This window comes from Pseudomonas sp. s4 (assembly GCF_046764235.1).
Taxonomy (GTDB): Bacteria; Pseudomonadota; Gammaproteobacteria; order Pseudomonadales; family Pseudomonadaceae; genus Aquipseudomonas; species Aquipseudomonas asiatica.
Genome location: NZ_CP177209.1, coordinates 3,721,869 through 4,174,349 on the forward strand (window position 1 = coordinate 3,721,869; position 452,481 = coordinate 4,174,349).

418 protein-coding genes, 4 tRNA genes and 14 pseudogenes (2 of these 436 running past the window's edge) are annotated in these 452,481 nt (G+C 61.3%); 270 read left to right on the top strand and 166 right to left on the bottom strand.

Annotated elements, in window-relative coordinates; translation table 11 throughout:
* From ACK56M_RS17275 to ACK56M_RS17285, 3 genes are all read right to left on the bottom strand, one after another.
* Positions 1 to 662 carry the 5' portion of a substrate-binding periplasmic protein gene (locus tag ACK56M_RS17275; protein ID WP_137163662.1) on the bottom strand. 115 nt of this gene lie to the left of the window's left edge, so 662 of the gene's 777 nt are visible here — the first part of the coding sequence; its start codon is at positions 660 to 662; its stop codon lies beyond the left edge, outside the window.
* Positions 659 to 1,375, bottom strand: coding sequence for a response regulator (locus ACK56M_RS17280; protein WP_012271826.1), 717 nt, complete (start codon positions 1,373 to 1,375; stop codon positions 659 to 661). Before ACK56M_RS17280 ends, ACK56M_RS17275 begins: the two co-directional genes overlap by 4 nt.
* Before the next feature lie 75 nt (positions 1,376 to 1,450).
* Positions 1,451 to 2,095, bottom strand: coding sequence for a TetR family transcriptional regulator C-terminal domain-containing protein (locus tag ACK56M_RS17285; RefSeq protein WP_015270774.1), 645 nt, complete (start codon positions 2,093 to 2,095; stop codon positions 1,451 to 1,453).
* Positions 2,096 to 2,197: 102 nt separating this feature from the next.
* Here ACK56M_RS17285 and ACK56M_RS17290 point away from each other — a divergent pair, with 102 nt between their 5' ends.
* The gene (locus tag ACK56M_RS17290; protein ID WP_015270775.1) at positions 2,198 to 2,944 is read left to right on the top strand and encodes an enoyl-CoA hydratase; all 747 of its coding nucleotides are present in this window, start codon (positions 2,198 to 2,200) and stop codon (positions 2,942 to 2,944) included.
* Positions 2,945 to 3,144: 200 nt separating this feature from the next.
* Here ACK56M_RS17290 and ACK56M_RS17295 read toward each other — a convergent pair whose 3' ends face one another.
* From ACK56M_RS17295 to ACK56M_RS17305, 3 genes are read right to left on the bottom strand one after another with little or no spacing between them, the layout of a single operon-like run.
* The gene (locus ACK56M_RS17295) at positions 3,145 to 4,200 is read right to left on the bottom strand and encodes a lipocalin-like domain-containing protein (RefSeq protein WP_411958813.1); all 1,056 of its coding nucleotides are present in this window, start codon (positions 4,198 to 4,200) and stop codon (positions 3,145 to 3,147) included.
* Positions 4,190 to 6,652, bottom strand: a complete 2,463-nt coding sequence (locus tag ACK56M_RS17300; protein ID WP_411958814.1) for an FtsX-like permease family protein — start codon at positions 6,650 to 6,652, stop codon at positions 4,190 to 4,192. Before ACK56M_RS17300 ends, ACK56M_RS17295 begins: the two co-directional genes overlap by 11 nt.
* Positions 6,652 to 7,317, bottom strand: coding sequence for an ABC transporter ATP-binding protein (locus ACK56M_RS17305; RefSeq protein ID WP_087501292.1), 666 nt, complete (start codon positions 7,315 to 7,317; stop codon positions 6,652 to 6,654). The genes ACK56M_RS17300 and ACK56M_RS17305 overlap by 1 nt, the downstream gene beginning before the upstream one ends.
* Positions 7,318 to 7,713: 396 nt before the next feature.
* Here ACK56M_RS17305 and mrdA point away from each other — a divergent pair, with 396 nt between their 5' ends.
* The gene (gene mrdA, locus ACK56M_RS17310; RefSeq protein WP_264209505.1) at positions 7,714 to 9,609 is read left to right on the top strand and encodes a penicillin-binding protein 2; all 1,896 of its coding nucleotides are present in this window, start codon (positions 7,714 to 7,716) and stop codon (positions 9,607 to 9,609) included.
* A 210-nt stretch (positions 9,610 to 9,819) separates the two neighbouring features.
* Here the strand turns inward: mrdA and ACK56M_RS17315 are convergent, their stop codons facing one another.
* Positions 9,820 to 10,134, bottom strand: coding sequence for a hypothetical protein (locus ACK56M_RS17315; protein ID WP_411958815.1), 315 nt, complete (start codon positions 10,132 to 10,134; stop codon positions 9,820 to 9,822).
* Positions 10,135 to 10,154: 20 nt separating this feature from the next.
* On the opposite strand from ACK56M_RS17315, the gene ACK56M_RS17320 reads away from it, so the two are divergent.
* On the top strand, positions 10,155 to 10,397 hold the full coding sequence (locus ACK56M_RS17320; protein WP_052261066.1) for a hypothetical protein: 243 nt from the start codon (positions 10,155 to 10,157) through the stop codon (positions 10,395 to 10,397).
* Between the two features lie 94 nt (positions 10,398 to 10,491).
* On the opposite strand, the gene ACK56M_RS17325 is transcribed toward ACK56M_RS17320, so the two are convergent.
* Positions 10,492 to 11,118: a glutathione S-transferase family protein gene (locus tag ACK56M_RS17325; RefSeq protein ID WP_015270789.1), complete on the bottom strand. Its 627-nt coding sequence runs from the start codon at positions 11,116 to 11,118 to the stop codon at positions 10,492 to 10,494.
* A 172-nt stretch (positions 11,119 to 11,290) separates the two neighbouring features.
* Between ACK56M_RS17325 and ACK56M_RS17330 the strand changes: the two genes are divergently transcribed.
* A complete protein-coding gene (locus tag ACK56M_RS17330) occupies positions 11,291 to 11,608 on the top strand; it encodes a DUF2388 domain-containing protein (protein ID WP_003260922.1) in 318 nt (105 codons plus the stop codon).
* A 132-nt stretch (positions 11,609 to 11,740) separates the two neighbouring features.
* Here ACK56M_RS17330 and glcC read toward each other — a convergent pair whose 3' ends face one another.
* Positions 11,741 to 12,505, bottom strand: coding sequence for a transcriptional regulator GlcC (gene glcC, locus ACK56M_RS17335; protein WP_015270791.1), 765 nt, complete (start codon positions 12,503 to 12,505; stop codon positions 11,741 to 11,743).
* 195 nt (positions 12,506 to 12,700) lie between these two features.
* Here glcC and glcD point away from each other — a divergent pair, with 195 nt between their 5' ends.
* The 7 genes from glcD (at position 12,701) to ACK56M_RS17370 (ending at position 21,546) form a co-directional block, all read left to right on the top strand.
* Entirely contained in the window at positions 12,701 to 14,200 is a 1,500-nt protein-coding gene (glcD, locus tag ACK56M_RS17340; RefSeq protein WP_411958816.1) for a glycolate oxidase subunit GlcD, read from the top strand.
* Positions 14,200 to 15,252 (top strand): glycolate oxidase subunit GlcE, encoded by a 1,053-nt coding sequence (glcE, locus tag ACK56M_RS17345; protein WP_015270793.1) that lies wholly within the window; start codon positions 14,200 to 14,202, stop codon positions 15,250 to 15,252. The genes glcD and glcE overlap by 1 nt, the downstream gene beginning before the upstream one ends.
* A 9-nt stretch (positions 15,253 to 15,261) precedes the next feature.
* Positions 15,262 to 16,497 (top strand): glycolate oxidase subunit GlcF, encoded by a 1,236-nt coding sequence (gene glcF / locus ACK56M_RS17350; protein WP_015270794.1) that lies wholly within the window; start codon positions 15,262 to 15,264, stop codon positions 16,495 to 16,497.
* Positions 16,490 to 16,888, top strand: coding sequence for a heme-binding protein (locus ACK56M_RS17355; RefSeq protein WP_003260918.1), 399 nt, complete (start codon positions 16,490 to 16,492; stop codon positions 16,886 to 16,888). Before glcF ends, ACK56M_RS17355 begins: the two co-directional genes overlap by 8 nt.
* A gap of 152 nt (positions 16,889 to 17,040) precedes the next feature.
* Positions 17,041 to 19,212 (top strand): malate synthase G, encoded by a 2,172-nt coding sequence (locus ACK56M_RS17360; RefSeq protein WP_411958817.1) that lies wholly within the window; start codon positions 17,041 to 17,043, stop codon positions 19,210 to 19,212.
* 168 nt (positions 19,213 to 19,380) lie between these two features.
* Positions 19,381 to 19,719, top strand: coding sequence for a hypothetical protein (locus tag ACK56M_RS17365; protein WP_015270796.1), 339 nt, complete (start codon positions 19,381 to 19,383; stop codon positions 19,717 to 19,719).
* A gap of 393 nt (positions 19,720 to 20,112) precedes the next feature.
* Positions 20,113 to 21,546: a PLP-dependent aminotransferase family protein gene (locus tag ACK56M_RS17370; RefSeq protein WP_100414185.1), complete on the top strand. Its 1,434-nt coding sequence runs from the start codon at positions 20,113 to 20,115 to the stop codon at positions 21,544 to 21,546.
* Here the strand turns inward: ACK56M_RS17370 and ACK56M_RS17375 are convergent.
* Together ACK56M_RS17375 and ACK56M_RS17380 are read right to left on the bottom strand one after the other, a co-directional pair.
* Entirely contained in the window at positions 21,539 to 22,735 is a 1,197-nt protein-coding gene (locus tag ACK56M_RS17375) for a CynX/NimT family MFS transporter (protein WP_043935700.1), read from the bottom strand. The genes ACK56M_RS17370 and ACK56M_RS17375 overlap by 8 nt on opposite strands.
* Positions 22,732 to 23,190, bottom strand: a complete 459-nt coding sequence (locus ACK56M_RS17380) for a nucleoside deaminase (RefSeq protein WP_085720598.1) — start codon at positions 23,188 to 23,190, stop codon at positions 22,732 to 22,734. Before ACK56M_RS17380 ends, ACK56M_RS17375 begins: the two co-directional genes overlap by 4 nt.
* A gap of 197 nt (positions 23,191 to 23,387) precedes the next feature.
* Here ACK56M_RS17380 and ACK56M_RS17385 point away from each other — a divergent pair, with 197 nt between their 5' ends.
* Positions 23,388 to 23,825: a carboxymuconolactone decarboxylase family protein gene (locus ACK56M_RS17385; RefSeq protein WP_015270800.1), complete on the top strand. Its 438-nt coding sequence runs from the start codon at positions 23,388 to 23,390 to the stop codon at positions 23,823 to 23,825.
* 130 nt (positions 23,826 to 23,955) lie between these two features.
* Here the strand turns inward: ACK56M_RS17385 and ACK56M_RS17390 are convergent, their stop codons facing one another.
* Positions 23,956 to 24,966: an AraC family transcriptional regulator gene (locus tag ACK56M_RS17390; protein WP_253139586.1), complete on the bottom strand. Its 1,011-nt coding sequence runs from the start codon at positions 24,964 to 24,966 to the stop codon at positions 23,956 to 23,958.
* A 168-nt stretch (positions 24,967 to 25,134) separates the two neighbouring features.
* Between ACK56M_RS17390 and ACK56M_RS17395 the strand changes: the two genes are divergently transcribed.
* Genes ACK56M_RS17395 through ACK56M_RS17405 form a run of 3 tightly spaced genes read left to right on the top strand, consistent with a single transcriptional unit; the run spans position 25,135 to position 27,775 of the window.
* Positions 25,135 to 26,319, top strand: a complete 1,185-nt coding sequence (locus tag ACK56M_RS17395) for an acetyl-CoA C-acyltransferase family protein (RefSeq protein WP_309668712.1) — start codon at positions 25,135 to 25,137, stop codon at positions 26,317 to 26,319.
* 13 nt (positions 26,320 to 26,332) lie between these two features.
* A complete protein-coding gene (locus ACK56M_RS17400; RefSeq protein ID WP_085720596.1) occupies positions 26,333 to 27,181 on the top strand; it encodes a 3-hydroxybutyryl-CoA dehydrogenase in 849 nt (282 codons plus the stop codon).
* Positions 27,182 to 27,193: 12 nt separating this feature from the next.
* On the top strand, positions 27,194 to 27,775 hold the full coding sequence (locus ACK56M_RS17405; protein ID WP_100414183.1) for a TetR/AcrR family transcriptional regulator: 582 nt from the start codon (positions 27,194 to 27,196) through the stop codon (positions 27,773 to 27,775).
* A gap of 311 nt (positions 27,776 to 28,086) precedes the next feature.
* Here the strand turns inward: ACK56M_RS17405 and ACK56M_RS17410 are convergent, their stop codons facing one another.
* The 5 genes from ACK56M_RS17410 to ACK56M_RS17430 are packed head-to-tail and all read right to left on the bottom strand — an operon-like array spanning position 28,087 to position 34,586.
* The gene (locus ACK56M_RS17410; RefSeq protein WP_085591025.1) at positions 28,087 to 28,464 is read right to left on the bottom strand and encodes a response regulator; all 378 of its coding nucleotides are present in this window, start codon (positions 28,462 to 28,464) and stop codon (positions 28,087 to 28,089) included.
* A 44-nt stretch (positions 28,465 to 28,508) separates the two neighbouring features.
* A complete protein-coding gene (locus ACK56M_RS17415; RefSeq protein WP_015270804.1) occupies positions 28,509 to 29,735 on the bottom strand; it encodes a hybrid sensor histidine kinase/response regulator in 1,227 nt (408 codons plus the stop codon).
* Positions 29,729 to 30,304: a chemotaxis protein CheB gene (locus ACK56M_RS17420; RefSeq protein WP_013973112.1), complete on the bottom strand. Its 576-nt coding sequence runs from the start codon at positions 30,302 to 30,304 to the stop codon at positions 29,729 to 29,731. The genes ACK56M_RS17415 and ACK56M_RS17420 overlap by 7 nt, the downstream gene beginning before the upstream one ends.
* Positions 30,301 to 31,122, bottom strand: coding sequence for a CheR family methyltransferase (locus ACK56M_RS17425; RefSeq protein ID WP_003259474.1), 822 nt, complete (start codon positions 31,120 to 31,122; stop codon positions 30,301 to 30,303). Before ACK56M_RS17425 ends, ACK56M_RS17420 begins: the two co-directional genes overlap by 4 nt.
* Positions 31,119 to 34,586, bottom strand: a complete 3,468-nt coding sequence (locus ACK56M_RS17430; RefSeq protein ID WP_217190157.1) for a response regulator — start codon at positions 34,584 to 34,586, stop codon at positions 31,119 to 31,121. Before ACK56M_RS17430 ends, ACK56M_RS17425 begins: the two co-directional genes overlap by 4 nt.
* A 246-nt stretch (positions 34,587 to 34,832) precedes the next feature.
* On the opposite strand from ACK56M_RS17430, the gene ACK56M_RS17435 reads away from it, so the two are divergent.
* On the top strand, positions 34,833 to 35,183 hold the full coding sequence (locus tag ACK56M_RS17435) for a response regulator (RefSeq protein WP_015270807.1): 351 nt from the start codon (positions 34,833 to 34,835) through the stop codon (positions 35,181 to 35,183).
* Positions 35,184 to 35,304: 121 nt separating this feature from the next.
* Here ACK56M_RS17435 and cobF read toward each other — a convergent pair whose 3' ends face one another.
* Positions 35,305 to 36,054: a precorrin-6A synthase (deacetylating) gene (cobF, locus tag ACK56M_RS17440; RefSeq protein ID WP_191472507.1), complete on the bottom strand. Its 750-nt coding sequence runs from the start codon at positions 36,052 to 36,054 to the stop codon at positions 35,305 to 35,307.
* 67 nt (positions 36,055 to 36,121) lie between these two features.
* Entirely contained in the window at positions 36,122 to 37,411 is a 1,290-nt protein-coding gene (locus ACK56M_RS17445) for an OprD family porin (RefSeq protein ID WP_015270809.1), read from the bottom strand.
* Between the two features lie 361 nt (positions 37,412 to 37,772).
* Here ACK56M_RS17445 and ACK56M_RS17450 point away from each other — a divergent pair, with 361 nt between their 5' ends.
* The 3 genes from ACK56M_RS17450 (at position 37,773) to ACK56M_RS17460 (ending at position 39,225) form a co-directional block, all read left to right on the top strand.
* Positions 37,773 to 38,132: a histone-like nucleoid-structuring protein, MvaT/MvaU family gene (locus ACK56M_RS17450; protein WP_015270810.1), complete on the top strand. Its 360-nt coding sequence runs from the start codon at positions 37,773 to 37,775 to the stop codon at positions 38,130 to 38,132.
* A 225-nt stretch (positions 38,133 to 38,357) separates the two neighbouring features.
* Complete coding sequence (gene gloA, locus ACK56M_RS17455; protein WP_015270811.1) at positions 38,358 to 38,885, top strand: lactoylglutathione lyase; 528 nt, start codon at positions 38,358 to 38,360, stop codon at positions 38,883 to 38,885.
* Positions 38,886 to 38,982: 97 nt separating this feature from the next.
* On the top strand, positions 38,983 to 39,225 hold the full coding sequence (locus tag ACK56M_RS17460; protein ID WP_013973119.1) for a hypothetical protein: 243 nt from the start codon (positions 38,983 to 38,985) through the stop codon (positions 39,223 to 39,225).
* Positions 39,226 to 39,351: 126 nt separating this feature from the next.
* Here the strand turns inward: ACK56M_RS17460 and ACK56M_RS17465 are convergent, their stop codons facing one another.
* On the bottom strand, positions 39,352 to 40,173 hold the full coding sequence (locus tag ACK56M_RS17465) for a shikimate 5-dehydrogenase (RefSeq protein WP_015270812.1): 822 nt from the start codon (positions 40,171 to 40,173) through the stop codon (positions 39,352 to 39,354).
* A 162-nt stretch (positions 40,174 to 40,335) separates the two neighbouring features.
* On the opposite strand from ACK56M_RS17465, the gene ACK56M_RS17470 reads away from it, so the two are divergent.
* Positions 40,336 to 40,680: a hypothetical protein gene (locus ACK56M_RS17470; RefSeq protein ID WP_015270813.1), complete on the top strand. Its 345-nt coding sequence runs from the start codon at positions 40,336 to 40,338 to the stop codon at positions 40,678 to 40,680.
* Positions 40,681 to 40,773: 93 nt separating this feature from the next.
* Positions 40,774 to 40,956, top strand: coding sequence for a hypothetical protein (locus tag ACK56M_RS17475; protein ID WP_014590513.1), 183 nt, complete (start codon positions 40,774 to 40,776; stop codon positions 40,954 to 40,956).
* 73 nt (positions 40,957 to 41,029) lie between these two features.
* Here the strand turns inward: ACK56M_RS17475 and ACK56M_RS17480 are convergent, their stop codons facing one another.
* Together ACK56M_RS17480 and ACK56M_RS17485 are read right to left on the bottom strand one after the other, a co-directional pair.
* Entirely contained in the window at positions 41,030 to 41,515 is a 486-nt protein-coding gene (locus ACK56M_RS17480; RefSeq protein WP_015270814.1) for a glycoside hydrolase family protein, read from the bottom strand.
* A 64-nt stretch (positions 41,516 to 41,579) separates the two neighbouring features.
* Positions 41,580 to 41,945: a hypothetical protein gene (locus ACK56M_RS17485; protein ID WP_015270815.1), complete on the bottom strand. Its 366-nt coding sequence runs from the start codon at positions 41,943 to 41,945 to the stop codon at positions 41,580 to 41,582.
* A 162-nt stretch (positions 41,946 to 42,107) separates the two neighbouring features.
* Between ACK56M_RS17485 and ACK56M_RS17490 the strand changes: the two genes are divergently transcribed.
* Positions 42,108 to 42,932, top strand: a complete 825-nt coding sequence (locus ACK56M_RS17490; RefSeq protein WP_015270816.1) for a helix-turn-helix transcriptional regulator — start codon at positions 42,108 to 42,110, stop codon at positions 42,930 to 42,932.
* Positions 42,933 to 43,069: 137 nt separating this feature from the next.
* Here the strand turns inward: ACK56M_RS17490 and ACK56M_RS17495 are convergent, their stop codons facing one another.
* Positions 43,070 to 43,393, bottom strand: coding sequence for a DUF1654 domain-containing protein (locus ACK56M_RS17495; RefSeq protein WP_085720592.1), 324 nt, complete (start codon positions 43,391 to 43,393; stop codon positions 43,070 to 43,072).
* Positions 43,394 to 43,630: 237 nt separating this feature from the next.
* Here ACK56M_RS17495 and ACK56M_RS17500 point away from each other — a divergent pair, with 237 nt between their 5' ends.
* Together ACK56M_RS17500 and ACK56M_RS17505 are read left to right on the top strand one after the other, a co-directional pair.
* Positions 43,631 to 44,305 carry a polysaccharide lyase family 7 protein gene (locus ACK56M_RS17500; RefSeq protein ID WP_100412862.1) on the top strand — a complete coding sequence of 225 codons (675 nt, stop codon included), beginning with the start codon at positions 43,631 to 43,633 and terminating at the stop codon, positions 44,303 to 44,305.
* Between the two features lie 211 nt (positions 44,306 to 44,516).
* Complete coding sequence (locus ACK56M_RS17505) at positions 44,517 to 44,774, top strand: hypothetical protein (RefSeq protein WP_015270818.1); 258 nt, start codon at positions 44,517 to 44,519, stop codon at positions 44,772 to 44,774.
* Between the two features lie 97 nt (positions 44,775 to 44,871).
* Here ACK56M_RS17505 and ACK56M_RS17510 read toward each other — a convergent pair whose 3' ends face one another.
* Positions 44,872 to 45,171, bottom strand: coding sequence for a hypothetical protein (locus tag ACK56M_RS17510; protein ID WP_015270819.1), 300 nt, complete (start codon positions 45,169 to 45,171; stop codon positions 44,872 to 44,874).
* Positions 45,172 to 45,500: 329 nt separating this feature from the next.
* On the opposite strand from ACK56M_RS17510, the gene pbpG reads away from it, so the two are divergent.
* Positions 45,501 to 46,427 (top strand): D-alanyl-D-alanine endopeptidase, encoded by a 927-nt coding sequence (gene pbpG / locus ACK56M_RS17515; protein WP_023662495.1) that lies wholly within the window; start codon positions 45,501 to 45,503, stop codon positions 46,425 to 46,427.
* Between the two features lie 151 nt (positions 46,428 to 46,578).
* Here pbpG and ACK56M_RS17520 read toward each other — a convergent pair whose 3' ends face one another.
* Positions 46,579 to 47,013 (bottom strand): hypothetical protein, encoded by a 435-nt coding sequence (locus ACK56M_RS17520; RefSeq protein WP_015270820.1) that lies wholly within the window; start codon positions 47,011 to 47,013, stop codon positions 46,579 to 46,581.
* 202 nt (positions 47,014 to 47,215) lie between these two features.
* On the opposite strand from ACK56M_RS17520, the gene ACK56M_RS17525 reads away from it, so the two are divergent.
* The 9 genes from ACK56M_RS17525 (at position 47,216) to ACK56M_RS17565 (ending at position 54,845) form a co-directional block, all read left to right on the top strand.
* Entirely contained in the window at positions 47,216 to 48,550 is a 1,335-nt protein-coding gene (locus ACK56M_RS17525; RefSeq protein ID WP_054572073.1) for a lysine N(6)-hydroxylase/L-ornithine N(5)-oxygenase family protein, read from the top strand.
* A 261-nt stretch (positions 48,551 to 48,811) separates the two neighbouring features.
* Positions 48,812 to 50,005, top strand: coding sequence for a PepSY-associated TM helix domain-containing protein (locus tag ACK56M_RS17530; RefSeq protein ID WP_015270822.1), 1,194 nt, complete (start codon positions 48,812 to 48,814; stop codon positions 50,003 to 50,005).
* Positions 50,002 to 50,541: a thiamine pyrophosphate-binding protein gene (locus tag ACK56M_RS17535; protein ID WP_100412864.1), complete on the top strand. Its 540-nt coding sequence runs from the start codon at positions 50,002 to 50,004 to the stop codon at positions 50,539 to 50,541. The genes ACK56M_RS17530 and ACK56M_RS17535 overlap by 4 nt, the downstream gene beginning before the upstream one ends.
* Entirely contained in the window at positions 50,538 to 50,858 is a 321-nt protein-coding gene (locus ACK56M_RS17540; protein ID WP_013973133.1) for a hypothetical protein, read from the top strand. Before ACK56M_RS17535 ends, ACK56M_RS17540 begins: the two co-directional genes overlap by 4 nt.
* Positions 50,855 to 51,424, top strand: coding sequence for a DUF6162 family protein (locus ACK56M_RS17545; RefSeq protein ID WP_015270824.1), 570 nt, complete (start codon positions 50,855 to 50,857; stop codon positions 51,422 to 51,424). The genes ACK56M_RS17540 and ACK56M_RS17545 overlap by 4 nt, the downstream gene beginning before the upstream one ends.
* Before the next feature lie 16 nt (positions 51,425 to 51,440).
* Positions 51,441 to 52,343 (top strand): metal ABC transporter substrate-binding protein, encoded by a 903-nt coding sequence (locus ACK56M_RS17550; RefSeq protein ID WP_015270825.1) that lies wholly within the window; start codon positions 51,441 to 51,443, stop codon positions 52,341 to 52,343.
* Positions 52,340 to 53,086, top strand: coding sequence for a metal ABC transporter ATP-binding protein (locus ACK56M_RS17555; protein ID WP_411958818.1), 747 nt, complete (start codon positions 52,340 to 52,342; stop codon positions 53,084 to 53,086). Before ACK56M_RS17550 ends, ACK56M_RS17555 begins: the two co-directional genes overlap by 4 nt.
* Entirely contained in the window at positions 53,086 to 53,985 is a 900-nt protein-coding gene (locus tag ACK56M_RS17560) for a metal ABC transporter permease (RefSeq protein WP_015270827.1), read from the top strand. The genes ACK56M_RS17555 and ACK56M_RS17560 overlap by 1 nt, the downstream gene beginning before the upstream one ends.
* Positions 53,982 to 54,845: a metal ABC transporter solute-binding protein, Zn/Mn family gene (locus ACK56M_RS17565; protein ID WP_102083645.1), complete on the top strand. Its 864-nt coding sequence runs from the start codon at positions 53,982 to 53,984 to the stop codon at positions 54,843 to 54,845. The genes ACK56M_RS17560 and ACK56M_RS17565 overlap by 4 nt, the downstream gene beginning before the upstream one ends.
* Before the next feature lie 178 nt (positions 54,846 to 55,023).
* On the opposite strand, the gene ACK56M_RS17570 is transcribed toward ACK56M_RS17565, so the two are convergent.
* The 5 genes from ACK56M_RS17570 to ACK56M_RS17590 form a co-directional block, all read right to left on the bottom strand.
* Positions 55,024 to 56,076, bottom strand: a complete 1,053-nt coding sequence (locus ACK56M_RS17570; protein ID WP_015270829.1) for a DUF1615 domain-containing protein — start codon at positions 56,074 to 56,076, stop codon at positions 55,024 to 55,026.
* A gap of 26 nt (positions 56,077 to 56,102) precedes the next feature.
* Entirely contained in the window at positions 56,103 to 56,654 is a 552-nt protein-coding gene (locus ACK56M_RS17575; protein ID WP_015270830.1) for a hydrolase, read from the bottom strand.
* 57 nt (positions 56,655 to 56,711) lie between these two features.
* Positions 56,712 to 57,431, bottom strand: a complete 720-nt coding sequence (locus ACK56M_RS17580; RefSeq protein ID WP_015270831.1) for a thioesterase II family protein — start codon at positions 57,429 to 57,431, stop codon at positions 56,712 to 56,714.
* Positions 57,428 to 57,649 (bottom strand): MbtH family protein, encoded by a 222-nt coding sequence (locus tag ACK56M_RS17585; RefSeq protein ID WP_003256222.1) that lies wholly within the window; start codon positions 57,647 to 57,649, stop codon positions 57,428 to 57,430. The genes ACK56M_RS17580 and ACK56M_RS17585 overlap by 4 nt, the downstream gene beginning before the upstream one ends.
* Positions 57,650 to 57,752: 103 nt before the next feature.
* Positions 57,753 to 58,154 (bottom strand): hypothetical protein, encoded by a 402-nt coding sequence (locus ACK56M_RS17590; RefSeq protein ID WP_015270832.1) that lies wholly within the window; start codon positions 58,152 to 58,154, stop codon positions 57,753 to 57,755.
* A 239-nt stretch (positions 58,155 to 58,393) separates the two neighbouring features.
* On the opposite strand from ACK56M_RS17590, the gene purU reads away from it, so the two are divergent.
* Genes purU through ACK56M_RS17620 form a run of 6 tightly spaced genes read left to right on the top strand, consistent with a single transcriptional unit; the run spans position 58,394 to position 65,218 of the window.
* A complete protein-coding gene (gene purU / locus ACK56M_RS17595) occupies positions 58,394 to 59,260 on the top strand; it encodes a formyltetrahydrofolate deformylase (RefSeq protein ID WP_054572076.1) in 867 nt (288 codons plus the stop codon).
* On the top strand, positions 59,257 to 60,168 hold the full coding sequence (gene folD, locus ACK56M_RS17600) for a bifunctional methylenetetrahydrofolate dehydrogenase/methenyltetrahydrofolate cyclohydrolase FolD (protein ID WP_015270834.1): 912 nt from the start codon (positions 59,257 to 59,259) through the stop codon (positions 60,166 to 60,168). Before purU ends, folD begins: the two co-directional genes overlap by 4 nt.
* Positions 60,150 to 61,391, top strand: a complete 1,242-nt coding sequence (locus ACK56M_RS17605) for an FAD-dependent oxidoreductase (protein ID WP_309668732.1) — start codon at positions 60,150 to 60,152, stop codon at positions 61,389 to 61,391. Before folD ends, ACK56M_RS17605 begins: the two co-directional genes overlap by 19 nt.
* Before the next feature lie 12 nt (positions 61,392 to 61,403).
* Positions 61,404 to 61,709, top strand: coding sequence for a sarcosine oxidase subunit delta (locus tag ACK56M_RS17610; RefSeq protein ID WP_054572077.1), 306 nt, complete (start codon positions 61,404 to 61,406; stop codon positions 61,707 to 61,709).
* Entirely contained in the window at positions 61,706 to 64,609 is a 2,904-nt protein-coding gene (locus ACK56M_RS17615) for a 2Fe-2S iron-sulfur cluster-binding protein (protein ID WP_411958819.1), read from the top strand. Before ACK56M_RS17610 ends, ACK56M_RS17615 begins: the two co-directional genes overlap by 4 nt.
* Positions 64,610 to 64,612: 3 nt before the next feature.
* Positions 64,613 to 65,218, top strand: a complete 606-nt coding sequence (locus ACK56M_RS17620) for a sarcosine oxidase (protein ID WP_054572079.1) — start codon at positions 64,613 to 64,615, stop codon at positions 65,216 to 65,218.
* A 241-nt stretch (positions 65,219 to 65,459) separates the two neighbouring features.
* Here ACK56M_RS17620 and ACK56M_RS17625 read toward each other — a convergent pair whose 3' ends face one another.
* A complete protein-coding gene (locus ACK56M_RS17625) occupies positions 65,460 to 66,344 on the bottom strand; it encodes a LysR family transcriptional regulator (RefSeq protein WP_015270839.1) in 885 nt (294 codons plus the stop codon).
* Between the two features lie 145 nt (positions 66,345 to 66,489).
* Between ACK56M_RS17625 and ACK56M_RS17630 the strand changes: the two genes are divergently transcribed.
* Both ACK56M_RS17630 and ACK56M_RS17635 read left to right on the top strand, forming a co-directional pair.
* Complete coding sequence (locus ACK56M_RS17630; protein ID WP_054572081.1) at positions 66,490 to 67,509, top strand: alpha/beta hydrolase; 1,020 nt, start codon at positions 66,490 to 66,492, stop codon at positions 67,507 to 67,509.
* A gap of 54 nt (positions 67,510 to 67,563) precedes the next feature.
* Positions 67,564 to 68,286, top strand: coding sequence for a pirin family protein (locus tag ACK56M_RS17635; RefSeq protein ID WP_100412868.1), 723 nt, complete (start codon positions 67,564 to 67,566; stop codon positions 68,284 to 68,286).
* A 324-nt stretch (positions 68,287 to 68,610) separates the two neighbouring features.
* On the opposite strand, the gene ACK56M_RS17640 is transcribed toward ACK56M_RS17635, so the two are convergent.
* A complete protein-coding gene (locus ACK56M_RS17640) occupies positions 68,611 to 68,907 on the bottom strand; it encodes a DUF1330 domain-containing protein (RefSeq protein ID WP_085720578.1) in 297 nt (98 codons plus the stop codon).
* A gap of 78 nt (positions 68,908 to 68,985) precedes the next feature.
* Between ACK56M_RS17640 and ribBA the strand changes: the two genes are divergently transcribed.
* The 7 genes from ribBA (at position 68,986) to ACK56M_RS17675 (ending at position 77,289) form a co-directional block, all read left to right on the top strand.
* A complete protein-coding gene (gene ribBA / locus ACK56M_RS17645) occupies positions 68,986 to 70,107 on the top strand; it encodes a bifunctional 3,4-dihydroxy-2-butanone-4-phosphate synthase/GTP cyclohydrolase II (protein ID WP_015270843.1) in 1,122 nt (373 codons plus the stop codon).
* A 354-nt stretch (positions 70,108 to 70,461) separates the two neighbouring features.
* Positions 70,462 to 71,487: an ABC transporter substrate-binding protein gene (locus ACK56M_RS17650; protein ID WP_013973153.1), complete on the top strand. Its 1,026-nt coding sequence runs from the start codon at positions 70,462 to 70,464 to the stop codon at positions 71,485 to 71,487.
* Positions 71,484 to 72,401, top strand: coding sequence for an ABC transporter permease (locus ACK56M_RS17655; RefSeq protein ID WP_015270844.1), 918 nt, complete (start codon positions 71,484 to 71,486; stop codon positions 72,399 to 72,401). The genes ACK56M_RS17650 and ACK56M_RS17655 overlap by 4 nt, the downstream gene beginning before the upstream one ends.
* 6 nt (positions 72,402 to 72,407) lie before the next feature.
* On the top strand, positions 72,408 to 73,217 hold the full coding sequence (locus ACK56M_RS17660; RefSeq protein WP_015270845.1) for an ABC transporter permease: 810 nt from the start codon (positions 72,408 to 72,410) through the stop codon (positions 73,215 to 73,217).
* Between the two features lie 19 nt (positions 73,218 to 73,236).
* Positions 73,237 to 74,385, top strand: a complete 1,149-nt coding sequence (locus ACK56M_RS17665; protein WP_013973156.1) for an ABC transporter ATP-binding protein — start codon at positions 73,237 to 73,239, stop codon at positions 74,383 to 74,385.
* 239 nt (positions 74,386 to 74,624) lie between these two features.
* The gene (locus ACK56M_RS17670; protein WP_015270846.1) at positions 74,625 to 75,932 is read left to right on the top strand and encodes a substrate-binding domain-containing protein; all 1,308 of its coding nucleotides are present in this window, start codon (positions 74,625 to 74,627) and stop codon (positions 75,930 to 75,932) included.
* A 292-nt stretch (positions 75,933 to 76,224) separates the two neighbouring features.
* The gene (locus tag ACK56M_RS17675) at positions 76,225 to 77,289 is read left to right on the top strand and encodes a TerC family protein (RefSeq protein ID WP_015270847.1); all 1,065 of its coding nucleotides are present in this window, start codon (positions 76,225 to 76,227) and stop codon (positions 77,287 to 77,289) included.
* Positions 77,290 to 77,366: 77 nt separating this feature from the next.
* On the opposite strand, the gene ACK56M_RS17680 is transcribed toward ACK56M_RS17675, so the two are convergent.
* A complete protein-coding gene (locus ACK56M_RS17680; protein WP_015270848.1) occupies positions 77,367 to 78,596 on the bottom strand; it encodes an acyl-CoA dehydrogenase in 1,230 nt (409 codons plus the stop codon).
* 140 nt (positions 78,597 to 78,736) lie between these two features.
* Here ACK56M_RS17680 and ACK56M_RS17685 point away from each other — a divergent pair, with 140 nt between their 5' ends.
* The gene (locus ACK56M_RS17685) at positions 78,737 to 79,663 is read left to right on the top strand and encodes a LysR family transcriptional regulator (RefSeq protein ID WP_015270849.1); all 927 of its coding nucleotides are present in this window, start codon (positions 78,737 to 78,739) and stop codon (positions 79,661 to 79,663) included.
* 171 nt (positions 79,664 to 79,834) lie between these two features.
* Positions 79,835 to 80,989 (top strand): cysteine desulfurase family protein, encoded by a 1,155-nt coding sequence (locus tag ACK56M_RS17690; RefSeq protein ID WP_054572084.1) that lies wholly within the window; start codon positions 79,835 to 79,837, stop codon positions 80,987 to 80,989.
* A gap of 7 nt (positions 80,990 to 80,996) precedes the next feature.
* Here the strand turns inward: ACK56M_RS17690 and ACK56M_RS17695 are convergent, their stop codons facing one another.
* The 3 genes from ACK56M_RS17695 to ACK56M_RS17705 all read right to left on the bottom strand — a co-directional run bounded on the left by ACK56M_RS17695 (position 80,997) and on the right by ACK56M_RS17705 (position 82,632).
* Positions 80,997 to 81,434, bottom strand: a complete 438-nt coding sequence (locus ACK56M_RS17695; protein WP_411958820.1) for an RES family NAD+ phosphorylase — start codon at positions 81,432 to 81,434, stop codon at positions 80,997 to 80,999.
* A complete protein-coding gene (locus ACK56M_RS17700; protein ID WP_013973163.1) occupies positions 81,431 to 81,880 on the bottom strand; it encodes an antitoxin Xre/MbcA/ParS toxin-binding domain-containing protein in 450 nt (149 codons plus the stop codon). The genes ACK56M_RS17695 and ACK56M_RS17700 overlap by 4 nt, the downstream gene beginning before the upstream one ends.
* 98 nt (positions 81,881 to 81,978) lie before the next feature.
* Complete coding sequence (locus ACK56M_RS17705; RefSeq protein ID WP_054572086.1) at positions 81,979 to 82,632, bottom strand: oxygen-insensitive NAD(P)H-dependent nitroreductase NfsB; 654 nt, start codon at positions 82,630 to 82,632, stop codon at positions 81,979 to 81,981.
* Between the two features lie 104 nt (positions 82,633 to 82,736).
* On the opposite strand from ACK56M_RS17705, the gene ACK56M_RS17710 reads away from it, so the two are divergent.
* Genes ACK56M_RS17710 through ACK56M_RS17720 form a run of 3 tightly spaced genes read left to right on the top strand, consistent with a single transcriptional unit; the run spans position 82,737 to position 85,173 of the window.
* Positions 82,737 to 83,660 (top strand): LysR family transcriptional regulator, encoded by a 924-nt coding sequence (locus tag ACK56M_RS17710; RefSeq protein WP_054572087.1) that lies wholly within the window; start codon positions 82,737 to 82,739, stop codon positions 83,658 to 83,660.
* Between the two features lie 47 nt (positions 83,661 to 83,707).
* Positions 83,708 to 84,538 (top strand): AraC family transcriptional regulator, encoded by an 831-nt coding sequence (locus ACK56M_RS17715; protein ID WP_264209570.1) that lies wholly within the window; start codon positions 83,708 to 83,710, stop codon positions 84,536 to 84,538.
* Positions 84,539 to 84,588: 50 nt separating this feature from the next.
* Positions 84,589 to 85,173, top strand: a complete 585-nt coding sequence (locus tag ACK56M_RS17720; RefSeq protein ID WP_054572088.1) for a LysE family translocator — start codon at positions 84,589 to 84,591, stop codon at positions 85,171 to 85,173.
* 139 nt (positions 85,174 to 85,312) lie between these two features.
* Here ACK56M_RS17720 and ACK56M_RS17725 read toward each other — a convergent pair whose 3' ends face one another.
* Complete coding sequence (locus tag ACK56M_RS17725) at positions 85,313 to 86,512, bottom strand: sugar transporter (protein WP_411958821.1); 1,200 nt, start codon at positions 86,510 to 86,512, stop codon at positions 85,313 to 85,315.
* A gap of 204 nt (positions 86,513 to 86,716) precedes the next feature.
* On the opposite strand from ACK56M_RS17725, the gene ACK56M_RS17730 reads away from it, so the two are divergent.
* A complete protein-coding gene (locus ACK56M_RS17730) occupies positions 86,717 to 88,036 on the top strand; it encodes a hypothetical protein (protein ID WP_217191284.1) in 1,320 nt (439 codons plus the stop codon).
* Between the two features lie 121 nt (positions 88,037 to 88,157).
* Here the strand turns inward: ACK56M_RS17730 and calA are convergent, their stop codons facing one another.
* From calA to ACK56M_RS17745, 3 genes are all read right to left on the bottom strand, one after another.
* Positions 88,158 to 89,210, bottom strand: coding sequence for a vanillin reductase (gene calA / locus ACK56M_RS17735; RefSeq protein WP_061304070.1), 1,053 nt, complete (start codon positions 89,208 to 89,210; stop codon positions 88,158 to 88,160).
* A gap of 626 nt (positions 89,211 to 89,836) precedes the next feature.
* Positions 89,837 to 90,742: an AraC family transcriptional regulator gene (locus tag ACK56M_RS17740; protein ID WP_232861046.1), complete on the bottom strand. Its 906-nt coding sequence runs from the start codon at positions 90,740 to 90,742 to the stop codon at positions 89,837 to 89,839.
* A 575-nt stretch (positions 90,743 to 91,317) separates the two neighbouring features.
* Positions 91,318 to 91,593 (bottom strand): helix-turn-helix domain-containing protein, encoded by a 276-nt coding sequence (locus ACK56M_RS17745; protein ID WP_411958822.1) that lies wholly within the window; start codon positions 91,591 to 91,593, stop codon positions 91,318 to 91,320.
* A gap of 142 nt (positions 91,594 to 91,735) precedes the next feature.
* Between ACK56M_RS17745 and ACK56M_RS17750 the strand changes: the two genes are divergently transcribed.
* A complete protein-coding gene (locus ACK56M_RS17750; RefSeq protein ID WP_411958823.1) occupies positions 91,736 to 92,197 on the top strand; it encodes a hypothetical protein in 462 nt (153 codons plus the stop codon).
* Between the two features lie 190 nt (positions 92,198 to 92,387).
* Positions 92,388 to 93,149, top strand: a pseudogene (locus ACK56M_RS17755) (SIR2 family NAD-dependent protein deacylase).
* 237 nt (positions 93,150 to 93,386) lie between these two features.
* Here the strand turns inward: ACK56M_RS17755 and ACK56M_RS17760 are convergent.
* Complete coding sequence (locus tag ACK56M_RS17760; protein ID WP_411958824.1) at positions 93,387 to 93,755, bottom strand: histone-like nucleoid-structuring protein, MvaT/MvaU family; 369 nt, start codon at positions 93,753 to 93,755, stop codon at positions 93,387 to 93,389.
* Between the two features lie 579 nt (positions 93,756 to 94,334).
* Here ACK56M_RS17760 and ACK56M_RS17765 point away from each other — a divergent pair.
* Positions 94,335 to 94,673, top strand: a pseudogene (locus ACK56M_RS17765) (IS3 family transposase); the annotation flags it as partial.
* 156 nt (positions 94,674 to 94,829) lie between these two features.
* Complete coding sequence (locus tag ACK56M_RS17770) at positions 94,830 to 95,624, top strand: hypothetical protein (protein WP_411958825.1); 795 nt, start codon at positions 94,830 to 94,832, stop codon at positions 95,622 to 95,624.
* A 122-nt stretch (positions 95,625 to 95,746) separates the two neighbouring features.
* Here the strand turns inward: ACK56M_RS17770 and ACK56M_RS17775 are convergent, their stop codons facing one another.
* From ACK56M_RS17775 to ACK56M_RS17790, 4 genes are all read right to left on the bottom strand, one after another.
* Positions 95,747 to 96,733: a hypothetical protein gene (locus tag ACK56M_RS17775; RefSeq protein WP_411958826.1), complete on the bottom strand. Its 987-nt coding sequence runs from the start codon at positions 96,731 to 96,733 to the stop codon at positions 95,747 to 95,749.
* A gap of 464 nt (positions 96,734 to 97,197) precedes the next feature.
* A complete protein-coding gene (locus ACK56M_RS17780) occupies positions 97,198 to 98,184 on the bottom strand; it encodes a hypothetical protein (protein ID WP_411958827.1) in 987 nt (328 codons plus the stop codon).
* Between the two features lie 728 nt (positions 98,185 to 98,912).
* Positions 98,913 to 99,059 carry a hypothetical protein gene (locus ACK56M_RS17785; RefSeq protein ID WP_411958828.1) on the bottom strand — a complete coding sequence of 49 codons (147 nt, stop codon included), beginning with the start codon at positions 99,057 to 99,059 and terminating at the stop codon, positions 98,913 to 98,915.
* Positions 99,060 to 99,156: 97 nt separating this feature from the next.
* The gene (locus tag ACK56M_RS17790) at positions 99,157 to 100,935 is read right to left on the bottom strand and encodes an NACHT domain-containing protein (protein WP_411958829.1); all 1,779 of its coding nucleotides are present in this window, start codon (positions 100,933 to 100,935) and stop codon (positions 99,157 to 99,159) included.
* A 613-nt stretch (positions 100,936 to 101,548) separates the two neighbouring features.
* Here ACK56M_RS17790 and ACK56M_RS17795 point away from each other — a divergent pair.
* Entirely contained in the window at positions 101,549 to 102,745 is a 1,197-nt protein-coding gene (locus ACK56M_RS17795; RefSeq protein ID WP_411958830.1) for a hypothetical protein, read from the top strand.
* Positions 102,746 to 103,923: 1,178 nt separating this feature from the next.
* Here the strand turns inward: ACK56M_RS17795 and ACK56M_RS17800 are convergent.
* The 4 genes and pseudogenes from ACK56M_RS17800 to ACK56M_RS17815 all read right to left on the bottom strand — a co-directional run.
* A complete protein-coding gene (locus tag ACK56M_RS17800; RefSeq protein WP_004423958.1) occupies positions 103,924 to 105,195 on the bottom strand; it encodes an IS4-like element ISPa1635 family transposase in 1,272 nt (423 codons plus the stop codon).
* A gap of 81 nt (positions 105,196 to 105,276) precedes the next feature.
* Complete coding sequence (locus ACK56M_RS17805; protein ID WP_411958831.1) at positions 105,277 to 106,224, bottom strand: hypothetical protein; 948 nt, start codon at positions 106,222 to 106,224, stop codon at positions 105,277 to 105,279.
* Between the two features lie 295 nt (positions 106,225 to 106,519).
* Positions 106,520 to 107,458, bottom strand: a complete 939-nt coding sequence (locus ACK56M_RS17810; RefSeq protein WP_411958832.1) for a Dyp-type peroxidase — start codon at positions 107,456 to 107,458, stop codon at positions 106,520 to 106,522.
* A 283-nt stretch (positions 107,459 to 107,741) separates the two neighbouring features.
* Positions 107,742 to 108,225 (bottom strand): annotated as a pseudogene (locus tag ACK56M_RS17815) (cytochrome d ubiquinol oxidase subunit II); the annotation flags it as partial.
* Between the two features lie 18 nt (positions 108,226 to 108,243).
* Here ACK56M_RS17815 and ACK56M_RS17820 point away from each other — a divergent pair.
* Together ACK56M_RS17820 and ACK56M_RS17825 are read left to right on the top strand one after the other, a co-directional pair.
* Positions 108,244 to 108,599 (top strand): annotated as a pseudogene (locus ACK56M_RS17820) (LysR substrate-binding domain-containing protein); the annotation flags it as partial.
* Between the two features lie 136 nt (positions 108,600 to 108,735).
* A pseudogene (locus ACK56M_RS17825) lies at positions 108,736 to 108,979 on the top strand (MoaD/ThiS family protein); the annotation flags it as partial.
* Positions 108,980 to 109,162: 183 nt separating this feature from the next.
* Here ACK56M_RS17825 and ACK56M_RS17830 read toward each other — a convergent pair.
* The gene (locus ACK56M_RS17830) at positions 109,163 to 109,600 is read right to left on the bottom strand and encodes a GFA family protein (protein ID WP_411959625.1); all 438 of its coding nucleotides are present in this window, start codon (positions 109,598 to 109,600) and stop codon (positions 109,163 to 109,165) included.
* A 121-nt stretch (positions 109,601 to 109,721) separates the two neighbouring features.
* On the opposite strand from ACK56M_RS17830, the gene ACK56M_RS17835 reads away from it, so the two are divergent.
* On the top strand, positions 109,722 to 110,618 hold the full coding sequence (locus ACK56M_RS17835) for a LysR family transcriptional regulator (RefSeq protein WP_101196636.1): 897 nt from the start codon (positions 109,722 to 109,724) through the stop codon (positions 110,616 to 110,618).
* Between the two features lie 369 nt (positions 110,619 to 110,987).
* On the opposite strand, the gene ACK56M_RS17840 is transcribed toward ACK56M_RS17835, so the two are convergent.
* From ACK56M_RS17840 to ACK56M_RS17855, 4 genes are read right to left on the bottom strand one after another with little or no spacing between them, the layout of a single operon-like run.
* The gene (locus ACK56M_RS17840; RefSeq protein ID WP_101196608.1) at positions 110,988 to 111,569 is read right to left on the bottom strand and encodes a condensin complex protein MksE; all 582 of its coding nucleotides are present in this window, start codon (positions 111,567 to 111,569) and stop codon (positions 110,988 to 110,990) included.
* Positions 111,562 to 112,986, bottom strand: coding sequence for a hypothetical protein (locus tag ACK56M_RS17845; protein ID WP_101196607.1), 1,425 nt, complete (start codon positions 112,984 to 112,986; stop codon positions 111,562 to 111,564). The genes ACK56M_RS17840 and ACK56M_RS17845 overlap by 8 nt, the downstream gene beginning before the upstream one ends.
* Positions 112,983 to 115,889 carry a hypothetical protein gene (locus ACK56M_RS17850; RefSeq protein WP_411958833.1) on the bottom strand — a complete coding sequence of 969 codons (2,907 nt, stop codon included), beginning with the start codon at positions 115,887 to 115,889 and terminating at the stop codon, positions 112,983 to 112,985. The genes ACK56M_RS17845 and ACK56M_RS17850 overlap by 4 nt, the downstream gene beginning before the upstream one ends.
* Before the next feature lies 1 nt (position 115,890).
* Positions 115,891 to 116,715 carry a Wadjet anti-phage system protein JetD domain-containing protein gene (locus tag ACK56M_RS17855; RefSeq protein WP_101196605.1) on the bottom strand — a complete coding sequence of 275 codons (825 nt, stop codon included), beginning with the start codon at positions 116,713 to 116,715 and terminating at the stop codon, positions 115,891 to 115,893.
* A 658-nt stretch (positions 116,716 to 117,373) separates the two neighbouring features.
* Here ACK56M_RS17855 and ACK56M_RS17860 point away from each other — a divergent pair.
* The 4 genes from ACK56M_RS17860 (at position 117,374) to ACK56M_RS17875 (ending at position 120,640) form a co-directional block, all read left to right on the top strand.
* Positions 117,374 to 117,967, top strand: coding sequence for a hypothetical protein (locus ACK56M_RS17860; RefSeq protein ID WP_411958834.1), 594 nt, complete (start codon positions 117,374 to 117,376; stop codon positions 117,965 to 117,967).
* A gap of 278 nt (positions 117,968 to 118,245) precedes the next feature.
* Positions 118,246 to 119,496 (top strand): nucleoside triphosphate pyrophosphohydrolase family protein, encoded by a 1,251-nt coding sequence (locus ACK56M_RS17865; protein WP_411958835.1) that lies wholly within the window; start codon positions 118,246 to 118,248, stop codon positions 119,494 to 119,496.
* Between the two features lie 92 nt (positions 119,497 to 119,588).
* The gene (locus ACK56M_RS17870; RefSeq protein ID WP_101196601.1) at positions 119,589 to 120,038 is read left to right on the top strand and encodes a hypothetical protein; all 450 of its coding nucleotides are present in this window, start codon (positions 119,589 to 119,591) and stop codon (positions 120,036 to 120,038) included.
* Positions 120,035 to 120,640, top strand: coding sequence for a hypothetical protein (locus ACK56M_RS17875; RefSeq protein ID WP_274395428.1), 606 nt, complete (start codon positions 120,035 to 120,037; stop codon positions 120,638 to 120,640). The genes ACK56M_RS17870 and ACK56M_RS17875 overlap by 4 nt, the downstream gene beginning before the upstream one ends.
* Positions 120,641 to 121,299: 659 nt before the next feature.
* On the opposite strand, the gene ACK56M_RS17880 is transcribed toward ACK56M_RS17875, so the two are convergent.
* The 3 genes from ACK56M_RS17880 to ACK56M_RS17890 form a co-directional block, all read right to left on the bottom strand.
* A complete protein-coding gene (locus ACK56M_RS17880) occupies positions 121,300 to 122,073 on the bottom strand; it encodes a hypothetical protein (protein WP_101196598.1) in 774 nt (257 codons plus the stop codon).
* Positions 122,070 to 122,813, bottom strand: coding sequence for a hypothetical protein (locus tag ACK56M_RS17885; RefSeq protein WP_157829294.1), 744 nt, complete (start codon positions 122,811 to 122,813; stop codon positions 122,070 to 122,072). The genes ACK56M_RS17880 and ACK56M_RS17885 overlap by 4 nt, the downstream gene beginning before the upstream one ends.
* A 472-nt stretch (positions 122,814 to 123,285) precedes the next feature.
* A complete protein-coding gene (locus ACK56M_RS17890) occupies positions 123,286 to 123,735 on the bottom strand; it encodes a helix-turn-helix domain-containing protein (RefSeq protein ID WP_411958836.1) in 450 nt (149 codons plus the stop codon).
* Between ACK56M_RS17890 and ACK56M_RS17895 the strand changes: the two genes are divergently transcribed.
* The 4 genes and pseudogenes from ACK56M_RS17895 to ACK56M_RS17910 all read left to right on the top strand — a co-directional run.
* Entirely contained in the window at positions 123,679 to 123,969 is a 291-nt protein-coding gene (locus ACK56M_RS17895; protein ID WP_101196635.1) for a DUF4031 domain-containing protein, read from the top strand. The genes ACK56M_RS17890 and ACK56M_RS17895 overlap by 57 nt on opposite strands.
* A 19-nt stretch (positions 123,970 to 123,988) precedes the next feature.
* Positions 123,989 to 125,203: a nucleoside triphosphate pyrophosphohydrolase family protein gene (locus tag ACK56M_RS17900; protein ID WP_411958837.1), complete on the top strand. Its 1,215-nt coding sequence runs from the start codon at positions 123,989 to 123,991 to the stop codon at positions 125,201 to 125,203.
* On the top strand, positions 125,200 to 125,871 hold the full coding sequence (locus ACK56M_RS17905) for a uracil-DNA glycosylase (protein ID WP_101196594.1): 672 nt from the start codon (positions 125,200 to 125,202) through the stop codon (positions 125,869 to 125,871). Before ACK56M_RS17900 ends, ACK56M_RS17905 begins: the two co-directional genes overlap by 4 nt.
* Before the next feature lie 319 nt (positions 125,872 to 126,190).
* Positions 126,191 to 126,538 (top strand): annotated as a pseudogene (locus tag ACK56M_RS17910) (transposase); the annotation flags it as partial.
* 321 nt (positions 126,539 to 126,859) lie between these two features.
* Here the strand turns inward: ACK56M_RS17910 and ACK56M_RS17915 are convergent.
* Positions 126,860 to 127,489: a TetR family transcriptional regulator gene (locus ACK56M_RS17915; RefSeq protein ID WP_411958838.1), complete on the bottom strand. Its 630-nt coding sequence runs from the start codon at positions 127,487 to 127,489 to the stop codon at positions 126,860 to 126,862.
* Between the two features lie 226 nt (positions 127,490 to 127,715).
* Here ACK56M_RS17915 and ACK56M_RS17920 point away from each other — a divergent pair, with 226 nt between their 5' ends.
* Both ACK56M_RS17920 and ACK56M_RS17925 read left to right on the top strand, forming a co-directional pair.
* Positions 127,716 to 128,531: an IclR family transcriptional regulator gene (locus ACK56M_RS17920; RefSeq protein WP_411958839.1), complete on the top strand. Its 816-nt coding sequence runs from the start codon at positions 127,716 to 127,718 to the stop codon at positions 128,529 to 128,531.
* A 17-nt stretch (positions 128,532 to 128,548) separates the two neighbouring features.
* Entirely contained in the window at positions 128,549 to 128,740 is a 192-nt protein-coding gene (locus ACK56M_RS17925) for a hypothetical protein (protein WP_411958840.1), read from the top strand.
* 289 nt (positions 128,741 to 129,029) lie between these two features.
* Here ACK56M_RS17925 and ACK56M_RS17930 read toward each other — a convergent pair whose 3' ends face one another.
* The 4 genes from ACK56M_RS17930 to ACK56M_RS17945 form a co-directional block, all read right to left on the bottom strand.
* Complete coding sequence (locus ACK56M_RS17930) at positions 129,030 to 129,533, bottom strand: transcriptional regulator (RefSeq protein ID WP_411958841.1); 504 nt, start codon at positions 129,531 to 129,533, stop codon at positions 129,030 to 129,032.
* A 63-nt stretch (positions 129,534 to 129,596) separates the two neighbouring features.
* Entirely contained in the window at positions 129,597 to 131,024 is a 1,428-nt protein-coding gene (locus ACK56M_RS17935) for an efflux transporter outer membrane subunit (protein ID WP_411958842.1), read from the bottom strand.
* Positions 131,021 to 134,161, bottom strand: a complete 3,141-nt coding sequence (locus ACK56M_RS17940) for an efflux RND transporter permease subunit (protein ID WP_411958843.1) — start codon at positions 134,159 to 134,161, stop codon at positions 131,021 to 131,023. Before ACK56M_RS17940 ends, ACK56M_RS17935 begins: the two co-directional genes overlap by 4 nt.
* 14 nt (positions 134,162 to 134,175) lie before the next feature.
* Complete coding sequence (locus ACK56M_RS17945; RefSeq protein WP_411958844.1) at positions 134,176 to 135,318, bottom strand: efflux RND transporter periplasmic adaptor subunit; 1,143 nt, start codon at positions 135,316 to 135,318, stop codon at positions 134,176 to 134,178.
* A 248-nt stretch (positions 135,319 to 135,566) separates the two neighbouring features.
* Between ACK56M_RS17945 and ACK56M_RS17950 the strand changes: the two genes are divergently transcribed.
* The 4 genes from ACK56M_RS17950 (at position 135,567) to ACK56M_RS17965 (ending at position 140,112) form a co-directional block, all read left to right on the top strand.
* Positions 135,567 to 136,292, top strand: a complete 726-nt coding sequence (locus ACK56M_RS17950) for an IclR family transcriptional regulator (protein ID WP_411958845.1) — start codon at positions 135,567 to 135,569, stop codon at positions 136,290 to 136,292.
* Positions 136,293 to 136,549: 257 nt separating this feature from the next.
* On the top strand, positions 136,550 to 137,209 hold the full coding sequence (locus ACK56M_RS17955) for a paraquat-inducible protein A (protein WP_411958846.1): 660 nt from the start codon (positions 136,550 to 136,552) through the stop codon (positions 137,207 to 137,209).
* A complete protein-coding gene (locus ACK56M_RS17960) occupies positions 137,196 to 137,819 on the top strand; it encodes a paraquat-inducible protein A (RefSeq protein WP_411958847.1) in 624 nt (207 codons plus the stop codon). Before ACK56M_RS17955 ends, ACK56M_RS17960 begins: the two co-directional genes overlap by 14 nt.
* Positions 137,812 to 140,112 carry an MlaD family protein gene (locus tag ACK56M_RS17965; RefSeq protein WP_411959626.1) on the top strand — a complete coding sequence of 767 codons (2,301 nt, stop codon included), beginning with the start codon at positions 137,812 to 137,814 and terminating at the stop codon, positions 140,110 to 140,112. Before ACK56M_RS17960 ends, ACK56M_RS17965 begins: the two co-directional genes overlap by 8 nt.
* A 75-nt stretch (positions 140,113 to 140,187) precedes the next feature.
* Here ACK56M_RS17965 and ACK56M_RS17970 read toward each other — a convergent pair whose 3' ends face one another.
* The 5 genes and pseudogenes from ACK56M_RS17970 to ACK56M_RS17990 form a co-directional block, all read right to left on the bottom strand.
* On the bottom strand, positions 140,188 to 141,207 hold the full coding sequence (locus tag ACK56M_RS17970; RefSeq protein ID WP_411958848.1) for an NADP-dependent oxidoreductase: 1,020 nt from the start codon (positions 141,205 to 141,207) through the stop codon (positions 140,188 to 140,190).
* Positions 141,208 to 141,295: 88 nt separating this feature from the next.
* Positions 141,296 to 142,159, bottom strand: a complete 864-nt coding sequence (locus tag ACK56M_RS17975; RefSeq protein ID WP_411959627.1) for a methyl-accepting chemotaxis protein — start codon at positions 142,157 to 142,159, stop codon at positions 141,296 to 141,298.
* A 42-nt stretch (positions 142,160 to 142,201) separates the two neighbouring features.
* Positions 142,202 to 142,924, bottom strand: a pseudogene (locus ACK56M_RS17980) (MCP four helix bundle domain-containing protein); the annotation flags it as partial.
* A 230-nt stretch (positions 142,925 to 143,154) separates the two neighbouring features.
* Positions 143,155 to 144,507 (bottom strand): outer membrane beta-barrel protein, encoded by a 1,353-nt coding sequence (locus ACK56M_RS17985; protein WP_411958849.1) that lies wholly within the window; start codon positions 144,505 to 144,507, stop codon positions 143,155 to 143,157.
* An 88-nt stretch (positions 144,508 to 144,595) separates the two neighbouring features.
* Positions 144,596 to 146,173, bottom strand: a complete 1,578-nt coding sequence (locus tag ACK56M_RS17990; RefSeq protein WP_411958850.1) for a bifunctional 3-(3-hydroxy-phenyl)propionate/3-hydroxycinnamic acid hydroxylase — start codon at positions 146,171 to 146,173, stop codon at positions 144,596 to 144,598.
* A gap of 399 nt (positions 146,174 to 146,572) precedes the next feature.
* Between ACK56M_RS17990 and ACK56M_RS17995 the strand changes: the two genes are divergently transcribed.
* From ACK56M_RS17995 to ACK56M_RS18020, 6 genes are all read left to right on the top strand, one after another.
* Positions 146,573 to 147,388: a TetR/AcrR family transcriptional regulator gene (locus tag ACK56M_RS17995; RefSeq protein ID WP_411958851.1), complete on the top strand. Its 816-nt coding sequence runs from the start codon at positions 146,573 to 146,575 to the stop codon at positions 147,386 to 147,388.
* Between the two features lie 606 nt (positions 147,389 to 147,994).
* Positions 147,995 to 148,936: a VOC family protein gene (locus ACK56M_RS18000; protein ID WP_411958852.1), complete on the top strand. Its 942-nt coding sequence runs from the start codon at positions 147,995 to 147,997 to the stop codon at positions 148,934 to 148,936.
* 52 nt (positions 148,937 to 148,988) lie between these two features.
* Complete coding sequence (locus ACK56M_RS18005) at positions 148,989 to 149,858, top strand: fumarylacetoacetate hydrolase family protein (protein WP_411958853.1); 870 nt, start codon at positions 148,989 to 148,991, stop codon at positions 149,856 to 149,858.
* Positions 149,859 to 149,928: 70 nt separating this feature from the next.
* The gene (locus ACK56M_RS18010; protein ID WP_411959628.1) at positions 149,929 to 150,804 is read left to right on the top strand and encodes a 3-keto-5-aminohexanoate cleavage protein; all 876 of its coding nucleotides are present in this window, start codon (positions 149,929 to 149,931) and stop codon (positions 150,802 to 150,804) included.
* A gap of 11 nt (positions 150,805 to 150,815) precedes the next feature.
* Positions 150,816 to 151,232, top strand: coding sequence for a nuclear transport factor 2 family protein (locus ACK56M_RS18015; protein WP_411958854.1), 417 nt, complete (start codon positions 150,816 to 150,818; stop codon positions 151,230 to 151,232).
* Positions 151,233 to 151,372: 140 nt separating this feature from the next.
* Positions 151,373 to 153,163 (top strand): acyl-CoA dehydrogenase, encoded by a 1,791-nt coding sequence (locus ACK56M_RS18020; RefSeq protein ID WP_411958855.1) that lies wholly within the window; start codon positions 151,373 to 151,375, stop codon positions 153,161 to 153,163.
* Positions 153,164 to 153,225: 62 nt separating this feature from the next.
* Here the strand turns inward: ACK56M_RS18020 and ACK56M_RS18025 are convergent, their stop codons facing one another.
* The gene (locus ACK56M_RS18025) at positions 153,226 to 154,122 is read right to left on the bottom strand and encodes a LysR substrate-binding domain-containing protein (protein ID WP_411958856.1); all 897 of its coding nucleotides are present in this window, start codon (positions 154,120 to 154,122) and stop codon (positions 153,226 to 153,228) included.
* Positions 154,123 to 154,230: 108 nt separating this feature from the next.
* Here ACK56M_RS18025 and ACK56M_RS18030 point away from each other — a divergent pair, with 108 nt between their 5' ends.
* A complete protein-coding gene (locus ACK56M_RS18030; protein ID WP_411958857.1) occupies positions 154,231 to 155,175 on the top strand; it encodes an amidohydrolase family protein in 945 nt (314 codons plus the stop codon).
* A gap of 108 nt (positions 155,176 to 155,283) precedes the next feature.
* On the opposite strand, the gene mhpE is transcribed toward ACK56M_RS18030, so the two are convergent.
* The 8 genes from mhpE to ACK56M_RS18070 form a co-directional block, all read right to left on the bottom strand.
* Positions 155,284 to 156,309 (bottom strand): 4-hydroxy-2-oxovalerate aldolase, encoded by a 1,026-nt coding sequence (mhpE, locus tag ACK56M_RS18035; RefSeq protein WP_411958858.1) that lies wholly within the window; start codon positions 156,307 to 156,309, stop codon positions 155,284 to 155,286.
* Positions 156,306 to 157,241, bottom strand: coding sequence for an acetaldehyde dehydrogenase (acetylating) (locus tag ACK56M_RS18040; RefSeq protein ID WP_411958859.1), 936 nt, complete (start codon positions 157,239 to 157,241; stop codon positions 156,306 to 156,308). Before ACK56M_RS18040 ends, mhpE begins: the two co-directional genes overlap by 4 nt.
* Positions 157,238 to 158,050 (bottom strand): 2-keto-4-pentenoate hydratase, encoded by an 813-nt coding sequence (gene mhpD / locus ACK56M_RS18045; protein ID WP_411958860.1) that lies wholly within the window; start codon positions 158,048 to 158,050, stop codon positions 157,238 to 157,240. Before mhpD ends, ACK56M_RS18040 begins: the two co-directional genes overlap by 4 nt.
* 87 nt (positions 158,051 to 158,137) lie before the next feature.
* On the bottom strand, positions 158,138 to 159,337 hold the full coding sequence (locus ACK56M_RS18050) for an acyl-CoA dehydrogenase family protein (RefSeq protein ID WP_411958861.1): 1,200 nt from the start codon (positions 159,335 to 159,337) through the stop codon (positions 158,138 to 158,140).
* A 23-nt stretch (positions 159,338 to 159,360) separates the two neighbouring features.
* Entirely contained in the window at positions 159,361 to 159,909 is a 549-nt protein-coding gene (locus tag ACK56M_RS18055) for a flavin reductase family protein (protein ID WP_411958862.1), read from the bottom strand.
* Position 159,910: 1 nt separating this feature from the next.
* A complete protein-coding gene (locus ACK56M_RS18060) occupies positions 159,911 to 160,792 on the bottom strand; it encodes an alpha/beta fold hydrolase (RefSeq protein ID WP_411958863.1) in 882 nt (293 codons plus the stop codon).
* Between the two features lie 39 nt (positions 160,793 to 160,831).
* Positions 160,832 to 161,734 carry a VOC family protein gene (locus ACK56M_RS18065; RefSeq protein WP_411958864.1) on the bottom strand — a complete coding sequence of 301 codons (903 nt, stop codon included), beginning with the start codon at positions 161,732 to 161,734 and terminating at the stop codon, positions 160,832 to 160,834.
* Positions 161,735 to 161,883: 149 nt separating this feature from the next.
* The gene (locus ACK56M_RS18070; RefSeq protein WP_411958865.1) at positions 161,884 to 162,126 is read right to left on the bottom strand and encodes a hypothetical protein; all 243 of its coding nucleotides are present in this window, start codon (positions 162,124 to 162,126) and stop codon (positions 161,884 to 161,886) included.
* Between the two features lie 93 nt (positions 162,127 to 162,219).
* Between ACK56M_RS18070 and ACK56M_RS18075 the strand changes: the two genes are divergently transcribed.
* Positions 162,220 to 163,908, top strand: coding sequence for a sigma 54-interacting transcriptional regulator (locus ACK56M_RS18075; protein ID WP_411958866.1), 1,689 nt, complete (start codon positions 162,220 to 162,222; stop codon positions 163,906 to 163,908).
* 92 nt (positions 163,909 to 164,000) lie between these two features.
* Here ACK56M_RS18075 and ACK56M_RS18080 read toward each other — a convergent pair whose 3' ends face one another.
* Positions 164,001 to 164,882 (bottom strand): transporter, encoded by an 882-nt coding sequence (locus ACK56M_RS18080; protein WP_411958867.1) that lies wholly within the window; start codon positions 164,880 to 164,882, stop codon positions 164,001 to 164,003.
* A 685-nt stretch (positions 164,883 to 165,567) separates the two neighbouring features.
* Complete coding sequence (locus ACK56M_RS18085) at positions 165,568 to 166,992, bottom strand: amidase (protein ID WP_411958868.1); 1,425 nt, start codon at positions 166,990 to 166,992, stop codon at positions 165,568 to 165,570.
* Between the two features lie 517 nt (positions 166,993 to 167,509).
* Here ACK56M_RS18085 and ACK56M_RS18090 point away from each other — a divergent pair.
* From ACK56M_RS18090 to ACK56M_RS18125, 8 genes are all read left to right on the top strand, one after another.
* Entirely contained in the window at positions 167,510 to 168,460 is a 951-nt protein-coding gene (locus tag ACK56M_RS18090; protein WP_101196591.1) for a fatty acid desaturase, read from the top strand.
* A 68-nt stretch (positions 168,461 to 168,528) separates the two neighbouring features.
* On the top strand, positions 168,529 to 173,769 hold the full coding sequence (locus ACK56M_RS18095) for an amino acid adenylation domain-containing protein (RefSeq protein WP_411958869.1): 5,241 nt from the start codon (positions 168,529 to 168,531) through the stop codon (positions 173,767 to 173,769).
* A gap of 107 nt (positions 173,770 to 173,876) precedes the next feature.
* Positions 173,877 to 184,118, top strand: a complete 10,242-nt coding sequence (locus ACK56M_RS18100) for an amino acid adenylation domain-containing protein (protein ID WP_411958870.1) — start codon at positions 173,877 to 173,879, stop codon at positions 184,116 to 184,118.
* A gap of 35 nt (positions 184,119 to 184,153) precedes the next feature.
* Entirely contained in the window at positions 184,154 to 186,661 is a 2,508-nt protein-coding gene (locus ACK56M_RS18105) for a methyltransferase domain-containing protein (RefSeq protein WP_411958871.1), read from the top strand.
* 55 nt (positions 186,662 to 186,716) lie between these two features.
* Positions 186,717 to 186,923, top strand: a complete 207-nt coding sequence (locus tag ACK56M_RS18110) for an MbtH family protein (RefSeq protein ID WP_101196588.1) — start codon at positions 186,717 to 186,719, stop codon at positions 186,921 to 186,923.
* Between the two features lie 102 nt (positions 186,924 to 187,025).
* A complete protein-coding gene (locus tag ACK56M_RS18115; protein WP_411958872.1) occupies positions 187,026 to 188,309 on the top strand; it encodes an MFS transporter in 1,284 nt (427 codons plus the stop codon).
* 226 nt (positions 188,310 to 188,535) lie between these two features.
* Positions 188,536 to 189,021: an Lrp/AsnC family transcriptional regulator gene (locus ACK56M_RS18120; RefSeq protein WP_101196586.1), complete on the top strand. Its 486-nt coding sequence runs from the start codon at positions 188,536 to 188,538 to the stop codon at positions 189,019 to 189,021.
* A gap of 122 nt (positions 189,022 to 189,143) precedes the next feature.
* The gene (locus ACK56M_RS18125) at positions 189,144 to 189,953 is read left to right on the top strand and encodes an isocitrate lyase/PEP mutase family protein (protein WP_101196585.1); all 810 of its coding nucleotides are present in this window, start codon (positions 189,144 to 189,146) and stop codon (positions 189,951 to 189,953) included.
* A gap of 932 nt (positions 189,954 to 190,885) precedes the next feature.
* Here ACK56M_RS18125 and ACK56M_RS18130 read toward each other — a convergent pair.
* Positions 190,886 to 191,794, bottom strand: a complete 909-nt coding sequence (locus ACK56M_RS18130) for a site-specific integrase (protein WP_411958873.1) — start codon at positions 191,792 to 191,794, stop codon at positions 190,886 to 190,888.
* A gap of 172 nt (positions 191,795 to 191,966) precedes the next feature.
* Here ACK56M_RS18130 and ACK56M_RS18135 point away from each other — a divergent pair, with 172 nt between their 5' ends.
* Together ACK56M_RS18135 and ACK56M_RS18140 are read left to right on the top strand one after the other, a co-directional pair.
* Positions 191,967 to 192,941, top strand: coding sequence for a DNA-binding protein (locus ACK56M_RS18135; RefSeq protein ID WP_411958874.1), 975 nt, complete (start codon positions 191,967 to 191,969; stop codon positions 192,939 to 192,941).
* A gap of 417 nt (positions 192,942 to 193,358) precedes the next feature.
* Positions 193,359 to 193,706, top strand: a complete 348-nt coding sequence (locus tag ACK56M_RS18140; RefSeq protein WP_411958875.1) for a hypothetical protein — start codon at positions 193,359 to 193,361, stop codon at positions 193,704 to 193,706.
* A gap of 131 nt (positions 193,707 to 193,837) precedes the next feature.
* Here the strand turns inward: ACK56M_RS18140 and ACK56M_RS18145 are convergent, their stop codons facing one another.
* From ACK56M_RS18145 to ACK56M_RS18155, 3 genes are all read right to left on the bottom strand, one after another.
* A complete protein-coding gene (locus ACK56M_RS18145) occupies positions 193,838 to 193,996 on the bottom strand; it encodes a hypothetical protein (protein ID WP_177432066.1) in 159 nt (52 codons plus the stop codon).
* A gap of 135 nt (positions 193,997 to 194,131) precedes the next feature.
* Positions 194,132 to 194,395, bottom strand: coding sequence for an antitoxin Xre/MbcA/ParS toxin-binding domain-containing protein (locus ACK56M_RS18150; protein ID WP_411958876.1), 264 nt, complete (start codon positions 194,393 to 194,395; stop codon positions 194,132 to 194,134).
* Between the two features lie 608 nt (positions 194,396 to 195,003).
* Positions 195,004 to 198,795: a hypothetical protein gene (locus ACK56M_RS18155; protein ID WP_411958877.1), complete on the bottom strand. Its 3,792-nt coding sequence runs from the start codon at positions 198,793 to 198,795 to the stop codon at positions 195,004 to 195,006.
* Positions 198,796 to 199,444: 649 nt separating this feature from the next.
* Between ACK56M_RS18155 and ACK56M_RS18160 the strand changes: the two genes are divergently transcribed.
* From ACK56M_RS18160 to ACK56M_RS18170, 3 genes are all read left to right on the top strand, one after another.
* A complete protein-coding gene (locus ACK56M_RS18160) occupies positions 199,445 to 200,458 on the top strand; it encodes a DNA-binding protein (protein WP_411958878.1) in 1,014 nt (337 codons plus the stop codon).
* Between the two features lie 136 nt (positions 200,459 to 200,594).
* Positions 200,595 to 201,236, top strand: a complete 642-nt coding sequence (locus ACK56M_RS18165) for a hypothetical protein (protein WP_411958879.1) — start codon at positions 200,595 to 200,597, stop codon at positions 201,234 to 201,236.
* Positions 201,233 to 202,432, top strand: a complete 1,200-nt coding sequence (locus ACK56M_RS18170; RefSeq protein ID WP_411958880.1) for an XRE family transcriptional regulator — start codon at positions 201,233 to 201,235, stop codon at positions 202,430 to 202,432. Before ACK56M_RS18165 ends, ACK56M_RS18170 begins: the two co-directional genes overlap by 4 nt.
* Positions 202,433 to 202,638: 206 nt before the next feature.
* Here the strand turns inward: ACK56M_RS18170 and ACK56M_RS18175 are convergent, their stop codons facing one another.
* Positions 202,639 to 203,544 (bottom strand): hypothetical protein, encoded by a 906-nt coding sequence (locus ACK56M_RS18175; RefSeq protein ID WP_411958881.1) that lies wholly within the window; start codon positions 203,542 to 203,544, stop codon positions 202,639 to 202,641.
* A 966-nt stretch (positions 203,545 to 204,510) separates the two neighbouring features.
* Between ACK56M_RS18175 and ACK56M_RS18180 the strand changes: the two genes are divergently transcribed.
* From ACK56M_RS18180 to ACK56M_RS18210, 7 genes and pseudogenes are all read left to right on the top strand, one after another.
* Entirely contained in the window at positions 204,511 to 205,146 is a 636-nt protein-coding gene (locus ACK56M_RS18180; RefSeq protein WP_411958882.1) for a hypothetical protein, read from the top strand.
* Positions 205,143 to 207,023 carry a transposase gene (locus ACK56M_RS18185; protein WP_411958883.1) on the top strand — a complete coding sequence of 627 codons (1,881 nt, stop codon included), beginning with the start codon at positions 205,143 to 205,145 and terminating at the stop codon, positions 207,021 to 207,023. The genes ACK56M_RS18180 and ACK56M_RS18185 overlap by 4 nt, the downstream gene beginning before the upstream one ends.
* Positions 207,024 to 207,234: 211 nt before the next feature.
* A complete protein-coding gene (locus ACK56M_RS18190) occupies positions 207,235 to 208,185 on the top strand; it encodes a TniB family NTP-binding protein (protein ID WP_411958884.1) in 951 nt (316 codons plus the stop codon).
* The gene (locus ACK56M_RS18195; protein ID WP_411958885.1) at positions 208,185 to 208,913 is read left to right on the top strand and encodes a TniQ family protein; all 729 of its coding nucleotides are present in this window, start codon (positions 208,185 to 208,187) and stop codon (positions 208,911 to 208,913) included. The genes ACK56M_RS18190 and ACK56M_RS18195 overlap by 1 nt, the downstream gene beginning before the upstream one ends.
* 24 nt (positions 208,914 to 208,937) lie before the next feature.
* On the top strand, positions 208,938 to 209,966 hold the full coding sequence (locus ACK56M_RS18200; protein ID WP_188258425.1) for an IS30 family transposase: 1,029 nt from the start codon (positions 208,938 to 208,940) through the stop codon (positions 209,964 to 209,966).
* 147 nt (positions 209,967 to 210,113) lie between these two features.
* Entirely contained in the window at positions 210,114 to 211,808 is a 1,695-nt protein-coding gene (locus ACK56M_RS18205; RefSeq protein ID WP_411958886.1) for a helix-turn-helix domain-containing protein, read from the top strand.
* Positions 211,809 to 212,026: 218 nt separating this feature from the next.
* Positions 212,027 to 212,863, top strand: a pseudogene (locus ACK56M_RS18210) (AraC family transcriptional regulator N-terminal domain-containing protein); the annotation flags it as partial.
* 329 nt (positions 212,864 to 213,192) lie between these two features.
* On the opposite strand, the gene ACK56M_RS18215 reads toward ACK56M_RS18210, so the two are convergent.
* The gene (locus ACK56M_RS18215) at positions 213,193 to 213,789 is read right to left on the bottom strand and encodes a TetR/AcrR family transcriptional regulator (protein ID WP_100412870.1); all 597 of its coding nucleotides are present in this window, start codon (positions 213,787 to 213,789) and stop codon (positions 213,193 to 213,195) included.
* Positions 213,790 to 213,882: 93 nt separating this feature from the next.
* Here ACK56M_RS18215 and ACK56M_RS18220 point away from each other — a divergent pair, with 93 nt between their 5' ends.
* Positions 213,883 to 214,479, top strand: coding sequence for an NAD(P)H-dependent oxidoreductase (locus ACK56M_RS18220; RefSeq protein ID WP_100412871.1), 597 nt, complete (start codon positions 213,883 to 213,885; stop codon positions 214,477 to 214,479).
* Between the two features lies 1 nt (position 214,480).
* Here the strand turns inward: ACK56M_RS18220 and thpR are convergent, their stop codons facing one another.
* Positions 214,481 to 215,026, bottom strand: a complete 546-nt coding sequence (thpR, locus tag ACK56M_RS18225) for an RNA 2',3'-cyclic phosphodiesterase (protein ID WP_015270862.1) — start codon at positions 215,024 to 215,026, stop codon at positions 214,481 to 214,483.
* 124 nt (positions 215,027 to 215,150) lie between these two features.
* Between thpR and ACK56M_RS18230 the strand changes: the two genes are divergently transcribed.
* The 6 genes from ACK56M_RS18230 to ACK56M_RS18255 all read left to right on the top strand — a co-directional run bounded on the left by ACK56M_RS18230 (position 215,151) and on the right by ACK56M_RS18255 (position 220,228).
* Complete coding sequence (locus ACK56M_RS18230; RefSeq protein WP_411958887.1) at positions 215,151 to 215,951, top strand: hypothetical protein; 801 nt, start codon at positions 215,151 to 215,153, stop codon at positions 215,949 to 215,951.
* Positions 215,952 to 216,099: 148 nt separating this feature from the next.
* Complete coding sequence (gene lpxO / locus ACK56M_RS18235) at positions 216,100 to 216,999, top strand: lipid A hydroxylase LpxO (RefSeq protein WP_015270864.1); 900 nt, start codon at positions 216,100 to 216,102, stop codon at positions 216,997 to 216,999.
* 119 nt (positions 217,000 to 217,118) lie between these two features.
* Positions 217,119 to 217,463: a carboxymuconolactone decarboxylase family protein gene (locus ACK56M_RS18240; RefSeq protein WP_039614473.1), complete on the top strand. Its 345-nt coding sequence runs from the start codon at positions 217,119 to 217,121 to the stop codon at positions 217,461 to 217,463.
* 78 nt (positions 217,464 to 217,541) lie between these two features.
* A complete protein-coding gene (locus ACK56M_RS18245; RefSeq protein ID WP_015270865.1) occupies positions 217,542 to 218,111 on the top strand; it encodes a GNAT family N-acetyltransferase in 570 nt (189 codons plus the stop codon).
* A gap of 78 nt (positions 218,112 to 218,189) precedes the next feature.
* Complete coding sequence (gene sstT / locus ACK56M_RS18250; protein ID WP_015270866.1) at positions 218,190 to 219,401, top strand: serine/threonine transporter SstT; 1,212 nt, start codon at positions 218,190 to 218,192, stop codon at positions 219,399 to 219,401.
* Between the two features lie 179 nt (positions 219,402 to 219,580).
* Positions 219,581 to 220,228 (top strand): YceH family protein, encoded by a 648-nt coding sequence (locus tag ACK56M_RS18255; protein WP_025339663.1) that lies wholly within the window; start codon positions 219,581 to 219,583, stop codon positions 220,226 to 220,228.
* A gap of 4 nt (positions 220,229 to 220,232) precedes the next feature.
* On the opposite strand, the gene ACK56M_RS18260 is transcribed toward ACK56M_RS18255, so the two are convergent.
* The 8 genes from ACK56M_RS18260 to ACK56M_RS18295 all read right to left on the bottom strand — a co-directional run bounded on the left by ACK56M_RS18260 (position 220,233) and on the right by ACK56M_RS18295 (position 227,788).
* The gene (locus tag ACK56M_RS18260) at positions 220,233 to 220,421 is read right to left on the bottom strand and encodes a hypothetical protein (RefSeq protein WP_013973178.1); all 189 of its coding nucleotides are present in this window, start codon (positions 220,419 to 220,421) and stop codon (positions 220,233 to 220,235) included.
* A gap of 169 nt (positions 220,422 to 220,590) precedes the next feature.
* The gene (ahpF, locus tag ACK56M_RS18265) at positions 220,591 to 222,153 is read right to left on the bottom strand and encodes an alkyl hydroperoxide reductase subunit F (protein ID WP_100412874.1); all 1,563 of its coding nucleotides are present in this window, start codon (positions 222,151 to 222,153) and stop codon (positions 220,591 to 220,593) included.
* Positions 222,154 to 222,277: 124 nt separating this feature from the next.
* The gene (gene ahpC / locus ACK56M_RS18270; RefSeq protein ID WP_004375926.1) at positions 222,278 to 222,841 is read right to left on the bottom strand and encodes an alkyl hydroperoxide reductase subunit C; all 564 of its coding nucleotides are present in this window, start codon (positions 222,839 to 222,841) and stop codon (positions 222,278 to 222,280) included.
* Between the two features lie 325 nt (positions 222,842 to 223,166).
* Positions 223,167 to 224,522: a glutathione-disulfide reductase gene (gorA, locus tag ACK56M_RS18275; protein WP_015270869.1), complete on the bottom strand. Its 1,356-nt coding sequence runs from the start codon at positions 224,520 to 224,522 to the stop codon at positions 223,167 to 223,169.
* Positions 224,523 to 224,710: 188 nt separating this feature from the next.
* Positions 224,711 to 225,550 carry a UTP--glucose-1-phosphate uridylyltransferase GalU gene (galU, locus tag ACK56M_RS18280; protein ID WP_013973181.1) on the bottom strand — a complete coding sequence of 280 codons (840 nt, stop codon included), beginning with the start codon at positions 225,548 to 225,550 and terminating at the stop codon, positions 224,711 to 224,713.
* A 239-nt stretch (positions 225,551 to 225,789) separates the two neighbouring features.
* A complete protein-coding gene (locus tag ACK56M_RS18285; protein WP_411958888.1) occupies positions 225,790 to 226,704 on the bottom strand; it encodes a c-type cytochrome in 915 nt (304 codons plus the stop codon).
* Positions 226,701 to 227,351 carry a c-type cytochrome gene (locus ACK56M_RS18290; RefSeq protein ID WP_015270871.1) on the bottom strand — a complete coding sequence of 217 codons (651 nt, stop codon included), beginning with the start codon at positions 227,349 to 227,351 and terminating at the stop codon, positions 226,701 to 226,703. The genes ACK56M_RS18285 and ACK56M_RS18290 overlap by 4 nt, the downstream gene beginning before the upstream one ends.
* A 77-nt stretch (positions 227,352 to 227,428) precedes the next feature.
* On the bottom strand, positions 227,429 to 227,788 hold the full coding sequence (locus tag ACK56M_RS18295) for a hypothetical protein (RefSeq protein WP_015270872.1): 360 nt from the start codon (positions 227,786 to 227,788) through the stop codon (positions 227,429 to 227,431).
* Positions 227,789 to 227,948: 160 nt separating this feature from the next.
* On the opposite strand from ACK56M_RS18295, the gene ACK56M_RS18300 reads away from it, so the two are divergent.
* The 8 genes from ACK56M_RS18300 to csrA all read left to right on the top strand — a co-directional run bounded on the left by ACK56M_RS18300 (position 227,949) and on the right by csrA (position 233,704).
* Complete coding sequence (locus ACK56M_RS18300; RefSeq protein WP_004375922.1) at positions 227,949 to 228,251, top strand: DUF1883 domain-containing protein; 303 nt, start codon at positions 227,949 to 227,951, stop codon at positions 228,249 to 228,251.
* Positions 228,252 to 228,258: 7 nt separating this feature from the next.
* Complete coding sequence (locus ACK56M_RS18305; protein ID WP_013973186.1) at positions 228,259 to 228,429, top strand: hypothetical protein; 171 nt, start codon at positions 228,259 to 228,261, stop codon at positions 228,427 to 228,429.
* A 43-nt stretch (positions 228,430 to 228,472) separates the two neighbouring features.
* Complete coding sequence (locus tag ACK56M_RS18310; RefSeq protein ID WP_015270873.1) at positions 228,473 to 229,561, top strand: NAD(P)H-dependent flavin oxidoreductase; 1,089 nt, start codon at positions 228,473 to 228,475, stop codon at positions 229,559 to 229,561.
* Between the two features lie 80 nt (positions 229,562 to 229,641).
* Positions 229,642 to 230,400 carry a molybdate ABC transporter substrate-binding protein gene (modA, locus tag ACK56M_RS18315; protein WP_054572097.1) on the top strand — a complete coding sequence of 253 codons (759 nt, stop codon included), beginning with the start codon at positions 229,642 to 229,644 and terminating at the stop codon, positions 230,398 to 230,400.
* Positions 230,400 to 231,080 (top strand): molybdate ABC transporter permease subunit, encoded by a 681-nt coding sequence (modB, locus tag ACK56M_RS18320; RefSeq protein WP_015270875.1) that lies wholly within the window; start codon positions 230,400 to 230,402, stop codon positions 231,078 to 231,080. Before modA ends, modB begins: the two co-directional genes overlap by 1 nt.
* Before the next feature lies 1 nt (position 231,081).
* Positions 231,082 to 232,173, top strand: coding sequence for a molybdenum ABC transporter ATP-binding protein (modC, locus tag ACK56M_RS18325; RefSeq protein ID WP_015270876.1), 1,092 nt, complete (start codon positions 231,082 to 231,084; stop codon positions 232,171 to 232,173).
* A 57-nt stretch (positions 232,174 to 232,230) separates the two neighbouring features.
* Positions 232,231 to 233,253: a DNA topoisomerase IB gene (locus ACK56M_RS18330; RefSeq protein ID WP_015270877.1), complete on the top strand. Its 1,023-nt coding sequence runs from the start codon at positions 232,231 to 232,233 to the stop codon at positions 233,251 to 233,253.
* A gap of 253 nt (positions 233,254 to 233,506) precedes the next feature.
* Positions 233,507 to 233,704, top strand: coding sequence for a carbon storage regulator CsrA (gene csrA / locus ACK56M_RS18335; RefSeq protein WP_004375914.1), 198 nt, complete (start codon positions 233,507 to 233,509; stop codon positions 233,702 to 233,704).
* A 45-nt stretch (positions 233,705 to 233,749) separates the two neighbouring features.
* On the opposite strand, the gene ACK56M_RS18340 is transcribed toward csrA, so the two are convergent.
* Genes ACK56M_RS18340 through ACK56M_RS18355 form a run of 4 tightly spaced genes read right to left on the bottom strand, consistent with a single transcriptional unit; the run spans position 233,750 to position 237,042 of the window.
* Complete coding sequence (locus ACK56M_RS18340; protein ID WP_015270878.1) at positions 233,750 to 234,103, bottom strand: response regulator; 354 nt, start codon at positions 234,101 to 234,103, stop codon at positions 233,750 to 233,752.
* Between the two features lie 11 nt (positions 234,104 to 234,114).
* The gene (locus ACK56M_RS18345; protein ID WP_015270879.1) at positions 234,115 to 235,560 is read right to left on the bottom strand and encodes an ATPase domain-containing protein; all 1,446 of its coding nucleotides are present in this window, start codon (positions 235,558 to 235,560) and stop codon (positions 234,115 to 234,117) included.
* 6 nt (positions 235,561 to 235,566) lie between these two features.
* Positions 235,567 to 236,724: a two-component system sensor histidine kinase NtrB gene (locus ACK56M_RS18350; protein ID WP_043935714.1), complete on the bottom strand. Its 1,158-nt coding sequence runs from the start codon at positions 236,722 to 236,724 to the stop codon at positions 235,567 to 235,569.
* A gap of 42 nt (positions 236,725 to 236,766) precedes the next feature.
* Positions 236,767 to 237,042: a hypothetical protein gene (locus ACK56M_RS18355; RefSeq protein ID WP_043935716.1), complete on the bottom strand. Its 276-nt coding sequence runs from the start codon at positions 237,040 to 237,042 to the stop codon at positions 236,767 to 236,769.
* A 201-nt stretch (positions 237,043 to 237,243) separates the two neighbouring features.
* On the opposite strand from ACK56M_RS18355, the gene ACK56M_RS18360 reads away from it, so the two are divergent.
* Both ACK56M_RS18360 and ACK56M_RS18365 read left to right on the top strand, forming a co-directional pair.
* Positions 237,244 to 237,328 (top strand) — tRNA-Leu (locus tag ACK56M_RS18360).
* 105 nt (positions 237,329 to 237,433) lie between these two features.
* Complete coding sequence (locus tag ACK56M_RS18365) at positions 237,434 to 237,847, top strand: DoxX family protein (protein WP_015270882.1); 414 nt, start codon at positions 237,434 to 237,436, stop codon at positions 237,845 to 237,847.
* A 1-nt stretch (position 237,848) separates the two neighbouring features.
* On the opposite strand, the gene ACK56M_RS18370 is transcribed toward ACK56M_RS18365, so the two are convergent.
* The gene (locus ACK56M_RS18370) at positions 237,849 to 238,046 is read right to left on the bottom strand and encodes a hypothetical protein (protein ID WP_015270883.1); all 198 of its coding nucleotides are present in this window, start codon (positions 238,044 to 238,046) and stop codon (positions 237,849 to 237,851) included.
* A 459-nt stretch (positions 238,047 to 238,505) separates the two neighbouring features.
* Here ACK56M_RS18370 and adhP point away from each other — a divergent pair, with 459 nt between their 5' ends.
* Positions 238,506 to 239,516, top strand: a complete 1,011-nt coding sequence (gene adhP, locus ACK56M_RS18375) for an alcohol dehydrogenase AdhP (RefSeq protein ID WP_013973198.1) — start codon at positions 238,506 to 238,508, stop codon at positions 239,514 to 239,516.
* Between the two features lie 165 nt (positions 239,517 to 239,681).
* Positions 239,682 to 239,918: a hypothetical protein gene (locus ACK56M_RS18380; RefSeq protein ID WP_013973199.1), complete on the top strand. Its 237-nt coding sequence runs from the start codon at positions 239,682 to 239,684 to the stop codon at positions 239,916 to 239,918.
* Positions 239,919 to 240,235: 317 nt separating this feature from the next.
* Here the strand turns inward: ACK56M_RS18380 and ACK56M_RS18385 are convergent, their stop codons facing one another.
* Positions 240,236 to 241,450, bottom strand: a complete 1,215-nt coding sequence (locus ACK56M_RS18385) for an aldose 1-epimerase family protein (protein ID WP_264209573.1) — start codon at positions 241,448 to 241,450, stop codon at positions 240,236 to 240,238.
* Positions 241,451 to 241,667: 217 nt separating this feature from the next.
* Here ACK56M_RS18385 and ACK56M_RS18390 point away from each other — a divergent pair, with 217 nt between their 5' ends.
* From ACK56M_RS18390 to tnpC, 6 genes are all read left to right on the top strand, one after another.
* Positions 241,668 to 242,561, top strand: a complete 894-nt coding sequence (locus ACK56M_RS18390) for a LysR substrate-binding domain-containing protein (protein ID WP_054572100.1) — start codon at positions 241,668 to 241,670, stop codon at positions 242,559 to 242,561.
* A gap of 98 nt (positions 242,562 to 242,659) precedes the next feature.
* Positions 242,660 to 243,364, top strand: coding sequence for an SDR family oxidoreductase (locus ACK56M_RS18395; RefSeq protein WP_015270889.1), 705 nt, complete (start codon positions 242,660 to 242,662; stop codon positions 243,362 to 243,364).
* Between the two features lie 55 nt (positions 243,365 to 243,419).
* Positions 243,420 to 243,914, top strand: coding sequence for a pyridoxamine 5'-phosphate oxidase family protein (locus ACK56M_RS18400; protein WP_411958889.1), 495 nt, complete (start codon positions 243,420 to 243,422; stop codon positions 243,912 to 243,914).
* 37 nt (positions 243,915 to 243,951) lie between these two features.
* A complete protein-coding gene (gene tnpA, locus ACK56M_RS18405; protein WP_009684096.1) occupies positions 243,952 to 244,284 on the top strand; it encodes an IS66-like element accessory protein TnpA in 333 nt (110 codons plus the stop codon).
* A complete protein-coding gene (tnpB, locus tag ACK56M_RS18410; RefSeq protein ID WP_009684097.1) occupies positions 244,281 to 244,616 on the top strand; it encodes an IS66 family insertion sequence element accessory protein TnpB in 336 nt (111 codons plus the stop codon). Before tnpA ends, tnpB begins: the two co-directional genes overlap by 4 nt.
* A gap of 61 nt (positions 244,617 to 244,677) precedes the next feature.
* Entirely contained in the window at positions 244,678 to 246,213 is a 1,536-nt protein-coding gene (gene tnpC, locus ACK56M_RS18415; protein ID WP_009684098.1) for an IS66 family transposase, read from the top strand.
* Positions 246,214 to 246,246: 33 nt separating this feature from the next.
* Here the strand turns inward: tnpC and ACK56M_RS18420 are convergent, their stop codons facing one another.
* The 3 genes from ACK56M_RS18420 to ACK56M_RS18430 all read right to left on the bottom strand — a co-directional run bounded on the left by ACK56M_RS18420 (position 246,247) and on the right by ACK56M_RS18430 (position 249,223).
* On the bottom strand, positions 246,247 to 246,780 hold the full coding sequence (locus tag ACK56M_RS18420) for an NUDIX hydrolase (protein ID WP_009684099.1): 534 nt from the start codon (positions 246,778 to 246,780) through the stop codon (positions 246,247 to 246,249).
* Between the two features lie 92 nt (positions 246,781 to 246,872).
* On the bottom strand, positions 246,873 to 247,724 hold the full coding sequence (locus ACK56M_RS18425) for a universal stress protein (RefSeq protein ID WP_012316922.1): 852 nt from the start codon (positions 247,722 to 247,724) through the stop codon (positions 246,873 to 246,875).
* Positions 247,725 to 247,735: 11 nt separating this feature from the next.
* On the bottom strand, positions 247,736 to 249,223 hold the full coding sequence (locus ACK56M_RS18430) for a SulP family inorganic anion transporter (protein WP_009684101.1): 1,488 nt from the start codon (positions 249,221 to 249,223) through the stop codon (positions 247,736 to 247,738).
* 596 nt (positions 249,224 to 249,819) lie between these two features.
* Between ACK56M_RS18430 and ACK56M_RS18435 the strand changes: the two genes are divergently transcribed.
* The 3 genes and pseudogenes from ACK56M_RS18435 (at position 249,820) to ACK56M_RS18445 (ending at position 251,550) form a co-directional block, all read left to right on the top strand.
* Positions 249,820 to 250,110, top strand: a complete 291-nt coding sequence (locus ACK56M_RS18435) for a DUF1330 domain-containing protein (protein ID WP_015270891.1) — start codon at positions 249,820 to 249,822, stop codon at positions 250,108 to 250,110.
* 721 nt (positions 250,111 to 250,831) lie between these two features.
* Positions 250,832 to 251,126 (top strand): annotated as a pseudogene (locus ACK56M_RS18440) (hypothetical protein).
* 202 nt (positions 251,127 to 251,328) lie between these two features.
* The gene (locus ACK56M_RS18445) at positions 251,329 to 251,550 is read left to right on the top strand and encodes a hypothetical protein (RefSeq protein WP_015270895.1); all 222 of its coding nucleotides are present in this window, start codon (positions 251,329 to 251,331) and stop codon (positions 251,548 to 251,550) included.
* A gap of 458 nt (positions 251,551 to 252,008) precedes the next feature.
* Here ACK56M_RS18445 and ACK56M_RS18450 read toward each other — a convergent pair whose 3' ends face one another.
* Together ACK56M_RS18450 and ACK56M_RS18455 are read right to left on the bottom strand one after the other, a co-directional pair.
* Positions 252,009 to 252,233 carry a hypothetical protein gene (locus ACK56M_RS18450; RefSeq protein WP_080604889.1) on the bottom strand — a complete coding sequence of 75 codons (225 nt, stop codon included), beginning with the start codon at positions 252,231 to 252,233 and terminating at the stop codon, positions 252,009 to 252,011.
* Between the two features lie 52 nt (positions 252,234 to 252,285).
* Positions 252,286 to 252,471: a hypothetical protein gene (locus tag ACK56M_RS18455; RefSeq protein ID WP_015270896.1), complete on the bottom strand. Its 186-nt coding sequence runs from the start codon at positions 252,469 to 252,471 to the stop codon at positions 252,286 to 252,288.
* A gap of 348 nt (positions 252,472 to 252,819) precedes the next feature.
* On the opposite strand from ACK56M_RS18455, the pseudogene ACK56M_RS18460 reads away from it, so the two are divergent.
* Positions 252,820 to 253,260, top strand: a pseudogene (locus ACK56M_RS18460) (Rad52/Rad22 family DNA repair protein); the annotation flags it as partial.
* Between the two features lie 283 nt (positions 253,261 to 253,543).
* Here the strand turns inward: ACK56M_RS18460 and ACK56M_RS18465 are convergent.
* From ACK56M_RS18465 to ACK56M_RS18475, 3 genes are all read right to left on the bottom strand, one after another.
* Positions 253,544 to 254,227: an SLATT domain-containing protein gene (locus ACK56M_RS18465; protein ID WP_015270898.1), complete on the bottom strand. Its 684-nt coding sequence runs from the start codon at positions 254,225 to 254,227 to the stop codon at positions 253,544 to 253,546.
* A gap of 235 nt (positions 254,228 to 254,462) precedes the next feature.
* Complete coding sequence (locus ACK56M_RS18470) at positions 254,463 to 254,759, bottom strand: hypothetical protein (RefSeq protein WP_043935719.1); 297 nt, start codon at positions 254,757 to 254,759, stop codon at positions 254,463 to 254,465.
* Positions 254,760 to 254,873: 114 nt separating this feature from the next.
* A complete protein-coding gene (locus ACK56M_RS18475; protein WP_043935721.1) occupies positions 254,874 to 255,086 on the bottom strand; it encodes a hypothetical protein in 213 nt (70 codons plus the stop codon).
* Between the two features lie 399 nt (positions 255,087 to 255,485).
* Here ACK56M_RS18475 and ACK56M_RS18480 point away from each other — a divergent pair, with 399 nt between their 5' ends.
* Positions 255,486 to 255,752 (top strand): hypothetical protein, encoded by a 267-nt coding sequence (locus tag ACK56M_RS18480; protein WP_015270900.1) that lies wholly within the window; start codon positions 255,486 to 255,488, stop codon positions 255,750 to 255,752.
* Between the two features lie 92 nt (positions 255,753 to 255,844).
* Here the strand turns inward: ACK56M_RS18480 and ACK56M_RS18485 are convergent.
* Positions 255,845 to 255,918: transfer RNA gene (locus tag ACK56M_RS18485), tRNA-Cys, on the bottom strand.
* A 154-nt stretch (positions 255,919 to 256,072) separates the two neighbouring features.
* Positions 256,073 to 257,092: a protease SohB gene (gene sohB / locus ACK56M_RS18490; RefSeq protein ID WP_015270902.1), complete on the bottom strand. Its 1,020-nt coding sequence runs from the start codon at positions 257,090 to 257,092 to the stop codon at positions 256,073 to 256,075.
* 197 nt (positions 257,093 to 257,289) lie between these two features.
* Here sohB and ACK56M_RS18495 point away from each other — a divergent pair, with 197 nt between their 5' ends.
* From ACK56M_RS18495 to ACK56M_RS18510, 4 genes are all read left to right on the top strand, one after another.
* Positions 257,290 to 258,000: a histidine phosphatase family protein gene (locus tag ACK56M_RS18495; RefSeq protein WP_264209574.1), complete on the top strand. Its 711-nt coding sequence runs from the start codon at positions 257,290 to 257,292 to the stop codon at positions 257,998 to 258,000.
* A gap of 56 nt (positions 258,001 to 258,056) precedes the next feature.
* Complete coding sequence (locus ACK56M_RS18500) at positions 258,057 to 258,374, top strand: SCP2 sterol-binding domain-containing protein (protein WP_003257405.1); 318 nt, start codon at positions 258,057 to 258,059, stop codon at positions 258,372 to 258,374.
* Between the two features lie 246 nt (positions 258,375 to 258,620).
* The gene (locus ACK56M_RS18505; RefSeq protein ID WP_406833687.1) at positions 258,621 to 259,688 is read left to right on the top strand and encodes a phosphotransferase family protein; all 1,068 of its coding nucleotides are present in this window, start codon (positions 258,621 to 258,623) and stop codon (positions 259,686 to 259,688) included.
* A 36-nt stretch (positions 259,689 to 259,724) separates the two neighbouring features.
* On the top strand, positions 259,725 to 260,492 hold the full coding sequence (locus ACK56M_RS18510) for an SDR family oxidoreductase (RefSeq protein ID WP_253139255.1): 768 nt from the start codon (positions 259,725 to 259,727) through the stop codon (positions 260,490 to 260,492).
* On the opposite strand, the gene ACK56M_RS18515 is transcribed toward ACK56M_RS18510, so the two are convergent.
* Positions 260,493 to 261,314: a class I SAM-dependent methyltransferase gene (locus tag ACK56M_RS18515; RefSeq protein WP_264209576.1), complete on the bottom strand. Its 822-nt coding sequence runs from the start codon at positions 261,312 to 261,314 to the stop codon at positions 260,493 to 260,495.
* A 176-nt stretch (positions 261,315 to 261,490) separates the two neighbouring features.
* On the bottom strand, positions 261,491 to 261,841 hold the full coding sequence (locus tag ACK56M_RS18520; protein ID WP_100412882.1) for a hypothetical protein: 351 nt from the start codon (positions 261,839 to 261,841) through the stop codon (positions 261,491 to 261,493).
* A gap of 114 nt (positions 261,842 to 261,955) precedes the next feature.
* Between ACK56M_RS18520 and ACK56M_RS18525 the strand changes: the two genes are divergently transcribed.
* From ACK56M_RS18525 to ACK56M_RS18545, 5 genes are all read left to right on the top strand, one after another.
* On the top strand, positions 261,956 to 262,246 hold the full coding sequence (locus tag ACK56M_RS18525; protein WP_100412883.1) for an RcnB family protein: 291 nt from the start codon (positions 261,956 to 261,958) through the stop codon (positions 262,244 to 262,246).
* 129 nt (positions 262,247 to 262,375) lie between these two features.
* A complete protein-coding gene (locus tag ACK56M_RS18530) occupies positions 262,376 to 262,567 on the top strand; it encodes a hypothetical protein (protein ID WP_003257401.1) in 192 nt (63 codons plus the stop codon).
* A gap of 74 nt (positions 262,568 to 262,641) precedes the next feature.
* On the top strand, positions 262,642 to 263,025 hold the full coding sequence (locus ACK56M_RS18535; RefSeq protein WP_013973215.1) for a glycine zipper domain-containing protein: 384 nt from the start codon (positions 262,642 to 262,644) through the stop codon (positions 263,023 to 263,025).
* Positions 263,026 to 263,163: 138 nt separating this feature from the next.
* Positions 263,164 to 264,993, top strand: coding sequence for an SLC13 family permease (locus ACK56M_RS18540; RefSeq protein WP_264209577.1), 1,830 nt, complete (start codon positions 263,164 to 263,166; stop codon positions 264,991 to 264,993).
* Positions 264,994 to 265,130: 137 nt separating this feature from the next.
* Positions 265,131 to 266,555, top strand: a complete 1,425-nt coding sequence (locus ACK56M_RS18545; RefSeq protein WP_015270912.1) for a GGDEF domain-containing protein — start codon at positions 265,131 to 265,133, stop codon at positions 266,553 to 266,555.
* A gap of 1 nt (position 266,556) precedes the next feature.
* Here ACK56M_RS18545 and ACK56M_RS18550 read toward each other — a convergent pair whose 3' ends face one another.
* The gene (locus tag ACK56M_RS18550; RefSeq protein ID WP_015270913.1) at positions 266,557 to 267,318 is read right to left on the bottom strand and encodes a sulfite exporter TauE/SafE family protein; all 762 of its coding nucleotides are present in this window, start codon (positions 267,316 to 267,318) and stop codon (positions 266,557 to 266,559) included.
* Between the two features lie 98 nt (positions 267,319 to 267,416).
* Between ACK56M_RS18550 and ACK56M_RS18555 the strand changes: the two genes are divergently transcribed.
* Positions 267,417 to 268,322 (top strand): LysR family transcriptional regulator, encoded by a 906-nt coding sequence (locus ACK56M_RS18555; protein ID WP_054572110.1) that lies wholly within the window; start codon positions 267,417 to 267,419, stop codon positions 268,320 to 268,322.
* Between the two features lie 227 nt (positions 268,323 to 268,549).
* Here ACK56M_RS18555 and ACK56M_RS18560 read toward each other — a convergent pair whose 3' ends face one another.
* Entirely contained in the window at positions 268,550 to 268,885 is a 336-nt protein-coding gene (locus ACK56M_RS18560) for a hypothetical protein (RefSeq protein ID WP_137109024.1), read from the bottom strand.
* Between the two features lie 275 nt (positions 268,886 to 269,160).
* Between ACK56M_RS18560 and ACK56M_RS18565 the strand changes: the two genes are divergently transcribed.
* From ACK56M_RS18565 to ACK56M_RS18575, 3 genes are all read left to right on the top strand, one after another.
* Positions 269,161 to 269,739 carry a cysteine hydrolase family protein gene (locus ACK56M_RS18565; RefSeq protein WP_013973220.1) on the top strand — a complete coding sequence of 193 codons (579 nt, stop codon included), beginning with the start codon at positions 269,161 to 269,163 and terminating at the stop codon, positions 269,737 to 269,739.
* Between the two features lie 120 nt (positions 269,740 to 269,859).
* A complete protein-coding gene (locus tag ACK56M_RS18570; RefSeq protein WP_013973221.1) occupies positions 269,860 to 270,060 on the top strand; it encodes a hypothetical protein in 201 nt (66 codons plus the stop codon).
* Between the two features lie 320 nt (positions 270,061 to 270,380).
* Positions 270,381 to 270,566 (top strand): hypothetical protein, encoded by a 186-nt coding sequence (locus ACK56M_RS18575; protein ID WP_015270917.1) that lies wholly within the window; start codon positions 270,381 to 270,383, stop codon positions 270,564 to 270,566.
* Between the two features lie 135 nt (positions 270,567 to 270,701).
* Here the strand turns inward: ACK56M_RS18575 and ACK56M_RS18580 are convergent, their stop codons facing one another.
* A complete protein-coding gene (locus ACK56M_RS18580; RefSeq protein WP_411958890.1) occupies positions 270,702 to 271,265 on the bottom strand; it encodes a hypothetical protein in 564 nt (187 codons plus the stop codon).
* A 413-nt stretch (positions 271,266 to 271,678) separates the two neighbouring features.
* On the opposite strand from ACK56M_RS18580, the gene ACK56M_RS18585 reads away from it, so the two are divergent.
* Positions 271,679 to 271,996 (top strand): hypothetical protein, encoded by a 318-nt coding sequence (locus tag ACK56M_RS18585; protein WP_411958891.1) that lies wholly within the window; start codon positions 271,679 to 271,681, stop codon positions 271,994 to 271,996.
* 159 nt (positions 271,997 to 272,155) lie between these two features.
* On the opposite strand, the gene ACK56M_RS18590 is transcribed toward ACK56M_RS18585, so the two are convergent.
* Positions 272,156 to 273,199, bottom strand: a complete 1,044-nt coding sequence (locus tag ACK56M_RS18590; RefSeq protein WP_411958892.1) for a phage portal protein — start codon at positions 273,197 to 273,199, stop codon at positions 272,156 to 272,158.
* A complete protein-coding gene (locus tag ACK56M_RS18595) occupies positions 273,199 to 274,950 on the bottom strand; it encodes a terminase ATPase subunit family protein (RefSeq protein ID WP_411958893.1) in 1,752 nt (583 codons plus the stop codon). Before ACK56M_RS18595 ends, ACK56M_RS18590 begins: the two co-directional genes overlap by 1 nt.
* Positions 274,951 to 275,102: 152 nt before the next feature.
* On the opposite strand from ACK56M_RS18595, the gene ACK56M_RS18600 reads away from it, so the two are divergent.
* From ACK56M_RS18600 to ACK56M_RS18720, 25 genes and pseudogenes are all read left to right on the top strand, one after another.
* Positions 275,103 to 275,957 carry a GPO family capsid scaffolding protein gene (locus tag ACK56M_RS18600; RefSeq protein ID WP_411958894.1) on the top strand — a complete coding sequence of 285 codons (855 nt, stop codon included), beginning with the start codon at positions 275,103 to 275,105 and terminating at the stop codon, positions 275,955 to 275,957.
* 39 nt (positions 275,958 to 275,996) lie between these two features.
* Positions 275,997 to 277,010 (top strand): phage major capsid protein, P2 family, encoded by a 1,014-nt coding sequence (locus ACK56M_RS18605; RefSeq protein WP_411958895.1) that lies wholly within the window; start codon positions 275,997 to 275,999, stop codon positions 277,008 to 277,010.
* A 2-nt stretch (positions 277,011 to 277,012) separates the two neighbouring features.
* Complete coding sequence (gene gpM / locus ACK56M_RS18610; protein WP_411958896.1) at positions 277,013 to 277,714, top strand: phage terminase small subunit; 702 nt, start codon at positions 277,013 to 277,015, stop codon at positions 277,712 to 277,714.
* Between the two features lie 105 nt (positions 277,715 to 277,819).
* Positions 277,820 to 278,296, top strand: a complete 477-nt coding sequence (locus ACK56M_RS18615; protein ID WP_411958897.1) for a head completion/stabilization protein — start codon at positions 277,820 to 277,822, stop codon at positions 278,294 to 278,296.
* A 217-nt stretch (positions 278,297 to 278,513) separates the two neighbouring features.
* Positions 278,514 to 278,726: a tail protein X gene (locus ACK56M_RS18620; RefSeq protein ID WP_411958898.1), complete on the top strand. Its 213-nt coding sequence runs from the start codon at positions 278,514 to 278,516 to the stop codon at positions 278,724 to 278,726.
* Positions 278,727 to 278,768: 42 nt separating this feature from the next.
* Positions 278,769 to 279,083 carry a phage holin, lambda family gene (locus ACK56M_RS18625; RefSeq protein ID WP_411958899.1) on the top strand — a complete coding sequence of 105 codons (315 nt, stop codon included), beginning with the start codon at positions 278,769 to 278,771 and terminating at the stop codon, positions 279,081 to 279,083.
* Positions 279,080 to 279,937, top strand: a complete 858-nt coding sequence (locus ACK56M_RS18630; protein WP_411958900.1) for an N-acetylmuramidase domain-containing protein — start codon at positions 279,080 to 279,082, stop codon at positions 279,935 to 279,937. Before ACK56M_RS18625 ends, ACK56M_RS18630 begins: the two co-directional genes overlap by 4 nt.
* On the top strand, positions 279,934 to 280,212 hold the full coding sequence (locus ACK56M_RS18635) for a hypothetical protein (protein ID WP_411958901.1): 279 nt from the start codon (positions 279,934 to 279,936) through the stop codon (positions 280,210 to 280,212). The genes ACK56M_RS18630 and ACK56M_RS18635 overlap by 4 nt, the downstream gene beginning before the upstream one ends.
* Positions 280,209 to 280,580: pseudogene (locus tag ACK56M_RS18640) on the top strand (LysB family phage lysis regulatory protein); the annotation flags it as partial. The gene ACK56M_RS18635 and the pseudogene ACK56M_RS18640, both read left to right, overlap by 4 nt.
* The gene (lysC, locus tag ACK56M_RS18645; protein ID WP_411958902.1) at positions 280,546 to 280,767 is read left to right on the top strand and encodes an Rz1-like lysis system protein LysC; all 222 of its coding nucleotides are present in this window, start codon (positions 280,546 to 280,548) and stop codon (positions 280,765 to 280,767) included. The pseudogene ACK56M_RS18640 and the gene lysC, both read left to right, overlap by 35 nt.
* A complete protein-coding gene (locus tag ACK56M_RS18650; protein ID WP_411958903.1) occupies positions 280,751 to 281,284 on the top strand; it encodes a phage tail protein in 534 nt (177 codons plus the stop codon). Before lysC ends, ACK56M_RS18650 begins: the two co-directional genes overlap by 17 nt.
* Complete coding sequence (locus ACK56M_RS18655; protein WP_411958904.1) at positions 281,277 to 281,732, top strand: phage virion morphogenesis protein; 456 nt, start codon at positions 281,277 to 281,279, stop codon at positions 281,730 to 281,732. Before ACK56M_RS18650 ends, ACK56M_RS18655 begins: the two co-directional genes overlap by 8 nt.
* 61 nt (positions 281,733 to 281,793) lie before the next feature.
* Positions 281,794 to 282,351, top strand: coding sequence for a phage baseplate assembly protein V (locus ACK56M_RS18660; RefSeq protein WP_411959629.1), 558 nt, complete (start codon positions 281,794 to 281,796; stop codon positions 282,349 to 282,351).
* Positions 282,348 to 282,692 carry a GPW/gp25 family protein gene (locus ACK56M_RS18665; RefSeq protein ID WP_411958905.1) on the top strand — a complete coding sequence of 115 codons (345 nt, stop codon included), beginning with the start codon at positions 282,348 to 282,350 and terminating at the stop codon, positions 282,690 to 282,692. Before ACK56M_RS18660 ends, ACK56M_RS18665 begins: the two co-directional genes overlap by 4 nt.
* Positions 282,689 to 283,603: a baseplate assembly protein gene (locus ACK56M_RS18670; protein WP_411958906.1), complete on the top strand. Its 915-nt coding sequence runs from the start codon at positions 282,689 to 282,691 to the stop codon at positions 283,601 to 283,603. Before ACK56M_RS18665 ends, ACK56M_RS18670 begins: the two co-directional genes overlap by 4 nt.
* The gene (locus ACK56M_RS18675; protein WP_411958907.1) at positions 283,600 to 284,211 is read left to right on the top strand and encodes a phage tail protein I; all 612 of its coding nucleotides are present in this window, start codon (positions 283,600 to 283,602) and stop codon (positions 284,209 to 284,211) included. The genes ACK56M_RS18670 and ACK56M_RS18675 overlap by 4 nt, the downstream gene beginning before the upstream one ends.
* Entirely contained in the window at positions 284,204 to 286,174 is a 1,971-nt protein-coding gene (locus ACK56M_RS18680) for a phage tail protein (protein ID WP_411958908.1), read from the top strand. The genes ACK56M_RS18675 and ACK56M_RS18680 overlap by 8 nt, the downstream gene beginning before the upstream one ends.
* The gene (locus tag ACK56M_RS18685; protein ID WP_411958909.1) at positions 286,171 to 286,602 is read left to right on the top strand and encodes a phage tail assembly chaperone; all 432 of its coding nucleotides are present in this window, start codon (positions 286,171 to 286,173) and stop codon (positions 286,600 to 286,602) included. The genes ACK56M_RS18680 and ACK56M_RS18685 overlap by 4 nt, the downstream gene beginning before the upstream one ends.
* 87 nt (positions 286,603 to 286,689) lie before the next feature.
* Positions 286,690 to 287,862: a phage tail sheath protein gene (locus ACK56M_RS18690; protein WP_151883751.1), complete on the top strand. Its 1,173-nt coding sequence runs from the start codon at positions 286,690 to 286,692 to the stop codon at positions 287,860 to 287,862.
* A gap of 14 nt (positions 287,863 to 287,876) precedes the next feature.
* Complete coding sequence (locus ACK56M_RS18695) at positions 287,877 to 288,392, top strand: phage major tail tube protein (RefSeq protein ID WP_137109045.1); 516 nt, start codon at positions 287,877 to 287,879, stop codon at positions 288,390 to 288,392.
* 31 nt (positions 288,393 to 288,423) lie between these two features.
* The gene (locus tag ACK56M_RS18700; protein WP_411958910.1) at positions 288,424 to 288,762 is read left to right on the top strand and encodes a phage tail assembly protein; all 339 of its coding nucleotides are present in this window, start codon (positions 288,424 to 288,426) and stop codon (positions 288,760 to 288,762) included.
* An 8-nt stretch (positions 288,763 to 288,770) separates the two neighbouring features.
* The gene (locus tag ACK56M_RS18705) at positions 288,771 to 288,890 is read left to right on the top strand and encodes a GpE family phage tail protein (protein WP_137109047.1); all 120 of its coding nucleotides are present in this window, start codon (positions 288,771 to 288,773) and stop codon (positions 288,888 to 288,890) included.
* On the top strand, positions 288,880 to 292,458 hold the full coding sequence (locus ACK56M_RS18710) for a phage tail tape measure protein (RefSeq protein WP_411958911.1): 3,579 nt from the start codon (positions 288,880 to 288,882) through the stop codon (positions 292,456 to 292,458). Before ACK56M_RS18705 ends, ACK56M_RS18710 begins: the two co-directional genes overlap by 11 nt.
* Positions 292,459 to 292,464: 6 nt before the next feature.
* On the top strand, positions 292,465 to 292,905 hold the full coding sequence (locus tag ACK56M_RS18715) for a phage tail protein (RefSeq protein ID WP_411958912.1): 441 nt from the start codon (positions 292,465 to 292,467) through the stop codon (positions 292,903 to 292,905).
* Positions 292,902 to 294,179, top strand: a complete 1,278-nt coding sequence (locus ACK56M_RS18720) for a phage late control D family protein (RefSeq protein WP_411958913.1) — start codon at positions 292,902 to 292,904, stop codon at positions 294,177 to 294,179. The genes ACK56M_RS18715 and ACK56M_RS18720 overlap by 4 nt, the downstream gene beginning before the upstream one ends.
* 311 nt (positions 294,180 to 294,490) lie before the next feature.
* Here the strand turns inward: ACK56M_RS18720 and ACK56M_RS18725 are convergent, their stop codons facing one another.
* Positions 294,491 to 295,012 (bottom strand): hypothetical protein, encoded by a 522-nt coding sequence (locus ACK56M_RS18725; RefSeq protein ID WP_411958914.1) that lies wholly within the window; start codon positions 295,010 to 295,012, stop codon positions 294,491 to 294,493.
* A 92-nt stretch (positions 295,013 to 295,104) separates the two neighbouring features.
* Complete coding sequence (locus ACK56M_RS18730) at positions 295,105 to 295,431, bottom strand: helix-turn-helix domain-containing protein (RefSeq protein ID WP_411959630.1); 327 nt, start codon at positions 295,429 to 295,431, stop codon at positions 295,105 to 295,107.
* A gap of 85 nt (positions 295,432 to 295,516) precedes the next feature.
* Here ACK56M_RS18730 and ACK56M_RS18735 point away from each other — a divergent pair, with 85 nt between their 5' ends.
* The 15 genes from ACK56M_RS18735 to ACK56M_RS18805 all read left to right on the top strand — a co-directional run bounded on the left by ACK56M_RS18735 (position 295,517) and on the right by ACK56M_RS18805 (position 305,326).
* On the top strand, positions 295,517 to 295,726 hold the full coding sequence (locus ACK56M_RS18735; protein ID WP_411959631.1) for a DNA-binding protein: 210 nt from the start codon (positions 295,517 to 295,519) through the stop codon (positions 295,724 to 295,726).
* A 29-nt stretch (positions 295,727 to 295,755) separates the two neighbouring features.
* A complete protein-coding gene (locus ACK56M_RS18740) occupies positions 295,756 to 296,229 on the top strand; it encodes a YmfL family putative regulatory protein (protein ID WP_411958915.1) in 474 nt (157 codons plus the stop codon).
* Positions 296,226 to 296,525, top strand: a complete 300-nt coding sequence (locus ACK56M_RS18745) for an ogr/Delta-like zinc finger family protein (RefSeq protein ID WP_015270950.1) — start codon at positions 296,226 to 296,228, stop codon at positions 296,523 to 296,525. The genes ACK56M_RS18740 and ACK56M_RS18745 overlap by 4 nt, the downstream gene beginning before the upstream one ends.
* A complete protein-coding gene (locus tag ACK56M_RS18750) occupies positions 296,522 to 296,896 on the top strand; it encodes a hypothetical protein (protein WP_015270951.1) in 375 nt (124 codons plus the stop codon). Before ACK56M_RS18745 ends, ACK56M_RS18750 begins: the two co-directional genes overlap by 4 nt.
* A 69-nt stretch (positions 296,897 to 296,965) precedes the next feature.
* Positions 296,966 to 297,211, top strand: coding sequence for a hypothetical protein (locus tag ACK56M_RS18755; protein WP_015270952.1), 246 nt, complete (start codon positions 296,966 to 296,968; stop codon positions 297,209 to 297,211).
* 11 nt (positions 297,212 to 297,222) lie between these two features.
* Positions 297,223 to 299,946, top strand: a complete 2,724-nt coding sequence (locus ACK56M_RS18760; protein ID WP_411959632.1) for a toprim domain-containing protein — start codon at positions 297,223 to 297,225, stop codon at positions 299,944 to 299,946.
* Between the two features lie 46 nt (positions 299,947 to 299,992).
* On the top strand, positions 299,993 to 300,265 hold the full coding sequence (locus ACK56M_RS18765) for a hypothetical protein (RefSeq protein ID WP_411958916.1): 273 nt from the start codon (positions 299,993 to 299,995) through the stop codon (positions 300,263 to 300,265).
* 20 nt (positions 300,266 to 300,285) lie between these two features.
* On the top strand, positions 300,286 to 300,633 hold the full coding sequence (locus ACK56M_RS18770; protein ID WP_411958917.1) for a hypothetical protein: 348 nt from the start codon (positions 300,286 to 300,288) through the stop codon (positions 300,631 to 300,633).
* Positions 300,630 to 300,845, top strand: a complete 216-nt coding sequence (locus tag ACK56M_RS18775) for a hypothetical protein (RefSeq protein WP_406819240.1) — start codon at positions 300,630 to 300,632, stop codon at positions 300,843 to 300,845. The genes ACK56M_RS18770 and ACK56M_RS18775 overlap by 4 nt, the downstream gene beginning before the upstream one ends.
* Positions 300,846 to 300,898: 53 nt before the next feature.
* Complete coding sequence (locus tag ACK56M_RS18780; RefSeq protein ID WP_411958918.1) at positions 300,899 to 301,486, top strand: hypothetical protein; 588 nt, start codon at positions 300,899 to 300,901, stop codon at positions 301,484 to 301,486.
* Positions 301,483 to 301,842 carry a hypothetical protein gene (locus ACK56M_RS18785; protein WP_411958919.1) on the top strand — a complete coding sequence of 120 codons (360 nt, stop codon included), beginning with the start codon at positions 301,483 to 301,485 and terminating at the stop codon, positions 301,840 to 301,842. The genes ACK56M_RS18780 and ACK56M_RS18785 overlap by 4 nt, the downstream gene beginning before the upstream one ends.
* Positions 301,843 to 301,901: 59 nt before the next feature.
* A complete protein-coding gene (locus ACK56M_RS18790; RefSeq protein WP_025339759.1) occupies positions 301,902 to 302,171 on the top strand; it encodes a hypothetical protein in 270 nt (89 codons plus the stop codon).
* Positions 302,168 to 302,371 carry a hypothetical protein gene (locus ACK56M_RS18795; RefSeq protein ID WP_411958920.1) on the top strand — a complete coding sequence of 68 codons (204 nt, stop codon included), beginning with the start codon at positions 302,168 to 302,170 and terminating at the stop codon, positions 302,369 to 302,371. The genes ACK56M_RS18790 and ACK56M_RS18795 overlap by 4 nt, the downstream gene beginning before the upstream one ends.
* Positions 302,361 to 304,040, top strand: coding sequence for a DNA cytosine methyltransferase (locus ACK56M_RS18800; RefSeq protein WP_411958921.1), 1,680 nt, complete (start codon positions 302,361 to 302,363; stop codon positions 304,038 to 304,040). The genes ACK56M_RS18795 and ACK56M_RS18800 overlap by 11 nt, the downstream gene beginning before the upstream one ends.
* A 116-nt stretch (positions 304,041 to 304,156) precedes the next feature.
* Positions 304,157 to 305,326 carry a site-specific integrase gene (locus ACK56M_RS18805; RefSeq protein WP_025339762.1) on the top strand — a complete coding sequence of 390 codons (1,170 nt, stop codon included), beginning with the start codon at positions 304,157 to 304,159 and terminating at the stop codon, positions 305,324 to 305,326.
* 121 nt (positions 305,327 to 305,447) lie between these two features.
* On the opposite strand, the gene ACK56M_RS18810 is transcribed toward ACK56M_RS18805, so the two are convergent.
* Positions 305,448 to 305,535 (bottom strand) — tRNA-Ser (locus ACK56M_RS18810).
* 134 nt (positions 305,536 to 305,669) lie between these two features.
* On the opposite strand from ACK56M_RS18810, the gene ACK56M_RS18815 reads away from it, so the two are divergent.
* The 8 genes from ACK56M_RS18815 to ACK56M_RS18850 all read left to right on the top strand — a co-directional run bounded on the left by ACK56M_RS18815 (position 305,670) and on the right by ACK56M_RS18850 (position 311,752).
* The gene (locus ACK56M_RS18815; protein ID WP_003251184.1) at positions 305,670 to 306,341 is read left to right on the top strand and encodes a Bax inhibitor-1/YccA family protein; all 672 of its coding nucleotides are present in this window, start codon (positions 305,670 to 305,672) and stop codon (positions 306,339 to 306,341) included.
* A 317-nt stretch (positions 306,342 to 306,658) separates the two neighbouring features.
* Positions 306,659 to 308,038, top strand: a complete 1,380-nt coding sequence (locus tag ACK56M_RS18820; protein ID WP_013973275.1) for a nucleobase:cation symporter-2 family protein — start codon at positions 306,659 to 306,661, stop codon at positions 308,036 to 308,038.
* 279 nt (positions 308,039 to 308,317) lie between these two features.
* Positions 308,318 to 308,710: a sulfurtransferase complex subunit TusD gene (gene tusD / locus ACK56M_RS18825; RefSeq protein ID WP_411958922.1), complete on the top strand. Its 393-nt coding sequence runs from the start codon at positions 308,318 to 308,320 to the stop codon at positions 308,708 to 308,710.
* A 1-nt stretch (position 308,711) separates the two neighbouring features.
* Complete coding sequence (gene tusC, locus ACK56M_RS18830) at positions 308,712 to 309,071, top strand: sulfurtransferase complex subunit TusC (protein ID WP_015270961.1); 360 nt, start codon at positions 308,712 to 308,714, stop codon at positions 309,069 to 309,071.
* Positions 309,071 to 309,367 carry a sulfurtransferase complex subunit TusB gene (gene tusB, locus ACK56M_RS18835; protein ID WP_015270962.1) on the top strand — a complete coding sequence of 99 codons (297 nt, stop codon included), beginning with the start codon at positions 309,071 to 309,073 and terminating at the stop codon, positions 309,365 to 309,367. The genes tusC and tusB overlap by 1 nt, the downstream gene beginning before the upstream one ends.
* Positions 309,364 to 309,699: a TusE/DsrC/DsvC family sulfur relay protein gene (locus ACK56M_RS18840; protein ID WP_015270963.1), complete on the top strand. Its 336-nt coding sequence runs from the start codon at positions 309,364 to 309,366 to the stop codon at positions 309,697 to 309,699. The genes tusB and ACK56M_RS18840 overlap by 4 nt, the downstream gene beginning before the upstream one ends.
* Positions 309,696 to 310,700, top strand: coding sequence for a glycosyl transferase family protein (locus ACK56M_RS18845; RefSeq protein ID WP_100412889.1), 1,005 nt, complete (start codon positions 309,696 to 309,698; stop codon positions 310,698 to 310,700). The genes ACK56M_RS18840 and ACK56M_RS18845 overlap by 4 nt, the downstream gene beginning before the upstream one ends.
* A 92-nt stretch (positions 310,701 to 310,792) precedes the next feature.
* A complete protein-coding gene (locus ACK56M_RS18850) occupies positions 310,793 to 311,752 on the top strand; it encodes a glutathione S-transferase family protein (RefSeq protein ID WP_015270965.1) in 960 nt (319 codons plus the stop codon).
* A gap of 117 nt (positions 311,753 to 311,869) precedes the next feature.
* Here the strand turns inward: ACK56M_RS18850 and cysG are convergent, their stop codons facing one another.
* From cysG to ACK56M_RS18880, 6 genes are all read right to left on the bottom strand, one after another.
* Entirely contained in the window at positions 311,870 to 313,261 is a 1,392-nt protein-coding gene (cysG, locus tag ACK56M_RS18855; protein WP_013973282.1) for a siroheme synthase CysG, read from the bottom strand.
* Positions 313,262 to 314,542 (bottom strand): serine--tRNA ligase, encoded by a 1,281-nt coding sequence (serS, locus tag ACK56M_RS18860; protein WP_003258877.1) that lies wholly within the window; start codon positions 314,540 to 314,542, stop codon positions 313,262 to 313,264.
* A 30-nt stretch (positions 314,543 to 314,572) separates the two neighbouring features.
* Positions 314,573 to 314,947: a fluoride efflux transporter CrcB gene (gene crcB / locus ACK56M_RS18865; RefSeq protein ID WP_015270966.1), complete on the bottom strand. Its 375-nt coding sequence runs from the start codon at positions 314,945 to 314,947 to the stop codon at positions 314,573 to 314,575.
* A complete protein-coding gene (locus ACK56M_RS18870; RefSeq protein WP_013973284.1) occupies positions 314,944 to 316,269 on the bottom strand; it encodes a replication-associated recombination protein A in 1,326 nt (441 codons plus the stop codon). The genes crcB and ACK56M_RS18870 overlap by 4 nt, the downstream gene beginning before the upstream one ends.
* A 12-nt stretch (positions 316,270 to 316,281) precedes the next feature.
* Positions 316,282 to 316,917 (bottom strand): outer membrane lipoprotein chaperone LolA, encoded by a 636-nt coding sequence (gene lolA / locus ACK56M_RS18875; protein ID WP_015270967.1) that lies wholly within the window; start codon positions 316,915 to 316,917, stop codon positions 316,282 to 316,284.
* A gap of 62 nt (positions 316,918 to 316,979) precedes the next feature.
* Complete coding sequence (locus tag ACK56M_RS18880; RefSeq protein ID WP_411829477.1) at positions 316,980 to 319,529, bottom strand: DNA translocase FtsK 4TM domain-containing protein; 2,550 nt, start codon at positions 319,527 to 319,529, stop codon at positions 316,980 to 316,982.
* 385 nt (positions 319,530 to 319,914) lie between these two features.
* Between ACK56M_RS18880 and aat the strand changes: the two genes are divergently transcribed.
* From aat to infA, 3 genes are all read left to right on the top strand, one after another.
* Positions 319,915 to 320,595: a leucyl/phenylalanyl-tRNA--protein transferase gene (aat, locus tag ACK56M_RS18885; RefSeq protein ID WP_015270969.1), complete on the top strand. Its 681-nt coding sequence runs from the start codon at positions 319,915 to 319,917 to the stop codon at positions 320,593 to 320,595.
* A gap of 55 nt (positions 320,596 to 320,650) precedes the next feature.
* A complete protein-coding gene (locus ACK56M_RS18890) occupies positions 320,651 to 321,358 on the top strand; it encodes an arginyltransferase (RefSeq protein ID WP_013973288.1) in 708 nt (235 codons plus the stop codon).
* A gap of 102 nt (positions 321,359 to 321,460) precedes the next feature.
* Positions 321,461 to 321,679, top strand: coding sequence for a translation initiation factor IF-1 (gene infA / locus ACK56M_RS18895; RefSeq protein ID WP_002553999.1), 219 nt, complete (start codon positions 321,461 to 321,463; stop codon positions 321,677 to 321,679).
* Positions 321,680 to 321,850: 171 nt separating this feature from the next.
* Here infA and clpA read toward each other — a convergent pair whose 3' ends face one another.
* Together clpA and clpS are read right to left on the bottom strand one after the other, a co-directional pair.
* Complete coding sequence (gene clpA, locus ACK56M_RS18900; protein ID WP_013973289.1) at positions 321,851 to 324,121, bottom strand: ATP-dependent Clp protease ATP-binding subunit ClpA; 2,271 nt, start codon at positions 324,119 to 324,121, stop codon at positions 321,851 to 321,853.
* A 30-nt stretch (positions 324,122 to 324,151) separates the two neighbouring features.
* Complete coding sequence (clpS, locus tag ACK56M_RS18905) at positions 324,152 to 324,514, bottom strand: ATP-dependent Clp protease adapter ClpS (RefSeq protein WP_013973290.1); 363 nt, start codon at positions 324,512 to 324,514, stop codon at positions 324,152 to 324,154.
* Between the two features lie 229 nt (positions 324,515 to 324,743).
* On the opposite strand from clpS, the gene cspD reads away from it, so the two are divergent.
* On the top strand, positions 324,744 to 325,004 hold the full coding sequence (cspD, locus tag ACK56M_RS18910; RefSeq protein WP_013973291.1) for a cold shock domain-containing protein CspD: 261 nt from the start codon (positions 324,744 to 324,746) through the stop codon (positions 325,002 to 325,004).
* 74 nt (positions 325,005 to 325,078) lie between these two features.
* Here the strand turns inward: cspD and icd are convergent, their stop codons facing one another.
* Positions 325,079 to 326,335, bottom strand: a complete 1,257-nt coding sequence (icd, locus tag ACK56M_RS18915; protein WP_013973292.1) for an NADP-dependent isocitrate dehydrogenase — start codon at positions 326,333 to 326,335, stop codon at positions 325,079 to 325,081.
* Between the two features lie 427 nt (positions 326,336 to 326,762).
* Here icd and ACK56M_RS18920 point away from each other — a divergent pair, with 427 nt between their 5' ends.
* From ACK56M_RS18920 to ACK56M_RS18970, 11 genes are all read left to right on the top strand, one after another.
* A complete protein-coding gene (locus ACK56M_RS18920; protein WP_013973293.1) occupies positions 326,763 to 328,988 on the top strand; it encodes an NADP-dependent isocitrate dehydrogenase in 2,226 nt (741 codons plus the stop codon).
* Between the two features lie 202 nt (positions 328,989 to 329,190).
* The gene (locus tag ACK56M_RS18925; protein WP_411958923.1) at positions 329,191 to 329,583 is read left to right on the top strand and encodes an NUDIX hydrolase; all 393 of its coding nucleotides are present in this window, start codon (positions 329,191 to 329,193) and stop codon (positions 329,581 to 329,583) included.
* Positions 329,584 to 329,643: 60 nt separating this feature from the next.
* Positions 329,644 to 330,768 (top strand): tRNA 2-thiouridine(34) synthase MnmA, encoded by a 1,125-nt coding sequence (gene mnmA / locus ACK56M_RS18930; RefSeq protein WP_015270972.1) that lies wholly within the window; start codon positions 329,644 to 329,646, stop codon positions 330,766 to 330,768.
* Positions 330,765 to 331,391 carry a high frequency lysogenization protein HflD gene (gene hflD / locus ACK56M_RS18935; RefSeq protein WP_015270973.1) on the top strand — a complete coding sequence of 209 codons (627 nt, stop codon included), beginning with the start codon at positions 330,765 to 330,767 and terminating at the stop codon, positions 331,389 to 331,391. The genes mnmA and hflD overlap by 4 nt, the downstream gene beginning before the upstream one ends.
* Positions 331,392 to 331,628: 237 nt before the next feature.
* On the top strand, positions 331,629 to 332,999 hold the full coding sequence (gene purB, locus ACK56M_RS18940) for an adenylosuccinate lyase (RefSeq protein ID WP_015270974.1): 1,371 nt from the start codon (positions 331,629 to 331,631) through the stop codon (positions 332,997 to 332,999).
* Positions 333,000 to 333,080: 81 nt separating this feature from the next.
* Entirely contained in the window at positions 333,081 to 334,247 is a 1,167-nt protein-coding gene (locus ACK56M_RS18945; protein ID WP_013973298.1) for a cupin domain-containing protein, read from the top strand.
* A complete protein-coding gene (locus ACK56M_RS18950) occupies positions 334,240 to 334,668 on the top strand; it encodes a GNAT family N-acetyltransferase (RefSeq protein WP_003258855.1) in 429 nt (142 codons plus the stop codon). The genes ACK56M_RS18945 and ACK56M_RS18950 overlap by 8 nt, the downstream gene beginning before the upstream one ends.
* Positions 334,669 to 334,829: 161 nt before the next feature.
* The gene (locus tag ACK56M_RS18955) at positions 334,830 to 336,785 is read left to right on the top strand and encodes a DNA topoisomerase III (RefSeq protein WP_015270975.1); all 1,956 of its coding nucleotides are present in this window, start codon (positions 334,830 to 334,832) and stop codon (positions 336,783 to 336,785) included.
* 233 nt (positions 336,786 to 337,018) lie between these two features.
* Complete coding sequence (locus tag ACK56M_RS18960; protein ID WP_015270976.1) at positions 337,019 to 338,308, top strand: NAD(P)/FAD-dependent oxidoreductase; 1,290 nt, start codon at positions 337,019 to 337,021, stop codon at positions 338,306 to 338,308.
* 80 nt (positions 338,309 to 338,388) lie between these two features.
* Positions 338,389 to 339,219, top strand: coding sequence for an alpha/beta fold hydrolase (locus tag ACK56M_RS18965; protein ID WP_054573022.1), 831 nt, complete (start codon positions 338,389 to 338,391; stop codon positions 339,217 to 339,219).
* A gap of 226 nt (positions 339,220 to 339,445) precedes the next feature.
* Positions 339,446 to 340,216: an RHS repeat-associated core domain-containing protein gene (locus ACK56M_RS18970; protein ID WP_411958924.1), complete on the top strand. Its 771-nt coding sequence runs from the start codon at positions 339,446 to 339,448 to the stop codon at positions 340,214 to 340,216.
* Positions 340,217 to 340,351: 135 nt separating this feature from the next.
* Here ACK56M_RS18970 and ACK56M_RS18975 read toward each other — a convergent pair whose 3' ends face one another.
* A complete protein-coding gene (locus ACK56M_RS18975; RefSeq protein WP_058178368.1) occupies positions 340,352 to 341,332 on the bottom strand; it encodes an IS5-like element ISPpu18 family transposase in 981 nt (326 codons plus the stop codon).
* Between the two features lie 343 nt (positions 341,333 to 341,675).
* Here ACK56M_RS18975 and ACK56M_RS18980 point away from each other — a divergent pair, with 343 nt between their 5' ends.
* On the top strand, positions 341,676 to 342,455 hold the full coding sequence (locus tag ACK56M_RS18980; RefSeq protein ID WP_139657814.1) for a TSUP family transporter: 780 nt from the start codon (positions 341,676 to 341,678) through the stop codon (positions 342,453 to 342,455).
* On the opposite strand, the gene nudC is transcribed toward ACK56M_RS18980, so the two are convergent.
* A complete protein-coding gene (nudC, locus tag ACK56M_RS18985; RefSeq protein ID WP_015270980.1) occupies positions 342,423 to 343,253 on the bottom strand; it encodes an NAD(+) diphosphatase in 831 nt (276 codons plus the stop codon). The two genes, ACK56M_RS18980 and nudC, sit on opposite strands and share 33 nt — an antisense overlap.
* Before the next feature lie 36 nt (positions 343,254 to 343,289).
* Positions 343,290 to 344,102: a crotonase/enoyl-CoA hydratase family protein gene (locus ACK56M_RS18990; RefSeq protein ID WP_015270981.1), complete on the bottom strand. Its 813-nt coding sequence runs from the start codon at positions 344,100 to 344,102 to the stop codon at positions 343,290 to 343,292.
* Between the two features lie 150 nt (positions 344,103 to 344,252).
* Here ACK56M_RS18990 and nhaB point away from each other — a divergent pair, with 150 nt between their 5' ends.
* The 6 genes from nhaB (at position 344,253) to ACK56M_RS19020 (ending at position 349,283) form a co-directional block, all read left to right on the top strand.
* Positions 344,253 to 345,755, top strand: coding sequence for a sodium/proton antiporter NhaB (gene nhaB / locus ACK56M_RS18995; RefSeq protein WP_054573019.1), 1,503 nt, complete (start codon positions 344,253 to 344,255; stop codon positions 345,753 to 345,755).
* 195 nt (positions 345,756 to 345,950) lie between these two features.
* Positions 345,951 to 346,565, top strand: a complete 615-nt coding sequence (locus ACK56M_RS19000) for a dihydrofolate reductase family protein (protein ID WP_411958925.1) — start codon at positions 345,951 to 345,953, stop codon at positions 346,563 to 346,565.
* Positions 346,566 to 346,645: 80 nt separating this feature from the next.
* Positions 346,646 to 347,191 (top strand): lipocalin family protein, encoded by a 546-nt coding sequence (locus ACK56M_RS19005; protein ID WP_015270984.1) that lies wholly within the window; start codon positions 346,646 to 346,648, stop codon positions 347,189 to 347,191.
* Between the two features lie 80 nt (positions 347,192 to 347,271).
* Positions 347,272 to 347,733 (top strand): NUDIX hydrolase, encoded by a 462-nt coding sequence (locus ACK56M_RS19010; RefSeq protein WP_100412894.1) that lies wholly within the window; start codon positions 347,272 to 347,274, stop codon positions 347,731 to 347,733.
* A gap of 16 nt (positions 347,734 to 347,749) precedes the next feature.
* On the top strand, positions 347,750 to 348,709 hold the full coding sequence (locus tag ACK56M_RS19015; protein WP_411958926.1) for a ribonuclease Z: 960 nt from the start codon (positions 347,750 to 347,752) through the stop codon (positions 348,707 to 348,709).
* Between the two features lie 34 nt (positions 348,710 to 348,743).
* Positions 348,744 to 349,283, top strand: a complete 540-nt coding sequence (locus ACK56M_RS19020; protein ID WP_015270987.1) for a hypothetical protein — start codon at positions 348,744 to 348,746, stop codon at positions 349,281 to 349,283.
* Positions 349,284 to 349,424: 141 nt separating this feature from the next.
* Here the strand turns inward: ACK56M_RS19020 and ACK56M_RS19025 are convergent, their stop codons facing one another.
* Positions 349,425 to 350,708 carry a Zn-dependent hydrolase gene (locus ACK56M_RS19025; RefSeq protein WP_015270988.1) on the bottom strand — a complete coding sequence of 428 codons (1,284 nt, stop codon included), beginning with the start codon at positions 350,706 to 350,708 and terminating at the stop codon, positions 349,425 to 349,427.
* Positions 350,709 to 350,844: 136 nt separating this feature from the next.
* Positions 350,845 to 352,335: an NCS1 family nucleobase:cation symporter-1 gene (locus ACK56M_RS19030; protein WP_015270989.1), complete on the bottom strand. Its 1,491-nt coding sequence runs from the start codon at positions 352,333 to 352,335 to the stop codon at positions 350,845 to 350,847.
* Between the two features lie 342 nt (positions 352,336 to 352,677).
* Between ACK56M_RS19030 and hydA the strand changes: the two genes are divergently transcribed.
* The 3 genes from hydA to preA all read left to right on the top strand — a co-directional run bounded on the left by hydA (position 352,678) and on the right by preA (position 356,925).
* Positions 352,678 to 354,117 (top strand): dihydropyrimidinase, encoded by a 1,440-nt coding sequence (gene hydA, locus ACK56M_RS19035; RefSeq protein ID WP_217190168.1) that lies wholly within the window; start codon positions 352,678 to 352,680, stop codon positions 354,115 to 354,117.
* A gap of 165 nt (positions 354,118 to 354,282) precedes the next feature.
* Positions 354,283 to 355,650, top strand: coding sequence for an NAD(P)-dependent oxidoreductase (locus tag ACK56M_RS19040; RefSeq protein ID WP_054573016.1), 1,368 nt, complete (start codon positions 354,283 to 354,285; stop codon positions 355,648 to 355,650).
* Positions 355,651 to 356,925 carry an NAD-dependent dihydropyrimidine dehydrogenase subunit PreA gene (preA, locus tag ACK56M_RS19045; RefSeq protein WP_015270991.1) on the top strand — a complete coding sequence of 425 codons (1,275 nt, stop codon included), beginning with the start codon at positions 355,651 to 355,653 and terminating at the stop codon, positions 356,923 to 356,925.
* Between the two features lie 147 nt (positions 356,926 to 357,072).
* Here preA and ACK56M_RS19050 read toward each other — a convergent pair whose 3' ends face one another.
* The 4 genes from ACK56M_RS19050 to gnd form a co-directional block, all read right to left on the bottom strand.
* On the bottom strand, positions 357,073 to 357,693 hold the full coding sequence (locus ACK56M_RS19050; protein ID WP_015270992.1) for a TetR/AcrR family transcriptional regulator: 621 nt from the start codon (positions 357,691 to 357,693) through the stop codon (positions 357,073 to 357,075).
* A 259-nt stretch (positions 357,694 to 357,952) separates the two neighbouring features.
* A complete protein-coding gene (locus ACK56M_RS19055; RefSeq protein ID WP_411958927.1) occupies positions 357,953 to 359,749 on the bottom strand; it encodes a glycoside hydrolase family 15 protein in 1,797 nt (598 codons plus the stop codon).
* A 144-nt stretch (positions 359,750 to 359,893) separates the two neighbouring features.
* Positions 359,894 to 361,399, bottom strand: a complete 1,506-nt coding sequence (gene zwf / locus ACK56M_RS19060) for a glucose-6-phosphate dehydrogenase (RefSeq protein WP_039613154.1) — start codon at positions 361,397 to 361,399, stop codon at positions 359,894 to 359,896.
* Positions 361,396 to 362,379: a phosphogluconate dehydrogenase (NAD(+)-dependent, decarboxylating) gene (gnd, locus tag ACK56M_RS19065; protein WP_015270995.1), complete on the bottom strand. Its 984-nt coding sequence runs from the start codon at positions 362,377 to 362,379 to the stop codon at positions 361,396 to 361,398. The genes zwf and gnd overlap by 4 nt, the downstream gene beginning before the upstream one ends.
* A 203-nt stretch (positions 362,380 to 362,582) precedes the next feature.
* Here gnd and ACK56M_RS19070 point away from each other — a divergent pair, with 203 nt between their 5' ends.
* The 10 genes from ACK56M_RS19070 (at position 362,583) to ACK56M_RS19115 (ending at position 377,658) form a co-directional block, all read left to right on the top strand.
* Positions 362,583 to 362,750: a DUF6026 family protein gene (locus ACK56M_RS19070; RefSeq protein ID WP_015270996.1), complete on the top strand. Its 168-nt coding sequence runs from the start codon at positions 362,583 to 362,585 to the stop codon at positions 362,748 to 362,750.
* Between the two features lie 594 nt (positions 362,751 to 363,344).
* On the top strand, positions 363,345 to 364,904 hold the full coding sequence (glgA, locus tag ACK56M_RS19075) for a glycogen synthase GlgA (protein WP_013973326.1): 1,560 nt from the start codon (positions 363,345 to 363,347) through the stop codon (positions 364,902 to 364,904).
* 14 nt (positions 364,905 to 364,918) lie between these two features.
* Positions 364,919 to 366,661, top strand: a complete 1,743-nt coding sequence (treZ, locus tag ACK56M_RS19080) for a malto-oligosyltrehalose trehalohydrolase (protein WP_015270997.1) — start codon at positions 364,919 to 364,921, stop codon at positions 366,659 to 366,661.
* On the top strand, positions 366,658 to 368,727 hold the full coding sequence (malQ, locus tag ACK56M_RS19085) for a 4-alpha-glucanotransferase (protein ID WP_085720528.1): 2,070 nt from the start codon (positions 366,658 to 366,660) through the stop codon (positions 368,725 to 368,727). Before treZ ends, malQ begins: the two co-directional genes overlap by 4 nt.
* Positions 368,724 to 371,498, top strand: coding sequence for a malto-oligosyltrehalose synthase (locus tag ACK56M_RS19090; protein ID WP_015270999.1), 2,775 nt, complete (start codon positions 368,724 to 368,726; stop codon positions 371,496 to 371,498). Before malQ ends, ACK56M_RS19090 begins: the two co-directional genes overlap by 4 nt.
* 14 nt (positions 371,499 to 371,512) lie before the next feature.
* A complete protein-coding gene (locus tag ACK56M_RS19095; protein WP_085720526.1) occupies positions 371,513 to 371,761 on the top strand; it encodes a DUF2934 domain-containing protein in 249 nt (82 codons plus the stop codon).
* A 153-nt stretch (positions 371,762 to 371,914) separates the two neighbouring features.
* Positions 371,915 to 374,068: a glycogen debranching protein GlgX gene (gene glgX / locus ACK56M_RS19100; RefSeq protein WP_015271001.1), complete on the top strand. Its 2,154-nt coding sequence runs from the start codon at positions 371,915 to 371,917 to the stop codon at positions 374,066 to 374,068.
* A 376-nt stretch (positions 374,069 to 374,444) separates the two neighbouring features.
* Positions 374,445 to 375,416 carry an IS110 family transposase gene (locus tag ACK56M_RS19105; RefSeq protein ID WP_411958928.1) on the top strand — a complete coding sequence of 324 codons (972 nt, stop codon included), beginning with the start codon at positions 374,445 to 374,447 and terminating at the stop codon, positions 375,414 to 375,416.
* A gap of 55 nt (positions 375,417 to 375,471) precedes the next feature.
* Complete coding sequence (locus tag ACK56M_RS19110) at positions 375,472 to 376,281, top strand: endonuclease/exonuclease/phosphatase family protein (protein WP_015271002.1); 810 nt, start codon at positions 375,472 to 375,474, stop codon at positions 376,279 to 376,281.
* Between the two features lie 300 nt (positions 376,282 to 376,581).
* Complete coding sequence (locus tag ACK56M_RS19115; protein ID WP_100412900.1) at positions 376,582 to 377,658, top strand: autotransporter outer membrane beta-barrel domain-containing protein; 1,077 nt, start codon at positions 376,582 to 376,584, stop codon at positions 377,656 to 377,658.
* 117 nt (positions 377,659 to 377,775) lie between these two features.
* Here ACK56M_RS19115 and glgB read toward each other — a convergent pair whose 3' ends face one another.
* The 3 genes from glgB to ACK56M_RS19130 are packed head-to-tail and all read right to left on the bottom strand — an operon-like array spanning position 377,776 to position 385,379.
* Positions 377,776 to 379,986, bottom strand: a complete 2,211-nt coding sequence (glgB, locus tag ACK56M_RS19120) for a 1,4-alpha-glucan branching protein GlgB (protein ID WP_411958929.1) — start codon at positions 379,984 to 379,986, stop codon at positions 377,776 to 377,778.
* Positions 379,987 to 383,304, bottom strand: a complete 3,318-nt coding sequence (gene treS, locus ACK56M_RS19125; RefSeq protein WP_411958930.1) for a maltose alpha-D-glucosyltransferase — start codon at positions 383,302 to 383,304, stop codon at positions 379,987 to 379,989. It abuts the gene before it with no gap.
* Positions 383,305 to 383,360: 56 nt separating this feature from the next.
* Complete coding sequence (locus ACK56M_RS19130) at positions 383,361 to 385,379, bottom strand: alpha-1,4-glucan--maltose-1-phosphate maltosyltransferase (RefSeq protein ID WP_015271005.1); 2,019 nt, start codon at positions 385,377 to 385,379, stop codon at positions 383,361 to 383,363.
* A gap of 140 nt (positions 385,380 to 385,519) precedes the next feature.
* Here ACK56M_RS19130 and ACK56M_RS19135 point away from each other — a divergent pair, with 140 nt between their 5' ends.
* On the top strand, positions 385,520 to 385,681 hold the full coding sequence (locus tag ACK56M_RS19135; RefSeq protein WP_015271006.1) for a hypothetical protein: 162 nt from the start codon (positions 385,520 to 385,522) through the stop codon (positions 385,679 to 385,681).
* A gap of 340 nt (positions 385,682 to 386,021) precedes the next feature.
* Here the strand turns inward: ACK56M_RS19135 and ACK56M_RS19140 are convergent, their stop codons facing one another.
* Positions 386,022 to 387,704: an AMP-binding protein gene (locus ACK56M_RS19140; RefSeq protein WP_191472310.1), complete on the bottom strand. Its 1,683-nt coding sequence runs from the start codon at positions 387,702 to 387,704 to the stop codon at positions 386,022 to 386,024.
* Between the two features lie 323 nt (positions 387,705 to 388,027).
* Here ACK56M_RS19140 and ACK56M_RS19145 point away from each other — a divergent pair, with 323 nt between their 5' ends.
* The 4 genes from ACK56M_RS19145 to ACK56M_RS19160 are packed head-to-tail and all read left to right on the top strand — an operon-like array spanning position 388,028 to position 393,586.
* Positions 388,028 to 389,191, top strand: a complete 1,164-nt coding sequence (locus ACK56M_RS19145) for an isovaleryl-CoA dehydrogenase (RefSeq protein ID WP_013973339.1) — start codon at positions 388,028 to 388,030, stop codon at positions 389,189 to 389,191.
* 19 nt (positions 389,192 to 389,210) lie between these two features.
* Complete coding sequence (locus ACK56M_RS19150) at positions 389,211 to 390,818, top strand: carboxyl transferase domain-containing protein (protein ID WP_411958931.1); 1,608 nt, start codon at positions 389,211 to 389,213, stop codon at positions 390,816 to 390,818.
* Positions 390,819 to 390,821: 3 nt separating this feature from the next.
* Complete coding sequence (locus tag ACK56M_RS19155) at positions 390,822 to 391,637, top strand: gamma-carboxygeranoyl-CoA hydratase (RefSeq protein WP_100412904.1); 816 nt, start codon at positions 390,822 to 390,824, stop codon at positions 391,635 to 391,637.
* On the top strand, positions 391,634 to 393,586 hold the full coding sequence (locus ACK56M_RS19160; RefSeq protein WP_015271010.1) for an acetyl/propionyl/methylcrotonyl-CoA carboxylase subunit alpha: 1,953 nt from the start codon (positions 391,634 to 391,636) through the stop codon (positions 393,584 to 393,586). Before ACK56M_RS19155 ends, ACK56M_RS19160 begins: the two co-directional genes overlap by 4 nt.
* 396 nt (positions 393,587 to 393,982) lie before the next feature.
* Here the strand turns inward: ACK56M_RS19160 and ACK56M_RS19165 are convergent, their stop codons facing one another.
* Both ACK56M_RS19165 and ACK56M_RS19170 read right to left on the bottom strand, forming a co-directional pair.
* On the bottom strand, positions 393,983 to 394,597 hold the full coding sequence (locus ACK56M_RS19165; protein ID WP_100412916.1) for a LexA family protein: 615 nt from the start codon (positions 394,595 to 394,597) through the stop codon (positions 393,983 to 393,985).
* Between the two features lie 86 nt (positions 394,598 to 394,683).
* The gene (locus ACK56M_RS19170) at positions 394,684 to 395,349 is read right to left on the bottom strand and encodes a LexA family protein (protein WP_100412905.1); all 666 of its coding nucleotides are present in this window, start codon (positions 395,347 to 395,349) and stop codon (positions 394,684 to 394,686) included.
* A 130-nt stretch (positions 395,350 to 395,479) separates the two neighbouring features.
* Between ACK56M_RS19170 and ACK56M_RS19175 the strand changes: the two genes are divergently transcribed.
* Both ACK56M_RS19175 and ACK56M_RS19180 read left to right on the top strand, forming a co-directional pair.
* Positions 395,480 to 395,791, top strand: coding sequence for a DUF6124 family protein (locus ACK56M_RS19175; protein ID WP_100412906.1), 312 nt, complete (start codon positions 395,480 to 395,482; stop codon positions 395,789 to 395,791).
* 438 nt (positions 395,792 to 396,229) lie between these two features.
* Complete coding sequence (locus ACK56M_RS19180; protein WP_411958932.1) at positions 396,230 to 396,745, top strand: DUF4880 domain-containing protein; 516 nt, start codon at positions 396,230 to 396,232, stop codon at positions 396,743 to 396,745.
* A gap of 53 nt (positions 396,746 to 396,798) precedes the next feature.
* Here the strand turns inward: ACK56M_RS19180 and ACK56M_RS19185 are convergent, their stop codons facing one another.
* The gene (locus ACK56M_RS19185) at positions 396,799 to 397,989 is read right to left on the bottom strand and encodes an MFS transporter (protein WP_411958933.1); all 1,191 of its coding nucleotides are present in this window, start codon (positions 397,987 to 397,989) and stop codon (positions 396,799 to 396,801) included.
* Positions 397,990 to 398,228: 239 nt separating this feature from the next.
* Positions 398,229 to 399,149, bottom strand: coding sequence for a LysR substrate-binding domain-containing protein (locus tag ACK56M_RS19190; RefSeq protein WP_054572477.1), 921 nt, complete (start codon positions 399,147 to 399,149; stop codon positions 398,229 to 398,231).
* Between the two features lie 198 nt (positions 399,150 to 399,347).
* Here ACK56M_RS19190 and ACK56M_RS19195 point away from each other — a divergent pair, with 198 nt between their 5' ends.
* The 4 genes from ACK56M_RS19195 (at position 399,348) to ACK56M_RS19210 (ending at position 403,338) form a co-directional block, all read left to right on the top strand.
* Positions 399,348 to 400,097, top strand: coding sequence for an SDR family NAD(P)-dependent oxidoreductase (locus ACK56M_RS19195; RefSeq protein ID WP_013973349.1), 750 nt, complete (start codon positions 399,348 to 399,350; stop codon positions 400,095 to 400,097).
* Positions 400,098 to 400,172: 75 nt separating this feature from the next.
* Complete coding sequence (locus ACK56M_RS19200) at positions 400,173 to 401,471, top strand: MFS transporter (RefSeq protein WP_191472306.1); 1,299 nt, start codon at positions 400,173 to 400,175, stop codon at positions 401,469 to 401,471.
* Between the two features lie 23 nt (positions 401,472 to 401,494).
* The gene (locus ACK56M_RS19205; protein ID WP_015271018.1) at positions 401,495 to 402,343 is read left to right on the top strand and encodes a transketolase; all 849 of its coding nucleotides are present in this window, start codon (positions 401,495 to 401,497) and stop codon (positions 402,341 to 402,343) included.
* A complete protein-coding gene (locus ACK56M_RS19210; protein WP_015271019.1) occupies positions 402,340 to 403,338 on the top strand; it encodes a transketolase family protein in 999 nt (332 codons plus the stop codon). Before ACK56M_RS19205 ends, ACK56M_RS19210 begins: the two co-directional genes overlap by 4 nt.
* Before the next feature lie 167 nt (positions 403,339 to 403,505).
* Here ACK56M_RS19210 and ACK56M_RS19215 read toward each other — a convergent pair whose 3' ends face one another.
* The 4 genes from ACK56M_RS19215 to ACK56M_RS19230 are packed head-to-tail and all read right to left on the bottom strand — an operon-like array spanning position 403,506 to position 406,348.
* Positions 403,506 to 404,240 (bottom strand): amino acid ABC transporter ATP-binding protein, encoded by a 735-nt coding sequence (locus ACK56M_RS19215; RefSeq protein ID WP_015271020.1) that lies wholly within the window; start codon positions 404,238 to 404,240, stop codon positions 403,506 to 403,508.
* Positions 404,227 to 404,874, bottom strand: coding sequence for an amino acid ABC transporter permease (locus ACK56M_RS19220; protein WP_013973354.1), 648 nt, complete (start codon positions 404,872 to 404,874; stop codon positions 404,227 to 404,229). Before ACK56M_RS19220 ends, ACK56M_RS19215 begins: the two co-directional genes overlap by 14 nt.
* Positions 404,875 to 405,540, bottom strand: coding sequence for an amino acid ABC transporter permease (locus tag ACK56M_RS19225; protein WP_003258372.1), 666 nt, complete (start codon positions 405,538 to 405,540; stop codon positions 404,875 to 404,877).
* A 22-nt stretch (positions 405,541 to 405,562) separates the two neighbouring features.
* On the bottom strand, positions 405,563 to 406,348 hold the full coding sequence (locus tag ACK56M_RS19230; protein WP_013973355.1) for a transporter substrate-binding domain-containing protein: 786 nt from the start codon (positions 406,346 to 406,348) through the stop codon (positions 405,563 to 405,565).
* 262 nt (positions 406,349 to 406,610) lie between these two features.
* Between ACK56M_RS19230 and ACK56M_RS19235 the strand changes: the two genes are divergently transcribed.
* From ACK56M_RS19235 to ACK56M_RS19250, 4 genes are all read left to right on the top strand, one after another.
* Positions 406,611 to 407,297, top strand: a complete 687-nt coding sequence (locus ACK56M_RS19235; RefSeq protein ID WP_013973356.1) for a FadR/GntR family transcriptional regulator — start codon at positions 406,611 to 406,613, stop codon at positions 407,295 to 407,297.
* Positions 407,298 to 407,459: 162 nt separating this feature from the next.
* The gene (locus ACK56M_RS19240) at positions 407,460 to 407,771 is read left to right on the top strand and encodes a hypothetical protein (RefSeq protein WP_015271022.1); all 312 of its coding nucleotides are present in this window, start codon (positions 407,460 to 407,462) and stop codon (positions 407,769 to 407,771) included.
* Between the two features lie 170 nt (positions 407,772 to 407,941).
* Positions 407,942 to 410,188 carry a putative bifunctional diguanylate cyclase/phosphodiesterase gene (locus tag ACK56M_RS19245; protein WP_043935746.1) on the top strand — a complete coding sequence of 749 codons (2,247 nt, stop codon included), beginning with the start codon at positions 407,942 to 407,944 and terminating at the stop codon, positions 410,186 to 410,188.
* A complete protein-coding gene (locus ACK56M_RS19250; protein ID WP_411958934.1) occupies positions 410,185 to 411,774 on the top strand; it encodes a methyl-accepting chemotaxis protein in 1,590 nt (529 codons plus the stop codon). The genes ACK56M_RS19245 and ACK56M_RS19250 overlap by 4 nt, the downstream gene beginning before the upstream one ends.
* A gap of 30 nt (positions 411,775 to 411,804) precedes the next feature.
* Here the strand turns inward: ACK56M_RS19250 and tssM are convergent, their stop codons facing one another.
* The 3 genes from tssM to vasI are packed head-to-tail and all read right to left on the bottom strand — an operon-like array spanning position 411,805 to position 417,438.
* Positions 411,805 to 415,413: a type VI secretion system membrane subunit TssM gene (gene tssM, locus ACK56M_RS19255; protein ID WP_280168101.1), complete on the bottom strand. Its 3,609-nt coding sequence runs from the start codon at positions 415,411 to 415,413 to the stop codon at positions 411,805 to 411,807.
* Complete coding sequence (tssA, locus tag ACK56M_RS19260) at positions 415,388 to 416,878, bottom strand: type VI secretion system protein TssA (RefSeq protein ID WP_015271026.1); 1,491 nt, start codon at positions 416,876 to 416,878, stop codon at positions 415,388 to 415,390. Before tssA ends, tssM begins: the two co-directional genes overlap by 26 nt.
* Entirely contained in the window at positions 416,866 to 417,438 is a 573-nt protein-coding gene (gene vasI / locus ACK56M_RS19265) for a type VI secretion system-associated protein VasI (protein ID WP_411958935.1), read from the bottom strand. The genes tssA and vasI overlap by 13 nt, the downstream gene beginning before the upstream one ends.
* 360 nt (positions 417,439 to 417,798) lie before the next feature.
* Between vasI and tssB the strand changes: the two genes are divergently transcribed.
* From tssB to ACK56M_RS19345, 16 genes and pseudogenes are all read left to right on the top strand, one after another.
* On the top strand, positions 417,799 to 418,302 hold the full coding sequence (tssB, locus tag ACK56M_RS19270; protein WP_003258364.1) for a type VI secretion system contractile sheath small subunit: 504 nt from the start codon (positions 417,799 to 417,801) through the stop codon (positions 418,300 to 418,302).
* A gap of 17 nt (positions 418,303 to 418,319) precedes the next feature.
* Entirely contained in the window at positions 418,320 to 419,810 is a 1,491-nt protein-coding gene (tssC, locus tag ACK56M_RS19275) for a type VI secretion system contractile sheath large subunit (protein WP_015271028.1), read from the top strand.
* The gene (tssE, locus tag ACK56M_RS19280) at positions 419,807 to 420,217 is read left to right on the top strand and encodes a type VI secretion system baseplate subunit TssE (protein ID WP_025339895.1); all 411 of its coding nucleotides are present in this window, start codon (positions 419,807 to 419,809) and stop codon (positions 420,215 to 420,217) included. The genes tssC and tssE overlap by 4 nt, the downstream gene beginning before the upstream one ends.
* 3 nt (positions 420,218 to 420,220) lie before the next feature.
* The gene (gene tssF, locus ACK56M_RS19285; RefSeq protein ID WP_411958936.1) at positions 420,221 to 421,987 is read left to right on the top strand and encodes a type VI secretion system baseplate subunit TssF; all 1,767 of its coding nucleotides are present in this window, start codon (positions 420,221 to 420,223) and stop codon (positions 421,985 to 421,987) included.
* Positions 421,951 to 422,967: a type VI secretion system baseplate subunit TssG gene (gene tssG, locus ACK56M_RS19290; protein WP_054572468.1), complete on the top strand. Its 1,017-nt coding sequence runs from the start codon at positions 421,951 to 421,953 to the stop codon at positions 422,965 to 422,967. Before tssF ends, tssG begins: the two co-directional genes overlap by 37 nt.
* A complete protein-coding gene (locus tag ACK56M_RS19295; protein WP_054572467.1) occupies positions 422,964 to 423,521 on the top strand; it encodes an FHA domain-containing protein in 558 nt (185 codons plus the stop codon). The genes tssG and ACK56M_RS19295 overlap by 4 nt, the downstream gene beginning before the upstream one ends.
* Positions 423,518 to 424,312, top strand: a complete 795-nt coding sequence (gene tssJ / locus ACK56M_RS19300) for a type VI secretion system lipoprotein TssJ (RefSeq protein WP_054572466.1) — start codon at positions 423,518 to 423,520, stop codon at positions 424,310 to 424,312. The genes ACK56M_RS19295 and tssJ overlap by 4 nt, the downstream gene beginning before the upstream one ends.
* A gap of 52 nt (positions 424,313 to 424,364) precedes the next feature.
* On the top strand, positions 424,365 to 425,702 hold the full coding sequence (gene tssK, locus ACK56M_RS19305; protein WP_054572465.1) for a type VI secretion system baseplate subunit TssK: 1,338 nt from the start codon (positions 424,365 to 424,367) through the stop codon (positions 425,700 to 425,702).
* Between the two features lies 1 nt (position 425,703).
* Positions 425,704 to 426,573, top strand: a complete 870-nt coding sequence (icmH, locus tag ACK56M_RS19310; protein WP_054572464.1) for a type IVB secretion system protein IcmH/DotU — start codon at positions 425,704 to 425,706, stop codon at positions 426,571 to 426,573.
* Between the two features lie 90 nt (positions 426,574 to 426,663).
* A pseudogene (locus ACK56M_RS19315) lies at positions 426,664 to 428,343 on the top strand (type VI secretion system Vgr family protein); the annotation flags it as partial.
* Positions 428,344 to 428,391: 48 nt separating this feature from the next.
* Positions 428,392 to 428,823 (top strand): DcrB-related protein, encoded by a 432-nt coding sequence (locus tag ACK56M_RS19320; RefSeq protein ID WP_054572461.1) that lies wholly within the window; start codon positions 428,392 to 428,394, stop codon positions 428,821 to 428,823.
* A 52-nt stretch (positions 428,824 to 428,875) separates the two neighbouring features.
* The gene (locus tag ACK56M_RS19325) at positions 428,876 to 429,208 is read left to right on the top strand and encodes a hypothetical protein (RefSeq protein WP_411958937.1); all 333 of its coding nucleotides are present in this window, start codon (positions 428,876 to 428,878) and stop codon (positions 429,206 to 429,208) included.
* Entirely contained in the window at positions 429,133 to 429,618 is a 486-nt protein-coding gene (locus ACK56M_RS19330) for a hypothetical protein (RefSeq protein ID WP_411958938.1), read from the top strand. The genes ACK56M_RS19325 and ACK56M_RS19330 overlap by 76 nt, the downstream gene beginning before the upstream one ends.
* Positions 429,572 to 431,653, top strand: a complete 2,082-nt coding sequence (locus ACK56M_RS19335) for an RHS repeat-associated core domain-containing protein (RefSeq protein ID WP_411958939.1) — start codon at positions 429,572 to 429,574, stop codon at positions 431,651 to 431,653. The genes ACK56M_RS19330 and ACK56M_RS19335 overlap by 47 nt, the downstream gene beginning before the upstream one ends.
* Positions 431,654 to 431,662: 9 nt before the next feature.
* Positions 431,663 to 432,190, top strand: coding sequence for a hypothetical protein (locus ACK56M_RS19340; RefSeq protein WP_015271034.1), 528 nt, complete (start codon positions 431,663 to 431,665; stop codon positions 432,188 to 432,190).
* 165 nt (positions 432,191 to 432,355) lie between these two features.
* Positions 432,356 to 433,216 (top strand): hypothetical protein, encoded by an 861-nt coding sequence (locus ACK56M_RS19345; RefSeq protein ID WP_137188563.1) that lies wholly within the window; start codon positions 432,356 to 432,358, stop codon positions 433,214 to 433,216.
* Positions 433,217 to 433,342: 126 nt separating this feature from the next.
* On the opposite strand, the pseudogene ACK56M_RS19350 reads toward ACK56M_RS19345, so the two are convergent.
* Positions 433,343 to 433,456: pseudogene (locus ACK56M_RS19350) on the bottom strand (IS5/IS1182 family transposase); the annotation flags it as partial.
* A 68-nt stretch (positions 433,457 to 433,524) separates the two neighbouring features.
* Between ACK56M_RS19350 and ACK56M_RS19355 the strand changes: the two are divergent.
* Positions 433,525 to 433,831: pseudogene (locus ACK56M_RS19355) on the top strand (type VI secretion system tip protein VgrG); the annotation flags it as partial.
* A 242-nt stretch (positions 433,832 to 434,073) separates the two neighbouring features.
* Here ACK56M_RS19355 and ACK56M_RS19360 read toward each other — a convergent pair.
* From ACK56M_RS19360 to ACK56M_RS19395, 8 genes are all read right to left on the bottom strand, one after another.
* On the bottom strand, positions 434,074 to 435,054 hold the full coding sequence (locus ACK56M_RS19360; protein WP_058178368.1) for an IS5-like element ISPpu18 family transposase: 981 nt from the start codon (positions 435,052 to 435,054) through the stop codon (positions 434,074 to 434,076).
* 279 nt (positions 435,055 to 435,333) lie between these two features.
* Positions 435,334 to 435,409, bottom strand: a tRNA-Gly gene (locus tag ACK56M_RS19365).
* Between the two features lie 64 nt (positions 435,410 to 435,473).
* Positions 435,474 to 436,034, bottom strand: a complete 561-nt coding sequence (gene pgsA / locus ACK56M_RS19370) for a CDP-diacylglycerol--glycerol-3-phosphate 3-phosphatidyltransferase (RefSeq protein WP_039613116.1) — start codon at positions 436,032 to 436,034, stop codon at positions 435,474 to 435,476.
* 32 nt (positions 436,035 to 436,066) lie between these two features.
* On the bottom strand, positions 436,067 to 437,890 hold the full coding sequence (gene uvrC / locus ACK56M_RS19375; RefSeq protein WP_013973365.1) for an excinuclease ABC subunit UvrC: 1,824 nt from the start codon (positions 437,888 to 437,890) through the stop codon (positions 436,067 to 436,069).
* A 6-nt stretch (positions 437,891 to 437,896) separates the two neighbouring features.
* Positions 437,897 to 438,535, bottom strand: coding sequence for a UvrY/SirA/GacA family response regulator transcription factor (uvrY, locus tag ACK56M_RS19380; protein ID WP_015271036.1), 639 nt, complete (start codon positions 438,533 to 438,535; stop codon positions 437,897 to 437,899).
* Between the two features lie 63 nt (positions 438,536 to 438,598).
* Positions 438,599 to 438,988, bottom strand: a complete 390-nt coding sequence (locus tag ACK56M_RS19385; protein ID WP_054572496.1) for a helix-turn-helix domain-containing protein — start codon at positions 438,986 to 438,988, stop codon at positions 438,599 to 438,601.
* Between the two features lie 117 nt (positions 438,989 to 439,105).
* Complete coding sequence (locus tag ACK56M_RS19390; RefSeq protein ID WP_015271038.1) at positions 439,106 to 439,537, bottom strand: GNAT family N-acetyltransferase; 432 nt, start codon at positions 439,535 to 439,537, stop codon at positions 439,106 to 439,108.
* 142 nt (positions 439,538 to 439,679) lie between these two features.
* A complete protein-coding gene (locus ACK56M_RS19395) occupies positions 439,680 to 440,066 on the bottom strand; it encodes a DUF488 domain-containing protein (RefSeq protein ID WP_015271039.1) in 387 nt (128 codons plus the stop codon).
* 128 nt (positions 440,067 to 440,194) lie between these two features.
* Between ACK56M_RS19395 and ACK56M_RS19400 the strand changes: the two genes are divergently transcribed.
* Positions 440,195 to 441,811, top strand: coding sequence for an inorganic phosphate transporter (locus tag ACK56M_RS19400; RefSeq protein WP_015271040.1), 1,617 nt, complete (start codon positions 440,195 to 440,197; stop codon positions 441,809 to 441,811).
* A 136-nt stretch (positions 441,812 to 441,947) separates the two neighbouring features.
* On the opposite strand, the gene ACK56M_RS19405 is transcribed toward ACK56M_RS19400, so the two are convergent.
* The 3 genes from ACK56M_RS19405 to ACK56M_RS19415 form a co-directional block, all read right to left on the bottom strand.
* The gene (locus ACK56M_RS19405; protein WP_015271041.1) at positions 441,948 to 442,643 is read right to left on the bottom strand and encodes a glutathione S-transferase N-terminal domain-containing protein; all 696 of its coding nucleotides are present in this window, start codon (positions 442,641 to 442,643) and stop codon (positions 441,948 to 441,950) included.
* A gap of 87 nt (positions 442,644 to 442,730) precedes the next feature.
* Positions 442,731 to 443,228, bottom strand: coding sequence for a PaaI family thioesterase (locus ACK56M_RS19410; RefSeq protein WP_015271042.1), 498 nt, complete (start codon positions 443,226 to 443,228; stop codon positions 442,731 to 442,733).
* Positions 443,229 to 443,289: 61 nt separating this feature from the next.
* Positions 443,290 to 444,672 carry an amino acid permease gene (locus tag ACK56M_RS19415; RefSeq protein ID WP_054572495.1) on the bottom strand — a complete coding sequence of 461 codons (1,383 nt, stop codon included), beginning with the start codon at positions 444,670 to 444,672 and terminating at the stop codon, positions 443,290 to 443,292.
* Between the two features lie 255 nt (positions 444,673 to 444,927).
* Here ACK56M_RS19415 and gcvA point away from each other — a divergent pair, with 255 nt between their 5' ends.
* A complete protein-coding gene (gcvA, locus tag ACK56M_RS19420) occupies positions 444,928 to 445,824 on the top strand; it encodes a transcriptional regulator GcvA (protein ID WP_015271044.1) in 897 nt (298 codons plus the stop codon).
* A gap of 236 nt (positions 445,825 to 446,060) precedes the next feature.
* Complete coding sequence (locus tag ACK56M_RS19425) at positions 446,061 to 447,311, top strand: aspartate aminotransferase family protein (RefSeq protein WP_280168104.1); 1,251 nt, start codon at positions 446,061 to 446,063, stop codon at positions 447,309 to 447,311.
* Positions 447,312 to 447,314: 3 nt separating this feature from the next.
* On the opposite strand, the gene ACK56M_RS19430 is transcribed toward ACK56M_RS19425, so the two are convergent.
* The gene (locus ACK56M_RS19430) at positions 447,315 to 447,617 is read right to left on the bottom strand and encodes a hypothetical protein (RefSeq protein WP_280168105.1); all 303 of its coding nucleotides are present in this window, start codon (positions 447,615 to 447,617) and stop codon (positions 447,315 to 447,317) included.
* 245 nt (positions 447,618 to 447,862) lie between these two features.
* On the opposite strand from ACK56M_RS19430, the gene ACK56M_RS19435 reads away from it, so the two are divergent.
* A complete protein-coding gene (locus tag ACK56M_RS19435) occupies positions 447,863 to 448,288 on the top strand; it encodes a hypothetical protein (RefSeq protein WP_015271047.1) in 426 nt (141 codons plus the stop codon).
* A gap of 73 nt (positions 448,289 to 448,361) precedes the next feature.
* The gene (fusA, locus tag ACK56M_RS19440; protein ID WP_100413758.1) at positions 448,362 to 450,473 is read left to right on the top strand and encodes an elongation factor G; all 2,112 of its coding nucleotides are present in this window, start codon (positions 448,362 to 448,364) and stop codon (positions 450,471 to 450,473) included.
* A 314-nt stretch (positions 450,474 to 450,787) separates the two neighbouring features.
* On the opposite strand, the gene ACK56M_RS19445 is transcribed toward fusA, so the two are convergent.
* Positions 450,788 to 452,230, bottom strand: coding sequence for a SulP family inorganic anion transporter (locus ACK56M_RS19445; RefSeq protein ID WP_100414084.1), 1,443 nt, complete (start codon positions 452,228 to 452,230; stop codon positions 450,788 to 450,790).
* Positions 452,231 to 452,394: 164 nt separating this feature from the next.
* Here ACK56M_RS19445 and ACK56M_RS19450 point away from each other — a divergent pair, with 164 nt between their 5' ends.
* Positions 452,395 to 452,481, top strand: partial view of a secretin N-terminal domain-containing protein gene (locus ACK56M_RS19450; protein WP_024087406.1) — the beginning only. It continues 648 nt past the right edge of the window; the window shows 87 of its 735 coding nt (coding positions 1-87); its start codon is at positions 452,395 to 452,397; the stop codon falls past the right edge of the window.

A 452,481-nucleotide genomic window follows, 5' to 3' on the forward strand; every position in this document is an offset into this window, starting at 1 on the left:
TCCATATGCTGGCTCAAGGGCGATTGCCGTGATATCGCAACGCGCAGGTAGTCCACGCTCAGGGCCGTGGGCAATACGCGGATGTCCTGCGCCCCGGGCAGGTTTTCGATGAACAGCTGGCCGGTGCGCCGCTCCTGGATCACGTAGTCGATGCGCCCACGGATCAGCTTGCCGAAGTTCTGCTGGCTGGACGACACCCGTTCGATGTTCTGGTGGCGGGCGACGAAGCGGTCGAAATCGGCGCCGTAGCTTTCGCCGTACAGCAGGCCACCACGGTAGCTGGCCAGGTCCTCCAGGCGCTGGAACTGCACTGGCCGCAGGCGGTTGTAGAACACCGCCACTTCCTCACGCACTACCGGCACCGTGGAAAAGCGCATGCGTTGGTCACGCTGGTCGCTGTTGTAGGCCAGCACCACGTCCACCCGCCCGGCGGCGGCGTCCATCAGGCAGCGCTTCCAGTTGCCCAGCACCACGGTCTGCACTTCGTAGCCCATGCGCGCGAACAGCTCTCGCACCACGGTGGGGGCCAGGCCACGCACCTGGTGGCCGTCACTCCAGGAAATCGGCGGGTACACCGGGTAGTCGCAATAGCGCACCGGCTGCCTTGCACTGGCTTGCACGGCGAACAATGCCAAGGCCAGCACCCAGGCGCTGCGGGTCATGCCGCCACGCTGGCGGTGAACAGGTAGCCGGTGCCGTGGATGGTGATGATCAGCTGGGGCTCGGCCGGGTCGTCGTGCAGCTTGCGCCGCAGGCGGCCGACCAGCACGTCGATGGAGCGGTCGTTGGGCACCCACTCGCGGTTGCGGATCTGGTCCATCAACTGGTCGCGGCTGAGCGTGTGGCCGCTGTTGCGCAGGAACACGCTGAGCAACTGGAACTCGCCATGGGTCAGCAGGGTTTGCCCGCCACGGGCGTCGATCAGGCGCCGGCGGTCGGTGTCCAGTGCCCAGTCGGCGAACTGCTTCAGCGATTGCGCGCAGGCCGGCGCCGGGTGCACCTCGCGGGCATGGCGCACGCGGCGGATCAGGTTCTTGGCGCGGGATACCAGTTCGCGGGGGTTGAGCGGCTTGATCACGTAGTCGTCGGCGCCGCATTCCAGGCCGACGATACGGTCGATGTCGTCGTTGCGGCCGGTGATGAGGATGATGCCGACCTCCGAACGTACCCGCAGCTCGCGGGTCAGGGTGAGGCCGTCCTTGCCGGGCAGGCGGATGTCCAGCAGCACCAGGTCGACATCCTGGCTGCCGAGCAGGGCTTCGGCCTTTTCCGCGGTGTCGGCGCAGTGCACGTCATAGCCTTCCTGGGACAGATAGGCCTGCAGCAAGTCACGAATAAGCGGATCGTCATCGACGATCAATACCCGAGGCGTCATTGCGTGTCGTCTCTTTTTTTTATTGGTTTGTTCTACACACTCGCGACAGCAGCGTACTCGTTACTGAACAGGCGATCAACAGCCCTCCGGCAGGCTGAAGCGGCGCCGGCCACCGGCCTGCAGGCCATCGACCCAGGCCTCGCAGATCAGCACGCCCTGCTCGGGGGTGAAGGTACCGGGGTTGAGCCCCGACTCCAGCCACAGGCCATCGAGCAAGGCGCTCAGGCTGATGGCCGCGAGGTCGGCATCGAAACCCTGCCAGCCCTCCTCCCCGGCCAGCGTGGCCAGCAGCCCGCTCAGTTCATTGCGGTATTCGCCATAGGAATGGTCATGCACCTGGTTGATCGCATCGGCGGTCTTCACCGCCCCCCAGAACGCCAGCCAGGCGTCGAGCAATTGCGGGTCGAGCAGCTCGGCGCAGAACGAGGCGCGGAAGAACGCCGACAACCGCTCGCGGGCATTGGGCGCGGCCTGAGCCATGGCCTCGCGCAGCAGGCCCATCACCCGGCCGGTGACCGCCATGTAGGCTTCGGCCACCAGCTCATCCTTGCCGGCGTAGTGATGGCTGATCAACCCGACCGAGACCCCGGCCTCGGCCGAAATCTTGCGGATCGACGCGCCCTGGAAGCCATGGCGCTTGAGGCATACCAAGGTCGCCTCGACCAGGTTGGCTTTGCGCAATTCCGGCAGCATGCGGTGGTAGCGGGCTTCCTGGTTCATCGGCGGCTCTCGGGCTAGGGGCTGGACTGAACGACTGTACAACAAGCCGGACTGCGTGATAAACCCTTGGCACCCATGCCCACAACAACAAAAGCGGCTGCCATGAACGACCTGATCACACGTGACCTGGACCAGGGCCTGCTGACCCTGGCCTTCAACCGCCCCGACAAGCTCAACGCCTTGAACACCGCCATGTACCAACAGCTGGGCGACCTGCTGCTGGCGGCAGGTGAAGACCCTGATGTAGAAGCCATCATCATCACCGGTGGGCCGCAGTGCTTTACCGCCGGCAATGACTTGCGCGACTTCCTCGACAACCCGCCTGCCGACCTGGACAGCCCGGTGTTCCGCCTGATGCGGGTGGTGATGGGCCTGGACAAACCGCTGATTGCCGCGGTCAGTGGCGCGGCGATCGGCATCGGTGCCACCTTGCTGTTGCATTGCGACCAGGTGCTGGTCAGCCGTACGACCAAGTTGCGCATCCCTTTCGCGCCGTTGGGCGTGTGCCCGGAGTTTGGTTCCAGCCTGCTGCTGCCGCGTTTGCTTGGCCATGCCCGGGCGGCTCGCCTGCTGCTGGCAAACGAGTTGCTCGACGGTGAACGGATGGTGGCCTGGGGGCTGGCCAATGAACTGCATGAAGACGGTGAACAGTGCCTTGCAGCTGCCCGGCGCCTGGCGCGACAGCTGCAAGGTTACCCGCAGGCGGCGCTGCGCATCAGCAAGCGGCTGCTCAAGGACGGCCAGCGGGCCGAGCTCGAGGCGACAGTGGCGCGGGAGGCCCGGTTGTTCATCGAATGCTTGCGCACTGAAGAAGCGCGAGCGGTGTTGCGAGGGTTGATCAAAGATTGAAACCCAGGGGCCGCGTTGCGGCCCATCGCCGGCAAGCCAGCTCCCACCTCGACTGCATCGACCTCAAGCCTTATGCAGTACCTGTGCGAGCAACTGTCTCGCTCAAATTCTAAAAGTTGGCGCGATTCCCTGTAGGAGCGGCCTTGTGTCGCGAAAGGGCTGCAAAGCAGCCCCAGAAAAACTCAGAAACCCCAGGATTGCTAATAGCCGGTCATCTCCAGATACCCACGCCCACCCGCACTCCCGGTCAAGCGCACCGGCCCCTCCCAGTACGGGAACCGTGTCTCCATCCAGGCCTGCGATTCCACAGCCTCGACCCGCACATCCACGCCATGCTCCGGCACCTGCACCCGCCATCGCGTCGGCACCTGCTTGCCGTTCTTCTGCCGGGCCCAGGCCAGCGCCTGCAGCTGGATCTGCGCCCCCTGCAGCACCACCACTTCACCCTGCGGGCCGACCCAGGTCCCGGCGCGATACGCCTCCCCCTGCACCTCGCGCACCTGAAACAGCATCAGCCTGGCGCCACTGTCCAGGTGCAGGGAAAACCAGTCCCAACCCGTCTGCCCGGCAGCCAGCGGCTGGCTGCTCCATTCCCGGTCCAGCCAGGCCTGGCCGGTGACGGCAATGCACTGGCCGTCACGCTGCACTTCCCCACTCACCCGATAGAACGGCTGACTGTAATAGTACGAAGCCTGCCCCTTGCCGGACTTCTCGCTGTAGCCCTGGTCCCCGTGCAGCACCAAGGGCCGATCGCTGTGCAGTTGCAGGTCATAGCGAAAGCCGTCACCACCGGCGACCATTTGCAGATTTTCGATGCCATTGCTGCCCTGCAACGACCAGTCATTGATCCACGCCCGGAACGGCTGGGCCTGCACGCCAGCCTGGCCGATACTCCCGCGCGCCAAGGTTTCGCCAGACCGATGCCCCCCGGGACCGGTCAGCGCCGCATGCCCCATCCACAGGTTCGGGCTGTTCCAGCCGGCAGTCTCGGGGCCTGGGCGCAGGGCCGAGCGAAACAGCGTCCACTGCGCGCCCCAGTCCCGCCCCTGGAAGTCCTGGAGGTTGGCGGTGACATACCACCATTCGATGCGAAAGCCATCGTGGGCCCCATGGTCACGCGGAAATTCCAGGCGATGGCCGCGCCGTACCTGGCTGAATTCACCCGCCTGCTGCCCGAGCCCGGCATAGCTTTGCTCGGCGGGCTGGTCACAGCCGCCCAGCAACCCACACAGCAACAGCCAGGCGCTACGTTTCATCGGCAAACGGCCTCAACAGTTCGCGCGGCTGGCGACGCGCCAGCTGCCACAAGGGCCACGCGCTGGCCAACAGGCTGGTAAGCATGCCCAGCACCGCCAGGTGCAGCAGTTGCGCAGGGAACACGTAGAGCGGCAAACGCCAGCCGAATGCCTGCACGTTCACCACCGCGACCAGGCACCAGGCCAGCAGGATGCCCAGCGGGATCGCCAGCAGCACGGTAAGGCTGCTCAGCAGCAATGTCTGCCCAAGGCTCAGCCACACCAGGTGCGTGCGCCGCACACCCAGTGCCCACAGCGGCGCCAACTGGCCCAGGCGAGTCTGGCCCAGGGTCAGCAAGTTGATGAACAGCGCCACGCCAGCCACGCCAAGGGTAAGGCTGTTGAGCGCGGCGGTGGCGGCGAAGGTGCGGTTGAACACGTCGGTCGACCAGCGTTTGAGACGCGCCTGCTCGACCACACGGCTGTCGTCCAGGGCGAAGCGCTGTTGCAATGCAGCCTCGAGCGCCGACGACTGATCGCCCACCAGATCGACACTCAACCCGGTCAGGGTTGCCTGTGGCCAGTGCCCGCGCAGCCAGCCGGCATTGACCAGTACGTGCCCTTTGGGGTTGCCGTAATCGGCGTAGATCCCCACAACGGTCAGGGCAGGCGAAGTGTCTGCCGCCAGTCTCAGGCGATCGCCCAGTTGCAGTTTCAGTCGCCTGGCCAGCTGTTCACTGAGCATCACCGCCTGGCCACTGGCCAATTGCTGCCAGGCCTGCTTTTGCTGCGCCAACAATGGCCAGCGTGTGCGATAGACAGGATGATCGACGATGCCCTGGACCTGCACTGGCCAGCCCTGCAGCTGCGTTTCCACACGCCAGCCGGGTAATACCATACCAACTGAAGGTTGCTGCCTGAGCCACTCGGCTATCTGCAAGCCCTGGGCGGTGTCCCTTGGGATGACATACAGGTCGGCGGACAGGCGCAGGTCAAGCCAACCGACAAAGGTCTTGCGAAAGCCCTCGGTCATGCTGCCCACGCCGACACTGGCGGCCAGCGCCAGCAACAGTGCCATCAATGCCAGGCTCAGGGCTGGCAGTTGCTGGCGACTGTCGGCGATGAACCATTGCGACAAAGGCCGCCGGCAATGGCGCGCCAGCCAGACCAGCCCCCGGTCGAGCAAGGCCGGCAGCAGTAACGCCGCCGCCAGCAGCAAGCCTGCCAGCAGGCCGAACGCGCTGGGCAGGCTGTCGCCCAGCACGGCACAGCCCAAGGCCAACAACAGCAACAGGCCGGCCACCAGAGCCTGACGCCGCAACCACGGCCCCTGCGCCAACCGCCACGCCTGAGGTTGCGCCAGCGCCAGCAACGGTAACCGCGCCGCACGCAATACGCTGCCCAAACCCGCCAGCAGTGCCCCCAGTACGCTCACCAGTACACCCATCAGCCACCACCCGGCGGGCAGGCTCAGCGTCCCGGCGACCTGGGCGCCATACAGGCCGCGCAAGCTGGCGGCCACATCGGGCAACAACCACGCGGCTAGCCCGTAACCACTGGCCACGCCAGCCAGACCGCCCAACACCGCGAACAGGCCAAGTTCCAGCACCAAGGCACACAACAGGGTATGCAAGCCGATGCCACAGGCGCGCAGGTTGCGAATCAGGCCGCGCCGCTGCTCCAGTGCCAAGCCGATTGCAGCATGGGCGATGAACAGGCCGACGACGAACGCCAGCAGGCCGAGGGCGGTCAGGTTGAGGTGAAAACTGTCGGTCAGCCGCTGCAGACCGCCATCGTCCTGTTCGGGTTGCAGCTCAAGGAAAGACGCGATATCCGCGGGCAACGGCCCCGGCGCGGCAGCTACCAGCAAGCGCGAAAGCTGCCCGGGGGCGTGCAGCAATGTCTGGGCGTGGCCGATATCGACCACGATCACCCCCGGTGCCAGCGCTGGCTGCAAAACCAACGGCGGCAGCTGCTGCCCTTCGCTGTCGCGTGGCGACGCCCCCGGGGCTGCATTCAGCTGACGCAAAGTGTCTGGCCCAACCCAGGCTTGCCCGGGCATGCCAATGAAGGCCCGCAGATCGAACGTTCGAGGCTGTACACCGGCGATGCTGCTGGTCGGCGGCAAGCTCAATGGCTCGATGCCGATCAACCGCACGCTGCGCGCCGGCTCACCGGGCAAGCGCAAGCGCCCTTCCAGTACCGGCGTCACCGCCCAGCCCAACCTGCGCAATTGCACGTAAAGCGTCTGATCGAAGCGCTCGCCATGGCGCGGTACCAGTTGCGCCTGCAGCGGCCCGGCCAGCACCGCGCTGGCCCGGGCATAGTCGCTACGTGCCTGGCTGTTCAGCGCCTGCACACCGGTCCACAGCGCCGTGGCCAGCCACAGGCCGGTGAAGATGCTGAAAAACTGCACGCGATGTCGCCGCCAGTGGCTTAGCAGCGCCAACAAAGCCAGCGCCAGGAGTTTCATCAGCCCTGCTCAGGCCGCACGCGGCCGGCCTGCAGGTAACAACGCTGCTGCAGGCGCGCCGCTAGCCGGGGGCTGTGGGTCACCATCAACACACCACTGCCAGCCTCGGTGACCAGCTGCAGCAGCAGGCTCAACACCTCGTCGCTGCTGGCTTCGTCGAGGCTGCCGGTGGGTTCGTCGGCCAGCAACCAAGCCGGGCGACCGGCCAGGGCGCGGCCAATGGCGACCCGCTGTTGCTGGCCGCCAGACAGTTGCTCCGGGTAACGCGCCAGCAAATCCGCCAAACCCAGGCGCTGCGACAGATAGGCCAGCCAAAGGGGATCATGCCGACCGGCCAACCGGGCCTGGAACGCAAGGTTTGCCCCCACGTCCAGGCTGCTGATCAGGTTGTACTGCTGGAACACCAGGCCAATGCCCTCCCGCCGCCACAGCGCCAGCGACGCCTCGGAACGGCTGTCGAGCGGGGCGTCGTCGATCAGGATGCGGCCACTGTCGGCTCGGTCCAGGCCGGCCACCAGGTGCAGCAACGTGCTCTTGCCGCTGCCCGACTCGCCCATCAGCGCCAGGCTGCTGCCGCGTGCCAGGCGCAGGTCGACGCCCTGCAGCACCGGAAGCGGGCCTTGGGGGGTGGGGAATGATTTGTGGAGGTTTTCGATGACCAGCATCGACGGGCCTTGGTGGGTTCAAGTGTCTTCTTAGGAATAGCAGGTTCATGGCGACATGGGCGTGCTCATGGACTCAACTTGCATCGTTCCATCAACAAGTTCCATCACCACTCCGCCGCCATGAACAAATCTTCATTTTGCTGGCAAGCGCCCTGATCACGGGGCACACAGCCAATACCAGCCTACCGCCAGCCGGCACTTGCCTTGAGGGTGCGGTACGGGTTGCGTAGCATCCGCGGCCCGATCGCGCGCGTACAACCACCGCGCCACCTGTAGGAGCAGCCTTGTGCTGCGAATGGGCCGTCGTGGCCTGCTGAACTACTACGGTGCTACCGTCCTCTTCGCAGCACAAGGCTGCTCCTACAGGCACTGCTACCCGTCAGGACAGAGTCACCGATGCCACAACCCATCCCCCTCAAGGACCACGAAAAGGAAAAGCACCTGGTCAACCGCCGGCTTCTGGCCTGCGCCGCCCTGGTCTTCAGCCTGGTCGCCGTCCTGGTGGGCCGGCTCTATGTGCTGCAGGTGCTGCAACACGACCAGCAGACCGCCGTATCGGAAAACAACCGCGTGCACGTGCTGCCCATCGCCCCCGAGCGCGGGCTGATCTACGACCGCAACGGCGTGGTGCTGGCCGACAACAAGCCCAGCTTCGACCTGACCATGACCCGCGAGCGGGCCGGCGGCGACACCGCCAAGGTGCTCGATACCCTGGCCCAAGTGCTGAGCCTGACCGAGGACGACCGCAAGCAGTTCGACAAGGACCTGCGCCGTGGCCGCAAGCCGTTCGAGCCAGTGACCCTGATGGTCGGCCTAAGCGAGGAGCAGATCGCCCTGGTGGCGGTGAACCAGTTCCGCCTGCCAGGCCTGGAGGTGGAACCACAGTTCATCCGCGAGTACCCGCTGGCCGAGCATTTCGCCCACTCGGTGGGCTATGTGGGGCGCATCAACGAGAAAGAGGCCAAGACCCTCGACAGCACCGAATACCGGGGCACCCAGTCGATCGGCAAGACCGGCATCGAGCACTTCTACGAAAGCCAGCTGCATGGCCACGTGGGCTACGAGGAGGTCGAGACCAACGCCCAGGGCCGGGTGATGCGTGTGCTCAACCACAAGGCCCCGACCCCGGGCCAGGACATCGTCCTGACCCTGGACGCCCACCTGCAACTGGCCGCGGAAAAGGCCCTGGGCGACCGCCGCGGCTCGGTGGTTGTGCTCGACCCGGCCAATGGCGACGTGCTGGCGATGGTCAGCAACCCCAGCTTCGACCCCAACCTGTTCGTCAAGGGCATCAGCTTCAAACAGTACGCCGCCCTGCGCGATTCCATCGACCGCCCGCTGTTCAACCGCGTGCTGCGCGGCTTGTATGCCCCCGGTTCGACGGTGAAGCCGGAAGTGGCCATCGCCGGCCTCGACAGCGGCGTGATCACCCCGGGCAGCCGGGTGTTCGACCCCGGCTACTACGAGCTGCCAAACTACGACCACAAGTACCGCAACTGGAACCGCAGCGGCGATGGCTGGGTGGATATGTACACCGCCATCATGCGGTCCAACGACACCTACTTCTACGACCTGGCGCACAAGCTGGGCATCGACCGCCTGCACGACTACATGGCCGAGTTCGGCCTGGGCCAGAAGGTGTCGCTGGACATGTTCGAGGAAGCGTCCGGGCTGATGCCGTCGGCCGAGTGGAAGCGCGCCACCCGGCGCCAGGCCTGGTTCCCGGGCGAGACGCTGATCCTGGGCATCGGCCAGGGCTACATGCAGGTCACCCCGCTGCAGCTGGCCCAGGCCACCAGCCTGCTGGCGAGCAAGGGCGTGTGGCACCGCCCGCACCTGGCCATGACCGTGGGTGGCGATGCGCCGGTAGACCCCAACCCGATGCCCAATATCGTGCTGCACGACAGGCACGCCTGGGACCAGGTCAGCCAGGGCATGCAGATGGTCATGCACGACCCGCGCGGCATCGCCCGCGCTGCCGCGGCCGGTGCGCAATACCGGATTGCCGGCAAGAGCGGCACCGCGCAGGTGGTGGCGATCAAGCAGGGCGAACGCTACAACCGCAACAAGACCCTGGAGCGGCACCGCGACAACGCCCTGTTCGTAGGCTTTGCCCCGGCTGATCACCCGAGTGTGGTGGTGGCGGTGATGATCGAGAACGGCGAAGCTGGCGGGCGGGTGGCAGGGCCGGTGGTGCGGGAGGTGATGGATGCCTATCTGCTGGATGAGCAGGGGCATCTGAAGCCGGAGTATGCGGGTGGGGTAGCGCCTCGCAGCGTGCCGCATGCGTGAGAATCGCTGGAAGCCGCTCTATGGCCTGTTCGGGCCTCTTCGCGGGCACGCCCGCTCCCACAGGTGCTGCGCCAACCTTGAAAGCGGCGCGATACCTGTGGGAGCGGGCGTGCCCGCGAAGAGGCCGACACAGACACCCAAATTGCTAGCTCCGATCGCCTCCGCGATCATCCCCAACGTCATGGTCAGCCCCATCGTCGGCGCCATGCCCTACACCGTGGGTCTCGCCCACATCGTGATTCGCCTCATGATTGGCCTCGTGGTTGGCCTCGTGGTCGGCACCATCATCAGCACCATTGCGCCCGCGGCCATCATGCCCACCACCATCGCCACTGTGCCCGCTGCCACTGCCGCCGTGGCCACCACCCGAGCCACCACCGCCGCTACCGCCACCTCCACCGCCATGGCCACCGCCGCCGCCACTACCACCGCCGCCACCTCCGCCACCATGGCCACCGCCACCGCCACTACCACCACCTCCGCCACCATGGCCACCGCCACCGCCACCGCCACCATCCTTCGCATACGCGCTGGAGGTACCGTCAATGGAATCTGGCACCAACACGGCCGAAGCCGACAACACTGTACCGATCGCCAAAGCCAACAAGCATTTCCTGAGCATCATGATGCCTCCGCTTGGAGTAGCACCGGGTTGCACGACGCACCCTGTGATTTCCGGCCCCCCATGGGGCGACTTGCTAACCAGCGCGGCCTTCCATCTGCAGCGGTTGAACGAGATCCTTCAGGGCCTGCCGGCCAAATATTTCGGGATGTTTCTTGATTTCTGAGCGTAGCCACGCCGCTGCGCTTGTCACCGACCGGCCATCAGAATGGCTGGCTCGCCAAAGGCCCACTGCACCATGGCCTGGCGAGCCGGATTGCTCAGGATGCCGCGCGGGGCATCAGTTCATACGGGTGCTTCCACCCTGGCAACGCCTGGATTCGCGCTTTCCATGCCTCGATGTGGGTGAACTGCGCCAACGCAATGCCAGTGTCCTCCGGCATGAACACATACCCGGCCAGCGACAGGTCAGCGATCGTCAGCCGGCCACCGACCATGAACGGTGTCTTCGCCAGGTGCGCGTCGACGATACGGTAGGCCGCCATGGCACGTTCACGCAGGAACCGGGTCACATCCGTTTCACCGGTTTTCTTCAGGCAGAAAAGAAAACGCAGCGCCGCGTAGTAGCTGGTGAACTTATGGTTATCGAACAGCATCCAGCGCCAGATCTCGCGCTTTTCGTCTTCGTCGCGGGGGCCGAACTGCCCGGTTTTCTCCGCGAGGTAGTCGAGGATCAGCGCAGACTGGGTAAAGGATTTGCCGGCGTGTTCCAGCACCGGCACCTCGCCCTGTTCGTTCACGTCGTCGCGCCAGGCTTGTTCGCGAGTCTGGCCATTGAAGAAATCGACGAACACCGGCTGCCAGTCCTGGCCTGTGAGTTCAAGCATCAGGGCGGCCTTGTAGGCGTTACCGGATTCGGCGAAGCAATGCAGCTTGTAGTCGGGCATGGGGAGAACCTTCATCCATTGAAATGATTGGGCCAGCAGCCCGAGCAGATCACGCCTGGCTGGACAGGGTCAATGCCTGTTTCCGATACGAAGGGAACTACCACCCCACCTGCGCTTTCTTAATCACTGAGTGGTTCAATTACTTGGGCTTCACGCTACTGGAGAACACACCATGCGCCACCTACTCCTCGCCCCTGCGCTGCTGCTCCTGCTGCCTGCCGGTGCTGCCCTGGCTGACGTCGACGCAGGCGACGTCGCAACCTCGGCCGGTGTTTCCGCTTCGCTTTACTCGACCTTCAAGGACGACAAACGGATCATCCCGGCGCGTGACGAGCTTTCGGCCTACGTCGCCAGCGGTGGTGCAATCCGTGGCGCCTATGTGGAGTCGGCGCTGGAACAGGCCCGCAAGGACAACCCAGGCCTGCAGGCCAATGATGAAGAGCTGGCCCGGGCCCTCCTCTCGCAGGATGACCGCATAGCCGATCATTGATTGATTGAGCTAATCCTGCACAGGCCTCTTCGCGGGTAAACCCGCTCCCACAGGCACCGCACCGACTTCAAACCCAGCGCAGCCTCCTGTAGGAGCGGGTTTACCCGCGAAAGGGCCGGCACAGGTAACACCTCAACCCCAGCCATCCATGCGCATGGTAGCCCTTACCAGCCGCTGCTCTTCCTGCTCGATCTCCCGCAAACTGTCGCGGATCCCGTTGATATGCTCGCGCGCCGCGCGCTGCGCCTGCTCGGGCAACTGCTCCATCACCGCGTGATACAACCGCGCATGCTGGCGGTCGATCTGGCGCTTCTGCGCCGGCCGGCAATACAAGTTGTTGACCGAGGCGAACACCGTGCTCAAGGTCAGGTCACTGAGCGATTGCAAGGTATGCACCAGCACCGGGTTGTGCGAAGCCTCGCTGATCGCCCTGTGAAAGGCATGGTCGCGGCGGGCATGTTCACGGGCATCCATCGCTTCTGGGGCTTCGTGCGCAGCCAGCATTTCTTCATAACGCCGGCGGATCAACAAACGGTCGACCTCGGTGGCCCGCAGTGCCGCCAGGCGCGCCGACTCGGCTTCCAGCAACGCCCGCACTTCCAGCAGGTCGAACAGCGTGCGCGGCTGCGAGCCGAACAGGTGCATCAACGGCGTGGCACCCGCATGGCCCGTCAGGTCGGCGACGAACGAGCCGCGCCCCTGCTCGGTGTCGATGATGCCGCGCCCGCGCAGGATGCGCAGGCCCTCACGCAGCGCCGAGCGCGAGCAGCCCAGCTTGTCCACCAGGCGCCGCTCCGACGGCAGGGCCTGGCCCACCTTGAGCACGCCTTCGACGATCAGCCGCTCGACCCGTTCGGCCACCTGGTCGGCGACCTTGGCCTTGCCTTCAGTACCCACTGCGTACCCTCCTGCTGGTAGGACCACTTCGACCACCTGCTTCAATCTAGCCGGGCAAAGCCGTCAATAACCAGTACCCGTCGCAAAAACTGGTAGGACCAGTTCACCCCGTGCTCGACCGCGGCGGCTGCCACGCGCAGGCTGCAAGGGTGAGCGCTTTGCCAACAACAACAAAAACCGTTGCCGAGTGAGCCGATGAATATCCTGTATGACGAACGCGTCGATGGCGCGCTGCCCGACGTGGATCGGGCGGCGCTGCTGCAAGCGCTGCGCGCTGCCCTGCCGGACCTCGAGATCCTGCACCGCGAGGAAGACCTCAAGCCCTATGAATGCGACGGCCTCTCAGCCTACCGCACGGTGCCGCTGCTGGTGGTGCTGCCCGAGCGCCTGGAGCAGGTGCAGGCGCTGCTCAGGCTTTGCCACCAGCGTGGCATGCCGGTGGTGGCACGCGGCGCCGGTACCGGCCTGTCGGGCGGCGCCCTGCCACTGGCCAAAGGCATCCTGCTGGTGATGGCGCGGTTCAACCGCATTCTCGAAGTCAACCCGCAGGGCCGCTTCGCCCGTGTGCAGCCCGGCGTGCGCAACCTGGCCATCTCCCAGGCGGCCGCGCCCTACGGCCTGTACTATGCGCCGGACCCGTCCTCGCAGATAGCCTGCTCCATCGGCGGCAATGTCGCGGAGAATGCCGGTGGCGTGCACTGCCTGAAGTACGGCCTGACCGTGCACAACCTGCTCAAGGTGGAAATCCTCACGGTCGAGGGCGAACGCCTGACCCTTGGCAGCGATGCCCTGGACAGCCCCGGTTTCGACCTGCTGGCACTGTTCACCGGCTCCGAAGGCATGCTCGGCATCGTCACCGAAGTCACCGTCAAGCTGCTGCCCAAGCCCCAGGTGGCACGGGTGCTGCTGGCCAGCTTCGACAGCGTCGAGGACGCCGGCCGGGCAGTGGCCGAGATCATCGCTGCCGGGATCATCCCCGGCGGCCTGGAGATGATGGACAACCTGGCGATCCGCGCTGCCGAGGACTTCATCCACGCCGGCTACCCGGTTGACGCTGCGGCCATCCTGCTGTGCGAACTGGATGGCGTCGAAGCCGATGTGCACGATGACTGCGAACGGGTCGCCGCCGTGCTGGCCCAGGCCGGTGCGCGTGATGTGCGGCTGGCCTGCGACGAGGCCGAGCGCGTGCGCTTCTGGGCCGGGCGCAAGAACGCCTTCCCGGCGGTGGGGCGCATCTCCCCGGACTACTACTGCATGGACGGCACCATCCCGCGCCGCGAACTGCCACGGGTGCTCAAGGGCATCAGCGACCTGTCCGCCGAATACGGCCTGCGCGTGGCCAACGTGTTCCATGCCGGCGACGGCAACATGCACCCGCTGATCCTGTTCGATGCCAACCTGCCAGGCGAGCTGGAACGTGCCGAAGCCATCGGCGGCAAGATCCTCGAGCTGTGCGTGGCCGTAGGCGGCAGCATCACCGGCGAACACGGCGTGGGGCGCGAGAAGATCAACCAGATGTGCGCACAGTTCAACAGCGACGAAATCACCCTGTTCCATGCGATCAAGGCCGCCTTCGACCCGCAAGGCCTGCTCAACCCCGGCAAGAACATCCCCACCCTGCACCGCTGCGCCGAATTTGGCGCCATGCACGTGCACCATGGGCAACTGCCCTTTCCCGAACTGGAGCGTTTCTGATGAGCATGGACCGCGACATCAGCCAGGCCCTGCTGGAGCAGGTCAACCAGGCGCTGAACCAGGCCACGCCGCTGCGTATCCAGGGTGGCAACAGCAAGGCCATGCTCGGCTGCCCGGTGGCCGGCGAGGTACTCGACACCCGCAGCCACCGCGGCATCGTCAGCTACGACCCGACCGAGCTGGTGCTGACTGCCCGCGCCGGCACGCCGCTGCGCGAGATCGAGGCAGCGCTGCACGAGGCTGGCCAGATGCTGCCCTGCGAACCACCGCACCTGGGCCCCGACGCCACCCTGGGTGGCATGGTCGCGGCCGGGCTGTCCGGCCCAAGGCGGCCGTGGGCCGGGTCGGTGCGCGACTATGTGCTGGGCACGCGGGTGATCACCGGCCACGGCAAGCTGTTGCGCTTTGGTGGCGAAGTGATGAAGAACGTTGCCGGCTACGACGTGTCGCGGCTGATGGCGGGCAGCTTCGGCTGCCTCGGGCTGCTGACCGAGGTGTCGCTGAAAGTGCTGCCCCGCCCGCGCCAGTGCCTCAGCCTGCGCCTGCCGATGGGCCGCCACCAGGCGCTGGCGGAGCTGGCCGAATGGGGCCAGCAGCCGCTGCCGATCAGTGCGGCCTGCCATGACAGTGACGCGCTGTACCTGCGCCTTGAAGGCGGCGAAGGCTCGGTGCAGTCGGCACGCCAGCGTCTGGGCGGCGAGGCACTGGACAGCAGCTTCTGGAGCGACCTGCGCGAGCAGCGCCTGGCGTTCTTTGCCGGCCCCGCGCCGCTGTGGCGCTTGTCCGTGCCCAACACCACCGGCGAGCTGGATTTGCCCGGCCAGCAGCTGATCGACTGGGGTGGCGCGCAGCGCTGGCTCAAGTCCACGGCACCGGCGCAACACATCCGCGAGCAGGTCGCCAAGGTTGGTGGCCACGCCACCTGCCATGCCCCTGGCGCTGCCAGCAGCCCACCGCTGCCTGCCGCGCTGATGCGCTACCACCGAGCGCTCAAGCAGCAACTCGACCCCCAGGGTGTGTTCAACCCTGGCCGCCTGTACCCGGACCTGTGAGGCCAGACCATGCAAACCAACCTGAGCGAAACCGCCCGGCACCTGGCCCGCGCCGACGAGGCCGAAAGCATCCTGCGCTCCTGCGTGCACTGTGGCTTCTGTACCGCCACGTGCCCCACCTACCAGCTGCTGGGCGATGAACTGGACGGCCCACGCGGGCGCATCTACCTGATCAAGCAGATGCTCGAAGGCGCGCCGATCACCGCCAGCACCCAGTTGCACCTGGATCGCTGCCTGACCTGCCGCAACTGTGAAACCACCTGCCCTTCCGGGGTGAAGTACCACGACCTGCTGGACATTGGCCGCGCCGTGGTCGAACAGCAGGTGCCACGCCCGCTCGGCCAGCGCCTGCTGCGCCAGGGCCTGCGTGCAGTGGTGCCACGCCCGGCGCTGTTCAAGGCCCTGACCCGCAGTGGCCAGGCCCTGCGCCCGCTGCTGCCGGCCACGCTCAAGCGCAAGCTGCCGGCGCGGGTCACCGCCCCCGGCCAACGCCCCGCACCGCGCCATGCGCGGCGGGTGCTGATGCTGGAAGGCTGTGTGCAACCGGCCCTGTCGCCCAACACCAACGCAGCCGCCGCACGCCTGCTGGACCGCCTGGGCATCAGCGTGGTGCCAATCCAGCAGGCGGGCTGCTGTGGCGCGGTGGACTACCACCTCAATGCCCAGGAACAAGGCCTGCAACGGGCGCGGCGCAATATCGATGCCTGGTGGCCTGCCATCGAAGCCGGCGCCGAGGCCATCGTGCAAACCGCCAGCGGCTGCGGCGCGTTCGTGCGCGATTACGGCCACCTGCTGGAAAAGGACCCGCGCTACGCCGCCAAGGCCGCACGGGTCAGCGCTCTGTCCCGCGACCTGGTGGAGGTGCTGCGCGACGAGCCGGTCGAGCAACTGGGCGTGTGCGTCGAACAGCGCCTGGCCTTCCATTGCCCATGCACCCTGCAGCACGCGCTGAAGCTGGGGGGTGCGGTGGAGGCATTGCTGACACGCCTTGGCTTCACCTTGACCCCGGTACCGGACGGCCACCTGTGCTGCGGCTCGGCCGGCACCTATTCGCTGACCCAACCCGAGCTGTCGCTACAACTGCGCGACAACCGCCTCAACGCCCTGGAAAGCGGCAAACCGCAAGTCATCGCCACCGCCAACATCGGCTGCCAGGCCCACCTCGACGGGGCCGGGCGCACACCGGTGCGGCACTGGATCGAAATCGTCGAAGCAGCCTTGAACCCGGAGAACCACCATGCATAGCAAGTCCGTTATCGGCCAGGCCGAAGTCGCCAAAGTGCTGACCGCCGCCCGCCAGGAAGCCCAGGCACAACAATGGAACGTGACCATTGCCGTGGTCGACGACGGCGGCCACCCGCTGGCCCTGGAGCGCCTGGACGGCTGCGCGCCGGCCAGCGCCTACATCGCGATGGAAAAGGCCCGCACTGCCGCACTGGGGCGCAAGGAGACGCGAGATTACGAGGAAATGGTCAATGGTGGCCGTACTGCTTTCGTTACCGCGCCGCTGCTGACCAGCCTGGAAGGTGGCGTACCGCTGCGGGTGGATGGCCAGGTGGTGGGGGCGATTGGCGTGTCCGGGGTCAAGGCCGAGCAGGATGCCCAGGTGGCCAAGGCCGGGGCGGCTGCCCTCTGAATCCTGTGCCGGCCTCTTCGCGGGCTTGCCCGCTCCCACAGGGCTTTCACAAGGCCTGAGACGGGTGCAGCACCTGTAGGAGCGGGTTTACCCGCGAAGAGGCCGGCAAAAGCAACATTTATCCAGAAGCCTGAACTTCGAGCGAACAGACAATGCCAAACCATCCACTCCAGATCGCCCCCACCCTGCAGCGCTTCATCGAAGATGAGGTCCTCCCCGGCACCGGCATCGAAGCCCGCACCTTCTGGCAAGGCTTCAGCACCCTGATCCACGACCTCGCACCACAAAACCGCGCCCTGCTCGCCGAACGCGAGCACCTGCAGACAGAACTCGACAACTGGCACCGCCAGCACCCCGGCCCGATCCGTGACATGGCCGCCTACCAGCATTTCCTGCAAGGCATCGGCTACCTTGTAGAGCCCCCGGCAAGCGTGCAGGTCAGCACCCGCAACGTCGACCGCGAGATCGCCGTGCAGGCCGGCCCGCAACTGGTAGTGCCACTGAGCAACGCCCGCTACGCCCTCAACGCCGCCAACGCCCGCTGGGGCTCGCTGTACGATGCCCTGTACGGCACCGATGCCATCGCCGAAACCGAGGGCACCGAACGTGGCCAGGGCTACAACCCGCAACGCGGCGCCAAGGTGATCGCCTATGGCCGGCAGTTCCTCGACACCGCGGCCCCCCTCGACGGTGCGTCGCACAACGACGCCAAGGCCTACGCGATCAGCCAGGGCACGCTGCAGGTAACCCTGGCCGATGGCCGCCAGGTCGGCCTCAGGCACCCCGCGCAACTGCGTGGTTACCAAGGTGAGCCGAACACGCCAACAGCGATCCTGTTGCAGCATCACCAGCTGCATTTCGAAATCCAGGTCGACCCGGCCAACGCCATCGGCCGGCAGGACCCGGCCGGGGTCAAGGACATCCTGCTGGAGGCCGCGCTCACCACCATCATCGACTGCGAAGACTCGGTAGCCGCCGTGGATGCCGACGACAAGGTCAACGTCTACCGCAACTGGCTCGGCCTGATGAAGGGCGACCTCAGCGAACAGGTCAGCAAGGGCGGCAAGACCTTCGAACGCACCCTGGCCGAAGACCGCCACTACCACGGCGCAGACGACCAGCCACTGACCCTGCCAGGCCGCTCGCTGCTGTTCATCCGCAACGTCGGCCATCTGATGACCAACCCGGCCATCCACGACCGCGATGGCCGGGAAATCCCGGAAGGCATACTCGATGCTGTGGTCACCAGCCTGATCGGCCTGCATGACCTCAAGCGCCGTGGCAATTCCCGCGAGGGCAGCCTGTACATCGTCAAGCCGAAGATGCACGGGCCGGCCGAGGTGGCCTTTGCCGACCAGCTGTTCGGCCGCGTCGAAGCCCTGTTGGGCCTGCCCGCACACACGCTGAAGATGGGCATCATGGACGAGGAGCGGCGTACCAGCGTCAACCTCAAGGCCTGCATCGCCAGCGCCGCGTCACGGGTGGTGTTCATCAACACCGGCTTCCTCGACCGCACCGGTGACGAGATGCACACGGCCATGGAAGCCGGCGCCATGCTGCGCAAGGGCGACATGAAAGGCAGTGCCTGGATCCAGGCCTACGAGCGCAGCAACGTACTGGTGGGGCTGGCCTGTGGCCTGCGCGGCAAGGCGCAAATCGGCAAGGGCATGTGGGCCATGCCCGACCTGATGGCGGCCATGCTGGAACAGAAAGTCGCCCAGCCCAGGGCCGGCGCCAACACGGCCTGGGTGCCCTCGCCCACAGCCGCGACACTGCATGCGCTGCACTACCACCAGGTGGATGTGGCGGCCGTGCAGCAAACGCTGGAACAGGTTGACCTGAATGCCCAGCGCGCCGAGTTGCTGCATGACTTGCTCAGTGTCCCGGTCAGCCCCGAGCGGCTCTGGAGCGCAGCCGAAATCCAGGCCGAGCTGGACAACAACTGCCAGGGTATCCTCGGTTACGTGGTGCGCTGGGTCGAGCAAGGGGTGGGCTGTTCCAAGGTGCCGGATATCCATGATGTGGGCTTGATGGAAGACCGCGCGACCCTGCGGATTTCCGCGCAGCACATTGCCAACTGGCTGCACCACGGGGTGGTCGATGCCGAGCAGGTCGAGGCGACCTTGCAACGCATGGCCGGCGTGGTCGACCAGCAGAATGCCGGGGACCCGGCGTACCGGCCGATGGCCGCCGGTTTCGAGGCATCGCATGCCTTCCGCGCTGCGAGGGAGCTGGTGTTCAAGGGGCGGCAGCAGCCCAGTGGCTATACCGAACCGTTACTGCATGGCTGGCGCTTGCGTTTCAAGCAGGAGGTTGGGCGCTGATGCTGACAGGGGCCGCTATGCGGCCCCACTGCATGAAAACAAGTGGTATTTCGGCACTTTCAGAAGTTTCCTATTCGGCGCTCGGAAGCGTCCTACTTGTTGCCTCTGCCCTCTGAAAACATGATCGGCACTGGATGACGCAAGGTAGCGATCCAGAGGAGGTTCCGCATGCACCTGTACGCCCGCCCCACTGCCGAATTGCGCAGCACCCTGCGCGAACTGCTGGCCCATGACATGAACAACCCCGATGACGACCCGCACCTGTCGGGGGTGATGTTCTTCTGCGCTACCGATGAACGCTCCCGCCAACTGATCGAGCGTATCGAGTTGCTGGCCAGCGAGTTGTTCTTCGACCCGAACGGGCGGGCCATCTCCGAGCATATGAAAGCGGCGGCGGTGGAAGGCGTTCGCATCAAGCGCAACCGCAAGGCGCCGGCGGACGAGACGGTGATACGTATCGCGCTGGCAGACAAGGGCTACATCACGGTGAGTACGGCACGCTTCTGATTACCTACCGCTTGCCTGGGGGCCGCATTGCGGCCCATCGCCGGCAAGCCAGCTCCCACCTCGACTGCACCGACCTCAAGCATTGTGCAGTTCCTGTGGGAGATTGCCCAGCCCTTTGGGCTGCGCTTTCGCGCAGAGAACAAATATCGCTCGTTTGACGCGGCCTGTGTAGGAGCAGCCTTGTGCTGCGAAGAGGCCGGTACAGCCAATAGACAGGCTTTGTCAGCCCCGGCCTCTTCGCAGCACAAGGCTGCTCCTACAGAACCTCGCCGAACCAATGAGTCATGTGTTGTTCTATGAGAGCTGGCTTGCCGGCGATGGGCCGCAAAGCGGCCCCATGCCCTTCCCCGACCAATCCGCTATCCTGAGCACTTCCCCGCTCCGGACCGCTCCATGGAACTGCACATTCGCCTGGAAGGCCGCAAAGGCCTGGCCGACCAGCTTTACCAGCAATTGCGTGCCGGCATCGACAGCGGCCACCTGGCCGCCGGCACCCAACTGCCGCCAAGCCGCCTGCTGGCAGAGCAGCTGGGCGTGTCGCGCAAGACCGTGGCCGAGGCCTATTCCCGGCTGACCTATGACAACCTGCTGAGCGGCGTGGTCGGCCGGGGCACCTTCGTCACCCCGCGCCAGCCGCTGCGCAGCAGCGAATCGCCCGCCACTCCCCTGGCTGGTGCCGCGTCGCTCGAGCGCTGGCAGCAGCGCGCCACCGTGCTGAGCCGACGCCAGCTGGAGGCTCCGTCGCGTTACGACTTCATCGGCGGGGCCTCGAGCAAGGCGCAGTTTCCGTTCGACCAGTGGCGCAGTTGCCTGAACTATGCCCTGCGCCGCAGCCAGCGCCATCCCGAGCGGCAGTTCCCTGCCCAGGGCCTGCCGGAGCTGCGCGAGGCCATTGCCCATCATGTCGCCTATGCCCGCGGCGTGCACTGCAGCGCCGCTGACCTGCTGGTGTGCAACGGCGCCCAGCAGGCACTGGACCTGATCGCACGGGTGCTGGTCGAGCCGGGTTGCCAGGTAGCCATGGAAGACCCGGGCTACCCGCCAGCGCGGCAACTGTTCCTGGCCCTGGGTGCGCGCCTGCAATCGGTACCGGTGGACAATGAAGGCCTGTGCGTGGAGCAGATCGCCGACGGCACCCGGCTGATCTATGTGACGCCCTCGCACCAGTTCCCGCTGGGCATGCCGATGAGCGAGCCACGCCGGCACGCCCTGCTGGCACGGGCCGCCGAGCTGGGTGCGTTGATCATCGAAGACGACTACGACTGCGAGTTCCGCTACCACGGCCCAGCCGCCGACGCTCTGCAGCGCCTCGACCGCCATGGCCTGGTGGCCTATGTGGGGACCTTTTCCAAGACCTTGCTGCCCGAGTTGCGCCTGGGCTACGCCGTGCTGCCGCCCGACGTGCTGAAGGCGGCCTGCGTGGCCAAGCACCTCAGCGACTGGCACAGCCCGACCCTGTTGCAGTGGGCACTGGCGCGCTTTCTCGGCGAAGGCCACCTGAACAAGCACATCCGCCGTTGCCACGAGGTCTACAGCGCCCGTCGCGAACGCATCCTCGCGCGGCTGGGCGGCGACTTGGCACCGTGGTTCAGCGCCATCCCCGCCAGCGCCGGGTTCCACCTCAGCGCCCTGGCCAAACCTGGGGTCGATGTCGAGCTGCTGGCCAACCTCGCACGCAAGGTGGAGGTCGGCCTGTATTCGCTCGCGCCGTTCTTCAGCGAAGCGCCAGTGCGCCCGGGGCTGTTGCTGGGCTTCGGCGCCATCGAGCTGCTGGACATCGACCCGGCGCTGGACCGGGTGCGCGACACCCTGCAGCGCCTCAGTTGACCGGCGCGGCCTTGCCCGCCACTACCGGGCGGGCAATCGCCGCGGCATAACCGCGAGGGTTGAACCACGTGGTAACCAGCAGCATCGCCACCACGGTCACGGTCAGCAGCGTCCACGAGGCCTGGAAATCACCGCTCATGTCGCGCAACCAGCCGGTGACGTAAGGCACGATGCCGGTGATGATGAAGCCGATGCCCTGCACGAACGCCGCCAGGCTGCCAGCCTCGGCAGGCGTCTTCAGGTGCTCCAGGGTCAGCGTCAGGCTCTGGCTGAAGCAGGCGCCCAGGCCGAAACCGATCATCGCCACCCACAGCCCCGAGGCCAGCGTGGGTGCCAGCAGCAGGCCGAGAAAACCCACCAGCTGGATCGCCAAGGCCAGCCACAGGCCCGGGCGTCGGTCTGCCCAGCGCCGCAGCAACAGCGGCAAGCCCAATGCACCGGCCACCTGAAAGATGGTCATCAGGCCAACCAGGTCGGCACCGCCCTGGGCGCTGCCACCATGCTCGATGTGATAGGCCGGCAACCAGGCCACCATGCTGGTGTAGCCACCGTTGATCAAGCCAAAGTACAGCGCCAGCAACCAGGCCCGACGCGTACCGAACCAATGACCGCCGGCGGCACCGGCCAGTTTCGGCGCCTCCTGGCGCGGCCGCAGCACGGCCCAGGCCAGCACCGCCAGCACAGCCGGGATCGCCCACACGCCCAGGCCGACCTGCCAATGGCCGAAGTAGCCACTGATGTGCGGCCCAAGCACGGCGGCCAGGCCGCCGCCGCTCATCAGCGCTGCCGAATACAGGCCCATCGCCCCCGCCAGGCGGCCGGGAAACCAGCGGTTGACCAGCCCCGGCATCATGCCCTGCACTACCGCCACCCCCAGGCCGGCGACCACCGCACTGGCAATCAGCGCCCAGGCGCTGCCCAGTTGCAGGCGCCACAGGCAGGCCAGGGCGATGGCAGACAGGCCAGCGAGCATGCCGCCATGTTCGCTGATCCAGCGCCGCAACCAGGGTTGCAGCAAGGGCACCAGGCCCATGCACAGCACCGGCAACGCCGTCAGCAAGGCCGCCTGCTGGTAACCCAGGCCAGTACTTGCGCGCATGGGTTCGAGCAACGGGCCGATGCTGGTCAGGATCGGCCGCAGGTTCAGTGCCAGCAGGATGACCAGCAGCAGGTTCAATGCCGCTCTCATTGTGCGTTGGCCTGTTTCCACTCAAGGTAAAGACCGGCTTCGCCGCTGGGCTTCAGGGCGCGCAGCGGCAGGCTCTGTTGCTGGGGCGGGCGAGCCATCTGCGCGTATACCGCCGCGGTGGACAAGCCGTAGGGTTCGCCCTCGGCGTTGTCGTAGGCAAACCAGGCCCGCTCGATGCCGCACAGGTGCATGGCCGCCAGGCACATCGGGCATGGGTGGCCGCTGGCGTAGACTTCGGCGCCGTCCAGGCGTGCCTGACCCAGGGCATGGCTGGCCTTGCGGATGGCCTGCATCTCGGCGTGGGCGGTCGGGTCCTGGGTGCTGTGGATCTCGTTGACCGCACGCGCCAGCACCTGCCCCTGGTACACCAGCACGGCGCCGAAGGGCCGGCCACCGGCCTGAATGTTGGCGCGGGCCAGGTCGAGCGCTTCGCGCATGTAGCGTTCTTCGGACATGAATCGGTTCCCCTGTTGCAAGACCTGATCATTATCCGGGCTTCGGCGGCCTGGCAGAAATGAAGAGATTGGATGCCTGTCAGTGGCCTCCCAAATGGCCGATTGGCCTCCCGCTTATGCGCGTGATTGGCTATCGGGGAGGCCAACGTGCGGCGCTACAGTAGCGCCATCCCCCCCCACACCCTTTGGAGACAGCCATGCACAACCGTATCGAATGGGCCAAGCACGCCCCCGAGGCCTACAAAGCCATGGTCGGCCTGGAGCAGGCCCTGGCCAAGAGCGGCCTGGAGAATTCCCTGCTGGAACTGGTGCGCCTGCGGGCTTCGCAGATCAACGGCTGCGCCTACTGCGTCAACCTGCACGCCAACGATGCGCGCAAGGCCGGTGAGACCGAGGCACGCCTGCAGACCTTGTGCGTCTGGCAGGAAACCGCCTACTTCACCCCGCGCGAACGTGCTGCGCTGGCCTGGGTGGAGAGCCTGACCAGGCTGCCCGAGCATGGCGCGCCGCAGGCGGAATATGAAGCCTTGCAGGAACACTTCGAGCCGGCCGAGGTGGCCAACCTGACCCTGGCAATTGCCGCCATCAATGCCTGGAACCGCTTCGGGGTCGGGTTTGCCATGGTGCCGGCCTGATCATTGAGCGGTAGCCTGTACCGGCCTCTTCGCGGGCTTGCCCGCTCCCACAGGGATCGCACAGGGCCTGAAAGCTGTGCTGCACCTGTGGGAGCGGGCAAGCCCGCGAAAGGGCCGGTGCAGGTGAACACTACCGCCCGGCCACCCGCGCCCGGTAGCTCCCGGGGCTCTGCCCGGTCCACTTCTTGAACGCCCGGTGAAACGCACTGGGCTCCTGGAACCCGGTCTGCTCGGCAATCTCGGCAATGCTCAACTCCCCTTCGCGCAACCGCTCGAAGGCCATTGCCCGACGCACCTCATCCTTGATCTGCTGGTACGAACGCCCTTCCCGCTCCAGCTGCCGACGGAAAGTACTGGCACTGACCCCCTGCTGCTGCGCCAGCGCCGCCAGCGTCGGCCACTGCCCATAACGCCGCGCCCGCAGGTGCCGGTACACTTCGGCCACCAGCCCGTTCTGGTTGCGAAAGCGAATCACCAGCCCCTGCGGCGCACTGCGCAGGAAGGTTTTCAGGGCCGCCAGGTCCTGCACCACCGGCAGGCGCAGGTAGGCGCTGTCGAACTCCACCTCGGTGCGCCCGCTGCCCAGGCGCAGGTCCGGCCCCCACAGCAGCAGGTCGTCTTCCTGGGCCGGGCGCGACACCGCCAGCTCGGTGCGGTCGATGGCGATCCGCCGCCCGGCCAGCCAGCACAGCATGCCGATCATCAGCACCAGGTAGGTTTCCTCGGCATATACCCGGGTCAGCGGGTCGGCGATGCTCGACTGCACGCTGATCAGCGCCCGCCCGCCACGCACCGTCAGGCTGCCGCGCAGATCGCGCAGGAACAGGCCAAAACCGCCCATGCACTGGCGCAAGGCCTTCTCCAGGTTCGGCTCCAGGATCAGGCCCCGGCAGATCAGGGCGAAACTGCCCGGCGGCATGCCGTGGCTGTCGAGGCGGAAGAACTCATCGTCCAGGCGCTGGATCAGCGCCAGCCACAGCTGGGCGAAGGCCTTGGCCGGTACGCGCGCCTGGGGCTGCTCGAGCAGTTGTGGGTCGATGCCCACCGCACGCAGCTGCGCATCGCGTTCGGCGGGGCAGTCGCGCAGGGCATGGAGCATGGCATTGAGGAAGTACACGGCGACCGAATCGCTATCGCGCATGGCGGTTTTCGCTGTCTATGCTGAGTGGCAAAAAGTGCCAGGTTGTCTGAACAGTTCCGGCATAGGCTGCAACAGAGCCTTTGCCTAGACTCGGTCCCACTCCGGGATCGTCGGCCATTCTCGCAGAGCCTGGCCCGGTCCCGCCATGCCTTCGCAATCGGAGCCCCTATGAGCAGCGCAGAAATCTACGTCGTCAGTGCCGTCCGTTCAGCCATTGGTGGCTTTGGCGGTTCCCTCAAGGACCTGCCGCTGGCCGACCTGGCCAGCGCCATCACCCGCGCCGCCATCGAGCGCTCGGGCGTGGCCGCCGAGCAAGTCGGCCACCTGGTGATGGGCACGGTGATCCCCACCGAACCGCGTGACGCCTACCTGGCCCGCGTAGCAGCAATGAACGCCGGCATCCCCAAGGAAACCCCGGCATTCAACGTCAACCGCCTGTGCGGCTCGGGCCTGCAGGCCATCGTCTCGGCAGCCCAATGCCTGCTGCTCGGCGACACCGACGTGGCCGTGGCGGCGGGCGCCGAATCCATGAGCCGTGGCCCGTACCTGCTGCCGCAGGCACGCTGGGGCGCTCGCATGGGTGACCTGCAAGGCATCGACTACACCGTCGGCGTGCTGCAGGACCCGTTCGAACACTTCCATATGGGCATCACCGCCGAGAACGTTGCGGCCAAGCACGGCATTACCCGCGAAATGCAGGATGAACTGGCCCTGACCAGCCAGCGCCGCGCCGCTCGCGCCATTGCCGAAGGCCGCTTCGCCAGCCAGATCGTTCCGCTGGAACTGAAAACCCGCAAGGGCAGCGTTCAGTTCAGCACTGACGAGCATGTGCGTGGCGAGGTGACCGCCGAGCAACTGGCAGGGATGAAGGCGGTGTTCAAGAAAGACGGTACCGTTACCGCCGGCAACGCCAGTGGCATCAACGACGGCGCTGGCGGCCTGGTACTGGCCACTGGTGATGCGGTGCGCCGCCTGGGCCTGAAGCCCCTGGCCCGCCTGGTGGGCTATGCCCATGCCGGCGTCGAGCCTGAACTGATGGGCCTTGGCCCGATCCCGGCCACCCGCAAGGTGCTGGAGAAGACCAGCCTGAGTGTGCAGGACCTGGACGTGATCGAGTCCAACGAAGCCTTCGCTGCCCAGGCTTGCGCCGTCGCTCGCGAACTGGGCTTCGACCCGGAAAAGGTCAACCCCAACGGTTCGGGCATTTCCCTGGGTCACCCGGTGGGCGCCACCGGCGCGATCATCGCCACCAAGGCCATCCATGAGCTGCAGCGCATCCAGGGCCGCTATGCCCTGGCCACCATGTGCATCGGTGGTGGCCAAGGCATCGCCTTGGTCTTCGAGCGCGTCTGACGGAGCCTGACACATGAGCATTGAACAGATTGCCGTGATCGGCGCAGGCACCATGGGCAACGGCATTGCCCAGGTGTGCGCGGTGGCCGGCTACCAGGTGCTGCTGGTGGACGTTTCCGACGCTGCGCTGGAGCGCGGCGTGGCCACCTTGAGCAAGAACCTCGAGCGCCAGGTCGCCAAGGGTACCCTCGACGCCGACAAGGCGGCAGCTGCCCGCACCCGCATTCGCACCAGCACCGACTACACCCAGCTCAGCAGCGCGCAAATGGTGATCGAAGCCGCCACCGAGAACCTGCAGCTCAAGCAGCGCATCCTGCAGCAGGTGGCCGCCAACGTCGCCGCCGACTGCCTGATCGCCACCAACACCTCGTCGCTGTCGGTCACCCAGCTGGCGGCCGGCATCGAGCACCCCGAACGCTTCATCGGCGTGCATTTCTTCAACCCGGTGCCGATGATGGCGCTGGTCGAGATCATTCGCGGCCTGCAGACCAGCGACAGCACCTACGCCCAGGCGCTGGTGGTGACCGAAAAGGTCGGCAAGACCCCGATCACCGCCGGCAACCGCCCAGGGTTCGTGGTCAACCGCATCCTGGTGCCGATGATCAACGAAGCGATCTTCGTGCGCCAGGAAGGCCTGGCCAGTGCCGAGGACATCGACACCGGCATGCGCCTGGGCTGCAACCAACCGATCGGCCCGCTGGCCCTGGCCGACCTGATCGGCCTGGACACCCTGCTGGCAATCATGGAGGCCTTCCATGAAGGCTTCAATGACAGCAAGTACCGCCCTGCCCCGTTGCTCAAGGAAATGGTCGCGGCCGGTTGGCTGGGGCGCAAGAGCGGCCGCGGTTTCTTCACCTACTGAGGAGCGAACGCCATGCCCCCGGTCAATGCCGCGATGCGCTGTGCCAACTTTGAAGAGCGACGTGACCGGGCCATGGCGCTGTTTGCCGAAAAGGGCTTCGGCCAGGTCAGCATGCGCGAGCTGGCGGCCCATGTGGGGCTTACCGCAGGCTCGCTATATCACCACTTCCCCAGCAAGCAGGACCTGCTGTACGACCTGATCGAGGAGTTGTACGAGGAATTGCAGGCCACCCTGGACCAGGGGCGCCGGGCAATGGCTCGCGGGGCGTCGGCGCTGAGCTGCCTGATTGCCGCGCACTGGCAGCTGCATGCCGAGCGGCCCATGCAGTTTCGCCTGGCGGAGCGTGATTTCTGTTGCCTGAGCGACGACCAGCAGGCGCGCCTGGCCTTGTTGCGCAAGCGCTATGAGGCGGGGTTGCTGAGGTTGATCGCACCGCAGGCGAAGGTGCAGGGGGAGGCCTTGATGGCCACGGCGCATGTGGTGGCGACACTCCTGAACCAGTTGCCGGGGCTGTTGAAGGCCTTGCCCGAAGAACAGGGGCTGGGGTTGATGGAAAGCATGCTGGTGGGTGGGCTGGAGCGGACCCTGCGCTAGCCTGCTCCGGCCCTATCGCCGGCAAGCCAGCTCTCATAGAACAACACATGACTCATTGGTTCGGCGAGGTTCTGTAGGAGCAGCCTTGTGCTGCGAAGAGGCCGGTACTGACAAAGCCTGTCTGTTGCTTGTACCGGCCTCTTCGCAGCACAAGGCTGCTCCTACAAAGGCCGCGTCAGACGAGCGATATTTGTTCTCTGCGCGACAGCGCAGCCCAAAAGGGCTGGGTAATCTCCCACAGGTACACCACAAGCCTGAAGACCTGTGGTGTACCTGTGGGAGCTGGCTTGCCGGCGATAGGGCCATCAGCTTTAACGCAACAGGAACTGGATCTGCTCGTGCAAGGTATCCAGGTCGAACGGCTTGGCCAGGATCGGTGCCTTGCGGGTGATCGGGCTGCCGGACTCGAGAATCTCCGCCGGGTAGCCGCTGATGAAGATCACCTTCAGGTCCGGCCGCAACTTCACCGCCGGCTCGGCAATGTCCACCCCGGAAATCCCGCCCGGCAAGCGGAAGTCCGTCACCATCAGGTCGAGGTGCGGCTTGCTCGCCAGGATCGCGAACGCCTGCTCGCCATCCTCGGCCACCAGCACGTGGTAGCCCTCGCCTGCCAGGTAATCACGCAGGATCATGCGAATCGCCGGTTCGTCCTCGACCACCAGTACTACATCTTGTGCATCTTCACTCATGTCAACGCCTTGAAATACTTACAACTGGCCATCAGACCCCAGGCTCACGCAGAGGTTGCCCTTGCCTGGTCGTTTTGTTGTTCGCAGGTTGCCAGTGGCAATTGCAAGGTGAAGGTGGCGCCTTTGCCCTCTTCACTCTCCACCAATATGCGCCCGCCATGGGCCTGGACGATCTGCTCCGATATGTACAGCCCCAGGCCCAACCCACCACTGGCCTGCTGGGTGGCGACCCGCTCGAACTGCTGGAATATGCGCTGCTGGTTGGCCACGCAGATGCCTATGCCATGGTCCTGCACCTGCACGCAGGCCTGGCCGTCCTGCTCGAACACCCGCACCTGTACCGGTTTGCGCTCACCATAACGCAAGGCATTGGACAACAGGTTGGCCAGCACCTGCTCGATGCGAAACTCGTCCCACTCGCCCAGCAGCGGCTCGCAGCGTTGCAATTCGATATGGGTGTCCAGTGCGCTGGCCTGGGCAGCAAAGTTCTCCACCAGGCCGCGCACCAGCAGGCCCAGGTCGAACGCCTTGGGCCGCAGCGACAGTTTGCCGGTGCGGATGCGCGATACATCGAGCATGTCTTCGACCAGGCGGATAAGGCTGTTGATCTGCCGCTCGTCGCGCTCGACCATGGCCTGCAGCTTGTCGACGCTGAAGGCGGCAAGGTTGCCGCGTGCCAGGTGCAGCTTGCGCAGCTGGGTTTCCAGGATCAGGCCATTGAGCGGGGTGCGCACCTCGTGGGACACGATCGACATGAAGTCATCGCGCATGCGCACGGCATGCTCCAGTTCACCCCGCGCCGTCTGCAGCTGGGCCAGCAGCAGCTCCTGCTCCTGGCGGCTGCGTTCCAGGGCCTGCAATTGGCGGTCGAGCACCTTGCGCTGGCGGTACAGGTCGACGAACACCGACACCTTGCTCTTCACCGCCAAGGTGTCGAGCGGCTTGTGCAGAAAGTCCACCGCGCCGCTTTCATAGCCTTTGAACGCGTAGTTCATCTCGCGCCCGGCGGCAGTGACGAACACGATGGGGATGTTGCGGGTCTTTTCCGTGCCGCGCATCAGCTCGGCCAGCTCGAAACCGTTCATGCCCGGCATCTGCACGTCGAGAATGGCCAGGGCGAACTCGTGCTCGAGCAACAGTGACAACGCTGCCTCGGCCGACTGGGCCTGGTGCACCTCGCGGTCTTGGCCCTGGAGCAGGGCGTCGAGGGCCAGCAGGTTTTCTGGCAGGTCGTCGACGATCAGCAGTTTGGCGATGGTGTGGCTTAGCATGCGCTGGGTTCCAGGGCGGCGAGCAATCGCTCGATGCCACTCAGAGAAAGAATATGGTCGGGCTGGTGCAGGGCCAGTGCGGCCTCCGGCATCAACGCCACTTGTGCGTCGCAAGGGTCCTGGACCACGGTCCGGCCCCCGTTGCGCTTGATATAGGCAAGGCCTTCTGCGCCATCCTCGTTGGCCCCGGTGAGCAACATGCCCAGCAGGCCGGCACCATAGGCATCGGCCGCCGACATGAACAGGTAGTCGATCGCCGGCCGGGAAAAATGCACCGGCGGCTCCTGGCTCAGCGACAGGGTCAGGTCACGCTCCACCGACAGGTGATAACCTGGCCCGGCCACGTAGATCTGCCCGGGGCGCAGCGGCTGTTTGTCACAGGCCTCGCACACTGGCCGCCGCAGGCGACGTTGCAGCACCTCGGCCAGCTGGCTGTGGCGGTCATCCGGCAGGTGCAGCACGCAAATTACCGGAATGGCGAAGCCGGCCGGCAACGCGCCCAGCACACTGAACAGCGCTGTAACGCCGCCGGCCGAGGCGCCGATCACCATCGCGCGTACGCCTTTCATGACTTGCGGTAGATCCGTTCGGGCTTGACCAGCGGTTCGAAGCGCTCGCTGTAGGCGGAAAAATCCACCGATTCCTTGCTGCCCAGCACCAGGAAGCCGCGGTGGCACAGGGACTCGTGGAACAGGCCCAGGGCGCGGTCCTGCAGTTCCTTGTTGAAGTAGATGAGCACGTTGCGGCACGACACCAGCTGGGTTTCGGAAAACACGCTGTCGGTGGCCAGGCTGTGGTCGGCGAAAGTCACGTTGTCCCGCAGGGTGCTGTCCATGATGGCGTTACCGTAGGCTGCCGTGTAGTACTCGGCAAAGTCCCGTCGGCCACCGGCGATGCGATAGTTTTCGGCGTACTCGCGCATGCTCTGCATCGAGTAGATACCCTGCTTGGCCTTGTCCAGCGAATGCGGGTTGATGTCGGTGGCATAGATGATGGTGCGCTCCAGCAGGCCCTCCTCGCGTAGCAGGATGGCCATTGAATACACCTCCTCGCCCGTGCTGCAGCCGGCAATCCACACCTTGATCGACGGCCAGGTGCGCAGCAGCGGCACCACTTCGTTGCGCAGCGCCAGGTAGTGCCCCGGGTCGCGGAACATCTCGCTGACCGGGATCGTCAGGTACTGCAGCAACTGCATGAACATGCCAGGGTCGTGCAGCACGCGCTCCTGCAGCGCCGACACCGTCAGGCAGTCGAACTGGCGCAGCGCATGCAGGATCCGGCGTTTGATCGACGCGCCGGAATAGTTGCGGAAATCGTAGCTGTACTTGAGGTAGATGGCCTCGATCAGCAAGCGGATTTCGATATCGGTGTTACGTTCGCTAGTCAAATTCGCTCCAGTTGTGGCAGCCACACACGGATCAGCGAGAACAAGCGGTCCAGGTCGATCGGTTTGGCCAGGTAATCGTTGGCGCCAGCCTGCAGGCAACGCTGCTGGTCATCCTTCATCGCCTTGGCGGTCACGGCAATGATCGGCAGCTTGCGCCAGCGTGGTTGCTGGCGGATCAGCCGGGTAGCCTCGAAGCCGTCCATTTCCGGCATCATCACATCCATCAACACCAGGTCGATGTCGTCATGCTGCTCCAGGCGCTCGATGGCCTCGCGGCCGTTGCGGCCGATTTCGACGATCGCGCCCTTGTGCTCCAGCGCGCTGGTCAGGGCAAAGATGTTGCGCACGTCGTCGTCCACCAGCAGCACCTTGCGGCCTTCGAAAACCTTGTCGCGGCTGCGCGCGGTCTTGAGCATGCGCTGGCGTTCGTTGGACAGCTGCGACTCGACCTTGTGCAGGAACAGCGTCACTTCGTCGAGCAGGCGCTCCGGCGAGCGGGCGCCCTTGATGATGATCGAGCGCGAATACTTGAGCAGGTCGGCTTCTTCTTCGCGGGTAAGGTTGCGCCCGGTATACACGATCACCGGCGGGAAGGCACGGATGTCTTCGGCGGTCATGCGCTTGAGCAACTCGTTGCCGAGCATGTCCGGCAGCTTGAGGTCGATGATCATGCAGTCGTAGATATTCTCGCGCAGCAACGCCAGGGCATCCTGGGCCAAGGCCACAGCGGTGATCTCGACATCGTCGTCGCCGATCAGGCGGGCAATGCTCTCGCGCTGCAGGTCGTCGTCTTCCACCAGCAGGATGTGCTTGAGCTTCTGGGTCAGCTTGGCCTCCAGCCGGGCGAAAACTTCCTTGAGTTGTTCACGGCTGGTGGGCTTGACCGCGTAGCCGACGGCACCCATGTGCATGGCGGCCTCGACGCGGTCCTCAACGGAAATGATATGCACCGGGATGTGCCGGGTGCTCGCTTGCTCCTTCAGGCGTTGCAGCACGGTCAGGCCGGAATGGTCGGGCAGGCGCATGTCCAGCAGGATGGCATCGGGGATGTACTGCACGGCCAGTTCGAAGCCCTCGTCGGCGCCCTGCGCCACCAGGCAGCTGTAACCCAGCTCGTGGGCCAGGTCGAAGAGGATGCGGGCGAAGTTCGGTTCGTCTTCGATCACCAGGATGCAGCGGTTGCCGAACGGCGCGCGCTCACGGTCATCGGCAAACACTGGTGTCGGGCGTTTCGGTGCTGCCACCACTGGTGCCTGCTGCGCGGGTGGCAGGCTATCGACCGCAGGGCGCAGGCTGAGCGGCTCGATATCCTGCGCCACGCGCTCATAGCGCTCCGGCAGGATCAGGCTGAATACACTGCCCTGGCCGGGGCTGCTGTCGACGCTGATCTGCCCACCCAGCAGGTGCGCCAGGTCGCGGGAAATCGACAGGCCCAGGCCTGTGCCGCCATAACGGCGGTTGCTGGTGCCATCCACCTGGTGGAATGCGCCGAAGATCGCCTGCTGCTGGTCGGCGGCGATGCCGATGCCGGTATCGCGCACGGCAAAGACGATGCCGGTGCCAGGCTGGTAACCGATGTTCAGGCTGACCTGGCCGCGCTCGGTGAACTTGATGGCGTTGGACAGCAGGTTCTTGAGAATCTGCTCCAGGCGCTGGCGGTCGGTGAACAGCGTGGCCGGCACCTGCGCCTCGGTGGTCACCTCGAAGGCCAGGCCCTTGTGCCCGGCCAACGGCTCGAACATGCCACGCAGGCCTTCGACCAGGCGTTCCAACTGGGTGCTTTCGGGGCGCACTTCGAGCTTGCCTGCTTCCACCTTGGCGATGTCGAGAATGTCGTTGATCAGGTTGAGCAGGTCGTTGCCGGCCGAATAGATGGATTCGGCGAACTTGACCTGCTCGTCGCTGAGGTTGCCCTCGCCGTTTTCCGCCAGCAGCTTGGCCAGGATCAGCGAGCTGTTCAGCGGCGTGCGCAACTCGTGGGACATGTTGGCGAGGAATTCGGACTTGTACTTGCTCGAACGCTGCAGTTCCTCGGCGCGCGCCTGCAGCTCGTCCTGGGCCTGGAGCAGTTCGTCGTTCTTGCGGTCCAGCGCCTCGGTGCGCTCCGACAGCTGCTCGTTGGTCTGCTCAAGCTCCGCCTGCTGGGTTTCCAGGTGGGCCTGGGACTCCTTGAGCACGCGGGATTGCTCTTCGAGCTCTTCGTTGGCGGTTTTAAGTTCTTCCTGCTGCACTTGCAGCTCTTCGTTCAGTTGCTGGGTTTCGGCCAGCACCTCCTGCAGGCGCTGCCGGTAACGGGCGCTTTCGATGGAAATACCGACGTTGCCACGGACCCGCTGCAGCATCTCTTCGTCACGCTCCTGCAACGGCCGCAGGAAGCCCAGCTCCAGCACGCCGTTGATCTGCCCGTCGTCGCTGGAGGGCATCAGCATGGCACTGCGCGGCAGGCCCCTGCCAAGGCCGGAACTGAGGTGGAAATAGTCTTCAGGCAAGTCGTCCAGACGCAGCAGCCTCGCTTCGCGCACGGCCTGGGCCAGCAGCCCCTCGTGGTCACCCAGTACCTGCTCGCGCGCCTGCTCCTCGGCATCCAGGCCATAGCTGGCAACACGCACCAGGCGGCCATGTTCGTCACGCACGTACAACGCACCTACCACGCTGCCCAGGTAGCTGGCGAAGAAACGCAGGATGTTGTCACCGAGCATGGGCAGGGTCAGCTGGCCAAGCACCTGTTCGGACAGTTGCGTCTGCCCGTTGCGCAGCCAGGCCTGATGCTCCAGGCGTTCGGCGGCGCGCTGCTGGGCCTGGAAGTTTTCGTCATAGGTAGCGGACAGCGTCAGCAGGTCGCGCCGCCCGAGGTAGGCCAGCAAGGCGCTGAGGCCGACGATGAACAGCACGAAGGACGACATGACCGTGACGGTCACACTGTTGACCCGCTCGTTGCGCGCCATGCGCAATTGTTGTTCGCTGCCGATGAGGTTGTCGAACTCCTTGCGGATCTCGTCGGTCAGGCGCTTGCCGCGGCCGTTGCCGATCAAGGCGCGGTAATCACCCTGGCTGCGGCGCAAGTTGATCATCTCGCTGCCGAAGGTGTTCCACGCTTGCTGCAGGGCGATCAGCCGGTCGATGCGTTCGACCTGTTGCGGGTTGTCCTCGACCATGCCGCGCAGGCTCTGCAGGCTGCCGAAAATGCGCGGCTTGGCCACCTCGTAGGGGTCGAGGAAACGCTCATCGCCGGTGATCAGGAAGCCACGCATGCCGGTTTCCATGTCGATCGACAGTTTGACCGCTTCGTTGGCATTGCCGATTACGCGGTCGGTGTGCTCGACCCACTGCAAGGCCGAAAGCAGGTAGTTGATCACCGCAACGAAGGCCACGGCCCCCAGCAGGCCAACCCCCAGGGGTAGGCCGACGTTGCGGCTCAACAGCTTGCGGAAGCTTCGCTGGTCCATCGAGGCTGCTTGAATCATGTGAAAACGCCCGAGCTAAAAGTCCATTGAAAGGTGTGGCGGATCTGTCGTTGTCATTATCTGCCACTGCGCCGTCCTGTTAAGCGAGTCTAACCAGCTTTGCCGGGTCTGGCAGGGCATTTAGCCAGTATTTGAAGGCAGCGTGCGCCAAACGTTCCATCTGATTGCAGTGCCCGGTATCCTCGGGAACTTCTGCTGCCATCTGGAGCACAGATTAAAGACATTCATTAGCACAGGATCCGAACCATGCACCTTCTGGTAGTCGAAGACGACGACATCGTACGCATGCTGATGGTCGAAGTGCTCGACGAACTGGGCTACACGGTCATCGAGGCGGACAGTGCCGGCGCGGCGCTGCGCATTATCGAGGACCCGGGCCAGGAGTTGGCGCTGATGCTGACCGACGTGGGGTTGCCAGACATGGGTGGCGAAGAGCTGGCCGGCAAGGCGCGCGAGCTGCGGCCGCTGTTGCCGGTGCTGTTCGCCAGTGGTTATGCCGAGAACGTCAATGTACCGGAGGGCATGCACCTGATCGGCAAGCCGTTCAGCATCGACCAGTTGCGCGACAAGGTACAGGCCATTCTGGGTAACCCTTGAAATCGGTGTCGCCTGGTTCGCGGGCTTGCCCGCTCCCACAGGGTCAGCACAAGTTTGAGTGCAGTGGAATACCTGTGGGAGCGGGCGAGCCCGCGAAGAGGCTGGCACAGGCTGTAGCTGACTACAGCTCCCTGCGCAACAGGTAGCTATCCATGATCCACCCCTTGCGCGCCCGCTCCCGCTCACGCACCTCCAGTATCTGTGCCTTCACCGTTTGCAACGGCCCGGCAATCAGCACCTCATCCGCAGTCCCCAGGTACGCGCCCCAGTAGATCATCAACGCCGGATCATCGAGCCGGGCAAACGCGCACTGCCCGTCGAGCATCACCAGCACATTGTCGATCTGCCCCTGCCCGGCCAGGCGCCGCCCTGGCAATACGGTCAACGGCTCACCGATGCGGTTGAGCGGCACCTGATGGCGCGCTGCCAACGCCTGCACGCTGCTGATGCCCGGAATGACCTGCAGGCGCAGCGCCACACCACGCTCGCGGACCAGGCCAAGGATGCGCAGGGTGCTGTCGTACAGCGTCGGCTCGCCCCACAGCAGAAAGGCGCCGGTTTCACCGTCGCCTATCTCCTGTTCGATCAGTTGGGCATACAGCGCCGCACGCTGCCGGTGCCAGTCCTGCACCGCGCCCAGGTAGTCTTCCGCGTGGCCGTCGCGTTCAGGGTCGGCCACCTGCACCAGGCGATAGCCGCCCTCGGGCCGGTAGCGTTGCAGGATGGCCTTGCGCAGGCGCAGCAGTTCGTCCTTGTCGCCGCCTTTGTCGAGCACGAAGAACACACTGGTCTGGCGCAGTGCATCGACCGCCTCGTAGGTGACCTGGCGCGGGTCACCCGGGCCGATGCCGATCAACAACAGGTCTTTCATTGCCCTGCCCTTTGCGGGAACCAGCAGCCATTGTCAGGTGGCTGCCGGTATTTGGCAAAGCGCCCCGTCAGAAGATGGAGAAGTTGTAGCTGACGATGACTCGTGTCTCGTCCATGTCACGCGCCCATTTTTCATAATTGCTGCGGTAAGTGGAATTACGCAGGCGCACGCTTACGTCCTTGAACGTGCCACTTTGCACCTGGTACTTGAACTCGGTGTCGCGTTCCCATTCTTTGCCTTCGGCCGTACTGCCCGGCACCTTGATATTGTCACCGTTGATGTAACGGGTGAAGAAGGTCAGGCCAGGCACGCCCAGGGCCTTGAAGTCATAGTCATAACGCACCTGCCAGGAACGCTCCTGGGCGGCGGCGAAGTCGTTGACCTGGGCATAGTTGACCAGGTACGGGTTGGTGCCATCCAGGTATGGCATGGCACTGTCGCCATACATGCGCTGCCAACCGGCACTGAGCTTGTGGCCACCCAGGCTGTAGCCGAGCATGCCGCTGAACGCGCGATGGTCGATTTCGCCGGCGCGGGCATTGCCGATGTCATCACTCTTGATCAAGCGCAGGTCTGCCGACAGGCTGCCCACCGCCAATGGCTGGCTGGCCACCAGGCCGAGGAAGTGCTGGCGGTAGATGTTCTCCAGCTTGGCCACCTGGTACTGGGCGCTGAAGCGTTCGTTGAAACGGTAATCGACACCAGCCAGGTCAAAGTGATCAGCCTCGATATCGCAGGCATAGCGCTTGTTCTTGCAATGCACGCGAATGTCCTGGCGGTCGGTGGAATCCCGTGCGGTGTACTTGTCCAGGCGGGCCAGGGTGAACTTCAGGTCGCGCACTTCTTCGGAAGTGAGCATGGCGCCATGGAACATGGTCGGCAGCAGGCGGCCATCGTTGTACTTGAGCAGCGGTACATCCGGCATCATCGAACCGTATTTAAGCACGGTACTGGAAACCTTGACCTTGGCCGCCAGGCCCATCTTCGCGTACTGGTCGGCCGAGTGGCGCGGGTCGTGACCGGAAGACGGCAACAGGCCGCTGTTACTGTCCGCCGGGCTGGAGTCAAGTTTGAAGCCGAACATGCCCAGCGCATCCACGCCAAAACCTACCGGGCCCTGGGTATAACCCGACTGCACATTGAGGATGAAACCTTGTGCCCATTCTTCGCGTTTGGACGCACCCTGGCTGGAACTGCTGTGGCCGTCACGAAAATCCCGGTTGAAATAGACATTGCGTGCTTCGACCTTTGCACTGCTGTCTTCAAGAAAACCGGCGGCCTGGGCATTGACGCCGGCACACAACAGGAACAAGCCGGCAACACGACGCCCGGGGGCGAGGGGGAAAGGGGCAAACATGGGAGAAAACATCCAGAATCAAGGCGAGTAAACAACCTGTGGCACGTGCTGGCCACGGTACTGCGAGGGGGCCGAACAATAGCCGGCCATCATCTGAAATTATCGCGCGAAGGCTCTGGCACGGGCCATTGGACCATGGTCTAAGCGCGCCACAAGACAACCGCGGAAAATCCGGACAATACCGCACGCAAAACTAGGAAAGTTCCTTGCTTACTTACAAAAAGTTTGCAGTTTACCCAGTGCCCATGAATGACTACACTCGATATCAGCGAACAGCGGAACCCACCCGCGTGGCCGGCGTTTTTATTCTTCTTCAATGTTCGTCACGCCCTGCCACGACCGACGTACAGGAGTGATTACAGTGTCCAGACTTGCAGAGTTTCGTGCTGCCGAAAAAGCGCTCCAGGAACAGATGGCGCAACTGGAAGCGTTGAAAAAGGATGCCGGCCTCAAACGCGAAATCGAATTCGAGCAGAAACTAGTCGGCCTGATGAAAAGCTACGACAAGAGCCTGCGCGATATCATCGCCATCCTCGACCCGAAGGCAGTGGCCCGGGTTTCCAGTGCAGCACCCAAGCAACAGCGCCGCGCGCGCGTGGTGAAGGTTTACACCAATCCGCATACCGGCGAGCGAATCGAGACCAAAGGCGGCAACCACCGTGGGCTCAAGGCCTGGAAAGAACAATACGGCGCCGCCACGGTAGAAAGCTGGGTACGCTGATGAAACGTCCACACGCACTTCACACTTTTTTCACAAGGGCTGGCTCAGTATCGAGACAGCTAAAGGACTAGCGACCCCATCACGCGCCCGCACATGCGGGCCTCTAATTCCAGCGCCCTGCCTTGTGCAGGGCGCTTTCATTTGCGCAATCGGCACACTGCCGTATCATGGCCAGCCTGTCTGTTTTGCCGGTGCCCTGCGCCCGGCCCCGTCTCAGGAGTTCCCATGAGCCTGCACGATCTGCAAACCCTGCCTGGCGTCACCGCCCAACCGGATGCCGCCACCGCCCAGTTCGTCTTCAACCACACCATGCTGCGGGTCAAGGACATCGAGAAGTCCCTGGACTTCTACACCCGCGTGCTGGGCTTCCGCCTGGTGGACAAGCGCGACTTCCCCGAAGCTGCCTTCAGCCTGTACTTCCTGGCCCTGGTCGACCCGGCGCAGATCCCGGCCGATGACAACGAACGCCACCAGTGGATGAAGTCTATTCCGGGCGTGCTGGAACTGACCCACAACCACGGCACCGAAAACGATGCCAATTTCGCCTACCACAACGGCAACACCGACCCGCGCGGCTTTGGCCACATCTGCGTCTCGGTACCGGACGTACGCGCCGCCTGCGCACGCTTCGAGGCACTGGGTGTACCGTTCCAGAAACGCCTGCAGGACGGGCGCATGAACCACCTGGCCTTCGTCAAGGACCCGGACGGTTACTGGGTCGAAGTCATCCAGCCGACCGAACTCAAAGGCTGAGCATTCATCGCTGTTCGCTCGTCGGGCCGGGAACTCCCGGCCCTTTGCTGTGGTATATGAAGGTAACTGCTTCACATGCCACAGCGAGGTAAGGACGATGCAATCTCTTCACTGTGAATATCGCAAGCACACCATCACCGCCAGCGTGATGCCCCACCCCGATTCCCCCCTGCCCTATGCCGCCGGGTGCCTGATTACCGACCCCGACGGGCACACCAGCAGGCGCATGTCGATGCCGATGAAGTTCTTCTCCGACCTCGAGAATGCACAGCATGTATCGCTGGCCCATGGCCGGGCACTGGTCGACCAGCAGCTGGATGAGGGGCACAAGGTATTTTGACCTTGTTTATGCCTGTTCCGGCCTCTTCGCGGGCTTGCCCGCTCCCACAGGTACTGCACAGATTTCAGATCCTGTGAGGTCCCTGTGGGAGCGGGCAAGCCCGCGAAAGGGCCGGCACAGGAGTAATCAGATATCCCGGGCGTACGCCACCGCCGCCTCCACCTGCGCCAGGGTGGGTCGCACCCCGGTGTAAAGCACGAACTGCTCCAGCGCCTGCAGCGCAATCACCTCCAGCCCGGTGATCACCGGCTTATCCAACGCCCGCGCCCGTCGGATCAACGGAGTGCTCTCCGGCATCGCCACAACATCGAACACCCGCGCCGCCGCGGCGATGGCGTTCTCGGAAAACGCCAGCTCCTCGGCCTCGGGCCCGCCCGCCATGCCGATCGGCGTCACGTTCACCAGCATGGGTGGGCACAGATCGCCCAGCTCCGCCACCCAGCGATAACCACACACATCCGCCAGCTGCCGCCCCGCCTGCTCGTTGCGCGCAACGATGATGCCTTCGGCGAACCCGGCATCGCGCAAGGCACTGGCTACCGCCTTGGCCATGCCGCCACTGCCGCGCAGGGCAAACGCCGTGGACGGGTCGACCTTGTGCTGCGCCAGCAATTGGCGAACGGCCAGGTAATCGGTGTTGTAGGCCTTCAGGTGGCCATTGGTATTGACCAGGGTATTGACCGACTCGATGGCCGCAGCCGATGGGTCGATCTCGTCGACCAGGGCCATGCAGGCCTCCTTGTACGGCATCGATACCCCGCAACCGCGGATGCCCAAAGCGCGAATGCCCGCCACCGCCGCCGGCAGGTCATCGGTGCGCATGGCCTTGTAGTAGAAGTCCAGGCCCAGCTGCTGGTAAAGGTGGTTGTGGAACCGTACACCGAAGGTGCCGGGGCGGCCGGCCAGGGAGATGCACAGCACGGTGTCTCTGCTTGGAGTTGCCGACATAACCTGCTCCTTTGTCATAACTGAAACGTTTGTTCAGCGTAACAGAGGTAACCGCTGGTCGTCCCTTACACAACCTTTACCGTTCCCCCGTGCTCAGCTGACGAAGAGTGGAGTCATAGTAATAGGACCCCACACTTGGGGTGTCCTTGCGAGGGTTTCTTCATGAACCGTCACATTCCCGGAATCGCCCTGCTGGTCGGTGCCCTGGCCATCAGCGCGCCCGCTGTCGCCCACGGCGGCCATGGCCATGGCGGTTGGTATGGCCCCGGCCCGCTGCTGGGTGCGGCTGTGGTTGGCGCCGTGGTCGGGGCGACGGTTTATGGCGGGCGTGACCGCACCGTGTACGTCGAGCGCCAGCCGGTCTACTACGGGCCTCCGCCGGTGTACATGCAACCACCGCCACCGCCGGTGTACTACCAGCCGTACTACGTGCCAGCACCACCGCCCCCGGGCTACCGCACCTACTACGGCCCGCCACCGGTGTATTACGGCCCGCCGCGCTGGTAAATGTTGATGGAACCAATGACCACTATCGAGGAAGTTAATTTCAAACCGCACCGGCTGCTGCGTAAGGTAGGGCCATGTTTACAGGAGGTCCACATGGCCACTATCCAGATCATGTCCGTTGTTGGCAGTGCCGTCCCCGCTTCGCTGCGTGAGCAGGGCCTGCTCGCATGCTGGTACCTGGTGCGCAACGGCGAAGCCGTAAGCGGCCCGATGCCGACCCGCGCCTCGGCCCAGGCCCTGGTCGAACAGTTGCAACCAGGCACTTTGGTCGCCTGACCCGTATTTGTTGTGCGTTGCTCCCTACGCCCTTCTGGCCCGCCTACCTGGCGGGTCTTTTTTTGCCTGGGCGTTACGCCTGCACCTCCCCACTGCAGGCTATGAACATTGCCAACAACGCGGCCAACTGGTGCTCACGCTGACCGTAGCCCGCGCCAGGCAAGCTGGCCCAGATAGGCGCGGCCTTGGCGATCGCCTGGGCAATGCGGCCAGCCTTGATCAGTGCCAGTGCGCCGCACTCGCTCAGCAACTTGATTGCCGCCAGGTCCTGGGCCTCAGGGGTAAAGCGGCCATTGAAGCCATAGGTGCTCACGATGGCATCCCAGGTACCGGCCAGAATCTGGTACCGCCCAGCCGCAGAACTGTGGATGCCGTAGCTGGGCAACCACACCTTCTGCTTCGGGTGCCCGCTGTAGTCATTGAACAGTTGGCCGCCTACCAGGACGTTGTAGCCATCGTCGCTGGCAGCGATGGTCGAGGTACCTTCGGACCAGGCCAGCATGTCCAGGAACGCGAGCACGTTCGCACCGCCGACAGCGGCAGAATCCAATCGAGCCATGTTGTCTCCATACAGAAGAAGCCCATACGCATGGGCGTGAACAGAATTTGTCTTGCGGGCCGCCTCACTCACCCTGCTTCCCGCGCAGGCGGGCGACGCCCTCGCCCTGGACGGTGACCTGCCGGGGAGGATGGCCGCCCCGAATGGTCAGCGCTTCGATCTTGCCTTCCAGGCGCCCTACAGTGATCACCAGTTCATTGCGTTCCTTTGCAAACTGATCGGCCCTGGCCTGCGCTTCCCTTCGGGCATCACGCTCGATATCGAGCAACTCGTTCAGGCGCCGGACCACGCCAATATCAGCGTTGTCCATGGCACGGTCAGCCGCATCCCTGGACAGCCACTTGCGCAGCCAGAGGAATGCACCCAGCAACACGGTGCCTGTTCCGCCCAGCCAGGTGATGGTGCCTGGGCCGAGGTCAGTCGGATCCATGAAAACCTCATTACCAATGGTGATGTCGTAAGCCTGGAGAACAGCTTCTCGGTGGCTTTCCTTGCTTGCATATTTAATTTAGCCTACGGCTAATATCATGACAAGGGAAATTTAGCCTTTAGCATATTTAGCAGCAAGCTAAACACTGGCATGCTTCGCCCCATGGACATCTACGAAATTCGCAAGCACAACCTGGTCAAGCTGATCGGCAACCAGAGAAAGGGATCCTGCGCGGAGCGCTGGGGGATGGCGCCTGCACACCTGAGCCAGATCCTTTCGGACAAGACAGCGAAGAACCTGGGCGATGACGTGGCCCGCCGAATCGAGGGCATCGAAGGCTTGCCGCGGGGGTGGTTCGACGCGATGGCAGTGGGCGACCAGACGCAGGCGCCGGCCGAGGCGGGTGACAGCAAGCTTTCCGCAGCTGACCTGGTCAAGCAGATGCTTGCCAGAAGCGGCAGAGGCATCCCCGAAGAAACCCGGCAAAGGCTGCTGGCCGCCGCCGAGGAGCCGGCAGATTCGACACTGGTGGCCGCTGAACCTGCTCGGCCAGGCCTGGTGGGCGACGAAGTGTGGATTGCCCACTACGACGTCCGCGCAGCCATGGGTGGCGGGCAGATCCCCCACGACTACCCCGAGATGTTCAAGGATGTTCGCGTCAGCCCAAGCCACCTGCGCGAGCTGGGCGTGGAGTTCAGCGAGCACCACCACCTGAAGATGGTGACCGGTTGGGGCCAGTCGATGGAGCCGACCATCAAGCACCGCGACCCGCTGATCGTGGACGTCAGCATCCGCGAGTTCGTCGGCGATGGAATCTACTTCTTCTCCTGGGGCGACCACATCTACATCAAGCGGCTGCAAATTGCCGACGAAGAGCATTTCGAGATGATTTCCGACAACTCGCGACACAAGGACCGCATGATTCGCCGGGAAGAGACCTACATCCAGGCCAGGGTACTACTGGTGTGGAATGCGCACCTTGTGTAAGCCTCATTGATCTGGCAGGGCACTGTAGGAGCAGCCTGGTGCTGCGAAGAGGCCAGTACTGACAATGCATATCTGTTGCCTGTTCCGGCCTCTTCGCAGCACAAGGCTGCTCCTGCAAAGTGGGCATTTTCCGATGTTCAGAAAGGTGCCGCCTCCTCGGCCTGCTGCTCGCTGTCCTGCTCGACGATAAAGTCGTCGCGCTCCTCCACGCTGCCGCGCTCCCAACGTACCGTCACGCTCTCGTCGTCGTTGAAGGTCAGTTCCAACTCGGGCGTCTCGGCCAGCAGGCCCATCACCTCCTCCCACTCGGCATCACCGTCGGTATCCAGGCGATGCACCGTCACCCAGCGCTGCGTCTGCGCGAGCGGGTGGTTGATCATCGCAGACACGCGCAAGCTCAGCCGCTCCATTCCGGTCATTTCCTGGCGCTGATGGGGCGTCGACTTCATGTGCTTAGACATATTCTTATCCTGACAGCTGTATATTCGTACAGTATTCAAGGGAAGCTTATCTCACCGCCAAATCAAGCGTAAAGCCCCGCTGCGGAAAATTTTCGCCAACAGGTAATTTGTCGCCCGGCGAAATAATTTTAGCCATAAGCTATTGACGATGATTTAGCGTAAGGCTAAATTCCACTCCAGCAGCCGCCACCGTGCTGCTGCGGCACCAACCGACATTTCCATTCAGGAGTTCCCCCCATGAGCGTAGATATCAGCAACCTCACCATCGCCGTTCCGGTGGCCGAATCGTCGATCAGCACCGTAGCGGTCGAACTCACCGGCAGCGAAGCGATTGCCCTGTACCCGAACTACGTGAAAGTGCTCAGCGATGGTTCGGTCCAGTTGTCTGCCCCCACCAAAGGCGCTTCGAGCAAAAGCACCCGCAGGACCCGCTGCGAGTGGTCGGAGCCGGAATACTGGACCCTGGGCGGCGCCTTGGATCACTGGAATCGCCAGGAAATGACACTGACCAAGGTCAACTGGGCGCAGAAGGTGGTCATCGCGCAGATGCACGTCTACGGGGACGACAGCCCGCCCGTGAAGGTGTTCTGGAAAAAGGGCGACATCACCCTGGGTTTTCGGCGGACCTACAACCAGACTGACCCGATCAACTCGACGGTGCTCAAGGGGGTACCGCTGGGGGCAAAGTTCGAGGTGAGCATCCATGCCACGTCGGCAGGCGTGGTTACCGTTACAGCCAAGTGCAACGGGATGACCGGATCGTCCGGCGATCTGCAGTTCGACAGCACCTGGGCTACACAGCTATTCGAGTTCCACGGCGGGGTCTACAACCAGGTGGACTACACCGATACCACGCCCGCCGATGACGGCTCGATCTGCATCATCAGCGACCTATCGTTGATCCATGCCTGAGCCCAGGCAACTGGCAAGACATCCCGATGCCCTGCATCCCAGCGCAGGTTGCATCGGGATGCCGATTGGCGTTGAGCCGCCCCCAAGCGCTACATACAAGCTAAGCTCCACCTTCGGGCGCTTTTTCGATGGCCCCGGCACCATGCATCTACATCGTCGCTCTCGCGATCCATACCACCTGGCCAGATTTGGCCTTGAAGAGGATGCACCCATGGCGACAATCGAGACTCAAGCTCTTGCGCAAGGTCTCTCGCAAGTAGAAAGCAGCTGGCAAAAGTATGTAATTTCCCAAAAAAATACTGAAGGCCTAAGCGGATCCGAACTCAAGGCTGCCCTGAAAGCTAGTGCGCAAGACTATAAAAGGTTTCAGAATCACAGCCAGCAATTTTATGCAGAGGTTCGCAAACGGGTGACTGATGCTGAAAAACTGGAACAAGACAAGCAACTCTACCCTCACTATTACACTTGACGGGTTGATTTGATTTTCTTGTGAACCCAGGTTAGCTCTCAGCATTTCCTGGTAGTGCCCAGCATATAGCCGGGCATTTCCTTATAGGTTTTGCCCCCTATCTCGAGGCGGTGACAGGGTCTGCAGCGGGAGCGACCTCATCGGCGACTCGACGCGCGCGGCCAACTCCCCAAGCAAGCGCTCGGGCCATAGACTCATTTGGCCGGGAGTCGAAGGCCTCTTCGTGGAGTGCCATGCCGGACCGCGCATAGATACCGATGAACACCTGCGTGCTGCCGGTGCGCGAAAGCCTCACCCGCACATCGATAAAAGTGCCGTCAACAAGGGTTTCCTCGTGAGATCGGTGGTGGAGCGTAGGGTCAGCCCAGGCCCAGTACACATCGCCGCGCACGCGCATACAGCCCTCCTGCAACCGTTTGGTGGATGGTCATTAATCCAAAAAATAGCCAAGACGAAGCGGTGATCAAGGCTGTCCAACAGGTTTGAAAGCCAACCCGACAATTGGCTGTTTGCTCCCAGAATTCCCCCCTCAATTCACTGCTGCGACATGGCGAACTGGCGAAACTGGAGACAAACGTAATTGGTACAGGATTAAATTTCGTTCACGTTGCGCCCTTTAGTCATAAGGCATTCGACAGCAAATCAGCCATACTCCAGAATGCAGCGGTTTTTTGGGGGAAAACCCTTGCACAGCCAACGACATACCAACTTTTAGTGAGCCTCAACGTGAAAACATCCCTGTCCATCCTCAGCCTGCTGCTGTTGCTCACAGGTACTGCGACCCTTCCGTCGACCGCTGCTGCACAACCCCCGGCCCAGGTTCAACGTGACCCATCCAAGCTGCACCTCGCCTCGGGCAGCGCCCTGCTGATAGACCTGAACACCAACCAGGAGCTGTATTCGAGCCACGCCGACCGCGTGGTGCCGATTGCCTCGGTGACCAAACTGATGACGGCGATGGTAGTGCTGGATGCCAAGCAGCCCATGGATGAAATGCTCACCATGACCATTGCCAACAACCCGGAAATGAAAGGCGTGTATTCGCGTGTGCGCCTAGGCAGCCAGCTCGACCGCCGCGAAACCTTGCTGATTACCCTGATGTCATCGGAAAACCGTGCGGCCAACACCCTGGCCAACCATTACCCTGGCGGCTACCCGGCGTTCATCAAGGCGATGAACGCCAAGGCCCGCAGCCTGGGCATGGCGCACACCCGCTACGTCGAGCCAACGGGCCTGTCGACGCAGAACGTGTCCACGGCCCGTGACCTGGCCAAGCTGCTGATGGCGTCGCGCAAGTACCCGATGCTGAGCGAGCTGTCGACCACCCGCGAGAAGACCGTGGCCTTCCGCAAGCCCAACTACACCCTGGGCTTCCGCAACACCGACCACCTGGTGAACAAGAGCAACTGGGACATCAAGCTGACCAAGACCGGCTTCACCAATGAAGCCGGGCACTGCCTGGTGCTGCTGACCCGCATGGACAACCGCCCGGTGGCCATGGTGATCCTCGACGCCTTTGGCAAGTACACCCACTTCGCCGATGCCAGCCGCATGCGTCAGTGGCTGGAAACCGGTGCTGCCAAGCCGGCGCCGGCGGTGGCCATGCAGTACAAGGCAGAGCGGCAGAACAAGGGGCGCCTGGCGGCCGAATGACCGAAGCCGGAATGATGGGGCCTGCACCGGCCCTATCGCCGGCAAGCCAGCGCCCACAGTGACAGCACCAGGCCTGCGAGAGCAACTGCCATGCGCAGTCCATGTGGGAGCCGGCTTGCTGGCGATGGGCTGCACAGCAGCCCCAAGTTCGTCAGGCCGTGGTGCTGACCATCCCGCCCGCGCTGCTGCCACCCGTTTTCTGTAATGCTTCGAGCAACTGCGCGGTGGCCTGCAGGATTTCACCATTGATGGTGGCGATGCTCGCTTGCTTGGCGGACACAGCTGCCAGCTTGGTGGTTTCGTCCATCTTCTGCGCCATCAACTGGGCCAGTTGCTTCTGCTCCTCGGCCAATTGCTTCTGCAGCTTCTTGATCATCTCGCGCAATTGCCTGATGTGCGCAGGCTCCGAACTTTCACTGCTGCTCTGGGCACCTTGAGTCTGGCCACCACCGTTCACCTTCGACGTGTCGGCCTGAGTGCCGGCCCCATTCTCTTCAGTCTTTTGCGCATCCTGGCTGTCGGCGGCCTGGGTTGTGCTCAGCGCCTGGCTCGTGGTGCTGATGCTGACTGCTGCAATACCTGTCATGTCTTTCTCCCTGCGTTGCAAATGGGTCCTTGGGTTGTTCTGCCTATCGGCCGACAGGCGCAGGCCTTTAGCCCCCTGCTGCAAGTGGCCGATCGGCCGCCAGTAAATTCCCCATCGTTTGGCTCGTTCCACCCAATGTACAAACGCAGGCGCCGGTCTCTCCCGGCGAGCGTCAACATTCGACCATTATGGAACCGCAGCCATGAGCCAGTCTGCAAAACCGGAAACCATCAAGGACCTGATCGGCGTGGGCTTCGGCCCTTCCAACCTGGCCCTGGCCATCGCCCTGGAAGAACTCGCCGAGTCCCACGGCCATGCCCTCGACGCGCTGTTCATCGACAAGCAGCAGGACTATCGCTGGCATGGCGAAACCCTGGCCACCCAGAGCGAGCTGCAGATCTCGTTCCTCAAGGACCTGGTGTCGCTGCGCAACCCCACCAGCCCCTACAGCTTCGTCAACTACCTGCACCAGAAGCAGCGCCTGGCCGACTTCATCAACCTCGGCACCTTCTACCCCTGCCGCCTCGAGTACAACGACTACCTGCGCTGGGCCGCCGAGCACTTCGCCACCCAGGCGGTATATGGCGAGGAAGTGCTGCGCATCGAGCCGGACGTGCAGGCGGGCCGAGTCGAGCACCTGCGCCTGGTCTCGCGCGACGCCCAAGGCCGCGAATATAGCCGCCGCACCCGTTCGGTAGTGGTCGGCAGCGGCGGTACGCCAAAAATCCCGGAAAAGTTCGGTGCCTTCAAGGACGACCCGCGGGTATTCCACCACTCCCAGTACCTGAGCAGCCTGAACAAGCTGCCATGCACCGCCGACAAGCCGATGCGCATTGCCGTGATCGGCTCGGGCCAGAGCGCCGCCGAGGCGTTCATCGACCTCAACGACAGCTATCCGTCGGTCAAGGTCGACATGATCCTGCGCGGTTCGGCGCTCAAACCCGCCGATGACAGCCCGTTCGTCAACGAGATCTTCTCGCCGGACTACACCGACCTGGTCTACAACGAACCGGCCGACCAGCGCAGCAAGCTGCTGGGCGAATACCACAACACCAACTATTCGGTGGTCGACCTCAACCTGATCGAACGCATCTACGGCATCCTCTACCGGCAGAAGGTCGCCCACCAGTACCGCCACAACGTGCTGTGCCGGCGCCAGGTCGAAGCCGTGGTGGCCACCCGCGAAGGCCTGGAGCTGACACTGCGCGACCTCGCCACCGGCCAGCAGCAGACCCACCGCTACGATGCGGTGATACTCGCCACCGGTTACGAGCGCCGCTCGCACCGTGACCTGCTGGCGCCCCTGGCCGGCTACCTGGACGATTTCAACGTCGACCGCAACTACCGCGTGCTGACCAGCCCCGACCTGCAGGCCTCGGTGTACCTGCAGGGCTTCTGCGAAAACAGCCACGGCCTGAGTGACACCCTGCTCTCGGTGCTGCCGGCGCGCGCTGCGGAAATTGGCCGCGCGCTGTACCAGGACCTGGCGCAGCTGTACGGCAAGCCGCAACCGGCAGTGGCTCTGACCCGCGCCTGATCCTCTAGGCATTTAACAGCATCTGTAGGAGCAGCCTTGTGCTGCGAAGAGGCCGGTACTGACAGTGCATCTCTGTTGTCAGTACCGGCCTCTTCGCAGCACAAGGCTGCTCCTATAGGGTCGCGCCAGCTTTCAGGTTTCTTTGCCCGAAACATTTGCTTGCATTTAAAACGGCAGGTTTTCGATTCTCATTCGTCCTTATCAATACAGCCCCTCTTTGGCTGGGCACACGCTCGACTCCCCATTGCAGAAGACCGTCAGATGGCCAAATCACCGAAAAAATCCAAATCCAGGCTGTGGTTCCTGGTCCACAGCTGGCTCGCCTTGCCGATCTGGTTCTTTGTCCTGATCGTCTGCTTCACCGGCATGCTCGCGGTGGTCAGCCAGGAAATCGTCTGGCTGGCCGACCCCGCCGTGCGCGCCAACAAGCCCGACGCCGACGCCGAGCGCCTGAGCTTCCAGCAGGTACTGGACGCCCTGCACAAGGCCGAGCCGGACATGGTGGTGGAGCGGCTGATCCAGCCCGACGGTTCGCACTTCGCGGTCAAGGCCAATGTCACCCTGCCTGACGGCACCAGCCCGACGCTGTATGTAAACCCCTACACCGGGGCCATCCAGGGCAAGACCCCGGACTTCAACTTCGAAGCCTTCACCCGCGCCTTGCACGGCTGGTGGCTGGTGCCGTTCACCAGCGGTTTCAGCTGGGGCTGGTACCTGGTGTCGTTGCTCGGGCTGCCCATGCTGGCTTCGCTGGTAACCGGCCTGGTGGTGTACAAGAAGTTCTGGAGGGGCTTCTTCAAGCCAGTGCGCACCGGCCATGGTTCGCGAATTTTCTGGGGCGACCTGCACCGCCTGGCCGGGGTCTGGTCGATCTGGTTCATTGCGGTCATTTCCATCACCGGCACCTGGTTCCTGATCCAGGCAATCCTGGCCGACAACCACATCACCATTTCCAGCCGGCCCATCGTGCCGGTGATCGCCCGTGAGGACGTGCCGCAAACCCCGAATGGCAGCCCGGCAGCGCGCATCGACCTGGATGAAGCGGCACGCATCGCCGGCCTGGCGGTCCCGGGGCTGGAGATCAGCTTCATCTCGCTGCCGGCTACCGCCTACAGCCACATCACCCTGGCCGGACCAGGCTGGTACCCGCTGATGTTCCAAAGCGCCTCGGTCAACCCGTACACGCGCAATGTCGACAGTCAGTTCCTGATCAGCGACCGCTCCGCCCTGGAGTTCGTCACCGAATCCATGCGCCCGCTGCACACCGGCGATTTCGGCGGCTTGCCGATCAAGCTGGTGTGGTTCTTCTTCGGCCTGGTCCTCACCCTGATGGTGTTCAGCGGTTTGCTGATCTGGACCAAACGCACCGCCCAGGCCACCGCCGCCGCCCTCAAGCGCAGCGAGCGCGCACCGCGCATGGCGCGCCATGAACCCACAGTGGAGATCCGCCCATGAACCAGGCCCAAGCCGTGACCGTCAGCCCGCTGAAGCAACTGTGGCTGAAGTGGCGTTTTCACTTGAACATCCTGCTGATCCTCATCCCGCTGGGCTTCATGCCCAAGTACTTCGCCGAGGCCAAGCTGTTTCGCGGCGAAGCAGGGCTCGGCGCCAATGTGATCCACGACATCCAGGTCGGCCCCTATACCCTGGACCTGGCCGAGATGCGTGACGAGGCTCCCCGCGCCGATGGCCCGGCCGGCCACTTCAAGGTCTTCAATGCATCGCTGTGCAAGGCCTGCGTCAACGGCGTCAAGGCGGCCTACCTGCGCATCGGCAAACCGCGCAGCCTGCGCGCCGCCGGCACGATTTTCTTCGGCGCGCCGTACAACATGGGCACCTCGTTGCCGATCCCGCCACGCACCAAGCCCGACGCGCAGATCTGGATCACCCTGGAAGGCTGGGACGGCAGCATGCACCAGGCGTCCGTCCCTCTGGCCAAGGCATCGCCAGCCACCGTGGCCTGGCTCGAGAAACAAGGAGGCAAGAAATGAAACACCTGATACGCACCCTCGCCCTGCCCTTGCTGGTGCTGGCCGCCTGCCCGGCCCTGGCGCACAACCCGATGTGCGAGTGTGAAGAGCTGGCCGGCGGCCAGGTCAAGTGCACCGGCGGCTTCTCGGACGGCAGCGGCGCCCCCGGAGTTACCCTGGATGTGATCGGCTACGACGAACAGGTGCTGGTCGGCGGCAAGCTCGGTGATGACTCGACCCTGACCTTCAAGCGCCCGGACGGCGAGTTCTACGTGCTGTTCGATGCCGGCCCCGGGCACGTGGTGGAAGTCGACTACGCCGATATAGCCCAGCCATGAGCCGCGCCCAAGTGATTCGCCCGGCCGGCGCCGGGCACGAAACCCTGTACGTGCTGCTGGTCAGCCTGCTGATCGTGGTACTCGCCATCGGTGTGGTGCTGCTGCGCGGCGAACGCGAGGATGAACAGGCCATCGCCAGCCACCAGATAGACGCCCGTCGCGACCTGACCGCCGCCGAGCAAGGCCTGTACACCGACTTGCGGGTGGCCTTCGACGAAATCCAGCTGCTGCGTGAAGAGAACACCGCTGCGCCCAGCGTACAGGCACTTGCCGAGGAAGGCCTGCCACCGTTCGTGGTCGATGCCGGCAGCCAGAGCCGCGGCAGCCACCAATGGTCGTGGCTGGAGACCGGGGCCTACCTTGGCCGCAGCCAGGCCCCGGAAGTGGCCGGCAGCCTGCTGCTGATCCTGCCGGCCGACAGCACCGGCCAGGCCGATGTCTGGCTGCGCCGCGACAGCGCCGCCGTGACCCCGGACGACCTTGGCCAGGCCGCCCTGATCGCAGCCGGCTGGCAGCAGGTGGTCAGCCATTACGACGCCGGGGTCACCCGCGAACACCGTCATTGAACCCAAGGACTTCCCCATGCTCCGCTCCGCCCTCGCCCTGCTCCTGGCCATTGCCCTGCCGGCACAGGCCCTGGCCGATAACGGCAAGCCCCTGCGTATCGGCATTACCCTGCACCCCTACTACAGCTATGTGAGCAACATCGTCGGCGACAAGGCCGAAGTGGTGCCGCTGATTCCGGCAGGGTTCAACCCCCATGCCTACGAGCCACGGGCCGAGGACATCAAGCGCATCGGTACCCTGGACGTGGTGGTACTGAACGGCGTCGGCCATGACGATTTCGCCGACCGCATGATCGCCGCCAGCGAGAAGCCCGACATAAACACCATCGAGGCCAACCAGAACGTACCCTTGCTGGCGGCCACCGGCATTGCCGCCCGCGGCGCCGGCAAGGTGGTCAACCCGCACACCTTCCTGTCGATCAGCACCACCATCGCCCAGGTCAACAACATCGCCCGCGAACTGGGCAAGCTCGACCCGGACAACGCCAAGCTGTACACGCAAAACGCCCGCGCCTATGCCAAGCGCCTGCGCGCACTGCGCGCCGAAGCACTGGCCAAGGTCACCGAGGCGCCCAGCGCCACCTTCCGGGTCGCCACTATCCATGCCGCCTACGACTACCTGGTACGTGACTTCGGCCTGGAGGTGACTGCGGTGGTCGAGCCAGCCCATGGCATCGAACCCAGCCCGGCCCAGCTGAAGAAGACCATCGACCAGCTCAAGGCGCTGGACGTGCGGGTGATCTTCTCGGAAATGGACTTCCCGTCGGCCTATGTCGAAACCATCCAGCGTGAATCCGGCGTCCGCCTGTACCCGCTGACGCACATTTCCTATGGCGAATACACCAAGGACAAGTACGAAGTGGAGATGAAGCGCAACCTCGACACCGTGGTCCGCGCCATCCAGGAGAACCGCGCATGACCGCCGCCGCCAACCTGGTGACAGCCTGCGGGCCGCGCATCGAGTTTGCCGGCATCGACCTCACCCTGGGCCGCACCCGCATCCTCGAACAGGTCAGCTTCAACGTCGCCGCCGGCAGCGTGCATGCCATCGTCGGCCCCAACGGCGGCGGCAAGAGTTCGCTGATCAAGACCCTGCTCGGGCAGATGCCGCACCAGGGCCAGCTGACCCTGCACTGGCCCGGCGAACGCGAAGTGATCGGCTATGTGCCGCAGGCGCTGGAGTTCGACCGTGGCCTGCCGATGACCGTGGACGATTTCATGGCTGCCATGTGCCAGCGCCGCCCCGCCTTCCTCGGCCTGTCGCGCCGTGTGCAGTCGGCCATCGACGCAGCCTTGGCGCGGGTCGGCATGCTCGACAAGCGCAAACGGCGCATGGGCGCGCTTTCCGGTGGCGAACGCCAACGCGTGCTACTGGCCCAGGGCCTGATTCCCGAGCCGCAACTGCTGGTGCTGGACGAGCCGATGTCGGCCCTGGATGAAGCCGGCATCCAGGTGTTCGAACAACTGCTGCAGGGCTGGCGCCAGGCCGGCACCACCGTGCTGTGGATCGAACACGACCTGGAAGCCGTGCTGCGCCTGGCCGACCGGGTTACCGGCCTGAGCCGCCAGGTACTGTTCGACGCCCCGCCCGCCCAGGCCCTTACCCCAGAGCGCCTGCTCGGCCTGTTCTCCGTTCACCCGCGTAGCGAGAGCCTTGCCTGATGAGTTTTGAAATCTTTCGGCAAACGGTCCAGGACTGGGCCACTGCCGGCTACCTGCCCGAGGCGCTGGCCTACGGCTTCGTGGTCAACGCTTTGCTGGCCGGTTTGATGATCGGCCCGGTGCTGGGCGGCCTGGGCACCCTGGTGGTGGTCAAGCGCTTTGCCTTCTTCTCCGAGGCGGTCGGCCATGCCGCGCTGACCGGCGTGGCCATCGGCATCCTGCTGGGCGAGCCCTACACCGGCCCCTTCGGCAGCCTGTTCGGCTACTGCCTGCTGTTCGGCATCTTGCTCAACTTCCTGCGCAACCGCACCGGGCTGTCGCCGGACACGCTGATCGGCGTGTTCCTGTCGGTGTCGCTGGCGCTGGGTGCCAGCCTGCTGCTGATGCTGGCAGGCAAGATCAACGTGCACATCCTCGAGAACGTGCTGTTCGGCTCGGTGCTGACCGTCAGCAGCCAGGACCTGGTGGTGCTGGGCATCGTCGCGGTGCTGGTGCTGGCATTGGCAGTGCCGCTGTACAACCGCATCATGCTGGCCAGTTTCAACCCACAGCTGGCAGCCGTGCGCGGGGTGGCGGTGAAAACCCTGGACTACCTGTTCGTGGTGCTGGTGACCCTGGTCACCGTGGCCTCGGTGAAGGTGATCGGGGCGATCCTGGTCGGGGCGTTGCTGGTGATCCCCGCTGCCGCCGCACGCCTGGTCAGCCAGTCGCTGAAGGGCTTTTTCTTCCTGTCGGTGCTGATCGCCACGCTGAGCACGCTGCTGGGCATCCTGCTGCCGATCGTTTTCGACCTGCCGGTGCCGTCCGGCGCCGCGATCATCCTGGTCGCCGGCATCTGCTTCGCCCTGGCGGCGCTGGCCCGCGCCCTCGTCCCCCGCCTGCAAGGAAACCCGGCATGAACCTGAAACGCCTGACCTTGGCCCTGGCACTGGCCGGCCTGCCGTCGCTGTCTTTCGCCACCCAAGTGCTGACCACCCTGCCCGTCACCCACAGCCTGGCCAGCGCCTTGCTCGAGGGCACCAAGGTGCAACTCAAGCGTGCAGCACCCGCCAACCTGCCTGCCAGCCGCCAGCCTTCCTATTTCAGCGGTCGCGGTGGCGCCAGCCTGCACAAGGCCGCGCAGCAGGCCGACGCGGTGATCGGCGTGCGCTCGATCTGGCGTGACGACCCGCTGTACCCGATGGCCCGGCGTAGCAATATCCGGATCGTCGAAATCGACGCCGCACGGCCAGTGGATGGCGCGCTGCCGGGCATAGCGGTGAGCGGCGACGAGGCCTATGGCGCCTACCCCTGGCTCAACCCGACCAACTTCGGGCGCATGGCCGACGTGGTAGCCAATGACCTGGAGCGGTTGGCGCCAGGCGACAAGGCGCGGATCCAGGGCAACCTGGCCGGGCTCAAACGCCAGTTGCTGGAGCTTTCGGCCAGCAGCCAGACACGCTTGGCCAAGGTCGACAACCTGACGGTGGTGAGCCTGTCGGAACGGCTGGGTTATCTGGCCAGCGGGTTGAACCTGGACGTGGTCGAGCAGCCGCTGCCAGCCGAGTGGGATGCGACTGCGCTGAAGGCGCTAGGGGACAACCTGAAAGCGCAGGATGTGGTGCTGGTGCTGGACCATCGGCAGCCGGAAGCGGCTGTGGCCGAGGTGATCAAGGCGTCCGGGGCGAAGCTGGTGGTGGTGGAAAGTGACCCTGAGGATGCGTTTGCGGGGCTGAAAGCCAGCGTCGACCGTGTGGTTGGGGCATTGGGCGAAAGCTGATGTTCTCCTCGCAGTCCCACAGGCCTGCACGGTCCCTGTGTAGGAGCGGCCTTGTGTCGCGATGGGCTGCGCAGCAGCCCCAAGGGTTCAGCGGTGCTGCACAATCTTGGGGCTGCTGCGCAGCCCATCGCGACACAAGGCCGCTCCTACAGGACCGCGCTCGCCAGCCAGGCCACCATTAACGCTTCATGCACCGCTGATAACGCTCATCCACCCGCCCGGCAAACCACGCCGTGGTCAGCTTGCGGGTGATCTTCGGGCTTTTCAGCTGGATCCCCGGCAGCACCGCCCGTGGCACCGGCTTGCCGGCCGCAGCATCAGCAAGGGCGAACACCCCGCTGTACAGCTTGCTGTCCTCGAAGGCCAGACTATCGCCCTGCTCCAGCTGGCTGCGAATCTGCGGGTTGCGCAGGCCCAGCTTTCCTCCCAGTTTGCGTGCCGCCTTTTCAGTGGTCCCGGGCATGATCGAGCCCGGCGCCACCAGGTCGCCATCCAGCGCCAGCGTTACCCCCGTCACCTTGCTCAGTGCCGCCTGAAATGCCGCATTGCGGCTTGCGTACCAGCCCGCGTTGAAATCGGCAAAGCGGTACAGCTGGCGATCGTAGTTGGCCGAATAGCCCAGCAAGTGGGCGATACCGAAATACATGCCGCCGCGCCGGGTGAACACTTCCTGGCGAATGCTGCCGTCGTGGCTGTAGGGGTAATCCCGCGCATGCTTTTCGGCAAAGTCGATGCTGACCTGCATCGGCCCTCCGGTATGCACCGGGTTCAGCCCGCCCAGCAAGGTCTTGCCCAGCGGTACGCGAGCGATGACTTCGTCGTACAGTTCGCTCAGCTGCTTCTCGCTGCGCACCGCCTGCAAACGTTGCTGGTAGCTCTTGCCATTACCCGACGGCGCCTTCAGTGCACCGTCGACCAGCAGCTTGGGGATGTGCAGGCGCGCAGCGCGGCGGTCGATTTCCTCTCGGGCGATACGCCCCAGGTTGGGCACTTGCGGGTCGGCATTGAAGGTCGATTCCTGCTCGGTCACCGCCAGCACCGCGCACAGGTTGCTCTTGCTGGGGGCAATTCGCTGGGCCTCGAACGCCACCTGAATGTCCCGGGCCCAGCCATCGCGGTCCTTGGCCTGGGCGGGTAACAGCCGCAGCAGTTGGGCGCGGACCTTGGCCGGGTCCGTCTCGGGCGCTTCCTCACGACGCCCGGCGCAGCCTTGCAGCAGCGCCAGGGCCATCAACCCGGCAGCCAGTAACCGGCCGTTCAGGGCTGTTCACCGACCAGGTAGGTCTTGCTGATGTGCCGGAACAGCGGGTGGCTGGCACTGCCCATGAGCTCGAACAGAACCATTTCGCGGGTCACCACCTGCGCCCCCGCGGCCCGCATGCGCGCCAGCCCTGCGGCCTTGCTCGCCGGCGTACGGCTATCACAGGCATCCTCGACCACGAACACCTGCTTGCCCAGTGCCAGCAGGCCAAGCACGGTCTGCAACACACAGACGTGGGTTTCCATGCCACAGACAATCACTTGCTCGCGCGCCATCAGACTTGCTGGCAGGCACTCGGCGGCCACGCAGGAAAAATGGCTTTTCTCCACCACCTCGGCGGCCGGCGCTGCGGCCAGCAGTTCGGCCAAGGTATGGCCCAGGCCCTTGGGGTACTGCTCGGAAATCACCGTCGGCAGTTCCAGCTCGTTCGTCGCTGCCAGCAGCCATCGGGCCCGCGCGCGGGTGCCTTCAGGGTCGCTCATGGCGCCGATGAGTTTTTCCTGGATGTCGACGACCAGCAGCGTGGCCTTGTGGGGATCGATCAGCATTGTCTGCCTCTTGCCTGGGAAAAGGCCTAGCCTCCCCCAGGCAAGCGGTGACGTCAATCAGGCGGACAGCCGAAGCGGCTGCAGCGACGCGGTGAGTGCAGCGAGCACCCGGTCTTCATGCTCATGGATGAAGAAGTGGCCGCCTGGGAACATCTGCAGCGAGAACGCCCCGAGGGTTTCCTTGCGCCAGGCCTGCAATTGCTCGTCACTGGCGCGGTCCTGCATGCCGCCCAACACGTACAGTGGGCACTGCAAAGCCGGCCGCTGGCGGTAGGCGTAGGTACCACACAGCAGGAAGTCGGCGCGCAGGGTGGGCAAGGTCAGGCTCATCAGCTCGGCGTTGGCCAGCACTTCCTCGGGCGTGCCCTGAAGCTCGCGCAACTCGCCGATCAACTCGGCGTCGCTCTTGGGCTCGCGCCAGTTCTTGCCATCGTAGTCCTCGCGGCGGGTCGGCGCTGCGGTACCGCAGGCAAACAGGGCCAGTGGCGCCGGGCAGCCCAGCGCTTGCAGCTCATGGGCCAGCTCGAAGGCCAGCAAGGCGCCAAGGCTATGGCCGAGCAGCGCGTAGGGGGTGCTGGCCGCCAGGCGCTGTTCGGCAGCCAGTTGCCGGGCCAGGGCCTGCATGTCGGTGTGCAGTGGCTCGGCAATGCGCGCACCACGCCCGGGCAGTTCCACCGGGCGCACCTGCAGCCACGTCGGCAGCTTGCGCCGCCAGCGGCTGTAGACCATGGCGCTGGCCCCGGAATACGGCAGGCACAGCAGGTTCAATGCAGTCACTGGGCGGCGGCTTCGGCCATTTTCTGGCGCAGGCTCAGCGGGCGCATGTCGGTCCAGACTTCATCGATGTAGGCCAGGCAGTCCTTTTTCAGGCCGCTCTTGCCTACGGCACGCCAGCCGTTGGGGATGGCTTTGTAGTCGGGCCAGATCGAGTATTGCTCTTCGTGGTTGACCACTACCTGGAACTGGATATCGTCGCGGTCGAAAACGGAAGTCATTGCCTGTCTCCTTGAGTGATGGGTGCCGCTGCGCGCCTGGCGCAGGGGGGCTTTCAAGTAGACGTGGCGTGCGGCGAAAAAATTAGTGGGGCTGACGCGGTCTTCAGGTATCCCGCAACAGGTCGTGGGTATCGAGCAAGCGGAAGGCCACCTGCGGGTTGCGCTCCAGCCCACGGCGGATCGCCGCCGGGATCGACTGCCGGGTCTTGCGGCATAGGCCGGGCTGGTCGTCCAGTTCGATGACGATGCCGCGCATGGTTCGCACTTCGTTGAAACCGGGGGCAATGTGCACGCGAATGCCGAGGTTTTCATACATCCGCTGCTGCAGGCGTTGCAGGTCTTCCAGGTCCTTGAGGTTTTCCAGGCGGTCGAGCAGGCGTTTCTCTTCCTGGCGGGTCAGCAGGAGGATGCGCTGAGCGGCCTGCGGGTGATCGACCAGGTGTTCGCGGCCGCAGTCGCAGGCGCCAGGGGGGCAAGGTTGGCGCAGAGGCGGTGTAGTGCTCATGGAGCAATCATAGCCTGTACCGGCCTATTCGCGGGTGAACCCGCTCCTACAGGTTCCGGCTAAAACTTTCCTGTCAGGCAAAAAAAATTCACAAAACTCTAGACCGTCACCCGCCTCTTCGCCTATAAATCGCCTAAAGGAAATTTATATTCCTACCAAGAAATATTTCTTCGCCTCCACGCGAAGTCTCTTTGCCCTTGTGCCCGACCTGCCCCACTCCATCACGAGGCCTATCCGACATGCATCCCGCTCCCGATCACTTCATCCTGCGCGTCAGTTGCCCGGCCGTGTCCGGCATCGTCGCCGCGGTGACCACCTACCTGGCCGAGCACGGTTGCTACATCAGCGAGATGGCGCAGTTCGACGACGAGGACAACGGGCGCTTTTTCATGCGCGCGGTGTTCCGCTACAACACCGGTGTCACGGGTGACACACCGCAGCTGGAAGCCGGCTTCGCCGATGTCGCCCAGCGCTTCGACATGCAGTGGAGCCTGCACAGCAGTGCCCGGCCGATGCGCGTGCTGCTGATGGTGAGCAAGTTCGACCACTGCCTGTCCGACCTGCTGTACCGCCATGCCAAGGGCGAGCTGGACATGCAGATCACCGCCGTGGTCTCCAACCACCTGGACCTGCGCCCGATGGCCGAGCGCCAGGGCATCCGTTTCGTCTACCTGCCGGTCAGCAAGGACACCAAGGCCGAACAGGAAGCCGCGCTGCTGCGCATCGTCGAGGACACCGGCACCGAACTGGTGGTGCTGGCGCGCTACATGCAGATCCTCTCCGACGACCTGTGCCGCCAGCTGTCAGGCCGGGCGATCAACATCCACCATTCGTTCCTGCCCGGTTTCAAAGGCGCCAAGCCTTATCACCAGGCCTACCAGCGCGGGGTGAAGCTGATCGGTGCCACCGCCCACTACGTCACCAGCGACCTGGACGAAGGCCCGATCATCGAGCAGGAAGTGCAGCGCGTGGACCATGCCTACACACCGGATGACCTGGTGGCCATCGGCCGCGACACCGAGACCATCGCCCTGTCCCGCGCCGTGAAATACCACCTGGAGCATCGGGTGTTCCTGAACCACGACCGCACGGTGATCTTCAAATGAACGCCATTCCCAGTATCAAGCTGATCGACGGCAAGGCTACCGCGACGCGGGTGCTGGCCGAGGTACGCGAGCAGGTGCAGGAGCTGCGCCAGGGCGGCGTGCAACCGGGCCTGGCGGTGGTGCTGGTCGGTGCCGACGCTGCCAGCCAGGTGTACGTGCGCAACAAGGTGCTGCGTGCCGAAGAGGTGGGCATCCGCTCGCTGGAGCATCGCCTGCCCGCAGACACCAGCCAGGCCGAGCTGCTGACCCTGATCGACCGCCTCAACCGCGACACCGAGGTCAACGGCATTCTCGTGCAACTGCCGTTGCCGGCCCATATCGACGAACACCGCATTCTCCAGGCGATCAGCCCACTGAAGGATGTGGACGGCTTCCACAGCGAGAACGTCGGCGGCCTGGCCCAGGGCCGCGATGTGCTCACCCCGTGCACGCCCAGCGGCTGCATGCGCCTGCTGCGCGATGCCTGTGGCGAACTGCGTGGCAAGCATGCGGTGGTGGTCGGCCGCTCGAACATCGTCGGCAAGCCCATGGCCGCCCTGCTGCTGCAGGCCGACTGCACGGTGACCGTGGTGCACTCGCGCAGCCGCGACCTGCCGGCCTTGTGCCGCCAGGCCGACATCCTGGTGGCCGCAGTGGGCAAGCCGCGGCTGATCGGTGCCGACTGGCTAAAGCCCGGCGCGGTGGTGATCGATGTCGGTATCAACCGCATCGACGAAGGCGGCCACAGCCGCCTGGTCGGCGATGTCGACTTCGCCGCCGCCCTGCCCCAGGTGGCCGGCATCACCCCGGTGCCCGGCGGCGTCGGCCCGATGACCATCGCCTACCTGATGAAAAACACCCTGCTCGCCCTCGACCTGCAACAACAGGCCGCCCACCAGGAGCGCACCGCATGCCTTTCGCCCTGCTGAAATACGGCCTGAGCGCCGATTACCCGGTGGAGGTCGACCTGCCACCACCGTGCGAACTCAAGCCACGCTATGACGTGGTGATCATCGGCGGCGGCGGCCACGGCGTGGCCATCGCCTACTACCTGGCCAAGTACCACGGCATCACCAATGTCGCCGTGCTGGAAAAGGCCTACCTGGGCGGCGGCAATACTGCGCGCAACACAGCGGTGATCCGCTCCAACTACCTCACCAGTGAGGGTGTGCGCTTTTACGCAGAATCGGTGCGCATGTTCCAGAACCTGTCGAACGAGTTCGACTTCAACATCATGTATTCCGAACGCGGTCAGCTCACCCTCGCGCACACCGACGCCACCGTGCGCGCCTTTCGCCAGCGCGCCGAGGTCAACAAGCATTTCGGTGGCCGCACGGAGATGATCGACCGCCAGCAGATCCACGAACTGGTGCCAAGCCTGAACCTGAACCCAGGCCACCTGCCGGTGCTGGCCGGCCTGTGGCACATCGACGGCGCCACCGCGCGCCACGACGCAGTGGCCTGGGGCTACGCCAGGCAGGCGGCCAAGCGCGGCGTCGAGATCCACCAGCTGACCGAAGTGCAGGACTTGCTGATCCGCAACGGGCGCATCGAGGCGGTGAAGACCAACCGTGGCACCGTGCAGTGCGGTTGCGTGGTGCAGGCCGTGGCCGGGGCCAGTTCGCTGCTGATGGCCAAGGCCGGCATTCGTGCGCCGATCCACACCTACCCGCTGCAGGCCATGGTCACCCAGCCGTTCAAGCCGTTTCTCGACCCACTGGTGAGCTCCTCGGCGCTGCACTGCTACGTGCAGCAGACCAGCCGCGGCGAAATCGTCTTTGGCGGCGGCTCCGACCCATACCCGCTGTACAACACCCGCTCCACCCTCGACCTCAAGGAGAGCCTGCTGGCACACGCCATCGAGATGTTCCCGTTCATGGCCAACGCCAAGCTGATGCGCCAGTGGGCCGGGATCACCGACATGACCCCGGACTACAGCCCGATCATGGGCCTGTCGCCGGTGCACAACTATTACCTGGACGCCGGCTGGGGCACCTGGGGTTTCAAGGCCACGCCGATCTGCGGCAAGACCATGGCCGAGCTGGTCGCCAGTGGCGGCAAGGTGCCGGAACTGATCGCACCCTTTGCCCTGGAGCGCTTCAGCCGCTTCCAGCAAGTCAACGAAATGGGCGCCACCGCGGCCAGCCACTAAGGAGCGACGACGATGAAGATCCTGACCTGCCCCTTGAACGGCCCGCGCAATATCAGCGAGTTCACCTACGGCGGCGAATTCAGGCATATGCCCGACCCGGCCAGCTGCAGCGATGCGGAATGGGCCGACTATGTGTTCAACAGCGACAACCTTGCCGGCGTGGTGATCGAATGGTGGCTGCACAACGCCTCCAGCTACTGGTTCCTGGCCGAACGCCACACGGTGAGCGACCAGGTGCTGCGCACCTTCGACCCGAAAGAACTGTTCGACCGCCGCGTCGACTTCACCCCCGCCGCCACCCCGGAGATTGCCGGATGAACAGCCACACTCGCCTCCCCGCGCCCATGGGCCTGCTGATCGACCGCGAGCAGCCCCTGCACTTCCAGTTCGACGGCCAGGCCTGCCAGGGCTTTGCCGGTGACAGCATCGCCAGCGCCCTGCTCGGCAGTGGCCGCTGGCTGCTGTCGCGCTCGTTCAAGTACCACCGCCCGCGCGGCCCGCTGAGCATGGCCGGGCAGGATGCCAACACCCTGGTGCAGCTGCCGGACGAGCCCAATGTGCTGGCCGACCTGGAAGCCGCCCGCGATGGCCAGGTAGTCGAAGGGCAGAACTTCAACGGTAGCCTGACGCATGATCGCGACGCCTACCTGGGCAAGTTTTCGCGCTTCATGCCGGTGGGCTTCTATTACCGCTCCTTTTACAAGCCCAAGGGCATGTGGAAGGTGTGGGAGCCGCTGATCCGCAAGAAGACCGGCCTGGGCGTGCTCGACCTAGGCTTCAGGCCGCAGTACTACGACAAGGCCTATCTGTTCGTCGATCTGGCCGTCATCGGCGCTGGCCCGGCTGGCCTGCGTGCGGCACTGGACGCGGCCAATGCCGGGGCCAAGGTGTTGCTGATCGAGCAACAGCCGGTACTTGGCGGCTCGCTCACCTACGCCCGCTTCGACATTGCAGGCACCCGCGCTACCAGCCTGCGCCAGGAACTGCTGGCTGCCGTCGAGGGCCACCCGAACATCCAGGTGCTGCTGGACGCCACCTGCAACGGCTGGTTCACCGACAACTACCTGCCGGTGATCCAGCACAAGCGCCTGTACAAGGTGCGCGCCAGCCGCTGCCTGGTGGCGGCCGGTTCGTTCGACCAGCCAGTTGTGTTCCGCAACAACGACCTGCCGGGGGTCATGCTGACCAGCGCCGTGCAGCGGCTGATGAAGCTGTACGCGGTAAAACCCGGCCAGCGCGCGGTAATCCTCACCGGCCACGATGACGGCTACCTGGCCGCCCTCGACCTGCAGGACCAAGGCGTGGCCGTGGCCGCGGTGGTCGACATGCGCGCTGCGCCAGCCGATGCCGCACTGGCCGCAGAACTGAAGCGCCGCAATATACCCGTGCACCTGGGCAGCACCGTGTACGAAGCCCTGCACGAAGCGGGCATGCGCCACGTGAGTGGCGTGGATATTCGCCCGATCACCGGCCAGGGCAAGGTCGGCCCGCATGGCCTGCGCCTGGCCTGCGACCTGCTGTGCATGTCGGCAGGCTACATGCCGGTGTACCAGTTGCCGTGCCAGGCTGGCGGCAAGCTGGCCTACGACGTCAACCGCGACGAGTTCGCCATCAGCAACCTGCCGGCCGGGCTGGACATCGCCGGCTCGGTGAACGGCCGTCACGCACTGGGCAATGTGCTGGCCGACGCCACTCGCGGGGCTGCCGATGCGCTGGCAGCGCTGGGCCTGGAAGCGCCGGTGCAGCCCGTGTTCAGTGCCGAAGCCAAGGTCAACTTCCCCTGGCCGATCTTCCCCCACCCCAAGGGCAAGGATTTCGTCGACTTCGACGAAGACCTGCAAGTGCGCGACATCGTCAACGCCACGCGCAGCGGCTACCGCGATGTGCAACTGGTCAAGCGCTTCTCCACGGTCGGCATGGGCCCGTCCCAGGGCCGCCACTCGGCGCTGCCGACCGCCCGCCTGGTGGCCCACGCCACCGGGCGCAGCATCAGCGAAACCGGGGTGACCACCGCCCGTCCACCGTTCCAGGCGGAAAAACTGGCCCACGTCGCCGGCCGCGCCTTCGACCCGTACCGGCAAACGCCAATGCACCGCCGCCACCTGGAAGCCGGGGCGAAGATGATGCCGGCCGGCATCTGGCAGCGCCCTGCCTATTATGGCAAGCCCGAGGACCGCGAACGCTGCATGCAGGAGGAAGCCCGCCATGTGCGCGAGAAGGTCGGCCTGATCGACGTTTCCACCCTCGGTGGCCTGGATGTGCGCGGCCCCGACGCCGCCGAACTGCTGGAGCGCCTTTACACCTTCGGCTTCGCCAAGCTGGCCATCGGCCGCACCCGCTACGCGCTGATGACCAACGAGCATGGCGTGGTGATCGATGACGGCGTGTGCGCCCGGCTGGGCGAGCAGCACTTCTACGTCACCGCCACCACCAGCGGTGTCGACCGCATCTACCAGCAGATGCTGAAGTGGAATGCGCAATGGCGCCTGGATGTGGACGTCACCAACGTCACCGCCGCCCTGGCCGCGGTCAACCTGGCCGGGCCGCTGTCACGCCAGGTGCTGGCCAAGGTGTGTGACGATGTGGACCTGTCGGCCGAGGCCTTCCCTTATCTCGGCGTACGCCAGGGCACAGTGGCCGGCATTGCCGCGCGCATCCTGCGGGTGGGCTTTGTGGGTGAACTGGGCTACGAAGTGCACGTGCCGGCGCGCCACGCCGAGCGCCTGTGGGATACCTTGATGCAGGCCGGCGCGGGGTTGGGCATTCGCCCGTTCGGCGTCGAGACCCAACGCCTGCTGCGCCTGGAAAAGGGCCACGTGATCATCAGCCAGGACACCGACGGCATGACCCACCCGGCGGAGATCGACATGCAGTGGGCCATCGGCCGCAAGAAGCCATTCTTCGTCGGCAAACGCTCGATCGAGATCCTCGAAGCGCAGCCGCTCAAGCGCAAACTGGTCGGCTTCACCCTGCCCAAGGGCAGCCCGCAGCCGCTGGAGGGGCATCTGGTGCTGGACGGGGCGGACATCAGCGGCAACGTCACATCCTGCGAATACTCGCAAACCCTGGGGCAGATCATCGGCCTGGCTTACGCCGGTGCCCATCAGGCCACGCCTGGCATGCACATCCCGATCCGCGTGGAGGGCGGTGTGATGGTCAATGCCAAGGTGGTGCCACTGCCGTTTCACGATCCCGACAACCTGCGCCAGGAGCTCTGAGCCATGACCAGTTTGCAAGCCAAAGCTTTTATTTCACCCGGCCCGCGGGCCGAACTGCTGCATACCTGCGCGTTGACTGACCTGACCGATCTGGCACGGGTCGGGTTTCGTGGGGGCGACAGTGCCGCTTGCCTGCAGGTGCGTGGCTACCGCTTGCCGTCGCTACCCAACCAGGCCGTGCGCCAGGAAGACGGTGGCTGGGTAGCGCGCTTGTCGCAGACCGAGTACCTGCTGCTGGGCAGCCTGGCCGACGGCGGTGCACGGGTGGCTGCCGAAGAGGGTGGGTGGGTGCAGGATGCTCGGCGCAACTACCTGCTGCCGCGCCAGGATAGCCATGCCTGGCTGCAGCTGTCGGGGGTGCATTGCAGCGCGGTGATGGCCAAGTTGTGCGGGGTGGACTTGCGCGCCCGGGCGTTTCCCGTTGGGGCGGTGGCGCAGACCTCGGCGGCGCGGATCAACGTGATCGTGCTGAATGTGGGGAGCGATGAGAGGCCGGCGCTGCAGTTGCTGTTTGATCGGGCATCGCTGGCGTATTTCCGTGAAGCGGTGCTGGATGCCATGGATGAGTTCGATGGTGGGTGGGTCGGGGTAGATGAACTGATGCGTTGACCTGCACCGGCCTCTTCGCGGGTAAACCCGCTCTCATAGAACAACACATGACTCATTGGTTCGGCGAGGTCCTGTAGGAGCAGCCTTGTGCTGCGAAGAGGCCGGGGCTGACAAAGCCTGTCTATTGGCTGTACCGGCCTCTTCGCAGCACAAGGCTGCTCCTACAAAGGACGCGTCAGACGAGCGATATCGGTTCTCTGCGCGACAGCGCAGCCCAACGGGCTGGGCAATCTCCCGAAGGTCAGAGCTGCACCAACCGCTCACGCAGGAAGTTCACAAAACCCTGCACCGGCCGCGCCACCTGTCGGTGCTGCGGGTACACCGCCGACAGCTGCAGCGCCGGAGGCCGCCACTCATCCAGCACCGTCACCAGCCGCCCATCCGCCAGTGCCTGGCCCACGATGAAGGTTGGCAGATAAGTTACACCCATCCCGGCTATCGCGGCATCCCTGAGCAGCTCGCCATTGTTCGCCCGCATCCGCCCGGCCACCTGGATCGCCTGGGTCTTGCCTCCTTGGCCGAACTGCCACTGCACCTGCCGCGAATGCCCATATGGCAGGCAATCATGCCCAGCCAACTGCTCCGGCCTGGCCGGCACGCCCCGCGCTTCCAGGTACGCCGGGCTAGCGCAATACACCCGCTCGACACTGGCAATGCGCCGCGCAATCAGGCTGGAATCCTCCAGCGCACCAATCCGTAGCGCCAGGTCATAGCCCTCGCCGATCAGGTCCACTGCGCGGTCGCTCAAATCCACCTCCACATCCACCTGCGGGTGCAACTGCAGGAACTCGGTCAGCAGGCACCCCAGGTGCGCCATGGCGAACGACAGCGGCGCACTCAGACGCAAGGTGCCACGCAAGGCCTGGGCCTGGCCGCTGATGTCGTGCTCCACCTGCTGCACTTCGCCGAGCAGGCGCAGCGCCGACTGGTAGTAGTGCTGGCCCAGCGGCGTGGCATCCAGGCGCCGCGTGGAGCGGTTGAGCAGGCGCACGCCCAGGCGCTCCTCAAGCTGCATCAGGCGCCGGCTGACCGATTGTTTGGACATTCCCAGGCGGTCGGCAGCCGCAGTGAAACTGCCAGCTTCCATGACCTGGGCAAAGATCCGCATGTCTTCGTAAGGGTTCATTGTCTCGCTCTTGGTGACAGTCAAACGCTTTATAGCGGCTTTTTCCCATCAACGCATCTCCCTAATCTACGCACAAGTCGCAGCGATGGCCCTGAAGGCCAGGCAAGACGCCCACTACCGACATTCAACAGAAAAGGATTCGCTCATGAACATTGTCCACAAAACCCTTACCGCTTCCCTTCTGGCCCTGTCCGTTTCCAGCGCCTTCGCCGCTGGCAGCCCGGGTATCGAACAGCACACCCAGGCCTTCCTCGAAGCCCTGGAACAAGGCGGCGGCAAGCCACTGGAGCAGCTCAGCCCGAAAGACGCCCGCGCGGTGCTGACCGGTGCCCAGGCCTCGGTCAAGGTCGATCTCTCGGGTATCGAGGTGAAGGAACGCGCCATCCAGGCCAACGGCGAGTCGATCAAACTGCAAGTGGTGCGCCCGGCCAACGTGAAGGGTGACCTGCCGGTGTTCATGTTCTTCCACGGTGGCGGCTGGGTGCTCGGCGATTTCCCGACCCACCAGCGGCTGATCCGCGACCTGGTGGTTGGCTCTGGCGCAGTGGCGGTCTACGTCGACTACACCCCGTCGCCGGAAGCGCACTATCCGACGGCGATCAACCAGGCTTACGCCGCCACCCGCTGGGTGGCCGAGCACGGCAAGGAAATTGGCGTGGACGGCAAGCGCCTGGCCGTGGCCGGCAACAGCGTCGGCGGCAACATGGCGGCAGTAGTGGCCTTGAAAGCCAAAGAGGCCGGCACCCCGGCCCTGCGTTTCCAGCTGCTGTTGTGGCCGGTGACCGATGCCAGCTTCGAAACTGCGTCGTACAAGCAGTTTGCCGAGGGGCACTTCCTGACCACCGGGATGATGAAATGGTTCTGGAACAACTACACCACCGACGCCAAGGCCCGGGAACAGATCTACGCCTCGCCGCTGCGGGCCAGCAGTGAACAGCTCAAGGGCCTGCCGCCGGCACTGGTGCAGACGGCCGAGTTCGACGTGCTGCGCGATGAAGGTGAGGCTTATGCTCGCAAGCTGAATGCCGCTGGCGTGACTGTGACCTCGGTGCGGTACAACGGCATGATCCATGACTACGGGCTGCTCAACCCGCTGCATCAGGTGCCGGCCGTGCAAGCGGCCATGCGCCAGGCCGCCGGCGAGCTGAAAGTGCACCTGCAGTAACCTTATCCACGCATGCGGCAGGGCCTGGTGCCCTGCCGGTTCAGGAGGTCCGTCATGCTCACCGTACGCAACGCCAAAGACCGCGGCCTGGCCTTTCATGGCTGGCTGAAATCGTTCCACACCTTCTCCTTCGGCCACTACCGCAACCCGGACGAGCAAGGGTTCTCGGACCTGCTGGTGATCAACGACGACCGCGTCATCCCCGGCAAGGGCTTTGGCCAGCACCCGCACCGCGACATGGAGATTTTCTCCTACGTGCTGGAAGGCGCGCTGGAGCACAAGGACACGCTGGGCACCGGCTCGGTGATCCGCCCGGGCGATGTGCAGCTGATGAGCGCTGGCCACGGCGTGGCCCACAGCGAGTTCAACCACAGCCAGGTGCAGCCGGTGCACTTCCTGCAGATCTGGATCGTACCGAACGTGCAGGGGGCAACGCCGCGTTACCAGCAACAGCATTTCAGTGCCGAGGAAAAGCGCGGCAAGCTGCGCCTGATCATCTCGCCGGATGGCGCCGAGGGGTCATTGCAGGTAAGGCAGAATGCGCGGGTGTATGCCGGCCTGTTCGACGGTGACGAGCGTGCCACCCTGAACTTGCCGGAAAACCGCCATGCCTATGTGCATGTGGCCCGGGGCAGCATCGAGCTCAATGGGCAAGTGCTGAATGAAGGGGATGGGGTGCGGGTGAGGCAGGAACAGGTGCTGGAGCTGGGCAATGGGGTGGATGCCGAGGTGCTGGTGTTCGACCTGCGGCCGCATGAATTGCCGGGCATGCCTTGAGTTTCTGCTTCGACAGTAATGGCCCTATCGCCGGCAAGCCAGCTCCCACAGGTACTGCACAGGTCTTCAAGGCAGTGTTTAACCTGTGGGAGATTACCCAGCCCTTTTGGGCTGCGCTGTCGCGCAGAGAACAAATATCGCTCGTCTGACGCGGCCTTTGTAGGAGCAGCCTTGTGCTGCGAAGAGGCCGGTACAAGCAACAGACAGGCTTTGTCAGTACCGGCCTCTTCGCAGCACAAGGCTGCTCCTACAGAACCTCGCCGAACCATTGAGTCATGTGTTGTTCTATGGGAGCTGGCTTGCCGGCGATAGGGCCAACAGCCATCACTCAGGGCTCAACCCTTCGACGATGATCACCTCAGCCTTCGCCACCCCCTGGCGATGGCTGCAAGCCTCCTGGTACAGCCCGGACCGGTAACACGCCAGCGCCTGCTCGTACGAATCGAACTCGATCACCACGCTACGCTGAGGGGTAGGCCGCCCTTCCATTGCCTCGCTACGCCCGCCACGGGCCAGGAAACGGCCGCCGAATGCCTTGAAGGCAGCCGGGGCGCGCTGGGTGTACTGCTGGTATTGCTCGGGATCGTTCACGTCCACATGGGCGATCCAATAGGCCTTCATGCGCTGCTCTCCTGTTACGGCGATATTTGTGTATGATGGTATACCATAATAATCATCCCACCACAGTGAGCGTGCAACATGGCTTTCAACACCATCGAAGAACTTCTCGAGGACTACCGGCAAGGCAAGATGGTCCTGCTGGTGGATGACGAGGACCGGGAAAACGAAGGCGATCTGCTGATCGCCGCCGAGCGTTGCGACGCCCAGGCCATCAACTTCATGGCCCGTGAAGCGCGCGGGCTGATCTGCCTGACGCTGACCGACGATCACTGCCAACGTCTGGGCCTGGAGCAGATGGTGCCGGCCAACGGCAGCGTTTTCAGCACCGCCTTCACCGTGTCGATCGAGGCTGCCACGGGCGTTACCACCGGTATTTCCGCTGCTGATCGGGCACGTACGGTGGCAGCGGCGATGGCCCCCAACGCCCGCCCGGAAGACCTGGTGCAACCCGGCCACATCTTCCCCCTGCGCGCCCGCGAAGGCGGTGTACTGACGCGCGCCGGCCACACCGAAGCCGGCTGCGACCTGGCGCGCCTGGCCGGGTTCACCCCGGCGTCGGTTATCGTCGAAGTACTCAACGATGACGGCACCATGGCCCGCCGCCCGGACCTGGAGGTGTTCGCTGCCCGGCACGGCATCAAGATCGGCACCATCGCCGACCTCATCCACTACCGCCTGAGCACCGAGCAGACCATCAAGCGCATCGGCGAACGCGAACTGCCGACCGTGCATGGCACCTTCCGCCTGGTCACCTACGAAGACCGCATCGAAGGTGGCGTACACATGGCCATGGTCATGGGCGATATCCGCCGCGAGCAGCCGACCCTGGTGCGAGTGCACGTGATCGACCCGCTGCGCGACCTGGTCGGCGCCGAATATGCCGGCCCCGCCAACTGGACGCTTTGGGCGGCGCTGCAGAAAGTGGCCGAGGAAGGCGCCGGCGTGGTGGTGATCCTGGCCAACCATGAGTCCTCGCAGGCGCTGCTGGAACGCGTGCCGCAGCTGACCCAGCCGGTGCGGCCTTACCAGCGTGGGCAATCGAAGGTGTACTCGGAGGTGGGTACAGGCGCGCAGATTCTGCAGGACCTGGGCGTGGGCAAGCTGCGCCACCTGGGCCCGCCGCTGAAATACGCGGGGCTGGCGGGGTATGAGCTGGAGGTCGTGCAAAGCATCCCCTTCGAGCCCGGACTGGTGAGCTGATACAGGCCCGTGTAGGAGCGGCCTTGTGTCGCGAAAGGGCCGCGAAGCGGCCCCGACAATTCATGTGTCGACGCTGAAATCCGGGGGCCGCTTTGCGGCCCTTTCGCGACACAAGGCCGCTCCTACAAAGGTTCGCGGCAACTTGCAGAGGACGGAGTGATGGCCGGTAGCCTCATACCTCTTGCCAAAAGTTTGGAATACCATAATATGATATCCCGTAGACCTTGAATCTGCAGGCCGGCACCTACAATCAAAAACGGCCAAAAAACACTTTGTTTTAGCTGCTCCCCGAACACTATTGGCGGGCGCACCACAAGCCCCGCCTCGAATAACAAAAGCAACGAGGGCGTAACCATGCTGTTGAGCAAACGTGTAACCGCAGTGCTGTCCGCCAGCCTGCTGACCCTGGCATGTCAGGCTGCCCAGGCCGCCGACAGCCTGAACTTCGTCAGCTGGGGCGGTACCACCCAGGACGCCCAGAAAGAAGCGTGGGCCGTACCTTTCACCAAAGCCACCGACATCAAAGTCGTCCAGGACGGCCCCACCGACTATGGCAAGCTCAAGGCCATGGTCGAAAGCGGCAACGTGCAGTGGGACGTGGTCGACGTCGAAGCCGACTTCGCCCTGCGTGCCGCCAGCGAAGGCCTGCTAGAACCCCTCGATTTCACCCAGATCAAGCGCGACAAGATCGACCCGCGCTTCGTCTCCGACCATGGCGTCGGCTCGTTCTTCTTCTCCTTCGTGCTCGGCTACAACGAAGGCAAGCTCGGTGCCAACAAACCGGTGGACTGGACCGCCCTGTTCGATACCAAGACCTACCCTGGCAAGCGCGCCCTGTACAAATGGCCCAGCCCAGGCGTACTGGAACTGGCCCTGCTGGCCGACGGCGTAGCCCCCGACAAGCTGTACCCGCTGGACCTGGACCGCGCCTTCAAGAAGCTCGACACCATCAAGAAAGACATCGTCTGGTGGGGCGGTGGCGCCCAGTCGCAGCAACTGCTGGCCTCGGGTGAAGCCTCGCTCGGCCAGTTCTGGAACGGCCGCGTCTATGCCCTGCAGCAAGACGGTGCACCGGTGGGCGTGAGCTGGAAGCAGAACCTGGTCATGGCCGACTTCCTGGTCATCCCCAAAGGTGCCAAGAACAAGGACGCGGCCATGAAGTTCCTGGCCAACGCCAGCAGCGCCGAAGGCCAGGCCGAGTTCGCCAACAAGACCGCCTACGCGCCGGTGAACGTCGACAGCGTGGCCAAGCTGGACAAAGACCTTGCGCAGAACCTGCCGACCGCCTACGCCCAGGACCAGGTCACCCTCGACTTCGCCTACTGGGCCAAGAACGGCCAGGCCATCGCAGCCCGCTGGAATGAGTGGTTGGTCAAATGAAAGTCGCCATCAACGCCCTGCATAACGCGCAAGGTGCCCCCACGGGCACCGGCGCCCCGGGAACGGCCCCCCGCCGCGTCAGCCTGAGCCAGCGCTGGAAAGGCAGCCGCAATCTGCTGCCGGCGCTACTGTTCCTTGGCCTGTTCTTCTTCGCCCCGCTCGCCGGCCTGTTGCTGCGCGGTGTGCTGGAGCCGACGCCGGGCCTGGGCAACTACGAGCAGCTGTTCGCCAACTCGGCCTATGCGCGGGTGCTTTTCAACACCTTCTCGGTGGCCGGCGTGGTCACCCTGATCAGCGTGCTGCTGGGCTTCCCGCTGGCCTGGGCAATTACCCTGGTGCCCAAGGGCTGGGGCCGCTGGTTGCTGAACATCGTGCTGCTGTCGATGTGGACCAGCCTGCTGGCGCGCACCTACTCGTGGCTGGTGCTGCTGCAGAGCTCGGGGGTGATCAACAAGGCGTTGATGGCCATGGGTATCATCGATGCCCCACTGGAAATGGTGCACAACCTGACCGGCGTGGTGATCGGCATGAGCTACATCATGATCCCGTTCATCGTGCTGCCGCTGCAGGCGACCATGCACGCCATCGACCCGATGGTGCTGCAGGCCGGCTCGATCTGTGGCGCCAGCCCGTGGACCAATTTCTGGAAAGTGTTCCTGCCGCTGTGCCGCTCGGGGCTGTTCTCCGGGGCACTGATGGTGTTCGTGATGTCGCTCGGTTACTACGTCACCCCGGCCCTGCTGGGCGGTGCACAGAACATGATGCTGCCCGAGTTCATCATCCAGCAGGTGCAGTCGTTCCTCAACTGGGGCCTGGCCAGCGCCGCCGCCGCACTGCTGGTGGTGATCACCCTGGTGCTCTTCTACCTGTACCTGAAGCTGCAGCCGGAATCCCCGGTTGGCAACGCGAGGTAAACCGCCATGCTCCTGTCTCCCAATGCCATGGGCCGCCCGCTGCGTACGGGCCTGTACCTGACCACCGGGGTCATCGCGGCCTTCCTGCTGCTGCCGGTGGTGTTCATCGTGTTGCTGTCGTTCGGCTCGTCGCAGTGGCTGGTGTTCCCGCCGCCGGGCTGGACCTTCAAGTGGTACGGCCAGTTCTTCTCCAACCCGGAGTGGATGGACGCCGCGCTGGCCAGCCTGAAGGTGGCCGTGCTGACCACCATCGCCGCCGTGCTGCTCGGCCTGCCCACCGCGTTTGCCCTGGTGCGTGGCCGCTTCCCGGGCCGCGAGCTGCTGTACGGGCTGTTCACCATGCCGATGATCGTGCCACTGGTGATCATTGCCGTGGCGGTGTACGCGCTGTTCCTCAAGCTCGGCTACACCGGCACGCTGTTCGCCTTCGTGGTCAGCCACGTGATCGTCGCCCTGCCCTTCACCATTATCTCGATCATCAATTCGCTGAAGCTGTTCGACCAATCCATCGAGGATGCCGCGGTGATCTGCGGCGCCTCGCGCCTGCAGGCGATCTTCAAGGTGACCTTCCCGGCGATTCGCCCGGGGATGATCGCCGGCGGCCTGTTCGCCTTCCTGGTGTCGTGGGATGAAGTGGTGCTGAGCGTGATGATGGCCAGCCCCGACCTGCAGACCTTGCCGGTGAAGATGTGGACCACCCTGCGCCAGGACCTCAGCCCGGTCATCGCCGTGGCCTCGACCCTGCTGATCGGCCTGTCGCTGCTTGTCATGTTCATTGCCGCCGCCTTGCGCCGGCGCACCGAAGCCAACGCCTGAGCGCGCGGAGAAAACAACAATGAGTGCAGTGATCAAAGACAACGCGCACGGCAAGACCCTGGTCAGCCTGCGCGGCCTGAACAAGCACTACGGCGACTTCACCGCCGTGGACAACCTCGACCTGGAAATCCAGGACGGCGAGTTCCTGACCTTCCTCGGTTCCAGCGGCTCGGGCAAGTCCACCACCCTGTCGATGCTGGCAGGCTTCGAAACGCCGAGCAGCGGCGAGATCCTGGTCGATGGCCAGTCACTGGTCAACGTGCCGCCGCACAAGCGTGACATCGGCATGGTGTTCCAGCGCTATTCGCTGTTCCCGCACCTGAACGTGCGCGACAACATCGGCTTTCCGCTGGCCATTCGCAAGCTTAGTGCCAGCGAAACCAGCAAGCGCGTCGATGCCATGCTCAAGCTGGTGCAGCTGGAGAAGTTCGCCCACCGCAAGCCGTCGCAGATGTCCGGTGGCCAGCAGCAGCGCGTGGCTATCGCCCGGGCGCTGGTGTACGAACCGCGCATCCTGCTGATGGACGAACCGCTCGGCGCGCTGGACAAGAAGCTGCGCGAAGACCTGCAGGACGAACTGCGCCAGTTGCACCGGCGCCTGGGCATCACCATCGTCTACGTCACCCACGACCAGGAAGAAGCCATGCGCCTGTCCCAGCGCATCGCCATCTTCAGCCATGGCAAGATCGTCGGCCTGGGCACCGGTTACGACCTGTACCAGAACCCGCCGAATGCCTTCGTCGCCTCGTTCCTGGGCAACTCCAACTTCCTGCGGATCAAGGCCAGCAGCAATGGCGCGGGCAGCTTCGAGGGCCAGCCGGTGGCCATCCGCCTGACCCCGGGCCTGGCCGCCTCGCAGGATGCACTGATCATGGTGCGCCCGGAAAAGGCCCTGGCCCTGACCGCCGAACAAGCCGCGCGCGAGCCGCTGCCGGCGGGCTGGAACGAGGTCAGTGCCAAGGTTGGTGAAGTGCTGTTCCTGGGCGAGAGCCAGACCTGCCATGTGGTGACAGCGGGCGGTACCGAGCTGACGGTAAAGGCGTTGTCGGCGGCGGGCATGCCGATGCAGCCGGGGGATACCGTGAAGGTGCGCTGGGCGGTGGCGGATGCGTGCATCTATACCGAGTGGGCAGAAAGTGACCTGAGCAAGTCTGCCGGGGCGCATTGATACCGCTGGGGCCGCTTTGCGGCCCTTTCGCCGGCAAGCCAGCTCCCACAGGTACAGCGCAGATTTCAGGATTGGCACGGCCCCTGTGGGAGCTGGCTTGCCGGCGATGGGCTGCACAGCAGCCCCATTAACGCGAACTTACAAGCATCAGGCAAAGCCCACTGCCCCATGGACTGTCACATTATCATCACGCCACTGTCGTAATCTGCCGGCCATCTCTATGCCATAGGCCTTCCGGCATGCCCCGCCTGCTTGTCTTGCTGCTCACCCTGCTACCGCTGGCGACCCTGGCCGAGCCCGCTCACCTGCGCGTCCAAGGCTCCAACACCATCGGCGCGGCCTTGCTGCCGGCGCTGGTGCAAGGGCAATTGCGCGCGCAGCAAGCTACCGCCATCGAACAATACCCGGGCAAGCTGGCCAACGAGACTGTCATCACCGCTCGCGATACGCGTGGCCAGCCTTTGCGCATCGACATCGCCGCACACGGTTCCAGCACCGGCTTCGTCGCCCTGGGCCATGGCGAGGCCGACCTGGCCGCCGCGTCGCGACCTGTCAACGACAACGAAGCAAGCCAACTGCAGGCTTTGGGCGACCTGCGCGCCGCTGCCGCCGAACAAGTCATCGGCCTGGATGGCGTCGCGGTCATCGTTCACCCCGACAACCCGCTGCCACAGCTCACCACGGGGCAACTGGCACAGATCTTTGCCGGGCAGATCCAGCGCTGGGAGCAATTGGGTGTTGCCGGCGGGGCCATCCACCTGTACGCCCGTGACGACCGCTCCGGCACCTTTGAGACCTTCAAGGCCCTCGTGCTGGAACCCCAGCAAAGCGAACTTTCAGCCCAGGCCCAACGTTTCGAGTCCAGCGACGAGCTGGCCGCGCGAGTGAGCACCGACCGCCAGGCCATCGGTTTCAGCAGCCTGGCGGCGGTGCATGGGGCCAAGGTGCTGGCGGTGGCCGAAGGTGACGCGCCGGCCATGCTACCGGAGCGTGCACTGGTGGCCAGCGAGGACTACCCGCTATCGCGGCGCCTGTATTTCTATCTGCCGGCCAACCCCAAGCCCCAGGCCAAGGCCCTGGCCGATTTCGCTCAGAGCCCGGCGGGCCAGGCGATCGTCGCCCAGCAGGGTTTCGTTTCGCAGCAGATCAAGGCCCAATCTGTAGCACCCCAGGCCGACATGCCGCCGCGCTATCGCACCCTGGCCCAGCAGGCACAGCGGTTGAGCGTTAACTTCCGCTTTCAGGAAGGCAGCGCCAGCCTCGACAACAAGGCCCTGCGCGATGTCCAGCGCGTTGCCGACTACCTGCGCCAAGCGGGCAAGTTGCAGCGCAAGGCGGTGCTGGTGGGCTTTGGCGACCCCAAGGAAACACCCGGTCGCGCCGCCCTACTGTCCCGCCTAAGGGCCCAGGCGGTGCGCCGCGAGCTGGCGCGCGATGGCGTGGAGGTGCTGGAGGTGACCGGGATGGGAGATGAATTGCCAGTGGCAGGGAACGAACTGGAGCAAGGGCGACTGCGCAATCGCCGGGTGGAAGTGTGGGTGCATTGATCTGAAAGCAGCACACATCCCTGTAGGAGCAGCCTTGTGCTGCGAAGAGGCCAGTATGGCCAACACATTTGTGCAAGGTTGACCGGCCTCTTCGCAGCACAAGGCTGCTCCTACAAGAAGCGTGCTTAAGTGTGTGCCGTGCTTGGCAAAGAAATGTAACAGCTCCCCATTCGGCATCACCGGCAAACGGGTCTAGGCTCAAGCCCATGTGATACCGGGCCCCTCTGACGGCTGCCAGGCCGCCATGTCGGATCACTGTTGCCATGCAACGTCGACATTCAAGGAGGGGCTCATGACAGCTCTACACACATTCCTCACCACCCCGTTCCTCGGCACCAGCACCTGGTTGTGGCTGGTGTTCATGGCCATCGTCATCGGTTTGCTGGTACTCGATCTCGGCGTGCTGCACCGCCACGACCGGGAAATCGAAATGCGCGAGAGCCTGCTGCTGTATTCGGGCTATTTCAGCGTCGGCGTGCTGTTCGGCGTCGGTGTCTGGTACCAGTTGGGCGCGCAGTCGGCGCTGGAGTTCTACACCGGGTTCCTGGTCGAGCAGTCGCTGTCGATGGACAACGTGTTCGTCATGGCGATGATCTTCAGCTATTTCGCCATCCCCCGCCGCTACCAGCACCGCGTGCTGTTCTGGGGCATCCTCGGGGTGGTGTTCCTGCGGGCGATCATGATCGGCGTGGGCGCGGCGCTGGTGCAGAACTTCGCCTGGGTACTGTATATCTTCGGTGCCTTCCTGCTGTTTACCGGGGTGAAGATGGCGCTGTCGAAGGAAGATAGCCGCCCCGACCTGGCCAACAACCCGATCCTCAAGTTCGTGCGTCGGCACATGCGGGTCACCGAGCAGATCCACGGCTCGCACTTCTTCGTGCAGCAGACCCCGCCCGGGCAGCACAAGGCGCTACGCCATGCCACCCCGCTGTTCATGGCGCTGGTGCTGATCGAACTGGCCGACCTGGTGTTCGCCGTCGACAGCGTCCCGGCAATCTTCGCCATCACCCAGGACCCGTTCATCGTCTACACCTCCAACATCTTCGCCATCCTCGGCTTGCGCTCGTTGTATTTTGCGCTGGCGGCGCTGATGCACCGGTTCGTTTACCTCAAGTACGCGCTCGCGCTGGTGCTGATCTTCATTGGCTGCAAGATCTTCTACCACGGCATGGTGGGCAAGGTGCCGGCATTGCTGTCGCTGGGGGTGACGTTCGGGTTGTTGCTGGGTGGGGTGGTGGTTTCGTTGGTCAAGACGCGGGGGGAAAAGCCGGAAATCAAGAATGGTCAATCCAAGCAGCCTTCAAATGCCGATCGTACAGTCAGCGAGAAGGAGGAAGACCCGCAGATGCGGGTCTGACCATCCAGAGGAACCAGTGAGCCTTCAAGGGCGTCTTCGCGGGCAAGCCCGCGAAGAGCCCGGAACAAGCCGGTAAATCACCGCCCGCTACGCATCATCTCCGCCGGCACGTACTTGCCGATCTCATACTTGCCAATCGCCGCCCGGTGCACTTCATCTGGCCCGTCGGCCAGGCGCAAGGTGCGCTGCATGGCGTACATGTAAGCCAGCGGGAAATCGCCACTCACCCCTGCCCCCCCATGAATCTGGATCGCCCGGTCGATCACCTTCAATGCCACGTTCGGCGCCACTACCTTGATTTGCGCAATCTCGCTGCGGGCCACCTTGTTGCCGACCGTGTCCATCATGTAGGCCGCTTTCAACGTCAGCAGCCGGGCCATGTCGATCTCCATGCGCGAGTCGGCAATCTTGTCGACGTTGCCGCCCAGACGCGCCAGTGGCCGGCCGAAGGCGGTACGCTCCACCGAGCGCTTGCACATCAGTTCCAGCGCGCGCTCGGCCATGCCGATCGAGCGCATGCAGTGGTGGATACGGCCGGGGCCAAGGCGCCCCTGGGCAATTTCGAAGCCACGGCCTTCACCCAGGATCACGTTCTCATACGGTACCCGCACATTCTCGAAGAGCACCTCGGCGTGGCCATGGGGAGCATCGTCATAGCCGAACACCGGCAGCGGGCGGACGATCTTCACCCCAGGCGCATCGGTGGGCACCAGCACCATCGAGTGCTGCTGGTGGCGTGGCCCTTCAGGGTCGGACAGGCCCATGAAGATCATTACCTTGCAGCGCGGGTCGCAAGCGCCGGAGGTCCACCACTTGCGGCCGTTGATTACCCATTGGTCACCGTCACGCACGGCGGTGGCGGCCATGTTGGTGGCATCCGAGGAGGCCACGTCCGGTTCGGTCATGGCGAACGCCGAACGGATCTCGCCACGCAGCAGCGGCTCCAGCCACTGGCGCTTCTGCGCTTCACTGCCATAGCGCACCAGCACTTCCATGTTGCCGGTGTCCGGCGCCGAGCAGTTGAACGGCTCCGGGCCGAGCAACGAACGACCCATGATTTCCGCCAGCGGGGCGTATTCCAGGTTGCTCAGGCCGGCACCGTATTCCGATTCGGGCAGGAACAGGTTCCACAGCCCTTCAGCGCGGGCCTTGGCCTTGAGTTCTTCCATGATCGCGGTGGGCTGCCAGCGGTCACCCTCGGCGACCTGGCGCTCGAACACCGCCTCGGCGGGGTAGACATAGGCCTCCATGAACGCGCTGACGCGCTCACGCAGTGCCTGGACCTTGGGCGAATAGGCGAAATCCATCGGGGCTACCTTCACGGTTCGGAGTACATGGGCCAGAGCCTAGAGCAGCATGGCCTCATCCACCTAGCCTATTTTCCGCGTGTATAAACATTCATAACCGATATATGATCGGCCAATAATTCCAACAAAGAGCGGCGCCCATGAACCTCAGCAAGGTCGACCTCAACCTGTTCATCGTGTTCGATGCGATCTACACCGAAGCCAACCTGACCCGCGCCGGGCAGATCGTGGGCATCACCCAGCCGGCAGTGTCCAACGCCCTTTCGCGGCTGCGCGAAACCTTCAATGACCCGCTGTTCGTGCGCACCGCGCAAGGCATGGTGCCAACGCCCATGGCGCAGAACATCATCGGCCCGGTGCGCAATGCCTTGGCACTGTTGCGCACCTCGGTGCAGGAAAGCCGCATTTTCAACCCGCAACAGGCCAACAAGACTTTCCGCATCAGCATGACCGACCTGACCGAAGCGGTCATCCTGCCGCCGCTGTTCCAGCGCTTGCGCCGCCTGGCGCCGGCGGTGCTGATCGAAAGCTTTTTGTGCAAGCGCCGCGAGACCACCAAGGAACTTGCCGCCGGCCGCCTGGACTTCGCCATCGACGCACCGTTGAACACCGACCCGCAGGTACGCCACGTCAAACTGATGCAAGACCGCTATGTCTGCGCCCTGCGCCAGGGCCACCCGCTGGCCGACAGCAAGCTGACCCTCGACAACTACCTGGGCATGACCCACATCCATATTTCCAGCCGCCGCAACGGCCTGGGCTATGTCGACCTGGCCCTGGGCAAGATGGGCGTGCAGCGCAAGGTTGCCTTGCGCTCGCAGCATTACCTTATGGCCTCGCAGGTGTTGCAGCAGACCGACATGGCGATGACCGTCCCCGAGCGCTTCGCCCGCCGCCATCAGTTGCGTTACCAGCCACTGCCGGTCGAGGTGCCTGCGCTGGAAACGCACCTGTACTGGCATGAAAGCACCGATCAGGACCCGGCCAACCGCTGGATGCGCGAGCAGATCACCGAGTTGTGCGAACGTGTGGTGGCCGAGGAAGAGAGGGCCTCGGAACCAGCCTGAACAGAATGGCGGGATGCGGAGAAAAAAATTCCAAGAAAAACTTGATAGATAGAAATTTTTCTTGATCATTTCCAGAATAGAGCCGCTGGAAGTGAAAAATATCTCCGAAGTAGCGGGTACGCTTGCTCCAACGATTGCCGATTTCACGGCGACAGACACGGACCCGCCCTCATGCCCAGCGCCCCGCTCTATTTCGATTACGCCGCCACCACTCCGGTCGACGACCGGGTCATCGAAACCATGCTCGCCTGCCTTGGCAGCCAGGGCAACTTCGGCAACCCGGCGTCCAGTGGCCATGCCTTCGGCCAGGCAGCCCGCCACGCCGTGGAGCAGGCCCGTCAGCAAGTGGCCGAACGCGTCGGCGCGCAGGCCGATGCACTGGTCTGGACCTCAGGTGCGACCGAGTCCAACAACCTGGCGCTCAAGGGCATTGCCCAGGGCCTCGGCCAGCCCGGGCACCTGATCACCAGCCAACTGGAACACAAGGCCGTGCTCGATACGGTGGCCGAACTGGAGCGCCAGGGTTGGGCCGTTACCCGCCTGGCACCGGATGCCGCCGGCCTGATTCAGCCTGCGGCGGTGCAGGCAGCGTTGCGCGCCGACACCCGCCTGGTATCGCTGATGGCGGTGAACAATGAACTGGGCACGATCACCGACTTTGCCGCGATTGGCGAACAGGTACGTGCCCACGGTGCCCTGCTGCACGTGGATGCGGCGCAGGCGGTGGGCAAACTGGCCATCGACCTGAACGCCATGGCCGTGGACCTGATGTCGTTCTCGGCGCACAAGGTGTATGGGCCCAAGGGCATCGGTGCGCTCTACGTGGGGCCACGCGCCCGCACGCTGATGCGTGCGCAGATGCACGGCGGCGGCCATGAGCAAGGCCTGCGTTCCGGCACCCTGGCGACCCACCAGATTGCCGGCATGGGCAGTGCCTTTGCCCTGGCCGGCCAGCCCGGCGACAGCGAACACCTGCGCCTCGAACAATTGGCCAGGCGCCTGCGTGAAGGCCTGCTGGCCCTGCCCGGCGTCACCCTCAACGGCTGCGCCAAACAACGCATTCCCCATACGCTGAACCTGTGTATCGACAGCAAGGGCTTCAACAGCGCGGCGCTGGCCAGCGAGCTGGCGTTGTCAACCACCTCGGCCTGCAATTCGGCGAGCAATGCAGCCTCGCATGTGCTGCTCGCGTTGGGGCTGGATGAACGCCAGGCACGTAACAGCGTGCGCCTGAGCATCGGGCGTTTCAGCAACGAGGCCGAAGTGGACAAGGCCCTCGAAGTGTTTGGCCGGGTGCTGACAGCGGCGTCAGCGGCACTTTGGTGAAACTTCCCTAAAACAGCCGGCTGTCCGGGGTGAAGTCCTCGACCTCGAGCCTGGCGCTGTTTGCATGCGGATGGCGCGGGTTGAACAGGTAATTGGTGGTGCTGGGCATGATCGCGCTCGGCACCGGCAGCAGCAACGCCGAACACTCATCCAGAAAACGGTTGCCCAGGCCCCGGGTCAGTTCGGTCTGGCTCGACCAGCCAGGCTGCAAGGCAGGCAACTGCGCTTGCGAAACGGTGTCGGGCAACTCGATACGCAGCAGCCGCATGGTGGTGGGGAAATCCTCAGGGTCGATCTCCAGGTGCACCAGCACCTCCAGCATTGCCCCGGCCGGGCTGGTGGCGGCATATACCACTGGCCGGCCCGCCTGGTGCCAGCGGCCGCTGACACGCAAGCCGCCCGTTCCGCTCAAGTCTGCATAGGCGCTGATACGCCACAGAATCACAGGCCGAAGCCCTCGGCGATCTGCAGCAACATCTCCTCGACCTGGGTGGTGCCCTGCTGGGTGGTGAGCATCTGCATCGGCGTCAGCCCCGAGAAGCGCTCCTTGGGCTTGGACAGCCAGCGTTTTGCCTTGCCCGCTTCACCGAACACGGCTTCGGCCATGGCGGTGATATGGGCCGAGCGGAACAGCCGGTCGCTTTCTTCCACGGTCAGCGGCTGGTCACGTTCGATGCGGGTTTTCAGCGTGCGCAGGGGAATGATCTGGTCACGCTCCACAGGGGTGAACACGCCGAGTTCGGTCAGTTTCACCAGCCAGGTGGCAGCGAAGCCATGGGTGATACGGGTGTGGATTTCGAAGTCACTGGCGAGTTCGGGGATTTCCAGCAGTGCATGCAGGCGCGCCCGGTACTCGTGGTAACCATTGTCGCGAAGCACTTCGGCAAGCATGGCGCTCTCCTTTCCGGCGTTTGCCGACAAGTATGCGGCATATGCCGGATTTTGCAAGCCGACCGGAAAGACGGGGCCGCAGAGCGGCCCCGGCAACCTCACAGGAAGGTGAACACCTGCGAAGCCGGCAACCGCGACTTGTTCAGCCCGGCATTGAAGTCCGCCTCGCTGCGATAGCCCAGGCTGAGAATGACCACACTGGTGAACCCACGCTCACGCAAGCCCAGCTCGGCATCGAGAATCTTGCTGTCGAAGCCTTCGATCGGGGTGGCATCCAGCCCATGTGCCGCAGCCCCCAGCAAGGCAGTACCCAACGCCAGGTAGGTCTGCTTTTCCATCCAGTGCTGCAGGTCCTTCTGATCGAAGCGGTGCAGGTCGACGTAATGCCGGCGGCTCTGGTTCTGCCCGGCACGCGCCTGCTCATCGCGGAAGCGGCCATCGGCGCCTTCCTGGTGGAGCACGGCATCCAGGTGCGCTTCGGTCATCTCGGTTCGGGTGCAGAACACGATCACATGCGAGGCATCGAGGATCTTCGGCGAATTGTAGGCATAGCGCTCTGTGGTGCTCTTGGCCAGGCGAGCCTTGCCTTCGGCGCTGTCGGCAACGATGAAATGCCACGGCTGCGAGTTGACCGAGGAAGGGCTATGGCGCAGTTGTTCGAGCAAGGCATCGACAGTCGCCTGGGGAATGCGGCGCGAGGCATCGTAGGCTTTGGTGGTGTAGCGGCGCTTGGCCAGCGAGACGGTATCCATGCAACAACTCCGGGAATGAACAGGGGATTTGCCGGGCATCTTATCTTTCCTGCAGAAAAGAAAAACCGGCACAATGCAGCAACACTTTCATCCCTGGAGTGAAAATGCTGCGCATCGCCGACCTCGAACTGTTCGTCCGCAGCAGCGTGCTGGGCAGCTTTACCGCCGCCGCCCATGAGGCCGAACTGCTGCCGGGGCAGGTGGCCGCCGCGATCAAGCGCCTGGAGCGCGACCTGGATGTGCGCCTGTTCGCCCGCACTACCCGCAGCCTGCGCCTGACCGCCGAAGGCGAGTTGTACCTGCCGACTGCCCTGAATGTGCTGGAGAGCCTGCGCCAGGGGCGTGAAGACCTGCATGGCAACGCCAACACCCTGCGCGGTACTCTGCAGGTTTCGGCACCGTCCGACCTGGGCCGCAACATGTTGCTGCCGTGGCTGAGCGCCTTCCGCCGCGAGCACCCGGCCCTGCACCTTCGCTTCTTCCTGTCTGACCAGATTGCCGACCTCAACCGCGACCCGGTAGATGTGGCGATCCGCTACGGCCTCAACCAGGACGCCAACTACATTGCCCTGCCGCTGGCAGACTGGAACCGCCGGGTGCTGGTGGCGGCGCCCGACTACCTGGCCCGTCACGGCCGCCCCCTCACGCCCGACGCCCTGCAGCAGCATGCCTGCCTGCTGTATATGCAGCACAACCGGGTCTACGACAAGTGGCGGGTGGGCAACCGCACCGTGCAGGTGCGTGGGCCGCTGATCAGCGACGATGCCGACGTGATCCGCCGCCTGGCCTTGCAGGGCGAAGGCATCGTCTACAAGTCGTGGCTGGACGTAAGCGCCAACATCGCGGCCGGCGAACTGGAAATCATCCTGCCCGAGCACTTTGGTGAACCCGCCCCGGTCACCCTGGTGTGCCCGCACCGAAAGCAGCTCACGCCCGCAGTGGCGCAACTGCATCTGTGGCTGCGCGAACGCTTCGAGGCCTTGCGTAACCGGGCGCTGGCCAACGGTTGCACAATCGTTCCAGACTGAGCCTGGCCGTTGCGCTAAGGTAACGATTTCTGCCACGGCACGCCCCCATGAGCAACTGGATCGACCTCAAGCAAGACGCCGACACCGGCATCGAGTCGGTCCGCGCGCATTTCGTGGGGCATGCCTACGACCCGCACTGGCACGACAGCTTCCTGGTTGGCGTTACCGAGCAGGGCGTGCAGCAATTCGATTGCCGGCGAGTGCGCCATCGCAGCACGCCGGGGAACGTATTCCTGCTGGAGCCCGGTGAAATCCATAACGGCCATGCGCCCACCGAGGACGGCTTCACCTATTCGACCCTGTACCTGGAACCCACCTGGGTGGACAGACAACTGCGGGCACTTTTCGAACACGCGCCGGGCGACAGCCTGCCCAGCTTCGCCGATACCTTGTGCCACGATGAGCGCCTGGCGCGTGCCACTGCCCTCGCCTTCCAGGCCGTGCATACCCAGGACTTGCGCATTGTCCGGCAGACGGCCATGGACGACCTGCTGGCCTGCCTGACCCGCCACCTGCACTGGCGCCGGCGCCTGAACCCGGACCCGCGCCTGCCGCTGACCGCGCAGCGCGCGCGGGATTACCTGCACGCCAACCTGGAGCGCGACATCGGCCTGGAAGACCTGGCCCAAGCCTGTGGCATCGACCGCTTCCGCCTCACCCGCGCATTCAAGGCCGCATTCGGCCTGGCGCCGCATGCCTATCTGATCCAGCTGCGCCTGGCCCGGGCGCGGCGCCTGCTCGCCCAGGGCCAGACTCCCACCGAAGTGGCCATGGCCCTGGGCTTTGCCGACCAGAGCCACCTGGGGCGCTGGTTCCGCCGTGCCTACCAGCTGACCCCGGCCGACTACCGCAGGCGCTGCTCAAACCTTCCAGACTGAAAGGCGGCGGGCAGCGAGCATGGTGCTTCGTTTATCCGGAGCCCTTGATCATGTCGCAGTCGTTGTTGCCCTTCATCCTGTTTGCGTTGGTATCCAGCATCAGCCCCGGGCCGACCAACCTGTTGATTCTTGCCCATGGGGCCCGCTTTGGCCTGTGCGCGAGCCTGGCGCCGGTCGTTGCGGCCTGCGGTGCCGCAGCGGCGATCGTGCTGATGGTGGGCCTGGGGCTGGGTGAACTGCTGCTGCGCCACCCGCTGGCCCAGCAGTTGATGAGCTGGACCGGGGTTTTGTGGTTGAGCTGGCTGGCGTGGAAGATGCTGCGCAGTGCCGCCGCTCCGCTGCAGGCGACCACGGCGCAAGGCTTCAGCGCACTCAGCGCAGCCTCGTTGCAAGTGGTCAACCCCAAGGTGTGGTTGATGGCCGTGGCGGTGGTCGGGGTGTTTGCCTCGCCGTCGTTGCCGGTATGGCAGCTGGCGCTGGTGTTCTGGCTGATTGCCCTGCCATGCATGGCGGCGTGGGCGCTGCTGGGGGTGGGCAGCGCGCGATGGTTGCAGGCACCGCGGCGGTTGCGGGTGTTCAACCAGGTGTTGGCGGGGCTGCTGTTGATTTCTGCATGGGCTGCCGTACTGGCTTGAGCCTGTAGGAGCGGCCTTGTGTCGCGATAGGGCTGCGCAGCAGCCCCCGGCGATATTCGCTGTGACGCTGAAATCCGGGGCCGCTGCGCGCCCCATCGCGACACAAGGCCGCTCCTACAAAGAACGCGCTAGCGCCAGGTCAGTGCGTCAGCGCCTCGCGGAACTGCCGGGTGCTGGCCACAGCCAGCAGCAACCCGGCCACTGCCACGCTACCGCCCACCAGGCCGATATCCGCCACATCCAGCTGGCTGCTGACGATACTGCCCAGCAACGCGCCACCGCCAATACCGATGTTGTAGATACCCGAGAACAGCGCCATGGCCACATCGGTGGCATCGGACGCCAGTTTCAGGGTCTTGGATTGCACCGACAGGCTGAAGCTGAGGATCGCCACACCCCAGAACATGCTCAACGCGGCGAAAACATAGAAGTTGCCCGACAGCGGCAACAGCAGCAACAGGCACGCCGCCAGCAGGCCGATCGAACCTACCAGGAAGCCATGCGGGAAGCGGTCGCTGTAACGGCTGAACAGCACCGAGCCGAACACCCCGGCGCCGCCGAACAGCAGCAGCAATAGCGTGGTGCGCTCTCCGCCTATCTGCGCCACGTGCAGGGCAAACGGTTCAATGTAGCTGTAGGCAGTGAACTGCGCGGTAATCACCAGCGTCACCAGCACATAGGTGATCACCAGCGCCGGGCGCTTGAACAGTATCGGCAGGCTGCGCAGCGAGCCCGAGTTCTGGCTGGGCAGCAGCGGCAACGACTTCATCAGGCACAGCATGGTCGCCAGCGCCACCCCGGCAATGCTCAGGAAGGTGATGCGCCAGCCCAGCGCTTCGCCCACCACGCGGCCCAGCGGGATGCCCAGGACCATGGCCAGGGTGGTGCCAGTGGCCAAAAGGCCCAGCGCCTTGGCCTGCTGCCCTGGCGGCGCCACGCGCACCGCCAGGGAAGCCGTGATGGCCCAGAACACCGCATGCGCCAGGGCAATACCGATACGGCTGACCAGCAATATGGCAAAGCTCTGTGACATCCACGACAGCAAGTGGCTGACGATGAACACCAGGAACACGAACAGCAACAGCCGCCGCCGCTCGATGTTGCGCGTCAGCAGCATCATCGGCAGCGAGGCCAGCGCCACTACCCAGGCGTAGATGGTCAGCATCAGGCCGACTTGCGCGGTGCTCATGTCGAAGCTGCGGCCAATGTCGCTGAGCAGCGCCACCGGGACGAACTCGGTGGTGTTGAAGATGAAGGCCGCCAGGGCCAGGGCAATGACGCTCAGCCAGCTGCCGCTACCCGCCGTGGGTGGCATGTTGGTGGGTATGGGTCCATTCATGGGTACAAACCGCTTCTCCGCAGGCAAGGCAACAGGACGCACGTCAGCCACCCACTTGCCGGGGTGTCGACGCACGCTTTGTTATTGGAAGGAATGCCCGGCATGGTACGCGTCAAGCCGGGGGCTCACAACCGCGAGGCGGGCAGAAGGAGTAACATGCGCGCTTTGTGCGAACGCGTATGCAACAAGGAGCCCGATCCGCTCATGGACCAGCAGCACTCCCAGCAGCAACAGTGGCAGCAGGCGGTCACCGCCTATGCCCAGGCCGTCAACGACTATGTCGCGCAGGGCCGCGCGCAAGGCTGGGATGACCTCGAAGAGCCCCTGCCGCAGGCCACCGAGCATTTGCTCGATGCCTGGCTGCAGGCCCTGCAAGCAGCCAACCGGCCCGGCGTCGAAGCCTTTGAGCAGCAAGCCTTCCGCGAAGCCTGGCCGCCCGCCCACCACCCCTTGCTGCCGCTGATCAAGGAGCACGGGCAAGGTATCGGCAACGTCCTGCTGCTGGAGGATGGCAGCCTGCTGGCACGTATCGGCATGCCGCATGACAAAGGCCAGGTGGTGCGCATCGACCCTCTCGGGGTGACCCCGGTGATCGGCGTCGATCACTTCGGCCGCTGCCCGGCCCGCCGCTATTTCGCCCTGGCCAATGCCGAGGGCATACGCGTGACCGATGGCTGGGGCGGCCCGCAGGTGCTGCGCCTGGCCTGGCCCACGGGGTTGGAGGGGTTGCCGCCGGGTTACCCGTTCGAGCCCTTCGACCTGCCTCCAACGCCGACCACGCTGATCCCCTTCCCGGATGGCCAGCGGGTGCTGCTGGTGAGTGCCGAGGGTATCTTCCTGCTGACCCGCCACGGCGCGACCCGCCTGCTGCCGCACCAGGCGCGGGTGCTCGACGAACTGGACGAAGGCACCGACCCGGACGACATCAGCCTGGGGCTGAGCATGGAGCACGGTGCGGTATCGGCGGATGGTCGGTTGATCGTGGTTGGCGAGCAAGGCAGCCGCCACCTGGTGCTGGATGATCAGCTCCGGCCCGTGGCGGCCATCGGCCCGGCCAGCGAGTATCCGCACTTTGCGCTGTTCAATCGTGCAGGTGACCAGTTGATAGTCAATGCCTGCCATTTCTATAGCGGTGCCACGCTGGCCGTCAGGGTGGCCGACTTGCCGGGGCTGGATACCGACTACTACAGCCAGGACCCGCGTACCCCGCTGGTACAGGATGGCGCACGGGTGTATGCCGGCGTGGCGCGCGAGGGCGAATATATCGTGGGGGATGCCTATGGTTACCTGCGGGCATTTGGCGAAGATGGCACGGAGCATTGGCAGCATTACCTGGGGTCGACCATCAGTGCGCTGGATATCAGTGCCGACGGGCGTACGCTGGTAGCGGCGAGCCATGCCGGGTTCGTTTCGGTGATTGCCCTGGACAACGGGCGCCCGGCCTGGCAGATCGGTACCGGGGCGCATGGCGAGGTACGGCGGTGGTTGTTCTGGAAAGGCTGGGACAGGGCATTGGCCTGGTAACAGGTGCAGCATCTTCATTGCCTGTACCGGCCTTTTCGCGGGCTCGCCCGCTCCCACAGGTACTGCACAGATTTCGAAAGCTGTGATTTACCTGTGGGAGCAGGCCGGGGCAGGCAACCAATCAGTTCTGCAAAGTCGCCATATCGATCACGAACCGGTACTTCACATCCCCGGCAATCATTCGCTCATACGCCTGGTTGATGTTGCGGATATCCAGCAACTCGATATCACAACGAATCGCGTGCTCGGCGCAGAAATCCAGCACTTCCTGTGTCTCGGCAATACCACCGATCAACGACCCCGCCAGCACCCGGCGCTTCATCACCAGATTGGCCGCATGAACCGCCGGGTCGATTGGCTCGATCAGGCCGACCAGGATGTGCACGCCATCGAATTTCAGGGTTTCCAGGTACGGGTTGAGGTCGTGCTGCACCGGGATGGTGTCGAGCAGGAAGTCGAAACGGCCTGCTGCTGCTCGCATCTGCTCGGCATCAGTGGACACGATCACATGGTCGGCACCCTGGCGGCGGGCTTCGTCGGCCTTGGCCTGGGAACGGGTGAACAGGGTCACTTCGGCGCCCAGCGCCTTGGCCAGCTTGATGGCCATGTGGCCCAGGCCGCCCATGCCGAGGATGCCGATCTTGTGACCAGGGCCGACGCCGTGGTGCTTGAGTGGCGAATAGGTTGTGATGCCGGCGCAGAGGATTGGCGCGGCGCTGGGCAGGTCCATGCCGGCCGGGATGCGCACCACGAAGTGCTCGCTGACCACGATGCTGCTGGAGTAACCGCCCATGGTGTTGCTACCGTCGACTCGGTCCGGGGTGGCATAGGTCATGGTCGGGCCTTCCAGGCAATATTGCTCCAGGTCCTTGGCACAGGCTTCGCAGTGTCGGCACGAGTCGACCATGCAGCCAACGCCGACCAGGTCGCCGACCTTGTGCGTGGTCACTTTGTCGCCCACGGCGGTGACGCGGCCGATGATCTCGTGGCCAGGCATCAGCGGGTACACGGCAATGCCCCATTCGTTGCGCGCCTGGTGGATGTCGGAGTGGCATACGCCGCAGTAAAGGATGTCGATGGCGACGTCGTCAGGGCGCGGGCTGCGACGCTCGAAGGTCATGGGAGCCAGAGGGCTGGTGGGGGTCTGGGCGGCGTAACCGATGGCGGTATACATGCAGGGCCTCGCTATGAAGTGAAACGATTCAGGCTGCACATTCTGCGCGCCATGCGTCGCTTCGCCCACGACTGATTCTCCGGTATCGATGCCTGATTCTCCGAAGATGCCATGCAGCATCTGGCGCCGAGCGTTCATTCTGCGATGATCAAACTGTCTGATTCTCTGCCCAGGTCCATCATGCAACTGACCCGCCACGTCGACGCCAATGCGCCGCTTTGCACACTGATCCGCAGCCTTGCCACGCGCCCGGGCCCCTTTTTTCACGATAATTGGTACCGTCGTCACGATGACTGGAAATTGGAAGCGAGGGAATAAGTATCCCAAGCTGGGAAGCGGCAAAACGCGACGGAACGTCAATTATAATTGACGGTCGTTATCTAACCCTGCTAATCGTTAATTCTCTGAGCGTGTGCCCAAGAACGCGAAGATTCCAAGGGACCAAACCTTTGAAATGGTAAACAGCTTCGCGCAGTTTACGCCGCTAGATGCTGGTGCCGATCACACATTCAACATCCGTTGAGCCGGTGGGCGGTAGTGTCTGCCTCGCCCACCGGTCGGGAACTAATCGACGACCTCCTCCTCACTCTGCTTGTCACAGTCTGCTTACCGGCGCCTTTCTCGTTTCACGCTGAAATTTTCAACTGCGCCCTTTCACTCCCCGGGCTTCGGTCGAAATAGCGTTTGTACTCACGACTGAATTGCGACGTGCTCTGATACCCCACCTGATGTGCCACCTGCCCTACCGCCATGCCCTCGCCGATCAGCATTTGCTGGGCCTTCAAAAGGCGCAGGCGTTTCAGATATTGCACCGGCGATAGCAGTGTGGTGCGCTTGAAATGCTCGTGAAAGGTCGAGGCGCTCATGTTGGCGCACCCGGCCAGCTCATCCACGCTCAACGCCTCGGCGTAGTGATTACGCAGGTGCTGTAGCGCCGCAGCGATTCTCGCGAAATGCCCCTGCTGCTCGACCAGCGCCCGCAACACCCCTGCTTGCGGGCCACGCAGTGCGGCATACAGCACCTCGCGCACCAGTGACGGCCCCATGACTTGGCGATCCATTGAGTCGTGCAGGCATCGCAACAGGCGCTCGACGCTCTCACGCATTTGCACATCCAGCTCGGCAGATGTCATGGATTCCGGCGTCTGCGCCTTGACCGACGCATCTGCGGGCAACCCCATGGCTTGCACCAGATCCCCGAGCACGAGCCGGTCGATCGACACCGACACGCCGTACAGCGGCTCTTCGGGCGTGGCAAAGGTTTCACACATGAACGGCACTGAGAGCGCCTGCACCAGATAATGCCCGGCGCCGTATTCGAAGGTACGCGGCCCCAGACGTGCGAGTTTGCTACCCTGCGCGAGGATGATCAGGCTCGGCTCGTATATCTGCGGGCTGCTGGCCACATAATTGCTCCAGGACAGCGTTTGCACGCCGGGCAAACCGGTATCGAGAAAACCGGGGGTGTAGGACAGCGGCTTGATCAGCGATACCAAGGTTTCGTTTACGTCGGAACGGGAAGTCAGAAGCATGGGTGATCGTACAGAGGATTAGACAATAACATGATCGCAGATCTGTGCCTGTTCGTATCACCCGGCCGTCCACCTCCGGAGGATTAGGCATTACTTACGGGGGAACGGACATCCCCGCACCCCTGCCTAACGCGCATAAGGCACCACATATACACAGCTATCGGTCACGCCGGCCCAGTATGCAACACTGGACCGCGTCGACGGCAGCAATACCATGAGCGGTTAGGGGTTGGTGGCTTGGCTGGTAAGTGCGCCTCGCTCGCTATACCTGAGAGACAACACCGTATATTAAGCTAAGCCCTCCTCCACCCATATTCCCGGCAAGCAGCCTTCGCCAGTGTTAGTCAGGAATCTTCCACGATTCTCGATACGGTTGCCTGAAAAAGCAAATTGAAAACGGGGAGCAGCGACGGTGACCATAGGCATTTGGATGTAGAAGGGGCCACCTTAGCCATGGAATGATCTACGCATGACTACGCTGCTCCCCGAAGCTTGTTTTCAGTGAGCAGCGCGATCTTAGTCGATTCAGAAAGTCATGAACACTATAGAGCTCATTTATGGTATTGGATCGATCTTCACGGCTTGAGAGCCTCCTCTCTCACCTGTTTAATCAGCCCGTCTAATCCCACATCGGGGTCTTGGATAAGGTACGCAGACACGATGAGGCTGAGTGGGTGGATACCAATGCGGCCGGCTAGCTCTTCAATTTTTTGAATAGTCGGCGACTTGAGTCCTCGCTCGAGGGAGCTCACGTAGGTTCGGCTACTGACTACTGAGAAATCTTCCTGGGTCAAGTCATGAAGAATGCGCATGCGCCGCAGTGCTTCACCCAGGGATTCACGGATTTCCATCACCACTCCTCAGAAAAGGAATGATGAAGCGCCATCGAACACGATAGGGCTACAATCTATAGTGTTCATTGTGGGATAATGTGAGGTTTCCCGCCCTGGTGACTGGTCGCCTAGGGGTACGCAGCGCTCAGTGGAGCCCGTTTTGATCTATTTGTCGGAATCTCACACCCGTACTGTCCGTACCGGTTCTTATTGTGAAATTGAGGGGATGTGCTTTTGGGTGACCTTGCGGTCGCTTTTCAACGGTGAGAGTGAGCGAGCCGCTGTCGTTGAAGATGCCTACGAGCTCAACGTTTTCCTCTCGCAGGCAACGGGCGTCGAGATCGCGCAGGTCCAAATGCTATGCCCTCCATCTATCTCCGGACGTCCGCACTGGAGCCTGGAAGAACTTCGTAAAATTGTGATTCACCGTGGCCTTGAATCCTCGCAGAGCGCGGTGATCTACGAGACCACAGTGGCCACCTACAAATTAGGGGATCTCGATTTGCGCCTGCGGAAACGGTCCCATGCGTTGTACTCGGCGCGAAACCTAAGAGCGCGGACCATCAGCGCGGTCCGTCCTCCTAAATCTGCTGAAGAACCGCAGCTATACGCGCACTTTTGATGCTGGAGCGCGCACCGACGGTGGCCAGCGAAGCCTATCCAGAATGAGGCTTGGACTGTGTGAGCATTAGCTCTGTTTTTTCAGCACAAGGCGCTCGTGTTGGCTGCTCACTTGATACAGACAATTGCGATGACACACCCGACCGCTCTCCTGCAGCCTTCCCTACCCCGCGTTAGGATGATGAATACCCATGGATCCCCTAACAAAAGCCGCTGAGGCACTGCGGTCTGGGCAACATATCATGGTGTTTACCGGCGCTGGCACTTCTGCCGGAAGCGGCATTCCGACTTTCCGCGACAGACTTACCGGACTGAGGGAGCACCAAGACCCCCAGCGTTTAGAAACTGCTCAGGCATTCCGCGAAAATCCAGCGCTGGTTTGGGGCTGGTATCTATGGCGGCGCCACTAGGTTATGCAAGCTCAGCCCAATGCGGCACATCGTGCGATCCATCGTTTATCTGGCAGTGCTCGGAGTGTCACGGTGGTTACTCAGAACGTTGATGATCTGCACGAGCGTGCGGGGAATTAGGATGTGCTTCATCTCCATGGCAGCCTGATGCACCCCAAGTGTTTTGCCTGTCATCGATATGTCGCGGAACCGCTGGTTTTTCCGATCCCCCCAACGGAGGGCGCATTGATAGAACCGCCACGCTGCCGTCGATGTAATGGTCGCTTGCGCCCAGGTATGGTGTGGTTTGGGGAAGATCTACCGCCAGGCGCATGGAAAACCGCCAGCCGAGCAGCACGACAGTGTGACGCCTTGCTTTCTATCGGGACTTCCGGCGTGGTCAGGCCTGCTGCGGACTTACCAGATGTAGCATTAGCGTCTGGTGCAGTGGTCATACACGTTAATACCACAGATGTATCCATGAGTGGGCCGAACGAGATCATGCTGATAGGCCCCGCTGAGAAAGCAGTGCCACATCTGATTGGTCTAGCGCTGTCGAGATAAGTCATCACAGGAATGCCTAGGTCTTGATAACTAGGATATACAGAACTCGTGCGGCAAATAGTCGTTGCGTCGAGCATCCCCGAAGAGAAAGACGCGGAGGAATTGGTAGATCGTCAAATCTATGCAGCTTGATGACGCTGCTTATACGAAGATTTCATGCCGTTTACGTAGCTTTTCTACAAAAAAGCCGCCCCATCGGACGGCTTCTGGTAATGCATCACTGAGTTGTAGAAGAGCTCATCGAGCGACCCAGCTTTCGACTTCATCGGCCCCGTATTCGGCTTTCCATTCCTTAAGCAGCTTGTGATTGCCGCCTTTTGTTTCGATGATCTCGCCGTTGTGCGGGTTCTTGTACTGCTTAACCTGGCGGGCACGGCGCGGAGCTCTCTCATCACCAGCTGGGGCTGTAGAACGGCGGCTGGTCTGGGGATCCAAGATGTTGATGACATCGCGCAGGCTGTAGCCGTACGTGGCGAGCAGGTCGCGCAGCTTAGTCTCGAATTCGATTTCTTTCTGGAGCTCAGAAGAGCCTTTCAATGCTTCCAGCTCGGCCAGCTGTGCGGCCAATTTCTGTTCAAGCTGACGGAATTCTGCCAGACGGGACATAGATACTTCCTCGATACCAGATGAAATTGATGAGTTACTTTAATACATCTGAGAGCACTCTACCTAAATTTTCAACGTGGGCCGGTCAATTTCATTGGATTCCGGCAAGGCGAGAGACAGCGCTAGATCGAGCTCTGCGTCCGCCTGCTTTATTTGGAAAATCCGCCGCGCCGGCGAGAAAGCGCCCTTTTGCCGCACCTGGACGCTGTCAGAAGCCAAGACCGTTGGTGCAGATGATTTAAGCGTAAAGGAGGTGTGCAAATAAGACGATCAAGGTCAAGCCGCCAAGCCAAAAGCTAGCGTGTCGCTTCCACGGTTGCGGGTGATCCGTTGCGCACAATGGATCAGTGACCAAGGCTCTGGATTGCGAACTCAACGACAGCTTCTAGAGGGCCGACACGCAGGTGGAAGGTCCTTTGTGGGATACGCCTACCGCCTCACCATGCGCTGCACTCTATTAGGTGTGATAAGCGCACGTTATCGAAACTAAACGGTTTTAACTGAATCATACATACCGACGTGCTAGAACGTGGGACTTATCATGCAATTGATTAGCAGAGAGGACAAGAGTGTCAGGCTTGGCGCCGCAAGCCACAGCAGCAAGTGATGATTCATTCAGATCAGGGAAGTCAATTCAGTAGCTCAGATTGGCAAAGCTTCTTGAAGGCAAACAACGTGATTAGCAGCATGAGTCGGCGAGGAAACTGCCATGACAACGCCGTAGCCGAGACCTTTTTCCAGCTTTTGAAGCGGGAGCGAATCCGACGAAAGATCTACGCAACGCGTGACGAAGCCCGAAGTGATATTTTCGATTACATCGAGATGTTCTATAACCCAAAACGTCGACACAGCAGTGCTATGCAGCTGTCGCCAGTAGAGTATGAGAAACGCTATTTTCTGAGCTTGGAGAGTGTCTAGGAAACCAGAGGCGATTCATTTTACGACATTATCGGAGTCGTGCAATCAGGGATTGCAGAGCTGGACGCAGCAAGCATCAAGCAGTAAGTTCCATCTTGTTGGTTCGACAACGATCTGTAGAGGTTAGGGGGTGAGATGATATCTGGTGAAGTGCAGATGCAAGCGATTCGTGATCGCCTGCCGAACAAGCAGTGTTGGATGCTATTCAAGGTAGCTAATCTAGATCGGCTACATGCTCTGCAGCGTGGTCTGCTTTATATGAACAGCGTCGACTATTTCGCGAAACTTGAGGGTGAGGCCGGGGCTGCCCTTCGAAGGGACGAGCTTGAGAATGTGTACCTTAAGCTCAGCTCTGGCATAAAGGATGGGGTTGTTAGCGAGCTCGTAATTCAGGTGGAAGGTCACGATGAAATCGTATTGAACCCAGAGACAATCATGACCTTGCAGCTGCCTCGTCCTGAAACCGTCATGGTGTATTGCCTCGGCTCTGTGTCAGCCGGACATGACGGACAGATTTGGGGGCTCGACAATGGAATGTTGCAATTCAGTGAGCGTTTCCGAGAGTTCGGCACCCATGTCCTTCGTATTACGAACCAAGCAGAGTTTTCTAGAAGGCTTTCACAAGCTATTGTGACCCATCCTCACCTCTACAATTCCCCCTTCTTTGAAGGGGGGTACGGCCAAGTCGATTACGTAGACTTTAGTAACTACAGCGGCCCGATAGGATTGTTTCGCAAACCGATTGAGTATGCTTGGCAAAGAGAGTACAGATTATGCTTTGGCGCAGAGCCTGAGGCGCTAAATGATCGGGGAGCGTTAGAGCTAAATATCGGAGATCTATCGGATATCACTGAGATCACAACCGTGGAGAGTTTTACGTCGAACCCGATGAGACTAATTCAAAGGAGTTATAGGATAATTGACGGAAAACCTGTGCAAGTTCTTCGCTAAACCTTCGTTTCGGGTCGTCTACGTGTAAAAACAAATAGCGTAAATAGATCGCGCAAACGAAAAAAGCGAAGCCAAATCAATGGCTTCGCTTCTAGTGTTTACAGTTCTGAAAAAGCTGGGTTTCAAAACGGTATATCATCGTCGAAAGGGGATGTAACTTTCGGGAGAGGCAAAGCGTTTTTTGGTAACGGCAGATTCGTAACAATAAAAAGATTAAGGATGTCGTGCCTGTCCATAAACATGATTTGAGAGCGCTTCGTGGCATCCAGCTTGTTGCCTAGCCAGTTTCTTGCCTGCTTTGTTATTTCACCGCCCGCGACGATAAATGCGTGGTCAACCAGGACTCGTCGATTCAGTTCCGAGTCGAAAATCTCGTGGCCAAGCATCATGTTCACTTGATTGTGAATCTCGGCGACCTTCGCTGAACCAGGCTTTCCGACGCCTGCTGAATCTAGCTTGCCCTTTTTAGCTTGGATACCAAAGTAGAGGACGTGGAGCGTCGGCAGGGTATATTTCATCCACACGTCCTTGCCGTACTCCAACGCCTTGTCTTTGTGACCCGCTGCCGTTATGCGATGAAACCCAAGCTGACGGAAAAGCGGCAGCAGAACCTCCTCGATCAGCTCATCTTCAGAGCACTTGTCGAGGTATGTGGTGAGTAGCTCTCGGCGCTCCATCTCCGCCGGAGTCAGCGGGCGATGCGGATTCGCCATCTGCGCAATGGTGTTAGTGGCATTGTGGCGCAACTGGCCAAGGCCGTGCTCGTCGTAGAACGCTTCCCAACCTTCGCGCACCAGCACAGCATTAAGCGCGGCAAGTGCTTTGTTCCGGTCCGGATCGCCCTCCTGCGCGTCGCCCTTGTCCAGAACTGCTCGGATGATTCGGATGAAAGCATCAGGCGGAACCGAAGGACTGGGATGCGGAAGAGCCAGCACCTCCTCCAGTCGGCTAGCTACCCATGCCCAGCGCGTTGAACCGTCGTGGGCGTAATCTAAGTCACAATCTTGAAAGAACTCAGTGATGTAACTGCTTGAACGATACCGAAAGTGGTCAGAGTCGCCACAAACAATGTGGGCGAGTTCTCTTAGATTCCTACTCTTCCATTTCATTTGCGTTCCTAGATTAGGCGGAAAGAGGCTGAAGCACAGCCGCTTTATTAGTGATGGATTGATCATAGCTTCCCACCGGCCCTTTGCTTTGCTCGCCCGAAGCCGCTCCCAGGCGTGCCCCTTATTGAAATTTCTAAACAGCCGGCACGCTGTGTAGTGCGCTTGCCAACTATCTCCGTGCGGATTCAGATACGGCCCAGTTGAGGCTTCTGGCCCACGCGAAGATCTGGCAAGGAGGCGATCCGATTCCCGGAATTCGCCAGGTATGCACCGGATCGCCGCCATTTGGCCGTATATTTGTTAGGAGGCTGCGTCAGTGGCTGCAATCGGTCGCTATCAGTCGTCCGCGACTGACCGCTATGGGTCGATACCTTCCGGTCAAGATCCGTGTGCTGGTCACATCCGTTGCAAATGGCTGTTCAAGTCGAATGCAAACAGCTGGTCAAATCAGTGCAATTACCCAGCTACGGGCGCAACCACTCGAAGTCATGCCCATCGGCTTGTGGCTGGGATTTGTATTCGCATCGCATGCGACTAAAATTTGTGGGCACGGAAACTGTACTTTCGAAGAAATCAGCGAAGTCGAAGCTGGAAAGCTTGTAGGGTGCGACCAGAACAGCTTCCTGAGTCGGCCCTAGGAAAACCACAGGCCTGTCAGGCAGTACGTTGTCGCACTCATGGGAGTAACTGAAATCAAGAGCGTGTGCCATCAGGTAAACCTTCTCAGGTACTCGAGAGTCGGCAATCTGGTCGTGGGACCAGCCCCAACCGAAATACAAGATCACGAAAGAAACGAGCACGGCGAGAAACGAATAAACGGGAGGGTCGTGAGGGGACTGGCCTGCCAACTGACCTTTGATCCAACCTGCACTGATGAATGCATGGGCCAAGGAAAGCAGGAAAGCCGCGGATAGCACAAACGGGAGCACTAGCTTGATAATGAGCAGGGCGGTTGTGAACACAAGTGTGATCGGAAATGCCGATGCATCCACATGAAAGACACCATTCACATATTCTGCTGCTCTTCCTCTTGAATACAGCACCACCCCAGAAAGGATGGCAGAGACCAGAAACTTTGTACTCGTAAAGCCCCATAGCGATCGGATGACAGCTGATCGCTCCAAGGAGACGCCGACGAAGATCGTGCAAAACGCCACAGCCCACAAGCGAAACGCGACGGTGTGCTCGCTCACCCACTCGATGTCGCTGCTAGCAGAACGAGTGATCGCGAGCAACACACCGATAGTCCCAATTAATCCAAGCGCCCTGCTGAGCTCTTTGCGGCGCCTATCTTCAGCGATGCCTTGGTAGAAAAGCCACCTACCGAGCTGCCGATGCATATCCCGAACATAGTACTTTAAAGATCTCGGACGGTTAGACGCCAAATCTTCCTCCCCCCCCTGAAGCTCATGCCGAATAGCTTTAACGTCACTTTTGGTTTGTTGGCTCATTAAAGGAACTTCTTGTTGGTCACTAGGAAATCAAGGTTCAACGTGCGAAAGGCGGTCACACGCTCTAGCCCCCACAAGCAGAGCACCCTGCTAGGCAGCTCTGCGCGCTCAACTGTAACCGTTGGAAAAATCAGCAGCTTTTCGTAGGGATGCTGAGCTTCGTTCAAAGCCGCGACGGGCATAGAGGTGGCGCATAACCCACAGGGGAGTTCATCCGGATACGCATACCCGCCCCCTCTAATGGTACGGCCTCTGGAGAGAGTCCTCATCAGTGAGCCGGTCTACTCGGGCGACCTTCCAATCGGTGTTCGCCCTTCAGCAGGATTACAATCGTCCGAGTAATGATCGATCAGTGAACGGTTCCGCCACTATGGGTCGAGAGCTGCCAATCACGAGCGACCGCTCTCGACCCAAGGCGGACACTGATCCAAAGCTCTGTAGTCAGTACCGGCCTCATCGCCGGCAAGCCGGCTCCCACAGGAATATTACCAGCCTTCAGGCATGCGCTGTACCTGTGGGAGCTGCGCTTGCCGGCGATGGGCCGCGAAGCGGCCCCGGTTACAGATGTCCGCTATGGGTCGATAACGGACAGTTGCGACTGAGCGCTATCGACCCATAGCTGAGGCGGGATTCAGGGCGTTGAAACTATCGCTGAAAGGCCTCGTGCTGCAAGGCCTTCAGCGCCTTTGGAAAGAAGCGCAAAACTATCGCAACCACTTAGCACACCTTCACAGGGAAAGGCGAGCCAGCAGCGCATCGTCAGGTGCGGCATTCCCCTGGCGAATGATCGCGGCCTTTTCCAACTGACTACCGGCCCGCCAGCCTTGCTGGGAGGTCCAGGCCATCAGCAACAAAGGCAACAGAACTACCGGCAATGGGTTTCCGGTTTGCAGTTGCAAGCCGCGAAACTGTCGTGTCGCTAGCAGCAAGTCAGTAATTTTCGTGTGGGCCTTCTACCAATCGTCCTAGGTCTCATTCAAGAATGTTAATTTTTCCGAGTTCGGAATCAATGATGGTCTGATGCTTCTCAAGTATCGTTGTCAGCGTGTACTCAAACTTGTGAAATGCCTGCCAGGCAGAATCGTTTTCGAAAAGCTCCGAAACTATATCAATGCGAATTAGTTTAGTGGTTTGTGATAGTTCGACTACATCTTGCGGGGTTCTAGTGATCGCTAGATTGATTAGCTTTTTATCAGATTTTCTTATTTGGTCTGAAAAGTGAGGTATAAAATTATCGTGGAGCATGTGGGCGAATTCGTGTACTCGAGTAGGAGTCAGGAACCCCCATACATTAACATGGCCACCCTCAACTCCAGCGTGTAGTTCTGGGTATAGGCCTAGTAAATACTTTCCCAACTCAACTTTATCTTTGGATGACAAAATTGGCCTCAGGAGACTCAGTTCTTGGGGAATTACTTGCAAGATGTAGTCGCGGGCGTATCGGTAGCTGTCAATATTCGCTAGAAATCCAAAAGTTGACTGCCAAGTTTCTAGTTTTTCATGGGCGCGGCGATAAAATTTTTTAGCGAATTCGTCACCACTGTGTTTTATGAAAGATGCGGCGTGATATTCTGGTATGCTTTTGTGAAGAAAAGTCGTTAAATCGAATCCATCTTCTAGCATCAGACAAGCTACAGAAACGATATCTTTTTTAAATCCGTCAAGCTCACATAAGCAATCTGGTGTGGTAGAAATAGCTTTTTCGAACATTGTGGAGAACTCATTGTCCGTCAATGATCGTCCAAGTGAGTTTTGAATACACAGAAAACAAAACACATCAAATAACTTTTGAAGTCTTTTTTCTGGAAGCCCACTGAAATGCTGCCTATTGAAACCTGCTTTTAGTTTATCGTGACGAGTGAATACTATATTGAAGAGTTTTTCAAAAAACTCTGGCAAAGAAGATGGGATCTCCTTCTCCGAATCATAAACCGATAGAACCAAAGTCAGCATTAATGGTGTATTGATTACGCCCTGTATATTTGAAGGGGCGTCAGAGATTGCCTGTATGATTTCGTTGCGCCTAACTACATTGCGAACTAGCTTTCTCAGGAATGGATCGTAATCATCAGCGCTTAAGTGGCTCAGTCGTAAGATCTCGAAATCTATCAGATTTTGAATTGAATGTTGTGGGCGAGATGAAATGATAATTCTAAGCTTTTCGGTTTTCGCGATTATTTTAGAAATTGCGTGTAAGGTATCGTTAGTATAGTCCTCGTGGAGCTCATCGAACCCGTCCAGAACCAAAGTTATAAGTCCTTCGTTTGCTAGGTGCTCAAATATTTCTTGACTTCCTTTGATGCCGATCGTGTCAAGATAACTTAATATTAAATCATTTAATGTTCGGGTAGAAGATATTGTGCGGAACTCAATGAATATTGGTATTGAATTTGATTCAAGTATCGAGTTGCAGAGATGGCGTAAAAAAATAGATTTCCCTTGCCCTACTATCCCCTCTATAATCAAATGCCCCTCAGGGAGGTCAGCTGCAGAATCAATCTTCTTAACTTCCTCGTCAATGATTACTTTTGATGGGTAGTAAAAGCTTTTTAAATTGATACTCTTTTCCCTGGACCATATGGTTTTCACTGTATTAATGTTGGTCATAGCTTTTGTTAGCTTCTTTTCGCATGCTGCTGCTGACCATTTGTTTATTTTCTCTTTGAGCAAGCCTGAGCAGTGTTTGATGACGCTTGCTATCGCGGGAGTAATAACTTTAACCGCACTGGCTGTAGTAAGTTCCACTGGCATTTAGTCTGTTTATCCTAGGTTCTTGGGTGTTCGGCTATCAAGAGCTTGGTGGCATTGTGCTAGTGTGTGGTGCGATCTGCAACTATGATGATGGAGTTCGTGGATTCTCCCGGTTGTGGGCTTGCAACGAGCAGGAGGAGGCTTGGGATACCGGCATATTCGCCGTGTACCAGCCGGATAAATTCTGCTGAGGGGGGCGCCGACCAGGACGGCGGGGCGATTTTTCGAAGGCAGCGTAGGTGGGAGCTAGGCTTGGATATTGACGTCAGCTATCGATCTGGCGCCTGAAAATAGGGGGCTGCTTCGCGACTCATCACCGACAAGCGTGGTTTCCACCGGTGTGGGATACCGGCGCGGCTGCAATAGAAGTGGAAAGATTACGCCTGATAGCTGAGTCTCTGTTCCAAGCTGCCACTGACTATCAAATGAGAGCCTTTGGCCGCGGGGGCGGAACCACTCACTGATTGGCATTTGCGCGGAAGATGGTACGTCCTGCGAATGTCTGCTTTCGACCCATTGCAGCCAGTCAGCTTGGGCAGCAACCGGCCAGAAGCGGACACTCATGGTTCCTAATCTCCAAGACTTAGGTGTCTACGCAGCCAGAGGCGATTCAATGAATGCGAAATCTTCAAGCGTGATACTCAATCAGGACGAAATTTCATCGTACCTGGCAGCATTTGGCGAGAAGGAGGTTTACCTCCGTGAGGCCGTGCTGTTGATTCCAATGGAGAAGGTGTTTGCATTGCTGGATATCAATCTCCGCTCGCTGTGGGAGGCAATCAAGGAAGTACGCGGAGGGCTCCCAACGAGCAAAACTGCACTGAAGTACCTTTCGAAATCTGCTTCAGATTTTTCCACCAAGCGGCAACACAGGTTCATCCGAGCTATACCTATACCCAGGCAGTCAACAGAGCTCTCCATAGCTCAAATGGAAAAAGGCTTTACCGTTCCCACAGTCACAAGCTGGCTTGGCTTTCTAGAGCTGTCGCGCCTTAACCCTGTAGTACTGGACTACTGGAAGGCCAAGCTCTACGCGCTATCGGATCTCAGCGGACAGGTGATTTGCTTATTGCCTAATAAGCGTGACCGGTTCGCTGCTTACACCTCATCAGAGGTGGTCGTACAGCTCGGATGTCCGGCAAGTCGTCAGTCGATACTTGATCTGCTGCATGACCTGAGCGAAGACGAGCTTGTGCAGAGTAGAGCATTTGCGCAGCTGATGTCTGCCGATAGCCTGGCGACACTGCTCAGGTTGGCCGCATGGTTTATGGCAGATTCGCAGGTAGGTAACTGGGAGATTGAACTAGAGGAAGGAACACAAAATGTTATCCATGCAGCCTGGGTCATACCAACGTGGTGCGCATCAAGCCAGTCATGGTCAAACCCCATGCAGGCCGCGCTCGAAAAACTGGCTTCCCTTGCTGGGCTAACCAAGAAAAGGCCTGGGCCTGTCACTTATCTCGGAAAGCTCTGGGCAGCGCACGATGGCATGGAGCCGGAATCACGAATTCGCTTGTTGCGGAACTGGATGCAACTCAAAGGTGGGCGTCCCTCGTTCCACATGCTACTTGATCTGATCAAGGTCAGTTATGGCCTCCACCTCCAGCAGAGAGGTGATCTGCCACTCGATGCTAAAGCAGATTACTGGCAGGTGGCATGCGTGTTTCGCTTCGCCGAGACGATGTCCTTACTCATTCGAGATCTAAAGCGTTCTGGTTGGCCGACAGAGCTCGTGATCTCGCTAATGGATGTGTATGAAACAGAGTACCGAATGGCACGCCGATTGTTGGGCAAACCCCTCGAAAATTGAAGGCGCCACACAGGCGCCTTCAATTCAGGTGATCAGATTCGATCCTCCCAGTCTTCAGGACGTTCATCGTACCCACGCGATTCCCAGTAGGAGTCGTTGTTCGGGTTCAGCTGGTTGGCGTGGTTGTCTTGATCGCTTTTCTGGCTCATGGCCGTCTCCTTCAAAAGTGCCCGCAGGAATTCGCGTGCGGGGCCAGTATCGGAAACATCCAGACCTCAAAATAGGGAATTGAAATGGAAAATTTTAGGTAGCGCAGTCTATCGGGGCTGAGGTGATTCAGATGTAGATCGGCATAATATGGTTGCTGGTTTCACACCTATGAAGGTGTAGGTGAACAGGTGAAGGTGAGTCGCTCCTGCTTTCTGGGCGTCGAGCTGCTGCTTTTGGGCGTTAGCTGCCTTCCGCCAAAGGCGGCTATGGGTCGATCGCGGTCAGTCGTGACCGGCCGCGACCCAAAAGGCTGCTACGTCAATTTCAGTTCAGCAAAAGGCTTAATGCCTGTGGACTGAGTAACTGGATCACCCCTCCGATTACCATTGAAGCACCAACTGCAGCCGCTACTCTCCACCCGCCAGAGGTGATAGTGGCCGCTACAACCAAGGCAACGCCTTTTACGTACCCCGGAAATCTACCATCACTGGGCCACATGGCGACGCAACACCAGGCGAGAGCGAACAAGCTCCGCGCGGCGTTAATCGATCAGCGAGCACAACCAACACTCACATTCTGACTATCCTCATACTTCCTAGCTATTCGCAAGGACGGTGAACGTAGGTCCGAAGAGAGGAAGTGGATACTTGCAGAGGCTCTGGATCAATGGGCGAGCACAGTTGACTCACTAAGAGCTCGAGAGCGCTCAGCGGCTAACGCCCAAGTCGAAGAGATTGAGAAAGAACGGCTCATCAAGGCCTTCCTCAGTAGTGCGCTAGGTAAGCACCCAATGTCATCAACCTAAGCTGCAGCCCTGCCCAAGGCAAGCCCCCCGAAGCAGCCAGCCGCCATGGCCGTCGGGCGATGACCAGGCCTCTGCCGCTCAATCAGGCGGTCTAGCTGGGCTGGCGGTGATGTGATCATCGTCTGTTCCGGCTGTCTAGGCGAGATTTCTCGTTCTCCGGACGAGCCTATGCCGACCGCTTGTGGCCAGCTTTTTTGCACGGAGGTTGGGCGGTGGTGTTTCTTCAGCGCGTCGGTTTGTAGCCCTCACAACCTCGGCTGGCTGCGCGTTTGCGTTGGCGCGCAAAGCTACGGCCTGAGCGTACGGCACTGAGGCTTTTAGCCATCAAGGCCAGCACATTGCTCAGCCCCTGAGCACAGTGCCGCACCAGCAGCTCGACCAGGGTATTTTTGAGCCGTGACACGCCTTGGGTGAAGTTGACTTTCCATCGCAGCTTGCGACCTTTGTGGCGCTGTTCGATGACCGGCTGTAGCAGGTGCTGCATCAACAGCGCCAGGTTCTTCAACAGTTGAGCGGCATGAAAGTCCTGCTTTACAGCGGTCACGCTGCGGCCGCTGAAGTTGTCCAGCGTCAGGGTTTGTTTGAGGCGACGGAAGTCGGTTTCGATGCCCCAGCGGCGGTGGTAAAGCTCGGCAAACACCTCAGCGGGAAAGGCTTCTCGATCCAGCAGCGAGGTCAGCAATACTTCGCTTTCGCCGTTGGCCAACTCGACCCGGATCAGTCTCAGCTCGATCTGGCTGGCAGGATCAACGCCAGCCTCGGAGCAGAACAGACGTGCTTCAGGATGGTTGGCCACGAAAAGCTGTGTGTCTTCAACTTGGCCAGAGTGTAGAAACGCTTTGACCTGGGCGTTATAGCCACAGGGCAGGCGCATCAGAAAGTGCCGCTGTTGCTGCGCGAACAGCGCGAATAACCAGTGCCCAGGGTAACCACGGTCAAACAGCGTCAGGCTGTCAGCCGGCAGGTGCTCAAGGTGCAGATGGGCACAGTCGCGCTCGCCGACTGTCAGGGGCACGATCAGGCTATGCAAGGTTTGACCGTCAGCGACTTCGTAGAGTGTGGACAAGCGAGCCATGGGAAAGCCAGAGTGACTGCCAAAGAAGGTCGCCATGGTCGACTCCAGGGGTAAATGCACGGTCGAGCCATCCACCGCGAGCACCCTCAGCCCACGCCACTTCTGGCGCAGCCCGAAGCAGTCAATTTGTTGCTGCAGGAGGCGATTGAGACTTTCAAATACCTCGGGGTTGAGTTTTTTGCGCGCTTTGCAGAAGGCCTGCGCAGTGACCATTTGCGTCTCAGTCGACGCCTGATTGAGTACGCGATAGAACTGATCGAGTTCGGTTTGCAGGGCCGTGCGCGGCTGATTGAGCAGGAACAGGACGAGGTTCTTGAAGGTGAGCTGGCGTCGGCGGGTAAAGTCTTGAGGATTCTGGCGGTGGGCGGCGATGAAGGCGGGACAATCGAGCGGGCTGGTTATTTTTTGTACAATTTTCAAGCCAGGGTTTGGCTGGCGGTGTCAAGCGATGCGGTATAGGTAGTCAAAAGGGCTTCTCCCATGCACTGATTTGAGCGCTAATTATATGATATTTATGGATAATTTCCAAAGTTGATGACATTGAGGTCTAGGCAGCTCCTTCTCCACTGTCGTTGATTCCGATCGACCAGTACGCTGATCGATTACAAATTGGCTGTGAAGCTCCGTGGGTCGAATGCGCCCTGAAAAGTCGTACTCATTGATGCACTGTCTGACGTAGCAATCGATACTCGTGGCTAGCGCCGGGTCACCTGCGAGAAAGTTAGCAAGCAGGTCATGGAACTCTTTGCGCTCCTTGTACTGGAGACGGTCAAAAATGACGGGCATCGCCCATTCGCAGTTCACCCGAAAGCACATCATCCAGCGATTGAAAGCTTCTTCAGATGGATGATTACGGCGCAAATCCACCCAAAGCTGCGTACTGATCTCAGCACTGAAGTTATGATTGCCGGGCATCAATCTAAAAATGCCATCATCTAGTTCCAGCTCGGGCAGCAGTTGCTCAGCGGAAAGGCGATCACCAAACTCGGCCTGAAGTAGCTTCTTTAGATCGCCCTCACCGCAGGCGTAATGCGGTCGAATGCAACCGTTTCGACCCCATTGAACATCCTTGAGATGCTCAATGGTTTCAATGAGCGGAACTAAGGAAGGGTCGACGAGGGTTTCATCTCTCACAGGGTTCGCATGGGTAGCACACCAGCCTGCGTAAAATGATACCAACCCCAACTCCTCGAATCGCGAAAGAGGAATGTCGGTGCCAAGGTATGGTTTTCCTTCTGTCCGAGGCCATTCGAGCTGACCGGTCAACACCGCTTCCACCGTTTCTCGATTAAGACTCGGGGTCGCCAGATCGGCGAGGTTGAGGAAAATGGAGAGTGCTTTCGCGTGTCGCTGATCCTCGTAAGAAGGAGCCCGAACGTCAGGCTCGTTCCTCGCATAACCTGCCAACATTGCTTTCAGGTGCCGCCAGCTTTCCGAATACTCATTCATCGTAATGCCTGTCCTTTGCGTGACCGTACGCTTCTCTCTCCCATTATGTTTACTCGCTGACCAGTCCAGCAAGACGAGGAAAACTCTTGATGTCGTCTAAGGAGCATGGGGATAAATCGGAAAAACGTCGTGTGGATACTGCAAAGCTCAGTTGACGCACTGATCTGGGAGGCGTCTAGCACATCTCACCAGAGATGGTAATTGGAATGAGGTGCTTGCAGCGGTGCGTGATGGTTGGCGCGGGCTCAAAGCATAAACTCTAAGTCTCGGTGGTGATACAAGTGGCGAATGATGGTCATTCGCCAAACCCCTCCAGATAGTCCACCGAAGGCACGAAGAACAGCCCTCCGGTCATTGCCCGGCTGTAGTCCAGCAAGCGGTCGTAATTGCCTGGTGGCTTACCGACGAACATGTTTTCCAGCATCTGCTCGATCGGTGCCGGCGAACGGGCATATCCGATGAAGTATGTGCCGAACTCGCCGGCCCCGGGGCGGCCGAAGGGCATGTTGTCGCGCAGGATCTTGATCTCCTGGCCGCCTTCTTCCAGTGTCGTCAGCGAACTGTGCGAACAACTGGGTTTGACCGAGGCGTCCAGTTCGATATCGGAAAGTTTGGTCCGGCCGATAATGTGCTCCTGCTGCACGGTGGATAACGCTTCCCAGCCGCTCATGTCGTGCAGGTACTTCTGTACCAGCACATAGCTGCCGCCACTGAAGTGCGGATCCTCATCGCCGACCAAGGTGAACCTGGCCACTTCCCGCGGCCCGGGGTTTTCCGTGCCATCGACGAAACCGATGATGCTGCGCATGTCGAAGTAGCGGAAGCCCTGCACTTCATCGACCACCGTCACCGCCTGCCCAAGGCGCTTGACCACCAGCGCGGCCAGTTCGAAACACAGGTCCATGTGCTCGGCGCGTATATGCAGGAGGATGTCGCCCGGCGTGGCGACGGCCTTGCGCTCGCCACTGCCGAACTCACGGAAAGCATGCAGGCCGGCCGGTCGCGGGGCACTGAACAGGCCGTCCCAGACCGCCGCGCCGAAACCGATGACACAAGACAGGTTACCGCTCGGCACCCGTTTGCCGACCGAGCGAACCAGGCCGCCAAGGTCGGCGCACAGGGCACGCACACGGTCGCGGCTGTCATCGCCCGGGTTGAATGTCGCCACCAGGAAGATTGCGCTGCGGGTAATCGCACTGTCGACGGCCTGGGGTTCAATTTCGTGATCATCCATAGAAACGCTATCCTTGATGCAGTTTTGAAGGTTCGAAATATTGCCGCGCATTCAATGAGCCGAATAACAGAAGCAACGCAACCAGGCGTGCTGGTGCAGGTGATATGCCCCTGCACCAGCGTGCTTCACCGCTCGACTGCTAGGCTTTGTACGAAAAGTGCCTGCGCGACGATCATGCTGCGTTGAAAACAGGCTCGGAATGCTCATTTACAACCTGTAAACTCCGCTTCCTCGCCTGTTTTCGCCTTGCCTGATCGCCGCTCGGCGACTTTTCATACAAACCCTAGTGATAGGCATCCCCTGCCTGCACCTTGCCGCGGAATACGTGGTAGCTCCAGAAGGTGTAGCCCAGAATGATCGGGATGATGAACAGCGCGCCGATCAGAGCGAACAACTGGCTGGTCAGCGGCGCGGCAGCCTGCCACAGGGTGACGCTGGGCGGCACGATGTTCGGCCAGATGCTGATCGCCAGGCCCAGGTAACCGAGGAATACCAGCCCCACCACGGCAATGAACGGCAGGTGCGAGTGACGCTTGCGCAGGTCCTTCTGGATCACCACCACGGCCACCACCGCCAGCACCGCGATCAGCGCCGAACCAGCGCTGGGCGATGTCGTCATGCAGCCAAGCAGTCCAAGCACAGATCACCACGATCACCACGATCACCAGCGCCAGCAGGTAGGTCAGCGGACGGCTGTAATGACGCATGCGCGACTCAAGCATACCTTCGGTCTTGATCAACAACCAAGTGCTGCCCAGCAGCGCGTAACCTGGGAAGCCATCGCCAATTTGCCTCTAGGGTTGCTGTCCCAGGGCATGCATTACCGCCAATCGATTGACCTGAGCTTCCGCAGCCGTGGTCTGCACCCGAAGTCCTTGACAGCGACTTCACCTATCAGCTGGTGCAAGGCGTCTGCGCTGGCTTGTGCTGCGCAATCATGCCGCTGGACCACGGCCTGGAAGGCCTGAGCCAGCACATCCATATCCTGCCGATCTCCGATGCCAGCATCCACGCCGCGGTCGGCCTGCTGCTGCGCCGCAGTGAACCGGACTCGGCCCTGGCCCAGCAATGCTTCGCCGAAGCCCGGCTGTTGCTCTGCCCGCAACTGCAGCCCACCCCCACGCCTCTAGGGCTCAGGTGAACGACACACCCGAATCCTCCATTCCCTTGACCAGTCTGGCCAACCGCGGCCAGCAACTGACCCTACAGGTCTACTGGCTGCGCCTGCTGCGGAAATCTGACGGTCGCTCTGGCCAGTACCAAGCCGAGGTCGCGCATTGATCCGAGTAAACTACTTCGCCCGCTATCGCGAACTGCTCGGCAGCGAGGGCGAGACGCTGCAATGGGAGCCCTCGCTGGCCAGTCTGCGCGACCTGCGCGGACGGCTAGTCGACCGTGGTGGCCCATGGATGAAAACCCTTGGCCAGGCCAACCTGATGTGCGCGCAACCAGGAGTTGTGCACACTGGACACGCCATTGTGCGATGGCGACGACATCGCTTTCTTTACACCAGTAACGGGGACTAGCCTTAGGCCGCTAGGCCAGCGGTTAACCAACGCTACACCTCGCCCAGAGTCCGCCATGCACTAATGGCCTCATGAAACGTGTCTAATACCATCCTCCCCCGTGCAGGTAGCAGCAATCGGCCAAAACAGGCAATCGGCTGAGGGATGCAAGTCATCACAGTAGCCGGCCATCTCTCTACTAACGCCTGGCTCGAAATTGAGACATCAGTGCTGGATAATCCTGCGGTTCCGGGAGTGTTTCATAACTGACCGATGCCCCGGTCGTCACCCAAGGTAATTTCTCTCTCGTCCAGGTTTCCATGAACGGTAGGTAGTGCTGCGGGTTCTCCAACAGGCTACTGCGCACACCGACGAACTCTTCAACTCCGGCAGTGCGGGTGAATAGCCACGTCAGACAGTGTGCGCAGAAATAATGGCGAGTCGGTCCATGCAGACCACCGATGACAGTTTCGCCGTGGGTAACTGCGAAGCCTGCCGCAGGAAATAGTGCAGTCAGAGAAAATGCGCTGGCGGACATTTTTTGACATCCGACGCAATGGCAAGCGGTAGTCATGACAGGTTGGCATTCGGTCTCAAAAGTGACGTTTTCGCAGCGGCAGCTTCCCGAAATTATCATGAGCTTTATCTCGTGGGGCGCGGATGGGCGCGTGATGGACAAGGTAGGGTCGGGGAAAGCATGCGTGAGTCTAGGTATGATTGAAACTGATCAAACTTACCTAGCAGCTCATAGGAAATGTATGAATACACCGCAGCTTCATTGGGAAACCCAGCGCGTTTTCCTAGCAGTCCTGAGAACCGGCAGCCTTTCCGCCGCTTCAAGAGCACTGGGTGTAGCGCAAGCCACTGCTCGGCGCCGTATAGACGAACTAGAGCATAGCGTCGGGGTGAGCCTGTTTGTACGCTCGCCAAAGGGGTTGATGCCCACCGACACTGCGAGAGAGCTGGCTGGCCATGCCGAGTCTATGGCGTTGGCTGCCGAGGCATTCACCCGTGCCGCGTCTGCTGAATCCAGCATGCCAAGGGGCACCGTGCGCGTAACAAGTAGTCGTTTGATGAGCGTTGAAGTGCTGCCTCTTCTGTTGCGAGATGTTCGCAATGCGCAGCCCGAGTTGAAGCTGGAACTGAGCGTCTGCAATCGCCAGGAGAATCTTGCGATGCAAGAGGCCGATGTCGCGGTGCGTATTCATCGCCCTACCGAGTCTACAGTGGTGACCCGCCATGTCGGGGATCTTCGGCTAGGGCTGTACGCAACTGAAGAGCTGGTAGCGCTGAATGGTACACCTCGCCATGAAAGCGAATTAGACAAGTATCCGCTAATTGGCCCGGATCGCAATCTGTCGGAGATAGCATTCCTAGGGCAACAGGGATATCTCTGCACGGCGGACCGCACGGCCATTCGAACAGATGATCATTTAGCCCAATTTTCGGCACTGAGAGCAGGACTGGGAATTGGTATGTGCTCAAGTCAGTTGGCGAAGCGGCATGGGCTGGTGCGGGTGCTACCGAAACGGGTCGATTTTAAAGTAGGTGTATGGATTGCAATGCACCATGACCTCCGGCGCGTGAAGCGTATCGCATTGGTGTTCGATACTTTGGGTCGATCGCTGTCGCGGTTTCTAGAAGCCTCCGAGTAACCGCAAGGGTTGAAAACTACCCGTCGAAACTATCCGGTAGTACGAGCAAAATCCTCGATCAGCCAAGTCGCTTACCGAAGATCATGAAAGGGTCAGCACCGCCGCCATTCTGGCTACACCTTTTGACTGTCTACCATAGCCAGCTCAAGTACATTACGAAGACCGGATCCTATGCCGGCCGACTGTCGAAGTTCCATGGAGGGTGGGCGCTTGGATATGCGAGGAACTGAGACGTCAAGATTACTCTACGAGCACCTTGCCATGAGGTCCCAGTACCGAACTAGCCTGTATGATGGTGTCGGCCGTTCGACTGATCATAACGCAGCGCCAACTACAGAAATCGAGTGCAGGTCGGCTCAGCCCTCCCCCTTACGGAGCAATGTCTCCCTCAGCCAACAGATCATTGAAAAAAGCCACTCCAGCTTCGGTCAGCACCAGATAGCCTTTGGCATTTCGAAAAGCAATGTTACGCGTTTCCAGCTTTTTAATATGATCGAGCAAGGAGCCGACCTTCATACCGCAAGCGAGGAGTACTTCCTGCTTGTCCTGCATGGTACCAATTTCCTCAATGTGTGCGTTCGACAGCCCTGCACTGTCTTTCAACAAAGCATCCATGGTTAGACCAAGCTCCATCACGCCGCGGAACAGCACTAGCAAGATGCCTTGGATGCTCCTGGCCAACTCATCTTTGCTCTCGCTCATATCAAGGGAACGGACGAATGCAAAGCCGTCGCGCAGGACCAGTTCGTAGCCCATTAACGCATAGTGATCGAGGTACCGGTCAAAGTGGTTCAGCAGTTCCTCAAACAGCGGATTTGATCTCAAGGCCCCTTCAGTCAAAGTCGTCCGATTGACCATCTTGCCGTTCATTAACTGATTATAGATTTCGACGGAGAGCAGGCGGTTTAAACCGTGCTGTGCGCCCGCCTCTGCTGCCTCGGGTTCAAACATTATCGACTGGCTCCAGCTGAAGGTTATAGTAGCGAAGCCGCTGGCTTCCGTTTTCCAGGATGCTCATTTTGAACATCGGTTTGATCATGAGGTCCTCCCGCTTTTTCAACCATTCCAGAGACACCAAGAGATCTGCCAGCTCGTACTCGTCCACGCGCGTGCGCAGATAATTATGCAAAGCCAAGTGCACGTCTTGCGTCGCACTTGCCGGCCAGTTCCCTGCCAGCTCGCCGATTGCCAACAAACGGATGTCACGCTCGCGCTTCTCCTTACCTAAATCGTCATTCTGCGAATTAGACAGCGTGTGAACCTCTGCGGGCCGTCTGATCTTCGGCAGCGCCGCTCGCAAATGCTCCTTGAGCGTTAGACGAGGATTACTTTCAGGCCATTGGACCTTGGCCTCAAAGTAGCGGACCTTCAATCCGGCGAACGTATCAATCCTGGCGAGCACTGCATGTGATGTCGGGATCAGATTGTCTTTTAAGCTGCCATCTTGATTTTCTTTCACAACACTATACAAGCGATGCCATGCACGCTCGATACGATCGTATGCCATCCGATGGGCTTCACTTTGCTGTACATAGCGCATCAGCGAAGCACTGATGACCGAAATATCGTGGCGATAGGAGCGAATTGATTCAACTGCATAGTAAATGGAGGTTACTAACTTCGCGTGACCATGCCCTTCAAGCAGTTCACCAACGCGTATCAATGCCGACAACGCAGAGACCCCTCCTTTGATCTCGGGCTCCTCGTCCAAAAACTGCAGGGCCGGCAGAATATTGCGCATGTAGATCACGTTGATTTCCGCCAACGCTTCTTGGGCTCTGCTTGCCTCACTGATTTCAGCGTAATCGGCGTTCTCCACGATTTCGCTGAGACGCTGCAGGCAGCCTTGTAGCGAAGCAACGCACTCCTTCATCTTGCTGGTGGCCGTGCGAATTTCCCGCCGTAAAGTTACGACATGCTCTTTAAAGGTGATGTCATTGATGCTGAGTGATGGCAAGCGGACAAAAGCGCAGAATAGGTCGTCCAAGGTCTTGCGGATCACCTCATAGTCGGCACTGCTGAGGTGACGGAGCCGAGAACTATCAAAATGACGAAACATTTCAATTACGAATGGAGCAAACACCAACACACCGCGGGCGTTATCAACCTGGCTGATCAACCCTGTCCGCTGCAGATTCTCCACACAGAGCGCCGCTTCCAGTCGGCGACGCTCCGCCGGAATCTCGCGAGCCGACTGTGCCTGCGGAATCGGTGCTACATCATCGAGCAGCCTGCGAAGTTTATGCTGATACATGACAGTACGGATTTCGTCGCCTTCATCGACTTGGTCCATGGCATCGATCAGATCAAAGAAAATTTCCTTGTGCTGAATCATCTGGATGAGCGCGATTTCGGCCTTCACAATCATGCCGAACGATCCACAGTAGCTGTGAGTGACTCATTGATGCCCGTATAAAGGATTGTGCGCTCTCGGTTATAAGAAAGCTCATTGGCCCTAAAGTAATCCAAATTGACGTAATTTCCTATAACCTTGCCGATATTGGGCGTCAGGTCTGGGGTAGCGCCAAAAATAAAGAAACCGTCCGCTTCGGCAATATCCCGCGCAGCGCCTAAATTCTTCGCATCGAGATTAGAAATCTCATCAATCAATAGCGGCAGGCTGACCTGAGTATCTACTTGCAATAACTCCTTTAGTAAAAATGCAAGTAGCCGGCTATTAATCATCACGGACGTTCCTGTAGATTGGCTTTCTGAAGTGAAATAGTCACGCCCGGCCAGCTTTACCTTATACTCGACCCCCATCAACAATCGTGCCATGTTCAGCCGCCCATCGCGACGTTGATCGCCATCGAAGAATTCAGATGAAAAGCTCCCGATGCGCTCATACAACACATCAGCGGGCAAATCGACACCCAACATATTGACTGACTTGACCGTCTTCAGCAGCTCATCAAACTGTGGATGCAATGTATATTCAATACAAACCTCATCAATGTTCGAAACTTTGATATCGGCCAGGTGGCTTTCAATTCTTTTGATGAAGTCGGCGATCAACCGTTTAGCATGCTCAATCGACTGCATCTGCAAACGCGTGTCGGCGTTATGTTCACTGACATGATGGTCGTGGTTATACTCCTCCAAGTCTAAGCGTCCGTAGAGCAGTGCGTAGCGCTCGTACAATGGCCGCAGCGCAGTAAGAGTTGCGCTACTGAAAGGTTCGAATTCCGTTTCAACATCGGGCACGGCATCCAATAGGCTCCCACTGGCTTTTTTCAGTGCGTCGAAGTCCTTGGACAACTCGTACGCGCGACTTTCCAGATTGTTGATTAAGGTGTCGTCGACGTTGATTAGCTGCTGCTCAGCGGACGCCAGGCCCTCCCGTAGAAAGTCTAAGCGGAAAAACAGCAACTCCTTCACCCGCCTCGACCACCCACTCAATTTATCGCTGAGTTGCTTTGACGCCTCCAGTTCCTGGTTCGCGACACCCTGCAGTTCTTTCGCTTCCGCCAACTGCTCGCTGATTTCACGATGACTCGCAGTGAATTGTAAGAGTTCGTCGTTAGCGCGAGCTAACTCAAGCTTAACCCGGGCGAACTCGGTTTCGACGAACTCTTTACGCTTGAGCAACCCGATATTGGCTTTATCCTTGTCAATCTGTGACTCTAACACCCGCACCTTCATCGCCAGTTGATCCAAGCTCTGCCGCGCATCGCCGGCCATTTCCGTGATCCGCTGCTGATTCGTACGCATGCGCCGCGATAGCGTAGCCAGCTCTTCATCGCGCTCGCGTGTAACCATTGCCGCATCGTACGCTTTGATCGGTACCGGGGTGGTTTGATCAAGGAAAACCAAAGCATTTTCATGGGCGCCAAACAAGGCGGTAAAAGCGCGGAGCGCGGCCTGCTGGTGCTCCTCGAGAACATCTCGCTCAATTGAAAATGCCACTGGATTTAGCGAATAGAGTACGGTCGAAGACTCCACCGGCAGCAGATCCAGTACCGTGGATTTGCTGTCTTTCAAGATGGACTTCAGCACTGCGGCTCGTGCTTGATCAGCATTAAGCTCACGCGCCCTCTGCTCAAACTCTTGCCGGAACACCTCTGCGTCTTTGAGCGATACGACCTTCTGTTGGTCTTCTGTTGTGGCTGCCTCGATCGCCTCGATGATTTCCTCAGTGGCCATGTTGGGGTACGTGTGAATGATTGCTGAGAGGGCGGACGAATCCTGTTTGATGCGCCCAAACTGCCGCTCCAACTCCCGTATGCCCCCGATTTTTTCTTTGCACTGCGCCGCGATCCGCTCTGCATCAATAGTCAGGGCCTTGGCTGCCAGACTGGTCGCATGATAATGCTCTATTTTTTTTTGATGCCGCTCGGCATGTGATCCGTCAAGATCCTCTAGCGTAGCCGCCGCGCCCTGCAACTGATTGATTAGAGCGGTGCCATTATCCAGCAGCGCGAAATACCGGGACTCAAATTGATCCCATAACGGCTTGGCTGCGCGGACCCCTTGTAATCTCAGTTTCGTTGATTTGAGTGCCGAGTACCGCTCGAGGATTGCCGGCAAGTTGACGTTCAACTCCGCTTCCTTACGATCCTTTTTGCCTTCAATAATGGTCGCGATGGTATCGGGCAGGGTGCGCTTGTCCTTGGCCGCGATGTCAAACGCTAGGTGAATCAGTTTTTTCCAAGCCTCGATCTCCCGTGACTTTCCTCCCTGACTGAGCGGCAACAAGCAGAAGCGTCCCAAATCAGGACGACTAGGATGATGGCGATAAAAACGAGATTTGATGTTCTCCACATCCCGTACCACCAATCCCCCCACCGTTTTTAACTGTGCGGCCACCGTGGCGCAGGATAACCCCGTGATCGGCGCCCCTGCGCCATTGTTGGCCAGTGATTCATGATCCCAAAACACATGCTCGATGGCAGAGTAAGGAACGGGCACGCACGTTCGTTCGTAACTGAACGAGCGCAAGCCTGGATTGATCACGGTACAAAAAGGACCGTGGGGATTCTCAGCCTCAAGGATTAAGAACGAACTATTATCGGGAAAATAGAAACCAAAACTCTGCTCTTTACTGTAGAATCCATCGGCATTTTTGAAACCAAATTTTCTCACGCAATCATTAAGATTTTCTTCCGGCAGCAGAAAAAACTTCAGCGCGTTGAGCAATGATGTTTTGCCAGAGTTATTGGCACCGAGCAGTGCCGTGTGTTGATCAATGCGGATTTTCGCATAACAGTAAGCGCCACTATTGACCAGCACTATCTGACGGATTTTGAACGCTTCATGAAACATACTGGACATATTAATCCTCAACGTCCCTGTGTGACGGAGCCAAATAAGTCTCCTGTTCGAGTGTCTTGCCAGCGGCTCGCATGTGGGCGATCAGCATGTCCGTTTCTGCGGATAGGTTGCGGTAGTACGCGAACAGTTCCTGGCGTTGTAGCGAGCTGAGCACAAATTTGGAGCGCGCCAGCCGTGACGGTATGTCTTCGGGGGTCAGAAAATGAATGGGTTGGCTGGCGACGAGTGCTTTGAGGGTCTTGAACATGCGCAATCCACCGAGATCGACGTCAAAAAGACAGTACAAAGCTTGAAAGCGAGCCAGCAATGGGCCGTTTAACCTGTTGGTAATTTGATTGCCGGAACCGTAAATGATCTCTACGTCAGTGGCCGCAGCCGGCAGTAGCTCTCGCAAAAAGGCTAAGGTTTCGGAAAATCTTAGAAAGTTCTCCAGGTTTTCAACAATCACGGCGTATTTGGCCAACGGTCGGGGCGCCAACCAGTGCCCTTCTTCGGTGATGGCGACGATCGGGTGAGGGTTTTGCTCGGATCGCAGCAAGAGGAAGGCTTCGGACACCCCTGCCCTATGGCTGTTCCCGTCTAACGCGGCGCCCACACGTCCAGCAATCTTTGACGGTGTGAAGCGCTCTAGCAGCTGCGCGAAGGCCTCCTCATCTTGAATGATCACGGCGTAGCGCGCAGCGCCTCTGGGTAACCGTTGCCCAACCAGTATACGACTGGCTTCGCTACCGGTTATCCCGCAAGCCAGCAGCCGATTGAAGAGCGCCTCAAGATTAATAGGCTCCCCAGCCCGAATTTTTATTAAATAGTCGTAGATGGCGGCCATGAATATCCTTGTTCGAACCCCGAGACGTTCGCTGAATTTGTTTGTCCCTGTGCCCACGGCGATGTGTTAGCGCACCTACGGGTCCACATTCACCTGGTAACGGTACTCATGCGGTGAGAAGCGACCTGCCGGACCGAACAGTAAGTGGACGGCACAACCTTCCAAGAATGCAAAAGCTTCCTTTTGCGCGTACTGCGCATACTGGGCACGCAGTGCAAGTGGTACCGTACCGCGATTCTGCAGGCAAAGCCTGACCATCCGAGCTAACACGTAGCCGCGAATGTCATATCGGGCGTCCACCGCTTTAAGCACAGTGGCATAGCACGAGAGGTAAACGCCCCCCGGCGGACGGGCGTTCGAGGGCGCGTTTCTATCACTCATCGGCAATATCCTATAAGCCTCTTCCACAGCCGGGACACTGACGAAAACCCGGGAGCACCTTAGAAGACGTTGCGTGCGTTGGCCCGCAGCGAAGAAAAATGTAGATATAACACGAGGCAAAGGCGTCGGGAGCATCATAAAAAAATTATTAGTGACATTCATACATCAAGCCTAGGAGATTCCGCCACTCGAATTACCCCCTGTCTAGAACAGCGATGCAAGGACGCCTCAACAGATCAACGCAAACTCGCAGCACCTTCGAAATCAAGGAACATGAATGAGCTACAAGGAAATTTTCAACAGATTAAACGTGGTGGTCGCCGTGGCGATTGGCGGATTCTTCGTCGTGTACGTAGCCGGGAAAGCGGAAGGTAGAAATAGCAACCAAGCTATCACCGACCTCTACAAGGCACAGTTAGAGGTCAGTCAGCACGAGCTAAGTAGCGCGCGCGAGCAAATCACTACGCTCAAGCTGGACCTCCAGCGAAGCGCGGACTCACTCAAGCTCCCCGCTCGGAAGCTTGAAGCAGTCGTTTCTCGTGAAAATTGCCCCCCAGATATGGCTTATTTAGAAAATCGACCGGCGGAGCATCGCGGTTCGACGGGCATGAGCCTTCTAGTACCGACAGGTCAAACCACTGCGGCACTCGATGATCAGTTATTTATCTCGGTGAGAGGCACCAATTACGTCAATTCGCCGTCACGCTACACTGCATTTTTGTCCATTGGAAGTCCAGGTCAAGCCAGCCTAGCACTGGACGGCGTAGAAGTGGGCCACGTGATTAAATACCAAGGCTTTGAGCTTCGTGTGATGGCCATAAGCGCCGTAAATGTCGGACTTCAGATAACTAAATTAAAAGCTCATTCCTGAGACAACAACGCTTAAGCCAAAAGACTTGTTCGGTATACTTTTAAGTCAACATGCATCGCCAGTCATAGCCCCCCTTTAACGTCAGAGCGGGGGGCACTGACTCTAAACGCCGTGGCAAAGACAGAAATCTTCGCCACTGCCCTCGACAGACAACAGCGCGCCGTCCGAATGCCCTTAAAGGGGCTTGAACAGCTCGCCGGGGATCCATCATGATGATATCAATTCGATCTTCATAGCTGACGGTCGAGCCTAAGATCTCAGTTCAGCCTGGGGGCAGCATGGACGCACAGACTTCATCTTCGCCGCAAAACCGTACCAACCTGTCAGGGGCGCCAGAGCAGTTCGTCATCTTGCCACCGGAAATACGTAACGGCAGGCTGAGTATCAGCGAATACCAACGCATTGCGCGCACGACCGACAAGCTGCCCGATGGCGGATTGGAACTCACGATTCTAGGGCTTTTCGGCGAAGTCGGCAGCCTGATGAGTGCCTTCAAGAAATTACAGCGCGATCGGGCAACCTTTAAGCGCTACAGCGCCACCATTCATGAGGAGCTCGGTGACACGCTCTGGTATTTCTCAACGCTGGCCACGCGAGCGCAACTGGACCTGCCCACGATTGCTCAACAGGCGTTTCGAGGACTCGAAGACTGGGAGCGCGTGAAACCCGAGCATTCCAGCGTGGGTTTTGCCGACCTGCAGGCTCGAAACGGCGAACCTGTTTCGGAAGAGTCATTCAGCATTCAAGTGCTCACTTTAGCCGGGTGCGTGGGCGATCTGCTCAACGATTTTAAGAGCGGCACATTTCAGCGCAACCGCGACGAGCTCTCTGCGCACATGGTGGAAACCTTTCGAGCGCTGGTCGCAGCTGCCAACTCCGCCGACGTGGACATGAGCGCCGCCGCGCTTGGAAACCTCAAGAAAACCTTCAGCCGTTGGCCGGCCGAAACCACCTACCCCTCGCGCTTCGATGCCGCAATGCCAAAAAATGAACGCTTCCCCGCTCGACTGGAGTTTTACATCGCCGAGGAAACCGCCGGCGAGAAGCAATACGTCATTCAGAAATGCAACCAAATCATCATTGGCGATCGCCTGACCGTCAACAAGATGGAGCGTGATGACTATCGATTCCACGATGTCTTCCACCTGGCATTCGCCGTTCATCTGGGATGGTCACCCGTATTGCGAGCGCTCTTGCACCTGAAACGTAAATGCGATCCTGAAATCGATGAAAACCAGGACGGTGCACGCGCCATTCTCATCGAGGAAGGAGTGGCCACGTTTATTTTTGGCCGGGGGCTTGAATGTGAGCTTTTCGAAAACGTCGATCACGTCGACTACGACCTGCTCAAGTCGATTCAGGACTTTGTCAGGGGGTATGAGGTGGCTTGGTGCGCATTATGGCAATGGGAGAAGGCAATTATGGACGGATTCAGCATTTTCCGGCAGCTCGTTGATAAACGAAAAGGCTATGTGCTGGCAGACTTCGAGAATCACACGATTAGCTTCCGCGAAGGCAGTGACGAGTAACAGTTAACTGGCTCGTATGCAGCTTGGAGCGAAGGATCAATAGATCCCCTTCAAGAACCACAATCCCCACACGTAATTGAGGAGTTTCATTGATGAGCAGTGATAAAGCGTGCATTGTCTTCACAACAGGGCTTGAACAGAAGGCCCAGGCGGTCGCGTTACAATTGAACGAGCAAGGATTCGAGGTCTGCATGTCTGAAGCCGACCAATCCGAGGTCGAGGCTGCTCAGGCGGAACAGCCGGTCTCCGACGAGATCCAGAGCTGCATAGATAACGCCATAATCAGCATTTTCCTAATCCCTGAGGAGCATTTCGAGTGCTTGGAAGCCGCGGCCGAACATGCTGCAACGTGCGGCACCCGTATCGTGGCCATCACCGAAAACGTCGAGTTACTGCCCACGGTGTTCGATGAACATGCCTACGCCGTACTGACGATTGGCAGCACACGGCTAGATCAAGTCATCAGCGGTGAACCGGTCTGGGAGTGCGCAGACGGAAGTTTACGTGAACAACGTGACATTGTGAGGGTTAAATGCCAATGAGCCCTAAAGTATTCTCGTACAAGCTCGTGAGGGATTACGGGTTTGCGCCAAACCCGTTTCACGGTGTCTGCACCCTAGGGACATGCAAACCACAGATCAGGAAAGGCGCCCGAGTAGGAGACATTATTATCGGCTGTGGAAGCAAAGCCCTGGCGCTGGAAGGTAAAATAATCTTCGCCATGCGAGTCTCCCAGAAAATGACCTTTCAAGAATACTGGGATCATGATGCATTCAAAATCAAGCGCCCCAATTTACGTGCGAGCAAAAGCATGGCCTATGGAGATAACATCTATCGTCGACACGGCGATGACTGGATTCAAGAAGACTCTCATCACAGCTTGCCAGAGGGAAGATTAAACCGAAATAACCTGGCCCGAGATACCGGCTCTGACAACGTGTTGATTGGGGAAGATTTCGTCTACTGGGGTGCAAGCGCCATAGAAATTCCCGAGCACCTTCGGAATTTTAAAGGAGACGACCTCTATCCACATTTCCGAAACTACCGAAACGGGTTCTCGAAAGACTTTAGGGCCGAAATTGATGCATGGTTCCAAGGCCTTAAAGATCGAGGCCGTAGAGGGAGGCCAGCTTCCTGGAATTAATCCGGGGAATCAGGAGCACTTAGAGTATCATGCCAGCGTTGTGCCTTGGAAAATCTAGGCAAGACGCTGGTCATACGCATCAGGAAGGCACTAGATTCATTCTTTTGGCGAGCACGTACTGCACGTGGTTACGTAACGGCTCAACCTTCTTATCCAGGTTATCTGAATCCCCAAAATACTTTGTGCCTACAATGTCGGCATGCGCTGTATCCTTCGGTCTCGCCGTATCGTAGACGCGAAAGGCCAGGCTCTTGCAGCCAGGAAATAGTACATCCCTCACTTGGTTGACCTTGAGCGTTACGGCACCCAATGATCGAAGCTCCGGATGCTTTTTAGGATTTCTGGCCTTCTTAGTAGCGTCGATCCCTGCGCATAAAGCCAGGACGTCCTCCAGTCTCTGAATTCCGAGTCGGGTCACAGACAGCCCTTGAGTAAACGCGCGATCAAACACCTTATGCGTGGGAGATCCATCGCTCGCGGAGTGGTACGGATGGCTCGCACACGCTGCTATAACTTCTTCGTCACGAACAGGATACGGAGAATCTTTGCTTACCGTCCGGTCCGGCAGAGAGCAGCCCTGTGCACAGGTCAGCAGAACGCTAATGCGCTCTGCAAATTTTTCGGCCTGGCCACCCGCCTGCATTGCCGCGAGGCAAGCACTACAAATGGGAGTATGAGTCATCCGTGAAATACTTAATCAGATATTGGGACAGTTCACTGTCTAGCTTATCGGATGGGCTTGCGCCCCCTGTTATGTACTCTTCACCTTCAGTGATGAAGAACGAATACTCTGGGCCACCATCAAAGTCAGCTGAGACGTAGCGAGTATCGGTATTCCATACCACAGCAACTGAACCATCGCCGCCCATCGCCAGGCCGGGCACTCTTAAACCTCGGCATTGCATGAGTTTCAAAAAGGTTTCTACCTGGTGTGCTGCCTTCTCAGACGCCGGCAGGCCACCGTAGCCGTCCCAACCTTTTTGCTCATTGACAAACGTATTGAGCCTGTTGAAAGCATAACTGTAATCAGGTAGCGCGTCCTCAACAGGAACTTCTAATGTCAGCTGTGTATGGCCGCCATGGAAAAAGGCTCGCAGCTGATGCTGTTCTTTCAGAGCTGCCTCAGAGTTTAGCGCAACCACCGACCGGCTAATATTAAGATAAAGCGTGTACTGATCGTAGGCCGTCGTAGAGCGCACCGAACTAGAAAACACCTTCATAAACATATTCAGCAACATATCGCGCGGCCAAGCAGCATCGGCAGCCTTACAGTTAACAGCCCGGTGATTGGACATTAGCGCGTAGCCTGAAGCTGCAACTTCTGCCAGATACCCGCTGTCGTACTGATCCGACTTCAAGGTGTGCGATGACTGATAGGACTGCCGCCAGATCGTCGGCTCAGACTTCATAACGGTAGAAAGAACGGCATTCATATCGTCCTCCTAGCTTCATCCACCAGCCCAATCAATGCTGCAGTCTGCTCATTAAGAACAGTGGCCAAAAGCGCCTTATTAATACCATGAAGGTATTCGAACCGCTCAAACAATTCCGAAAGACCCAGCGATACATTCGACTCGGAATGGAAATTATATTGATGCATGGTACGAACATGCAGCATCTTTCCATCTTCACTTTGAACCTTCGATACGTTCAAATTTACCAGCAAATTCTCGCTTTCAGACTCATGATGATCATCGAAGTATCCTTCATCGACGTGCCAAAGCCCATGCGCCTTGAATATTCGCCGAGGCAATGAATCGCACTCAAGATCCAAAACATCGTCGAGCCGACCCGTGAATTTCTCAAGATTGAATATGTTGGAGACTCGAAACTCAATGGCGCTCAAAGTGACATGCTTGATGATTTCATCAAAAAACACCGCAAACAACTCGTGCGCCTGCGCCTTTGTCTTTTCCCAACCGTCATACCTGGCATGCACCGTAAACATGAAGCCTTCATTATTTATAATGACTTCTGCATGCTTAACATCAAAAGGCGCATTCGCATCTTGGTTATCATCAAACAGAACAGCGAATAACCCACCATCATCAGCTGTTGATGACTGACCTGGAATGACAGGACCGACACTCGCCTTAACTTCTGAAGTACTTACTTCAAATTTTCGGGGCAACCATTTCGCAATACCGTCGCCCAACGAAGCGAGTTTGCTCATGATCTGAGGGTCCAGTGGCGAGACCCAGTCAAAGCCCATGCTCAAACGTTCTACGGCATGAAACAGTCCGTTAGGAAGCGGAGTGACTGAGGCTTGGGGGAATTTACACAACATTGACGATGTTTGATCCATGGTCGAGCGAGTCCGTTCACATAACCCTGCTTCGCGCAGGAGAGCTTCATTCCAGCGTTGTCGCTGGGCCTGACTCTAGGACGCCAAATGCCGCAATCTGTTCGCCTGGTGAGAGACAGTGTAGACGTAACCACGACGCATTTGATGTCCTTGCAATTGCCTCGGCAGCTCTGAATGATGGCAAATAGCCATCCCTAAACTCAAATTGCCGGTAGCTTACGACCTGCTGCTTATCGTTGTCTAGAGAGATGAGCCGCTTTTCTCGAGCACTGACATGATCAGCGATAGCCCAGCGACATCGTCAATGAATCCGACTGGCAACACGGTGAAAGGCTGACAACTAGGATACATGACCCCCTTTAAGCGTCATTTCAACCACTTCCAGGAAATGACGAATCACGCCTTCGCTTTGCGGCCATGAGCGCACCAGCGCCTGCACTCTCTGGGCCAGCTCATCGGAGGGAACAACCTGATTACCAGGGGTGGCTGACATGTGCAAAAAATTGCAAATAATTAGCAAATTTTTACTCAACAGCTTGCAGCCACCTCGCTCCATTTTGGAGATCTGTGTATAGTGCACTCCTGTGCTATCTTGCAGATTTTTAAGGGTTAATCCCCGCTGAATCCGCACAGTTTTGATATTTTTACCAAGCTCTGATGCATTCATTTGATTGATTTTTTTTGCAAATTTTGCAGAAAATACTTGCACATTTTCCTGTGCGAGGCGAGCACCATGGCAGTCTATGTTGACGCGGAAGGAATAAAGTGGCGCGGCCGCGAATGGAGCCATCTGGTTGCAGATTCTCTGGATGAGTTACACACCTTTGCCCACAAGCTCGGCTTAAGGCGCAGCTGGTTTCAGTCCAACACGCTCTATCCGCACTACGATGTAACCACGTCAGTCAGAGCGCGGGCACTTGCAATGGGGGCGCACGGCGCAGATCGGAAAAAAATTGTCAGTTGCGCAAGGCAGATGCGATCCGAGATGATTCAAGCTCATCGAGATGCCCTCTCTGGCATCTGACTATGGAAAGGGATGTTCCATGCCGGTACCGACACCGCAACCACCTTCGCTGTCGATCCCCCAATACCGACTGAAAGCCGGCGGCACCAATCAATTTCAGACGAATGAAGCCGGCTATCAGAAACTGAAGTTCGGCTATTTTGGCGAAGTCGGAGGGCTACTGTCCGCAGTCAAAAAAGTCGGTCGCGACCGCCTAGCGGCATCCGTCAACGACTTGGCTGCCGAGGAGCTCGGGGATGCCTTGTGGTATTTGATCAACATCGCGGCATCGGTTGGTGTCGGCCCGGATGAAGTCGGTGCCAACTGCATCGCCTTTCTCCGTTCACAATTCGGGGAAAGCGAGAAGCCTCCGATACTCCCCGTGACTTTCCGGCACATCGACAGCCTCATGGAAATGCGGAGGAGCCCAGACAACGTCGACCGCTCAGCCCAGCTTGCTAGACTTGCGAATCGGGCAGGCGTATTGGCCGAGATTTCGTATTCCGCCATGCAAGCATTGTCTCCGCAAGCGCGAAGCCAGAATCTGGGGATTCATCTGGCAGAACTGGCCATCGCTTGTGCCAGCTTCGATCTGAGGTTCGAAGACGTGGCGCGTAGCAACATCGGCAAGATCCTCAGCAGGTGGCCAGATGACGAAGCCGTTTATCCCCCACCATTTGATCTCAAGTGCCCTGATCATGAACAATTCCCCGCCGAATTGGCCATGGAGTTCAATGAGCGAGGCACCCGCGAGGACGGTTACGTTGTTCAGAGCCTGAAGGGCGTGTTCATTGGGGATAGGCTCACAGACAACAGCAACGAGCCGGACGACTACCGCTTCCACGACGTTTTTCATCTGGCCTACGTTGCGTTTTTGGGCTGGTCGCCAGTTCTGCGCGCACTGCTCAAACGCAAGCGTAAGTCGGATCCCAAGAAGGATGAAAACGAAGACGGTGCCAGAGCTATGATCATTGAGGAAGGCATCGCAACCTGGATTTTCAACCATGCCAAGAGCCGTAGGTTTTATATCGATGCCAAGCCAGGCGCGCTGGATTACAGCGTGCTTAAACAGATCGAGAGCATGGTCGAAGGCTATGAGGTTGAAGCGTGCAAACTCTGGCCGTGGGAAAAAGCAATCCTTACCGGTTTTGAGGCCTTTCGCGAATTGCAGAGACACCGGCGAGGGACCGTCCATGTCAACGTACTTGAGCACACCATGCACTTTGAACCTTTGGAACATAAAGAGCAGCCATGAACCCTACCGCCTTTGTGAATGCCCTGTCTGAGCTAAAGCTGGACAACGTATTCAATCCCTATGCTGACAAGTGCCCAGTGCATGATCGAAGCGATGCTGTCGCCGCACGCCGCCGCAATCTGCGCGGCTATCTCAAAGCCGCGACGGATATCGGTGTCGACACCATCTGGATGGGACGTGATCTAGGGTATCGCGGCGGTCGGCGGACCGGACTGGCTCTCACCGACGAATACCATCTCCCGGAAATGATGCAACGCTACCCCGGCTCCAGCTTCAAGCAGGCAACGGTCGGCCCTGCATTGGTCGAGCGAACGGCGTCGGAGATTTGGTCGGTGCTAAGGGTACTCACCCTCCCGCCAATGCTATGGAATGTCTTTCCGTTTCATCCCCACGAGCCTGGCAATCCCTTCACCAATCGCAAATTCACCTCGCGTGAGCTCCAGACGGTCGATCTGCTCAATGAGACCTTGATCAAATGGCTAGGCATACGTCGGGTTGTTGCCATTGGTGGCGATGCCTACAGCTACGCTAGCCGCTTTGATGTCGAAGTAATTGCAATCCGCCACCCGAGTTATGGCGGCATCAAGGATTTCCGCAACGGCATGAGCGCGCTGTACAACATCCCAGTCGAGGCATTCAATTCAAAACGCCAGGGTTCACTATTCTGAATCCGGAAATGACGAGAGCAACTGCTTAGCGGCCTTAGCGCCGCCTAGCGATTCCACATCCAGATATGCATGGGTGGCAATGCACGTCAAAACCCCGCGCTCAAATCCAGCCTCATCACTGACAAACTTATGCAGGTTGCAGGGCGGTGCATCATGCCATAACAGATGATTTAATCTCACATATTCGAAGTCCGACGCTTGCAGAGAGCCAAGATGGTTCCGGCCAGATGATCGCTTTGGGTCGATTCTGTTGAAAAAGTAGCTGCCTCCCCATGCCGTTGGCAGAATTGCTTTGTCAGCGAGCGTGGGGGCGAACAGCATGATGGGACAGTTACCAAGAGGACAGCAGCGCCTGTTCTACCCATTCAATCTGGAAGATCACGTCCCGGCCTAACATCTCCTACGCAGCATCGACCAGTGCCCGGATCTCAGTGATCTGCGTGCCTACCTGGCGGATTTCTATAGCCCCATCGGGCGTCCCTCGATTGACCCGGAGTTAATGGTGCGCATGCCGGTCGTCGGCTACTGCTATGGCATTCGTTCCGAGCGGCGATTGTGCGAAGAGGTTCACCTAAACCTGGCCTATCGCTGGTTCTGCCGGCTGGGTCTGGAAGACGAAGTACCCAATCACTCAACCTTCTCGAAGAATCGCCATTCTCGGTCGCGCATTCCGCTGGGGGTATCCAAGGGCATTTCTGGAGGTACATTTGGGATTCTGATAACCAAAAACACCGTCCCAGAGCCCTATCCAAATGTTCTTCGGCAGCCCTGAAAGTCTCTAGACATGTCTTTCAGACACAAGAACAAAGTCACCGCGCCTGCTGTTTTCGCCATCTACTGGACCATTACCCAGAACATATTGCGCCCCTGCCAGACCGTGCCCGCATCATCTGTTAAGTCAATAAAATTCAGCGATATAGCCCCCGCCCCAGTTGAACGCCAAAAGGGATGGATCTCAATGTGGGCGGGTCAGTCAGATCACAGCAGGTCAGAGCGTCTTGCTCGGTAGTCTTACAGGCAGAAGCAACTCCAAGACGAAGCGCTCTACTTCTTGACCAACGAGGCTTTGCTCACCCGGCCTACCTAACATCAAGGCCTCACTTAGGGCGCCAAACATGAAAGTCTGAACCACCTTGGCCTGTGCGCTCGAATCACAACATGACGCAATACGCTCTCGTGCCTGCTCGATGACCAATGACACATACAGGGCGACTCGCTGCTGCATGCTCCGCAAACGCAGCAGCAGACGTTCGCTTACGTTCCGCAACTCCCGCCCCTGCAGCAAAATCAGCGCGCTTCTGCGCAGGTGCGGTTCAAGCAACGTGCGCTGGACTCCCTGCCCCAGCTCATGGGCCATTTCCTGAATGCTGGGTGGCCGATCGAAATCGCTCTTCTCGATTGGCAATTGATCCCAGGGAAACCAAGCACGTGCGACGACAGCATCCAGAAGCTCAGGCTTACCTTTGAAATGCCAGTAAATGGCGCCCCTACTCAGTCCGGCAGTATCGGCAATCTCCTCCAGATTGGCAGCTGCATAACCCTGGTCACTGAAGACCCACTCGGCGGCATCCAATAATCGCAAGCGAGTTCGCTCCATCTCCGCCTTGCTTCTTTTCATCGAGAACTCCTCCGTGGTTGGGTCTGAATGGTGATGATCACTTTTTCTCCTCGGCCTGACGGCGCCCACTGGTTCCTCGTGGTCGCGACGGTCGCTGACCGATGGCATGGCACACATTGTACCGCAATGTGATAGACTGTAGCGCATTATGGTACAACAAGCGACTCAGAATGATCCGACTCGTGCAAACCTGCGAGGTGGCCACACCTTCGCCCATAAGGATTTTATGAACGCCGACAGAGCACAATCGATCCAAGAACCTCGTTGCGGGGGGATTCAGGTCATCGCACGCGCGAGCGCCATCATGCGCTGCCTGGCCGCCCAGCCCAGGGGCTTGAGCCTGACCACCATTGCTCACGTGGTGGGGCTGCCACGCTCGACCGTGCAACGCATCATCGCCGCCCTGGAGGCCGAAGACATGATCGAAGCACTGACCGGCAGCGGCTATCGTCTGGGCCCGGGCTTTCACCAACTGGTTCACCAGGCGCATGGCGATATCATTTCGATCGCCCAAACAGCATTGCAGCAGTTGGGCGACCAGTTAGGGGAAACCGTGGCGCTGTCCTGCATACGAGGTCAGCAAAGCACAGTCATCAGTCGTGTGATCAGCAAGCATGAACTCCAGGTGGTGATTCCGTTGGGTCAGTCAGTGCCCATGCACACCACCGCGGATGGCAAGGTGTTGCTGTCCACGCTGAGCGATGAGCAGATCAAGCAGTGGCTGACGTCGACCCCGGAAAAGTTGACCACCCACACACTGAGCCTGTCTGCGCTGCTCAAGCAGATGCCGGACATTCGCCGCGAAGGCATTGCCGTGGACATTGAAGAGCACACGCTGAATGTGAATGCGATGAGTATCCTCATTCCGACGCTGATGGGCTCGCATGCCGTATCGGTCATAGCGCCAGCCGTGCGATTCAAACGGCGCCGCACGGAATATCGCAGCGCATTGAAAACCTTCAAGAAGCATTTCATGTTACTTCAGTCAGCCAGCACCAATGAGCAGTCACCTCCCCATTGGCAAGTTCGCATTTCACACTAAAACCCGGAGTACTAAAGATGAAAATCACTATCAAGCAGCGTGACACTTCCAACATGTCCCACGAGACCGCGGACCAGGTGGGCGACATCTGGGATGTCTATCAGGGTGACGTTCTCGTTGGGGTGTACCACAGTGAGTCCGACGCCCTTAAATATAAGAAACTACTGGAAAGCAAACTCCTGGAGACGCTTTCCCCTCCGCGCAACTGACTTGCCCTGCAACGCGATACATGGCCTTGCGCTGAACGCTCATCAGCTTCAGCCAAGGCCTTTCAGCATCCCCTTCTGACATAGCGCCTCCCGACCCTGAAGGCGGCACACGCACTTCAGCCCCCTCAAGGCATCAACACTTCCAATCCTCGCAGCCCAAAAGACAGCCTGTCACCACGGGCCTTTATCTCATGCGCAAAAAAGGGAAAGCACTTGAAATGCTTTCCCTCAGGTAAATCCCACATCGTCTTGATGGTAGCGCCTGCCACCTTGACTGATGACGACCGCGTCACTCCACCAAGGGCAGCTCCCGGCCGATATCAAGATTATTGATCGAGTCCAACTGCGTCTCGATTTGCAGGAAACGCATGGCGCGTTTAGGCGATACGTCTTTTGCAATGCGCTGGATATATTTCTGACGAAGGTCGAGCTGACGCTGTTGCAAATCATTGACACGCTGCAGCAACGAACTCGCCAACTCATCGGTCACATTGCCGGTGCTGTACGCCCCCGAGTAATCGATCATTATTTCCAGCGTCTGCCGACTGATCTTTGCAGCTTCCGCGCGGTAGGTGTTGTAAATTGGCCAGAAACGCTCGGCCTCCTCACTCTCCAGCGCCATGTTGAGTTCCACCACACGTTTACGGTTGTAATCAACATCAGCCAATCGGTTTTGAATTTGTGCCTGATGCTGCTTCATGACTTCCTTTCCACTGGGCGGAGACGAACTCTCTGCAGCCATCAATGGAAAACTCAGTAGCACCAGCATTGCAAAAGCTGGACGGACCTTCATGGACTTCCCCTTGTTTCAAAATGGGCACTGCAATCACACCTCGATTGCAGTGCCACGGACTACCTAACCTTGCTGCTTGCCCTGAGCCGGTCCTGTGCTGTGCCAGCCACCCCCGGCAGCCTTGAACAAGTTCACTTCTGCAACCAGTTGCGCCAGCCGATCCTGAATCAGTTGCTGACGCGCACTGAACAGTTCGCGCTGGGCATCAAGCACGCTCATGTAGCTGTCAACGCCTTCGTCATAGCGCTGCCTGGCCAAGTCGTAGTAAGCCTGGTTGTCATCTACCCTGCCCTGCTGGCTCTGCAATTGCTTGCCGTAGGTTCCGCGGGCCGCCAATCCATCCGCGACTTCCTGGAATGCCTTCTGAATCGCGCCTTCGTATTCACTGACGTTGATGTCACGGCGAATCTTCGCGTAATCCAGATTGGCCTGCAGACGCCCTGCATTGAAGATAGGCAGGCTGATCTGCGGCACAAACTGCCACATGCCCGAGCCGCCGTTGAACAAGCCGTCGAGCTCGGCACTCGACGTACCAGCCGCACCAGTCAGGGTGATGCTCGGGAAGAACGCCGCACGCGCCGCGCCAATATCAGCATTGGCGGCCTGCAGGCGATGCTCGGCGGCCTGAATGTCAGGTCGGCGCAACAACACTTCCGAGCTGAGCCCCATGGGAAACTGGGCCAACACTGGTTCGGCCAATGGCAGCCCTGGTGGCAAATCACCCGGTAGACGCGCACCGATCAGGCGCTCCAGCGCATTGAGGTCCTGGGCCACCTGGCGCGTGTACAGTGTCTCCTGCACCTCGGCCTGGGAAACCAAGGTTCGCGCCTGGCGCACATCAAGCTGAGATGCGGTACCACTGTTGAACCGATCTTCAATCAGCCCGAGACTGTCGCGGTGGGTCTTGAGGGTGGAACGGGCCAGTACCAGCTGATCCTGATCACTGCGCCACGTCAGATAAGCGGTGGCCACATCAGCCACCAACGAGACCTGCACGCTGTAGCGCGCGGCATCCGAAGCCAGGTACTGCTCGGCGGCGGACCTGCTCAGGCTGCGCAAACGGCCGAACAGGTCCAGTTCATAGGACACGCCGAGGGCCACCTGGTACTGGCTCTGGATGTTTGCATCACCTGTCGTCGAGAGGTCGCTCGGCACTCGCTGGCGACTGCCACTGGCGCCCAGGTCGACGCTGGGAAACTCCTCTGCCCGCTGGATGCGGTGCAATGCCCGGTAGGCCTCGACATTCAAGGCGGCCTGACGCAGATCGGTATTACTGTCCAACGCCTGGTTCACCAGGCGCTGCAATGCTGGATCGCGAAACACCGACTGCCAGGCCATGAGCGCCTTGTCAGTGGCCCTCTCAGGCGCGGCATACGCCGCGCCTTCGGGCCAGGTAGCAGGGATATCCGCCTGCGGACGCTGGTACTCGGGAATCAGGCTGCAGCCAGCCAGTGCAAGGGCCAACGCCAGGCTCAAGGTCTTGAGCTTCATGCCTGTTCTCCTTGTGCAACGACTTGGCGTTTTTTGCCCCGCTCGAACAATGCCACTACCGCCACATAGAACAGCGGCACGAAGAACAGCGCGAGCAGGGTTGCGGTGATCATCCCGCCAACCACGCCGGTCGCCAGCGAATGCTGGCTGCCGGAGCCTGCGCCCGCGGCGCGAGCCATCGGCAGTACACCAAAGGTAAATGCCAGGGAGGTCATCAAGATCGGTCGCAGACGCAGACGGGCCGCCTCTACCGCCGCCTTGACCAACGGCACGCCTTCACGCTCATACAGTTCCTTGGCGAACTCGATGATCAGGATCGCGTTCTTCGCGGTCAGGCCAATCGTGGTCATCAGGCCAACTTGGAAATACACATCCGCGCCCAGGTCACGCCACAGGGTCGCCAGCACCGCGCCGAGAATACCTACCGGCACGATGGCAATGACCGCCACCGGCACCGACCAGCTTTCATACAGCGCCGCCAAGCACAGGAACACGATCATCACGGTCAGGGCGTAGAGCATCGGCGCCTGGTTGCCGGTTTTGATCTCCTCGTAGGACAAGCCGTTGTAACTCAGGCCAATCCCTTTCGGCATCTGCTTCATGATCTCGGCAATGGCGATCATCGCATCCCCAGTGCTGTAACCAGGCGCCGGCTGGCCCAGGATATTCACAGCCGAAATCCCGCCATAGCGCTCCAGCTTCGGCGAACCATAGATCCACTGCCCGCTGGCAAACGCCGAGAACGGCACCATCTGCCCAAGGTTGTTGCGAACGAACCACTTGTCGAAGTCTTCCGGCCCGATCCGCGAGGTGTCGTCACCCTGCAGATACACCCGCTTGATCCGTCCACGATCGATGAAGTCATTGACATACATCGAACCCCAGGCCGCCGACATCGTGTCATTGATCGACTGGATGCTGACTTGCAAAGCGCGCGCTTTCTCGTCGTCGATAACGATCTTGTACTGGGGTTCATCATCCTTGCCATTCGGACGCACCGCCGCCAGAACGGGGCTCTGCGCAGCCAGGCCAAGGAACTGATTACGCGCAGCCATCAAGGCTTCATGCCCGAGACCGGCGTTGTCCTGCAGGTAGAAGTCGAAGCCCATCGCGTTGCCCATTTCCAGGATCGCGGGCGGGACGAAGGCCATGACTGTGGCATCCTTGATGCCGGCAAAGTGGCCGTTGGCACGCTGCGCGAGGCTGAAAATGTCTTGCCCCTTGCCATGACGCTCGCTCCAGTCCTTGAGCATGACAAACGCCGAACCAGAGTTCTGGCCGCGACCTGCAAAGTTGAAGCCGTTGACCGTCAACACCGAGGCCACGGTATCGGTTTCATTCTTCAACAGGTAATCAGATACCTGGCTCAGGATCGCTTCGGTACGCTGCGCCGAACCGTTCGACGGCGCACGGGCCTCGATAATCAACAGACCCTGGTCTTCGTTGGGCAGGAAGGCGCCAGGGATGCGCGTAAACAGGAAACCGGTACCCACGGTAATCAGCAAGAAGATCAGCAGATAACGACCACGGCGCCCGAGCATGTGCTGCACACCACGCTCGAAACGCTGGGTGCCGCGGTCAAAGGTGCGGTTGAACCAGCCAAAGAAGCCTTTCTTCTCGGTATGGCCATGGCCTTGCGGCGCCTTGAGGATGGTCGCGCACAATGCCGGAGTAAAGACCAGGGCCACCAGAACGGAGATACCCATACAGGCCACCACGGTGACGGCGAACTGCTTGTAGATGATGCCTGCCGAACCGCCGAAGAACGCCATCGGCACAAACACCGCCGACAGCACGGTACCGATACCGATCAAGGCACCCGAAATCTGCTCCATGGATTTGCGTGTGGCCTCCACGGGTGACAACCCTTCGTCATGCATCAATCGTTCGACGTTCTCCACCACGACAATGGCATCATCGACCAACAGACCAATGGCCAGCACCATGGCGTACATGCCCAGGGCATTGATGGTAATGCCGAACATTGGCAACACGGCAAAGGCAGCCAGCAGCACGACCGGAATCGCCAACGTCGGGATCAACGTGGCACGGAAGCTCTGCAGGAACAGATACATCACCACAAACACCAGGATGACAGCTTCGAAAATGGTGTGGACGACCGATTCGATCGACGCTTCAACCACTGGCGTGGTGTCATACGGGAAAACGATCTCGACCCCTTCCGGTAAGTTCTTGGTCTGCTTGTCCAAGACTGCACGCACGGACTTGGCAGCCTCCAGAAGGTTGCCGCCTGGCGCCAGGCGAAGGGCTAGACCCGATGCTTCCTTACCGTCATAGCGAACAGTGATTGATGCATCATCCGCACCCAGTTTGACTTCAGCTACGTCCTTGACCCGCACCTGAGAACCATCGTCGTTGACCTTGATCAGCACGTCCTCGAACTCGTGGACGCTGGTCATACGCGTTTTACCGATAACGGTGGCGTTCAATTGCACGCCGGCCCGTGTCGGCAAGCCTCCCAATTGGCCAGACGATACTTGGACGTTCTGCTCGCGGATCGCAGAGGCGACATCGTTCGGAGTCAGTTGGTAGCTGTTGAGCTTGCTGGGATCAAGCCAGATCCGCATCGCATAAGGCGCGCCGAACAGCATCACGTCGCCAACACCGGTGACCCGCGAGATCGGGTCTTGCAAGTCGGATGCGACAATGTTGCTGAGATCCGCACTGTTGAGCTTGCCAGCGGTGTCCACCAGGCCGACCACCAGGAAGAAGTTCTGCTGATACTTCACCACTTTCAAGCCCTGGCGTTGGACTTCCTCCGGCAAGCGTGGCGTGGCGAGTTGCAGCTTGTTCTGCACCTGCACCTGCGCGATATCCGGGTTCACGCCCTGTTCGAAGGTAACAATGATGGTCATGCTCCCATCACCATTGCTTTCGGCGGACATGTAGCGGAAACCATCCAGGCCACTCATCTGTTGCTCGATGACCTGGACGACAGTGTCCTGCACGGTCTGCGCCGAAGCCCCTGGATAAGTCACTTGAATCGATACCGCCGGAGCGGCAATGTTCGGGTACTGGCTGACGGGCATGTTCAACAACGACAACGTGCCCGCCAACATGGCGACAATGGCAAGTACCCAGGCGAAAATCGGCCGATCAATAAAAAAGCGTGACATGAACTCAGCGCTCCTCAGTTTGCCGCTTGGGCTTTGCCGGTGAAGTCAGAGACCAATTGGACGTTGCTGGCCTCTACCGGCTCGACCTGGATCCCCTTGCTCAGGCGCTGCAGACCTTCGGTGACGACTCGATCACCGTCATTCAGGCCCTTGCCGATCAACCAGGCATTGCCGACGGTGCGCACGGTTTGTACCTCACGCTGTTCAACCTGATTGCCGGCAGTGACCAACCACACCAGTGACTGACCGCGCGTATCGCGGACCACTGCCTGCTGCGGCACGAGCAAGGCTGCCTCGTCCACGCCCTCATTGATTTGCGCCCGCACGAACATGCCCGGCAACAGGGTGCGCTGGGGGTTCGGGAATTCGGCACGCAGGGTCACGGACCCGGTGGTTGGGTCAACCCGCACTTCCGAGAACTTCAGCGTTCCCTTGAGTGGATACGCACTGCCATCATCAAGGGACAGCCCCACCTCCGTCTGGCTCTCACCGTTCTGCAGGTGCCCAGCCGCCAACGCGCGCTGCAGGCCAAGCAGCTTGGTGATCGGCTGCGTCACGTCGACGTAGATCGGATCCAGCTGGGTCACCGTCGCCAGTTCCTGGGCCTGGCCGTTGGTGACCAGCGCCCCTTCGGTGACCGACGAACGCCCGATACGCCCGGAAATCGGCGAAAGCACCTGGGTGTATTGCACATTGATACGTGCCACCTGTGCATCGGCCTGCGCCTGCAGCCAGGCAGCCTGTGCATCGTCGAACTGTTGTTGGCTGATGGCATTGGTCTGCAGCAAGCGTTGGTAGCGCTGAGCCAGATTGCCCGTGGTCCGCAGGTTGGCCTCGGCGCGAGCCTGCTGGGCGTTGTAGGTACGCGGATCGATCTGATACAGCGCCTGCCCCTGCTTGACCTCACTGCCTTCAACGAAGGTGCGCTTCTGAATGACTCCCGACACTTGCGGCCGAACTTCCGCCACCCGATAGGCCGAGGTTCGGCCTGGCAGGTCGCTGGACAGCAATAGCCGCTGAGCATGCACCTGATACACCCCGACCTGCGGTGCGGCGGGGGGTTGGGCTGCTTCCTGCTTGCCACAACCAACCAGTAGCGCAGCCAATGTCAAAGGCACCAAGGCCTGGGAGGCGCGTATGGATGAGTTAAGAGCCACCGAGCGATTCTCCTGAAGAGTGTTTTGATGAGTGGAGGGAAGTACCCCTATGTGGTACAGTGAACCACAATACGATTCAGCATGGCAACATGAGCCCCTCCCACAACGGTGGCAACCTCCTTTTCATCCTGGCGGTGAAGGCAACGAGGGCATTTATCGATGCGTAGCCGATACACTGGCCTGCCCATCACAGAGAGGACAAAATGAACACCTCAGACGAACAGAACGCTCGGCACTCCGGCATCCAGGTGATCGCCCGCGCCGGATCGATCATGCGAGCGCTTGGCAACAATCCACGGGGCTTGAGCTTGGCGGCCATCGCGCAGGCCGTTGACCTGCCCCGCTCGACAGTGCAACGGATCATCAATGCGCTATTGGAAGAACAGCTGGTCGAGGCCGTAGGCCCGAATGGCGGCTATCGCCTGGGGCCCGCACTTGGGCAACTGATCAATCACAGCAAGAGCGATATCATCAGCCTGGTCCAGCCCTTCATGATCGAGCTGTCGGAACAACTCCAGGAATCGACCTGCCTCAGCCATCTGGTGGGTGACAAGATTTCGGTGATCAATCGGCATATTGCCGAGCGTGAACTGCGCGTGGTGTTCCCCATTGGCACCCAGGCGCCGGCGTTTGCCTCATCGGCAGGACGCATGCTGCTCGCAGGTAAGGATGAGCACACCATTGGCCAGTTGTATCAAGAGCCACTGCCACAGTTCACCGACAAGACCCCCGACCTGGCGGCATTGCAAGTGCAACTGCAATCCGCTCGGCGCGACGGTTACAACATCGATTACGACGAATACATCCTGGGCGTGAGTTCATTCTCAGTGACACTCCACACCTACATGGGCCTCTACGCGCTCACCGTGGTTGTGCCGAGTGCACGCGCAAACCGAGCCGCGGAAATTATCGCCGCGCTTCAATCGAGCAAGCCAAAGGTGGAAAGCACAATCGGCGCGGCCGGCCAGGACTGAATAACCTGTTCGCCGGCGTCGGCCTTCATCACGAAAATGATCAGCCATTACGGGCGGCTTCCGTTTCACAAGAAATAGAAGCCGCCCGATCAGGTGCAATCTGATTCTCGATTGCCCTAAGCAACTTATTGCACACAACCCTCTATGCATCATGTACTCATGAAGTACGCCTCGTGCCTCATAGGCGTTGCTGTCAGTTGAACCAGGACTTTCAAACCCGGCCGCATTGAAACCCTCGACATAGTCAGAACTAACACATGCCAATCCCAGCCACTCCAGCCGCTCGGAACAACATGCAACTTGGCGCACTCACGGCCTGCCTCGAGTGTGACCTGCTGCTACGCAAACCCATGTTGCGAAAAAAAGAAAAAGCGCATTGTCCGCGCTGTGACCATGAGCTTTGCGCTGATCGCCCCGACGTCGTTGACCGCGGCCTGGCATTGGTACTGACGGCGCTGCTGCTCTACATACCGGCCAACTGCCTGCCGATCATGCAATTGCACCTGCTCGGCCAGACGAGCAGCGATACGGTCTGGAGCGGGGTGACAGGCCTGTTCAACACCGGCATGCGCGGCGTTGCCGTGGTGGTGTTTCTATGCAGCATGGCGATTCCACTGCTCAAGCTGACCTTTCAACTTGTGGTTCTTGCAAGCCTTCGCCTGAACACCCGAAAGAAACACGCAATAGCCTGCTATCGCGCCTACCAGCATTTGCGTGAGTGGGGCATGTTGGAAGTTTACTTCATGGGCATTCTCGTCGCCATCGTCAAGTTGGTCGACCTGGCTGAACTCACCCTGGGCGTCGGTCTTTTCTGTTTTATTTCATTGTTATTCATACAGGTTTGGCTGGAGATCGAAATGTCGCCACAGCAGATTTGGAGCATCTTGTCAGAGGAGAACGAACATGCGCGCGATTGATGCAGGCATTCTGGTATGCGATACATGCCACGCCTTGAACCGTGAAGACCCAGACCGTCAGTCAATACCCTGTTCACGTTGTGGCGCTACTGTCCACCCGCGCAGACCCAACAGTATCGTGCGTACCTGGGCCTTGTTGATCACAGCCACCATCCTTTACATCCCTGCCAATGTGCTGCCGATCATGACCGTCAATACATTGGGCCAAGGCAGCCCAGCAACCATCATGTCGGGTGTTGTTGCCTTGATACAACACGACATGTTGCCAATTGCCGCGGTCGTGTTTATTGCCAGCATTCTCGTGCCCACATTCAAGTTGGTGGGCATCGGCCTGCTGTTGTACTCGGTACAACGGCACCAGCCACTCTCGGCGCGCCAACGAATATTGATGTATCGCTTTATCGAATTCATCGGCCGTTGGTCCATGCTCGATATTTTCGTCATTGCCATTCTGGTGGCCGTCGTCAATTTCGGGCACATCGCCAGCATCGAAGCCAATCCTGGCGCCATCGCATTCGCCACCGTGGTGATACTGACGATGCTCGCCGCTTTAACGTTCGACCCCAGGCTGATCTGGGACAACACGGAATCGGATGACGACAATGAGTAATCGACCATCGGCGAACACCCGGCCAGCATCAAGCTGGTCAGCAATCTGGATTCTGCCTGTCATCGCATTGGCGATTGGCGGCTGGTTGGCGTGGCAAGCTTATCGAGATGCAGGCATCGATATCCAGGTCCGCTTCCTTTCCGGCGAAGGCATTGTCGCCAATAAAACCGAGGTTATTTACAAAGGCATGTCGGTTGGCAAGGTCAAGGCGCTGGTACTCGACAACGCGCAAGGCGATGCTGGTGTCATCGCCACCATTGAGATCAAGCAGGAAGCCGCGCCCCACCTCACCACAGGGACACGCTTCTGGCTGGTCAAGCCCAATGTCAGCCTTGCGGGCATTACCGGGCTGGAGACACTCGTGTCGGGTAATTACATCGCCGTCAGCCCCGGTGACGGAGAGAAAGCCACACACTTCAATGCCCTGGCGGATGCTCCGCCCCTGTCCGATAGCGAACCCGGCCTGCATCTGACGCTCAAGGCGGATCGACTCGGATCGCTGCATCGAGACAGTCCGGTATTCTACAAACAGATCCAGGTCGGCCGAGTGAAAAGCTACCGGTTGTCCGATGGGCAAGACGCGGTCGAGATCAAGGTCTTCATCGAGCCCGCCTACACCGCGCTGGTTCGCAAACACACGCGTTTCTGGAATGCCAGCGGTATCAGTGTGGATGCCGACCTTTCAGGTGTGAAAATACGCAGTGAATCGCTTTCCAGCATCGTTGCGGGGGGCATCGCCTTTGCCACTCCGGACTATCGCACGGACAGCCCTCCCGCCGACACCCACCCCTCCTTCCGCCTGTACGATGACTTCGATGCCGCCCAGGCGGGTGTTCGCATCAAGGTCAAGCTGACTGACTATGAAGGCTTGCAGGCGGGGCGCACTCCCGTCATGTACAAAGGCATACCTGTCGGCTCGCTCAAGAGCCTCAAAGTGGCGGATGACCTGGTCAGTGCCAGCGCCGAGCTGACCCTGGATCCGATGACGGAAAACTACCTCGTGGAAGGTACTCAGTTCTGGGTGGTGAAGCCTTCCATTTCCCTGGCGGGGATTACCGGCCTGGAGGCGCTGGTGAAGGGCAATTACATTGCCATCCGACCCGGTGAAGTGGGTGGCAAGCCCCTGCGGGAGTTCGAGGCGCGCGCCAAGGCACCGCCTCTTGATCTGAAGGCGCCAGGGCTGCACATGGTGCTATCGACCACTAGCCTTGGCTCCCTGGAAGTCGGCAGCCCCGTGCTGTATCGCCAGGTGAAAGTGGGCAGTGTGCAGAGCTATCAATTCAGCCGGGACAACAAGCAAATCCTCATCGGCGTTCATATCAGCCCGGAATACGCCAAGCTCGTCAACGGCTCCTCGCGCTTCTGGAATGCCAGCGGCATCACCCTGTCGGGCGGGCTCTCGGGCATCAAAGTCAAAAGCGAATCACTGCAAACGCTCATGGCCGGCGGCATCGCTTTCGATACCCCGCAACAGGATGTACCCATCAAACGCCAGATTCCACGCTTCCGCCTGCACGAAAACCAGGAAGCCGCGGACCGCGCGGGGACCTTGGTAAGCATTCGGATAGACCGCGCCGATGGCCTCAAGCCCGGCACTGCGATTCGATTCCGCGGCCTTGACGTGGGCAGTGTTGAAAGCGTCGATTTCACCGCCGACCTGCAAGCGGTCCTGCTCAAGGCGCGGATCACCCAAGCCCAGGCCCGCATCGCCCGCGCCGGCACGCAGTTCTGGGTGGTCAAGCCGGCCCTTGGCCTGGTGCGCACCGAGAACCTCGACACCCTGGTCGGCGGGCAATACCTGGAGGTGCTGCCGGCACTGAAGGACAGAGGTCCGCAGCATGAGTTCGTCGCCCTGGACGAGCCGCCGACGCTCAAAGGCGAGGAAGTCGGCCTACCGTTGACCCTGAGTGCGCCACGCCGTGGCTCGATCAAGCCGGGGGTCCCGGTTACCTACCGTGAAGTGACGGTTGGCAAGGTCACCCACTACGAACTGGGCCAGTCCGGTGATCGGGTGCTGATCCACATTCTCATCGAACCACGCTATGCGGCGCTGGTGCGCAGCGGCAGCCGGTTCTGGAACAGCAGTGGCTTCGGTTTCGACTGGGGGCTGTTCAAGGGCGCCACCGTCCATACCGAATCAGTGGAAACGTTGATCGCGGGTGGCATCGCCTTCGCCACTCCCGAAGGCGAGCTGATGGGTAACCCGGCACGGCCACAGCAGACGTTCGCGCTGTTCGACAAGCCCGAGGAGCAATGGCTGAGTTGGGCACCCAAAATAGCGATCGAGAAATAAACGCAGCACAGCAGCCCCACGGGCATCGTCGCAGGCGTAGGCACGCCACCTTTCCTGGCAACAAGGTGAACTTGTCTACTCTGTGGCAATCCGAATCAGCCGCTTACCGCGATTCTCGCCCCGATAAACACCCGCGATTGAGCCAGGAGCATGCTCGATCCCCTCAAGTACGTCCTCCAGATAACGAACCTGTCCGGCACGGACCCAGGCTTCAATTTCTCGCAATGCCTCGGGAAATCGTTGGGCGTAGTCGAAGACCAGAAAGCCCTGCATTCTTGCACGCTTGACCAGAAGGTGACGCTCGACGCGCGGCCCGAGAGGTATCGGGTCCCAACTGGAGACCGACGCCGTGCCGCAGATGATCACTCGGGCGCCGGGGTTGAGGCGGCGCATGACCGCATCGCTGATGCGCCCAGCGGTGTTGTCGAAGTAGACGTCCACGCCCCGAGGGCACGCGGCATCCAACGCCAGCTCGAAATCCTCGGCCTTGTAGTCAACGGCCGACGCGTAACCGAACATCTCTCGACAGAGTTTCACTTTGTCCGGACCACCGGTAAGGCCTACGGTATGGCAGCCTTTGATTTTGGCAATCTGGCCGGCACACGAACCCACTGCCCCGGCGGCGGTGGACACGACGACGGTCTCTCCAGGCCGCGGTTGGCCGACATCGAGCAGGGCGAAATAGGCTGTAAGCCCGTTCAGCCCCAAAACACCGAGCGAAGTGGAGAGCGGCAGCCCAGCCTGGTGAACCTTGCGCTCGATCGCCTTGGCGTCAACGACCGCATAGTCCTGCCAGCCGAACATTCCGGTGACGAATTCGCCCGGATGGAAATCAGGATGCCGTGAACCCTCTACCCGCCCGGCAGCAAAGGCGCGCATCACATCGCCAAGCGCCACGGAGTCGGAATAGTTGGCGACCGCACTGACCCATCCGCGCATTGCCGGCTCGACCGACAGGTAGATATTGCGAATCAGAACCTGACCGTCCGCGAGATCAGGCAGCGGTGTCTCGACAATCTCGAAATGTTCCGCGTCGGGAATACCTGACGGCCTCGAGCGTAGTATGACCTGCCGGTTCTTTGTCTCTCGCAGCATGCTGACTCCTGTTGTGTGCTATCACGCCAAACTAAAAACGGCTTGCTGAAGAAGGAGCCCATTCAATGACCTCTCCATTTAGTGCACGTCAAACCCGGAAGGTGCGCACCACCTCGCGAAGACCGTTCGCCAGCCGCGTCAACGCCTCGCTGGCAGCACGGGTCTGTTCGGCATCCGCCGTGGTGCGCAAGGACAAAGCGCGGATGTTCAGCAGATTGCTGTCGATCTCCCGGGCCACCTGAACCTGCTGTTCGGCGGCACCGGCAATGAGCAAGGTACGCTGGCTGATTGCCTCGACGGTATCGCCGAGCTGCAACAGGGCTTCAGCGGCGCTGTGGGCGGTATCCAGTGTCGAGCGCGCCCGCTCGCGGTTCTGCTGCATGCTGGCTACCGCCTGTGTGGCTGCCCCATGCAGTTCGCCGATGATGCCTTCGATTTCACCGGTCGACTGCTGTGTGCGCAAGGCCAAGCCTCTGACTTCGTCGGCGACCACCGCGAAGCCTCGCCCGGCATCTCCGGCGCGGGCTGCCTCGATCGCGGCGTTGAGTGCCAGCAGGTTGGTTTGCTCGGCGACGGCACGGATCACCTCGAGCACTCGCGCGATGTTCTGCACACCCGCAGCCAATGCCTGCACCTGATGCGCCGCGAGCCCGACGTCCTCGACCAGCCGAGCGATCGAATCCAGACTGCCCTGCACCTCCGACCGCCCTGAGCGCGCGGCATGCTCGCCCCGCGAGGACTCACTTGCGCTGGCAGCCGCGTTGCGGGCCACCTCGTCGACTGCCGTGGTCAACTGGTTGACAGCGGTTGCCGCCTGGTCGATCTCACCGTCCTGGCGCCGCAATTGCTGGGTCGAGGTTTGCGTGATGCCGTGCAACTGCTCGGCGGCGTCTCCCAGTTGGGCCGACGCATCACCAATACGCTGCAGCGTGGTGGCCAGGTTTGCCCGCATGTCACTCAGCGCGCGAATCAGTTGAGCTGGCTCGTCGCATCCCTGCGTCTCGATCCGCCCATCGAGTTCACCACGGGCAATCGCCTGCGCAATACTGACCGCCTGGGCCAGAGGCTGAAGCAGGCTTCTCGTGTAAAGCCAGGCCAAAAGACAGACACACAGCGCAACCAGCAGCAAGGTGATGGCCACACCTTCACGCGCCTGCTCCCGCGTCTGCACCACCGCCTTGGCGGCGTGCTGATAACGCTGCACATAGAAGGTCCGTAGCTGTTGGGCCGCTTGGGCCTGTTCAAGCGCATGGCGATCAATCGCGCCGCCAAGCGCCCGCAGAACCTGCTCCATCTGGCCAGCCTCGGCCAGGCGGATGATTTCCAGTTGTCCTTCATGGTAACGCTTGTAAGCCAGCATGTACCGATCGAACAATCCCTGGGCCTCGGCGCCGTCCCGGCGTTGGGCAAAAGCCTGCTGCCGTTCGCCTATGTCCCTCAACGCCTGGGCCAGCCCCTTGCGGTTGTCGGCAAGCAGGGCGGCATCACGCAAGACCACCAGGCGAAAGGACATCACACCTGCACGCTGGACCACCGCGTCGAGCGCATCCAGCTCAAGAATCGCCGGCACCCAACGCTCGGTGACAAGCGCCGATTGCCGCTCCATTCGCTGGATCATCAGGAGCGCGAAAACGCCCAGCAAGACGACAAGCCCGCCGATCAAGCCAAAGCCCAACGCCGAGCGCGCACCAAGATTGAGATTGCGCAGAAATAGCATCTGGAAAGTCCCTGGAGTGTGAGATGAAGTCCGGACGGCACCAGCTTTTGACCGGCGCCGCCGAGCTCCGCGTGGGGGAATGGCGTCCAGGGCACGGGTAGCACCCTCAACGGCATGCGCATCCTGCGCATGACGACGACCGCGCCAGGTGATGAATCTGGCTGGGTCATGCCGACATCCAGTCAGCAATTCTTGGGTGTGACCAGACCGCTCATGGCCAAAGCGCTCGATCAGAAATAGAACAGCGCCTCGACCATCGCCGTCAGTTGTGTACGGTCACGGCCGTTGCCATAGGGGCGATCATGCTCGCGAGCGTCGAACCAGTCGTAGCGCAGCTCCGGTCGCAGCGTAAGATTGCCGTTGACATCCCAGCGCAGCCCTGCGGTGAGCGCATTGAAGTCGCCACCACTGGTGCTGGTTGGAAACAGGATGAAACCGTCCGGGTCACTGAAGTGCTCCCCACGCACTGAAAACGAAAGGTCCTGACGGTACTGGTAGGTCAGCACGGCATTCGCCCCCCACCAGTGCGCCCCGTCGAAGGCCGGGCCAGTCACCACGTCCACCGTCGATAGCTTGCCGTCGCCTGCCTGGTGGCCGTAAACCACTTCGGCGCCCATCGACCAGCGCGCGTTGAAATTGTGCCAGCCGTTCAAGGAATGTTGCTGCTTGAGCTGGCCGCTGTCGGCGATCAACCGCGAAACGGGTGCCTGAACATCGCTGACACTGTCGTTCTGTTCATTCCCGACGATGAACTCGTAGTCGATCCAGGTGTTCATGTCTGGCGTGCGCCAGCGCAGCGCACCCAGGACCGATTTGTTATCGTTGTTGTCGCGAAGGTTGTACCAGCCCTGCACCACCCCAAGTTCCAGGCCGAGGATACCCGGGTCGCCATCGAGCAGGCGGGTTCCCGCCAGCACGCCGGAAACCGTGCCCGGCTCACTGACGAACGCATACGTCTTGCTGGCAAACGGGTTGCGGGCTATTCGAATGTTCGGCGGGATCTCATAACCCAATGCCGGGCCGAATACCCCCGCCATCAAGTTGAACCCTGGGCCATAAGGCACATAGGCCGTGGCAGCGAAGTTGGGGATGGCCAGAAAGCGCTTTTTGTCTCGCCGGGCCTTGTCGTTGTCGTCCTCGTTCATATTCCAGTTCATGTCCCAACCGAAGGTGCGACCGAACTGCGCATTGCGCCCGTAAAAGGCCTCGAAAGTGAAACCGATGTCGAACTGCTCGGGCTTGGGCCCGGGCAGCGGGGTCATGCGCGGCACGACAACGCCTTGCAATGGCCTGTCCACGAACAGGTGCAGCCCACCCAACTCCAGGCCCTCGTCCGAGAACCCGGTAATGGGCATATTGCTCATGCCATCGTTGCGCTCATCATGGGTTGAACGGTTGTTGCGCGTATAACCGATATCCAACATGTTGGACACGGTAATACCGTAATCACGTTCAAGGGTATCGCCGAAGAGTTCTCTGAATAACATACCCTCCCCCCGCGCTGGCGCCTCGACAGCATAGCAATCCAAAATGGCCAGGGCGACAAAGGCCGCACCAAGCGTTTTGATCTTGATGTTGTACATGGATCTGTCTCTTGTTGTTGTTATCAGAACATTGTTGCAAGAACAGAAAATGAAACTTGTACGGCTAAACAGGAAATCGTGACGGCAACTACTTACTGATGTTCATGGCGTTGCGCCAATCATCGATCAAGGTATTCAATTCAACGTCATCACGAGCACCGCCGTAGACATAGAAGTCCGGACGACACAGCACGGCGACACAACCCAGTTCGTCCAGCCAGGCCTGATAGCGGCCATCCACATCCTTGATGCCGCCCTCTCCCAGGTGCACCAGCACGGCATGCTGTGCCTGCAGGGCCGCCCGGTTCTGGGCAGAGATCGCCTGCAGCGCTTCGGCGTTACGCGCGATGACCGCAAAGTTCACACCCAGCACATCGTCGAACAGCCCCTCGCGACCTTGTGCCTGGATGCGCCCCTGAATGCCCAGCAGACCCGCGCCTGGCGCACCGTCAAGCCATAGCCCCTGGCCCAGTTGCGGGCGTGGCGGCGGAGGCGGCGCATAACCTGGCTGCTGCTGCGCCGTGATCATCTCGCGGTCACGCTGTGCGGCGATGGCGGGATCGGTGATGCAGATCACCTTGCCCAGTTCGATGGCAAAGCCGATCAGTTGCTGAACATGCTCGGAACGTTCGGGGCCGTAGCTGTCGAGTACCTGATCGCCAAGGCGCCCTCGCAGAACCGCATCGAGCCGCCAGGCCAACGCCATGCTGTCGCGCAGGCCACTGCACATGCCCTGGCCAGCGAAGGGTGGCGTCAGGTGCACGGCATCGCCCGCGAGCAGTACACGCCCCTGTCGCCACTCCTGCGCCCACTGGCCGCGGAAGGTATAGACCGCATGGCGCTCCAGCGCGGCATTGGCCGGTGTAACATCCCATGGCGCCAGCAGTGCCCATGAGACGTCCGCACGGTTCATGTCCGCCAGGGTTTCGCCTGGATGCAACATGAATTCCCAACGCCGCCGCCCAGGCCCCCCAGGCACAATCGTGGTGGGGCGTTTGGGATCGCAAAGCTGCCAGGTCTTGGGCGTCCACTCGCGCTCGGCATGCGGTTTGACATCCACCACCAGCCAGTTGAAGGCGAAGCCCAGGTCGTGCATCTGGATACCCAGCGTGCGCCGCACGAACGAGTTGGCGCCATCAGCGCCAATCACCCAGCGCGCACGAACCTCACCACGCTCGCCAGTACCGGTCCACTGTCCATCGCTCAGCTCTCCACGCTCCATTGCGATATGCACACCCTGAGCATCCTGGGTGAGCGTCGTGGCGCTCCAACCTTGATACACGGTGACGGATGGCTGTCGTTTGACGTGGACATCGATGACCCGTTCCAGCTCGGGCTGCGCGAACATGTTGGAGATCGGCCAGCCGCTCGGGCCCATGCCGCGCCAATCCAACTCCAGCAGCAGCTCGTGATCCGCATTGCGCCACTGATAGGTATCGATGATTTCAGAGATTTGATTGACATCTTCGATCACACCGGCGGCCTGCAGGATACGCGCCACCTCATGATCGAAATGCACTGCGCGTGGCAGCTGGTACAGATCGGGCCACCGGTCGATCACCGTCACGCGGTGCCCCATGCGCCCTAGCAGTAATGCCAGCAGCTGGCCGGTTGGTCCGTAGCCAACGATGGCCACATCCGCTTCATTCGAGAGGCAATGATTCACAGGAATGTCTCCGTAGCAGGACCTCGGTAGGGTCCCCGTTGTTGTAGTGGAGTCATTCTTGTGAAATTAGACCGGTTCGTCAATATGACATTTACGTACAAATATAAATCATCTTCTTGAGGCTGGGCCCAGTGGACGCACTGAAACGCCAATCTCAAGATAATTGATTAGAAATCAATGCCTTGCTTGTCACCTATGGCGATACCATGGTCTCAACAATCGTGGCGACTCAGGATGAAGCCTGGGCAGGCAGGCCTCCCGCCGCGCCCTGACAAGGCGCTGCTGCAAAGCTCAAGGGCCTTACCCGCCATTTCACAGGGGCTACGCACAAGCGCACGACGCAAAACTAGCCGTCGGAGGCGTCATCGGAGAAAATACCGCCATGCCAGAGAGGTGGCCATGATCAGCCACCGCAAGCCGATGTCGCCTACGGTTCGAATACAGTTACCAGGAGCTTCGCTAATGCCACCTGCTCAGAAGAGCCCGCGCACCGCATCAAAACGCCGCAGCACCGCCCTCGTCTGCGAACCCAATGCAGAGTTGGACACCCAGGCGGAGCTGGAAGACCACAGGGTTCGCAACGGCGTGCTCCGCCGAAAGCGCATGCGCCACAAGCTGCTTTCCGCAGCGATGAGTGTGTTCGCGGAAAAGGGGTTGGATACACCATCGATCGATGACTTCATCACCGCCGCCGGCGTGGCGCGTGGCACCTTCTACAACTACTTCAGCACCACGCAGGAACTGCTGGATGCGGTAACGTCCGAACTCAGCGACTCCATCCTGGCCAGTATCGACGAGGTGGTACTGACCCTCGACGACCCGCTGGAGCGACTGGCCACCGGCTCGCTTCTCTACCTGCACTTTGGCGTTGAAATTCCCAGCTGGGGCGCCTTCGTGATGCGCACAGGCTTCCGCACCAGTTCCATCGGCAAGCTGGTGGATGTGTATCTCACCCGCGACCTGAAGCTCGCCCACGAAGCCGGCGTGTTGAAATACCCATCGCTGCGTGCCGCGCGCGACCTGATGTTCGGCTGCATCGCCCAGGCTATCTTTACCGTCATCAATGGCGATGCCCCACGTGAACACCTGCGGGAAATGCTGGCATTGGGGCTGCAGGGCATCGGCGTGACAGCCGCTCGCGCCAGGAAAATGAGCCAACTGTCCCTGCCCTGCGTACAGCTGCCTGATTTTCAATTGGAACCGGATGGCGCCTGAATCACCAAAGCCTGCCAGTGAGGCACTCCCCGAGGGGCACAGCCAGATGCCCCTTGCGGCGAGGGAAACCACGATACTGTTCAGCCCGCAGTCTTCACTCGGGCCTTCCTAGCGCCTCGCGATAGTTCAATACCCCTTCCAAACGCCATCTCTACATCTGCGCGCGTATCCAGTACGGCCAGCCCCTTGGCTGTGCAAGCGCCCTCCTGCGCTCATTCCCCCGATTTTTCTTTCGCCACTTTGCATGGCATCGCCGCACCAAAACCTGCATTTCTCAAGTGATGGGATGTCCATTCCACGGCCCAGCAGAGCGGGCACACGTTCAAGAATCCGTACCGAAACACCCTCCAACCAAGGAAGAGACGTGCTTCAGACACATTCAAAATTGACTCAAATGTCATATTGACGAATAAGTCCAAGTTAACAACAATGTCCCCACTACAACAACGAGGACCCTACCGAGGTCCCGCTACGGAGACATTCCCGTGAATCATTTCCCCTCGAATGCAACGGCTGTGGTTATTGCGGACTACGGCGCGATGATGTGGCACTGCCCGCTATCCCGCCATGAGGCACCCTCGACTAGCTCCACCCTGGAGGCAGCGCATGACTGAATCCCGTCGTCACGATCGTCTTGGTATCCACTCGATCGGCGAGTTCCACATGACCGTCCCTTGCCTGGAAGAAGCGGAGCGCTTCTACAGTGCCTTTGGCCTGCGTGTCACGTACGAAGGTGAAGGGCTTGTACTGCGAACCGTGGCAAGTGAGCACATCTGGGGGCGCCTCTCCAAGGGTGCCAAGAAAAAATTCGATCGCTTGACCTTTCACTGCTTTGCCGACGAGCTTGAAAAGCTACGGACCCACATCGTGGCCCAAGGTGTCGAACTGATGCCGGCTCCGCCTGGTGCCGATGCCAGCGGTTTCTGGTTCCGGGATCCGGACGGCGTGGCCTTGCAAGTGCGCCCCGGCGCCAAGACCACATTGAATGCGGCCCAGCATGCCAGCCCCGCACTGCCTGTCGATGGTGTTCGCTGCGCGCCCTACAACAGCGAGGCGCAGGCCACCTTGCCGCAACGGCTGTCACACATTGCCCGCATGACCGCCAACTTCACTCACATGTACGACTTCTACACCCGCGTACTGGGACTGCGGCTCTCCGACCGCTCCGGCGACGGCGTTGCCTTTCTGCATGCGCCCCATGGCAGCGACCATCACTTGATCGCCCTCGCCGGTGGCCCGGGCGCCGCGCTGCACCATCTGAGCTGGGACGTGCCAACCGTTGACGACTGCGGGCTGGGCATGGCTCGCCTGCAGGCGGCCGGTTACAAGGTGGGCTGGGGGGTTGGCCGGCATGTGCTGGGCTCCAACTATTTCTACTACGCCCAGGATCCATGGGGCAGTTGGTCCGAGCTGTCGGCCACCATGGATTACATCCCGGCCGAAATCGACTGGGAAGGCAAGGACAATCCACCCGAGGATGCTTTCTTCCTCTGGGGCCCGCCCCCTGAGCCTGCCGTCTTTTTCGTCAATTCAGAAGCCGACGCCTGAACGCAACCGCAGCCGTCACCCTTACGTCAACCGGCAATAACCGGAGATCCTCATGAAACTCGTTACCTTTTCTGCCCGTGGCACCACCTCGATCGGCATCGTCGTCGACAATCGTGTCATCGACCTGCCAGCCAGCGACCCGACCCTCCCAGGCACCATGCGCGAATTCCTCCAGGCGGGCCCGCGCGCCCTCGACAAAGCCCGGGCCATTGACGTTCGCAACGCACCGAGCTGGCCATTGTCCGACGTGAGGCTGGAAGCGCCAGTGCCGAACCCGGAAAAGTTCCTGGCCATCGGTATGAACTACAAGAAGCACAAGCAGGAAGCACTCGATGCCGGCCTGCAGGTGCCGGACACCCAGATCTGGTTCAACAAGCAGGTGAGCTGCGTCAATGGCCCCTTTGACCCCGTGCACATGCCGCGCGCGTCGGACAAGCTCGACTACGAAGCCGAACTCGGTGTCGTCATCGGTCGCCGCTGCCGCCATGTCAGCGTGGCCGACGCCCCTTCGGTCATCGCGGGCTACGTAGTCATCAACGACGTGTCGGTTCGTGACTGGCAACTGGCCTCGCCCACCATGACCCTCGGCAAGAGTTTCAATACGCACGGCCCATTTGGCCCATGGATCGTGACAGCGGATGAAGTCGCTGATCCGCACGACCTGCAAATGCGCATGCTGGTCAACGGCGAAGTGCGTCAGGAAGTCAACACCGCCGAGCTGATCTACAACGTGTGGGAGCAGATCGCACACCTCTCCACCGTGATGACGCTGGAACCGGGTGATGTGCTCGCCACGGGTACGCCGTCTGGCGTGGGCGTCGCGCTCAAGCCGCCTCAGTTCCGCAAGGTCGGCGATGTCATGCGAGTGGAAATCGATGGCATCGGTCACATCGAGAACGTAGTTGTCGTCGAGCCTAATTGAGGGAGCACCTATCGTGGCACGCAAAGTCATCATAACCTGCGCCATTACCGGCTCCATCCATACCCCCAGCATGTCACCCCACCTGCCGATCACCCCCGACGAGATCGCCGTACAGGCGATCGAAGCGGCCGAGGCAGGTGCCGCCATCCTGCATCTGCATGCCCGCAACCCTGAGGACGGCAGTCCATCGTTCGATCCGGCCATTTACCGCCAGTTCCTGCCACGCATTCATGCCGCCACTGACGCGGTCATCAACATCACCACCGGCGGCTCGATCACCATGACGCTGGATCAGCGCCTGGCCGCCGCGATCGATGTGTCGACCGAGATGGCCTCGTGCAACATGGGTTCGATGAACTTCGGCTCCTTCCCTGTCCTGGAAAAGCTCAAGACCTTCAAGTACGCGTGGGAACGGGACTACATCGAAGGTACGCGCAGCAACATCTTCCGCAACACCTTCGCTGATATCGAACAGGTCTTCGAGCGTCTCGGGCGCGGCCATGGCACACGCTTCGAGTTCGAATGCTATGACGTAGGCCACCTGTACACACTCAAGCACTTCGTTGACCGCGGATTGGTCCAAGGGCCGATATTCCTGCAGTTCGTGCTGGGCGTGCTGGGTGGGATCGGCGCCGATCCCGAAAACCTGGTCCACATGAAACGCATCGCCGACAAGCTATTCGGCGACAGCTACCAGTGGTCGGTCCTGGGCGCGGGCAAGCATCAGATCCCGTTGATCACCCAAGCGGCGCTCATGGGCGGCAATGTTCGCGTAGGGCTCGAGGATTCCCTTTCAATCAGCTCCGGAGTACTCGCGACGTCCAACGCCGAACAGGTACGGCTGATCCGGGACGTGCTGGAAACCTTGGGCTTGGACATTGCAACCCCTCAGGAAGCCCGTGAAATGCTGGGCCTCAAAGGGCGCGATCAGACCCGATTGAGCTGAAAGGCTTAGAAATGAAAGGATTCCCATGGGACACGAGCGAAACACACCAACCTCAACCACTGCTTGCTTTGGAGCGAGAACGGTGCTTCGCCCTCACCAGAGGCGACCTCGGCAAGGTTGCCTCGCTGATGTCCCCCGGGCTGATCTACGTTCACTCAGTTGGCATTATTCACGACCGTGACGGATACCTTCGTTTCATTCGAGACGAGATTCGCCTGGACGTTGTGGATCGACGTGAGCTGAATGTCGTCAGCACGGGTGGCAACGTTGCCTGGATGACCGGGCTACTGCGTATAGAGGGGAGGCTGCTGCAGAGCGGCAAGCCGTTTTCCTCGGTGTCGTTCGCTTCCCAGGTATGGACACACAGTGATGACCGCTGGCAGTTGGAGCTGTTCCATTCGACTCAGGTCGACGCTTCACGCTGGTAGTCCGACTGCTAGAGGGTTGCCCATCCCATCAAGGCGTAGGCACGCATCTGCGCTGAAGGATCTGCATGCATGCCATAGGGGGAGGCCCGCTCAGCACGAGCGGCCCTCCCTGTCTTCGCTACAAGAATAAAGAGATCGCTATGACTTACGTTGCTCCCATCAAGGATATGCTCTTCGATATCGAACACCTGGCAAACGTCGACGCAATTGCCAAGCTGCCGGGGTTCGAGGACGCTGACCTGGAAACGACCCAGGCAGTGCTCGAAGAGTGCGCGAAGCTGGCCCAGGGCGTTATCGCTCCGCTCAACGCGCAGGGTGATCAGTACCCTTCGACGTTCAAGGATGCAGAGGTCAAGACCACGCCCGGTTTCAAGGAAGCGTTCGCGCAGTATGCGGCCGGCGGCTGGCAAGGCCTGCAACATCCGCTGGAGTTTGGCGGACAGGGCCTGCCCAAGACCATTGGCGCGCTGTGCGCAGAAATGTTCCACAGCGCCAACCTGAGCTTCGCATTGTGCCCACTGTTGACCGATGGTGCCATCGAGGCGCTGCTGACGGCTGGCAGCGAGGCACTCAAGGCCACCTACCTCGAGAAGCTGGTCACCGGTGAGTGGACCGGCACCATGAACCTCACCGAGCCCCAGGCCGGTTCGGACCTCGCCTTGGTGCGCAGCAGAGCCGAGCGCCAGGATGACGGCACCTACAAAGTCTTCGGCACCAAGATCTTCATCACCTATGGCGAGCACGACATGGCGGACAACATCGTCCACCTGGTGCTGGCCCGCGTTGCCGGCGCACCTGAAGGTGTCAAAGGCATCAGCCTGTTCGTCTGCCCAAAGGTTCTGCTCAACACCGACGGCTCGCTGGGTAAGCGCAACGACGTGCACTGTGTCAGCATCGAGCACAAGCTCGGCATCAAGGCGAGCCCGACGGCCGTGCTGCAGTTCGGCGACAACGGTGGCGCCACAGGCTATCTGGTCGGAGAGGAAAACCGCGGGCTCGAGTACATGTTCATCATGATGAACTCCGCTCGCTACGCGGTTGGCGTGCAGGGTATCGCGGTCGCCGAACGCGCCTACCAGCTCGCCGCGGGCTATGCCAAGGAGCGCGTGCAAAGCCGTCCAGTCGATGGTTCCATGGCCGCCAGCGCACCGATCATCCACCACCCTGACGTGCGTCGGATGTTGATGACCATGCGCGCGCTCACGCAAGGCTGTCGCGCGATGGCGACCGCGGCTGCCGCGGCCTATGACACCGCGCACAAGCACCCGGATGCCGATACGCGCCAGGAAAGTCAGGCCTTCTATGAGTTCCTTGTGCCGCTGGTCAAGGGCTACAGCACCGAAATGAGCCTCGAGGTCACGTCACTGGGTGTGCAAGTGCATGGCGGCATGGGCTTCATCGAGGAAACCGGCGCGGCCCAGCACTACCGTGACGCCCGTATCCTGCCGATCTACGAAGGCACCACCGCCATCCAGGCCAACGACCTGGTGGGCCGCAAAACCCTGCGTGACGGCGGCCGTACCGCATTGGCCATCGCCGCGCGGATCGAGAAAACCGAAGCCGAACTGACGGCCAGCGGCACGGCCGCCGCCAAGGTGGTCAACGCGCGATTGGCCTCTGCGCGGCAGGCCTTCCAGGAAACCGTGACATTCGTTACTCAGAACGCGAAGGGAGCACCCAACGATGTGTTTTCCGGCAGTGTGCCCTATCTGATGCTGGCCGGTAATCTCCTGGCCGGTTGGCAACTCGCCCGGTCGCTGCTTGCAGCCGAGAAACTGGCGGCCAAGGGTGAGGACGTGCCTTTCATGCAAGCCAAGATCACCACCGCTCGCTTCTATGCAGAGCACATTCTTACGCGTATTCCCGGCCAACGTGACGCGATCATCAATGGCGCCAGCAGTATCATGGCCTTGCCCGTTACGGCGTTCTGAGACGCACTGCCAGTGACATTATCGCCCTGCTTCAGGGCGACAATGTCGCTGGCCATTTCCACTCAGGCCTGATTCCCTTCGTCGAGCATTTCCAGGTAACGCTGGATCGGCCCCCACTCTGCGCCAGCACGCGTGATCACCACCAAGTCTGACTTCGGCACATCACCCAGGAGCTCGCGGAACACCACATTCGGCGGGGTCATGTGACTGATCGGTTCGGGGGCCAGCGTCACCCCGAGGCCGGCCGCCGTCACGGCAAGCATCGACAGCATACTGCTCATCCGATGCGCGATCCGTGGCTCCTTGCCCAGGATCTGCCGCAGGATTGCCAACTGGCCTTCGTCATCGCCTTCGGCGGCATAGACGATGAATGCCTCGTCCATCAGCGCATTAACGTCCAGGGATGGCTGCCGAGCCAGAGGATGACGGGCACCGAGCGCCACGTACCAGGGCCAGCGGCCCAGCGTGCGCACGGCCAGGCGCGCATCGAAAGGCACGCCAAAAGTCGAGCAGTAACCGATATCCAGACGTCCAGCCAGGATGGCCTCCTGCTGCTCGGCCGGCATCATTTCATGCAGATCGAGCACGACATTCGGCCATGCTTCATGGAAGGTTCCAAGGTCCTCCGATAGCCGTGCCGAGGCCAACGCGTTGCCGACGAAACCGATCCTCACTATCCCGGTTTCGCCCCTCGCCGCGCGCTGGATCAAGCGCTTGGTACGTTCAGCCTGCTCGATCGTGCGCTGCGCCTCGCCCAGTAACAAGCGCCCGGCATCGGTCAAGGCCACCCGCCGGGTGCTGCGCTCGAACAACGCCGCGCCCAACTCTTCCTCGAGTGCGCGAATCTGCACGCTCAGCGCCGGCTGCACGATATGCAGGCGTTGCGCCGCACGACCGAAATGCCCCTCCTCGGCGACAGCGAGAAAGTAACGTAAATGCCTGAGATCCATACGCGCCATTGATCACCTAAAACTATTAATGGCGAAATTTAGAGTATTGGATGAAAAAATCAACCGCCTACATGATGGTGACGCAACGCCTCAACGTTCACTTTCAGGAATCCAATCATGTCCAAGCACAAACGCATCGATGTCCACCAGCACATCGTCCCGTCCTTCTGGGCTGACGCACTCCCAAGCCATGGCGGTGACCCGTCTGGTTGGAGCTGCCCGGCCTGGAGCGAGGACAGCGCATTGGCCTACATGGACTCTGTGCAGATCGAAACCGGCATCCTGTCGCTCACCGCGCCGAGCATCAAAGGATGGAATGGTCAGGCCAAGCTCGACATGGCGCGCAAGGTCAACGAATACACGGCCAATGTAGTCGCACATCATCCGACCCGCTTCGGCAACTTCGCCACGCTGCCGCTGCCCGACGTGGACGGCAGCCTGGCGGAAATCAACTACGCCCTCGACGTATTGAAGGCCGATGGCGTGGTCATTCTCAGCAACTACAACGGCACCTACCTCGGCGACTCGGCGTTCGACCAGGTCTGGGCCGAGCTGGACCGCCGCAAAGCGGTAGTGTTCATCCACCCGACCCAGCCACCAATGGACCCGCTGGCGGGCGTACCAGGGCCGATGATCGACTATCCGTTCGACACTACCCGCACCGCGGTGCACATGCTGCTCAACGGCGTGCTCTCGCGCTACCCGAACGTGCGCATCATCCTCTCCCATGCGGGTGGCTTCGTGCCTTACGCAGCGCAACGGGTAGCGGAAGTGTCAGCCATGATGCACCAGGACGTGACACCTGAATCGGTGCTCGAGCAACTGAAAAGCTTCTACTTCGACACCGCGCTGTCTTCGCCATCGGCATTGCCAAGCCTGGTGGCGTTCGCCAGACCAGACCGCCTGTTGTTCGGCAGCGACTTCCCTTATGCCTCGGCCAAGGTTGCCGCGACGTTCACCGCCTACCAGGACACCAGCACCTACCTGAGCCCTGAGCTGCACCATGCGCTCGACCGCAACAACGCATTGGCCCTCTTCCCTCGTCTGGCCAACGGTCGCTGACACACCCCGAAGTGTGACGCCCTGCAAGGGGCGTCATCCGATCCAAACTCTGGCAGGCTCAACCAAAATCCCGCCCCTTGCCGCCAAAGCGCATATTCACCCTTACGCTTATCTTCCAGCGCTCGAGGTATTGAGCAGATCGAGCGCCACATCGACGATCATGTCTTCCTGACCACCGACCATGCGCCGCTTACCCAGCTCGACGAGGATGTCCACCGCCTTGATGCCGTAGCGCGCAGCCGCGACCTCGGCATGGCGCAGGAAGCTCGAGTAGACCCCGGCATAACCCAGCGCCAAGGTTTCACGGTCAACCCGCACCGGCCGATCCTGCAGCGGACGCACCAGGTCGTCGGCGGCATCCATCAACGCATACAGGTCAGTGCCGTGGTGCCAACCAAGCTTGTCGGCAGCGGCGATGAACACCTCCAGCGGTGCGTTGCCGGCACCGGCGCCCATGCCGGCCAGGCTGGCATCGACGCGATCGCAGCCCTCCTCCACCGCGGCGATGGAGTTGGCCACGCCCAGGCTGAGGTTATGGTGGGCATGGATACCGGTGTGGGTGGCTGGATCGAGCACGCCCTTCACCGCGCGAAAACGCGCGCGGATATCGTCCATATTCATCGCACCGCCCGAGTCGACCACATAGATGCAGGTGGCGCCGTAGCCCTCCATCAGCTTGGCCTGCTGCGCCAGCCCTGCAGGCGTTTGCATGTGGCTCATCATCAGGAAGCCCACGGTGTCCATGCCCAGCTCACGGGCATACTCGATGTGCTGGCGCGAGACGTCCGCCTCGGTGCAGTGGGTGGCCACGCGGACAACGCGCGCGCCGGCATCGTAGGCGTTCTTCAGGTCGTGGATAGTGCCGATCCCTGGCAACAGCAGCGTAGCGATCTTGGCGTGGTTGACCGCGTCGGCCGCTGCTTCGATCCATTCGAGGTCGGTGTGGGCACCGAAGCCATAGTTGAAGCTCGACCCCTGCAGGCCATCGCCATGGGCGACTTCGATGGAGTCGACCTTGGCCCGGTCCAGCGCCGTGGCGATGGCGTGCACGTCATCCAGCGAATATTGATGGCGGATGGCATGCATGCCATCGCGCAGGGTCACGTCGGAGATGTAGAGTTTCTTGCCGTTCATGCCGAAGCCTCCATTGCTTGCGCCATACGCTCGGCGGCGGCCAGCGCGGCCGAGGTCATGATGTCGAGGTTGCCGGCGTAGGCCGGCAGATAGTGGGCAGCGCCTTCGACCTCCAAGAACACTGAAGTCTTGAGCCCGGTGAAGGTCCCCTGCCCTGGCAGCTTCAGGTCACGCACCTCTTCGAACTGCACCTGCTGCTTGAGCCGGTAGCCCGGCACATAGGCCTGCACCGCGGCGGCCATTTCTTCGATACTGGCCGCCACGTGCCGTGGGTCGACCGCCTCGCTCAGCACGTACACCGTATCGCGCATCATCAGCGGCGGCTCGGCTGGGTTCATGATGATGATCGCCTTGCCCTTGGTCGCGCCGCCGATCACTTCGATGGCCTTGCTGGTGGTCTCGGTGAATTCGTCGATATTGGCGCGAGTGCCTGGGCCTGCGGATTTGCTGGCGATCGAGGCGACGATCTCGGCGTAGTGCACCTTGGCCACGCGCGACACCGCCGCGACCATCGGGATGGTGGCCTGGCCACCGCAGGTGACCATGTTGACGTTGGTCGCCTGCAGGTGCTGCTCGAGGTTGACCACCGGCACGCAATAGGGGCCGATGGCCGCCGGGGTCAGGTCGATCATGCGCAGGTCGTCCTTGCGTTGGCGCAAAAAGGCGTCGTTCTTCACATGGGCGCCGGCGCTGGTGGCGTCGAAGACGAAATCGATATCCTGGAACACCGGCAGCCGGGCCAGCCCCTCCACGCCTTCGTGGGTGGTGGCAACGCCCATCCGCGCTGCGCGGGCCAGCCCGTCGGAGGTCGAGTCGATACCGACCATCGCCGCCATTTCCAGGTGCTTGGCGTTGCGCAGGATCTTGATCATCAGGTCGGTGCCGATGTTGCCGGAACCGATGATGGCGACTTTGCGTTTTTTGCTGGTCATGGAATGCTCTCTACTTGTTCGCCGCTAAAGGTCACACCGACACGGCCCAGGCCGTCGATCTCGGCGTCGAAACGATCACCGGGCGCTACCGCCACCATCGGCCCGAGGGCACCGGTGAGGATGATGTCGCCGGCACGCAGGGGGGCGCCCAGGCGCGCCATGGTGCGGGCCAACCACACTGCGGCATTGAGTGGATGCCCCAGGCATTCGGCACCGCTGCCGGCAGAGGCTTCCTCGCCGTTGCGGGTCATGCGCATGGCTGCGCCACGCAGGTCCAGGCCATCGAGACGACGGGCCGGGCCACCCAGCACGAAGCAGCCGCTGGAGGCGTTGTCGGCCACGGTGTCGGCGAAGCGGATTTTCCAGTCGGCGATGCGACTGCCGACGATTTCCAGGGCCGGGAGCACCCAACCCGTCGCGTTCAACAGGTCGGCAAAGGTGGTGTCGGCACTGGGCAGGTCATGCGCCAGCACCAGGGCAATCTCGGCCTCGATCTTCGGTTGCAGCACGCGGCCGAACGGCACCACTTCGTTGTCGCCATAGGCCATGTCGGCGAACAGGCAACCGAAATCCGGCTGATCGACGCCCAGTTGCACCTGCACTTTAGAGTTGGTCAGGCCGATCTTGCGACCGACCAGCCGCCGGCCACTGGCCAGGGCGTGGGCAACGTTCAGGCGCTGGATGGCATAGGCCGCCTCGCCGTTTTCCGCGCCGATGACATCGCGTAACGGTGCAATGGCCTCGCCCTGCTCTTCGGCACGACGCAGGTCAGCGGCCAAGCGTTCAAGGGTCTGTTGGGAAACGCTCATGAAACACCTCGGTACCGTGCCGGAGATCATCCGGCAACGGTCGGTTGAAGGTCGTGACGCCGGCCTCGCAACGCCGGCGCGCGAGGCTCAAGGGATAGCAGGCAGCTCGAAGACCCCCGGCGGCAGCCCCTGACCCAGCAGGAAGGCGCCGAGCATGGCACTGGTGTCATCTTCGTTCTGGGTGATGTGGTTGGCGCCCACCAGCAAGGCCCGCAGCTGGCGTTGCAGGGGGTTCTTGAGGAAGACCCCACGGGCGCTGCTCTTCTTGAAGATCATGTGCCCGGCACTGAAGCAGTCGCGGGCAACACCCTGGCCGTCAAGGAAGTAATGCACACGCTGGTTGAGCGGCACGGCCTGACCGCGCTCGGCATAGCCCATGGATTCCTGGATATCCTGCAGTATCCGCGCCCGCGCCGAACGAATCAGCAGCACGGCGTTGCCGAGCTTTTCCTGGACGAAGGGGTTCTGCGCCGGAGCCCCCGGCACGAAGATGTTCTGCCGCGGCACCATGTGTTCGACGAACAAATCCACCATGCCGTTGGCAAAACCAACGATCACCGAGGACACCGCGCCGAAGAAAATCTGGTTGAACGGCAGGCGGTAACTGGCAACGCCGTCGCCGAGCTGGTAATCGACAATGCTGTGGGAACGATGCTCCGGCACAAAGGTGTCACCTAGCAGGCGCAGCGAGCGGCTTCCGGTACCGGCAAGACCCACGGCGTACCAGTCGTCGATCAGCTCGTAATCTTCACGACGGACCAGGAAGGCGCGCATGTCGACAGGTTTGCCCTGCTCGTCCAGCACCCGTCCGCCGAGGAAGGCCCCCCCAGCGGCATGCTCGGAGCCACTGGAAGTCGGCCACTGGCCGGAAATCATCCAGCCACCCTCGACTTTACGCACTTTGGCGCAAGGCGCATAGGACGACGCGACCAGGATAGTGCTGTCCTCGGCCCAGAGTTCATCACCGGCGCGTACATCGAGACTGCCGAACTCCCACTGGTGGATACCCAGGATCATCATGTTCCAGGCACTGGACGGGCAGCCTCGGCCCAGTTCCATGAGCACCCGGTAGAGCACCTCGGGGGACATGGCATAGCCGCCCCAGCGAGTCGGTTGAAGAATGCGGAAGAAACCGGCATCCCTGAAGGCCTCGATGGTGCTGGCAGGAACGCTGCGCGTCTCCTCCACGGCTTCGGCTTGCTCACGCAGCCAAGGCACCATGGCTTGGGCGCGGGCTACCAGTTCTTCGGCAGTTGGATGAGTAATTGCCTGTTCGATCTGACCCATTTTTTTGTTCTCCTGGTCGATATTCAAATACGGTTGTCGAGGGTCGCGAAGCGCCCCCCGAAATACAGCAACGGGTCTTGCTCGGCATCGACCGGTAGCTGCACCTGGCGGACCTCGCAAAGGACCATGCTGTGACTGGATGCATCGATCAGCTCGACGACCTGGCACTGGAAGGCGACCATGGCATCGGCAAGGTACGGCGCATCCTCCGACGCGCCATCGACCCAGCGGCCGTGCTCGAAGCGTTTCTCGCCATCGACGCCTTCAAGCATTCCGGCGAAGCTGTGCGCCACCTGCAGGTTGCCCTGGGCCAGTACGTTCACGCACAGCGACGCGCCGACCTCCAGCAAGCGGTGGGCGAAGACATTGCGGTTGATGCAGACCATCAGCCGCGCAGGCTCCGCAGATACCGACACCACCGCCGTGGCGGTCAGGCCGGCACGCAGTTCCCCCTTGCGCAGGGTCAGCACGCACACCGCGCCGGCCAGACGACGCATGCCATTGCGAAAGGCGTTGGCATCGACGCTGGACATGTTCGTGACCTCGGCGGTTTTCATCGCAAGACTGGCCATGTCACACCGTTCCTGTGCGCAGGAATTTGCGCATCACCTGGTTGAATTCATCCGGCGCCTCGTACTGCGGCCAGTGCGCGGCTTCGGCGTGCATCACATACAACTGCGCCTTGGCGTTGCGCGCGCAGGCTGCCTCGGCGGCGGCCAAGTCATGGATGGGGTTGTGCCGGGTCCAGAAGAACAAGGTGTCGCACTGCAACTGCTCCATCGGGATCATTTCGCCGCGCTGCACCAGTTCGTCCATGCGCTCGAGCATGCCGAACATCAGCGGTGCGGACTTCTGGAAGTCCGGCCGGGTGTAGAGGGCCAGGCGGCTGCCAATCAGCTCGTCGTCCAGCAAGTGCCAGTTGGACTCATGCATCAGCCACTGCATGCGCTGGCGCACCGTCTCCACGGAAGGCGCCTTGCCGAAGTTCTTCTTGTTCAGTTCGTCGAGGTTGCGCAGGTCCTGAAAACCCTGCTCGCTGACCACCGGAATGCCGGCGGCCGTATTGAGCACCAGGCGTTTGACCCGCGTCGGATGGCGCGCGGCGAACATCCCCGAGACCCAGCCGCCGAGGGACTCACCAGAAATATGGGCGCTGGCGATGCCCAGCACATCCATAACTTCGGCGACCATGGCGACGTAGGTCGACGGCAGGTACTCGATATCGGTACGCTTGGCCGACAAACCATGCCCGACAAAGTCCAGGGCCACCACGTGGTAGCTGTCGGCCAGGGCAACGACGTTCTTTGCATAGGCCTCGATGTGCCCGCCGATACCGTGCAAAAGCACCAGCGCCTCAGGGTTGCCTTGGCCAGCTTCGGCAATACGCACGCGGCCATAACTCGGGGTGTTGATGAAGCGAATTTCTGCGCCAAGAAAATCAAGCCACAGGCTCATGTCGATGTACTCCTCAATAGGTGGGTGTATGGCAAGGCGTCATTGCACCGCAGGCAGCGCGAAGCGGTGCCCCCAGTCGCTCAGTTGGCTGTAGTTGCTGACGGACCAGTTGGCGTCGTCGATCACCACGCCGCCCCACCCGTATTCGAGACCGAAGCCCGAAGGCGTGACCATGTAGAAGGACAGCATGCGGTCGTTCGGATGGTGGCCGATGTCCATGATCACCGGCACCTGGGCCGCGCGAACACGGTCGAAGGCCAGACCCACGTCATCGAGGGACTTCACTTCGATCATCAGGTGATTGAGCTTCTTCGCCGAAGGCATCGCCGCAGTGGCCAGGGAGTGGTGACGCCCGCTGCGGGTGTGCATGAACACTCCGTCAATGGCTACGCCGGGGATGCTGTGGGAATCGCGGATGTAATCGGAAATGCGCAGCCCCAGTTGCTCGGTGTAGAACCGCACCGAGGCTTCGGCGTCCAGCGCGACAACGAATACGTGGCCGACGCCCAGCTCGCCGGTCTGGAAACCACCGCCCACCAATAGCGGCGAGTGGAACGGCGAGGAAAGCGGTGCCTGTTGCGGACCGAAACTGAACTCATGACGCACGCCAATGGGATCGGCGCAGTAGTACAGGCGCTCCACCTTGCGGGCCTGGCGCAGGCTCTCCTCGGCCTCGTTCACCTGGACGTCGCGCTGACGCAGTTGCTCGACGTAGCTGTCCAGGTCGGCGCGGGTGTCGAACTCCCAACCCAGCGCCGTCAAGTCATCGGCCTCGCCCTGTTCGACGATCACCCGGTGCATGCGTTCATCCATGCGAAGGCGCAATGTCCGCTCGTCACGGCTACCCACTTGCAGACCCAGGACGCGCGTGGCGAACGTCTCCCAGGCATCCAGGTCACTGGCATTCAAAACCACATATGCGAGATTGGATATCTCGGCCATCATTTGCCCTCCTTTATCTGGCTGCACACCGAGTTCAGGTGGCTTCCAGATTTCTTGTTTTATGGAGAAATCGTGGATGCAGTTCGCATCTACGAACGAGGAGAGCAACGGCCATGCCATACACTTTCAAGCAGGCAAAAAATGCTGCTTCATATTGATTTATAAGTATTTATTTTCTTAAGAAGTTCAATGAGCCACGCAATTACCAGCGCTTGGAATGTTGAAATTTCTACAAAAGTCCCGCCCCCCAGCGCCTGCCCTTTTGCTTTTTCGCAACGGCTGACATCAGGTCCAAAACAAGCGCCGACAAGCGCGCAGCCAATCAGCGATGAATTCCCCATGCTCGCTTGACAAGCCAAAGGAGGAATGGCTGCAATGGGCAGTGAAAACACAATTCGGCAAGCCGCTCTGGATCTGACATGACTGCAGCGACGCAGGACAGAACACAGAGCTGGCAATCCTCACAACAATAAGAAGGGCTCCCCATGAAAACTGTTCCCAGCGGCTGGGAGGACACATCCCTTGATATTGCGGAGGTCGCATCACGGCTGCGCTTTGCCTTTCAAAAGGGACAGATCTGGCTCGATGAAGAACGCATGGTGTTGATGCACTCGTCCGCACTCGCGGCCTTGCGCAAGGAATTGATCGACTCCCTGGGCCTCGAACGAGCACGCGGTCTGCTGACCAGAATCGGCTATGCCGCGGGCCTGCGCGATGCCGAAATCGTACGCAAGAGCTACCAGGATCTGTCGGACACCGAGCTCCTTCAAAAAGGACCGCTGCTCCGTGCACTTGAAGGCATCGTCAAAGTGCAAGTGCAGACCGTCGAGATTGATATCGGCAAGGGCCACTACTTCGTTGATGCCCTGTGGCTGAACTCTATCGAGAGCCACGTTCATCACGCACTGTACGGCACCCATGAAGGGCCGGTGTGCTGGAGTGAAATGGGCCATGCGAGCGGTTATGCCAGTGGCATCATGGGCAAATTCATCGTGCACAAGGAAGTTGAGTGCGGCCCGCGGGGTTGCCGCTTCATCGGCCAACCCGTCGATGAATGGGATGACATTTCAGAGGACCTGCGCTACTACCAGAGCGACTCCGTGATCGATCAGATAATGAGCCTTCAGGATCAGGTCGAGAACCTTCGTTCAGCCATTGCCGAACGTGTGCTTCCGTCCGACCTGGTTGGCGAAGCGGCAAGTTTCAAGGCTGCATGGTCTCTCGCCGAGAAGGCCGCCGGGAGCCCTGTGACCGTCCTGTTGCTCGGGGAGACGGGGGTTGGTAAGGATGTTTTCGCCCGAGCCGTTCACAACTCGAGTCCTCGCGCCAGCAAGCCCTTCATTGCAGTCAACTGTGGCGCGCTGCCTAACGACCTGATCGAGTCAGAGCTTTTCGGTATCGAGCGAGGCGCCTTCACTGGGGCGCAGAACTCTCGTGCGGGACGCTTCGAACGGGCGGACGGTGGCACCCTGTTCCTGGACGAAGTGGGCGAATTGAGCCTGGCCGCACAAACACGCCTGTTACGCGCCCTGCAATCCGGAGAGATTGACAGACTGGGTGACACCACAACGCGAAAGGTGGACGTACGTGTCATTGCTGCCACCAACGTCGACTTGGCTAACGCCGTGGCAAAAGGATCGTTCCGAAAAGACCTGTACTACCGACTGAACGTCTTTCCGGTTTCCATCCCTCCGCTAAGGGATCGAAGGGAAGATATCTTGCTGCTGGCTGAACGCTTTCTGGACAAGTTTTCCGCCAGGGAAGGAAAGCGCATTCGAGGCCTGACCGATAAAGCACGTCTTGCCTTGTTGAACCACGACTGGCCGGGCAACGTCCGCGAACTGGAAAACGTCATCGAGCGCGGCATCATTTTGGCCCAGCAGGATAATCAGATTGATACCAGCGCCCTGTTCCTGCCCTCTGCCTTGACCCAGGATGAAGAACACACCACGGGCTTGACCCAGTCGGGCCGTGTCGACAGCGACACGCAGGACACCGTGGTCAATGCGTTCCTGGAACATTTACTGAATGAGCGCATTCCGCTGGAGGACCTTGAGGCGGTCATGGTCAAAGCCGCCATAGAGCGCTGCCAAGGCAATCTGAGCGCTGCGGCGCGGCTCTTGGGTATCAGTCGCTTCCAGATTGGCTACAAACAGAGGAAGCGGGGTTTGTAAAAGTACCAAGAGCACCTGGCATTGGGGTGCCCCCAATGCCAGCACTCATACCTCTTCAATATGACGCTCGAAACAACCTTTGGCTCTCGACGCTAGAAAGCCCATGCCACCTTGACGAACGTAGTGTTTCCCTGAGGCCGGTTTTCCACTGCGGTCTCTCTCAGGTACTTTGCCTCCACGCTCCAGCCGTTTGCCTGATAATGGATACCCGGGCCATACGCAAACACCTGACCACGAAAACCAATATCTTCGCCCCCTACGTTGTCAGATTTCATCTGTTTGAAAGCGTAGCCCTCCAACGCCAGCGTCAGGTTCGGTTTCACCCGATAGCCAACACTGTAGTCACCCGCAAAATACTGACCCGACTTGTAATCCGTGTCGTCATTCCTGGAGTTGAAACTGTAGGAAATTTTAGTTGAGATATCCCACCCCTCAGGATCGCTATAGCTATAGCCAAACATCGGCCTGACCGTGTAGTAGTTTTTTCCAACATTGGCCATATGGTCCCGGTCATAATCGCCGGTCGGCAATACCGTCTCGACCGCGACCGCCCAGTGATGCGCACCGCTGTGCCAACCCAGCATAGATGCCAGGTAGGTATCGCCCATTGCGCTACGGTCATCGCGCTGCCCCAGCATTCCGACTCGAAGATCGACAAGGGGCAAAGCCGCATAGAATCCGAGTTGCCCTCCAAGCAGCTGCTTGTCTGTCATCCATACCAAGCGAGGAATGAAGGCATTGACATTGACACCAAAGCCGGGCACCGAGGATTTTCCATGCTTATCGACAAAGCGCGAGGCGTGATAGTTTTGATAATAACCAAGAAGATAAACGCCTGGGGGAGGCAGTACCCCGGCCATTACACCTTCAGCACCCAGTGGATAATTATCAGCGCCGCCTTCAGTGGCAGCGGCATCATACGCAAGCAAACAAACGACAGCGCTCAGCAGCAAGCGAGACTGAATAGCCTTCATAATGACTCCGAATTGTTTTTGTTATAAGGACACTCACAGGGGCGCACATCCCTGACTCACGTTCATTTCCGCATGGAAAAATCGATTACTTGGAATGTGCCAAAGCAAGACCACGCTTAGAGAGACAGGCCTTGCGCCCACTGCCTCTTAGCAAGCCTCATACCAAAAATAAAATTCTTATCAATCAACGCATTACGCTTACTTGTCTTGTCACCTAGATTTACATTGTTGAAAATTCATCAATGCGCCTACCCGGCCTTTAGAAAAATTAACAGGCCATAAGGCCTTCTCCCCATAGGCAGCTGAATTGAAAACGGGTCGCGCTGTAGTCCGCTTTAAAAGCGTTGTGACGGTTATTGATTCAGCCTGAGCGCTGACGTCAGTGTGCTGTTGCGGCAGGTTTTATTATCGGTTTCTGAACGCGGCGGCGTTTTGAGGTGGCGGCACACTGGGCTTTCCACCAAGCAGGTCGACGCGTATGCATCAGCTGCAACAAGCCATCGCACAGGGACGTGCCCGGTCAGAAATCGCCATTCTCGATCGCGCATTCTGATGGGAGTATCGACGGGTATTTCTGGGGGTACATTTCGACTTCCGCGAACCAGAAAACCCTAGCTAGAGCCCTGTCCAAATGTTCTTCGGAAGACCCAGGCAGCCTCTTAGCACCTGTGTCCCTTCTACCGGCTCAGCCCGCCCGTTGCGCGCTTTTCCGACCGGAAATCGCCGGCTGCCACCGCTCAAGCTGGCGTTCGAGCAACGCGGCCAGAGCCAGGATACGATGTTCCTTCCAGTGAGGGCCGATGATCTGGAGGCCGATTGGCAGGCCCAACTCCGGGTCGAGCCCCACCGGCAGCACCACCACGGGCGAACCGGAGAGACTGAAGGGGAACACGTAGCCATACCGTGAGCGGCCGTCCAGCGATTCGCCCGGTTTGAACGCGACATCCGGGAATACTGGGCAGATCAGCACGTCATGGCTGCGGAAGAAACTGCTCAGGCCGCGGCGGAAGGTATTGATGTAGGCAAGGTCGACCTTGAACTGATCGACGCTCAATTCTGTCTCCCTGCTCGCCTGCACCAGGCCTTCCAGGCACGCCGAGAATTTGTCGCGCCCAAGGCTGGGCAGGAACTTGTCCCAGGCCCGGGCGGCATCACCACCGGAAAGGAAAATGTTCCACAGGCTGTCGCTCGCCTGCTCCATGCCCGGCGGCGCAACCTGGCTCACTTGCCGCACCCGCGGCTCCAACAGGCCGGCGACCCGTTGCAGGGCGTCGCGCACCGAAGCCCGCACCGTCACCCCCGACAGCTCATGGAACAGCGCTACCCGGGCCTGGGCGAGGGGCAGGTCATCCTCGAACGGTACGTCGACGGTGTCCGGGTCATGGCCGTCCCCCCCTGCGATCAGTTGCCCCAGCAGCTTAATGTCATCCACGTAACGCCCCATCACGCCATAGGCCGATGTCATGTGGATCAGCCCGGTTCGCTCCACCGGGTATTGCCCGGTCAGGGGGACACGGCCCTGGGTCAGCTTGAACCCGCACACGCCGTTGAAATGCGCGGGTATGCGCAGGCTGCCCCCGGCATCCGAACCCAACCCTGCCGGGCTGCAACCTGCGGCGATGCCGGCGGCTTCCCCGCCGCTGCTACCGCCGGGGCTTCTGGAAAGGTCAAAGGGGTTGAGGGTACGCCCGTACAGGAAGTTTTCCGTCTCGAAGGACATGCACAACTCCGGGACATTGGTGATCCCCAGGATCAGCGCGCCGGCCTCGCGTAGCCGCCGCACCACGGTGGCGTCGGCCGGGCTCGGCGCGCCGTGCCATTCGGGCATGCCGCAGGACATCTTGAAACCCTCGACATGACAGACGTCCTTGATGGTGATGGGCACGCCATGCAACGGCCCCAGCGCCTCTCCCGCCGCGACCATGCGGTCCGCCGCCTGCGCCTGTTCGAGCAACCGGGCCGGATCGGCCGGCTGGACAATGGCGTTGATCGATCCGTTGCGCTCGGCGATGCGGCGCAGATAGAACTCTACAAGCTGTCGGCTAGTGACATCTCCCTCACGAATGGCCCGTGCCATCTGGGCAATACTCAGCGCGTCAAAGTCCGTCATGAATGGCTTCCGTAATAACACTGTTTGAAGGGTGCGGCGGGAATCGCTGGTGCGGCCATGTCCGCCGCCATGGCGCCCACACGGCGGGCCAGATGGGGCGGGCGTGCGCAAGAATATGGGAAAAACCGGCCGGCACAAATACCAGGCGGACCTGCCGGGCGAACGCTGAGCAACAGGCAAATGCCCGTGTTTGTTGGGCGGAAAATCCGAAGTGATTTTTTTCTCTTTTTTACCCGCCGAAAGAGAAATAAAAATCTCGAAGACTTTGTTCGGACGGCAAAAAAAGCAAAAAACCTCTCACGCGGATTCAGATAATAGAGCTACAACACTTGTAGCCGACATCGGTTCACATGTCGGCGGCTCTTAAATACTCAGGGCTCGCCTTATCAGACCGTGCCCCTGTCAGGATGGAACCTCTTCCCGCAACCTCTGCCCTTTTTCGATCATGCCGTTGCCTCATCAGCGAACGGCATCGGGCAACGTTGTCTTGCGAAAAGGCGCCACACAAGGAGTGGACATGCTTCAAAGTAAAGTCTTCAGGTACTCGTACTGGGATCTTGCATGCTGCCTGGTGATTCCGTTCCAGATCGCCGTCTATTGGCTGCTGGCGCTGAACTACGAACACCTTTCCCTGATCGCGCTGCTGGCCATGGTGCCCGTGCTGTTTGCCTTGTCCTTGCAGAATGCCGGCGCCAACCATAACCACTACCACACCCCGTTCTTTCGCATCCGCTGGATGAACACCCTGGCGCGGATGGGCTTTTCTATGACGGAAGCGCCCAAGACGCCCTACAACATCGGGCACGGCATTCACCATGTCACCCACCAGTCCTGGAACGACACGTCCATCCTGCGCATCCTCGGCCTCAAGCGCACGTTGTCCAGGCAACTGGTCAACTTCGGCCTGTTCGTTTTCGAATCGGTGGGGCTGAAGTATTTCGTCCTGCTGATCCTGCTCAAGCACTGGCCACTGGAGCGCGTCGCGGCGCTGGCCTCGCCCGACGACCCTGCACTGGGTGTCCGGGCACTGAAGAAACTGCTGGAGCCGTCGAAGCTGAAAGCGGCGAAATACGACCTGGCGGCCTGGTTCCTGTTCCGTCTGGTGCTGTGCCTGACCGACTGGCAGTTCTTCTTCTTTTACTTCATCCCGGTCACCTACCTGATCGACAGCCTGCGCCAGGGCGAAAACTACTTCCAGCACTGGGGCGCCACCGACCCCTTCGACCCCAAACGCGACTCGGTCAGCTGCTACGGCAAGCTCTACAACTGGCTGACCTTCAATCTCGGTTACCACCAGGAACATCACTACAAGCCGGGCGTGCATTGGCTGAAGCTTCCCGAACTGACCAAGGACCTGCCCAGCGACCGCCACACCGTGCCGTATTCGCACTACCTGAATGCACCGTTGATGTTTCCGCAACGCTCGGCCCAGCTGAGGGCAGAGCGCGCCGCCCAGGCGCCTCAATGAGCTGAAGGCGGCCGTGCGCCGCCGCACCACGCTCCTCAACGAAACCGCGAATTCTTCAGAGCCGTGACATGGACAAGTCCCCGATGCACACCTTCGCCACCCTCCTCGATGTCGTCCGGTTCAGAGCCTCGCCAGGCGAGCAGAGCGCCGAACACCTGGCGTTCACCTACCTGGATGACGGCGATTCGGTCAGCGGCTCGCTGACCTACGCCCAACTGGACCGCAAGGCCCGCAGCCTGGCGGCCCACCTGCAGCGCCTGACCCGCCCGGGTGACCGGGTGCTGCTGGTGTATCCGCCGTGCTTGGAATACATCATCGCGTTCTATGCCTGCGTCTATGCCGGAGTCATCGCGGTGCCGGCCCTGTCGCCGGCCAACGCCAAGACCCTGCCGCGCCTGCAACTGCTGGCGATCGACTCGCAACCCGCCCTCGCCCTGACCCTCGACAAGGTGTCCGGCGCCCTTGACCGCATGACGGCGGACAGCCCGCTGACCGGCCTCACGTGGCTGGCCAGCGACACCCTGGACGAAGCCAGCGAACACTGGCAGCGCCCGCCGACCGAGGCGAGCGACATCGTGTTCCTGCAATACACTTCCGGTTCGACCGGCGCCCCGAAAGGCGTGATGGTCAGCAACGCGAACCTGTTGGCGAACGTCGAGCTGTCGAAGCGCACCTACGGGATCCACGAGCAAGACGTCTTCGTTTCCTGGCTGCCCCCACATCACGACTTCGGCCTGATCGGCGCCATCATCCTGCCGGTCTACCTGGCCGGACATTGCGTGCAGTTCCCTCCGGCGGCGTTCGTGATGCGCCCGTTCCGCTGGCTGAAACTGATCGCCGACTACCGTGCCCGGGTCACTGGCGGGCCCAACTTCGCCTTCCAGCTGTGCGTGCAGCGCATCAGCGCAGAGCAGAAGCAGTCCATCGACTTGAGTTGCCTGGACATCGCGGTCAACGGCGCCGAACGTATCCGCCCGGCGACCTTGCGGTCGTTCGTGGAGGCGTTTGCCGAGTGCGGGCTGCAACCGCAGTCGATGGTTCCTGCCTACGGCATGGCGGAATCGGTGTTGCTGGTGAGCGCCAACACCGGCACTGCCGCCGGGCAACTGCCGAAGATCCGCAGCATCAGCAAGAGCGCCCTGGAAAGCGGTCGGGTGGAGCCCCAGCCGCACGCCGCGGACGCCGTGGAAGTCGTCGCCACCGGCACCGTGGTGACAGCCGACCACCAACTGGCGATCTTCCATCCGCAGACCGCCGTCCGGCTCGGCCCGGAACAGGTGGGTGAAGTCTGGATCAGCGGGCCATCGACCGCCCGGGGCTACTGGCGCCGCGAAGAAGAAAGCCGCGTGTTCCACACCCGCGCCACCGATGACGATGCGCGCTGGTTCCGCACCGGCGACCTGGGTTTCGTCAGCAAGGGCGAGCTGTACATCACCGGTCGCCTGAAGGAAGTGATGATCTTCAGCGGCCGCAACATCTACCCCCAGGACATCGAAATCACGATCGAAGCCCTGGATCCGGCATTCCGCGCCAACGGATGCGCAGCCTTCTCCATCGAAGACGGCGAGTCCACCCAGCTGGTGGTGGTGCAGGAGCTGGAGGCGCGGCATCAGCCCGACACCAACACACTTGTGGCCCGCTTGCAGGCCGAGTTGGCCGAGCGGCATGAGGTCTTCGACCTGTCAGCGCTGCTGCTTGTCAGGGCCGGCGCCATTCCCCGCACATCCAGCGGCAAGATCCAGCGCACCCGCTGCCGGCAGCTGTTCCAGGACGCGGCCATCAAGACCGTTTGGGCCTGGCACCGGCAAGATCACGCCGACGACCAGGAGGCCCAGGACGATCCGGCGCTGGCCCACATCGAGGCGGCGCTGTCGGCGATCTGGCAAGCCACGCTGGATCGGCCCGACATCGCTAGCCACGAAAGCTTCTTTCAGCTGGGCGGACACTCCCTGCTGGCCACGCAAATGATGCTGGAGGTGCGCAAGCGGTTTGACGTCGAGCTGCCGCTGAGCACGCTCTTCCACTCGCCGACCCTGCGTGCCATGGCCCGCGCCATCGCCAACACATCGGCGAATTCGGCCCCCGCCCTGCCCGCCATCGTCCGCGCAACGGGCAACGATCCGTTGCCGTTGTCCTATGCCCAGCAGCGCTTCTGGTTCCTCGACCAATACCAGCCGGAAAACCCGTTCTACTCATTGCCTCTGGCGTTGGGCATCGAGGGTCCGGTGGATCCGCAGGTCGTCCAGCAGGTACTGGACACACTGGTGGAGCGCCACATGCCACTGCGCACCCTGTTCGACAGCGAAGGCGGTGTCCTGCGGCAACGGATCCTGCCCGCGCTGCGCATCCCCCTGGAGCAGATCGACCTGAGCCTACCGGCCGACATCAACGACGCCATCCGCCGCGAAGCGCAGCGCCCCTTCAGTCTCTCCCTGGGGCCGCTGATCCGCGCGTGCCTGCTGCGCAGTGCGCCGCAGCGGCATGTGTTGCTGCTGACCCTGCACCACATCATTTGCGATGGCTGGTCGAGCCAAGTGCTGGAGACGGAGTTCCTGGCGATCTACGACGCGCTCGCGCGCGGCCATGCCGTCGCGCTGCCGCCGCTGGCCATCGACTATGCCGACTACGCCGTCTGGGAGCAGCAGTACCTGACCGGTCAGTGGCTCGAGCAACGCCTGGCGTTCTGGCGCGAGCACCTGTCGGGCGCCCCGACCGCGCTGGATCTGCCGACCGAATTTGCGCGTCAGGACGGCCATGCCCAGGAAGGTGCGGTGAAAACGGTCGAGGTGCCGCCGGCGCTCGCCCGCCAGCTCGAAACCTTCGCGCAACGCCATGACGCGACGCTATTCATGGTCCTGCTCAGTGCGATGACGGTACTGCTGCACCGCATGACCGGCCAGGATGACCTGTGCCTCGGGGTGATGTCCGCGAACCGTCCGCAAGGCACCGAAGGGCTGGTGGGCAACTTCATCAACGTGGTACCCCTGCGCAGCCATGTTCGGGCCGACATGAGCTTCGCCGCCCTGCTCGCGAGCACCGCGCAGCGCTTGCTGAGCACCTACGACCAGCAGATTCCCTTCGAGCTGATCCTCAAGCATCTGGCCCCTTCCCGGCAAGCGACCGGCACGCCCTATGCCCAGGTGGTGATGAATTTCCACAGCGAACTGGCCCAGACCCCGCCACGCCAGGCGGGCCCGGAAGACCGCCGCATTAGCATCGCCGGACACCACGCTGGCAGCATCCACCACGCGCCCTTCGAGCTGAAGGTGGAAGTGCACAACGCAGGCGGCCGCCTGGAGCTCGCGTGCGAGTACAACACTGGGCTCTACAGTGCGCAGAGCGTTCAGCGTCTGCTGGATCACTACCTCCTGCTGCTCGACGGTGCCACCACCCGGCCCCAGGTGCCGGTCGGACATCTGCCCTTGCTGCGCGACAGCGAAAGGCAACGGTTGACGCAGCAATGGAACGACACCGACAGGGACTACCCGACGACGAAAACCCTGCACGCCCTGTTCGAAGAACAGGCCGAACGCAGCCCCGACGCCATTGCCCTGGTCTTCGAGGGGCAGCCGCTGAGCTACGCCCGGCTCAACGCCTCGGCCAACCAGTTGGCCCACCACCTGGTCGGCTGCGGGGTCACGCCCGACTCGCTGGTGGCCCTGTGCCTGGAGCGCGGCCCACAGATGGTCATCGGCCTGCTGGCGATCCTCAAGGCCGGCGGCGCTTATGTCCCCCTCGACCCGCACTACCCGGCCGAACGCCTGGCCTACATGCTCGAAGACGCCAAGCCTGTCGTGCTGCTCTCCGAGGAAAGCCTGCGGCACTGCCTGCCCGGGCATTCACTGCCGACTCTGTGGCTGGACACCGAGCAGGCGCTGATCGCCGGCCAGCCCACCGGCAACCTCCAGCACGGGGATGCCCAATGCCTGGCCTACTGCATCTACACCTCGGGGTCGACGGGCCGTCCGAAAGGGGCGATGAACACCCATGCCGCCGTGGTCAACCGGTTGCTGTGGATGCAGGAACAGTACGGCCTGTCGAGCGATGACCGGGTTTTGCAGAAGACCCCGTTCGCCTTCGATGTCTCGGTCTGGGAGTTCTTCTGGACGCTGCTGCAGGGAGCCCGGCTGGTCATAGCCAAGCCCGAGGGGCACAAGGATCCGGCCTACCTGATGGAGCTCATCCAGACCCAGGGCGTGACCACCCTGCACTTCGTGCCCTCGATGCTGCAGGCCTTTCTCGCCGCCCAGACCGCCCCGCACGCCAGCCCGCTGCGGCGGGTGTTCAGCAGCGGCGAGGCGCTGCCCGTCACGGTGGCCAACCAGTTTCTCGCACGCTACCCGCAAACCCAATTGCACAACCTGTACGGCCCCACCGAAGCGGCGGTGGACGTCACCTACTGGCAATGCCAGCCCGACTATCGCCACGCGCTGGTGCCGATCGGCCGGCCGGTGGCCAACACGCGGATGTACATCCTGGACGAAGCCCTGGCGCCCGCGCCGGTCGGGGTCATCGGCGATCTCTACATTGCCGGCGCGCAGCTCGCCCGCGGCTACCTGGGACGTCCCGACCTGACCGCCGAACGCTTCCTGCCCGACCCGCACAGTGCCGACGGCGGACGCATGTACCTCACCGGGGACCGCGGGCGCTACCTGCCTTCGGGCGATATCCAGTACCTGGGCCGCAGCGACCATCAGATCAAGATCCGCGGTTTCCGCATCGAACTGGGGGAGATCGAAAATGCCTTGCTCGACTTCCCCGCCGTGCGCGAGGCCGTGGTCGTGCCACGCGACGATGCCAGCGGCGCCCCCTGTCTGGTGGCGTTCGTCGCCGCCAGCGCCAGCGAGGCCGACAGCGCCCGCTTGCGCCAGCACCTGGCCAGGACCTTGCCCGACTACATGCTACCGAGCTTCTTCGTGGTGCTCGATGCCCTGCCGCTGAACGCCAACGGCAAGATCGACCGCCAGGCGCTGCCGGCCACGGACGTGCGTCTGGCCACCTCGGACGAACACTACGTCGCGCCCGGCACGGCCACTGAAACGGCACTGGCCGATATCTGGCAAGACGTGCTGAGGGTTCCCCGGATCGGGGTCCACGACAGCTTCTTCGAGTTGGGCGGGCATTCGTTGCTGGCCACGCAGATCCTTGCCAGAACCCAGGCTTTGTACGCGCTGAGCCCGCCGCTGAAGGTGCTCTTCGAGTCGCCGACGGTCGCGGCCATGGCGGCCTGGCTCGACGCACAGAAACGCACGCCACACGCATCGGCACCGCCGATCAAGCGCCTGGCGCGCAACCAGGCCGTCGACTGAGCAATGCCTTGAACGCCGGCCGGGACCTTGGCCTCGCCCGCCAAGGCCCGGATGTGCCCGATGCACCGCAAACGCCCTGCACAAGAAACTAGATGAGAGTGTGAGTCATGTCGTCAGATCAATTCAGTACCTCCTTCGCTCAACAGCGTTTGTGGTTTCTTGAGCAATATGAGCCGGGCACTGGCCTGTACAACATACCGGCGGCCTGCCGGATCGAGGGCGCGCTGCGGCTAGACGCGCTCGAGCACAGCCTGAATGCGGTCATCGCGCGCCACGAGACATTGCGCACCCGCTTTGACGTGGCCGACGATTTGCCGGTGCAGGTCATCGAACACTACGCACCGCTGCAGATCGCGTGCATCGACCTGCAAGCGTTGCCAGACCGGCACCTCACGCTGCAGCAGTACATCGATGAAGAAGCGGCCAGGCCCTTCGACCTGACCCAGGCCCCGCTTATCCGCGCCAGCGCGATCAGGGTCGGCCCCCAGGAGCACATCCTGCTGCTGACCCTGCACCACATCGTCTCCGACGGATGGTCCATGACGCTGCTGCTCAATGAGTTGAGCGCGCTCTACAACGCTCGGGTGCGCGGCGACGATCCCGTCCTGCCGGAACTCGAGGTGCACTACGCCGACTACGCCCACTGGCAACGGGACTGGCTGCAGGGCGAAACACTCCAGACCCAGCTGGACTACTGGGCAAGCCGGCTCGAAGGGGCGCCGGGCGTGCTGGAGCTGCCGAGCAACCGCCCCCGCCCCCCTCGCCTGGATCACGCCGGCGAGCGGGTGCATTTCGAACTGCCCCGCGACCTGACGGAACGCCTCCAGCAGCTCAGCCAGCGCCACCAGGCGACCCTGTTCGCCACGCTGCTCTGTGCGTTCAACAGCCTGCTGTACCGCTTGAGCAACCAAGCCGACATCAGCGTCGGTTATCCGGTCGCCAACCGTAAAGACGCGCAGACTCAGACGCTGATCGGCTTCTTCGTCAACACCCTGGTGTTCCGCAGCCAGGTCGGTGCCGGGCAACCCTTCGCCGACTACCTGAAACAGGCCCAATCGCGCCTGCTCGATGCCGACGAGCATCAGGACGTGCCCTTCGAGCGGCTGGTGGAAGCCTTGTGCCCTACCCGCGAGCTCAACCACTCGCCGCTGTTCCAGGTAATGTTCTCCTTCTTCAACCAGGACGTCGCCCAAGCGCTGACGCTCGACGCCACCACCGCGAGCGTGCTGCCCCAGAACAGCCGCTTCGCCAAGTTCGACCTGTCGCTGGAAATGCACATGCGCGACGGCGTACTGGGCGGCTTCTTCGAATACCGTACTGCGCTGTACGACCGGGACAGCATCGAGCGCCTGTGCGGCTACCTGCACGTCTTGCTGGCGTCCATCGTCGCCGATCCGGGCCGCCCCATCGGCGACCTGGAACTGTTGCCGCCGGCGGAGCGCCTGTCCCGGCTGGCACCCCAGCCCGACGCCGGTTTCGCCCTGTCGGCCGAGCGCTGCGTACACGACCTGTTCCTCGATCAGGCTCGGCTGACACCCGACGCCACGGCCATCGTCTGCGCCGGGCGGCACGTGAGCTATCGCCAGCTCGAACAGCAGGCCCAAGCCATCGCCGCGTACCTGCTGGACCTGGGCGCCGGGCCGGACAGTTGCGTGGCCGTGTGCCTGGACCGCTCCATCAGCATGGTGGCGGCCTTGCTCGGCACCTGGATGGCCGGGGCTGCCTACGTCCCCATGGATCCGGCCTACCCGCACGCCCGATTGCTGCACATGCTCCAGGACTCGCAGGCGCCCGTCTTGCTGACCGAGCGCCAATACGCCGAGGCCTTCGCCGGGCACGCGCCCGCCGTCGTGACGCTGGAGGACCTCGAACCGGACCGGGCCGCCGTCGTCACCCGTCCTCCCGTCGCTGCCCTGAACACCGCTTACGTGATCTACACCTCGGGCTCCACCGGCCTGCCCAAAGGCGTTCAGGTGCCCCATCGCGCGGTGGTCAATTTCCTCCGCTCGATGATGGCGAAGCCCGGCATCGGCGCAACGGACCGCTTGCTGGCGGTGACCTCCATTTCATTCGATATCAGCGTCCTGGAGCTGTTCCTGCCGCTGGTGAGCGGCGCCAGCATCGTTCTGGCCGAGCGCGAGGCGGCAGCTGACGGGCATGCGCTGATCAAGCTGGCCATGGCCCATGACGCGACGGTCATCCAGGCCACGCCCTCGACCTACTGGCTGATGCTCGAAGCTGGTTGGCCGAGCACGCTCAAGCTTAAGGCCCTGTGCGGCGGCGAGGCCCTGGCGCCGGAGCTGGCGGACAAACTGCTGCAACGCACCGAGTCGTTGTGGAACATGTACGGGCCGACCGAAACCACCATCTGGTCGGCGGTCGGCCGGGTGACCTCGACCCACTGCCCCATCGGCGAACCGATCGCCAATACGGTGCTGCGCGTGCTCGATGAAAACGGCCACCTGTGCGCCATCGGCAGCCCGGGCGAACTGCACATCGGTGGTGAGGGGGTCAGCCGCGGCTACCTGAACCGCGCCGAACTGACCGCACAGAAGTTCGTCCCCGATCCGTACGCCAGCGAGCCGGGCGCACGGCTGTACAAGACCGGCGATCTGGTTCGCTGGCTGGCCAACGGTGAAATCGAGTTCCTCGGGCGGATCGACAACCAGGTCAAGGTGCGCGGTTTCCGCATCGAGCTGGGGGAAATCGAGCAGCAACTCGATCGCCACCCCGCCGTGCTCCAGGCCGTGGTCGCCGTCCGCGAGGACCTGCCTGGCGAGCGGCAGATCGTGGCCTACCTGCGGCTTGCCGAGGACCACGCGCTGGAACCGGCGACCATGCGCCAGCACCTGGGGCTGACCTTGCCCGGTTACATGATCCCCAATCATTTCGTGGTGCTCGAACAACTGCCGTTGACCCCCAACGGCAAGATCGACCGCAAGCGCCTGCCCGCACCGGAGCCGGTCGCCCGGACGGCACCCGGCCGGCCGCCCGTCACCCCCCTGGAAAAGGCCATCGCCGAGATCTGGCAACAGGTCCTCAAGCGGCAGGACATCGCCGTCACCGACAACTTCTTCGAGCTGGGCGGCCACTCGCTGCTCGCGACCCAGGTCATCTCCCGGATGCGCAAGCACCTGAAGATCGACATCCCGGTCCGCAGCCTGTTCGAAACGCCGACCATCGCCCAACTGGTCGACAACCTCGACGCACAGACGGGCCGAGAGAGCCCGCCGATCCTCGCCTACACGCTGCCGCAAACGCTTCAGCCGCTGTCCTTCGCCCAGGAACGCCTGTTCTTCCTCAGCCATTTCGAACCCGACAGCGCGGCCTACAACATCGCGCTGGCCCTGGAACTGAACGGCCCGCTGGACGTAGCGGTACTGAAGCGCTGTCTCGATACGCTTATTGAGCGCCACGCCAGCCTGCGCACCACGTTCATCCTCGACGAAAACGGCAAGGCCCAGGCGCAGGTTCATCCGGCCGCTCCCGCCGCGCTGGCCTGCCTTGACTTGCGCGGCCATGGGGAACCGCTCGAGCAGGCCCGCCGCCTGGCAGAGGCCGAGGCCCGGCAACTGTTCTCGCTCGAACAAGGGCCGTTGCTGCGCACCACCCTGCTGCAGCTCGGCGAGCAACGGCATGCCTTGCTGTTCACCTTGCATCACATCGTCGGCGACGGCTGGTCCATCGCCCTGCTGGCCCGCGAAGTCATGGCCCTGTACCGGGCCTTCGCCCAGGGCCTGCCCTGCCCGCTGCCGGCGCTGGAGATCCAGTACAGCGACTACGCCTTCTGGCAGCGACAGTGGCAGGCCCCCATCGAGTTCGAGTCCCAGACCGCCTTCTGGCGCGAGCACCTGGCCAACGCCCCCACCACCTTGGAGCTGCCCACCGATCACGTGCGCCCGGCGATCCAGACCTACCGCGGGCAGGTAATCCAGCGGTCGCTGGACGCGCCATTGTCCGGGCAGATCGACGCCTTGGGCCAGCAGCACGGCACCACGCCGTTCATGACCCTGCTGGCCCTGTTCAACCTGCTGCTTGCCCGCTACAGCGGCCAGCACGACATCGTCGTCGGCACCCCGATCGCCAACCGCACCCGGGCCGAGGTCGAGCCGCTGATCGGCCTGTTCGTCAACACCCTGGCCCTGCGCACCCGGCTGGAAGGCAATCCGAGCTTCAGCGCGTTGCTCGAACAGGTTCGCCAGACCACCCTCGGCGCCTACGCCAACCAGGACGTGCCGTTCGAGAAGGTCGTCGAGGCCCTGGAACTGCCTCGGGACATGAGCCGCTCGCCGTTGTTCCAGGTGATGTTCGTGCTGCAGAACGCGCCGACCGAGGCGTTCACCCTGCCGGGCCTTGAGATCGTGCAGCTGGCGGTCGAGGCGACCACCGCCAAGTTCGACCTGACGCTGGAGCTGACGCCCTCGGATCAGGGCTACCGGATGCGCTGGGAATACAACTGCGACCTCTTCGACGCCGCGACCGTGGAACGCCTGGCAAGCCACTTCGAGACACTGGCCCGTTCGGCCATGGCGGCGCCAGACCAGCCGCTGCGGCGGATCGCGATGATCACCGAGGCGGACAAACAGCAACTGCTCCACGGCTGGAACGCGACGCAGCAGGCATTCCGTCCGCTGCCGGTGCACCGTTTGTTCACGGAAATGGCCGAGCGTTGCGCCGACCTGCCGGCGGCGGTCTTCGGCGACGAATCACTGAGCTACCGCCAACTGGAAGCGCGTTCCAACCAGTTCGCCCGCTACCTGCAACGCGCCGGTGTGGTGCCTGACACCCTGGTGGGCATTTGCCTGGAGCGCTCGCTGCACGTTCCGGTCGCGATTCTCGGCATCCTCAAGGCCGGCGCCGTGTGCGTGCCCATGGACCCGAGCTATCCGACCGAGCGCCTGCGCTTCATGGCCCAGGATGCCCGCGCCGACCTGATCGTCACCCTCACCAGCCTGCTCCCCCGCGTCGAAGGCTGCTGCGAAACCCTGGTCTGCATGGACCGCTGCGACGACGCCTGGAACGAGTCACCGGTCAACCCGAGCCAGCCGCAGCACCTGCTGAGCCTGTGCTACGTGATCTACACCTCGGGCTCCACCGGCCAGCCCAAGGGCGCCGCGCTGACCCACGAGATGCTGACCAACCTGGTGCAATGGCAACTCACCGAATCGCAACTGGGCCAGGGCGACAACACGCTGCAATTCTCGCCCCTGAGCTTCGACGTCAGCTTCGACGAGTTCTTTTCCACCTGGGCCAGCGGCGGCACGCTGGTGATAGTCAGTGAAGAAACCCGCAAGGATCCGGTGCTGCTGCTCGAACTCATAGAACGGCAACGCATCGCTCGCCTGTTCATCCCGTTCGTGGCCTTGCAAGGGATCGCCGACGCCGCCGCCGACCTCGATCAGCTGGCCTGCCTCAGGGAAATTGTCTGCGGCGGCGAGCAATTGCAGGTCACCCAGGAAGTCGTCGAGCTGTTCCAGAAACTGCCCGCTGCGTTGCTGCACAACCAGTACGGCCCCACCGAGTCGCATTTCGTCACCGGCTATCGCCTCACCGGCGACCCGACGCAGTGGCCGGCGTTGCCGCCGATCGGCAAACCGCTGTTCAACTCACAGATGTATGTGCTCGACGCCGACCTGGAGCCGGTGCCCGTGGGTGTGCGCGGTGACCTCTACATCGCCGGCATCCACCTGGCGCGCTGCTACTGGGAGCGCACGGACATCACCGCCGAACGCTTCATCCCCAACCCCCACAGCCCGGTGCCGGGCGCGCGGATGTACAAGACCGGCGACGTCGCACGCTATCTGCCGGACGGCAACATCGAGTACCTGGGACGCTCCGACCACCAGGTCAAGATCCGCGGTTTCCGCATCGAGCTGGCCGAAGTGGAACAGGCCCTGATGACCCTTGAGGGCGTGGCCGCCGCAGCGGCGACGGTCAGGGAGGATCGTCCGGGCCTGAAGAAACTGGTGGGCTATCTGGTCGCCAAGGGTGGCGATACGCTGGACATCGGCGCGATCCGAGAGCAGCTCAAGCAACGCCTGCCGGACTACATGGTGCCCAGCGCCTTCGTCTGCCTCGACACGTTGCCGCTGACCCCCAGCGGCAAAGTCGACAAGCGCTCCTTGCCGCGCCCTCAGAACGATGCGCTGGAAGACGACCTCGTCGCCCCGCGCAACGACGGCGAGCGCCAACTGGCGCAGATATGGGCCGATGTCCTCAACCTGCCGCGGGTCGGTGTCACCGATGACTTCTTCGCCCTCGGCGGACACTCGCTGCTGGCGACCCAAGTGGTGTCGCGCATCCGCCGGCAACTGCAAGTGGACCTGGCCCTGCGCACGCTGTTCGAGGCCCCGACCATCGAACAACTGCTGCCGCGGCTGGGCAAAAGCCCGGCGGCCAGCGGCCAGCCGATTCGCGCGGCCAACGCCGGCCCCGGCGCGAGGAGTGCGTCTTTCGCGCAAGAACGCCTGTTCTTCCTGAACCGGCTCGAGCGCTCCAGCGCCGCCTACAACATCGCACTGGCCCTGGAGCTCAACGGAGCGCTGGACCGGACGTTGCTGCAAAGCTGCCTGACCGAGCTGACCGCGCGTCACGAACCGCTGCGCACCACCTTCGCCCTGGACAGCGACGGACAGGTGCTGGCGAAGGTTCATCCGGCTGCCCCCGCCGCGCTGACCTGCCTCGATCTGCGCGGCCATGGGCAACCGCTCGAGCAGGCCCGCCATCTGGCCGAGGCCGAGGCCGGGCAACTGTTCTCCCTCGAACAGGGCCCGTTGCTGCGCACCACCCTGCTGGAGCTCGGCGAGCAACGGCATGTCTTGCTGTTCACCCTGCACCACATCATCAGCGACGGCTGGTCCATCGCCGTACTCAGCCGCGAGGTCATGGCGCTCTATCAGGCCCTCGCCCAAGGACAGCCCGCGTCCTTGCCGCCGCTGGAGATCCAGTACGCCGACTACGCCGCCTGGCAGCGCCAGTGGCAGGCGCCCCGCGTGTTCGCGGCGCAGGCGGACTATTGGCGCGCACAGCTGGCCCACGCCCACGCCAGTCTTGACCTGCCGACCGACCGGCCGCGTCCGGCGCTCCAGACCTACCGCGGACAGGCGCTCAGCCTGTCGCTGGGCCGTCAGCTGTCCGGGCAGATCGACGCCTTGGGCCAGCGGCACGGCGCCACGCCGTTCATGACCCTGCTGGCCCTGTTCAACCTGCTGCTTGCCCGCTACAGCGGCCAGCACGACATCGTCGTCGGCACCCCGATCGCCAACCGCACCCGGGCCGAGGTCGAGCCGCTGATCGGCCTGTTCGTCAACACCCTGGCCCTGCGCACCCGGTTGGAAGGCAACCCGAGTTTCAGCGCGTTGCTCGAACAGGTCCGCCAGACCACCCTCGGCGCCTACGCCAACCAGGATCTGCCGTTCGAGAAGGTCGTCGAGGCCCTGGAGCTGCCTCGGGACATGAGCCGCCCGCCGTTGTTCCAGGTGCTGTTCGTGCTGCAGAACACCGTCCCGCAGGCCCTGCAACTGCCCGGCGTGGAAGTCGCACCGTTCGACATCGGGACGACGACCGCCAAGTTCGACCTGAGCCTGGAACTGACGCCATCGGATCAGGGCTACCAGATGCGCTGGGAATACAACCGCGACCTCTTCGACGCCGCGACCGTGGAACGCATGGCCAGCCATTTGATCAACCTGGCCGGCGCTGCGGTGGACAATCCGGGACAGGCGATCGCCGATTTCCCGTTGCTGTCTGCGGCGCAAAGGCACGAGATGCTCGAGCAGTGGAACGCCACCGAAGTGCGTTACGAGCCCGTGGCCGCGCTGCATCAGTTGTTCGAGCGCCAGGTCGAGCGTACGCCCGATGCCATAGCGCTCACCTTCGAAACCCAGTCGCTCAGCTACCGGCAGCTCAACGAGCGGGCCAACCAGCTGGCCCGCTACCTGATCGACCAGGGCGTGAAAAACGATGACCTGGTCGCGGTGCATGCCCACAGAAGCCTGGAAATGACCATCGGCTTGCTGGGTATCCTGAAGGCCGGCGCTGCCTACGTGCCGATCGACCCGGACTACCCCGACGAGCGGCTCGCCTACATGCTGGCCGATGCGGCGCCGGTGATGGTCCTGACCCAGCAGGCCTTGCAGGCGCGCGCGCCGCTGCGTGCCTACCGGCATGTGTGCCTGGACGCAGACGCCGCGCACCTGGCCGACCTGTCGCGCAGCAATCCGCAACGAACGGTCGATCCGCTGGGCCTGGCCTACTGCATCTATACCTCCGGCTCCACCGGCAAGCCTAAAGGCTCGCTGAACACCCATCAGGCGATCATCAACCGCATTCAGTGGATGCAGGCCCAGTACCCGCTGGACGCTGCGGACAGGGTTCTGCAAAAGACGCCGTTCTCGTTCGATGTCTCGGTCTGGGAATTCTTCTGGCCGCTGAGCGTCGGTGCCCGACTGCTGGTGGCCCGCCCCGATGGGCACAAGGATCCGCGCTACCTCGAAGCGTTCATCGAACGGCATGGGGTGACCACGGCGCACTTCGTGCCTTCGATGCTCAGTGCCTACATCGCGTATACCCAGGCCGGCCATTGCCGCTCGCTGCGAAGGGTCTTCAGCAGTGGCGAGGCCTTGTCCACGGCGGTGCAGAATGACTTCTTCGCGCGCTTTGCGGCGACCGCGCTGCACAACCTGTACGGGCCGACCGAGGCAGCGATCGACGTCACCTATTGGCCATGCAGCCCCGACGAAAGCCGCCATGCCGTGCCGATCGGCCGGCCTGTGGCCAATACCCGCACCTACCTGCTCGATGCCCGTCTGCAACCGGTGCCCGTCGGCGTGACCGGCGACCTGTACATCGCCGGCGTGCAGCTCTCGCGCGGCTACCTCAACCGGCCGGAACTGACCGCTGAACGATTCATTCCCGACCCTTACGGCGCACCGGGCAGCCGCATGTACCTGACCGGCGACAAGGCCCGTTACCTCGCCAGCGGCAATATCGAATACCTCGGTCGCAACGACCAGCAGATCAAACTGCGCGGCATGCGGATCGAGCTGGGCGAAATCGAAATGCAGCTGTGCGCGCACCCGCTCGTCAGCCAGGCCGTGGTCGGCGTGCAAACCCACGCTGGCGACGCCTGCGGCCTCACCGCTTACCTGGTGTGCGTCGCCGGCGCGCAACCGAGCGCCGCCGAACTGCGGGACTTCCTGTCGCGCACCCTGCCTGGCCACATGGCGGACATGAGCTTCAGCTTTCTTGAGCGACTGCCGCTGCTGCACAACGGCAAGGTCAACCGGCAAGCGCTGTCCGCCCTGGCGGACACGCCCCGGCAGAGCGATCTAGCGACGCAGGCGCCGACCACGGCACTTGAAAAGAGCGTGGCGCACATCTGGAAATCGACCCTCAAGCTCGACGCGATCGGGCTGAACGACAACTTCTTCGAAAAAGGCGGCCATTCGCTGCTGGCCATGAAGATGGTCGATCAGGTCAACCGGGAACTCGGCCTCGCCGCCGAGGTGCGCCAGGTATTCGAGTCGGCGGACCTGGGGGCCTTTGTCCGCAAGATCAGCCAGGGCGATGCCGAACGCAGCTCGACACGCATGCAGCTCAGGGAGGGCGGGAGCAAGCACCTGTTTCTGGTGCATGCCGTGGGCGGAACCGTGTCGCCCTACGTCCGGCTGGCGCACCTGTTGCCCGACGACTTCAACGTGCATGCGTTCCAGTCCGCCGGGCTCGAAGAAGGCACCTCGCCCGGCGACAGCATCGAAGCGCTGGCCGCGGCCTACATCGAACAGATGCGCCGGGTGCAGCCGACCGGGCCGTACTACCTAGGCGGTTGGTCGATGGGCGGTGTGATCGCCTTCGAAATGGCTCGCCAGCTCGAAACGCACGACCAGCCCGTGCGCCGGCTGCTGCTGATCGACGCGACCGCCCCTGGCCTGGCGTCGCCGACCCTGGCGTGGCCGCTGGGCGCCTACCTGGTGGATCTGGCCCGTTCGCTGTCGGTGGATCTGCCGTTCTCGGCCGAGCGCCTGAGCCAGCTCATGACGCAACCGGACCGGGACGCGGCGACCGTCGCGGCGGCCCGCCGCACCGGCCTGATCCCGGACAGCCTGGACGACGCCCAGCTGGAGCGTCGCCTGGCGGTCTTTGCGGCCAACCAACAGGCACTGAGCGCATATGCCCCTCGGAACGGGGTCAACAGCCCCGTGAGCCTTCTGCACACCCAGGACAACACGGCCAGCGAGGCGTGTTGGCGCCGATGGTGCGGACAGTCGTTCGCCAGTCAGGCACTGCAGGCCGACCACTACAGCATTCTCGAGGCCGCCACCCCCTGCATCTACAAGCTGCTCGGATAAAAAAATGATCAAGATCGGTTCGATAAGGAGTGTCCATGACCAACTTCAACAATGATGCCTATCTCCAGGCAAAAGCAGCCGAGCCACAGCAGCCTTGCGACCTGCGTGCAAACCCGGCCTATTCGGGCGCCCTGTTCATGGAGGCGCCTCACAGCGAGCTCTGGAGCCGCAACTTCGGCGCCCCCGTCACCGGCCTCTGCCTCACGGCGGATGCCGCGTTGCTTGCCGTCGCCTGCCGCAACCGCACCCTTACGGTGCTGACCCGCGATTGCCGACCGTGCTGGTCGCAGCATTTCGCGGATGAACTCACGTGCGTGGCGATCAGCACCACGCCTTGCGTGGCAGCGGGTACGCAACGGGCGTCAGACGGCAGCGGTACGGTCAGCCTCTTCGATGCCGACGGCCAAGCGCTGTTCAGCGTCCCCCTGGCGTCGGCGCCCTACGACATCAGTCTCTCGGCCGACAGCGAACGACTGGTCGTCCTCTGCCAGGACCAGACACAGCACATCGCCAACCGCAGCGGCAGCGGCTACGAGCTCCGGCAGGTCGAGGCCCGCCACCTTGAGCCGGCCGCCTCATCGGCGGCTTCGAGCCACAGCGCCAGCCTGCTGAAGATCCGAGAGCGCCTGCTCAGCGTGCTGAACCAGGACGCCGGGATCGTGGCGCTGCACGAGCTGCCGCGCACAGCGGTCAAATGCGCGGTGTCCCACACAGGCTTTGCGGGCATCGTCGCCCTGGAAGACGGCTCGGCCCTGCTGCTTGAAGGCGACAGCCTGCGGCAATGCGAAACCACCGCCGTGGTGGCCGCGCCGGGCATCTCCAGCGTCGCGGTCTCTGGGGGCGGCACGGCCGTCATCGGTTCGCCCGACGGCACCCTTCGCCTGCTCAATCGCCAAGGCAAACCGCTCTGGGCCTGCCGGGCCGGCGGTGAGGTCTGGGCCGCCGGCATTTCGCAAGACGGCTCGATCGTCGTTTCAGGCTGCACCGACGGCACAGTCAAGCTGCTGGTCAACCATGCCCACGACAGCTACAACCAGCACATCGACCTGCTGCAGATGAACGCAGAACAGCTGGCCGACGAGGCCGAACACCGCGACGCGGCCGAAGCGCTGCTCGCCCAGCTCGGGCAGACGGGGCTGATCGAATATGCCGTGGACTGGTTGAACGGCGGATCGCTGCGACTGAGCCAGGCCGACCGGGAGGCGCTGGCGATCAAACTGCTGGCCGAGGATGTCCGCCTGTTCCCCAGCCACTGCACCAGCCATTTCCTGTTGGCGCAGGCCTACCAGAAGCGTCAGGAGTGGCATCTGGCGGCGCGGCACTTCACCTGGGCGGGCCAGGATGACCGGATGAAGCTCAAGAGCTTCACCCTGGCCGGCGAGAGCTTCCTCATGGCCGGCCATCATTTCGCCGCGAAATCGGCCTTCCGCCGCGCCCGCGAACTGACCGTCAGCGAAGAAGCCAAGAAAACCCTCTACACCCTGGGGCGCATCCATCAGGAGCAGGGATCCTTCGCCGAGGCCCAGAAATACTACGAAGTGGTGTTTACCCTCAGCCCCGACTACCTCGACGTCGACGCCCGGCTGCAGCACCTCCGCCGCCAGGGCACGCAACCTGAAGGACTGCGCCCAAGCGACGACAAGGACTGGTACGCCAGCCTGATCCTGGAACTGCTCGACCCCGCCGCGCAACGCGGCTTTACCCCAGGCACCGCACGGGCCACCCAACTGGCGGGCGTTGCCGAACAGCGCGGGCGGCTACTCACGGTGATCGCCGAATTCGCGCTAGACAAGGCCGACAAGGCCGCCGATGCCGCACTGGACTATGACGTGGCGGCCTACATGCGCTACGACTGCTCCGTGCCTGAGGACGAAGCCAAGAAATCCCTCGAGCTGGTCAACATGCTCGACTGCCTCAAGCATTACGGCCCGTTCCGCAGGAGCCTGGACATCGGTGCCGCGACCGGCCGCTACCCGACCCTGCTGGCCCGACAAGGCATCCAGGCCTTTGGCGTCGACCTGGAACCCAGGGCGGTCGAGTATGCCCGGCAGAAGACCGGCGGCGCGCTCAATCCGGACTTCCACCAGGGCGACGCCAGGGCGCTGCCGTTCGAAAGCACTCAGTTCGACCTCATTACCTGCATGATGGGCACGGCGGCGCACTTCCCAAGGCAAGACTTCTCCAGGGTCATGTCGGAAATCCATCGCTGCCTGGTGCCGGGCGGGTTCTGCGTGATCTCGACCTGGGACATCGAGTGTCCGCACCTGACCTACCTTTCGATCTACTCCCACGAGCAGAAGGAACTGATGCGACAGAACGCCATCAGCCGTGGCGAGGCCAGTGAGATCGCCCGGGCTCAGGGCTTCGCGGTCGAGGAAATCCGTCCGCTGGGCCTGCTCCCCGAATCGCTGGGTTACGAGCTCGACCTGCAGCAGGACGGGCCCGCCAGGATCCGCAACCTGCTGGACATGGATCTTGCGCTGAAGGCCAAATTCCCGAGCCTGCACGGCCAGATGTACATGTTGATCATCCGCAAGACCTAAGCCGCCCGGCCAATCGGAAAAACGCTAGCCTTCAACATTTTCAGGACGTTCAACCATGACCACCGAAGAACAAGACACCGGCCTCTATCTCGTCGTGATCAACGACGAAGAGCAGTACTCCCTCTGGGCGGCCGAGAGCCCCCTGCCCGGCGGCTGGCACGCGACAGGGCAACAGGGCAACCGCTCGCAGTGCCTGGCCTACATCAAGGAAACCTGGACCGACATGCGCCCGCTCAGCCTGCGCCAGCGCCTGCAACCCTAGTGCCGGACAAGGCTCGGGCTCACCCGGGCGGCGCCTTACGCGTCGTCCGGGCGGGCCCGAGCCACCGGCAGGCGCTGCTTCTCTCTCTAAAGGAATAGCCTGATGTCTGTACGCAGTCGCTTCTCCAACAAGGCACCGGTCTCGCACGAGCGTGCCTCTCTCCTGCTATTGCTCATTGCCTTCGTCGATGCTTCCGGGCGCGGCCTCTTCCTCGCAGGCGCCACGTTCTTCTATACCCAGGTGGTCGGCCTGAGCAGCGTCCAGGTGGGCATCGGCCTGGGCCTGGCGGGGCTTTGCGGGCTCGTCTGCACGGTGCCCATCGGCCGGATCGCCGACCGCCTCGGCGCTGCCCGGGTGCTGGCGGTGCTGCAGGTCTGGCGGATGCTGGGCTTCCTGATCTACCCGTTCGTCAACGATTTCTACGCGTTCCTGCTCATCGCCTGCTTCATCGGCTGCGTGGAACAGGCGGTATGGCCGATCATCCAGACCCTGGTGGGAGCGGCGGTCAAGTCCGATGCCTACGTCAAGACCATGTCCAAGGTGGCCATCGTCAGGAACGTCGCCTACATGATCGCCGCAGGCGTGTTCGCCATCGTCGTCGGCGTCGCCAGCAGCCCCAACGCCGTGATCGGCCTGCTGATCGCCAATGCCCTGGCGTTCCTCATCTCGGCCGTGCTCCTCGTAGTGGCCAAATTGCCTCAGGCTGCTGCCCGGGAACAGGTCGAGAGCGCGCCGGCGGCCGTCGCTGCGCATCCGCTGAAGAACCTCAACTTCCTCTCGCTGTCGCTGTGCAACGGCATCCTTTCTCTGCACCAAGCTGTGATGACCATCGCCGTGCCTCTGTGGCTGCTGACCAAGACCCAGGCGCCCAAGGCCCTGATCGGCCTCATCCTGGTGGTCAACGGCATCATGGCCATCACCCTGCAACTGATGTTCAGCAAACGCGGCAACGAAGTGGTGCATGCCGCGCGCAAGCACCTTTACGCCGGGATTACCTTGGCGCTCTCCTGCGCCATGGTCGCCATGACCACGGCCGATCAGTCGCCCTACCTCGCGGCGGGCATCCTGCTGTTGGGTTGTGTGGTGATGACCTTCGGCGAACTGTGGCAATGCGCGGGCGCCTGGGGGATCTCCTATTACCTGGCGCCGGCCGAGAACCGGGCCTACTACCTGAGCGTGTATGCCTTGGGGGCGAACCTGATGACCGTGGTCTTCCCCGCGATCTTGCCGATCGCCGTGGTGGAGCGCGGGGCCGCCGGATGGATCGGCCTGGGGATAGTGTTTGCGCTGGCCGGCATCGCCACTCCCCTCCTGGCCCGCGCCGCCAGCCGCCAGCGCGCAGGATCGCGGAGCGATGACCTGCGGACCCAAGGCGCGGAGGCCTGACACACGACGCTGACCAACCGGCCATTAAAGGACGCCCTATCCAAACAGCTCATTAGTTGACCTGTTGTTCTGGCGCAATATGTAACCATCCCGTGACATTCAATATAAGCCACGGGATGATTGCCTGTACCCATTGAAAAAATATTGCGCGCCCTATCCGTTGCTGGCACCATGGCAAAGTTTTAAGGACTGCACTTGCTTATGGTGCACCAGAAAGGACTCTAATTTGAAAAAGAACTCTACGGTGCTCGATGCGATCGATCTGAAGATCCTGAACATCATGCAGGCCGACTGCCTGACGACCACTTCAAAAATCGCGGAAGTTCTATCCATGAGTGAAACGCCTTGCTGGCGCAGACTCAAACGCCTTGAGGAAGAAGGCTTTATCCAGGGCTACCAGGCGATCCTGAACAAAGAAGCCCTGGGCTTCGAAGTCACCGCCTTCGTTCATCTCTCCGTCGACTCACATACGGAAGACGTCACCCGAAAGCTGGAGCAGAAGATTACTTCGTGCCAGGAAGTCGTCGCTCTTTACAATGTGACAGGGGACTATGACTTCTTGATAAAGATCGTCTGTAAAAGCATCTCCCTATACACAGAGTTCATTGAAAAGACACTTCGCAAGATTCCTTGCATTACTCAAATCAAGACATCCATCACACTTCGGGAAGTTTACGATTCCCGGCTGCTGCCTTTATCAGCACGCGCGTGACTTGCGCCTTGAGCGAACCCCGTGACGATTGACTACAGTGCATTTTCCGATGCCGCGAACGATGGTCGCGGTCTGACTTCAGCAGTGATCTATCAACAGGATGTTCAAAGGAGCAGGATTTCATGGCAGCACTGGATAACGTTTTTCATGGCCTCCACCAGCAAGGCTTGCTGATCCTGGCCAACGTGGCTGATGCTGGCGGCGCGCGCCTCGTCGAGCGTCTGGGCAGTAAGGCAGTAGCCACCAGCAGCGCGGCGATGGCCTGGTCCCACGGCTACCAGGACGGTAACAAGCTTCCGCTGCCGCTGCTAAGCTCCACCATCGGTTCGATGACGCGGGTACTCGGTGTACCACTGACGGTGGATATCGAGGGGGGCTATTCAGACGATCCCGAACAGGTCGCCAAAGTCGTCGAGGCCGTCATCACCGCGGGCGCGGTTGGAGTCAATATCGAAGACGGCGTGGCCTCCCCCGAGCTGCTCGTGCACAAGATCGACGCCGCCAGGAGGGTGGCCAATCAGCACGGGGTCAACCTGTTCGTGAATGTGCGCTGCGACGTCTACCTGAAAAACCTGGTGCCCGCTGAGCAACGCCTGGAAGAGCTTCTCAAGCGCGGCGCACAGTATGCCAGCGCGGGCGCGGACGGATTGTTCGCCGCAGGCGTCGTTGAACCTCGTGAGATCGCCGCCGTGTGCCGGGAGTCAAGTTTGCCGGTCAACCTGCTTTGGCGCACAGGCCTAGCTGCCCCCGACGAGCTGCAACGCCTTGGTGTCAGGCGTCTGAGTGCCGGCTCGAGCATCGCAGAGTTCTTGTATGGTGCCATGGACGGATTGGCCCGCAGCTTTCTGGACAGTGGGCAACTCGACACCCATACCTTAAAGGCCCATACCTACGGCGAGTTGAACGCACTGATGGCCCCTCAGATCGACTGATCTTACTTGTACGCAAGGGTCGATAACGCTCATCTGCGACAGGAAGCTATCGACCCAGGCGGTGTAAAAACGCAGGTAAACGCCTGCCGCGGGCGTCCTCGTTGAAAGACTACGAAGCGCTGCTGCCGTGGAAATGCACACCTCAAATACATAGCTGAGTGCTCTGCCCCATCGTTGGTTAGGTGGGGTTCATGGAGCGCTTACGGTCTTTCATTGGCCGCCAACGCTATCGGAAGTCCCAAGACTCAAAAATCGCTCGCGACGAACTCAGCCTCGGGGCCCAACATCGTCACCGGTTAACATTGTTGATAGTCACGCGCAGAGGGTAATAGCGTGTTGACACACTTCCTCTGCGCGAGCGCGCACATGCCTGCAGCCCGTACTCGCAAATCGCCATCGAGCGACCCTTCGGTGACGATAATGCGCACCGGCAAGGCTTCCGTGCGCGCGAGATCTACCAGCCGACATATCCAGGTAGTAGGAACGACTGGAGCGATCCGGCCCTGAGCTCTCGCGCCGTGCGTGAGTATCTTGAGGCACTCGATGAAGAAGCTTTGGCCGAAATGCTACCGAAACGCCTATCGCTGACAGATCCTCAAGCACGCTAGACCGCTGCTCCAGGCGGCCCAGCTTTTTACGCTTACTCTACGAATTATCTGATCGATATCGGCGAGTAACCACAGTTTGGCTAAGTGCTTGCGCCAAATCCCGCCCTCGACCCTGGCTCCGCCTTGGCTGGACTTGGAAATGATGTTGTTCGGATGCTTTGCCACTCTTTTCTCTTGATGCATACCCAAGGCAGCATCAGAGCATACATCACCACCATCTGAGGCAAGAAAAATGATCAGTAGGCTTCGCATTTATAGGGCATTTGCAAATACGCCCGCCTTACAACGATCCTCGTTTGCTCCGTGTTGAGCACGCCCGTTGGTTCAGCGGGCCCACTCTCCGAACGGCGCATCGCCGTCGATGTAACGCGCGGCCGACTGCACATCCCGCCATCCAACATAGTCCATCAAGGCTTTACTGCTCCATTGATTTTCGCTTGCCCAGGTAGCGAAGCCACGGCGTAGCGAGTGTGCCGAATACCCTTCAGGGTCGACGCCGCTGCGCAAAAAAACCTGACGCAACAACCGCGAGAGACTGTTGGCGTTGAGAGCATGCACCCCGACATGCCCCCAGCGATCGATGGCGCGAAACAGCGCGCCCTCGCTGAGCCCACTTTCATTCAACCACACCTCGTAAGCAGCGACCGGGCACAGGCGCTTGAGGGCTGGAACCTTGACCACCCGACCGCGGTTGCTGCGATCGGCTTTGCTACTCGGCAAAAACAGCTCCAGGCCTTGCGCTGGGCGCAACTGGATATGCTCGATGCGCAGCCGGCTCAACTCATCGCTGCGAAACGCCCGCCAGAAGCCGAGCAAGATCAGCGCCTGGTCGCGCGCAGCGCGCAGTCTCACTGCCGGCGTCGACTCGGCCAATTCTTCACCGAGTCGAATGATGCAGCTTTCCAGCTCGTTCAAGGCCAAGGCCTCGGCTTGCTTTACCGGCTGCGGGTGCAACGCGCGAATGCCACGCAGCGTATCGCGCACCCGCGGCGATTTGGTGGGATCGGCAAAACCGAGTTGCTGATGCCAGCGCGCTAAGGCGGCCAGGTGCACCCGCAACGTGCTGCTGGTGAGTTGATCGCCGTAGTGTGTGAGGTAGCGCACCACGCTTTCACTGGACGCGGGCAGCAACCCGCCCCACTCCGCTTCGAAGTGTGCAATGGCCTGGGCATAGCGCTGCTCGGTACTGGCTCGACGCGCGGCCCGGAGATAGCGATCGGGCAAAGTGTCCACGCTCTCCTCCCGCTGTACCCCGTTCACTGCAAAAAACGCTGAAAACCGCGATCACGTTCGAGAAACTTGGCTTCTCAAACGTCAGTCTGTCCGATTATTGGTATCGGATCAGGCGCTTGTACACGTGTACTTCCATACTGACTGAACAGTACGAAAAAGTGGGAGCAGAACCATGGCCCGCGCTGGTATCAACAAAGCCCTCGTGCAGCGCGCACGGGATGCCCTCCTCGCCCGTGGTTTGTCACCCAGCATTGAGGCCGTGCGAGCAGAGCTCGGTCACACGGGTTCAAAGACCACCATCCTTCGCTACCTGCGTGAGCTGGACGTGGCTGAACCCCATCCACCACAGGTGAATCTGTCGGAAGAATTACAGGCACTGCTGCAGAGTCTAGCTGAGCGTTTGGCCAACGAAGCGCAGGCCACGGTCGCCGCCGATCGCGCCCGCCTGGAACGGCAACAAGCGGCCTATCAGCAGCAGCGCGCGGTGGAGGCGGCGCGGTTCGAGCAATTGCAGGTGGCACATACCGCAGAGATGGAGGCCCACCGGCAGTTGCGTCTACGTGAAGTGCAGCTGACGGGCCAACTGCAACTGGCCGAAGGCGAGCGACGGCGTCTTGAAGAGGCTTGCCGGCAACAGCTGCAGCTGCTCGAAGAGCGTGCGACGACGATTCACTCGCTCGAGTCCAAACACCAGCAGGCGCGTGAATCGCTGGAGCACTTTCGCCAGCAGCATCAGTTACAACGCCAGGAAGAACTGCAACGGCATGATCAGCAGTTGAGTCAGTTACAAGCCGAGGTGCGGGGATTGCGTGAACAGCTCGCCGTCCGCCAGGAAGAGCTGACACAGCTCTACCGGGATTTGGAACGCGCTACCAGCACGCAGGGCTACCAGCAGCAACAGCTCCGTCAGCTCGAGCGTGAGCTGAACGCCGCGCAGCAGCACTTGGCGGCCGAGAAGCGGCTCATGAACCAGGCGCATCAGCAGGAAGAAATAATGGCGGGCGAGATCACCTTGCTACGCGAGAAGTCCAGGTCTTACCTCTTGGCCCACCGACATGACCAGCGCCTCCTACGGGCGCAGGTGCAACAACTGGCACGCCTGCAAGGCTTGGTCGAGCCGGGATCATCCGACAGCCCAACTCAATGAGGAATCGAGCTTTGGCGCGGAGTCGTCCACACCTCACGCAAGCGTCGGTGTGTGCGTCAGCGCACGCTGGGGCAGGGAAGTTAAGAAAAAATGCAGCAAAACTCCAAAACTGAAGATTTTCAGGGGCCGCTTAAGAAAAATCTGACGCCCGAGTCTTTCTGAACAGAAAATTCCCGGATAGCCTCATACCACTCAAGCACTAGTTTAGCCATCTACAGCGACCTGGCGGTCCCTACTCACGACGCAGAGGCCTGCCCGCACAGGCCGGATTGTGGGCTTACGGATCACATCGTTAAATTGGGTAGTAGGCGGCCACTGATCAACAGACGGATATCCATGTCTATGCGCCCTACCCTTTCCCGTGAAACGGCCATGTTGGAGAGGCGCAAAGTACGCCTCCTAAGAAGCGGTGATTTCTTGACCGCCGAAGCGTTCGCAGTGCTGGCTCAGCTGGGCACAGAGCAATCCAGAGCTGAACTCGAGAAGTGGAAACGCGCGGGCAACATCTTCTCGCTAGTTCATGAGGACAAGGAATACTTTCCCCTCTATGCCTTTGATCCCGCTTCGAGTTTCCGCCCATTTTCGTCGTTGGCAGCTATCATCACGACGCTCTGTTCCAGCAAGCCTGACAGGGCTGTGGCGCTCTGGTTCGGCTCATCCAATAGCTACCTGGGGGGCCAGATGCCGAAGGATGTGATGGTGAGCGACCCGGCGCGGGTACTGGATGCAGCCCGAAGCGAGGGGTACGGGGCGCTACAGGGTTGATCGGCGCCCAACGGTTTGACTAGCCCAATTCGTAGGCACACCAGACCAAAAAACGCATAACAGCGTAAGCGAAGCAGCTGACACAACAAGCTCAGCACTGGACCCGGCAGAGCGCTTTTTCGCAGGTAGACTTAACCTGCCAGACGTCCTACTGGCTCCCAACTCCGGTCTTTGGAGGCAGCAATGTCGAGAAAGCGACTTTGGCTGCTGCGCTTGGCCAGTGCTTGGCGGGCTTCTACTTGCAAACGGGCGGTCATCAGAGGCTTGGATTCGTGTTTGATCTGCTTCATGGGCACCCCGCGTGTCATGACATTTAGGTGGATAGTATTACGCTCAGCGACCCTGCCCAAGCGCTTCGTCGCCTCGTACTCGAATGGGGCAGCATCGGGGCAGGCAGCAACTGCTACCTAGAGTATACGTGGCGATCAATAGACACCGTAATCGAGCCGTACCAGGAAATCCGCAACCTCCATGTACCCCTGATCAGTTTCCAAGAGCATGCATGGCAGACGTCGGTTAAGTCCGATCGCCTGCTTGGTGAGCCATGCTTCAGCCAGTTCAGGATTGCCCAACACTTGCTCAGCTGTCATCGAAATTTGTTCGCGACGTCTCATGAAGCAGCGGTGTTTTAGGCTCCAACACCTGTCAGGAAATGGCGAGCTGAGTACGAGGATCCTAAATACAGTCATGCTGCATAACGCCCGAGTGGTAAACCCGAACTGCGTCGGGGAGGTCTGATTTGCGATGGTGATGTCTCACAGGGGCTGCCGGTCCTTTACCCTGTAACGGTATTCATGGGGAGAGAATCGTCCCGAGCCAAATAGCAACTCAGCGGTGAACGACTCCACGAACGCAATAGCCTCGCTTTGCACGTAGCGTTCGTAACGGGCGCGATAGGCCAGAGGCACGGTAGCGCGATTGCCTAAGCAAAGGCTGACTAGCTCCGATAATAGATAGCCACGGACGTCGTATCGCACATCCGCCGCTTTGAGCACAGTTGCATAACAAAAGTAGTAAACAAGCGTTGCAACACCGGAGCTCTGGGGCAAATTTTGATCGCTAATCTCTAAATTCCTACAACGCCATTAAACCGCTAACGCAGTGACGACACAACGTCCTAATCTGGGATGCCAGCGGCCAAGGCTTCAAGGTAACGTCTCAAGGTATCCACGGCCTGCTGGGCTAGCGGTTGGCTCACGACATACATTTTCACAAAGTCTCGCTTAACGCTGTTACTCCATGATTGGCCTTTGGATGGCGAGCAAGGGTGACTACTGGTCACCTCTGCTCGCTGGGATCAGGAGATCATCTGCTTGCGCTTGCCATAAACGACAGTGCGCTTTGCTTCGCATTTGACAGTCCCCACATAGCCCCGCCGCTTCAAAGCCTCCGCAAGTCTGATGTCATCCTCGGAGGTGGAAAAGTGCGCACGGGCCTTGTTGATGAGCTGTGCGTGATCCTCGCCAAGAAGAGGAAGCACCGCAGCCACGTTCTGCCAGCTGCAGTTCATCTGCAGCATCTGGATCAGTAGCGCTGTCCGCAGTTGAGCGTTCAATGAAGCGTCAACACTACACTGGACGAGCACTGGCAAGTAGCTGGTTGGGAAGACAGCCTGGACATCGTTAGCTCGCGCGCACGTGTAAGCCAAATCGTCGATCGCCCCTTGTCTTGTGCTCAGCGCCTCTATGGTGATGCCCTGCCACATCATCATGGCGTCTGTCAGGGACACGGCACTCGAACGGCTCAGCAAAACCACCAGCACGATCGACAGCGTCGTCAAGTCCAGTGTGTCTCGAGCTGCCTTCCAGTGGTGAGCTATGTATCGAGCTTCGATCGCAGGGTCATACTTCGAAATCAACTCTCTGATTTCTAAGCTGTACCCTACGTATGGCGCGTTGTAGAACGCGACCCATCGTCCGATGGGCACGGTGCTTTTCACCAATGCGGAAGGCTCCAGGATAATCTTGGAGAATAACGCGTGGAGCGTAGCATTCGTGACGCGCTCATTTTCAATGAGGAAAGATTGTAATTCCTCCTCCTTCTCCTTGCCCCACAGATCTTGCGCCAACCCTGAAGCGTTTCGGGCGATAAAATCGATGAACGTCGGCACCGCCGTTTGTCCAAGGTCGTAACGCACCTCCTGACCAGACAACTTGGTGTCGTCAGCCGTCATGACAACGCTGTCAAAGAACGTCCAGACGTTGTCGCCCTTCGCACTGATTCGCTCAGACTCCAGGGCCGGCAACCACAGCGCTACCGGCAGGTTGTCTAAGTCATCCACAATGCAGTGAGTACGTTCAAAAAGCGCTAGCTGAAGATCATCCTCGCCTTTTATGAGCGCAAGCAAGCCTAACAGCGATTGCTCCGTTTCCTCCAGAGCGCCCTCTTGGCTCAGCAGTTCGTCCACATACTTCGTCGGTGCTTTAGCAACAATGTCACCGAAACCTGTAAGGCCTAGAGCATCGAGGCGGGCGTGAGACACAGTACCTACCTCGCTGCCTGGCTCCCGAGATCTGCAGAGCAACTTCAACATCGGTAATCCTGGGCTGATGCAGCCCCACTCGACCAGCTGTTTGAGCTCCTCGGCAGTGATGACATCATTTGCGTTAACGAACTGTGCAGGTTTGCTCCGCAGCCAAGCCCAGCCCATCTCATTAGTGGCGAGTCCAGATACCAATTTGCTGACGTCTCTCAGTTCGTTGATGATCCTGAGCAGTGTCCCCTTGCGGCCATGCAATTGCTCAACCTGCTCTGCAGCCAGGCTGTCAAGCACCATGACCACGAGGTCTTCGCGCGCGAAGGTTGCTTTCTCGTAGGAAAGGAGCTGGTTGATGAGGTTTGGATCGTTCTCGAACAGCGCGTTGATGAAAGCAGCTCTTGCCTCGACTGGCAGTAGGACAACCACTTCGGATAGTCGTCCCATGTGCTGGTGGCCGCTCTTGAGGATCACTGACAGCTTTTCTTTTCGGGCTTGGACTTCATCCTGACGAGACTGAGCCAGTTCAGCGACCAGGTAAACCAGCAAGCCCTTGCCTTTGTCGACGGAGTCCAAGTCTAGCTTACTCGCCACGCGCTCCGGATTTCGGATTGGTGTGCCGACCTCTAGTGTTTCGCCGCGGGCCAAGGCCATGGTGAGCATCTTGTCCGCCTGGGACAACGAGCCTTCGTAGAAATATCCCAGGTAGTCGGTGTAGTCGGTATCCAGGTAGCCCCGGTGAAGCAGAAAGATGATCAGCTCGTAGCCCGTGAGTTTCGGAGCAAACGACTCCCCGTAGCCCACGCTACATGCGAGGCGGAATGGCATGGTCTTGAGCCTTGCAATTTTCCTTTGAAGCTCGATGGTTTCGTCGTCGATGTCACCCAGCGGCATTTGTAGTGCTGTGACTCGCTCGTCATATTTCAGACCCTGCAGCACAGCTTTGGGATTGACTGCTTCCCCGGTCTGAGTGCCGTAATGCCTAACATTAACCTGAGGCGTAACCTGCCGCTGGTTGAGCGCCCGATTGAACACCTCTTCCTCGACAAATGCCAGCAGCGATACGGAGGTGCCGTCCTGAAAGGTCAGCGTGGTAGCCTGCTGAAGTCCGCCCTTGCGGAAAATCTCAAACCACACGCAGGCACGCAGACTGGCCAAATCCGTGGCGACTTCCGCCTCGCGCTTGGCTCGACTTTGCCTCAGATCTGCAATCTCCGCCTGAAGACGGTCAGTCTCGGTTACCACCCACGCCGAATAACCCTCAATCACCTGGTAAATCGTACCCTTGCGCTTCAGGAGGTCGGAGTAGGCCTCAGGGTGCAGGTTCCTTAGCGCAACCATCCCGAACAACTTATTGGGATCGAGCACTAGGCCGTCGGCGGCAAGAAGGTTCGCGTAGAGATCGAATTCGTTCACGATATTCTTGATCAGCCGCATCTCGTCGATGTGGTATCCCACCGTCTCGATCAGCTTGGGCGACAAGCCGGCACTCAGCAGCTGATCCCCTACCTTTCGCTGGCCCAGCAGCTCGACAAGCTTCTCCCGCGAGTTCTCCGAGTGTACGACCGGGATGATCGGGATAATCAGGTCAAAAAACTTCGTCTTGTCAGTGGCAGCGAACATCTCATCCCGCAACGCGTAGATGAAATGAATCGAACGAGTGACCTGCGGTGACTGGCTGATGATGAAGTTGATCTCGCGCAACCTGAAGAAAATCTCCTGGATGTCAAACCTGTCCAGGTCTTCAATCACCACCACTTCGATGTCACTGCGCTCGAAGCAGTAGATGATCTCATCGACATTCTTGTGCAGCACCGACCCGTGATGGGTAGCCTCAAGCTTGCCGCCTTTGAGCGTCAGACCGTCGATGCTGAACAGGGAAAACAGTTTCAGAGCTGAGTACAACAGCCACACGCAGCCAGCAGTTACGACAAGCAGCGCAGCAGGCTCGGGTATCCACATCACCCCCTTCAACGCCCATTCCTTGGCAACCTCAGAAAGTGTCTGCAGCTTCGGCGCGCCCAATCGCAGGGTGCAGATGCCAATAGCGGCAACACATATCGTTCGCCACCATACTCGCGCCGTTGAGGCATGAGTGATGCGTTTGAGCCTTGTCTTGGGCAACTGATCGGCTTTCACCGCATACAGTAACTGCTGAACGATCGTCTCCTCGATACGATTCAGCAAATCAGCGCTGGCCGCGCCCTCGATGGTCGCCGTTACCGTTGACGCTGTGCTAAATGCTCCATCCGCGGCATCAGGCGCCATGGAGCCGGTCGCAGCGGGTGTGTTCGCCTTGGTAAATGTGGCTAGCGATACAAAGGTGTGCTTGAAGCCGGGATGGTGTTCGAAAAATGTCTTTAGGACGCTACTTTTGCCTGCGCCATAACCACCGGTGACGGCGATGTTAAGCACCTCATCATTGTGAAGCGCCCTCAGAAGCTCGCGTTCGTATCGGGCAACCCGGTCTTTTTCGACCAACACGGGCGTCAACGGCTCGAAAAAGCGATCGTCTTTGCTTCCCCACGCTGCAAAGGATCGCTGTGTCGCCCGGTAACCGGCTACCAGTGCCCACCAATAGCGTCTTACCCCGTCCCCGAATTTCCCACTCATCTACCCGATCCTGATTCTTGGCCTGCCGCGCCAGATAAGCGCCCGCAAATTCTGTGCCGTGTACTGTACCGTGATCAGCGGGCCGAGATGACACTTCTAATAGCGGCTATTGCCATAGATGCGAGAATTTAGGAAATCGGAGCCAAAATGGTGATCGCATCATGGTTCAGCCAGTTCTCGACTCCCCCTGGAATGCCCCGCGCAAACACACATTAAATCCGCAAAAAAAATGTGTAGAAATTTCTCACAATACGTCTGTGGGATAGCGACGCAGGCCCCGCCCCCGTTGCATTAGAGCCGCTGGGAATCTGTGCAAAAAAATGTGCACATTTGCCCTGCAGTCATCGAGGGGGGGGTGTTGCTCGCGGCGACCGACGAGGCTTCGGCTGCGCACTGCAACATTTGACTCATAATGGCATCCTAAATGACCACACTACGGGCTTGAACCGCCAAGCGGCTAGCAGCTAGCTCTTCCGCTCCAGCCGGCCCTAGTCATCAGGGCTCTGAACAACACGACGGGAGCAAGCGGAATGGCCAACGCACTCTGGCATGACTCCCCACGCGCACACTCGCCGGACGCACACCTGAAAGTGAACGGTTAAGAGATCACTGACTTTGACAGTAGCCCGCGCTTCGCCATCAGCTCCCCGTGATTGACAAGCGCCTCTCCTGCCCGTTCATTAATTGCCGATGGACGCTTGCCAGTACCTCAACAACATCCCGTACTGCAGTCGCCTTCCATTCTCTTGCGATGCTGGCAGCTGCGACGCTCCTCTGGCTCGCAATGAAAACCGTTTGTCACGTTGGGGACTACTTTACTGCGTCGCTGACGCTGCTGCCTTCAAGCTCACACGAGCGCTTTTACCTCGACAAATCCATACTCTTAAGACAGGCGGAAAGCACAGGAGTAGCGGCCATGCCCCGCGCAGGAGTTAACAAAGCAGTCGTTCAAATCGCTCGCGAAGCGCTCCTCGCCCGCGGCGTGCATCCCAGTGTTGATGCTATTCGTGTCGAGTTGGGCAACACCGGCTCCAAGACAACCATCCAGCGTTACCTCAAAGAGCTTACTACGGCAGACCTACCGACGGCCGTCTCTGCGCTCAGCGACGAACTCGTTCACTACGTGGAGATCGTGGCCAAGCGCCTCCTCGAGGAAACTCGGCTGCTGAACGCTACCGAGCTCCCCCAAGCGGACGAGGCAGGGCGACAACTCACCCCGACCGAAGCTCAAAGTCAGGAGCTGATTGCCAACCTGCAAAAACAACTTGCTGATCAGCGCACTGCGCTGGAAAACGTTAACAGGCAGAAGATCAGCCTGGAGCACCAATGCACAGCCCTACAGCAAATGCTTAGTCAGAAGGAAATCACCAACCATGCCCTCAGTGAGCGCAACGGCCACCTAGAAGCGTTACTGGACCAGGAGCGCGATCAGCCGCATTTACCGGCCGTGCCCAATCACCAGCATGACGAGCAGCAGATTAAACAGCTGAAGGAGGAGCAACAGAGCCTCAAAGCGTCGCTCCTGCAAACCCAACGAGAACTGATTGGGCTTTATAGGGAGCAGAAACAATTGTTAGCCGAGAGCCATCTCAAGACCCAGCAAACACTACCCGATGGTCAACAGAACCACCAGAATGAAGGTGTTTGGGACCAACAGGCCTGATTTTGTTGTCAGCTGCTCCCCCGTCAATAGATTCCGCCCCAGTCACGCCCATAAGAAAGCCTAAAAGCATAAGACCCATTTACACGAAATTTTTTTAAGGTAAAATCCCGCACATCGAAACCAGAGCCCACAAAGAATGACTCAAAACCCAGCTCATACCATCCCCGACCTGATCATGGCCAACATTCCGCGCGACCTGCTTATGGGTATCGAGGACGCTCTTGAGGCGGGCGCTATGCGAGCCTTCTCAAAGACCAAGGATCTGGCAAAAGGGCATCGGAAGAGTGCGCTGGGCCAGATGCGCCACTTCCAGATGAACGAAACGTTCAACGAAGCATTGCTCGCCGCGAATGCCGAGATGGTTCCGTTGAGAGGCAACGGAGTGGTGGTGGGTAAGTCTGGTGTTCTCCAACTGAGCCGTCTCAATATTTCGGAGTCGGCCTGGAACAACAGCAACCGCAGCGTGACCCGCCGCAAGCTTGCTGAGGCTAACAAGGGAATGAAGCATCTGTTGCTCCCTTCTCTCTTTGACCCAGTGGAAGTAAACGCCGGTACCCTTTTTATCGTGGCGTGCTTCAGCGGCTCGCTACAGATCCATCCTGAGAAACCGACCCAGATCTACATCGCAGTGCCTGACGAAAAAATGGAAGGCTGGCTTTTCCGCGAGAAACTGGGGCTCTTTCTCTCTCGTTATGATGAGGCACCGAAACAAGTGGATTTGGCTCAACCCAGACTCAAGACGAAGCTGCTCAACACGGAACGGCAAACAGCATCATGAGCCGTGGAATCATCGACTTCAAACCCGAGCGCCTGTTACAGGCGCTCGCTGCGCGTGCACTGTCTCAAGTACAGCTCGCATCCATGGTCGGGGTTTCCCCTGCTACGGTCAGCAAATGGAAAAACGGCTTGCAGGCTCCTGAGGCGGAAGCGCTCGCGAACCTTTCTGCAGCTGTGGGTGTGAGCCCGGAGTGGTTCACGCGTCCGTTGCCTGAGAAGTGCTCGCTGCCACTGTTTCGCAGTAACGCGTCCGCTCATGCCTCTGCACGTACGATGCTGGAAGCCCGACTAGAATGGGCTCAGGACGTGGTGTTGTCCCTGGGTGAGTTTGTGGATTTTCCTGAAGTGAATCTGCCAACCCGATCGTTCACTGACCCCGAACAGATCAGTAGCAGTGACATTGAAGAAGCGGCTATTGAGTGTCGAGATCTTTGGGGCCTTGGCCGTCGTGCGATCCCAGATCTTGCTCTGGCCGTTGAAGGTGCCGGTGTGATCGTCGTGCGCGAAGAAACTGGTGTGGCCACAATCGAAGGCCTCTCGGCCTGGAGTCATGCGCTTGGCCGTCCATTTGTTTTGCTGTCGGCCGACAAAGGCAATGGCTTTCGCAGCCGCTTCGACCTGGCGCATGAACTTGGCCACCTCATCCTCCACAAAGGGATTGAGCGCTCAACGGACCCCCATCGCTACAAACTCATGGAAGATCAAGCGCATCGGTTCGCCGGCGCGTTCTTGCTACCAGCAGAAACCTTTGCAGCCGATGTAAAAACACCGGTTACCCTGGACAGCCTCCTACTGCACAAGCAGCGATGGGGGGTCTCGGTTGCGGCTATGGTGATGCGACTGTGGGCACTTAAGGTCATTGATGACGATGCCAAATCGCTGTTGTTCAAGCGTCGCTCCGCGCGATGGGGCGTGAAAGCTGAGCCAGGTGACGATGGCCGTGCACCTGAACAAGTTCGCCTCCTCAAACGCACCATTGAGCTTCTTGCATCCTCTGGCGTTTTGCCACTGGAATCGGTAGCGGGCTACGTAGGTTTGGCCGCCCACGACGTGGAGAATCTGACCGGTCTTCCTCGCAACTACCTGTCCAACAAAGCAACAGTGAAACACTTAGCCAGGCTCAAGAGTACGGTGAACCGACAAGCCTCCACGCACCATGTAAGCGGTGTAGTATTGCCTTTTAATAAAGACCGATAATCCCACAGAACGCAGGCCGATGTTCGCATTGTCGCTCCGCGAAGTGCGAGCGCTGTCAGATTGACGATTGCTAAACCGCTATTTACGCTTCCACTGCGTGGTTGCATCCAGTAATGCTGCTGACCAAGGCTCTAAAACCTAGGTCAGCAAAAAACCGCCTATGAAGGCGGTTTTTTGCATCTGGGAGATGCCTTCCAGCCGGCAAGCTAAGAACACTTAACGTTCAGACGAGAGTCCAATTCTCGCATCATTCGGCGCAACCAGTCAGGGCAACGCCTAACGCCTCTCAGAATGCTCTTCATGAACCTGTCCATGAGGGGCTTGCCACCCAGACAGATACACCAGAGCATTGCAGCATGAATGTGATACGAACCGTCTTCTGGAGGCAGCCAGCCGCTTTCGACTAAAAAATCGCGCCCCTGTTTGAGTACTTCTCGACGTTTGTTAAAAGCCAAAATGTCAACGGGCCAATTCAGTGCGGGTGTCGCCCCCCGCAGTGGCTTTCTTGCAGACAACCACTCATCAATCAGCTTCCACAGGTCCCGATAGCACCCATGATAGGCAGGGTGGAGAGTTGCTAAAGCCAGGTAATTGCAAAAATGCTTATTAAGCCAACTCCTCTGCGAGGAATACTTCACTGTATCTAACAGGGCCAATGGAAAAGCGAGCCGCTCCCAGTCGGGGATTCCCATCGCCCACCTCATCCTTGCGTTCATTCGGTCACTATAAGTGGAACCCTCCAATGCTCGGGTGAGAGTCTTCAAAGACGCGAGGTAATGGATGGAGGCACAGGGATCGCAATCATCCCATTCGAGTACCTCCCAAAGCGGATTCTTGAGTACTCGATCCAGTTCCGGCTTAGCCTCTACCAATCTCTTGACACAGCATTCCCGCAACTGAATTCCGTCATCCAGCAACTTAAGCCACTTCGGATTGAGGTGAACAGCCTTAGCTTCGTCGGGGCGCAACCCCGCGTAAAAATCAGGACGATAGAGACGATCACACTGGTAGGCGAAGTCTTTCCGATCTTTTGCGCGCAAAAGATCGTAAAGATATGCACCCATAAACCGCATGCGGCAGCGCTTGATGGCGGTAATCGAAAGTGTCGACACTTGTCACCTCCACTCCACAATCCCCCGTTTGAGAGTCTAGGCCCTATTACATAACAACGCATCCATAGGAACAAACGCGCCCAAGTCATCAGCGAGCAATGCGAAATCTGCTCTGTTGCAAGCATATGATTTTCTTGAAAATAGCTTTTATCAATCGTTATTGCCGGCGGGTGATCAGTACCCTCCCGGGACAGGATGGGGCCCTCAGCACCCGATGCGAAAACTGCTACCTATAACCCCATGATTATCCTGAGTATTTTTATTACCTTCCGCCTAAGCTGCCACGAAACGATTCAAGATTTTTATTACGTATGGGCGCATTCTTGCTCTCCGGCCTAGCCTCCCTCCCCACCCTGCTAGGTCCAATTGGAGGTTCCGCTTATGCGCTCCTTTTACCGAGGGTTCTCATCAAGGCCATCCATGCAACTTGGCGGATGGTACCTTCCAACCTATAGAGATTATTCACTTCAAAAAGGGCTGAACTCGCCGTTAACCCTGGAGTGGTTTTTTACGTCGAAATCCAAGACTTTGATGGCGCGCTGCCGAGTTCGAGGAGGCAGTTGGTCGGTAGCTGCTCTCCCCTCCGTTGACGTGGCGATTTGTAGGACTCTTTCAATGAGGTTGTTCGAGGCCAACAAACTTCAAGAAGCTGATGAACGGCTTTCGCCCTTCCCAAATCTGCAACGCATGATCCGAATCAGGGGAGCAAGGGGAAGCCAGAAAATTGTATTTTTCAGCGTCCCGGATCGTAAACCCGATCTGACGCCGATGTGGTATCACCACCCCAGTCGATACACTTTCCACTGATTCTGAGTGTATAGGGCTTCGCTCTTCTACAAGCCCACGGATTGATCAGGCTCGGCTTCAGATACCCAGTCGTATCGAAGACACCTACGACGCCGTACTGCATGCTGAGCCTATTCGATTTGACCCCATCACCACGTTTCCAAAAAAGGAGGCGTCATCATGCTCGTATCAAGTTCATCTCAAGTTCAGAAAGTGCCTCGCCAAGCTCTCAATAAAGGGCGCCCGGGCAGCCGTGTTACGTTCTTCCCCTCTCGAAAGCTTGGCCACCCGATCGCTTGCGGCAATCTGATACAAGCGGACCTTTGTATCCATCTCGAATACAGCCATCATGTAAGGTTTTATGAATGTCGGCCGCCAATCTTGCAATCTGACGGCATGCACTTCAAGGCAGATTTCCTGGTCAAACTCGATGATGGATCCTCATCGTATTTGAAAGTCATTCCATATGATATTCAGCACCATGAGCAAGAAGGCGACTGGCAAAAGCTCAAACTTCGCCTGCTAGATGAGGGCAACACTGTCGTCTGGCTCGCACCTGAAGACCTGCCCAGCCCCCTGCTGACGTCAAATCTGCGCAGCCTCTACTACTACAGTTTTGGAGCAAACCGGCGGCTGGCGCAAAGAGTTTGCAAGTATGTCATGGGCCTGAAAGACCAACGGGCAACAATAGAAACGCTTCTCGCCAACGGCGCTTGCACGGCGAACATCTATCAAGCCATTTTCTCGGGTGGCCTGCATGTGCGCCTCGACCAAAAACTCTCACCACAATCAATGGTGTACGGGAGGTCGGTATGAACGGTTCTGATTTCAAGATCGGCGAGCATTACCGCTATCGCGGTCAGCGATTCCAAGTGCTGGATGTCCGACAAGACACGATACAACTGCGGGCGACAGAAGGACAAAGGGTTGTGCTTCGTCAGACAGTTGATATCTTGGCCAGAGCAATGAAACGCGGAGATTTGGTTAAGAGCCAGGAAGCAGCACTTATTGCTGACCCACAAAAAATCCTGGCCGGCTTGCCCAAGCGCTACCTCTTGGATTTTGATCGTCGCCTGCACTATGTACAAGGATTGATGGCGCGCTTCCACGGGCATATGCCCAAAGGTCGTGCCACATTAGAAATCAATGAGCTGGCGAAACGTATCAACGACATCAGCATTCCCAGTTTCAGCACGGCGCGCCGCTGGATCCAAGCCTTTTGTACCTCCGGTCTGATGCCAACCGCGCTCATTCCGCGCAAGCGCCAAAAGTCCAAGCATCGCCTTGAACGTCAGCCTCGGGAGGTCCAACAGATCATCCAGCAACAGATGGACGTGCTTTACCTAGTGCCGGAACCTGCCTCTAAGACTGAGGTAATAGATGCCATTACTCTGGCGTTGAATGAAGCCAACGACAACCGCCCCTCTCACGACAGGCTGAAAGTCCCATCACCCTCGACGCTCAACCGCATTCTCCTCGAGCATGATGCATATGAACGCACAGTTGCTCAGAAGGGTAGCAAGTACGCTCAGAAGCAACACGGATGGACGCGCAAGCGGCCCCGGCCCACTCGATTGTTTTCGTTGGTGGAGGGTGACACTCAACAGATGCATGTTTTGCTTGTGGATGAAGACAATCAGGTCATTGGCCGGCCTTATCTTACCGCCTTTCTTGAAATATCGACGCGGATGCCGATCGCTTGGACCATCGGCTTTAATCCGCCATCGCTCGATACGACCTTGAAAGCCCTGAAGTTATCAATGTCGTCGGATAACCCATTCGGAGGCGTGGCGGAACGCTATGTATTCGACAGTGGCGCCGAATTCATTGGGGATAACCTGCGCCGAATCATAGGCATGCTTGGCGGAGAAGTTTGTTATTGCGAGCCAGGTACTGGCAATCAAAAGCCACATATTGAGGCTTTTTTTGGGGTCTGGTCGAAAGAGATCGCCCATGTGATGCCTGGCACTACGTTCTCAAACATAGTCTCTCGCGGTGACTACCATTCCGAAGATCACGCCTGTTTGACCCTCAAGGCACTGGACGATATCTTTAGCCGCTGGGTAAAAGAGGTGTACTGCGAGCGCACTCACAGCAGCCTGAATACTTCGCCAAGAATGGCATGGGAAGCAGCTCAAAACCCAATGTTTCCGCCTAGACGGCACTCTCTCTCAGAATTGCATCACCATTTTCTCAGGGCATTTACCGCATCCGCACAGCAGGGCCGACTTCGCCACAAGTCGTTGTTTTGGACTGGGCCGGCTGTGGCTTACCTCGCCAATCGGGAGCCTAAGGTCGAAAAACTGGTCGTTTTTTATGACCCAAGCGACCTAGGGAAAGCGTGGGCAAGTCATCCCAGCTATCCAGATGAGCTGATGGAACTGCAGGCCGTAGATCCTGATTATCAGGAAGGTCTGACGCTCGATCTGCATCAAGAGACGGTGAAACGTTTGCGGACGAATAATCAGAACTTTGATTCCGGCCGTGCCCGACAGGCTCGTATTGCAATACTGCGAGAATTGGCGGAGCTCAAAAATTCAGCCAAACGTCGGAAATATCACCAAACCAAGGAACGCATTTCCTTGGAGCGACCGCAGAAGCTCAGGCTACCTAGGCCGAATAAACCTCAAAAAGTCCAAAACTATCGTTTTCATGGCAAGACACCTGGAGACGATGCTCCAGTGGAAGTCTGAACGATATTTGTAGCTAGTTCAACAACCACTCGTCCCGCGGCTATTTTCGGCGTAATCCGGCGCTTTGCAACGCAGAGCGCCCCGAGAGGTGCGGACTTCAACCCGGCATACACCCCCGCGCCCTTCAACTCCTAGGCCGTTCTTGTACAAATGCAAAATTACGAAATTTCACCGTAGCATTCGTTGTGAAAATAAAAGCGGAGGCCCTCAAATGGACTCTCAAACTAGACAAATCCTAGCTCGATTTAAACGCCAGGTAGTATTCCACCGTCAGTACAAGTTCGCTTTCTCCCAGATCGAGAATGCAATTGAGAATACCGAAACACTGGGAGAGCCGTTATGCGCCATACTCTATGGAGTAAGTGGCTCTGGCAAATCCACACTCTGTAAATACTTCGAAAAATATCACAGCAGCGACCCTGTTATCCGACGGGATGATGGAACCTACGTACAACTCCCAATCTTTTACTGCGAAGTTCCTGCTCCCACCACTGTACGAGGCCTGATAGGAAACATGCTAACCACATTGATAGGCCAGGAACCCAAGGGGACTATTGTGAAATTAACCCAACAACTCTCGACCTGCCTACATACAGCAGGTGTAAAGGTGATTTTCTTAGATGAAATTCAACTACTCTGCGTGACAACCATAAGCCAAAAGGTGAAGCTCGACACTTTGAACTGGATCGTCACGTTGCTGAATAAATCCGGAATTCCGATTATCTTATCTGGAACCGAGCTATGTCGCGACATCCGCAACAGCCTTGATACCTTTGCTAAACGTTACCCTTACGTTGCCGAGCTCACTAATTTCAGTTACGAAAGTCACATCGACAGTGACTACCTCACAGTTTTGAAGCAGCTCGACTCAGCAATGTACTCCATCGCCTCAATCCAAAGTGGCGTCCACCTGAATGACCCGTCCATTGCAGCGGCGATATTCGTTGCAACTTCTGGAAACTTCAAGATCATGCGCTTGATCATCAGCGACGCGCTAAAGTCTTGTTTACAGCGAGAGGGGGCGAATGAATTGAAGCTTGAAGATTTTTACATGGCATGCGAATGCCTCTCCCTTCCAGACAGGCTTACCGATGAAAATCCATTCGCCCTTGATCTGAATGAAAATCTGCTGACAATTAGCAGCTCCGCGGAGAAAAACTAATGAATAAATTTCTGTTTATCCCTAAACCTCTCCCAGATGAAAGCCCTAGTAGCATACTGAGGCGCATGGCGAAACGCCATGGTTTAGTTAAAAAATCTGACCTTTCTCTGATGTCTATTCCCCCCACCTACATCGGTCCGTTGCTTTACAGAAACCACCCAATCCCCCAAGAAATTGCAAAGTCGATTTCGACTCCTGAAGACCGAGAAAGCTTTCTCAGCGGATTTTACCACCCTATTTCTGCCCTGCTAAAAAAACCTAAAGTTATTCTCTCGGGCATGGAGGTACCTGCAGAATTTATCCGAACCTCGGAAACCGCATATTGCTCCGAATGCAGAGCTAGCGATCACGAATATTTTATCAAGGATCTTACTTTAACGCTTTATTGCCCGTACCACTCCCGCAAATACCTACGCAAGTGCCCTCAATGCGGATACAATTTAGCCTGGCACTGGATTCTTGATGACCACTGCCGCTGCCCAGAACTTCCTGAGTCCGATCTCTGTAGCGTCGAAGAATTTACATTCGAGCAACGACTTCTCAGTATTTTTAAGAATAGAGAAACAGAGAGCCTCAAGGAATTATTCAAATACTTAAACTTGCTGGGCTACCGCCGCACTGACGAAAGCCAATGCTCTGCAACAAGAGCTATTACTCTATTAGCCTTAGCGATAATGGATCGTGACGAATATAACATGGCGGCGGCAAAAACTGAGTGCAACACCTGACCTTTCCGGTACGGTGCTGCCCCTATGTCTTATTCCGAACTCAGCGTTGAAGAACGCGCCACCATTCAAATCGGTCGTACCCAAGGCTTCAGCCTGCGCAGGATTGCCTGCTTGATCAACCGATCCCCTTCGACCATCAGCCGTGAGCTGCGCCGTAACCGAGGTGCTTGCGGTGGCTACTCGGCCCGCCTGGCCCAGCAGCAAATGCAGGCCCGCCGCCAACGCTGTCGACCGAAACGAAAGCTCTTGCCGAGTAGTGAGCGCTTCCAGTTGGTGGCCCATATGCTGCGCGAGCGTTTGTCTCCCGAGCAGATTGCCGGCAAGCTGCGCAGCATGAACATTCCCAGCCTCAGAGAAGCCTACGTCTGTCGCGAGACGATCTACAACGCGATCTATGCCCTGCCAGTGGGTGAGCTGCGTAAGGAGCTGATCATCTGTCTGCGCCAAGGCAAGACGACGCGCCGACCGCGCTCTGGTGGCGTGGATCGGCGCGGCCAGATCCCCGAGATGGTCAGTATTCATGTGCGCCCGCCGGAGATTGAAGACAGGCTGATGCCGGGGCATTGGGAAGGCGACCTCATCAAGGGCAAGGCCAACGCCTCGTGTGTAGGCACGCTGGTGGAGCGAACCAGTGGCTACCTGATGCTGGTAAAGATGAACGACGCGACGGCGACCTCGGCGATGGAAGGCTTCAGTGCAGCGCTCAATGGCATGCCGCTGGCGATGCGCAAGAGCATGACCTACGACCAGGGCCGAGAAATGGCGCGGCATGCTGAAATCACCCAGCAGACCGGGGTGGCAATTTACTTCTGCGACCCGCACAGCCCCTGGCAGCGCGGCAGCAACGAAAACATCAACGGCCTGATTCGCCAGTACTTGCCCAAGGGCACAGACCTGTCGGTACATAGCCAGGAGGAGCTGGACGCCATTGCCTTGCAACTGAATATGCGTCCCCGTAAGCGCTTCGATTTCAAATGTCCGATCGAAATGATGAGTGAGGTGATGCAAAAGGCCATGGCTATGCGGCACGATGCGCCCACTTCAATCCAATAACCGTGTTGCACTCAGCTTCTGCAACCGCCCATTCTAAAGCAGTTAAATCATCTAAACTATTTGTACCCTGAAATTCCAAGGCGCATTATCTGCGCAAAACTCGCAAGAATCCGAACCAAGGAAACGGAGCACTGCACTAAAGTTTTTTTGACCCAACAACACAACTTCTGCCCTGAATCCGATCATGGTAGCCTACCCCTAAAATCAAGCTTCCACTTAAATCGATCGCAAATATATGCATGGCTCTCAGTAAATCACAAAGAGCGCAGACTGCTGAGTAATGAAAAGCACTTCTCTGCACTCAACGCTAAATACCCAATTAGTAAAATTGAAATAATGGAGCAAAGGGTACTAGAATTTCGAACAGGAGATGAGCGAAACATCAAACAACCTGTTAATCGACACACTGTAAAAACCTTGCAGGAAAAGTTTGCAGTATCGGCAATATGCATCCAAGAAGCTGTGTCAGAGAAACTCCTCTCACCTTATTTAGGCCCGCGCCATCAGTGGTTTTTCTCAACAGAAGACGCTGAGCAATTCTCTAACAAGTTTATTTCCATTCAACTGCTATCGATTCAACTAGCACTGCCGCCAAAGACCATACGAAAGGCGTTAAAACGCTTCCGCAATTTGGATGTTGGCGTTCGCAAGCCAGCTTTTCGTCGTTACGTTATCAGTAAGCAACAGAAAGATGCTGTTATGGAATGGCTTAGCCGCACGGAAATTCGAGTTCTTCATTCCAAACAACCCCACCACGTACTCCCGCACTTAACAGGCAAAGAGAAAGGTACTTGGCTATCAGCCAGGGAAGCGTCAGTGGAAATAGGCGTAGCACCTATTACCCTGAAGGACCTTATCAGAAAAGGATTGTTGCCATGCGACTATCGAGAACTAAGAGGCAACGGATACGCACTTAACAAAGCACAACTCCTGCAGTTCAAGAAAACATATATTGGCACAACGGAATCCTGTGGTCTTCTCAAGTGCAACCTACATGCTACATCTAGAATACTAAAAGCCTCAGGCATCCTGCCAATCACTGGGCCAGACATAGACGGCGGCGAGAGAAACTTTTTTTTGCGAAAGGTCGTTACGGCTCATGCAAAAAAACTCAATACCCTTAACAACAAAAAAACACAATATTACAATATCGAAGACGCGTGTAAAAAAATGAGACTTTCAAAAAAAACACTAGCAACGCTTATAGAAGCTGGGGCCCTACCCTTGTGCAACTTCACTGGAGGACAGGACATTGCGTTTGACAAGACTAGCATTGATAATTTCTTCGCAACATACTCCACCGCAAACACTATTGCAAAAGCGCTGAATATCTCGACACCCTGCCTCCGGCAAGAATTGAATAAAAAAGGAATAAGCCCGATCGCGGGAACTCAGCAAAAGGGACTTGGCCAACACATTTATGAGATAAGCGCCATTAGGGAGGTATACCCTTTGGTTGAAACCTTGATTAGGACAAACAAAAAAAAACCTAGCAGCCATCTGGTCAGTGCATCTGCACTCATGGAAAAATACAACATATCTACACCACAGTTTTCTCAATTCTTCACCTATTCGGGATTCGCCCCATACTTGGAATTACCGAGACAGGGTCCCAAGGGTTATCACTTCACAAAAAGTAATGCTCGGAAAATCTCTAGAATTCTAGATAAATATCTAACTTTCCGCCAAGCCGATAAGCTTTTTGGTCACTACGGCCTTACCAAATGCTTAGTGCATCAGAATAAACTGAAGCCATCGCACCCCCTTTTGCCACAGTCCAACCTACCAATGATAGATCGAGCCACCTTGCTCGCATACATTGCCTCAAAAACCGATTTGTAAGCGGGTCCAATACTGTTAAAAATACTTTACCCTTCTTCCACACCCCCTCTATCAGCATCTACCCCACGGCTAGTGATTTGCATTACCGGCGTGCAAAAAACCAATCATTCTGATGAAAATTACTAGAAGCTAACTGTTTATGACATTCCGTTTGCAGTCATTCTGAAAAAACCTTTTAAAATCCAAGGCGATTTTTTTGATCGCTTTGAAATATGGGGCCGGGCTTCGTGCCCACGCACCTGCCCCAGGTGCAGGTGCTGAGCTGGGACCACTATGTGGCCAGCAGCCCGCAGATCTACGAACCCAGCCTGATGATCCTGGCCCAGGGCAGCAAGCTGGCGCGCCTGGGGCCGCGTACCCTGGAATATGGCGCCGGGCATTATCTGGTGCAGGCATTGTCGGTGCCGTTCATGTGCGAAACCTTTGCCACCCCCGAAGCACCGTTGCTGGGCGTGGCGGTGGACATCGACCGCGGCGTGCTGGGTGAACTGGTGCAAAGCATGGCCCTGGCGCCGAATGCCGCGGTGCAGGCGCAAACCCCGCATTCAATGACCTCGGCTGCACTCGATGCGCCGATGCGCGAATGCGTGGAACGGCTGCTGCGCTGCCTGCAGGACCCGGTGGACGCCAAGGTGCTGGGCCCGGCGCGGGTACGCGAGGTGCTGTACACCGCCTTGCGCGGCCCACAAGCGGGCGTGTTGCGGGCGCTGGTGGAGCAACAAGGGCACTTCGCCCGCATCGGCGCCGCCCTTGCCCACCTGCGCGAACACTACACCGAGCCGCTGAGCGTTGAAGCGCTGGCCGCACGCGCCAACATGAGCGTTTCGACCTTCCACGAGCACTTCAAGCGCTGCACCGACATGGCGCCGATGCAGTACCTCAAGCGCCTGCGGCTGCTGAAGGCGCAGCAGATGCTGATCGGCGAAGGCCTGGGGGTGGCGCAGACCGCGCACCGGGTGGGGTACCAGAGCACCTCGCAGTTCAGCCGCGAGTACAAGCGCCAGTTCGCCCGCAGCCCGGGGGATGAATTGCCGTACCAGAGCCTGCCGGTGTAATCGCCTGCCCTGGCCCCATCGCCGGCAAGCCGGCTCTCATGGAACAACACATGATTTATTGGTTCAGCAAGGTTCTGTAGGAGCAGCCTTGTGCTGCGAAGAGGCCGATACTGCCAAAGCCTGTCTATTGCTTGTGCCGGCCACTTCGCAGCACAAGGCTGCTCCTACAAAGGACGCGGCAAACGAGCGATAGTTGTTCTCTGCGCGACAGCGCAGCCCAAAAGGGCTGGGCAATCTCCCGCAGATACTGCACAAGGCTTGAGGTCGATGCAGTGGAGGTGGTGCTTGCCGGCGATGGGCTGCAGAGCAGCCGAGGCACTCTCAAGGCTTCATTGCCGCTCGACCATCGCCACTATTGCTGCCTGCAATTCGGCCTTGGCCTGCCCCACCTCCAGTTCCCCCGCAGCAGCCGCCTGCGACAAGGCATCCGCCGCCCCCACCAGCAAGCGCATGCCCGCCACCCCGATGTTGCCACTGGGCGAAAACCCGGCCAACGCCTCACGGCATTTGTCCAGAAACGGCTGCTCATAGGCCCGCTTCAGCGCTTCCATTTCCGGCGAGCCGGCCAATGCCGCCGACACTCCGGGTATCTCCAGCCCCTGGCTCATCACACAGTCCACATACGCCTCGGCAATCACTCCGGCGCGGCTGGCCAGGCTAGCGTCACAACGCGCCAGCGCCTGCTCCAGCATCCGCGACTGCCGTGCATCGTATTGCTGGTACAGCGCCACCAACAACCCGGTCCGGGTTTCGAAATGGTCATAGACCACCGGCTTGGTCACCCCCGCCTGCTCGGCCAAACGCCCCAGGCTCAAGGCATCGGTGCCCTCCTCCCGTACCAGCTGCCAGGCCACATCGAGCAACTGCAGACGGCGCTCTTCGCGGCTCAGGCGCTTGCGCGAGCGGCCTTGATCATCGCTTGACATCGTTTACCTACCAAAAGTAACTTACTAAACGTAACTTACCTTGAGTATATAGCGCTCTGGGTAACCCTGCATCCCAATCTTGGAGAGCCCACCATGCATGCCCTGATCGTCGTCGGTCATCACGACCCGCAATCCCTCACCCATGCCCTGGCCCGACAGATCGCCGCCGGCCTGGCCAACGCCGGCCACGGCAGCGAAATCGCCGACCTGGCCAGTGAAGGTTTCGACCCGCGCTTCGGCCTGGCCGACCATGCGGTGCACCGCAGGCTGGCAGCCCCGCCGGCGGATGTACTCAGGGAGCAGGCGCGTATTGAACGCGCCGATGCGCTGGTGCTGGTCTACCCCATCTATTGGTGGTCGCTGCCGGCCTTGCTCAAAGGCTGGGTCGAGCGGGTGTTCAGCAATGGCTGGGCCTTCGATTATGAAGGGGGCATCACCGTCAAGAAGCTGCGCGGCATGAAGGTGCACCTGGTCGGTGTCGCCGGTGCCGACAGCGGCACTTTCGAACGTCACGGCTATGGCGAGGCGATGCGCGTGCAGATCGAGCACGGCATCTTCGACTACTGCGGCGCCGAGGTGCTCAGCTCCACCCTGCTGGACGACAGCGAAGGCGCAGCCCCGGCACTGCACCTGCACACTGCACGCACGCTGGGCGAGCAGATGTTCGCAGACTGCGAGGCCATGGCCTGAATCAGCCTGAAAGCGGCCATTGCGCCAATGGCCAGTAAGCGCCCTTGCGCGACTCGTACAGTGTGAAATGGCGGGCGGCGAGGTAGAAATCCGGCGCGCTGCTGGCTTCTGGCGGCTGGCCGCGGTAATCCCTGGCCAGCGTCAGGTGCGGGCGATACTCGCGGTCGGCCGCTTCCACCCCCAACGGCAGCAGCGCCTGCTGCAAGCTGTACACCAGTTGCAACAGGGCCGGTGGGGTCTGCTGCGCCTCCAGCACCAGTGCACTGGCCCGCTGCCATACCTGCAGGCGGTCCAGCAACAACCGTGGTGCCGTGGCCGGTAGCGCCAGCTGGTCGACCACCGCGCAAATAGCAGGCACATGGGCGGTATCCACATCGCCGAGAAACAGCAGTGTCACATGGAAGTTGGCGGCCGGCACCGGCTTGCCGCTGCGCAGGTTCAGGCCACGTCGCCACTGGGCCAGGGCGCGGCGCTGGGCATCGCTGACCGGCAAGGCGAAGAACAGGCGCTTGAATGGTTTTTCGATACGTCCGCTGACCGGTGTCATCGTGCCGCTCCTCAAGATGGCAAAGCACGTACTGATGCGTTGGGAAACCCGCAGGTCTGTCAGTTTCGCGGGCAGGCACCCAAACCATACGCTGAGGCCTCAATTCAATCACATAGATACGGCCATGAAACAGCAACAGCAAACACGGAATACCCAGCCTGCCATGCAAGCGAAACTGAAGTGGGGCAACCAGCGTGAGCGCGAGTTCACGACTGATGTCATAGATACAGATGTCAGTAATGGCAACCGCTCATTTTTCGCCATTCAGTACACGGAGGGATCAGATACCGCTTATAGCTATATATTCCTGAATATCCCGGAACGTTACCTGGTGGCGGGCGCATCCCTCAAGATCGGTGCAGGCGAGAAAGCCGAGATCAACGCCTATTTCGGTTCGACTTCGATTGGTCGCTCAGGTTGGGCGACCGGGGGCTCAATCGATATTACCGAGATGGATGAGGCTTCCAAGGCATTTGCCGCAACGTTCCACTACACCATTGAACACACCATGGGCATGGTCGAGATCGTGGATGGCTCGTTGTCCTTGTCACTGGCCAAAGATGCAAGGACCAACGGCACCGGCCGGGTCACCGCCAACCTCGACCCCGCCATTTTCCCCTCGCTGGGTAACCTTGACGCTCAAACCATCGAATCCAAGATACTTCAGGACGGCCGCATCCAACTCATCGCCAGACAGCAAGTGGACAACGCAATCCAAGGCATCATGATGCTGCTCAGTGAACAACATGCACGCCTGTTCTTCTCGATTGGCGGTATGCACTATCTCTTGAGCGGGGGCCGCCTGCAGCATGAGTGGAACGTGGATAAAAAGACCCTGACCGCCGACTTTACTGATTATGTAGTCAGTTACCAAGGCAGGGACCATCGCATCACGGATGGCCGCATCGAGGTCACTCTGGCCTGATGCATCGCCATGCAGACCTTGGTACAGCGGTGACGCTTGTACCAAGGTCTGCCATCGCTGCGTAACATTCTCCTACAAAGCATCGGCTCGATTGTTTATGCTGGCGGGCTTAGCCATCACGCATGGCCATTACTTGACGTATCCGCCCATGAAAATCGCCTTAGTCCTCATCTTCATCCTCTCGATCGCCTATGTTCACCTGCGCGGTCGCGTCCGCCACAAGCTGACCCGTCAGCTGGGCGACCACTCCAGCTTCCTGGCGCCGATCAACAGCTTCCTGTACCTGTTTTCCCGGCACCCTGCAAAGCCGTACCTGCCGGTGGAGGCCTTCCCCGAACTGCAGACGCTGCAGGACCATTGGCAGGAAATCCGCCAGGAAGCCCAGCAACTGCTGCATGTGGGCGAAATCAAGAAGTCCGACAATTACGATGATGTCGGTTTCAACTCATTCTTCAAGACCGGCTGGAAGCGCTTCTACCTGAAGTGGTACGGCGAAAGCCACCCGTCGGCGATGACCCTGTGCCCACGCACCACCGAGTTGCTCAAAGGCATCGGCACGGTCAAGGCCGCCATGTTCGCCACCCTGCCACCGGGCGCCAAGCTGGTGCGCCACCGCGACCCGTATGCCGGCTCGTACCGCTACCACCTGGGCCTGGACACGCCGAACGACGATGGCTGCTACATCGATGTGGACGGTGAGAAATATTCCTGGCGCGATGGCGAGGGCGTGGTCTTCGACGAGACCTACATCCACTACGCGGCCAATACCACCGAGCACAACCGCATCATCCTGTTCTGCGACGTGGAACGCCCGCTCAAGTACCGCTGGGCAACCGCGTTCAACCGCTGGTTCAGCCGCAACGTCATGGCCGCTGCCGCCGCCCCCAACGATGCCGGCGACAAGACCGGTGGCATCAACCGGCTGTTCACCCGCATCTACAAGATCCGCGAACGTGGCAAGGCGCTGAAGAAGCGCAACCGCACGCGCTACTATCTGGAGAAGTGGGCGTTCGTCGCGGCGTTGGTGCTGGTGTTCATCTATATCTGATCGATATGGTTGCGCGCAGTCCAAAGGCCTGCGCGCAAACAACCAAAGTACAAGCCTCACACTTTCCACTCTTCGACTAGCCTGAAAGCTCCACTCGCAACCTCCCCAAGGTGAAGACGATGAGCATGATGGACTGGGACGCCTACCGTAAGCAGTTGATGGCCGGCATCGGCGATCTCAAGCAGCTATCCCCTGACACCGTGGCTGGCTACATGACCGCCAGCGGCGCAGGGGCCAAGACCAACCACCTGGACGCCAAGACCCGCGAGCTGATCTCCCTTGCCGTGGCCGTGACCACCCGCTGCGATGGCTGCATCGCCGTGCATTCACAGCAGGCCGTCAAACACGGCGCCAGCCGCGAGGAAATCGCCGAGGCCCTGGGCGTGGCCGTGGCGATGAATGCCGGCGCCGCGCTGGTCTACTCGGCACGTGCCATGGATGCAGTGGGCAAGGCCAACAGCTGAGCGCAAATGGCGTCGCCGCCCTTGCGCGACGGCGCCGCGCCACCCAGACTGGGCGGCCCAGCCCTTGCAGGAACCCGCATGATCCACATCCGCCCCATGACGCCGGAAGACTTCGAGCGCTTCTGGCCCACCTTCCAGGCCGTCGTACAAGCCCGTGAAACCTACGCATTCGACCCGGCCCTCAGCTTTGAACAGGCCCGCCAGCTGTGGCTGGAACTGCCCATGCGCACATTCGTGGCCGAGGAAGACGGCGCGATGCTGGGGTCGTATTACCTCAAGGCCAATGCCGCCGGGCCCGGTGGGCACGTGGGCAATTGCGGCTACATGGTCTGTGAAACGGCACGCGGCCGCGGCGTCGCGCGCTTGATGTGCGAGCACTCACAGAAACAGGCACGCCAGGAGGGCTTTCTGGCCCTGCAGTTCAACTCGGTGGTGGCCACCAACGAGGTGGCAGTGGCGCTGTGGCACAAGCTGGGCTTCGAAACCGTTGGCCGCTTGCCCAAGGCCTACCGCCATGCCCGCCTGGGGCTGGTGGACTGCCTGGTGATGTACAAATGGCTGGCGGACGAGCCGGTAGTGGAGAAGCCGCCACTGCTGATCGGGCGCAAGAACATCGAGGCGCGGGTGTCGCGGCGGCGCGGGCGCTGACTTCTTCAGGCCGCCCTGCTCGACGAAGGTCTATGGTAAAGTCGCGCCCTTTTTGAACATGCTGGGATATCGTTGCACATGACCCCCGTCCTCCGCTTCCTCAACCGAACCAGCCTGGTGACGCAGATCGTCATCGGCCTGATCGCCGGCATCGCCCTGGCCCTGCTTGCGCCCGCCATCGCCCGCGACATGGCCTTCCTCGGGAAAGTCTTCGTCAGCGCCCTCAAGGCGGTGGCGCCCGTGCTGGTGTTCATTCTGGTCATGGCATCGATCGCCAACCACCGTCACGGCCAGGAAACCCATATTCGCCCGATTCTCTGGCTGTACCTGCTGGGCACCTTCAGCGCTGCGGTAGTCGCCGTGGTCGCCAGCATGCTGTTCCCGTCCAACCTGGTGCTGACTACCAGCGACGCTGCGCTGAGCGCGCCGGGGGGCATTACCGAGGTGCTGCAGAACCTGCTGCTGAGTGCGGTCGACAACCCGATCAACGCCCTGCTCAACGCCAACTTCATCGGCGTACTGACCTGGGCCATCGGCCTGGGCGTAGCCCTGCGCCATGCCGGCGAAACCACCCGCACCGTGGTAGAGGACCTGTCCAATGGCGTGACCCTGATCGTACGCGTGGTCATCCGCTTCGCCCCGGTGGGCATCTTTGGCCTGGTCAGCGCCACGCTGGCCCAATCGGGCCTGGGCGCCCTGCTCGGCTACCTGCACCTGCTGGCGGTGCTGATCGGCTGCATGCTGTTCGTGGCGCTGGTGATGAACCCGCTGATCGTATATTGGAAAATCCGCCGCAACCCCTACCCGCTGACCCTGCTCTGCCTGCGCGAAAGCGGTATCACCGCGTTCTTCACTCGCAGCTCGGCAGCCAACATCCCGGTCAACCTGGCCCTGTCGGAGCGCCTTGGCCTGCATGAGGACACCTATTCGGTGTCGATCCCGCTGGGTGCGACCATCAACATGGCCGGCGCCGCCATCACCATTACCGTGCTGACCCTGGCGGCGGTGCATACTCTGGGTATTATGGTGGACCTGCCGACCGCCGTGCTGCTCAGCGTGGTGGCGGCGGTCTGTGCCTGCGGCGCCTCGGGCGTGGCCGGTGGCTCGCTCCTGCTGATTCCACTGGCGTGCAGCCTGTTTGGTATCCCTAGCGAAATTGCCATGCAAGTGGTGGCGGTTGGCTTCATCATCGGCGTGCTGCAGGATTCGGCCGAGACGGCGCTGAATTCTTCGACCGATGTGCTGTTTACCGCGGCGGCGTGCCAGGCTGAAGAGCGGCGCAACGCTTGAGTTTGCCGGGGCCGCTTTGCGGCCCTTTCGCAGGCAAGCCAGCCCCCACAGGGATAGTGCCGGCCTTACGGCTTGTGCTGTACCTGTGGGAGCTGGCTTGCCGGCGATGATCCCAGTGATTGCTTAAGCCTGGCGCTTTACCTAGGCTAGTGGCCTTTCCCCAGCAATGAGACAGGGCCATGTCAGAACACGAAACCGCCGGCGAAGGCCGCTTCAACAGCATCGAGATCCGTATTCTCGGCTCGCTGATCGAGAAGCAGGCCACCAGCCCGGAAAGCTACCCGCTGACCCTCAACGCCCTGGTCCTGGCCTGCAACCAGAAGACCAGTCGCGAGCCGGTCATGAACCTCACCCAAGGCCAGGTCGGCCAAGCCCTGCGCGCCCTCGAAGGGCAGGACATGACCCGCCTGCAGATGGGCAGCCGCGCCGACCGTTGGGAACAACGGGTGGACAAGGCGCTTGAGCTGGTGCCGGCGCAACTGGTGCTGATGGGCCTGATGTTCCTGCGCGGGCCGCAAACCCTCAACGAACTGCTGACCCGCAGCAACCGCCTGCACGACTTCGACGACACCGAGCAGATCCAGCACCAGCTGGAGCGCCTGATATCGCGCGGCCTGGCCTTGCACCTGCCGCGTCAGGCCGGCCAGCGCGAAGACCGTTACACCCATGCTTTGGGCGACCCGGCCGAAATCGAGGCAATCCTGGCTGCCCGGCAACAAGAAGGTGGGGCACGCAGCAGCGGCGGCAATGTGTCGGAAGAACGCATCGAAGCCCTCGAAGCGCGCATCGCGGCGCTGGAAGCACGCCTGGCCGAACTGGAAGGCTGAGCCGTCACGGCTCGGGGTCGGGGAAGTTGCGGCAGCTCTTGCGCTCGGCCAGCTCCCGGTCACTGGGGCGCTGGTCGACGAACACGGTGCGGCCGTCGGCATAGATTTCCAGGTAGCCCCAGTGCAGGTCCTGCTCTTGCTGCCCGGGCTTCGGGGGGACTAGCCACCAGGGTTCGCGGCTGATCAGGGTCATGGGTGTGATTCCTGAGGGTGTCTGCAGTAATCATAGACATCCTCAGATTCAGCTTTGTCAGTTCTGACGCATTCGCGGGCATGCCCGCTCCTACAGGGTTCCTCACAAATCTCAAGACCTGTGCAGAACCTGTGGGAGCGGGCATGCCCGCGAAAGGGCCGGTACAGGCTTATGCCGGTACCGAAGTGCGGATCAGGTGGTCAAAGGCCGCCAGCGATGCCTTGGCCCCCTCACCTACCGCAATCACGATCTGCTTGTACGGCACAGTCGTCACGTCACCCGCCGCAAACACACCAGGGATGCTGGTCTGGCCCTTGGCATCGACGATGATCTCGCCACGTGGCGACAGCTCGACGGTGCCTTTCAGCCAGTCGGTGTTCGGCAGCAGGCCGATCTGCACGAAGATGCCCTCCAGCGCCACTTCATGCTGCTGGTCGGTGGTGCGGTCCTTGTAGCGCAGGCCAGTCACCTTTTCGCCATTGCCAAGCACTTCGGTGGTCAACGCACTGGTGATCACCTTCACGTTCGGCAGGCTGTGCAACTTGCGCTGCAGTACCGCATCGGCACGCAGCTGGCTGTCGAACTCGATCAGCGTTACCTGGGCGACGATACCCGCCAGGTCGATGGCCGCTTCCACACCCGAGTTGCCTCCACCGATCACCGCCACGCGCTTGCCCTTGAACAGTGGGCCGTCACAGTGCGGGCAGTAAGCCACGCCACGGGCGCGGTATTCCTGTTCGCCCGGCACGTTCATCTCACGCCAGCGGGCACCGGTAGCCAGGATCACGGTCTTGGCCTTGAGCGAGGCACCGCCGGCCAGACGTACTTCGTGCAGGCCGCCATCGGTGGCCGGGATCAGCGCTTCACCGCGCTGCAGGTTCATGATGTCCACGTCGTACTGCTTGACGTGCTCTTCCAGCGCCGTGGCCAGCTTCGGCCCTTCGGTTTCCTGTATCGAGATGAAGTTCTCGATGGCCAGGGTATCGAGCACCTGGCCGCCGAAACGCTCGGCCGCAATACCGGTGCGGATGCCTTTACGCGCGGCATAGATGGCTGCCGAGGCGCCGGCCGGGCCACCACCGACCACCAGCACATCGAAGGCGTCCTTGGCGTTGATCTTTTCGGCCTGACGGCTGCCTGCGTTGGTGTCGATCTTGCCGAGGATTTCTTCCAGGCCCATGCGGCCCTGGCCAAACACTTCGCCGTTCAGGTAAATGCTCGGCACCGCCATGATCTTGCGCGATTCCACTTCCGCCTGGAACAGCGCGCCATCGATGGCCACGTGGCGTACGTTGGGGTTGAGGACCGCCATCAGGTTCAGCGCCTGGACCACGTCCGGGCAGTTCTGGCACGACAGCGAGAAGTAGGTTTCGAAGGTGAACTCGCCTTCCAGCGCCTGGATCTGTTCGATCACTTCGGCACTGGCCTTGGACGGGTGGCCCCCGACCTGCAGCAGTGCCAGCACCAGCGAGGTAAATTCGTGGCCCATGGGGATGCCGGCGAAGCGCAGGTTTATGTCGGCTCCCGGGCGGTTCAGCGAGAACGATGGACGACGGGCATCGCTGCCGTCCGCGCTGAAGGTAATAAGGTTCGACAGGCTGGCAATTTCCACCAGCAGGTCGTGCAATTCGCGGGATTTCGCGCCGTCGTCGAGGGAGGCAACGATCTCGATCGGCTGGGTGACCCGCTCCAGGTAGGTTTTCAGTTGCGATTTAAGCGTGGCGTCCAACATACGGGCGATTCCTTTTTCAAAACTCGGATACAAAAACGCCCAGGCGAACTCGCCCGGGCGCTTTACGGGGCGGTAGGTACTTCAGCTTTGGCGGCTGGCTACCGCCCGCGACATACACATCGGCTTAGATCTTGCCGACGAGGTCCAGCGACGGGGCCAGGGTGGCTTCGCCTTCTTTCCACTTGGCCGGGCAAACTTCGCCTGGGTGAGCGGCAACGTACTGGGCAGCCTTCACCTTGCGCAGCAGTTCGGCAGCATCGCGACCTACACCACCGTCGTTCAGTTCGACGATCTTGATCTGACCTTCCGGGTTGATCACGAAGGTACCGCGATCGGCCAGGCCGGCTTCTTCGATCAGCACGTCGAAGTTGCGCGAGATGACGTGGGTCGGGTCACCGATCAGTGGGTACTGGATCTTGCCGATGGTGTCCGAAGTGTCGTGCCAGGCTTTGTGGGTGAAGTGGGTGTCAGTGGACACACCGTAGATTTCCACGCCCAGCTTCTGGAACTCGGCGTAGTTGTCAGCAAGGTCACCCAGCTCGGTCGGGCAGACGAAGGTGAAGTCGGCCGGGTAGAAGAACACGACAGACCACTTGCCTTTCAGGTCGGCTTCGCTGACCTGGACGAACTCGCCTTTGTGGTAGGCGGTGGCGTTGAACGGTTTGACCTGGCTGTTGATAATTGGCATGAGAGACGCTCCTTCATGGGGTTGGAATCAGTTGATGGAGAGAATCCTAACCGCTGGTCCCGATAAAGGCTCATTGGCAAAGCTCATGCTTTTGATTGGTTTTGGCTATAACCGGTAGTAACTAATAGAAGGGAATGGGCTGAGCAAAGGATTGCGGGGTCATGCCCCTGACTCCATGGTCGTGTCACTCCTGTAGGAGCGGCCTTGTGTCGCGATGGGCTGCGAAGCAGCCCCTGTGTATCTCACGATTGCAGAAATACTGGGGGCTGCTTCGCAGCCCATCGCGACACAAGGCCGCTCCTACAACGGTATGCGTTCCGTTGAGTCAGCGCGTCGCGGTGCGCATGGTCACGAACTCTTCGGCCGCCGTCGGGTGCACGCCGATGGTTTCGTCGAACTGTTGCTTGGTCGCACCGGCCTTCAGGGCAATGCCCAGGCCCTGGATGATCTCGCCGGCGTCGGGGCCAACCATGTGGCAGCCCAGCACCTTGTCGGTCTCGGCATCGACCACCAGCTTCATCAGGGTCTTTTCCTGGATGTCGGTCAGGGTCAGTTTCATCGCACGGAAGCGGCTCTCGAATACCTGCACCTTGTGCCCGGCCTCCAGCGCCTGCTCCTCGGTCAGGCCCACGGTACCGATGGGAGGCTGGCTGAAGACTGCGGTGGGGATGTTCTGGTAGTCCACCGGGCGGTATTGCTCAGGCTTGAACAGGCGCCGGGCCACGGCCATGCCCTCGGCCAGAGCCACCGGGGTCAGTTGCACGCGGCCAATCACGTCGCCAATGGCCAGGATCGACGGCGCGGTCGTCTGGTACTGCTGGTCAACGCGAATGTAACCGCGTGCATCCAGCTCGACGCCGGTGTTTTCCAGGCCCAGGTTGTCCAGCATCGGGCGCCGGCCGGTGGCATAGAACACGCAATCGGTGACCAGCTCGCGGCCATCCTTGAGGGTGGCCTTGAGGCTGCCGTCCTCGAGCTTGTCGATGCGCTGGATGTCGGCATTGAACTGCAGGTCGAGGCCGCGCTTTTCCAGTTCTTCCTTCAGGTGCGTGCGCACCGAACCGTCGAAGCCACGCAGGAACAGGTCGCCACGGTACAGCAGTGTGGTAGCCGACCCCAGGCCCTGGAAGATGCCGGCGAACTCGACGGCAATGTAGCCACCGCCCACCACCAGCACCCGGCGTGGCAGGTCCTTGAGGTAGAAGGCTTCGTTGGAGGTGATGGCCAGTTCCTTGCCCGGAATGTCCGGCACCTGTGGCCAGCCACCGGTGGCGATGAGGATGTGCTCGGCGGTGTAGCGCTGGCCTTCCACTTCCACTTCATTGGCACCGGTCAAGCGCGCATGCCCCTGCAGCAAGGTAACCCCGCTGTTGACCAGCAGGTTGCGGTAGATGCCGTTGAGGCGCTCGATTTCCCGGTTCTTGTTGGCAATCAGGGTGCCCCAGTCGAAGTGCCCTTCTTCCAAGGTCCAGCCGAAGCCTGCGGCCTGCTCCAGTTCGTCGGCGACGTGTGCGCCGTACACCAGCAGCTTTTTCGGCACGCAGCCGACGTTGACGCAGGTGCCGCCCAGGTAGCGGCTCTCTGCCACTGCCACCTTTGCCCCGAAGCCGGCGGCAAACCGCGCCGCGCGCACACCGCCGGACCCGGCACCAATCACGAACAGATCAAAATCGTAGGCCATGTATTCACTCTCCTAGGCAGGCGCCCAGCATAACGCACTGGGGCCGCTTTGCGACCCTTCGCGGGCCCGCCCGCTCCCACAGTACCGGCGCAACCTTAAAGGCCTGCACAATACCTGTAGGAGCGGGCGTGCCCGCGAAGGGCTGCAAAGCAGCCCCAGTTATCAGCTTTGATACAAGTAGCGGCTTATCAGTAAGCCTTGCCAGTCTTGTAGTAGTTCTCGAAGCAGAAGTTGGTCGCGTCGATGTAACCCTCAGCGCCACCGCAGTCGAAACGCTTGCCTTTGAACTTGTAGGCGATCACGCAGCCGTTCTGCGCCTGTTGCATCAGGGCGTCGGTGATCTGGATCTCGCCACCTTTGCCCGGCTCGGTGTTGGCGATGATGTCGAAGATGTCCGGGGTCAGGATGTAGCGACCAATGATCGCCAGGTTCGACGGGGCGTCTTCCGGCTTTGGCTTCTCGACCATGTTGGTGACACGGAAAATGTCGTCACGGATCATGTCGCCGGCGATCACGCCGTACTTGTTGGTTTCCTGCGGATCGACTTCCTGGATGGCGACGATCGAGCAACGGAACTGGTTGTACAGCTTGACCATCTGGGTCAGTACGCCGTCACCTTCCGGGTTCACGCACAGGTCGTCCGCCAGCACCACGGCGAACGGCTCGTCGCCGATCAGCGGGCGGCCAGTCAGGATGGCGTGGCCCAGGCCTTTCATTTCGGTCTGGCGGGTGTAGGAGAACGAGCACTCGTCGAGCAGGCGACGGATACCAACCAGGTATTTTTCCTTGTCGGTGCCCTTGATCTGGTTTTCCAGCTCGTAGCTGATGTCGAAGTGGTCTTCCAAAGCACGCTTGCCGCGCCCGGTGACGATGGAGATCTCGTTCAGACCGGCATCCAGTGCCTCTTCAACGCCATACTGGATCAGTGGCTTGTTGACCACCGGCAGCATTTCCTTGGGCATGGCTTTGGTAGCGGGCAGGAAGCGGGTGCCGTAACCGGCTGCCGGGAACAAGCATTTTTTGATCATATACGTCCTTACAAAAGGCTAGGCCAGTGGAATTCGGCGCAGTCTAATCAGGCGGCAGTCACCTTACAATGCCCTACCTGTGGCCGATCGATGGGAAGATAGAGATAACCTAGTGTAGATAGTTCCGGTGGATCGTAAATATTGCTGTCATCCATGCCCGTTGGATGACAGGAAATCGGGGTTTCCTGTACTGGCCTCTTCGCGGACAAGCCCGCGAGGAGGCCAGTACAGGCAATACATCAGCTACCGGTGCCCTGCCCTATGAGCACACCATCGACCCTTTGCCCATACAGGTTCACCCCGTCATTGGCATGGAACTTCACCCGCGTTTTCTCGATGGAGCCCTCCACCAGCCGCGGGTCCTGCGGCCGTTCATGGCGATTGACCCAGGCCGCCACATCCCAGGCCTGCTGATCGCTAAGGCTGCCCGGCTTGCCCAGCGGCATGTTGTACTTGATGAACGACGCCGCGGTATTGATCCGGTGCATGCCGGCGCCCCAGTTGTAGGAGTCCTTGCCCCACAACGGCGGCATCACGTACTCGCCCGCCACCTTCTGCCCTTCGCCATTGTCGCCGTGACAAATCGCACACTGCTCACGATAAACCTGCTGACCGCGCTTGAAGTCGTATCCGCCCTTTGGCTGCGGCACCTCCGGGTACCCGCGCCCGGCAATCTCGACGCCGGTCGGCGCCTTGGTCGACAGCCAGTACGAATACACCGCCAGCGCCGTCATCTGCGGGCTATCGGCCGCAGGCGGCTTGCCGTTCATGCTGAACTGGAAGCAGCCCTGGATGCGCTCGGCATAGGTGTTGACCTTGTCATTTTTCTTGCGGTAGGCGGGGTACATCGGGTACGCCCCCCACATCGGCGCGGAATGCGCCAGCCGCCCCTGGTCAAGGTGGCAGTTGCTGCAGTTCATGCCGTTGCCCACAGCCTCGGGCATCAACCTGCGGGTGTCGACGAACAAGGCATGCCCCTCGCGTACCATCTTGCCAAAGGCATTGTCAGGCAACTCGCTTTCCGCTGGTGGCACGAACTGCGGCGCGGCCTGCACGCCAGGCACTTTCAACTGCGACTGGTCTTCCATGGCAATCTGGGCGGCGTGTGCGCTGCCCATGGCCAGCAGCAGCAGGGCTGGAATCATCGGTTTCATGGCTTGACCTCCTGGCTGGCGGGGCGGGCGAAGAACTCGGCAACGGCCTTGATCTCGTCATCGGTCATGGCCTTGGCCACGCCGACCATCAGCTGGTTGGGGTCATTGCTGCGCGTGCCGTCACGCCAGGCATTGAGCTGCGCCACCAGGTAACTGGCGGGCTGGCCGGCCAAGGGCGGGAAGTGTTCGCCAACCCCGCCACCGCCCGGGCCATGGCATTGCACGCAACCAGGAATCTGCCGGCTCCAGTCACCGTACAGGGCCATGCGGGTGGTGGGGTCATCGGCGATCTGCTGGCGACGCAGGTCGCCTGCAGGGTCTGCCGGCAGGCTGGCCAGATAGGTGCTGACCGCCTCGATCTCATCCTCGCTCAGGGCATTGGCAAGCGGCTCCATCACCGGCTGCTTGCGGCTGCCGTTGCGCCAATCATGCAATTGCTTGCTGAGGTAAGCGGCCGGCAGCCCGGCCAGGCGTGGGAAGCCGGCAGCGGCAATGCCTTTGCCGTCCGGGCCATGGCAACCCAGGCAAGCCATGGCGGCGGGGTTGGCCCCACCCTGGGTGAAGACTTTCTGGCCATCGGCGGCATGCGCCGTGGGCCAGGCCAGGATCAGCAGGCTGCCGACCAAGGCGCGACTCAACGGTGTCATCACGAATCTCCCTTTCTATTGTTATAAGCTTAGGCTTAAAACATATAAGTAAAAGGAGCGTGATCAGTTGCCCTGGATCAACTACCGGAAATGCATTGGGTGGCTGCGGTGCGCACGTCGCCCAGGCGCAGCGGGAAATTGTTCAGCCGCTCGTGCAACTTGATGCTGCTGCCGCTGCCACGCTTGTCGATATCCACCAGCGCCGCCGGGCCCACGCCCGAGCTGATTTTTTGCGGCACGATCAGCCGCAGGCCATCGCCACGCTGCTCTTCCACAAGCGGGTCCCGGGTATCGGCCAGCTTCTGCTTGACGCAATCGGCATACGCGCGTGGGGACTTGCCCGAGATTACATCCAGCGTTTCATGCGACTGTTCCAGTTCCGTAACACTCACACAGCCACCCAGCGTCATCGCCAACGCCGCCACCATCCACTTCATTTGCAGCACCTCTGCCTTCAAGAATCCGCTTTGACCACAGCCAGGCTGTTTTGCTCCCTGCTTTGGCAGATTTATCTATGCCTGGCGGAACAGCGCGGCAGTGTAACCCGACATCGTGGTATCTTTTGCCTTTGCAGAACCAATCCTTGCGGAGCATCACATGAAATTCGTACACCAGCGCGAGCACCTGAACGAGGACGATATCGTCGTCATCGAGTGCTCCCAGCGCTGCAATATCCGCCTGATGAACGACGCCAACTTCCGCAGCTTCAAGAACGGCGGCCGTCATACCTACCACGGTGGCCATTTCGACAAGTTCCCGGCGAAGATCACCGTGCCAAGCACCGGTTTCTGGAACATCACCATCGATACCGTGACCACCCGCCCGATCTCGGTTACCCGCAAGCCAACCTTGACCCACAAGATCAAGATCGTCCGTCGTTCATCGTCGAAACTCAGATAAGGCCACCATGACCCAGACCACCAAGTACGTCATCAAGTACAAGCTCGACGGCCAGCGCCGCTGGGACTTCGCGCTGATGCCCGACGCCTCCCTCGAACAAGCCCTGGAAGCCCTGCGCAAGATTCACGGCGAAGACGCCGAGAAGATCAGCGACATCCAGGTCAGCAAAGCCTTGTAAATACCCGCCCCACCGTACCGCCCGCCCGCGCAAGGAGAATCGCATGAGCCACTGGCCCGACCGCCGCATCCTCGACCTGCTGGGCATCGAGTTGCCCATTCTGCAGGCCCCCATGGCCGGTGCGACGGGCTCGGGCATGGCCATTGCCGTGGGCCTGGCGGGCGGTTTGGGCGCCCTGCCCTGCGCCATGCTCACGGGCGACCAGGTGCGCACCGAGATCGCTGCCTTCCGCGCCGGCTGCCCGGGCCGCCCGTTGAACCTGAACTTCTTCTGCCACCAGCCGCCAGCGCCCGATGCCGAGCGCGATGCACGCTGGAAGCAGGCGCTACAGCCCTATTACAGCGAAGTGGGAGCCGACTTCACGGCGCCCACGCCGGTGTCCAACCGGGCGCCTTTCGACGAACATAGCTGCCAGCTGGTCGAGCAACTGCGCCCGGAGGTGGTGAGCTTCCACTTCGGCCTGCCACATGCCGACCTGCTGCAACGGGTAAAGGCCAGTGGTGCCAAGGTGCTGTCCAGCGCCACTACAGTAGAGGAAGCCGTGTGGCTGGAGCATCACGGCTGTGATGCGATCATTGCCATGGGCTATGAGGCGGGCGGCCATCGCGGCATGTTCCTCAGCGACGATATCACCAGCCAGATCGGCACCTTCGCGCTGGTGCCGCAGGTGGCCGATGCGGTCAGCGTCCCGGTGATTGCCGCTGGCGGCATTGCTGACCACCGCGGCCTGTTGGCGGCATTGGCCTTGGGTGCTTCGGCAGTGCAGATCGGAACGGCGTACCTGTTCTGCCCCGAGGCCAAGGTGTCGCCGGCGCATCGCCAGGCCCTGGACAGCGCACCTGCCAGCGACACGGCGCTGACCAACCTGTTCACTGGCCGACCGGCGCGTGGCATCAACAACCGCATCATGCGCGAGCTGGGGCCGATGAGCGATTTGGCCCCGCACTTCCCGCTGGCCGGCGGGGCCTTGATGCCTTTGCGGGCGATTACGGATCCGCAGGGCAATAGCGATTTCAGCAACCTCTGGTCGGGGCAGGCGTTGCGGCTGGGCAGGCATATGCCGGCGGGTGAGTTGACCCGGGAGATTGCCGAAAAGGCGCTGGCCATGATCGGCCGCCAGGCGTCTGCATAAGCAGGTCTGGCCCCTTCCCGGCCCATGGCCTACCGCTATATAGTTAAGGATATAACGATAAGCCCCAAGGAGCTGTCTTCATGCGTATCCGCCCACCCCACTTGGCTGCCACCGCCCTGACCAGCCTGCTTGCCTTCAACACTGCCTGGGCCGATGAAGTCCAGGTCGCGGTCGCAGCGAACTTCACAGCCCCTATCCAGGCCATTGCCAAGGACTTCGAGAAAGACACTGGCCACAAGCTGGTCGCTGCCTATGGCGCCACCGGCCAGTTCTACGCACAAATCAAGAATGGCGCGCCGTTCGAGGTATTTCTCGCTGCCGACGACAGCACCCCAGCCAAGCTCGAGCAGGAAAACGCGATTGCCCCGGGCTCACGCTTCACCTACGCCATCGGCACCCTGGCGCTGTGGTCGGCCAAACCCGGCTATGTCGACGCCAACGGCGAAGTGCTGAAGAACAACCAGTTCAAGCACCTGTCCATTGCCAACCCGAAAACCGCGCCCTACGGCCTGGCCGCCACACAGGTGCTGGACAAGCTGAAGCTGACCGAAGCCACCCGGCCCAAGCTGGTCGAAGGGCAGAACATTACCCAGGCGTTCCAGTTCGTATCCACCGGCAACGCCGAGCTGGGCTTTGTCGCCCTTTCGCAAATCTACAAGGACGGCAAGGTCGAAAGCGGTTCGGCCTGGATCGTTCCCTCGTCCCTGCACGAACCCATCCGCCAGGACGCGGTAATCCTCGAAAAAGGCAAGGACAACCCCGCCGCCAAGGCCCTGGTCGACTACCTGAAAGGCCCGAAAGCCGCGGCAGTGATCAAATCCTACGGTTATGAAATCTGATGCCACTGGATGCCAGTGACCTGGGTGCCATCTGGCTGACCGTGAAACTGGCCAGCATGACCACCCTCATCCTGCTGATCGTCGGCACGCCCATCGCCTGGTGGCTGGCGCGCACGCGCTCGTGGTTGCGCGGGCCGGTGGGCGCGGTGGTGGCCTTGCCGCTGGTACTGCCACCCACAGTGATCGGTTTCTACCTGCTGATCGCCCTCGGCCCACATGGCTGGCTGGGCCAGGCGACCCAGGCGCTGGGCCTGGGCAGCGTGGTGTTCAGTTTTACCGGCCTGGTAATAGGCTCGGTGATCTACTCCATGCCGTTCGTGGTCCAGCCGCTGCAGAATGCCTTCGGCGCCATTGGCCAGCGCCCGCTGGAAGTGGCCGCGACGCTGCGCGCCAGCCCCTGGGACACCTTCGTCCACGTGGTGCTGCCGTTGGCCCGTCCGGGCTTCATCACCGCCAGCATCCTCGGTTTCGCCCACACGGTGGGCGAGTTCGGCGTGGTGTTGATGATTGGCGGCAACATCCCCGACAAGACACGCGTGGTCTCGGTGCAGATCTTCGACCATGTCGAGGCCATGGCCTATTCGCAAGCGCACTGGCTGGCCGGTGCCATGCTGGTGTTCTCGTTCCTGGTGCTGCTCCTGCTTTACGCAGGACGCCGCGGCAAGGCTGGCTGGAGCTGAAATGAGCGCATCGATTGTGGCGCGCCTGCAACTGGCACGCGACGACTTCACCCTGGACGTAGACCTGCACCTGCCCGGCCGCGGCATCAGTGCGTTGTTCGGCCACTCCGGTTCTGGCAAGACCAGCTGCCTGCGTTGCCTGGCGGGGCTGGAACGGGCCGCCAGCGCCTACATCGAGGTCAACGGCGAAGTCTGGGAAGACAGCGCCCGCGGATTCTTTCTGGCACCACACCTGCGCCCGGTAGGCTACGTGTTCCAGGAGGCCAGCCTGTTCCCGCACCTGTCGGTACGCGGCAACCTGGAGTTCGGCTGGCGCCGGGTGGCCGCTGCCGAGCGCAAGGTCAGCCTAGACCTGGCCTGCCAGCTGCTGGGTATCGGCCACTTGCTGGCACGCCGGCCGGCGACCTTGTCCGGTGGCGAGGCGCAGCGGGTGGGCATTGCCCGCGCCCTGCTCAGCAGCCCGCGCCTGCTGTTGATGGACGAGCCACTGGCTGCCCTCGACGGGCCGCGCAAACGCGAAATCCTGCCCTACCTGGAACGCCTGCACGACGAACTGGACATCCCGCTGGTGTATGTCAGCCATGCCCAGGAAGAAGTGGCGCAGCTGGCCGACCACCTGGTGTTGCTGGAGCAAGGCCAGACAGTGGCCAGCGGCCCGATCGGCGAAACCCTGGCCCGTCTCGACCTGTCGCTGGCCGAGGGCGAGGATGCCGGCGTGGTGTTTGAAGGCCTGGTGGTGGCACATGACGCGCACTACGACCTGCTCGACCTGCGCCTGCCCGGCAACGACGGGCCGCTGTTGCGTATCACCCACCCTGCCCAGGTGATGGGCAGCACCTTGCGGGTCAAGGTGCAGGCGCGTGACGTCAGCCTGGCCCTGGCAGCTGACAGCACTTCGAGCATTCTCAACCGCTTGCCGGTGCGCGTGCGCGAAAGCCGCCCGGCCGCCAACCCGGCCCATGTATTGGTCAGCCTGGATGCTGGCGGCAACGCCTTGCTCGCGCGCATCACCCGCTTCTCGGCAGACCAGCTCGGCCTGCACCCGGGCCAGGTGCTGTTTGCCCAGATCAAGTCGGTGGCGCTGCTGGGCTGAGCATCGGCCCCGTCGCTGGTGTCCATTGATCAGTGACCTGATCGAGGCCTGCCAACCATGCTTGACTGCCCCCTGCCGCGCACCCTGCACTACGTCGACGACAGCCAGCCGGGCCTGACCCGGCGGCGCTGGAGAGAGCGCTTCATCTACCTGGATGCCGACGGCCAACGAGTGCGCGACAGCGATACCCTTGCCCGCATCGCTGCACTGGCAATCCCACCGGCCTATACCGAGGTGTGGATCTGCGCCGACCCGCAAGGCCACCTGCAAGCCACAGGTCGCGATGCCCGTGGCCGCAAGCAATACCGCTACCACGCGCAGTGGCGCGAAATACGCGACCAGCACAAGTACGGGCGCATGCTGGCGTTTGCCCAGGCCCTGCCGAAATTGCGCGCACAGCTGCACGACCACCTTGCCCGGCCAGGCCTGGACCGGGAAAAGGTGATGGCGCTGGTGATCAGCCTGCTGGACCACACCCTGATCCGCATCGGCAACCAGCGCTACCTGCGTGACAACCAGTCCTATGGACTGACCACCCTGCGCAACCGCCATGTCGAGGTGAAGGGCAGCAGCATCCGCTTCCAGTTCCGCGGCAAGCGCGGCGTCGAGCACAACGTCAGCCTCAACGATCGGCGCCTGGCCAACCTGCTCAAGCGCTGCATGGAACTGCCCGGCCAAGCGTTGTTCCAGTACCTGGACGACGACGGCCAGCGCCATAGCGTCGGCTCCAGCGAGGTCAACCAGTTTCTGCAGCAGCTGACCGGTGCCGACTTCACCGCCAAGGACTACCGCACCTGGGCCGGTAGCAGCCTCGCCCTGGACCTGCTGAGGCCCTTGGCCTGGGAGCCCGAGAGCGAAGCCAAGCGCCAGGTCGCCGCCATCGTCCGTCAGGTAGCATCACGCCTGGGCAATACACCGGCAGTGTGCAGGCGCTGTTACATTCACCCGGCTGTACTTGAACACTATGCCCTGGGGCGCCTGGCCAACTTGCCGAAGAACCGTGTGCGCAAAGGCCTGGACCGTGAAGAAGTAGCCTTGCTGTTATTTCTTCAGGCACTCGAGGAACAGGATGACCATTAACCCGGTCTATTCACACCATGATGCGAAGAAATTTCCCATTGGCCGCCAAGCCCCCTATTCTTGCCACCGAGCACCTTGGCCGACAAACCGCTGGCGGTTTGCTTCGGCACCTGCGACTGAAGACACGCAACAGAATTTGTCTGTCGGGGAATTACTATCCGCCGAAAGCGTCTTTAATGAGAAGGAAGAGGGACAAGCTCCCGCCGCCGTGGCAACTAGCCCGACGGACTTTTACATCACCAAGGAGAACTACATGCTGATACTCACCCGCAAGGTTGGCGAAAGCATCGTCATCAACGATGACATCAAAGTCACCATTCTGGGCGTCAAAGGGATGCAGGTGAGGATCGGTATCGATGCACCGAAAGACGTCCAGGTCCATCGAGAAGAGATCTTCAAGCGTATTCAGGCCGGCAGCCCGGCCCCGGAAAAGCACGACGACTCGCACTGAGCGACCTGCCTCAAGCCGCACGGACGCGCTTGATCGCGCCGCGCCTCAGGTGCCCAGCAGTTCGCGCACCTTGGCGATCATACAGTCCATGTCGAACGGTTTGTCGAACACCGCGGCGAACAGTTCCGGGCATCCCTGGTTGGCCTGCGCGCCACTCATGAGGATGACCGGCAACTCGCTCAAGGCCGGGTCTTCACGCATCGAGCGCACAAGCTCCTCACCGTTGAGCAGTGGCATCATGTAGTCGGTGATGACCAGCTGAACGCGCTTTTCCTTCAGTGCCTCCAGCGCCTTGTAGCCGTTGCTCGCCTTTTCCACCAGAAAACCCTCGTCCTCCAGGGCAAAACCGAGGATGTCGGCAATCAGGTACTCGTCATCGACGATCAGGATGGTGTTCATCGCCCGCCTCGTCACCCGCTCCCCTGCGGCACCGGCGTTCCCGAAAGCACACCGCAAGCGCCTTCGAACGCCTTGCGCAGGGTAATGCCCTGCGGCCCGATCAGCAGCTCGTGCAAGGCAGGGTCATGGTGGCTGTCACGCACCTTGAGGATCGACAGCATGCGCCGCAGCTGCGAATCCAGCTCGACGAAGCGCATCAGCATCAAGTTGTCGACGATGCTTGACAGGTCCGGGGCCGGGGCGCTGATTTCCGCGCCGAAAATGTCGCGCATTTCCCAGGTCAGCATCACGCTGACATCGCGCGCGCGCAGTTCGCCGACCAAGGCGCGGAAAAACGCATTGAGCCGCGCCGGGTCGATGGCCAGGCGGCTGAACGCCCCCAGGCTGTCGATCAGCACGCGCTTGCTGCCTTGCGCTTCGACCCGCTCGAGCAGGCGCGCCCCGACCTGGTCCAGCAGGCCCTCGGTAGTCGGCTGCCAGCAAAGCTGCAGGATGCCTGCCTGCTCCATGGCTGCAAAATCGTAACCCAGCGACGCGGCCTTGATACGCAGGCGCTCCGGCGTTTCGTAAAAGCCGAAATGCAGCCCCGGCGCCTGCGGGCTGCTGGCACCGAGAAATGCCAGGCCCAATGACGTCTTGCCAATACCCGAGGGCCCGATCAGCAGGCTGACCGAGCCCGTGGCCAGGCCGCCACCGAGCATTTCATCCAGGGTCGCCACCCCGCTGCGGATGCGCTCCAAGGTGGCGCTGCCCGCCTGGCTGGGGTGGCTGAACAGTGACTCCAGGCGCGGGTATACATGCATGCCGGTTTCATCGATGAGGCATTCATGGCGCCCCGACAACGCCGCACTGCCCCGCGTCTTGCGCAGCTGGATATGACGCACGGCGCGGCTGCCAAACAGTTGCTCGCCCAGTTCGATCACCCCGTCGACCATCGTGTGCTCCGGGCTGCCCTCGTCCAGCCGGGCGCTGGTCAGCAGCAGCACGGTGCAGCCCGCAAAGGCCGCATGGCCCTGTAGTTCAGAGACGAATTTCTTGGTATCCAGCGCGGTTTCCGCACGCACCCGGGCATTTAGCACGCCATCGACGATCAGCAGGCTGGCCTGCTGGCGGGCGATTTCCTGGCGCAGCAGCCGTACCACGGCGTCCAGGCCTTCCTGCTCCAGGGTATCGAAGGCACTGACGAACTGGATCGGATCACCTACCAGCGCCGGGTCGAAGAACTCCAGGGTCGCCAGGTACTGGAACAGCCGCTCGTGCGACTCGCTGAGCAAGGTGGCCACCAGCACCCGGCCACCACCGCGCACATGCCCGCAGGCCAGCTGATTGGCGAGGATGGTCTTGCCCGCCCCCGGCGGGCCCTGAATGATGTAGGACGCGCCAGCCACCAGGCCACCCTGGAGCAACGCATCGAGCCCATCGATCCCCGTCACCAGCCGCCTGAGTGCCTGTGCCATGGTGTTCTACCTGTCGAGTTGGCTGTCCGTGTGCTGATAGATTGGCAAGTAAAGCTGCATGCAAGTTCCCCGGCCGGGCTCGCTGTCGACGCAAATGGCACCACCGCTCTGCCTGGCAAAACCATACACCTGGCTGAGGCCCAGGCCAGTCCCCTTGCCAAAGGGCTTGGTAGTGAAAAACGGTTCGAAGATCCGCGGCAGTACCGCTGGCGCGATGCCCTCGCCGCTGTCTTCGACCTCGAAACGCACAAACCCGCCGTGCAGGCCCTCCACCTCACCGGTCAGCTCGACCACCTCGACTGTCAAGCCGATCCGGCCCTGCCCCGTGATGGCATCGCGGGCATTGAACAACAGGTTGAGCAGTACCATCTGCAATTGCCCGGCATCCACCTCGATCAGGGGCAGGTCCGGTTGCAGCACCACCTCCAGGTCAATCGATCCAGGCAGCGCATGCTCCAGTAGACCACGGGTGGCGGCAACAAGGTTCGCCGGGGCGACGCAAGCCACATCAAGCTTGCGGTGGCGGGCAAAGCTGAGCAACTGCTGGGTCAGCTCGGTGCCCCGCTGCCCGGCATCGAGAATGTGCTGCAACATGCGCTGGGCGCGTGCCGGGTCCTGGGTGGCCAGCGCCAAGCGCGCCGAGCTGATGATGATGGTCAGCATGTTGTTGAAGTCATGCGCCAGGCCACCGGTCAACTGGCCGAGGGCCTCCAGCTTCTGTGCCTGGAACAGCTGGGCGCGCACCGCGTCCAGTTGCAGCGCCGACTCGCGGCGGTCGGTGATGTCCCGGGTCACCTTGGCCAGGCCGACAATCTGGCCCTGGTCATCGCGAATCACATCCAGGGCGGCCAGCGCCCAGAACTGCGTGCCATCCTTGCGTACGCGCCAGCCCTCATCCTGCGCCTCGCCCTGCTCCAGCGCCTGGCGCAGCAAGCGCTCCGGGCGGCCCTCGGTGCAATCCTGCGGAGTGAAGAACAACGAGAAATGCTGGCCGATCACTTCATCGGCACGGTACCCCTTGATACGTTGCGCGCCTGCGTTCCACGACACCACATGGCCGGAAGGATCAAGCATGTAAATGGCGTAATCCACCACCGACTGAACCAGCTGTTCATAGCGTTGGGCAGTCATGACAGGGTGATCGAGACAGTCAGCTGAAACCATGCGAACTCCACCGGCACAGCAGGAGGGAAAATATTGCGAGGTTCAACGCCCAGGCTCAACCAGCACAAGGCTGATGCGCCGAGGCATCGCCACTTTCAGCAGCCACAAGCCGACCAGCAGGATAAGCCCTCCACCGGCCAGGGCCATCAGCCGCTGCGGTTGAGAGTGTTCGGCATCGAACCCAAGCATCAGCAGATAACCGCCCAGGCTGATCAGGCTCAGGTAGAGAAATGCCGCCAGCACGACGACCAGCACGAACAAAAGTCGCCACAATAGCCGTGGGTGCACTATACGCTCGGGAGTATCGGACAGAGTCATCACCGCACACTCTTTGGATCCAATAAAAGGGCAACAGTGGCGTAATGATAGCAAGGTGTCAATTGCCCATTCGATCGACCTTCATTCTGTTGATCATAGGCGCTGTGGTTGACTCAACTATAACAATGGGTTATAAAGCGCGCTTGATTGCGAAGCCCTTCTGCTTAGAAGTGAGCTGGTCGTTACGGCCCCTTCAAGCGTGCGAGTGTGGTGGAATTGGTATACACAGCAGACTTAAAATCTGTCGGCGTGAGCCTTGCGGGTTCGAGTCCCGCCACTCGCACCAAATTTCTTCGCAAAAGGCGCCCTCGCGGCGCCTTTTTGCTGCCCGCCTGCAAGGTGTTGCGCAGCTGCTAGAGTGGAGCTTGAACCCGTCCACTGGAACGCCGCCATGCGCTACTCCCTGTTCGATGGTCAACGCGACATCATTATCCTGATTGCCCGTGTGCTGCTGATGATCCTGTTCGTCTTGTCTGGCTGGGGCAAGCTGACCGGGTTCGAAGGCACGGTCGGCTACATGACTTCACTGGGCGCTCCTGCCCCCATGCTGGCAGCGGCAGTAGCCGTGCTCATGGAATTCGCCGTTGGCATCCTGCTGATCCTCGGATTCTACACCCGGCCGCTGGCCTTCCTGTTTGCGTTGTTCGTGCTGGGCACGGCGCTGCTGGGCCACCCGTTCTGGAACATGGTCGACCCTGAGCGCAGCGCCAACATGACCCAGTTCCTGAAAAACCTCAGCATCATGGGCGGCATGTTGTTACTGGCGGTAAGCGGCCCCGGGCGTTTTTCGGTGGACGGGCGCTGACTCAGTCGTCTTCGCAGTCGTCGAACCAGGCTGGGTGACCACGCTCTTCTTCATCAAGGTCATCCAGCGTTTCTTCGTCTTCCTCGATGTCATCCTCGACGCCTCGGGCATCGGCTTCTGCCTCAGTGTCGTCGTAGAGGAATTCGTGATCAAGCAGGTGATCATGTTCGGGTTCGTGCAGGTCATCTTCGTCGCGCATGCTGACTCCTGGGCTGGTGGCAGGCCTGTATAGGCGGATCGGCTGCACAGGTCAATGCATTACCGCTTAATGCTGGGTTAACCGGCCGGACCCAAGCTGCAGGCTCTCCCTTCAAACGTTGCTTGCCCGCCATACCCGGCGGGCTTTTTTATTGCTGCCACTCCCCCTGCGTCCAGTGCAGTGAAATCACATGGAACCCGGCCCATGCTGACCACACTCGAGCTGAGCCATGCATGACAAGTCCATCACCTGAGCTTCACAAAATGCTGACATCCCGCTGGGCACACTAACCCTGCTCCCTATGTTCTTACAGCCCGCCGCATCGTTGCCGCGGGCTTTTCTTTTTGTGGCATGCACAGTGCCTCTGACCATGACCTGAGGCAGTTTTACCGTATCGGCCCAGGGCTATGCTTAGCCGGCGATAAGCAAGCCCATTCGGAACAGGATACGGAGGCTCGTATGAAAGCTGCTGTTGTTGCACCAGGCCGTCGCGTGGAAGTGGTGGAGAAAACCCTGCGCCCCCTCGAGCACGGTGAAGCGCTGCTGAAGATGCAATGCTGCGGTGTGTGCCACACCGACCTGCATGTGAAAAATGGCGACTTCGGTGACAAGACCGGTGTGGTGCTAGGTCACGAAGGCATCGGCGTGGTCCAGGCAGTAGGGCCAGGCGTCACCTCGCTCAAACCGGGCGACCGCGCCAGCGTGGCCTGGTTCTACCAGGGCTGCGGGCATTGCGAGTATTGCAACAGCGGCAACGAAACCCTGTGCCGCGAAGTGAAGAACTCCGGCTACACCGTGGACGGCGGCATGGCCGAAGCCTGCATCGTCAAGGCCGACTACTCGGTCAAAGTGCCCGACGGGCTCGACTCCGCTGCCGCCAGCAGTATTACCTGCGCCGGCGTCACCACCTACAAGGCGGTGAAGATCTCCAACATCCGCCCCGGCCAATGGATCGCCATCTACGGCCTCGGCGGCCTGGGCAACCTTGCCCTGCAATATGCCAAGAACGTCTTCAACGCCAAAGTGATCGCCATCGACGTCAACGAAGAGCAACTGCGCTTCGCCAGCGAGATGGGCGCTGACCTGGTCATCAACTCACGCACCGAAGATGCCGCCAAGGTCATCCAGGCCAAGACCGGTGGCGCCCATGCCGCCGTGGTTACCGCCGTTGCCAAGGCTGCCTTCAACTCGGCCGTTGACGCCCTGCGTGCGGGTGGCCGCCTGGTTGCGGTCGGCCTGCCGTCGGAAGCCATGAACCTGAACATCCCTCGCCTGGTGCTGGACGGTATCGAAGTGATCGGCTCGCTGGTCGGTACCCGCCAGGACCTGCAGGAAGCTTTCCAGTTTGCGGCGGAAGGGAAAGTGGTGCCGAAGGTGACTCTGCGACCGATCGAGGATATCAACCAGATCTTCGATGAGATGCTGGAGGGCAAGATCAAAGGGCGGATGGTGATTCAGTTCGAGGGGTGATGACCCATGTGCGCTGGCTGTTGGTGCAGCGCACACTACCCTGAAATGGGCGCGCCTTAGGTCCTGGTTTCAGGTAAGCGCTATGCTTGATACACGATTTTATCCAAGTCGTGGTTTGTAGTCGGTTCGCAAGCAGAAGACTGGCTAGCACATCGGAGTGAACGTATGGGCATCCGCAGCTTGGCGAAAAACCTGCCACCCGACCCGGACAATGACGGCTGGGTACTTGGATGGGGCGTACTGAGAGACCGGCATCCCTGGCATTTCGTCGATGTGTTTGCCGACCAGAGGACCGCCAGGGCCGAGGCGGTGCGCCGCGGGGCAGGCTATGTTGTGGAGTTCGGCTCGCACCGCCTGGGATCGGATGAATTCGTTTGTGGGATATCCCCGCCTGAAGGCTAGCGTTTGAATGGGCGGAGCGGCGGGCGATGGATCCTAGGGCCGTAGTCGACAGACAGCTATCGACCCATAGCGGAAATCTGTAACCAGGGCCGCTTCGCGGCCCATCGCCGGCAAGCGCGACTCCCACAGGTACAGCGCATGCCTGACGGCTGGTGATATTCCTGTGGGAGCCAGCTTGCCGGCGATGAGGCCGGTACTGACTACAGAGCTTTGGATCAGTGTCCGCCGTGGGTCGAAAGCAGCCTTTCAGCAAAGGTATGAACCCAACAACTTGATAGATCTGACTAGTCGACAGGGCCGACATGCCCTGGTCGGCGTTACCCCTTGGTCAGATCAACCAATGGCGTCTGCCGCACCTCGGTTTCGCGCCCACCTTGTATCTCGCCAACCTGCTTCAAGGCCTTGTCCACTGCCACCTTGTCCGCCAACAAGCTGTAGCTGATGTGGAACTGCCTGTGTTCCTTCGGCCCGATTGTCGGCACCAGGTTCAGTGGCCGCTGGTAACGGCGGTTGTAGGAAAAACTCGTCCCCGGCTCGAGCCCGGTCACATAACCCTGGCCTTGTGTATCGGTATTTTTCCACAGGGAGAATACAGGCAGTGTCCGCGTATTGAAGCCGACCGAAACGCCCAGATTGCCAGCCTTGTCATGCAACACGGTCAACGTATTGCCCTGGTCATCGGCATACGGCACCACGTTGTAAACCGTTTCGTCATAGTCCTTGGTCGGCGCTCGGTAGGTTTGCCAGTCGGGCAGATCTGCCCTTGCCTTGTCGTTGAATGGCGACACTTGCTTCACTGGCGCGGCAAAACGAGCGCCCTGCTCCAGAAACGGGGTGCTGAAGTTACTGTGATAAAGCGCCTGGTATTCCTTCGGATAGTCACCGTTGTTGGTCAAGGTGTCGTTGAGGGCGAACTTCACGCTGCCGGGTTCGGTGACCAGTTCGGTCACGACGGAGAAGTCGACTTTCTTGAATGCCTGCTCTTTCATTACACCACGCAAGGTAATGGCGTAAGGGGGCTTCTCATCAATGTGCAGGGTGACTTGGTTCGCAGGAGTGTTGGCAGCCCGACCGTGCAGGGTCAGCAGTTCGCCGTTGTCGACGCCAGGGTGGCCGACCCATTCGTAACCGCAGCGGGTGACCAGTTCATTGAAACCTTCCAGCCAGCCCAGGCCATTGCGCCCGTTGAGGTCGATGAAGGACGGGTTGACCACTTCCTTGACCGGCGAATCCCAGCCCATGCGCACATTGCCGACCGACGCCTGCAAGACGTTCATTCCACGGGTCGGCACGACCGAAAGTTTCATCGTACCGTTATCGATGTCGACGATGCTGACACCCTCTTGCCGACCGCCGTGCAAGGTGCGCAAGGTAACGCTGAAGGGCTTGTCGGTTTTTACGCCAAGTTGCTGGCTGGTGATCTGCCAGTTCTGGGCGGCTTTGTCGGTGTCGAGCAGAACGTAATCCCAGGCCAGGGTGTTGGAAGCCGCAGTCAGGGCGCCAAGCGCAACGAAGAGTTTGAGGAGGGGCATGGCAGGTTGCCTTTCTTGGAGTTGTTCCCTTTTATAGACTCGAAGAAACGTTTCAGCAAGCTAGCCAAGCGATGCTTTCGATTGGCACGGGTTTCTTTAGCTATTTTCGGGGAGTAGCCTCGGCACAGTGAATCTTTCGAGCCCGATCAGGTTATCAACCTTGTGAAGGCATCAGAGAAACAGAAAAACTGCACAACTCGATAGAATTTTCATTGCCATGCCAGACGGTTTCCCTGATTTGCCCTCACTGAACGCGTTGCGTGTTTTTGAAGTGGTGGCTCGCCGCTTGAACTTCCGTGTGGCTGCCGAGGAACTGGGTGTGACCCAGGCGGCAGTTGCCCAGCAGATACGCGGGCTGGAAGCGAGCCTGGATCTGCGTTTGTTTGAACGCCTACCCCGCGGTTTGGCGTTGACTGATGCAGGCCTGGGCTATAGCGGGAGCATTCGAAGTGCACTGGCCATGATCGACGAGGCAACACGCCTGCTTCGGCCACAGACTTCTCACCTGACAGTCAGCGTTACACCTACCTTCGCCTCAAAATGGCTGATTCCCAGGCTCGGCAATTTTGCGCAGAGTCATCCAGACATCGATTTGCGTGTGCTGGCAACCGATCGGCTGTCGCACTTCAGCACCGATGGTGTGGATATCGCTGTCCGTTATGGCAAGCCCGAGTTCGGAGCGGGCTTGAATAGCGAACTGCTGATGGAGCAGCTAATCGTTGCGGTGGCCAGCCCAAAGCTGTTCGAAGGCAGCGAAATACCTGCAAGCTTTGCGCAATTGCAGGATTTCGTCATGTTGCACGATGCCCATAATTTCTGGCCTCAGTTCCTTGCAGAGCTGTTCCCACAACACATGCAGCCCACAGCCAGAAACCTGCGTTTCAATCAGACCTCATTGGCCATTGAAGCGGCAATCAGCGGTCAGGGCATTGCCCTGGCCAGCCCTGCGTTCGTCGGTGATGACATTGCCGCAGGCCGGCTGATGCAGGTTTTTACCCAGCAACTCAGGATCGACAAGTCGTTTTATCTGGTCTGGCCACGCAAGATGAAACAGCCGGACTCGTTGAGCGTGGTCCAACGCTGGCTCAAGCAACAAGCTGCCGATAGTTAATCTATCGTAATAGTGAAGTTTAGCTGTCTCCCTCACCAATGGGGCTGCTGCTAAGGTGAATGCACCTGAAAAATCAGCATTGGGAGATTGGAGGCAGCATGTCAGTAGAAAAAGTTGCGATTATCACGGCAGGTGGCAGCGGCATGGGCGCCGCAGCAGCGCGACGCCTGGCCGCCGAAGGCTTCAAGGTTGGGGTTCTTTCCTCTTCGGGCAAGGGCGAGGCGTTGGCTGCCGAGCTCGGCGGTATTGGTGTAACCGGTAGCAACCAGTCGGTTGAAGACCTGCAACGCCTGGTCGATGCTGTCGTGGAGAAGTGGGGCCGTATCGATGTGCTGGTCAATAGCGCCGGCCATGGTCCGCGCGCGCCAATCCTGGAAATCAGCGACGAGGATTGGCACAAGGGCATGGATACTTACCTGCTCAATGTCATTCGCCCGACTCGCCTGGTGACGCCTTACATGCAGCGTCAGAAGAGCGGAGTGATCATCAACATCTCCACTGCCTGGGCGTTCGAACCCAGCGAGCTGTTCCCGACTTCTGCTGTATTCCGCTCGGGCCTTGCCGCGTTCACCAAGATCTTCGCCGACAATTTCGCCGGCGATAATGTGCGCATCAACAACGTCCTCCCGGGCTGGATCGACAGCTTGCCGAGCACCGAGCAACGCCGCGACAGCGTGCCGCTCAAGCGCTACGGCACCAGCGAAGAAATCGCTGCGACCATTGCGTTCCTTGCTAGCGAAGGCGCGGCCTACATCACTGGGCAGAACATCAGGGTCGATGGCGGCGTAACACGCAGCATTTGATCGTCCGTGGCCGCAGCATTGCTGCGGCCCTCGTTTCATGGAGCCTGGTTTTTTCATGCTGGACGATCTGTTTCAGAGCATATGGGCGCAACTGGCGATCCCGGTCGGCCCGGTGCGCAACCCTTATCGGCTCATGCAACTGTCCACCCTGGACGAGCAAGGATGGCCCGTCTCCAGGACAGTTGTACTGCGAGATGCCGATGCCCGTGCAGGCGCGCTGTACTTTTACGCGGACAGGCGCTCGGCAAAATGCACGCAGATTGCCGTTGATCCACGCGTTGCACTAACGGCACTGAGCCCTTGCGGCCTGACCCAGGTGCGCATGGAGGGGCTTGCCACCCTGATCGAGGACATCGAGTATCGACGACGCTGCTGGTCGGCGGCGCGTGACAAGACACAGGCATTGTTCCGTCATGGCGCTGTGCCGGGGCAGGTGATTGAAAGCCCTGAAGTCGCCTACGAACGCATCCAGGGCGGTTTCGAGGTAACCGTCCGGCCAACTCACCTTCCTGACCCCGACGCCAAAGGCGATGGTGTCCACCTAATTTAAGTGGACACCATTTCTAGCCTTTTAAGCGGGTCTTTCCATGCAGTCACAACGCCGTTCCTATTCAAAATCCTTCAAGGCCCAAGTTGTCCAAGAGTGCGCCCAGCCCGGCGCATCGATTGCCAGCGTCGCGCAGAAGCACAGCCTTAACGCGAACCTCGTACATAAATGGATTAGGGTACTCACGAACAAAACTATGGCGCTGCAACCTGCTTTCATTCCAGTGCCCTTGCCGCTAGCCGGAGGACATTCGCAGGCAGCTTCATCAAGTATCTGCATTGAAATCCAGCACCCGCGTGGCACCGTCAAAGTGAACTGGCCGACCGAAAGCGCTGTCGCCTGTGCCACCTTTCTGCGAGACCTGTTGGAATGATTCGGATCGATGCCATCTGGCTTGCCACCGAGCCTATGGACATGCGCGCCGGTACCGAGACCGCGCTGGCCAGGGTGATCGCGGTGTTCGGTGTGGCGAAGCCGCACTGCGCATACCTCTTCGCTAATCGCCGTGCCAACCGAATGAAAGTCTTGGTGCATGACGGTGTGGGCATTTGGCTGGCAGCGCGACGATTGAACCAAGGCAAGTTTCATTGGCCCGGCATCCGTCACGGATCGGAAGTCGAACTCGATAACGAGCAACTTCAAGCCTTGGTACTGGGTTTGCCGTGGCAGCGGGTCGGCGCAGGCAGCGCGATCACAGTGCTTTAGCCCCTGCCATTAGCCCATCGGTTTATCGCTGTTGACGACCTGCTCTGACACAATCAGCGGCATGACTTCCTCGCCCAATCTCGACCAGATGACACCGGAACAGCTGCGCGGCTTGGCCGAACAGGCTATGCAGTTGCTGTCCCAGGTCGACTCCATGAGCCAGAAAATCCAACGCCTCGAAACGGTCAACGAGCAACTGGCTCATGAAATCGCCATCCTCAAGCGACACAAGTTCGCCAAGCGCAGCGAGCAACTGAGCCCCGACCAAGGCAGTCTGCTTGATGATCTGCTCGATACCGATATCGCAGCTATCGAAGCCGAGCTGAAGGCAGCCAATCCGCCGGCCGCACCGGCCGAGCCACGTCATAAGCCCAAGCGTGCACCACTGCCGCCGCAGTTTCCGCGAACCGTGATCCGTCACGAACCAGAGAATACTCAGTGCGTGTGCGGCTGCCAGCTTCAGCGAATCGGCGAAGACGTCAGCGAGAAGCTCGATTACACTCCGGGCGTGTTCACAGTTGAGCGGCATGTGCGTGGAAAATGGACGTGCCGTCAGTGTGAAACACTGATCCAGGCGCCTGTACCGGCCCAAGTGATCGACAAGGGCATCCCGACCGCAGGCCTTTTGGCCCACGTGATGGTGGCGAAGTTCGCCGACCATTTACCGCTGTACCGGCAGGAGAAGATTTTTGGTCGGGCCGGACTGCCCATCGCCCGTTCGACACTGGCGCAATGGATCGGACAGACCGGTGTGCAGCTCCAGCCTCTGGTCGATGCGCTGCGTGAGCATGTGTTGGCCCAGGGCGTGATCCACGCCGATGAGACCCCGGTTCAGATGCTCGCACCAGGCGAAAAGAAAACCCACCGCGCTTACGTGTGGGCCTATAGCACCACGCCTTTCTCGGCCCTAAAGGCCGTGGTCTACGACTTCAGCCCCAGCCGTGCCGGCGAACATGCGCGTAACTTCCTGGGCACGTGGAACGGTAAGCTGGTCTGCGATGACTTCGCCGGCTACAAGGCCAGCTTCGAGCTGGGCATCACCGAAATCGGCTGCATGGCCCATGCACGCCGCAAATTCTTCGACCTGCATGCAGCCAATAAAAGCCAGTTGGCGGAGCAGGCGCTTCACTCGATTGGCGGGTTGTATGAAGTCGAGCGACACGCCAAGGAAATGAGCGACGAAGCCCGCTGGCGATTACGTCAGGAAACAGCGGTGCCCATCGCTGAAAAACTGCATGAGTGGATGTTGGCCCAACGCGAACTTGTGCCCGAGGGTTCGGCCACGGCCAAGGCCCTGGATTACAGCCTTAAACGCTGGGTAGCGCTGACGCGCTACCTGGAAGATGGTGCTGTGCCCATCGACAATAACCAGATCGAGAATTTGATCCGGCCGTGGGCGCTTGGGCGCTCGAACTGGTTATTTGCCGGGTCGCTGCGCAGTGGAAAAAGGGCGGCGGCAATCATGAGCCTGATCCAGTCGGCGCGTATGAATGGGCACGATCCGTATGCCTATCTCAAGGATGTACTGATGCGGCTTCCGACACAGCGGGCGAGCGAAATCACGCAATTACTCCCGCAGCATTGGATGCTTGCCTGAGGCAGGCTAAGTGGACTTCGCCAAATAGTCAGCTCAAAGGCTGATTGGCATCAACAATTCGGAAGCGACTTTTCTCAGCATGTAGGTTTCGCGCAGAATTGACTGCCCCATCGAAGACTCGTGACGCTGCATGACGGCTTCATTGTGTGCGATGGCTTCATGCAGGTTGATCCAGACAGGCCGCATACCATTAGCGATTTCGTGGCTTTCCATTCTCACCGGCTCTAGCTGGGGCGCTACTTCGCATTGATAAAAATGCGAGGTCATGTGCATCAGATCGTACTGTGGCTTTTGGTAGGGCCGGTACTCCTCGATGTAACCGTAGTGCTGGAGCACCTGTATTTCACGAGCACCAGTCTCTTCCTCAAGCTCACGCTTCAGGCCTGCGACAATGTCCTCGTCACCATCAAGGCCGCCTCCAGGAAAGCTGAAATCGTTATAGCGCTCGGTGAACAGCAACAGGATCTGTTCACCCCGCATCACGATGCCGCGAGCTGCATGTCGACGGAATACTCTGCCCTGCTTGGATTTCAGCTCGGGGTGAACAATTTCAGTTATGAGTTGCATGTGGTCTCGTAGCGGCAAGATCAGTTAGTCATCGTCCAGGGTGGCCACGGTATTTCCTCAGTTCTGGAAATACTGTGGCCAGTGGAACTGGCTCAGCGAAGCAGCAATAAGGGTACAGTGGATGTACGCAGCATCGTCGTGGTCGTGCTGCCTATCAGAAACTGCCTGATGCGTGAGTGCCCGTACGCCCCCATGACCAAGAGGTCAATGCCGTGCTCTGCCTGATACGCATGCAGTGTGGACTCTACTTCGCCTGGGCGGATCTCGGAATGCACCAGCGAGCCGGAAGACGCAAGCGTGGTTCGTGCCTTCTCCAGCGCGTTCTGGTTGTCTTCAGAATCCGTTCCAACCATGACGATATGAATTGGCAGGCCTTCGCACAGCGGGCTTGAAGCAAGCATCTGTAAGGTCTTGTGGCCTGTTGCGCTGCCGTCAAATGCCACCATGACCGTTTCAGGTTTCCTGAAATGGCTGGTTGTAATCAGGGTGGGGCGGTGGATAGTTCGGACTATCGCTTCAATCTGGCTGCCAAGACTTTGGGCACTGCGCGTGCTGTCCTCACCGACTCTTCCAATCACCAGTAACCGAATATCGTCTTGGAGATCGCTCAGGCTCTCGACGAGATGGCCATGGCGCTGCTTCATATCAGGTGACATGGCGCCAGAGTGAACTGTTCGCTCGCGAGCTTTTTCAAGCATGTGCTGCCCATGCTCCAACGCCAGTTTTGCCCGCTGCGCATCCAGCATGGCCAACTCTTCCAGCAGATGTTCTCTGCTACCGAGACCGATATTGCCGCTGAGGTCAGCGGATGCAGGATATTTCTCCTTATCCAGCACATGAAGCAAGGTCAGGGGAGCGCTGAGTCGTTGCGAGGCCCATGCTGCGTAATCGCAGACCGCCAATGAGGATTGTGAGTTATCAATGCATGCCATTACGCGGGTCATTGTCGTTCTCCTTAGTGGCTCATGAGCTTGTCGATGGCACCGGGTTTGTCATGCACGCCGAAGCGGTCAACGATTGTCGCGCTGGCTTCATTGAGACCGAGCACTTCAACCTCAGCGCCTTCGCGTCGGAACTTGATCACGACCTTATCCAGCGCTGCGACGGCGGTGATATCCCAGAAATGCGCCTGTGTGAGATCGATGGTGACCTTGTTGAGCGCCTCCTTGAAGTCAAAAACCTCAGTGAACTTGTCCGCAGAGCTAAAGAACACCTGGCCCACGACGCGGTAAGTCCGATGCGATTTCGTCTCTTCAAGAGTGCTCTTGATATCCAGGTAGTGCCCGACCTTGTTTGCGAAGAACAGGGAGGCCAGCAGCACACCTACCAGTACGCCGTAAGCCAGATTGTGAGTGGCCACGACGACCACGACGGTCGCCACCATGACGAGGTTGGTCGACAGCGGATGCTCTTTCAGATTACGCAAGGAATCCCAGCTAAAGGTGCCGATGGACACCATGATCATCACAGCCACGAGTGCCGCCATAGGGATTTTGGAGAGCCACTCGCCAAGAAATACCACCATCAGCAGCAGGAAAACGCCGGCACACAATGTCGAGAGACGGGTGCGGCCACCAGATTTCACGTTGATGATCGACTGGCCGATCATGGCGCAACCTGCCATGCCGCCAAGCATGCCGGCAGCGATGTTGGCCACACCCTGGCCTTTGCACTCGCGGTTTTTGTTGCTGGTGGTGTCGGTAAGGTCGTCGACGATGGTCGCGGTCATCATTGATTCGAGTAGACCCACTACTGCCAACGCAGCCGAGTACGGGAAAATGATGCGCAGGGTTTCAAAATTCAGCGGAACTTCAGGCCAGAGGAAGATCGGGAGCGTATCAGGCAGTTGGCCCATGTCACCGACGGTGCGGATATCCAAACCGAGGTAAATGGCGATGGCAGTCAGCGTCAGAATGCACACCAATGGAGAGGGAATCACCTTGCCGATTTTCGGTACATACGGGAACAGGTAGATGATTCCCAGGCCCGCAGCGGTCATGGCATAGACATGCCAGGTGACATTGGTCAGCTCAGGCAATTGCGCCATAAAAATCAGAATCGCTAATGCGTTTACGAAGCCGGTGACTACCGAGCGTGAAACAAAGCGCATCAACGAGCCGAGCTTCAGGTAGCCGGCAAGGATTTGAAGTACGCCACATAGTAGCGTCGCGGCCAGCAGGTACTGGAGTCCATGCTCTTTTACCAGCGTAACCATCAGCAGTGCCATGGCGCCTGTCGCCGCCGAGATCATTCCGGGGCGCCCGCCGACAAAGGCGATGACAGCACAGATACAGAAGGAGGCGTAGAGACCGACTTTGGGATCTACCCCGGCGATGATGGAAAAGGCGATGGCTTCCGGGATCAGCGCGAGTGCGACCACCAGCCCCGCGAGCACGTCGGCACGGACGTTGGAAAACCACGTTTGTCTAAGTTTTTGCAGCATATAAATATCCAAGGCAAAGCATCGCGCACGCCAAGGGAGTGGCGAGCGAATCGATACAAATTCAAATTTTGAGGATTTTTTGCTGTGTGCTTAAGGTGTAAAACCAGGCGTACAGCAGTGAGCACCCGCGAGCGAGGCTAGCGGAAGCAGGTTGTTGCGAGGGGGCGTAGCGCTAAGGCGGCGTAGGCTGCCAGTAGATCGTTTGGAGTACAGTCATGCTGATGTTCCTGTAGCTCAAGGGGTATGCGGAGCCGAAGTATACAATGAAGCCATCGTCGATTGCGACCCGCTGGCAGGCTCTGCATGACCTACGTCAGATACAGGCTTATTCAATGGGTATACCTGCGGGCAAGGCTTTGTTTTCCACCCGTTCTTGTCCGAGCTGGTCTGTGTGCTGAGGGGTGAGTTGGCCAGACGGTTACGTTTCGAGCACTTCGCAATCCTATGCATCGAGCCGCGAGCGCTGGAGTGGCTGGATCTCACACGACCCGTTCAGCAACGGGCGCGCTTCCTGCGCCATGAAGGATTGTGGCAATCCTGCTGGCTGGCTCCCTGAGGCAGGCTTCTCGTACAGAACATGCAAACAGGAGTAATTGATGAAAGGTTACTGGATCATTCTGGGGACTGCTGTTACCGACACGCAGGCGCAGCAGGAATATGGCCGGTTGTGGGCGCCAATCGCCGAGCATTATGGCGCCAGGCTCAAGGCTCTCGATTCGACAGCGCTGGTCGAGTCGCATACCAGCACACGGGCGCTGGCGGTCGAGTTCGACAGTTATGCCCAGGCCCAGGCGTGCTATGCCGATCCCGCCTATTCGCAAGCAAAGGCGATGGCATTACGCGCCTATCGTCGTGAGTTGCTTATCGTTGAGGGGGATTTAGGCTGATCAAGGGTTCGCTGATACGGATGCCATGGGACGATAGCGTCCGGCATTGTTCCTCTCCTCCAGCGCAATACTGAACAGATCTGCCAAAAGAAAAGGCACCCGCAGGTGCCCTCTCAATACCGTTTACGGAATGAATCGAGTGCCACAAGCGTGGCACATCCAAGTGCGGCGCCACTCTTCCAATTTGTCGTACTGTGCGACGTTGAATTTCCAGTGGCGAACGAATCCAATTACACCGACGGTGATAAATATCGCGCCTATGAAGAACCTTGACCAATCAACGCCCCAGAAGGTGTTCATAAGCTTGAGGCCATCGTACAAGATGATTGCACCAACCCCCGTAAGGATGACCGGGCCAAGCAAGCGCTTACCTGGAGGTGGACCGACGCTTGCCGCCAAATTGGTCTGATGCCGACCTGAAGTTTCAACGGTCACGCTTGGTCCGAATCCGGATTGGGACTGCGCTTGGTGGGTTGCTTGTATGTGAGAAGTGCCAGCAGCATGGATGATAGACAGAAGCTGGACGTTTTGACCTTGGCATTGCGGGCAGCAGATTGCGTTATTGCTCACCACGTATTCATTCCTTTGAGGGGTGAAAGGCGAGCATTCTAAGGCAATTGCATACATCAGCGCACTACGCGACTTTATCCGAGCGCTATTCACGACTTACCCCGCCCACAAACAAACCTACCATCCACCCCATCTGTGTAGGAGGACCGCCATGGGCGCACTTCGAGCAGCACAATGGCAGTACGACAACCAGTTGCCGCCTCCGGTGAGCGAGAGCGCGGCTGAGGAAGCTGAGGCGCGCTGGTTCGACGATGGCATCGCGGATGCTGTTGGCGCGCCGTAACGTAGTCTTCCAGCGCAACTTCCACCAGCGTGGCGTGACCTACGAGCGCTTCGCCCAAGCGGTGGATGAGTTCGCGATGGGCCAGCTTGAAGAGATAGCTCGGCAGCTACGCACTCCTTTTGCCAAGGAAGCGGTGCTGGCCCAGGCCGAGGACGCGGAATGAATCCCCACAGCGTGGCGGTGAGCGCCATCGAGGCAGCAATCGAGACGATGCTTCTACCGGGTCTGGCCCGGTGGAGGATGCGAAGGCGGAGACGATGGTCGTCGCCTACTTCTCCATCCTCGATCCTCGTCATCGACTCCAACGAGTTCAAACATTACTGCGAGCGCATTCGGCGTATTGCCGTTCGGCGCAAGGAGGCTGCATGACAACGCCACTGATCACCACGCTCATTGATGAGCAGGTCGCTGAACTGCCCGAGAGTCAGGCAATGCCCGGCGACCGGGTGCTGATGTTGTTCAAGGGTCCAACCTTCGCGGCCGCGATGCACCAGGCCGAACTGGCCAGTATCGAAAATCCGCAGGCCTGGAACTGCCGGGCCTGCATCTGCGGAGAGTCGACCTTGGGCTACGAGGTTCGGGTGTGAACTCCTACCAGCGGGCCCGCCACTTGGTCATTTGGCGCGAAATCAACACCCAAAGAGCCCGGCACCGGGCCAGGCTTTTACATTTAGGCCCATCTACAGCTGAACGTTATTCCAATGGGCGCTTGTGATAACTATAACGCTCTGCATGGGATACCCTCGATGGGTCCGGCGGGCCCTGCTTCTGCCCTCTTCGAAAGGGAGGGCTGTCGAAATTGTCGTCACAGTTCTCTTGGAAAGCGCTCTCACTCTGATCGACTGATCTCTGTAGCCGCCCCTCATTATCGGCTGGCTGACTGACCTGTCTGTCACTATCTACGCCATACCTATCTCTGGACATACACACCTCTCAATGCTCAGAAGTCCTGAGCTATTTGAGTATGCGCTTCCCACTCTTCCAGAAGAGATAAAGCGGACCACTGGGACAGGGCTTGGGCTGAGTTGGCATCCAGATCGTATGCTCAATCCAGCTCACTCATACGCCTGTCGCCTGTTTCTTTCATTTTGAAAAGGAGGGTGAAACTGCCGGTAAGGCTTTGCCGTAGCTCTTGGGGCATTGCGAAGGAAAAATGGATGAGCCACGAACCATCTTTCAATCGAAATGTATCACCCCGGTAAAGAGCTACATCCGCCTCGCTCACTCCAATCCGCACGGCAATATCTGAATCACTTGGCGCATCAAACAAGGTTGTGCCCTCACGTTCACCATGGAGCGAGCAAGCAGTGCATCTGGGCGCGCTATCGTTTGTGAATCGGCTTGGCCGTGTGAGGGTTCGTCCAAACGACCTTCGGCTTGCTCGCTAGCACGCCGCTGACTCCAGAAGGAACGCTTTCAATTTGGCCTCCCTGCTTGATGAACAAGTCAGTCTGTTCATTCAAGCGCTCATGGGCACGCTGCGTCTCTGGGGATATGGCCTGGTGCATAAAAGCTACCTCTTAAGTGAGAAGCCGCAGAAAACGGCTACGCAGTCACTATACAGGGAATTTGAAGCACCCGTGGGAATTAGAGCAAGATACTGAAAAATGCCGACATAATAAACGCAAAATCCTGCAAGTTTTGTTTAGAAATCCGTAAACCAAACCATCCGCCGCCGCTATAGCGCAGCATCTGCAAGCATTTATCGCCGCTTTTCTTCGCGTCCCGGTGAGGCGCAAATGCCCGCCATAGCGCACAACCATAGCCGACGCACAGGCCGCTTGGCCTACATCAGGGCTTGACCTGGCATTTCCCCTATTTCAACTGACGGCGCCGGCCTGGCGCGAGGTTTTCCAATGCCCACAACCAACATGCGCATCTGGGAGCAGGTGCAGACCACCGATACCCGCTGCACCAAGAACGCCGAGGTCGGCGGCCAGAAGATCACCAACCTGAACGGCACCGCGATGGTCATGAAGGCGACCGAAATGTTCGGCCCGGTCGGTATCGGTTGGGGCTGGAAGGTGCTTGAGGAGCGATTCGACGACGGTCACGAGGTGTTTTCCGGCGAAGGCGACAAGCGAATCTGCTTGGGCCGGGAGATCGGCCACACCGTCAAAATCCAGCTCTGGTTCATGCAGGACGGCCAGCGCGGCGAGGTCGAGCAGTACGGGTGCACCCGGCACCAGTACAAGACCAAGTACGGCATGACCTCTGATGGTGAGGCGCCGAAGAAGTCGTTGACCGACGCCATCAAGAAAGCCCTGTCCATGCTGGGCTTCAGCGCCGATGCGTATGCCCATCCTACGTCGCCGGCGTCATCAAGGTGGACGTGGCAGCTTTCTGGGCCGAGCAACCTTTTGACCTTGGCATGGACTCGGACTACGGCAACTGCGACCTTTGCTGGAAGAAGAACGAGGCCAAGCTGATTAGGACCATCCAGGAAGATCCTTCCCGGGTGATCTGGTGGTCCGGCACCGAAGAACGGTTCGGCCAGGTGTTCAGACAGGACCGCCCTAATTACCGGTCGCTTGCCTGGTCAGCGGACCAACGCGCCAGGCAGACGGATTTTGATTTCGACTACTTAGCCGAAGACATCGACTGCTTCTGTGGGGACTGAAGTGTCGCTACAGACTCACCAGTTGCAGGCCCAAATCCAACCCAGACCCAATAAAGAGCAAGAACCAAAACAGCAGCAACCATGGGGTAGGTTGCGAAATTCAAGACGTAAGAGCCCCAAACCTTTGCCGACATCGTAAATTTCTGCCACCCATCCATAGGGTAGTCCTCAGGCATTTCAAGCTTTGCCCGGAGGTAATCGCCTCGAAAATCGTTGTTCGAGTGGGTCTCGTAAAGCTTCAGGACGTCGTGGTACCCCTTCCAGCTCTCGTCATATTTCTTCTGGTCGAAGGTACCTGCAGTTTTATGTGGGTGAGCCTCCTGCTTCAGCTCGCCTAGCTTAGAGGCGTAGGAATACATCTTCTCTGACCTGTTGGAAAAGTCGTTCTTCTCGATCAGCAGCGAATACACAAGCACCGCGATCGATGCAAAAACCTGAAGAAGGACTACCTCCTTCCTTTTGATATTTGCGCCTAGATCGTAGGCCTGCATTAGAGATACCAGGATCAGAACCAGAGACAGGATGACGACCGTATAGGTCGAAAGCTTCGCATGCAGGCGCAGGCGCCGAGAGGCATGAAACCTAGTTTTCGACGTGGCATCCATCTTCTTGTACAGATTCTTAAAGCTATCAGTTCCCGACATTGCGCGTCCTCCGTGCGACAGGCGCGCATCTTATAATTGAGGCTTTCCCAGCCCACAGAAAACCGATCCAGCAACACCGACCCACGCGATGTGCTCATCAGGCTCAACCCGCTAGGCCTGAGCGAGCAAGAACTGCGCAAGGACAGTAATGGCTTCGAAGACCAGCGCACCCACAGCGACTACCTGCTGTTCCTGGCTGGCTACCGCGAAACGCACCAGCAACCCCTCTCCCCTATCACGAGCAGGCTACCTGGTCGGATTTTGGGAGAGTTTCTGTGGCAATGCGGCGAGCCCGTCCGACGCCCCAGGCTAAAGCCCTGGTCATTGATTCACCGGGACGGGAATCGAACGCCTCCTCGTGAAGGGCCATGCCCGTCGAGGCATAGACTCCAATGAACATTTGCGTGTTACCTGCGCGCGACAGTCGCACCTGGACATCTATGTGCGTTCCATCGCCAAGGGTCTCGTCATGAGTGCGGTGGTGAAGCGAAGGATCAGCCCATTGCCAGAAAACTTCACCGCGTATCCTCATGTCGATCTCCTACGACTTTAGTTGTATGCGATAGGTGAACGTTCACAATAGCGAACACGAAGCGGTTATCAACCGCAGCGGGAGATACTGAAAACTGAATCGGACAAGCGGCGATCAGCCTTCGTCCGGCGGCTCAGGCAGGTGCATCGTTGCAGCAAAAGCCATCCATTCTTCAAAAATGCGTCGGTGCTGGTCGCAATCCGATCGCCAGCTGGAGGAGGACGTCACACCATACACAACCTGACTCATCGTTTGAGCCGTGTAGGTATCGAGCTTTCGAAGCAGTTCGTACGCATGAAACTGTTGATCCTTGCTAATAGAGCTCATGTGATCCACCGCTGATGAGGAGCGAAGCACTCCTCGTGACCGGTGGACACCCCGCCACAGATTAAAGTCACCAGAACTTAAACTTTTTTCGCCAACTGCCGCGATATGGCGGCCAAGGACGAAGTCATGCCTGAAGACAGCAACCGGCTTGGCCGGACCACTTCCGCTATATCGACGAGATTAGCCCTGACGGGATAAGCGCCGGTTTGCGTACCCGGATAAAGCGAAGGCCCTTCATTCCTACAAAGTGAGGAAGCGGCACCAGCTCGGACATGCCCAGCTCGCCATGGAGCGTGCCAAGACTGATCTGGAAGATCTCAATGGCGTGGACGCGATTGCAGACGAGCGACTGTGCTCGGGTGGCGACTTCATCAAAGAACTGAACTGGGATGACTATTAATGACCCGCCTCGCCCTCTGCCTCCTGCTGCTGGCCACCGGCGCCAGCGCAGGCGAATTGCCCAAAGGTGTTGACGTCTTCCACGACGACGAGCGCGGCGCAACCTGCTGGACCTTCGGTTTCGACTGGCGCGACGGCATAAGTTGCATCCCCGACAGCCAGCTGCAGGCCGGCAACCAGTTCCAGCTTTCCCCGCACGAAACCCAACCCGAACCTACACCCGCTCTGGCGCCTGGGCGCTGGATTGATGAGAGGTATCAGCCGTGAGCCCCAGGATTGTCCCAAATGGCCGGGGTCAACAAAATCCGCAGGCATTAAAAAAGCCCCGCAACCTCAATGGTTGCGGGGCTTTCGAATGGTGGAGGCCGAGGTCGGAATCGAACCGGCGTAGACGGATTTGCAATCCGGAGCATAACCACTTTGCTACTCGGCCTCAAAGGTCGGATCTAGCAGCTTGCGCTTCGCTATCTCCTTGAAACACTGAACCTTTTTCAAAGTTTGCTGCGTTTCGATGGGCGCCATTATGTCTTCATTCCTTTAACCTTGCAACCCCCTGAACGAAAAAAAATTTCAACGGGTTCAAGGTGTTAGCGCAGGCGGCCGAGTTTACTCCACAAGCCCACCACTGTGTTCTCCACGGTGCCACTGGCAGCCATGCCGATTCGCTCCTGCAGGCTCTTGCGTTCGGCGTAGTGCAGGTGGAACAGGTTGGCGTTGCGCGCGCGTTCGCTGAGGTACTCGTCGCTGGTCTGCAACTCGTCCACCAGCTTGCGGTTGAGTGCCGCGACGCCCAGCCAGACTTCGCCGGTGGCCACTTCGTCGATGTGCAGCTGCGGGCGATAGCGGGAAACGAAGTCCTTGAACAGCTGGTGGGTGATGTCCAGGTCTTCCTGGAACTTCTCCCGGCCTTTCTCGGTGTTCTCGCCGAACACGGTCAGGGTGCGCTTGTATTCACCGGCGGTAAGCACTTCGAAATCGATGTCGTGCTTCTTCAGCAGGCGGTTGACGTTGGGCAGCTGCGCCACCACGCCAATGGAACCCAGTACGGCGAACGGTGCGCTGACGATCTTCTCGCCAATGCAGGCCATCATGTACCCGCCACTGGCGGCTACCTTGTCGATGCACACGGTCAACGGGATGCCGGCCTGGCGAATGCGCGCCAGCTGCGATGCGGCCAGGCCATAGCTGTGCACCAGGCCACCACCGCTTTCAAGGCGTAGCACCACCTCGTCGCGCGGGGTGGCGAGGGTGAGCAGCGCGGTGATTTCGTTGCGCAGGCTTTCGGTGGCAGAAGCTTTGATGTCGCCATCGAAATCCAGCACGAAGACCCGGCCCTTTTCCTCGGCCTTGCCCTTCTTCTGCCGCTTTTCCGCCTTGGCCTGCTGCTTGCGTAGGGCCTTGAGCTGGGCCTTGTCGAGCAGGCCGGATTCCAGGCGCTCGCGCAGGTCCTTGTAGAACTCGTTCAGGCGGGTGACCTGCAATTGCCCACCCGATTTGCGCCGCCCCTTGCCGCGCAGCCCGGCGATGGCCGACAGCACTATCAGGATGGCGATGACCAGGGTGGCGGTTTTGGCGAGAAAGCTTGCGTATTCAGCAAGAAACTCCACGTTGACTCCTTAAAGACTTGCGCCACTACGGCGCGTAACTGTAGCAAGCATACCGTTGCGCCTGAGGTGCTGCCAGCCGTGGCAAACGCTGGCAACACCTTTCAAACAACCTTTTCAAACGCTTGTATGTTTTTTCGTTGACAGCCCGTGTGCCGCATCCTAACCTCGCAGCAACCTCCAACAGGCCGGAACCTTTCGTGGGCAACCTCTACCTGATCCGACATGGCCAAGCCTCCTTCGGCGCCGATGACTACGATGTCCTCTCGCCCGTGGGCGTGCGCCAGAGCCAGGCTCTGGGTGAGCACCTGGCCCAGCTCGGTGTAAGGCTGGACCGCTGCGTGGCAGGCGACCTGCGCCGCCAGCAGGATACCGCGCGCCTAGCCCTGGATGCATTGCACGCCAATGGCTGCCCGGTGCCGGCTGTTGAGACCGATACAGCATTCAATGAGTTCGATGCCGATGGTGTGATCCGCGCCTTGTTGCCCCGGCTGCTGCCTCAGGAGCCCGACGCCCTGCACATCCTGCGCAATGGCGCGCAGCACCGCAGCGAGTTCCAGCGCCTGTTCGCACTGATGGTGCAGCGCTGGCACGATGGCGAACATGCCGACGATGACCTGGAGACCTGGCAGGCGTTCACCGCCCGCGTGCAAGGCGGCCTGCAGCGCGTACTGGATGCTGCCGGTAGCGGCGACAATATCGCCATCTTCACCTCGGGCGGTACCATTGCCGCCCTGCTCCACCTGGTTACCCGTATTACCCCCGGACAGGCGTTCGCGCTGAACTGGCAGATCATCAACACGTCGCTCAGCCAGCTGAAGTTCCGCGGCCGCGACGTGGCACTGGCTTCCTTCAACAGCCAGGCCCATGTGCAGCTGTTGAGGGCGCCGGAGCTTGTCACCTATCGATGAGCCCGGCTTGTTGTGTCCCTGCGGGGACGTGTAAATCACTCTATAAGGAATGCGCCATGACCTCCGTAGCTGATGCCGTCAAAAAGATGCAAGAGAAGTTCAACCCATCCGCTGCCGCCGGCCTGGACCTGGTGTTCGGCTTCAACATCACCGACGAAGACAAGCACTACGCGCTGATCGTCAAGGACGGCACCTGCGACCTGCAGGAAGGCGAAAACCCGGATGCCAACTGCACCCTGGTGATGGATAGCGAAACCCTGAAGGGTATCGTCAGCGGCGAAACCGACGGCATGCAGGCATTCATGGGCGGCAAGCTGCGCGTTGAAGGCGACATGATGCTGTCGATGAAGCTCAGCGAGCTGTTCCCGTCCTGAGGGTTGGAAATAGCGGATGATCGAAAAACCGAAGCCTGACCGGCTTCGGTTTTTTTTTGCCCGTGCCCAACAGCCCGCACAAGGCCGCCTGGCTTGTGGGCACTTCCACAAAAACAAGTGAGCGCTATCAAGGCAGTTGATCAAACAGCAACACCCTCACCTATATGGCATCTGGCACGCTTGTCCCATCCCCGGCGGACCATTAGATTAGCCAATAGTCCTTGCGATCGAGAATAAGGAAAACGCATGACGCTCACCGACCAGTCCACCCAGGTACGCCCCGGCGAAGAACTCGACGCGGCTGTCATCGACCCTTACCTCAAAGCCAACATCCCCGGCCTGGATGGCCTGCCGAGCATCAGCCAGTTCCCTGGCGGCGCCTCCAACCTTACCTACCTGGTCAGCTACCCGGGCCGCGACTTCGTGCTGCGCCGTCCACCGTTCGGGCAGAAGGCCAAGTCGGCCCACGACATGGGCCGCGAGTTTCGCATCCTCAACCAGCTCAACAGCGGCTTCCCCTACTGCCCCAAGGCCTATGTGCACTGCACCGACAGCAGCCTGATCGGCGGAGAGTTCTATGTGATGGAGCGGGTCAAGGGCGTTATCCTGCGCTCGGACATCCCGGCCGAACTGTGCCTCGACGCCAACCGCACCGAGGCCCTGTGCAAGAGCTTCATCGACCGCCTGGTGGAACTGCACCAGGTGGACTACAACGCCTGCGGCCTGGCCGACCTGGGCAAACCGGAAGGCTATGTGCAGCGCCAGATCGAGGGCTGGACCAGCCGCTATGAAAAGGCCCTGACCCCTGACGCCCCGCGCTGGGAACAGGTGACCGCCTGGCTGCATGAGAAAATGCCCGCCGACCACCCGCGGCCCGGCATCGTGCACAACGACTACCGTTTCGACAACGTGATCCTCGATGCCGACAACCCCATGCGCATCATCGGTGTGCTGGACTGGGAAATGGCCACCCTGGGCGACCCGCTGATGGACCTGGGCAACAGCCTGGCCTACTGGATCGAGGCCGATGACCCTGCGCCGGTGCAGCTGATGCGTCGCCAGCCGAGCAACGCACCGGGCATGCTCACCCGCCGCCAGTTCGTCGATTACTACGCCGAGCGCGCCGGTATCCGCCTGGACAACTTCGATTACTACTATTGCTATGGCCTGTTCCGCCTGGCCGGCATCGTCCAGCAGATCTACTACCGCTATTACCACGGCCAGACCCAGGACAAGCGCTTTGCCCAGTTCATCCACATGAACCGCTTGCTGGAGCAGATGACCTTGCAGGTCATCGCCAAGTCCAGCCTCTGAGCCCCGACCTCGACGACGGATAACAAGGAAAACAGCATGTCCAAGACCCACCTGTTCGACCTCGACGGCAAGATTGCCTTCGTTTCCGGCGCCAGCCGTGGTATCGGCGAGGCCATCGCCCACCTGTTGGCCCAGCAAGGTGCCCATGTGATCGTGTCCAGCCGCAAGCTCGACGGTTGCCAGCAGGTGGCTGACGCCATCATCGCCGCCGGTGGCAAGGCAACGGCGGTAGCCTGCCACATCGGTGAACTGGAGCAGATCCAGCAGGTGTTTGCCAGCATCCGCGAACAATTCGGGCGGCTGGACATCCTGGTCAACAATGCCGCTACCAACCCGCAGTTCTGCAACGTGCTGGATACCGACCCGGGTGCTTTCCAGAAGACCGTGGACGTGAACATCCGGGGCTACTTCTTCATGTCGGTCGAGGCCGGCAAGCTGATGCGCGAGCATGGTGGCGGCAGCATCATCAACGTGGCGTCTATCAACGGGGTTTCACCCGGCCTGTTCCAGGGCATCTACTCGGTGACCAAGGCGGCAGTCATCAACATGACCAAGGTCTTCGCCAAGGAGTGCGCGCAGTTCGGGATCCGCTGCAACGCCCTGCTGCCAGGCCTGACCGACACCAAGTTCGCCTCGGCACTGGTGAAGAACGACGCCATCCTCAACGCCGCGCTGCAGCAGATCCCGCTCAAGCGCGTGGCCGACCCCAAGGAAATGGCCGGTGCCGTGTTGTACCTGGCCAGCGATGCCTCCAGCTACACCACCGGTACCGCACTCAATGTCGACGGTGGCTACCTGTCCTGATCAGGCTTTTACTGCAACCAGGGTGTAGCTCAGGGGCAGGCGTGCGGGCTGCTCGCGCAGGCGATATTCACCGTCGTCGCCCTTGACCATCTGCCCCGGCAGCGCCTCCCAGGGGATGCTCTGGTGCTCGACCAGGGCGGTCAGTTGCAGGCCGTGGGCCAGCAAGGCGCTGATCACCTCGCCCAGGCCGTGGTTCCACTCGTGGGTTTCGGTGTGGGAAAGGCGCTGCTCGGTTTCGACGTAGGTTTGGTCGTTGTGCCACACCGTCGGCTCTTCGTGTTCGAAATACGGGTATTCGAGTTGCAGGCGGTCCTGGTGGTCTTCGTTGACTGCCATCAGCATCGGGTGCCCGTCGCGCAGGAACAACCGACCACCCGGCTTCAGCAGGGCCGCGACAGTACGCGCCCACGGCTCGATGCGAGGCAGCCAGCAGAGCGCGCCGATGCCGGTGTAGACCAGGTCGAACGTGCCGGCCGGCAACACCTTGTCGGCGGCGTAGACGTCGGACTCGACATACGCGATGGGTGCCGCACAGCGCTGGGCCAACGCACGCGCCTCGGCCAGCGAAGCCGCGGAATAGTCCAGGCCACAGACCTTGGCACCAAGGCGCGCCAGCGAGAGGGTATCGGTACCGATGTGGCACTGCAGGTGGACGGCGTTGAGCCCGTCGATATTGCCAAGCAATGGCAGGTCGAAGCGTACGGTTTCGGAAAGGTACTCGGGATGCTGGACGAGCCGTTCGACTTCGTAGTCGTTGGAAGCAGCGTGCAGCGGGGCACGTTCGTCCCAGCTGGCGCGGTTGAGTTGCAGTGAGCGGTCCATGGTGTCTTCCTTGATTCGTGGGGGCTCATGCTAGCCCCCACCAATCTCCCTGCGACAGGACTGCCTTGCTAAAAATTGTAAAGCTGGCGCGGTCACTGTGGGAGCGGGCGCGCCCGCTCCCACCCGACCCCACAGAGCCCCTGCCAAGTCAACCAGCCATGTGAAGTCGCCAGCCGTTACAGGCAGGTCGCCGCCGCCGCCCGGCGCTGCAGGGCCACACCGTCGTTCTTCTGCGCGTAGTAATCCACCCGCGCCCCACCCATCTGCGGGTACACGTCCACGAACGCCTCGGCCTCACGGGTATACACGGTGAAGCCACCTTGCTTGCGTGGTTCCAGATAACCACTGGCGTCGTCGCCGAATACCTTCTCTTCCTGCCAGCTGAACTGGATGCACTGGGCCACCAGCTCTGGCGCCTTGTGCGAGTCGAGCTGCGCGGTCGGCTTGCCGCCTCGGGCCGTTTCCATGGTCGCAGAAGCACAACCGACCAGCATCAACGCCGCGGCCATCGGCAGAATCGCACGCATGTTCCATCCTCAGGATAAAAAAGAAGGCGACTCTAGCACTGGCAAGCATCGCGAGTGAATTGTCGCGCTCAGGTGGCTGTCGCAGATAAGGCATTCCGTCACAAGGAGATAACCATGAAACTGCACCACCTGCTGTTCGCCGTCCTTGCCAGCCTGCCCCTGGCTGCCACCGCAGCCCCCTCCAACGAAGAAAGCGTCACCACACCAGAAACCCACAACCGAGAGCTCAAGGTCGGCGACAAGGCACCCGACCAGTACAAACGCGATGACCAGGCTATCAAGGACTGGAAAGCCAAGGGCCTGCCAGCACCGGAAAAGGAAAGCCACTGGGTAAACATGGGTGGGCGCTACGTGCTGGTGCAGATCACCAACGGTGTGGTGCTGGCGATCCAGCCAGCCCGCTGATTCAACACTCTTCACTCCCGCCGCTCTCGCTGGCACGACAATTTTTTGCCTGCCAGCGAAACCAAATGGATCCTTTCCAGTCTCAGGAGGTGTGCCGTAAACCATTGCGGATCAAGGACCTATATCGTGATGACCCGTCTTGCAAGCCTTTCGCTGATTGCTGTTGTCCTGCTGACTGCCGGGTGCCATAGCCATCGCTACCATGACGACGACGATGGCTGGCGTGACCGTGACCGTGACCATCGCCACCACCATCGGCATGACCGCGACGACGATGATGATGACTATCGTCGATATCGTGGTGACCGCTACTACCGCTGAAACGTCTTTTTCAACCCTGGCCCGCCGCCCATTGCGCGGCACCTTAACCTGATGATTCCTTTGAGGTTCGTATCATGCGTCTGACTCTGCCTTCCCTTGCCCTCGGCCTGCTGCTGTGCCAGGGCGCTTTCGCCGGTGACGGTACCGCCGCCATTGGCGGTGGCCTGGGTGGTGTTCTGGGTAACGTTGTCGGTCAACAGATCGGCGGCAAAACGGGGGCGGCCATCGGCGCCGGCCTCGGCGGCGCAGCCGGCAGTGCGGTAGGTGCACGCAAGGGCAACCGTACCGAAGCCGCCATTGGCGGTGGCCTGGGCTCGGCGGGCGGTTCGCTGCTGGGCGGCGCGGTGGGCGGCAAGACCGGCTCCACCGTGGGTGCCGGCCTGGGTGGTGCGGCCGGTGGTGCCATCGGCAACCACCTGGGCGACAACAACGGCAAGCACCACCGTCACCGTCACTGATTCCAGTGACAAAGGGGCCGCAATGCGGCCCCTTTTGTTTTGCAAACCCTGCAGTACATCAACACCCCCTTCAGCACAATCCGGCACACTGGCTGCTACTGTCTATCGTGCCCCCGTGTGAAGGAACACCCCCTCCCCATGAACCAAGAGCTGCTATGGGTCCTCGGCCTGCTGGCCATCGTCATCACCCTGTTCGTCATCAACCGCCCACGCATGGACGTGGTCGCGCTACTGGTGATCCTCGCCCTGCCGCTGTCGGGCATCCTCACCGTGGAGCAGGCGCTGGCCGGTTTCAGTGACCCCAACGTGGTGTTGATCGCCGCCTTGTTCGTGATCGGTGAAGGCCTGGTGCGCACCGGCATTGCCTACCGTATCGGCGAATGGATGAGCGAGCGGGCCGGCAACAGCGAGGCACGCCTGCTGGTGTTGCTGATGGTAGCCGTGGCGGGGCTGGGTTCGATGATGAGCTCCACCGGCGTGGTGGCCATTTTCATTCCGGTGGTGCTGAGCATCGCTGCACGCCTGCAGCTTTCGCCCGCCCGCCTGATGATGCCGCTGGCTTTCGCCGGCCTGATCAGCGGCATGCTCAGCCTGGTGGCCACACCGCCCAACGTGGTGGTACACAGCGAGCTGGTACGCCATGGCGAAGCGGGCTTCAGCTTCTTCAGCTTCACCCCGTTCGGCCTGGTGGTGCTGGTGCTGGGCATCGGCTACATGCTGCTGACCCGGCACTGGCTGAATGGCGAAGTGCGCAAGGACGGCCGCGTGGAAAGCCGCCGCACCCTGCTGGACCTGGTGCTGGACTACAAGCTCAATGGCCGTGAACGGCGCCTGCGCATCCGCCCCCATTCACCGCTGATCGGTCATACCCTGGGCGAGCTGGAGCTGCGCACCCGGCATGGCGCCAACGTGATCGGTATCGAGCGCCAGCACAAGTTCACCACGCGGGTGATCGCCGCCGACTCCAGCACCGTGCTGCACCAGGGCGATGTGCTGCTGCTCGACCTGTTCGCCAACCGCGACGACCTGCGCAGCCTGTGCCAGACCATGCAGCTGGAGCCGCTGCACTTCAAGGCCGCCTACTTCATTGACCAGTCCCAGGAGCTGGGCATGGCCGAGGTATTGCTGCCACCAGGTTCGAAACTGCTCGGCAAGAGCATCCTCGAACTGGCCTTTCGCACTCGCTTCGACCTCAACGTTGTCGGCTTGCGCCGCGAGCAGGTGGCGATCGAAGAACAGCTGGTGGAAGAAAAGCTGCGCCTGGGCGACACCCTGCTGGTAGTCGGCCCGTGGAAAGCCGTGCGCCAGTTGCAAAGCAAGCCCAAGGACTTCCTGGTACTGAGCCTGCCCGCAGAAATCGACCTGGTCGCGCCCGCCCGCACCCGCGCACCACAGGCGTTGCTGAGCCTGGCGGTGATGGTCGGGCTGATGGTCAGCGGCGCGGTCCCCAATGTCATTGCCGCGCTGATCGGCTGCCTGCTGATGGGCGCAGGCCGCTGCATCGACATGAACAGCGCCTACCGGGCCATCCACTGGCAAAGCCTGGTGCTGATCGTCGGTATGCTGCCCTTTGCCCAGGCACTGCAGAAAACCGGCGGCATCGACCTGGCAGTGGGCGGCCTGGTCAGCGTGCTGGGCGGTGCCGGCCCCAGCGCCATCCTCGCCTGCCTGTTCGCGGTCACGGCGGTGATCGGCCTGTTCATCTCCAACACGGCCACTGCGGTACTGATGGCACCCGTGGCCGTCAGCACCGCCACGCAGCTGGGCATTTCGCCCTACCCGTTTGCCATGACCGTGGCGCTGGCTGCCTCGGCGGCCTTCATGACGCCGGTGTCATCGCCGGTGAACACCCTGGTACTTGGCCCGGGGCAATACCGCTTCGCTGACTTTGTCAAAGTTGGCGTGCCGTTCACCATACTGGTGATGCTGGTGACCGTGTTGATGGTGCCGTGGTTCTTTGGGCTGTAGGGTTTGGCTACGAATGAAGGCAATTTGGCATTATCTCGACCGATCGCGGCAGATTGACATCAAGTCCCCTGACGAAACACACTTATGCGCAATTGCCCCAGGTGCTTCAAGCCGTTGTCCTGGATTTCGTTCCCGCCTTGCCGGTCGAGCCCATGGTTTTTCCAGCCCAATCGCGCTTGTTGCACTACGTCGTTCTACTCGGCCTGACCTTCGCCCTGACCCTGGGCGGCATCCTGGCCCGCCCGATCGAATCCCTGTCGCTGTTCTGGCCGGTCAATGCGGTCCTGGCTGGGGTGCTACTGCGCTACCCCCGCCAAGCCACGCTGACGGGGTTTACCCTGGTCTGGCTGGCCATGGTCGGCGCCGACCTGCTGTGCGGCAGCGCCTGGGTGCCTGCCCTGTGGTTCAACCTGTGCAACCTGGGCGTGGTGGTCACCCTCTGGCTGATGCTCTCGCGCTTGCCACGCCTGCACCGACGGATGCGTACTCCCCACGGCGTCCTCAGCGTGTTCGGCGCCAGTGCCGCCGGGGCAATAGTGGCTGCCAGCATGGCGGCGGCAGTGGCCGCGCCGTGGTTCGAACAGTCGTTGCGCGCCACCTGGCTGGCCTGGTTCAGTGAACAGTTCTCGACCAGCGTGCTGGTGCTGCCAGTGCTGCTGACAGCCCCTACGGCACGAGCGCTGGTGCGCGGTGGCGCCCAGGCCATCCGCCTGGCGCCGTTGCTGGTGCTGCTGGCCTCGCTGGCGTTCAGCATTGCCTTCGGCGGCCCCGGGGCCATTGCCTTCCCGATTGCCGCGCTGCTGTGGTGCGCCTGGACTTACTCACCGTTCCTGGTTTCTCTGCTGACACTCACCGCTGGCAGCACGCTGATCGTGGCGGTGGCGCAAAACCTCATGCATTTCAGCGTGCCGCAAAGCGAGCCCGGAGTGACCACACTGATGTCGGCGCGCCTGGGCATCGCCATGCTGGTGCTCGGGCCGCTGGTGGTGGCCTGCGTCAGCCAGGCAAACCGCAGCCTGATGGCCCGCCTGGCGCATCAGGCCAGCATCGACCACCTCACCGGTGTGCTCACCCGCAGCGCCTTCACCCGCCGCGCCAACGCGCTGCTGGAAAGCCGCCAGCAACACGCCCAGGCGCTGCCGCTGACCCTGATGATGCTGGACATCGACCACTTCAAGTCGATCAATGATGTCCATGGCCATGCGGTCGGTGACCAGGTGCTGCGCCAGTTCGCCAGCACCCTGCAGGACCAGTTGCACGATGGTGAACTGTTCGCTCGCCTGGGCGGCGAGGAATTTGTCGTGGTCCTACCGGGCCTGGCGCCAGATCGGGCCAAGTTCACTGCCGAGCGCCTGCGCCGTGCGGTGCAGGACCTGCATGTGATGCAGGCCGGCCAGTCCCTGCAGATTACCGTCAGTATCGGCCTGGCCGGTTGTGCCGCCGACATGCCGGCCCCCACCCTCGATGAACTGCTGGCACGCGCCGATCAGGCGCTGTACCGCGCCAAGGCCCATGGCCGCAATCGCGTCGAACAGGCCGAGCCACAACGCCAGGCGATGTGAACTAGCCACCCAGCAGGTCCCACGTCAACTTGGCGATCAGCACGCACAAGAGCACCAGGAATAACCCACGCACAAAGCCCGCGCCCTTGCGCACCGCCAGCCAGGTACCGGTCAGCGCGCCGAGGATGTTGCAAGCCGCCATGGGCAAGGCGATGGCGTACAGCACATTGCCTGATGGCACGAAGAACACCAGCGCCGCCAGGTTGGTGGCGATGTTCACCACCTTGGCCGACGCCGAGGCGTGCAGAAAGTCCAAAGCGAAGAAGCGGATGAACAGGAAGATCAGGAAGCTGCCAGTACCCGGACCGAACAGGCCGTCGTAAAAACCGATCGCGCCACCGATCAGCACCGCCAGGCACTGCTCCTTGCGGCCGATCCTTGTGGGTTTGTGCAGCGTGCCGAAGTCCTTCTTGCAGAAGGTGTAGATGGCCATCAGCACGATCAGCACCAGCACCGCCGGGCGCATCACGCTGGGCGGCACCAGCGACACCGTGGCGGCACCGGCGAACGACATTACGAACGCACTGAGCGCTGCCGGCACGATCAACCCCCAGTCCAGCGTCACCCTGCGGATGAACGAACGCGCAGCGAAGGCCGTGCCACACACCGACGCCAGCTTGTTGCTTCCGAGCAATGCCGCCGGTTGCGCGGTGGGCAGCACGTTGAACAAGGCCGGAATCTGGATCAGCCCACCGCCACCCACGGCGGCGTCGATCAGCCCAGCGGCGAAGGCGAACACGGAAAGCACAGCGATATCCATCATGACGCGGTTCCAGGCAGTGAAGACGCCTGCAAGGCTAATCAAAGTGCCGCGCTTGTGTTGAAATGCCATATTGCGAAAACTGCAACGAGGAGCAAGCAATGGCATTGGACATGCTGCGGGAAATCCAGGCGTTCGTCAGCGTGGCGCACAAGCGCAGCTTCGTCGCCGCCGCCCGCGCCCTGGGGCGCTCCCCCAGCGCGGTAACCCGCGCGGTACAAACCCTGGAAGACAACGCCGGGAGCAAACTGCTCAACCGCAACGCCAATGCCGTGACCCTGACCGAAGCCGGCGAGCGCCTGCTGCCACACGCCGAACGCTTGCTGGATGTGCAACGTGATGCCGCCGACGAACTGGCCGCGCTCAGCGGCAGTGCACAAGGCTGGATCCGCTTCGCCGTGCCGCAGGTACTGGGCGAACATGTCCTGCCCCAGGTGCTTGCCGAGTTTTCCCGCTGCCACCCCCAGGTAACCCTGGACGTGCAGTACAGCGACGGGGCCTTGGACCCGCTGCAAGGCAAGTTCGACTTCGTGGTGCGCGGTGCCTTCCCACAGTCGAGCGAGCTGATCGGCTACCCGCTGTGGGATTACCAGCGTCACCTGTATGCAAGCCCTGAATACCTGGCACTGGCCGGCACGCCACAACAACCCGAGGACCTCGAGGGCCACGCGCTGATCCTGCACACCGCCCCGCGCATCCTCAAGGCCTGGCACTTCTGCCGCGACGGCCAGATCACCAGCCTGCGCCCCAGGCCCAGGCTGCGCCTGGACTCAGGTGACGCGGTGTACCACAGCACCTTGGCCGGCGCCGGTATCGCCCGCCTGGCCGCCTGGGTCGGCGAAGCGCAGGTCAAGGCCGGGCGGCTGGTGCGGGTATGCCCGCAGTACCGCCTGACCTCCAGCAACGGCCGGGACCCGCAGATGCATGCCGTGTACCCCGCCGGCGAGCTGCCGGCGCGGGTACGCGACCTGCTGGCAGCCCTGCGCCGCGCCGGCCTGGCCTACTGAAACAACGCCCTGAAACGGCTGTTCAATTTCTGCTCAATTTGACAGAGCCCGCCACAGGCTTGGCTTGCAGAACTTTATCCACAGACCTACCCACGTTTTTTGTGGACAGTTTTCCCAGTGCAAAGAATGACTTATCGTACAAATCGGTAGGGTGAATCGGCCAACAATGAAGAGGAATGGGCCCGCCCGAAGGACAGGCAGGCCGCGAGGGATAGGTGTGGTGAACGTCAGCTTGGCGGAATGGTGCCAAGGATACCGATCAGAATGGTCAGCAGCAGAAAACCACCCAGGAATAGCGCGAGCTTGCCCATTGGAACCTCTACAAGTGTGATGCGGGAATGGGCATATTGTCGGGCTTGGGCTGATACCGTTACAGATTCAGCTTTATGGAAAAAAAGCGGATCAGATGTGAGGCACCGGTTCTTTTGTGGGAGCGGCTTTGCGTCGCGAAAGGGCCGCAGGGCGGCCCCGGCAATCTTGAGGGATGCATCGAAAACCTGAGGCCGTTGCGCACCCCTTTCGCGACACAAGGCGCCGCTCCCATAGAACTGCACATAACTCATTGAATTAGCAGGGGCCCTGTGGGAGCGGCTTCAGCCGCGAACACCGGCGCAGCCGGTGCCATGCACCGCGTTGGATTCTTCGCGGCTAAAGCCGCTCCCACCGGGTACGCGGATTGCTTGCAATTTCAGTTATCTACGCGACAGCGCAGCCCAAAGAGCTGGGCCATCTCCCACAAGAGCGGCGCATCTGGCCCTTACGCGTGACAGCAATTTTTGCAGTCATCCACGCTGTGCTAGGGTCAAGCGCTCGAACCTGCCAGGAGTGCCATCCCTTCATGACCGCTTTCGCGACCAACGCTGCCTTGTTGTTGATCGACCTTCAGATTGGTATCCACCACCCGCGCCTGGGCCGGCGCAACAACCCTGAGGCCGAACTGCGTATAGGCGATCTGCTGGCTGCGTGGCGTCGGTCAGGACGCCCGGTGATCCATGTGCGCCACCTGTCCCGCTCGGTAGACTCGGTGTTCTGGCCGGGCCAGTCCGGTTGCGAATTCCAGCCCGCATTTACCCCACTGGCCAGCGAAACCGTGTTCGACAAACATGTGCCCGATGCCTTCGCCAACTCCGGCCTGGAGCGCTGGCTGCATGCGCGCAGCATCAACGCACTGGTCATCGCCGGGGTAATTACCAACAACTCCGTGGAATCCACCGCACGCTCGGCGGGCAATCTCGGTTTCGATGTGGTGGTGGTGGAAGATGCCTGCTTCACCTTTGACCAGCACGACCTGCAAGGCCGGCTTTGGCCGGCGGAGGATGTACATGCGCTGTCGTTGAGCAACCTGGCTCTGGATTACGCGCGCATCCTGCGCACGGAGCAGGTTCTGATCGGTGACTCGCTTCAGGTCAACCGCTGAAGCTTCTGCGCAGGCAACCAGCCAACTCGTCATTGCCATGGCGGCGACACCAGACCCAGCCATTGAGCGGGCGCACCATCTACACCTGCTCTTGGCGAAGCGGATGGGCGCAGATGCCCGATGTCTACCCGCCACTCGACCACCACCCTGCCACACCGTTTCAGCCGTACACTGCTCGCCTGTACCCTGCTGCCACCTGGCCTGCTGACGGCGGACATCACCACGGCTGCAGCACAGCAGCCCCAGCCAGCCGCTACAGCGGCGGATGACTTCGACCCGCTTAACAACTTGCCGCAGGAAGCGCCTCAGACATTCACCTAGGCGGTGATGGATGCGGACCACCTGTAGCGCGCGGGGCGGCAATTGCTACATAAGGTTTCGAAAAGCACTGCAGCCTCTGGATCAATCCGCCTTGAGGGCCTGCATTGCCAAACACCTATCATCGCCACCTACCATGCGGGCTCAGGAGGGTTTGAAAGACATGATTTGAAACGCTGACTGTAGGATCTTTTACCGCGCAATGTAGGAAGAATCTATGTAGTGGGATTTGCCTGTATGAAACATCAGTTTCTCCAGCAAATTCGAACTGCTACGGTCCAGTTTTCCTACAGCGGCACGGAAGCCTACAGCATGAGAAAAGCATGGATCCGTTCAATACCTCGGCCCTGAAACTACAGAAGAATTTGCTTAACCTGCGCCTTGAGCGTGACCGCCTGAGAAGGGAGGGCAAGGACAAGGAGGCGGACGAACTTGCGGCACCGATCGAGCGGATAGAGGCAGCTATTCGTCAATTACCGGATGACATGAAGCCAGTGACCCTGCAATAAAACCTGCGGGAGCGGGCATGACCACGCCTGCATCAAACGCCTGCAGGCTACTGATGTGGAGCAAGGTTGGGTCCAGCCTACGGATCCGATTTCCGCGCAGTTGTCAGTAATGCAATTTGGCTTGAGAGGCTGCGGCTAGCGCTCAGTAGCAAGCGAGGAGCCCGCCTCGGCGGGCTTTTTCGTGCCTGTAAGAATGGGATGAAGCCAGGTAAGTTGGAGCCTTGGCGAAACCGACCAAGCAAGAAGTATCGGAAGCGCCGAAACAAACCATTCCCACGGATGGTCCCGTGGATGGTTTCCTATGCCCCAGAAACGCAAAAAGCCCTGAATAATCAGGGCTTTGAATATGGCGGAAGCGTAGAGATTCGAACTCAACGAAATGGCGGCAGATAGGCTGGAGGCCTTGATTTCTGTGGGCAGGAGAGAGCGTTTGTGAGCGTTTTTGTTCCCAGAGTGTTCCCAAGGTGGGTGTGCACGCCACCCTGCCAGGGTGCTTCCCCATAGGGAGCCGCCGTTTAAGGTTGACCCCTCAAAAAAAGGTAATTTTGGTAATTGAGATCTGGAAATGCTCTGGAGGCCACGTAAATCAAGGGCCACAGGGATTTTGAAAAAGGTAATTTTTTGGTAATTGAAAGGTAATTGGATTACCTCCATGCCTGGTTGTGTAAGGGAAAAACCATACCCTTTAAAATCAAGCACTTACGGAAAAATTACCTTTCTCCTTACCTTAAATTACCTTTTTTGGTAATCGCTCAAACCCTTGTCCCATAAGGCTTGCAGGGGTGTTACACCCCCCTCCTAACCGAAATTACCTTTTTTTGATGGGTCTCCCTAAAAATGGAAGGAAGCGACTCCTATCCCCGCCAAAATGGGCCTTGCTGCAGGGATTCGCAGAAGCGCGCCCTCCCCCATACCTACCCGGCCGCCCAGGAACTGCGCTGAGCTGGCGGTCGTGCAGGTGCGCAGAAATTCCGACACGTTTAGCCCGCAGGCGTGGCGTGGGGACGAGGGCGCGCGCCGGGTTCTGGTCGCACTGGCCGACTACCCCCTCGCCAGGCAGGGGCGCACCTGATACTGTATGCACATACAGTGCTCGGCGAGAGGATGACACGGTGCTGATTGATGACGATGGGTTCGAGCAGGGGATGCCCAGCCACGAAGAAATGGCTGCGCACCAGGTCGTGCTGCTCAGGCATGAAAGTGAGCAGGCGTGGCAGCAGCTCGCCAAAGCGCGCGAGGACATGCAGAAGTTGATTGACATCAATTGGGCGCTGAACCAGCAGGTCATCGCTCTGCTTCAAGACCTCAAGGTTGCCCGGGCACAGGCGTGCATGGAAGCGAACCTCCATCGACAGGGTGGCTTCTCCACATGGGGCGGCCAGGCCCCAAACCAGAATCGCCCGCCACCAGCAATCTACCCAGTGCTGTGACCCCCGGAAACATTGGGCCAAGTCGACTAAATCAGTGGCTTGAAAGGTGCCCAAGTGGTAAGATTTGCTGGGGTTTTGCATACCGAAGCCCCACACATTTCCGGTCCCTCGGGACACAAAAAAGCCGCCTTGATGGGCGGCTTTTCTGTTTCATTTACCTCAGTTCACTTTGTCGGTTGGCAGCTCGTAGGGCTTGAAGCGGATCACCTCTTCCCCTAACCACTCGTTAATCTGAAGCAGCCTGGCCTGCTCGGGCTCCAGTTCGTTGATGGCCCAAACCTCTGTGGCGTCTCGGACTGAACCGAACCCGCCCGCGTTCTGCGGCACCACTCCCATCAGTTGCGGCGGTATACGAAGCATGGCCAGCTGATCGTCGCGGCTGATGTTCTTGATCGCGCCGAAGTCGTCCTTTGCCGCCACTTCGCTGATCGGGATCAGCTGGATGCCGTCCTTCTTGCCGTTGGGCGCGTACATGAAGAGGTTTCGGAAGTTGCCTGGCCCCTTGCTGCTCTTCATTGCCTTGCGCAGGTCGTCGACGAAGTCTTCATTCTGGGCCGCATCGGTCATGTACAGGATGAATCCGGCGTGGCTGCCGTTCTGGTAGTACTTCCGCCGGAAAAGTGTTGCCGATTCGTTGAGCAGCGCGGCCTGGAGCGCCGGCAACCACTCGGGCAGGCCGTAGACCTCCTGGTTGATATCGGCCACCCGCAGATGGCAGATGCTGCCCGCTCGGAATTCGTGCTCGTCCCGCCAGCCGCGCACCTGGTAGTAGGTCTGCAGATCGGACCCGCGGCGCATGTACTTTGCCAGGCATGGTCGAAGTCCGAGGGTGTCGCGCAGCATGTTGTCGCGCTTCTCCAGGTACAGGTTGCCCGACCAGCCCAGGTCCATGACGATCTGCTCGAAGGCCTGACGGCTCAGCAACTTGTGGGGTATGAACGTCCGGGCCAGGGCGTTGCGCTTGAAGATCAGGCCCGACTGTAGGTAGACGCTGGCCTTCGAGGAACGGGCCAAGCCATCCAGCGATACCGGCGGCTCATACCAGCGGCCATTGTCGTAGCACTCCAGGTAATCGAGGATCTCCCGCCCATCCAGGACTGGTACCGGATCACCAAAGGTGAACGCCTCGGCTCGGGCGCCAGGGCTGGCCAGCAGCTCCCCAGCGGGCGCCGGCACCGCGCCGGCCTGAACGATGTTGCCCATCAGAAGATCTCCATGATGCGTGTGTTGGTTGCGGTCTGGCCTTCGAGCGGCTCATTGTGCAGCGCGTGGAAGAGCGCCCAGGCCAGGTCGGCATGGCCGGTGGCCTCATTCCGGCCCGCGGTGTATGTGAATTGGCGACCGCCTGGGGTGACGGTCTTGCGGATGGCCATAAGCGACTGGGCAATGTCGGTCGCGCCTGCATCGAACTGCAGGCGGCCCTTGCTGATAACGTCCCAGGCCTTCATGACCAAGCGTGTCTTGACTTCGGGGTTGTAGCTGAAGGTGCGCAGCGCCGGGAAGAACTGGCGCACCAGCTGCGCGACGGCGCTGCCCATGCCCGTGGTATCGATCCCGATGTAGGCCACGTTGTAGCGCTTGGTGATTTGCCGAATGGTCTCAGCCTGGGAGTTGAAGTCCATCCCGCGGAACTGATGCTTCTCCAGGACGAAGAACTTCCCGCCCGGTACCAGCGGCGGCGCCACCACCACCAGACCGGCCGAGTCGCCGGTTTCCGCCGGATCGTAACCCACCCACACCGGCCGTTCACCGTATGGCCGGGCAGCGAATGGGCTGTATCCAGGCCAGTCCCAGCTTTCCACCATGCAGGGCTGCAACATGCTCAGAGGGAAGATGCTCGCGCCGTCGTCCACGAACTGACACATGAGCAGGTTCTGGAATGCTGCCGCGTCGTACTCCAGTCGCAGCTCATCCAGATCGAACAGGTCGCAGCCCCTGGCCTCGGCGTCCATGATCGTGACGATCTGCCGCCAGATCTTGTCCTCGCACAGCCGGCCCTGCTGCAAAGCCTCATGGGTCACATCCAGCTGGATGTGCTGGGCGGTAGGCTTGCCCTTGTTGACCCGCTCGCCAGTCCACCAGGTGTAGGCCGGGTGCGCCATGCTGCTCGGGGTCGAGAAGTAGGTCTTGCGCCACTTTTTGTGCAGCGCCATGCCCGAGGCCACCTTGTTGATCTCGGCGAAGCCGTGCACCCAGAAGAATTCGTCAAAGTAGAAATTTCCGGACCGGCCTTGGGCGGTGCGGAAGTTGGTACCCAGAAAGTGCAGCTCGGCGTTGTTCCAGAGCACGATGGGGTCACCGGTCAGCTTGATACCCAGCACCTCATTGAGGAACGCCTGCATGTAGGTCTTGAACTGGTGGGCCTGGGCCTTGCTTGCCGACAGGAAGATCTGGTTTCGGCCGGTCGTGATGGCGTCGATCAGCGCTTCCCGGGCAAAGTAGAACGTGGCTCCGATCTGCCGGCTCTTGAGGATCATCCGGGTGCGTTGGTTACCCGCCCGGTACCAGTCGAGCTGGTAATCGAAACAGCTGTCGCGGAAAGCATCGACCAGCTGCTCGATCTGGTCCTCGTCCAGCTCGTTGCGCTTGGGTTGTTTCTTCGGCCCTTCGTTGCGCTTGGCAATGTTCGGGTTGAGGTCGGTTTCGGTACCGCCGCCCTGGTAGCGCTGAATGCGCGACTGCCGCTCCAGCTGGCGATGGAGCAGATCGATCTCCTTGAAGTCGCCGCTGGTCTTGCCGTCCTTGAGGATCAGCTGCACCAGTCGCGCCTCCAGGGCGCCGCCGATGCGCTCGACGTTGTCGGCCCGATCCCATTCGTCTCGAGCCTTCCAGCTGTGGACGGTCTTCTCTTTTTCGTCGAGATAATCGGCAATATCGGTGATGCGCCAACCGGTCCAATACATGAACTTGGCTTGGCGGCGCGGATCCATTGTGGGTTGGGCGGTAGTGTTCATGGCGCCGATGCTGCCGCTCGCGCGCGCGTTCACCCACTGGCACCCACTGTAGCCTCCAGGCCTACAAGTCCAGCGCGTTGCCGTGACTCCGCCGGCTGCGGACCATGCCCCTCATCGCAAGGCACAACGCCACCGCCATGAGGATTCCCTGCATGTCCGACAGCACCAAAGCCCCAGCCAAGAAGTTCCGCTCCAAATGGACCCGCATCGCCGTCGAAGGCGCGACCACCGATGGCCGCAACATCGAGCGCAGCTGGATCGAGGACATGGCCAGCACCTACAGCCCCAACACCTACGGTGCCCGCATCAACTGCGAGCACATCAAGTGGGCCTGGCCTGGTGGTGAGTTCGGCGCGTATGGCGACGTCGTAGCGCTGAAAGCCGAAGAAGTCGAAGTCGCTGGTGTGAAGAAGCTGGGCCTCTTTGCCCAGTTGGAACCGAACGAAGCGCTGCTGGCCCTCAACAAGGCGGGCCAGAAGGTTTACACCTCGATCGAGGTACAGCCGAAGTTTGCCGACAGTGGAAAAGCCTACCTGGTTGGCCTCGCTGTAACCGACACCCCAGCCAGCCTGGGCACCGAGGCGCTGTCGTTCAGTGCCCAGCACGGTTCGCTGACCAGCCGCAAAAAGGACAAGGACAACCTGTTCTCCGCGGCGGAAGAGACCTCCCTCGAATTCGAAGAGATCACCGACACCCCTAGCGTGTTTGCCTCGCTGGGCAAGAAGGTCAGTGATCTCCTCGGCAAGAGCAAGGATAAGGAAGGCAAGGACGCCGCCAGCTTTGCCGCCCTGGGCGAGATGATCGAACAGATCGCCACCCATGGCGCCGAGCAGGCCGAAGCCTTCAGCGCGGAAAAAGCCGCGCGCGAAAAGCTCCAGGCCGATCACGACAAGCTTTCCAAGGACTTCAACGAGCTGGTCAAGCGCCTGGGCGAAACCGAAGACCACTCCCAGACGCAACGCCCACCAGTGACCGGTGGCGACGGGCAGATCTTGGCCGAGTACTGATCCCCGCAGCCCCACAGACCACCAGTTCGGAGAATCACCATGCAGAAAGCAACCCGGATCGCCTTCAACGGCTACCTGGCCAACCAGGCCAAAATCAACGATGTCGACTCGGTTACCGAGACCTACACCGTGGCGCCCAAACCAGCACAGAAGCTGGAAACCGCCATCCAGGAATCCAGCGCGTTCCTGAAAAAGATCAACATCATCGGCGTTGACGAAGCGGAAGGCGAAGCCATCCTGCTGGGCGTCAATGGCCCAACTGCCAGCCGCACCGCCACTGGCCCGGGCAAACGTCGTGAGCCTCGTGACGTTGCCTCGCTGACGGCTGACAGCTACGCCTGCAAGAAGACCAACTTCGACACCGCCACCCCTTACGCACGGCTTGACGCCTGGGCAAAGTTCCCGGACTTCCAGACCCGCTTGTCTGGCTCGATTGCTGAGCGACAAGGCCTGGACCGCATCATGATCGGTTTCAACGGTACCAGCGCTGCCGCTGACACCGATCTGACCGCCAACCCGATGCTGCAGGACGTCAACGTCGGTTGGTTGCAGAAGATGCGCGAGCGTGCTCCAGAGCGCGTTATCGATGAAGGCACCAAAGTTGCCGGAAAGGTGACCGTGGGCGCCACCGGTGACTACAAGACTCTCGATTCCCTGGTGTTCGACGCCATCCAGCTGCTCGACCCATGGCACCGCAAACGCTCCGACCTGGTCGTGATCGTTGACCCAGCTCTGCTGCACGAGAAGCAGCTCAAGGCGCTGGAAAATGGTGCTAGCTCCAACCAGGAAGCCAACGCGGCGGACGAGATCCTCACCAAGACCCGCCTCGGTGGTTTGCCGATCGAGTACGACGCGCCGTACTTCATCGAAGGCGGTGTATGGGTCGGTCCACTTTCCAACCTGTCGATCTACTACCAGAACGAAAAGCGCCGTCGCCATGTGCGTGACGAGCCGGAAGCCGACCGGGTCGCCGACTACCAGTCGTCGAACGAGGCCTATGTCGTGGAAGACTTCGGCGCCTGCGCCATGGTCGAGAACATCGAGAAGGTCTAACCATGACTCTGACCCTCGCCCAACGTACCCGGCTGCGCAAGCTGGCGGCCAAGGACGCAGCCGCCACTGCCCCGGCAGCCATGATGGAAGGCCTGACCAGCTATGAGCTGATGCTCGCCAAGCTGCAGCAGGACCAGCTGCGCCTCAAGCAGGTGCAGTCGAAGCAGGCCAAGGCCAGGCTGAAAAGCATTCTGTTGCCAGAGTACGTCCCGTATGTCGACGGCATTCTTGAAGCTGGCAATGGCGCATATGACGACGTGCTGACCACCGTGATGATCTGGCGCTTCGATGCCGGTGATTTTGCCGGCGGCCTGGACATTGCCGAGTATGCCCTGAAGCACAATCTGCCAACCCCGAACCGATTCTCTCGTACCACTGGCTGCCTGATCGCCGAAGAAATTGCTACTGCGGCGCTCAACGCTCAGAAGGCCGGCGGCACTTTCCCGGTAGACGATCTGCTCCGCACGGCGTTGCTCACTGAAGAGCAGGACATGCCTGACGAAGCCCGAGCCAAGCTCAAACTTGCTCTGGCACGCGCAACGCTGCAAGGCCTCGACGAGACCAATCCGGGCTCGCCTGGCCAAGTGGAAGCGGGCGTCGAGCTCCTGCAACACGCCATCAAGCTCGACAACAACTGCGGCGGAAAGAAAGACCTGGAGCGCGCCGAGCGCCTCCTCAAGAAACTCGCTGGCCCTGCCAGCTAACCGAGCGTCCCACGCAACCCGGCGGCTCGGGGCGGATCAGCGGCTTTCTCCTTGGCCCAGCTGTGAAGCCCCGACCACCGCCGACCTATTCAGAGCACCGCGATCATGAGTGGATTCATTCCTGGCGGCCTACCGCCCAGTCCTCCCGTACCCGGCGTGCACATCAATAGCGAGGCCTTCTGGCCGTCGATCGACCTGGACAAGTTGCGCGAGACCCTGCGCATCGACTCCAGCGTCACTACCGCCCGGCTCGAAACCGCCATCATCGCGGCTGTCATTAGCGTCAACCGAGACCTGGCTGCATGGCGTGAGGCCCAGCAGGTTGCGGGCCACACCTCGCTTGAGGCAGTTCCAAGCGAAAAGATCCAGGACCAGTCCCAGCTGGTTTACCTCTACAAGCGCGCCGTCGAGTGCGCGGCCGGCGCCGAGGTCAGTGAGCGGTACCGAGGCTATGACACCACCGCCAGCGGCAATAAAAAGGCCGACGAGACTGAACCCACGATCGATGACTACCGCCGCGACCAGCGCTGGGCCGTCCGGGACATCCTGGGTACCTCTCGCACCACCGTGGAGCTGTTGTGATGGCCAGCATGATTATCGACTGGAACGAGCTGTCCCGCCGTGGGCTCCTGGTTCGAATCAATCGCGAGATCCTGCATCCGATGGGCCTAGCGGTATGCCGCGATCCAGAAACAGGCCTGTCGCCTGGTGCAGTCGTGAGCGATGACGGGCCCTTCGCGTACGCCGAAGACGCAGGCCAAGCGCCACACGGAAACGACTTATCGAAGGGCGAAAAGCGATGACCGCCCAGCTCCGTACCCTGCAAAACGACACCGTCGACGCCCTGTGCTGGCGGCACTATGGCCGCACTGCGGGGGTCGTCGAGGCCGTCCTCGATGCCAACCCCGGCCTGGCCGACCGTGGCGCCGTGCTGCAGGCCGGCGTGCTGGTCAACCTGCCCGAAATCCAAACCTCTGCGCCTGAGCGCCAGATGGTGAACCTGTGGGAGTGATTGCCCATGACCAAAACCACCCGAAACCATGGAAGGACTCCCATGCCTGACCGTCCTGAAACCTGGGCCTTCCTGGCCACCTGGCTCGAAAACAACTGGCCCGGGCTGTACGCCGGCCTACTGGCGGCCCTCATTGCCGCGCTGCGGGTTGTCTACGGCGGCGGGAAGCTCCGTCAACTGGTCATCGAAGCACCGCTGTGCGGGTTCGTTGCCCTCTCGGCCAGCCACGGCCTGTCGCTGATCGGCATCCCACTGACAGCCGCGCCCTTCTTCGGCGGCCTGATCGGCCTGCTGGGCATTGAATTTGTCCGGGCGGCCGCGAAGAAAACCTTCACTCGTAAGGAGAGGACCCTATGACCCTTCGCCACGGCGACCGCTCCCAAGCGGTGCGCGACCTGCAGCGCAAACTCATTGACCGCGGCGCCAAGATCGGCGCCGACGGCGTGTACGGTGACGCCACCGAGGCCGCTGTCCGCACCTACCAGCATCGGGCAGGCCTGGTCGCGGACGGCATCGCCGGCCCGAAAACCTTGGCCAGCCTGCAGGGCGCTGATTGCGCCCATCTGCTGAAAAATTCCGACATGGTCCGGGCTGCCGACCGCCTCGGCGTACCCCTGGCCGCCGTGTATGCGCTCAATGAGGTCGAATCCAAAGGCCGTGGCTTCTTGGACAACGGCAAGCCGGTGATCCTGTACGAGCGTCACATCATGTACGTCCGCCTGCAGAAGATCCGCCGGCACTGCGATGACCAGGACGAGCTGGAGCGGCTTACCGATCAACTTCAGCAGCGTGCCGACGAGCTGGCCAAGCAGTTCCCGGCCCTGGTCAATCCGAAGTTCGGCGGCTATGTCGGTGGTACCGCAGAGCACCAGCGTCTGGCGCAGGCCCGTTTGATCGATGATCAGGCCGCCCTGGAGTCGTGCAGCTGGGGCGCTTTCCAGGTGATGGGCTTCCACTGGGAGCTCCTGGGCTACGCCAGCGTCCAGGCCTTCGTCGAGGCCATGAGCCGCAGCGAATCGGACCAACTGGAGGCCTTCGTCCGCTACATCGAGGCCGACCCTACCCTACTCAAGGCCATCAAGTCGCTCAAGTGGGCCAAGGTGGCCGAGCTGTACAACGGCCCGGACTACAAGCGGAACCTATACGACGTGAAGCTGCAACGCGCCTTTGAGCGGCACCAGGACTGCGGCTGCGGACAGGAGGCAGCATGAGCTCGGGCTATCAACCACTTAACAAGAACGCCCTCCTACCCCCACAACCGCCAACCAACTCTGGGAGCGTGAGCCTCGTCGAGCAAGTTCGCCGTCTGGGGCTGCGCGACCGTGAAGTCATTTGCTTACCCGCCGACACCCCTCACGAGGTGGTCATCGAATTTGCAGCGAACCTTCGCAAAGCCAAACTTGGCTACGGTTGCTTGATCGTGCTTGGTGACGTCCATGCCCTAGATGAAGCCGAAATGAACGCCGCCGGCTGGTACCGAAAATGATCGGACTGCGAAACGGGTTGCTGGCCGGAGCGCTGCTGATCGCTCTGGCCACCGGTCTGTGGGGCTGGGACCAACAGAGGCTGCTCGGGACGGAGAAGACCAAGACCAAGGGACTGGAAGAGCAGGTCGAAACGGTCAAGGCCGATGCCCGGCGCAACCTGGACACGGCCACCGCACTGAAATCCACCCTGGAGCGCGAGCGCGACGGCCAAGCCCAACTCCTGAAGATCCAGGGCGAGCTGCGCCAGGGCTTGGCCACCCGTCAACGCACAATCGAGGCACTCAAGCATGAAAATGACCAACTTCAGGACTGGGCTCGCCAGCTTCTGCCTGATGCTGCTCGCCGGCTGCGGGAGCGTCCCGCCCTCACCGGCGCCGACGCTTACCGTCAATGGCTGTCCGGTGGTGGTCCCGTGCGTCCTGCCGGCGACAGCGCCGAAGGCCAACGGGGACCTTCTCAGTGACCAGGACGTTGTTGAACAGGCCTGGGCCGAGTGTGCCGCCCAAGTCGACCGTGTTTATCAGCACCAGGTGAACCATGAACAAGCCCAATAGCCTCCGCGACCACCTGCTCGCGGCCGTCCCAGGTCTCAAGCCGAACCCCGACGCGCTGCTGATGTTTATCGACGCCGGCAAGGTGCGCTGCACTGCGGCTCCCACCCTGTCGTTCGAATACAGCTACACGCTGCAAATCATCCTGACCGACTTCGCGGGCCACCCTGACAGCGTGATGCTGCCGATACTGGGCTGGCTCAGAGTCAACCAATCGGAGCTGCTGGTGAACCTGGAAAAGGCCGCCAACAGCATCAACTTCGAGGTCGATATCATCGACCGGAGCAAGGTCGACATGAGCATTACCCTGCCGCTGACCGAACGTGTCGTGGTGAAGCGCCAGGCTGACGGGACCTATGACGTCACCCACCCCGGCGAACCGCAGTACGAGCCGTACCAGGACTACGGCGAAGTGACTATCTACGCGGATGGCGAGCCGCTTGCGTCCTGGCAGCCACCGCCGGCGCCGGAAGGTATGGCACTGTCGGTACCGCACCCAAGGCGGCCAGACCATGGCTGATCTCGAAGCCCTGGAGGACTGGGTAAGTCCGCTCCTACAGCGCATCGAGCCGGCTGAGCGCTCCAAGCTGGCACGCTCGATCGCCCACCAACTCAGGCGCAGCCAGCAGCAGCGCATCACAGCGCAACAGAACCCGGACGGTTCGGCATATGCGCCTCGCAAGCCGCGACAGCTACGCGGGAAGCAAGGGCGGATTCGGGCCAAGGTCAAGATGTTCCAGAAGCTGCGCACCGCGACCTTCATGAAGGCCCGTGGTGATGCGTCTGCTGCCACCGTTGGTTTCACCGGCCGGATCGCCAGGATTGCGCGGGTGCACCAGGAAGGGCTGCGCGACCGTGCAGCCCGCAACGCGCCTGCTGTCCAATACGACCAGCGGGAGCTTCTCGGTCTCACGGATACCGAACTCGACCAGGTTCGAGACACCTTGCTCGCCCATCTGACCCTGTAACAACCCGCCCTACAAGGCCCCGGTGATGCGCGCACGCGTAGGCGGCGCGACCATCGCCGGCATGAACAGCCTCGCCGAACTTGCCCGCCTCATCGAAAACCTCGTCCGCTTTGGCACCATTGCCGAGGTGCAGCACAAGCCGCCTCGCGTGCGGGTGCGCACTGGCGAGTTGCTGACCACCTGGTTGCCGTGGCTCGCCATCCGCGCCGGCGCCGATCGAGAGTGGGACCCACCCACCGTCGACGAACAGGTCATTCTCCTTTCGCCGAGTGGCCAGCTTGCCAATGGCGTGGCCATCACCGGACTTTTCAGCGACCTCATTCCGGCCAATGGCGAACGCCCGGGCCTGCACCGTCGCACCTACGCCGACGGCGCCGTCATCGAGTACGACAGCGAGGCTCACCACCTGAACGCCACGCTTCCGGCCGGGGGCACCACCAACCTGATCAGCAAGGGCGGGATCCACATCGAGGGCCCCATCACCCACATCGGTGACTACAACCAGACCGGCACGATGACCGTCTCTATCGACGTTGTCGCGGCCGGCATCAGCCTGGTGACCCACAAGCACGGCGGCGTAATGTCGGGGCCGGGCACTACCGGAGTACCCGTGAAATGAACCGCTTGAACGGGTCAACCATCACTACGATGGAGCACATCAAGCAGTCGATCGAAGACATCCTCACTACTCGCCTGGGCACGCGGATTGCGCGTCGCGAGTACGGCAGTCTACTGCCTGAGCTGATCGACCATCCCCAGAATGACGCCACGCGCCTGCGCCTTTACGCAGCCACCGCCATGGCCCTGATGCGCTGGGAGCCGCGCATCCGGCTGTCCCAAGTGCAAATGGACACCGTCGGTCTGAGTGGTAGAGCTGAGCTGGAACTCACCGGGGCCCTGGTCGACAACAACGAGCCGTTCAGCATGCGCATGCCGCTGCAATTCGGGGGTGCCGCATGAATACGTTCCTGCCGATCGACCTCAGTCAGCTTCCAGCACCGCAAGTGGTTGAACAGATCGACTACGAGCGGATCCTCGCCGAACGCAAGGCCTATGCCGTTTCCCTGTGGCCAGCAGACCAGCAGGCTGAAATTGCTGGCCGGCTTGAGCTTGAGTCCGAGCCCATCACCAAACTGCTGCAGGAGAATGCCTATCGCGAAATGATCTGGCGGCAGCGGGTGAACGAGGCCTCTCTCGCCGTGATGCTCAGCTCCGCCGGCGGCAACGACCTGGATCAGCTCGCGGCCAACTTCAACGTCAAGCGCCTGGTTATCCAGGTGGCACAGCCACAGGCTATTCCACCGGTGCCGGAAGTCCTGGAGGGGGACGATGCCCTGCGCGAGCGTGCTCAGATGGCGTTTGAGGGACTAAGCACTGCTGGGCCACGCAACTCGTACGTGTTCCATGCTCGAGCAGCCAACGGCCAGGTAGCCGACGCTACTGTCGAGAGTCCCTACCCCGCTGAAGTGGTGGTCACGATCCAGTCAGTCCTGGACAACGGCGCAGCCAGCGAGGAGCTGCTCGCGATCGTCCGTACCTACCTCAATGACGAGGATCGCCGGCCGGTGGCCGATCGCCTGACGGTCCAAGGCGCCCAGATCTTGCCGTACCAGGTCAACGCCAGCCTGTATCTCAAGACGTTGGGACCAGAGGCTGAGCCCATCCTTGCGGCCGCAGAGCAGAAGTTGCAGGCCTTCGTGGCTCAGCGCCGCCGACTGGGGATGCAGGTATCGGAGTCCGCTATCCACGCCGCGATTCACGTTGAGGGAGTGCGCAAGGTTGAGCTGCAGGGCTGGGCCGATATCAACGCCACGCTCAGCCAGGCTCCCTACTGCACCAGCATCACCCTGACCCAGGGCATTGACCCATGAGCCTCCTGCCTGGCAATGCTACCGACCTGGAGCGACAGGCCGCCGAGGCGCTCACCCAGATCGGGCGGGTACCCGTGCCGATCCGTGACCTCATTAACCCGGACCGTTGCCCGGTGGCCCTGCTCCCGTTCCTTGCCTGGGCTTTCTCGGTGGACCGCTGGGACAGTCGCTGGCCCGAAGCGGCCAAGCGCGCCTCTATCCGGTCGTCGTTCTTCATCCACTCGCGAAAAGGAACTATTGGCGCGCTCAGGCGTGTGGTCGAGCCTCTGGGATACCTCATTGAGGTAGTCGAATGGTTTCAGACCGAACCCAACGGCGTGCGCGGTACGTTCGCGCTCAAGGTGGGTGTTTCCGATGCAGGGATCAGCGAGGAGACCTATCAGGAACTGACATGGCTCATTGATGATGCCCGCCCGGTGAGCCGCCACCTGACTGGCCTGGCCATCAGCCTCGAAACCAGCGGATCGATGGCCTTCGCCGCTCGCCTGCACGAAGGCGACGAATTAGACGTTTACCCACCTGCCCCACGCGACATCGATGTGACCGGATCGATCGGCCGTGGCGGTCGCGATCACACGATAGACACAATGGAAATTGCACATGGCTGATCAGAACACACAGTTCTACGCCATCCTCACAAACGTGGGAGCGGCGAAACAAGCTAACGCGGATGCCTTGGGCATCGCATGGAAGATCACCCAGATGGGCGTGGGCGACGGCAACGGTACTGAGCCTACGCCGAACGCCACGCAGACCCGCCTGATCAACGAATGGCGCCGAGCACCACTGAATCAGCTCAGGGTCGACGAGAAGAACAGTGCCGTTATCGTGGCCGAGCAGATCATCCCAGCCGAGGTTGGTGGAAAGTGGATTCGCGAAATCGCGCTGTACGACGCCGATGGCGATATGGTCGCGGTCGCAAACTGCCCGCCCACGTTCAAGCCGCTGCTTAACCAGGGGTCAGGGCGCACCCAAGTTGTACGCATGAACCTGTTGGTAACCAGCGCCTCAAACGTTGAACTGAAGATTGACCCTGCCGTGGTGCTGGCGACTCGCGAGTACGTCGACAGTCGAATCACAGAGGAAATCAACAAGCTCGACAACAAGCAGTCGGTGCGGGTGGCGACAACGGCGAATATCGCGTTGTCAGGCCTGCAGGTGGTGGACGGAGTGCAGCTGGCGGCAGGCGACCGAGTTCTGGTCAAGAACCAGGCAGCTGCCAAGGAAAACGGCTTGTATTTAGCGGCCGTCGGTACTTGGCCTCGTACAGCAGATGCAGATTCCAGCACCGAAGTGACGCCGGCACTGGTTGTGGCGGTCGAGCAGGGAGCTACCCAGGCCGACACCATCTGGCAGTTGATCACAGATGGCGCGATCGTGCTGGGTGTCACCGCACTGACCTTCCGCGACGTTACCGATGGATTCGCCCGCCTGTTGTCGCCGACTCTTGCTGGCACGCCGACGACTCCAACACCGGCGCAGTTCGATGCTTCGCAGCTGATCATCAACGCGGCGTTTGTGAAGCGCATGGGGGTGGAGTATGGCGGGTACACGAACTTCGTGGCGTCTGCGAACCTGGCCCAGACCGATTGCGGCAAGCTGTTAGCCTTCGGACATGCGACAAACCCGCTGGTTGCCCAGCTACCTACTGGGGCACAGATTCCGGCAGGTGCGTCCGTGACGCTACTGTGCACCCTGGGCACATTGACGGTAACGGCCGCCGCTGGTGACACGATTGATGCGGTCAATGTGCCAGGGAACATCGCGATGGCCCAGGGCGACACTGCCGAATTCATCCGCAACGGCACCTTATGGCGTCTAATTGGCGGCTCGGTATTGCTCAAGTACGCAGCGGTCATGCAGGGTGCGTTCTGGACTACCCCGCCGCAATTCGATAGTACCCGTAAGCTGGCCACCACCGAGTTCTTGAAGCAGTCCGGCCTGACGCTGTCCAGGTTCAACGCTTACACGGCCAGCACATCGCTGCTCAAGGGCGTCGCGGGCTCGGCGGTTGAGTTTTATGGTAATGCCTCGGGGCAGACGCTGACGCTACCGTTGTCGTCTGATGTGCGGAATGCTGATGCCATTTTGCTGTTCAACTTCGCGACGGTACCGGTCAGCATCGCCAGGCAGGGCGGGGACGCGATAGGGTCGGGCGGTGGTGGCGGGGTTACGTCGCTGGTGATGCAGCCAGGTGACTCTCTCATGCTTATCGCTGGCTCCAATCTGTGGTTTGTCGTCGGCGGTACCGCCGCCAACCAGTTCTCCGGTGGCTTTGGGTCTTTGCTCAATGGCCCCACTTGCTACCAGAAGCTTCCGAGCGGCGATATCGAGCAGTGGGGGTTGTATGTCGCCGCCCCCTCGGGGTCTGACACGGTAATCACCTTGCCGGTGGCGATGCTTGCAGCCCCGACACTCGTAGACCTTACCTTTGCCAACTATACGAATGGCGAAAACGTCGGTGCGGCACCAGTTCTACAAGCCAGGAACGCTACACCAGGAAACATTACGGTGCGCAACCTGCACTCAGGGCCAGCATCGTTCTTTTGGGTGGTAAGGGGGCGGGTATGACAGTGTTTTTCAGCCCAAGCACGGGCTTCTTTTACGATGATCAGATCAATAGCGTGATTCCGGATGATGTTCGTGAAATCACTGCCGACCTGCGTGATTCTTTGCTGGCTCAAGAGACTGAGGGTCGCCGGGTGGTGGCTGATACCTATGGCGATCCGGTACTGACACCTCCGCCTCCGGCTGACCCCGAGGTGTTGGCCACCATCGAGCGGCAATGGCGGGATGCGCAACTGCTGGCAACTGACGGCATCGTTTCCCGGCACCGCGACGAGCTGGAGGCAGGCGTGACCACCACGCTGACCGATGAGCAATACGCGGAGCTGCAGGCCTATCGTCGGGCGCTGCGTGATTGGCCGTCAGTTGGTGCCTTCCCGTCGATCGACGAACGCCCGTCAGCACCAATTTGGCTGACAGGGCAGGCCCTGTAAAGGCGAGTTCTACAACCCCAGCAGCTCGCCCCAAGCCCGCGCGCGCGGCAGCCTGTGCAGTGTCATCCACCTGCACAGGCACACACCATGGCCGACGAATACCATCACGGCGTCCGGGTCCTCGAAATCAGCGAGGGCACCCGCCCAATCCGAACCGTTTCTACTGCCGTCGTCGGCATGGTCTGCACTGCAGACGACGCAGACGCCACGGTTTTCCCGCTCGATACCCCTGTCCTGCTGACCAACGTACAGGCTGCCATCGGCAAAGCCGGTACCACCGGCACCCTGGCCGCCAGCCTGCAGGCGATCGCCGACCAGACCAAGCCCGTGACTGTCGTGGTGCGGGTGGCAACCGGTGCGACCCCCGAGGAAACCACCAGCAACCTGATCGGCACCACTACCGAAACCGGCAAATACACCGGCATGAAGGCGCTGCTGGCGGCCAAGACCCGGCTCAAGGTCACCCCACGCATTCTGGGCGTGCCAGGCCTCGACTCCCTGCCGGTGGCCACCGCCCTGGTCTCGATCGCCCAGCAGCTGCGCGCTTTTGCCTACGTCGCCGCCTCGGGCTGCAAGACCAAGGAAGAAGCTGTGGCCTACCGCGAGAACTTCGGCGCCCGTGAAGTCATGGTCATCTGGCCGGACTTCGAACAGTGGAGCACCGTCACCAATGGCACCGTCCCAGCGCCGGCAGTGGCCCGTGCCCTTGGCCTTCGCGCCAAGATCGACCAGGAGGTCGGCTGGCACAAAACTCTGTCCAACGTCCCGGTCAACGGCGTAACCGGCATCACCGCCGATGTGTTCTGGGACCTGCAGAACCCGGCAACCGACGCGAACTACCTCAACAGCAACGAGGTAACCACCCTCATCAATGCCGACGGCTTCCGCTTCTGGGGCTCGCGCACCTGCACCGAAGATCCCCTGTTCGCGTTCGAGAACTACACCCGAACTGCCCAGGTCCTGGCCGACACCATGGCCGAGGCGCACATGTGGGCGATCGACAAGCCGATGCACCCTTCCCTGATCCGGGACATGCTGGAAGGCATCAACGCCAAGTTCCGCGAGCTGATCGCCGGCGGCTACATCATCGGCGGCAGCGCCTGGTACGACGAGCAGGCCAACACCGAGACAACCCTCAAGGCCGGCAAGCTCTTCATCGACTACGACTACACGCCTGTGCCGCCGCTGGAGGACCTCTCGCTGCGCCAGCGCATCACCGACCGCTACCTGGCTGACTTCGCCAGCCGCATCAACAGCTGACGGAGACCATACCCATGGCCATGCCACGCAAGCTCAAGAACCTCAACCTGTTCAACGATGGCGGCAGCTATCTCGGCGTCTGTAAGACCGTCACCCTGCCCCCGCTCAGCCGCAAGATGGAAGGCTATCGCGGCGGCGGCATGAACGGCCCGGTCAAGGCAGACCTGGGCTGGAGCGATGACGGCATCCAGCTGGAATGGAAGCTCGGCGGCTTTGACGACCAGGTCATTCGCCAGTTCGGCGCCATCAAGGCCGATGGCGTGCTGCTGCGCTACACCGGCACCTACCAGCAGGACGATACCGGCGTGCACACCGCCGTCGAGATCGTTGTCCGCGGCCGTCACGAAACCATCGAGGCAGGCGAAGCCCAGGCCGGTGAAGACACCGAGAAGAGCGTCACCACCACCTGCAGCTACTACAAGCTGACGGTCGACGGCGAAGTCCTGGTGGAGGTCGACCTCCTGAACTTCATCGAGATCATCGACGGCGTCGACATGCTCGCCGAACAACGCAAAAACCTGGGCATTTGATCCCGCCCCCTGACAGAACACTGGAGCCACCATGGAAATTACCGAAGCCACCACCGCCGCAGCCACTGCCGAAGCCAAACAGCTGAACGACAACCAGGTCGAGCTGGACACCCCGATCCAGCGCGGCAAGACCGAAATTGCCGTCATTACGCTGCGCAAGCCCACCGCAGGCGAGCTGCGCGGTATCCATCTGTCCGAGCTGCTGCAGATGGATGTGGCGAGCCTGATCAAGCTGATCCCACGCATCAGCGAGCTCAATGAGTACGAGGCCAGCCGCCTGGACCCAGCCGACCTGGTCGCTGTGGGCGTGAAAGTGTCCGGTTTTTTGCTGCAGAAGCGGATGAAGACGGACGCGTCCCTCGTTGCGTAGAAGATGCCATGGCCGATGTGGCCGTGGTTTTCCACTGGACGCCGAGCGACATGGACGGGCTCGGCGTGAAGGACCTGATGGACTGGCGCGAGCGGGCGCGGTTAAGGAGTAGCAACAATGGCCAATGACCTGCGCCTAGAAGTGGTGCTGAGCGCGATCAACAAAGCCACCGCGCCGCTTCGCCAGATCAGCCAGGGCAGCCAAGAGACCGCGCAAGCGCTCAAGGCTGCCCGGGACAGGCTCAAGGAACTGAACGCCCAGCAGAAGGATGTGAGTGCTTGGCGTTCCCAGATGGCCGAAGCCCGCAAGACCGCCGAAGCCCTGAACGCGACCAAGAGCCGTGTCCAGGAGCTGGCCGGCGCTCTGCGTGACCAGGAGCGTGCAGTCCAGCCGCTCCAGGCCAGCTATGACAAGCTCCAGGGCGAAACCTCTGCCCTGAACGATCGCCACAAATCCCTTACCGCGCAGCTGAAGCAAACCCGCGAACAGGCACGAGCGGCCAACCAGGTATGGCAAGAAAACCGCAAGCGCATAAGGGACCTGGGCGAGCAAATCGGCAGGACCAACCAGCCCACAGAGCAACTGCGCAACGAATATGCGGCCCTTGTTACCCAGCAGCAGGCGCAATTGACGCTGGTGCGCCAGCTCAGCGGTAGCCAGAAGGAATTACAGCAGCAACACCGTGCCAGCGCGGCCGAAGCCCGTGAGCATCGCGAGCGCCTGTCGGCGCTTGGCAACGAACTGCAGGAAGCCCGTGCACCAATGCAGGGGCTCAACCAGGAGTTCCGCACCGCCCTGCGCGAGGCGCGGGCCCTGAAATCCCAGCATTCCTCACAAGAGCAGGGCCTCCAGGCTCTGCGCGCCAAGCTGTCGGCCGCGGGGATCAGTACTCGCGACCTGGCAAGCCATGAGCGCAAGCTGCGCGACCAGATCAGCGCCACCAACGAAGCCATCAGCGCCCAGACCAAGCGCATGGACCAGCTGGCGGCCAAGCAGGCGAAGCTGGCCAAGGCCCGTAGCGAGCTGGAAAAAGCACAACGCCTGGGAGCGAGCATGGCCGGTACCGGCGCGGCCGGCCTGGCCACCGGTTACGCCGCAGCGCAGCCGGTGAAGGCTGCGATTCAAGCCTTTGCACCCAACGAGGATTCGGCCACACAGCTGAAGGTCTCGATGATGGGCAGCAACGGCCAGGTGGCCGAAGACTTCCAGAAGATCACCGACCTCGCCACACGCCTGGGCGATCGCCTGCCCGGCACCACTGCCGACTTCCAGAACATGATGACCGTGCTGCGCAAACAAGGCATCAGCGCCCAATCGATCCTGGGGGGGACCGGCGAAGCTGCCGCCTACCTCGGCGTGCTGCTGAAGATGCCGGTTGAAGCATCTGCCGATTTTGCGGCCAAAATGCAGGACGCTACTCGTACCGGCGAGAAGGACATGATGGGCCTGATGGACACCATCCAGCGGGTCTCCTATCTCGGCATGGACGATAGCGACATGCTTCAAGGCTTCAGCAAAGTCAGCCCGGCAATGGCCATTCTGCGCAAAGAAGGCCTGGATGCGGTCAACACTTTTGCTCCGCTCCTGGTGATGATGGATCAGGCCAGCATGGCTGGTGAGTCTGCAGGGAACGCGCTTCGCAAAGTATTCCAGTCCAGCCTGGATACCAAAAAACTCGGAAAAGCCAACGACTTGCTCAAGGACCTCGGCCTGAATCTGGACTTCAGCGATGGCAAAGGCGAATTCGGCGGTATAGAGCAGCTCTACGCACAGCTTGAAAAGCTGAAATCACTCAACAGCACTCAGCGCGGAAGCGTGCTGAAGGAGCTTTTCGGTGACGATGCCGAAACCCTGCAGGTGGTCAACACCATGATGAACAAGGGCCTGGCTGGGTATCAGGAGGTGCAGCAAAAGCTCCAGGACCAGGCCGACCTGCGTACTCGCGTCAACGAGCAACTGGGAACGCTGAGCAACATCATGGAAGCGGCCGAGGGCAGCTTCACCAACGCTATGGCCGAGTTTGGAGCGGCAGTTGCCCCCGAACTCAAGGGGCTGATCTCTACCTTGGGTGAAACGGCAGCCAGCGTCGGCGCCTGGGCCCGAGAGAACCCTGGGCTGGCGGGCGGCCTGGTCAAGGTTGTTGCGGCCGTCGCGGTGCTCGCCGCAGGCTTCGGGGCCCTAGCGATCACCATGGCCAGCCTGCTCGGCCCCTTCGCCATGGTGCGCTATGGCTTGACGCTGTTCAGCGTGAAGGGCGCCGGCGTGCTGCCGGTAGTCGGGAAGCTGGTCAGTGTGCTCGGCGGTGGCCTGCTGACGGCAATTCGCGCTGTCAGCATCGCCTTGTGGGGTTTGGCCATGAACCCTGTCGCGCTGGCCATTGCTGCTGTCGTCGCCGTTCTGGCCGGCGGTGCGTACCTGCTCTATCAAAACTGGGACCAGGTCAAAGCGTATTTCGCCAATTCCTGGGCCGAAATTCGCGCTGGCTTCAGTGCTGGCATCGGCGGCATTCTCACCGTTCTGGCCAACTTCAGCCCGATCGGCCTGATCTACCAGGCCTTCGCGGGAGTGTTGAACTACCTGGGCATCGAACTGCCGACCCGCTTCACCGAGTTCGGCAGCATGATCGTCAACGGCCTGGTTAATGGCCTGTTGGCAGGCCTGGGACAGATCAAGAGCGCCATTGGCAATCTCGGCGATTCAGCAATTGGCTGGTTCAAGGAGAAGCTCGGCATCCACAGCCCGTCACGGGTATTTGCCGAGCTGGGTGGCTTCACGACCGAGGGCCTGGCCGTCGGCGTCAATGCCGGCGCGAAAGCTCCGCTCGATGCAGTCGCTCGCATGGGGCAAGACCTGACGAAGGCCGGCCAGTTCGACCTGCAGGCCAATGCGCCAGAAGTCGCAGCCAGTAAGGGCCTGGTTACGAGCGCAAGCAGTTTAGGCGCTCAGCTGGCCCAAGCCGGGGCGCTGGACAAAAACTTTGCACCACCAGGCGTTGATCAGGCTATTCCCGCGAATATTGCCGAGCTGAATAACCAGTTGGCAAAGGTCGGGCGCCTGGACACCCAGGGTACAGTGTCACCGGCCGGACCCGGCCAGCAGCGCCCTGCCGAAGTGCTCAGCTTGAGTAAGCAGTTGGCCAACGTCCCATCACCTGACGTCCAGGCATTGGTGCCAAAGGTCGACGCCAGCCGGCCAGCTGCCGACGTCGTCAGCCTGAGCAAGCAGCTGGCCAACGTCGCATTGCCTGATATCCAGGCATTGGTGCCAAAGGTCGACGCCAGCCGACCAACTGCCGAGGTCGTCAGCCTGGGCAAGCGACTGGCCAACGTCGCATCGCCTGACGTCCAGGCATTGGTGCCACAGGTCAATGCCAACCGACCAACTGCCGAGGTCATCAGCCTGGGCAAACAGTTGGCCAACTTGGGCCAACAGGATCTGCAGACTGTTGCTCCGCAGCTCGGTACCGGCCAATCCCTGGCGGCGAACGCTGCACCAGGTATCACCCTGGACAGCCGGCCTCCTATCGCGGGCGCTGCGCCCAGCATCAGCGACAGCCACGACGTCATCAACATCAACATTCACCCGGCACCTGGTATGGACCCTCAAGCCATTGCCCGTGCTGTCAGCGCTGAACTGGATCGCCGCAACAGCGAGAAATCCGCCCGTCAGCGCAGCCGCCTTTCTGACCAGGAGTAACCCGTCATGATGCTCGCCCTGGGCATGTTCGTATTCAGCCTGCACACCCTGGCCTACCAGGAAATGCAGCGACAAACCGATTGGCGGCATGCTGCGAACAACCGTGTCGGAGCGCAGCCGGCACGGCAGTTCCTCGGCCGCGGCGAAGATGCCATTACGCTTCCAGGACTGCTGCTGCCCGAATTGGCGGGCACCACCGTCAGCCTTGATGCCTTGCGCCAGATGGCCGACACGGGCAAGGCCTGGCCACTGGTTGAAGGGACGGGCCGATTGCTCGGTCTCTGGGTGATCGAAAGCCTGAGCGATAACCGAACCATTTTCTTCCGGGATGGCGCTGCCCGGCGCATCGACTTCACCATCAGCCTCAAGCGCATCGACGACGGTCGCATCGACCTGCTCGGTTCCGGCTTGAGCGGTGGCCTGAACGTTCTGCGAGGTTTGGTGTGATCGACGCGGCCATTTCGAAAGTTACCGGCTACCTGCGCGATGCTATCGATGGATTGCAGCGCGACGCTGCATATCCGGTACCGGCATTTCGCGTCACCGTGGACGGGAACGATATCGCCATGCGGATCGCTCCACGCCTCATGAGCCTGCAACTGACCGATAACCGGGGGCTTGAAGCGGATCAGCTGAGCATCACACTCAGCGACCATGACGGCCTGCTGAAGATCCCGCCCCGTGGAGCCGTGATACGCCTCTGGCTCGGTTGGAGCGACACCGGCCTTGTCGACAAGGGCAGCTACGTTGTCGACGAGACAGAGCACAGTGGCGCGCCAGATGTCCTGAGCATCCGTGCCCGATCGGCAGATCTGCGCAAGGGCCTCAAGACCAAGCGCGAGCGCAGCTGGAGCACAACAACGCTCGGCAAGGTCCTACGCGACGTTGCCCTGGGAAACGGACTCACCGCGAAGATCGCCGGCACGTTGGACAGTCAAACGATCCACCAACTGGACCAGGCCAACGAGTCAGATGCCAACCTGCTGACCCGTCTCGGCGAGGACTTCGATGCGGTGGCCACCGTGAAAGCTGGTTGCCTGGTGTGCATGCCGGCGGGTGGCGGCAAGACCGTCAGCGGCCTGAGCCTGCCACATATCACCCTCACCCGCCGTGACGGCGACCAGCACCGTTTCCTCCAGGCAGATCGCAACAGTTACGACGGTGTGCGAGCCTATTTCTACGACGTCAACAGCACGAAAAAGCAGGAAGCGATCGCCGGGGGCGGAGAAAACCTCAAGGATCTGCGGCACACATATAGCGACCGTCAGTCCGCCTTGCGAGCCGCCAGGGCTGAGCTGAATCGCCTGCAGCGGGGTAGCGCAACGCTCAGCTATACGCTGGCCAAGGGCCTGCCAGACCTGATCCCCGAACTTACGTACACGCTGCAGGGGGTAAAGGCCGAAATCGACGAGATCATCTGGTACGGCGGCAACGTGCAGCACAGCCTGACGGACAGTTCCGGCTATACAGTCAGCCTGGAGCTGGAGAGCAAGCTGCCGGAGGACAGCGTTGATGGCCTCCTCGAGGACGGGGTGAAAGGCAAAATCGAATACACCGGCATCATCGCGTTCTACCGAGACACTGCCACCGGGCAAGAGAAGTCGGTCACGGCCGGCGACCAGACCAGGCCGAAACGGCTGCGGCATGTGTATGTGAGCGAGAAGAACGCTCGTCGGGCCGTTGACCGTGAGTGGAAGCGCCTGCAGGCCGAAAAAGCTTGATCAGGATACAAAAAACCCGGCACTACGCCGGGTCCTTTGTTCGCCGCCTTACTCTGCAGACTGCTGAAGCGCCTCCATAATCCTCAAGATATCGGCACGTTGCTGGTCATTCAGCCCGCGCAGCAGCTCAAGGAAGAAACGTTCCAACTGGGTAAGGTTTTCCATCGTATGGTACTCCGTGTACATGTGACTGGCGCCATGCAATCGGCACAGCGCAATGCACCCGGAGGCTGCTTTGCGGGCAGCCGCCAGGCGGCCACTCCCTAAGCTACGCATGTTCTGGAAACCGCAACCCCCCACAGGAATCCGCCTTATTGCGGCAACTGACCTGGCTCAGCCCTAACCGACAGGACCAAGTTGCCCTCAGGATTGAAGTCACATTCATAGATGTGCTTCTGAAATGCGCCGAATCCGTTCTGGAACTCGATCTTGTCACCAATATACGTCAATGTGCCGGCGTCTTTGTTTAGCCATCTGAACCGGCTGAACTTAGTTTCGAACGTGCTATCAGTCCAGCGTGAACTGTATTTCCCCAGTTTCGTTACAGGCTCCTTGCAGTAGACCGAAGCGGAAATAGAATACTTGTCCCCCCAGCATTGCAGATCTTGCTTGCAGGTGGCGTCATCTACAGCCTGCGCAGCCGCGGCTTGAGGTTTGTCATCGCCCCCACCGCCGCATGTCTTGACCCCGACGAAAATGAGACCAACCACGACCAGGAGCCCAATCAGATATTGCCCAGCGGTAACACCTGGATTGGCCACGCCACAATTCGGACAAACTTTCGCGCTTGTATCCACCTTGTGTTTACAAGACTTACATGGTGTCAATGCCATCTAACAGTGTCCCTTTACTCGTCCTATGAAACACCGGCCCACCATGGGTCGGCTTATTTCTCCTTCGGCTGATCGCCGGAGAACTTCACTGATTACCTTTGCTGAGGCTTAGCGAACGCCTGGGCGGTCCTGGCCAAGATCGCTCGATCGCTTTCGTCCATGGCGCGCAACAGGTGCACAAAGCCCGCCTCGTCAGCGGTAATGCTGTCTGTCGGCTGTGGTGATCGAACACCTGTCACGACATACAACACATCTACCCCCTTCTCAGCGACTGCTGCGAGGTAGGCCGCGTCCGGGCTTCTCTCGCCCTTCTCGTAATTGAACTGTGAGGTTTTCGCCACACCAGCAATGGCGGCGAAGTCAGCCTGGTTGTAGCCAAGGCGGACACGCTCCTCTCTCAGCCTTTCGCCGATATTCAACAAAACGGAACTCCAATCCTTGACCATTCAACAAATGTTGAATAATCTGACCCTGCAATCACACGAAATCACACGAAACGAGACTATGCCGAACACCTACCCCACCGAGCAAGCATGCCGGGAAGCGCGCGCTCGCCTCGCGCAACAAGGAATTTCAGCGAAAGAGTGGGCTGAGAGGCATGACCTCAACCCGTCCACCGTGTACGCGGTCCTGAACGGCCAGAAAAAGTGCCTCCGGGGTGAAGCACACCGTGCAGCAGTACTGCTCGGCATCAAGCCCGGTCCTGAAAATTAAGCCCCCTGGCTCAAGGAGGAAACCAGAACATGAAGCGCCCAGTTCTAGAAACCCTTCGCCAGGTGGTGAGCGCAGTGGTATGCGCCTACCCCGGCGGTCGTGAATGCGCAGCTGCCCGTCTCGGTTACGAACTCAAGCAGTTCGACAACCGCGTCTATGAGAACGCCGGTAGCCGCCCACTGACTTACGACCAGATCCACCTGCTGGAGACCGACGCCGGTACCACGCATCTGCCTGAGTTCATCGCCAAGATGTACGGCGGCATGTTCGTGCCGCTCGTCCAGACCGAAGACTTGGACAACGTCGAGCTCTACCAGCGCTCAGTGCGGGCTGCTGCCAAGCGTGGGGTAGTCGACCAGATCATTGCCAAGTCCCTGGAAGACGGCGTCATCGAGGAAGACGAAGCCAAATTCATCATGGATGCGCACCACCAGTACCTCTCGGCACGCACGGCCGAGGTCACAGCGACTATCCAGCTGCACACGAAGGGGGATTCGCATTGAGCACCTACAAGCTCGTTTGCCCCCACTGCTCCAGCCGCATGCGCATCCGTACCAGCGAAGGCAAACACATCTTCCTGCGGATCGCTTACCTGCAATGCGCGAACGAGGGTTGCGGCTGGTCCGTACGGGCGCAGTTCGAAATGACCCACGAAATGAGCCCGAGCGGTATGCCGAACCCCACGGTTCGCCTGCCGGTCGCCCCGGTGGCTATGCGCCGCCAAGCGATGCAAACCGCTGCTGCTGACGATCAACCCGACCTGCTGGACCAGTTGGACATGGAGGAAGCCACCGCATGAACGCCATCGCCCTGACCACCAACCACGAAACCGATTACCGCGCTGCGATGCAGCAGGCCGCAGTGGCCTTCCTGTTCCGCCGGGAGGGTCTTCACCTTGCCGGCGACCACCAGGTGCTGGAGAACTGCCGCCGCTTCCTGGCGCAGTCGCTGGAAGTACCAGCACACCTGGTGCAGCGCATCGCTGAACTGGCCGTCGCTGAGTTCGAGAGCAAGACCACCGGGCGCTTGAAGCTCCTGGGCGTATGCCCGACCAGCGGGATTTTCAGGGCACAGCTGATCCTGCTGGATACCACGACTCAGCAGCGGCACCTGGTGCCGGCGCGCTATCTGCCCCGACGTATGCGGCAGGCCTGCAACACCTCGAAGTAACCCGAACAACCCCCTTCCCGATGCCCCGTTCTGCGTGGGTAAGGGGAAACTGCATTCCATTGGTGGCATATGAGCAAGATCAACCTCCAAATTGAGCTGGACGAGCAGCAGGCCAAGCACTACCTGCAATGGCTCACCAGTCAGTTCAACCTGACCATGGCCGACGTCTGGTATTCCGATCGCTACCGCAATGTACCGGTCGGTAAGCGCGGCCCGAAGGTTCTGGCGGATGTGCCCCACCTCTCCGGCATCTGCCGCACCCGCAAAGCGCTTGAGCAACAGCTCGCAGCCACTAGCCCGGAGCGTGCGCAGTGAATCGCAAGCCCATGGAACACAGCCTGCGTGCCGAAGTACTTCGGCGCCTGCAGGATCAGTACGGCCTCAAGCCAATGACCGGCACTCAATATCTGCGCAAGGGGACCTGCCCAAACTGCGGCAAAAAAGAGCTGTACTCGCGCCAAGACGAGCCGTGGTTCATCAAATGCGGCCGAGAGAGCAAATGTGGCGAGCAGTGGCATGTCAAAGAGCTGTTCGATGACCTTTTCGATGACTACAGCAAGCGCTACCCCGCCACGCAGGAATCTCCCCGGGCATCGGCAAACGCCTATTTGCAGAACGCCCGCGGCTTTGACCTGGACCTCGTAAAAGGCTGGTACACGCAGGAAAACTACTGGGATCGCAATCTCGCGATTGGTAGCGCCACTGTCCGTTTCAACTTGGAGCACGGCGGCTATTGGGAGCGCCTGATTGACCAACCGCACCGGTTTGGCAAGAAAAAAGCGCGTTTTGCGCCCGGCCAATCACCCAAAGGCTACTGGTGGTGCCCGCCCACGGTTGACCTGTTGGAAGTAGACGAATTGTGGATCGTCGAGGGCATTTTCGACGCCATCGGCCTGCTGCATCACGACCTGGACGCCGTATCGGCCATGAGCTCGGGCGCATTCCCGTTTGAATCGCTCAAGGCGTTGGCCGAGCTGCGTCGTGGGCATGGCAAGAAACTCCCACGCCTGGTATGGGCCTTGGACAACGAACCAGGCGCCCATCGCTACACACGTAAGCATGCAGCCCTGGCCCGCGAGCTGGGATTCACCTGCGAGGCAGCCCAGATTCCACAGAATGGCCGCAAGGTGGACTGGAACGACCTGCACCAGCGCTGGAACTTTATCGACGCTGACAAGCGCCAAGAGCGGATTGATCGAGACCTGCGCGAGGCGCGTTATCACGGCAGCTTGCTGCTGGCCGACAGCGCGGCCGAGAAAGGCGTGCTGATGTACGACTGGCGCGAGCGCCAGGAATTTCACTTCTCCTACGAGAACCGCCTCTACTGGTTCAAGATGGATGTGGAGAAGTTCAACAAGGCGCTCCAGCAACTGGACGAGTCCGAGCGGCAGGAAGACCTGGTCCTGACTGATCGCCAGCGCCGCGACAAGGCGCTGCGCCAGTGCGGCGCGGTGATCGAGATCGCCAACTGCTACCCGCAAGCGTTGTATTTCCAACGCAACGAGGTAACGGACGAGTCCTGGTACTACTTCCGCGTCGATTTCCCGCACGACGAGCCGAGCGTGCTGAACACCTTCACCGGTGGGCAGGTCACCACTCCCAGCGAATTCAAGAAGCGCCTGGTCGGCATGGCAGCCGGCGCCTACTTCACCGGCAGCGCCTCCCAGCTCGATCGGATCATGCAGCAGCAGCTGTTCGCCCTGAAGACCGTCAAGACCATCGACTACGTCGGTTACAGCAAAGAATACGGCTGCTATGTGTTCGGCGACCTGGCGGTGCGCGGTGGTGTGCTCGAGCAGGCCAATGCCGAGGACTACTTCGAATTCAAAGGCCTACGCCTAAAGTCGCTGCAGAAGTCGATCAAGCTCGAAATAAACCGGGACGTCTCGGCCTACCGCCCCGAGTGGTTCAAGTGGTTGTGGACCTGTTTCAACACCCAAGGCGTAATCGCCCTCGCCTTCTGGTTCGGCTCGTTGTTCGCCGAGCAGATCCGCGCCGAGTTCCAGTCGTTCCCGTTTCTGGAGGTGACCGGCGAGGCCGGCGCCGGTAAGTCCACCCTGCTGATGTTCCTGTGGAAGCTCATGGGGCGCCAAGATGAGGAAGGCGACGACCCTATCAAGATGACCAAAGCGGGTCTGCGTCGCTGGCTGAGCCAAACCTCGGGCATGCCCGTGGTAATGCTCGAGGCCGACCGCAGTGACGCCGAGACAGGCGCAGCCAAGTCCTTTGACTTTGACCAGTTCAAGCCGTTGTTCAACGGCCGCGGCCTGGGCCTGACCGGTGTGAAGAACGGTGGCAACGACACCAACGCCCCGCCCTTCCGCGCAACGCTGGTATTCAGCCAGAACGCCTCAGTCGTTGCGTCTGAGGCCATCCTCACTCGTATCGTCAAGCTGCACTTCGTGCGCCCGGAGGTCACCAGCGACAGCCGTGCGGCCGCTGACAACCTGAACCACCTGCAAGCCAGCGAAGTGAGCCACTTCCTGCTGATGGCAGCCAAGGCTGAGCAGAAGGTCATGGAAACTTTCCGTGCCCAGGTAAAGGTGCATGAGCAGGCGCTGCGCGAAATGCGCGAGATCCGCATCGAGCGGATCATCAAGAACCACGCCCAGATGATGGCCCTGGTAGACGCGCTGCGATCGGTCGTGCCAATGACTGACAGCCAGCACGAAGGCACCCTTCGCGAACTGCGCGCCATGGCTGCTGGCCGTCAGCTGGCCGTTAACTCTGACCCGAAGGAAGTGGCCGAATTCTGGGAAGTGTTCGACTACCTGGAGTCGCTCAGCGACGAGCCAGTGGTCGACCACAGCAAGAACACCGAACTGATCGCTGTTCACCTCAACGAGTTCTGCGAACGGGCTGCCGAGCACAAACAGAAGCTCGCCGACGCAACAACCCTGCGCAATCTACTGCGCAACAGCAAATCGCGCCCCTTTATCGACGCCAACCGAGCAGTCGATAGCGCCGTGCGAGCGGCGTTCAACAGCCGTACCACCAGCGCGAACACACGACCAACCACCGTCAAGTGCTGGACCTTCAAGGCCGGCTGAACAGATCTGGCGCTGCAACGCCGGAACAACACCAAGGAGAAACGACATGCAACTGAACATTTCCCGAGGCCCTAAAGCCACTGGCAAAACCGTCCGCCTTCGGCAAACGGCCATGAAAGCGGGAATCAAGGAAAAGAACATCCTGATTGGCACCAGTTACCCGGACCGGGAGCTTGAGGCGAAGGTGCTGCAGCTCGCCCTACGCGGACTCAAGGTGATCTGCATCGACGAATGCCGTGAGGAACAGCTCGCCTTCCTCCGCCGAGTCAAGGACCTCATTTGCAACAGCGTCACCGTTCACGTCGTTGTCGCGAATTGATGGCCCTATTGGAGAACGTCATGCAAAAAGCTCACTCAGCCGACCGTAATGCCTTTTTTGACGCCCTGGTGCAGTACGACCAAGAACGTCCAGCAATCCGTGATGCGGGTATCCAAGCGCTTGCCCGACTTGTCCCTGTTGCATTGCGCGAAACAGGCCAGAGCCGCCCAGTCGGCCGCTTCCTGCTCGGCCTGTACAACGGCCAGGACTTCCCCTTCAACCTTACCGATCTACGCAGCCTTGACTCTGGTCTCTTCGACGACTGCATCGCCGTGCTACGCCTCGACAACGTGCCCGAGTTGGAAGTCCACGAGTACCTGCCGAAGGGCCGGATGATCTTCAACCAACTGCGCGAGTACTGGGGATGAAGTGGCAGGCGAAGCGCAACCAGGACGGCCAGGTCATCCCGCGTTGCTGGGTAACCGACAGCGGCTACACCGTGGCCGAGTGCCGGCTTCCGCACTCGCGGTACCCGGTGACCCGTCCAGGCTCCTCCCTGCCATTCGCCTATGCCGACAGCCGTGAAGAGGTTGTCCAGGTCATCACGACAGACATGCAGGCCAGCGCGGCCAGCGAATAACCAGAACGCCGGCCAGCTGCAACTGGTCGGCGATCACCCCAAGGAGAAACGACATGCATCACTACTACAAATCCGAGGCTCCCGAGGTGGTGGCCACAGTCCAGGAGTTCTATCAGGCGAAAGACCAGCTGAATGAGCGCCTGGCCGAGTTGGGCAAAATATTTGGGGGCGCTGTCGCCCCGATGCACGACGTTACCTCGCACTTCGCCGGTGGCGTGAAACTCTCCGCCAGTCCTGAACTGGACGTCCACTGGCGCCGCCCTGACGAGTATGGCTACCGGAGCCTGCGTCATAAGGCTGTACCGCCAAAGGGCATTACAAAGGAGCAGCGCGCTGCGATCCGGGGTGAGCACGATCGTCTGTGCGAGCAGTGGAAAGCGAATTGCCCGCCTCCTCTGGACCGCCTTGATTACTGGGACCGACTGAGCGTGAACACCGGCAACCTCTTGCTCTGCGGCGGCGCCTTCTTTGTGCACCAGAACATCGCCTATTTCGCCCTTGGCTTCGAGATCAATAAGGCCGACCACGAAGAGAAGGTCGCTGCGGGCAAACCCACATCTGGCTGGATCAGTGGGGCCATCGAGCTCCTGCCCAGTGAGTATGAGGCAGCCCGCCTGGCGAAAGTCGGGGGTGCGGCATGAGCTCGCTGGACAAGCTGAACTTAATGCTGGGGTTCACGGTGTGGGCCGAAGAACACGGCTATGACCTGAGCGCTGATGCCAATGGAAACCCGACCAACGTGGAAACCCGTGCGGCCTGGCTCGGGTTCGAGGCCGCACACGGCCCCGCCGGCTGCCGCCCATCTGGCCAGCAGCTCTATGCGCGGATCAAAAGAACCAGCGAATACGCACACCAGAGCGACAAGTTGTTCCCCATTCGAGTAGGCAAACCACCCTACGGAAACTTTGCTGTCCACGGCGGACCAGGCGGCGTTTACCCGATTCGTGACATCGAGTTCTACATCATCGATGACGGCAAGCAGTACCGCCTGAAATAACCAGGTGGCGCCGAGGAGCTGCAACTCCCCGGCGCCGACCAACCCCAAGGAGAAACGACATGCAAGTAGAAACCCCCGAAGTTGGCGCTGAGCAGGCTACCACACCCGCTTTCAAGCCAGGCGACAAGGTGACCTTCACTGAGATCCGGCGTGGTGCAAAGACAATCCGTATGACCTCCAAGGAGGCCACCATCGTACGCATCCTCGGCACCACAGCCATCGTCAAGTACCGCAACGGCCACAACGTAGCCATCCAGGTATCGGAGCTGACCCCGGCAGGGCAGCGCAATGCGCTGACCCGCGCCTTGCTCGGGGAGGCCTCGGCGTGACCCAACAAATCCGTCCTCGCCTGGCCAGCCACTCGCTGGACCTGCCCAACCACTGCGATATCTACAACAAAGCTCGCTCGACCAGGAAGCATCAGCGCTGCAGCAAGATCCGCCAGCAACGTATGTCGGTGGAGTGGGAGGCCTATATGGCCAATGTCGAGGCCAAGAAGGCACAAAAGGGGCGCCGTCATGCTCGCTAAGCGAAAGCTGTATCACTTCCACTTCTGCTGCGGCCTGGGTGGCGGCGCCAAGGGCTTCAACCGGGCCAAGCCCATCGTCGGCAACATGCAGGCCGAGTGGGAATGCATCGGCGGCGTGGATGTTGACCCGGCCGGCCTGGCCGACTTCGAACGACTGAGCGGCGTGAAAGGTACGCTGATTGATCTGTTCACCCGCGACCAGTACATCCGCTTCCACGGCAAAGAGCCACCACCAGGTTGGCGCGAAGCAACGCCGGAAGATATCCGGCGTGCTGCCGGCGGCAGGCGCCCTGATGCGGTGTTCATCAGCTCTCCATGCAAGGGCGCCAGCGGTCTGCTGTCCGAAACCATGAGCATGACCCCGAAGTACCAGGCCCTGAACGAGCTTACGCTGCGCTGCATCTGGCTGTTCGGCGAGGCCTGGCGCGATGACCCGGTACCGCTGCTGGTGTTCGAGAACGTCCCCCGCCTGGCCAGCCGCGGCCGGCACCTGCTGGACCAGATCGGAGCCCTGCTCAGCCACTTCGGCTATGCGGTTGCCGAAACCACCCACGACTGCGGCGTCATCGGAGGCCTGGCACAGAGCCGCAAGCGCTTCCTGCTGGTGGCCCGCCATGTCGAGAAGGTGCCGCCGTTCCTGTATGAGCCGGAGAAGAAGAGCCTGCGGGCCGTGGGAGACATCCTCGGCCGCATGCCGCTGGCTGGGGATATCGAGCAGGCCGGCCCCATGCACCGGGTGCCAGCCCTGCAGTGGAAGACATGGGTTCGTCTGGCCCTGGTCGAGGCAGGCAAGGACTGGCGAAGCTTGAACGATCTGGCGATCGAGGATGGCTACCTGCGCGACCTGATCATCGTTCCTCAGTTTCGTGACGGCTTCCTCGGAGTGAACGATTGGGCCGAGTCGGCCGGTACCGTAGCGGCCCGCAGCGGGCCAACAAATGGCAAGTTCTCTGTCGCCGACCCGCGTGCCAAAGCCGGTGCACTGCAATATCAGCAGTACGGTGTTCGGCGCTGGCAGGACACAAGCGGTGCAGTGATTGGGGTGAAGAGCCCCGGGCAAGGCACATTCAGCGTCGCGGACCCCCGACGCGCCGGTGGAGGGTTCGGCAAGTACTTGGTCACGCCGTATGGCAATCCGGCGGGAACAGTCATCGCCGGCAGCACTACAGGACAGGGCGCTTTTGCTGTTCAGGACCCGCGCCCGGGCATGCGCCGAACCAAGGGCGATGCCTATCTGACCGGCGGCCACTACGGCGTGGTGCCTTGGACCGGCCAAGCCGGTGCCGTTTCAGCCAGCGCAATGCACGACAACGGGCGCTGGAGCATCGCAGACCCACGCTTGCCGGAGGCGAATGACCGCCTTACCTGCGTCATCGAATCGCTCGACGGCACTTGGCACCGGCCCTTCACCACCCTTGAGTTGGCCGCTATACAAAGCCTGGTTGAGCCTGAGGAACAGCTGGAGCTCGACGGTCTGAGCGACCAGGCCTGGCGGGAACGGATCGGCAACGCGGTCCCGCCGGCAGCAGCAGAGGCAATCGCCCATGTGATGGGCACCACCCTGCTCCTGGCTGCCCAGGGCGAAACCTTCATGCTCAGCAGCATGCCGATATGGGTACGCCCTGTGGCAGTTGGCCTAAGCGTTGCGCATAGAGAAATCGCCGGGTGAGTGCGATGAACTTGCCTACCAAGAACTGAAGCCCCGAACTTCTAGGCCTGGAAACAGGCCTTGATGTCATCACGGCCCATACACTGGGCCGTATCTTCGTTTTCGAGTGAAAAATAATGGCAGCTGGAGTCGAAGTACGCGGCAATCATGTCCGCGTGTATTTCCGTTACCAGGGCGAGCTTTGCCGGGAAACCATTCCCGGGGACGCCTCGCCCGCAAACCTGGCCAATGCCGAGCGTCTGGTCGGGATTATCAACTACGAGATTGAGGCCGGCACGTTCAACTATGCCCGGCACTTTCCCGACTCGCCGCGAGTCAAGACCAACACCCTCGGCCACTACATCGACCTGTGGCTAGAGATAAAGGGCAACCAGATGGCAGCCAGCGGCTTCGCCATGTACCGCAGCCGCACCGAGAAGCACATTCGCCCACGCTGGGGCGATCAGCAGGCAGATCGCATCGATCATCTGGACATTCAACACTGGGTGCAAAGCGTGCTGATGCCCAAGCTGCACAACAAGACCGTACGCGAGATCGTCAGCCACCTGCGCCAGATCTTCCAGCTGTACCGTACCCGGAACCGCTTCGCGTTCGACCCAACCGATGGGATCACTATCTCGCTGCCAGACGCTGACGACCCAGACCCATTCACCCGGGAAGAAATCAACGCGATCCTGGAGCAGCAGACTGAACGGCAACAAGAAATCAACCTGACGGAATTCATGATCTGGACTGGCCCGCGCGTCAGCGAAGCGATTGCCCTGGCCTGGGAAGACGTCGACCTGGTGGCGGGTACCGTGGAGATTCGCCGCGCGCGGGTGGCCGGGCAGTACAAAGTGACCAAAACCCGGCGCTCTACACGCAAGGTCAAACTGCTCGCTCCAGCCCTGCGCGCTCTGCAGGCGCAAGCCAAGTTCACCCAGCACATTGCGCCGGAACTGATCGAGGTCGTCGACCGCGACAATCGGACGGTGCGGGAACAGCGCGTGCGCTTTGTATTCCACAACAGTGCCACTGGTGAGCCGTACCGCTCTTCTGATGTTCTGCGGCATGGCTGGTGGATCACGCACCTGGAAAAAGCTGGCGTACGCCAGCGTGGGCCGAACACCTGCCGGCACACCTTCGCCAGTCAGATGCTGAGCAGTGGTATCGCCACGCCGGAGTGGATCGCGGATCAGATGGGGCACACCTCGACGGCGATGATCTTCAAGCACTACGCGAAGTGGATCAGCGAGGACGGCCCTGATGTGGTGGGATTGTTGAATCAGGCGCTCAGGTTGACCTGAACGCACAAAAAAAGGGGCCGCAAGGGCCCCTTTCTTCTGCCTGTCATTCCCAAAGTGTTCCCAAAACGCTCCCATTTGAGGGTCAAGCGGTGGCGAACATCAATGAAATCAAGCACTTGTATGGCGGAAGCGTAGAGATTCGAACTCTAGGATAGTTGCCCATCGACGGTTTTCAAGACCGTTGCCTTAAACCACTCGGCCACGCTTCCAGCTCGTTTTGCGGCCGCCATAATACCGTAATGAAACAAGCTGTCAAACTCTCTGTGTCGCGGGTTGCGGGAGCTCTGATAGACTCCTAGCATCTGAACGTTTGAAAACCACAGGTTTACCAAGGAGTGTCGCCATGCGCGAACAGGATTACGCCGTACACCACGGCCAGCAGGTCGAGCAGCAGGAGATCAGCAAGGTCCTGCGCAACACGTACAGCCTGCTGGCGCTCACGCTCGCCTTCAGCGGTGTCATGGCCTTCGTGGCCCAGCAGATGCGCGTCGGCTACCCGAACGTGTTCGTGGTACTGATCGGCTTCTACGGGCTGTTCTTCCTTACCAACAAACTGCGTGATTCGGCCTGGGGTCTGGTATCCACCTTCGCGCTCACCGGCTTCATGGGCTTTATCCTCGGCCCTATCCTCAACCGCTACCTGGGCATGGCCGGTGGCGCCGAGGTGGTCAGCTCGGCATTTGCCATGACTGCCCTGGTGTTCGGCGGCCTGTCGGCTTATGTGCTGATTACCCGCAAGGACATGAGCTTCCTCAGCGGCTTCATCACTGCGGGCTTCTTTGTCCTGCTGGGTGCTGTCGTGGCCAGCTTCTTCTTCCAGATCAGCGGCCTGCAACTGGCGATCAGCGCTGGCTTCGTGCTGTTCTCGTCGGTCTGCATCCTGTTCCAGACCAGCGCGATCATTCACGGTGGCGAGCGTAACTACATCATGGCGACCATCAGCCTGTATGTGTCGATCTACAACCTGTTTGTCAGCCTGCTGCAGCTGTTTGGCATCATGGGTCGTGATGACTGATTGATATCGGCAAGAGAAAGCCCGCTTCGGCGGGCTTTTTTATGGGCGCTCAACTCATCGATTTAGCTGGAGCCTTGTGGGAGCGGGCGAGCCCGCGAACACCGGCGAAGCCGGTGCCATATACCGAGTCGCATTCTTCGCGGGCACGCCCGCTCCCACAGGTTCGACTCCTGGGAAAAAGCGCCCAATAATTGACCATAAAGTCAGATAACCGGGCGAATGGTCGTCGATCATGCCGCCATCGTGCTTTTCTCTACCCCAATTCGCCATCACCTCGTAGAATGCGCTCCTTTTTTCTTCCGGGGCAGCTTTTCGCAATGAGCTCACACGAACACAGCCCAGGCGCGGCGGCGCCTGCCAATGAACTGGTGCTTGGTCTGGAGGACAAGCCACGGCTGTTGATCGGCCTGCTGGCAGCACTGCAGCACCTATTGGCGATCATCGTGCCGATCGTCACCCCTGGCCTGCTGATTTGCCAGGCTCTGGGTGTTTCGGCACGTGATACCAACCTGATCGTCTCCATGTCGCTGGTCATCTCGGGTATCGCCACTTTCGTCCAGTGCAAGCGCTTCGGGCCATTCGGTGCCGGGCTGCTGATCGTCCAGGGCACCAGCTTCAACTTCGTCGGCCCGCTGATCGCCGGCGGAGCGCTCATGGTCAAGCAAGGCACCCCGGTGGAAGGCGTCATGGCAGCCATCTTTGGCGTAGTAATCGCCGGCTCGTTCGTCGAGATGGGCGTGTCGCGCATCCTGCCCTTCGTCAAACGCCTGATCACCCCGCTGGTAACCGGCATCGTGGTGTTGATGATCGGCCTGACCCTGATCAAGGTCGGCCTGATCAGCATGGGTGGCGGCTTCGGCGCCATGGCCAATGGCACCTTCGCCAATGGCGAGAACCTGCTGCTGTCAGGCGTGGTGCTGGCGATCATCGTCATCCTCAACCGCATCCCGGTGGTGTGGATGCGCAGCTGCGCCATCGTTATCGCCCTGGCGGTCGGTTATGCGCTGGCCGGCTACCTGGGCCGCCTGGATTTCACCGGCATGCACGAAGCCGCGCTGTTCCAGGTGCCGACGCCGCTGCACTTCGGCCTGGGCTTCTCCTGGGCACTGTTCATCCCGATGCTGGTGATCTACCTGGTAACTTCGCTGGAAGCCATCGGTGACGTCACCGCCACCAGCAAGGTGTCGCGCCAGCCGGTCGAAGGGCCGGTGTGGATGCAGCGGATCAAGGGCGGTGTGCTGGTGAACGGGGCCAACTCGCTGCTGGCCGGTTTGTTCAACACCTTCCCGAGCTCGATCTTTGCCCAGAACAATGGCGTGATTCAGCTGACAGGGATCGCCAGCCGCCATATCGGCATGTGGATTGCCGTGATGCTGGTGCTGCTGGGGCTGTTCCCGAGCGTTGCCGGGGTGATCCAGGCGGTGCCGGAGCCGGTGCTGGGCGGTGCGGCCATGGTCATGTTCGGGGCGGTTGCGGCTTCGGGGATCAATATCCTGGCCAGCACTCGCCTGGACCGTCGTGCCCTGCTGATCATCGCTGTATCCCTGGCCCTGGGCCTGGGTGTGGCGCAGGTGCCGGAGTTCCTGGCGCACATGCCGGCGGCGATTCGCAATGTGCTGGAGTCGGGCGTGGCTACCGGGGGTATCTGTGCCCTGGTGTTGAACTGGTTCTTGCCGGAGAGCAAGGAACAGGCTTGAGCCTGGTGTTCGACTGTCAGGGCCATGGGGCTGCTGCGCAGCCCCTCGCAGGCAAGCCAGCTCCCACCTCGACCGCATTGATCTGAAGCCATGCGCAGTCCCTGTAGGAGCCTGGCTTGCCAGCGATGAGGCCAGTACAGACAACACAAGGCAGTTGCCCCTACCGGGATAGCGCCGGCCTTCAGATTGGTTCAAGACAGAAAGCCCGCCCCGCCATGCACAAGCGGGCGCGGGCTTTTTTGCTTTATCATGGCACCATTCCTTTTGCATGAGTTATCCATGAAATTCGCTATCGCGGTGTTCTCCCCGGCCCATGCGCCCTCCTCGCGGCGTGCCCTGCGCTACGCCGAGGCGGTGCTGGCCGGCGGGCATGAGATTGCCCGGCTGTTCTTCTACCAGGACGGGGTACACAGTGCCTCTGCCAACGTGGTCACCCCCCAGGATGAGCTGGATGTTGCCGGCCAATGGCACGCCTTCATTGCAGCCAACCAGCTGGACGCAGTGGTGTGCATCGCCGCCGCCCTGCGCCGTGGCGTGCTCGACGAGGCCGAGGCCAACCGCTACCAGCGCCCGGCCGTGAACCTGCCCAAGCCTTGGGAGCTGTCGGGGCTTGGCCAGCTGCATGAGGCGGCGCAAGTTGCCGATCGCCTTGTCTGCTTCGGAGGCGACTGAAATGGCCAAATCCTTGTTGATCATCAGCCGCCAGGCGCCCTGGAACGGCCCATCGGCCCGTGAAGCACTGGACATCGCCCTGGCTGGCGGCGCGTTCGATCTGCCGCTGGGCATGCTGTTCCTCGATGACGGCGTGTTCCAGCTCGCTGCGGAGCAGCAGCCCACCGCCGTGCAACAGAGGAACCTGGCCGCCAACTTGCAGGCGCTGCCAATGTTCGGCGTCGAGGACCTGTTCGCCTGTAGCCACAGCCTCACTCGCCGCGGCCTGGCAGCCGACACCCTGACGCTGCCGGTGCAAGTGCTGGACGACGCGGCCCTGACCGCACTGATCGCCCGTTTCGACCAGGTGGTAACGCTCTGATGACGACCCTGCATGTAATTGCCCACTCCCCGTTTGGCGACGAACGCCTGGCCAGTTGCCTTCGCCTGCTCGGCGCCGACGACGCCCTGCTGCTGTGCGGCGATGCTGTATATGCCCTGCACAGCGGCAGCGAACCGCACCGCCGGCTGCAAGCCGCCGGCCTGGCCCAGCGCCTGTTCGCCCTGGAAGAAGACGTGCAGGCCCGCGCGGTCGCCAACGAACTGGCCAAGGCCGTGGACTACGCCGGGTTCGTCGAACTATCGCTGCATTACGACAAGGTCAATAGCTGGCTATGAATACCCTCAACGTTGGCGATCAGGCGATCGCCCTGGACAAGGACGGCTTCCTGGTCGACCTGCAAGACTGGTCGCATGCCGCCGCCGAGGCTTTGGCCGCGCGCGAGGGCATCCCTTTGACGGAGGACCACTGGGAAATCCTCGAACTGCTGCGCCAGTTCTACCAGGAATACCAGCTGTCCCCGGCCACGCGCCCGCTGATCAAGTACACGGCCCTCAAACTGGGCCCGGACAAGGGCAACAGCCCGCACCTCAACCGCCTGTTCAACGGCACTCCCGCCAAACTGGCCGCCAAGCTGGCGGGCCTGCCCAAGCCGACCAACTGCATATGACAGAACCTCGCCCGCTTACCCTGGAAACCCCTGCCGAACACCCGTTCGCCGAGTTCGTGCGCATTCTTGGCAAAGGCAAGCGCGGCGCGCGTGGCCTGACCCGTGAAGAAGCCCGCACGGCCATGACTCTGCTGCTGGAAGGCAAGGTCGAAGATGCCCAGCTCGGTGCCTTCCTCATGCTGCTGCGGCACAAGGAAGAAAGCGCCGAAGAACTGGCCGGCTTCACCGAGGCCCTGCGCGCCCACTTGCAGTCGCCGCGCATCGCCGTGGACCTGGACTGGCCCACCTACGCCGGCAAGAAGCGCCACCTACCCTGGTACCTGCTGGCTGCCAAATGCCTGGCCAACAATGGCGTGCGCATCCTGATGCACGGTGGCGGTGCGCATACCGCCGGGCGCATGTACACCGAGCAGTTGCTGTCCTTGCTGGAAATTCCGTTGTGCCGTGACTGGGCTGCGGTCAGCCGGACCCTGGACCAGCAACGCCTGGCCTTCTTCCCGCTGCAGGACTGGGCGCCGCAGTTGCAGCGCATGATCGACCTGCGCAACACCCTGGGCCTGCGTTCGCCCATCCATTCGCTGGCCCGGGTGCTCAACCCGCTGGCTGCGCGTTGTGGCCTGCAGAGCATCTTCCACCCCGGCTACCAGGCAGTGCACCGCGAGGCCAGCCGCCTGCTGGGCGACCATGCCGTGGTAATCAAGGGTGATGGCGGCGAGATTGAGGTCAACCCCGATGTCATCAGCCATCTATACGGCACCACCACCGGCGAAGCCTGGGACGAGGAATGGCCAGCGCTGAGCGAACGCCGCCACGTGAAGCCGCCAAGCCTGCAGCCCGAGCAATTGCTGGTGGTCTGGCGCGGCGAGGCCGAGGACAGCTACGGTGAAATGGCCGTGGTCGCGACCATGGCCTTGGCCCTGCGCGGCCTTGGCCAGGACCGTGAGCAGGCTTTCGCCACCGCACGTGGTTACTGGACCGCACGGAACCAATCGAATAACTAGATACTAACGGGGCATTCTTTGCGCTAGTTATTCGAACGATTTCCCCTAGACTGGGCTCCAACAACAAACAACTTTGTTCCGAGGAGCTCACCATGGGCCTTTTGATCGACGGCCGCTGGCATGACCAGTGGTATGAAAACGGCAAGGACGGCACGTTCAAACGCGAAAACGCCCAACGCCGCAATCAGCTGCCCGCTCCCGAAGCTGGCCGTTACCACCTGTACGTCTCGCTGGCCTGCCCATGGGCACACCGCACCCTGATCTTCCGTGCCCTCAAGGGCCTGGAGCCACTGATCGACGTGTCGGTGGTCAGCTGGCTGATGCAGGACCATGGCTGGACTTTCGACCAGCAGCAAGGTTCCAGCGGCGACCACCTCGACGCGCTGCAGTACCTGCACCAGCGCTACACCCAGGATGACCCGCACTACACTGGCCGCGTGACTGTACCGGTGCTGTGGGACAAGAAAGAGAAACGCATCGTCAACAATGAGTCGTCGGAGATCATCCGCATCTTCAACAGCGCGTTCAACGAACTGACCGGCAATACACTGGACCTGTACCCAGAGCCGCTGCGCCCGACCATCGAGGCGCTGAACGAGCGCATCTACCCGGCGGTGAACAATGGCGTATATCGCGCAGGCTTTGCCACTACGCAGGAAGCCTACGAGGCTGCGTTTGACGAAGTGTTCAACGAACTGGACTACCTGGAAGACTTGCTGAGCCGCAACCGCTACCTGGCCGGGGAATACCTGACCGAGGCCGATGTGCGCCTGTTCACCACCCTGGTGCGCTTCGATGCCGTGTACCACGGGCACTTCAAGTGCAACCTGCGCCGCCTGAGCGACTATCACAACCTGTCGAACTGGCTGCGTGAACTGTACCAGTGGCCGGGGGTGGCGGGCACAGTGGACATGGAGCATATCCAGAAGCACTACTACATGAGCCACAAGACCATCAACCCGAACGGGATCGTGCCCAAGGGGCCGCTGCAGGACTTCAACCTGCCGCATGATCGGGAGCAGTTGGCAGGCAAGGGGATTTGGCAGGTTTGAGGCTGTCGGGGCTGCTTTGCAGCCCGTTCGCAGCACAAGGCTGCTCCTACAGGAAACGCGGCCCCCTGTAGGAGCAGCCTTGTGCTGCGAACGGGCCGCAAAGCGGCCCCAACGATTTCAGCTATTCTGCGAACCTTCGAACCAGGCCAGCTTGTCACGCAACTGCACCACTTCCCCGACAATCACCAGGGTCGGCGCATGCACTTCATGCTGCGCCACCAGGTCCGGCAAGTCCGCCAGGGTGCCGGTGAACACCCGCTGATTACGCGTAGTCCCCTGCTGCACCAGCGCCGCAGGGGTACTGGCCGCGCGGCCATGGCGAATCAGCTCGGCACAGATGGTCGGCAACCCCACCAAGCCCATGTAGAACACCAGGGTCTGCGCCGGCGCTACCAGGTCATGCCACGGCAGATTGCTGGTGCCATCCTTCAGGTGCCCGGTCACGAAACGCACCGATTGGGCATAGTCGCGGTGAGTCAGCGGAATCCCGCCATAGGCGGAACAACCGCTGGCTGCGGTAATGCCCGGCACCACCTGGAACGGGATGCCGTGCTCGGCCAGCTCTTCGATCTCTTCGCCGCCCCGCCCGAAGATGAACGGGTCGCCGCCCTTCAGGCGCAACACACGCTTGCCCTGCCGGGCCAGGTCGACCAGAAGGCGGTTGATCTGGTCCTGTGGCACGGCATGGTCGGCGCGACGCTTGCCCACGTAGATACGCTCGGCATCACGTCGGCACATCTCGATAATCGCCGGTGCCACCAGGCGGTCGTACAGCACCACGTCGGCCTGCTGCATCAGGCGCAAGGCGCGGAAGGTCAGCAAGTCCGGATCGCCCGGGCCAGCCCCCACCAGGTACACCTCACCGCCCTGCTGCACCGGTGCACCGTCGACCATCGCCTGCAACAGGCGCTCGGCCTCGGCGCCCTGCCCGGCCAGCTGACGCTCGGCAATAGGCCCTTGGAACACGGTTTCCCAGAAGCCTCGGCGCTGGTTGACGTCCGGGTACAAGGCCTTGACCTTGTCGCGGAAGCGTGCGGCCAGGCCGGCCAGTTCGCCGTAGGCGGACGGGATCCAGGCCTCCAGCTTGGCGCGAATCAAACGCGCCAGCACCGGAGCATCACCGCCACTGGACACCGCAACCACCAACGGCGAACGGTCGACGATCGCCGGGAAGATCACCGTGCACAGGGCCGGCGCATCCACCACGTTGACCGGCAGGCTGAGTGCCTGCGCATCCGCCGACACCTGGGCATTGAGCCCCGGGTCGTCGGTGGCCGCAATCACCAGCCGGCAACCGACCAGGTCGGCTGCCTGATAGCCGCGCACCAGCACCTCGCCGCCACCTTCCCGGGCCAGCGCGGCCAACTGGCCGTCGACATCCGGTGCAACCACGCGCAGCGCGGCGCCGGCGTCGGCCAGCAGGCGCGCTTTGCGCAAAGCGATCTCACCGCCGCCAACGACCAGCACGCGGCCGCCCTGCAGCTTGTGGAACAGCGGCAGGTAATCCATTTAGCGGATGACCTCGACGCCGCCCATGTAAGGCTTCAGCACTTCCGGCACACGGATGGAACCGTCGGCCTGCTGGTAGTTTTCCAGTACGGCAACCAAGGTACGGCCTACGGCCAGGCCGGACCCGTTGAGGGTATGCACCAGCTCTGGCTTGCCGGTTTCCGGGTTGCGCCAGCGGGCCTGCATGCGGCGCGCCTGGAAATCGCCGCAGTTGGAACACGAGCTGATTTCGCGGTACTTGTCCTGGCTTGGTACCCACACTTCCAGGTCGTAGGTCTTCACCGCGCCAAAGCCCATGTCGCCGGTGCACAGGGCCAGCACGCGGTACGGCAGCTCCAGCAGCTGCAGCACGCGCTCGGCGTTGGCAGTCAGGCCTTCCAGGGCTTCCATCGACTTGGACGGCTCGACCACCTGCACCATCTCGACCTTGTCGAACTGGTGCTGGCGGATCATGCCGCGGGTGTCACGGCCGGAAGCACCGGCTTCGCTGCGGAAGCACGGGGTGTGGGCAACCAGCTTCAGTGGCAGCTGCTTGGCATCGAGGATTTCACCGGCCACCAGGTTGGTCAGCGACACTTCGGCGGTCGGGATAAGGTAGAAGTCGGCCTCGCCTTCGCGGCTGATCTTGAACAGGTCTTCCTCGAACTTCGGCAGCTGGCCGGTACCCTGCAGGGCCGGGGCCTGGACCAGGTACGGGGTGTAGTGCTCCTCGTAACCGTGCTCGCCGGTGTGCAGGTTGATCATGAACTGCGCCAGGGCGCGGTGCAGGCGGGCAACTGGACCACGCAGCACGGCAAAACGCGCGCCAGACAGCTTGGCGGCAGCTTCGAAGTCCAGGCCACCGCTGACTTCGCCGAGCGCGACATGGTCCTTGATTTCGAAGTCGAAAGCCTTCGGCGTACCCCAACGGCGCACCTCGACGTTGTCGTCTTCGCTGGCACCAACCGGTACGCTGGCGTCCGGCAGGTTGGGGATGGTCAGCAGGATGCCATCCAGTTCGGCCTGGATGCCGTCCAGTTCAGTCTTGCCGGCAGCCAGTTCGTTGGCCATGCGCTCGACGTCAGCCATCAGCGGCGCAATATCTTCGCCCTTGGCCTTGGCCTGGCCGATGGACTTGGAACGGGCGTTACGCTCGGCCTGCAGCTGCTCGGTGCGGGTCTGCACCGCCTTGCGGCGCTCTTCCAGTGATTCGATGCGCGCGACATCCAGGCTGAAGCCACGGGAGGCCAGGCGATCCGCCACTTCCTGAAGTTGGCCGCGTAACAGTTTGGAATCGAGCATATCGTTCTCTCGTTATGTGTAGGTGTTGGTTCAGAATCGGGTCAGGGACAGGCCGGCCCAGGTCGCGAGCAGCCCGCCCACCACGCTGATACCGGTATAGCCCAAAGCCAGGGGCACTTGCCCGCTTTCCAGCAGGCGTACGGTATCCAGCGAAAAGGAGGAAAAAGTCGTCAGGCCGCCGAGGAAGCCGACGATCAGCCCGGCGCGCAGCTCGACCGGCACGATCGGCTTGTGCAGGAACAGACCATAAAGCAGGCCGATCAGCAGGCAGCCAACCAGGTTGACCGCCAGCGTACCGAGATAGAAGTGCCGTGGCCAGTGGGCAGACACCCAGTTGGTGGTGGCAAAGCGCAACAAGGTACCGGCAATACCGCCAGCGCTGACGGCGGCAATCAGTGCAATCACGGCTTTCTCCGCTGGCGGGGGCTGTTGCGGTCAAGGTCGGCCAGGTGGCGCAGCTTCTCGCCAATCTTCAGTTCCAGGCCACGGGGCACCGGCTGGTAGTACTGGCGCGGCTCGAGTTCCTCGGGGAAGTAGTCTTCGCCGGCGGCATAGGCGTCGGGTTCATCGTGGGCATAGCGGTACTCGTCGCCGTAGCCCAGTTGCTTCATCAGCTTGGTCGGGGCGTTGCGCAGGTGCAACGGCACTTCCAGCGAGCCATGCTCGGCGGCCTCGCGCAGGGCGGTCTTGAAGCCCATGTACACCGCGTTGCTCTTCGGCGCACAGGCAAGGTAGGTGATGGCCTGGGCTACCGCCAGTTCGCCCTCGGGGCTGCCCAGACGCTCTTGCACATCCCAAGCCGCCAGGCACAGGCTGAGCGCGCGCGGGTCGGCGTTGCCGATGTCTTCGCTGGCCATGCGCACCACGCGGCGGGCAATGTACAGCGGATCGCAGCCGCCATCGAGCATGCGCGCGAACCAGTACAGGGCGCCATCGGGGTTGGAGCCACGCACTGACTTGTGCAGCGCGGAAATCTGGTCGTAGAACGCCTCGCCACCCTTGTCGAAGCGGCGGCGGCTGTCGCCGAGCAGGCTCTGCAACATCTCGACATCGATCTCGCTGCCGTCTTCAGCCAGGTCCGAGGCGTTTTCCAGGAAGTTGAGCATGCGCCGGCCATCGCCGTCGGCGGCGGCCATCAGCATCTTGAAGGCGTCGTCGCCAACCCGCAGGTTGCGCTTGCCCAGGCCGCGCTCTTCAGTCAACGCGCGGTTGACCAGCTTGCGCAGCGCCGCCTCGTCCAGGCTCTTGAGCACATACACCCGCGCCCGCGACAACAATGCGTTGTTCAGCTCGAACGACGGGTTTTCGGTGGTGGCGCCAATGAACAGCAGGGTGCCGTCTTCCACATAGGGCAGGAAGGCATCCTGCTGCGACTTGTTGAAGCGGTGCACTTCGTCGACGAACAGGATGGTTCGGCGGCCGTACTGGCCAGCCTGCTGCTTGGCCACCTCGACCGCCTGGCGAATCTCCTTCACCCCGGCCAATACCGCCGACACCGTTTCGAAGTGCGCATCGCAGAACTGCGCCAGCAGCCGCGCGAGGGTGGTCTTGCCCACGCCCGGCGGCCCCCAGAAGATCATCGAGTGCAGCGCACCCTGCTCCAGCGCTTCGCGCAGCGGTTTGCCGCGCGCCAGCAGGTGCTCCTGGCCGACGTACTCGTCCAGGTTGGACGGGCGCAGACGAGCAGCCAGGGGCTGGGCGACGGGTTCGCTTCGAAACAGGTCCATGGCGAGCTCTGGTTACTCCTTGATGACGTCCGCGCCTTTGGGGATGTCGAACTTGAACTTGCTGTCCGGCACAGCCTGGTTGGCTTTCACGCCATTGAACAGGATGTTGGTGCGCTGGCCGACACTGTCGATCAGTTGCATGTCGTTGATCAGGCCCTTGCGGAACGACACGCGCAGCGAGTCGAACAGGGTGTCCTTGGTCTTCGGCTTGAGGGTGAAGTCCATCACTTCGCCCTGCTCCTTCGAGCTGATGTCGAAGCTCTGGCTGATCTTCGACACGTCACCGGACAGCAGCAGCGCCGGGGTCTGGTTCAGGCGCTGGTCGAGTTTCTTGATGGTTGCCTGCTCCAGGTCCGGGTCCCACAGGGTGACGTTCTTGCCGTCGGATACCACCACCTGCTCCTGCGGCGCATCGGTGTGCCAGTAGAACAGGCCAGGGCGCTTGACGGTCATCTTGCCGGAGGTTTCCTGCAGGCTGGTGCCGCCGGCGTCCAGGGTCAGCTGGGAGAAGTTGGCCTCGATGGTCTGCGACTTTTCCAGCAATTGGGTCAGGCGTTGTACGTCTTGCTCACCGGCATAAGCCGATACGGTGGCCGACACAGAAGCCGCGGCCAGGGCAGAAACCAACAGCATGCGAATCGCGCGCATGGGAGTCCTCATCGAGCATTGAAAAGGCCGGGCGCCACCGTTGGCGCACGGCAAGGTGTTCGTCAGTCGCGCGGGCCGCCCGGGGCTATCACTTCCCGCGAGCCGTTGCTGTTCATGGGGGTGACCACGCCGGCCATTTCCATGGCTTCGATCATGCGGGCGGCGCGGTTGTAGCCGATCTTCAGTTTGCGCTGCACGGCCGAGATGGACGCGCGGCGGCTTTCCAGCACGAACTGCACGGCCTCATCATACAGGGCGTCGCTTTCCGAATCTTCGCCATCGCCACCACCACCGCCGCCTTCGAAGCCGCTGCCGGCCTCCTCGACGCCGTTGAGGATGTCGTCGTTGTAGTCCGGGGCGCCGCGCAGCTTCCACGCTTCGACCACGCGGTGCACCTCGTCGTCGGAGACGAACGCGCCGTGCACGCGAATCGGCAGGCTGGTGCCCGGCGGCATGTACAGCATGTCACCGTGGCCCAGCAGCTGCTCGGCACCACCCTGGTCGATGATGGTCCGCGAGTCGATCTTGCTCGACACCTGGAACGCCATGCGGGTCGGGATGTTGGCCTTGATCAGGCCGGTAATCACGTCCACCGACGGGCGCTGGGTGGCGAGGATCAGGTGGATACCGGCGGCCCGCGCCTTCTGGGCGATACGGGCGATCAGCTCTTCGACCTTCTTGCCGACGATCATCATCATGTCGGCGAATTCGTCGACCACCACCACGATGGTCGGCAGGGTTTTCAGCGCAGGCGGCTCGTCGTCCATGCTCTCGCGGCGGTACAGCGGGTCATGGATGATCTCGCCGGCTTCCTGGGCGTCCTTGATCTTGCGGTTGAAGCCGGCCAGGTTACGCACGCCCATGGCCGCCATCAGCTTGTAGCGCCGCTCCATCTCGGCCACGCTCCAGCGCAAGGCGTTGGCGGCGTCCTTCATGTCGGTGACCACCGGGCACAGCAGGTGCGGGATGCCCTCGTAGATCGACAGTTCGAGCATTTTCGGGTCGATCATGATCAGCCGCGCGTCTTCCGGGCTGGACTTGAACAGGATCGACAGGATCATCGCGTTCACACCCACCGACTTACCGGAACCGGTAGTACCGGCCACCAGCAAGTGCGGCATCTTGGCCAGGTCGGTGATCACCGGCTTGCCGCCGATGTCGTGGCCCAGGGCCAGGGTGACCGGCGATTTCTGCTCGTCGTACTGCGGCGTGGCCAGCACTTCGGAGAAACGCACCATCTGCCGGTTCTCGTTGGGGATCTCGATACCCACGGTGGTCTTGCCGGGGATGACCTCGACCACACGCACACTGGTCACTGCCAGCGAACGCGCCAGGTCCTTGGCCAGGTTGGCGATACGGCTGACCTTCACACCGGCGGCCGGCTGGATTTCGTAACGGGTAATCACCGGGCCCGGGTGGATCGAGTCCACCGCCACTTCCACGCCGAATTCCTTGAGTTTGATTTCCAGCAGCTGGCCGACACCGGCCAGGGATTCCGGCGAGTACTCGATCTTCTTCTGTTCGGCCGGGTCGAGGATGGAGATCGACGGCAAGGTGCCTTCCACCGCGCTGTCGACGAACAGCGGCGCCTGCCTCTCCTTCATCACCCGCTTGCTCGGCTCCGGCGCCCTGGCGGGTGTCGGCGGCACGATCATCGGGGCCGCGGCAGGTGGTTCGCGAGAGATTACCGGCTCACGAGGTGCCGGCGACTCACGTGGCACCACAGGCTCGCGCGACAGGGTTGGCTCACGTGGTTCGACCGGCTGGGCAGGTGCTTCTTCACGCTTGAAAATGCGCTCGCGCAGCGCCGGCTTGGCCGGTTCGCGCTTGTCGGCGGTCATTGGCGCGGCCTTGACCACCGGTTCATCCTCACGCAGCTGCGCCTCCAGGCGCTTGCGCTCGTTGCGCGCTTCCCACCAACGGTTGGCGGCGCCCTGCACCAGCTCGAACAGGTCGAGGGTGATCTTGCCGGTCAGGTCCATCACCTTGAACCACGACAGGTCGGTGAACACGGTCAGGCCGAACAGGAACAGGGCAATGAACATCAGCGTGCTGCCCTGCACGTTCAGCAGGTTGCGCGCCAGGTCGCCGAGGCTCTCGCCCAATGCACCACCGGCGGAGAACGGCATGCTCGCAGGCGGGTGGAAATGGATATGGGCCAGCGCCGCACCAGACAGCACCAGAAACACCAGGCCGATCAGCCGCCAGGAGAACAGCCAGCCGCTCCAGTCCCAGGGCTGGTGGCGTTCGCGGAAGATCTGCCAAGTCTTTATCGCCAGCAGCAGCGGGAAGATGTAGGCGAAGTACCCCAGTACCATGAACAGGATGTCGGCGAAGTAGGCACCGGCACGCCCGGCGGCGTTCTGCACCTGGTCGACGTTGCTGGTGTGGCTGAAGCCCGGGTCCGACGTATCGTAGGTCAGCAGCGCCATCCACAGGTACAGGCACAGGGCGCCGACAGCGATCAACGCACCTTCCTTGAGGCGATAATGCAGCTGCTGCCGCCACAGAGGGACGGGCAAGGGAGCTGGAGTTGCGGTGGATTTCTTCAAAACGCGTCTATTCCTGCGCGTGCTGCGCGTCCAATAGTGATCGGCCGACGGTGCGGCCAATGAACCACTACTTTTAACATTACTGCCCGCCAGCCGCCATGGCGGCACGCCAGATGGGAGTTTGGCCGGGGGCGACTTTCATATAGCTGCAATTTGAGCATGCATTTTCTTTTGTGACAAAGGCTTATGCTGTGTTTTTGCACAGGTGTGACAGCAAATGTAGCGGATGGTGCCTGCGGTTTCATGAATGTGTAGGAAATTGCCTATTTTCATCACCTGTGCCGGCCTCTTCGCGGGCTTGCCCGCCCCCACAGGTACCCCGCAGGCTTCAGAGCCTGCACATGGCCTGTGGGAGCGGGCGCGCCCGCGAAGAAGCCAAAGAGATTGACCCTGCTTTTCACCCGCGCCATGCTGCCCTCTCCCCTCCCCCACCGCACGATAGACCATGCTCACCTGGCTGACCCGCGACTCGCTGACCTTCCCGCCTCTGGAAAAGGCCCTGCATGATCCCAACGGCCTGCTCGCTGCCGGCGGCGACCTGAGCCCCGAGCGTCTGGTGCAGGCCTACCGCCATGGCTGCTTCCCGTGGTATCAGGACGGCCAGCCGATCCTCTGGTGGTCACCCGACCCGCGCACGGTGCTGCTCCCGGACCAGCTGCACGTGTCGCGCTCGCTGGCCAAGCTGATGCGCCAGGGCCGTTACCAGGTCAGCTTCGACACAGACTTCCCCGCGGTGATCGCCGCCTGCGCCGCGCCACGTGACTACGCCGACGGCACCTGGATCACCGACACCATGCGTGCCGCCTACTGCGAGCTGCACCGACGCGGCATCGCCCATTCGGTGGAGGTGCGCCAGGACGGCGAGCTGGTCGGTGGTCTGTATGGCTTGGCCATGGGCCAGCTGTTCTTCGGTGAATCGATGTTCAGCCGCGCCGACAACGCTTCCAAGGTCGGCTTCGTGACTTTGGTCAACCACCTGCGCCAGGCCGGTTTCGTCCTCATCGACTGCCAGATGCCAACCAACCATTTGCACAGCCTGGGAGCCCACGCCATCAGCCGCGCCGAGTTTGCCGACTACCTGGCACGCCACCTCGACCAGCCCAACAGCGCCACATGGCTTCCCTAGGCGAGTTCCCGTAGCTGGCTTACACTTAAACAAAGTCTCACCGAGGGGGTTGATCATGACAGAGTTGGCGCGGTTGAAGTTCTATGCCACTCAACCCCACTCCTGCAGCTACCTGCCCGACGAACAGGCAACCACGCTGTTCCTCGACCCCAGCCAGCCGATGGACGTGCACGTGTACGCCGATTTGTCGGAAATGGGCTTCCGCCGCAGTGGCGACCACCTGTACCGCCCGCACTGCCAGAACTGCAATGCCTGCGTGCCGGCACGCATCCCGGCGGCGCGCTTCATCCCAAACCGCCAGCAACGGCGCATCCTCAAGCGCAACGCCGACCTGACCGTGACCGCCGCACGCCCGGCGTTCAAGGAAGAGTACTTCGAGCTGTACCGGCGCTATATCGAAACGCGCCATGCCGACGGTGACATGTACCCGCCCAGCCGCGATCAGTTCTCCACCTTCCTGGTGCGCGACCTGCCGTTCTGCTGGTTCTATGAGTTCCGCCTGGAAGGCCGCTTGATGGCGGTGGCGGTGTGCGACCTGCTGCCCAACGGCCTGTCGGCTGTGTACACCTTCTACGAGCCGGACGAAGAGCGCCGGAGCCTGGGCCGCTTTGCCATTCTCTGGCAGATTACCGAAGCCCTGCGCCAGGACCTGGAAGCGGTTTACCTGGGTTACTGGATCAAGAACTGCAAGAAAATGAACTACAAGACACAGTATCGACCTATCGAATTGCTGATAAACCAGCGCTGGGTCACCCTCAACTGAAAGGCATTGGCTTGACACACAGTTTTCGGGCATAATCCACGCCACTTTTTTGCCCGGTGCGGTTATGCGTCGGGCCAACACTGGATCCGAGGGCTCTACTGCATGTCGAAAGAAGACAGCTTCGAAATGGAAGGTACTGTCGTCGACACCCTGCCCAACACCATGTTCCGCGTGGAGTTGGAAAACGGGCACGTCGTAACCGCGCACATCTCCGGAAAGATGCGCAAGAACTACATCCGTATTCTCACTGGCGACAAGGTCCGCGTCGAACTGACGCCCTACGACCTGAGCAAGGGCCGCATCACCTACCGTGCGCGCTAAGCTCTAGCCATGAAAAAGCCCGGCCATGTGCCGGGCTTTTTTGTGCCTGTCAGATTGCAGGGGGCTGCTTTGCAGCCCGCTCGCAGCACAAGGCCGCTCCTACAAGGGGAGCATGCATTCCCTGTAGGAGCAGCCTTGTGCTGCGAATGGGCCGCAAGGCGGCCCCCGCTGTCACGCAACCTCAGCCGTGGTCTCGAAGTCGAACACCAGCTCGCCATCGCGCAGGTCGACGTGCACCACGCCACCATGCTCGGCCAGTTCGCCAAACAGGATCTCCTCGGCCAGCGGCCGCTTGATCTTGTCCTGGATCAACCGCGCCATCGGCCGCGCACCCATCTGCACGTCGTAACCCGAGGCCGCCAGCCAACCGCGCGCATCATCGCTGACCTCCAGCAACACACGCTTGTCTTCCAGCTGCGCCTGCAGTTCGATAAGGAACTTGTCGACGATGCTCTTGATCGTCTCGTGGCTCAGGCGGCCGAACTGGATGATGGTGTCCAGGCGGTTGCGGAACTCCGGCGTGAAGCTCTTGCGGATGACTTCCATGGCATCGGACGCATGGTCCTGATGGGTAAAGCCGATCGAGGCCCGCGCGGCGGTTTCAGCGCCAGCGTTGGTGGTCATGATCAGGATCACGTTGCGGAAGTCGGCCTTGCGCCCGTTGTTGTCGGTCAGGGTGCCGTGGTCCATCACCTGCAGCAGCAGGTTGAAGACTTCCGGGTGGGCCTTCTCGATTTCGTCGAGCAGCAATACGCAGTGCGGTTGCTTGGTGATCGCCTCGGTCAGCAAACCACCCTGATCGAAGCCAACATAGCCAGGAGGCGCACCGATCAGGCGCGACACGGTGTGGCGCTCCATGTACTCGGACATGTCGAAGCGCACCAGCTCAACCCCCAGCGCCTTGGCCAGCTGCCGTGCTGCTTCGGTCTTGCCGACGCCGGTCGGGCCGGCGAACAGGAACGAACCGACAGGCTTGTCCGGCGACTTGAGGCCGGCGCGGGACAGCTTGATAGCGGTGGCCAGCGAATCGATCGCCTGGTCCTGACCAAATACGGTCAACTTCAGGTCACGCTCGAGGTTGCGCAGCAGTTCCTTGTCGGAACTGGTGACGTGCTTCGGCGGAATGCGCGCAATCTTGGCGACGATGTCTTCGACCTGCGGCACGTCGATGCGCTTGACGCGGTTGGCCTCCGGCTGCAGGCGCTGGTAGGCACCGGCTTCGTCGATCACGTCGATGGCCTTGTCCGGCATGTGCCGGTCATTGATGTAGCGCGAGGCCAGTTCAGCGGCGGCGCGCAAGGCTTCGTCGCTGTACTCGATGTTGTGGTGGCTTTCGAAGCGCCCTTTCAAGCCACGCAGGATGCCCACGGTGTCTTCGACCGACGGCTCGCTGACATCAACCTTCTGGAAGCGCCGTGCCAGGGCACGGTCCTTCTCGAAGATGCCACGGAACTCCTGGAAGGTGGTCGAACCGATGCAACGAATTTCACCCGACGACAGCAGTGGCTTGAGCAAGTTGGACGCATCCATCACCCCGCCCGACGCCGCGCCAGCACCAATGATGGTGTGGATTTCATCGATGAACAGGATCGCCTGCGGGCGTTTGCGCAGTTCGCCGAGCAGCGCCTTGAAACGCTTCTCGAAATCGCCACGGTATTTGGTACCAGCCAGCAGTGCGCCGAGATCGAGGGAATACACCACGCTCTGCGCCAGCAGGTCGGGCACCTGGCCATCGACGATGCGCTTGGCCAGGCCTTCGGCGATGGCGGTCTTGCCCACGCCTGCCTCACCCACCAGCAGCGGGTTGTTCTTGCGCCGACGGGCAAGGATTTGCGCCACGCGCTCCACTTCCTGCTCGCGGCCTACCAGCGGGTCGATACGGCCGGCACGGGCCAGCTCGTTCAGGTTGCTGGCATAGGCATCCAGCGGGTTGCTCGAAGAGGCGGTATCGCCGCCCTCTTCGTCCTGCATTTCCTGGTCGCTTTCGGAATGCGAACCATGGCCCGGCACCTTGGAGATGCCATGGGCGATGTAGTTGACCACGTCGATGCGGGCCACGCTCTGCTGCTTGAGCAGGAACACGGCCTGGCTTTCCTGTTCGCTGAAGATCGCAACCAGCACGTTGGCGCCAGTGACTTCACGCTTGCCGGAGCTTTGCACGTGGAACACGGCACGCTGCAGTACACGCTGGAAGCCCAGGGTCGGCTGGGTTTCACGATCTTCGTCGTTTACCGGAATCAGGGGTGTGGTGGAATCGATGAACTCTTGCAGGTCGTGCTTGAGTTTGTCGAGATTGGCGCCACAGGCGCGCAGAACGGTCGCGGCAGCCTCATTGTCAAGGAGTGCCAGCAGCAGATGTTCGACGGTCATGAACTCATGACGCTTCGAACGAGCCTCCTTGAAGGCAAGATTGAGGGTGACTTCGAGCTCGCGGTTTAACATAGCTTCACCTCATACCCAAGTGGTCGGCGATTAACCGTCCTTCTCGATTTCACAGAGTAGCGGATGCTGGCTTTCCCTGGCGTATTGGTTGACCTGCATAGCCTTTGTTTCGGCGATGTCACGGGTAAACAATCCGCACACTGCCCGCCCTTCGGTATGGACGGTCAGCATGATCTTGGTCGCCAGCTCGCGGTTCAGATTGAAGAACGTCTCGAGCACTTCGACGACGAAATCCATCGGCGTGTAGTCATCGTTGAACAAAACCACCTTGTACATAGGTGGCGCCTGCAGGATCGGCTTGGCTTCCTGAACTGCAAGACCTGAGCCGTCGTCCTCATTCGATTGCGGGCGATCCTGATTGAATGTTAGTCGAATCTCACTAGGTGCATGCATGGAAAGAATTTCATCATGAGCGACAGGTTAAGGTTGTGGGTTGACTGCGAAGGGCACGGCCAGCGCAGGCGCCGGGCGACCTTGACTATCGGCAAAACGGTGTTACAACCAATAAGAACCCACCGTGGTCGATAAAGATCCGCGCAGTCAACCAGATTTTTCGCATGGTTCGTATGCGGATGAGTGGATGATACTCCAGTGATGGAGTCCTTTGCAGAGGGACATAGGGATGGCAAGCGGTAAAGTCAAGTGGTTCAACAATGCCAAGGGCTACGGATTCATCAATGAAGAGGGCAAGGATGAAGACTTGTTCGCTCATTACTCAGCCATCCAGATGGACGGATACAAGACGCTCAAGGCCGGCCAGGCCGTGAGTTTCGAGATTATCCAAGGCCCCAAAGGCCTGCACGCAGTCAAGATCTGCAGCGCTTCCACTGCCGCGCCTGCGCCGACCAGCGCACGGCCAGCCGGCAGCACTGCCGACGCCTGATCTGCTGAGCCGCCTGCCGGTATACGAACAAAGCCGGCCGCTTCTTTAATGGAAGCGGCCGGTTTTCCATTGCCCTACATATGCTTGATCATTTCATCGCCAAAGCCTGAACTGCTCACCAGTGTGGCGCCGTCCATCAGGCGCTCGAAGTCATAGGTCACGGTCTTGGCGGCAATCGCGCCGTTGGTACCCTTGATGATCAGGTCTGCCGCCTCGGTCCAGCCCATGTGCCGCAGCATCATCTCCGCCGACAGGATCACCGAACCCGGGTTGACCTTGTCCTGCCCGGCATACTTGGGCGCGGTGCCGTGGGTGGCCTCGAACATGGCCACGGTGTCGGACAGGTTGGCACCCGGCGCAATGCCGATACCACCCACTTCCGCCGCCAGGGCATCGGACAGGTAGTCACCGTTGAGGTTGAGGGTGGCGATCACGTCGTACTCGGCCGGGCGCAGCAGGATCTGCTGCAGCATGGCGTCGGCGATGGCGTCCTTGACGATGACCTCGCGCCCACTCTTGGGGTTCTTGAACTTCATCCACGGGCCACCATCGAGCAACTCGGCCCCGAACTCGTCGCGCGCCACTTCATAACCCCAGTCCTTGAAGGCACCCTCGGTGAACTTCATGATGTTGCCCTTGTGCACCAGGGTCAGCGACTCGCGGTCGTTATCCACCACGTACTGCAGGGCCTTGCGCACCAAGCGCTTGGTGCCCTCGCGCGACACCGGCTTGACGCCAATGCCGCAGTCCTGGTCGAAGCGGATCTTGGTAACGCCCATTTCCTCCTTGAGGAACTTGATCACCTTGTTCGCCTCGGGCGAACCGGCCTTCCACTCGATGCCGGCATAGATGTCCTCGGAGTTCTCACGGAAGATCACCATGTCCACATCGCCTGGCTTCTTCACCGGGCTGGGCACGCCCTGGAACCACAGCACCGGGCGCAGGCACACGTACAAGTCCAGCTGCTGGCGCAAGGCCACGTTGAGCGACCGGATGCCACCGCCCACCGGGGTGGTCAGCGGCCCTTTGATCGACACCACGTAATCACGTACGGCATCGAGGGTTTCCTGGGGGAGCCAGGTGTCCTGGTCGTACACCTGGGTGGCTTTCTCGCCGGCGTACACTTCCATCCAGGCGATCTTGCGTTTGCCGCCGTAGGCCTTCTGCACGGCGGCGTCGACCACCTTGATCATTACCGGCGAGACATCGACGCCAATCCCGTCGCCCTCGATATAAGGAATGATCGGATTGTCAGGAACGTTGAGCGAATGGTCGGCATTGACGGTGATCTTGGTGCCGTCGGTCGGAACCTTGATTTTCTGGTATCCCATGCTTGCACTACTCCGCTGTCGGGTGTGATTGGACATCATGCGATCCACTGAGCCTAAACCACATCTGCCGACCTGCAAGGCATGCGACAACCCGCCACATTGCCGCTTAGTCTTTGGTCTTATAAATGGGCCGATATCACTTGGCCTTGCTGATTAGCCCGAATGGTTTGGTATACTCCGCCGCGACCGAAGGGTCATCGGGGCGATCCCTTGGAAAAATGCGGACCGCCCTTGGCCATGAATGGACACAAAGCCTGGCCATAAAGCCTGGGTTGTTACCGCAGCTCAGCACTTGACGCTCGACTGATGCATCCACCATCACCGCTCGCAGCCTCTCGACTTTCCGCTCATGGCGCTGCCAGGGCGATGCGCCTACCCTGCGCACCACGAGACTCGAGCACGCTCAGCACACAGAGAGTTAACCCGCATGCCCACCCGTTCCAAGATCATCTATACCTTCACCGACGAAGCCCCCGCCCTCGCCACTTACTCGCTGCTGCCAATCATCGAAGCCTTCACCGCTTCGGCTGACATCGCCGTCGAAACCCGCGACATCTCCCTGGCTGGCCGCATCCTCGCCGCCTTCCCGGAGCAACTGGGCGCAGAGAAGCAAGTAGGCGATCACCTGGCGGAACTGGGCCAGCTGGCTACCACCCCTGAAGCCAACATCATCAAGCTGCCGAACATCAGCGCCTCGGTACCGCAGCTGAAAGCCGCGATCAAGGAACTGCAAGGCAAGGGCTTCAACATCCCTGACTACGCCGACGAGCCGGCCACCGCGGAAGAGAAAGAATCCCGCGCCCGCTACGACCGCATCAAAGGTTCCGCCGTGAACCCGGTCCTGCGCGAAGGCAACTCCGACCGCCGCGCGCCGCTGTCGGTCAAGAACTACGCCCGCAAGCACCCACACAAGATGGGCGCCTGGGCTGCCGACTCCAAGTCGCACGTTGCCCACATGACCCAGGGCGACTTCTACGGCAGCGAGAAAGCCGCATTGATCGAAGCTGACGACAGCCTGCGCATCGAGCTGGTCGGCAAAGACGGCAACACCACCGTACTGAAAGAAAAGACTGCGGTAAAAGCTGCCGAAGTCATCGACTGCGCCACCATGAGCCGCAAGGCCCTGAAAGCCTTCATTGCCGAGCAGATCGCCGATGCCAAGGCCTCCGGCGTGCTGCTGTCGGTACACCTGAAAGCCACCATGATGAAGGTCTCCGACCCGATCATGTTCGGCGTCATCGTCGAAGAGTTCTACAACGACGTGCTGGCCAAGCATGCCGCCGCCCTGGCTGAAGTTGGCTTCAACGCCAACAACGGCATCGGCGACCTGTATGCCCGCATCAAGGACCTGCCAGCCGAGAAGCAGGCCGAGATCGAAGCCGACATCCAGGCCCTGTACGCCCAGCGTCCGGCTCTGGCCATGGTCAACTCCGACAAAGGCATCACCAACCTGCACGTGCCGAGCGACGTCATCGTCGACGCCTCGATGCCGGCCATGATCCGTGACTCGGGCAAGATGTGGAACGCCGCCGGCGAACTGCAGGATGCCAAGGCGATCATCCCGGACCGCTGCTACGCCGGCATCTACCAGGCCACCATCGAAGACTGCAAGGCCAACGGCGCCTTCGACCCGACCACCATGGGCAGCGTACCGAACGTCGGCCTGATGGCGCAGAAGGCCGAAGAATACGGTTCCCACGACAAGACCTTCCAGATCAAGGCTGACGGCGTCGTGCGCGTGGTCGACAGCAAAGGCCAGGTCGTTCTCGAGCAGAACGTCGAAGCCGGTGACATCTTCCGCATGTGCCAGGTCAAGGACGCGCCGATCCAGGACTGGGTCAAGCTGGCCGTCAACCGTGCCCGCCTGAGCAACACCCCTGCAGTGTTCTGGCTGGACCCGGCCCGCGCCCACGACGGCGTGATGATCGAGAAGGTGCAGAAGTACCTGAAGGATCACGACACCACCGGCCTGGACATCCGCATCCTGGCACCGGTCGACGCCATCAAGTTCTCCCTGGCCCGCATCCGCGAAGGCAAGGACACCATCTCGGTGACCGGCAACGTGCTGCGCGACTACCTGACCGACCTGTTCCCGATCATGGAACTGGGCACCAGCGCCAAGATGCTGTCGATCGTGCCACTGATGAACGGCGGTGGCCTGTTCGAAACCGGCGCCGGCGGTTCGGCACCGAAGCACGTGCAGCAGCTGGTGGAAGAGAACTTCCTGCGTTGGGACTCGCTGGGTGAATTCCTGGCCCTGGCCGCTTCCCTGGAGCACCTGGGCAACACCTACGACAACCCGCGCGCCAAAGTGCTGGCCAATACCCTGGACCAGGCCACCGGCAAGTTCCTCGACACCAACAAGTCGCCTTCGCGCAAAGTTGGCGGTATCGACAACCGCGGCAGCCACTTCTACCTGACCCTGTACTGGGCCCAGGCCCTGGCTGCGCAGAACGACGACGCTGCCCTGCAGGCACGCTTCGCACCACTGGCCAAGACCCTGACCGAGAACGAGGAGACCATCGTCGCCGAGCTCAACGCCGTCCAGGGCAAGCCGGCCGACATCGGTGGCTACTACGCTCCGGATGCCGAGCTGACCGCCAAGGTGATGCGCCCAAGCCAGACCCTGAACAGCGCCATTGCCGCCCTGTAAGGTTCGCTTGAAGTAACAGCACAAACCCCGGCCACGCACCGGGGTTTGTGCTTTCTGGGAAATGGGGTTGCTCTGCAACCCATCGCCGGCAAGCCAGCTCCCACAGGTATTGTGAATGCCTCAAGCTTGCACTGCACCTGTGGGAGCTGGCTTGCCGGCGATGGGCCGCAAAGCGGCCCCACCAATCTGAAGGGACATACAAATGACCTGGCAACCCCACATCACCGTCGCCACCATCGTCGAACACGAAGGCAAGTTCCTTTTCGTCGAAGAGTTCAAAGCCAACCAGCACGTCTTCAACCAGCCCGCCGGCCACCTCGAACCCAACGAGACCCTGCCCCAGGCTGCCCTGCGCGAAACCCTCGAAGAAACCGCCTGGGAAGTCGAGCTCACCGGCGTGGTCGGCATCTACCTGTACACCGCCCCAAGCAACGGCGTGACCTACCAGCGCATCTGCTTCGCCGCCCGCGCCGTGTGGCTGACCCGCGACGAACTGCTGGCCAACCCCGCCCGCTGGCGCAGCGAACTGGTGCCACGCTGCCTCGACGATTACCTCAAAGGCCCCTTGCACAGCCTCGACCTGCTGCGCGACTGACGCGCCGCCGCAGGTTTGATAGAATTGGCGTTTTTCCCCCTTTGATACACACCGGTACCCATGACCAGCCCAGCACTCAAAGACCCCGCCAAGACCCGCGTCATCGTCGGCATGTCCGGCGGCGTGGACTCTTCCGTCTCCGCCCTTCTGCTCATGGAGCAGGGCTACCAGGTGGAAGGGCTGTTCATGAAGAACTGGGAAGAAGACGACGGCACCGAATACTGCACCGCCCGTGAAGACCTGGCCGACGCCCAGGCCGTGTGCGACCGCATCGGCATCAAGCTGCACACCGCCAACTTCGCCGCCGAATACTGGGACAACGTGTTCGAGCACTTCCTCGAAGAGTACAAGGCCGGCCGCACGCCCAACCCGGACATCCTCTGCAACCGCGAAATCAAGTTCAAGGCGTTCCTCGACTACGCCCTGTCGCTGGGTGCCGACCTGATCGCCACCGGCCACTACGTGCGCCGCCGCGACACCGGTGAACTCACCGAGCTGCTCAAGGGCCTGGACCCGAACAAGGACCAGAGCTACTTCCTGCACGCCGTCGGCGGCAAGGAAATCGCCCGCACCCTGTTCCCGGTTGGCGAGCTGGAAAAGCCCGAAGTACGCGCCATTGCCGAAAAGCACGGCCTGGCCACCGCCAAGAAAAAGGATTCCACCGGCATCTGCTTCATCGGCGAGCGCCGCTTCAGCGACTTCCTCAAGCAATACCTGCCGGCCCAGCCGGGCAACATCGAGACAACCGACGGTGAAGTGATCGGCCTCCACCACGGCCTGATGTACCACACCATCGGCCAGCGCCAGGGCCTGGGCATTGGCGGCCTGAAGGACGCCGGTGACGAGCCGTGGTACGTGCTGCACAAGGACCTGACCCGCAACGTGCTGGTGGTCGGCCAGGGCAATGAACACCCGTGGTTGTTCTCCCGCGCCCTGCTCGCTTCGGAAATTTTCTGGGTCAACCCGGTCGACCTCAGCAGCCCGCGCCAGCTCACCGCCAAGGTGCGATACCGCCAGAGCGACCAGCAGTGCACCCTGGAGCTGACCGAAAGCGGCTACCGCGCAGTGTTCGACGAACCGCAACGCGCCGTTACCCCGGGCCAGTCGGTGGTGTTCTACGACGGCGAAGTGTGCCTGGGCGGCGGCGTGATCGAAGCCGCCGAGCCGTGGAGCCCGCGCGCATGAGCAACCTGCAGGAGCAGCTGATTGCGTTGGGCGGTGTGTTCCAGGCCGCCGTACTGGTCGACCGCATCGCCCGCACCGGCCAGGCCAGCGAGGCCAACATCGGCTGCATGCTGGGCAGCCTGCTGGTCCGTGACCCCAAGGACACCCTGGAGGTGTTCGGCGGGGACGACCTGAACCTGCGCGACGGCTATCGCGCGCTGGTCGGTGCGCTGGAGCGCGACCCCAGCAGCCTGCAGCGCGAGCCACTGCGCTACGCCCTGTCGATGCTGGGCCTTGAACGCCAGTTGAACAAGCGCGGCGACCTGCTCGACACCATCGGCAACCGCCTGCCGCAAATCCAGTCCCAGGCCGAGCATTTTGGCCTGGTTCATGAAAACGTCATCGCTTCCAGCGGAGCCTTGTACCAGGACACCCTGAGCACCTTGCGCCAGCGCATCCAGGTGCATGGCGACATGCGCTTCCTGCAGCAGGCCAGCAATGCCTCGAAAATCCGCGCCCTGTTGCTGGCCGGCATCCGCGCCGCACGCCTGTGGCGCCAGCTGGGCGGGCACCGCTGGCAGCTGGTATTCAGCCGGCGCAAGCTGTTGAACGAACTGTACGACATGATGCGCAGCCCCTCCTGACAGGGGTTTGACAGTTCCGGCCTCATCGCCGGCCAGCCAGCTCCCACAGGATATGCACTGTGCTCAAGACCGGTGCAGTACCTGTGGGAGCTGGCTTGCCGGCGATAGGGCCAGAACAGGCAATGCACAATGCCACAGCTGATTTATGGCCCGACCTTTGGTCAGCCACCCGACTCGGGCGCGAAATTCATGTATGATATGCGCCCTTCCAAAAGCCTGACTGTCCGAGAACACCCCATGCAGCTTTCTTCGCTCACTGCGGTTTCCCCTGTAGACGGCCGTTATGCCGGCAAAACCCAGGCCTTGCGCCCCATTTTCAGCGAATTCGGCCTGATCCGTTTCCGCGCCCTGGTCGAAGTGCGCTGGCTGCAGCGCCTGGCCGCCCACCCGCAGATCGGCGAAGTGCCGGCGTTCTCCGCCGAAGCCAACGCCCTGCTGGACAGCCTGGCCACCGACTTCAAGCTCGAGCACGCCGAACGCGTCAAGGAAATCGAGCGCACCACCAACCACGACGTCAAGGCGATCGAATACCTCCTCAAGGAGCAGGCCGCCAAGCTGCCTGAGCTGGCCAAGGTCAGCGAGTTCATCCACTTCGCCTGCACCAGCGAGGACATCAACAACCTGTCCCACGCCCTGATGCTGCGCGCCGGCCGTGACGAAGTGCTGCTGCCGCTGATGCGCCAGATCGCCGACGCCATCCGCGCCCTGGCTCACGCCCACGCCGACGTGCCCATGCTGTCGCGCACCCACGGCCAGCCGGCTTCGCCGACCACCCTGGGTAAAGAACTGGCCAACGTCGTGTACCGCCTGGAGCGCCAGATCGCCCAGGTTGCCGCCGTGCCGTTGCTGGGCAAGATCAACGGCGCCGTGGGCAACTACAACGCCCACCTGTCGGCCTACTCGCAGATCGACTGGGAGCAGAACGCCCGCGCCTTCATCGAAGACGAGCTGGGCCTGCAGTTCAACCCGTACACCACCCAGATCGAGCCGCACGACTACATCGCCGAGCTGTTCGACGCCATCGCCCGCTTCAACACCATCCTGATCGACTTCGATCGCGATGTGTGGGGCTACATCTCGCTGGGCTACTTCAAGCAGAAGACCGTTGCCGGCGAAATCGGCTCGTCGACCATGCCGCACAAGGTCAACCCGATCGACTTCGAAAACTCCGAAGGCAACCTGGGTATCGCCAACGCGCTGTTCCAGCACCTGGCCAGCAAGCTGCCGATCTCGCGCTGGCAGCGTGACCTGACCGACTCTACCGTGCTGCGCAACCTGGGCGTGGGCTTTGCCCACAGCGTCATCGCCTACGAAGCCAGCCTGAAAGGCATCGGCAAGCTGGAAGTCAACGAAGCCCGCATTGCCGCCGATCTGGACGCCTGCTGGGAAGTGCTGGCCGAGCCGATCCAGACCGTGATGCGCCGCTTCAACATCGAAAACCCCTACGAGAAGCTCAAGGAGCTGACCCGTGGCAAGGGCATCACCCCGGAAGCGCTGCTGACCTTCATCGACAGCCTGGACATGCCAGCCGAAGCCAAGGCCGAGCTCAAGCAGCTGACCCCTGCTACCTACATCGGCAACGCGGCAGCACAGGCCAAACGCATCTAAGCTGACCGTCGCGTTCAACGCCCGGCCTGGCCGGGCGTTTTTATTCCCGGACGAAAATTACATTTTTTCAATAGGTTGAACATGAATCCTGATACTCCACTGCAGCTGCTCGGCGGCATCTCGGCCCGCGAATTCATGCGCGACTACTGGCAGAAGAAGCCGCTGCTGGTGCGCCAGGCATTCCCGGACTTCATCAGCCCGATCGACCCCGACGAGCTGGCCGGCCTGGCCCTGGAAGAGGAAGTAGAGTCGCGTATCGTGCTCGAGCACGGCGCGCACCCGTGGGAGCTGCGCCGCGGCCCGTTCACCGAAGACACCTTCGCCGAGCTGCCGGAAAAGGACTGGACCCTGCTGGTGCAGGCCGTGGACCAGTTCGTCCCGGAAGTAGCCGAACTGCTGGAAAACTTCCGCTTCCTGCCCAGCTGGCGCATCGATGACGTGATGATCAGCTTCGCCGCCCCTGGTGGCAGCGTCGGCCCGCACTTTGACAACTACGACGTTTTCCTGCTGCAGGGCCACGGCCAGCGCAACTGGAAAATCGGCCAGATGTGCAGCAGCGACAGCTCGCTGCTGGAGCACGCCGACCTGCGCATCCTCGCCGATTTCGAGCAGAGCGATGAGTGGACCCTGGAGCCGGGCGACATGCTCTACCTGCCACCACGCCTGGCCCACTACGGCGTGGCCGTGGACGACTGCCTGACCTACTCGGTAGGCTTCCGCGCGCCAAGCGCCGCCGAAGTGCTGACCCACTTCACCGATTTCCTCGGCCAGTTCCTGCCCGATGAAGAACGCTACAGCGACGCCGACGCCCAGCCGGTCAGTGACCCGCACCAGATCCAGCACGATGCCCTCGACCGCCTCAAGGCGCTGCTCGACAAGCACATGGGCGACAAGGACCTGCTGCTGACCTGGTTCGGCCAGTTCATGACCGAGCCGCGCTACCCCGAGCAGATCGTCGGTGAAGAGCTGTCCGAGGAAGAACTGATCGATGCCCTGGAACAAGGCGCCATCCTGATCCGCAACCCGAGCGCGCGTCTGGCCTGGTCGGAATTCGAAGAAGACCTGCTTCTGTTCGCCAGCGGCCGCAGCTGCCCGCTACCGGGCAAACTGCGCGAGCTGCTGAAGCTGGTTTGCGCGGCCGACGCCCTGCACATCGACAACCTGGGCGAATGGCTGCAGGATGAAGATGGCCTTATGCTGGTACAGCAGCTGGTCAAACAAGGAAGCCTGGGATTCGCCAATGAATAAGATTCGTGTGCGCCTCGCCGACTGGCACAAGGACAACGCCGACATCCGCCGCATCCGCGAAGCGGTGTTCATTGCCGAACAGCACGTTCCACCAGAACTGGAGTGGGATTCGGATGACCCGACCGCCGCGCACTTCCTGGCCCTGGAAGGCGACTACCCGATCGGCACAGCGCGCCTGCTGCCTGACGGCACCATCGGCCGGGTCTCGGTGCTGAAGGACTGGCGCGGGCTGAAAGTGGGTGACGCGCTGATGAACGCGGTGATTGTCGAAGCACAGAACCGCGACCTTAAACAGCAGATGCTCAGCGCCCAGGTGCACGCCACGCCGTTCTACGAGCGGCTGGGCTTTCGCGTAGTCAGCGAAGAGTTCCTCGAAGCCGGCATCCCGCACGTGGACATGGTGCGCGACTCGCGCGCCTGATCCCTGTACCGGCCTCTTCGCGGTTTTGCCCGCGAAGAGGCCGGCACAGCAAAATACATCTCCCCTGACAAAAAGCTGTACATCCATCCAGATAAAACTTGCCTCCGCGCCCTCGCTTGCGCATCCTATCGCCCATCACCCCCGATGAAGCGTCTCCGGCCATGCGCCTGTTCCTCTGCGAAAAACCCTCCCAGGCAAAAGACATCGCCAAAGTGCTCGGCGCCAACCGCAAGGGCGATGGCTGCTGGCAAGGCACCGACGTCTGCGTGACCTGGTGCATCGGCCACCTGCTGGAAACCGCCCCGCCCGACAGCTACGACGAACGCTACAAGCGCTGGAACCTGGCCGACCTGCCGATCATCCCGGAAAAGTGGAAAATGCTGGTCAAGCCCAAGACCGCCAGCCAGTTCAAGGCAGTCAAGCGCCTGCTCGGCGAAGCACGCGAACTGGTGATCGCCACCGACGCCGACCGCGAAGGCGAAATGATCGCCCGCGAACTGGTCGAGCATTGCCGCTACCGCGGCCCGGTGCAGCGCCTGTGGCTGTCGGCACTGGACGACGCCTCCATTCGCAAGGCCCTGGCGCGGCTGCTGCCGGGCCACGAAACCTTCAACCTGTACCACTCGGCGTTGGGCCGTTCGCGCGCAGACTGGCTGATCGGCATGAACATGAGCCGGCTGTTCACCCTGCTGGGCCGCCAGTCGGGCTATCAGGGCGTGCTGCCGGTGGGCCGGGTGCAAACGCCCACCCTGCGCCTGGTGGTCGACCGCGACCGCAGCATCGCCGACTTTGTGCCGGTACCGTTCTGGGCCATCGACGTGCAGCTCGAACACGCAGGCTTTGGCTTCAACGCCCAGTGGCGCGCCCCCGATGACGCCTGCGACGACCAGGGCCGCTGCCTGAACCAGGCCCTGGCGCAGCAGGCTGCCGCCGACATCGGCAATGCGGGTACTGCCCGGGCCGTGAAGGTGACCACCGAACGCGTGCGTGAAGCGGCACCCCTGCCCTTCGACCTTGGCACCCTGCAGGAGCTGTGCTCGAAAAAGTTCGGCCTCGGCGCCCAGGAAACCCTCGACATCGCCCAGGCCCTGTACGAAACCCACAAGCTGATCACCTACCCGCGCAGCGACTGCGGCTACCTGCCGCAAAGCCAGCACGCCGAAGCGCCAGCCATCCTCGCCGCCCTGCAACGTTCCGATGCCAGCCTGGCGCCGCTGCAGCCCTACCTGGAGCCGCAACGCCGCTCACGGGCGTGGAACGACGCCAAGGTCAGCGCCCACCACGGCATCATCCCCACTGCCGCTGCCAGCGACCCGTCGCGCCTGCCAGCCAAGCACAAGGCGGTGTACACCCTGATCCGCGCCCGCTACCTGGCGCAGTTCCTGCCCAACCACGAGTACGACCGTACCCAGGCCGACTTCGACTGCGCTGGCCATGCCCTGCGTGCCGTAGGCAAGCAGATAGTCGAACCAGGCTGGCGCCGTGCGCTGCCCGAGGCGCTGACCCCGGCCAAGGGCCGCGAGGCACCACCGGCCCAGGTGCTGCCGGCGCTGCGCGAAGGCCAGGACTGCACGGTGCAGGGCCTGCAACTGAAAGACCTGTGGACCCAGCCGCCCAAGCCGTTTACCGAAGGCGACCTGATCAAGGCAATGAAGAACGTGGCCAAGCTGGTGGACGACCCGCGGTTGAAGCAGAAGCTGAAGGAAACCACCGGTATCGGCACCGAAGCCACCCGCGCCAGCATCATCCAGGGCCTGCTTGACCGCGGCTACCTGGTGAAGAACGGCAAGGCGCTGTCCGCCACCCCTGCGGCCTTCAGCCTGATCGACGCCGTACCTCGCGCCATTGCCGACCCTGGTACCACAGCTATCTGGGAGCAGGCGCTGGACATGGTGCAGAGTGGCGAGATGACGCTGGAAGAGTTCGTCGCCCGGCAGTCGGCATGGATGGGCAAGCTGGTCGAACGGTGCAGCGGCATGCGCATGACCATCAGCGGGCCGGCAGCCGGGGCTGCGCCGCCGTGGAAGAAAAAGCGTAGAGGGAGTGGGAAGAGTAAAGCGGCTGGAAGCAAGGCTGCCAGCAAGCCGCGGCAGCCCAAGAGAAAAGCTTCAACCTGAGGCTTTTGCACTGTCATTACAGCCCTATCGCTGGCAAGCCAGCTCCCACAGGTACCACACAGCTTTCAAAACCTGCGTAGGACTTGTGGGAGCTGGCTTGCCGGCGATAGGGCCAGGCCAGGAATACAGAGAATTCAGACAAACCACAAAACCTGACCAACATACTGGCGCCATGAATTTTTAATGCTAAATTTTCATGAAAATAATTAAAGCAAATTTCATGAGACCCCTGCATGTTCAAACAATCCGCCCAGCACGTCGCCAGCTACTACGCCCAGACCTACCCCGCCAGCATTCCCCTGCACCCTACCCTGCAAGGCAGCCACGACACCGAAGTCCTGATCATTGGCGCCGGCTTCAGCGGCCTGCACACCGCCTTGCGCCTGACCCAGGCCGGCAAGCGTGTAACGCTGCTGGAAGCCAGCCGCGTGGCCTGGGCCGCGTCCGGCCGCAACGGCGGCCAGGCACTGCTCGGCTGGTCGTGCGACATGCCGCCGCTGGAAAAGGCCTTGGGCACCGAACGCACCCAACGCCTGTGGGCCAGCATGTGCTGGGCCGCCGATGAAATGCGCAAACTGCCCGAGCGCCATGGCTTCGACATCGACTACCGGCTGGGCAGCCTGTGGACCGCCGTGCTGCCGCGCCGGGTGAAGATGCTGGAAGAAGCCCTGCATGAGGCCGAACACAAATGGGGCTACGACGCCCTGCGCCTGATCGGCCGCGACGAGCTGCCTCAATGGATCGACAGCCCGCGCTACCAGGCCGCGCTATACGACGCCAAAGGCGCCCACCTCAACCCGCTGAAGCTGGCCCAGGGCCTGGCCAGTACCATCGAGGCGGCCGGTGGGCGTATCTACGAACAGAGCCAGGTGCTCAGCTACCAGCGAGCTGGCGACGGCTATGTCGCCCGTACCGACCGCGGCGAAGTACGCTGCCAGGTGTTAGTGCTAGCCTGCAACGCCTACATCGACCGCCTCGACCGTAACCTGTCGCGTCGCCTGTTGCCGGTCGGTTCCTACCAGGTCGCCACCGCGCCGCTCGACGCCGATTTCGCCCGATCATTGCTGCCGCGCAATAGCTGCGTGATCGACAACCAGTTCGTGCCCGACTATTTCCGCATTACCCCGGACCATCGCCTGCTGTTCGGCGGCGGCTGCACCTACCTGGGCGGTATTCCCAAAGATGTCGCCAGCGCCACCCGCCCCTACCTGGAGCGGGTGTTCCCGCAGCTGGCCGGGGTGGTCATCGACTATGCCTGGGGCGGCCATATCGACTGCAGCATCCAGCGCACCCCGGATGTCGGCCGCGAGGGCCAGCGCTACTGGCTGCAGGGCTTCTCCGGCCATGGCGTGCTGCCGACCCTGGCCGCAGCCCGGGCCGTGAGCGACGCCATCCTCGGTGACGACGACCTGCTGACGCTGTACCAAGGCATCGACAACGGCCGCTTCCCCGGCGGCGACCTGCTGGCCGCACCGCTGGAAGCCGCCGCCAAGGCCTGGTACAGGATGCGCGATCGTATCTGAAGACGGCCGGCGCTTACTGCGCAGAAATCTCTCCTATTCTCAATAGCTCCCTTCGCTTCCTGCACACAGGAGACCCGACCATGAGCTATGTAACTACAAAGGACGGCGTACAGATCTTCTACAAGGACTGGGGCCCGCGCGATGCACCGGTTATCCACTTCCATCACGGCTGGCCTCTCAGCGCCGACGACTGGGATGCGCAGATGTTGTTCTTCCTCGCCCAGGGTTATCGCGTGGTCGCCCACGACCGCCGCGGCCATGGCCGCTCCAGCCAGGTATGGGACGGCCACGACATGGACCATTACGCCGACGATGTGGCGGCGGTAGTCGCTCACCTGGGCATCCAGGGCGCCGTGCATGTCGGCCACTCGACCGGTGGCGGTGAAGTGGTGCGCTACATGGCCCGGCACCCTGAAGACAAGGTGCTCAAGGCCGTGTTGATTGCCGCCGTACCGCCATTGATGGTGCAGACTCCCGGTAACCCCGGTGGCCTGCCCAAATCGGTGTTCGACGGTTTCCAGGCCCAGGTCGCCAGCAACCGTGCGCAGTTCTACCGCGATGTGCCGGCCGGGCCGTTCTACGGCTACAACCGCCCTGGTGTAGAAGCGAGTGAGGGCATCATTGGTAACTGGTGGCGCCAGGGCATGATCGGCAGCGCCAAGGCCCATTACGATGGCATCGTGGCATTTTCCCAGACCGATTTTACCGAGGACCTGAAGGGCATCCAGCAACCTGTGCTGGTGATGCACGGCGATGATGACCAGATCGTGCCGTATGAGAACTCCGGAGTGCTGTCGGCGAAGCTGCTGCCCAATGGCGCGTTGAAGACTTACAAAGGCTACCCGCATGGCATGCCGACCACCCATGCCGATGTGATCAATGCGGATTTGCTGGCGTTCATACGTAGCTGATGTAGTCGCCTGCACCGGCCTCTTCGCGGGCACGCCCGCTCCCACAGGTACTGCATCTTGAGATATACATATAACCTGTGGGAGCGGGCGAGCCCGCGAAAGGGCCGGCACTGTCAACATACCTATTTCATGAGTGTATGCAACTGGCAAAACTGCCAGTTGCGCGCCTGTCTATTTTGCATGAAGGTAATTTAAATTCAGTACTTCTCGCACCAGCAGGCTGACCATGGCACAGAACTGGAAGCAGCGTTTATTCTACAAGAATGGCCAACTGTCCTTGGAGATCGGCAGCGATCGTTCCGTCACAGTCTTTTCAATCTCAAACCTTTCTCTAGCGCAACGCTCGACCGAGACACTACTACTGGCGGCAGACTCTCAGAGTTCCATAATCAACCGTTCTCATCGCGAAGGCATTCACAACCTGGCCTACACCGCTTACGGATACAGCTCCACAGCTCATATGATGGGCTTCACCGGACAACGCTACGATAGCGTCACAAACTGCTACCTCCTTGGAAACGGCTATCGTGCCTTTAGTACTAGACTGGCGCGATTTTACTCAGCGGACAGCCTCAGCCCGTTTAAGAAACACACACATAACGCCTACGCCTATTGCTTGGGAGACCCCGTGAACCATCGCGACCCTTCAGGGCATATGTTGCGTCGCGCCAGGACAATGTGGAATAACGTAAAGGATAAGTTTGTAAAACCCAGAATCCATTACATCAATAAAGCAAGGGAAGCAATTACCGAGAATCCGAATCTCGAAAAGTATTCCGCTGTCATTGATGACGAGAACGTAACCATAAAAACCCTCAAGGCGATTTACAAGCTTCCGAAGGGTGATGCCATGCTCAGCGATCTCAAGGATACAGCAGTCCGCAACTGGCGCTTAAAGCATGGCAACATTGAAGGCCCCATCACTCATGACTTTAACTACGAAAAATACCTATACATGGACGAGCAGCTTAATTACATAGCCCTAGGGAAGGTCTGAAGTAGCCCTGTATTTCCGGTCGACTTCAGCCCTCGCTGCTTTTGAAAGCGGGCCGTCGATCAAATTCGACCAGGTAACCCGCTCAGTTCTCCGTTTTTGGCCGCCGCGAGCACCTCGCAGCAGCCATTTTCCGCATTACAGGTGCACCTTTCCTGCGGTAGTCAGCAAATGTCGGCGCGCCATCCATAGGTTCGACAGCGCGAACAGCGTCACCAGCTGAGCGGTGTTCTTGGCCAGGCCACGGAAGCGCACCTTCACGTAACCGAACTGGCGCTTGATCACTCGAAACGGGTGCTCGACCTTCGCTCGCACTTGTGCCTTGGCCTTCTCGATCTTGCGCTTGGCTTTGTACAGGGCGCTGCGTTTATCGAGCTTCTTGTAGGTGCTGCGGCGTGCTGCGACCTGCCAGATCACTTCGCGGCCAGCATGTTCGGGGCGCTTTTCGACGCCGGTGTAGCCGGCATCGGCGCAGACGACGTTCTCGTCACCGTGCAGCAGTTTTTCGACCTGGGTGATATCCGCCACGTTGGCTGCCGTGCCTACCACGCTGTGTACCAGCCCCGACTCATCATCCACGCCGATGTGCGCCTTCATGCCAAAGTAATACTGGTTCCCTTTCTTGCTCTGGTGCATTTCCGGGTCGCGCTTGCCGTCCTGGTTCTTGGTCGAGCTGGGCGCGTGGATCAGTGTGGCATCGACGATAGTGCCCTGGCGCAGCGACAGGCCGCGATCCCCCAGGTAGCCATTGATTACGCCGAGGATGCCGGCTGCCAGCTCATGTTTCTCCAGCAAGCGACGGAACTTGAGGATGGTGGTTTCGTCGGGAATACGCTCGAGGCTCAGCCCGGCGAACTGACGCAGGATGGTCGTCTCGTAGAGCGCTTCTTCCATGGCCGGGTCGCTGTAGCCGAACCAGTTCTGCATCAGATGGATACGTAACATGGCCATCAGCGGATAGGCTGGACGACCACCTTCACCCTTTGGGTAGTGTGGCTCGATCAGGGCAATCAATCCCTTCCACGGCACCACCTGATCCATCTCGATCAGGAACAATTCCTTACGGGTCTGCTTGCGCTTGCCGGCGTACTCGGCGTCGGCGAAGGTCATCTGCTTCATGGAAAAACTCGGCTGGCGGGATCGGCGTATTTCACCAGATTCAGGAAGTCTTTTTCAGACCTTCCCTAGAGGCAAAAATCCTTGAGTACAGAACCCTACTGAGCAACTTGGCGTCACATGAAACCACTACAATGAATTCGAGCAGTCAGTTGTCACCTGCGTCACCTGAGGCATCACGCCCTACAACTGCCAGATCAGCGATACGTGGTACCTAGATACCCCTGCAGGGTCGGTTTGAAACAAGTAAGCGGCCGGAAACACTGTCAGCCTTGGGGACGTGGGATTATCATGCCCGTTTATTTCTCCATTAGCCGCAAACCGACCCTCCAGCCTGAAGCCTCCCATGCCCTTCGAACTCACCGTAGAACCCCTCACCCTGCTGATCCTGGCCCTGGTCGCCTTCGTCGCCGGTTTCATCGATGCCATCGCCGGCGGTGGCGGCCTGCTCACCACCCCGGCGTTACTCACCGCGGGCATGCCGCCGCACCTGGTACTGGGCACCAACAAGCTCAGCTCTACCTTCGGCTCGGCCACCGCCAGCTTCACCTACTACAGGCGCAAACTGTTCCACCCGGCGCAGTGGCGCCCGGCATTGTTCGCCACCTTGGTCGGCGCTTTGCTCGGTGCAGTGATCGCCCACTACATGCCGGCCGAATGGCTGAACAAGATGCTGCCGGTGATTGTCTTCGCCTGTGGCGTCTATCTGCTGTTCGGTGGCACGCCCAAGGCGCCGCTCGATGCCGATGCACCCATCAAGAAGAAATGGCAAATGCCGCAAGGCTTTACCTTGGGTTTCTATGACGGCGTGGCCGGCCCGGGCACCGGGGCGTTCTGGACGGTCAGCACCCTGCTGCTGTACCCCATCGACCTGGTCCGTGCCAGCGGCGTGGCGCGCAGCATGAATTTCGTCAGCAACATCGCAGCGCTGACGGTGTTCATCATTTCCGGGCAGGTGGACTACATCGTCGGCCTGTGCATGGGCATGTCGGTGATGGTTGGCGCCTTCTTCGGCGCACGCACGGCGATCAGTGGCGGCAGCAAGTTCATCCGCCCAGTGTTCATCACCGTGGTGCTGGCACTGACCGTGCGTCTAGCGTGGCAGCACTGGTTCGGCCAAGCCTAAACGGCGCGCAACATACAGGTCGATCAGATACCGGGCAATCGACCGCCCGGCCGGCAGCGGCGGCAGGTCGTGGACGCTGAACCACTTGGCATCCTCGATCTCGTCCGGCTGCATGACGATATCGCCGCTGGCATACTCGGCATGGAAGCCCAGCATCATCGAGTGCGGGAACGGCCAGCACTGGCTGCCGACGTACTGGATGTTCCTTACTTCCACCGCTACCTCCTCACGCACTTCGCGCACCAGGCAGTCCTCGGCCGACTCGCCCGGCTCGGCGAAGCCTGCCAGGGTGCTGTACACCCCGGTGACGAAGCGTGGCGAACGCGCCAGCAGGATTTCGTCGCCACGTGTCACCAGTACGATCATGCTCGGTGAAATGCGCGGGTAGCTGCGCAGGTCGCAAGGCTGGCAGTACATCGCCCGCTCCCAGCGAATCTGCGTCATTGCCTGGCCGCAGCTGCCGCAGAAGCGGTGCTCGCGGGCCCAGGTGCCGATCTGCGCGGCATAGCCCAGCACTTTGTAGGTGTCGAAATCACCCTCGAGCATGAATGCACGCAGGCCGCGCCAGGCGCAGCCGGGCACCTCGGTAGCGCTGCGCAGCTCCAGCAGGAAGACCGGCTGGCCGTCGAAGTGGCCGATGCCGTGCTCGCACAGTACGTCGAGGTCCTGGCGCTTGAGCCAGTCGCGAGGGAACAGCGCGCCGTTGTCGTCCACCAGGAACCCTTCCGGGCTGCGGGCCACGGCCAGCCCCCCGGTGATCTGCGGGTCGAGTACTGCGGTAGTCCAGCGTGCTGACATGTCGGGGGTTCCCTTACTTCGCGTCCCCCGGCCTGATCAGTCGGCGAACGTCGGTTTCTGTTTGCTCATGTGCGCCGCCACCGCCACGCGCAGGTCTTCGGACTGCAGCATCGCGGCGTTCCAGGTGGCGATGTACTCCAGGCCATCATCGATGCGATGGTCACGCATGTAGCTGAGCATTTCCTTGGTGCCGGCCACGGCGATCGGCGATTTTGCGGCAATCTCGCCAGCGATGGCAAAGACCCCGTCCATCAGCGCAGCCTGATCATCATAAACCCGGTTGACCAAGCCGATGCGCAGCGCCTCTTCTGCCTCGACATTGCGCCCCGTGTAAGCCAGCTCACGCATCATGCCGTCACCGATGATACGAGGCAAACGTTGCAGTGTGCCGACATCGGCGGCCATGCCCATGTCGATTTCCTTGATCGAGAACTGCGCGTCGCTGCTGCAGTAGCGCATGTCGCAAGCCGAGATGAGGTCGATGGCGCCGCCAATGCAGTAACCCTGCACCGCGGCCAGTACCGGCTTGCGGCATTTGTCCACGGCATTGAACGACGCCTGCAGGCGCAGGATGGTACTGCGCAGGAAGCGCGCGTTACGACCCACGTCCTTGCCCATCTGCCCGGCCAGCGAAGCCAGCATCATCAGGTCGATACCGGCGGAAAAATGCTTGCCGGCACCGCTGATCACTACCGCTCGCACTGCATCGGTGTCGTCGACCCACTGGAAGATGTCGATGATCTCCTCCCAGAAGGCAGCGTTCATCGCATTGCGCTTGTCCGGGCGGTTGATCTGAACGTGGGCGATGCTGTTGGTCAGTTCGACCTTGAATGCGCTGTACTCGGTCACGGGCGGCACTCCTGCGGATAAAGGGTTCATGGCACGGATGTTAACCCAGCCCGATGACCGCACTTGTGCCAAAAACGGGACTATACGCCTTGCCTAAGAGGCGCTGATCCGGCACCGTGCGCCATCGCCGAATCATAAGGATACAAATTCATGTCGCGCTCCCTGACCGGCGCCCTCGCCCACAGCTTTCTGGGCCAGTCGCCGCTTTGGTACAAGGCAGTCATCTGCCTGTTCCTGGTGCTCAACCCACTGCTGCTGATGGCCGTCGGCCCGGTCGCTGCCGGCTGGGCACTGGTGCTCGAATTCATCTTCACCCTGGGCATGGCCCTGAAGTGCTACCCGCTCATGCCTGGCGGCCTGCTGCTGGTCGAAGCCCTGCTGTTGCAGATGACCACCCCGCAAGCCCTGTACGAAGAGCTGCAGCACAACTTCCCGGTGATCCTGCTGCTGATGTTCATGGTCGCGGGCATCCACTTCATGAAGGAACTGCTGCTGTTCCTGTTCTCGCGCATCCTGCTGGGGGTGCGTTCGAAGGCGATCCTGGCGTTGCTGTTCTGCGTGCTGTCGGCATTCCTCTCGGCGTTTCTCGATGCACTGACCGTGACCGCCGTGATCATCAGCGCCGCGGTCGGTTTCTATGCGGTGTACCACCGCGTCGCCTCCGGGGCCAATCCGCGCGAAGACAGTGCTCTGGACAGCGACCAGCAGGTCGCACAGTTGCATCGTGAAGACCTCGACCAGTTCCGCGCATTCCTGCGCAGCCTGCTGATGCATGGTGCGGTGGGCACCGCCCTGGGCGGCGTGTGCACGCTGGTGGGCGAACCACAGAACCTGCTGATCGGCCACGAAATGGGCTGGCACTTTGCCGATTTCTTCCTGAAGGTGGCACCGGTGTCGGTGCCGGTGCTGGGCGCCGGCCTGCTGACCTGCGTGCTGCTGGAGAAGCTGCGTCTGTTCGGCTATGGCACGCTGATGCCCGAGCCAGTGCACCAGGTGTTGGCCGCCTATGCCGCCGAGGACGATGCTGCACGCACGACTGCCCAGCGCATCGCGCTGTGGGTGCAAGGGTTCGCTGCACTGATCCTGATCTTCTGCCTGGGGCTGCACGTTGCCGAGGTCGGCCTGATCGGCCTGATGGTGATCGTGCTGATCACGGCATTCACCGGCATTACCGACGAACACCGCCTGGGCCGCGCCTTCCAGGACGCCATGCCGTTCACCGCTTTGCTGGTGGTGTTCTTCGCGGTGGTGGCGGTGATTCATCAACAGCAACTGTTCAGCCCGTTGATTGCCTGGGTGCTGGCGCTGCCGGCCGAGCAGCAACCGGGCATGCTGTACCTGGCCAACGGCCTGCTGTCGGCGATCAGCGACAACGTGTTCGTTGCCACCATCTACATCACCGAGGTGAAGCAGGCGTTCCTCAATGGCAGCATGAGCCGTGAGCATTTCGAGACGCTGGCGGTGGCGATCAACACCGGCACCAACCTGCCGAGCGTGGCGACGCCGAATGGGCAGGCGGCGTTCCTGTTCCTGCTGACTTCGGCGATTGCGCCGCTGATCCGGCTGTCGTATGGGCGAATGGTGTGGATGGCCTTGCCCTATACCGTAGTGATGGGTGGGCTGGGGTGGTGGGCGGTGACCTACTGGCTTTGAGGTAGCCTGCATCGGCCTCTTCGCAGCACAAGGCTGCTCCTACAGGCACTGCACCGCTTTCTGGAGCTGTGGTGATCCTGTGGGAGCGGGCATGCCCGCGAAAGGGCCGGCACAGGTTTGCGTTGTCGATTCTGTCCGCCGCCATTCGACTATCCCATGCCCCCAGCCACCCAGGCTGCCAACAGGAGAGTCCCCATGCGCAAACTCATCGTAGCCGCCTTCATCAGCCTCGACGGTGTCATGCAGGCCCCAGGTGGTCCGCAGGAAGACACCAGCGGCGGCTTCACTTACGGCGGCTGGATCGTACCTTACGCCGAGGAAGTCTTCGGCCAAGCCATGCAAGCCCTGTTCAGCCAGCCTTTCGAACTGCTGTTGGGCCGGCGCACCTACGACATCTTCGCCGACTACTGGCCAAAGCTAAAAGGCAGCTCGGAAGACTTCTCCATCGCCAACCTGTTCAACAACGTGCCCAAGCACGTGGCCACCCACACGCCCGCAACCCTCGACTGGCACAACAGCCATGCACTGGGCGCAGACATCACCGCAGCGGTCCACGCGCTGAAACAACAGGACGGCGCCAACCTGCTGACCCAGGGCAGCAGCGATCTGGTGCAGCAACTGCTGGCGGCGGGCCTGGTCGATGAACTGCAACTGCTGATCCACCCGTTGCTGCTCGGCCACGGCAAGCGCCTGTTCGGCGATGATGCAGCAGCGGCGGCCTTCACACTGCAGCATTCGCAGGTTTCGCCCACGGGCGTGCTCATCGCCCGTTACGTGCGTGCAGGTGAAGTGCAGACCGGTTCGTTCTGAAAGGCATAATCCTGTACAACTTTTGCCTCTCGCTCGCATCGAAACCCAAGTAAGCCCCGTCCGTATCAAGGAGGTTCACCATGGCGCTACGCACCACGTTGCTGCTTTCCTGCATGACCTTGGCCCTGCTCGGCTGCGCCGGCAACGATCACCCGGCACCGCCGCGTACCCAGCAGGTCGACCTGCAACGTTACCAGGGCACCTGGTACGAACTCGCCCGGCTGCCGATGTTCTTCCAGCGCAACTGCGTGCAGTCCGAGGCGCAGTATGGCCTGCGAGAGGATGGTCGCCTCGACGTGACCAACCGCTGCCAGGAAAAGGACGGCCAGTGGAACCAGGCCAAGGGCATCGCCGAAGCCCAGCAACCGGGCAGCACCGACAAGCTCTGGGTGCGCTTCGACAACTGGTTCAGCCGCCTCGCGCCTGGCCTTACCAAGGGCGAGTACTGGGTGCTGTACCACGACCAGGACTACCGCGTAGCCTTGGTCGGCCACCCGAATCGCGAATACCTGTGGCTGCTTTCGCGCACGCCCGCGGTCACCGACCAGCTACGCGAGCAACTGCTGACAATTGCCCGGGAGCAAGGCTATGACACCAGTAAGCTCATCTGGCGGCAGGCCGAGTAGGCAAGACCTGGGGGCCATCGACGACATGCGGCAATCCGGCTAAGGTGTGCGCCCCATGTCACCTCGAAGGAACGAGCCCGTTGAGTACCAAGCCGCTGCCAGCACACCGTATCCGTTTTCTCGCCCTCTGCGTGTTCCATCACCAAGGCAAGATCCTGGTGAACGTGTTCAACGACCCGGCCACCGGCCAGACCCTGTGCCGGCCGCTGGGTGGCGGCATAGAGTTCGGTGAACTGGGCCGCGATGCCATCGCCCGGGAAATCGACGAAGAACTGCGCCAGCCGATCAGCGACGTGCGCCTGCTCGGCACCCTGGAGAGCCTGTTCACCTATGCCGGCAAGCCAAGGCATGAGATTGTGCAGGTGTACGATGCACGCTTCGACGACGCCAGCCTGTACCAGCAAGCCTGGCTGGACGGCCAGGAGTCCGACAGCAGCCCATTCCGTGCCCGCTGGTGCGACAGCGCCGACCTGGCGCGCATCGGCGCGCTGGTACCGCAAGGGCTGCAGACGTTGCTGCGCGACCTGTCGCTGCTGGGCTGAAACAAGGAGCCAGACCATGGACCTGCTGTTCCTGGGCACCTCCGCCGGCGTGCCGACCAAGACACGCAATGTGAGCGGTACCGCAGTAATCGAGGCCAGTGGCAGCCACTGGTACCTGGTCGACTGTGGCGAAGGCACCCAGCACCGGCTGCTGCACACACCGCTGTCGATCCGCGACCTGCGCGCCATCTTCATTACCCACGTGCACGGCGACCATTGCTTCGGCCTGCCGGGCCTGCTGGCCAGCGCCGGCATGAGCGGGCGCACCCAGCCGCTGGACCTTGTCCTGCCCGCCGCCCTGCACGACTGGGTGCGCCAGGGGCTGGTGGCCAGCGATACCTTCCTGCCGTTCGAACTGCGCCTGCTGGCCGTGGAAGAGCTGGTGGAATGGCGCAGTGACGCCCTGGAAGTGACCAGCGTGCATTTGTCGCACCGGGTGCCGAGCGTCGGCTTCGTGTTCACCGAGCTCAACCCCGAACCGCGCCTGGACATACCGCGCCTGGAAGCCGAAGGTATCCCCCGCGGCCCGCTGTGGGGCGAGCTGGCCAAGGGTTTGACGGTGCAGCATGGCGGGCGGCGGCTGCACGGCAAGGATTACCTGCGCCCTTCGCGCCCGCCGCGGCGGGTGATCGTGTGCGGCGACAACGACAACCCCGAGCTATTGGCCGACGCCGCCAGGGGCGCGGACGTGCTGGTGCACGAAGCCACGTTCACCCAGGCGGTGGTTGAGCGCACGGGAGTCACCTTCGGCCACAGCACCGCGGCTGCGGTGGCGCGCTTTGCCGAAGCGGCGGGCGTGCGCAACCTGGTGCTGACGCACTTCAGCGCCCGCTACCAGAACGACCCACGGCGCAGCCCGAGCATCGACAACGTGCGCGACGAAGCCCTCGCCCACTACAGCGGGCAGCTTACCCTGGCGCAGGACCTGCAGCGCTATCACATCGGGCGCGATGGCTGTCTCGAACCGGCCGGATGATTTAGCATGGCCGGTTTTCCAAAAGGACTTGGCCATGCAACGCATCGTGATTCTGGGCAACGCCGGCAGTGGCAAATCGACCCTGGCCCGGCAGATAGGCGCACGCTTGGGCGTGCCGGTGGTGCACCTCGATACGTTGTTCTGGGAGACCGGCTGGGTCGAGCCGGATGCCGAGACCTTCCGTACCCGCGTGCGCAATGCGGTGGCTGGGGAGGCTTGGGTATGCGAGGGCAATTATGCCCGCCGCACGTTCGACCTGCGTCTGCCGCGGGCCGACCTTGTCATCTGGCTGGATACGCCGAGACTGACCTGCCTCAAGCGGGTGATCCTGCGCAGTGTGCTGAACAAGCCCCGACCGGACCTGCCGGCGGGATGTACCGAGCGGCTGGACCGGGCGTTTCTGACCTTTTTGAAGTTCGTATGGACGTTCGATCGGGGGTATCGGCCGGGGATCGAGGCGAGCCGCCAGGCCACAGGGCCGCAAGTGCCGGTGGTGCATTTGCGAGGTGAACGGCAGATTGCGGCGTGTCTGGCAGATCTTACCCAACCCGCCCCGGCAGCGCGGCCCCTGTAGGAGCGGCCTTGTGTCGCGAAAGGGCCGCAAAGCGGCCCCGGCGATGTCCGCGTCTACTTCAAGATCCTGGGGCTGCTGCGCAGCCCGATCGCGACACAAGGCCGCTCCTACAAAAAGCGCGTACTCCTGATACTGACGGCGCTAGGCCGCCAATCGGCCACTGGCAATCGCCTCCGACGCCGCCAGCATCGCGCGCAGCAACACTGCGCAGCCCGCAGCCAGGTCCTCGGGCGTGGCGTTCTCGATCTCGTTATGGCTGATACCGTTCTCGCACGGCACGAATATCATCCCCGCCGGCCCCAGTTCGGCCAGGAAGATCGCGTCGTGCCCCGCGCCGCTGACGATGTCCATGTGCGGCAGGCCCAGCGCCTGCGCCGATTTGCGCACGGCATCGACACAGGCATTGTCGAAGTACAACGCCGGGAAATCAGCCGTAGGCACCAATTCGTGGCTCAGGCCATGCCTGGCACAGGTCGCCTCGATCACCGCACGCACATCGGCAATCATCGCATTCAGCTGCTCACCCTCCAGGTGGCGGAAATCCAGGGTCATGCGCACTTCGCCCGGGATCACGTTGCGCGAGCCCGGGTAGGCCTGCAGGCACCCCACCGTCCCACAGGCATGGGGCTGGTGGCCGAGGGCGGTGCGGTTGACTGCCTCCACCACTGCCGCCGCGCCGACCAGGGCGTCCTTGCGCAGGTGCATGGGCGTAGGGCCGGCGTGGGCCTCGACACCGCGCAAGGTCAGGTCGAACCACTTCTGGCCCAGCGCACCCAGCACCACGCCGATGGTCTTGGCCTGATCTTCGAGGATCGGGCCCTGCTCGATATGCGCTTCGAAGTAGGCACCCACCGGGTGGCCTGATACGGCGCGCGGGCCGGCGTAGCCGATGGCGTTCAACGCCTCACCAACACTGACACCCTGGGCGTCGCGCTTGGCCAGGGTTTCCTCCAGCGTGAACTTGCCGGCGAACACCCCGGAGCCCATCATGCACGGCGCAAAGCGCGAGCCTTCCTCGTTGGTCCACACCACCACTTCCAGCGGTGCTTCGGTTTCCACGCCGAGATCGTTGAGGGTACGAATTACCTCCAGCCCGGCCATCACCCCGAAGCAACCGTCGAACTTGCCACCGGTGGGCTGGGTGTCGATATGGCTGCCGGTCATCACCGGGGGCAGCTTGGGGTTACGCCCAGGGCGACGGGCGAAGATGTTGCCGACGGCGTCGATGGTGACCGTGCAACCGGCGGCCTCGCACCACTGCACGAACAGGTCGCGGGCCTGACGGTCGAGGTCGGTCAGGGCCAGGCGGCACACGCCGCCCTTGGCGGTGGCACCGAGGCGGGCCAGGTCCATCAGGGACTGCCACAGGCGGGTGCTGTCGATGTGGTGGGCGGTGGTCTTCAGGATCTCTTTGACTGGGGTCACGGGTTTCTCCTTCAGGCTTTTTGTTGTCTGTGCCGCCTCTTCGCGGGCATGCCCGCTCCCACAGGATCACCACAGGTCTGGAAAACCGTGCAGTACCTGTGGGAGCGGGCGAGCCCGCGAAGAAGCCAGCGCGGTCTCACGGCAAGGGCTTGGCCACCCGCGCCGGGCTGCGCGCGACCACACGGGCCAAGAGGTAATACAGCGCCCCACCCAGCAGCGAACCGGTGAACCAACCGTAGTCGTAGAACCAGCTGAAACTGCTGTTGCCAATCGCCATGACGGTCAGCGCCACCGGCAACGCAAAGGCGGCAAAACCGGCCCAGTTCCATGCCGGGTACACGTCGTCACGGTACAGCCCGGCCAGGTCCAGCTCCTGCCGGCGGATCAGGAAGTAGTCCACCACCATGATCCCGGCGATCGGCCCCAGCAGGCTCGAATAGCCCAGCAGCCAGTTGGAATACACGCTCTCCAGGCTCAGGTCGGAAACGATCCAGCCCAGCTTCTTCAGCAGCTCATGGCCCATCAGCGCCAGGCCGATGAAGCCGGTCAGCCACACCGCGCGGCTGCGCCCGATCAGGCGTGGGGCGATGTTCTGGAAGTCGTTGGTCGGCGACACGATGTTCGCCGCGGTGTTGGTCGACAGCGTGGCGATCACGATCAGCGCCATGGCCAGGGCCACCCAGAACGGGCTGTGGATCTTGCCGATCAGGCTGACCGGGTCGGACACGGTCTCGCCAACCAGCGATGCCGAGGCTGCGGTCAGCACCACGCCCAGCGCAGCAAACAGGAACATGGTCAGCGGCAAGCCGAAGATCTGCCCGAGAATCTGGTCCTTCTGGCTGCGGGCATAGCGGCTGAAGTCGGGGATGTTCAGCGATAGCGTGGCCCAGAAACCGACCATGGCGGTAAGCCCGGCGCAGAAGTAGCCGAGCATGTTCGCCCCTTCCGGGCGCTTGGGCGGCTGGGCCAGCAATTCGGTCATCGACATGTGCGGCAAGGCCCAGAACAGCAGGCCGACACCCACGGCCACCAGCAGCGGTGCCGACAGCGTTTCGAGCCACTTGATCGACTCGGCGCCACGCAGCACCACCCACAGGTTCAGGCACCAGAAGATCATGAAGCCGATCACCTCGCCGGTGCCGCCCAGGGCCTTCCAGCCGTCGAACACCGAGCCAAGGAACAGGTGGATGGCCAGGCCACCGAACATGGTCTGGATGCCGAACCAGCCACAGGCGACCACCGCCCGGATCAGGCATGGCACGTTTGAGCCGAGTATGCCGAACGACGAACGCAGCAGCACCGGGAACGGAATGCCATACTTGGTGCCAGGGAAGGCGTTGAGGGTGAGCGGGATCAGCACGATCAGGTTGGCCAGCAGAATAGCCAGCAAGGCCTCGCCCACGCTGAGGCCGAAGTAGGCAGTGAGCACGCCGCCGAGGGTGTAGGTGGGCACGCAGATGGACATGCCCACCCACAGGGCGGTGATGTGCCATTTGTTCCAGGTGCGCTGGTGCACCTTGGTCGGGGCGATGTCGTGGTTGTAGCGCGGGCTGTCGAGGACATCGCTACCTTCGGACAGCTCGAACAGGCCATCGCGCTCGACCACTTCCGATCTGCTCTGCTGCATGGGGGGCTTTCTCCAGATTTTCTTCTAGTTGTTGCCCATCGGGCTGATGCGATGGCCGGAGTACTCACGGTTCATGTGCTTGAAAATCTCGACCAGATTTTCATCTTGTCAAGTAAGTCAAAGCATCAGAAAGCTACGCAGTCAGCACCAATAATTAAATTAACCCATTAATTTCAATCACTTAAAAACCACAAAATTAATGGGAAAATTTTCTTGCTGAATCCCGGATCAGCATCTAGCCTCGAATCTTGTCAGGCCTGACAGGATTAACCGCCCTGCCCGCCCTGCATCAAGAAAACTCCAAGAACCGGCCCAGACCGGTCAGCCTGCGAGGAAAACGGCATGTCCCTGTTGATCCGTGGCGCCACCGTGGTCACCCACGAAGAGAGTTACCCCGCTGATGTCCTGTGTGCCGATGGCCTGATCCGTGCCATTGGGCAAAACCTCGAACCGCCCACCGACTGCCAGATCCTCGACGGCAGTGGCCAGTACCTGATGCCCGGCGGCATCGACCCGCACACCCACATGCAGCTGCCGTTCATGGGCACGGTGGCCAGCGAGGATTTCTTCAGCGGCACCGCCGCGGGCCTGGCCGGTGGCACCACTTCGATCATCGACTTCGTCATCCCCAACCCGCAGCAGTCGTTGCTTGAGGCCTTCCACACCTGGCGCGGCTGGGCGCAGAAAAGCGCCAGCGACTACGGCTTCCATGTCGCCATTACCTGGTGGAGCGAGCAGGTAGCCGAAGAGATGGGCGAACTGGTGGCCAAACATGGGGTGAACAGCTTCAAGCACTTCATGGCCTACAAGAATGCGATCATGGCCGCCGACGACACCCTGGTGGCCAGCTTCGAGCGCTGCCTGCAACTGGGTGCAGTGCCCACCGTGCATGCCGAGAACGGCGAGCTGGTGTACCACCTGCAGAAAAAACTGCTGGCCCAGGGCCTGACCGGGCCGGAAGCCCACCCGCTGTCACGCCCATCCCAGGTCGAGGGTGAAGCGGCCAGCCGAGCCATCCGCATTGCCGAGACGCTGGGCACACCACTGTATCTGGTGCACGTTTCCAGCCGCGAAGCGCTGGATGAAATCGCCTATGCCAGAGGCAAGGGCCAGCCGGTCTACGGCGAAGTCCTGCCCGGCCATCTGCTGCTGGATGACAGCGTCTACCGTGACCCTGACTGGGCCACCGCCGCAGGCTACGTGATGAGTCCCCCGTTCCGTCCGCGTGAACACCAGGAGGCGCTGTGGCGTGGGCTGCAATCGGGCAACCTGCACACCACCGCCACCGACCACTGCTGCTTCTGCGCCGAGCAGAAAGCCATGGGGCGCGACGATTTCAGCCGTATCCCCAACGGCACTGCCGGCATCGAGGACCGCTTGGCGGTGCTGTGGGATGCAGGGGTCAACAACGGGCGCCTGTCGATGCATGAGTTCGTTGCGCTGACCTCCACCAACACCGCGAAAATCTTCAACCTCTTCCCTCGCAAGGGTGCCATTCGTGTTGGTGCCGACGCCGACCTGGTGCTGTGGGACCCGCAAGGCACGCGCACCATCTCGGCCAAGACCCACCACCAGCAGGTGGACTTCAACATCTTCGAAGGCCGTACCGTGCGCGGCATCCCCAGCCATACCATCAGCCAGGGCAAGGTGCTCTGGGCCGATGGCGACCTGCGTGCGGAAAAAGGCGCGGGGCGGTATGTGGAACGGCCGGCGTATCCGTCGGTGTACGAGGTGCTGGGGCGCAGGGCCGAAGTGCAGCGGCCGACGCCCGTACAGCGCTGAAGCCATTGGGGCTGCTGCGCAGCCCATCGCGACACAAGGCCGCTCCTACAGGAGTGCGCGGTTCCTTGTAGGAGCGGCCTTGTGTCGCGATGGGGCGCGCAGCGGCCCCAGAAACCACCGCAATGCTTGTCGCCTGCATCCATAAAAAATAGAGAGGCTACAACCGTGATCGACGCCCTGAACCACTTGCCGCGCCCACGGGCCGGCGCCGACCAGCTGGCCGAGCGCTTCAGCGACCTGGCCCCACCCCTCACCGCCCGCCAGGCCGCCGTCGAAAGCGCACGCTGCCTGTATTGCTATGACGCCCCCTGCGTCAACGCTTGCCCCAGTGACATCGACATCCCGTCGTTCATCCACCGCATCAGCGACGAAAACCTGCAAGGCGCCGCCGAGCGCATCCTCTCGGCCAACATCCTCGGCGGCAGTTGCGCCCGCGTCTGCCCCACCGAAATCCTTTGCCAGCAAGCCTGCGTGCGCAACAACGCGCAGGAATGCGCACCGGTGCTGATCGGCCAGCTGCAGCGCTATGCTCTGGACAACGCCCACTTCACCGAGCACCCGTTCCAACGCTCGCCGGCCACCGGCAAGCGCATCGCCGTGGTCGGTGCCGGCCCTGCCGGGCTGTCGTGTGCCCACCGCCTGGCCATGCACGGGCATGATGTGGTGGTGTTCGAGGCCAGCGACAAGGCCGGTGGCCTCAACGAGTACGGAATCGCCCGCTACAAGCTGGTGGACGACTATGCCCAGCGTGAAGTGGAATTCCTGCTCGGCATCGGCGGCATCGAGATCCGCCATGGCCAGCGCCTGGGCAGCAACTTTGGCCTGGGCGAGCTGCGCGACCAATTCGACGCAGTGTTCCTCGGCCTGGGCCTGAATGCCGTGCGCCAACTCGGCCTGCCTGATGAAGAAGCCCCCGGCCTGCTCGCCGCCACCGCATACATACGCGAACTGCGCCAGGCCGACGACCTGAGCCAGTTGCCCCTCGCCGACCGCTGCCTGGTGATCGGCGCCGGTAACACCGCCATCGACATGGCCGTGCAGATGAGCCGCCTGGGTGCCCGCGACGTCAACCTGGTGTACCGCCGTGGCCATGCCGACATGGGCGCCACCGGCCACGAGCAGGATATCGCCAAGGCCAACCAGGTGCGCCTGCATACCTGGGCCCGCCCCGATGCCGTGTTGCTGGACGACAGCGGCAAGGTGCGCGGTATGCGCTTTGCCCGCACCGAGCTGGCAGACGGCCGCCTGCGCGACACCGGCGAAACCTTCGAACTGGCTGCCGATGCCATCTTCAAGGCCATCGGCCAACGCTTCGACGACGCCAGCCTCGTCGACCCGGTGGCCGCACAACTGGCGCGCGACGGCGAGCGCATCCGCGTCGACGAAACGATGCAGACCAGCCTGCCGGGCGTCTATGCCGGCGGCGACTGCACCGCCCTGGGCCAGGACCTTACCGTCCAGGCCGTGCAACACGGCAAGCTGGCCGCCGAAGCCATCCATGCCCAACTCATGCTCAACGTGGAGGCTGCGTAAATGGCCGACCTGTCCATCGAATTTGCCGGCATCAAGGCACCCAACCCCTTCTGGCTGGCCTCCGCTCCGCCAACCGACAAGGCCTACAACGTGGTCCGCGCCTTCGAGGCCGGCTGGGGTGGCGTAGTGTGGAAAACACTCGGTGAAGACCCGGCGGCAGTCAACGTGTCGTCGCGCTACTCGGCGCATTACGGCCCCAACCGCCAGGTGCAGGGCATCAACAACATCGAGCTCATCACCGACCGCTCACTGGACATCAACCTGCGCGAAATCACCCAGGTGAAGAAGGACTGGCCCGACCGCGCACTGATCGTGTCGCTGATGGTGCCGTGCGTGGAAGACTCGTGGAAGTTCATACTGCCGCTGGTGGAAGCCACCGGGGCCGATGGCATCGAACTGAATTTCGGCTGCCCGCACGGCATGCCGGAGCGCGGCATGGGCGCGGCGGTCGGCCAGGTGCCGGAGTACGTGGAGATGGTCACCCGCTGGTGCAAGACGTACTGCTCGCTGCCGGTGATCGTCAAACTCACGCCGAACATCACCGATATCCGCCAGTCGGCCCGCGCCGCGCACCGTGGCGGGGCGGATGCGGTGTCGTTGATCAATACCATCAACTCGATCACCAGCGTCGACCTCGATCGCATGGTCGCCCACCCCATCGTTGGCGACCAGAGCACCCATGGTGGTTATTGCGGTTCAGCGGTGAAGCCGATTGCCCTGAACATGGTCGCGGAAATCGCCCGCGACCCGCAAACGCTCGGCTTGCCCATCTGTGGCATTGGCGGCATCGGCAGTTGGCGTGACGCAGCCGAGTTCATGGCCCTGGGCAGTGGCGCTGTACAGGTGTGCACGGCAGCGATGCTGCACGGCTTCCGCATCGTCGAGGACATGAAGGACGGCCTGGCGCGCTGGATGGACCAGCACGGGCACCCCAACATCGAAGCGTTCCGCGGCCAGGCGGTGGGGCATACCACCGACTGGAAGTACCTGGACATGAACTACAAGTCGGTGGCGCACATCGACCAGCAAGCATGCATAGGCTGCGGGCGCTGCCACATTGCCTGTGAGGACACTTCGCACCAGGCGATTGCCAGTACGTTGCAGGCTGACGGGACGCATATCTACAGCGTGATCGAAGAGGAATGCGTGGGCTGCAACCTGTGCCAGATCACCTGCCCGGTGGAGAGCTGCATCGAGATGGTGGCCCAGGATACCGGCAAGCCGTACCTGAACTGGACGCAGGACCCGCGTAATCCCTACCGCGAGGCCAGTTGAGGCAATTGGGGCTGCCTTGCAGCCCTTCGCGGGCACGCCCGCTCCCACAGGGATCGCGCCGCTTGGGAGGGCAGCGAAACACCTGTGGGAGCGGGCGTGCCCGCGAAGGGCCGCAAAGCGGCCCCAATCGCTCAGCGTACACCGACCTCAAGGCTCCAGCCCGATCCCCCGCAAGATCACGCTGGTCACCGTCTGCACGGCATTTTCAAAGGCCATGTCCGACAACGCCTCCCCGCCATTGAGCAACGTCACCTGGTAACCAAAGTCGGCATAGTGCTGGGTCGAGGCCCAGATCATGTACAAAAGTGCCGACGGCTCCACCGGCAGGATGCGCCCCTCCTCCACCCAGCGGCGGATCTTGGCTTCCTTCAACTTGGCCCAGGGCACCAGGCTTTCATCCAGGTTCACCCCCAGCACCGGCGCCCCATGCAGCATCTCTTCGGCCCAGATCTTCGAGCCCAGCGGCCGCGAGCGCGAGTGGCCCATCTTCGCCCGGATGTAACTGGTCAGCACCACGCGCGGGTCGTCGAAGTTCTCGAAGCACAGCGCGTCCTGCTTCCACACATCCAGCAGGTCCTGCAGCACTGCGCGGAACAGATCGTCCTTGGTGCTGAAGTAATAATGCAGGTTGGAACGCGGCAGCTCGGCCTGCTCGGCGATATCACCCATCGACGTGGCGCCGTAGCCCTTCTCGGCGAACACCTTTTCCGCCGCCTGCAGGATCTTCTCGATATTGCGCCGGCGGATTTCGATCTTGTGATTGGCCATCAGGCTTGGGCCGTCCACACCGCCAGCTCATAACCGTCTGGGTAGATGAAATTGAACTCGATGTTGTCGATCTGCCGATCAGTACCGCGAATGCCCATGTGTGCTCCGTGCCGAAGGGGTATGCCCTAGTCTACTCCGCTTACTCCAAGCCAGCGCAATCCCTGTAGGAGCGGCCTTGTGTCGCGAAAGGGGTGCGTAGCGCCCCCGGGATTTCAGCCTCACTGCATGAATTGCCGGGGCTGCCGGCGAGACCGCCACCTTAGCCACAACTCGCCCGATCACGCACCGGGCACTGTGCGCGGTGCAGGTTCAGTGCGGTGTTGATGATGCCGATATGGCTGAATGCCTGGGGGAAGTTGCCAAGCATGCGCTGGCCCGCCGGGTCGTACTGTTCGGCCAGCAGGCCAACGTCGTTGCACAGGCCGGTCAGGCGTTCGTACAGTGCCTGCGCTTCTGCCTGGCGACCTAGCAGAACATATACGTCGGCCAGCCAGAACGAACACACCAGTAAGGTGCCCTCCCCTGGAGTCAGGCCATCGCTACAGCTGTCGCTGTCATAGCGCAGCAGAAGACCGTTTTTCATCAGGCGCTGTTCGACCTGTTCAAGCGTGCGCAAAAAGCGTGGGTCATCAGCCGGCAGGAAGCCGGTCAGGGCAATCTGCAACAAACTGGCGTCCATCTCGGTCGAGCCATAGGCCTGGACGAAAAAACGGCCGCTGGGGTCCAGACCCCGCGCGCATACTTCACGACGAATCTCGTCAGCCACCTGGCGGTAGTGCTGCCCACGCTCGCGGCCTTCCTCGGTGGTGTCGGCCAGCCCTGCGGCACGGTCGAAGGCAACCCAGGCCATGACCTTGGAGTGCACGAACTGCTGCCGGCCGCCGCGCACTTCCCAGATGCCCTCGTCCGGCTGGCGCCAGATGCGCTCGACGTAAGGCAGGATCAGTCGTGAGATGGCGGCGCTACGTGGATGGCGGGGCAAGCCCCCCTTTATTGCCTGGGTCATGGCATCGGCGAGTTCGCCGTAGATGTCCAGTTGCATCTGCCCTGACGCTGCGTTGCCCACCCGCACCGGTTGCGAGTGCTCGTAGCCGGCCAGCCACGGCAAGGTGTATTCCTGCAGGTCGCGCTCACCGGCCAGGCCGTACATGATCTGCATCTGCTCGGGGTTGCCGGCCACCGAGCGCAACAGCCATTCCCGCCAGGCCTGGGCTTCGTCGAAGTAGCCGAGGTTCATGAAGGCCAGCAGGGTCATGGTCGCGTCGCGCAGCCAACAGAAGCGGTAGTCCCAGTTGCGCTCGTGGCCGATGCGCTCGGGCAGCGAGGTGGTGACGGCGGCAACGATGCCGCCGGTGGGCGCGTAGGTCATGGCCTTGAGGGTCAGCAGCGAACGGCGCACCAGGGCGGAATATGGGCTCACCTGTGGGCAGCGGGCGGCGAAGGCCTGCCATTGGTCGATGGTCTGCGCCAGCGCTTGGTCGATATCACAGCCGGGCTGCACCGGCAGGTGCGAGGGCTGGTGGCGCAGGCTGAACACCTGGCGTTCGCCCGCGCCAACGCGAAAGCGGGCGACCGTGTGCTGGTCACGGGCATGCGGGGGGACGGTGCTGCACAGGATCAGCCGGTCGGGGCCGGCGACGGCGCTGAGGGTCAGCGGGTCCAGCCGTTCTACCCAGGGCACGCTGCGGCCATAGTCGAGGCGCATCACCAGGTCCATCTCGAAGTTGGTTTCGCCTGCGAGGCCCTCGACGATGCGCACCAGCGCGTTAACCTCGCCCAGCGGCATGAAGTCGAGCACACGGGCGCGGCCGGTGGCGGTGACCCAGGTGGTTTCCAGCACCAGGGTATCGTCCAGGTATTGGCGGCTACTGTATTCGACCGGGTCGCAGGGGGCCAGGCGCCAGCGGCCGTTTTCTTCGTTGCCCAGCAGGGCGGCGAATACCGCGGGGGCGTCGAAGCGTGGCAGGCACAGCCAGTCGAGCGAGCCATCGCGGCTGACCAGGGCGGCGCTGCGGCAGTTGCCCAGCAGGGCATAGTCTTCGATGTGGGCAGGCATTGGGGCTCCTTTGTGTGTTTGCCTGTGACGGCCTCTTCGCGGGCACGCCCGCTCCCACAGGTGCACCACAGCCCGTGAAGGCGGTGCAATACCTGTGGGAGCGGGCGTGCCCGCGAAAGGGCCGGCACAGGCTCTACAAAAAACTCACCCCAAGCGATGCCACTCGCGCTTGTCCCGCGCCAGCAATTCATTGCCGGCCTCGGGCCCGTCTTCACCGGCCGGGTACTCATGCACCTCGCCGCCCTGGGCCCAGGCATCGAGGAACGGCTGCACCGCGCGCCAGCCGTTCTCGATGTTGTCAGCCCGCTGGAACAAGGTCTGGTCACCGGTCAGGCAATCGTAGATCAGCGTTTCGTAGCCGGTCGCCGGGGTCATCTTGAAGAAGTCCTTGTAGGCAAAGCCCAGCTCGACATTCTCCATCACCAGCTCCGGCCCGGGGCGCTTGGCCTGCAGGTCGAACCACATGCCTTCGTTGGGCTGGATCTGGATCTTCAGGTAATTGGGCTTGGGCCGCTCCAGCTCCGACTCGCGGAACTGCGCATAGGGCGCAGGCTTGAAGCAGATGGCGATTTCGGTATCACGCACGCTCATGCGCTTGCCAGTACGCAGGTAGAACGGCACGCCGGCCCAGCGCCAGTTGTCGATCATCACCTTGAGCGCCACATAGGTCTCGGTCTGGCTATCCGCCGCGACGTTGGGCTCGTGGCGGTAGCCAGGCAACTGCTTGCGCCCCTGTTTGCCGGCACCGTACTGGCCACGCACGGAATTTTTCAGGGCCATCTTTGCCGACCATGGGCGGATGGCGCCGACCACCTTGGCCTTTTCGCTGCGCACGGCATCGGCGGCGAACGCGGCCGGGGGTTCCATGGCCACCATCGCCAGCAACTGGAACAGGTGGTTGGGCACCATGTCGCGCAGCGCCCCGGTGCTGTCATAGAACGCACCACGGGTCTCGACGCCGACGGTTTCCGCGGCGGTGATCTGCACATGGTCGATGTAGTGGTTGTTCCAGAACGATTCGAACAAGCCGTTGGAGAACCGGCTGACCAGGATGTTCTGCACCGTCTCTTTGCCCAGGTAATGGTCGATGCGGTAGATCTGCCGCTCGCCCATCACCTTCAGCAGGCAGGCGTTGAGCGCCTCGGCGCTGGCCAGGTCGGTGCCAAAGGGCTTTTCCACCACGACCCGGCGAAAGCCGCCGGCCGATTCGTCGAGCAGCCCGGCCTGCCCCAGGCGCTGCGCCACCTCGGGGAAGAACCGCGGCGAGGTCGCCAGGTAGAAGATGGCGTTGCCATGGCGGGTCGTGTCGATGCGCTTGGCGAGGGCCTGGTAGGTGGCCGGGTCGAGGAAATCGCCGGTCTGGTAATCCAGGCGCTTGGCCAGGCGTGCCCAGAGCTTCTCATCCAGGCACTTGGCCGTGCCCTCGCCGCCTTTGTCACGCTCGACCATGAACGCGTGCAGGCGTTCGGCGAATTCCTCGGCAGTGGCCGGGTTATGGTCGACGCCAACAATGCGCAGGTTGCGGTCCAGCAGACCGTCACGGCTGAGGTTGTAAAGCGCCGGCATCAGCAGGCGCTTTACCAGGTCGCCATTGGCGCCGAACAGGAACAGGGTGCATGGCGGAGCAGCCGGAATGCTCTGTTTGGTCATTCGGCTTTTTTCTCGACGTGGCCACCGAAGCCCAGGCGCATGGCCGAGAGAATCTTGTCACCATAGGTGCCTTGCTGCTGGCGCGAGCGGAAGCGGGCGAACAGCGCGCTGGACAGCACCGGCACCGGCACCGCCTGCTCGACGGCGGCGTCGATGGTCCAGCGGCCCTCACCACTGTCGGACACCGAGCCACTGAATTGCGACAGCTGCGGGTCGGCCACCAGCGCATCGGCCGTGAGGTCGAGCAGCCACGAGGTAACCACGCTGCCACGCCGCCACACTTCGGCGATTTCGGCCACGTTCAGGTCGAAACGCTGGTCTTCCGGCAGTTCGTTGCCGCCCTTGCTGCGCAGCAGGTCGAAGCCTTCGGCGTATGCCTGCATCAGGCCGTATTCGATGCCGTTGTGCACCATTTTCACGTAGTGCCCGGCACCGGGTGGGCCGGCATGGATGTAGCCGTGCTCGGCACGCTGGTGCTCGCCGCTGCGGCCATGGGTACGCGGGATGTCACCCACGCCCGGGGCCAGCGCCTTGAACAGCGGCTCCAGGCGCTCGAACACTTCCTTTTCGCCACCGATCATCATGCAGTAGCCACGGTCCAGGCCCCACACACCGCCCGAGGTGCCGACATCCAGGTAATGCAGCCCGCGCTTGGCCAGTTCGGCGGCGCGGCGCATGTCGTCCTTGTAGAAGGTGTTGCCGCCGTCGATGATCGCATCGCCCGGCTCCAGCAGTTCGGCCAGTTGGGCGATGGTCTGCTCGGTGGGCTCGCCGGCGGGCAACATGACCCACACCGCGCGCGGCGCTTTCAGCTTCTGTACCAGCGCACCGAGGTCGTGCGCACCCTGGGCGCCCTCGCCCTCCAGACCGGTGATGGCCTCACGGTTGCGGTCATGCACCACAGTACGGTGGCCTGCGCGCATCAGGCGCCTTGCGATATTGCCGCCCATGCGGCCCAGCCCGATGATTCCCAGTTGCATGAGCCGATGCTCCCCTTTCGAAATAAATGACAACACAATCCAGCTTTTCAGATTAGTCCAGCGTACCGCTCGAGGGTTCAGCGACGAACGGCGGGACCACGATAAACAAAAAAGTTCCCAAGACCTGCGAAAGAATTCAGAATGCGCCCGCGTGAAGCGTCTACGCTTTAACTTGTCACCAGCCAAAACCGCGAGGTGTGTCCATGGGTACTTTGATGCCTGCAACCCCAACCCAGACCCTCTATGTCTCCGTGCGCCGTGATGAGCTGCGTAAACTGAAGGACGAACGTGACCAGCTGCGCCAGCAGGTCGCCCAACTGAACCTGCTGCTGGCGCAACAACGCGCTGAAGACAAAGCTGTCAGCCTCTGATTGTACCTTCTTCTCGTGGGAGCTGAACGGCTCCCACCCTGCTTGTCTCTCTCTGATTCCTCTTTTCCAGGCCCGGCCTCTTCGCGGGCACGCCCGCTCCCACGAAGACTGCGAAAGAATCCAACATCTGCCTTGCGCCCCACTCTGGTGCATCAGCACCTGAAAGCCACAATTTGGCGCACCATCCCCATACCCCCGCCCGCACCTTTTCACATCCGGTCACAAACGCCAACGTTTGCGTCTATTCCGCGGCATGACAATAGTGACCAGCGGGTCACCTTTTCATCTATTTCTCTCCTACACTCGGGTTTCGGCCCGCCATTTGCTCAACGGAAGAGTGACGAAAAAAAGTCGAACTTTCCGGAACGCGGGCAGGTCAGGAACTAAGTAGGCCAAACGCAAAGGGACTTCCCTGCATCGGCCCACATACCCCACCAGCCCAATCGCCTTCGGCCGGAATGCCGATCGCGCCGTGCCTGCGTGCACGACCCTGGGGCATGGAACGCACTACGCAGAATCCAGAATCAGAGAGAACCAACACGAAACATCGCCACGGGTGCCAGCACCCGGCCAAGCATAGGGACGGAGAGAAGTATGATCAGTGCCGCTGTCGAGCCTCACGTAGATTCATTCAACCCGGACAACCGCGAACCGCTCACCCCGGACTTCGCCACGACAGGCAAGGCACCCGGCGCCCAGCGCCAGCACAACCGCAACAAGCGCAAGATTTTGTTCGTGACCTCGGAAATCGCCGACCTGGTGAAAACCGGTGGCCTGGGAGACGTGTCCGCAGCCCTGCCCCGTGCCCTGGCGCACCTGCACGATGTGCGGGTGCTGATCCCCGGCTACCGGCAGGTGATGGAAAGCGACAACCCCATCCACATCGTCGGTGAACTGGGTGGCCACGCCGCACTGCCGCCGTGCAAGATCGGGCGCATGGACATGGCCGACGGCCTGGTCATCTATGTGCTGATCTGCCCCGAGCTGTACCAGCGTGACGGCACTCCCTATGGTGCCAACAACGGCCGCGACTGGCCCGACAACCACATCCGCTTCGCCCGCCTGGGCCTGGCCGCCGCCGAAATCGCCGCCGGCGAAGGCAGGATCCACTGGAAGCCCGAAGTGGTGCACGCCCACGACTGGCCCGCCGGCCTGGCACCGGCCTACATGCACTGGCGCGGGCTGAGCACGCCAACCCTGTTCACCATCCACAACCTGGCCTACCAAGGTGTGTACAGCCGCGGCTGCAGCCCGGAACTGGCAATCCCCGAACACGCCATGCAGCAGGAAGGCATGGAGTTCTACGGCAAGCTGTCGTTCCTCAAGGCGGGCCTGGCCTACGCCAGCCACATCACCACGGTCAGCGCCACCTATGCCCGGGAAATCACTACCCCGGAATTTGGCTGCGGCCTGGACGGTTTCCTCGCCAGCAAGGCCCAGCAAGGCCTGCTCGGCGGCATTCCCAACGGCATCGACGAAAGCTGGGACTCGGCCACCGACAAGCACCTGCAGCACAACTTCAGCATCAACGACTGGGAAGGCAAGGCGCGCAATGCCCAGGAAGTGCGCGCGCTGTTCGAACTGCAGCCCTCCGAAGGGCCCTTGTTCGCAGTAGTTTCGCGCCTGGTCTACCAGAAAGGCCTGGACCTGACCCTGGGTGTGGCCGACTACATCGTCGAGCAAGGCGGGCAGATCGCGATCATCGGCCGCGGCGAGCCGGAAGAAGAGCAGGCCATGCGCGAACTGGCGCTACGCCACCCGGGCCGTATCGGCGTGCGCATCGGCTTCAACGAAACCGATGCCCGGCGCATGTTCGCCGGCAGCGACTTCCTGCTGATGCCGTCTCGCTACGAGCCATGCGGCCTCAGCCAGATGTACGCACAGCGCTTCGGCTCGCTGCCGGTAGCGCGCAAGACCGGTGGCCTGGCCGACACCATCGAGTGCGGCGTTACCGGCTTCCTGTTCAACGAGTCCACCGTCGAGAGCTATCGCGAGGCACTCAGCCGCGCCTTCTATGTATATGGCAAGAAGGACCTGCTGAATGCCATGCGCTGCCTGTCGATGACCCAACCGTTCAACTGGTGCCAGGCCGTGGAGCCCTATGCACGTCTGTACGAGGACCTGGTCAAGCAGGCGCAGCACAGCCACTACTGAACGGGGAGTTGAAGATGCACAGGCATGGCGCACACCTGCTGGACGCCACGTCGGCGCGCTTCGCCCTCTGGGCCCCGGATGCGCGCAGCGTGAGCGTGGAACTGGAGCAGCAGCCGGCCATCGAGCTGTTGCCCGACGATGATGGCTGGTTCACCGGCGTGGCCCCGTGCCAGGCCGGTGACCGTTACCACTACCGTATCGACGGTGCACTGAAGGTGGCCGACCCGGCCTCGCGCTATCAGCCCGATGGCGTGCAGGGGCCGAGTCAGGTGGTGAATGTGGCCAGCTATGCCTGGCGACACCCCTGGCAAGGCCGGCCCTGGCACGAGGCGGTCATACAGGAGCTGCATGTCGGCCTGCTCGACGGCTACGCCGGGGTCGCCCGGCAACTGCCGCGGCTGGCCGAACTGGGCATCAGTGCCGTCGAACTGATGCCGCTGGGGCAGTTCCCCGGCGAGCGCAACTGGGGTTACGACGGCGTGTTGCCCTATGCGCCGCAAAACACCTATGGCAGCCCCGAGCAGCTGTGTGCGCTGGTCGACCAGGCACATGGCCACGGGCTGATGGTGCTGGTCGATGTGGTGTACAACCACTTCGGCCCTGACGGCAATTACCTGCACCAGTACGCCAGCCCGTTCTTCCGCGAAGACCGGCAGACCCCCTGGGGCGCAGCCATCGACTTCCGTCGCCCGCAGGTGCGCGAGTTCTTCATCCAGAACGCCCTGATGTGGCTGTGCGACTACCGCTTTGACGGCCTGCGCCTGGATGCCGTGCACGCCATCGACCAGCCCGACTTTCTGGTCGAGCTGGCGCAAAGGGTACGCGCTGCGGTGGAACCGGGCCGCCACGTATGGCTGGTACTGGAGAACGAACACAACCAGGCCTTCCTGCTGGAGCAAGGCTTCGATGCCCAGTGGAACGACGACGGCCACAATGCCCTGCATGTGCTGCTGACCGGCGAAACCGAAGGCTACTACGCCGACTACCAGCAGCGCCCCATCGACCAGCTGGCCCGCTGCCTTGCCGAAGGTTTCGTGTTCCAGGGCCAGGCCAACCGCCATGGCACGCCCCGCGGCGAGCCCAGCGCGCACCTGCCACCCAGCGCTTTCGTGCTGTTCCTGCAGAACCATGACCAGGTCGGCAACCGCGCCCTGGGCGAGCGCCTGACCCGTCTGTGCCCACCGCAGGCGCTGCGGGCGGCCACCGGGCTGTTGCTGCTGGCGCCGATGATTCCGCTGCTGTTCATGGGCGACGACGATGGCAGCTGCCGGCCGTTCCTGTTCTTCACCGACTTCCATGACCAGCTGGCCGACGCCGTGCGCGAAGGCCGGCGCGGCGAGTTCGCCCATTTCGCCGCCTTCGCCGACCCCGAGCAGCGCCAACGCATCCCCGACCCCAACGCCGAACAGACCTTCGAGGCCTCCCGCCCGCAAGCCGGGGAAGTGATCGCCGGCTGGCACGGCCTGTACCAGCACCTGCTCGAACTGCGCCGCCGCCATGTGATCCCGCACCTGCCCGGCAGCCGCGCGCTGGGTGCCGAAGTACACGGCGACAAGGCCCTGACCGCACGCTGGTGCCTGGGCAATGGCACCACCCTGCGCATCGACCTGAACCTGGCCGCCACCCCGCAGGTGGTCGAGTTGCCCGCGCCGGCCAACCGCCTGTTCGACAGCAGCGACACCCGGCACCCCGATACCCATCTGGCCGCATACAGCTGCGTGGTCAGCCTGCTTCCCCCTGCCCAGGAGCGCCCATGAGCGAAACCGCCCTGCACCGTCTGGCGAGCCGCGTCGGGCTGAGCCGCGACTGGATCGACGCCAATGCCCGGCCCCAGCGTGTCAGCGACGAGGTACTGCGCAACATACTTGAAGGTCTTGGCCACCCTGCCAACGATGACGCCGCCATCGCCGCCAGCCTGCGCGCCGTGGACGCTGCCGAAGACAGTGAGCACCTGCCGCCGCTGCTGACCGCCGACCTAGGCCAGCCATTGGCACTGGCGCGCTACTTCAGCGCCGCCAGCGTTGCGCACTGCACACTGGAGGACCACAGCGCCCTCACCCTCAGCCTTGACGACCAGGCCCGCCTGCCCGGTGCGCTGCCCATCGGCTACCACCAGGTGGAAATCGACAGCCGCCGCTTCACCGTGGCCGTGGCCCCGCTGCGCTGCCACAGCCTTGAAGACCGGGTGCAACAGCCGCCACCGCGCTGCTGGGGCCTGGCGGTGCAGCTGTACAGCTTGCGCCGCCCCGGCGATGGCGGCTATGGCGACTGCCTGGCCCTGGAACAACTGGCCCGCGCGGCTGCCGAACGCGGCGCCGATGCCTTGGCCATCAGCCCGATCCACGCCCTGTTGGCCATCGACCAGACGCACTACAGCCCCTACTCGCCCTCCAGCCGCCTGCTGCTCAATACCCTGTACGCCAGCCCAGCCGCGCTGCTGGGCGAGCGGGAGGTGCGCGTGGCCATCGAAGCCTGCGGCCTGGAGCAACAGCTCGAAGACCTTGAGCAAGGCCCGCTGGTAGACTGGCCGCGTGCCGCCAGCGCCCGACAGCGCCTGCTCGAAGCCCTGTACCAGGGCTTCAGCCAGGGCGACCACCCGCTACGCAAGGACTTCGACAGCTTCCGCAAAGCCGGTGGCCAGGCGCTGGAACACCATTGCCGCTTCGAAGTGCTGCAGGCGCAAGCCGTGGAGCATGGCCTGGGCGCCGACTGGCGCCACTGGCCCAAGGCCTGGCACGACCCATACCACCCGGAAGTGGAGGCCTTCGCCAACGCCTACCCGGCCAAGGTCGAGTTCCATGCCTTCTGCCAATGGCTGACCGAACGGGGCCTGCAACGCGCCCAGGAAGCAGCGCGCGGCAACGGCATGGCGGTCGGCCTGATCGCTGACCTGGCGGTGGGCGCCGACGGTGCCGGCAGCCAGGCCTGGAGCCGCCAGGACGAGCTGCTGGCAGGCCTGAAGGTGGGTGCACCGCCTGACATCCTCAACCGTGCCGGCCAGGACTGGGGCATCTGCGCCTTCTCGCCTGAAGGGCTCAAGCGCAACGGCTACCGCGCTTTCATCGAAATGCTCCGGGCCAACCTCGCCCACGCCGGCGGCCTGCGCATCGACCATGTCATGGGCCTGCGCCGGCTGTGGCTGATCCCGCAGGGGGCCAAGCCCAGCGAAGGCGCCTACCTCAACTACCCGCTGGAAGATCTGTTACGCCTGCTGGCCCTGGAGTCGGTGCGCCACCAGGCAATCATCCTCGGCGAAGACCTGGGCACCGTGCCGGACGGCCTGCGCGAGCAACTGGCGGCCAAGGCCGTGCTGGGCATGCGCGTGCTGCCCTTCGAGCAGACCCAGCCCGGCCATTTCAAGCCGATTCTCGACTGGCCGGATAACGCCCTGGCCACCACCGGCACCCATGACCTGGCGCCGCTGGCCGGCTGGCTGGAAAACCGCGACATCGACTGGAGCCACCGCCTGCAACTGATCGATGCTGCCACCGAACTGCACTGGCGCCACGAGCGGCAGAAGGAGCACGATGGTTTGCGCCGCACCCTGGAGGCCAACTACGGCACGCTGCCGAACAACGACGCGCTGATCGACGCTGCCATCCGTTACGTTGGCCACACCCGCGCACCGCTGGTGCTGGTGCCGCTGGAAGACCTGCTGGGTTGCGACGAGCAACCCAACCTGCCGGGCACCACCGCCGGCCACCCCAACTGGCGCCGACGCTTTGCCCGGCCGGTACGTGAACTGCTCGACGACGAAGACGCTGCGCGGCGCCTGGAACTGCTGGCCCAGGCCCGCGAACAGGCTTGGGAGCGTGACCGATGAAAGCGCTGACCGCGACCCTGCGCCTGCAGTTTCACAGTGACTTCACCCTCGATCACGCCGTGCCGTTGGTGCCGTACTTCGCCCAGTTGGGCATCAGCCACCTGTATGCCTCGCCCATCCTCAAGGCCCGCGCCGGCTCGCGCCATGGCTACGACGTGGTCGACCCGACCTGCGTCAACCCCGAGCTGGGCGGCGAAGCGGCGCTGCAACGGCTGGTCGCCGCCCTGCGTCAGCACGGCATGGGGCTGATCCTCGACACGGTGTCCAACCACATGGCCGTGGGCGGTGCCGACAACCCCTGGTGGCAGAGCCTGCTGGCCTGGGGTCGGCGCAGCCCGTATGCAGAGTTCTTCGACATCCAGTGGCACTCCAGCGACCCACTGCTGGCCGGCCAGTTGCTGTTGCCGTTCCTCGCCAGCGACTATGGCGTGGCGCTGAAAAATGGCGAGATACCGCTCGAGTTCGACAAGCACCATGGGCTGCTGCAGGTCGCCCATTACCAACATCGCTTCCCGATCTGCCCGGTCGACTATGGCTGGATTCTCGCCCTCAGCCCGGAGCCGGCGCTCAAGGCCCTGGCCGAACGCTTCACCGCGTTGAACGCATCGGCCACGCCGCTGGCCGACGCCCTGCCCCTGCAAGCTGAACTGGCGCGCCTGGCGGGCGAAGGCGCTGACCTCGAATCGGCTCTGGTGGCGTTCGACAGCCGCAGCGAGAATGGCTTCAAGCGCCTGCACCTGCTGCTGGAACGCCAGACCTACCGCCTGGCCAGCTGGCGTACAGCCGCCGACGACATCAACTGGCGGCGCTTCTTCGACATCAACGAGCTGGGCGGCCTGCGGGTGGAACGCGCGGTGGTGTTCGAGGCCACCCACGCCAAGCTGTTCGAACTGATCGAGCGCGGCCTGGTGGACGGCCTGCGCATCGACCATATCGACGGCCTGGCCGACCCGCGCGGTTACTGCCGCAAGCTGCGCCGGCGGGTAGATGGCCTGCTGGCACGGCGGCCGTTGAACGCCGCCCTGGGGCATTTCCCGATCTACGTGGAGAAGATCCTCGGCGCCAACGAGCACCTGCACCGCGACTGGCTTACCGACGGCACTACCGGCTATGAATTCATGAACCAGGTTTCGCTGCTGCAGCACGACCCGGCGGGCGAAGCAGCGCTGACCGAGCTGTGGGCCAATGTGAGCGAACGCCCCGACTTCCCCGAAGAAGTGCGTCAGGCCCGCCACCTGGTACTCAATGCCAGCCTGGCCGGCGACTGCGAGTCGGTGGCCCAGGCACTGTTGCAGGTGGCGCGCAACGACCTGATGACCCGCGACCTGACCCTGGGCGCGATCCGCCGTGCCTTGCAGGCGCTGGTGGCGCATTACCCGGTGTACCGCACCTACTTCAATGCCTGCGGGCGCCCGGCAGAAGACGAAGGGTTTTTCCAGCAGGCCCTGGCCAACGCCCGCCTCGACCTCGGCGAAGCCGACTGGCCACTGCTCGAGCACCTGCAGCAATGGCTGGGCGGGCAAGCCTGGCGCCGCCTGCCAGCAGGCCGGGCGCGCAAGCAGCTGCGCCACGCCTGCGTGCGCTTCCAGCAACTGACCGCGCCCAGCGCCGCCAAGGCCGTGGAAGACACCGCCTTCTACCGCAGCGCGCGGCTGCTGTCGCGCAACGATGTGGGCTTCGACGCCGAGCGTTTCAGCGCCCCGCTCGAGCACTTCCACAACGAGGCCCAGCGGCGCCTGCGCGACTTCCCCGACAACCTGCTGGCAAGCGCCACCCATGACCACAAGCGCGGCGAAGACACCCGTGCGCGCCTGGCCGTGCTCAGCGAGCGCGGCCCGTGGCTGGCCAGCCGCATGGAACACTGGCGCGAACTGGCCACGCCATTGCGCACGCAACTGGATGACGGCCCGGCGCCCAGCCCCGGCGACGAGCTGATGCTGTTGCAGACGTTGCTGGGCAGCTGGCCGCTGGACCTCGACCTGCACGATGACAACACCCTTGGCCAGTACGCCGAACGCATTCGCCAGTGGCAGCAGAAAGCCCTGCGCGAGGCCAAGCTGCGCAGCAGCTGGAGCGCGCCGAACGAAGCCTACGAAAGCGCCTGTGCCCGCTACATCGATGGCCTGCTGCTGGACGGCGAGAACCAGCAGCTGCGCAAGTCGCTGGCCGACGCCGCGCACCTGCTGGCCTGCCCCGGTGCCCTCAACGGCCTGGTCCAGGCCCTGCTGCGCATGACCACGCCGGGCGTACCGGACCTGTACCAGGGCAACGAATACTGGGATTTCAGCCTGGTCGACCCGGATAACCGGCGCGCCGTGGACTACGCGTGCCGGCGTCGCACCCTGGACGATGCAACGCCGGTTGCCGAGCTGCTGGAACACTGGCGCGATGGCCGCCTCAAGCAGGCGCTGATCGCCCGGGTGCTGGACTGCCGCCAGGCCCATGCCGAGCTGTTCCGACGTGGCGCCTACCTGCCCCTGACCGTGCAGGGTCGGCATTCCGACAAGGTGATCGCGTTCGCTCGCCTTGGCGAGGGCGAACGGGCCGTCATCATCGCGCCACGCCTGGCCAGTACCTTGCTTGCAGGTGCACCGATACCCCTGATCCCGGCACAGAACTGGGACGACACCCGGGTAAACCTGCCGTTTGCCTTGTCGCCTGCCAACTCGACGGGACTTTTCCCCAGTGCTGCGGTCAGCTCTTGCAGGGAGCTGATGTTGAGCGCCGTGCTGGCGGAGTTTCCGGTCAACCTGCTGATACAACAATCTTGAACATCAGGAGCGTCATGATGAGTGTTGATGAAAAACGTATCCGCGAATTTGCCTACCAGATCTGGGAGTCCGAGGGTAAGCCCGTCGGCCAGGAAGACCGCCATTGGGACATGGCTCGCAAGCTGGCCGAAGCCGAGGCACTGGCACCCAAGGTGGCGCCGCGCAAACGGGCCCCGGCCAAGCCCAAGGTAGCGGCTGAACCGGTCGAGAAGGCCGTGGCAGTGAAGAAAACCCGGGCGGTAAAAAAGCCGGCTGCCGGTTGAGCCTGTACTGGCCTCTTAGCGGGTGACCCCGCTCCTACAGGGATAGCGCCAGGCCTGAGGATGACGGTGTACCTGTGGGAGCGGGTTCACCCGCGAAGAGGCCGGTACAGGCCTACGCAGCTCCCTCCCCCACCACGGCCACAGAGGACCGCCATGAGCCCCCGCACCCCGAAGAAAACCCGCTCGGTAGCCCCGTCGCGTATCCGCGAAGGCCTGCCCTTCCCCCTCGGCGCCACCTGGGATGGCCTTGGGGTCAACTTTGCCCTGTTCTCGGCCAATGCCACCAAGGTCGAGCTGTGCCTGTTCGACTCCACCGGCGAGCACGAAATCGAACGCATCGAGCTCCCCGAATACACCGACGAGATCTACCACGGCTACCTGCCTGACGCTCACCCAGGGCTGGTCTACGGCTACCGCGTGCACGGCCCCTACGAGCCGGAGAACGGCCACCGCTTCAACCCCAATAAACTGCTGATCGACCCGTATGCCAAGCAACTGGTCGGCAGCCTGCAATGGTCCGAAGCACTGTTCGGCTACACCATCGGCCACCCCGACGGTGACCTGTCGTTCGACGAGCGCGACAGCGCGCCCTTCGTGCCCAAGTGCAAGGTGATCGACCCTGCATTCACCTGGGGCCGCGACCAGCGCGTGCAGATCCCCTGGGAGCGCACGATCATTTATGAGGCCCACACCCGGGGCATCAGCATGCGCCACCCGGCAGTGCCGGAAAAACTGCGCGGCACCTTCGCCGGCCTGGCCAATGACGAGTTGCTCAAGCACATCAAGGAGCTGGGCGTTTCCAGCATCGAGTTGCTGCCGATTCACGCTTTCGTCAACGACCAACACCTGCTGGACAAGGGCCTGAACAACTACTGGGGCTACAACAGCATCGCCTTCTTCGCGCCCCACCCGCGTTACCTGGCCAGCGGCAAGATCGCCGAGTTCAAGGAAATGGTCGCACACCTGCACGACGCCGGGCTGGAGGTGATCCTGGATGTGGTCTACAACCACACCGCCGAAGGCAACGAGCGCGGCCCCACGCTGTCGATGCGCGGTATCGACAACGCCTCCTACTACCGCCTGATGCCGGACGACAAGCGCTATTACATCAACGATTCCGGCACCGGCAACACCCTGGACCTGAGCCACCCCTGCGTGCTGCAGCTGGTCACCGACTCGCTGCGCTACTGGGCCGGCGAAATGCACGTGGACGGCTTCCGCTTCGACCTGGCGACCATCCTTGGCCGCTACCACGACGGCTACAGCGAACGCCACGGCTTCCTCGTCGCCTGCCGCCAGGACCCGATGCTGAGCCAGGTGAAGCTGATTGCCGAGCCCTGGGACTGCGGCCCGGGCGGCTACCAGGTGGGCAACTTTGCCCCGGGCTGGGCAGAGTGGAACGACCGCTTCCGCGACACCGTGCGCGCCTTCTGGAAAGGCGACGAAGGCCAACTGGCCGACTTTGCCTCGCGCATGACAGCCTCGGGGGACATGTTCAACAACCGTGGCCGGCGTCCCTATGCCTCGGTCAACTTCGTCACCGCCCACGATGGTTTCACCTTGCGCGACCTGGTGTCGTACAACCACAAGCACAACGAGGACAACGACGAGAACAACCAGGACGGCACCGATAACAACCTGTCATGGAACTGCGGTGTCGAGGGGCCAACCGACGACCCGGCCGTGAATGCCCTGCGCATGCGCCAGATGCGCAACTACTTCGCTACCCTGCTGCTGGCCCAGGGCACGCCGATGATCGTCGCCGGCGATGAGTTCAGCCGTACCCAGCACGGCAACAACAATGCCTATTGCCAGGACAGCGAAATCGGCTGGGTGAACTGGGACCTGGACCAGGAGGGCGAAGAGCTGCTGGCCTTCGTCAAGCGCCTGACCCGCCTGCGCCTGGCCTACCCGGTACTGCGCCGCTCGCGCTTCCTGGTGGGCGACTACAATGAAGCGATCGGCGTCAAGGATGTGACTTGGCTGGCACCGGATGGCAACGAGATGAGCGTGGAGCAATGGGAAGACCCGCACGGGCGTTGCCTGGGCATGCTGATCGATGGCCGTGCCCAGGTCAGCGGCATTGCCAGGCCAGGCGCCGAGGCCACCGTGCTGCTGATCGTCAATGCCCACCATGACATCGTGCCGTTCAAGCTGCCGACCGTGCCCGAGGGGGATTACTGGAGCTGCCTGGTCGACACCGACCGGCCAGAGCTGCGCAAGGGGCAGCATCTGCACTTCGACAGCACCTTCGAGGTGAAGGGGCGGTCGTTGCTGCTGATGGTGTTGCAGCGTGATGAGGAGTGAACCTGAAACGCTGGTATGTGTCCCTTGTGTAGGAGCGGCCTTGTGTCGCGATCGGGCCGCACAGCGGCCCCAGCTATTCTTGCCTTGGTGCTGACAAACGGGGCCGCAGCGCGGCCCGATCGCGACACAAGGCCGCTCCTTGTATCTCGACTTTCGCCTCCCAAGAGGCGAAAGTTCTCGACTGATCATCGAGGGAAGGTCTTGAAGCGGAGCCGCTCCAAGGGCATCGAGCCCGCACTGTAGATAACGCTCTGGCCTTTCAACCCCACTCGACGAGTTCGAACGGTATCTAGTGCCCGCCCCCGGCGTGAGCACGCATTAACAAGGTTGAACTGAGTGTAGGGTGATCGACTTTCGTAGTTTGAAGGAGAAGATCATGTCCGCCTTTGTTGGCGTTGATGTCGCCAAAAAATCTTTCGACATTGCCACCCCACTTCCCAACGGCAAGACGCGCACCAAAGCCAAGCTGTCCAATGATCCTGGAGGGTTCAAGCAGTTCAGCGATTGGCTTGAGCGCCATGCCGAACCAAGCGCCTGGATCGTTATGGAGGCCACAGGCACCTATCACGAAGCGTTAGCCGAGCACTGTCACAACCAAGGTTATCGGGTGTGTATTCTGAACCCGGCGGTGATCGCGAAATTCGCTGACGTGGAGCTTCGGCGCGTCAAAACCGATAAAGCTGACGCCAAAGTCATTGCTGCTTATGGCCAGCAGAAGGCGGCCTCGCTTCGCCAGTGGGAGCCGGAGCCACCTGCACAGCGCCGTTTGCGTGCTCTGGTGCGGCGACTGGACGACCTCAAGGAAATGCGCCAGATGGAGCAGAATCGTTTGGATGTCGCACAAGATGCGGTGCAGCAGTCGATTCAAGACGTCATCGGGCACATCACCGAAGAACTGGAAAAGACCAGGAAGGCCATCGAACAGACGATCGATGATGATCCAGACCTGCGCAAGCGACGTGATCTGATTACTTCGATAGATGGTTTGGGTGACACCACTGCTACGTTGCTGCTCGCCGAACTGGGCGATCCACTGAAATACCAAAGCTCTTCTGCGATCGTCGCGTTCTCAGGCCTGAACCCGGTAGTGCAGCAATCGGGAGAGTTCATAGGTCAGAGCACTATCTCGCGTACAGGCGCCTCAAGGCTGCGGGCGGGCTTGTGGATGTCAGGCACTGTCTCGATCAGGTACAACCCTGTCGTGAAGGCACTGGCAGAGCGGTTGAACAGCCGACACAAAGCCTATAAACAGATCGTTTGCGCGGCGATGCGCAAGCTGCTGCACCTGGTTTATGGGGTGGTGAAGTCGGGGATACCGTTTGACCCCAAAATCCCTCTTGCAGGGTGAGGGTCAAGACGGTATCTACAAGGATCCGCGCAAACCCGTTGACCGAGGAGTAACCGTGAACCCCGAAGCCGGCAGTAAAGGTTTCGCCAGTGTCAACCAGGCCCCAGCCGTGAAGCGGTTGCGGGTGCTGACGGTGAATACCCACAAGGGCTTCACCGCCTTCAACCGGCGCTTCATCCTGCCGGAACTGCGCGAGGCGGTGCGCAGCACCCAGGCCGACATCGTCTTTCTCCAGGAGGTGCTCGGCAGCCACGACCGCCACGCCGCGCGCTACCCCGGCTGGCCGCAGACCTCGCAGTACGAGTTCCTCGCCGACAGCATGTGGAGCGACTTCGCCTACGGGCGCAACGCGGTCTATCCTGACGGCCACCACGGCAACGCGCTGCTGTCCAAATACCCGATCATCGAACATCGCAACCTCGACGTGTCGATCACCGGCCCCGAACGACGTGGCCTGCTGCACTGCGTCCTCGACGTGCCTGGCCAGCATCAGGTGCATGCCATCTGCGTGCATCTGTCGTTACTGGAAAGCCACCGCCAGAAGCAGCTGCAACTGCTGCGCAAGCTGCTCGAATCCTTGCCCGCCGACGCCCCGGTGATCATCGCTGGCGACTTCAACGACTGGAAATCCCACGGCAACCGCACCTTGGGCCTGCAGCGTGACCTGCACGAGGCCTTCGAACGCCACCATGGCCACCTGGCCCGCACCTATCCTGCGCGGCTGCCGCTGTTGCGCCTGGACCGTGTCTACCTGCGCAACGCCGAAAGCCATGGGCCGCGAATTCTGGGGCACAAACCTTGGTCGCACCTGTCGGACCACCTGCCGTTGTCGGTCGAAGTCAGGCTTAGCAATCATTCTTCATAGCCGCAGCACGGCAAATAGCGAACCTGGCTATACCTAGCCGAATTATCTTGTGATTCAACAAGTTGAACAAAGCCACGGAACCTGAACACTTCCTTCACGCTTTCTTGACGCAAGCGGCGCCTTCTCCTTAGCTGAACATATCAAGCAGTAATGATCTCGCGCAGGGCCTCTAGCTCGCGCCTTCGTGCGCGCTGCAGAAAGCCAGGCGTGCTGGTTTGGGTCGCCCACTGTTTTTGCCGTACAGCTCGTGACAACAGGCCAGGTCCTAGGGCTGTAACACAAAAACAGAGGAGATCCGCCATGAAAAGCACCTCGAGCCCCTTGCGCTTCGAAAGCATTTTCTACGCGGTTTCCACGTCGCTGCTTCTGGCAACCCCGGTGGAAACTATCGCGTATGAACTGCAGGACGACCCGACCTCGCCCGGCTTCCTGCAACAACCGGCAGTACCACAGCTTACGCTCGACCCGGTCAGCGCCAGTGGCTTGAGTATCGGTACCTTGAACGCGTTCTCGCAAAAGATGAGCGAACGCCATGGGCAGCCTGCACCAGACCTGGTCGCCAGCCAGTGGGCGCAGTTCTTCCCCACCACCGCGCGCAGTGGCGTGCAGCCTCCGGACCAGCTGGAGGCCCCCAGCCAGCAACTGATGATCGGCCCGGACCTGTTCGTGCGTGAAACTGCAGCGGGCAATGTGCACCGCGCGGGGATCTTCGTGGGGCAAAACAACCTGCAGACCAACTTCAACGGCATGCGTCAGCTGTTGGGCGACAAGCAACGCAACGCCGTGAACCTCAGCGGTGAAAGCCTGGGGGTGTACTGGAGCATGACCCATGAACAGGGCTGGCACCTGGATGCCGTGGCCATGGGTTCGCGCATCGACGTCAATGGCCGTGGCGAGAACGGCCAGCGACTGGACGACAGCGGCCACGCGATGACCTTCTCGCTGGAAGGCGGCATCCCCATCGGCCTGGGTGGCGGCTGGGTGATCGAGCCGCAGGCGCAGTTGATCAACCAGCAGTTCTTCCCCGGCAGCCGGGCGCAGGAAGAGACCTTGCAGGCCTTCGACAGCCAGCCGAGCTGGAGCGGTCGGGTCGGTGCCAGGCTGTCCGGGCGTTATGAAGTACGCGGCATGCCGATCGAACCCTATGTGCGGACCAACGTGTGGTATGACTTCAGCAATGCCGATGAGGTGAAGCTGGACCAGGTCGACAAGATCTCCAGCTCGCGCTACTCGACCACGGTGGAACTGGGGTTGGGGCTGGTGGCGCGGGTGACACCCACGGTGGCGCTGTTTGTCAGTGCCGATTACAGCAGTGACGTCGACGACAATGATCTGAACGGGTTGATTGGCAGCCTTGGGGTGCGGATGCGGTGGTAGGCAGGGTCGGCCCTTTCGCGGGCACGCCCGCTCCCACAGGGATAGCACAGGGCCAGAGGCGGGCGCCGTACCTGTGGGAGCGGGCATGCCCGCGAAGAGGCCAGTACAGGCAGAAGATCAGACCGGCTTCATCACCAGCACACCCAGCGGCGGCAGGTTCAGGACCAGCGACTGCGGCTGCCCATGGCTGGCAATCTCGTCACTTTGCACGCCCCCCAGGTTACCGACATTGGACCCGGCATACAGTTCTGCATCACTGTTCAACAGCTCCTGCCAGCGTTCGCCGAACGGCACGCCAATGCGATACCCCTCGCGCGGCACCGGCGTGAAGTTGGCCACCACCAGCACTGGCTCGCCACTGCTGCTCCAGCGCAGCCAGGCATACACGCTGTTCTGCGCATCGTCACCAATCAGCCACTGGAACCCCTGCGGCTGGCAATCCTGCTCGTGCAACGCCGGCACCTCGCGGTACAGGCGGTTGAGGTCACCTACCAGGCGCTGTACACCCTGGTGCTCAGGGTACTGCAGCAGGTACCAGTCCAGCTCGCCATCGTGGTCCCACTCACGCCACTGGCCGAACTCGCAGCCCATGAACAGCAGCTTCTTGCCCGGATGCGCCCACATGAAGGTGAGGTAGGCACGCAGGTTGGCGAACTTCTGCCAGCGGTCGCCGGGCATCTTGTCGATCAGCGAATGCTTGCCGTGCACCACTTCGTCGTGGGAGATGGGCAGGATGAAGTGCTCGGAATAGGCATAGATCAGCCCGAAGCTCATCTCGTTGTGATGATAAGTGCGGTGCACCGGGTCGTTCTGAATGTAATGCAAGGTGTCGTGCATCCAGCCCATGTTCCACTTGTAGGCAAAGCCCAGGCCGCCCTGCTGGGTCGGCTGGCTGACGCCGGGCCAGGCGGTGGACTCCTCGGCGATGATCAGCGCGCCCGGGGCCTCATGGGCCGCCACGCCATTGAGGTGGCGGATGAAGTCGATGGCTTCCAGGTTCTCGCGCCCGCCGTGGCGGTTGGGCACCCATTCGCCGGCCTTGCGCGAATAGTCGCGGTACAGCATCGAGGCCACTGCATCGACACGCAGGCCATCGATGTGGAAGTGCTTCAGCCAGTGCAGCGCCGAAGCCATCATGAAGCCGCGCACTTCGTTGCGGCCAAGGTTGTAGATCAGCGTGTTCCAGTCCTGGTGGTAGCCCTCCAGGGGGTTGTCGTATTCGTACAGGGCGGTGCCGTCGAAACGCGCCAGGCCGTGTTCGTCGGTGGGGAAATGCGCCGGTACCCAGTCCAGCAGTACACCAATGCCCCCTTGATGGCAGGCGTCGATGAAGGCGGCGAAGTCCTCGGCGCTGCCGTAGCGCGATGTGGGCGCGAACAGCGACAACGGCTGGTAACCCCAGGAGCCGCCGAACGGGTGCTCCATGATCGGCAGCAGTTCGATGTGGGTGAAGCCCAGCTCCTGAACGTACGGCACCAGGCGCTCGGCCAGCTCGCGCCAGTTGTAATAGCGCCCGACCTCACCCGCCTCATCCAGCTCGCAGCGCCACGACCCCGGGTGCAGTTCGTAGATCGACAGCGGCGCGCTGTAGGCATGGCGTTGCGCGCGTTGCGCCATCCAGTCGTGGTCTTGCCAGTCGTGGCTGAGCGCCCCTGCCACCTTGGATGCGGTGCTCGGCGGCAGTTCGGTGGCGCGCGCCAGCGGGTCGGCCTTCAGGGGCAGTATGCCGTCCTTGCCAAGCACCTCGAACTTGTAGGTTTCGCCCACGCCCAGGCGCGGCACGAACAGCTCCCACACCCCGGCGCTGTGGCGCAGGCGCATGGGGTGGCGGCGGCCATCCCAGTTGTTGAAGTCACCCACCACCGACACCCGCCGGGCGTTCGGTGCCCACACCGAGAAACACACGCCATCGACGCCATCGACCTGGATGGGTTGGGCGCCGAAGCGCCCGGACAGGTCGCGATGGTTGCCTTCGGCGAACAGGTACAGGTCCATGTCGCCCAGTTGCGGGCCGAAGCTGTAGGGGTCTTCGGTAATCTGCTCGCCACCGGCCCAGCCGATCTGCAGCAGGTACGGGTGTGCCTCATCGAGGTGCGCGATGAACAGCCCCGGCAGGCTGCCCTGCTCCATTTCGGCGAGGATGCGCCCGTCATGCCGGGCCAGGATGCGCACATTCAGGGCGTTGGGCAGGAAGGCGCGGACTACCTGCCCGCCGGCGCCGTCGCCATGGGGGCCGAGTACCGCAAATGGATCGGCGTGCTCGGCGCGGGCCAGGGCGTCGAGGTCCCGTTGCCGAAGGCCGCCGTTTTCACGCGTGGTTGCATTCATCTATGACTCTCCCCAGGTACTGATCAGTCCATGCAGGCCATGCAAAGGCACGGCCAGCCAGCTCGGACGGTTCTCGGCTTCGTATGTAATTTCGTAGGCGGCTTTTTCCAGGCAGAACAGCTCCAGTGCAGCACGCTCGCCCTCGGCCTGTTGCCAGGCGTGAGGCATGGCCGCGGTGGCCAGGCCATAGGCTTCGACAAAGGCATGCCGCGACTGGTGCAGGTACTGCCTGGCAACCCGTTGCCGGGCTTGGCGCGCCGGGTCGGAAAGGTCGACCGCAGACGCGCTGCGCAAGATCATGGCAGCAGCATAGTCGAAGGATCGCAGCACGCCGCTGACATCCTTGTACGGGCTGTGTCTTGCCCGACGCTCTTGCAGCGGCCGGGCCGGTTCACCTTCGAAATCGATGAGGTAGGCGTCGCCCTGGACCACCAGCACCTGGCCCAGGTGCAGGTCGCCGTGCACGCGCATCAACAGGCCGCCCTGGGCCTGGCGGGTCAGGTTGGCGATGTGCTGGGCCAGGCCGTCGCGCTGTTGCTGCAAGTCGTCGACCAGCGCCTGGCTTTCGCTGTCGAGGCTGTCGCGGTACTGGGCCAGCAGGTCGAGGGCATGGGTGAGTTCGGCGCTGATCTGCGCACTCCAGCGTTCGCTGTCGTCGGCATCGCTCGGGCGCGGCTGGAAGGCCTCGTCGTTGGTCGGTGCGGCCAGCAGCAGGTGCATCTCGCCCAGGCGCTGGCCGAGCAAGGCGGCAAAGCCGGTGAGTTCGGCCAGTGCATCGGTGTGCGCATCGGCGTCGAGGCTGGAAGGCTCCATCTGGTCGCGGATGGCCCGTTCCAGGGTGTTCTGGGTCCAGGCCCAGGCGTCACCCTGGTTGCTCAGGTAGCCCTGGGCGATCATCAGCAGGTGTGGCGCGCCCTGCTCGTCCACCCGGCTGACCCAGGCCAGCAGCGGCGAAATGTTGGCAAAGCCTGCGGCGGTCAGGTAGGCACTCATTTCCAGCTCGGGGTGCACACCCGGGTTGACCCGGCGAATCAGCTTGAGCACCACCTGGTCGCCAATCACCACCGAGCTGTTGGACTGCTCGGCGCTGAGGTAGCGCACGCTGCTTTCGTCGTTCAACGCCAGGCTCGCCAACTGCTGCGTGCTTTCGAAGCGCAGCTCGCCCTCGCCGTTGCCACAAGGCAGATGCATGCCGCCCTCACAGGCACGCAGCACCGCGCGGATGAATGGCTCGAGGACGAAGGCATCGGTGATCAGGCCAACCTGATGGGCACGGCGCACCCGCGCCAGGGCCAGCTGCTGCGGCAGTGCGGTACTGATCTGCTCTTCAGGCAGCAGGCCGAACGGCAGCTGGTAGCGGGTAGCCATACCCTCGCTGAGCACTTCGATTTCACCGAGCAGCACCGGCGTGGTGGTAGTGCCGAAACGCACGCCGTAGCACAGGCGCACCTGGTCGATCGGCCCTTCCTTGCCGGCGAACCAGCGCCGCTTGGGCAGGTACTGCGGCAGGATGGCGCTTTGCAGGGTATCGCTGGAGGGGGCCTCCAGCAGTTCTTCCATGCGCTTGCGCAATACCAGTGTGGTCAATTCGGGTAACCCCTCGGTGGCCTGGATGTGCCAGCTGGGCATGCGGTCGTGGCTGGCCAGCAGGAACCAGTAGAAGGCGTAGGGTGGCAATGTCAGCAGGAACGGCAGTTGCCCGATTGGCGGGAAGGCGCTGCCGCCGAGCATCTCCACCGGTACTTTGTCGGCGTATTGTGACAATTCCAGTTCAGCTGCCTGGGCGGCGCGGGAAACGTTGGCCACGCACAGGATGACTTCAGTGTTGCCATCGGCGTCGGTGTACTCGCGCAAGTAGGCGAGGATGCGCCGGTTGTTCGGCGTGAGGGTGCGCAGGCTGCCGCGGCCGAAGGCCTTCTGCTGCTTGCGCACCGCCAGCATGCGCCGGGTCCAGTTCAGCAGCGAATGCGGGTCGTTGGCCTGGGCTTCGACGTTGACGGTCTGGTAACCATACAGCGGGTCCATGATCGGCGGCAGTACCAGGCGCTGCGGGTCTGCACGGGAGAAACCGCCGTTGCGGTCCGGCGACCATTGCATGGGCGTGCGCACGCCGTCGCGGTCGCCCAGGTAGATGTTGTCGCCCATGCCCAGTTCGTCGCCGTAATACAGGGTGGGCGTGCCGGGCATCGACAGCAGCAGGCTGGTGAGCAGTTCGATGCGCCGGCGGTCGCGCTGCAGCAGCGGCGCGAGGCGGCGGCGGATGCCCAGGTTGATGCGGGCGCGGCGGTCTTCGGCGTAGTAGTTCCACAAGTAGTCGCGCTCGCGGTCGGTAACCATTTCCAGGGTCAGCTCATCGTGGTTGCGCAGGAAGATCGCCCATTGGCAGTTGGCGGGGATTTCCGGAGTCTGGCGCAGGATGTCGGTGATCGGGAAACGGTCTTCCATGGCCAGGGCCATGTACATGCGCGGCATCAACGGGAAGTGGAAGGCCATGTGGCATTCGTCGCCCTCGCCTTCGCCGAAGTACGGGCGGGTGTCCTCGGGCCATTGGTTGGCCTCGGCAAGCAACATGCGGTCGGGGTAGTTGGCGTCGATTTCGGCGCGGATCGCCTTGAGCACGTCGTGGGTTTCGGCAAGGTTCTCGTTGTTGGTGCCGTCGCGCTCGATCAGGTAGGGGATGGCGTCCAGGCGCAGGCCATCCACACCCAGGTCGAGCCAGAAGCGCATCACCTTGATCACAGCCTTGAGCACTTGCGGGTTGTCGAAGTTGAGGTCGGGCTGGTGCGAGTAGAAGCGGTGCCAGAAGTACTGGCCGGCGACCGGGTCCCAGGTCCAGTTGGACTTCTCGGTGTCGAGGAAGATGATGCGCGTGCCGTCGTACTTCTGGTCATCATCCGACCACACGTAGAAGTCCCGTGCCTTGCTGCCGCGCTTGGCATGGCGGGCGCGCTGGAACCAGGGGTGCTGGTCGCTGGTGTGGTTGATGACCAACTCGGTGATTACCCGCAGGCCGCGTTTGTGCGCCTCGGCGATGAAGCGGCGGGCATCGGCCAGGTTGCCGTAGTCGGGGTGCACGGCCTTGTATTCGGCGATGTCGTAGCCGTCGTCGCGGCGTGGCGAGGGATAGAAAGGCAGCAGCCACAGGGTATTGACGCCCAGCTCGGCAATGTAGTCGAGCTTGCTGATCAGGCCGGCGAAGTCGCCGATGCCGTCGTTGTTCGAATCGAAAAACGACTTGATGTGCAGCTGGTAGATGACGGCGTCCTTGTACCACAGCGGGTCGTCAATGAAGGCTGCCGGGCGGGAACGCTTGGCCATGTGCGACTCCTTTCAATTTCTGGTTGCTCTGGCCCCTGTAGGAGCGCGAACCACCGTTAGCGGGCCTTTTCGATGCGCCAGATACCGAAAGGCAGATGCCAGGGTTCGATGCGCATCCATTGGGTCTTGCCGTACCACGACCAGCGATGTCCGGTCATCAAGTCCTCACCATGGGTTTCGGCGTTGTCATCCAGCCCCAGCTCCCACAGCGGCAGCTCGAAATGCGCCTCCTGGGCGTTGTGCGGGTCGAGGCTGATTGCCACCAGAATGTAGTTGTCGCGCTCGGGCGTGCGCTTGGCGAAGTACAGGATGTTGTCGTTCCAGCAGTTGAAGAACGCCACGCCCAGGTGGGTCTGCAAGGCGCGGTTCTGCCGGCGGATGCGGTTGAGCTGGGCGATCTCGGCAATGATGTTGCCGGGTTGGCTGAAATCGCGTGGGCGGATTTCGTACTTCTCCGAATCCAGATACTCCTCCTTGCCCGGCAGCGGTGTGCCTTCGCACAGTTCGAAGCCCGAATACATGCCCCACAGCCCCGACCCCATGGTGGCCAGTGCAGCGCGTATGAGGAAGCCGGCACGGCCGGAGGTATGCAGGAAGTACGGGTTGATGTCGGGCGTGTTGACGAAGAAGTTGGGCCGGTAGCACTGGCTCCATGGCGGCTGGTTGAGCTGCTCGAAGTACTCGCGCAGTTCCTGTTTGTGATTGCGCCAGGTGAAGTAGGTATAGCTCTGCGCGTACCCGACCTTGCCCAGGCGGGCCATCATCGCCGGTTTGGTGAAGGCTTCGGCGAGGAAGATGACCTCCGGGTGCCGGCTGCGCACATTGGCGATCAGCCATTGCCAGAATGGCAGTGGTTTGGTGTGCGGGTTGTCGACGCGGAAGGTCTTGACACCCTCCTCGACCCAGCCGACCACTACGTCACGCAAAGCCAGCCACAGCGAGGGTACGGCCTCGGGCGCGTAAAAATCGACGTTGACGATGTCCTGGTATTTCTTCGGCGGGTTCTCGGCATAGCGGATGGTGCCATCCGGTCGCCAGCTGAACCAGCCGGGGTGCTCCTTGAGCCAGGGGTGGTCCTGGGAGCACTGGATCGCGAAGTCGAGGGCGATTTCCAGGCCATGCTCGGCCGCCGCGGCCACCAGGCGGCGGAAGTCGTCGCGGCTGCCCAGTTGTGGGTGAATCGCCTCGTGACCACCTTCCGCGCTGCCGATGGCATACGGGCTGCCCGGGTCGCCGGGCTCAGCGGTGAGGGCGTTGTTGCGGCCCTTGCGGTGCTGCATGCCGATGGGATGGATCGGCGGAAAATACAGTACGTCGAAGCCCATGTCGCGGATCATCGGCAGGCGCTCGTGCACATCGTTGAACGTGCCGTGGCGTTCGGGGCTGTCGGTGACCGAACGCGGGAACAGCTCGTACCAGCTGGCGAACTGCGCGGCCGGGCGGTCGACATCAACGGGGAATTCGCGGCTGCGGGCCAGGTAGCTGCGGTGCTCGGCGTCGCTCATCAGGCGGGCGGTAGCGGGGTCGAGAAACAGTGCCACCTGATCGTCGGCATTCAGCGTGGGCAGGCGCTGCTGCAACGCCTGGAGCTCCTCGCGCAGGGCGCCGTTGCACAGCTCGACGCCCTTGCCCAGCATCAATCGGCCTTCCTCCAGCTCCAACCTGACCTCGACACCGGCGTGGTACTTCTTCTCCAGGTCGTGGCAGTAGGTAGCGAACGGGTCGATCCAGGCCTCGATGCTGAACAGGTGCGGGCCCAGTTCAGTGGGGGTGAATTCAGCCAGCCACAGGTCGTTGCCCGGCGAGTGCATGGGCACGCAATGCCAGCGCCGGCTGTGGGCCTGGCGCCAGTTGAGCATCACGGCCAGGCGGTCGTGGCCGTCGCTGTAGACCTTGCTGCTGACCGCCACCGGCTGGCCACTGATGGCCTTGGCGGCGAAAGTGCCGGCCTCGAGCACGGGTTGGGTGTCTTCGATCACGATGCGCGGCGCCAGCAGCGCCTGGGACAGGCTGATGGCCTGGTCCGGGTGATCGTTGGCCATGGGCACGCTTTCGAAGGGCTCGTTTCGTGACATCGGACCTTGCTCCCTCAGGCTGGTGGCGATAAGGGTTCAGAGCCGGGCACAGGCGTGGGGTTCAAAAAAATTGAGCGAACGGCAGCTGCGAGGGGTCGAAGTCTGCAGCACCTCTTCAATTACCCAAGCGAGGTCAGGCCATGAACATTCCCATTCCACCGGAGACTCCCGATCCCAACATCGACGACCCGAGCCTGCCGCCGCCCGTGCCGGAGGAAGAGCCGGACGAGCTGCCGATCAAACCGACCGTGCCGCCGACAGTGGGCGACCCGCCGAGCCAGGAACCACCGGTGAAGGCTTAAGGGTAGACCAGGATCTACGCAGGCAGGACCGGCCCTTTCGCGGGTGAACCCGCTCCCATAGAACAACACATGACTCACTGGTTCGGCGAGGTCCTGTAGGAGCAGCCTTGTGCTGCGAAGAGGCCGGGGCTGACAAAGCCTGTCTATTGGCTGTACCGGCCTCTTCGCAGCACAAGGCTGCTCCTACAAAGGACGCGTCAGACGAGCGATATTGGTTCTCTGCGCGAAAGCGCAGCCCAAAGGACTGGGCAATCTCCCACAGGGACCGCGCCGATTTCGAACGCGGCGCTGTACCTGCAGGAGCGGGTTTACCCGCGAAAGGGCCGGCAGCATCAATACATCAACCAGCAGTTAAAGCCGATATCTCCGCCACACTGATCTCCCGCATGCGGAACTTCTGCACCTTGCCCGTCACCGTCATCGGGTATTCGTCAACGAACCGGATATGCCGTGGCACCTTGAAGTGTGCGATGCGCGCCTTGCACCAGCCCTGTAACTCTTCGACCGTGGCACTGTGCCCCGGGTGCAGCTTGATCCAGGCGACGATCTCCTCGCCATACCGGTTGCACGGGATGCCGATCACCTGCGCATCGGCCACCGCCGGGTGGGTGTAGAAGAACTCTTCCAGTTCACGCGGGTAGATGTTCTCGCCGCCGCGAATGATCATGTCCTTGTTGCGCCCGACAATGCGCACGTAGCCGTGCTCGTCCATCACCGCCAGGTCGCCAGAATGCATCCAGCCGGCCGGGTCGATGGCATCTGCCGTGGCCTGGGGGTTGTCCCAGTAGCCGAGCATCACGCTGTAGCCGCGGGTGCACAGCTCGCCGATCTCGCCGCGCGGGACGATGCAGCCGTCGGCGTCCACCAGCTTGTTCTCCAGCTGCGGCTGGGTGCGGCCGACGGTGGTCACGCGTAGCTCCAGGTCGTCGTCCGGGCCGGTCTGCAGTGACACCGGGCTGGTTTCGGTCATGCCGTAGGCGATCTGTACTTCGGCCATGTGCATCTGGTCGATGACCCGGCGCATCACCTCGATCGGGCAGGTAGCGCCGGCCATGATGCCGCTGCGCAAGGTCGACAGGTCCATTTGCCCGCGCGCGGGGTGGTCGAGCATGGCGATGAACATGGTCGGCACGCCATAGAGAATGCTGGCGCGCTCTTCGGCCACGGCGCGCAGGGTGAGCTCGGCGTCGAAGGCGTCGTTGGGGTAGATCATGGTGCTGCCATGGGTGATGCAGCCGAGGTTGGCCATGACCATGCCGAAGCAGTGGTACAGCGGCACCGGGATCACCATGCGGTCGCGTGCGGTCAGGCCCAGGCTTTCGCCGACCATGAAGCCGTTGTTGAGGATGTTGTAGTGGCTGAGCGTGGCACCCTTGGGAGCGCCTGTGGTGCCAGAGGTGTACTGGATGTTCACCGGCTGGTCGAACTGCAGGCCTTGCTGGCGCGCCGCATAGGCCTCGGTCGAGGTATGCCCTGCCCGTTCGGCCAGCGCTTGCCAAGGCAGGAAGCCAGCGGGCGGCTTGGCAGCCAGGCTGACCACACCGCGCAGGTCCGGCAGGCGTTCACTGGCCATTTCACCGGGGACGGCGCTGGCCAGCTCCGGTGCCAGCTCCTGGACCATGGCGTGATAGTCGGACGTCTTGAAGGCATCGGCACACACCAGCCAGCGGCAACCGGACTGGCGCAGCACGTATTCCAGCTCGCCCACGCGGTAGGCCGGGTTGATGTTGACCAGGATGGCACCGACCTTGGCGCTGGCCAGCTGCAGGATGCACCACTGGGCGCAGTTGGGCGACCAGATGCCGACCCGATCGCCGGTGTTCACGCCCAGGGCCATCAGGGCACGAGCATGCACCTCGACCTGCTCGGCCAGTTGCCGCCAGCTGTAGCGCAGGCCCTGATGGCGCGACACCAGGGCCTCGCCGTCGGCACAACGGGCCACGGTGGCGTCGAAGGCCTGGCCGATGGTCTGGGTCAGCAAGGCTTGGTCCTGGCGACCGCGGGTATAGCTTGGTTGACTCATGGGTGTCCCTTCTTGTGGTTGTTCTGGGCACGACTGAAGCAAGCGGGAATACTCTGGCGCAGATTTACGTTTACGTAAAGGTGATGAGTCGATTGACAGTGAGCGCATGCAGGTTTACGTTAACGTAAAGGTGATGAACGACACCGCCCCTCAGGCATGACGCCGAACCCTGTGGGAGCGGGCGTGCCCGCGAATGCGATCACTCAGGCAATGACGGTGGTCCTGCTGACGCATTCGCGGGCAAGCCCGCTCCCACAGGGTCCGGCGCCAGATCCTTGAGCCAGAGTGTTTCCCATATTTCAAGAACAACAAGGTGCCCCAGCATGCATTACCCCACCCTGAACTTCGCCCTGGGCGAAACCATCGACATGCTCCGCGACCAGGTGCGCACCTTCGTCGCCGCCGAACTGGCCCCACGCGCCGCGCAAATCGACCACGACAACCTGTTCCCTGCCGACATGTGGCGCAAGTTCGGCGACATGGGCCTGCTGGGCATCACCGTGCCGGAAGAATACGGCGGTGCCGGCCTGGGCTACCTGGCCCACGTGGTTTCGATGGAAGAAATCAGCCGTGGCTCGGCCTCGGTGGCCCTGTCCTACGGTGCCCACTCCAACCTCTGCGTCAACCAGATCAACCGCAACGGCAGCCACGAGCAGAAGCTCAAGTACCTGCCCAAGCTGATCAGCGGCGAGCACATCGGCGCCCTGGCCATGAGCGAGCCCAACGCCGGTTCCGACGTGGTGTCGATGAAGCTGCGCGCGGAAAAGCGCGGCGACCACTACGTGCTCAACGGCAGCAAGACCTGGATCACCAACGGCCCGGACGCCAACACCTACGTGATCTACGCCAAGACCGACCTGGAAAAGGGCGCGCACGGCATCACCGCGTTCATCGTCGAGCGTGACTGGAAAGGCTTCAGCCGCAGCAACAAGTTCGACAAGCTGGGCATGCGTGGCTCCAACACCTGCGAGCTGTTCTTCGACGGCGTCGAAGTGCCGGAAGAAAACATCCTCGGCCAGCTCAACGGTGGCGTGCGCGTGCTGATGAGCGGCCTGGACTACGAGCGCGTGGTGCTGTCCGGCGGCCCGACCGGCATCATGCAAAGCTGCATGGACCTGGTAGTGCCCTACATTCACGACCGCAAGCAGTTCGGCCAGAGCATCGGCGAGTTCCAGCTGATCCAGGGCAAGATCGCCGACATGTACACCCAGCTCAACGCCAGCCGCGCCTACCTGTATGCCGTGGCCCAAGCCTGCGACCGTGGCGAGACCACCCGCAAGGACGCCGCCGGGGTGATCCTGTACACCGCCGAGCGCGCCACGCAAATGGCCCTGGAGGCGATCCAGATTCTCGGCGGCAACGGCTATATCAACGAATTCCCGGCAGGCCGCCTGCTGCGCGACGCCAAGCTGTACGAGATCGGTGCCGGCACCAGCGAAATCCGCCGGATGCTGATCGGCCGCGAACTGTTCAACGAAACCCGCTGAGCACAAGGGACGGGCGCACATGGCTACCTTGCACACCCAGATCAACCCGCGTTCGGCGGAGTTCGCCGGCAACAGCGCGGCCATGCTCGAACAGGTCCAGGCCCTGCGCGGCCTGCTCGCCCAAGTGGCCCAGGGCGGTGGGCCCAAGGCTCAGGAGCGGCACACTTCACGTGGCAAGCTGCTGCCACGCGAGCGTATCGACCGCCTGCTGGACCCGGGCTCGCCGTTCCTCGAAATCGGCCAACTGGCTGCCCATGAGGTGTATGGCGAAGACGTGCCCGCTGCGGGCGTGATCGCCGGCATCGGCCGCGTCGAAGGCGTGGAATGCATGATCGTGGCCAATGACGCCACGGTCAAAGGCGGTTCCTACTACCCGCTGACGGTGAAGAAGCACCTGCGTGCGCAGACCATCGCCCTGCAGAACCGCCTGCCGTGCATCTACCTGGTGGACTCCGGCGGCGCCAACCTGCCACGCCAGGACGAAGTGTTCCCCGACCGTGAGCACTTTGGGCGGATCTTCTTCAACCAGGCCAACATGAGCGCACTGGGCATTCCGCAGATCGCCGTGGTGATGGGTTCGTGCACCGCCGGCGGTGCCTACGTGCCCGCGATGGCCGACGAAGCGATCATGGTGCGCCAGCAGGCGACCATCTTCCTCGCCGGCCCGCCACTGGTGAAGGCGGCCACCGGTGAAGTGGTGAGCGCCGAAGACCTCGGCGGCGCCGATGTGCACTGCCGCACCAGCGGCGTGGCCGACCACTATGCCGACAACGACGAACACGCCCTGGCCCTGGCCCGACGCAGCGTGGCCAACCTCAACTGGCGCAAGCTGGGCAAGCTGCAGCGCCTGGCCCCGGTGGCACCGCTGTACGCCGCCGATGAGCTGTATGGCGTGGTGCCGGCCGATGCCAAGCAACCGTTCGACGTGCGCGAGGTTATCGCGCGCCTGGTCGATGGCTCGGTGTTCGACGAGTTCAAGGCGCTGTTCGGTACCACCCTGGTGTGCGGCTTCGCCCACCTGCACGGCTACCCGGTGGCGATCCTCGCCAACAACGGCATCCTGTTCGCCGAAGCGGCGCAAAAAGGCGCGCACTTCATCGAACTGGCCTGCCAGCGCGGCATTCCGCTGCTGTTCCTGCAGAACATCACCGGCTTCATGGTCGGCAAGAAGTACGAAGAAGGCGGCATCGCCAAGCACGGCGCCAAGCTGGTCACTGCCGTGGCCTGCGCCCAGGTGCCGAAGTTCACGGTGATCATTGGCGGCAGCTTTGGCGCCGGCAACTACGGCATGTGCGGCCGTGCCTACGACCCGCGCTTCCTGTGGATGTGGCCCAATGCGCGGATCGGCGTGATGGGGGCCGAACAGGCCGCCGGCGTGCTGGCCCAGGTCAAGCGCGAACAGAGCGAGCGCAGTGGCCACCCGTTCAGCGCCGAAGACGAAGCCCGGCTCAAGCAGCCGATCCTTGACCAGTACGAGCACCAGGGCCACCCCTACTACTCCAGCGCCCGCCTGTGGGACGACGGTGTCATCGACCCGGCACAGACCCGCGACGTGCTCGGCCTGGCGTTGTCCGCCGCGCTGAACGCACCGATCGAACAGAGCCGCTTCGGCATTTTCCGGATGTGACCCATGAGCGATTTCAGCACCCTCGAAGTGATCCGCGACCCGCGCGGCTTCGCCACCCTTTGGCTGAGCCGCGAGGACAAGAACAACGCCTTCAACGCCTTGATGATCCGCGAGCTGATCGTCGCCCTCGACCAGTTGGCCGAGGACGCCAGCCTGCGCTTCGTGCTGCTGCGCGGCCGCGGCCGGCACTTCAGCGCCGGCGCCGATCTGGCCTGGATGCAGCAGTCGGCGCAGCTGGACTTCAACACCAACCTGGATGATGCCCGCGAGCTGGGCGAGCTGATGTACGCCCTGCACCGCCTCAAGGCGCCGACCCTGGCCGTGGTGCAAGGCGCGGCCTTTGGCGGCGCGCTGGGCCTGATCAGTTGCTGCGACATGGCCATCGGTACCGAAGACGCCCAGCTGTGCCTGTCGGAAGTGCGCATCGGCCTGGCCCCGGCAGTGATCAGCCCGTTCGTGGTCAAGGCCATCGGCGAGCGTGCCGCGCGCCGCTATGCCCTCACCGCCGAGCGTTTCAGCGGCGTGCGGGCCCGCGAGCTGGGCCTGCTGGCCGAGGTCTACCCGGCCAGCGAACTGGACGCCCAGGTCGAAGCCTGGGTGAGCAACCTGCTGCAGAACAGCCCGCAAGCGCTGCGCGCCACCAAGGACCTGCTGCGTGAAGTGGACGACGGTGAACTCAGCCCGGCCCTGCGCCGCTACTGCGAAAACACCATCGCCCGCATCCGCGTCAGCGCCGAAGGCCAGGAGGGCCTGCGCGCCTTCCTGGAAAAACGCCGCCCCGCCTGGCAAACCGACGACAAGAAGGAGCCGCGCCCATGAGCCGCCCCGCTTTGACCACCCTGCTGGTCGCCAACCGCGGCGAAATCGCCTGCCGGGTGATGCGCACCGCCAAGGCCATGGGCCTGACCACCGTGGCCGTGCACAGTGCCACCGACCGTGATGCCCGGCACAGCCGCGAAGCCGATATCCGCGTCGACCTCGGCGGCACCAAGGCTGCCGAAAGCTACCTGCTGGTCGACAAGCTGCTGGCCGCCGCCAAGGCCAGCGGCGCCCAGGCCATCCACCCGGGCTATGGCTTCCTGTCCGAGAACGCAGGCTTCGCCCGTGCCATCGAAGAGGCCGGGTTGATCTTCCTCGGCCCACCGGCCAGCGCCATCGACGCCATGGGCAGCAAGTCGGCGGCCAAGGCACTGATGGAAGCCGCTGGCGTGCCACTGGTGCCGGGCTACCACGGCGAAGCCCAGGACCTGGACACCTTCCGCGCCGCAGCCGAACGCATCGGCTACCCGGTGCTGCTCAAGGCCAGCGCCGGCGGCGGTGGCAAGGGCATGAAAGTGGTCGAGGAAGAAAGCCAGCTGGCCGACGCCCTGGCCTCGGCCCAGCGTGAGGCGCAGTCGTCGTTCGGCGATGCGCGCATGCTGGTGGAAAAGTACGTGCTCAAGCCACGCCACGTAGAAATCCAGGTATTCGCCGACCAGCACGGCAACTGCCTGTACCTCAACGAGCGTGACTGCTCGATCCAGCGCCGTCACCAGAAGGTGGTGGAAGAAGCCCCTGCGCCAGGCCTGTCAGCCGAATTGCGCCGGGCCATGGGTGAAGCGGCGGTACGCGCGGCCCAGGCCATCGGCTACGTGGGTGCCGGCACCGTGGAGTTCCTGCTCGATGCCCGTGGCGAGTTCTTCTTCATGGAGATGAACACCCGCCTGCAGGTGGAGCACCCGGTCACCGAGGCCATTACCGGGCTCGACCTGGTGGCCTGGCAGATTCGCGTGGCCTGCGGCGAGGCCCTGCCGATCACTCAGGAACAGGTGCCGCTGATCGGCCATGCCATCGAAGTGCGCCTGTATGCCGAGGACCCGGCCAACGAATTCCTGCCCGCGACCGGCAAGCTGGCGCTGTACCGCGAGTCGGCAGCCGGCGAAGGGCGACGGGTGGACAGCGGGGTCAGCGAAGGTGATGTAGTGTCGCCGTTCTACGACCCGATGCTGGGCAAGCTGATCGCCTGGGGCGAAGACCGCGAGCAGGCGCGCCTGCGCTTGCTGGCCATGCTCGACGAGTTTGCCATTGGCGGGTTGAAGACCAACATCGCCTTCCTGCGGCGCATTCTCGCCCACCCGGCGTTTGCTGCAGCGGAACTGGATACCGGCTTCATTCCGCGTCACCAGGAAGTTTTGCTGCCCGCGCCGCAAGCGCTGCCGGCAGGCTTCTGGGAAGCAGCGGCCGAGGCCTGGCTGCAGGGTCAGGCCGCACATCAGCGGGAGGACGACCACAGTTCGCCATGGGCCGAGCGCAACGGCCTGCGCCTTGGCTTGCCGGCGCGCAGCAGCCTGCATCTGGTGAGTGGCGGGCAGGACCAGGCAGTTGCCTTGGAGCGCAGCGCTGCGTCTACCTGGCAGTTGCTGGGCGAGCAGTTGGTACATGACCAGGCTGGCGTGCGTCGCCAGCATCTGGCGATCCGCCGCGGTGGCACGCTGTACTTGCACTGGGACGGCGAGATGCATGCCATCGAAGCCTTCGACCCGATCGCCGAGGCCGAGGCCAGCCACAGCCACCAAGGCGGCCTGGGCGCGCCCATGAACGGCAGCATCGTGCGGGTGCTGGTGGAGCCTGGGCAGGTGGTGGAAGCAGGTACGGCGCTGGTAGTGCTGGAGGCCATGAAGATGGAGCACAGCATTCGCGCGCCGCATGGCGGCACTGTGAAGGCGTTGTTCTGCCAGGAAGGGGATATGGTCAGCGAAGGGACGGTGCTGGTCGAACTGGCGGAGTGAGTTTGGGGCGCTTGGCTTGGGCTTTTTTGCGCCTGTGAGATCGAGCGCCGCCCGCGCGGCGCTTCGCGGGGCAAGCCCGCTCCCACATTTGTTGCAACGTGCCGAACCTGACAGGCCATGGTTGTCAGCCTTGGTGGCATGGCTGTAGTTCTGGGTTGGCACTACTGCCGCTCCACTTGTCTCAAGCCTTGCACCAAGGCTGGCAACGCCTCTCCCACAGGCATGGCCACGTTGCAACAAATGTGGGAGCGGGCTTGCCCCGCGAAGCGCCGCGCGGGCGGCGCTCGATCTCACAGGCGCAGAATGTGTCAAGGCGAATACCCGCGAAGCGCCACGCGGGCGGCGCTCGATCGACAGGGCGCCGCAACACCCATGCCTTGCACCCGCCAACCCCGATCAAAAGACCCCGTGCCCCCGCACGACCACACCCAGAAATTCGCAGCCGTCTTCACACAGGACTGTCGGATAGCGGGTATTCAGCGGTTTGAGCATCCTGTCTCCGCCCTCCTCGACCAACTGCCGCAACACTGCTGGCCGCCAGGGCTGCCGCGCAATCACCAACCGGCCTGGCTCTGCCGGCAGGCCAGTATCCACCAGCACACGCATACCCTCAGGCACGCTCCTGCCACTGGCGGCATTCATCGAGTCGTTTTCCACCACCAGCCAGAAGGCATTGCCGGCGGGCATATAGTCTGTCTGCTCATGGGATTTGCTCGCCTCAGGCAAAGGCCCCTGCAAATCGGCCCAGCTCAGCACGGGGAAACGATAGCTCGCACTACACCCTGAGGCTTCAGACGCAATGCCACGCTCGACCACCATGACTTGGGCCTCAAGAGACACCAACCCAAGCTTCTCGAGCTTTTCGTTGATGGTCTCCAGTGTCGGCCGTCGTGTACCGCGCAACCAATGCCCTACGCCGCCCTGTGTCATCCCCAGGCGTTCGGCCAGCTTGAGCTGGCTGAGGTTGTGTTCACGCTTGTAGCGCTTGAGAAATGCGATCCAGTTTTCCATGAGCGGATACTGCGGCTCCAAGACTTGCGCCATCCCTGTAGGAGCGGCCTTGTGTCGCGAAAGGGCTGCGCAGCAGCCCCGGCAATCTAGAAGGAGCCATGCACTCGCACTACCACCCCCAGAAACTCGCAGCCTTCCTCACACAACAGCGCCGGGTAGTTGCTGTTGAGTGCCTTCAGGTACCGTTGCCCACCTTCCTCTGCCAACTCACGGAAAATCGCCGGTTTGCCCGGCTGACGAGCGATAACCAGACGCCCTGGCTCGGCATCTAGCCCAGGGTCCACCAACATCCGCATGCCCTGCGGCACACTGCGGCCACTGGCGGCACTCATCGCATCATTCTCGACAGTCAGCCAGAACGCCTTGCCCTGGGCCAGGTAGTCCGTCTGCTCGAACACACCTGGCTCCTCCCCCTCTGCGATACCTAGCTCATCCCAGCCCAGCACCGGGTAGCGGAAGCACACGATGTATTGCATGAGGTCCAGGTCATCATCGGAGTCATCGACCTCGTAAATGCCGCGCTCCTCGCCAACCTGACCAACAATGCGCAACTGTAGGCTGACGTTGTAATGGGGCATGCCAATCTCGACGAACGTGCGGTTCATCGACTCGATCTTCGGCTGCCGCCGCTTGTTCACCCAATGCCCCACGCTGCCTTGAGACACGCCAACGCGCTCGGCAAGCTGCTCTTGAGTGAGCCCTAGCTCCTCCATCCGGTCACGGACGAGGGCAATCCATTTATCCATATTCATCGCTGGCACGATACGGACTGCCTTCTAGCGCTCAATAAACATTCAGTATTATTTATCGGAAAGCACAAAAATACTTTAGGTATTAGTATCGACCTGAACCCTTTCCCTACTGGTGTTAGCAGGTATCAGGATGAAACCACCGAAAAACGACGAAACAGATCTCGACAGCGAAGCCGCCCGCCGCGCCCTCGACTACTACCTCAACCCCAACCCGCCGCGCCCCACCCTGGAGAACAGGATCTGGACCCTGCACGAGGGCGTAACCACCGACCAGGCCCAGGAACACGCCATCGCCCTGCTGCGCTGCGCCGCCGCCACCGCGCAGGAAACCGCCACCCACCAGCACGGTAGCCAGCGCGAACTGACCTTTGCCCTGATGCACATGATGGACATGGCGCGCGCACTGCTCGAGCACAAACGCACCGTGGAATCGGGTTTGTAAGCAAGAAAGAAGGGAGAGAACGTGATGGCCGGGTAACGGCGAAGGCCCCGATTGCCGGGACAAGGAAGCGCACCGGTAAAACTTTTTTACCGGATTACCGAAAATTCATTTGACTGGCAAATGATAACGATTATTATTGCACTCAGCTGATCGCGAGATCTGCTGGATAACCTGGAGCTTAGGTCGCTCTCAGATTATCTCCTCATCAGGCTAATCACGGTTTTTGACCCAGCTTTTTGCTGGGTCTTTTTTTTGGCTCTTCAGGCTAATGAAGATCGTGATGGCGCGCATGATAGCAAAGGTGTTTCAGGGCGTGAACGCTCATTACAAAACTTTGCGGAATCAGCACTTGAGAATCAATCTCGTTTCACCTACGCTGATCACACATCACGGAAGGTGCCCCCATCCCTCCCCCCTCCATAGAGCAAGGAGCTGTCCATGAGCCGTCTGCTGCTGCCCCTTGAACACCCAACCTCTGCTGCCGAATATCATGCCGACGACGCCCTGCTGCACGCCCTGAAACGCCTGCCACGGCGTGTCCAACAAGTATTCCTGCTCAACCGCCTCGACCAACTGGACTTCGCCAGCATCGCCGCCCGCCTCGACCTGCCATTGGCGAGCATCGAGCGGCACATGGACCAGGCACTGCAGGCCGGTCGCTCGCGCCGGGATGTGCTGGCGAGTGTTGCCGGGCAATGGTATGTGCGCTTGCAGAGCCCACAGGTGACGGCGTGCGAGCGGATCGATTTTCGCCGTTGGCTGGATGCGGACATGGCGAACTTGCAGGCGTTTCATGACACGGAAATGCACTGGCGCAGCCTGTTGGCACCGGCACGGCAACTGGGCCAGGATGGTTGGTACCGGCAAGGTCGGGCGGCGCTGTCGTTGGGCGGCTGTTCAGTTGCGGTCGGGCTTGGCGTGGCGGCGTTGGTGCTGCTTGGTTTCTGGGCCTGATCAACACCTGCGCGACACCGTTATCGTTTTCACCGCGGATGGCTCGTTTGTTATCAAGTTCGAGTGCTGGTCAGCGTTTCCGTCAGGCGGGCAAGCAGTAGCCATCCGCACAAACTGACACCCAGGAACAGAAGCCCCAGGCTCACCGGCAGCTCGCTTTCGACGCCAGCAACAAGACTGCCGGCCAAACCACCACCTGCGAACAACAATGTCGTATTCAGCGACGCTGCCGCACCGGCCTGCTGCGGGTAACGCGCCAAGGCCTGGGTCGTTGCAGCCGGACGCACCAGCGTTGTCCCGGTCGTGCAAATGATCATCGGCAGCAGCAGCCCCGCCACCGTCAATCCCGCTACCTGTTCCCAGATCACCAGTGTGATGCCCCCGGCAGCAATCAGCAGGAATCCCGTCTTGATCTGAAACTGCGGGGTTACGCGATTGTTCAAGTAGGTCGCGGTTGCTCCGCCAGCGATATACTCAAGCCCATAGGCGATAAATACCACCGAGAATTGATATGGCGTCAGCCCCAGGCTGTCCAACAACGCCAATGGCGCGACAACGATGAAGGAAAAATGGCAGGCAAACGCCAGGCTGGCCAGCAGGGAGTGCGCAAGATAGGTCGTATCACGCAGCATGACCCAATAGCTGCGCATGCCCGAAGTACGGCCTCGCGATGCAGGCGTATCCTGCAGCAATGCATATGACAGGCATGAAACGATCACGGCGATGAAAGCGAATACCGTAAAGCTGCCCTTCCAGCCAAAGGATTGTTGGAGAAAAGCGCCTGCGACCGGTGACAACGAGATGAACAGCCCACTTGCGCTGGTCAGCAGGATACGCATGGCATTGCGCTGCCTACCACTGTACAGATCCTGCACGAGCGCCTGGCCCAGCACGAAACTCCCGCAACCCAAGGCCTGCAGCAAACGGAACGCCATGAACGTCTCATAGCGGGTTGAAAGTACACAACCCATTGCCCCTGCAATGGACACTCCCAACCCAGCGAGCAACAACCGCTTGCGCCCCATGCCATCCGACAATGGCCCGATCACGATTTGCGCCAAGGCGACACCAAACGCAAAGAAGCTCACCGAGTAAGCTATCTGCTGTGGCTCGACGTGAAACTCGCCTGCGAGCGCCGGGAATGACGGCAGGATCACATCCAGAGGGAATACGCCCAATAGACACAATAGAATCAGCAAGGCCGAGCGCACAAAGCTACTGAGCGAACCCAAGGGCTGATTCACGCTACCAACCTCGCCTTCTTGTATTGCCGGAAGTAGTCACTGGAAACTCCATGAAAGCGCCGAGCCCTGATGGTAGCGACACCCTGAAGATGTACAACCCGAACCGGGCAGCGAAACTTCCGATAGCGTTGTAGGGCTTTTCCCTTGTTGCTTATTACCGTTGAGTTCTGGTGCTATCCAGCCTTCTGCTGACTCGATAGCCGGCCCCTAGCGCAGTTGATCTGTTGTGCAAACTGCTCTCAGTAATTGAAGTCATGACCGAGCTGGCCCTGCACCCATTCAAGGAACTGGCGAACCCTGGGAGCTTCAGCATGGCCTCGCGGAAATACCAGGTGGTGGGCACTGACGGGCGTCGCCAAGTCTTCCGCAAATACCGGTACCAACTCGCCCCGGGCGATATAGTCCTGCGCCAGCAGGGAACTCTCCAAGGCCAACCCATACCCATGGCTGGCGGCCTCCAGGCTCATGTAGGAGCGATCGAAGCTCAGGGCGTAGGGGGTTTGTGGCAACGCCACGCCTTGCTGTGCGAACCATTGGGGCCATTGCACCAATGCGGCTTCCGACAGGATCAGGTTCTGCCCCAGCAGATCGCCCGGCTGCTTGATAGGCGTACGCTCGAGAAGCTGTGGCGAGGCCAGCACAGTTGCACGTTCATGCCGGATGGTACGCACTTCCAGGCTGGGCCAGTTGGGGTAGCCATGACGGATATCCAGATCGATCTGATGGCGGCCGAAGTGCAGCGACTCGTAGGAGCACGACAGGTTGATCTGGATCTGCGGATGACTGTTACGAAAATGGTCCAGGCGCGGCAGCAACCAGAGCAGGCCGAAGCTGGGCGCGGAATGAAGCCGCAAGCAATCGAAGCCCACCGAGTTGCCGGCGCGTTCGGTGGCCGTAGCCAGGCTTTGCAATATGCCTGATACCTCGCGCAGGTACTGCTCTCCGGCCGGGGTCAATGCAACACCGCGCGCCTCGCGAATGAACAATGGACGACCGATCAAGGCTTCCAGGTTAGCGATCTGGTGGCTCACCGCAGAGGGCGTGAGGTTCAACTGCTCTGCGGCCCGTGCAACGTTGGCGAAGCGAGCGACTTGCTCGAAGGCCTGAATTGCTTTCAGGGAAGGGATCTGAGGCGATTTTCTGAGGATGTCCAGGCTCATGACCATTTCCTGAAGGATTCGAAGCGATACCAAGGCTTTTACCTTCCTGTAAGCCCAAGGCACAAGTCGAGGGCTGAATTTTTTTCAGCACCGGGTGAAGGAGGCAGCGTTGCTCGGGTTGCTGTCCGGGACGAAGCTGTGCCTATCGGTTCTGCCTGGAACCGCCGCTCACAACAACAACCATCTGGAGCACCTTCGATGCTGTTAACAGGAAAATTTGCCGTGATCACTGGCGCGGCCTCTGCCCGCGGCATCGGCCGCGCAACAGCCCAGGCGTTTGCCGCTCAGGGCGCCAAAGTCGCGATCCTGGACCTGGACGCCTCCGCCGCGACCGAGGCTGCCGCTTCACTGGGCGAAGGCCACCTCGGCGTGGCTGCCAACGTTGCCGATGAAGCACAAGTGCGTGATGCCATCGCTCAAGTGCTCGCGCAATTCGGTCGGATCGACGTGCTGGTAAACAATGCCGGCATCACTCAGCCGGTGAAAACCCTGGAAATCACCGGGGCTGACTATGACCGGATTCTCAACGTGAACCTGCGTGGCACATTGTTGATGTCCCAGGCGGTGATCCCAACCATGCGGGCGCAACGCGCCGGCAGCATCATCTGTATGTCTTCGGTTTCTGCCCAGCGTGGTGGCGGCATTTTCGGTGGCCCTCACTACAGCGCAGCGAAGGCTGGCGTGCTTGGATTGGGCAAGGCGATGGCCCGCGAGCTGGGGCCGGACAATATTCGCGTCAACTCGATCACGCCAGGCCTGATTCACACTGACATCACCGGTGGCCTCATGCAGGATGAGCGCCGTCACGCCATCATCGAAGGCATCCCCTTGGGCCGCCTGGGCGAGGCGCGCGATGTCGCCAATGCAGCTTTGTTCCTGGCCAGTGACCTGTCCAGCTACTTGACGGGCATTACCCTGGATGTCAACGGCGGGATGCTGATCCACTGAGCACCCGGTGCATCGTGACCTGCACCCGAGCCCGGCGCAGGCCACGCGTTCGATAACAACAAGAGATCAGAACGAATGACCACATTAGCGCTCGATGCGGTATCCGCCGCACGCAGCAGTGCCTACCGTAAAACGGCCTGGCGACTGATGCCTTTTCTCATGCTCTGCTACCTGTGCGCCTATCTGGACAGGGTCAATGTCGGCTTTGCGAAGCTGCAGATGATGGACGACCTGGCCCTTTCCGAAGCGGTCTACGGGCTGGGCGCCGGCATGTTCTTCATTGGCTACTTTCTCTGCGAGGTGCCCAGCAACATCATTCTGCACAAAGTGGGCGCTCGACGCTGGATCGCTCGCATCATGATCACCTGGGGCATCATCTCGGCGATGTTCGCCCTGGTGGAGACAGCCTGGCAATTCTATACCCTGCGGTTTTTGCTGGGGATCGCCGAAGCAGGCCTGGCACCAGGGCTTCTGCTGTACCTGACCTATTGGTTCCCGTCTTACCGCCGAGCGAAGATGACCGCGCTGTGGTTCATCGCGATTCCACTGTCGGGCATGATCGGCGGCCCCTTGTCGGGTTGGATCATGGAGCGCTTTGCCGGCGTTCACGGCTGGGCGGGCTGGCAGTGGATGTTCCTGCTCGAAGCCATCCCCACGGTACTGGTGGGCGTTCTGGTGCTGAGCTACCTGAAGGATGGCGTCGATCAGGCTCACTGGTTGAGCGACGAAGAAAAAGCCCTGGTGCGCAAGGAGCTGGCTGAAGACGAACAACACAAGGTAAACCACGGCTCGGTGGCCGACTTCATCCGCGACCGTCGGCTCTGGTTGCTGGCGGGCATCTACTTCTGCGTAGTGATGGGCCAGTACGCAATCACGTTCTGGCTACCCACACTGGTACGCAATGCCGGCGTCAGCGAACCTTTGCACATCGGCCTGCTGACCAGCCTGCCGTACCTGTGTGCCATCGTCGCGATGCTGTGGGCCGGGCGCAGCGGCGACCGTCACCGTGAACGCCGCTGGCACCTGGCGATCCCCATGTTGATCGGTGCACTGGGCCTGAGTCTCGCCGCAGCACTGGGCAGCAACCTGACGTTGTCGATCCTCAGCCTGTGCCTCGCTGCGGCTGGAGTGCTATCCGCCTCTTCACTGTTCTGGATGCTGCCCACCACGCTGTTGGGAGGTGTATCGGCGGCGGCAGGCATCGCGGCGGTGAACAGTTTCGCCAACCTCGCCGGCTTCTGCTCGCCCTACCTGATCGGCTGGGTCACTACCACCTTGGGCAGCAATGCCATCGGCATGTATCTCATCACGGCGGTACTCATGTTTGGCGCCTTCCTGGTGTCGCGAGTACCGGCCCATCTGGTCAATCGTTGATTCGATAAAAAGGAGTCACTTCAATGACTGCTGTGCCTACCTACACCGAGGCGCTGCCGCTGGCTGTGCGCGCTCGCAATATCCGCCGCCACGCATTGCGCATGGGGCAAGTCCAGGGCCAGGGCTATGTCGGCCAGGCGCTGGGCGCCGCCGACCTGCTGGCGGTCGCGTATTTCCATGCGCTGCGCCTCGACCCCGGCAACCCCGAATGGGAGCAGCGCGACCGTTTCTACCTGTCCATCGGGCACTACGCGATTGCCCTCTATGCCGCACTGATCGAGGCCGGCGTAATCCCAGAGTATGAGCTTGAAACCTACGGTAGCGACGATAGCCGCTTGCCCATGTCTGGTATGGCTGCCTATACCCCAGGCATGGAGATCACCGGTGGCTCGCTCGGCCACGGCTTGGGCATCGCCGTCGGCGCCTGCCTCGGGCTCAAACGCAAGGGGTCGGACAGCTGGGTGTACAACCTGCTGTCCGATGGCGAGCTCAACGAGGGCTCGACCTGGGAGGCGGCCATGTCGGCCAGCCATTGGCGCCTGGACAACCTGATCGCCATCATCGATGTGAACAACCAGCAGGCGGATGGCCATTCCAGCGAAGTACTGGCCTTCGAGCCAATCGTCGACCGCTGGCAAGCCTTTGGCTGGTTCGTTCAACGCGTGGACGGCAATGACCTGGATGCGCTGGTCGGCGCCTTCGACCAGGCCCGTGCCCACGCCGGGGCGCAACCGCGCGTGATCATCTGCGATACCCGCATGGGCAAAGGCGTGCCTTTCCTGGAAAACCGCGACAAGACGCACTTCATTCGCGTCGATGAAAACGAATGGGACCTCGCCCTGAAAGCGCTGGACGCCGGGAGCCAAGCATGAGCACTGTGAACTCACCCAAGAAACGCCTGACCACCTCGGCCATGATCGCCTCGATTGCCGCCGACGGCCAGCCGACCCGCCCTGCCCCGTTCGGCCATGCCCTGGCAAGCCTTGCCGAGCAACGTCAGGATATAGTTGGCCTAAGTGCCGACCTGTCCAAGTACACCGACCTGCACATCTTCGCCAAAGCCCACCCCGAGCGCTTCTATCAAATGGGCATGGCCGAACAGTTGCTAATGAGCGCCGCTGCCGGCATGGCACGGGAAGGCATGACCCCCTTTGCCACCACCTATGCGGTGTTCGCTTCCCGTCGGGCCTACGACTTCATCTGCATGGCAATCGCAGAAGAGAACCTCAACGTCAAGATCGTCTGCGGGCTGCCTGGCCTGACCACCGGTTATGGTCCTAGCCACCAGGCCACGGATGACCTGGCCATCTTCCGGGCGATGCCCAACCTGATGATCGTCGACCCCTGTGATGCGCTGGAGATCGAGCAGGCTGTGCCAGCGATCGCCGCCCATCAGGGGCCGGTCTACATGAGGCTGCTGCGCGGCAACGTACCCTTGGTGCTCGATCGCTACGATTACCAGTTCCAGCTGGGCAAGGCACAGGTGCTGCGCGGTGGCCGGGATGTGCTATTGATTGCCAGCGGCCTCATGACCATGCGCGCGCTGGAGGCTGCCGAGCAGTTGCAAAAGGACGGTGTGGATGTATCGGTGCTGCATGTACCCACCATCAAACCGCTCGATGAGCAGACCATCCTCGCCGAGGCACGCAAGCCTGGTCGCCTGGTGGTCACTGCGGAAAACCACTCGATCATAGGGGGCCTGGGGGAAGCTGTGGCCGGCGTACTGCTGCGCAACGGGGTCACACCAACCTTCCGCCAGATCGCGCTACCGGATGCGTTTCTTGATGCAGGGGCACTGCCGACTTTGCATGACCGATACGGGATCTCCACTGACGCTGTGTCGAGGCAGATCAAGGCATGGCTTTGACCGTAGCCGTGGGTCAAACCTGAAGCGCGGCGGATGCAAGCGTGATGGATACCTGGCCCATGGCAGAGGCACACCGCAGCCCTTGGGATCCAGGCAATGATGAGAAATGCTCCGTAACATTCGATACGGAGCATTTTTCTTGGGGCGACGAAACCTGCAGACGCTACCTAACCTCCTGCCACGCTACCGATGAAATTCGCCAGCTCAGCTGTTCGGGGCGCCGCAAAAACCTCGCGTGGATGGCCAGTCTCGTGGACCTTGCCTTGATGCATGAAGACCAGCTTGTCACCGACTTCCCGGGCAAAACGCATTTCGTGGGTGACCATGATCAGGGTCATGCCTTCACTGGCCAGTTGGCGCACCACACCGAGCACTTCGTTGACCAACTCGGGGTCGAGCGCCGAGGTGATCTCGTCGCACAGCAACACCTTTGGCGACATGGCAAGCGCCCGGGCAATCGCCACCCGCTGCTGCTGGCCGCCGGAAAGGCGGTCCGGGTAGGCGTCGAACTTGTCACCCAGTCCAACCCTGGCGAGCATCTGCTCGGCCAACTGGCGGGCCTCGGCCTTGCCGGCCTTCTTCACCACCTGGGGTGCAAGCATCACGTTCTGGCCCACTGTCAGGTGAGGGAAGAGGTTGAACTGCTGGAACACCATGCCAACCTTCTGCCGCAGCGAGCGCAAGTCGGCGCGGCCGGCATCCAGGTATTCGCCATCCACCTCGATCACCCCATCGCTGATCGACTCCAGGCCGTTGAGGGTACGCAGGAAGGTACTCTTGCCGGAACCGCTACGGCCGATGATGGCGACCACCTCGCCCTCCTCGATCGCCAGGTCGACACCCTTGAGCACATGATTGTCGCCGTAGTACTTGTGCAATGCGGACACTCTAAGCAGGGGCATGCAGCCTCCTCTCCAGGTAACGGGCGCTCAGCGAGAGCGGGTAGCAAAGGACGAAGTAACCCACGGCCACCAGACCGTAGATCAGGAACGGTTCGAAAGTGGCGTTGGCCAACATGCCGCCGGTCTTGGTCAGCTCGGTGAAACCGATGATCGAGGTCACCGCCGTGCCCTTGACCACCTGCACCGAGAACCCGACGGTCGGCGCGACGGCAATGCGCAGGGCCTGGGGCAGGATCACGTGGCGCAACTGCTCCAGACGGCTCATGGCCAGGCTGCCGGAGGCCTCCCACTGGCCATGTGGTATGGACTCGACGCAGCCTCGCCAGATCTCGGCGAGAAAGGCACTGGTGAACAACGTCAAGGCGATGGCCGCCGCCATCCAGGCCGAAACATCGATGCCGAACAGGGCGATGCCGAAAAACACCATGAACAGCTGCATCAGCAGCGGCGTCCCCTGGAACAGCTCGATGTAGCTCCTGGCCGCGCCACGCAGCATCCGGCTATCGGAGATTCGCGCCAACAGCAGCAACAGCCCGGCAATACCACCGCAGACGAACGCCACCAGCGACAGCAGCAAGGTCCATTGCAAACCTGCGAGCAGGTTGCGCACGATGTCCCACAAGGTGAAATCCATTCAGCGTCTCCCCGTCAAAGCGCGCCGGCCGATCCATGCCAGCAGTTGGCGCACCAGGATAGCCATGACCAGGTACAGAGCCGTGGTCAGCAGGTATGTCTCGAAAGCCCGGAAGTTGCGCGACTGGATGAAGTTGGCGGCGAACGACAGTTCTTCTGTGGCGATCTGCGAGCACACCGCCGACCCGAGCATTACGATCACGATCTGGCTCGACAGGGCCGGCCAGACCTTGGCCAGTGCAGGTTGCAGCACCACATGGCGAAAAGCCTCGAAACGACTCATGGCCAATGCCGCCGCAGCCTCCAGTTGCCCTCTGGGAATGGCCTGGATACCCGCCCGAATGATTTCGGTGGAATAGGCCCCAAGGTTGATCACCATGGCCAGTACCGCCGCCTGCCATTCCGTCAACCGAACGCCAAGCGAGGGCAGGCCGAAGAAGATGAAGAACAACTGGACGATGAAGGGCGTGTTGCGGATCAGTTCCACGTAAAGGCCGAACAGCGCATCGAACGGCCGTAGTCGCCAGGCGCGCACCACCGCACCAAGCACACCGATAGCCACCCCGAACAGGGTGCCGATCAACGTCAGCTCTAGCGTGAACACAGCCCCTTCGAGCAGCAGGCCGCCTTGGGCCAGCACAGGGGAAAAGTCAAATTGATAGGCCATGGGTCGGCGACTCCAGGGCCGTTCAAAGGTCGGCCGGCAATGGCTGCTTCAGCCACTTTTCGGCATTGCGGTCGAGGCTGCCGTCGGCCTTGGCCGCATTCAGAGTGGCGTTGACCTTCTCGAGCAAGGCCGGCTCCTGCTTGGCCAGCCCCACGTACACTGGCGAGTCCTTGAGCTTGACCTTCATGACCGGCACCTTGTTCGGGTTCTTCTCGGCAATGACAGCCATTACCACGCTGCCGCTGGCGATCAGCTCGACCTGGCCCGACAGGTAGGCGGCGATGGTCGAGTTGTTGTCCTCGAAGCGCTTGATGACCGCACCCTGAGGGGCGACCGCGGATAACTCCATGTCCTCGATCGAGCCACGCGTGACACTGATGGTCTTGCCGGCAACGGCACCGATATTGTCGATCGACGTCTCGGCCGGCCCGAACACTGCCAGGTAGAACGGTGCGTAGGGGCGGGAAAAATCGATCACCGCTTCCCGCTCCGGGTTCTTGCCCAGGCTGGAAATCACCAGGTCGACCTTGCCGGTAGTGAGGAACGGAATGCGGTTGGTGCTGTTGACCGGGGTCAGCGCCAGCTTGACGCCGAGCCTGTCAGCCAGTAGCTGCGCGGTGTCGATGTCCAGGCCGCGAGGTTTGAGGTCCGGCCCCACCGAGCCGAAGGGAGGGAAGTCCTGGGGTACGGCTACCTTGAGCACGCCCCGGGCAGTGATGTCGGCCAGCGCATCGGCCTGGGCGTGGGAAACGCTCATGACGCCGCCACAAACCAGGGCGGCCAGAAGCAAGGAACGGATGTTTTTCATGGAAAATGCCTCGGGTGCATGCGAAGAAGTTGCCTAGCCCGAAAAGCACAGGCCGTGCCAGTGTTGCCCGGCAACCCCGGAATACGCTTTCGCCCCTTGGCATCGCGCGGTCTTACTGGTCTGAACAGCTAGCGCCTACCCTCTGCCATCGCCCCCCTTTCGTGCAGCCACCTGCCCCGCTGCGTCAGCATGGGGCGATACTTGCCAGGCAACCGGTAAAGCCTTTAAAAAGCGCAGACCCCTTGCCAGCTGGTCTGAACAGATGCTCGACACACTCCCCCGCGCAGTTCCGGAAATCGCCTTGCAGGCTATCCGCAAACTGATCCAGGAAGGCGACTACCAGCCCGGTGATGCCCTGCCCTCCCAACGTGACCTGGCAGAGCAGTTGGGTGTAAGCCGCGCCTCCCTGCGCGAGGCGCTGTCCTCCTTGAGCGCCTTGGGGCTGGTGAGCGTACAACCGGGCAAGGGGGTATTCGTCCAGGCGCCGCCATCCGCCACCGGCTTCTCCTGGCCCTATGCCGAACAGGTATCCGCCGTCGATACCTTCCAACTGCGCTATGCACTCGAAGGGTTCGCCGCCGGCTTGGCGGCGCTGTACCTGACGGCAGCGGACATCGATGCGCTCGAAGCCAATGTCGAGTCGATGCGCCAGGAGCTGCGCGCCGGCAATTTCGAGGCCGCAGCGCGCCTGGACTTCGCCTTTCACCGCCGCCTGCTGGAAGCGAGTGGCAACCACGCCATGCTGCAGGTGATCACCACCAGCCAGGACATTTTCCTGGAGAGCCAGAAGCTGCCTTTCATTCGCCCTGAACGCGCCATGGAGACCTGGCAGGAACACCGCAAGATCCTGCGCCAGCTTGCCCGTGGCAACCAGGCCGGAGCACAGCGTGCAATGCAGGAGCATATCCGCAACGCGGCATCGCGCACGAACGTGGTGTTCCCATGTTGACTAGTCCGCCAAACACCGGAATACCAGGCCTGCCGTGCATGACAGCACACAGCAACATCACGCTCACAGGGTAAGTGGAAAGGTTTCAGCATTGACCTGAATCAATCAAACGCCATAGGCGGTGTTGTAAACAGCACACCAAACATATGGGAATGCAGTTTGATGAGCGAGTCCAACCCGGCAACCAGAATTATCTGCAACAATCTTGAACTGGCCGATCAATTGCGCCAGTTGTTGGCGCCTGTAGCACCCGATTGCGAGGTGCTGAGTACGCCTGGCAATTGCAGCGTCGCCCCGCTTTGCCGCTGGCTCGGTGAAACCCAGTTGGGCTCGGCTGGGCAGATACAGGCTGCCTTGCTGGATGCCACCGAGGTTCTCGAACAGACCCGACACGCCTTCAAATCCCGCGAACTGGGGCTGCTGCGGCGACGCCTGGTTGCATTGCTGGATAAATTGTCGGAAGATCCCCAGTGATGTGAATGTGCCATCACCAGGTTCCGCCCTGCGGGAACCGGCTTTGCCGAGCAGGATAATAGGCCTGAAAGACGAAGCGCCGTGGCAACAAGTTCTTGAGCAGAACTTGTTGCCACGGCGCTTTTTTTTGTTCAGCAAAAAGGAATCTTCTCCAACACCGGGGGATGTGAATGAAGGTGACAAAAGACCTCGAGGAATTACTCAAGCGTATCCGTCTCGACCATGCGGAGATTGTCGAACGCTTTCGCTTTCTCGACTGGAGCGCCGAAGATGCCAGACGACTAGGCGTAGCAGCTCAGTACATGGCCCCGTCCCAGCAAGCTTTCGTCGACCATCTGTACCGTCACCTGGCGGAATTTTCCACGCCGTCCGCGTTGCTTCGCACGCCGGAAGTCACCGCCCGTTTGAAGCAGAGCCAGGCTGAGTATTACCAGCGCTTGTGGAGCGGCCCCTACGATGAAACCTACGTCAACGGCCGCCTGCGCATCGGTGTAATCCATCAGCAGATCGGGCTGGAGCTGAAGTGGTATCTCGGCAGCTATCGGCTTTACCTCGACGACATGCTTGAAAGCGTGTTCGGCGACAGCCCGGATGCCACGCTCTATTCAAGCCTGTTGAAGGCGGTGTTCTTCGACATGACGCTGGCCATCGATACCTACAGTGCGGCTCAGCACAAGGCGCTGGAAGATAGTGAGGCTCGCTTCGCCCGCGCGCTGCGCGGTGCCAACGACGGGCTGTGGGACTGGCATGTCGATCAGGACCGGCTTTACGTTTCAGAGCGTTGGGCCAGCATGCTCGGTCTCAGCCGCGACAGCATCGGCGAGAGCAGTTCCAGTTGGTTCGGTCGCGTGCACCCGGACGACCTGCCGGATTTTCGCCATGCCATCGATGCCCATCTTCAAGGGCAGACATCATCCGTTCACCACGAGTACCGTATCCGCAAGCACAACGGCGACTACATCTGGGTCCTCGTGCGGGGGGTCGCCGAAATGACCAACCCTGGCGAGCTACGCATGGCTGGCTCGCAGTCTGATATCAGTGCACGCAAGGATGCCGAGCAGCGCCTCCAGCATACCGCCCAGCATGACCCGTTGACCGGCCTGGCCAACCGCATCCGGCTTGACGAGCAAATGCAGAAGACCTTCAGGAAGCAGCGCAAGGGCGGTGACTACGAAGCGCTGCTGTTCATCGATCTGGACCGCTTCAAGTTGATCAACGATAGCCTCGGCCACAACGTCGGTGATCGCGTGCTGGTGGAAGTGGCAAGGCGCTTGAAAGAGTCGCTGCGCCCCACTGACCAACTGTTCCGCTTCGGCGGAGACGAATTCATCGTTTTGCTTCACGACCTCACCTGCGACCGCGACGCCGAGCAGATATCCCAACGCATCCTCGACAACCTGCACCAACCGCTGCACATGGACGGTCGAACCCTGGTGGTCAGCGCCAGCATCGGCATCGCTCCGTTGCACGACAATGGCAAAGCCCTGGATGTGCTGCAGGCTGCCGACCTTGCCCTCTACCGAGCCAAGTCTGCCGGCAAGGCGCGGTACGCCCACTACGACGAAACATTGCAAGATACCGCGCAGCAGCATCTGGAACTGGAATCCGCGCTAGGCCAGGCACTGCAACAGAATGAATTCGAACTGTACTACCAACCGATCTATCACCTGGACCAAGGGACACCTCTGGTGACCGGGGTCGAAGCGCTGTTGCGGTGGCGCCATGGCGAACGTCTGATCTCGCCACTGGAGTTCATCCCTGCGCTGGAGGAATCGGGAGAGATCATCCGCGTCGGCGAATGGGTACTGCGCCAGGCCTGTCAGCAGGCCCGGGCCTGGCAACTGGCCGGGCATGAGCGCCTGCGCTGCTCGGTGAACATTTCCAGCACGCAATTGCAACAAGCCGACTTCACCCTCCGGCTGATCGATATCCTGCAAGAAAGCGGCCTGCCTCCCGCCAGCCTGATCCTGGAGATCACCGAAAGCCAACTGATGCATGACGACATGGACACGCTGGCCTGTCTGCATGAGCTGACCAGCCTTGGTGTTCTGCTGGCGCTGGACGATTTTGGCACGGGTTACTCCTCGCTCGGCTACCTCACGCGCTTTCCGCTGCACATCCTCAAGCTCGACAAGAGCTTCATCACCGGCGTTCCTTACGAGAACAAACAGAGCGCGATCAGCCAGGCGATCATCGTTCTCGGCCGTAGCCTCGGCCTGGAAGTAGTGGCCGAAGGCATCGAGAGTTCGGCGCAACTCGAATTCGTGGTCGGTGAAGGCTGCCACTACGCCCAAGGCTACTGGTTCAGCCGGCCACAACCCGCCGCTCAGATACAACACCTGCTCAGCACAGAAGACCGTTTCGAAGGAAGCGCAGTTACGCGGCGCGTACCTGTCAGTTCAGGAGAAAAACAATGAAAACCAATCTTCCGGTCAGTGGTCGTGCCGTCGAATTCAGCGCAAACGCGAACATTCTTTCAACAACCAACCCAAAGGGCGCCATCACTTACGTCAATCCCGACTTCATCAACATCAGCGGATTCAGTGAAGCCGAATTGCTCGGCGTCAATCACAACATCGTGCGCCACCCGGACATGCCGCCAGAAGCTTTTGCGCATATGTGGCAGACACTCAAGGATGGGCGCTCGTGGATGGGGCTGGTAAAAAATCGCTGCAAGAACGGTGACCACTACTGGGTCAGCGCCTATGTCACGCCGATGCAGCGCAATGGCGAAACAGTGGAATACCAATCGGTTCGCACGCTACCGGCCAAAGCGCTGGTGGAGGCTGCTGAACATCTCTATGCACAGTTGCGTAGTGGTAAAAAGACCAACTGCCTGCGTATGTCACGGCTGTCCGTCGGCATGCGCCTGGCACTTGCCAGCACTGGCGTGAACCTGCTGTGCTTTGCTGCCTTGGGCTTGCTGGGTGCGTTGTCCTGGAGCCATGCCGCTTTCTCCATGACGCTATCGAGCTTGCTGCTTGGCGGCGTGTTGCGCTTCAGCCTGCGCCCCCTCGACGCCCTTGCCCGAAAAGCCAGGAATATCGCCGACAATCCGCTGAGCCAGATTCTCTACAGCGGCCGCCGCGACCAGTTTGGCCAGATCGATTTCACCCTGCAAATGCTCGAAGCCGAGACCCGGGCAATAGTCGGACGCATTGCCGATTCGTCCCGCCAGTTGAGCAAGGAAGCCGAAGAGCTTCTGTCTGCAGTGGACAACAACAATTGCGCGACCCTCCGCCAGCAGGGGGAAACTGCCCAGGTTGCCAGCGCAGTAACCCAGATGGCCAGCAGTGTGCAGGAAGTGGCGCGCAACGCTCAGCTCACCGCCAGCGCCGCGAACCTGGCCAACCAGGAATCCGACCGCGGCCACCAACTGGTTGAGCAGACCCGCCAGCACATTGATAGCCTCGCCAGCGAAGTGCAACAGACCAGCATGGTGATTCATCAACTGGAACAGCATGGCAATGAAATTGACCGCGTACTCGAGGTCATTCAAAGCATCGCCGAACAGACCAACCTGCTTGCCCTCAACGCCGCCATCGAGGCTGCCCGCGCTGGAGAGGCGGGCCGGGGTTTTGCGGTGGTCGCCGACGAGGTGCGCGGGTTGGCTTCGCGGACTCAGCAATCCACTGCTCACATCCAGGGCACCATCGACACCCTGCGGCGTTCCACGGGGGATGCCGTGCTTGCGATGCAGCGCAGTCACAGCAAGGCCGGTGTCAGTGTCGAACAGGCACTGCTGGCTGCCCGGGCGCTGGACGGGATCACCCAGCGCGTAGATGAAATAAGCGGCATGAGCGTGCAGATCGCTGCCGCCGTAGAGGAGCAGAGCGCGGTGGGTGACAGCATCCAGTGCAACCTGGCCGATATCAGTCAAACCACCCAGAAAAGCGTGCTCGCCAGCAACCAGAGTCGAACCACAGCAGCCCATGTCGCCAAGCTGGCCGAGCGCCTTCAACTGCTGTCGGCGCAACTTTGGGGGCGCCAGCGCAATGGGTGACCGGTTCGCACCGTACTCCCAAGCCAACCCTCACAAGCCGGCCTGCGTGGTCGGCCCCAGCTTGGGCGACTTCTGCAACAACCCTCGTGGCAACTGGAAACCTTTGAAAGGCTCTTGGGTTATAGGGTTGAAGGCTTTCTGCGCGTTAAGCCTGTAGCGCATCACGCCATCGCCGGTCCTGAAGCTCAGGTCCACGCTGGTCGCCGTGCGCCCATTGAGCGAGCCACGGCTGAGCAAGCGGAACATCGACCAGGGGCCACGGTACTCAAGGCTGCTGCTGTTCCCGTTCTGCCGGAGCAAGGTCAGGTTACTACGCACCTGCTGCCCCAAGGTATTGGGCCAGACGATACCGGTGATCTGGCTCGGGCCATGGGTGTAGGGAATCAATTGGCCGTCCAGGTCCAGCAAGCTTGTACGCTGGTTGGCACTCAGGCCCAACGGCTCGATGCTGAACTGCACACTCAGGTTGCCGCGCTGATCAAAGAAGGTCTCGCGGATACGATCTGCCCGCTCCAGCTGTTCGAGCACATCACTGCGGATCAGCGACTGCCCCTGCTGGCCGGCCTGCAGGGCTTCGAGGTTATCCCTCAGGAAGACCTTCAGGTATTGATCATGGAACTGCTGCAGCCGCCCCTTCGGCCCGAAGAAGGCCTCAAAGTCGTCCAGCGAGGCGTCGGGAGCCTTCACGACAAAGGGGTAGCGCCCTGCCAGGCGCTGCTGGAAGAAGCTGTATACCTCGGCGTCCCAGCGTCGCTCCAATTCGCGCAGGGCTTCGACATTCAGCACCTGTGCTGCTTGATCGGCCATCTTTCTGACCTGTTGGTTGATCGGTTCCGGTAAGCCGGTGGCCACCCGCTGCAGGGTGCCGATGGGGTCTTGCCCTGTCATCGAGAATCGCTGATGCACGGCCTGCAGCGCGGCCTTGCCTCGGTCGGGGCTGTCTTGCACCGCCTTGGCATAGTCGTGCACGGCCGCGATGGCACCAAGAGTTTCATCGTAGTAGCTGGGTTTCTCACCGGTTGCCTGCAGCATGGCACTCAGCCCGGCAAAGGCCCGCTGAATGGCCCAGGCCTGTTGTTGATCAGGCCTGCCACTTGTCGGTCGCAACGCTTCAAGCTCCCCGGGTGCCTCAGCGACAACGGCTGATGAAAGCGAAGTGTTGTCCCTCACTGTGTCCAGCAACCGATGCAGGGGCGCTGCTGGCCCGGTCAACTGCCCCAGGATCGCTACGCCATGATCCAGGTCGCGGAAGTCAGCCACCGAAAAGGCATTCAAGGCACGACGCCAACTGTCAATGAAATCGGCGCTGTACAAGTTACGCAGCCGTTCGCCCAGCGCCTCCCGGTCGGCATCCGAGTAATCGAGCTGGCCACGCTCTCCAAGTGCCCACTGGTCGATCATGGCCATATCTGCAAACCGCTGACTACGTGGTTCGAAGTACTCTTTGAAGCCCTTGGCGGTGAGCATTGGCGCTATCAGGACACCCTCCCCCTGCCTGAAGCCGGGTGAGGACTGATACACCACATCGAACGCTGGCCCCACCTGATGACGCAGGTCCAGGCCGGCATTCAACTGCTCTCCAGCCTGCTGTTTCAGGCTCGCGTACACCCGCTCTGGCAAAGGTACCTTGCGCAGGACCTGCTGCACCTCTGCAATACGCTGGCGATACTGCGGCAGATCGGTATCGGCATAGGCCAAGGCATACTGCAGGTGCCGCATGAGGTCGCCTTGCAATTGCCCCTGCCCGGGGAACTTCTGTTGCCACTGGCGGGCCATCCAGTCCTCGACCCATTCGGGGCGGCGGCTCTGGCGGTCCTCCAGCATTCGATAAACCCGAAGCGCAGCCATCTGCTGTTCACTGCCCGGCGGCGCAGCGTCCATGGCATCGATCACACCGCTGGCCAAGGCTGGCAGGAAGCGCCTGGAGAGCAAGCTCAGGTAGGCCTCATCGACGCGAGGGCCAATGGCGCGCCCCTGATACAAGCCAAGGTCGGAAACACCTGGCCACGCGGCACGATAGTTGCCAAACACCGACACGGCATCGCGTATCTGGTCCAGCGGTTCCAGCAGGTTGCGCCCGGTGGGGTCCAGACGCTGGTCCACTTCGTGATGACTGTACTCTCTGCTCTTGGCGAGCACGTTGGCGGCCTTGGCGCCATTGATGTCAAAGTAGCGTTGCCAACTGGCGATGGCGACACTGAAGGCCAGCACGCCTACTGCAGACCCCACCCAGAGCAACCGACGTTTGCTGCGCGCTACCTTGATATTGTCCCCGGCAAGGCCGGCCTCCTGGTAGATGACTCGCCGGAAGGCGTGCTGAATGAAGTAGACCAGCGCCTGCCCCTGCGCCTTGCCTTCACGCAGCGGAAACTCGGTCTTGTACGGCTGTGCCGCCTCACGCACGAACGCATTGAGCATGTCGCCCTGCTGCAAGACCGAAGACCAGTACACGCCACGTACCAAGGCAGGCGTGGTGAAACGGTCACTTGCGAGGGTTTCTTTCAGGAAGGCCAACAGTATCGGACGCAGCCCGATCAACTGGGCATGCAACGAAAACAAGCGAACTCGCAACGGCGCACCGGCCAATACATCGAGCCGGTCCACTACCTGTTCAAACAATTGCCTTATCAACCGATCGTAATGATCGCCATATTCATCCAGCCAGGCATCGAACGTGCCGACCGCATCCAGTTTGAAGGTGAAGCCCAGCATGTTTTCCCGCATGGCGGCAGGAAGCCCAGCGTACAGCTGGTCGAAACCGTCCAGCAGATCGAATTTGGCCAGTACCACATACAGCGGCAGGCGCGAGCCCGACTGACTGCTCACTTCATACAGCCGCGTGCGTAGCACATGCGCCAAGGCGACACGTTGCTCAGGCGTGCCATGCAGTAGCGCAGGCAGGTCAACGACCAACAGCAAGCCATTTAGTGCTCTCTGGCTTCGGTTACGTACCAGCCAGCCCAGCATGTGTTCCCACAACCTGGCCGAGGTGGCGGGTGGCGCTTTCGACGTGTCTGACTCCTCGGCTGATGAACCTGCCAACGATTCCTGACGGACGAAAGCGCCCGGCGGGTCGATGATCACCGCATCGTTACTGACCCACCAGCCTATCGGATAAGCCAGCACCTGCGCTTGCCTGCCTCGCGCTTGTGCCTTGTCGATGCGGGTCAGGGAAAAACTCTGTTCGGTACGGTCGATGAAGCTGGTCTTGCCGGCCTGTTGGTCGCCCACCACCAGATACCACGGCAGTCGGTACAAGGCACGCCTGCCACCCGCATTGTCCAGATAGCGTGCCAGCCCTTGGTCCAAGGCTTTCTCCTGTGCCTGGACGAAAGGCAACACGTTGTCCAGTTCAGCGTCCACCGCCTGCTTGCGTTCGGCCTGCAAACGGCGAAAACGCCTGCGCAGCACCACAAGCCAGCAGAGTAGCGGCACCAACACCAGCGCCAGGCTGGCCAAACCGCGATGCGCCACGCTAGCCAGCGGCTGCTGCCCGCGCCAGACCCATTGCGGGCCGAGCCACCAGATTGCAACCAGCATCAATGCGGCACCCAACCCGAGCAGCAGCGGCATGGCCAGGCCGATACGGGCCACCAGGGGCAAGCCCCAACGTTTAAGATGCTTCCACAGTTGATTCATCCTGACTCCCGTTCCTTGTTCCAATCAGCCCTTGATGGACCGTGCACGCGTACTGCTGAAGGCGTTGAAACACCGCAGGCTCCCAGGCGCTGGCGGTGGTTTCCTGCATCGTTCGGGCAACGCCTGCGCACAAGTCCTGGGCCAACCAGGACACGCCCCGAGCAGCCAGCAGATCAGCCGCGATCACCGTGGTATGGCAGCGCTCACGCAGGCTGCGGAAGTCCGCCTGCATGCCCTGCAGCCTGAGCAACACCGCTTCCACGCCGCTGGTTTCCAGTTGGCAGGCCAACTCCTCTCGCAACGTGGCGAATTCCTGAGAGGCTGCGTCCGAATCGGATTGCCCTTGCGCCCCCCTGAGCCACGCCAGACATTGGTCATCGACAAATACCTTGCCGTCGCTGAAGCACAACTGCTGCAGCGCGGGCATGCGCTGCACAAACCGCGCGGTCGCAGCGCGAATGGCCTCAGCCACCTCGCCCATCGCCAGCCGCGTGGCAGCGCTCGCTGCCAGAAAGCTGCCGCGAATCCAGTAGGGGCAAGCCGTCACGCTCTTTTCGATCCGCTGCAGCAGGGCCGCGTCGATTGCAGTAGCGGCAATGGCATCTTCATAGTCCCCGGCAATGTCCTGCGGCACCGCCATCAGCTCCGTGCGGTTGCCCTGCCTGGTTTGAGGCGGCGTCTGGATGTGCGCCCACAAGCCGAACCGACGCAACTGGTAGCCAGCAGGATCGTAAGGGTCCTGTTGATTGATCAGCTCGGCCATGGTCAGCATGGCCCTTCGTGATTCGCGCTCGTTGCCCAACGACACACGGGGCGTCGGCGTGGCAATGACCTCGGCCAGTGGCGCAGACTTGATGCCCTTTGCAGGGGGCTTGTCCGTGGTGGGCTCGGCAAGGCCGTTTGAAAGTTCCGTGTGCTTGCGTAGCAGGCGCTCCAGTTCGCCAAGGGCCGCTTCATCGAGCTGCGCTGCTTCCCGCTGCTGTTGCAGGCGTTGCAGCGCGCCCTGAGCCGCCGCGGCGTGCGCGGGGCTGAACGTGAAGCGGTCCAGGCGCGGCAACGCCACGAGCAAACGGTTGAGCATCATGCCAACCAGCTTGCGCTTGCCGAGGAACCCTTTGGGGCCCGGTTTCGGGTATGCGCTTTCCCAATAGGCTTCGACCATGCCGGCCAGCAGTGCGAGGGTCAAACCCCAGCGCTCCCAGCATTGGCTGCGCAGCCAAGCGACACCCAGGTGCGCGACAATGCGCAGGTGCTTGCACTCCTGGCCCAGGTACTGGCGGGACGCTTCTTCGATATAGGCCCAGTCGATGGAAGGCTCCTGCAGCCCACCCAGCTTGACCATTTCCTGGTCAATGGCCTGGTAGGTTTCGTTCTCCACATCGAACAGGCCGGCACGGTTCTGCGCGTCGATGGGGGCAAGCAACCGGGCAATTTCCTGTGCGGTGACCTCTGCTACCAGCGACATGCCTTGCGCGCCTCATCGATGAGTGGGTCCAGCCCCTGAGCGTCGAAAACCAGCCCATCAACGGCTGGGTTGTCGCTCTCGACCTGAATGCGATGGGCCCCGATCAGTGGCTTGATCTGCTCGATGCCCGGCAAGCCCCTGCCAGCGTCAAGCACCTGGCCGTTCTCCGTCACCTGCCAGGGTGTAGCGAGGGTGGAGCCACGCTCCCCCTGCAATCGCACCATCACCCGGCCGGTATCGACGGGTTGTGCGGTAACCAGTTGCAACCTGGAAATGTTCTGCACACAACTGATCACCAGGTAGGGGTGCGGTGCGACCGAAGCGATTGCGGGCGCCGAGATCATCAGCCCGTCATCCCCTTTTTCGAGGCGAAACGTCAGCTCCTCCGGCGACCGCCCCGCCTCATGGGTCATCACACGACGCAGCGTGGGCGAATCCTGCTCCGGCGCGGACCATTGCAGTTTCGTCACATGTGCCGGGGTGCCAGCGGCCTGATCGAAACAAGCCAAGCGCTCGACGTTGGAGACGATCTGCGGGCAGTCCCTGGTCTGGCTTGCCAAACTTGGCGCCAGGGAGAGCAACATCGAAAGGCCAACGCCATATGCATAGCGAAGAATCATATTGGCTTTACTCACTCGTAAAATATTGCAACAGTGCCACCCGACTGGCCAGTCACGGTTTAATAGCAGTCATCCACACAACTACCGAATAGTGGAGCACCGAAACGAAACAAAGGCTAGTACAGAAAAAATCATATTCACAACCAAATATTTCCTTACACTTTCACACTCGACGCACAATATTTTTTCGGTGCATGGTTTTTTACACGCACATAGCGAGACTCCAATTACGTTTAAATTTAAACATAACTTTGTAGGACGCTTCCTACATATATCCAAACTTCACGAAGGCTGACATCCATGAATAAAAGCTCAGGCTCCGTTGCACCCAAAGAACGCATAAACATCAAGTACGTACCGGCCACCGACGGCGAACAAGCCGAGGTAGAGCTGCCGCACAAGATGTTGGTACTAGGCGATTTCGGCCTGGATGATGCCCGCGCGCTGGAAGACCGTTCGATCATGCGAATCGACAAACACAGTTTCAACAATGTGTTGAACGACGCCGATGTCAGCCTCGCCATGTCCGTGCCATCCATGCTCAGCACTGCCCCCGACGCAGAGCTGGCGGTCAACCTGCAGTTCAAGTCCATCAACGATTTCGGGCCAGACAGCATCGCCCGCCAGGTACCGGAGCTGAACAAGCTGCTGGAGCTTCGCGAGGCATTGGTCGCGCTGAAAGGCCCACTGGGCAACGTGCCCACGTTCCGCAAGCAACTGCAGCACCTGCTGAATAACGAACAGGCACGCAAACAACTGGCTGAAGAACTTGACCTGGTGCTCGAGGCGCCAAAAGAAGACTGAGACAATGGAGCGTCCCCATGCCAAAGCAAAACAGCACGACCGTCGCGGTTGAAACAACAACCGAACCACTGAGCAACGCCACCCTGCTCGACCAGATCATGGCAGAAACCAAGTTGGCACCTACTCAAGAGGGCTATCAAGTCGCTCGCCAGGGTGTATCTGCTTTTATTGCCGAGATCCTTAAAAGCCATGACCCTGATCAACTCATCAACAAACATCGTGTCGACCAGATGATCGCTGAACTGGATCGAGTGCTCAGCAAGCAGATGGATGCCATCCTGCATCAACCCAAGTTTCAGCAACTTGAATCCGCGTGGCGCAGCCTCAAACTTTTGGTCGACCGAACCGACTTTCGTGAGAACATCAAGCTTGAAGTCTTGCATGTCAGCAAAGATGACTTGCTCGATGACTTCGAGAATGCCGCCGACATCACTTGCAGCGGCATATACAAGCATGTTTACACCGCAGGTTATGGCCAATTTGGTGGTGAACCCGTTGCTGCGATGGTTGGCAACTACAGCTTCGGCCCCTCTTCTCCCGATATAAAACTGCTGAGTTACATGGCCTCGGTCGGTGCCATGGCACACGCACCTTTTCTCGCGGCGCCCTCTCCTGAGTTCTTCAATCTGAGCAGCTTTGAAGAACTGCCCAATCTGAAGGAGATCAAGGACATTTTCGCCGGCCCCCGGCATGCCAAGTGGCGTGCGTTCCGCGAAAGCGAGGATGCCCGTCATACCGGGCTGACCGGGCCGCGATTCATGCTCCGCTCTGCCTATCACCCGCAAGAAAACCCGGTCCAGAGCTTCACCTACGACGAGGACATCGCCGGGCAGCACGACAACTATCTGTGGGGCAACTCCGCCTTCCTGCTGGCCAGCTGCATCAATGACAGCTTTGCCCGCTACCGCTGGTGCCCGAACATCATCGGCCCGCAGTCGGGTGGTGCCGTCGAGGACCTGCCGGTGCACCTGTACGAGTCACTGGGTCAGCTGCAGGCCAAGATTCCGACCGAAGTCCTGATCTCCGACCGCAAGGAGTTCGAGCTGGCCGAAGAGGGCTTCATCGCCCTGACCATGCGCAAGGACAGCGACAACGCCGCGTTCTTCTCGGCCAACTCGGTACAGAAGCCGAAGAACTTCCCCAAGACCCCGGAAGGCCTGCAAGCGCAAACCAACTACAAGCTCGGCACCCAGCTGCCCTACCTGTTCATCGTCAACCGGCTGGCCCACTACATCAAGGTGCTGCAGCGCGAACAGATCGGTAGCTGGAAAGAGCGCAAGGACCTTGAGTCCGAACTGAACAAATGGATCAGGCAGTACGTGGCCGACCAGGAGAACCCGTCAGCCGATGTGCGCAGCCGCCGCCCGTTGCGTGCTGCAAGGGTCGAGGTGTCGGACGTTGCCGGTGACCCGGGTTGGTATCAGGTCTCGCTCGCCGTGCGCCCGCACTTCAAGTACATGGGGGCGAATTTCGAGATCTCCCTGGTCGGCCGGCTTGATACCCAATGAGTGGATTTTTCGACCGTTTGGTGACGGATCAACTCGCAAGCCGGGTGCCGTCCAGGCAAGAGAACGCTACCCAGAAGTTCGCCGCCATCAAGCGCCACCTGGAAACGCTGCTCAATGCTCGCCAGGGTTGCTCGCAAAGCAGCCCTGAGCTGGGCCTGAGTGACTTCAACGGGCACGACGCAAGCAGCGGCGACCTGCTGAAACAGGTGAGCGCGGACATCCGCCGCACCATTCAGCGCTTTGAGCCGCGTGTGCACGTGCGCGCGCTCAAGGCCGTCCCCGATTGCCATGCCCCGCTGGAACTGCATTTCAGGCTGGACTGCCACGTGCAGGTCAACAACCACACGGAACAGCTGCAACTGGAGCTGCTGGTCAATGGCCATAACCGCCACACCCGAGTGAGGTGACCTATGTCACTCAAGGACCGATTCAGCGAAGAGTTGCGTTACCTCCATGAACTGGGGAACGACTTCGCCCAGGACAACCCACAACTTGCCCGCCTGCTCGGCAAGGGTGGCAGCGACCCGGATGTCGAACGCCTGATGGAAGCCTTTGCATTCCTCACGGCCAAACTGCGGCTCAAGCTGGAGGACGACCTGCCCGAACTGACGCACCCCATGCTGCAGTTGCTGTGGCCCAACTACCTGCGGCCCCTGCCGAGCGCCACGATCATCCAGTTCACGCCGCGCAAGCAAGCGCTCAGCCAGTCGCAAGCCATCGCCAAAGGCTCGCGGTTGTTCTCCAGCCCCGTGGATGGGGTGCCCTGCGAATTCCGCACCTGCACGGCGGTGGACATTCACCCGTTCGAGATCGAGTCGGTGAACGCAACCCAGACACTCGACAGTTCGGTTGTTCGCATCGGCCTGCAAACCTTGGTCGAGCGGCCGTTGAACACCCTGGGCTGCGCCAGCCTCGACTTTCATCTGAGCGGTGACACCCAAACTGCCCGCACGCTGTACCTGTGGATCGCTCAATACCTCAAGCATGTCTGCGTGACAGTCAATGGTGGGGTACGCCGGCTGCCGGCCAGCAGCATCGTGTTCCCAGGCTTCAGCCCGGACGAAGCGCTGCTGCCTTACCCACAGAACGTCTTTGACGGTTACCGGATCCTGCAGGAGTACTTCGTATTTCCCGAGCGTTTCCACTTCGTCAGCATCACCGGCCTGGAGAAAATCTGGCCTGATCAAGCGACTCAGCGGGTAGGCCTCGAGTTTCACTTCACCCGACAGTTGCCGGATTCGCTGCGTGTCGGCAAAGCAGACTTCAGCCTGTTCTGCACCCCGGCAGTGAACCTGCTCAGCCACAGCGCCGAGCCCATCGACCTGTCCAACCGGCGCGCCCAGGTCGAGCTTGTGCCCAGAGGCAAGGAGCTGCACGCCTATGAAATCTTCAGTGTCGATCGGGTCATCAGCACCCGCACCACGACAGACGGAAGTACCGGCGAACACCTGAGAACCTTCCGCCCCTTCGAGTCGTTCGCCCATGAGATCGAGCATGTGCAAGGGCGCACGGCGCTGTACTACCGCTATACACTCGAGGACTCCCTGCGCGGTGATGGCGTCACCCACCGCATCGCTTTCGTGCGCGCCGATGCCAACGCCTACATTGGCGAGCTGGAAACAGCGTCCATCGACCTGACCTGCACCAACCGCGACCTGCCGCTGGCGTTGGGTATCGATGACATCAACGTGCTCACCGAGATCACGCCGCCCCTGGCCACCTATACCAACATTTGTGCTCCCACCCGCCCCTACCGGCCGGTGCTGGATGGCCAGTTGCAGTGGGCCCTGATCTCCAACATGTCGCTCAACTACCTGTCGCTGCTCTCGGCCGAGCCGCTGAAAGCGGTCATCCGCGCTTACGACTTCGCGGCCTTGCACGACATCCAGCAGACACGCACCACCCGCAAACGCCTCGATGGCATCCGTGATGTGCAAACAGAGCCGCTGGACTGGCTGATCAAGGGCCAGCCCATTCGTGGCTTGCGCACGCGGCTGAAGCTGGACCAAAGCGCATTCCTCTGCGAAGGCGACCTGTACCTGTTCGGTTGCGTGCTCGCGCACTTCTTCGCCCTGTACGCCAGCATCAATTCCTTCCACCAACTGGAAGTGATCAACACCACCAACAACGAGCACTACACATGGCCAATCCAGACCGGCAAGCAACCGCTGATCTAGCCGACAAGCTGTTCGCCGAGGCGCACCAGTACAACTACTTCCAGTTGCTGGAACGCCTGCACGGCTTGCACGGGGATGACCTGGAACCACGCTGGCCAGATCAGGCCACCCGGCTGAGGGTGCGGCTTGCCAGTGACCCGCGGCTGAGTTTCCCGGTTTCCGACATATACAAGGTCGAACGCATGCCCGGGGAAGCTGACCGCTATCGCGTGTGCACCACCTTCATGGGCTTGCATGGCACCGACTCGCCGTTGCCCACCTATTACCTGGAGCAGGTGGCATACGAGCATGCACAGGGCATCGGTGTGCGGCCGGCGTTCTTCGATTTCTTCAACCACTACCTGCTCAGCCTGCTGCATCGCATCTGGCGTAAATATCGCTACTACATCCGCTTTCAGCCGGGAGCTACCGATGGGTTCTCCCAGTACATCTTTGCCCTGCTCGGGTTGAATGACAGGCAGTTGCGCGGGGACACGGCACTGCCGTGGAGCCGGCTGCTCAGTTTCGCCGGCGTCATTGCCAGCCGCAGCCGTGCGCCGGGCACGGTCGCCGGCATCATCGCCCACTGCTTCGACTTGAAGCAGGTACAGATCCGCGAGTTCGAAACCCGCTCGGTCCCCACTGCCGCCAAGCAACTGGTCAGCCTTGGCCGCAGCAACGGCGAGCTGGGCAGCACCTTCATGGTGGGCAGCCGCACGCGAACACGCAGCAGCAAGTTCACCATCGTGATCAGCGAACTCGACCCAGCGCAATTGCGTGACCTGCTGCCCAGCGGCATCAACTTCGGCCGGTTACGGGCACTGATCGACTTCCTGCTGCGGGATGGCCTGGCCTATGACCTGGAGCTGCGCCTGAAGCAGAACGCACTGCCGCCCTTCTGCCTGCACCGTAGCCTGGGTGCCTACCTGGGCTGGACCAGCTTCGTCGATGACCGTCACGGCCAGAGCAGCCCTGTGGTGCGGTTCCGGGGGCGCTCATGAGCACTTTGACCTTGAGCATCACCAACCTGGATCAGTTGCAACACAACGTCACTGCCCGACATCAGTTCGACTGCACAGGCGGCACCATCGGCAGCGCGAAGGCCACCTGGCGGATCAACGATCGTGAGCAGACCGTTGCACCGATCCATTGCGAGATCCGCTGGATCGAGGGCAGCTTCTGCGTCATCGATCGCTGTCAGCGTACCTACCTGAACGACAGCCTCCACAGCCTGGGGTCGCTTACCGCCAGGCGGCTGCTCGAGGGTGACCAGTTGCGTATTGGCGCCTATCGGCTGCAGGCCCAGCTTGCGCAGGCCGATGCACGCTCACTGGAGGACCTGTTCAGCCCTGAACAGAGAACCCTTGATCACTGGTTGCTGGATGTTCCACCCGAGGCTTGTCATGCCGCTGCAGCCGCCCCCCAGACTGTCGCGGACATCTGCTCGGCATTCGAACCGGGCATGGGCAACGACCCCTTGGCGGCACTGGACACAGAGGCAGGGCCGGCGCAGCAGAGCCCACTGGAACGCCTGATTGCAGGAGAACGCCCATGATGCGTCCGACATTCGTGGCCGGCCTGCTGACGGCGCTGATCGGGCTCTCGGGTTGCACGTCCCTGAGCAAGATTGGCCAGGTGGTGATGGACCCGTCATTGCCCGTCGGACCGCCCGGGGAACACCCCACCCAGGTCGCGTTCAGCATCAACGCCAGCCCAACGCTCAATGGCAACCCGAACAGCCTTGAGGTCGCGCCCGAGCCCGGGCCGGTTGTGGAGCCCAGCCCTTACGCGGTCAGCCTGAGCGCAGGCGACCCCTACGTGCTGACCGAGAAAGTCGGGGCCTTGTTCGAGTATCTGCTGGAACAGTTCCCGGCCATGTCGCCCGTCGATTCGCCAGTTGACGATGGCGAGGATCCGGCGCGCTCCCCCATGGAAGAAAGTACCCCGGGCAGCTACGACGACCCGACCGTGGTGCTGACCTTGCCGCGCACCACCACCGTGGCCACCGAACCCGTCGCTACGCCCATGGCCGTGAAGATCCTGCAACTGCGCGACGACTCTCTCTTGCGCAACAGCGTTTACGAACTGCTGGACAAGGACCCTGCCCAGGCACTGCGCAGCACCTACATACGCGATGACGATTACCTGCTGCGCCCTGGCCAGTTCAAGTTCATCCCCTTTGCGCCCATCGAGGCCGAAACGCGCTTCGTCGCGGTGATCGCCGACTACCGGAACCAGGAAAACGCCACCTGGAGCCAGGTGCTGCGCATTCCGCCCCGCGGGCACCAGATCATCCTGTCGGTGTTGCTCAACGACACGCAGCTCCTGCTCAAGGAGGAAGACTGATGGCGCCTGTAACCCCGCCCTTCTCGCTTACTCACGCTGACATGGAGCGCTCATGAGTTCACGTAACCCTGTCCTGTGGCCGGAAGGCCTGTTCGTCAAACCGCAGCATTTCCAACAGGCCGCCCGTGCCGCCGAAGCGGCCCTGCATCAACGTCTTGGCAGCCTGAACGCAGCCTTCTATGGCTTCAGCGAATTGCAGTTGAACGACGAGTATCTGAGCCTGGGCAAGGTCGCCATCACCCGTGCACGGGGCATCATGCCGGACGGCACGGTGTTCGATATCCCTGCAGACCTGCCACCACCGCCACCGCTGGAAATCGAAGACGACGGCGCGAAGGACAGCGAGATCTACCTGTGCCTGCCGCTGCGCACCGAAGGTGGCCGTGAGGTGAGCTGGCCCGATAACCCCGCCAACTTCCGTTACAGCGCCCAGTCCCTGGAAATCAAGGACACGCACAGCGCCGACGGTGACCTGGTGCAGGTTGACCTGGCGGTGCCCAACCTGCAGCTCAAACGCAAGGCCGACGACAGCAGCGCCTACACCCGCCTGGCCGTGACGCGCATTCTGGAGCGGCGCCCCGATGGCAGCCTGCAACTGGATGAAGGCTTCTATCCCACCAGCGTTTCAGTGCGCGCCGTACCCGCGCTGCAACGGTACCTGGAAGAAATCACCAACTCCCTGCGCGAACGTGCGCGCAACCTCGCCGCCCGCATTGGCGCCTCAGGGCAGTCCGGCATCGCCGACATTCGTGACTTCAACCTGCTGCAGGCCATGAACCGCTGGTGGCCATGCTTCCAGCATCTGGCCAGGCAAGGGCAGACCCACCCCGAACAGTTGTACCTGTGCATGAGCCAGGCCTGTGGCGAGTTCGTGACGTTTACCGACGAGAGCCGGCTGCCGCAGGAATACCCCGCCTATCACCATACCGCGCTACGCACCTCCTTCAAGCCGCTGGAGGACACGCTACGCCGGGCACTGAGCACGGTGCTGCAACCTCGCGCCGTTTCGCTGCCGCTGGAGACGCTGGAGTACGGCTTGCTGACAACCACGCTGGAGGATCGCCGCCTGATCGACGAAGCCGACTTCATTCTGGCAGTGCGAGCCCACATGCCGCCTCAGACATTGCGTCGAATGTTCGTGCAGAAGGCAAAGGTCGTCTCGCTGGAGTCGTTGAACGAGGTAGTGCCGCTGCAGCTTCCGGGGATTCCACTGGTGCCGCTGCCCGTGGCACCTCGGGATCTGCCCTTCCATGCAGGCTTCACCTACTTCGAGCTGGACCGTCGTTCCCCGGCTTGGGCGGGCATGGAGGCATCCAGTGGCTTCGGTATCCACGTCGCGGGGGAGTTCCCGGGGCTGGAACTGCAGTTCTGGGCGATCAGGAGCGAATGAAATGAAACAAGAAAACAGCCCCCCAACTGATGCCGAACAGGTCGAAAGCGAGCAACTGCACGCGATGCTCGAGGCGTCATTGTCCAACGACTCACCCGCACCAACAGCGGCTGATGGCCCTGAGCGAACGCCAAAGGCAGAGCCGGTGTATGAAGGCTACCCGGCAGACCCAGACTTCCAGCTACGTGGCGGCTACGACAACCTGATGCTGGATGCCGCCGCCCCTCTATTCGGCCTGGTGATACGCCTGCGTACCCTAGATGCCTTGCCCAACATCAAGGACGTGCATCAGCAAGTGCGTAACCAGATCGAAAACGTGCGTGAAGAGATGCGCCAGCACGGCTACGAGCCCGCTCAGTTGCTGGCGTACTCATACGGTCTTTGCCTTTTCATCGATGAAGCTGTCATGGACAGGCCTTGGGGTAAAACCAGCTGCTGGAGCCAGGAACCCCTGCTCAGCATTTTCCACGACGAAACTTGGGGTGGAGAGAAAGTCTTCACCGTACTGTCGCGCCTCATGCAGGAACCCATACGTTATCAGGACGTGCTGGAGTTCATGTACTTCGCGCTGTGCCTTGGTTTGAAAGGCAAGTACGCCATCGCCCCGAAGGGCGAAGAATCCCTCAACGCACTGATACACCAACTCCACGGGATTATCCGAGAACTGCGCGGCCCGACTCCGGAGACCGTCTGCGACCCATACACCAACGTCGCCCCAAGCAACTTCCGCATGAACCGGCAATGGCCGTGGTGGAGTCCGTTGGTCATTTCCGCCCTCGCCATGGCGGTGGCCTACGGCATCTACAGCTACCGGCTGCACCTCATTACCACCGAGGTGCTGGAGTCGCTGAACGGCATCTTGCAGCAGTAGCGAGCCCACACACGGCTCACCTGATTTCAAGGAATTAGCGAAGCGTTTGCTTCGTTGACAAGCCCATCGTTCCCGATGGCCACGCCACCCGACCTGCGCTCGAACTGGCGCATCTTCCAGCAAAAGACTGTCCCACAAATTCTCGAGCTGATGCTCCAGCGCCAGGGCATCAACCAGTACGAACTGCGCGCCAGCATGGACCATCAGGTCCGCGAGTTCTGCGTTCAGGCCGGTGAGACGGACCTGGCGTTCATCGCCCGCCTGGCTGCTGAAGAAGGCTTCGTCTACCGCTTTGCGCACAGTGAAAAGCTGCACAAGCTGATCATTACCGATCAGCTGCAATCATTCGGGTTGATCAGCCATGGGACCATCAAGGCCGAGGATGACGACGAGGGCTTCTTTGATGCCGACGAACCTGTAGACCCTGACAGCGTGCTGTATCAAGCCACCGGCGGTGGCGATCAAGCCATGCCGTGCCTTCGCCGCTTGCGCTACAGCGAACAGGTGCGCACCGCTCGCCAGGTTCAGCGCGACTACACCTTTACCAACCCGGCCTACCGCCAGGAACACAGAGCTGCCGGGCCCTTCCTGGAGCATCAGTCCAAAGAGTACGAATTCTTCGACTACCCAGGCCGTTACAAACGCGATGCGGTAGGCAAGCCGTTCACTGAAAACCGCATCACTGCGCTGCGCCACGATGTGCGTATTGCCGAGGTTGAGGGTGACGATGTTCGCCTGCAACCGGGCCTGAGCTTCACCCTGACAGGTCACCCACGTGACGACCTCAACGCGCATTGGCGGGTGAACACGGTTACCCACAAAGGCAAACAATTCACCAGCCTGCAGGAAGAAGCCGCTGGCGCAGATGTAAGCACGCACTACGAGCAGACCGCCGTGCTGGTCCCCGGTCGGACCGAATGGCGCCCTGCCCCACTATCAAAACCACGCGTTGATGGCCCGCACATGGCGACCGTGGTCGGCCCGAAGGGAGAAGAGATCTATTGCGATGAGTGGGGCCGGGTGAAGGTCAGCTTTCCCTGGGACCGTGAAAGCCAGAACAACGAGTTCAGCTCCTGCTGGGTGCGTGTGTCGCAAGGCTGGGCCGGTGGCAGCTGGGGCGCGATGGCGATCCCGCGCATCGGCCAGGACGTGATCATCCAGTACGTCAACGGTGACCCCGACCAGCCGATGATTACCGGGCGTACCTACTGTGGTGATCAGCTCCCGCCCTACGATCTGCCCGACCACAAGACCCGCATGACCATCAAGAGCCAGACCCACAAGGGTGATGGTTTCAATGAACTGCGCTTTGAGGACGAACTGGGCAAGGAAGAGGTGTTCATCCATGCCCAGAAGGACCAGAACACCCAGGTCAACAACAACCAGTCTCTCACCGTCGGTGTTGATCGCACCCAGAGCATTGGCCAGGACGAGTCCGTTGCCATCGGCCGCAATCGCCTGCGCGTGGTGAAAGCCAATGACACCCTGAAAGTCGGCGGCGGCAAAAACGACCTCATCGCCGGCGACTACGAGATCGAAGCAGGCAACACCCTGCGACTCAAGTGCGGCAAGACACTGATCGAGATGCAGGCCAACGGCACGCTCAATATCACCTGCGAGACCTTCAACCTCACCGGGCAACAGACCGGACAGATCAACACGCCCGCAGCGAAGCTCGACCTCAACCCTGAGGGCGGAGCGGCGGGTGCCGCAGCGGATGGACGCGATAGCAGTGCACTGAAAGCCGATGTGGATGGGCATTTCAAGTAGCTGCTTGCACTTGCCCGTACGTAAAGACCTCCTGAAAGGACTCCCGCAATGACGGAATACCTGACTCACGACCTGATCCTCAATCTAGGCGAGGAAGCACCTGAAGACCTCACGCTCAACATGCTGCGCTTTCGTGCCCGAGACACCACGTTGGTAATGGCGCGCAGCCCCGTCGCCAATGACAAGACCCTGGACCAAGCCATCGATGACCAACTGCGGATGCTGCGAAAAAAGTCCGGGGCAATGACCATCACACCCACGAAGATCGCGCGTTTGGGGGGCGGTGAACACTCCGTCGAAGCCCGCGAAATGGCCATTGAATTCAAGGTGGGGGACAAGCCCAATTTCCAGCTCCAGGCCGCCTGCATGATTCCAGGTCAGCACCGGCTGCTGGTGATCAACTACAGCAAGCCAAGCCCTTTGAGCAGCGACGACATCGAGCACTGGCGCGCAATCAAACAAAAGCTCCGGTTCACCTGACCCCTTCACCACCCAGGTCAACCTCATTCAGAACTTTTGGAGCTTGTAAGCCATGGCGCAGATCGTTCACGCCGCCCGCATGGGCGATGAAATATTGCATCCGTCCCTGATCGCCGAAATGGTCAGTGCAGTTGCAGAGGCCGTCATTTATGCCGCAGCCACCGCCGCCGTGGCTGCCGCTATCAGCCTGGCCGTTGTCGGTACTGTCGCGACACCATTCCTGAAAAACGTCCTACACCAAGACGGGCGGACGGAACACCCTATCGCCTGCCGCCTTTGCTTGAGCCGCAACCTGACCACGAATGGCGGGTGGTTCGTCACTGGGGTAGCGATGGGGAGGAGTACAAGTTCGAGTACAACCTCGAAGAAGGCGAAACCCTCGTAACAGACGGACTGGGACGTATAGACCGCTATTTCTGGGGCCCGCTGTACGACGTTTACAAGCATGTCGATGCACTTGGGAACTGCTGGCAAGCAGAGATCGTCGCCGGCCAGTTGGTCAAACGAACTGATCCGCAGGGCGGCGAGTGGGGATACAGCTATGACGATATCGGGCGTCTGATCGAGACACGTGACCCGCTTGGGCGAAGCGAACGCATAAGCTATCTGCGCCACTGGGCTTTGCCCGTTCAGGTCACAGACGGAGCAGGACGTACCCGGCGCTACGGCTACGATGCTCATGGCAATTTGCTGTGGGAGCAGGACCCACTGGGCCGGAGCACACAGTATCAATACAACCCGGAAGGACGTGTTACCCGCGTATGGTCGCCTGCTGCAACTCACCAACGAGAATGAAGAGTCCTACACGTTTGGCTGGGACAAACTTGACCGCCTGGTGGCACAACAAGATCTGGATGGAAGTGGCCGGATATACGAGTACGACACACTCGACGGTGTCACCAGCCTAACCCATGTCCCCTCTTCATACGAACAGCCACCCCTCTCCGGCAACGCCCCGCCGACACGGGCCACTTCGATTCGCCATGATTTCCAACGTGATGCCGTTGGCCGTCTGCTGAGCAAACGCACCGAGGATGGCATCACCGACTACAGCTACGACACCGCCGACAACCTGTTGTCCATCACGTTCACGGACAACCAGGGTGAGCAACAGCAGCTTGATTACACCTATGACGCGAACGGGCAGTTGCTCAGCGAAACCAACAGTGCCGGGCTGCTGCAATACCGCTATGACGAACTGGGCAATCTGCAGACGTTGACACTGCCTGACCAGCGTCAACTGAACTACCTGCACTACGGCAGTGGGCACCTTCATCAGATCAACCTGAACGGCCGGGTCATCAGTGACTTCGAGCGCGATGCGGCGCACGACGAAGTATTGCGCACCCAGGGAAGCCTGATCACACGTACCCGCTATGACCAGAGCGGGCGACTGAGCAGCAAGGCCATTCACTATCGCGATGCTTCGGTTGAAGTGCTGCCGTTGCTGGAGAAGAGTTACCGCTATGACAACAGAGACAACCTGATTGCTGAGGTATTGACCCAGACCCAACGTAGTAGCTTTGGCGACATTGCAGCTGATGACATCGCGCATCTTGAGCAGATTATTGGCCATTTTCATCGTTCACCTAACACAGGCAAGAGCTACACCGGTAGCAACCGTTATGGCTACGACCCGAACGAGCAGCTACAGAGTACTCACCAGTCTCGCCCCAACTGGCGAGCGACACAGGTTGAGGATTTCAAGTACGACAAGGCTGGCAACCTATTCGACGGACCGAAGCTCCACGGCCTGATCAAGCACAACCGTGTGCTGGTCTATCAGGACAAGCGCTACCGCTATGACCGATTTGGGCGTATGTGTGAAAAACGAATCGGCAGCCATCTAGTGCAGCGCTTCGAGTATGACGCCGAGCAGCGGTTGGTATGCGTGGAGCAAGCGCGATACGAGGAGACCGAACGCATTGTGTTCGGCTACGACCCTCTGGGGCGGCGGATCAGCAAGGCGGTGTACAGGCACGGCGAAGCCGAGCCGGTACGCCATACGCTGTTTCACTGGCAGGGGTTGCGGTTACTGCAGGAGGTGCAAAGCGGGCTGCCCAGCCTTTTTGTCCATGCGAGTTTGTACGGCTATGGGCCGTTGGTACGCATAGACGGGAAACCGGGTCAGGAAGACATACAGTATTTCCACACCAACTTGGCCGAGTTGCCCGAGCAGTTGACGGATGAACAGGGCCATACACTCTGGCGCAGTGACTATCAGGGTTCGGGCGCCATACGGGATGAATGGCACAGTCCACGACAAGAGCGTGAGCAGAATCTGAGATACCAAGGGCAATACCTTGACCGAGAGACGGGGCTTCACTACAACACTTTTAGATTCTATGATCCGGATATAGGCAGGTTTACGCAGGTAGACCCCATAGGTTTGGCTGGCGGCATAAATCTTAATATATACGCCCCTAACACACTAACCCATATCGACCCGCTAGGGCTGGCCGTAGAGCAAATTCCATACGGAAGCGGATTAAGTCAAAATGTAATCAACCAAAGAGCTATCGACGGAAACCACACCGCAGCAAAGACAAATTATGCAGCCATCAGATACACTATTAACGACAAGGAGTACGTAGAAGTAATGAGAAATCACGGACCACTCCACTCAGAAGAAAGACTCATCTCAAAATACGCCAACAGGAAAGAGGTGAAAATTATTGAAATATACTCTGAAAGACGACCCTGTACCGGCTGCAATTCTCTTGTGAATCGCTACTCCGCTAAAAACACATACAGCTTCCAATACAGCAGCTCTGGCAGAAGCCTATTGCAGCAAGCCTTGAACAGCATAAAGAAAACCACTTGCCCGTAGGAGAAAAACATGGAGCTTCCTTTCGTGAAATTTCAAGCCCAATACACCAACATGGAAAATGGTGCAATTGATAATTCCGTCGTACTTTCCGACGTACGGAGCAAAGCCTGTCTATTGCCACCCTACAAAAACAACAAAACAGAGTTCTATAATACGCTATACCACATCCCAGCACTGAATAAGCACTTTGCTTTCTTTGGGCACGACTTCACCGGATGTTTCTTTGTCAACAAAGAGGACTCATCCATCGGATACATGTTTGAAAACGACGAGCTGACCAACACTGCATATTGCAACTCCACAATAAATCTCTTCATAACCTTTCACAACCTATTTATAAACCTAATAACTAGAATAATTAGCATTGAAATATTAGATACCGACAAGCAGATCGCCACACTTGAAAAGCTTTATTCCGAGATAGACAGGAGAGCCATGGCTGATGAGAATAACTTTTGGGTCATGCGCCTCTATGAGTTATCAGAAGATTTTTTCCCGCTGGATGACTCGAGAATAAAGCTCTACCAATCATTATAGCAAGCACAACTAGCAATCTCACACACGGACAAGTTCGGGGACAAGGCAGTACTTCATAGAGAACTTTTAAACACGAATAGTGTATATGCGAATGGCTCACGCGGAATTTTGGCTCAAGGCGGTGCGACCCCAGACATCGCCGAAAATGGCGCACGACTTTGGGGAATGCAGCCAACAAAACTAGCTCAACCTGACAACCCAGGAAAAACTCTAGCGGAAACAGATGGCAATTACCATGCTGGAAAACATATACATGGGAAATACAACGACAAACAAATATACCAAATTTTACGAAACGCAAAAAAGAAAGGAATCAACTCTATCCGCATCTTGATGCGACATCACAAGACGCATGGAGACAGGGCGATGGAAAAACTTTTACGCATGCGGTGGATAATGAAAATTACAGCCCCCTTCCTACAGAGCCAAATATTAACCCTAAAAGACGAATTTGATCAATACACCACAATGGTCAGACCTACACTTGAAGCATGCAAACTACACGTTACCGAATGGCGACTCTCACTTGGCAAATCCCTAGAATTAATACCGTTTGAACTTATAATCCCCAGCATACTTAATACAAAATTTCGAGCAATTAGCAAACCCACAAAATCAGACTTGAGATCAAAGAACCTAATGAAGTACGGGCTTGACGCTACCGGAGAACCTATCCTATCAATAGGCCGCCTGGACAAGAATATTGATAAATTTGGCGAAATTGTGAGATTCAAATATGACGACCTGATATTAAACTGTCAAATCTTTCCAGTAGACCACAAAAAGGATAGACTCTCATCTATCACCAAAATAATTCACCAAGAAAACATACAATACTATATAACTATAAACCCACCACACAACTGGAGCATTAGAACAAACCTAATCAAACAAGACAAAATACATAGAAGCACGATCATGGCCGCAACTTGGCATCATCAATTAGATTATGATTTTATTTATAACACCGTAGAAAATCTCGAGAAGATCGTCGTCGGAAATCATATACATTGGTCACCCCTATGAAAACTCCGAACAAGTTAGCCCGAGCGCTCAATGAGCAATATATTGACGCCTTAGCGCCGATTTCTCTGACGTCAATTGCCTCAAAGCCAAGGCTTTGCCCTGGTTCGCGGGTACCACAGGCGCACCTCACCCTACAGCGCTCAATAACTGCCGACGCGCCATCGACAGATTCGACAGCGCAAACAATGTCGTCAGTTGCGTCGTATTCTTGGCCAAGCGGCGATAGCGAGACCGAGTATGACGACGAAGGGTTCTACGAAGATAGCGACGGTCAACTCTAGGTTTCATAGCAAAGCGGCGACAGGCTACCAAGTGACGACCTCAACGTATTGGCGGGTGAACCCGGTTGCACACAAAGGCAAACAACTCACCAGCCTGCAGGAAGAAGCCGCCGGCGCAGATGTAAGCACGCGCTACTAACAGACGGCCGTGCTGGTCCCCGGCCGGACCGAATGGCGCCCTGCCCCACTGCCAAAACTACGCGTTGACGGTCCGCACATAGCTACCGTGGTCGGCCCGAAGGGAGAAGAGATCTATTGCGATGAGTGGGGCCGAGTAAAGGTCAGCTTTCCCTGGGACCGTGAAAGCCAGAACAACGAGTTTAGCTCCTGTTGGGGCGGGTATCCTAAGGCTAGGCCGGTAGCTGCTAGGGCTTGATGAAGAGCTCGGAGACCACACCCCACACCTCGTCCGAGTATTCGTAACGCTTAGGGAAGGTCTGAAGTAGCCCTGTATTTCCGGTCGACTTCAGCCCTCGCTGCTTTTGAAAGCGGGCCGTCGATCAAATTCGACCAGGTAACCCGCTCAGTTCTCCGTTTTTGGCCGCCGCGAGCACCTCGCAGCAGCCATTTTCCGCATTACAGGTGCACCTTTCCTGCGGTAGTCAGCAAATGTCGGCGCGCCATCCATAGGTTCGACAGCGCGAACAGCGTCACCAGCTGAGCGGTGTTCTTGGCCAGGCCACGGAAGCGCACCTTCACGTAACCGAACTGGCGCTTGATCACTCGAAACGGGTGCTCGACCTTCGCTCGCACTTGTGCCTTGGCCTTCTCGATCTTGCGCTTGGCTTTGTACAGGGCGCTGCGTTTATCGAGCTTCTTGTAGGTGCTGCGGCGTGCTGCGACCTGCCAGATCACTTCGCGGCCAGCATGTTCGGGGCGCTTTTCGACGCCGGTGTAGCCGGCATCGGCGCAGACGACGTTCTCGTCACCGTGCAGCAGTTTTTCGACCTGGGTGATATCCGCCACGTTGGCTGCCGTGCCTACCACGCTGTGTACCAGCCCCGACTCATCATCCACGCCGATGTGCGCCTTCATGCCAAAGTAATACTGGTTCCCTTTCTTGCTCTGGTGCATTTCCGGGTCGCGCTTGCCGTCCTGGTTCTTGGTCGAGCTGGGCGCGTGGATCAGTGTGGCATCGACGATAGTGCCCTGGCGCAGCGACAGGCCGCGATCCCCCAGGTAGCCATTGATTACGCCGAGGATGCCGGCTGCCAGCTCATGTTTCTCCAGCAAGCGACGGAACTTGAGGATGGTGGTTTCGTCGGGAATACGCTCGAGGCTCAGCCCGGCGAACTGACGCAGGATGGTCGTCTCGTAGAGCGCTTCTTCCATGGCCGGGTCGCTGTAGCCGAACCAGTTCTGCATCAGATGGATACGTAACATGGCCATCAGCGGATAGGCTGGACGACCACCTTCACCCTTTGGGTAGTGTGGCTCGATCAGGGCAATCAATCCCTTCCACGGCACCACCTGATCCATCTCGATCAGGAACAATTCCTTACGGGTCTGCTTGCGCTTGCCGGCGTACTCGGCGTCGGCGAAGGTCATCTGCTTCATGGAAAAACTCGGCTGGCGGGATCGGCGTATTTCACCAGATTCAGGAAGTCTTTTTCAGACCTTCCTTAGCCATCACAGAATGCCTTTCCGTCGATGCCGGGGAATTCTGCAAAGTTTCAGCGTTCGGGGCGGTGATTGGGTTATTTGGGATTTCGTACAAAGCCTGGAAAGGCCCGAATGCCCATGGATCCTGATGGATCTGACTGAAACGAAAAAAGACGCCGAAGCGTCTTTTTTCAATGATTTACAGACTTCCAAAGAACCCTGTAAATCTATATTTGGAGCGGGAAACGAGACTCGAACTCGCGACCCCGACCTTGGCAAGGTCGTGCTCTACCAACTGAGCTATTCCCGCGTCGTGATGGGTGCCATTCTAGCGATTTCTAAAACAGCGTCAACCCCTTGATTCAAAAAAACTTTTATTTCTGCTCAGAGCCTTCGCGCAGGTGCGGCCAGGCGGCCAGCAGGTAGTGCACCATCGACCACAGTGTCAGCCCCGCCGCCACCAGCAGCAGCGCGTAGCCGAGGATTACCCAGAAGGTCACCGCTGGCGGGTTGCCCAGCAGGATCACCAGCGCCAGCATCTGCGCCGCGGTTTTCCACTTGCCAAGGTTGGACACCGCCACATGCGCGCGCGCGCCCAGCTCGGCCATCCACTCGCGCAGCGCCGAAACCACGATCTCGCGGCCGATGATCACCGCGGCCGGCAGGGTCAGCCAGAAGTTGGCGTGGGTCTGCACCAGCAGCACCAGGGCCACCGCCACCATCAGCTTGTCGGCCACTGGGTCGAGGAAGGCACCGAACGGCGTGCTCTGCTGAAGACGACGCGCCAGGTAGCCATCCAGCCAGTCAGTGGCGGCGGCAACGGCGAACACACTGCTGGCGGCCATGTAGCTCCAGTGGTAGGGCATATAGAACAGCAGGATGAAGATCGGGATGAGCAGGACGCGTAGAACGGTGAGCAGGTTTGGAATATTCATCGGTACGACTGGCCGCAAGTTGAGCCCGCATTCTACTCGCTATGCAGGCTGGCATAAATCGACTCGGCAAGCTTTTTACTGATGCCGGGTGCTTTGGCGATTTCATCGACACTGGCGCGGTTGAGCTCCTGCAGGCCGCCGAAATGTTTCAGCAGGTCGCGCCGGCGCTTGGGCCCTACCCCGGCCACATCCTCCAGGCTGGACACCCGGCGGGCCTTGCCGCGGCGGGCGCGGTGGCCGGTGATGGCGAAACGGTGGGCCTCGTCGCGGATCTGCTGGATCAGGTGCAAGGCCGGTGAGTCGCCCTTGAGGGTGAACTCATGGTGCACGTCGTTCAGGTACAGGGTTTCGAAACCGGCCTTGCGCGTCACGCCCTTGGCCACGCCAAGCAGGGTCAGGTCGCTGAAGCCAAGCTCCTGCATCACGTCACGGGCCATGTTCAGCTGGCCTTTGCCGCCGTCCACCAGCAGCACGTCGGGCAGCTTGCCCTCGCCATCCTTGATGCGCCCGTATCGGCGGGTCAGGGCCTGGTGCATGGCGGCGTAGTCGTCACCAGCGGTGACGCCTTCGATGTTGAAGCGGCGGTAGTCGGACTTGAGCGGGCCTTCGGGGCCGAACACCACGCAGCTGGCCACGGTGGCTTCGCCGCTGGAATGGCTGATGTCGTAGCACTCCAGGCGCTGCGGCACCTCGTCCAGGCCCAGCACCTCGGCCAGGGCCTCGAAACGTGCGGCCATGTGCTGGCGGTTGGCCAGGCGCGCATTGAGCGCCTGCTCGGCGTTGGTCACCGCCAGCTGCTGCCAGCGGGCGCGGGTACCGCGTACCCGGTGGCTGATGGTCAACTCGCGGCCGCGCAGGGTCTGCAGGGCTTCGCTGATGGCGGCGAAGTCTTCGTGCACCACGTTGACGATCAGTTCGCCCGGCAATTCGCGCTCGGCATTGCCCAGGTAATACTGGGAGAGGAAAGCGGCCATCACTTCGGCCACCTCCTCCTCGATGCCCACCTGCGGGAAGAAGTTCTTGCTGCCCAGCACCCGCCCGCCACGCACGCTGATCAGGTGCACGCAGGCGCCACCGGGGTTGACGAAGGCGGCGATAACGTCGACGTCGCCGCTGCCGCCTTCGATGTACTGCTGGTCCTGGACGCGGCGCAGCAAGGCGATCTGATCGCGCAGCTCGGCGGCCTTCTCGAAATTGAGGGCCATGGCGGCCTTCTCCATCTCGGCATTGAGCTCGTTGCCCAGTTGCTGGCTACGCCCTTCGAGGAACATCACCGAGTGGCGCACGTCCTCGGCATATTCCTCGGCGGTCACCAGGCCCGTGCAGGGCCCTTTGCAGCGTTTGATCTGGTACTGCAGGCATGGCCGGGTGCGGTTGGCGTAGTAGCTGTCTTCGCACTGGCGCACCGAAAAGGCCTTTTGCAGCAGGCTGAGGCTTTCGCGAATGGCGCCTGCGCTGGGGTACGGGCCAAAGTAGCGGCCCTTGGCCTTCTTTGCCCCACGGTGAATGCCCAGCCGCGGAAACTCGCCGTCGGAAAGGAACACGTAGGGGTAGGATTTGTCATCGCGCAGCAGGATGTTGTACGGCGGCCGCCACTCCTTGATCAGGTTCTGCTCCAGCAGCAGCGCCTCGGTTTCGTTGGCGGTGATGGTGGTTTCGACCTGGGCGATGCGGGCCACCAGCGCGGCGGTCTTGGGCGCCAGGCCGGTCTTGCGGAAATAGCTGGCCAGGCGCTTCTTGAGGTTCTTGGCCTTGCCCACATAAAGCAGCCGGGCTTCGCCGTCGAACATCCGGTAGACGCCCGGGCGACCACTGCAGGTAGCCAGGAATGCGCTGGCATCGAAAACTTGGGACATGAGGTTTTACAGGCTTGCGTCGACCATGCCGTGGCGAACGGCCAGCAAGGTCAGTTCGACGTCGCTGGTGACCGAGAGTTTTTCAAAGATCCGATAACGGTAAGTATTGACGGTCTTGGGCGAGAGGCACAACTTGTCGGAGATGATCTGCACTTTCTGGCAGCCGACGATCATCAGGGCAATCTGGATTTCCCGCTCCGACAAGGCATCGAACGGCGAGCCCTGTGGCTGGAATGGCTTCAGCGCCATCTGCTGGGCAATCTGCGGGCTGATGTAGCGCTGGCCGGCGAAGGCCAGGCGGATGGCCTGGACCATTTCGTCAAGGCCGGCGCCCTTGGTCAGGTAGCCAGCAGCGCCGGCCTGCAACAGGCGCGTGGGGAACGGGTCTTCCTCGCACACGGTCACGGCAACCACCTTGATGTCCGGGTGGCTGCGCAGCAGCTTGCGGGTGGCCTCCAGGCCGCCGATGCCGGGCATTTTCACATCCATCAGCACCACATCCGGCTTCAGTTCACGGGCCAGCCTGAGTGCCGACTCGCCCGAATCGCCCTCACCCACCACCTGCAGGCCATCGATGTCGGCCAGCATGCGTGTAATACCGGTTCGTACCAGATCGTGATCGTCGACCACTAAGACCCTAATCAAGCACACACCTCGTCAGCAGGGCGATTGGATCCCGCCACCTTAACAAAATTTTTCACGGCGGACCTAACGCATTCCTTCCGTAAGAAACCCCTGACGTTCAACCGTAAGCGGCCTCACTGTCTGCCGGGATTTGTCGTTGTTGGTCAAACGCCGCAACAAGTGCCAGAGTGCCGCCTGATCGTCGAACGACAACTGCCGGAAAGCCCCCAGCAAACCGGACTCATCGGCGCTCAGCCCCTCGAGCGGTGCCGGGGTGCGGATACCGCTGAGCACATAGAGTGCATCCACGCCCCGGGTTGCCAATGCCGCCAGGTAATCGACCCGCGGCGAGCGTTCACCACTCTCGTATTTGCCCTGGGCATTGGGTTCGACCCCACCGATATCGCCAAACACGCGCTGGGTCATCCCCAGACGCTCACGCTCTTCCCGCAGCCGCGGACCGATTCCATTCATGGGGGGCTCCTTATCCCTGATCACACTCATGTACGGCCTACCCACCTGCAGGCAGCCGTGAACGCCTGAGTTCACTATGCCGATGCTCACCAGTCGCGACAAGCCATCATTGAGCTATTAGTCGATCGTGCGCTGCATGCGCACAAAGCATTCGTCCTCACCCATTTCGACGAAGCCGTGGCGCTGGTAGAGCACGCGCGCCGGGTTGCTGCGAAACACCATCAGCCGCAGCAGCGGCAGGTGCCGCTGGCGGGCCCACAGTGCCAACTGCTCCAGCACCCAGCTGCCGACTCCACGCCGACGGTGCTCGGGTAACAGGTGCAACTCGCGGATGAACAGCGCCTGGCGGTCCTGGCTGAGGCTGCAGAAGCCGAGTACCGCGTCGCCTTCGGTCACCAGCCACTGCTCGCGCCAGCCCCAGGCTTCGTCGAAGGCTTCCTCTAGCCACAGCAGGTCATATTCGCGGTAGTACGGCAGCATGGCGCGGCGCGTGAGGTCGCGGGCGAAGGTGCGGTGGGTGTCGTTGGCGGGGGTCAGTTTCAGTGACATCACATTTCATACTCTTCGGTTTGCCAGGCCCGGCCCTATCGCCGGCAAGCCAGCTCCCACAGGTACAGCGATAGCCTTGAAGGCAGCGCAGTACCTGTGGGAGCTGGCTTGCCGGCGATAGGGCCAGTACAACGAACACCAATCATTGGGCGTAGCACACGGGCGAACTGCCGGGCCCACGCCGGTCCAGTTCGTCCTCCAGCCATTCAGCCAACACCCGGGCATTGTTGTGCTCGGTATCCTTGCCCGCATAAAGCAATGTCAGCGTGCCCTTTCCGGCCAGGTCCAGCAGCGGGTACCAGTGCTCGGGGTGGGCCGCCAGCTCTTGCTGGTAACGCTGGGTGAAGCCCGCGAAATCAACTTCACCCTGGTGAAACGCCTTGCGCAACTCATCCGAGGGTGCAACTTCGCGCAACCACTGCCCGTGCAGGTCTTCCTTGCGCTTGTTACGCGGCCACAGACGATCGACCAGCACGCGCTGACCGTCGTCTTGCTCAACCGCATCGTAGACACGCTTGCAGCGAATCATGGGTTTCTCCTGCCACTACCGTCCGTCTTGAGCCTAGATAAATCATTGATCGAGGTCACGGCCGGGTTACGAATTGTTTCTATGCTCAAGGCCTTCGGCACCCTTGCCACACCCCAACCGGAGCCATCATGGCAACCCCTTCACTGGCCAGTCTGCCGCAACTGGCCGAACGCGATGCCCGCCCGCAACTTGCCCACAAGCCCGGGCGTGCCACCCTGGTGTTGTTCTTCGGCCTGTTGCTGGCCGGCATTGCCTACACCGCCTGGAGCCTTAAACAGGATGTGACGGCCAGCGGCACGGTAATCACCACAGTCACACCATTCCTGCTGCTGGGCCTGGCGTTGCTGATTGCCCTGGGCTTCGAGTTCGTCAATGGCTTCCATGACACCGCCAACGCAGTGGCCACCGTCATCTACACCCACTCGTTGCCTGCCCCCGTCGCCGTGGTCTGGTCCGGGCTGTGCAACTTCCTCGGCGTGCTGCTTTCCAGTGGCGCGGTGGCGTTCGGCATCATCGCCCTGCTGCCGGTGGAGCTGATTCTGCAGGTCGGCTCCTCGGCCGGTTTCGCCATGGTCTTCGCCCTGCTGCTGGCAGCGATCATCTGGAACCTCGGCACCTGGTGGCTGGGCCTGCCGGCCTCATCCTCGCACACCCTGATCGGTTCGATCATCGGCGTGGGCGTGGCCAATGCCCTGATGCATGGGCGCGACGGCACCAGTGGCGTGGACTGGGCCCAGGCCAGCAAGGTCGGTTATGCCCTGCTGTTCTCGCCACTGCTCGGCTTTGCCTGTGCCGCCCTCTTGCTGCTGGCACTGCGCGCGCTGGTCAAGCGCAAGGCGCTGTACCAGGCGCCGGAAGGCCAGAGACCGCCACCGTGGTGGATCCGCGGCGTACTGATCCTGACCTGCACCGGGGTGTCCTTTGCTCACGGCTCCAACGACGGCCAGAAAGGCATGGGCCTGATCATGCTGATCCTGGTTGGCACCCTGCCGATGGCTTACGCATTGAACAAGACCATGCCCAATGAACAGGCCCTGCAGTTTTCCGCGGTCGCCGAGGTAACCCGCCAGGCACTGGTGCGCGGCGCCCCGCAAGCAGCACCGGCCGACCCACGCCAGGTGCTGACCACGTTCATTGCCGAGCCCAGGGCCAACCCGCAACTGATACCGGCGCTGGCGGCGCTGACCGGCATGATCGGCGAAGAGGTCAAAGGTTATGGCTCGCTCAAGCGGGTACCGGCCGAAGCCATGGCCAACGTGCGCAACGACATGTACCTGACCAGCGAAGCCATCCGCCTGATCGAGAAGAACCAGCTGGTGGTATTCGATGCAGGTACACGCAGCCAGGTGCTGCTGTTCAAGACCCAGCTGGATGATGCCACCCGCTACATCCCGCTGTGGGTGAAAGTGGCCGTGGCCATCGCACTGGGGCTGGGCACCATGGTCGGCTGGCGGCGCATCGTGGTGACGGTAGGCGAGAAGATCGGCAAGACCCACCTCAGCTATGCCCAGGGGGCTTCGGCCGAAGTGGTGGCAATGTGTACCATTGGTGCGGCGGACATGTTCGGGTTGCCGGTGTCGACTACCCATGTGCTGAGTTCCGGGGTGGCCGGGACCATGGTGGCCAACGGGTCGGGGATTCAGAAGCGCACGCTGGTCAACCTGCTGATGGCCTGGGTGCTGACCTTGCCGGCAGCAATGCTGTTGGCCGGCAGCCTGTACTGGCTGCTGCACCACATTTTCTGAGCCTGAAAACAGTTTCGCCTTCACTGGCCCTATCGCCGGCAAGCCAGCTCCCACAGGAACACCACAGACCTCAAGCCCTGTGCATTCATTACCTGTGGGAGCCGGCTTGCCGGCGATAGGGCCCTTACAGCCAACCTCAACCTGGAATTTTCAGCCCGCGTTGCACGGCCGGCCGCTCGAGGAACGCCGCCAGCACCCGCTGCACTTCCTTGAACTGATCGAAGCCTACCAAATCTCTGGCGTTGTAACGCTCAACCAGGTTACGCACCCACGGGAAAATCGCGATATCGGCAATGCTGTACTCGTCGACCATCCATTCCCGGCCTTTCAGATGCCGGTCCAGAACACCGAGCAGGCGCTTGGACTCGTTGACATAACGGTCCCGCGGGCGCTTGTCCTCGTATTCCTTGCCAGCAAAGAAATGGAAGAATCCGACCTGGCCAAACATCGGCCCGATGCCACCCATCTGGAACATCAGCCACTGCAAGGTCTGGTAACGCTGGGCCGGGTCCTGGCTGAGCAACTGGCCGCTCTTCTCTGCCAGGTACTGCAGGATCGCCCCCGACTCGAACAGCGGCAGCGGCCGGCCGCCAGGGCCATTGGGGTCGAGGATGGCGGGGATCTTGTTGTTGGCGCTGAGCGAGATGAACTCGGGGCTCAGCTGGTCATCGTTGTCGAAGCTGACCTTGTGCGGCTCATAGGCCAGGCCGATCTCTTCGAGCATGATCGACACCTTGACGCCGTTGGGCGTCGGCAACGAATACAGCTGCAGGCGCTCGGGGTGTCTGGCGGGCCACTTGCGGGTAATGGGAAAAGCACTGAGATCGGTCATGATCAACCTGGCCTGGGGAATGAACCTCTCACTCTAGAGACATCCCCGGCCGCTGACCATCACCGACCACTCATCAGCACCAGCGGCTCAGGCCTGGCCGTGGGCCTTGAGCTTGAGCTTTTCGGTATCGACGCGAACGAACACCGAGTCGGCAGTCACTGTCAGCACATCGTCGGCCCAGACTTCGCAGAGCACCCGGGTCTTGCGCCCTACCTCACCTTCCACACGCGCCTTGAGCAACAATTCGACACCCATGGGCGTGGGCTTGAGGTAGTTCAGGCCAAGGCTGCCAGTGACACAGTCGATGCGCGGCAGGCTGCCCGCTTCGCGACCTTCGTTGCGGTAGTGGTAAGCCATTGCCGTCCAGTTGGAGTGGCAGTCGACCAGCATCGCCAGCAGCCCGCCATAGACCAGGCCGGGCCAGCCGATGAAGGTGCTGTCGGGCGCGTGCCGGCACACCAGGTGGATGCCGTCGGCGTCCCAATGGCTTTGCAGGTGCAGGCCGCTGGGGTGGGAACAACCGCAGCCGTAGCAAGTGCCGTCGGGTGCGGCGAGGGCCTGGAGGGAAAGGGAGTGGTCGTTCATACGCTTCCTGTGCTTATTGATATGGGGGGGCGCGCAACGCCCCCACATTAAAACAGAAACATCAGGCCGTCTGGGCAACCACCCTGGCGCGCCGCTGGGTCAGCGAAACCAGCAGGATGAACGCGGTCACCCCGGCGGTCATCAGCGTCTCGTAGCGGTAGGCATCGCTGAACAGCATGTAGCCCAGCACCATGACGATGGTGCCGATCACCAGCCAGGTCAGCCATGGGAACAGCCACATCTTCAGCTCCAGCGGCCGCCCTTCGCGCTCGGCACGGGCCCGCATGCGCAGCTGCGAAACGGCAATCACCAGGTACACCAGCAAGGCGATGGCGCCGGTGGTGGACAGCAGGAAGCCGAATACCTTGCCCGGGAACACATAGTTGACGAAGCACCCGGCAAAGCCGGCCAGGGTCGAGAAGATGACCGCCACGGTCGGTACGCCCGAGCCGGAGATACGCTTGGTAACGCTCAGCGCCTGGCCACGGGCGCCCAGCGAATAGAGCATGCGCGACGCAGTGTACAGGCCCGAGTTCATGCAGCTGGTCACGGCCACCAGCACCACGATATCCACCAGCAGCTTGGCGCCCGGCACGTTCAGCACTTCCAGCACGCGCTGGAACGAACCTACCGCTTTGAGGCCCGGGTCGTTCCACGCCACAAGCGACACCACAAGGAAGATCGACGCCAGGTAGAAGATGGCGATGCGGTACACAACAAGGTTGGTAGCGCGGCGGATCTTGTCTTTCGGGTTGGCGGTTTCGTCAGCGGCAATGGTGACGATTTCGGCGCCGAAGAACGAGAAGATGGTGATCAGCACGCCACCGAGCACGGTGCCGAAACCGTTGGGCATGAAGCCGCCGTTGTCCCACAACCGGCTGACCCCGGACACCTCGGCCAGCGGCCAGACGCCGAATACCGCCAGGCTGCAGACCACGATGAAGGCGATGATCGCCACCACCTTGACCAGCGCGAACCAGTACTCGAAGGCACCGAAGTTCTTCACGCTGATCAGGTTGGTACCCGACAGCACCAGCATGATCAGGAAGGCGAACAGCCACGACGGCACGCCAGGGAAGTAGGCATGCAGGATGTCGGCGCCGGCAATGGCCTCGACCGGAATGATCAGTACCCAGAACCACCAGTACAGCCAGCCGATGGTAAAGCCCGCCCAAGGGCCGATGGCTTCGGAGGCATAGGTGGAAAACGAGCCGCTGTTGGGGTTGGCGATGGCCATTTCACCCAGCATGCGCATCACCAGCAAGACCAGCAGGCCAGTCATGGCGTAGGAGATGAGGATGGCCGGGCCGGCGGTGGCGATGGCGTTGGAGGAACCGATGAACAGGCCGGCGCCGATGATGCCGGCGATGGAGATCATGGATACCTGACGGGACGTCAGGCCGTGCTGCAGGGAGCGCTGTTTGTTGTTGTTTGGCGAAGCCATGAAGAACCCTCGAATGGGTCGGCCGCAGCGGGGCGGCTGAAGACTGGAGCAGAATTCTTATAAATTTCTGATGTTCGTTTTTGTTGTTTTGCAGATGCCGGAAGCGGGTACTGACCTCCTCTTCGCACGACCGGTTGTAATCGTTGATCCAGGTCAGTATTAATCTATAGGCCGAGGTCAACAAACGACCTTTTCGAAACACATGATTCCGTTATGGAATGAACTCCTTCCTTTTTTGCTCGGTATTTGCCCGTCATGTCCAAACGCCTGATGCCTTCGACCACCGCCCTTCAGTGCTTCGAAGCGGCCGCCCGCCACCTGAGTTTCACCCGCGCGGCCCAGGAACTGCACCTGACCCAGAGCGCCGTCAGCAAGCAGGTGGCGCAGCTTGAGGACATGCTGTCGCACTCGCTGTTCCAGCGCATTCGCCGGCGCCTGCACCTGACCCCGGCTGGCGCGCTATACCTCACCGAAGTGAACAAGATCCTCACCCAGATCGACATTTCCAGCCGCTACATCCTCAGCTACGGCGACGAGACCGAAGTGCTGCGCATCGCCACCCAGCCCACCTTCGGCGCGCGCTGGCTGGTACCCCGGCTGAAGGGTTTTGGCGACCGCTACCCGCGCATTCACCTGGATATCCGCAATGAGCTGGAGCCGTTCGACCTGGTGCAGGCCAAGGCCGACATTGCGTTTTTCTTCGGCCAGGGCACCTGGCCCGGGGCAACCTGCATCGAACTGTTCAGCGAGGAAGTGGTGCCGGTGTGCAGCCCGCAGCTGCTGGCCAACCACCGGTTCGACAGCGCCCAGGCGCTGACCGAACACCGCCTGTTGCAGTGCGTGTCGCGCCCGGAGGCCTGGCATGAATGGTTCCTGGGGCTGGGGCTGCATAGCCAGAACAGCTACCACGGCCCCCGCTTCGACACGTTCTACCTGTGCATCCGCGCAGCCATTGCCGGCTGCGGCATCGCCCTGATCCCGCGCTACCTGGTGGCCGAAGAGTTGAGCGAGGGCAAGCTGGTGGTGGCCTGGGACCACCCGGTGGCGAGCAATGGCCGGCACTTCATCGCCCATGCCGAGCATGCGGCCGAAGTGCCCAAGGTCAGGGCCTTCGTGCAGTGGATTCGGGAGCGGGTGGCCGAGGGGGATTGATTACTTCCTGCACTGGCCCTATCGCCGGCAAGCCAGCTCCCACAAGTACTCCACAGCCATCAAGACCTGTGCCGTACCTGTGGGAGCTGGCTTGCCGGCGATAGGGCCGGAATGGCAGATACAAAAACCAGCTAGTTCAAGAATCCAGGGAATGACCGCAATCGAATAATTCGTTTGCGGAATAACCTGCCAACACGCTTGGATAATAAGAAATTCGAACAAAGGTCCGCGTGCCCATGAATCAGGAAAGTATCAGCCAATCCATTGCCATCGTTCACCCGATCACACTTTCCCATGGCCGCAATGCCGAAGTCTGGGACACCGACGGCAAACGTTACATCGACTTCGTCGGCGGTATCGGTGTACTCAACCTGGGCCACTGCAACCCGGCCGTGGTCGAGGCGATCCAGGCCCAGGCCGCTCGCCTGACCCACTACGCCTTCAACGCAGCCCCCCACGGCCCATACCTGGCGCTGATGGAACAACTGAGCCAATTCGTACCGGTCAGCTACCCATTGGCCGGCATGCTCACCAACAGCGGCGCGGAAGCTGCGGAAAACGCCCTGAAAGTGGCCCGCGGTGCCACCGGCAAACGCGCCATCATCGCCTTCGACGGCGGCTTCCACGGTCGCACCCTGGCCACCCTGAACCTCAACGGCAAGGTCGCCCCGTACAAGCAGCGGGTCGGTGAATTGCCGGGGCCGGTGTACCACCTGCCCTACCCCAGCGCCGACACCGGGGTTACCTGCGAACAGGCCCTCAAGGCCATGGACCGCCTGTTCAGCGTCGAGCTGGCAGTGGAAGACGTGGCGGCGTTCATCTTCGAGCCGGTGCAGGGCGAAGGCGGCTTCCTCGCCCTTGACCCAGCCTTCGCCCAGGCCCTGCGCCGCTTCTGCGACGAGCACGGCATCCTGATCATCATCGACGAGATCCAGTCAGGTTTCGGCCGCACCGGCCAGCGCTTCGCCTTCCCGCGCTTAGGGCTCGAGCCCGACCTGCTGCTGTTGGCCAAGAGCATTGCTGGCGGCATGCCGCTGGGTGCGGTGGTCGGGCGCAAGGAGTTGATGGCAGCGCTGCCCAAGGGCGGCCTGGGTGGCACCTACTCAGGCAATCCGATCGCCTGCGCAGCGGCCCTGGCCAGCCTGGCGCAGATGACCGACGAGAACGTCGCTACCTGGGGTGAGCGCCAGGAGCAGGCAATCGTGCGCCGCTTCGAGCATTGGAAGGCCTCGGGCCTGAGCCCGTTCATCGGCCGCCTCACCGGCGTCGGCGCCATGCGCGGGATCGAGTTCGTCAATGCCGACGGCAGCCCGGCACCGGCGCAACTGGCCAAGGTGATGGACGCGGCGCGGGCCAAGGGCCTGTTGCTGATGCCCAGCGGCAAGGCGCGGCACATCATCCGCCTGCTGGCACCGCTGACCATCGAGGCCGAAGTGCTCGAGGAAGGCCTGGATATCCTCGAGCAGTGCCTGGCCGAGCTGAACTGATACTTACAAGCCCAGCTCTGCGGGAGTGAGCATGTCGGACTCGAAGGCAATCCAGCCGCCTTCGAGTTCGGCGTGCCCGTTGACGATCGGGCCGTAGTAGGTCAGGCCGTTCTCCAGGGTCACGCAGATGTGCGTGGCGTTCTTTTCGGGGGCTGCGAGCGTACCGACGAAATGCACCTTCTTCAGCGTTTCGGTCACCGCTTCCAGGCAAACGCGCATATTGGGGTTTTCCGAGGCCTCGGCGTCGCCGCCACGGTCTTCGGCGCTGACGGTGATGGTGGCGATGTACGGGTACTTGGTGCTCAAGCGGGTTACCTCTGTGGGTGTGTAGGCGTATGGGCGCGTAGAGTACGGCAGGTGATCTCCATTGTCTCTACTGGCCTCTTCGCGGGCACGCCCGCTCCCACAGGGATCGCATGTTGCTCAGGTTGTGCACAGCACCTGTGGGAGCGGGCGAGCCCGCGAAGAGGCCGGGCCTGCAAAAGGTGATCTGAATGCCCCGATCTGTTAGGGTGCCCGCCGATGCACGCCACACCACACGAGGATCCCGAGTGAGCGCCGAAGAACCCCTGATCGCCGACCTGTTCGAAGTCGACAAACGCCTGTCCCTCAAGCCCGTGGTGGACTTCAACAGCTACCTGCGCAACGCCTTCGGCGAAGGCCCGTGCCGTTGCCATCGCTGCACCGAAGGTGGCGACCAAGGCACCTACAGCCACGCCCACACCTTCACCTTCGACGGTCGCCAATGGCACCGCCGCTTTGCCAGCACCTCCGGCAGCGACGTCGCCCAGGCCCTGAAAAAGGCCTGGCTTTCGTACACCAAGGCCGATCTCAACCTGGTCGGCGCACTGGACCTGGCCACTCTCAAGACCTTCACCGAAGCCGCCCTGCACACGCGCCTGCTGGCCCTGCTGCCAGCCAGCGGCCTGGCCCGCGAAGTGGATGGCCAGTGGCAGCTGCAAGCCCAGGCCGACTGACGGCCCGGCGGTAAAGCAGGATTCTCCCGTTCTGCTACCGTGGGAGAATCCGCTCATCCGCAGGTAGTCCGCCATGGCCCGTACAACGCCCATCGAGCTGTACCGCAATATCGGTATCGTCGCCCACGTGGACGCCGGCAAGACCACGACCACCGAGCGGATCCTGTTCTACACCGGGGTCAACCACAAGATGGGCGAAGTGCACGATGGTGCCGCGACCATGGACTGGATGGCCCAGGAGCAGGAGCGCGGTATCACCATCACCTCGGCGGCGACCACTGCCTTCTGGCAGGGCTCGACCAAGCAGTTCGCCCACAAGTATCGCTTCAACATCATTGACACCCCGGGCCACGTCGACTTCACCATCGAGGTGGAGCGCTCGCTGCGCGTGCTCGATGGCGCGGTAGTGGTGTTCAGCGGCGCGGACGGGGTCGAACCGCAGTCCGAGACCGTATGGCGCCAGGCCAACAAGTACCACGTGCCCCGCCTGGCCTACATCAACAAGATGGACCGCCAGGGCGCCGACTTCCTGCGCGTGGTCAAGCAGATCGACCAGCGCCTGGGCCACCACCCGGTGCCGATCCAGCTGGCCATCGGCAGTGAAGAGAACTTCATCGGCCAGATCGACCTGGTGAAGATGAAGGCCATCTACTGGAACGATGCCGACCAGGGCACCAGCTACCGCGAAGAAGACATCCCTGCCGAGCTGCAGGCACTGGCCGACGAGTGGCGCGCGCACATGGTCGAGGCAGCGGCCGAGGCCAATGACGAGCTCACCATGAAGTTTCTCGAAGGTCAGGAACTGAGCGTCGACGAAATCAAGGCCGCACTGCGCCAACGCACCATCGCCAACGAAATCGTGCCGACCATCCTCGGCTCGTCGTTCAAGAACAAGGGCGTGCCGCTGATGCTCGACGCGGTCATCGACTACCTGCCCGCCCCGTCGGAGATCCCGGCCATCAAGGGCACCGACCCGGATGACGAAGAAAAGCACCTGGAGCGACACGCCGACGACAGCGAGCCGTTCTCGGCCCTGGCATTCAAGATTGCCACCGACCCGTTCGTCGGCACCCTGACCTTCGCCCGGGTCTACTCCGGCGTGCTCAGCTCCGGCAACGCGGTGCTCAACTCGGTAAAGGGCAAGAAGGAACGCATCGGCCGCATGGTGCAGATGCATGCCAACCAGCGGGCTGAAATCAAGGATGTGTGCGCCGGCGACATCGCCGCGCTCATCGGCATGAAGGACGTGACCACCGGCGACACCCTGTGCGACATGGACAAGCCGATCATCCTCGAGCGCATGGACTTCCCCGACCCGGTAATTTCCGTGGCGGTGGAGCCAAAGACCAAGGCCGATCAGGAAAAAATGGGCATCGCCCTGGGCAAGCTCGCCCAGGAGGACCCGTCATTCCGCGTGCGCACCGACGAGGAGACCGGCCAGACCATCATCTCGGGCATGGGCGAGTTGCACCTGGACATCATCGTCGACCGCATGCGCCGCGAGTTCAACGTCGAGGCCAACATCGGCAAGCCACAGGTGGCCTACCGAGAGAAAATCCGCAACACCTGCGAGATCGAGGGCCGCTTCGTCCGCCAGTCCGGCGGCCGGGGCCAGTACGGCCACTGCTGGATCCGCTTCGCCCCCGGCGACGAGGGCAAGGAAGGCCTGGAGTTCATCAACGAGATCGTTGGCGGCGTGGTCCCACGCGAATACATCCCGGCTATCCAGAAAGGCATCGAGGAGCAGATGAAGAACGGCGTGCTGGCCGGCTACCCGCTGATCAACCTGAAGGCGGCGGTGTACGACGGCTCGTACCACGATGTCGATTCGAACGAAATGGCCTACAAGATCGCCGCCTCGATGGCCACCAAGCAGCTGTCGCAGAAAGGTGGGGCGGTGTTGCTGGAGCCGGTGATGAAGGTGGAAGTGGTGACCCCGGAGGAGTACCAGGGTGACATCCTCGGTGACCTGAGCCGGCGCCGCGGGATGATCCAGGACGGTGACGAAACACCGGCCGGCAAGGTGATCCGTGCCGAGGTGCCGCTGGGCGAGATGTTCGGCTATGCCACCTCGATGCGCTCCATGACCCAGGGCCGGGCCAGCTTCTCGATGGAGTTCACCCGTTATGCCGAGGCACCGGCGAGCATTGCCGATGCCATCGTCAAGAAGAACCGCGGGGAGTGATTCGTTCGCCTGTGCTGGCCTCTTCGCGGCTATAGCCGCTCTCATAGAACAACACATGACTCATTGGTTCGGCGAGGTTCTGTAGGAGCAGCCTTGTGCTGCGAAGAGGCCGGTACTGACAAAGCCTGTCTGTTGCTTGTACCAGCCTCTTCGCAGCACAAGGCTGCTCCTACAAAGGACGCGTCAGACGAGCGATATTTGTTCTCTGCGCGACAGCGCAGCCCAAAAGGGCTGGGTAATCTCCCACAGGGAATGCATACCCCCTGTAGGAGCGGCTTTAACCGCGAAGAGGCCAGCACAGGCAACAACCCTTCTCAGTGCTGCTCCCCAGCCCGCTTCAGCAGCTTCTTGCAGCGCTCGGACAAATGCACCACCCGCAACTGCTTGCCCGCCCTCGCATACCGCTCCCGCAAGGTTTTCAACGCCGCAATCGCCGAATAATCGACAAAGCTCAAATGCTGGCAATCCAGGGTCACCTTGTCCGGGTCGTTAGCCGGGTCGAACTGGTTCAGGAACACCGTAGTAGAGGCAAAGAACAGCGTGCCATGCACCTGGTAATGCTTGCCCTCCTCTGCATCCTCATGGCTGTCGGCATACAGCTCCCGCGCATGCTGCCAGGCAAAGTTCACCGCCGCGATGACGATGCCGAACAGCACCGCCACGGCCAGGTCGGTGAACACCGTGACCACGGTCACCGCAATGATCGCCAGCACATCGCTCAGCGGCACTTTGTGCAGCACCCGCAAAGACGCCCAGGCAAAGGTCTGCTGCGCCACCACGAACATCACCCCGACCAGCGCCGCCAGCGGAATACGCTCGATCAACGGCGACAGGAACAACACGAACAACAAGACCATAACCCCGGCCACCACCCCCGATAGCCGACCACGGCCATTGGAGCTGAGGTTGATCATGGTCTGGCCGATCATCGCGCAACCACCCATGCCACCGCACAGGCCGGAAACCATGTTGGCCGCGCCCAGCGCCACGCACTCGCGGTCCGGGTAGCCACGGCTCTCGGTGATTTCATCGGTCAGGTTGAGCGTAAGCAGGGTCTCCAGCAGGCCGACCATGGCCATCAGCACCGCATAGGGGGCGATGATCTTGAGGGTCTCGAGGTTCCACGGCACGTCCGGCAGGGCCAGCTGCGGCAGGCCACCGGCGATGCGCGCCATATCGCCCAGGGTGCGTGTGGGCAGGCCAAGCAGGTACACCAGCAAACCAACGCCAAGGATCGCCACCAGCGCTGGCGGCATCGTACGGGTCAACTTCGGCAGCACGTAGACCACCGCCATGGTCAGCGCCACCAGTCCAATCATCAGGTACAGCGGCGTACCGCTGAGCCAGTGCCCGCCCTCCTTGAAGTGTTCCAGTTGGGCCAAGGCGATAACGATCGCCAGGCCGTTGACGAAACCGAGCATCACCGGGTACGGCACCAACCGCACCAGCTTGCCCAGGCGCAGCAAGCCGAACAGCATCATCACTACGCCGCCCAGCAAAACCGTGGCCAGCAGGTACTGCGCACCGTGCTGCACCACCAGCGCAACGATCACCACCGCCATCGAGCCGGCGGCCCCGGAAATCATCCCCGGTCGACCACCGAAAAGCGCCGTCAGGGTGCAGATGATGAAGGCGCCATACAGGCCCATCAGCGGGTTCAGGTGAGCCACCAGGGCAAAGGCGATGCACTCGGGCACCAAGGCGAACGAGGTGGTCAGGCCGGCGAGCACGTCGGCGCGAAGTCGGGCGGGTTTCATGGGCATCCTGTGAGGCGGTCCGGGCGGACGGTACAAAAACAAGGGGCGCGATGTTACGGAATTTGTCTGACAGCGGCCACCGCTCAAGGGGTTCTGTAACGTGAAACCAGCAGAAGCCGGGCAAATTTGCCATCATGAACATTCCACCTGCGGAGATCATGGACATGCCGCTACGCCCCCTATTCGCCGCCTTGCTGCTGGCCGCCAGCCTCACTGCCCAAGCTGCCACCGAGGTATTGCCGCTACAACAC

What these genes read in the sequence shown, in the direction of transcription:
- ACK56M_RS17280 (WP_012271826.1), bottom strand. Translation starts at nt 1,375, where the DNA reads ATGACGCCTCGGGTATTGATCGTCGATGACGATCCGCTTATTCGTGAC.
- ACK56M_RS17285 (WP_015270774.1), bottom strand. Translation starts at nt 2,095, where the DNA reads ATGAACCAGGAAGCCCGCTACCACCGCATGCTGCCGGAATTGCGCAAA.
- ACK56M_RS17290 (WP_015270775.1), top strand. Translation starts at nt 2,198, where the DNA reads ATGAACGACCTGATCACACGTGACCTGGACCAGGGCCTGCTGACCCTG.
- ACK56M_RS17295 (WP_411958813.1), bottom strand. Translation starts at nt 4,200, where the DNA reads ATGAAACGTAGCGCCTGGCTGTTGCTGTGTGGGTTGCTGGGCGGCTGT.
- ACK56M_RS17300 (WP_411958814.1), bottom strand. Translation starts at nt 6,652, where the DNA reads ATGAAACTCCTGGCGCTGGCTTTGTTGGCGCTGCTAAGCCACTGGCGG.
- ACK56M_RS17305 (WP_087501292.1), bottom strand. Translation starts at nt 7,317, where the DNA reads ATGCTGGTCATCGAAAACCTCCACAAATCATTCCCCACCCCCCAAGGC.
- mrdA (WP_264209505.1), top strand. Translation starts at nt 7,714, where the DNA reads ATGCCACAACCCATCCCCCTCAAGGACCACGAAAAGGAAAAGCACCTG.
- ACK56M_RS17315 (WP_411958815.1), bottom strand. Translation starts at nt 10,134, where the DNA reads ATGCGAAGGATGGTGGCGGTGGCGGTGGCGGTGGCCATGGTGGCGGAG.
- ACK56M_RS17320 (WP_052261066.1), top strand. Translation starts at nt 10,155, where the DNA reads ATGGAATCTGGCACCAACACGGCCGAAGCCGACAACACTGTACCGATC.
- ACK56M_RS17325 (WP_015270789.1), bottom strand. Translation starts at nt 11,118, where the DNA reads ATGCCCGACTACAAGCTGCATTGCTTCGCCGAATCCGGTAACGCCTAC.
- ACK56M_RS17330 (WP_003260922.1), top strand. Translation starts at nt 11,291, where the DNA reads ATGCGCCACCTACTCCTCGCCCCTGCGCTGCTGCTCCTGCTGCCTGCC.
- glcD (WP_411958816.1), top strand. Translation starts at nt 12,701, where the DNA reads ATGAATATCCTGTATGACGAACGCGTCGATGGCGCGCTGCCCGACGTG.
- glcE (WP_015270793.1), top strand. Translation starts at nt 14,200, where the DNA reads ATGAGCATGGACCGCGACATCAGCCAGGCCCTGCTGGAGCAGGTCAAC.
- glcF (WP_015270794.1), top strand. Translation starts at nt 15,262, where the DNA reads ATGCAAACCAACCTGAGCGAAACCGCCCGGCACCTGGCCCGCGCCGAC.
- ACK56M_RS17355 (WP_003260918.1), top strand. Translation starts at nt 16,490, where the DNA reads ATGCATAGCAAGTCCGTTATCGGCCAGGCCGAAGTCGCCAAAGTGCTG.
- ACK56M_RS17360 (WP_411958817.1), top strand. Translation starts at nt 17,041, where the DNA reads ATGCCAAACCATCCACTCCAGATCGCCCCCACCCTGCAGCGCTTCATC.
- ACK56M_RS17365 (WP_015270796.1), top strand. Translation starts at nt 19,381, where the DNA reads ATGCACCTGTACGCCCGCCCCACTGCCGAATTGCGCAGCACCCTGCGC.
- ACK56M_RS17370 (WP_100414185.1), top strand. Translation starts at nt 20,113, where the DNA reads ATGGAACTGCACATTCGCCTGGAAGGCCGCAAAGGCCTGGCCGACCAG.
- ACK56M_RS17375 (WP_043935700.1), bottom strand. Translation starts at nt 22,735, where the DNA reads ATGAGAGCGGCATTGAACCTGCTGCTGGTCATCCTGCTGGCACTGAAC.
- ACK56M_RS17380 (WP_085720598.1), bottom strand. Translation starts at nt 23,190, where the DNA reads ATGTCCGAAGAACGCTACATGCGCGAAGCGCTCGACCTGGCCCGCGCC.
- ACK56M_RS17385 (WP_015270800.1), top strand. Translation starts at nt 23,388, where the DNA reads ATGCACAACCGTATCGAATGGGCCAAGCACGCCCCCGAGGCCTACAAA.
- ACK56M_RS17390 (WP_253139586.1), bottom strand. Translation starts at nt 24,966, where the DNA reads ATGCGCGATAGCGATTCGGTCGCCGTGTACTTCCTCAATGCCATGCTC.
- ACK56M_RS17395 (WP_309668712.1), top strand. Translation starts at nt 25,135, where the DNA reads ATGAGCAGCGCAGAAATCTACGTCGTCAGTGCCGTCCGTTCAGCCATT.
- ACK56M_RS17400 (WP_085720596.1), top strand. Translation starts at nt 26,333, where the DNA reads ATGAGCATTGAACAGATTGCCGTGATCGGCGCAGGCACCATGGGCAAC.
- ACK56M_RS17405 (WP_100414183.1), top strand. Translation starts at nt 27,194, where the DNA reads ATGCCCCCGGTCAATGCCGCGATGCGCTGTGCCAACTTTGAAGAGCGA.
- ACK56M_RS17410 (WP_085591025.1), bottom strand. Translation starts at nt 28,464, where the DNA reads ATGAGTGAAGATGCACAAGATGTAGTACTGGTGGTCGAGGACGAACCG.
- ACK56M_RS17415 (WP_015270804.1), bottom strand. Translation starts at nt 29,735, where the DNA reads ATGCTAAGCCACACCATCGCCAAACTGCTGATCGTCGACGACCTGCCA.
- ACK56M_RS17420 (WP_013973112.1), bottom strand. Translation starts at nt 30,304, where the DNA reads ATGAAAGGCGTACGCGCGATGGTGATCGGCGCCTCGGCCGGCGGCGTT.
- ACK56M_RS17430 (WP_217190157.1), bottom strand. Translation starts at nt 34,586, where the DNA reads ATGATTCAAGCAGCCTCGATGGACCAGCGAAGCTTCCGCAAGCTGTTG.
- ACK56M_RS17435 (WP_015270807.1), top strand. Translation starts at nt 34,833, where the DNA reads ATGCACCTTCTGGTAGTCGAAGACGACGACATCGTACGCATGCTGATG.
- cobF (WP_191472507.1), bottom strand. Translation starts at nt 36,054, where the DNA reads ATGAAAGACCTGTTGTTGATCGGCATCGGCCCGGGTGACCCGCGCCAG.
- ACK56M_RS17445 (WP_015270809.1), bottom strand. Translation starts at nt 37,411, where the DNA reads ATGTTTGCCCCTTTCCCCCTCGCCCCCGGGCGTCGTGTTGCCGGCTTG.
- gloA (WP_015270811.1), top strand. Translation starts at nt 38,358, where the DNA reads ATGAGCCTGCACGATCTGCAAACCCTGCCTGGCGTCACCGCCCAACCG.
- ACK56M_RS17460 (WP_013973119.1), top strand. Translation starts at nt 38,983, where the DNA reads ATGCAATCTCTTCACTGTGAATATCGCAAGCACACCATCACCGCCAGC.
- ACK56M_RS17465 (WP_015270812.1), bottom strand. Translation starts at nt 40,173, where the DNA reads ATGTCGGCAACTCCAAGCAGAGACACCGTGCTGTGCATCTCCCTGGCC.
- ACK56M_RS17470 (WP_015270813.1), top strand. Translation starts at nt 40,336, where the DNA reads ATGAACCGTCACATTCCCGGAATCGCCCTGCTGGTCGGTGCCCTGGCC.
- ACK56M_RS17475 (WP_014590513.1), top strand. Translation starts at nt 40,774, where the DNA reads ATGGCCACTATCCAGATCATGTCCGTTGTTGGCAGTGCCGTCCCCGCT.
- ACK56M_RS17480 (WP_015270814.1), bottom strand. Translation starts at nt 41,515, where the DNA reads ATGGCTCGATTGGATTCTGCCGCTGTCGGCGGTGCGAACGTGCTCGCG.
- ACK56M_RS17485 (WP_015270815.1), bottom strand. Translation starts at nt 41,945, where the DNA reads ATGGATCCGACTGACCTCGGCCCAGGCACCATCACCTGGCTGGGCGGA.
- ACK56M_RS17490 (WP_015270816.1), top strand. Translation starts at nt 42,108, where the DNA reads ATGGACATCTACGAAATTCGCAAGCACAACCTGGTCAAGCTGATCGGC.
- ACK56M_RS17495 (WP_085720592.1), bottom strand. Translation starts at nt 43,393, where the DNA reads ATGTCTAAGCACATGAAGTCGACGCCCCATCAGCGCCAGGAAATGACC.
- ACK56M_RS17500 (WP_100412862.1), top strand. Translation starts at nt 43,631, where the DNA reads ATGAGCGTAGATATCAGCAACCTCACCATCGCCGTTCCGGTGGCCGAA.
- ACK56M_RS17505 (WP_015270818.1), top strand. Translation starts at nt 44,517, where the DNA reads ATGGCGACAATCGAGACTCAAGCTCTTGCGCAAGGTCTCTCGCAAGTA.
- ACK56M_RS17510 (WP_015270819.1), bottom strand. Translation starts at nt 45,171, where the DNA reads ATGCGCGTGCGCGGCGATGTGTACTGGGCCTGGGCTGACCCTACGCTC.
- ACK56M_RS17520 (WP_015270820.1), bottom strand. Translation starts at nt 47,013, where the DNA reads ATGACAGGTATTGCAGCAGTCAGCATCAGCACCACGAGCCAGGCGCTG.
- ACK56M_RS17525 (WP_054572073.1), top strand. Translation starts at nt 47,216, where the DNA reads ATGAGCCAGTCTGCAAAACCGGAAACCATCAAGGACCTGATCGGCGTG.
- ACK56M_RS17530 (WP_015270822.1), top strand. Translation starts at nt 48,812, where the DNA reads ATGGCCAAATCACCGAAAAAATCCAAATCCAGGCTGTGGTTCCTGGTC.
- ACK56M_RS17535 (WP_100412864.1), top strand. Translation starts at nt 50,002, where the DNA reads ATGAACCAGGCCCAAGCCGTGACCGTCAGCCCGCTGAAGCAACTGTGG.
- ACK56M_RS17540 (WP_013973133.1), top strand. Translation starts at nt 50,538, where the DNA reads ATGAAACACCTGATACGCACCCTCGCCCTGCCCTTGCTGGTGCTGGCC.
- ACK56M_RS17545 (WP_015270824.1), top strand. Translation starts at nt 50,855, where the DNA reads ATGAGCCGCGCCCAAGTGATTCGCCCGGCCGGCGCCGGGCACGAAACC.
- ACK56M_RS17550 (WP_015270825.1), top strand. Translation starts at nt 51,441, where the DNA reads ATGCTCCGCTCCGCCCTCGCCCTGCTCCTGGCCATTGCCCTGCCGGCA.
- ACK56M_RS17555 (WP_411958818.1), top strand. Translation starts at nt 52,340, where the DNA reads ATGACCGCCGCCGCCAACCTGGTGACAGCCTGCGGGCCGCGCATCGAG.
- ACK56M_RS17560 (WP_015270827.1), top strand. Translation starts at nt 53,086, where the DNA reads ATGAGTTTTGAAATCTTTCGGCAAACGGTCCAGGACTGGGCCACTGCC.
- ACK56M_RS17565 (WP_102083645.1), top strand. Translation starts at nt 53,982, where the DNA reads ATGAACCTGAAACGCCTGACCTTGGCCCTGGCACTGGCCGGCCTGCCG.
- ACK56M_RS17570 (WP_015270829.1), bottom strand. Translation starts at nt 56,076, where the DNA reads ATGGCCCTGGCGCTGCTGCAAGGCTGCGCCGGGCGTCGTGAGGAAGCG.
- ACK56M_RS17575 (WP_015270830.1), bottom strand. Translation starts at nt 56,654, where the DNA reads ATGCTGATCGATCCCCACAAGGCCACGCTGCTGGTCGTCGACATCCAG.
- ACK56M_RS17585 (WP_003256222.1), bottom strand. Translation starts at nt 57,649, where the DNA reads ATGACTTCCGTTTTCGACCGCGACGATATCCAGTTCCAGGTAGTGGTC.
- ACK56M_RS17590 (WP_015270832.1), bottom strand. Translation starts at nt 58,154, where the DNA reads ATGAGCACTACACCGCCTCTGCGCCAACCTTGCCCCCCTGGCGCCTGC.
- purU (WP_054572076.1), top strand. Translation starts at nt 58,394, where the DNA reads ATGCATCCCGCTCCCGATCACTTCATCCTGCGCGTCAGTTGCCCGGCC.
- folD (WP_015270834.1), top strand. Translation starts at nt 59,257, where the DNA reads ATGAACGCCATTCCCAGTATCAAGCTGATCGACGGCAAGGCTACCGCG.
- ACK56M_RS17605 (WP_309668732.1), top strand. Translation starts at nt 60,150, where the DNA reads ATGCCTTTCGCCCTGCTGAAATACGGCCTGAGCGCCGATTACCCGGTG.
- ACK56M_RS17610 (WP_054572077.1), top strand. Translation starts at nt 61,404, where the DNA reads ATGAAGATCCTGACCTGCCCCTTGAACGGCCCGCGCAATATCAGCGAG.
- ACK56M_RS17615 (WP_411958819.1), top strand. Translation starts at nt 61,706, where the DNA reads ATGAACAGCCACACTCGCCTCCCCGCGCCCATGGGCCTGCTGATCGAC.
- ACK56M_RS17620 (WP_054572079.1), top strand. Translation starts at nt 64,613, where the DNA reads ATGACCAGTTTGCAAGCCAAAGCTTTTATTTCACCCGGCCCGCGGGCC.
- ACK56M_RS17625 (WP_015270839.1), bottom strand. Translation starts at nt 66,344, where the DNA reads ATGAACCCTTACGAAGACATGCGGATCTTTGCCCAGGTCATGGAAGCT.
- ACK56M_RS17630 (WP_054572081.1), top strand. Translation starts at nt 66,490, where the DNA reads ATGAACATTGTCCACAAAACCCTTACCGCTTCCCTTCTGGCCCTGTCC.
- ACK56M_RS17635 (WP_100412868.1), top strand. Translation starts at nt 67,564, where the DNA reads ATGCTCACCGTACGCAACGCCAAAGACCGCGGCCTGGCCTTTCATGGC.
- ACK56M_RS17640 (WP_085720578.1), bottom strand. Translation starts at nt 68,907, where the DNA reads ATGAAGGCCTATTGGATCGCCCATGTGGACGTGAACGATCCCGAGCAA.
- ribBA (WP_015270843.1), top strand. Translation starts at nt 68,986, where the DNA reads ATGGCTTTCAACACCATCGAAGAACTTCTCGAGGACTACCGGCAAGGC.
- ACK56M_RS17650 (WP_013973153.1), top strand. Translation starts at nt 70,462, where the DNA reads ATGCTGTTGAGCAAACGTGTAACCGCAGTGCTGTCCGCCAGCCTGCTG.
- ACK56M_RS17655 (WP_015270844.1), top strand. Translation starts at nt 71,484, where the DNA reads ATGAAAGTCGCCATCAACGCCCTGCATAACGCGCAAGGTGCCCCCACG.
- ACK56M_RS17660 (WP_015270845.1), top strand. Translation starts at nt 72,408, where the DNA reads ATGCTCCTGTCTCCCAATGCCATGGGCCGCCCGCTGCGTACGGGCCTG.
- ACK56M_RS17665 (WP_013973156.1), top strand. Translation starts at nt 73,237, where the DNA reads ATGAGTGCAGTGATCAAAGACAACGCGCACGGCAAGACCCTGGTCAGC.
- ACK56M_RS17670 (WP_015270846.1), top strand. Translation starts at nt 74,625, where the DNA reads ATGCCCCGCCTGCTTGTCTTGCTGCTCACCCTGCTACCGCTGGCGACC.
- ACK56M_RS17675 (WP_015270847.1), top strand. Translation starts at nt 76,225, where the DNA reads ATGACAGCTCTACACACATTCCTCACCACCCCGTTCCTCGGCACCAGC.
- ACK56M_RS17680 (WP_015270848.1), bottom strand. Translation starts at nt 78,596, where the DNA reads ATGGATTTCGCCTATTCGCCCAAGGTCCAGGCACTGCGTGAGCGCGTC.
- ACK56M_RS17685 (WP_015270849.1), top strand. Translation starts at nt 78,737, where the DNA reads ATGAACCTCAGCAAGGTCGACCTCAACCTGTTCATCGTGTTCGATGCG.
- ACK56M_RS17690 (WP_054572084.1), top strand. Translation starts at nt 79,835, where the DNA reads ATGCCCAGCGCCCCGCTCTATTTCGATTACGCCGCCACCACTCCGGTC.
- ACK56M_RS17700 (WP_013973163.1), bottom strand. Translation starts at nt 81,880, where the DNA reads ATGCTTGCCGAAGTGCTTCGCGACAATGGTTACCACGAGTACCGGGCG.
- ACK56M_RS17705 (WP_054572086.1), bottom strand. Translation starts at nt 82,632, where the DNA reads ATGGATACCGTCTCGCTGGCCAAGCGCCGCTACACCACCAAAGCCTAC.
- ACK56M_RS17710 (WP_054572087.1), top strand. Translation starts at nt 82,737, where the DNA reads ATGCTGCGCATCGCCGACCTCGAACTGTTCGTCCGCAGCAGCGTGCTG.
- ACK56M_RS17715 (WP_264209570.1), top strand. Translation starts at nt 83,708, where the DNA reads ATGAGCAACTGGATCGACCTCAAGCAAGACGCCGACACCGGCATCGAG.
- ACK56M_RS17720 (WP_054572088.1), top strand. Translation starts at nt 84,589, where the DNA reads ATGTCGCAGTCGTTGTTGCCCTTCATCCTGTTTGCGTTGGTATCCAGC.
- ACK56M_RS17725 (WP_411958821.1), bottom strand. Translation starts at nt 86,512, where the DNA reads ATGAATGGACCCATACCCACCAACATGCCACCCACGGCGGGTAGCGGC.
- ACK56M_RS17730 (WP_217191284.1), top strand. Translation starts at nt 86,717, where the DNA reads ATGGACCAGCAGCACTCCCAGCAGCAACAGTGGCAGCAGGCGGTCACC.
- calA (WP_061304070.1), bottom strand. Translation starts at nt 89,210, where the DNA reads ATGTATACCGCCATCGGTTACGCCGCCCAGACCCCCACCAGCCCTCTG.
- ACK56M_RS17740 (WP_232861046.1), bottom strand. Translation starts at nt 90,742, where the DNA reads ATGCTTCTGACTTCCCGTTCCGACGTAAACGAAACCTTGGTATCGCTG.
- ACK56M_RS17745 (WP_411958822.1), bottom strand. Translation starts at nt 91,593, where the DNA reads ATGGAAATCCGTGAATCCCTGGGTGAAGCACTGCGGCGCATGCGCATT.
- ACK56M_RS17760 (WP_411958824.1), bottom strand. Translation starts at nt 93,755, where the DNA reads ATGTCCCGTCTGGCAGAATTCCGTCAGCTTGAACAGAAATTGGCCGCA.
- ACK56M_RS17770 (WP_411958825.1), top strand. Translation starts at nt 94,830, where the DNA reads ATGCAAGCGATTCGTGATCGCCTGCCGAACAAGCAGTGTTGGATGCTA.
- ACK56M_RS17775 (WP_411958826.1), bottom strand. Translation starts at nt 96,733, where the DNA reads ATGAAATGGAAGAGTAGGAATCTAAGAGAACTCGCCCACATTGTTTGT.
- ACK56M_RS17780 (WP_411958827.1), bottom strand. Translation starts at nt 98,184, where the DNA reads ATGAGCCAACAAACCAAAAGTGACGTTAAAGCTATTCGGCATGAGCTT.
- ACK56M_RS17790 (WP_411958829.1), bottom strand. Translation starts at nt 100,935, where the DNA reads ATGCCAGTGGAACTTACTACAGCCAGTGCGGTTAAAGTTATTACTCCC.
- ACK56M_RS17795 (WP_411958830.1), top strand. Translation starts at nt 101,549, where the DNA reads ATGAATGCGAAATCTTCAAGCGTGATACTCAATCAGGACGAAATTTCA.
- ACK56M_RS17805 (WP_411958831.1), bottom strand. Translation starts at nt 106,224, where the DNA reads ATGAATGAGTATTCGGAAAGCTGGCGGCACCTGAAAGCAATGTTGGCA.
- ACK56M_RS17810 (WP_411958832.1), bottom strand. Translation starts at nt 107,458, where the DNA reads ATGGATGATCACGAAATTGAACCCCAGGCCGTCGACAGTGCGATTACC.
- ACK56M_RS17830 (WP_411959625.1), bottom strand. Translation starts at nt 109,600, where the DNA reads ATGATAATTTCGGGAAGCTGCCGCTGCGAAAACGTCACTTTTGAGACC.
- ACK56M_RS17835 (WP_101196636.1), top strand. Translation starts at nt 109,722, where the DNA reads ATGAATACACCGCAGCTTCATTGGGAAACCCAGCGCGTTTTCCTAGCA.
- ACK56M_RS17840 (WP_101196608.1), bottom strand. Translation starts at nt 111,569, where the DNA reads ATGTTTGAACCCGAGGCAGCAGAGGCGGGCGCACAGCACGGTTTAAAC.
- ACK56M_RS17845 (WP_101196607.1), bottom strand. Translation starts at nt 112,986, where the DNA reads ATGATTGTGAAGGCCGAAATCGCGCTCATCCAGATGATTCAGCACAAG.
- ACK56M_RS17850 (WP_411958833.1), bottom strand. Translation starts at nt 115,889, where the DNA reads ATGTCCAGTATGTTTCATGAAGCGTTCAAAATCCGTCAGATAGTGCTG.
- ACK56M_RS17855 (WP_101196605.1), bottom strand. Translation starts at nt 116,715, where the DNA reads ATGGCCGCCATCTACGACTATTTAATAAAAATTCGGGCTGGGGAGCCT.
- ACK56M_RS17860 (WP_411958834.1), top strand. Translation starts at nt 117,374, where the DNA reads ATGAGCTACAAGGAAATTTTCAACAGATTAAACGTGGTGGTCGCCGTG.
- ACK56M_RS17865 (WP_411958835.1), top strand. Translation starts at nt 118,246, where the DNA reads ATGGACGCACAGACTTCATCTTCGCCGCAAAACCGTACCAACCTGTCA.
- ACK56M_RS17870 (WP_101196601.1), top strand. Translation starts at nt 119,589, where the DNA reads ATGAGCAGTGATAAAGCGTGCATTGTCTTCACAACAGGGCTTGAACAG.
- ACK56M_RS17875 (WP_274395428.1), top strand. Translation starts at nt 120,035, where the DNA reads ATGAGCCCTAAAGTATTCTCGTACAAGCTCGTGAGGGATTACGGGTTT.
- ACK56M_RS17880 (WP_101196598.1), bottom strand. Translation starts at nt 122,073, where the DNA reads ATGAATGCCGTTCTTTCTACCGTTATGAAGTCTGAGCCGACGATCTGG.
- ACK56M_RS17885 (WP_157829294.1), bottom strand. Translation starts at nt 122,813, where the DNA reads ATGAGCAAACTCGCTTCGTTGGGCGACGGTATTGCGAAATGGTTGCCC.
- ACK56M_RS17895 (WP_101196635.1), top strand. Translation starts at nt 123,679, where the DNA reads ATGGCAGTCTATGTTGACGCGGAAGGAATAAAGTGGCGCGGCCGCGAA.
- ACK56M_RS17890 (WP_411958836.1), bottom strand. Translation starts at nt 123,735, where the DNA reads ATGGCTCCATTCGCGGCCGCGCCACTTTATTCCTTCCGCGTCAACATA.
- ACK56M_RS17900 (WP_411958837.1), top strand. Translation starts at nt 123,989, where the DNA reads ATGCCGGTACCGACACCGCAACCACCTTCGCTGTCGATCCCCCAATAC.
- ACK56M_RS17905 (WP_101196594.1), top strand. Translation starts at nt 125,200, where the DNA reads ATGAACCCTACCGCCTTTGTGAATGCCCTGTCTGAGCTAAAGCTGGAC.
- ACK56M_RS17915 (WP_411958838.1), bottom strand. Translation starts at nt 127,489, where the DNA reads ATGAAAAGAAGCAAGGCGGAGATGGAGCGAACTCGCTTGCGATTATTG.
- ACK56M_RS17920 (WP_411958839.1), top strand. Translation starts at nt 127,716, where the DNA reads ATGAACGCCGACAGAGCACAATCGATCCAAGAACCTCGTTGCGGGGGG.
- ACK56M_RS17925 (WP_411958840.1), top strand. Translation starts at nt 128,549, where the DNA reads ATGAAAATCACTATCAAGCAGCGTGACACTTCCAACATGTCCCACGAG.
- ACK56M_RS17930 (WP_411958841.1), bottom strand. Translation starts at nt 129,533, where the DNA reads ATGAAGGTCCGTCCAGCTTTTGCAATGCTGGTGCTACTGAGTTTTCCA.
- ACK56M_RS17935 (WP_411958842.1), bottom strand. Translation starts at nt 131,024, where the DNA reads ATGAAGCTCAAGACCTTGAGCCTGGCGTTGGCCCTTGCACTGGCTGGC.
- ACK56M_RS17940 (WP_411958843.1), bottom strand. Translation starts at nt 134,161, where the DNA reads ATGTCACGCTTTTTTATTGATCGGCCGATTTTCGCCTGGGTACTTGCC.
- ACK56M_RS17955 (WP_411958846.1), top strand. Translation starts at nt 136,550, where the DNA reads ATGCCAATCCCAGCCACTCCAGCCGCTCGGAACAACATGCAACTTGGC.
- ACK56M_RS17960 (WP_411958847.1), top strand. Translation starts at nt 137,196, where the DNA reads ATGCGCGCGATTGATGCAGGCATTCTGGTATGCGATACATGCCACGCC.
- ACK56M_RS17965 (WP_411959626.1), top strand. Translation starts at nt 137,812, where the DNA reads ATGAGTAATCGACCATCGGCGAACACCCGGCCAGCATCAAGCTGGTCA.
- ACK56M_RS17970 (WP_411958848.1), bottom strand. Translation starts at nt 141,207, where the DNA reads ATGCTGCGAGAGACAAAGAACCGGCAGGTCATACTACGCTCGAGGCCG.
- ACK56M_RS17975 (WP_411959627.1), bottom strand. Translation starts at nt 142,159, where the DNA reads ATGCGGGCAAACCTGGCCACCACGCTGCAGCGTATTGGTGATGCGTCG.
- ACK56M_RS17985 (WP_411958849.1), bottom strand. Translation starts at nt 144,507, where the DNA reads ATGTACAACATCAAGATCAAAACGCTTGGTGCGGCCTTTGTCGCCCTG.
- ACK56M_RS17995 (WP_411958851.1), top strand. Translation starts at nt 146,573, where the DNA reads ATGATCAGCCACCGCAAGCCGATGTCGCCTACGGTTCGAATACAGTTA.
- ACK56M_RS18000 (WP_411958852.1), top strand. Translation starts at nt 147,995, where the DNA reads ATGACTGAATCCCGTCGTCACGATCGTCTTGGTATCCACTCGATCGGC.
- ACK56M_RS18005 (WP_411958853.1), top strand. Translation starts at nt 148,989, where the DNA reads ATGAAACTCGTTACCTTTTCTGCCCGTGGCACCACCTCGATCGGCATC.
- ACK56M_RS18010 (WP_411959628.1), top strand. Translation starts at nt 149,929, where the DNA reads ATGTCACCCCACCTGCCGATCACCCCCGACGAGATCGCCGTACAGGCG.
- ACK56M_RS18015 (WP_411958854.1), top strand. Translation starts at nt 150,816, where the DNA reads ATGAAAGGATTCCCATGGGACACGAGCGAAACACACCAACCTCAACCA.
- ACK56M_RS18020 (WP_411958855.1), top strand. Translation starts at nt 151,373, where the DNA reads ATGACTTACGTTGCTCCCATCAAGGATATGCTCTTCGATATCGAACAC.
- ACK56M_RS18025 (WP_411958856.1), bottom strand. Translation starts at nt 154,122, where the DNA reads ATGGCGCGTATGGATCTCAGGCATTTACGTTACTTTCTCGCTGTCGCC.
- ACK56M_RS18030 (WP_411958857.1), top strand. Translation starts at nt 154,231, where the DNA reads ATGTCCAAGCACAAACGCATCGATGTCCACCAGCACATCGTCCCGTCC.
- mhpE (WP_411958858.1), bottom strand. Translation starts at nt 156,309, where the DNA reads ATGAACGGCAAGAAACTCTACATCTCCGACGTGACCCTGCGCGATGGC.
- ACK56M_RS18040 (WP_411958859.1), bottom strand. Translation starts at nt 157,241, where the DNA reads ATGACCAGCAAAAAACGCAAAGTCGCCATCATCGGTTCCGGCAACATC.
- mhpD (WP_411958860.1), bottom strand. Translation starts at nt 158,050, where the DNA reads ATGAGCGTTTCCCAACAGACCCTTGAACGCTTGGCCGCTGACCTGCGT.
- ACK56M_RS18050 (WP_411958861.1), bottom strand. Translation starts at nt 159,337, where the DNA reads ATGGGTCAGATCGAACAGGCAATTACTCATCCAACTGCCGAAGAACTG.
- ACK56M_RS18055 (WP_411958862.1), bottom strand. Translation starts at nt 159,909, where the DNA reads ATGGCCAGTCTTGCGATGAAAACCGCCGAGGTCACGAACATGTCCAGC.
- ACK56M_RS18060 (WP_411958863.1), bottom strand. Translation starts at nt 160,792, where the DNA reads ATGAGCCTGTGGCTTGATTTTCTTGGCGCAGAAATTCGCTTCATCAAC.
- ACK56M_RS18065 (WP_411958864.1), bottom strand. Translation starts at nt 161,734, where the DNA reads ATGGCCGAGATATCCAATCTCGCATATGTGGTTTTGAATGCCAGTGAC.
- ACK56M_RS18075 (WP_411958866.1), top strand. Translation starts at nt 162,220, where the DNA reads ATGAAAACTGTTCCCAGCGGCTGGGAGGACACATCCCTTGATATTGCG.
- ACK56M_RS18080 (WP_411958867.1), bottom strand. Translation starts at nt 164,882, where the DNA reads ATGAAGGCTATTCAGTCTCGCTTGCTGCTGAGCGCTGTCGTTTGTTTG.
- ACK56M_RS18085 (WP_411958868.1), bottom strand. Translation starts at nt 166,992, where the DNA reads ATGACGGACTTTGACGCGCTGAGTATTGCCCAGATGGCACGGGCCATT.
- ACK56M_RS18090 (WP_101196591.1), top strand. Translation starts at nt 167,510, where the DNA reads ATGCTTCAAAGTAAAGTCTTCAGGTACTCGTACTGGGATCTTGCATGC.
- ACK56M_RS18095 (WP_411958869.1), top strand. Translation starts at nt 168,529, where the DNA reads ATGGACAAGTCCCCGATGCACACCTTCGCCACCCTCCTCGATGTCGTC.
- ACK56M_RS18100 (WP_411958870.1), top strand. Translation starts at nt 173,877, where the DNA reads ATGTCGTCAGATCAATTCAGTACCTCCTTCGCTCAACAGCGTTTGTGG.
- ACK56M_RS18105 (WP_411958871.1), top strand. Translation starts at nt 184,154, where the DNA reads ATGACCAACTTCAACAATGATGCCTATCTCCAGGCAAAAGCAGCCGAG.
- ACK56M_RS18110 (WP_101196588.1), top strand. Translation starts at nt 186,717, where the DNA reads ATGACCACCGAAGAACAAGACACCGGCCTCTATCTCGTCGTGATCAAC.
- ACK56M_RS18115 (WP_411958872.1), top strand. Translation starts at nt 187,026, where the DNA reads ATGTCTGTACGCAGTCGCTTCTCCAACAAGGCACCGGTCTCGCACGAG.
- ACK56M_RS18125 (WP_101196585.1), top strand. Translation starts at nt 189,144, where the DNA reads ATGGCAGCACTGGATAACGTTTTTCATGGCCTCCACCAGCAAGGCTTG.
- ACK56M_RS18135 (WP_411958874.1), top strand. Translation starts at nt 191,967, where the DNA reads ATGGCCCGCGCTGGTATCAACAAAGCCCTCGTGCAGCGCGCACGGGAT.
- ACK56M_RS18145 (WP_177432066.1), bottom strand. Translation starts at nt 193,996, where the DNA reads ATGAAGCAGATCAAACACGAATCCAAGCCTCTGATGACCGCCCGTTTG.
- ACK56M_RS18150 (WP_411958876.1), bottom strand. Translation starts at nt 194,395, where the DNA reads ATGACTGTATTTAGGATCCTCGTACTCAGCTCGCCATTTCCTGACAGG.
- ACK56M_RS18155 (WP_411958877.1), bottom strand. Translation starts at nt 198,795, where the DNA reads ATGAGTGGGAAATTCGGGGACGGGGTAAGACGCTATTGGTGGGCACTG.
- ACK56M_RS18165 (WP_411958879.1), top strand. Translation starts at nt 200,595, where the DNA reads ATGACTCAAAACCCAGCTCATACCATCCCCGACCTGATCATGGCCAAC.
- ACK56M_RS18170 (WP_411958880.1), top strand. Translation starts at nt 201,233, where the DNA reads ATGAGCCGTGGAATCATCGACTTCAAACCCGAGCGCCTGTTACAGGCG.
- ACK56M_RS18180 (WP_411958882.1), top strand. Translation starts at nt 204,511, where the DNA reads ATGCTCGTATCAAGTTCATCTCAAGTTCAGAAAGTGCCTCGCCAAGCT.
- ACK56M_RS18185 (WP_411958883.1), top strand. Translation starts at nt 205,143, where the DNA reads ATGAACGGTTCTGATTTCAAGATCGGCGAGCATTACCGCTATCGCGGT.
- ACK56M_RS18190 (WP_411958884.1), top strand. Translation starts at nt 207,235, where the DNA reads ATGGACTCTCAAACTAGACAAATCCTAGCTCGATTTAAACGCCAGGTA.
- ACK56M_RS18195 (WP_411958885.1), top strand. Translation starts at nt 208,185, where the DNA reads ATGAATAAATTTCTGTTTATCCCTAAACCTCTCCCAGATGAAAGCCCT.
- ACK56M_RS18200 (WP_188258425.1), top strand. Translation starts at nt 208,938, where the DNA reads ATGTCTTATTCCGAACTCAGCGTTGAAGAACGCGCCACCATTCAAATC.
- ACK56M_RS18215 (WP_100412870.1), bottom strand. Translation starts at nt 213,789, where the DNA reads ATGTCAAGCGATGATCAAGGCCGCTCGCGCAAGCGCCTGAGCCGCGAA.
- ACK56M_RS18220 (WP_100412871.1), top strand. Translation starts at nt 213,883, where the DNA reads ATGCATGCCCTGATCGTCGTCGGTCATCACGACCCGCAATCCCTCACC.
- thpR (WP_015270862.1), bottom strand. Translation starts at nt 215,026, where the DNA reads ATGACACCGGTCAGCGGACGTATCGAAAAACCATTCAAGCGCCTGTTC.
- ACK56M_RS18230 (WP_411958887.1), top strand. Translation starts at nt 215,151, where the DNA reads ATGAAACAGCAACAGCAAACACGGAATACCCAGCCTGCCATGCAAGCG.
- lpxO (WP_015270864.1), top strand. Translation starts at nt 216,100, where the DNA reads ATGAAAATCGCCTTAGTCCTCATCTTCATCCTCTCGATCGCCTATGTT.
- ACK56M_RS18240 (WP_039614473.1), top strand. Translation starts at nt 217,119, where the DNA reads ATGAGCATGATGGACTGGGACGCCTACCGTAAGCAGTTGATGGCCGGC.
- ACK56M_RS18245 (WP_015270865.1), top strand. Translation starts at nt 217,542, where the DNA reads ATGATCCACATCCGCCCCATGACGCCGGAAGACTTCGAGCGCTTCTGG.
- sstT (WP_015270866.1), top strand. Translation starts at nt 218,190, where the DNA reads ATGACCCCCGTCCTCCGCTTCCTCAACCGAACCAGCCTGGTGACGCAG.
- ACK56M_RS18255 (WP_025339663.1), top strand. Translation starts at nt 219,581, where the DNA reads ATGTCAGAACACGAAACCGCCGGCGAAGGCCGCTTCAACAGCATCGAG.
- ACK56M_RS18260 (WP_013973178.1), bottom strand. Translation starts at nt 220,421, where the DNA reads ATGACCCTGATCAGCCGCGAACCCTGGTGGCTAGTCCCCCCGAAGCCC.
- ahpF (WP_100412874.1), bottom strand. Translation starts at nt 222,153, where the DNA reads ATGTTGGACGCCACGCTTAAATCGCAACTGAAAACCTACCTGGAGCGG.
- ahpC (WP_004375926.1), bottom strand. Translation starts at nt 222,841, where the DNA reads ATGCCAATTATCAACAGCCAGGTCAAACCGTTCAACGCCACCGCCTAC.
- gorA (WP_015270869.1), bottom strand. Translation starts at nt 224,522, where the DNA reads ATGGCCTACGATTTTGATCTGTTCGTGATTGGTGCCGGGTCCGGCGGT.
- galU (WP_013973181.1), bottom strand. Translation starts at nt 225,550, where the DNA reads ATGATCAAAAAATGCTTGTTCCCGGCAGCCGGTTACGGCACCCGCTTC.
- ACK56M_RS18285 (WP_411958888.1), bottom strand. Translation starts at nt 226,704, where the DNA reads ATGAAACCGATGATTCCAGCCCTGCTGCTGCTGGCCATGGGCAGCGCA.
- ACK56M_RS18290 (WP_015270871.1), bottom strand. Translation starts at nt 227,351, where the DNA reads ATGACACCGTTGAGTCGCGCCTTGGTCGGCAGCCTGCTGATCCTGGCC.
- ACK56M_RS18295 (WP_015270872.1), bottom strand. Translation starts at nt 227,788, where the DNA reads ATGAAGTGGATGGTGGCGGCGTTGGCGATGACGCTGGGTGGCTGTGTG.
- ACK56M_RS18300 (WP_004375922.1), top strand. Translation starts at nt 227,949, where the DNA reads ATGAAATTCGTACACCAGCGCGAGCACCTGAACGAGGACGATATCGTC.
- ACK56M_RS18305 (WP_013973186.1), top strand. Translation starts at nt 228,259, where the DNA reads ATGACCCAGACCACCAAGTACGTCATCAAGTACAAGCTCGACGGCCAG.
- ACK56M_RS18310 (WP_015270873.1), top strand. Translation starts at nt 228,473, where the DNA reads ATGAGCCACTGGCCCGACCGCCGCATCCTCGACCTGCTGGGCATCGAG.
- modA (WP_054572097.1), top strand. Translation starts at nt 229,642, where the DNA reads ATGCGTATCCGCCCACCCCACTTGGCTGCCACCGCCCTGACCAGCCTG.
- modB (WP_015270875.1), top strand. Translation starts at nt 230,400, where the DNA reads ATGCCACTGGATGCCAGTGACCTGGGTGCCATCTGGCTGACCGTGAAA.
- modC (WP_015270876.1), top strand. Translation starts at nt 231,082, where the DNA reads ATGAGCGCATCGATTGTGGCGCGCCTGCAACTGGCACGCGACGACTTC.
- ACK56M_RS18330 (WP_015270877.1), top strand. Translation starts at nt 232,231, where the DNA reads ATGCTTGACTGCCCCCTGCCGCGCACCCTGCACTACGTCGACGACAGC.
- csrA (WP_004375914.1), top strand. Translation starts at nt 233,507, where the DNA reads ATGCTGATACTCACCCGCAAGGTTGGCGAAAGCATCGTCATCAACGAT.
- ACK56M_RS18340 (WP_015270878.1), bottom strand. Translation starts at nt 234,103, where the DNA reads ATGAACACCATCCTGATCGTCGATGACGAGTACCTGATTGCCGACATC.
- ACK56M_RS18345 (WP_015270879.1), bottom strand. Translation starts at nt 235,560, where the DNA reads ATGGCACAGGCACTCAGGCGGCTGGTGACGGGGATCGATGGGCTCGAT.
- ACK56M_RS18350 (WP_043935714.1), bottom strand. Translation starts at nt 236,724, where the DNA reads ATGGTTTCAGCTGACTGTCTCGATCACCCTGTCATGACTGCCCAACGC.
- ACK56M_RS18355 (WP_043935716.1), bottom strand. Translation starts at nt 237,042, where the DNA reads ATGACTCTGTCCGATACTCCCGAGCGTATAGTGCACCCACGGCTATTG.
- ACK56M_RS18365 (WP_015270882.1), top strand. Translation starts at nt 237,434, where the DNA reads ATGCGCTACTCCCTGTTCGATGGTCAACGCGACATCATTATCCTGATT.
- ACK56M_RS18370 (WP_015270883.1), bottom strand. Translation starts at nt 238,046, where the DNA reads ATGCGCGACGAAGATGACCTGCACGAACCCGAACATGATCACCTGCTT.
- adhP (WP_013973198.1), top strand. Translation starts at nt 238,506, where the DNA reads ATGAAAGCTGCTGTTGTTGCACCAGGCCGTCGCGTGGAAGTGGTGGAG.
- ACK56M_RS18380 (WP_013973199.1), top strand. Translation starts at nt 239,682, where the DNA reads ATGGGCATCCGCAGCTTGGCGAAAAACCTGCCACCCGACCCGGACAAT.
- ACK56M_RS18385 (WP_264209573.1), bottom strand. Translation starts at nt 241,450, where the DNA reads ATGCCCCTCCTCAAACTCTTCGTTGCGCTTGGCGCCCTGACTGCGGCT.
- ACK56M_RS18390 (WP_054572100.1), top strand. Translation starts at nt 241,668, where the DNA reads ATGCCAGACGGTTTCCCTGATTTGCCCTCACTGAACGCGTTGCGTGTT.
- ACK56M_RS18395 (WP_015270889.1), top strand. Translation starts at nt 242,660, where the DNA reads ATGTCAGTAGAAAAAGTTGCGATTATCACGGCAGGTGGCAGCGGCATG.
- ACK56M_RS18400 (WP_411958889.1), top strand. Translation starts at nt 243,420, where the DNA reads ATGCTGGACGATCTGTTTCAGAGCATATGGGCGCAACTGGCGATCCCG.
- tnpA (WP_009684096.1), top strand. Translation starts at nt 243,952, where the DNA reads ATGCAGTCACAACGCCGTTCCTATTCAAAATCCTTCAAGGCCCAAGTT.
- tnpB (WP_009684097.1), top strand. Translation starts at nt 244,281, where the DNA reads ATGATTCGGATCGATGCCATCTGGCTTGCCACCGAGCCTATGGACATG.
- tnpC (WP_009684098.1), top strand. Translation starts at nt 244,678, where the DNA reads ATGACTTCCTCGCCCAATCTCGACCAGATGACACCGGAACAGCTGCGC.
- ACK56M_RS18420 (WP_009684099.1), bottom strand. Translation starts at nt 246,780, where the DNA reads ATGCAACTCATAACTGAAATTGTTCACCCCGAGCTGAAATCCAAGCAG.
- ACK56M_RS18425 (WP_012316922.1), bottom strand. Translation starts at nt 247,724, where the DNA reads ATGACCCGCGTAATGGCATGCATTGATAACTCACAATCCTCATTGGCG.
- ACK56M_RS18430 (WP_009684101.1), bottom strand. Translation starts at nt 249,223, where the DNA reads ATGCTGCAAAAACTTAGACAAACGTGGTTTTCCAACGTCCGTGCCGAC.
- ACK56M_RS18435 (WP_015270891.1), top strand. Translation starts at nt 249,820, where the DNA reads ATGAAAGGTTACTGGATCATTCTGGGGACTGCTGTTACCGACACGCAG.
- ACK56M_RS18445 (WP_015270895.1), top strand. Translation starts at nt 251,329, where the DNA reads ATGACAACGCCACTGATCACCACGCTCATTGATGAGCAGGTCGCTGAA.
- ACK56M_RS18455 (WP_015270896.1), bottom strand. Translation starts at nt 252,471, where the DNA reads ATGCACCAGGCCATATCCCCAGAGACGCAGCGTGCCCATGAGCGCTTG.
- ACK56M_RS18465 (WP_015270898.1), bottom strand. Translation starts at nt 254,227, where the DNA reads ATGTCGGGAACTGATAGCTTTAAGAATCTGTACAAGAAGATGGATGCC.
- ACK56M_RS18470 (WP_043935719.1), bottom strand. Translation starts at nt 254,759, where the DNA reads ATGAGGATACGCGGTGAAGTTTTCTGGCAATGGGCTGATCCTTCGCTT.
- ACK56M_RS18475 (WP_043935721.1), bottom strand. Translation starts at nt 255,086, where the DNA reads ATGAGCTCTATTAGCAAGGATCAACAGTTTCATGCGTACGAACTGCTT.
- ACK56M_RS18480 (WP_015270900.1), top strand. Translation starts at nt 255,486, where the DNA reads ATGACCCGCCTCGCCCTCTGCCTCCTGCTGCTGGCCACCGGCGCCAGC.
- ACK56M_RS18500 (WP_003257405.1), top strand. Translation starts at nt 258,057, where the DNA reads ATGACCTCCGTAGCTGATGCCGTCAAAAAGATGCAAGAGAAGTTCAAC.
- ACK56M_RS18505 (WP_406833687.1), top strand. Translation starts at nt 258,621, where the DNA reads ATGACGCTCACCGACCAGTCCACCCAGGTACGCCCCGGCGAAGAACTC.
- ACK56M_RS18510 (WP_253139255.1), top strand. Translation starts at nt 259,725, where the DNA reads ATGTCCAAGACCCACCTGTTCGACCTCGACGGCAAGATTGCCTTCGTT.
- ACK56M_RS18515 (WP_264209576.1), bottom strand. Translation starts at nt 261,314, where the DNA reads ATGGACCGCTCACTGCAACTCAACCGCGCCAGCTGGGACGAACGTGCC.
- ACK56M_RS18520 (WP_100412882.1), bottom strand. Translation starts at nt 261,841, where the DNA reads ATGCGTGCGATTCTGCCGATGGCCGCGGCGTTGATGCTGGTCGGTTGT.
- ACK56M_RS18525 (WP_100412883.1), top strand. Translation starts at nt 261,956, where the DNA reads ATGAAACTGCACCACCTGCTGTTCGCCGTCCTTGCCAGCCTGCCCCTG.
- ACK56M_RS18530 (WP_003257401.1), top strand. Translation starts at nt 262,376, where the DNA reads ATGACCCGTCTTGCAAGCCTTTCGCTGATTGCTGTTGTCCTGCTGACT.
- ACK56M_RS18535 (WP_013973215.1), top strand. Translation starts at nt 262,642, where the DNA reads ATGCGTCTGACTCTGCCTTCCCTTGCCCTCGGCCTGCTGCTGTGCCAG.
- ACK56M_RS18540 (WP_264209577.1), top strand. Translation starts at nt 263,164, where the DNA reads ATGAACCAAGAGCTGCTATGGGTCCTCGGCCTGCTGGCCATCGTCATC.
- ACK56M_RS18550 (WP_015270913.1), bottom strand. Translation starts at nt 267,318, where the DNA reads ATGATGGATATCGCTGTGCTTTCCGTGTTCGCCTTCGCCGCTGGGCTG.
- ACK56M_RS18555 (WP_054572110.1), top strand. Translation starts at nt 267,417, where the DNA reads ATGGCATTGGACATGCTGCGGGAAATCCAGGCGTTCGTCAGCGTGGCG.
- ACK56M_RS18560 (WP_137109024.1), bottom strand. Translation starts at nt 268,885, where the DNA reads ATGAGTTATGTGCAGTTCTATGGGAGCGGCGCCTTGTGTCGCGAAAGG.
- ACK56M_RS18565 (WP_013973220.1), top strand. Translation starts at nt 269,161, where the DNA reads ATGACCGCTTTCGCGACCAACGCTGCCTTGTTGTTGATCGACCTTCAG.
- ACK56M_RS18570 (WP_013973221.1), top strand. Translation starts at nt 269,860, where the DNA reads ATGTCTACCCGCCACTCGACCACCACCCTGCCACACCGTTTCAGCCGT.
- ACK56M_RS18575 (WP_015270917.1), top strand. Translation starts at nt 270,381, where the DNA reads ATGGATCCGTTCAATACCTCGGCCCTGAAACTACAGAAGAATTTGCTT.
- ACK56M_RS18590 (WP_411958892.1), bottom strand. Translation starts at nt 273,199, where the DNA reads ATGGGCAACATCGTTCAGGCCGGCGCGGTGCCGGCGCCCGCTGGGGAG.
- ACK56M_RS18595 (WP_411958893.1), bottom strand. Translation starts at nt 274,950, where the DNA reads ATGAACACTACCGCCCAACCCACAATGGATCCGCGCCGCCAAGCCAAG.
- ACK56M_RS18600 (WP_411958894.1), top strand. Translation starts at nt 275,103, where the DNA reads ATGTCCGACAGCACCAAAGCCCCAGCCAAGAAGTTCCGCTCCAAATGG.
- ACK56M_RS18605 (WP_411958895.1), top strand. Translation starts at nt 275,997, where the DNA reads ATGCAGAAAGCAACCCGGATCGCCTTCAACGGCTACCTGGCCAACCAG.
- gpM (WP_411958896.1), top strand. Translation starts at nt 277,013, where the DNA reads ATGACTCTGACCCTCGCCCAACGTACCCGGCTGCGCAAGCTGGCGGCC.
- ACK56M_RS18615 (WP_411958897.1), top strand. Translation starts at nt 277,820, where the DNA reads ATGAGTGGATTCATTCCTGGCGGCCTACCGCCCAGTCCTCCCGTACCC.
- ACK56M_RS18620 (WP_411958898.1), top strand. Translation starts at nt 278,514, where the DNA reads ATGACCGCCCAGCTCCGTACCCTGCAAAACGACACCGTCGACGCCCTG.
- ACK56M_RS18625 (WP_411958899.1), top strand. Translation starts at nt 278,769, where the DNA reads ATGCCTGACCGTCCTGAAACCTGGGCCTTCCTGGCCACCTGGCTCGAA.
- ACK56M_RS18630 (WP_411958900.1), top strand. Translation starts at nt 279,080, where the DNA reads ATGACCCTTCGCCACGGCGACCGCTCCCAAGCGGTGCGCGACCTGCAG.
- ACK56M_RS18635 (WP_411958901.1), top strand. Translation starts at nt 279,934, where the DNA reads ATGAGCTCGGGCTATCAACCACTTAACAAGAACGCCCTCCTACCCCCA.
- lysC (WP_411958902.1), top strand. Translation starts at nt 280,546, where the DNA reads ATGCTGCTCGCCGGCTGCGGGAGCGTCCCGCCCTCACCGGCGCCGACG.
- ACK56M_RS18650 (WP_411958903.1), top strand. Translation starts at nt 280,751, where the DNA reads ATGAACAAGCCCAATAGCCTCCGCGACCACCTGCTCGCGGCCGTCCCA.
- ACK56M_RS18655 (WP_411958904.1), top strand. Translation starts at nt 281,277, where the DNA reads ATGGCTGATCTCGAAGCCCTGGAGGACTGGGTAAGTCCGCTCCTACAG.
- ACK56M_RS18660 (WP_411959629.1), top strand. Translation starts at nt 281,794, where the DNA reads ATGAACAGCCTCGCCGAACTTGCCCGCCTCATCGAAAACCTCGTCCGC.
- ACK56M_RS18665 (WP_411958905.1), top strand. Translation starts at nt 282,348, where the DNA reads ATGAACCGCTTGAACGGGTCAACCATCACTACGATGGAGCACATCAAG.
- ACK56M_RS18670 (WP_411958906.1), top strand. Translation starts at nt 282,689, where the DNA reads ATGAATACGTTCCTGCCGATCGACCTCAGTCAGCTTCCAGCACCGCAA.
- ACK56M_RS18675 (WP_411958907.1), top strand. Translation starts at nt 283,600, where the DNA reads ATGAGCCTCCTGCCTGGCAATGCTACCGACCTGGAGCGACAGGCCGCC.
- ACK56M_RS18680 (WP_411958908.1), top strand. Translation starts at nt 284,204, where the DNA reads ATGGCTGATCAGAACACACAGTTCTACGCCATCCTCACAAACGTGGGA.
- ACK56M_RS18685 (WP_411958909.1), top strand. Translation starts at nt 286,171, where the DNA reads ATGACAGTGTTTTTCAGCCCAAGCACGGGCTTCTTTTACGATGATCAG.
- ACK56M_RS18690 (WP_151883751.1), top strand. Translation starts at nt 286,690, where the DNA reads ATGGCCGACGAATACCATCACGGCGTCCGGGTCCTCGAAATCAGCGAG.
- ACK56M_RS18695 (WP_137109045.1), top strand. Translation starts at nt 287,877, where the DNA reads ATGGCCATGCCACGCAAGCTCAAGAACCTCAACCTGTTCAACGATGGC.
- ACK56M_RS18700 (WP_411958910.1), top strand. Translation starts at nt 288,424, where the DNA reads ATGGAAATTACCGAAGCCACCACCGCCGCAGCCACTGCCGAAGCCAAA.
- ACK56M_RS18705 (WP_137109047.1), top strand. Translation starts at nt 288,771, where the DNA reads ATGGCCGATGTGGCCGTGGTTTTCCACTGGACGCCGAGCGACATGGAC.
- ACK56M_RS18710 (WP_411958911.1), top strand. Translation starts at nt 288,880, where the DNA reads ATGGCCAATGACCTGCGCCTAGAAGTGGTGCTGAGCGCGATCAACAAA.
- ACK56M_RS18715 (WP_411958912.1), top strand. Translation starts at nt 292,465, where the DNA reads ATGATGCTCGCCCTGGGCATGTTCGTATTCAGCCTGCACACCCTGGCC.
- ACK56M_RS18725 (WP_411958914.1), bottom strand. Translation starts at nt 295,012, where the DNA reads ATGGCATTGACACCATGTAAGTCTTGTAAACACAAGGTGGATACAAGC.
- ACK56M_RS18735 (WP_411959631.1), top strand. Translation starts at nt 295,517, where the DNA reads ATGCCGAACACCTACCCCACCGAGCAAGCATGCCGGGAAGCGCGCGCT.
- ACK56M_RS18740 (WP_411958915.1), top strand. Translation starts at nt 295,756, where the DNA reads ATGAAGCGCCCAGTTCTAGAAACCCTTCGCCAGGTGGTGAGCGCAGTG.
- ACK56M_RS18750 (WP_015270951.1), top strand. Translation starts at nt 296,522, where the DNA reads ATGAACGCCATCGCCCTGACCACCAACCACGAAACCGATTACCGCGCT.
- ACK56M_RS18755 (WP_015270952.1), top strand. Translation starts at nt 296,966, where the DNA reads ATGAGCAAGATCAACCTCCAAATTGAGCTGGACGAGCAGCAGGCCAAG.
- ACK56M_RS18760 (WP_411959632.1), top strand. Translation starts at nt 297,223, where the DNA reads ATGGAACACAGCCTGCGTGCCGAAGTACTTCGGCGCCTGCAGGATCAG.
- ACK56M_RS18765 (WP_411958916.1), top strand. Translation starts at nt 299,993, where the DNA reads ATGCAACTGAACATTTCCCGAGGCCCTAAAGCCACTGGCAAAACCGTC.
- ACK56M_RS18770 (WP_411958917.1), top strand. Translation starts at nt 300,286, where the DNA reads ATGCAAAAAGCTCACTCAGCCGACCGTAATGCCTTTTTTGACGCCCTG.
- ACK56M_RS18775 (WP_406819240.1), top strand. Translation starts at nt 300,630, where the DNA reads ATGAAGTGGCAGGCGAAGCGCAACCAGGACGGCCAGGTCATCCCGCGT.
- ACK56M_RS18780 (WP_411958918.1), top strand. Translation starts at nt 300,899, where the DNA reads ATGCATCACTACTACAAATCCGAGGCTCCCGAGGTGGTGGCCACAGTC.
- ACK56M_RS18785 (WP_411958919.1), top strand. Translation starts at nt 301,483, where the DNA reads ATGAGCTCGCTGGACAAGCTGAACTTAATGCTGGGGTTCACGGTGTGG.
- ACK56M_RS18790 (WP_025339759.1), top strand. Translation starts at nt 301,902, where the DNA reads ATGCAAGTAGAAACCCCCGAAGTTGGCGCTGAGCAGGCTACCACACCC.
- ACK56M_RS18800 (WP_411958921.1), top strand. Translation starts at nt 302,361, where the DNA reads ATGCTCGCTAAGCGAAAGCTGTATCACTTCCACTTCTGCTGCGGCCTG.
- ACK56M_RS18805 (WP_025339762.1), top strand. Translation starts at nt 304,157, where the DNA reads ATGGCAGCTGGAGTCGAAGTACGCGGCAATCATGTCCGCGTGTATTTC.
- ACK56M_RS18815 (WP_003251184.1), top strand. Translation starts at nt 305,670, where the DNA reads ATGCGCGAACAGGATTACGCCGTACACCACGGCCAGCAGGTCGAGCAG.
- ACK56M_RS18820 (WP_013973275.1), top strand. Translation starts at nt 306,659, where the DNA reads ATGAGCTCACACGAACACAGCCCAGGCGCGGCGGCGCCTGCCAATGAA.
- tusD (WP_411958922.1), top strand. Translation starts at nt 308,318, where the DNA reads ATGAAATTCGCTATCGCGGTGTTCTCCCCGGCCCATGCGCCCTCCTCG.
- tusC (WP_015270961.1), top strand. Translation starts at nt 308,712, where the DNA reads ATGGCCAAATCCTTGTTGATCATCAGCCGCCAGGCGCCCTGGAACGGC.
- tusB (WP_015270962.1), top strand. Translation starts at nt 309,071, where the DNA reads ATGACGACCCTGCATGTAATTGCCCACTCCCCGTTTGGCGACGAACGC.
- ACK56M_RS18840 (WP_015270963.1), top strand. Translation starts at nt 309,364, where the DNA reads ATGAATACCCTCAACGTTGGCGATCAGGCGATCGCCCTGGACAAGGAC.
- ACK56M_RS18845 (WP_100412889.1), top strand. Translation starts at nt 309,696, where the DNA reads ATGACAGAACCTCGCCCGCTTACCCTGGAAACCCCTGCCGAACACCCG.
- ACK56M_RS18850 (WP_015270965.1), top strand. Translation starts at nt 310,793, where the DNA reads ATGGGCCTTTTGATCGACGGCCGCTGGCATGACCAGTGGTATGAAAAC.
- cysG (WP_013973282.1), bottom strand. Translation starts at nt 313,261, where the DNA reads ATGGATTACCTGCCGCTGTTCCACAAGCTGCAGGGCGGCCGCGTGCTG.
- serS (WP_003258877.1), bottom strand. Translation starts at nt 314,542, where the DNA reads ATGCTCGATTCCAAACTGTTACGCGGCCAACTTCAGGAAGTGGCGGAT.
- ACK56M_RS18870 (WP_013973284.1), bottom strand. Translation starts at nt 316,269, where the DNA reads ATGGACCTGTTTCGAAGCGAACCCGTCGCCCAGCCCCTGGCTGCTCGT.
- lolA (WP_015270967.1), bottom strand. Translation starts at nt 316,917, where the DNA reads ATGCGCGCGATTCGCATGCTGTTGGTTTCTGCCCTGGCCGCGGCTTCT.
- aat (WP_015270969.1), top strand. Translation starts at nt 319,915, where the DNA reads ATGCTCACCTGGCTGACCCGCGACTCGCTGACCTTCCCGCCTCTGGAA.
- ACK56M_RS18890 (WP_013973288.1), top strand. Translation starts at nt 320,651, where the DNA reads ATGACAGAGTTGGCGCGGTTGAAGTTCTATGCCACTCAACCCCACTCC.
- infA (WP_002553999.1), top strand. Translation starts at nt 321,461, where the DNA reads ATGTCGAAAGAAGACAGCTTCGAAATGGAAGGTACTGTCGTCGACACC.
- clpA (WP_013973289.1), bottom strand. Translation starts at nt 324,121, where the DNA reads ATGTTAAACCGCGAGCTCGAAGTCACCCTCAATCTTGCCTTCAAGGAG.
- clpS (WP_013973290.1), bottom strand. Translation starts at nt 324,514, where the DNA reads ATGCATGCACCTAGTGAGATTCGACTAACATTCAATCAGGATCGCCCG.
- cspD (WP_013973291.1), top strand. Translation starts at nt 324,744, where the DNA reads ATGGCAAGCGGTAAAGTCAAGTGGTTCAACAATGCCAAGGGCTACGGA.
- icd (WP_013973292.1), bottom strand. Translation starts at nt 326,335, where the DNA reads ATGGGATACCAGAAAATCAAGGTTCCGACCGACGGCACCAAGATCACC.
- ACK56M_RS18920 (WP_013973293.1), top strand. Translation starts at nt 326,763, where the DNA reads ATGCCCACCCGTTCCAAGATCATCTATACCTTCACCGACGAAGCCCCC.
- ACK56M_RS18925 (WP_411958923.1), top strand. Translation starts at nt 329,191, where the DNA reads ATGACCTGGCAACCCCACATCACCGTCGCCACCATCGTCGAACACGAA.
- mnmA (WP_015270972.1), top strand. Translation starts at nt 329,644, where the DNA reads ATGACCAGCCCAGCACTCAAAGACCCCGCCAAGACCCGCGTCATCGTC.
- hflD (WP_015270973.1), top strand. Translation starts at nt 330,765, where the DNA reads ATGAGCAACCTGCAGGAGCAGCTGATTGCGTTGGGCGGTGTGTTCCAG.
- purB (WP_015270974.1), top strand. Translation starts at nt 331,629, where the DNA reads ATGCAGCTTTCTTCGCTCACTGCGGTTTCCCCTGTAGACGGCCGTTAT.
- ACK56M_RS18945 (WP_013973298.1), top strand. Translation starts at nt 333,081, where the DNA reads ATGAATCCTGATACTCCACTGCAGCTGCTCGGCGGCATCTCGGCCCGC.
- ACK56M_RS18950 (WP_003258855.1), top strand. Translation starts at nt 334,240, where the DNA reads ATGAATAAGATTCGTGTGCGCCTCGCCGACTGGCACAAGGACAACGCC.
- ACK56M_RS18955 (WP_015270975.1), top strand. Translation starts at nt 334,830, where the DNA reads ATGCGCCTGTTCCTCTGCGAAAAACCCTCCCAGGCAAAAGACATCGCC.
- ACK56M_RS18960 (WP_015270976.1), top strand. Translation starts at nt 337,019, where the DNA reads ATGTTCAAACAATCCGCCCAGCACGTCGCCAGCTACTACGCCCAGACC.
- ACK56M_RS18965 (WP_054573022.1), top strand. Translation starts at nt 338,389, where the DNA reads ATGAGCTATGTAACTACAAAGGACGGCGTACAGATCTTCTACAAGGAC.
- ACK56M_RS18970 (WP_411958924.1), top strand. Translation starts at nt 339,446, where the DNA reads ATGGCACAGAACTGGAAGCAGCGTTTATTCTACAAGAATGGCCAACTG.
- ACK56M_RS18975 (WP_058178368.1), bottom strand. Translation starts at nt 341,332, where the DNA reads ATGAAGCAGATGACCTTCGCCGACGCCGAGTACGCCGGCAAGCGCAAG.
- ACK56M_RS18980 (WP_139657814.1), top strand. Translation starts at nt 341,676, where the DNA reads ATGCCCTTCGAACTCACCGTAGAACCCCTCACCCTGCTGATCCTGGCC.
- nudC (WP_015270980.1), bottom strand. Translation starts at nt 343,253, where the DNA reads ATGTCAGCACGCTGGACTACCGCAGTACTCGACCCGCAGATCACCGGG.
- nhaB (WP_054573019.1), top strand. Translation starts at nt 344,253, where the DNA reads ATGTCGCGCTCCCTGACCGGCGCCCTCGCCCACAGCTTTCTGGGCCAG.
- ACK56M_RS19000 (WP_411958925.1), top strand. Translation starts at nt 345,951, where the DNA reads ATGCGCAAACTCATCGTAGCCGCCTTCATCAGCCTCGACGGTGTCATG.
- ACK56M_RS19005 (WP_015270984.1), top strand. Translation starts at nt 346,646, where the DNA reads ATGGCGCTACGCACCACGTTGCTGCTTTCCTGCATGACCTTGGCCCTG.
- ACK56M_RS19015 (WP_411958926.1), top strand. Translation starts at nt 347,750, where the DNA reads ATGGACCTGCTGTTCCTGGGCACCTCCGCCGGCGTGCCGACCAAGACA.
- ACK56M_RS19020 (WP_015270987.1), top strand. Translation starts at nt 348,744, where the DNA reads ATGCAACGCATCGTGATTCTGGGCAACGCCGGCAGTGGCAAATCGACC.
- ACK56M_RS19030 (WP_015270989.1), bottom strand. Translation starts at nt 352,335, where the DNA reads ATGCAGCAGAGCAGATCGGAAGTGGTCGAGCGCGATGGCCTGTTCGAG.
- hydA (WP_217190168.1), top strand. Translation starts at nt 352,678, where the DNA reads ATGTCCCTGTTGATCCGTGGCGCCACCGTGGTCACCCACGAAGAGAGT.
- preA (WP_015270991.1), top strand. Translation starts at nt 355,651, where the DNA reads ATGGCCGACCTGTCCATCGAATTTGCCGGCATCAAGGCACCCAACCCC.
- ACK56M_RS19050 (WP_015270992.1), bottom strand. Translation starts at nt 357,693, where the DNA reads ATGGCCAATCACAAGATCGAAATCCGCCGGCGCAATATCGAGAAGATC.
- ACK56M_RS19055 (WP_411958927.1), bottom strand. Translation starts at nt 359,749, where the DNA reads ATGCCTGCCCACATCGAAGACTATGCCCTGCTGGGCAACTGCCGCAGC.
- zwf (WP_039613154.1), bottom strand. Translation starts at nt 361,399, where the DNA reads ATGACCAAACAGAGCATTCCGGCTGCTCCGCCATGCACCCTGTTCCTG.
- gnd (WP_015270995.1), bottom strand. Translation starts at nt 362,379, where the DNA reads ATGCAACTGGGAATCATCGGGCTGGGCCGCATGGGCGGCAATATCGCA.
- ACK56M_RS19070 (WP_015270996.1), top strand. Translation starts at nt 362,583, where the DNA reads ATGGGTACTTTGATGCCTGCAACCCCAACCCAGACCCTCTATGTCTCC.
- glgA (WP_013973326.1), top strand. Translation starts at nt 363,345, where the DNA reads ATGATCAGTGCCGCTGTCGAGCCTCACGTAGATTCATTCAACCCGGAC.
- treZ (WP_015270997.1), top strand. Translation starts at nt 364,919, where the DNA reads ATGCACAGGCATGGCGCACACCTGCTGGACGCCACGTCGGCGCGCTTC.
- malQ (WP_085720528.1), top strand. Translation starts at nt 366,658, where the DNA reads ATGAGCGAAACCGCCCTGCACCGTCTGGCGAGCCGCGTCGGGCTGAGC.
- ACK56M_RS19090 (WP_015270999.1), top strand. Translation starts at nt 368,724, where the DNA reads ATGAAAGCGCTGACCGCGACCCTGCGCCTGCAGTTTCACAGTGACTTC.
- ACK56M_RS19095 (WP_085720526.1), top strand. Translation starts at nt 371,513, where the DNA reads ATGATGAGTGTTGATGAAAAACGTATCCGCGAATTTGCCTACCAGATC.
- glgX (WP_015271001.1), top strand. Translation starts at nt 371,915, where the DNA reads ATGAGCCCCCGCACCCCGAAGAAAACCCGCTCGGTAGCCCCGTCGCGT.
- ACK56M_RS19105 (WP_411958928.1), top strand. Translation starts at nt 374,445, where the DNA reads ATGTCCGCCTTTGTTGGCGTTGATGTCGCCAAAAAATCTTTCGACATT.
- ACK56M_RS19115 (WP_100412900.1), top strand. Translation starts at nt 376,582, where the DNA reads ATGAAAAGCACCTCGAGCCCCTTGCGCTTCGAAAGCATTTTCTACGCG.
- glgB (WP_411958929.1), bottom strand. Translation starts at nt 379,986, where the DNA reads ATGAATGCAACCACGCGTGAAAACGGCGGCCTTCGGCAACGGGACCTC.
- treS (WP_411958930.1), bottom strand. Translation starts at nt 383,304, where the DNA reads ATGGCCAAGCGTTCCCGCCCGGCAGCCTTCATTGACGACCCGCTGTGG.
- ACK56M_RS19130 (WP_015271005.1), bottom strand. Translation starts at nt 385,379, where the DNA reads ATGTCACGAAACGAGCCCTTCGAAAGCGTGCCCATGGCCAACGATCAC.
- ACK56M_RS19135 (WP_015271006.1), top strand. Translation starts at nt 385,520, where the DNA reads ATGAACATTCCCATTCCACCGGAGACTCCCGATCCCAACATCGACGAC.
- ACK56M_RS19140 (WP_191472310.1), bottom strand. Translation starts at nt 387,704, where the DNA reads ATGAGTCAACCAAGCTATACCCGCGGTCGCCAGGACCAAGCCTTGCTG.
- ACK56M_RS19145 (WP_013973339.1), top strand. Translation starts at nt 388,028, where the DNA reads ATGCATTACCCCACCCTGAACTTCGCCCTGGGCGAAACCATCGACATG.
- ACK56M_RS19150 (WP_411958931.1), top strand. Translation starts at nt 389,211, where the DNA reads ATGGCTACCTTGCACACCCAGATCAACCCGCGTTCGGCGGAGTTCGCC.
- ACK56M_RS19155 (WP_100412904.1), top strand. Translation starts at nt 390,822, where the DNA reads ATGAGCGATTTCAGCACCCTCGAAGTGATCCGCGACCCGCGCGGCTTC.
- ACK56M_RS19160 (WP_015271010.1), top strand. Translation starts at nt 391,634, where the DNA reads ATGAGCCGCCCCGCTTTGACCACCCTGCTGGTCGCCAACCGCGGCGAA.
- ACK56M_RS19165 (WP_100412916.1), bottom strand. Translation starts at nt 394,597, where the DNA reads ATGGAAAACTGGATCGCATTTCTCAAGCGCTACAAGCGTGAACACAAC.
- ACK56M_RS19170 (WP_100412905.1), bottom strand. Translation starts at nt 395,349, where the DNA reads ATGAATATGGATAAATGGATTGCCCTCGTCCGTGACCGGATGGAGGAG.
- ACK56M_RS19175 (WP_100412906.1), top strand. Translation starts at nt 395,480, where the DNA reads ATGAAACCACCGAAAAACGACGAAACAGATCTCGACAGCGAAGCCGCC.
- ACK56M_RS19180 (WP_411958932.1), top strand. Translation starts at nt 396,230, where the DNA reads ATGAGCCGTCTGCTGCTGCCCCTTGAACACCCAACCTCTGCTGCCGAA.
- ACK56M_RS19190 (WP_054572477.1), bottom strand. Translation starts at nt 399,149, where the DNA reads ATGAGCCTGGACATCCTCAGAAAATCGCCTCAGATCCCTTCCCTGAAA.
- ACK56M_RS19195 (WP_013973349.1), top strand. Translation starts at nt 399,348, where the DNA reads ATGCTGTTAACAGGAAAATTTGCCGTGATCACTGGCGCGGCCTCTGCC.
- ACK56M_RS19200 (WP_191472306.1), top strand. Translation starts at nt 400,173, where the DNA reads ATGACCACATTAGCGCTCGATGCGGTATCCGCCGCACGCAGCAGTGCC.
- ACK56M_RS19205 (WP_015271018.1), top strand. Translation starts at nt 401,495, where the DNA reads ATGACTGCTGTGCCTACCTACACCGAGGCGCTGCCGCTGGCTGTGCGC.
- ACK56M_RS19210 (WP_015271019.1), top strand. Translation starts at nt 402,340, where the DNA reads ATGAGCACTGTGAACTCACCCAAGAAACGCCTGACCACCTCGGCCATG.
- ACK56M_RS19215 (WP_015271020.1), bottom strand. Translation starts at nt 404,240, where the DNA reads ATGCCCCTGCTTAGAGTGTCCGCATTGCACAAGTACTACGGCGACAAT.
- ACK56M_RS19220 (WP_013973354.1), bottom strand. Translation starts at nt 404,874, where the DNA reads ATGGATTTCACCTTGTGGGACATCGTGCGCAACCTGCTCGCAGGTTTG.
- ACK56M_RS19225 (WP_003258372.1), bottom strand. Translation starts at nt 405,540, where the DNA reads ATGGCCTATCAATTTGACTTTTCCCCTGTGCTGGCCCAAGGCGGCCTG.
- ACK56M_RS19230 (WP_013973355.1), bottom strand. Translation starts at nt 406,348, where the DNA reads ATGAAAAACATCCGTTCCTTGCTTCTGGCCGCCCTGGTTTGTGGCGGC.
- ACK56M_RS19235 (WP_013973356.1), top strand. Translation starts at nt 406,611, where the DNA reads ATGCTCGACACACTCCCCCGCGCAGTTCCGGAAATCGCCTTGCAGGCT.
- ACK56M_RS19240 (WP_015271022.1), top strand. Translation starts at nt 407,460, where the DNA reads ATGAGCGAGTCCAACCCGGCAACCAGAATTATCTGCAACAATCTTGAA.
- ACK56M_RS19245 (WP_043935746.1), top strand. Translation starts at nt 407,942, where the DNA reads ATGAAGGTGACAAAAGACCTCGAGGAATTACTCAAGCGTATCCGTCTC.
- ACK56M_RS19250 (WP_411958934.1), top strand. Translation starts at nt 410,185, where the DNA reads ATGAAAACCAATCTTCCGGTCAGTGGTCGTGCCGTCGAATTCAGCGCA.
- tssM (WP_280168101.1), bottom strand. Translation starts at nt 415,413, where the DNA reads ATGAATCAACTGTGGAAGCATCTTAAACGTTGGGGCTTGCCCCTGGTG.
- tssA (WP_015271026.1), bottom strand. Translation starts at nt 416,878, where the DNA reads ATGTCGCTGGTAGCAGAGGTCACCGCACAGGAAATTGCCCGGTTGCTT.
- tssB (WP_003258364.1), top strand. Translation starts at nt 417,799, where the DNA reads ATGAATAAAAGCTCAGGCTCCGTTGCACCCAAAGAACGCATAAACATC.
- tssC (WP_015271028.1), top strand. Translation starts at nt 418,320, where the DNA reads ATGCCAAAGCAAAACAGCACGACCGTCGCGGTTGAAACAACAACCGAA.
- tssE (WP_025339895.1), top strand. Translation starts at nt 419,807, where the DNA reads ATGAGTGGATTTTTCGACCGTTTGGTGACGGATCAACTCGCAAGCCGG.
- tssF (WP_411958936.1), top strand. Translation starts at nt 420,221, where the DNA reads ATGTCACTCAAGGACCGATTCAGCGAAGAGTTGCGTTACCTCCATGAA.
- tssG (WP_054572468.1), top strand. Translation starts at nt 421,951, where the DNA reads ATGGCCAATCCAGACCGGCAAGCAACCGCTGATCTAGCCGACAAGCTG.
- ACK56M_RS19295 (WP_054572467.1), top strand. Translation starts at nt 422,964, where the DNA reads ATGAGCACTTTGACCTTGAGCATCACCAACCTGGATCAGTTGCAACAC.
- tssJ (WP_054572466.1), top strand. Translation starts at nt 423,518, where the DNA reads ATGATGCGTCCGACATTCGTGGCCGGCCTGCTGACGGCGCTGATCGGG.
- tssK (WP_054572465.1), top strand. Translation starts at nt 424,365, where the DNA reads ATGAGTTCACGTAACCCTGTCCTGTGGCCGGAAGGCCTGTTCGTCAAA.
- icmH (WP_054572464.1), top strand. Translation starts at nt 425,704, where the DNA reads ATGAAACAAGAAAACAGCCCCCCAACTGATGCCGAACAGGTCGAAAGC.
- ACK56M_RS19320 (WP_054572461.1), top strand. Translation starts at nt 428,392, where the DNA reads ATGACGGAATACCTGACTCACGACCTGATCCTCAATCTAGGCGAGGAA.
- ACK56M_RS19325 (WP_411958937.1), top strand. Translation starts at nt 428,876, where the DNA reads ATGGCGCAGATCGTTCACGCCGCCCGCATGGGCGATGAAATATTGCAT.
- ACK56M_RS19340 (WP_015271034.1), top strand. Translation starts at nt 431,663, where the DNA reads ATGGAGCTTCCTTTCGTGAAATTTCAAGCCCAATACACCAACATGGAA.
- ACK56M_RS19345 (WP_137188563.1), top strand. Translation starts at nt 432,356, where the DNA reads ATGCAGCCAACAAAACTAGCTCAACCTGACAACCCAGGAAAAACTCTA.
- ACK56M_RS19360 (WP_058178368.1), bottom strand. Translation starts at nt 435,054, where the DNA reads ATGAAGCAGATGACCTTCGCCGACGCCGAGTACGCCGGCAAGCGCAAG.
- pgsA (WP_039613116.1), bottom strand. Translation starts at nt 436,034, where the DNA reads ATGAATATTCCAAACCTGCTCACCGTTCTACGCGTCCTGCTCATCCCG.
- uvrC (WP_013973365.1), bottom strand. Translation starts at nt 437,890, where the DNA reads ATGTCCCAAGTTTTCGATGCCAGCGCATTCCTGGCTACCTGCAGTGGT.
- ACK56M_RS19385 (WP_054572496.1), bottom strand. Translation starts at nt 438,988, where the DNA reads ATGAATGGAATCGGTCCGCGGCTGCGGGAAGAGCGTGAGCGTCTGGGG.
- ACK56M_RS19390 (WP_015271038.1), bottom strand. Translation starts at nt 439,537, where the DNA reads ATGTCACTGAAACTGACCCCCGCCAACGACACCCACCGCACCTTCGCC.
- ACK56M_RS19395 (WP_015271039.1), bottom strand. Translation starts at nt 440,066, where the DNA reads ATGATTCGCTGCAAGCGTGTCTACGATGCGGTTGAGCAAGACGACGGT.
- ACK56M_RS19400 (WP_015271040.1), top strand. Translation starts at nt 440,195, where the DNA reads ATGGCAACCCCTTCACTGGCCAGTCTGCCGCAACTGGCCGAACGCGAT.
- ACK56M_RS19405 (WP_015271041.1), bottom strand. Translation starts at nt 442,643, where the DNA reads ATGACCGATCTCAGTGCTTTTCCCATTACCCGCAAGTGGCCCGCCAGA.
- ACK56M_RS19410 (WP_015271042.1), bottom strand. Translation starts at nt 443,228, where the DNA reads ATGAACGACCACTCCCTTTCCCTCCAGGCCCTCGCCGCACCCGACGGC.
- ACK56M_RS19415 (WP_054572495.1), bottom strand. Translation starts at nt 444,672, where the DNA reads ATGGCTTCGCCAAACAACAACAAACAGCGCTCCCTGCAGCACGGCCTG.
- gcvA (WP_015271044.1), top strand. Translation starts at nt 444,928, where the DNA reads ATGTCCAAACGCCTGATGCCTTCGACCACCGCCCTTCAGTGCTTCGAA.
- ACK56M_RS19425 (WP_280168104.1), top strand. Translation starts at nt 446,061, where the DNA reads ATGAATCAGGAAAGTATCAGCCAATCCATTGCCATCGTTCACCCGATC.
- fusA (WP_100413758.1), top strand. Translation starts at nt 448,362, where the DNA reads ATGGCCCGTACAACGCCCATCGAGCTGTACCGCAATATCGGTATCGTC.
- ACK56M_RS19445 (WP_100414084.1), bottom strand. Translation starts at nt 452,230, where the DNA reads ATGAAACCCGCCCGACTTCGCGCCGACGTGCTCGCCGGCCTGACCACC.